At 42.9% G+C, this 419689-nt stretch carries 392 protein-coding genes, 2 pseudogenes, 6 riboswitches and 2 other annotated features; of the genes and pseudogenes, 145 read left to right on the top strand and 249 right to left on the bottom strand.

Annotated elements, in window-relative coordinates; all coding sequences use genetic code 11:
* Positions 1 to 702: 702 nt before the first annotated feature.
* Both P6709_RS13725 and P6709_RS13720 read right to left on the bottom strand, forming a co-directional pair.
* Positions 703 to 1653 carry an L-threonine 3-dehydrogenase gene (locus P6709_RS13725; RefSeq protein WP_278241491.1) on the bottom strand — a complete coding sequence of 317 codons (951 nt, stop codon included), beginning with the start codon at positions 1651 to 1653 and terminating at the stop codon, positions 703 to 705.
* A gap of 328 nt (positions 1654 to 1981) precedes the next feature.
* Entirely contained in the window at positions 1982 to 3172 is a 1191-nt protein-coding gene (locus P6709_RS13720) for a glycine C-acetyltransferase (RefSeq protein ID WP_278241490.1), read from the bottom strand.
* Between the two features lie 219 nt (positions 3173 to 3391).
* Between P6709_RS13720 and P6709_RS13715 the strand changes: the two genes are divergently transcribed.
* Positions 3392 to 4777, top strand: coding sequence for a hypothetical protein (locus P6709_RS13715; protein ID WP_278241489.1), 1386 nt, complete (start codon positions 3392 to 3394; stop codon positions 4775 to 4777).
* Positions 4778 to 4895: 118 nt separating this feature from the next.
* Here the strand turns inward: P6709_RS13715 and P6709_RS13710 are convergent, their stop codons facing one another.
* On the bottom strand, positions 4896 to 5993 hold the full coding sequence (locus tag P6709_RS13710; protein ID WP_278241488.1) for a PRK06851 family protein: 1098 nt from the start codon (positions 5991 to 5993) through the stop codon (positions 4896 to 4898).
* Between the two features lie 179 nt (positions 5994 to 6172).
* Here P6709_RS13710 and P6709_RS13705 point away from each other — a divergent pair, with 179 nt between their 5' ends.
* Positions 6173 to 6607 (top strand): hypothetical protein, encoded by a 435-nt coding sequence (locus P6709_RS13705; protein ID WP_278241487.1) that lies wholly within the window; start codon positions 6173 to 6175, stop codon positions 6605 to 6607.
* Between the two features lie 483 nt (positions 6608 to 7090).
* Here the strand turns inward: P6709_RS13705 and P6709_RS13700 are convergent, their stop codons facing one another.
* From P6709_RS13700 to ybaK, 5 genes are all read right to left on the bottom strand, one after another.
* Positions 7091 to 8254: an acyl-CoA dehydrogenase family protein gene (locus P6709_RS13700; protein WP_278241486.1), complete on the bottom strand. Its 1164-nt coding sequence runs from the start codon at positions 8252 to 8254 to the stop codon at positions 7091 to 7093.
* Between the two features lie 110 nt (positions 8255 to 8364).
* A complete protein-coding gene (locus P6709_RS13695) occupies positions 8365 to 9018 on the bottom strand; it encodes a YczE/YyaS/YitT family protein (RefSeq protein WP_278241485.1) in 654 nt (217 codons plus the stop codon).
* A gap of 91 nt (positions 9019 to 9109) precedes the next feature.
* Positions 9110 to 9943, bottom strand: coding sequence for a GNAT family N-acetyltransferase (locus P6709_RS13690; protein ID WP_278241484.1), 834 nt, complete (start codon positions 9941 to 9943; stop codon positions 9110 to 9112).
* Between the two features lie 263 nt (positions 9944 to 10206).
* Entirely contained in the window at positions 10207 to 10551 is a 345-nt protein-coding gene (locus tag P6709_RS13685; protein ID WP_278241483.1) for a general stress protein, read from the bottom strand.
* 85 nt (positions 10552 to 10636) lie between these two features.
* Complete coding sequence (ybaK, locus tag P6709_RS13680; RefSeq protein ID WP_278241508.1) at positions 10637 to 11110, bottom strand: Cys-tRNA(Pro) deacylase; 474 nt, start codon at positions 11108 to 11110, stop codon at positions 10637 to 10639.
* Positions 11111 to 11252: 142 nt separating this feature from the next.
* On the opposite strand from ybaK, the gene P6709_RS13675 reads away from it, so the two are divergent.
* Positions 11253 to 12641, top strand: coding sequence for an MFS transporter (locus tag P6709_RS13675; RefSeq protein ID WP_278241482.1), 1389 nt, complete (start codon positions 11253 to 11255; stop codon positions 12639 to 12641).
* A 120-nt stretch (positions 12642 to 12761) separates the two neighbouring features.
* Complete coding sequence (locus tag P6709_RS13670) at positions 12762 to 13349, top strand: hypothetical protein (RefSeq protein ID WP_278241481.1); 588 nt, start codon at positions 12762 to 12764, stop codon at positions 13347 to 13349.
* A 490-nt stretch (positions 13350 to 13839) separates the two neighbouring features.
* Here P6709_RS13670 and P6709_RS13665 read toward each other — a convergent pair whose 3' ends face one another.
* The 6 genes from P6709_RS13665 to P6709_RS13640 form a co-directional block, all read right to left on the bottom strand.
* The gene (locus P6709_RS13665) at positions 13840 to 16014 is read right to left on the bottom strand and encodes a DNA topoisomerase III (RefSeq protein WP_278241480.1); all 2175 of its coding nucleotides are present in this window, start codon (positions 16012 to 16014) and stop codon (positions 13840 to 13842) included.
* A gap of 440 nt (positions 16015 to 16454) precedes the next feature.
* Positions 16455 to 18311, bottom strand: a complete 1857-nt coding sequence (locus P6709_RS13660) for a cation:proton antiporter (protein ID WP_278241479.1) — start codon at positions 18309 to 18311, stop codon at positions 16455 to 16457.
* Between the two features lie 105 nt (positions 18312 to 18416).
* Positions 18417 to 19082 carry an oxidoreductase gene (locus tag P6709_RS13655; protein ID WP_278241478.1) on the bottom strand — a complete coding sequence of 222 codons (666 nt, stop codon included), beginning with the start codon at positions 19080 to 19082 and terminating at the stop codon, positions 18417 to 18419.
* A gap of 112 nt (positions 19083 to 19194) precedes the next feature.
* Positions 19195 to 20046 carry a transglutaminase family protein gene (locus P6709_RS13650; RefSeq protein ID WP_278241477.1) on the bottom strand — a complete coding sequence of 284 codons (852 nt, stop codon included), beginning with the start codon at positions 20044 to 20046 and terminating at the stop codon, positions 19195 to 19197.
* Positions 20047 to 20106: 60 nt separating this feature from the next.
* On the bottom strand, positions 20107 to 21075 hold the full coding sequence (locus P6709_RS13645; protein ID WP_278241476.1) for an alpha-E domain-containing protein: 969 nt from the start codon (positions 21073 to 21075) through the stop codon (positions 20107 to 20109).
* Between the two features lies 1 nt (position 21076).
* Positions 21077 to 22522, bottom strand: coding sequence for a circularly permuted type 2 ATP-grasp protein (locus P6709_RS13640; RefSeq protein WP_278241475.1), 1446 nt, complete (start codon positions 22520 to 22522; stop codon positions 21077 to 21079).
* A gap of 205 nt (positions 22523 to 22727) precedes the next feature.
* Between P6709_RS13640 and P6709_RS13635 the strand changes: the two genes are divergently transcribed.
* Complete coding sequence (locus tag P6709_RS13635) at positions 22728 to 22901, top strand: SE1832 family protein (RefSeq protein WP_278241474.1); 174 nt, start codon at positions 22728 to 22730, stop codon at positions 22899 to 22901.
* A 166-nt stretch (positions 22902 to 23067) separates the two neighbouring features.
* Positions 23068 to 25128, top strand: coding sequence for a cation:proton antiporter (locus P6709_RS13630; RefSeq protein WP_278241473.1), 2061 nt, complete (start codon positions 23068 to 23070; stop codon positions 25126 to 25128).
* Between the two features lie 149 nt (positions 25129 to 25277).
* Here P6709_RS13630 and P6709_RS13625 read toward each other — a convergent pair whose 3' ends face one another.
* From P6709_RS13625 to P6709_RS13615, 3 genes are read right to left on the bottom strand one after another with little or no spacing between them, the layout of a single operon-like run.
* Complete coding sequence (locus P6709_RS13625; RefSeq protein ID WP_278241472.1) at positions 25278 to 25667, bottom strand: VOC family protein; 390 nt, start codon at positions 25665 to 25667, stop codon at positions 25278 to 25280.
* 15 nt (positions 25668 to 25682) lie between these two features.
* Positions 25683 to 27065 carry an MATE family efflux transporter gene (locus P6709_RS13620; protein ID WP_278241471.1) on the bottom strand — a complete coding sequence of 461 codons (1383 nt, stop codon included), beginning with the start codon at positions 27063 to 27065 and terminating at the stop codon, positions 25683 to 25685.
* 7 nt (positions 27066 to 27072) lie between these two features.
* Positions 27073 to 27525 (bottom strand): MarR family winged helix-turn-helix transcriptional regulator, encoded by a 453-nt coding sequence (locus P6709_RS13615; protein ID WP_278241470.1) that lies wholly within the window; start codon positions 27523 to 27525, stop codon positions 27073 to 27075.
* A gap of 153 nt (positions 27526 to 27678) precedes the next feature.
* A riboswitch (TPP riboswitch) is annotated at positions 27679 to 27786 on the top strand.
* Positions 27787 to 27887: 101 nt separating this feature from the next.
* On the opposite strand from P6709_RS13615, the gene P6709_RS13610 reads away from it, so the two are divergent.
* Genes P6709_RS13610 through P6709_RS13595 form a run of 4 tightly spaced genes read left to right on the top strand, consistent with a single transcriptional unit; the run spans position 27888 to position 31502 of the window.
* Positions 27888 to 28514: a YkoF family thiamine/hydroxymethylpyrimidine-binding protein gene (locus tag P6709_RS13610; RefSeq protein WP_278241469.1), complete on the top strand. Its 627-nt coding sequence runs from the start codon at positions 27888 to 27890 to the stop codon at positions 28512 to 28514.
* Position 28515: 1 nt separating this feature from the next.
* Entirely contained in the window at positions 28516 to 29106 is a 591-nt protein-coding gene (locus P6709_RS13605; RefSeq protein WP_278241468.1) for an ECF transporter S component, read from the top strand.
* Positions 29090 to 30763, top strand: coding sequence for an ABC transporter ATP-binding protein (locus tag P6709_RS13600; protein WP_278241467.1), 1674 nt, complete (start codon positions 29090 to 29092; stop codon positions 30761 to 30763). Before P6709_RS13605 ends, P6709_RS13600 begins: the two co-directional genes overlap by 17 nt.
* On the top strand, positions 30744 to 31502 hold the full coding sequence (locus P6709_RS13595; protein WP_278241466.1) for an energy-coupling factor transporter transmembrane component T family protein: 759 nt from the start codon (positions 30744 to 30746) through the stop codon (positions 31500 to 31502). The genes P6709_RS13600 and P6709_RS13595 overlap by 20 nt, the downstream gene beginning before the upstream one ends.
* Positions 31503 to 31611: 109 nt before the next feature.
* Here the strand turns inward: P6709_RS13595 and P6709_RS13590 are convergent, their stop codons facing one another.
* Positions 31612 to 32184: an RNA polymerase sigma factor gene (locus P6709_RS13590; RefSeq protein ID WP_278241465.1), complete on the bottom strand. Its 573-nt coding sequence runs from the start codon at positions 32182 to 32184 to the stop codon at positions 31612 to 31614.
* A gap of 175 nt (positions 32185 to 32359) precedes the next feature.
* Between P6709_RS13590 and P6709_RS13585 the strand changes: the two genes are divergently transcribed.
* Together P6709_RS13585 and P6709_RS13580 are read left to right on the top strand one after the other, a co-directional pair.
* Positions 32360 to 33916, top strand: coding sequence for an ABC-F family ATP-binding cassette domain-containing protein (locus P6709_RS13585; RefSeq protein WP_278241464.1), 1557 nt, complete (start codon positions 32360 to 32362; stop codon positions 33914 to 33916).
* Positions 33917 to 34303: 387 nt separating this feature from the next.
* A complete protein-coding gene (locus P6709_RS13580; protein ID WP_278241463.1) occupies positions 34304 to 35833 on the top strand; it encodes an FAD-dependent oxidoreductase in 1530 nt (509 codons plus the stop codon).
* A 315-nt stretch (positions 35834 to 36148) separates the two neighbouring features.
* On the opposite strand, the gene proC is transcribed toward P6709_RS13580, so the two are convergent.
* Positions 36149 to 36961, bottom strand: coding sequence for a pyrroline-5-carboxylate reductase (gene proC / locus P6709_RS13575; protein ID WP_278241462.1), 813 nt, complete (start codon positions 36959 to 36961; stop codon positions 36149 to 36151).
* Between the two features lie 186 nt (positions 36962 to 37147).
* Here proC and P6709_RS13570 point away from each other — a divergent pair, with 186 nt between their 5' ends.
* From P6709_RS13570 to P6709_RS13540, 7 genes are all read left to right on the top strand, one after another.
* Positions 37148 to 37492, top strand: coding sequence for an ArsR/SmtB family transcription factor (locus P6709_RS13570; RefSeq protein WP_278241507.1), 345 nt, complete (start codon positions 37148 to 37150; stop codon positions 37490 to 37492).
* 19 nt (positions 37493 to 37511) lie between these two features.
* Complete coding sequence (locus tag P6709_RS13565; protein WP_278241461.1) at positions 37512 to 38810, top strand: arsenic transporter; 1299 nt, start codon at positions 37512 to 37514, stop codon at positions 38808 to 38810.
* Between the two features lie 51 nt (positions 38811 to 38861).
* Entirely contained in the window at positions 38862 to 39281 is a 420-nt protein-coding gene (arsC, locus tag P6709_RS13560; RefSeq protein WP_278241460.1) for an arsenate reductase (thioredoxin), read from the top strand.
* A gap of 95 nt (positions 39282 to 39376) precedes the next feature.
* On the top strand, positions 39377 to 39736 hold the full coding sequence (gene arsD, locus P6709_RS13555) for an arsenite efflux transporter metallochaperone ArsD (protein ID WP_278241459.1): 360 nt from the start codon (positions 39377 to 39379) through the stop codon (positions 39734 to 39736).
* A gap of 50 nt (positions 39737 to 39786) precedes the next feature.
* Complete coding sequence (arsA, locus tag P6709_RS13550) at positions 39787 to 41505, top strand: arsenical pump-driving ATPase (RefSeq protein ID WP_278241458.1); 1719 nt, start codon at positions 39787 to 39789, stop codon at positions 41503 to 41505.
* A 39-nt stretch (positions 41506 to 41544) separates the two neighbouring features.
* Positions 41545 to 41973 carry a protein-tyrosine phosphatase family protein gene (locus P6709_RS13545; protein ID WP_278241457.1) on the top strand — a complete coding sequence of 143 codons (429 nt, stop codon included), beginning with the start codon at positions 41545 to 41547 and terminating at the stop codon, positions 41971 to 41973.
* Positions 41974 to 41987: 14 nt separating this feature from the next.
* Positions 41988 to 42275, top strand: coding sequence for an adhesin (locus P6709_RS13540; RefSeq protein WP_278241456.1), 288 nt, complete (start codon positions 41988 to 41990; stop codon positions 42273 to 42275).
* A gap of 387 nt (positions 42276 to 42662) precedes the next feature.
* On the opposite strand, the gene P6709_RS13535 is transcribed toward P6709_RS13540, so the two are convergent.
* Together P6709_RS13535 and P6709_RS13530 are read right to left on the bottom strand one after the other, a co-directional pair.
* Positions 42663 to 43526, bottom strand: a complete 864-nt coding sequence (locus P6709_RS13535) for a permease (RefSeq protein WP_278241455.1) — start codon at positions 43524 to 43526, stop codon at positions 42663 to 42665.
* A 77-nt stretch (positions 43527 to 43603) separates the two neighbouring features.
* Positions 43604 to 43924 (bottom strand): ArsR/SmtB family transcription factor, encoded by a 321-nt coding sequence (locus P6709_RS13530; protein WP_278241506.1) that lies wholly within the window; start codon positions 43922 to 43924, stop codon positions 43604 to 43606.
* Positions 43925 to 44111: 187 nt separating this feature from the next.
* Here P6709_RS13530 and P6709_RS13525 point away from each other — a divergent pair, with 187 nt between their 5' ends.
* Positions 44112 to 44918, top strand: a complete 807-nt coding sequence (locus P6709_RS13525) for an alpha/beta fold hydrolase (protein ID WP_278241454.1) — start codon at positions 44112 to 44114, stop codon at positions 44916 to 44918.
* An 82-nt stretch (positions 44919 to 45000) separates the two neighbouring features.
* On the opposite strand, the gene P6709_RS13520 is transcribed toward P6709_RS13525, so the two are convergent.
* The 9 genes from P6709_RS13520 to P6709_RS13480 all read right to left on the bottom strand — a co-directional run bounded on the left by P6709_RS13520 (position 45001) and on the right by P6709_RS13480 (position 54625).
* Positions 45001 to 45966, bottom strand: coding sequence for an ATP-grasp domain-containing protein (locus P6709_RS13520; protein WP_278241453.1), 966 nt, complete (start codon positions 45964 to 45966; stop codon positions 45001 to 45003).
* A 22-nt stretch (positions 45967 to 45988) separates the two neighbouring features.
* Positions 45989 to 47050: an LLM class flavin-dependent oxidoreductase gene (locus P6709_RS13515; protein ID WP_278241452.1), complete on the bottom strand. Its 1062-nt coding sequence runs from the start codon at positions 47048 to 47050 to the stop codon at positions 45989 to 45991.
* A gap of 129 nt (positions 47051 to 47179) precedes the next feature.
* Positions 47180 to 47287, bottom strand: a riboswitch (SAM riboswitch).
* A 164-nt stretch (positions 47288 to 47451) separates the two neighbouring features.
* A complete protein-coding gene (locus P6709_RS13510) occupies positions 47452 to 48711 on the bottom strand; it encodes a hemolysin family protein (RefSeq protein WP_278241451.1) in 1260 nt (419 codons plus the stop codon).
* 807 nt (positions 48712 to 49518) lie between these two features.
* Positions 49519 to 49791, bottom strand: coding sequence for a hypothetical protein (locus P6709_RS13505; protein ID WP_278241450.1), 273 nt, complete (start codon positions 49789 to 49791; stop codon positions 49519 to 49521).
* A 59-nt stretch (positions 49792 to 49850) separates the two neighbouring features.
* Positions 49851 to 50501 carry a 3'-5' exonuclease gene (locus P6709_RS13500; RefSeq protein WP_278241449.1) on the bottom strand — a complete coding sequence of 217 codons (651 nt, stop codon included), beginning with the start codon at positions 50499 to 50501 and terminating at the stop codon, positions 49851 to 49853.
* Between the two features lie 26 nt (positions 50502 to 50527).
* Entirely contained in the window at positions 50528 to 52432 is a 1905-nt protein-coding gene (locus P6709_RS13495; protein ID WP_278241448.1) for a DUF294 nucleotidyltransferase-like domain-containing protein, read from the bottom strand.
* On the bottom strand, positions 52401 to 54077 hold the full coding sequence (locus tag P6709_RS13490; protein ID WP_278241447.1) for a sodium:solute symporter family protein: 1677 nt from the start codon (positions 54075 to 54077) through the stop codon (positions 52401 to 52403). Before P6709_RS13490 ends, P6709_RS13495 begins: the two co-directional genes overlap by 32 nt.
* Before the next feature lie 44 nt (positions 54078 to 54121).
* Positions 54122 to 54424: a DUF4212 domain-containing protein gene (locus P6709_RS13485; RefSeq protein WP_278241446.1), complete on the bottom strand. Its 303-nt coding sequence runs from the start codon at positions 54422 to 54424 to the stop codon at positions 54122 to 54124.
* Positions 54425 to 54442: 18 nt separating this feature from the next.
* On the bottom strand, positions 54443 to 54625 hold the full coding sequence (locus tag P6709_RS13480) for a hypothetical protein (protein WP_278241445.1): 183 nt from the start codon (positions 54623 to 54625) through the stop codon (positions 54443 to 54445).
* 216 nt (positions 54626 to 54841) lie between these two features.
* Between P6709_RS13480 and P6709_RS13475 the strand changes: the two genes are divergently transcribed.
* The 3 genes from P6709_RS13475 to P6709_RS13465 all read left to right on the top strand — a co-directional run bounded on the left by P6709_RS13475 (position 54842) and on the right by P6709_RS13465 (position 56305).
* On the top strand, positions 54842 to 55066 hold the full coding sequence (locus P6709_RS13475; RefSeq protein ID WP_278241444.1) for a YuzF family protein: 225 nt from the start codon (positions 54842 to 54844) through the stop codon (positions 55064 to 55066).
* Positions 55067 to 55142: 76 nt separating this feature from the next.
* On the top strand, positions 55143 to 56033 hold the full coding sequence (locus P6709_RS13470; protein ID WP_278241443.1) for a manganese catalase family protein: 891 nt from the start codon (positions 55143 to 55145) through the stop codon (positions 56031 to 56033).
* 77 nt (positions 56034 to 56110) lie between these two features.
* Positions 56111 to 56305 (top strand): YwbE family protein, encoded by a 195-nt coding sequence (locus tag P6709_RS13465; protein ID WP_041053580.1) that lies wholly within the window; start codon positions 56111 to 56113, stop codon positions 56303 to 56305.
* Positions 56306 to 56438: 133 nt separating this feature from the next.
* Here the strand turns inward: P6709_RS13465 and P6709_RS13460 are convergent, their stop codons facing one another.
* The 3 genes from P6709_RS13460 to P6709_RS13450 form a co-directional block, all read right to left on the bottom strand.
* Entirely contained in the window at positions 56439 to 58703 is a 2265-nt protein-coding gene (locus P6709_RS13460; protein WP_278241442.1) for an ATP-dependent DNA helicase, read from the bottom strand.
* Between the two features lie 232 nt (positions 58704 to 58935).
* On the bottom strand, positions 58936 to 60120 hold the full coding sequence (locus P6709_RS13455; RefSeq protein WP_278241441.1) for a class I SAM-dependent rRNA methyltransferase: 1185 nt from the start codon (positions 60118 to 60120) through the stop codon (positions 58936 to 58938).
* Between the two features lie 308 nt (positions 60121 to 60428).
* Positions 60429 to 60872 carry an SRPBCC family protein gene (locus P6709_RS13450; protein ID WP_278241440.1) on the bottom strand — a complete coding sequence of 148 codons (444 nt, stop codon included), beginning with the start codon at positions 60870 to 60872 and terminating at the stop codon, positions 60429 to 60431.
* A 208-nt stretch (positions 60873 to 61080) separates the two neighbouring features.
* Between P6709_RS13450 and P6709_RS13445 the strand changes: the two genes are divergently transcribed.
* Positions 61081 to 61893 carry an SGNH/GDSL hydrolase family protein gene (locus P6709_RS13445; RefSeq protein WP_278241439.1) on the top strand — a complete coding sequence of 271 codons (813 nt, stop codon included), beginning with the start codon at positions 61081 to 61083 and terminating at the stop codon, positions 61891 to 61893.
* Between the two features lie 171 nt (positions 61894 to 62064).
* Here the strand turns inward: P6709_RS13445 and P6709_RS13440 are convergent, their stop codons facing one another.
* The 7 genes from P6709_RS13440 to P6709_RS13410 all read right to left on the bottom strand — a co-directional run bounded on the left by P6709_RS13440 (position 62065) and on the right by P6709_RS13410 (position 68659).
* Positions 62065 to 62367: a hypothetical protein gene (locus P6709_RS13440; protein ID WP_278241438.1), complete on the bottom strand. Its 303-nt coding sequence runs from the start codon at positions 62365 to 62367 to the stop codon at positions 62065 to 62067.
* A gap of 17 nt (positions 62368 to 62384) precedes the next feature.
* The gene (msrB, locus tag P6709_RS13435) at positions 62385 to 63320 is read right to left on the bottom strand and encodes a peptide-methionine (R)-S-oxide reductase MsrB (protein WP_278241505.1); all 936 of its coding nucleotides are present in this window, start codon (positions 63318 to 63320) and stop codon (positions 62385 to 62387) included.
* Between the two features lie 92 nt (positions 63321 to 63412).
* Positions 63413 to 65122 (bottom strand): arginine--tRNA ligase, encoded by a 1710-nt coding sequence (gene argS, locus P6709_RS13430; RefSeq protein ID WP_442905327.1) that lies wholly within the window; start codon positions 65120 to 65122, stop codon positions 63413 to 63415.
* Positions 65123 to 65165: 43 nt separating this feature from the next.
* Positions 65166 to 65389 (bottom strand) — a binding site (T-box leader).
* 109 nt (positions 65390 to 65498) lie between these two features.
* Positions 65499 to 66317 (bottom strand): hypothetical protein, encoded by an 819-nt coding sequence (locus tag P6709_RS13425; RefSeq protein WP_278241436.1) that lies wholly within the window; start codon positions 66315 to 66317, stop codon positions 65499 to 65501.
* Positions 66318 to 66513: 196 nt separating this feature from the next.
* Positions 66514 to 66906, bottom strand: a complete 393-nt coding sequence (locus P6709_RS13420) for a response regulator (RefSeq protein ID WP_278241435.1) — start codon at positions 66904 to 66906, stop codon at positions 66514 to 66516.
* Between the two features lie 296 nt (positions 66907 to 67202).
* Positions 67203 to 67577, bottom strand: a complete 375-nt coding sequence (locus P6709_RS13415) for a VOC family protein (RefSeq protein WP_278241434.1) — start codon at positions 67575 to 67577, stop codon at positions 67203 to 67205.
* A gap of 308 nt (positions 67578 to 67885) precedes the next feature.
* Positions 67886 to 68659 carry a helix-turn-helix transcriptional regulator gene (locus P6709_RS13410; protein WP_278241433.1) on the bottom strand — a complete coding sequence of 258 codons (774 nt, stop codon included), beginning with the start codon at positions 68657 to 68659 and terminating at the stop codon, positions 67886 to 67888.
* Positions 68660 to 68970: 311 nt separating this feature from the next.
* Here P6709_RS13410 and P6709_RS13405 point away from each other — a divergent pair, with 311 nt between their 5' ends.
* Positions 68971 to 70314 carry an MFS transporter gene (locus P6709_RS13405; RefSeq protein ID WP_278241432.1) on the top strand — a complete coding sequence of 448 codons (1344 nt, stop codon included), beginning with the start codon at positions 68971 to 68973 and terminating at the stop codon, positions 70312 to 70314.
* A gap of 489 nt (positions 70315 to 70803) precedes the next feature.
* Here the strand turns inward: P6709_RS13405 and P6709_RS13400 are convergent, their stop codons facing one another.
* The 3 genes from P6709_RS13400 to P6709_RS13390 form a co-directional block, all read right to left on the bottom strand.
* On the bottom strand, positions 70804 to 71211 hold the full coding sequence (locus P6709_RS13400; protein WP_278241431.1) for a GNAT family N-acetyltransferase: 408 nt from the start codon (positions 71209 to 71211) through the stop codon (positions 70804 to 70806).
* A 212-nt stretch (positions 71212 to 71423) separates the two neighbouring features.
* The gene (locus P6709_RS13395) at positions 71424 to 71867 is read right to left on the bottom strand and encodes an NUDIX hydrolase (RefSeq protein WP_278241430.1); all 444 of its coding nucleotides are present in this window, start codon (positions 71865 to 71867) and stop codon (positions 71424 to 71426) included.
* A 146-nt stretch (positions 71868 to 72013) separates the two neighbouring features.
* Positions 72014 to 72523, bottom strand: coding sequence for a DUF3916 domain-containing protein (locus P6709_RS13390; RefSeq protein WP_278241429.1), 510 nt, complete (start codon positions 72521 to 72523; stop codon positions 72014 to 72016).
* 1131 nt (positions 72524 to 73654) lie between these two features.
* On the opposite strand from P6709_RS13390, the gene argC reads away from it, so the two are divergent.
* The 7 genes from argC (at position 73655) to argF (ending at position 82998) form a co-directional block, all read left to right on the top strand.
* Positions 73655 to 74686: an N-acetyl-gamma-glutamyl-phosphate reductase gene (argC, locus tag P6709_RS13380; protein WP_278241428.1), complete on the top strand. Its 1032-nt coding sequence runs from the start codon at positions 73655 to 73657 to the stop codon at positions 74684 to 74686.
* 16 nt (positions 74687 to 74702) lie between these two features.
* Positions 74703 to 75929: a bifunctional ornithine acetyltransferase/N-acetylglutamate synthase gene (gene argJ / locus P6709_RS13375; RefSeq protein ID WP_278241427.1), complete on the top strand. Its 1227-nt coding sequence runs from the start codon at positions 74703 to 74705 to the stop codon at positions 75927 to 75929.
* Positions 75892 to 76674 carry an acetylglutamate kinase gene (gene argB, locus P6709_RS13370; protein WP_278241426.1) on the top strand — a complete coding sequence of 261 codons (783 nt, stop codon included), beginning with the start codon at positions 75892 to 75894 and terminating at the stop codon, positions 76672 to 76674. Before argJ ends, argB begins: the two co-directional genes overlap by 38 nt.
* Positions 76671 to 77825 (top strand): acetylornithine transaminase, encoded by a 1155-nt coding sequence (locus tag P6709_RS13365; RefSeq protein WP_278241425.1) that lies wholly within the window; start codon positions 76671 to 76673, stop codon positions 77823 to 77825. The genes argB and P6709_RS13365 overlap by 4 nt, the downstream gene beginning before the upstream one ends.
* Before the next feature lie 76 nt (positions 77826 to 77901).
* Positions 77902 to 78963 carry a carbamoyl phosphate synthase small subunit gene (locus tag P6709_RS13360; RefSeq protein WP_278241424.1) on the top strand — a complete coding sequence of 354 codons (1062 nt, stop codon included), beginning with the start codon at positions 77902 to 77904 and terminating at the stop codon, positions 78961 to 78963.
* Positions 78956 to 82051, top strand: coding sequence for a carbamoyl phosphate synthase large subunit (locus tag P6709_RS13355; RefSeq protein WP_278241423.1), 3096 nt, complete (start codon positions 78956 to 78958; stop codon positions 82049 to 82051). The genes P6709_RS13360 and P6709_RS13355 overlap by 8 nt, the downstream gene beginning before the upstream one ends.
* Positions 82048 to 82998, top strand: coding sequence for an ornithine carbamoyltransferase (gene argF / locus P6709_RS13350; protein WP_278241422.1), 951 nt, complete (start codon positions 82048 to 82050; stop codon positions 82996 to 82998). Before P6709_RS13355 ends, argF begins: the two co-directional genes overlap by 4 nt.
* Before the next feature lie 84 nt (positions 82999 to 83082).
* Here argF and P6709_RS13345 read toward each other — a convergent pair whose 3' ends face one another.
* The gene (locus tag P6709_RS13345; protein WP_278241421.1) at positions 83083 to 83835 is read right to left on the bottom strand and encodes an SDR family oxidoreductase; all 753 of its coding nucleotides are present in this window, start codon (positions 83833 to 83835) and stop codon (positions 83083 to 83085) included.
* A 216-nt stretch (positions 83836 to 84051) separates the two neighbouring features.
* Between P6709_RS13345 and P6709_RS13340 the strand changes: the two genes are divergently transcribed.
* Positions 84052 to 84441, top strand: a complete 390-nt coding sequence (locus P6709_RS13340; RefSeq protein WP_278241420.1) for a DUF2500 domain-containing protein — start codon at positions 84052 to 84054, stop codon at positions 84439 to 84441.
* 62 nt (positions 84442 to 84503) lie between these two features.
* Positions 84504 to 84980, top strand: a complete 477-nt coding sequence (locus P6709_RS13335; protein WP_278241419.1) for a hypothetical protein — start codon at positions 84504 to 84506, stop codon at positions 84978 to 84980.
* Positions 84981 to 85073: 93 nt separating this feature from the next.
* On the opposite strand, the gene P6709_RS13330 is transcribed toward P6709_RS13335, so the two are convergent.
* The 3 genes from P6709_RS13330 to P6709_RS13320 all read right to left on the bottom strand — a co-directional run bounded on the left by P6709_RS13330 (position 85074) and on the right by P6709_RS13320 (position 88142).
* On the bottom strand, positions 85074 to 86117 hold the full coding sequence (locus P6709_RS13330; RefSeq protein ID WP_278241418.1) for a general stress protein: 1044 nt from the start codon (positions 86115 to 86117) through the stop codon (positions 85074 to 85076).
* A 319-nt stretch (positions 86118 to 86436) separates the two neighbouring features.
* Positions 86437 to 87264 carry an aldo/keto reductase gene (locus tag P6709_RS13325; RefSeq protein WP_278241417.1) on the bottom strand — a complete coding sequence of 276 codons (828 nt, stop codon included), beginning with the start codon at positions 87262 to 87264 and terminating at the stop codon, positions 86437 to 86439.
* A gap of 122 nt (positions 87265 to 87386) precedes the next feature.
* Complete coding sequence (locus P6709_RS13320; RefSeq protein WP_442905326.1) at positions 87387 to 88142, bottom strand: Cof-type HAD-IIB family hydrolase; 756 nt, start codon at positions 88140 to 88142, stop codon at positions 87387 to 87389.
* Positions 88143 to 88315: 173 nt separating this feature from the next.
* On the opposite strand from P6709_RS13320, the gene P6709_RS13315 reads away from it, so the two are divergent.
* The 9 genes from P6709_RS13315 (at position 88316) to P6709_RS13275 (ending at position 97935) form a co-directional block, all read left to right on the top strand.
* On the top strand, positions 88316 to 88804 hold the full coding sequence (locus tag P6709_RS13315) for a hypothetical protein (RefSeq protein ID WP_278241415.1): 489 nt from the start codon (positions 88316 to 88318) through the stop codon (positions 88802 to 88804).
* A gap of 500 nt (positions 88805 to 89304) precedes the next feature.
* Positions 89305 to 90291: a LacI family DNA-binding transcriptional regulator gene (locus tag P6709_RS13310; RefSeq protein WP_278241414.1), complete on the top strand. Its 987-nt coding sequence runs from the start codon at positions 89305 to 89307 to the stop codon at positions 90289 to 90291.
* Positions 90292 to 90310: 19 nt separating this feature from the next.
* Complete coding sequence (locus tag P6709_RS13305; RefSeq protein ID WP_278241413.1) at positions 90311 to 91624, top strand: ABC transporter substrate-binding protein; 1314 nt, start codon at positions 90311 to 90313, stop codon at positions 91622 to 91624.
* Positions 91625 to 92021: 397 nt separating this feature from the next.
* Positions 92022 to 93296 carry a carbohydrate ABC transporter permease gene (locus P6709_RS13300; protein ID WP_442905332.1) on the top strand — a complete coding sequence of 425 codons (1275 nt, stop codon included), beginning with the start codon at positions 92022 to 92024 and terminating at the stop codon, positions 93294 to 93296.
* A gap of 12 nt (positions 93297 to 93308) precedes the next feature.
* Positions 93309 to 94130: a carbohydrate ABC transporter permease gene (locus tag P6709_RS13295; protein WP_278241411.1), complete on the top strand. Its 822-nt coding sequence runs from the start codon at positions 93309 to 93311 to the stop codon at positions 94128 to 94130.
* Positions 94131 to 94144: 14 nt separating this feature from the next.
* The gene (locus P6709_RS13290; protein WP_278241410.1) at positions 94145 to 94873 is read left to right on the top strand and encodes a ThuA domain-containing protein; all 729 of its coding nucleotides are present in this window, start codon (positions 94145 to 94147) and stop codon (positions 94871 to 94873) included.
* 1 nt (position 94874) lies between these two features.
* Positions 94875 to 95897, top strand: coding sequence for a Gfo/Idh/MocA family protein (locus P6709_RS13285; RefSeq protein WP_278241409.1), 1023 nt, complete (start codon positions 94875 to 94877; stop codon positions 95895 to 95897).
* A gap of 8 nt (positions 95898 to 95905) precedes the next feature.
* A complete protein-coding gene (locus tag P6709_RS13280; protein WP_278241408.1) occupies positions 95906 to 96946 on the top strand; it encodes a Gfo/Idh/MocA family protein in 1041 nt (346 codons plus the stop codon).
* 20 nt (positions 96947 to 96966) lie between these two features.
* A complete protein-coding gene (locus tag P6709_RS13275) occupies positions 96967 to 97935 on the top strand; it encodes a sugar phosphate isomerase/epimerase family protein (protein WP_278241407.1) in 969 nt (322 codons plus the stop codon).
* Between the two features lie 324 nt (positions 97936 to 98259).
* Here the strand turns inward: P6709_RS13275 and amyS are convergent, their stop codons facing one another.
* From amyS to P6709_RS13170, 21 genes are all read right to left on the bottom strand, one after another.
* Complete coding sequence (amyS, locus tag P6709_RS13270) at positions 98260 to 99804, bottom strand: alpha-amylase (RefSeq protein WP_278241406.1); 1545 nt, start codon at positions 99802 to 99804, stop codon at positions 98260 to 98262.
* A gap of 393 nt (positions 99805 to 100197) precedes the next feature.
* Complete coding sequence (locus P6709_RS13265) at positions 100198 to 101511, bottom strand: (Fe-S)-binding protein (RefSeq protein WP_278241405.1); 1314 nt, start codon at positions 101509 to 101511, stop codon at positions 100198 to 100200.
* Complete coding sequence (gene glcD / locus P6709_RS13260; RefSeq protein ID WP_278241404.1) at positions 101508 to 102917, bottom strand: glycolate oxidase subunit GlcD; 1410 nt, start codon at positions 102915 to 102917, stop codon at positions 101508 to 101510. The genes P6709_RS13265 and glcD overlap by 4 nt, the downstream gene beginning before the upstream one ends.
* A 46-nt stretch (positions 102918 to 102963) precedes the next feature.
* Positions 102964 to 103824 (bottom strand): MurR/RpiR family transcriptional regulator, encoded by an 861-nt coding sequence (locus P6709_RS13255; RefSeq protein WP_278241403.1) that lies wholly within the window; start codon positions 103822 to 103824, stop codon positions 102964 to 102966.
* A 48-nt stretch (positions 103825 to 103872) separates the two neighbouring features.
* Complete coding sequence (locus P6709_RS13250; protein ID WP_278241402.1) at positions 103873 to 104982, bottom strand: DUF871 domain-containing protein; 1110 nt, start codon at positions 104980 to 104982, stop codon at positions 103873 to 103875.
* Positions 104983 to 105066: 84 nt separating this feature from the next.
* On the bottom strand, positions 105067 to 106434 hold the full coding sequence (locus P6709_RS13245; RefSeq protein ID WP_278241401.1) for a PTS transporter subunit EIIC: 1368 nt from the start codon (positions 106432 to 106434) through the stop codon (positions 105067 to 105069).
* Between the two features lie 19 nt (positions 106435 to 106453).
* On the bottom strand, positions 106454 to 107356 hold the full coding sequence (gene murQ, locus P6709_RS13240; RefSeq protein WP_278241400.1) for an N-acetylmuramic acid 6-phosphate etherase: 903 nt from the start codon (positions 107354 to 107356) through the stop codon (positions 106454 to 106456).
* 205 nt (positions 107357 to 107561) lie between these two features.
* A complete protein-coding gene (locus tag P6709_RS13235) occupies positions 107562 to 108023 on the bottom strand; it encodes a threonine/serine exporter family protein (RefSeq protein ID WP_278241504.1) in 462 nt (153 codons plus the stop codon).
* A gap of 67 nt (positions 108024 to 108090) precedes the next feature.
* Positions 108091 to 108870 carry a threonine/serine exporter family protein gene (locus tag P6709_RS13230; RefSeq protein WP_278241503.1) on the bottom strand — a complete coding sequence of 260 codons (780 nt, stop codon included), beginning with the start codon at positions 108868 to 108870 and terminating at the stop codon, positions 108091 to 108093.
* Between the two features lie 152 nt (positions 108871 to 109022).
* Complete coding sequence (locus P6709_RS13225) at positions 109023 to 109562, bottom strand: isoprenylcysteine carboxyl methyltransferase family protein (protein ID WP_278241399.1); 540 nt, start codon at positions 109560 to 109562, stop codon at positions 109023 to 109025.
* Between the two features lie 16 nt (positions 109563 to 109578).
* Positions 109579 to 110661 carry a type III polyketide synthase gene (locus P6709_RS13220; RefSeq protein ID WP_278241398.1) on the bottom strand — a complete coding sequence of 361 codons (1083 nt, stop codon included), beginning with the start codon at positions 110659 to 110661 and terminating at the stop codon, positions 109579 to 109581.
* A 177-nt stretch (positions 110662 to 110838) separates the two neighbouring features.
* On the bottom strand, positions 110839 to 111837 hold the full coding sequence (locus P6709_RS13215) for an acrylyl-CoA reductase family protein (RefSeq protein ID WP_278241397.1): 999 nt from the start codon (positions 111835 to 111837) through the stop codon (positions 110839 to 110841).
* Positions 111838 to 111862: 25 nt separating this feature from the next.
* The gene (locus tag P6709_RS13210) at positions 111863 to 112465 is read right to left on the bottom strand and encodes a DNA-3-methyladenine glycosylase (protein WP_278241396.1); all 603 of its coding nucleotides are present in this window, start codon (positions 112463 to 112465) and stop codon (positions 111863 to 111865) included.
* 252 nt (positions 112466 to 112717) lie between these two features.
* Positions 112718 to 112918, bottom strand: coding sequence for a cold-shock protein (locus tag P6709_RS13205; protein ID WP_041053681.1), 201 nt, complete (start codon positions 112916 to 112918; stop codon positions 112718 to 112720).
* Between the two features lie 554 nt (positions 112919 to 113472).
* Positions 113473 to 114393 (bottom strand): C40 family peptidase, encoded by a 921-nt coding sequence (locus tag P6709_RS13200; RefSeq protein WP_278241395.1) that lies wholly within the window; start codon positions 114391 to 114393, stop codon positions 113473 to 113475.
* Complete coding sequence (locus P6709_RS13195) at positions 114390 to 115499, bottom strand: dipeptide epimerase (RefSeq protein ID WP_278241394.1); 1110 nt, start codon at positions 115497 to 115499, stop codon at positions 114390 to 114392. Before P6709_RS13195 ends, P6709_RS13200 begins: the two co-directional genes overlap by 4 nt.
* Position 115500: 1 nt before the next feature.
* The gene (locus P6709_RS13190; protein WP_278241502.1) at positions 115501 to 116427 is read right to left on the bottom strand and encodes a S66 peptidase family protein; all 927 of its coding nucleotides are present in this window, start codon (positions 116425 to 116427) and stop codon (positions 115501 to 115503) included.
* A 284-nt stretch (positions 116428 to 116711) separates the two neighbouring features.
* Positions 116712 to 117704, bottom strand: coding sequence for a LacI family DNA-binding transcriptional regulator (locus P6709_RS13185; RefSeq protein ID WP_278241393.1), 993 nt, complete (start codon positions 117702 to 117704; stop codon positions 116712 to 116714).
* 97 nt (positions 117705 to 117801) lie between these two features.
* Positions 117802 to 118881: a Gfo/Idh/MocA family protein gene (locus P6709_RS13180; protein ID WP_278241392.1), complete on the bottom strand. Its 1080-nt coding sequence runs from the start codon at positions 118879 to 118881 to the stop codon at positions 117802 to 117804.
* A 4-nt stretch (positions 118882 to 118885) separates the two neighbouring features.
* Positions 118886 to 119638 carry a sugar phosphate isomerase/epimerase family protein gene (locus tag P6709_RS13175; RefSeq protein ID WP_278241391.1) on the bottom strand — a complete coding sequence of 251 codons (753 nt, stop codon included), beginning with the start codon at positions 119636 to 119638 and terminating at the stop codon, positions 118886 to 118888.
* 14 nt (positions 119639 to 119652) lie between these two features.
* A complete protein-coding gene (locus tag P6709_RS13170; RefSeq protein WP_278241390.1) occupies positions 119653 to 120681 on the bottom strand; it encodes a Gfo/Idh/MocA family protein in 1029 nt (342 codons plus the stop codon).
* A gap of 264 nt (positions 120682 to 120945) precedes the next feature.
* Here P6709_RS13170 and P6709_RS13165 point away from each other — a divergent pair, with 264 nt between their 5' ends.
* The 4 genes from P6709_RS13165 (at position 120946) to P6709_RS13150 (ending at position 126416) form a co-directional block, all read left to right on the top strand.
* Complete coding sequence (locus P6709_RS13165; RefSeq protein ID WP_278241389.1) at positions 120946 to 123114, top strand: beta-propeller domain-containing protein; 2169 nt, start codon at positions 120946 to 120948, stop codon at positions 123112 to 123114.
* A 73-nt stretch (positions 123115 to 123187) separates the two neighbouring features.
* Positions 123188 to 123437, top strand: a binding site (T-box leader).
* A gap of 111 nt (positions 123438 to 123548) precedes the next feature.
* The gene (locus tag P6709_RS13160) at positions 123549 to 124781 is read left to right on the top strand and encodes an MFS transporter (RefSeq protein ID WP_278241388.1); all 1233 of its coding nucleotides are present in this window, start codon (positions 123549 to 123551) and stop codon (positions 124779 to 124781) included.
* Positions 124782 to 124869: 88 nt separating this feature from the next.
* Positions 124870 to 125676 carry a Cof-type HAD-IIB family hydrolase gene (locus P6709_RS13155; RefSeq protein WP_278241387.1) on the top strand — a complete coding sequence of 269 codons (807 nt, stop codon included), beginning with the start codon at positions 124870 to 124872 and terminating at the stop codon, positions 125674 to 125676.
* A gap of 38 nt (positions 125677 to 125714) precedes the next feature.
* Entirely contained in the window at positions 125715 to 126416 is a 702-nt protein-coding gene (locus tag P6709_RS13150) for a pseudouridine synthase (RefSeq protein WP_278241386.1), read from the top strand.
* A gap of 70 nt (positions 126417 to 126486) precedes the next feature.
* Here the strand turns inward: P6709_RS13150 and P6709_RS13145 are convergent, their stop codons facing one another.
* Complete coding sequence (locus P6709_RS13145; RefSeq protein ID WP_278241385.1) at positions 126487 to 126855, bottom strand: YidH family protein; 369 nt, start codon at positions 126853 to 126855, stop codon at positions 126487 to 126489.
* A 102-nt stretch (positions 126856 to 126957) separates the two neighbouring features.
* Between P6709_RS13145 and P6709_RS13140 the strand changes: the two genes are divergently transcribed.
* Positions 126958 to 127275: a hypothetical protein gene (locus tag P6709_RS13140; protein ID WP_278241384.1), complete on the top strand. Its 318-nt coding sequence runs from the start codon at positions 126958 to 126960 to the stop codon at positions 127273 to 127275.
* 55 nt (positions 127276 to 127330) lie between these two features.
* On the opposite strand, the gene P6709_RS13135 is transcribed toward P6709_RS13140, so the two are convergent.
* From P6709_RS13135 to P6709_RS13085, 11 genes are all read right to left on the bottom strand, one after another.
* Positions 127331 to 128050, bottom strand: a complete 720-nt coding sequence (locus tag P6709_RS13135) for a YebC/PmpR family DNA-binding transcriptional regulator (protein WP_278241383.1) — start codon at positions 128048 to 128050, stop codon at positions 127331 to 127333.
* Between the two features lie 183 nt (positions 128051 to 128233).
* Entirely contained in the window at positions 128234 to 129736 is a 1503-nt protein-coding gene (gene hutH / locus P6709_RS13130; protein WP_278241382.1) for a histidine ammonia-lyase, read from the bottom strand.
* A gap of 2 nt (positions 129737 to 129738) precedes the next feature.
* Positions 129739 to 130743 carry an agmatinase family protein gene (locus P6709_RS13125; protein ID WP_278241381.1) on the bottom strand — a complete coding sequence of 335 codons (1005 nt, stop codon included), beginning with the start codon at positions 130741 to 130743 and terminating at the stop codon, positions 129739 to 129741.
* Complete coding sequence (gene hutI, locus P6709_RS13120) at positions 130743 to 131996, bottom strand: imidazolonepropionase (RefSeq protein ID WP_278241380.1); 1254 nt, start codon at positions 131994 to 131996, stop codon at positions 130743 to 130745. The genes P6709_RS13125 and hutI overlap by 1 nt, the downstream gene beginning before the upstream one ends.
* A 30-nt stretch (positions 131997 to 132026) precedes the next feature.
* Positions 132027 to 133691, bottom strand: a complete 1665-nt coding sequence (hutU, locus tag P6709_RS13115) for a urocanate hydratase (RefSeq protein WP_278241379.1) — start codon at positions 133689 to 133691, stop codon at positions 132027 to 132029.
* A 550-nt stretch (positions 133692 to 134241) separates the two neighbouring features.
* Entirely contained in the window at positions 134242 to 136059 is a 1818-nt protein-coding gene (locus P6709_RS13110) for an LTA synthase family protein (RefSeq protein WP_278241378.1), read from the bottom strand.
* A complete protein-coding gene (locus P6709_RS13105; protein ID WP_278241377.1) occupies positions 136053 to 137660 on the bottom strand; it encodes a GNAT family N-acetyltransferase in 1608 nt (535 codons plus the stop codon). Before P6709_RS13105 ends, P6709_RS13110 begins: the two co-directional genes overlap by 7 nt.
* 35 nt (positions 137661 to 137695) lie before the next feature.
* Positions 137696 to 138253, bottom strand: a complete 558-nt coding sequence (locus tag P6709_RS13100; protein WP_278241376.1) for a glycerol-3-phosphate acyltransferase — start codon at positions 138251 to 138253, stop codon at positions 137696 to 137698.
* A 294-nt stretch (positions 138254 to 138547) separates the two neighbouring features.
* Positions 138548 to 139333, bottom strand: coding sequence for a glucose-1-dehydrogenase (locus tag P6709_RS13095; protein ID WP_278241375.1), 786 nt, complete (start codon positions 139331 to 139333; stop codon positions 138548 to 138550).
* A 12-nt stretch (positions 139334 to 139345) separates the two neighbouring features.
* Positions 139346 to 140203: a GRP family sugar transporter gene (locus P6709_RS13090; protein ID WP_278241501.1), complete on the bottom strand. Its 858-nt coding sequence runs from the start codon at positions 140201 to 140203 to the stop codon at positions 139346 to 139348.
* 182 nt (positions 140204 to 140385) lie between these two features.
* Positions 140386 to 141156, bottom strand: a complete 771-nt coding sequence (locus P6709_RS13085; protein ID WP_278241374.1) for a hypothetical protein — start codon at positions 141154 to 141156, stop codon at positions 140386 to 140388.
* Between the two features lie 446 nt (positions 141157 to 141602).
* On the opposite strand from P6709_RS13085, the gene P6709_RS13080 reads away from it, so the two are divergent.
* From P6709_RS13080 to P6709_RS13070, 3 genes are all read left to right on the top strand, one after another.
* On the top strand, positions 141603 to 142109 hold the full coding sequence (locus tag P6709_RS13080; RefSeq protein WP_278241373.1) for a cupin domain-containing protein: 507 nt from the start codon (positions 141603 to 141605) through the stop codon (positions 142107 to 142109).
* A 399-nt stretch (positions 142110 to 142508) separates the two neighbouring features.
* On the top strand, positions 142509 to 143654 hold the full coding sequence (locus P6709_RS13075; RefSeq protein ID WP_336618999.1) for a CAP domain-containing protein: 1146 nt from the start codon (positions 142509 to 142511) through the stop codon (positions 143652 to 143654).
* 344 nt (positions 143655 to 143998) lie between these two features.
* Positions 143999 to 144226, top strand: a complete 228-nt coding sequence (locus P6709_RS13070; RefSeq protein ID WP_278241372.1) for a hypothetical protein — start codon at positions 143999 to 144001, stop codon at positions 144224 to 144226.
* 303 nt (positions 144227 to 144529) lie between these two features.
* On the opposite strand, the gene P6709_RS13065 is transcribed toward P6709_RS13070, so the two are convergent.
* The 4 genes from P6709_RS13065 to P6709_RS13050 form a co-directional block, all read right to left on the bottom strand.
* The gene (locus P6709_RS13065) at positions 144530 to 145531 is read right to left on the bottom strand and encodes a LacI family DNA-binding transcriptional regulator (RefSeq protein WP_278241371.1); all 1002 of its coding nucleotides are present in this window, start codon (positions 145529 to 145531) and stop codon (positions 144530 to 144532) included.
* 78 nt (positions 145532 to 145609) lie between these two features.
* Positions 145610 to 146440 (bottom strand): carbohydrate ABC transporter permease, encoded by an 831-nt coding sequence (locus tag P6709_RS13060; RefSeq protein ID WP_278241370.1) that lies wholly within the window; start codon positions 146438 to 146440, stop codon positions 145610 to 145612.
* Between the two features lie 37 nt (positions 146441 to 146477).
* Complete coding sequence (locus P6709_RS13055; RefSeq protein WP_442905331.1) at positions 146478 to 147365, bottom strand: carbohydrate ABC transporter permease; 888 nt, start codon at positions 147363 to 147365, stop codon at positions 146478 to 146480.
* A 136-nt stretch (positions 147366 to 147501) separates the two neighbouring features.
* Positions 147502 to 148731 (bottom strand): sugar ABC transporter substrate-binding protein, encoded by a 1230-nt coding sequence (locus tag P6709_RS13050; protein ID WP_278241368.1) that lies wholly within the window; start codon positions 148729 to 148731, stop codon positions 147502 to 147504.
* Positions 148732 to 149121: 390 nt separating this feature from the next.
* Between P6709_RS13050 and P6709_RS13045 the strand changes: the two genes are divergently transcribed.
* Together P6709_RS13045 and P6709_RS13040 are read left to right on the top strand one after the other, a co-directional pair.
* Positions 149122 to 151308 (top strand): glycoside hydrolase family 3 N-terminal domain-containing protein, encoded by a 2187-nt coding sequence (locus tag P6709_RS13045; RefSeq protein WP_278241367.1) that lies wholly within the window; start codon positions 149122 to 149124, stop codon positions 151306 to 151308.
* Entirely contained in the window at positions 151305 to 154616 is a 3312-nt protein-coding gene (locus P6709_RS13040) for a GH36-type glycosyl hydrolase domain-containing protein (protein WP_278241366.1), read from the top strand. Before P6709_RS13045 ends, P6709_RS13040 begins: the two co-directional genes overlap by 4 nt.
* Positions 154617 to 154804: 188 nt before the next feature.
* Here P6709_RS13040 and P6709_RS13035 read toward each other — a convergent pair whose 3' ends face one another.
* Entirely contained in the window at positions 154805 to 155317 is a 513-nt protein-coding gene (locus P6709_RS13035; RefSeq protein ID WP_278241365.1) for a hypothetical protein, read from the bottom strand.
* A 122-nt stretch (positions 155318 to 155439) separates the two neighbouring features.
* Here P6709_RS13035 and P6709_RS13030 point away from each other — a divergent pair, with 122 nt between their 5' ends.
* Positions 155440 to 155571 (top strand): hypothetical protein, encoded by a 132-nt coding sequence (locus P6709_RS13030; protein WP_278241364.1) that lies wholly within the window; start codon positions 155440 to 155442, stop codon positions 155569 to 155571.
* A gap of 47 nt (positions 155572 to 155618) precedes the next feature.
* Here P6709_RS13030 and P6709_RS13025 read toward each other — a convergent pair whose 3' ends face one another.
* From P6709_RS13025 to P6709_RS13015, 3 genes are all read right to left on the bottom strand, one after another.
* Positions 155619 to 157241 carry a hypothetical protein gene (locus tag P6709_RS13025; RefSeq protein ID WP_278241363.1) on the bottom strand — a complete coding sequence of 541 codons (1623 nt, stop codon included), beginning with the start codon at positions 157239 to 157241 and terminating at the stop codon, positions 155619 to 155621.
* The gene (locus P6709_RS13020) at positions 157238 to 158026 is read right to left on the bottom strand and encodes an ABC transporter ATP-binding protein (RefSeq protein ID WP_278241362.1); all 789 of its coding nucleotides are present in this window, start codon (positions 158024 to 158026) and stop codon (positions 157238 to 157240) included. Before P6709_RS13020 ends, P6709_RS13025 begins: the two co-directional genes overlap by 4 nt.
* 90 nt (positions 158027 to 158116) lie before the next feature.
* Positions 158117 to 158500 (bottom strand): PH domain-containing protein, encoded by a 384-nt coding sequence (locus tag P6709_RS13015; RefSeq protein WP_278241361.1) that lies wholly within the window; start codon positions 158498 to 158500, stop codon positions 158117 to 158119.
* 150 nt (positions 158501 to 158650) lie between these two features.
* Between P6709_RS13015 and P6709_RS13010 the strand changes: the two genes are divergently transcribed.
* The gene (locus P6709_RS13010; protein WP_278241360.1) at positions 158651 to 159430 is read left to right on the top strand and encodes an SDR family oxidoreductase; all 780 of its coding nucleotides are present in this window, start codon (positions 158651 to 158653) and stop codon (positions 159428 to 159430) included.
* Positions 159431 to 159434: 4 nt separating this feature from the next.
* On the opposite strand, the gene P6709_RS13005 is transcribed toward P6709_RS13010, so the two are convergent.
* Positions 159435 to 160694 carry a M48 family metallopeptidase gene (locus P6709_RS13005; protein ID WP_278241359.1) on the bottom strand — a complete coding sequence of 420 codons (1260 nt, stop codon included), beginning with the start codon at positions 160692 to 160694 and terminating at the stop codon, positions 159435 to 159437.
* A gap of 233 nt (positions 160695 to 160927) precedes the next feature.
* Between P6709_RS13005 and P6709_RS13000 the strand changes: the two genes are divergently transcribed.
* From P6709_RS13000 to P6709_RS12990, 3 genes are read left to right on the top strand one after another with little or no spacing between them, the layout of a single operon-like run.
* The gene (locus P6709_RS13000) at positions 160928 to 162664 is read left to right on the top strand and encodes a carbon starvation CstA family protein (RefSeq protein WP_278241358.1); all 1737 of its coding nucleotides are present in this window, start codon (positions 160928 to 160930) and stop codon (positions 162662 to 162664) included.
* Positions 162665 to 162707: 43 nt separating this feature from the next.
* Positions 162708 to 162968: a cory-CC-star protein gene (locus P6709_RS12995; protein ID WP_442905325.1), complete on the top strand. Its 261-nt coding sequence runs from the start codon at positions 162708 to 162710 to the stop codon at positions 162966 to 162968.
* A 34-nt stretch (positions 162969 to 163002) separates the two neighbouring features.
* Positions 163003 to 163932: an ArsA family ATPase gene (locus P6709_RS12990; RefSeq protein ID WP_278241357.1), complete on the top strand. Its 930-nt coding sequence runs from the start codon at positions 163003 to 163005 to the stop codon at positions 163930 to 163932.
* A 76-nt stretch (positions 163933 to 164008) separates the two neighbouring features.
* Here the strand turns inward: P6709_RS12990 and P6709_RS12985 are convergent, their stop codons facing one another.
* From P6709_RS12985 to pxpB, 8 genes are all read right to left on the bottom strand, one after another.
* Positions 164009 to 164926: a glycine betaine ABC transporter substrate-binding protein gene (locus tag P6709_RS12985; RefSeq protein ID WP_278241356.1), complete on the bottom strand. Its 918-nt coding sequence runs from the start codon at positions 164924 to 164926 to the stop codon at positions 164009 to 164011.
* A gap of 22 nt (positions 164927 to 164948) precedes the next feature.
* Positions 164949 to 165686 (bottom strand): ABC transporter permease, encoded by a 738-nt coding sequence (locus P6709_RS12980; RefSeq protein WP_278241355.1) that lies wholly within the window; start codon positions 165684 to 165686, stop codon positions 164949 to 164951.
* Between the two features lie 4 nt (positions 165687 to 165690).
* A complete protein-coding gene (locus P6709_RS12975; protein ID WP_278241354.1) occupies positions 165691 to 166683 on the bottom strand; it encodes an ABC transporter ATP-binding protein in 993 nt (330 codons plus the stop codon).
* A 19-nt stretch (positions 166684 to 166702) separates the two neighbouring features.
* Positions 166703 to 167356 carry an ABC transporter permease gene (locus tag P6709_RS12970; RefSeq protein ID WP_278241353.1) on the bottom strand — a complete coding sequence of 218 codons (654 nt, stop codon included), beginning with the start codon at positions 167354 to 167356 and terminating at the stop codon, positions 166703 to 166705.
* A 190-nt stretch (positions 167357 to 167546) separates the two neighbouring features.
* The gene (locus tag P6709_RS12965; protein WP_278241352.1) at positions 167547 to 168734 is read right to left on the bottom strand and encodes an NRAMP family divalent metal transporter; all 1188 of its coding nucleotides are present in this window, start codon (positions 168732 to 168734) and stop codon (positions 167547 to 167549) included.
* A gap of 30 nt (positions 168735 to 168764) precedes the next feature.
* Positions 168765 to 169526 carry a LamB/YcsF family protein gene (locus tag P6709_RS12960; protein ID WP_278241351.1) on the bottom strand — a complete coding sequence of 254 codons (762 nt, stop codon included), beginning with the start codon at positions 169524 to 169526 and terminating at the stop codon, positions 168765 to 168767.
* A gap of 70 nt (positions 169527 to 169596) precedes the next feature.
* Positions 169597 to 170613, bottom strand: a complete 1017-nt coding sequence (locus P6709_RS12955; protein WP_278241350.1) for a biotin-dependent carboxyltransferase family protein — start codon at positions 170611 to 170613, stop codon at positions 169597 to 169599.
* On the bottom strand, positions 170610 to 171314 hold the full coding sequence (pxpB, locus tag P6709_RS12950) for a 5-oxoprolinase subunit PxpB (RefSeq protein ID WP_278241349.1): 705 nt from the start codon (positions 171312 to 171314) through the stop codon (positions 170610 to 170612). The genes P6709_RS12955 and pxpB overlap by 4 nt, the downstream gene beginning before the upstream one ends.
* A gap of 233 nt (positions 171315 to 171547) precedes the next feature.
* On the opposite strand from pxpB, the gene P6709_RS12945 reads away from it, so the two are divergent.
* Positions 171548 to 172054, top strand: a complete 507-nt coding sequence (locus P6709_RS12945; protein ID WP_278241348.1) for a hypothetical protein — start codon at positions 171548 to 171550, stop codon at positions 172052 to 172054.
* 251 nt (positions 172055 to 172305) lie between these two features.
* Here the strand turns inward: P6709_RS12945 and P6709_RS12940 are convergent, their stop codons facing one another.
* Positions 172306 to 172866 (bottom strand): VanZ family protein, encoded by a 561-nt coding sequence (locus P6709_RS12940; protein ID WP_278241347.1) that lies wholly within the window; start codon positions 172864 to 172866, stop codon positions 172306 to 172308.
* Between the two features lie 193 nt (positions 172867 to 173059).
* On the opposite strand from P6709_RS12940, the gene P6709_RS12935 reads away from it, so the two are divergent.
* Positions 173060 to 173200: a hypothetical protein gene (locus tag P6709_RS12935; protein ID WP_278241346.1), complete on the top strand. Its 141-nt coding sequence runs from the start codon at positions 173060 to 173062 to the stop codon at positions 173198 to 173200.
* A gap of 44 nt (positions 173201 to 173244) precedes the next feature.
* Here the strand turns inward: P6709_RS12935 and P6709_RS12930 are convergent, their stop codons facing one another.
* Together P6709_RS12930 and P6709_RS12925 are read right to left on the bottom strand one after the other, a co-directional pair.
* Positions 173245 to 174021 (bottom strand): 3-hydroxybutyrate dehydrogenase, encoded by a 777-nt coding sequence (locus tag P6709_RS12930; protein ID WP_278241345.1) that lies wholly within the window; start codon positions 174019 to 174021, stop codon positions 173245 to 173247.
* Between the two features lie 34 nt (positions 174022 to 174055).
* Positions 174056 to 175375 carry a GntP family permease gene (locus P6709_RS12925; protein WP_278241344.1) on the bottom strand — a complete coding sequence of 440 codons (1320 nt, stop codon included), beginning with the start codon at positions 175373 to 175375 and terminating at the stop codon, positions 174056 to 174058.
* A 353-nt stretch (positions 175376 to 175728) separates the two neighbouring features.
* On the opposite strand from P6709_RS12925, the gene P6709_RS12920 reads away from it, so the two are divergent.
* Both P6709_RS12920 and P6709_RS12915 read left to right on the top strand, forming a co-directional pair.
* The gene (locus P6709_RS12920; protein WP_278241343.1) at positions 175729 to 176610 is read left to right on the top strand and encodes a LysR family transcriptional regulator; all 882 of its coding nucleotides are present in this window, start codon (positions 175729 to 175731) and stop codon (positions 176608 to 176610) included.
* A 131-nt stretch (positions 176611 to 176741) separates the two neighbouring features.
* Positions 176742 to 177269: a hypothetical protein gene (locus tag P6709_RS12915; protein WP_278241342.1), complete on the top strand. Its 528-nt coding sequence runs from the start codon at positions 176742 to 176744 to the stop codon at positions 177267 to 177269.
* Between the two features lie 51 nt (positions 177270 to 177320).
* Here P6709_RS12915 and P6709_RS12910 read toward each other — a convergent pair whose 3' ends face one another.
* The gene (locus P6709_RS12910) at positions 177321 to 177614 is read right to left on the bottom strand and encodes a hypothetical protein (protein ID WP_278241341.1); all 294 of its coding nucleotides are present in this window, start codon (positions 177612 to 177614) and stop codon (positions 177321 to 177323) included.
* Between the two features lie 152 nt (positions 177615 to 177766).
* Here P6709_RS12910 and P6709_RS12905 point away from each other — a divergent pair, with 152 nt between their 5' ends.
* From P6709_RS12905 to P6709_RS12895, 3 genes are all read left to right on the top strand, one after another.
* The gene (locus P6709_RS12905) at positions 177767 to 178030 is read left to right on the top strand and encodes a spore coat protein (RefSeq protein WP_278241498.1); all 264 of its coding nucleotides are present in this window, start codon (positions 177767 to 177769) and stop codon (positions 178028 to 178030) included.
* Positions 178031 to 178327: 297 nt separating this feature from the next.
* Positions 178328 to 181207, top strand: a complete 2880-nt coding sequence (gene pulA / locus P6709_RS12900; protein WP_278241497.1) for a type I pullulanase — start codon at positions 178328 to 178330, stop codon at positions 181205 to 181207.
* Positions 181208 to 181375: 168 nt separating this feature from the next.
* Positions 181376 to 182338 (top strand): L-lactate dehydrogenase, encoded by a 963-nt coding sequence (locus P6709_RS12895; RefSeq protein WP_278241340.1) that lies wholly within the window; start codon positions 181376 to 181378, stop codon positions 182336 to 182338.
* A gap of 326 nt (positions 182339 to 182664) precedes the next feature.
* Here P6709_RS12895 and P6709_RS12890 read toward each other — a convergent pair whose 3' ends face one another.
* Both P6709_RS12890 and P6709_RS12885 read right to left on the bottom strand, forming a co-directional pair.
* Entirely contained in the window at positions 182665 to 184383 is a 1719-nt protein-coding gene (locus P6709_RS12890) for an ABC transporter ATP-binding protein (protein ID WP_278241339.1), read from the bottom strand.
* A 104-nt stretch (positions 184384 to 184487) separates the two neighbouring features.
* Positions 184488 to 185426 carry an arsenic resistance protein gene (locus P6709_RS12885; RefSeq protein WP_278241338.1) on the bottom strand — a complete coding sequence of 313 codons (939 nt, stop codon included), beginning with the start codon at positions 185424 to 185426 and terminating at the stop codon, positions 184488 to 184490.
* Positions 185427 to 185614: 188 nt separating this feature from the next.
* On the opposite strand from P6709_RS12885, the gene P6709_RS12880 reads away from it, so the two are divergent.
* Positions 185615 to 187072 carry an alpha-amylase gene (locus tag P6709_RS12880; RefSeq protein WP_278241337.1) on the top strand — a complete coding sequence of 486 codons (1458 nt, stop codon included), beginning with the start codon at positions 185615 to 185617 and terminating at the stop codon, positions 187070 to 187072.
* Positions 187073 to 187159: 87 nt separating this feature from the next.
* Here the strand turns inward: P6709_RS12880 and P6709_RS12875 are convergent, their stop codons facing one another.
* Complete coding sequence (locus tag P6709_RS12875; protein WP_278241336.1) at positions 187160 to 188542, bottom strand: aspartate kinase; 1383 nt, start codon at positions 188540 to 188542, stop codon at positions 187160 to 187162.
* A gap of 184 nt (positions 188543 to 188726) precedes the next feature.
* On the opposite strand from P6709_RS12875, the gene P6709_RS12870 reads away from it, so the two are divergent.
* The gene (locus tag P6709_RS12870) at positions 188727 to 189518 is read left to right on the top strand and encodes an NAD-dependent epimerase/dehydratase family protein (RefSeq protein WP_278241335.1); all 792 of its coding nucleotides are present in this window, start codon (positions 188727 to 188729) and stop codon (positions 189516 to 189518) included.
* A gap of 244 nt (positions 189519 to 189762) precedes the next feature.
* Here the strand turns inward: P6709_RS12870 and P6709_RS12865 are convergent, their stop codons facing one another.
* Both P6709_RS12865 and P6709_RS12860 read right to left on the bottom strand, forming a co-directional pair.
* Entirely contained in the window at positions 189763 to 190974 is a 1212-nt protein-coding gene (locus P6709_RS12865) for a hypothetical protein (protein WP_278241334.1), read from the bottom strand.
* A 37-nt stretch (positions 190975 to 191011) separates the two neighbouring features.
* The gene (locus P6709_RS12860; protein ID WP_278241333.1) at positions 191012 to 191242 is read right to left on the bottom strand and encodes an excisionase family DNA-binding protein; all 231 of its coding nucleotides are present in this window, start codon (positions 191240 to 191242) and stop codon (positions 191012 to 191014) included.
* 424 nt (positions 191243 to 191666) lie between these two features.
* Here P6709_RS12860 and P6709_RS12855 point away from each other — a divergent pair, with 424 nt between their 5' ends.
* From P6709_RS12855 to P6709_RS12845, 3 genes are all read left to right on the top strand, one after another.
* The gene (locus tag P6709_RS12855; RefSeq protein ID WP_278241332.1) at positions 191667 to 192644 is read left to right on the top strand and encodes a zinc-binding dehydrogenase; all 978 of its coding nucleotides are present in this window, start codon (positions 191667 to 191669) and stop codon (positions 192642 to 192644) included.
* A 154-nt stretch (positions 192645 to 192798) separates the two neighbouring features.
* Complete coding sequence (locus P6709_RS12850; RefSeq protein ID WP_278241331.1) at positions 192799 to 193071, top strand: hypothetical protein; 273 nt, start codon at positions 192799 to 192801, stop codon at positions 193069 to 193071.
* Between the two features lie 17 nt (positions 193072 to 193088).
* Positions 193089 to 193745, top strand: a complete 657-nt coding sequence (locus tag P6709_RS12845; RefSeq protein ID WP_278241330.1) for an HAD family hydrolase — start codon at positions 193089 to 193091, stop codon at positions 193743 to 193745.
* Between the two features lie 60 nt (positions 193746 to 193805).
* Here P6709_RS12845 and P6709_RS12840 read toward each other — a convergent pair whose 3' ends face one another.
* Entirely contained in the window at positions 193806 to 195005 is a 1200-nt protein-coding gene (locus P6709_RS12840) for an NAD(P)/FAD-dependent oxidoreductase (protein ID WP_278241329.1), read from the bottom strand.
* 382 nt (positions 195006 to 195387) lie between these two features.
* Here P6709_RS12840 and P6709_RS12835 point away from each other — a divergent pair, with 382 nt between their 5' ends.
* Both P6709_RS12835 and P6709_RS12830 read left to right on the top strand, forming a co-directional pair.
* Positions 195388 to 197025 carry a sensor domain-containing diguanylate cyclase gene (locus P6709_RS12835; RefSeq protein WP_278241328.1) on the top strand — a complete coding sequence of 546 codons (1638 nt, stop codon included), beginning with the start codon at positions 195388 to 195390 and terminating at the stop codon, positions 197023 to 197025.
* A 187-nt stretch (positions 197026 to 197212) separates the two neighbouring features.
* Positions 197213 to 198226, top strand: a complete 1014-nt coding sequence (locus P6709_RS12830; RefSeq protein WP_278241327.1) for an LLM class flavin-dependent oxidoreductase — start codon at positions 197213 to 197215, stop codon at positions 198224 to 198226.
* A 52-nt stretch (positions 198227 to 198278) separates the two neighbouring features.
* Here the strand turns inward: P6709_RS12830 and tlp are convergent, their stop codons facing one another.
* On the bottom strand, positions 198279 to 198494 hold the full coding sequence (gene tlp, locus P6709_RS12825) for a small acid-soluble spore protein Tlp (protein WP_278241326.1): 216 nt from the start codon (positions 198492 to 198494) through the stop codon (positions 198279 to 198281).
* A 147-nt stretch (positions 198495 to 198641) separates the two neighbouring features.
* Here tlp and rluF point away from each other — a divergent pair, with 147 nt between their 5' ends.
* Complete coding sequence (gene rluF / locus P6709_RS12820; protein WP_278241325.1) at positions 198642 to 199349, top strand: 23S rRNA pseudouridine(2604) synthase RluF; 708 nt, start codon at positions 198642 to 198644, stop codon at positions 199347 to 199349.
* Positions 199350 to 199891: 542 nt separating this feature from the next.
* On the opposite strand, the gene purU is transcribed toward rluF, so the two are convergent.
* The 4 genes from purU to P6709_RS12800 all read right to left on the bottom strand — a co-directional run bounded on the left by purU (position 199892) and on the right by P6709_RS12800 (position 205012).
* Complete coding sequence (purU, locus tag P6709_RS12815; RefSeq protein ID WP_278241324.1) at positions 199892 to 200791, bottom strand: formyltetrahydrofolate deformylase; 900 nt, start codon at positions 200789 to 200791, stop codon at positions 199892 to 199894.
* 217 nt (positions 200792 to 201008) lie between these two features.
* Entirely contained in the window at positions 201009 to 202289 is a 1281-nt protein-coding gene (aceA, locus tag P6709_RS12810; RefSeq protein ID WP_278241323.1) for an isocitrate lyase, read from the bottom strand.
* Between the two features lie 78 nt (positions 202290 to 202367).
* The gene (locus P6709_RS12805) at positions 202368 to 202667 is read right to left on the bottom strand and encodes a hypothetical protein (protein ID WP_278241322.1); all 300 of its coding nucleotides are present in this window, start codon (positions 202665 to 202667) and stop codon (positions 202368 to 202370) included.
* Between the two features lie 176 nt (positions 202668 to 202843).
* Positions 202844 to 205012, bottom strand: a complete 2169-nt coding sequence (locus P6709_RS12800; RefSeq protein WP_278241321.1) for a malate synthase G — start codon at positions 205010 to 205012, stop codon at positions 202844 to 202846.
* Between the two features lie 188 nt (positions 205013 to 205200).
* Here P6709_RS12800 and P6709_RS12795 point away from each other — a divergent pair, with 188 nt between their 5' ends.
* The gene (locus tag P6709_RS12795; protein WP_278241320.1) at positions 205201 to 205752 is read left to right on the top strand and encodes a biotin transporter BioY; all 552 of its coding nucleotides are present in this window, start codon (positions 205201 to 205203) and stop codon (positions 205750 to 205752) included.
* 29 nt (positions 205753 to 205781) lie between these two features.
* Here P6709_RS12795 and P6709_RS12790 read toward each other — a convergent pair whose 3' ends face one another.
* The 29 genes from P6709_RS12790 to P6709_RS12650 form a co-directional block, all read right to left on the bottom strand.
* Positions 205782 to 206774 (bottom strand): metallophosphoesterase, encoded by a 993-nt coding sequence (locus P6709_RS12790; protein ID WP_278241319.1) that lies wholly within the window; start codon positions 206772 to 206774, stop codon positions 205782 to 205784.
* Between the two features lie 25 nt (positions 206775 to 206799).
* On the bottom strand, positions 206800 to 208593 hold the full coding sequence (locus P6709_RS12785) for an ABC transporter ATP-binding protein (RefSeq protein ID WP_278241318.1): 1794 nt from the start codon (positions 208591 to 208593) through the stop codon (positions 206800 to 206802).
* A 10-nt stretch (positions 208594 to 208603) separates the two neighbouring features.
* Positions 208604 to 209779, bottom strand: a complete 1176-nt coding sequence (locus tag P6709_RS12780) for a nucleotidyltransferase domain-containing protein (protein ID WP_278241317.1) — start codon at positions 209777 to 209779, stop codon at positions 208604 to 208606.
* Positions 209763 to 210242: a lasso peptide biosynthesis B2 protein gene (locus P6709_RS12775; RefSeq protein ID WP_278241316.1), complete on the bottom strand. Its 480-nt coding sequence runs from the start codon at positions 210240 to 210242 to the stop codon at positions 209763 to 209765. The genes P6709_RS12780 and P6709_RS12775 overlap by 17 nt, the downstream gene beginning before the upstream one ends.
* Positions 210243 to 210280: 38 nt before the next feature.
* A complete protein-coding gene (locus P6709_RS12770) occupies positions 210281 to 210580 on the bottom strand; it encodes a lasso peptide biosynthesis PqqD family chaperone (protein WP_278241315.1) in 300 nt (99 codons plus the stop codon).
* A complete protein-coding gene (locus P6709_RS12765) occupies positions 210577 to 211506 on the bottom strand; it encodes an aldolase (protein WP_278241314.1) in 930 nt (309 codons plus the stop codon). Before P6709_RS12765 ends, P6709_RS12770 begins: the two co-directional genes overlap by 4 nt.
* A gap of 124 nt (positions 211507 to 211630) precedes the next feature.
* Positions 211631 to 211762 carry a paeninodin family lasso peptide gene (locus P6709_RS12760; RefSeq protein ID WP_278241313.1) on the bottom strand — a complete coding sequence of 44 codons (132 nt, stop codon included), beginning with the start codon at positions 211760 to 211762 and terminating at the stop codon, positions 211631 to 211633.
* A gap of 14 nt (positions 211763 to 211776) precedes the next feature.
* Positions 211777 to 213720: an asparagine synthase-related protein gene (locus P6709_RS12755; RefSeq protein WP_278241312.1), complete on the bottom strand. Its 1944-nt coding sequence runs from the start codon at positions 213718 to 213720 to the stop codon at positions 211777 to 211779.
* 158 nt (positions 213721 to 213878) lie between these two features.
* Positions 213879 to 215432: a lipopolysaccharide biosynthesis protein gene (locus P6709_RS12750; protein WP_278241311.1), complete on the bottom strand. Its 1554-nt coding sequence runs from the start codon at positions 215430 to 215432 to the stop codon at positions 213879 to 213881.
* Positions 215433 to 215449: 17 nt separating this feature from the next.
* Positions 215450 to 216718 (bottom strand): peptidase, encoded by a 1269-nt coding sequence (locus P6709_RS12745; protein ID WP_278241310.1) that lies wholly within the window; start codon positions 216716 to 216718, stop codon positions 215450 to 215452.
* Complete coding sequence (locus P6709_RS12740; RefSeq protein ID WP_278241309.1) at positions 216715 to 217725, bottom strand: polysaccharide pyruvyl transferase family protein; 1011 nt, start codon at positions 217723 to 217725, stop codon at positions 216715 to 216717. The genes P6709_RS12745 and P6709_RS12740 overlap by 4 nt, the downstream gene beginning before the upstream one ends.
* A gap of 29 nt (positions 217726 to 217754) precedes the next feature.
* Positions 217755 to 218933, bottom strand: coding sequence for a glycosyltransferase (locus tag P6709_RS12735; protein ID WP_278241308.1), 1179 nt, complete (start codon positions 218931 to 218933; stop codon positions 217755 to 217757).
* Positions 218905 to 220059 (bottom strand): glycosyltransferase family 1 protein, encoded by a 1155-nt coding sequence (locus P6709_RS12730; protein WP_278241307.1) that lies wholly within the window; start codon positions 220057 to 220059, stop codon positions 218905 to 218907. The genes P6709_RS12735 and P6709_RS12730 overlap by 29 nt, the downstream gene beginning before the upstream one ends.
* A 41-nt stretch (positions 220060 to 220100) precedes the next feature.
* The gene (locus tag P6709_RS12725; RefSeq protein ID WP_278241306.1) at positions 220101 to 220436 is read right to left on the bottom strand and encodes a helix-turn-helix domain-containing protein; all 336 of its coding nucleotides are present in this window, start codon (positions 220434 to 220436) and stop codon (positions 220101 to 220103) included.
* 24 nt (positions 220437 to 220460) lie between these two features.
* Complete coding sequence (locus P6709_RS12720) at positions 220461 to 221594, bottom strand: DegT/DnrJ/EryC1/StrS family aminotransferase (protein ID WP_278241496.1); 1134 nt, start codon at positions 221592 to 221594, stop codon at positions 220461 to 220463.
* A 51-nt stretch (positions 221595 to 221645) separates the two neighbouring features.
* Complete coding sequence (locus P6709_RS12715; protein WP_278241305.1) at positions 221646 to 222335, bottom strand: acetyltransferase; 690 nt, start codon at positions 222333 to 222335, stop codon at positions 221646 to 221648.
* Positions 222292 to 222891: a sugar transferase gene (locus P6709_RS12710; protein ID WP_278241304.1), complete on the bottom strand. Its 600-nt coding sequence runs from the start codon at positions 222889 to 222891 to the stop codon at positions 222292 to 222294. The genes P6709_RS12715 and P6709_RS12710 overlap by 44 nt, the downstream gene beginning before the upstream one ends.
* Before the next feature lie 18 nt (positions 222892 to 222909).
* Positions 222910 to 223074: a hypothetical protein gene (locus P6709_RS12705; protein WP_278241303.1), complete on the bottom strand. Its 165-nt coding sequence runs from the start codon at positions 223072 to 223074 to the stop codon at positions 222910 to 222912.
* A 22-nt stretch (positions 223075 to 223096) separates the two neighbouring features.
* The gene (galE, locus tag P6709_RS12700) at positions 223097 to 224149 is read right to left on the bottom strand and encodes a UDP-glucose 4-epimerase GalE (protein ID WP_278241302.1); all 1053 of its coding nucleotides are present in this window, start codon (positions 224147 to 224149) and stop codon (positions 223097 to 223099) included.
* 77 nt (positions 224150 to 224226) lie between these two features.
* On the bottom strand, positions 224227 to 225300 hold the full coding sequence (locus P6709_RS12695; protein ID WP_278241301.1) for an EpsG family protein: 1074 nt from the start codon (positions 225298 to 225300) through the stop codon (positions 224227 to 224229).
* Positions 225301 to 225324: 24 nt separating this feature from the next.
* Positions 225325 to 226212 carry a glycosyltransferase family 2 protein gene (locus P6709_RS12690; RefSeq protein WP_278241300.1) on the bottom strand — a complete coding sequence of 296 codons (888 nt, stop codon included), beginning with the start codon at positions 226210 to 226212 and terminating at the stop codon, positions 225325 to 225327.
* Positions 226209 to 227327 (bottom strand): glycosyltransferase family 1 protein, encoded by a 1119-nt coding sequence (locus P6709_RS12685; protein WP_278241299.1) that lies wholly within the window; start codon positions 227325 to 227327, stop codon positions 226209 to 226211. Before P6709_RS12685 ends, P6709_RS12690 begins: the two co-directional genes overlap by 4 nt.
* Entirely contained in the window at positions 227312 to 228463 is a 1152-nt protein-coding gene (locus P6709_RS12680) for a glycosyltransferase family 4 protein (protein WP_278241298.1), read from the bottom strand. The genes P6709_RS12685 and P6709_RS12680 overlap by 16 nt, the downstream gene beginning before the upstream one ends.
* Positions 228464 to 228481: 18 nt before the next feature.
* On the bottom strand, positions 228482 to 229360 hold the full coding sequence (gene galU, locus P6709_RS12675; RefSeq protein ID WP_278241297.1) for a UTP--glucose-1-phosphate uridylyltransferase GalU: 879 nt from the start codon (positions 229358 to 229360) through the stop codon (positions 228482 to 228484).
* A gap of 14 nt (positions 229361 to 229374) precedes the next feature.
* The gene (locus tag P6709_RS12670; RefSeq protein ID WP_278241296.1) at positions 229375 to 231207 is read right to left on the bottom strand and encodes a polysaccharide biosynthesis protein; all 1833 of its coding nucleotides are present in this window, start codon (positions 231205 to 231207) and stop codon (positions 229375 to 229377) included.
* Between the two features lie 286 nt (positions 231208 to 231493).
* A complete protein-coding gene (locus P6709_RS12665; RefSeq protein WP_278241295.1) occupies positions 231494 to 232153 on the bottom strand; it encodes a CpsD/CapB family tyrosine-protein kinase in 660 nt (219 codons plus the stop codon).
* Entirely contained in the window at positions 232116 to 232862 is a 747-nt protein-coding gene (locus tag P6709_RS12660; RefSeq protein ID WP_278241294.1) for a YveK family protein, read from the bottom strand. The genes P6709_RS12665 and P6709_RS12660 overlap by 38 nt, the downstream gene beginning before the upstream one ends.
* 151 nt (positions 232863 to 233013) lie before the next feature.
* Entirely contained in the window at positions 233014 to 233661 is a 648-nt protein-coding gene (locus tag P6709_RS12655; protein ID WP_278241293.1) for a hypothetical protein, read from the bottom strand.
* A gap of 94 nt (positions 233662 to 233755) precedes the next feature.
* Positions 233756 to 233887, bottom strand: coding sequence for a paeninodin family lasso peptide (locus tag P6709_RS12650; RefSeq protein WP_278241292.1), 132 nt, complete (start codon positions 233885 to 233887; stop codon positions 233756 to 233758).
* 261 nt (positions 233888 to 234148) lie between these two features.
* Here P6709_RS12650 and P6709_RS12645 point away from each other — a divergent pair, with 261 nt between their 5' ends.
* Positions 234149 to 235081 (top strand): aldo/keto reductase, encoded by a 933-nt coding sequence (locus P6709_RS12645; protein WP_278241291.1) that lies wholly within the window; start codon positions 234149 to 234151, stop codon positions 235079 to 235081.
* A 118-nt stretch (positions 235082 to 235199) separates the two neighbouring features.
* Here the strand turns inward: P6709_RS12645 and P6709_RS12640 are convergent, their stop codons facing one another.
* The 6 genes from P6709_RS12640 to thiW all read right to left on the bottom strand — a co-directional run bounded on the left by P6709_RS12640 (position 235200) and on the right by thiW (position 240467).
* A complete protein-coding gene (locus P6709_RS12640; protein ID WP_278241290.1) occupies positions 235200 to 236690 on the bottom strand; it encodes a BCCT family transporter in 1491 nt (496 codons plus the stop codon).
* A gap of 258 nt (positions 236691 to 236948) precedes the next feature.
* Positions 236949 to 237572, bottom strand: a complete 624-nt coding sequence (gene thiE, locus P6709_RS12635) for a thiamine phosphate synthase (protein ID WP_278241289.1) — start codon at positions 237570 to 237572, stop codon at positions 236949 to 236951.
* 2 nt (positions 237573 to 237574) lie between these two features.
* Positions 237575 to 238345: a hydroxyethylthiazole kinase gene (gene thiM / locus P6709_RS12630; protein ID WP_278241288.1), complete on the bottom strand. Its 771-nt coding sequence runs from the start codon at positions 238343 to 238345 to the stop codon at positions 237575 to 237577.
* The gene (thiD, locus tag P6709_RS12625) at positions 238323 to 239147 is read right to left on the bottom strand and encodes a bifunctional hydroxymethylpyrimidine kinase/phosphomethylpyrimidine kinase (RefSeq protein WP_278241287.1); all 825 of its coding nucleotides are present in this window, start codon (positions 239145 to 239147) and stop codon (positions 238323 to 238325) included. Before thiD ends, thiM begins: the two co-directional genes overlap by 23 nt.
* Complete coding sequence (tenA, locus tag P6709_RS12620; protein WP_278241286.1) at positions 239140 to 239832, bottom strand: thiaminase II; 693 nt, start codon at positions 239830 to 239832, stop codon at positions 239140 to 239142. Before tenA ends, thiD begins: the two co-directional genes overlap by 8 nt.
* Positions 239833 to 239883: 51 nt before the next feature.
* A riboswitch (TPP riboswitch) is annotated at positions 239884 to 239975 on the bottom strand.
* 3 nt (positions 239976 to 239978) lie between these two features.
* On the bottom strand, positions 239979 to 240467 hold the full coding sequence (gene thiW / locus P6709_RS12615; protein WP_278241285.1) for an energy coupling factor transporter S component ThiW: 489 nt from the start codon (positions 240465 to 240467) through the stop codon (positions 239979 to 239981).
* 82 nt (positions 240468 to 240549) lie between these two features.
* A riboswitch (TPP riboswitch) is annotated at positions 240550 to 240660 on the bottom strand.
* Between the two features lie 205 nt (positions 240661 to 240865).
* On the opposite strand from thiW, the gene P6709_RS12610 reads away from it, so the two are divergent.
* On the top strand, positions 240866 to 241522 hold the full coding sequence (locus P6709_RS12610; RefSeq protein WP_278241284.1) for a VC0807 family protein: 657 nt from the start codon (positions 240866 to 240868) through the stop codon (positions 241520 to 241522).
* Positions 241523 to 241542: 20 nt separating this feature from the next.
* On the opposite strand, the gene P6709_RS12605 is transcribed toward P6709_RS12610, so the two are convergent.
* The 3 genes from P6709_RS12605 to P6709_RS12595 form a co-directional block, all read right to left on the bottom strand.
* Positions 241543 to 241692 carry a hypothetical protein gene (locus P6709_RS12605; protein ID WP_278241283.1) on the bottom strand — a complete coding sequence of 50 codons (150 nt, stop codon included), beginning with the start codon at positions 241690 to 241692 and terminating at the stop codon, positions 241543 to 241545.
* A gap of 96 nt (positions 241693 to 241788) precedes the next feature.
* Entirely contained in the window at positions 241789 to 242547 is a 759-nt protein-coding gene (locus P6709_RS12600; protein WP_278241282.1) for an AAA family ATPase, read from the bottom strand.
* Positions 242548 to 242561: 14 nt separating this feature from the next.
* Complete coding sequence (locus tag P6709_RS12595; RefSeq protein WP_278241281.1) at positions 242562 to 244346, bottom strand: S9 family peptidase; 1785 nt, start codon at positions 244344 to 244346, stop codon at positions 242562 to 242564.
* 167 nt (positions 244347 to 244513) lie between these two features.
* A riboswitch (FMN riboswitch) is annotated at positions 244514 to 244655 on the top strand.
* Between the two features lie 233 nt (positions 244656 to 244888).
* Between P6709_RS12595 and P6709_RS12590 the strand changes: the two genes are divergently transcribed.
* The 3 genes from P6709_RS12590 to P6709_RS12580 all read left to right on the top strand — a co-directional run bounded on the left by P6709_RS12590 (position 244889) and on the right by P6709_RS12580 (position 247095).
* Entirely contained in the window at positions 244889 to 245458 is a 570-nt protein-coding gene (locus P6709_RS12590; RefSeq protein WP_278241280.1) for an ECF transporter S component, read from the top strand.
* Positions 245459 to 245548: 90 nt separating this feature from the next.
* Positions 245549 to 246787: a peptidase T gene (gene pepT / locus P6709_RS12585; RefSeq protein WP_278241279.1), complete on the top strand. Its 1239-nt coding sequence runs from the start codon at positions 245549 to 245551 to the stop codon at positions 246785 to 246787.
* Positions 246788 to 246903: 116 nt separating this feature from the next.
* Positions 246904 to 247095 (top strand): hypothetical protein, encoded by a 192-nt coding sequence (locus P6709_RS12580; RefSeq protein ID WP_278241278.1) that lies wholly within the window; start codon positions 246904 to 246906, stop codon positions 247093 to 247095.
* Between the two features lie 114 nt (positions 247096 to 247209).
* Here P6709_RS12580 and P6709_RS12575 read toward each other — a convergent pair whose 3' ends face one another.
* Together P6709_RS12575 and P6709_RS12570 are read right to left on the bottom strand one after the other, a co-directional pair.
* On the bottom strand, positions 247210 to 247824 hold the full coding sequence (locus tag P6709_RS12575; RefSeq protein ID WP_278241277.1) for a hypothetical protein: 615 nt from the start codon (positions 247822 to 247824) through the stop codon (positions 247210 to 247212).
* A 12-nt stretch (positions 247825 to 247836) separates the two neighbouring features.
* Positions 247837 to 249021 (bottom strand): ParM/StbA family protein, encoded by a 1185-nt coding sequence (locus tag P6709_RS12570; protein ID WP_278241276.1) that lies wholly within the window; start codon positions 249019 to 249021, stop codon positions 247837 to 247839.
* 439 nt (positions 249022 to 249460) lie between these two features.
* Here P6709_RS12570 and P6709_RS12565 point away from each other — a divergent pair, with 439 nt between their 5' ends.
* From P6709_RS12565 to P6709_RS12555, 3 genes are all read left to right on the top strand, one after another.
* A complete protein-coding gene (locus P6709_RS12565; protein ID WP_278241275.1) occupies positions 249461 to 250336 on the top strand; it encodes a DMT family transporter in 876 nt (291 codons plus the stop codon).
* Between the two features lie 358 nt (positions 250337 to 250694).
* Positions 250695 to 251309: a YIP1 family protein gene (locus P6709_RS12560; RefSeq protein WP_278241274.1), complete on the top strand. Its 615-nt coding sequence runs from the start codon at positions 250695 to 250697 to the stop codon at positions 251307 to 251309.
* Between the two features lie 263 nt (positions 251310 to 251572).
* The gene (locus tag P6709_RS12555) at positions 251573 to 252061 is read left to right on the top strand and encodes an STAS domain-containing protein (RefSeq protein WP_278241273.1); all 489 of its coding nucleotides are present in this window, start codon (positions 251573 to 251575) and stop codon (positions 252059 to 252061) included.
* A gap of 35 nt (positions 252062 to 252096) precedes the next feature.
* Here the strand turns inward: P6709_RS12555 and P6709_RS12550 are convergent, their stop codons facing one another.
* Both P6709_RS12550 and P6709_RS12545 read right to left on the bottom strand, forming a co-directional pair.
* Positions 252097 to 253545 carry a DEAD/DEAH box helicase gene (locus P6709_RS12550; protein WP_278241272.1) on the bottom strand — a complete coding sequence of 483 codons (1449 nt, stop codon included), beginning with the start codon at positions 253543 to 253545 and terminating at the stop codon, positions 252097 to 252099.
* 532 nt (positions 253546 to 254077) lie between these two features.
* The gene (locus tag P6709_RS12545) at positions 254078 to 256126 is read right to left on the bottom strand and encodes a catalase (protein WP_278241271.1); all 2049 of its coding nucleotides are present in this window, start codon (positions 256124 to 256126) and stop codon (positions 254078 to 254080) included.
* Positions 256127 to 256276: 150 nt separating this feature from the next.
* Between P6709_RS12545 and P6709_RS12540 the strand changes: the two genes are divergently transcribed.
* A complete protein-coding gene (locus P6709_RS12540) occupies positions 256277 to 257416 on the top strand; it encodes a M14 family metallopeptidase (RefSeq protein WP_278241270.1) in 1140 nt (379 codons plus the stop codon).
* Between the two features lie 154 nt (positions 257417 to 257570).
* Here P6709_RS12540 and P6709_RS12535 read toward each other — a convergent pair whose 3' ends face one another.
* The 3 genes from P6709_RS12535 to P6709_RS12525 form a co-directional block, all read right to left on the bottom strand.
* Positions 257571 to 259058: a glutamate synthase subunit beta gene (locus P6709_RS12535; RefSeq protein ID WP_278241269.1), complete on the bottom strand. Its 1488-nt coding sequence runs from the start codon at positions 259056 to 259058 to the stop codon at positions 257571 to 257573.
* 18 nt (positions 259059 to 259076) lie between these two features.
* Positions 259077 to 263663, bottom strand: coding sequence for a glutamate synthase large subunit (gene gltB / locus P6709_RS12530; RefSeq protein ID WP_278241268.1), 4587 nt, complete (start codon positions 263661 to 263663; stop codon positions 259077 to 259079).
* Positions 263664 to 264086: 423 nt separating this feature from the next.
* Positions 264087 to 264935 (bottom strand): hypothetical protein, encoded by an 849-nt coding sequence (locus P6709_RS12525; RefSeq protein ID WP_278241267.1) that lies wholly within the window; start codon positions 264933 to 264935, stop codon positions 264087 to 264089.
* A gap of 179 nt (positions 264936 to 265114) precedes the next feature.
* Here P6709_RS12525 and P6709_RS12520 point away from each other — a divergent pair, with 179 nt between their 5' ends.
* Positions 265115 to 265591, top strand: coding sequence for a glutathione peroxidase (locus tag P6709_RS12520; protein WP_278241266.1), 477 nt, complete (start codon positions 265115 to 265117; stop codon positions 265589 to 265591).
* Between the two features lie 59 nt (positions 265592 to 265650).
* Here the strand turns inward: P6709_RS12520 and P6709_RS12515 are convergent, their stop codons facing one another.
* The 4 genes from P6709_RS12515 to P6709_RS12500 all read right to left on the bottom strand — a co-directional run bounded on the left by P6709_RS12515 (position 265651) and on the right by P6709_RS12500 (position 268641).
* Entirely contained in the window at positions 265651 to 266499 is an 849-nt protein-coding gene (locus tag P6709_RS12515) for a glycerophosphodiester phosphodiesterase (RefSeq protein ID WP_278241265.1), read from the bottom strand.
* A 380-nt stretch (positions 266500 to 266879) separates the two neighbouring features.
* Positions 266880 to 267872 (bottom strand): zinc-binding dehydrogenase, encoded by a 993-nt coding sequence (locus P6709_RS12510; protein ID WP_278241264.1) that lies wholly within the window; start codon positions 267870 to 267872, stop codon positions 266880 to 266882.
* An 82-nt stretch (positions 267873 to 267954) separates the two neighbouring features.
* Entirely contained in the window at positions 267955 to 268179 is a 225-nt protein-coding gene (locus P6709_RS12505; RefSeq protein ID WP_278241263.1) for a hypothetical protein, read from the bottom strand.
* A 15-nt stretch (positions 268180 to 268194) separates the two neighbouring features.
* The gene (locus P6709_RS12500; protein ID WP_278241262.1) at positions 268195 to 268641 is read right to left on the bottom strand and encodes an RNA-binding domain-containing protein; all 447 of its coding nucleotides are present in this window, start codon (positions 268639 to 268641) and stop codon (positions 268195 to 268197) included.
* 221 nt (positions 268642 to 268862) lie between these two features.
* Here P6709_RS12500 and P6709_RS12495 point away from each other — a divergent pair, with 221 nt between their 5' ends.
* Positions 268863 to 269657 (top strand): TIGR00266 family protein, encoded by a 795-nt coding sequence (locus tag P6709_RS12495; RefSeq protein ID WP_278241261.1) that lies wholly within the window; start codon positions 268863 to 268865, stop codon positions 269655 to 269657.
* A gap of 56 nt (positions 269658 to 269713) precedes the next feature.
* On the opposite strand, the gene P6709_RS12490 is transcribed toward P6709_RS12495, so the two are convergent.
* Both P6709_RS12490 and P6709_RS12485 read right to left on the bottom strand, forming a co-directional pair.
* Positions 269714 to 270505: an HAD family hydrolase gene (locus P6709_RS12490; RefSeq protein ID WP_278241260.1), complete on the bottom strand. Its 792-nt coding sequence runs from the start codon at positions 270503 to 270505 to the stop codon at positions 269714 to 269716.
* A gap of 462 nt (positions 270506 to 270967) precedes the next feature.
* Positions 270968 to 272608: an AMP-binding protein gene (locus P6709_RS12485; RefSeq protein ID WP_278241259.1), complete on the bottom strand. Its 1641-nt coding sequence runs from the start codon at positions 272606 to 272608 to the stop codon at positions 270968 to 270970.
* A gap of 225 nt (positions 272609 to 272833) precedes the next feature.
* On the opposite strand from P6709_RS12485, the gene P6709_RS12480 reads away from it, so the two are divergent.
* A complete protein-coding gene (locus P6709_RS12480) occupies positions 272834 to 273382 on the top strand; it encodes a hypothetical protein (protein ID WP_278241258.1) in 549 nt (182 codons plus the stop codon).
* 30 nt (positions 273383 to 273412) lie between these two features.
* Here P6709_RS12480 and P6709_RS12475 read toward each other — a convergent pair whose 3' ends face one another.
* A complete protein-coding gene (locus P6709_RS12475; RefSeq protein ID WP_278241257.1) occupies positions 273413 to 274030 on the bottom strand; it encodes an SAM-dependent methyltransferase in 618 nt (205 codons plus the stop codon).
* 127 nt (positions 274031 to 274157) lie between these two features.
* On the opposite strand from P6709_RS12475, the gene P6709_RS12470 reads away from it, so the two are divergent.
* Positions 274158 to 275078, top strand: a complete 921-nt coding sequence (locus P6709_RS12470) for an endonuclease I family protein (protein ID WP_278241256.1) — start codon at positions 274158 to 274160, stop codon at positions 275076 to 275078.
* A gap of 95 nt (positions 275079 to 275173) precedes the next feature.
* A complete protein-coding gene (locus P6709_RS12465; RefSeq protein ID WP_278241255.1) occupies positions 275174 to 275893 on the top strand; it encodes a 3-ketoacyl-ACP reductase in 720 nt (239 codons plus the stop codon).
* A 114-nt stretch (positions 275894 to 276007) separates the two neighbouring features.
* Here the strand turns inward: P6709_RS12465 and phnE are convergent, their stop codons facing one another.
* From phnE to phnD, 3 genes are read right to left on the bottom strand one after another with little or no spacing between them, the layout of a single operon-like run.
* Complete coding sequence (phnE, locus tag P6709_RS12460; protein ID WP_278241254.1) at positions 276008 to 276817, bottom strand: phosphonate ABC transporter, permease protein PhnE; 810 nt, start codon at positions 276815 to 276817, stop codon at positions 276008 to 276010.
* Positions 276810 to 277592 carry a phosphonate ABC transporter ATP-binding protein gene (gene phnC / locus P6709_RS12455; RefSeq protein ID WP_278241253.1) on the bottom strand — a complete coding sequence of 261 codons (783 nt, stop codon included), beginning with the start codon at positions 277590 to 277592 and terminating at the stop codon, positions 276810 to 276812. Before phnC ends, phnE begins: the two co-directional genes overlap by 8 nt.
* Before the next feature lie 9 nt (positions 277593 to 277601).
* Complete coding sequence (gene phnD, locus P6709_RS12450) at positions 277602 to 278534, bottom strand: phosphate/phosphite/phosphonate ABC transporter substrate-binding protein (RefSeq protein ID WP_278241252.1); 933 nt, start codon at positions 278532 to 278534, stop codon at positions 277602 to 277604.
* A gap of 222 nt (positions 278535 to 278756) precedes the next feature.
* Between phnD and P6709_RS12445 the strand changes: the two genes are divergently transcribed.
* The gene (locus P6709_RS12445) at positions 278757 to 280157 is read left to right on the top strand and encodes a sensor histidine kinase (protein WP_278241251.1); all 1401 of its coding nucleotides are present in this window, start codon (positions 278757 to 278759) and stop codon (positions 280155 to 280157) included.
* Complete coding sequence (locus P6709_RS12440; RefSeq protein ID WP_278241250.1) at positions 280150 to 280797, top strand: response regulator; 648 nt, start codon at positions 280150 to 280152, stop codon at positions 280795 to 280797. The genes P6709_RS12445 and P6709_RS12440 overlap by 8 nt, the downstream gene beginning before the upstream one ends.
* Positions 280798 to 280831: 34 nt before the next feature.
* Here the strand turns inward: P6709_RS12440 and P6709_RS12435 are convergent, their stop codons facing one another.
* The 10 genes from P6709_RS12435 to P6709_RS12390 all read right to left on the bottom strand — a co-directional run bounded on the left by P6709_RS12435 (position 280832) and on the right by P6709_RS12390 (position 290038).
* On the bottom strand, positions 280832 to 281815 hold the full coding sequence (locus P6709_RS12435; RefSeq protein WP_278241249.1) for a quinone oxidoreductase family protein: 984 nt from the start codon (positions 281813 to 281815) through the stop codon (positions 280832 to 280834).
* A 24-nt stretch (positions 281816 to 281839) separates the two neighbouring features.
* Entirely contained in the window at positions 281840 to 283615 is a 1776-nt protein-coding gene (locus P6709_RS12430) for an acyl-CoA dehydrogenase family protein (protein WP_278241248.1), read from the bottom strand.
* Positions 283602 to 284363: a 2-phosphosulfolactate phosphatase gene (locus P6709_RS12425; RefSeq protein ID WP_278241247.1), complete on the bottom strand. Its 762-nt coding sequence runs from the start codon at positions 284361 to 284363 to the stop codon at positions 283602 to 283604. The genes P6709_RS12430 and P6709_RS12425 overlap by 14 nt, the downstream gene beginning before the upstream one ends.
* Complete coding sequence (locus P6709_RS12420) at positions 284360 to 285424, bottom strand: phosphotransferase family protein (RefSeq protein ID WP_278241495.1); 1065 nt, start codon at positions 285422 to 285424, stop codon at positions 284360 to 284362. The genes P6709_RS12425 and P6709_RS12420 overlap by 4 nt, the downstream gene beginning before the upstream one ends.
* Complete coding sequence (locus tag P6709_RS12415) at positions 285424 to 285837, bottom strand: acyl-CoA thioesterase (protein ID WP_278241246.1); 414 nt, start codon at positions 285835 to 285837, stop codon at positions 285424 to 285426. The genes P6709_RS12420 and P6709_RS12415 overlap by 1 nt, the downstream gene beginning before the upstream one ends.
* A gap of 14 nt (positions 285838 to 285851) precedes the next feature.
* Positions 285852 to 286736, bottom strand: coding sequence for a 3-hydroxyacyl-CoA dehydrogenase family protein (locus P6709_RS12410; RefSeq protein WP_278241245.1), 885 nt, complete (start codon positions 286734 to 286736; stop codon positions 285852 to 285854).
* A 61-nt stretch (positions 286737 to 286797) separates the two neighbouring features.
* Positions 286798 to 287361 carry a TetR/AcrR family transcriptional regulator gene (locus P6709_RS12405; RefSeq protein ID WP_278241244.1) on the bottom strand — a complete coding sequence of 188 codons (564 nt, stop codon included), beginning with the start codon at positions 287359 to 287361 and terminating at the stop codon, positions 286798 to 286800.
* A gap of 90 nt (positions 287362 to 287451) precedes the next feature.
* On the bottom strand, positions 287452 to 288225 hold the full coding sequence (locus P6709_RS12400) for an SDR family oxidoreductase (protein ID WP_278241243.1): 774 nt from the start codon (positions 288223 to 288225) through the stop codon (positions 287452 to 287454).
* A 12-nt stretch (positions 288226 to 288237) separates the two neighbouring features.
* A complete protein-coding gene (locus P6709_RS12395) occupies positions 288238 to 289446 on the bottom strand; it encodes an acyl-CoA dehydrogenase (protein WP_278241242.1) in 1209 nt (402 codons plus the stop codon).
* A 355-nt stretch (positions 289447 to 289801) separates the two neighbouring features.
* A complete protein-coding gene (locus tag P6709_RS12390) occupies positions 289802 to 290038 on the bottom strand; it encodes a hypothetical protein (protein ID WP_278241241.1) in 237 nt (78 codons plus the stop codon).
* A gap of 354 nt (positions 290039 to 290392) precedes the next feature.
* Here P6709_RS12390 and P6709_RS12385 point away from each other — a divergent pair, with 354 nt between their 5' ends.
* Together P6709_RS12385 and P6709_RS12380 are read left to right on the top strand one after the other, a co-directional pair.
* Positions 290393 to 291160 (top strand): SDR family NAD(P)-dependent oxidoreductase, encoded by a 768-nt coding sequence (locus P6709_RS12385; RefSeq protein WP_278241240.1) that lies wholly within the window; start codon positions 290393 to 290395, stop codon positions 291158 to 291160.
* 26 nt (positions 291161 to 291186) lie between these two features.
* Positions 291187 to 292662, top strand: a complete 1476-nt coding sequence (locus tag P6709_RS12380; protein ID WP_278241239.1) for a methyl-accepting chemotaxis protein — start codon at positions 291187 to 291189, stop codon at positions 292660 to 292662.
* Between the two features lie 169 nt (positions 292663 to 292831).
* Here the strand turns inward: P6709_RS12380 and P6709_RS12375 are convergent, their stop codons facing one another.
* Together P6709_RS12375 and P6709_RS12370 are read right to left on the bottom strand one after the other, a co-directional pair.
* Complete coding sequence (locus P6709_RS12375) at positions 292832 to 296155, bottom strand: metallophosphoesterase (RefSeq protein ID WP_278241238.1); 3324 nt, start codon at positions 296153 to 296155, stop codon at positions 292832 to 292834.
* Positions 296156 to 296530: 375 nt separating this feature from the next.
* Positions 296531 to 300214 (bottom strand): chitobiase/beta-hexosaminidase C-terminal domain-containing protein, encoded by a 3684-nt coding sequence (locus P6709_RS12370; protein WP_278241237.1) that lies wholly within the window; start codon positions 300212 to 300214, stop codon positions 296531 to 296533.
* Between the two features lie 381 nt (positions 300215 to 300595).
* Between P6709_RS12370 and P6709_RS12365 the strand changes: the two genes are divergently transcribed.
* Positions 300596 to 301339: an SDR family oxidoreductase gene (locus P6709_RS12365; RefSeq protein ID WP_278241236.1), complete on the top strand. Its 744-nt coding sequence runs from the start codon at positions 300596 to 300598 to the stop codon at positions 301337 to 301339.
* 240 nt (positions 301340 to 301579) lie between these two features.
* Here P6709_RS12365 and P6709_RS12360 read toward each other — a convergent pair whose 3' ends face one another.
* Positions 301580 to 302164, bottom strand: a complete 585-nt coding sequence (locus P6709_RS12360) for a TetR/AcrR family transcriptional regulator (protein WP_278241235.1) — start codon at positions 302162 to 302164, stop codon at positions 301580 to 301582.
* A gap of 166 nt (positions 302165 to 302330) precedes the next feature.
* Between P6709_RS12360 and P6709_RS12355 the strand changes: the two genes are divergently transcribed.
* The 3 genes from P6709_RS12355 (at position 302331) to P6709_RS12345 (ending at position 305788) form a co-directional block, all read left to right on the top strand.
* Positions 302331 to 303251, top strand: a complete 921-nt coding sequence (locus tag P6709_RS12355) for an ABC transporter ATP-binding protein (protein WP_278241234.1) — start codon at positions 302331 to 302333, stop codon at positions 303249 to 303251.
* Entirely contained in the window at positions 303251 to 304855 is a 1605-nt protein-coding gene (locus P6709_RS12350; protein WP_278241233.1) for an ABC transporter permease, read from the top strand. The genes P6709_RS12355 and P6709_RS12350 overlap by 1 nt, the downstream gene beginning before the upstream one ends.
* Positions 304856 to 304963: 108 nt before the next feature.
* Positions 304964 to 305788 carry an SDR family oxidoreductase gene (locus P6709_RS12345; RefSeq protein ID WP_278241232.1) on the top strand — a complete coding sequence of 275 codons (825 nt, stop codon included), beginning with the start codon at positions 304964 to 304966 and terminating at the stop codon, positions 305786 to 305788.
* A 213-nt stretch (positions 305789 to 306001) separates the two neighbouring features.
* On the opposite strand, the gene P6709_RS12340 is transcribed toward P6709_RS12345, so the two are convergent.
* Positions 306002 to 306568: a DUF6944 family repetitive protein gene (locus P6709_RS12340; protein ID WP_278241231.1), complete on the bottom strand. Its 567-nt coding sequence runs from the start codon at positions 306566 to 306568 to the stop codon at positions 306002 to 306004.
* 62 nt (positions 306569 to 306630) lie between these two features.
* Positions 306631 to 306969, bottom strand: a complete 339-nt coding sequence (locus P6709_RS12335; protein WP_278241230.1) for a thioredoxin family protein — start codon at positions 306967 to 306969, stop codon at positions 306631 to 306633.
* Between the two features lie 227 nt (positions 306970 to 307196).
* Between P6709_RS12335 and P6709_RS12330 the strand changes: the two genes are divergently transcribed.
* Entirely contained in the window at positions 307197 to 308060 is an 864-nt protein-coding gene (locus tag P6709_RS12330) for an STAS domain-containing protein (protein WP_278241229.1), read from the top strand.
* 176 nt (positions 308061 to 308236) lie between these two features.
* On the opposite strand, the gene P6709_RS12325 is transcribed toward P6709_RS12330, so the two are convergent.
* A complete protein-coding gene (locus P6709_RS12325) occupies positions 308237 to 308791 on the bottom strand; it encodes a TVP38/TMEM64 family protein (RefSeq protein WP_278241228.1) in 555 nt (184 codons plus the stop codon).
* Between the two features lie 260 nt (positions 308792 to 309051).
* On the opposite strand from P6709_RS12325, the gene P6709_RS12320 reads away from it, so the two are divergent.
* Positions 309052 to 309672, top strand: coding sequence for a hypothetical protein (locus P6709_RS12320; protein ID WP_278241227.1), 621 nt, complete (start codon positions 309052 to 309054; stop codon positions 309670 to 309672).
* Between the two features lie 500 nt (positions 309673 to 310172).
* Here the strand turns inward: P6709_RS12320 and P6709_RS12315 are convergent, their stop codons facing one another.
* Complete coding sequence (locus tag P6709_RS12315; RefSeq protein WP_278241226.1) at positions 310173 to 310361, bottom strand: aspartyl-phosphate phosphatase Spo0E family protein; 189 nt, start codon at positions 310359 to 310361, stop codon at positions 310173 to 310175.
* Between the two features lie 272 nt (positions 310362 to 310633).
* On the opposite strand from P6709_RS12315, the gene P6709_RS12310 reads away from it, so the two are divergent.
* Positions 310634 to 311713 carry a saccharopine dehydrogenase family protein gene (locus P6709_RS12310; RefSeq protein ID WP_278241225.1) on the top strand — a complete coding sequence of 360 codons (1080 nt, stop codon included), beginning with the start codon at positions 310634 to 310636 and terminating at the stop codon, positions 311711 to 311713.
* A 168-nt stretch (positions 311714 to 311881) separates the two neighbouring features.
* On the opposite strand, the gene P6709_RS12305 is transcribed toward P6709_RS12310, so the two are convergent.
* Positions 311882 to 312955, bottom strand: coding sequence for a branched-chain amino acid aminotransferase (locus P6709_RS12305; protein ID WP_278241224.1), 1074 nt, complete (start codon positions 312953 to 312955; stop codon positions 311882 to 311884).
* A 223-nt stretch (positions 312956 to 313178) separates the two neighbouring features.
* Here P6709_RS12305 and P6709_RS12300 point away from each other — a divergent pair, with 223 nt between their 5' ends.
* Positions 313179 to 313430 (top strand): GlsB/YeaQ/YmgE family stress response membrane protein, encoded by a 252-nt coding sequence (locus P6709_RS12300; RefSeq protein WP_278241223.1) that lies wholly within the window; start codon positions 313179 to 313181, stop codon positions 313428 to 313430.
* 312 nt (positions 313431 to 313742) lie between these two features.
* Positions 313743 to 315305, top strand: a complete 1563-nt coding sequence (locus P6709_RS12295; RefSeq protein ID WP_278241222.1) for a histidine kinase N-terminal 7TM domain-containing diguanylate cyclase — start codon at positions 313743 to 313745, stop codon at positions 315303 to 315305.
* Between the two features lie 37 nt (positions 315306 to 315342).
* On the opposite strand, the gene P6709_RS12290 is transcribed toward P6709_RS12295, so the two are convergent.
* Both P6709_RS12290 and P6709_RS12285 read right to left on the bottom strand, forming a co-directional pair.
* Positions 315343 to 315963 carry an NUDIX hydrolase gene (locus P6709_RS12290; RefSeq protein ID WP_278241221.1) on the bottom strand — a complete coding sequence of 207 codons (621 nt, stop codon included), beginning with the start codon at positions 315961 to 315963 and terminating at the stop codon, positions 315343 to 315345.
* Between the two features lie 71 nt (positions 315964 to 316034).
* Positions 316035 to 317105 (bottom strand): diguanylate cyclase, encoded by a 1071-nt coding sequence (locus P6709_RS12285; RefSeq protein WP_278241220.1) that lies wholly within the window; start codon positions 317103 to 317105, stop codon positions 316035 to 316037.
* A 307-nt stretch (positions 317106 to 317412) separates the two neighbouring features.
* On the opposite strand from P6709_RS12285, the gene P6709_RS12280 reads away from it, so the two are divergent.
* Complete coding sequence (locus P6709_RS12280) at positions 317413 to 318039, top strand: protein kinase family protein (RefSeq protein WP_278241219.1); 627 nt, start codon at positions 317413 to 317415, stop codon at positions 318037 to 318039.
* A 308-nt stretch (positions 318040 to 318347) separates the two neighbouring features.
* On the opposite strand, the gene P6709_RS12275 is transcribed toward P6709_RS12280, so the two are convergent.
* Positions 318348 to 319988, bottom strand: coding sequence for an acyl-CoA dehydrogenase family protein (locus tag P6709_RS12275; protein ID WP_278241218.1), 1641 nt, complete (start codon positions 319986 to 319988; stop codon positions 318348 to 318350).
* A gap of 334 nt (positions 319989 to 320322) precedes the next feature.
* On the opposite strand from P6709_RS12275, the gene P6709_RS12270 reads away from it, so the two are divergent.
* The 4 genes from P6709_RS12270 to P6709_RS12255 all read left to right on the top strand — a co-directional run bounded on the left by P6709_RS12270 (position 320323) and on the right by P6709_RS12255 (position 324344).
* Positions 320323 to 321339 (top strand): LacI family DNA-binding transcriptional regulator, encoded by a 1017-nt coding sequence (locus P6709_RS12270; protein ID WP_278241217.1) that lies wholly within the window; start codon positions 320323 to 320325, stop codon positions 321337 to 321339.
* Positions 321340 to 321411: 72 nt separating this feature from the next.
* Complete coding sequence (locus P6709_RS12265) at positions 321412 to 322644, top strand: ABC transporter substrate-binding protein (RefSeq protein ID WP_278241216.1); 1233 nt, start codon at positions 321412 to 321414, stop codon at positions 322642 to 322644.
* A gap of 15 nt (positions 322645 to 322659) precedes the next feature.
* Positions 322660 to 323523, top strand: coding sequence for a carbohydrate ABC transporter permease (locus tag P6709_RS12260; RefSeq protein ID WP_278241215.1), 864 nt, complete (start codon positions 322660 to 322662; stop codon positions 323521 to 323523).
* A complete protein-coding gene (locus P6709_RS12255; protein ID WP_278241214.1) occupies positions 323523 to 324344 on the top strand; it encodes a carbohydrate ABC transporter permease in 822 nt (273 codons plus the stop codon). Before P6709_RS12260 ends, P6709_RS12255 begins: the two co-directional genes overlap by 1 nt.
* 130 nt (positions 324345 to 324474) lie before the next feature.
* Here the strand turns inward: P6709_RS12255 and P6709_RS12250 are convergent, their stop codons facing one another.
* The 5 genes from P6709_RS12250 to P6709_RS12230 all read right to left on the bottom strand — a co-directional run bounded on the left by P6709_RS12250 (position 324475) and on the right by P6709_RS12230 (position 329884).
* Positions 324475 to 325191: a hypothetical protein gene (locus P6709_RS12250; protein WP_278241213.1), complete on the bottom strand. Its 717-nt coding sequence runs from the start codon at positions 325189 to 325191 to the stop codon at positions 324475 to 324477.
* Between the two features lie 201 nt (positions 325192 to 325392).
* Positions 325393 to 325956 (bottom strand): GNAT family N-acetyltransferase, encoded by a 564-nt coding sequence (locus P6709_RS12245; RefSeq protein WP_278241212.1) that lies wholly within the window; start codon positions 325954 to 325956, stop codon positions 325393 to 325395.
* Positions 325944 to 326963, bottom strand: coding sequence for a Gfo/Idh/MocA family protein (locus tag P6709_RS12240; protein WP_278241211.1), 1020 nt, complete (start codon positions 326961 to 326963; stop codon positions 325944 to 325946). Before P6709_RS12240 ends, P6709_RS12245 begins: the two co-directional genes overlap by 13 nt.
* A 24-nt stretch (positions 326964 to 326987) precedes the next feature.
* On the bottom strand, positions 326988 to 327548 hold the full coding sequence (locus P6709_RS12235; RefSeq protein WP_278241210.1) for a hypothetical protein: 561 nt from the start codon (positions 327546 to 327548) through the stop codon (positions 326988 to 326990).
* Between the two features lie 98 nt (positions 327549 to 327646).
* Entirely contained in the window at positions 327647 to 329884 is a 2238-nt protein-coding gene (locus P6709_RS12230) for a putative bifunctional diguanylate cyclase/phosphodiesterase (protein ID WP_278241209.1), read from the bottom strand.
* A gap of 238 nt (positions 329885 to 330122) precedes the next feature.
* Between P6709_RS12230 and P6709_RS12225 the strand changes: the two genes are divergently transcribed.
* From P6709_RS12225 to P6709_RS12215, 3 genes are all read left to right on the top strand, one after another.
* A complete protein-coding gene (locus P6709_RS12225) occupies positions 330123 to 330617 on the top strand; it encodes a hypothetical protein (protein WP_278241208.1) in 495 nt (164 codons plus the stop codon).
* A 196-nt stretch (positions 330618 to 330813) separates the two neighbouring features.
* The gene (locus P6709_RS12220) at positions 330814 to 331350 is read left to right on the top strand and encodes a DUF2179 domain-containing protein (protein WP_278241207.1); all 537 of its coding nucleotides are present in this window, start codon (positions 330814 to 330816) and stop codon (positions 331348 to 331350) included.
* Between the two features lie 133 nt (positions 331351 to 331483).
* Complete coding sequence (locus P6709_RS12215; RefSeq protein WP_278241206.1) at positions 331484 to 332212, top strand: hypothetical protein; 729 nt, start codon at positions 331484 to 331486, stop codon at positions 332210 to 332212.
* Between the two features lie 173 nt (positions 332213 to 332385).
* Here the strand turns inward: P6709_RS12215 and P6709_RS12210 are convergent, their stop codons facing one another.
* Positions 332386 to 333189 carry an HD-GYP domain-containing protein gene (locus P6709_RS12210; protein WP_278241205.1) on the bottom strand — a complete coding sequence of 268 codons (804 nt, stop codon included), beginning with the start codon at positions 333187 to 333189 and terminating at the stop codon, positions 332386 to 332388.
* 196 nt (positions 333190 to 333385) lie between these two features.
* On the bottom strand, positions 333386 to 333949 hold the full coding sequence (locus P6709_RS12205; RefSeq protein ID WP_278241204.1) for a hypothetical protein: 564 nt from the start codon (positions 333947 to 333949) through the stop codon (positions 333386 to 333388).
* Between the two features lie 315 nt (positions 333950 to 334264).
* Here P6709_RS12205 and P6709_RS12200 point away from each other — a divergent pair, with 315 nt between their 5' ends.
* The gene (locus P6709_RS12200) at positions 334265 to 335698 is read left to right on the top strand and encodes an RQC-minor-2 family DNA-binding protein (RefSeq protein ID WP_278241203.1); all 1434 of its coding nucleotides are present in this window, start codon (positions 334265 to 334267) and stop codon (positions 335696 to 335698) included.
* Between the two features lie 127 nt (positions 335699 to 335825).
* Positions 335826 to 336809, top strand: coding sequence for a GMP reductase (gene guaC / locus P6709_RS12195; RefSeq protein WP_278241202.1), 984 nt, complete (start codon positions 335826 to 335828; stop codon positions 336807 to 336809).
* 128 nt (positions 336810 to 336937) lie between these two features.
* On the opposite strand, the gene P6709_RS12190 is transcribed toward guaC, so the two are convergent.
* From P6709_RS12190 to P6709_RS12170, 5 genes are all read right to left on the bottom strand, one after another.
* Positions 336938 to 337495, bottom strand: coding sequence for a hypothetical protein (locus P6709_RS12190; protein WP_278241201.1), 558 nt, complete (start codon positions 337493 to 337495; stop codon positions 336938 to 336940).
* 116 nt (positions 337496 to 337611) lie between these two features.
* The gene (locus tag P6709_RS12185) at positions 337612 to 339189 is read right to left on the bottom strand and encodes a malate:quinone oxidoreductase (RefSeq protein WP_278241200.1); all 1578 of its coding nucleotides are present in this window, start codon (positions 339187 to 339189) and stop codon (positions 337612 to 337614) included.
* Positions 339190 to 339303: 114 nt separating this feature from the next.
* Entirely contained in the window at positions 339304 to 339825 is a 522-nt protein-coding gene (locus P6709_RS12180; RefSeq protein WP_278241199.1) for a GNAT family N-acetyltransferase, read from the bottom strand.
* A 322-nt stretch (positions 339826 to 340147) separates the two neighbouring features.
* Entirely contained in the window at positions 340148 to 341017 is an 870-nt protein-coding gene (locus P6709_RS12175; protein ID WP_278241198.1) for a DegV family protein, read from the bottom strand.
* Positions 341018 to 341191: 174 nt separating this feature from the next.
* Positions 341192 to 342664 carry an aldehyde dehydrogenase family protein gene (locus tag P6709_RS12170; RefSeq protein ID WP_278241197.1) on the bottom strand — a complete coding sequence of 491 codons (1473 nt, stop codon included), beginning with the start codon at positions 342662 to 342664 and terminating at the stop codon, positions 341192 to 341194.
* 241 nt (positions 342665 to 342905) lie between these two features.
* Here P6709_RS12170 and P6709_RS12165 point away from each other — a divergent pair, with 241 nt between their 5' ends.
* The 7 genes from P6709_RS12165 (at position 342906) to P6709_RS12135 (ending at position 352125) form a co-directional block, all read left to right on the top strand.
* Entirely contained in the window at positions 342906 to 343883 is a 978-nt protein-coding gene (locus P6709_RS12165) for a sugar ABC transporter substrate-binding protein (protein WP_278241196.1), read from the top strand.
* Complete coding sequence (locus tag P6709_RS12160) at positions 343880 to 345322, top strand: sensor histidine kinase (RefSeq protein ID WP_278241195.1); 1443 nt, start codon at positions 343880 to 343882, stop codon at positions 345320 to 345322. Before P6709_RS12165 ends, P6709_RS12160 begins: the two co-directional genes overlap by 4 nt.
* A gap of 69 nt (positions 345323 to 345391) precedes the next feature.
* A complete protein-coding gene (locus tag P6709_RS12155; protein WP_278241194.1) occupies positions 345392 to 346924 on the top strand; it encodes a response regulator in 1533 nt (510 codons plus the stop codon).
* A gap of 27 nt (positions 346925 to 346951) precedes the next feature.
* Positions 346952 to 348007, top strand: a complete 1056-nt coding sequence (locus P6709_RS12150; protein ID WP_278241193.1) for a sugar ABC transporter substrate-binding protein — start codon at positions 346952 to 346954, stop codon at positions 348005 to 348007.
* Between the two features lie 207 nt (positions 348008 to 348214).
* Positions 348215 to 349330 carry a sugar ABC transporter substrate-binding protein gene (locus tag P6709_RS12145; protein WP_278241192.1) on the top strand — a complete coding sequence of 372 codons (1116 nt, stop codon included), beginning with the start codon at positions 348215 to 348217 and terminating at the stop codon, positions 349328 to 349330.
* An 87-nt stretch (positions 349331 to 349417) separates the two neighbouring features.
* Positions 349418 to 350938 (top strand): sugar ABC transporter ATP-binding protein, encoded by a 1521-nt coding sequence (locus P6709_RS12140; RefSeq protein ID WP_278241191.1) that lies wholly within the window; start codon positions 349418 to 349420, stop codon positions 350936 to 350938.
* 11 nt (positions 350939 to 350949) lie between these two features.
* The gene (locus tag P6709_RS12135; RefSeq protein ID WP_278241190.1) at positions 350950 to 352125 is read left to right on the top strand and encodes a sugar ABC transporter permease; all 1176 of its coding nucleotides are present in this window, start codon (positions 350950 to 350952) and stop codon (positions 352123 to 352125) included.
* Positions 352126 to 352450: 325 nt separating this feature from the next.
* Here P6709_RS12135 and P6709_RS12130 read toward each other — a convergent pair whose 3' ends face one another.
* From P6709_RS12130 to P6709_RS12110, 5 genes are all read right to left on the bottom strand, one after another.
* Positions 352451 to 353101, bottom strand: a complete 651-nt coding sequence (locus tag P6709_RS12130; RefSeq protein WP_278241189.1) for an IucA/IucC family C-terminal-domain containing protein — start codon at positions 353099 to 353101, stop codon at positions 352451 to 352453.
* Positions 353102 to 353127: 26 nt separating this feature from the next.
* Positions 353128 to 354162, bottom strand: a complete 1035-nt coding sequence (locus P6709_RS12125) for a FecCD family ABC transporter permease (protein ID WP_442905322.1) — start codon at positions 354160 to 354162, stop codon at positions 353128 to 353130.
* Entirely contained in the window at positions 354159 to 355163 is a 1005-nt protein-coding gene (locus P6709_RS12120; protein ID WP_278241188.1) for a FecCD family ABC transporter permease, read from the bottom strand. Before P6709_RS12120 ends, P6709_RS12125 begins: the two co-directional genes overlap by 4 nt.
* Before the next feature lie 60 nt (positions 355164 to 355223).
* Positions 355224 to 356201, bottom strand: a complete 978-nt coding sequence (locus tag P6709_RS12115) for an ABC transporter substrate-binding protein (RefSeq protein ID WP_278241187.1) — start codon at positions 356199 to 356201, stop codon at positions 355224 to 355226.
* A 191-nt stretch (positions 356202 to 356392) separates the two neighbouring features.
* Entirely contained in the window at positions 356393 to 356680 is a 288-nt protein-coding gene (locus P6709_RS12110; RefSeq protein WP_278241186.1) for a hypothetical protein, read from the bottom strand.
* Positions 356681 to 356925: 245 nt separating this feature from the next.
* On the opposite strand from P6709_RS12110, the gene P6709_RS12105 reads away from it, so the two are divergent.
* The 4 genes from P6709_RS12105 to pdxA all read left to right on the top strand — a co-directional run bounded on the left by P6709_RS12105 (position 356926) and on the right by pdxA (position 362235).
* Positions 356926 to 358611, top strand: coding sequence for a sigma-54-dependent Fis family transcriptional regulator (locus P6709_RS12105; protein WP_278241185.1), 1686 nt, complete (start codon positions 356926 to 356928; stop codon positions 358609 to 358611).
* A 309-nt stretch (positions 358612 to 358920) separates the two neighbouring features.
* Positions 358921 to 359925: a 2-keto-3-deoxygluconate permease gene (locus tag P6709_RS12100; protein ID WP_278241184.1), complete on the top strand. Its 1005-nt coding sequence runs from the start codon at positions 358921 to 358923 to the stop codon at positions 359923 to 359925.
* A gap of 20 nt (positions 359926 to 359945) precedes the next feature.
* Positions 359946 to 361244 (top strand): four-carbon acid sugar kinase family protein, encoded by a 1299-nt coding sequence (locus P6709_RS12095; protein ID WP_278241183.1) that lies wholly within the window; start codon positions 359946 to 359948, stop codon positions 361242 to 361244.
* Entirely contained in the window at positions 361237 to 362235 is a 999-nt protein-coding gene (gene pdxA, locus P6709_RS12090; protein ID WP_278241182.1) for a 4-hydroxythreonine-4-phosphate dehydrogenase PdxA, read from the top strand. Before P6709_RS12095 ends, pdxA begins: the two co-directional genes overlap by 8 nt.
* Before the next feature lie 95 nt (positions 362236 to 362330).
* On the opposite strand, the gene P6709_RS12085 is transcribed toward pdxA, so the two are convergent.
* Both P6709_RS12085 and P6709_RS12080 read right to left on the bottom strand, forming a co-directional pair.
* Positions 362331 to 362987 carry a zf-HC2 domain-containing protein gene (locus tag P6709_RS12085; protein ID WP_278241181.1) on the bottom strand — a complete coding sequence of 219 codons (657 nt, stop codon included), beginning with the start codon at positions 362985 to 362987 and terminating at the stop codon, positions 362331 to 362333.
* On the bottom strand, positions 362974 to 363468 hold the full coding sequence (locus P6709_RS12080; protein ID WP_278241180.1) for an RNA polymerase sigma factor: 495 nt from the start codon (positions 363466 to 363468) through the stop codon (positions 362974 to 362976). Before P6709_RS12080 ends, P6709_RS12085 begins: the two co-directional genes overlap by 14 nt.
* A 247-nt stretch (positions 363469 to 363715) precedes the next feature.
* Between P6709_RS12080 and P6709_RS12075 the strand changes: the two genes are divergently transcribed.
* From P6709_RS12075 to P6709_RS12065, 3 genes are all read left to right on the top strand, one after another.
* Positions 363716 to 364519, top strand: a complete 804-nt coding sequence (locus P6709_RS12075) for an N-acyl homoserine lactonase family protein (RefSeq protein WP_278241179.1) — start codon at positions 363716 to 363718, stop codon at positions 364517 to 364519.
* Positions 364520 to 364538: 19 nt separating this feature from the next.
* A complete protein-coding gene (locus P6709_RS12070; protein ID WP_278241178.1) occupies positions 364539 to 365000 on the top strand; it encodes a MarR family winged helix-turn-helix transcriptional regulator in 462 nt (153 codons plus the stop codon).
* A 70-nt stretch (positions 365001 to 365070) separates the two neighbouring features.
* Entirely contained in the window at positions 365071 to 365460 is a 390-nt protein-coding gene (locus tag P6709_RS12065; protein WP_278241177.1) for a GNAT family N-acetyltransferase, read from the top strand.
* A 225-nt stretch (positions 365461 to 365685) separates the two neighbouring features.
* On the opposite strand, the gene kdpDN is transcribed toward P6709_RS12065, so the two are convergent.
* The 6 genes from kdpDN to P6709_RS12040 all read right to left on the bottom strand — a co-directional run bounded on the left by kdpDN (position 365686) and on the right by P6709_RS12040 (position 371572).
* Positions 365686 to 366831, bottom strand: a complete 1146-nt coding sequence (gene kdpDN, locus P6709_RS12060; RefSeq protein WP_278241176.1) for a KdpD-like non-kinase potassium sensor — start codon at positions 366829 to 366831, stop codon at positions 365686 to 365688.
* Between the two features lie 88 nt (positions 366832 to 366919).
* Positions 366920 to 367504, bottom strand: a complete 585-nt coding sequence (gene kdpC, locus P6709_RS12055) for a potassium-transporting ATPase subunit KdpC (protein WP_278241175.1) — start codon at positions 367502 to 367504, stop codon at positions 366920 to 366922.
* 33 nt (positions 367505 to 367537) lie between these two features.
* Entirely contained in the window at positions 367538 to 369679 is a 2142-nt protein-coding gene (gene kdpB / locus P6709_RS12050; protein WP_278241174.1) for a potassium-transporting ATPase subunit KdpB, read from the bottom strand.
* A gap of 15 nt (positions 369680 to 369694) precedes the next feature.
* Positions 369695 to 371356 (bottom strand): potassium-transporting ATPase subunit KdpA, encoded by a 1662-nt coding sequence (gene kdpA, locus P6709_RS12045; RefSeq protein ID WP_442905330.1) that lies wholly within the window; start codon positions 371354 to 371356, stop codon positions 369695 to 369697.
* Positions 371357 to 371387: 31 nt separating this feature from the next.
* Entirely contained in the window at positions 371388 to 371465 is a 78-nt protein-coding gene (locus P6709_RS20550) for a potassium-transporting ATPase subunit F (RefSeq protein ID WP_084215467.1), read from the bottom strand.
* Positions 371465 to 371572: a signal peptide protein gene (locus tag P6709_RS12040; RefSeq protein ID WP_278241172.1), complete on the bottom strand. Its 108-nt coding sequence runs from the start codon at positions 371570 to 371572 to the stop codon at positions 371465 to 371467. Before P6709_RS12040 ends, P6709_RS20550 begins: the two co-directional genes overlap by 1 nt.
* Before the next feature lie 851 nt (positions 371573 to 372423).
* Positions 372424 to 372566, bottom strand: a riboswitch (cyclic di-AMP (ydaO/yuaA leader).
* A gap of 240 nt (positions 372567 to 372806) precedes the next feature.
* Here P6709_RS12040 and P6709_RS12035 point away from each other — a divergent pair.
* Positions 372807 to 373175, top strand: a complete 369-nt coding sequence (locus tag P6709_RS12035) for a DUF2294 domain-containing protein (protein WP_278241171.1) — start codon at positions 372807 to 372809, stop codon at positions 373173 to 373175.
* 178 nt (positions 373176 to 373353) lie between these two features.
* Here P6709_RS12035 and rbsB read toward each other — a convergent pair whose 3' ends face one another.
* The 6 genes from rbsB to P6709_RS12005 are packed head-to-tail and all read right to left on the bottom strand — an operon-like array spanning position 373354 to position 378971.
* Complete coding sequence (gene rbsB / locus P6709_RS12030; RefSeq protein ID WP_278241170.1) at positions 373354 to 374295, bottom strand: ribose ABC transporter substrate-binding protein RbsB; 942 nt, start codon at positions 374293 to 374295, stop codon at positions 373354 to 373356.
* Between the two features lie 26 nt (positions 374296 to 374321).
* Positions 374322 to 375254: an ABC transporter permease subunit gene (locus P6709_RS12025; RefSeq protein WP_278241169.1), complete on the bottom strand. Its 933-nt coding sequence runs from the start codon at positions 375252 to 375254 to the stop codon at positions 374322 to 374324.
* 1 nt (position 375255) lies between these two features.
* Positions 375256 to 376725, bottom strand: a complete 1470-nt coding sequence (locus P6709_RS12020; RefSeq protein ID WP_442905328.1) for a sugar ABC transporter ATP-binding protein — start codon at positions 376723 to 376725, stop codon at positions 375256 to 375258.
* 17 nt (positions 376726 to 376742) lie between these two features.
* Positions 376743 to 377132, bottom strand: coding sequence for a D-ribose pyranase (gene rbsD, locus P6709_RS12015; protein WP_278241167.1), 390 nt, complete (start codon positions 377130 to 377132; stop codon positions 376743 to 376745).
* Positions 377125 to 377988: a ribokinase gene (rbsK, locus tag P6709_RS12010; RefSeq protein WP_278241166.1), complete on the bottom strand. Its 864-nt coding sequence runs from the start codon at positions 377986 to 377988 to the stop codon at positions 377125 to 377127. Before rbsK ends, rbsD begins: the two co-directional genes overlap by 8 nt.
* 11 nt (positions 377989 to 377999) lie before the next feature.
* Positions 378000 to 378971 carry a LacI family DNA-binding transcriptional regulator gene (locus P6709_RS12005; protein ID WP_278241165.1) on the bottom strand — a complete coding sequence of 324 codons (972 nt, stop codon included), beginning with the start codon at positions 378969 to 378971 and terminating at the stop codon, positions 378000 to 378002.
* Between the two features lie 259 nt (positions 378972 to 379230).
* Here P6709_RS12005 and P6709_RS12000 point away from each other — a divergent pair, with 259 nt between their 5' ends.
* Complete coding sequence (locus P6709_RS12000) at positions 379231 to 379602, top strand: VOC family protein (protein ID WP_278241164.1); 372 nt, start codon at positions 379231 to 379233, stop codon at positions 379600 to 379602.
* Positions 379603 to 379683: 81 nt separating this feature from the next.
* Here P6709_RS12000 and P6709_RS11995 read toward each other — a convergent pair whose 3' ends face one another.
* A complete protein-coding gene (locus P6709_RS11995; protein WP_278241163.1) occupies positions 379684 to 380820 on the bottom strand; it encodes a M50 family metallopeptidase in 1137 nt (378 codons plus the stop codon).
* Between the two features lie 162 nt (positions 380821 to 380982).
* Here P6709_RS11995 and P6709_RS11990 point away from each other — a divergent pair, with 162 nt between their 5' ends.
* Together P6709_RS11990 and P6709_RS11985 are read left to right on the top strand one after the other, a co-directional pair.
* Complete coding sequence (locus P6709_RS11990; RefSeq protein ID WP_278241162.1) at positions 380983 to 381312, top strand: nucleotide pyrophosphohydrolase; 330 nt, start codon at positions 380983 to 380985, stop codon at positions 381310 to 381312.
* A gap of 46 nt (positions 381313 to 381358) precedes the next feature.
* Positions 381359 to 381760: a (deoxy)nucleoside triphosphate pyrophosphohydrolase gene (locus tag P6709_RS11985; RefSeq protein ID WP_278241161.1), complete on the top strand. Its 402-nt coding sequence runs from the start codon at positions 381359 to 381361 to the stop codon at positions 381758 to 381760.
* Positions 381761 to 382027: 267 nt separating this feature from the next.
* On the opposite strand, the gene P6709_RS11980 is transcribed toward P6709_RS11985, so the two are convergent.
* The 5 genes from P6709_RS11980 to P6709_RS11960 all read right to left on the bottom strand — a co-directional run bounded on the left by P6709_RS11980 (position 382028) and on the right by P6709_RS11960 (position 385098).
* The gene (locus P6709_RS11980; protein ID WP_278241160.1) at positions 382028 to 382423 is read right to left on the bottom strand and encodes a VOC family protein; all 396 of its coding nucleotides are present in this window, start codon (positions 382421 to 382423) and stop codon (positions 382028 to 382030) included.
* A 389-nt stretch (positions 382424 to 382812) separates the two neighbouring features.
* Positions 382813 to 383271, bottom strand: coding sequence for a DIP1984 family protein (locus P6709_RS11975; RefSeq protein ID WP_278241159.1), 459 nt, complete (start codon positions 383269 to 383271; stop codon positions 382813 to 382815).
* 181 nt (positions 383272 to 383452) lie between these two features.
* Positions 383453 to 384217 carry an HIRAN domain-containing protein gene (locus tag P6709_RS11970; RefSeq protein ID WP_278241158.1) on the bottom strand — a complete coding sequence of 255 codons (765 nt, stop codon included), beginning with the start codon at positions 384215 to 384217 and terminating at the stop codon, positions 383453 to 383455.
* Complete coding sequence (locus P6709_RS11965) at positions 384214 to 384801, bottom strand: hypothetical protein (protein ID WP_278241157.1); 588 nt, start codon at positions 384799 to 384801, stop codon at positions 384214 to 384216. The genes P6709_RS11970 and P6709_RS11965 overlap by 4 nt, the downstream gene beginning before the upstream one ends.
* A 36-nt stretch (positions 384802 to 384837) precedes the next feature.
* A complete protein-coding gene (locus P6709_RS11960) occupies positions 384838 to 385098 on the bottom strand; it encodes a hypothetical protein (protein ID WP_278241156.1) in 261 nt (86 codons plus the stop codon).
* A 346-nt stretch (positions 385099 to 385444) separates the two neighbouring features.
* Between P6709_RS11960 and P6709_RS11955 the strand changes: the two genes are divergently transcribed.
* Positions 385445 to 385723, top strand: coding sequence for a lipid II flippase MurJ (locus P6709_RS11955; RefSeq protein WP_278241155.1), 279 nt, complete (start codon positions 385445 to 385447; stop codon positions 385721 to 385723).
* The gene (gene murJ / locus P6709_RS11950; protein ID WP_278241154.1) at positions 385701 to 386963 is read left to right on the top strand and encodes a murein biosynthesis integral membrane protein MurJ; all 1263 of its coding nucleotides are present in this window, start codon (positions 385701 to 385703) and stop codon (positions 386961 to 386963) included. The genes P6709_RS11955 and murJ overlap by 23 nt, the downstream gene beginning before the upstream one ends.
* A 60-nt stretch (positions 386964 to 387023) precedes the next feature.
* Here murJ and P6709_RS11945 read toward each other — a convergent pair whose 3' ends face one another.
* The gene (locus P6709_RS11945) at positions 387024 to 387440 is read right to left on the bottom strand and encodes an organic hydroperoxide resistance protein (protein ID WP_278241153.1); all 417 of its coding nucleotides are present in this window, start codon (positions 387438 to 387440) and stop codon (positions 387024 to 387026) included.
* Positions 387441 to 387546: 106 nt separating this feature from the next.
* Here P6709_RS11945 and P6709_RS11940 point away from each other — a divergent pair, with 106 nt between their 5' ends.
* Positions 387547 to 387996, top strand: a complete 450-nt coding sequence (locus P6709_RS11940; protein ID WP_278241152.1) for a MarR family winged helix-turn-helix transcriptional regulator — start codon at positions 387547 to 387549, stop codon at positions 387994 to 387996.
* Positions 387997 to 388059: 63 nt separating this feature from the next.
* Here P6709_RS11940 and P6709_RS11935 read toward each other — a convergent pair whose 3' ends face one another.
* The 4 genes from P6709_RS11935 to P6709_RS11920 all read right to left on the bottom strand — a co-directional run bounded on the left by P6709_RS11935 (position 388060) and on the right by P6709_RS11920 (position 390829).
* Positions 388060 to 388428 carry a DUF1761 domain-containing protein gene (locus P6709_RS11935; RefSeq protein WP_278241151.1) on the bottom strand — a complete coding sequence of 123 codons (369 nt, stop codon included), beginning with the start codon at positions 388426 to 388428 and terminating at the stop codon, positions 388060 to 388062.
* 16 nt (positions 388429 to 388444) lie between these two features.
* Positions 388445 to 389380 carry an AraC family transcriptional regulator gene (locus P6709_RS11930; RefSeq protein WP_278241150.1) on the bottom strand — a complete coding sequence of 312 codons (936 nt, stop codon included), beginning with the start codon at positions 389378 to 389380 and terminating at the stop codon, positions 388445 to 388447.
* Between the two features lie 164 nt (positions 389381 to 389544).
* On the bottom strand, positions 389545 to 390174 hold the full coding sequence (locus P6709_RS11925) for a hypothetical protein (RefSeq protein WP_278241149.1): 630 nt from the start codon (positions 390172 to 390174) through the stop codon (positions 389545 to 389547).
* A 241-nt stretch (positions 390175 to 390415) separates the two neighbouring features.
* A complete protein-coding gene (locus P6709_RS11920; protein WP_278241148.1) occupies positions 390416 to 390829 on the bottom strand; it encodes a MerR family transcriptional regulator in 414 nt (137 codons plus the stop codon).
* Positions 390830 to 391035: 206 nt separating this feature from the next.
* Here P6709_RS11920 and P6709_RS11915 point away from each other — a divergent pair, with 206 nt between their 5' ends.
* Positions 391036 to 392076: an NAD(P)-dependent alcohol dehydrogenase gene (locus P6709_RS11915; RefSeq protein WP_278241147.1), complete on the top strand. Its 1041-nt coding sequence runs from the start codon at positions 391036 to 391038 to the stop codon at positions 392074 to 392076.
* A 21-nt stretch (positions 392077 to 392097) separates the two neighbouring features.
* Entirely contained in the window at positions 392098 to 392664 is a 567-nt protein-coding gene (locus P6709_RS11910; protein WP_278241146.1) for a sugar O-acetyltransferase, read from the top strand.
* Between the two features lie 82 nt (positions 392665 to 392746).
* On the opposite strand, the gene P6709_RS11905 is transcribed toward P6709_RS11910, so the two are convergent.
* The 4 genes from P6709_RS11905 to P6709_RS11890 all read right to left on the bottom strand — a co-directional run bounded on the left by P6709_RS11905 (position 392747) and on the right by P6709_RS11890 (position 395474).
* Positions 392747 to 393517, bottom strand: coding sequence for a class I SAM-dependent methyltransferase (locus P6709_RS11905; RefSeq protein ID WP_278241145.1), 771 nt, complete (start codon positions 393515 to 393517; stop codon positions 392747 to 392749).
* 115 nt (positions 393518 to 393632) lie between these two features.
* On the bottom strand, positions 393633 to 394238 hold the full coding sequence (locus P6709_RS11900; RefSeq protein ID WP_278241144.1) for an ABC-2 transporter permease: 606 nt from the start codon (positions 394236 to 394238) through the stop codon (positions 393633 to 393635).
* Positions 394231 to 395097 (bottom strand): ABC transporter ATP-binding protein, encoded by an 867-nt coding sequence (locus P6709_RS11895; RefSeq protein ID WP_278241143.1) that lies wholly within the window; start codon positions 395095 to 395097, stop codon positions 394231 to 394233. Before P6709_RS11895 ends, P6709_RS11900 begins: the two co-directional genes overlap by 8 nt.
* Before the next feature lie 5 nt (positions 395098 to 395102).
* Positions 395103 to 395474: a GntR family transcriptional regulator gene (locus P6709_RS11890; protein WP_278241142.1), complete on the bottom strand. Its 372-nt coding sequence runs from the start codon at positions 395472 to 395474 to the stop codon at positions 395103 to 395105.
* A gap of 185 nt (positions 395475 to 395659) precedes the next feature.
* Here P6709_RS11890 and P6709_RS11885 point away from each other — a divergent pair.
* Positions 395660 to 395824, top strand: a pseudogene (locus P6709_RS11885) (MFS transporter); the annotation flags it as partial.
* A gap of 13 nt (positions 395825 to 395837) precedes the next feature.
* On the opposite strand, the gene P6709_RS11880 reads toward P6709_RS11885, so the two are convergent.
* The 4 genes and pseudogenes from P6709_RS11880 to P6709_RS11870 all read right to left on the bottom strand — a co-directional run bounded on the left by P6709_RS11880 (position 395838) and on the right by P6709_RS11870 (position 398199).
* Entirely contained in the window at positions 395838 to 396437 is a 600-nt protein-coding gene (locus P6709_RS11880; protein WP_278241141.1) for a hypothetical protein, read from the bottom strand.
* Positions 396438 to 396593: 156 nt separating this feature from the next.
* Entirely contained in the window at positions 396594 to 396803 is a 210-nt protein-coding gene (locus P6709_RS11875; RefSeq protein ID WP_278241140.1) for an SDR family NAD(P)-dependent oxidoreductase, read from the bottom strand.
* Positions 396800 to 396976, bottom strand: a pseudogene (locus tag P6709_RS20540) (SDR family NAD(P)-dependent oxidoreductase); the annotation flags it as partial. The pseudogene P6709_RS20540 and the gene P6709_RS11875, both read right to left, overlap by 4 nt.
* A gap of 329 nt (positions 396977 to 397305) precedes the next feature.
* Positions 397306 to 398199 carry an AraC family transcriptional regulator gene (locus tag P6709_RS11870; RefSeq protein ID WP_278241139.1) on the bottom strand — a complete coding sequence of 298 codons (894 nt, stop codon included), beginning with the start codon at positions 398197 to 398199 and terminating at the stop codon, positions 397306 to 397308.
* Positions 398200 to 398327: 128 nt separating this feature from the next.
* Here P6709_RS11870 and P6709_RS11865 point away from each other — a divergent pair, with 128 nt between their 5' ends.
* Positions 398328 to 399632 carry an alpha-glucosidase/alpha-galactosidase gene (locus P6709_RS11865; protein WP_278241138.1) on the top strand — a complete coding sequence of 435 codons (1305 nt, stop codon included), beginning with the start codon at positions 398328 to 398330 and terminating at the stop codon, positions 399630 to 399632.
* A 278-nt stretch (positions 399633 to 399910) separates the two neighbouring features.
* Complete coding sequence (locus P6709_RS11860) at positions 399911 to 400543, top strand: rhomboid family intramembrane serine protease (protein WP_278241137.1); 633 nt, start codon at positions 399911 to 399913, stop codon at positions 400541 to 400543.
* Between the two features lie 13 nt (positions 400544 to 400556).
* Here P6709_RS11860 and P6709_RS11855 read toward each other — a convergent pair whose 3' ends face one another.
* From P6709_RS11855 to P6709_RS11845, 3 genes are all read right to left on the bottom strand, one after another.
* Positions 400557 to 401534 carry an HD domain-containing protein gene (locus P6709_RS11855; protein ID WP_278241136.1) on the bottom strand — a complete coding sequence of 326 codons (978 nt, stop codon included), beginning with the start codon at positions 401532 to 401534 and terminating at the stop codon, positions 400557 to 400559.
* A complete protein-coding gene (locus P6709_RS11850) occupies positions 401525 to 402091 on the bottom strand; it encodes a histidine phosphatase family protein (RefSeq protein WP_278241135.1) in 567 nt (188 codons plus the stop codon). Before P6709_RS11850 ends, P6709_RS11855 begins: the two co-directional genes overlap by 10 nt.
* A 319-nt stretch (positions 402092 to 402410) precedes the next feature.
* Complete coding sequence (locus tag P6709_RS11845; RefSeq protein ID WP_278241493.1) at positions 402411 to 402899, bottom strand: YcxB family protein; 489 nt, start codon at positions 402897 to 402899, stop codon at positions 402411 to 402413.
* 192 nt (positions 402900 to 403091) lie between these two features.
* Here P6709_RS11845 and P6709_RS11840 point away from each other — a divergent pair, with 192 nt between their 5' ends.
* A complete protein-coding gene (locus P6709_RS11840; protein ID WP_278241134.1) occupies positions 403092 to 403556 on the top strand; it encodes a hypothetical protein in 465 nt (154 codons plus the stop codon).
* 42 nt (positions 403557 to 403598) lie between these two features.
* On the opposite strand, the gene P6709_RS11835 is transcribed toward P6709_RS11840, so the two are convergent.
* Entirely contained in the window at positions 403599 to 404054 is a 456-nt protein-coding gene (locus P6709_RS11835; RefSeq protein WP_278241133.1) for a helix-turn-helix domain-containing protein, read from the bottom strand.
* A gap of 379 nt (positions 404055 to 404433) precedes the next feature.
* Between P6709_RS11835 and P6709_RS11830 the strand changes: the two genes are divergently transcribed.
* From P6709_RS11830 to P6709_RS11800, 7 genes are all read left to right on the top strand, one after another.
* On the top strand, positions 404434 to 405432 hold the full coding sequence (locus P6709_RS11830) for a tRNA dihydrouridine synthase (protein WP_278241132.1): 999 nt from the start codon (positions 404434 to 404436) through the stop codon (positions 405430 to 405432).
* A 457-nt stretch (positions 405433 to 405889) separates the two neighbouring features.
* On the top strand, positions 405890 to 406954 hold the full coding sequence (locus P6709_RS11825; protein WP_278241131.1) for an iron-siderophore ABC transporter substrate-binding protein: 1065 nt from the start codon (positions 405890 to 405892) through the stop codon (positions 406952 to 406954).
* A 1-nt stretch (position 406955) separates the two neighbouring features.
* The gene (locus tag P6709_RS11820; protein ID WP_278241130.1) at positions 406956 to 407990 is read left to right on the top strand and encodes a FecCD family ABC transporter permease; all 1035 of its coding nucleotides are present in this window, start codon (positions 406956 to 406958) and stop codon (positions 407988 to 407990) included.
* Positions 407987 to 409018, top strand: a complete 1032-nt coding sequence (locus tag P6709_RS11815) for a FecCD family ABC transporter permease (RefSeq protein WP_278241129.1) — start codon at positions 407987 to 407989, stop codon at positions 409016 to 409018. Before P6709_RS11820 ends, P6709_RS11815 begins: the two co-directional genes overlap by 4 nt.
* Positions 409018 to 409833: an ABC transporter ATP-binding protein gene (locus P6709_RS11810; protein WP_278241128.1), complete on the top strand. Its 816-nt coding sequence runs from the start codon at positions 409018 to 409020 to the stop codon at positions 409831 to 409833. Before P6709_RS11815 ends, P6709_RS11810 begins: the two co-directional genes overlap by 1 nt.
* Before the next feature lie 697 nt (positions 409834 to 410530).
* On the top strand, positions 410531 to 411142 hold the full coding sequence (locus P6709_RS11805) for a TetR/AcrR family transcriptional regulator (protein ID WP_278241127.1): 612 nt from the start codon (positions 410531 to 410533) through the stop codon (positions 411140 to 411142).
* On the top strand, positions 411132 to 412016 hold the full coding sequence (locus tag P6709_RS11800) for a YitT family protein (RefSeq protein WP_278241126.1): 885 nt from the start codon (positions 411132 to 411134) through the stop codon (positions 412014 to 412016). Before P6709_RS11805 ends, P6709_RS11800 begins: the two co-directional genes overlap by 11 nt.
* Positions 412017 to 412294: 278 nt before the next feature.
* On the opposite strand, the gene P6709_RS11795 is transcribed toward P6709_RS11800, so the two are convergent.
* From P6709_RS11795 to yiaA, 7 genes are all read right to left on the bottom strand, one after another.
* The gene (locus P6709_RS11795; protein WP_278241125.1) at positions 412295 to 413014 is read right to left on the bottom strand and encodes a MurR/RpiR family transcriptional regulator; all 720 of its coding nucleotides are present in this window, start codon (positions 413012 to 413014) and stop codon (positions 412295 to 412297) included.
* A 90-nt stretch (positions 413015 to 413104) separates the two neighbouring features.
* Entirely contained in the window at positions 413105 to 414538 is a 1434-nt protein-coding gene (locus P6709_RS11790; protein WP_278241124.1) for an FGGY-family carbohydrate kinase, read from the bottom strand.
* Between the two features lie 16 nt (positions 414539 to 414554).
* Positions 414555 to 416030, bottom strand: coding sequence for an FAD-binding oxidoreductase (locus tag P6709_RS11785; protein WP_278241123.1), 1476 nt, complete (start codon positions 416028 to 416030; stop codon positions 414555 to 414557).
* A gap of 34 nt (positions 416031 to 416064) precedes the next feature.
* On the bottom strand, positions 416065 to 416859 hold the full coding sequence (locus P6709_RS11780) for an SDR family NAD(P)-dependent oxidoreductase (RefSeq protein WP_278241122.1): 795 nt from the start codon (positions 416857 to 416859) through the stop codon (positions 416065 to 416067).
* A 368-nt stretch (positions 416860 to 417227) separates the two neighbouring features.
* A complete protein-coding gene (locus tag P6709_RS11775) occupies positions 417228 to 418064 on the bottom strand; it encodes an aldo/keto reductase (RefSeq protein ID WP_278241121.1) in 837 nt (278 codons plus the stop codon).
* A gap of 18 nt (positions 418065 to 418082) precedes the next feature.
* Positions 418083 to 418937, bottom strand: a complete 855-nt coding sequence (locus tag P6709_RS11770) for an NAD-dependent epimerase/dehydratase family protein (protein ID WP_278241120.1) — start codon at positions 418935 to 418937, stop codon at positions 418083 to 418085.
* A 171-nt stretch (positions 418938 to 419108) separates the two neighbouring features.
* A complete protein-coding gene (yiaA, locus tag P6709_RS11765) occupies positions 419109 to 419582 on the bottom strand; it encodes an inner membrane protein YiaA (RefSeq protein WP_278241119.1) in 474 nt (157 codons plus the stop codon).
* Positions 419583 to 419689: the final 107 nt, after the last annotated feature.

Here is a 419689-nt window from a genome sequence, read left to right as displayed (position 1 = left end):
ATCGTCCCTGGCCGTCCTTGAAGCATACAAAATCTGGCATCGATTGCATCAATGCCGTCATTTTTAATTCTTCCTCTCCAATTCTCCAAAGAATTTTTTTACTTTGGTATATTGATAAAGGATGAGAGCTGCTGCAGAGATCAGCAATAGTAAAAGAAGGATTTCTATAATTTGATGGTTTAGTTGATTTATAAAGTTATTTAAACTTGAAACCATTAGTGCAACCTGAATAACCACTATGAGAATAAAAAGTGTAAGAAGAGTTCTGATATGAGTCAATGTATAGGAATGCAAGGAATATAACACCTGCCCATCATGCTGTTTTAGTTTTCGTACTTAGTAAAGAACAATGTGCTCCACTCCATCATAACATGTCGAATTTTGTAGTAAAAGAAGGAAATGAAAATTATTGGTTTAATTTAACTCTAATTTAAATATTGCCTATTTTTATAGGACATTTTTTGCTGAATCATATAAAAAAGCTTGAGACAAAAATGTCTCAAGCTCTTTGACCGATTCACTTCGCTTCAGGCGGACGCTTCCGCAGAGACGGGGCAAAACCTTCTTGGGCGATGCCCTGCGAAGTCTTAAGCAACCGTTATATTCTGCTGGAGTCCCACCTTTCGCTCCGCTCACCTCATACTATTGATAAATACTTACACATTCTTTAAACTTTTTAGCGTTTTGTTGCAACCTCTTTTATTAGCTCATGATCGTTGTTTTTAGCTTCTTCAGCATATCTTCTGTCATGGATGTGAGATCATGGGTGGTGGTAAAGCCCCACTCTGCCCGAGCAGCGGATGCATCAATTGAATTCGGCCAGCTGTCGGCAATCGCCTGGCGGACAGGATCCACGTTATAGTCCATTTGAAAAAACGGCAGATGCTTTTTAATTTCAGCAGCAATTTGCTCAGGCTCAAAGCTCATGGCCGTTACATTAAAGGCATTTCTATGAATCAGCTTTGAAGGATCCGCCTCCATTAAATCAACAATTGCCTGAAGCGCATCTGGCATATACATCATATCCATGTACGTTCCTTCTCTAAGGAAAGAAGTGTACCGTCCGCCTTTTAATGCTTCATAAAAGATCTCAACTGCATAATCTGTTGTTCCTCCACCCGGCGGTGTTACATATGAAATCAATCCAGGAAAACGAACGCCTCGCGTATCTACGCCAAAACGGCTATAGTAATAGTCACACAGCAGTTCTCCTGCTACTTTATTAATCCCATACATGGTAGTCGGACGCTGCAATGTATCCTGAGGCGTGCCTGCTTTAGGTGTGTCCGGACCAAATGAACCGATGGAGCTTGGAGTAAAAAACTGAAGATTTTGTTCGCGTGCTACTTCAAGCGCGTTGACAAGACCTCCCATATTCAGGTTCCAGGCAAGCTGCGGCGTTTGCTCTGCACGGGCTGACAGCAAAGCAGCCATATGCATTAACGTATCCACATTATATTTTTTCGCAATGGCATTCATTTGCTCAGCGTTTGTCACATCAAGAAGTTCAAATGGTCCTCCATTGACTACTTCATTGTCAGCCGAGCGGATATCTGAAGCAATGACTGAATCTGCCCCATATTCCTTACGAAGCTTGGTGATCAGCTCAGAGCCGATTTGTCCAAGTGCTCCTGTTACTAATATTTTCTTCATGACTTCATCCTCCTCTTGCAAATATCATAAGCATGTCTTCCTACGGAAAGGACAACTGTCCTTCATAGGAATACAATGAGCGGTTTTAAATGATATATCCACCTTTAATCTATCATATTCACCACTAAATGTTTATACCAGAAGGACAAATAAAATATTTTTTTATTGGAAATAGAGTTCTAAAATGATAACCTGCCGTTTTACAGCAAAATCTAGTCCACGTTAAAAACCCTTGCGTACAAATAAAAGGATCCTTTCATTTGTACGCAAGGCTGTTGTTTTCTCTGTAAAATCATGCTGCTGAAAAAGCTGCTTGATCTTCAATAATTTATTCGATGATCTTTAATTCTTTCCCTACTTTTTCATAAACTGCCAGTGCCTCGTCAAGCATTTCTTTAGAATGGGCTGCAGTCGGCATATTCCGAACACGTCCTGTACCTCTTGGAACGGTAGGGAATACGATGGATTTAGCATACACTCCTTCTTCGCTTAAACGCTTGCTGAATTGCTGGGTCAGCTTTTCATCGCCAATGATACAAGGTGTAATCGGTGTGGCGCTGTCCCCAATATTGAAGCCAAGCTTTTTCAATCCCGCTTTTAAATAATCGCCGTTTTCCCACAGCTTATCATGAAGCTCTGTACTGTCGATCAGCATTTGCAGCGCTTCGGTGATGGCTGCTGTATCACCTGGAGTCAGTGAAGTTGAAAATAAGAATGGACGTGAACGAACCTTGAGCCAATCGATAAGATCCTGCGTTCCTGCCACATATCCCCCTACTACGCCAATCGCTTTAGACAAGGTTCCCATTTGGAAATCCACTTCTTTGGCAAGACCAAAATGCTTAACCGTTCCGGCGCCTTTACCCATAACGCCTGATCCGTGAGCGTCATCCACATAGGTGATTAAGTCAAATTCCTTCGCAATCTCCACAATTTCAGGAAGTTTCGCAACATCCCCATCCATTGAAAAAACACCGTCTGTAATGACCATCACTTTATTGTATTGACCAGATTCAGTTGCTTCTTTTGCTTTTGCACGCAAGTCTTCCATATCTGAATGGTTGAAGCGGATAACTTTCGCGCGTGACAGACGGCAGCCATCAATAATAGAAGCATGATTCAATTCATCTGAAAGTATGGCATCGTTTTTATCCATGACGGCTGAAATGGCAGCCATGTTGCAGTTAAAGCCGGATTGAAACGCGATTGCGGCTTCTGTTCCTTTAAATTCAGCCAGCTTATCCTCTAATTTCACATGGAGATCAAGCGTCCCATTAATCGTCCGGACTGCTCCCGCCCCAACACCGTAATGATCGATTGCTTTTTTTGCAATTTCTTTAAGATGATCATTCGTCGCTAGGCCAAGATAATTATTAGATGAAAGATTGATAAGCTCTTTACCGGCAATTTTAATTTTAGCCCCGTTTGGTCCTTCTACAGGGTCAATTTCATTGTAGAGCCCTTGATCTTTCAGTTCGTTTAAATTGTCTTCCAGAAATCGATTCAATATTTTAGCCATTTTCATTCCTCCTACATTATTCGGGAATTGGACATTTGTCCTTTTGACATATACAGTAAAGGTGATTTTTTACACGATTTTGCTCTTTTTACCCGTAATCAGTTTAACATGTTTACTTGATACGGACAATTATCGCCTATGTCATTTTGTTTTCCAGCATTTAGTTTCCTATTTTTTATGTAAGTGTGATATGGTTAACTTATCAAAGGAGGGATTTGGATGAACCGTCTTACCACGATCACCCTAATGGAAAAAGGCAACCGCAAAACCAGCCTCACCCCCACACGAGTGGCATTTCATTCTCCCTGTATGATTTTAGAAGCCCGGTCAGCTGACGGAGCACTTTATCACGCATATTTTTACAGGCAACAATTCCTTGCCGCCAAAAAGGTAACCCGCTCAAAGCGAGGCAGTTATCTTCAACAGGCGATGACAAAAGGAATTGTTTTTTTATGTCCGCATCCCCTTGCTTCAAAGCTTACAGAGCAGCATGAAACCCTTAAGAACCGCTCGTTGACAGAGCTTCTTTCCTGGAGCAAAAAACACTTTTCTCCCCTGGAGGTTTCAATTATCTTCAGCTGTCTTGATGCCCTCATACAGGAGGAAAAATTATTTAAAGTCATGCGTGATTCGTACTATGATTACCGCAGGGATGGCAAATGGGGCAAAGCCTATTCAGTTCTTCTTTCATTAGAGAACACATTCCCTGAACATGAATGGGTTGCCCGAACCAAACAGGATGCCTCTTTCTCTTCTTACCACCGTAAGTATGAAACCTTATCCCCTTCACTCGCTCAATCAGATCCTGCCACTTTAGAGTGGATGCTTTGGAAAAAACGAAGCAGCTCTGACCATCGCAATCAGTGGCTTGAATCATACGGCTTAAATCCAGCCTTCTCACTCTCAGCCTTTGCTCTGATAACGGAAGAACATGAGCTCGCAGATCAAGAAGAAACATTTCCTTTCTTCCTGGACCAGGCAAAAAAGCTGTTTGATCAAAACGAGCAAAAAAATCTGCTGCTTCACATGGCTAAAGCACCTCGTCCGTATATCCATAAGGAAGCATTCAGACAATGCATCCGCCTTCAAGAGTGGGAAGAAGCCATGACAACGCTGATTGAGCATCCATTCCCCCTTGAACCTCAGGATATCCGGAGTGTAAAAGAAGCCATTCCCCTTGTTAAATGGGACCACAGCCTTCCGATTGAACAACTCAGCATGGTGCTGATTCCGATTTTGAAAGATGAAAAACACGATCTGGATCTTTTGCTGACCGCCTGCATACCCGTATTAAGCAAAACACATGACCTTCCCTATTTACTAAATTGGCTGCAGCCTTTAGAAGAAGTACAATGCCACCTGCCCATTCATCAGAAAGTCAAAAATCTCGTCGCCTGTGCTGAGGACCCGGACAAACAGGCCCAGGCTGGAGAGCTTTATTACAGCCTCGGCTTAAAAGGCGAAGCGATTGATTCCTTCAGCTACGAAATGGAGCTGAAACCGGACGATCCCGTTCCCGTAAAATGGCTGTTTACTCTTTACCGTGAAACAGGAAATATGGATGAAGCCACAGCGTACCAGCAGCTGCTTCAAACGATGAGATGACCAAAAATCATGGAACAGAAAAAAATAATTTGCACAAAGATACAGCCTGAGACAAAATTGTCTCAGGCTTTTTGACCCCTTCGCTGCGCTTCAGACGGACGCTTCTCCGCTAAACAGGCTATTGGGTTTGAGCTATTTCACATATCTGCTCATGGATGGACTGCTGAATTTTTTCCACTTGCTCAAAATTCATCGCTTGAATATAAATCGATTCCAGCTCATCATGCAAGTACTTTGCTCTTTTCAAACTGGCTGTTCCTTCTTTCATTTTATCTGTGTAGCGCTTGCGAATCTCCTGAATTATGAGTTCATATTCTTCATCTGTTCCTTTACGAATCATTTTGTCGTATGTGTCTATAATTTCATCTCCGTCTCTTTCGGGAAAGTATTCATGCGGCGCGGTGCTGTCAAAAATCGCAAACCCCAGCTCGCGTACAATCACCATATCAAGACTTTCAGGATCAAACCCGCAATGGTAAATCTCCACATCAAGACCCAGGTTTTCGGCTTTTTTAGCCACTTTTTTCAAGAAAGTCGATTTCCCAGTCCCCGGCCTTCCTTTGATAAAATACCGTTTCGTAAGTCCATAGGTCAGGTTCGGAACATAATCGACGGCTCCCTTAAAAGTGGCAGCGCCCAGAAACCGATGTTTAACCTCCGCCTTCTTATTCAGGCTGACGTCGCTAAAGAGATCGTCTATATAGCTTTGTGAAAGTTGATTTGCTGCTTTTCGATCGAGATTTCCGATGTAAATGTCTTCCCATTCATCGTGAATCAGCAGCGCCTCAGCAAAACTTGAATAAGCCTCTTTATAGCATTCATCTATTTTTCTATTGTATTGTTCCACTTCTTCAAGATGCTGAACAAGTTTTTTTCGTTCCCATGCCTCGCCCAGGTTCACATATTCTTCTTTAGCGCCAGGTGCAGTGGGTTCAACGATGTGCGGTGCTGTTCCATCTACTAAACCAACTTTCAGAGAAGGAATGATTACGCCATCAAGGGAATCAGGATCTGATGAGCAATGAATCCATTCTACGTCATATCCTTTTTCAAGCCACATATGGCCAATCTGCTTCATAAGTGTTGACTTTCCAGTGCCAGGTCCGCCTTTTAAAATCCATAATCTATTGAGTGAGGCAAAATTTGAGTCAAAAAAATGGTGAAACCCTTTTGCAGTATTGCCACCCGCGAAATAATGACGGATTTTTCCGGTCAAATTGCATCCCTCCATACCATTCAATCTACCTAAATGTATATGAGCTACAGGAAGCTTTATGCTGTTAAATTATTAGAAATCTTAACTATTATTTAATGGTGAAAAAAGGAAATGTGATCCTGTCTGTCGAAACACATACAGGTCGGCTGTTGATATTTTCATCACGTCAGGGGAGCACATTGATAAAACCAATTTGTTTCATATTGATAACGGTTGGAATTTTGTATGCATGTGATAACAATGAGGAATTAAACTATTCTGCTAAAGAAAAAAATGAACTTACAAAAGATGTTCAGACGTTTTTTTCGATGGTGAAGGATGAAAACGGGGTTCATCTATATAACGATGAAGAGAATGATTCCATTATCGTTTATTTAAATGGATTCAACGTTAAACAGGGGGATGAGGCTGAGTTCTTTACTAATTTCAAAGTAGAAGCAGATGGAAGCACATTAAACCTTTTCTACGATACCGATACCACGACTGATTATTCATCCCCAATTGATAATCAATTGTACTATGAAGTGAAGCCCGATAAAGATTACGATGTGATTAGAATTTTCAATAATAGCGATGAGACTTATTTTGAAACTGCTTCTGGCAATACAGATTAACTTTTAGAGTATAGTCCAGGAATGTTTCCACCTTAATGTACATAATAAAAAGCTTTTGACCGGTTCGCTGCTCTTCAGTCGGAAGCTTTCCGCAGAGAGGGCTGAGCCATTTCAGGGCGTTGCCCTGTAAAGGCTCAGCTTGCCGTCATATCCTGCAGGAGTCGCCGCATTCCGCTCCGCTCACATCATACTACCAATAGATAATGTCTTAATTTCCTTCGTTTATTCAATCATGTCCACTCCTGCTGCCATTGAAAAAACTTCAATTTTCTTTGCCTGATCTCAGGGCTCAACAGACTTGGAATTGATTCGGAAACATAAATGAAGCAGCTCAGTTTTTTTGGAATTTAAGCTACTAGAGACTGGTTGAGCTTTCTTGCACTTCTCTTTCTGCCTTTTAAAGAAAAATAATGGGCGCCTTCATCCGTCGATGAAGGCGCCCGTTAATCTTCGTATGATTTTGCTTTTTAAATTCCCTGCACTTTACACATCACGATCCTGATGGGATTTGATGGCCCCGCTGCCAAGAGAGGCTTTTACCATGTCTTCCATCGGCGGGTTATGGATGCCCATTCTGACGTCGTTGTAAAACCGCTGCATCGGACTTGATGCTGACATACCTGAAGGCCCTACAATCCGCATGGCTTTATCTACTATTGAAATGGCTGAATTTGTTATGGTTACTTTTGCAGATTGAAGAAGGTCCTTTACCCCTTCTTTGTCAGCTGCTTCTTCATAGGCCAGCGCTGCATGATACAGAATTTGCCGGGCGCTCGTCAGTTCAATATCGATTTCCCCAATCTGCTGTTGAATGGTCGGAAGATTTCCGATTGGCTCTCCTAATGAGGCAGGGACATACCCCGCAGCAAACGACACCGCTTCTTCTCTTGCTGCACCGGCAATGCCAATGTAGCAGGCAGGTATATGAAGCAGCCAGCCCGGTGAAGCAGCACGTTTAAAAGCGGCATGTTCCTTCAGTAAATGATTCTTCTGAACGATTACCTCCTGCATCACAAGATCATGACTTGCCGTCCCCCGCATTCCTACACTGTCCCAGGTTTCTTTAATGGAAACACCTTCTGCAGTGCCTGGAACAATAAAGGTCGCTACATTTTCGGTGCCGGCAATCGTCGCGGTAACCAGAAAATAGTCAATTAGCGGTGCAAGAGAGGTAAAGGATTTTTCCCCATTGATCACCCAGTGACCCTCTTTTTCAGCAGCTGTTGTCCTTGGCAAAGCACCGCGGGTTGGGCTTCCTGCTCCTTTTTCAGTGGCTGCTGTGTTGATAAGTGCTCCATCTGCAATTTTCGGTAAAAGCCAGGAAAATGCGTCTTCTTTCCAGTGGCGAAGTTCACTCCATTCCAGTAAAGCACCTCCGTGCCAACCGATGGATAGAGCGGTAGCGCCACTTCCACCTGCAATCGTTTCCTGCGCTAAAATAAAGTCATATAGCCCCTTGCCCTGGCCTCCGAATTCTTCAGGAACCGTTAATGTATGATAGTTTGTATGAATAAGATCCTTTATATTTTCGGTGGGCACCGAATGAAGTTTACTTAACTCCGGCTCTCTTTGTTTAAAGGCGGGCAACAGCCGCTTCAGCTCTTCAACCATTGCGCGCTGTTCATCCGTCCGAATAAAATCGTACACAGAACCACTCCTGACATTACATTTTCTTCAGTCTACAGTAAGTGTATTCATTATTCCAACTGGATTGCTTGGATAATACGGCAATCATTTTGTTGTTTGATGCTGAAGTTTCAGCCTTTTCTCCCAGCAAAACGCGGCTCGTCTGCTGAGTGATTCTCTTGAGTTAACCGGCCAAGCAGCATCTGACTTTGCGGCAGTGAAAGATGGACAACTGAACCGACACAGAGGGCCGCAACCACCGTGCCAATACCTACTGGCCCCCCTAAGCTGAAACCGGCTGCCAGGACGACGAGCTCAATTCCGCTTCGCACCCTGCTGATTTTCCAGCCGGTTTTTTCTACAATTAACATCATGACCGAATCTCTTGGCCCCGCTCCAAGATTAGCAGACACATAGATTCCTACTCCGCAGCCCATGACGACGATGCCGAGTAAAAAGATGGCGATGATTCCTGCCCATGATTCAGGCTCGGGAATGATCCAGTTGAAAATGTCGATGAATAGTCCGACGAGCAGCATATTTAAAATGGCACCGATTCGCGGTGGTTTTTTTGTAATCACAACCACTGCCGCAATAATTAACAGCCCCATAATAATCGACCAGGTCCCTACTGTTAAGCCAAACTGCCAAAACAAACCCAGATGCAGAACATCCCATGGACTGATGCCCAGCTTTTGTCCTTTAATGGTCAGCGTAATTCCAAGCGCTAAAATAACCAGACCCGTAAGAAAAAAAGTCCACCTTACTCCATAATGCTGCTTCATCTATCTTCCTTCTTTCAACTTTACATATTAAAAACGATTGCCTCACTTTACCATACTTTTTGTTTGGAGAAATAATCATGTTGTCTCTATTTTAAAAATTATAGAATTCAAGCCGGTGCTTTTCGCTGAAGCCGACTTTTTTATACAAATGGATCGCCGCTTCATTCCCGGCATTGACGCAAATGGAGATTTCTTTCGCATTCATGTCTTGAAAAAGAAATGCTGCTGCCCGTTTTAAAAGAGCCTCACCCATTCCCATTCCCCTGAATTCAGGGTTCACCGCAATGTATTCAATGGAACCTTCATTGTGAGATGGGTTTGCTTCTACATACACATACCCGGCCAGCCGCTGATTTTTCTCTATTACAAATAAACGATTGCGATCGTTTTTGCGGCTCAGAATATCACCACTGGAAAAATAGCTATCTGGAAAAACCTTTAGATGCAAGCTCTTAAATTCTTCTGTATATAATTCGGTAAACTCCTCTACGCTTTCTTTTTCGCTTGGCTTTAATTCCTCAGGTAGAACCTGAAGAATGACTTCCCGGCTTTTGAGTTTTCCGCCTAACAGGCTGATCCATTGAATGGCCTGCTGGTTTTGTACATTATAAAAGCCGTGCCACGTTCCATTTTGATTAATCTTGTGCTGCAGGATTCTCCAAAGCCTGCTTGCATCCTTCTGCCATTGTTCACCAGACGCGAGACTGTAGGGACCCCACAGTTCACCGGTGGCTGAGTCCTGGTCCCAATCTGCTCCAAGGGCTGCGATGATCTTTCCATTTTCTTTTAACACAGCAAAGGAATCTTTACATGCAAGATCTGAAAAATCAGTCTTGAGTGTGTCGATCACTTCCTTTGCCTCTGTTCCGAAGTAGCCCGTATGCTGTTCAGGATTTTTATTCAGTCCGGCTATAAAACTCCCCATTTCTTCCTCTGTAAACTCAGCTCGAAGCTGTCTGCCACAAGTAAAACAAAAGGAGGCACCTCGCTCGATCTCTCCTTCAAAAAAGCCGTCTCTGCATACCACATCTTCCCCACATCCTGCACACTTTCCTACGACCTCTTTCAAATTCATCAGCCCTTATGTTTTACTTATATCCTATCAGAAATTCCCATCAAAAAGGCTTTCGTTTGCATACAAAAGCCCCGGATGAAAATTTCTTTTCATCCGGGGCTTATCTTAGTCTTTTAGATTGTGAAACCTGCAGGAGCATCCTTCACAACGACAATAATTTTACCTTGGTCAAGCTTGTCTTCAAGGGTATCAGCTTCAGCTTGTGTAAATCCAAGCTTTTCAAACTGTGCACGAAGCTCGTCCCCTTTTTTACGGAAAACATTCTTCGCTGCCGTTCCGAAGCCTACGTCAGATGCTCCAACCGTGTTTGCATCAGCATTATTAGCCACACGCTTTGTACGGTCATCATCATGAGTCACGACATAAATCGTATCTTCATTTACGCCTCTTGTTTTAATGGAGTTAACTGCGTTTACCACTTCTTCATCATTTGAAAATTCTTTGTAAAATAAACTCATTTGTTATCTCCTCCTCTAATTACGTCTACAGAAGAATTAATACCCTTTCTGCCTTTGGTTAAACCTTTCCCCTGGAAGAGGCTTTTTACACAATGTCTGCTTCCTTTGCTTCTGTAATGTCCAAAAGATCCTCAGCTTTCAATTCGATTTGCATCCCAATCTGCCCGGCACTGACAATCATTATGTCCTCTTTAATAACCGGCTTTGCTGCAAAGGTTGGAAACTTTTTTTTCATCCCAATAGGTGAGCAACCGCCTTTTATGTAGCCTGTCACTTTTAAAAGTTCTTTTGCCGGAATCATCTCCAGTTTTTTCTCACCTGCAGTGCGTGCTGCTTTTTTTAAATGAAGTTCCTTTTCAGCGGGAACCAAAAAAACGTAGTATTGCTTGTCAGGTGATTGGGTAACCAATGTTTTGTAAACGGCTTCTGCCGGCCTGTTGATTTTTTGCGCCACCGATACTCCATCAAGCAGATGGTCTGCTATCTCATATTCTAGAATACTGTAAGGGATTTTCTGGGCATCGAGCTTCCTCATCGCATTTGTTTTTGCTTTTTTCACCATTTCTTCACCCCGTTTTTTGAATTGTTTTACTTAGGCGTTTTTGGTGTCATACGTTTTACATCCTTCATAAAACCCTTTATGATTATTTTGGCTATCGAAATAATTTACAGTACTATACGAGTTAAAAAGGCGGTTTATTATGAAAAATCAATTCAATCATACAAACGAAGTGCCGGATTCCCAAAAGAAGAAACTGACATTCCTGGTTTGTTTAATATTAGCATTTACCGTCATGAACGGCACGATGTTTAATGTGGCGATTCCCGATATATCAGCGGAATTTGATTTATCCCCGTCACAGGTCAGCTGGGTGATGACCGGCTACATTTTAGTTTTTGCGATCGGATCTTTAATGTACGGAAAACTCGCAGACTTATTTCCGATCCGTACACTTTTTACTTTTGGTATTGCTTTGTTTTCCCTGGGAGCTTTTCTTGGCTTAGTGTCCCCAAGCTTTGAGGTGCTAATTTTGGCACGAATGCTTCAAGCCATGGGCGGTGCGAGCATTCCCGCTCTTTCTTTTATTATTCCCTCCCGCTTTATGCCAAGCAGCAGAGGAAAAATTTTTGGCTACGTCGCGTCAACGGTTGCCTTTGCCTCAGGAGTCGGTCCTATTTTGGGCGGAATAATTGGCGGAGCATTCAGCTGGAGATATCTATTTCTATTTTCCATGCTTGCCGCTTTATCCATTCCGTTATTCCGCAAATGGCTGCCGCAGGAAGAGAGAAAATACGGTTCTGTGGATTTGCCCGGTGCAGCTCTTGTTGCGCTGACAGCTGCTTCACTGCTGTTTTTTATTACAACGTTTGATGCACGATTATTACTCGCTTTCGCTTTATTCGCTGCTCTTTTTATCTGGCGGACAGTGAAAGCAAAGGAACCTTTTATTCAGCCTTCTATTCTTAAAAACAAGCGCTATACCGTTACGGTGTTTTCAAGCTTTTTTGGTACTGCGTGTTTGTTTGGTCTGATCTTTGTCATTCCGATTATGCTGAGAGATTTAAATGCATTGTCTACGATTGGAATTGGAATGGTGCTCTTTCCAGGCGCCATCATAAGCGGAATCCTCGGTCAATACGGCGGACGGGTGATTGACCAAAAAGGCGGTGTTCCAGTCGTAAAAACTGCACTGATTCTTATCGCAGCAGGCTGTTTGCTCATTTCCACTTTTGCGGGCAGTGTGGCCTGGATTATTTCATTGTGCATGCTGGTAGCCTATATTGGTTTCCCGTTAATTCAAAGCTCTACAGCCGACCTATTAACCACTACCCTTTCCCCTGAGCAGAACGGGGTTGGAATCGGACTGTTTAATTTGTTGAACTTTATGGGCGGTGCTTTTTCAAGCGCAATCTTTGGAGCGGTGCTTGAAATTGAAGGTGTGACAACCCGTTTTAATTTTCTATCTGAAAGCGGGCTGAATGTTATTTACAGCAATTTATTTATCGTTTTAAGCCTGCTGTCTCTTCTCACTGCAGCATTTTTCTCCGTGCTGTACAAAAGGGCTGATAAGCAAGCCGAATCCTATTAATCATGTCCTCCGGAACTAGTCATGCTTTGACTGGATCCGGAGGTTTTTTATTTTATTTATACAATTCATAAAATTTCCTCCTATGATAATATAAGGATATATTGTCATAGGAGGAACTTTATGAAAAAACGATTGCTGATTTCGCTATTGGCTGCTATTCCCCTTTTAAACGCCTGCAATGAAGATGAAATGAATACGGTGCGCAAAGCTGAACTAAGTGACCGGGAAAAATCCATTTTGTCTGCATCATCCAACCATTACTCTATCTTCGATTACACTGCTGGGGACGAGTTTAGTGAACTTAATCTATGGATTGAAGAATATGAAAATGGAGAGTTAATTAAAAACGTTGCAAACGTTATCGTTTCTGTTAGTGAGGAAGGGTCCATTATATTCAGTTCTAATGACGTGTATTTGGAAGATCCGGATAAAAGCCTTCTATCCATAAACCTTAGTGTAACCAACGAGGATGGCAATGGAAGTACGTCTTTCACAGTTGAGCCACCTGAGGATTCATCTAGAATTTCAGCAGAGTATGGTGAAGAAACCCTCCCAATTGAAGGCGAAATAATTTTATCGTATTTTGCTTATTCCAATGATGATATTGTGAGTTCCTTAGCAGAAAGCTATTTTGAAGACCCGGATGCAAATGCTGCTCTATTAAAGCAGTATGATGCTATTTATGTGATGAAGGGGAAATTTAACTAACGTTTCAGACAGACGATTTTCCTTTTAAAGCTGGAGCAATGAACCTGCATTCATTGGAGAAAAATGTAACGGCATTAATAGGTTCTCCGTCTAATTTAAAAAAAGTTGGAGGCGGATTTAATGAAACGATCTGCTATTTTAATAATCTTTATTTTTACGCTCCCACTATTGAGCGGATGCACCGGCTTTTCAAACCCGAAAATTTCTGAGAGTGAAGCAAAACAGATTATCATTGAAAATCGTACAGTGGACATCGGAAAAGTTGAAATCATATCCATAAGCCGCGAATGGAATAAGTATGTGATTCGATGGGAAAATAAAGATAATTGTGAGAGTGGAACTGATTATGTTCATACACAGAGTGGTAAGCTAACGAATGGTAGTAGGTCCATATGCTAATAGTGGACCCAACGTTTTTACGAAATAAAAACCGGTGGAACTGTCCTCAAAGGGCAGTTCCACCGGTTTTTTCAGGCCATTATGGTACTATCTACAATTTTAAATTTTTGAGGGCATCTGCAAGTGCACTGTTTACAGGTTCTTCTTTGTTTTGCTTTTTCATGTAGTTTGCCACATCTTTTTTTCCGGCTTTGCTTGCTGAAGATTGTTTTCTGCGCTTTTGAAAAGCAGACATCTTTTCTCTGTATCCGCACACGCAGCTAAAGGTCTGGCTTTCTCCTTCTCCGCGAAGCTGCAGTTTTTTGCGGCAATTTGGACATCTTGCATTCGTTTCTTTTGCAATGTTTTTACGATGACCGCATTCCCGGTCCTGGCAAACGAGCATCTTGCCTTTTTTGCCCTTCACTTCAAGCATGAGTTTGCCGCAATCTGGACAATGAGTCCCAGTTACATTATCGTGCTTAAATTTAGCATCACTATTTTTAATCGATTGAACAATTTCTTTTGTAAAAGCCGTCATTTCAGTAAGAAAGTCCTTCTTTTTCAGCGTCCCTTTTGCAATGGAAGCCAGCTTTTGCTCCCACTGCGCTGTCAAAACAGGGGATCGCAATGGCTCGGGAACCAGCTCTAAAAGCTGTTTTCCTTTAGACGTGATCACGATTTCCTGCCCTCTTTTTTCAATTAAAAAGCTGTTAAACAGTTTCTCAATGATGTCTGCACGTGTCGCGACTGTTCCTAAACCTCCTGTTTCTCCAAGCGTTTCTACCAATTCTTTCTTTTCATTTTTCATATACGCTTTTGGATTTTCCATGGCTGACAGGAGTGTCGCTTCATTAAAACGTGCAGGGGGCTTGGTTTCACCCGTTGTCTCGACGAATTTTTTCACGCTGTAAACTTCTCCTCTTTTCACGTCCGGAAGCTTCTGCGCTTTGACATCCCCCTGCTCCTCTTCTTCACCGGCATCAAAGACCGATTTCCAGCCAGTCACAGTCGGAATGTTTCCTTTCGCTGTCCATTTTTCACCTGCGATGTCCGCTGAAATAATGGTCTGTTCATACTCGTAAGCAGGCAGCAGGACAGAAAGAAAGCGGGTGGCGATCAGATCGTAAAGTTTCCACTCCTTGTCACTCAGTACATCCGGCAAGAGCCGCTCCTCCGTAGGAATGATCGCATGATGGTCGGTTACTTTGGCATCATTGATAAACCTGCTGCTGGATTTAATTGACGTACGCAGAAGTTTAGCAGCATGAGAAGCGTAAGGCTTCACCTGCATTCCTTTTAAACGGTCGGGCAGTGTTTCAAGCAAATCGGATGTTAAAAAGCGGGAGTCTGTTCTCGGATAGGTCACAAGCTTATGCTGCTCATACAGCCGCTGCAAAATGGACAGTGTTTCTTTTGCAGAAAAATGATAGCGTTTATGTGCATCCCGCTGTAATTCTGTTAAATCGTATAAAGCAGGAGCATACGTTTTTTTAGGTGTCTTCTTTACTTCCTGAATAACCGCCTGCTTGCCCTTCAGCTTGTTCATGATCGTTTGGACTTTTGATTGATCAAAGGTCCTTGTCTGCCCGTTCTGATCCTGCCATTGAAGAGTAAAGTCGTCTGTTTTCACCTGGATACCGTAATAGGATTGAGGCCGAAAGCGCTGAATTTCTTCTTCCTTCTCTGCAATCATGGCAATTGTAGGTGTCTGCACTCTTCCAGTAGAAAGCTGGGCATTGTATTTGGTGGTAAGTGCACGGGTTGCATTAATGCCCATGATCCAGTCTGCTTCCGCACGTGCGACTGCTGAAGCGTAAAGTGATTCATACCCCTTGCCGTCCTTTAATGAGCGAAAGCCCTGCTCGATTGCTTTATCGGTAACTGAAGAAATCCACAAGCGTTTGATCGGCTTTTTTACATTTGCTTTTTCGATGATCCATCTGGCAACGAGTTCACCTTCCCGCCCGGCATCTGTGGCAATCACAATCTCTCCTGCATCCTGTCTCAAAAGCTGCTGTTTGACAGCTTGAAACTGTTTGCCTGTTTGTTTAATGACTACAAGCTTCATTGGGTTTGGAAGAATAGGCAGATCCTCGAGGCGCCAGGATTGATATTCTTTTCCATATCCTTCAGGGTCCGCATGGGTGACCAGATGTCCAAGTGCCCATGTCACGATATAGCGGTCTCCTTCAAGATACCCGTTCCCCTTTTTATTGCATTTCAGAACGCGTGCAATATCTCTTCCAACAGATGGTTTTTCTGCTAATACGACTGTTTTTTTCATTTTAAAAATCCTTTCTGTCCGTGTGTTCATGCTGTCTATTGTATCATGGAAAAAGGCTTGAACATAACGGGGGAACAGACGATAAAATCTTAAGCAGTAAAAAAGAAGAGAGCTTGGGACATAAGTGTCTCAAGCTCTACGACCGGTTCACTTCGCTTCAGGCGGACGCTTTCCGCAGGGACGGCGCTGAGCCTTTTCAGGGCCTTGCCCTGTAAAGTCTCAGCTTGCCGTCATATCCTGCTGGAGTCGCCACCTTCCGCTCCGCTCACCTACTACTAGTACTAAATATGTCCTTTTTTTTAAACTTTTATGAGTTATGTCCCAGCCTCCAGTTAATCTCTTACTACTTATAAATACTTCATCGCTTATTAAACTTTTTTGAGTTTTGTCCCAACCTCGTTTTAGCAATGGTAGAAAGCTGCTGCTCGTTTATATACAGATTAGTCAGAACCCCCGTTTTTCCTCAAGGCTTTCTTTGATTTTTGACTGATTTTTTCTTTTTCTCTTGAAGCTGAAGAAATTCGCACCATTGTGTCGCCTGCCACTACAGCTATTTCCGTGTCAGTAGCAAATGGCTCAAAATTACCTGATGTTTTAAGAACCCCAATAATGGTATCTTCTTCATCTATTTCTTTTTTAAATTGCTCATAGCTGTACTGTTCCGTTATCATTGTTTTTCTGAATACATAGCCGCTCTCCAACTGAGAAATAAGCTTTTGCAGCGTTGCGGTTTCGTTAAACAAAATTCTTCCGCCGACGGTATGCGTCAACCTCTCATGACTGGAGGCCAGGTCTCTTTCTGAAGCAACCTGAAATAAATGCTTAGCACCGATAGAAGGAGTGAAAGTAGAGCAAATCAGCGCATTATAGGCATCACTTTCTGTACCAGCAACAATGCTTTCATAGGGTGTCATATCAAGACTGTATTCAGTCTGTTCAGATAAAATCTCCCCATGAAAAGTAGAAAGGCCGCTTTGTCTTGCTTTGACCACTTTTTTCCACGAAGAATCCACCAGCAGCGCCGGAATCTCCATTCCTTTTAATGTTTTAACCAGTTCTCTGGTAAACAAATTGCCGCCGACCACTATAATGCCTGGCTTGCTGTCGTTTGCCAGTTTCAAGCGGCGGGCTACCCACCCAATGGAAAAGCCGTGGGCACATACCGTAGCAAACACAAGAGCAAAGGTTAACGCCGTAAGCAAACGGGCATCCTCAAAGCCTGTATCAAACAGAACAGAAGCAAAATATCCAGATACCGTCAGTGCAACAATTCCCCTTGGCGCAATCCATCCTACGAGCGTTTTTTCCTGCCAGGACAGATCGGTTCCGATTGTAGACAGCCAGATGGACAAAGGTCGAACGACAAAGAGCATCAGCAGCACATACCCGATAATCGCCGGATTAAGAATTTCAGTGAAGGTTTCAATCTGAATGGAAGCCGTCAGCATTATGAAAATCGTTGAGATAAAAAGCACTGATATATTTTCTTTAAAATGCCTCATGTTTTCCATAGAGGCAATATGCATATTGGCAAGTGTCATTCCCATCGCGGTAACGGAAAGAAGACCCGTTTCGTGCATCACTTCATCAGCGAGTGTAAAGCAAAGTAAAACAACTGCGAATAACACGGGTGATTTTAAAAATTCGGGTATATATCCCTTTTTAAACATCCAGCCCATCCCTCTGCCGCATCCCCAGCCGAGCAGCGCAGCAAAGGCAGCTGCACCAAAATAAAGAAGGAGGGTTGGAAGCGTAACGGACTCATCCGTAAAGTAAAGGATAATCTCAAATGCAAACAGGGCCAGAAGAACGCCGATCGGGTCCACGATAATTCCTTCCCATTTTAAGATCTTAGCAGGCCGGGGTTTTAATTTAGCCTGTCTTAGTAAAGGAAGAATGACGGTTGGCCCCGTCACAATGAACAATCCTCCAATAACAAAGGCAACCGGCAGGGATAATCCAGCTACAAAATGGGCGATAAGAGAGCCAAGAATCCAGGCAATAAACGCTCCGATGGTAACAATTCTAAAGACAGGTTTTCCAAGATCCCTGATCTCTCTCACATCAAGCTGTAAGCTGCCCTCAAATAAAATGATGGCCACGGCCATTGAAATAATTGGCCCGTACATATCCCCAAATTCCTGCTCGGGATTAATAATTCCTAAAACCGGACCAACGATAATTCCTGCAACAGACATGACCACAATCGCGGGAAGCTTAATCCGCCACGAAAGCCACTGAGACAAGATCCCCAGAAAAACAACGAGCATAACAGTAAATAATAATGAATCAAACATAGATGGATCCCCTCTTCCTGCCTTTCGCCACTTTTAAAAACCTATTCGCTTACTTTATCAGTTGTAAGCAAATAGTTGAAGGATTTAGTTTGCACAGTTTGCTTTTTACGATCTTTCGGTTTTTTCGATTTCTGCCGAACTATACACCAGAACATTTTCGTATGGGTCGTTCATTGCTTTTTCAACCATAGCAAGCGCCACCTGTTCTGCCCTGACTGCTTTATAGGTTTTTAAAGGACCGACCATTGCCCAGCCGACTAATGTCATTACCTTAGCGCCAATTGTTTCCCCAAAACGAAACTCTTCTCTATCACCAAGGAGCAGGGATGGACGGAAAATTAGAAGGCTGGCAAGGTTCATCTCTTTTAGCTGCTCCTCCATCAACCCTTTGATCTTGTTGTAATAAAAAGGAGAAGCAGGGTCAGCTCCCATCGCAGAAATGACGAGAAATTGGCGGACATTGTTTTTCTTCGCTAATGAAGCAAATTGCAATGGGTAATCCAAATCCACTTTTCGAAAAGCCGCTTTTGATCCAGCTTTTTTCATAGTGGTCCCCAAACAGCAGTATACATCGTCCACCAGTCCCAGGTGCATCCCTTCCAAATAATCAAAATCTATGATTTTATTGATCAACTTTTGGTGGGTTATATTCATATGGGTTCGGGTAATAGCTGTAACTTCACTATATTCTTCCCTTTTGCACAGCTCTTTGACTACTTCCTGCCCTACCAGCCCTGTTGCGCCAATCACGACTGCCGTTCTTTGTCTCATTTTCTCTCCTGCTTTCCACTTGATTTTACACAAGGCTTGTCCCTCTTACCATCATTTTAAGCCAATGAATCAATTTAAAAATGGCGCCGGGAAGCCCGACGCCATCCTATTCTTATTGATCGACCAGTTTTACACTTACTTTAACATCCAATGTATGCTTGCCGCCTCTGTAAACGCCTTGCAAAGGACTGACATCTGCGTAATCACGGCCAGCTCCAACCCGAATATGGTTTTCAAGCGCTTCTACGTTATTGGTAGGATCAAGTCCCACCCATCCGATGCCGGGAACCATGACTTCAACCCATGCATGTGTGGCAGAATCCCCTACCAGAGCAGAGTTCTCTCCTACATACAAATAACCGCTGATGTACCTGGCTGGAATCCCTCTGGCTCGAAGGACGCCAATCATAACATGGGCATAATCCTGACAAACGCCCTTTTTCCCTTCAATGGATTCACTCGCTTTGGTTTCAACATTCGTTGCTACCGGATCATATTCAAACATATCATGCACATATTTCATTAGATTCAGGGAGAATTGCACAGGATTTTCCGTATCTCCAATTTCCTGAACAATCTTATCCACTTGCTGCTGTTCAACAAATGTGTAAGCTGTCTGATTTAATGAAGCAAGATAATGCCTTTTGAATAAATCAGAATGGAAAATCGACTGCATTTCCGGTGAATAATCAATTCTTCCGATAAAAGGACTTTTCTGGATGCTGACCGTCGAGATCGTTTTCACTTCAAGAGACTGATGAAAATCTGCGATAAAGAATGATTCAACGCTATTGCCCCATAAATCAATATATTCTTTTGTTAAGGAAGCAGGCGTAATTTCAGACCGGTAATAAAGAAGCCGCTGACACTCATCTGTTCTTGGTTTAAGACGGATATCGTTCATGCTTTGATCCACTATGGTTTCATAATGAAATGTATTTGTATGTTCAATTTCATACTTCATTCCGTTTTCACTTCCTCGCTGATGGTCACTCCAGTTATTTATTGTACGCAAAGGATTCTTTCAAGGTACATGAGCTGGTTCGATTAAATAGTACGTCTGTGAAAATACCTGGCTGATATCATTGCAGCGATCCTGGAAATCATCCAGAAATGAACTGAATTCATGTACGGAAAGAGACCGTATTTTATCTTCATCAAACTCAGCCATCAAGCGGTCAAGCGCTGCATACATTCTCCATGAATAATGAGACACTTTCCCTCCTTCAAGCGCAATGATCGCTTCTCTAACATGGTCCATGCAATATTGGATTGATCTTGGAAAAGCATAATCAGAGATTAAGAAGGTCAGCACATCTTTTTCGTTCATTCTTGGAGGATACTTTTTCAGGTATTCATCATAGCCATTCAGCAGCTGCAGGGCAGACCGCCAGTAATAATAGTTGGTGCCGTCCGCTCTTTCCCGGTCATCGTTGGATTTTTCACTTAGCACATTTAAAATCCTGGCTGTTTTTTCGCCTCTTTCCAGCCATTTGGCAATCTTAATAAACCGGTACGGGACCCCTCTCGACATAGAAGATTCAATCACACCCTGTGACGTTAATGAAGCGAGTTTGACCCTTTTTAGAAAGCCATGCACTTCCTTCAGTGATCCTTCCGGAATGTACATATTGGTGCTTTCAAGAAAAAGGTCATTCCACACTTCAAACAAATCTCCAGGGATAATGTCACGGGTTATTCGGGCATTTTCTCTCGCGAATTTAACGCAATTTAAAACGGAGCTCTGGTTGCTTTCTGAGAATGCCAAATAATCAATAATATTATTGATTGTCAGCTTTTCGTACAAATGATTGTACTCTTCTAAAGATCCGCATACCTCAATTACCGTCTCCCAGTCATAGTTGGTAAGAGATTCTTCAGAAGAGGCTTCAAGCATCTGGATTAGCTGAACTCCCAGTACTCTTGCATTGTTTTCAGCGCGTTCAATGTTTCTCGACATCCAATACAATGAATCTGCTACTCTGCTAAGCATGTCAGCTATCGCCTCCTTTTAATACCCACGTATCTTTTCCTCCCCCGCCCTGAGAGGAGTTCACAACGAGAGATCCTTTTTTCAGCGCGACGCGGGAAAGTCCTCCAGGGAGCACATGTGTTTTTTCTCCCCGCATCACAAATACTCTCAGATCCACATGACAAGGGTAAAAATCCCCTTCCTGAAAAACCGGTGCACGGGAAAGCTGAATCGTGGGCTGGGCAATATACTGAGAAGGATTTTCTTCAATCTTCTCTTTAAAAACCGCTATTTCTTCAGCAGAAGCATGAGGGCCAATAAGCATATCATAGCCTCCTGATGCTCCTACATTTTTTACCACCAGCTCATCCAGTCGTTCAAGCGCCCACTCTCTCTCTTCCTTATTTCGCATAAAGTACGTATCCACATTTGGAATGAGGGGCTCTTCTTTCAGGTAATAACGAATCATTTCCGGAACATAGGCATACATCGCTTTATCGTCTGCCACACCATTGCCTATTCCGTTTAATATTGCAACGTTGCCCTTTCTATAGGCTTCGAGAAGTCCTTTAACACCCAGAGCGGAATCAGGATTAAACGCATCTGGATCAAGATACTCGTCATCAATTCTGCGGTAGATGATATCCACACGCTGCATTCCCCGAATGGTTTTCATATAGACGACACCGTTTCGGACTTGCAAATCTCTTCCTTCAACGAGTTCAATTCCCATTTGCTGAGCCAGAAAGACGTGGTCGTAATAAGCGGAATTATACATGCCCGGAGTGAGCAATACCGCTCTTTTTTTACTGCTGCAGTTCTTCGGAACATGAGAAAGCAGAGCTTCCTGCATATTGGAGAGCTGGTGCTCCAGTGAATGAATGCTGTGTCGGTTAAAAAACTCCGGATATACCTGCCTCATCACATATCGGTTTTGATACACATAAGACATGCCGGAAGGATTACGAAGATTATCTTCGAGTACTCTATATGTTCCCTCCTGGTCACGGATTAAATCTATTCCTGCAAGAAAAATATGATTATTTAAGGGGATCTCTGCTCCTCCAACCTGTTTGTGGAAATAATTGGGGTTCTGTTCCACCAATTCTCGAGGTATAATCCCATCGTTCAAAATGGCTTGATCTTTATAAATATCCTCTAAGAACATGTTCAGGGCTTCCGCTCTTTGAATCATGCCTTTTTCAATCATTTCCCATGCATCCGGAGGAACAATAATTGGAATAAAATCAAAAGGCATCGTCCGTTCCGTTCCTACGTTATCGTTGTACACTGTGAAGGTTATTCCTTGCCGTAAAAAGCTAAGCTGGGCAGTTTCATGCTTTTCTCTTAATTCTTCAGCAGAAAACTGGTTCATCATATTGTGAAATGCCTGATAATGCGTTTTCGTACTTCCACTTTGCTGAAGCATCTCATCGAAAAAAAGATCGGTTTGATAAGGCTTAAACATGCAGGAAATCCCTCCTTTTTTATTATCGTGCTGTTGTATCTTTCGACATGGACACGACAAAATCCTCTAAATATTCAGAATTCACAAGTACTACTCTATACCCCAAAGAATTGAAAAATATGTATATCGTCTCATGTTTTTTGCATACCAAGGGAAAAGAGCTTAGACTTATAGGCAGTTGAATATAAAAAGGAGGACTTATTTAATGAGTCATTCACAAGCAGCAGAACAGCGTATTGAAGAACTTAAACAGGAGTACATCCGCGCCCAGGATCAGCTTGAGAAGCTTGAGTCGTTAGGAATGGATGCCGGCTCTGCTGAGAGAAAGCTGGTGCGTATTGAAACGGAGCTGGAGCAGCTGCGAAAAGAAGAAACGTAATCATCTTAATAATCCGTTCATATTTTAATCGTTTGTCGGCAAATGGGGTAATACACCCTCTTTTGCTAACGGACGATTTTTTGATTTTCATTCACCTTGCCAGGCTCTTTCTGCTATAATCATTAAATATTTTTCATTTCAAACGGAAGTAGGTGCAGATGAAACCATGAATATCCCCTTTCAGGAACCCGTGCTGGTTTTTGGACTTGCTGTTATTATTTTCTTAGTTTCTCCTTTTATCATGAGCAGGCTTCGGATTCCTGGTATTATAGGCCCCATTATTGCTGGTGTAATTGTAGGACCTAATGGATTTGGTCTTCTCGAACGGGGAGAAACCATTCAGCTGCTTGGTACAGTCGGCTTACTATTCATTATTTTCATCGCAGGTCTGGAGCTTGATATTGACGGCTTTAAAAAATACCGCAAGAGAAGTATTTCCTTTGGGCTGCTATCCTTTTGTATTCCACTAATTATTGGAACCGCAGTTGGGTATTACCTCGGCTTCGGGTGGGCTGCTTCCATTCTACTCGGCTCGATCGTGGGCTCTCACACCCTGCTTGCCTATCCGATTGCTTCAAGACTTGGCATTGCCAAAAATAAAGCTGTCACGACAGCCATCGGCGGAACATTAATGACAGACACCCTTGCCATGCTGATACTGGCAGCTGTAGCAGGGTATGCCTCAGGTGATGCAAGCCCCGGATTTTGGTTTCAGCTGATTGCATCCACTCTGTTGTTTGCGCTGATGGTTTTGGCGGGTGCTCCTCGTCTTGCAAAATGGTTTTTCAGAAACTCCAATAATGAAGGACAAATGGAATTTAATTTTGTTTTGACAATTCTTTTTGTGTCTGGAAGTCTTGCACTGCTGGCTGGTCTTGAGCCTATTATCGGAGCTTTTCTTTCAGGCCTTGCACTCAACCGTTATATCTACGACCACGGACCACTGATGAACAGGATACGGTTTACAGGAAATGCCCTATTCATCCCATTCTTTCTATTATCAGTAGGGATGCTCATGGATTTATCTGTTCTGTTCTCAAGCCCCGATGCCTGGATTCTCACGGTAAGTATATCGGGTGCTGTACTGATAGGAAAAAGTGCTGCCAGCCTGATTACAAGCAGGATCTATCACTATTCACCAGATGAAAGCCGGGTCATTATTGGCCTTACTGTTCCTCAGGCTGCTGCAACGCTTGCCGCCACACTCGTGGGCTTTGAGCTCGCATTGCTCGACCAGGCAACGGTGAATGCAGTCATTGTGATGATTCTCTTAAGCTGTATCTTAGGCCCCTATCTAACTGAAAAATACGGCAGGAGACTTGCAGTGGCGGAAACGGTGGAGCAGTCTGGTCATGATGATCGTCCGGAACGTATTTTGATTCCGATTGCAAACCCACACACTACGCAAACCCTGCTCGACCTGGGATTTATTGTTCGGCAGGCAAAGCTCTCAGCTGAACCCATTTATCCTCTATCCGTTGTACAAAAAGATGTGAAATCTGTGGAAGGCAGCGTGGCTTCAGCTGAAAAAATGCTGACCAATGCCATTGCTTATGCGGCCGGAGCCAATATTCCCGCCCGCTCACTTATAAAAGTGGACCGGAATATTGGACGCGGAATCGAACGGGCCGTGGCAGAGGAACGCATTACCACCATCATCGCCGGCTGGAATGGAGAACGTCCTTCCAATAAGCTTTTCGGAGGGATCATTGATAATTTTCTCGATCATACGAATGAACGTGCGATGATCGTCAAGCTTGGTCATCCGCTCAATACCACAGACCGCATTGTGCTGATCTTGCCTAAAGGAGCTTATTATAAGCCTGGGATTCAAGATGGCATCAGAATTGTCAAAGGCATGGCTGCACAATTAAACTGTTTGCTTGAATGTCTTGTAATCCGGGACTCAGTGGAGCGGTATGAGACGCTATTTTCTTCTATAAAGCCTAACGTGACTACTTTTATGCACCGGTTTGAGTCATGGGAAGAATTATATAATCAGCCAGTACAGTCCCTGCGCAAAAATGATCTGGTTATGGTCATGAGCGCCCGTAAAGGAACGATCGCCTGGCATCCCCAGCTTGAACGGGTGCCGAGAAAGCTCGCAAAAGCCAACCCGGAAAGCTTCATCATTTTCTATCCCACAGAAACCGGAGAAACAGATCTTCGAGGAGCACGCGGGACTGAGGTGCCAAAAGAAGTACTTTTCCGGCGTGATTATGATTAAGTTTTAAAACAACACTGGATCTTAAGCGGTGCTGTAGATTCTGAACTGTCTCTGAATAATTGCACACCCAAGAACTGCAAAAAGGCTGAGACACAAATGTGTCCCAGCCTTTTTGCTTCGATGAATGACTTTTAGATTTTTTTCGCTCACTACAGAGCAGGTGCTACAATCTCCACTTTAATCCTGTCCGGGTCTTCTCCGTACAGGGCATAATGAGCAGGCCCGCCCACAAAAGGGTACTGACTTTCATATAAAACCCGCTCCTTGCGCCTTTTCATTTCAGCAGCAAGTTCATCTACATGCTCTTTGGATTGGGCATGAAACGCAAGGTGGTTTAATCCAATCCGTTTTCTGTGATAGCCTGCTTCCTTAAAGTCTTCTTCTGCTTCCACAAAAACAAGGTATGCTTCGCTGCACTTGTAGCTGAAGCCTTTCTCCCACTTTTGATAAGGGCTCCAGCCCAGAGAGCCAAGAAGCCAGCTCCAATATTTATGGGACTGCTTTAAATCAGACACATAGATTTCAAGATGGTGAATCATGCTCTCCCTCGTTTCTTATCCGTTTACTTCTGCCCGGCGAAGCTTAGCCTGTGCGGGTGTTTTCTGAAACAGCTGCTTCCGGTCTCTCCAAACAAAGAATAGAGAAAGCAGAAACGCAAAGGCATCAGCAATCGGAAAGGCAAGCCACACCCCGACAAGTCCAAAGAATGATGGCAGAATAAGCACCAGTGGAATGAGAAAAATAAGCTGTCTGGACATCGACAGAATAAATGAAATTTTGGCTTTCCCCAGCGCCTGGTATAATCCGCCTGTCACCATTTGAAAACCGATAATCGGCGCTACAAGGAAGATCCAGCGCATGGCCGTTTCTCCTCCATCCACAACCGAAGCATCCGTGGAAAACACAGCCATCATGCCTGCGGGGAAAATCATGGTGATCACCCACACAAATGTGGCAATTCCACTTGCGGCTAAAATTCCTATCTTTAGCGTATCGCTTACCCGATGATAGAGCTGTGCACCATAGTTATAGCCAATAATCGGCTGCATCCCCTGTACAATTCCAAACATCGGCATAATTGCAAACATCATAATCCGGTTAATAATACCAAATATCGCGACCGCTGTTTCTCCTCCATGAATAACCAGCATCCAGTTCACCGCAATAAACATCAGGCTCCCCGCAACTTGTCTGACAAATGTGGCAGAACCAATGCTGACAATTTCTTTTACTACCTTTAAGTCAGGAAAAAGTCCGATCCACCTGAACGATAGGGAGCTTTTACCCATTTTAAAGTAGTAGAAGATCCAGACCGCTCCTACGGCTTGAGAAATCACTGTTGCGATTGCGGCTCCGCTGATTCCCATATCCAGAACGAAAATGAAAATTGGATCGAGAATAATATTCAGCCCTGCCGACACAATCATCGTCAGCATCGCTACTTTAGCATTTCCTTCTGAACGGACAATATTATTGGCTGACATGGCAAACGCCTGAAATAGCGACCCAAATAAAATAATCGATAAATATTGCTCCGCGTAAGGAAGTACATCTTCTGTCGCACCAAAGGTAATCAGGATCGGCTCTAAAAATGTGAGTGCGAGTGTGACCATCAGGACACTAAGCAGACCAACGAGCCAGATCACATGTCCGAATACTTCATTTGCCTCATCTAGTTTCCCTGCTCCAAGCCGCCTTGAAATGATGGAGGCTCCACCTATTCCGATGGCTGCTGCAAAAGCAGTAATAATCAGCTGCAGCGGAAATGCGATCGAAAGAGCCGCAACGGCAAGCGTCCCAACCCCTCTTGCAATATAAAAGGTATCTGCAATATTGTAAAATGCCATTACGAACATGCCAATAAAGGCAGGGACGGAAAAACGGACCATCAGTTTCGGTATTTTTTCTGTGCCCAGCTGTGTGCTTTGCTGTTTCATCCTTTTGTCACCTCTCTTTTTCTTCAATCTTTTTTACTGCGTTATCTGCCATTCGTTTCAGAAGCATCAGTGCCAGCTCTTTTTCTTCTTCTGAAAAATCCGCTGTCAGCGTGTTTGTCCAATCCTCCAAAATGGAACGAATGACCGGTTCAAGCTCTTTCGCTTTACGGGTCAACTTTACAATATGGGAGCGCCGGTCGGTGTCATGGGGATTCCGAACAACATATCCTTCATCCTCCAGCTTTTTTACAGCCCGCGCAGTTGTCGTTTTGTCCATCCTTAAAGCTCTGGCCATTTGTTCCTGTGTCAGTTCATTTTCTTCATACAGCACCATCAAAAACTTTACCTGTCCTCTGCCAAGACCATATGGCTCAAATATTTTGCTTAAGTGCATATAGCCGTACCGGTGAACAGTGGATATCATCCGTGCTGCAGATTTATGATTGGTCTTTCTGTTCATAGCTCTCCTCAATTCTTCTATTCCGAATACTTTCCTGATTATAAATCGATTTAGTTGCAGATGCAACCTTCCATGTTCCGAAATATATTAATCTTTACAAGAATGGCAGAAGGCTTTATGATGAACGGGACAAACACAAACTGCATATGAAAGTCGATACACTAGGGGTGCTCGTAAAGGGCTGTGATGAGAACATATTGTTCCGATCCCTCATTACCCGATCCAGGTAATACTGGCGTGGGGAAGTGTGGTGACGCATCACTCATTCAACCAACCACTCAATTGATGATGACGAAGCTGCATTTCCTTTTTCGGGAATGCAGCTTTTTGTGTTGGCAAAACGAATAGAGGAGGAATAACAAATGACAAACCAATCAACATCTTTATCAGCTGGAGCTTCTTGCGGAACGAGCCAAATAGCGGGGTGCCGCTTCTCTCTTCATCCTATGGACGATCAATTTATATCACTGCTGAAAGGCGCCATAGAAAAAGCAGATACTTCTAAAATCTGGCGCTTCACTGATGATGTCAGCACCTGTGTCCGCGGCAGGGAAATCCATGTTTTTGATGTGGTAAAAGCAATGGTTCTCCATACAGCAAAAACAGGTGCGCATGTGGCGCTTAACGCTACGTTTTCAATTGGCTGCCCTGGCGATACAGAAGGCGACGCCTACATGGTAGAAGATGATATCCGTCTAAACGAACCGGACGTAAAGGATCTTTCGCAATATGTATCCTCCCAATTTGCACTTTATCCTATGGGCGATCCGGACTATATGAAAACGATTATGGATCAGGTGGCAGTGGCAGAAAAACACGGTACGCTGAAAAAAGGCGTTCACTACGCCAGCGGACTCCATGGGGATATCCATGATGTATTTGCCACATTAGAGGAAGTATTTGCAAATGCACAGCAAAGTAAAAGCTCGCATATTGTCATGACCGTAAATATGAGTATTAACAGCCCGTCCCACCAGGAGGAAAAGTAAATTGACCGCTAAATGGAGATTATCTGAAATTATCGTGCTATCTGTACTGGCTGTTGTCTTTGCCGTCGTTTACCTGGCATTTTTTCAGGTGGGAAATGTGATGGTTGGCATGATGGGGCCGATCGGGTATGAATTTATTTTCGGCATTTGGTTTATAGTTTCCATTATCGCAGCCTATATTTTGCGTAAGCCTGGAGCAGCTTTTTTATCAGAAACCATTGCAGGTGTAATCGAAGTGTTAATTGGAAATGCTGTTGGACCAATGTTAATTGTTTCTGCCATGATTCAGGGGGCTGGGGCTGAGGCAGTTTTTGCAGCAACACGCTACAAGCGCTGGGGATTATGGGTATTGATGCTCGCAGGTATGGGCTCTGCAGTTACAAGCTTTATTTGGGGCTATTTCATCTCTGGATACGGTGCTCTTGATCCCGGCTATGTGACGTTAATGTTTGCTCTTCGTCTTGCAAGCGGCGCGATCCTCGCTGGGCTGTTAGGAAAATGGCTGTCAGACGGCTTATATCAAACGGGTGTTTTAAACAGCTACGCCATCGCCCGGGATAAAAAGAAGGGTTCCTATGGCAAAGCCTCCTAACGAACCTCTTATTGAATTTAAAAATATTGCTTATAGACATGCGGAAGAACTGGCCCCGGTTCTTTCCCATTTATCTTTTTCGATTTTTAAGGGAGACACCCTTTTACTCGCCGGTCCAAGCGGTGCTGGAAAAAGCACGATTACCATGCTGATGAATGGCATCCTCCCTTCCAATGGCAGCGGTGTTCTGGAAGGAGAAATTGATTGGTTTGGCACGTCATCAGAAAAATGGAAAAGTGGAGAAATTTCAAAGAGGATCGGTGTCATGTTTCAGGATCCGGAAAGTCAATTTTGCATGACCACGGTTGAAGAAGAAATTGCTTTTGGATTAGAGAATCTTCATCTTCCGCGAAAGGAAATGAAAGAACGGATCCATTATTCCTTATCACACACAGGCCTTGAGGGCTTTGAAAAGCGGACGATTCAGCGATTATCCGGCGGTCAGAAGCAGCGTGTCGCTCTTGCCTGCCTCCTTGCCATGAGAACCGAGGTCCTGCTGCTGGATGAACCATTTGCCAATATCGATCCACTCTCAAGAAAAGAATTAATAGAAACACTGGCCCATCTTAAAGAGAAGCTTGGCTTAACCTTGATCATCATCGATCATGATTTAAATGGATGGACTGACTGGATTAATCGGGTCCTTTTGCTGGATGAAAATGGAACAATCGGTTTAGACATGCCGCTTGAAGAAGCGTTACATACGCATCTATCAAGCTTTGAAGCGCTGACCGTTTCACTTCCTCTTCATCTCACACTTCAAAAGGGAAATAGCCAGCTATATGTACTGGAAGATCAATGGGTGAAACAGCTTTCCATTTCTGAACGATCACAGCTGGGTGACCAATTGAACACGGGACATCAAAAAAAAGAGTTTGGTTCAGCTTTAATGGAGCTTAGAAATAGTTCATTCGACGCGGGAAATCAAGCCATTTTAGAAAAAATTAACTTTACCCTCTCAGAAGGAGAAACGATTGCCTTTTGCGGTCATAATGGCGCCGGAAAAAGCACACTGGCCCTTTTACTCGCAGGTCTTTATTCTCCATCAAGCGGAGATCTTCTACTAAGGGGCAAATCTGTGCGCACGTACTCACTGCAGGAAATACGGCGCAGGATCGGCTATGTATTTCAAAATCCCGAGCATCAGTTTGTTGAGCATACAGTTGAAGATGATCTGAGCTTCGGATTAAAAATTCAAAAGCTTCCTGATCAAGAAATTCGGGAACGGACGCTTGCCATGCTGAAAGCCATTCGCTTGGATGGTTTTCAGGACCGCCACCCGCTCTCTCTCAGCCAGGGACAAAAAAGAAGACTGAGCGTAGCGAGTATGACCATTGATGACCTGGACATTTTGCTGCTTGACGAGCCTACTTACGGACAGGACGCAGGATCAATGAAAAATCTTACGGACATGCTGCTTGAAAGAAAAGGACAGGGAAAAACGACCGTGCTCGTCACACATGATATGGAGCTGATTCAGTCCATTTGCGACCGTACGCTTCTGCTGTCAAAAGGAAAGGTTCAATTTGAGGGAACTCCAGATGAGCTTTGGGAGCTGGGAGAAGAGACCCTTAATCAGCATGGTCTTACTCTTCCCCCTTCCGTTGCATTACGTCAGGCACTGGGAGGTCATAAGCATGTGGCTTCATACCATTAATCCATCTATTAAACTGCTTGCGATTTTAACGACGATTATTGTGCTTGCTCTGTTTTTAGATCCTGTCCTTTATCTTGTTTTCTGGATAGGTCTCATCATTATTACCTTTTCACTTTCAACAATCTCTAAGAAAACCTGGGCTCTCCTTACGGCTCCCTTTCTCTTTATGGCAATCGGTTATGTGTGGACCGCAATGCTATTTCCATATGAAGCACTTTTAGAAAATGAACAGGTTCTTTTTGAATGGGGATGGTTGATTTTAACAGAGGAGTCTCTTATGAGAAGTGCAGGTCTTGGGATGAGAGTGATTGTTTTTTCAGCTCTTTCTTTGCTCTTTGTGCTCACCACCAAGCCCGCAGTATTTATGCTCAGTTTAATGCAGCAATTAAAGATGCCGGCACGTCTGGCGTACGGGATCATGGCAGGCTATCAGTTCCTTCCTTTAATTAGCGAAGAATTTCAAATTATGCAGCGGGCTCAGCAAATACGCGGCGTTGGCAGGCCGCAGACAGTTAAGGAACGGGTTTCTCAATGGAAGAGTTTTGTTATTCCCCTTTTAGCAAGCGCAATCCGTAAAGCAGAACGGACAGCCGTTGCGATGGAATCAAGAGGATTTACAGGCGAGCCGCGAACCCATTGGTACCGGGAAATCCCTCTTCGAAAACGGGATGCGGTTTTTGCTGCCCTTCTTGCCGGATTATTTATCGTCTCTTTTACCGTTTCTTCCATTATGAAATAAGCAAATCTTTTTCAGGGCAATAAGTTAGAACATACTTTGGAGAAAATGTACGTGCCGAGTCAATCTAATGATTCTCTGTGGTATTTACCTTTCTTATTGCCCAGCCCTCTTATGTAAAGTGGTAATCACGCTGCAGGGTTTGAGAGGATTTCAGGTGTTTGAGTGCAAGTCGGATCCGGCTCTTCACGGTTCCAAGGGGTACTCCTGTATCCGAGGATATTTTTTCATGCGACATTCCATTTAAGTAACAAAGACGAATCACAGTCTGCTGCTCTTCATTTAGTTGTGCGATAGCTGTATGAACCGTATTGCTTTGTTCTTTCTTTTCAATTACACCTTCGATATGAAGCGCAGTGTCAGTCAATGAATCATGTTCTTCGAATTCAGCATGCTGGTGCTTTGTCTGTCGGGAAAGAAGATCCATCGAAGCATTTCGGGTAATAGTTAATAGCCAGGATGAGAATTTCCCTTTTTCTTCAAGGTATTGAGCATGTTTTTTCCAGAGTTTCAGGAAAACCTCCTGCACTACCTCTTCTGCTGAGGAATGATTTTGTGTCATGCGATACGCGAAGGAATAAATTAATTTTTCGTACTTCATATAAAGATTTTCAAATGCTTTCTGGTCTCCACTGACCATACGTTCATACAAATCAATATCACGCTGAACCGTCAAATGCTCCATACCTCCCTATCAGGTTTCTGAACTATAAGTCCTATTCCCCGAAAGATCCAAAAAAAAACCCTTGCTTAAAGATTGTGTAAAAGTTCCTTATCTTCCGAATGAATATACTAGGATGATCACGAAAAATACCGTATGATGTAAAGAGATTATGATAGTTCGGAGGAATGGATTAAAAATGAGTTTGTTAAATGTAGTAAAAGTAGGGCACACCTTTGGCGACAGGACCCTATTCAAAGATGTTTCTTTTCGCCTTTTAGACGGTGAACATATGGGACTTGTCGGTGCGAACGGCGTTGGAAAATCAACTCTGATGAGCATTTTGACCGGAGAACTGATTCACGATGAAGGCAAGGTTGAGTGGCTTCCGGGCACTCACTATGGCTACCTGGACCAGCACACCCGATTAACGCCGGGAAGAACGATGCGCGACACACTTCGCGACGCTTTCCTGCCTTTATTTAAAAAAGAAGAAGAATTAAATGAGATTACAGCGAAGATGGCTGATGCTTCCCCTGAAGAGCTTGAACAGCTACTAGAAGATATGGCTGCGATCCAGGATGCGCTCGATGCAGGCGATTTTTATACACTCGATATTAAAATTGAAGAAGTGGCAAGAGGACTGGGACTTGATGCTATCGGTCTCGACCGGGATGTTGCTGCACTGAGCGGCGGACAGCGCACAAAGGTTCTTCTTGCAAAGCTATTGCTTGAAAAACCGAAAGTGCTTCTATTGGATGAGCCGACTAACTACCTGGATGTTGAGCATATTCACTGGCTTTCCATGTACTTAAAGGATTATCCTCATGCATTCCTATTAATTTCACATGATACTTCCTTTATGAATGGAGTCGTAGACATCATTCTTCATCTTGAATTTGCAAAAATGAACCGGTATACAGCCACATATGAAAAGTTTCTTGAGCTTGCAGAGCTGAACAAAAATCAGCATATCAACGCTTATGAAAAGCAGCAGGAATTTATAAAGAAACAAGAAAGCTTCATTGCAAAGAATAAAGCGCGATACTCAACAACCGGCCGGGCAAAAAGCCGACAGAAGCAGCTTGATCGCATCGAACGGATCGATCGTCCCGAAACAGCAGCAAAGCCTACCTTTGATTTTAAAGAAGCACGTGGAAGCAGCCGTTATGTTATTGAGGCGGAGAACCTTGAAATCGGCTATGACCAGCCGCTTATGCCTAAAATTGATCTGACCATTGAACGGGGAGAAAAAATTGCCGTTGTGGGGGCAAACGGAGTAGGTAAATCGACTCTTTTAAAAACCATTATGGGGAAAATCAACCCTCTTGGCGGTAAAGTCATTCATGGTGACTTCCTTTTCCCTTCCTACTTTGAGCAGGAACTGAAAGCAAAAGCAATTACACCGATTGAAGATGTGTGGTCCGAGTTTCCTTCCATGGAGCAAAATCAAGTGCGGGCTGCTCTTGCAAGATGCGGTCTTAAAAACGAGCATATTTCACGGCAAATGAGTCAACTCAGCGGCGGCGAACAAGCAAAAGTCCGCCTGTGCAAGCTGATGATGCATGAAAGCAACTGGCTGCTTTTTGATGAGCCGACTAATCACCTTGACGTTACAGCCAAAGAAGAACTTAAGCGCGCGTTAAAAGAGTATAAAGGAACCATCGTGCTAGTGTGCCACGAACCTGATTTTTATGAGGATTGGGCGACCACTACGTGGAATGTTGAAGAATGGGCAGCATATGAAAATAATTAGTAAACAAAAGAGGCTGGGACACGAAAAGTGTCTCAGCCTTTTTGACCTGTTCGATGCGCTTCAGAAGGACGCTATCCTCAGAAATACAGGATACTAAGCAACCGTCATCTTCCACAGTTGCCGCCTTTCCCCTCCCCCTCACTTCATCCTGCAAACCAGAAACTTTTTTCAACAAGGTTCCAACCATCTTTTTACTGTCTGCTGTTAAAATCCAGATAGAAACCGTCAACTCCCACTAAACAAAGAGAAGCAAATGATGCAATGTGTTTTTTTCTTCATTCCCGTGTCAGTAAAACGTGTAATAGGGGAATACTGGGGTATGGAATGATAGAACTTCAAAAATTAACCATACTAATACATGACTAAACGAAGAAAGGTTGTTTTTCGATGAGAACAAATCATGAGCGTGAAGCGTATTGGCGCGACTCGGCGGAAGTCCCTGACTTTCCCGTACTCAATGAAAGCAGACAAACCGATGTAGTGGTCGTGGGCGGAGGCATTACAGGGCTTACAACGGCGTATCTTCTCTGTCAAAAAGGACTTAGGGTCACACTGGTGGAAGCAAGCGAGCTCCTGTCCGGAACGACCCGCTACACGACAGCAAAAATCACTTCTCAGCATGGTGCCATTTATGATGAACTTTTGCAGCATTTTGGCAGAGAAGGAGCAAGACAATTTTTCGACCAAAATCAGCAGGCATTAAATTGGATGAGACAAATCGTCCAGCAGAAAAACTGGGATTGCGATTTTGAGGACCATGATTCCTGGATTTATGCCACCTCAAATGAATCCTTAAAGCAGCTTTTAAAGGAACAAAAAGCGTATGAAGAGCTGGACATCCCTTTCAGGACCGCTTCCACCCTTCCGTTTGATATCCCTTGTAAAGGTGCACTGATCATGCCGGACCAGGCTCAGTTTCACCCGATCCGCTACTTAGCTCATATGGCGAAGGAGATTGTGGCCATGGGCGGTCAAATTCATGAACAGACAAAAGCTGTGGACATTAAAGAAGGCGATGACCTTCAAGTAACGATGGAAAGCGGACATGCCCTTTCCTGCCAGCATGTGGTCATTGCCACAAGCTACCCGTTCTGGGACGGAGCCGGTCTTTATTTTGCCCGCCTTGAAGTAGAACGCTCCTATATTGTTTCCGGTAAATGGGAGGGTGAAGACCCGGGCGGCATGTATCTTTCTCTTGACTCCCCTTCCCGTTCCATCCGCTTTTATCAGCATGAGGGATCGCGCGGTATCATGATTGGAGGAGACGGACATAAAACCGGGCAAGGCGGCCAGCATGAGCAGCACACTCAGAACTTAAAAGAGTTTGCCCATGCTCAAATCGGTCCTGCTGATTTCACCTATGAATGGTCCGCTCAAGACAATATTACGCTGGACAAGCTGCCGTATATCGGTCCGCTCACCAACAGCCACCCGAGGGTTCTTGTGGCGACAGGCTACCGAAAATGGGGAATGACCCAAGGGACCATGGCGGCTCATTTACTTAGCGAACGAATTCTCGGCGTGCCTAATTCTTCCGCTGATTTATATGATCCAAACCGCTTTAAAGCAGATCCTTCTGTGAAACAGGCAGCCACATTAAATACGGACACTGCTGTTCAATTTGTAAAAGGAAAGCTCGAATCTCCATCTATTGATCTTGATCAGCTTGGAGAAGGAAAGGGCGGCGCTGTCAAATGGAACGGAAAAACCATCGGTGCTTACCGTGATGAGCATGGCAAAGTTTTTGCGGTTGATCCTACCTGTACACATCTCGGCTGTGAATGTAACTGGAATGAAAGTGAAAATTCATGGGACTGCCCATGCCACGGCTCACGATTCGCAGTTGATGGAGAAGTGCTGAATGGACCTGCTCTAAAGCCATTAAAAGTGATTAACACAGACCAGTCAGAAAAATAATTCACTAGAACGAGCCTGGGACAATTTGTCTCAGGCTCTTTAACCGGTTGGCCGCGTTTCAGGCGACGCTTTCCGCAGGGACGGCGCTGAGCTTTTCCAGGGCCTTGCCCCGTAAGGTCTCAGCTTGCCGTCATATCCTGCAGGAGTCTACGCCTTCCGCTACTATAAATACTAACTCGCTTTTTAAACTTTTTTGAGTTTCTTCCCGACATCTTTATATCGGGTCACTTCGAGTCAGCAGGACGTTTTTCATAAGTCTACTTAGGATTTCACTTGGGTAACATACACCTTCAACTACGACCTATCCTCATTCGTTTAGTTATCTTTTCCGAGGTCCTTTACTTTATCCGTGCAGCTTTCCATGGCATGTAAAATCGCGCTTCGAAAGCCTTCTTTTTCAAGTGCAGAGACTGCTTCTATCGTTGCGCCTCCAGGTGAACATACCTGATCCTTTAGGACGCCTGGATGAAGCTCTGTATCAAGGACCATTTTTGCTGCTCCATACACTGCCTGTGCTGCTAAACGATAGGCCTGATCACGTTTCAGCCCCTGTTTTACTCCGCCGTCAGCCATAGCCTCAATCATCATATAAACATAAGCAGGAGAAGATCCGCTAATCGCTGGAATGGCATCCATAAGCTCTTCTGAGATCACCTCTACTTTTCCAAACGACTGAAAAAGATCAAGTACAGCATCAAGTTCCCCGCTCGTGACCCATTCATTTGCACACAGCGCACTCATCCCTGCACCTGCTAACGAAGGCGTATTGGGCATGCTTCTGACCACTTTGACATTCTTATCAAACAGACTCGTCATTTTTTGGGTTGATAAACCGGCTGCGATCGTAACGATTACCGTGTTTTCACGGACATCCTCTTTAATATCTTCAATTACTGAAGCATGAAGCTCCGGTGTAATGCCGAGAAATAAAATATCCGCTCCCTGTGCTGCTTTCTTATTCGTTTCAGCAGGACGCACCCCGTATTTCATTACAGCTTGTTCAAGTGTCTCAACGGTTCTTGAACTGACAATAATATTATCGGGTGCAATTAATTCAGAACGGACCATTCCGGCAATCATCGCTTGTGCCATCTTTCCGCATCCGATAAAACCAATTTTCTTATCCATAGCGCAGCCTCCTCTTGTACAAAATTATCCCTTAAATCATATAAGAAACAATCCAAAAATGCGAATAGGATTCAGATACGATGTAAAGACTTTGTAAAGCAGAAGAAAATGAGTTGCGCATATAAGCATATGCCTATATACTGATAACTGGAATCAAGATACGATACCCGGAGGTGAAGGAAGTTGATTGCAAAAGAAGCTCTTACAATTGATAAAGCAGCGATGGCTTTAAAGCTCATGGGGGACAAAACACGTCTAACCATGCTTCGCATTTTAGCAGATCATGATTGCTGCGTATGCGAATTTGTCGAGATCTTTAACATGAGTCAGCCATCCATCAGCCAGCATGTCCGTAAAATGAAGGACATTGGCATGATTAAGGAAAAACGGCATGGACAATGGATTATGTTTTCGCTGAATGAAGACTTTGAAGGATATGAAATGGTAAAAAGCGTTCTGCATCTTCTCCCTGTTCAGGATCATCATCTCGAAGAATTAATTCAAAAAGGGAAAAGAATTTCCTGCGATTAACCCAAAGGAGTTGTAGCGCGTGTTAGAAGTCATTTTAGCTGTCATTATCTTTTTACTTACGTTAACGCTCGTCATCTGGCAGCCAAAGGGCCTTGGCATCGGATGGTCTGCCTGCGGAGGGGCATTAATTGCGCTGATGCTTGGCGTTGTTTCTACTCAGGACGTAGTGGAAGTAACCTCCATTGTATGGAACGCCACCTTAACATTTGTTGCATTAATTATTATTTCTTTAATTTTAGATGAAATCGGATTTTTTGAATGGTCCGCTCTTCACATGGCCCGTTTTGCAAACGGAAGCGGGATCAAAATGTTTGTGTATGTCACCCTTCTCGGTGCATTGGTTGCAGCTTTTTTTGCAAACGATGGTGCGGCATTGATTTTAACGCCGATCGTACTTGCGATGGTGCGAAACCTTAATTTTAAAGAAGCGATGATTCTCCCGTTTATTATGGCGAGCGGTTTTATTGCCGATACGGCTTCCCTTCCATTAGTCGTAAGTAATCTCGTGAATATCGTTTCTGCCGATGTATTTGGGATCGGATTTGTGGAATACGCAAGCCGCATGATTATCCCTAATTTCTTTTCAATCGGCGCCAGCCTGCTTGTACTGTGGCTGTTTTTCCGTAAAAGCATTCCTGAAAATTACGACATGAGCCAGCTGAGAAAGCCGGTTGATGCGGTGAAGGATGCCAGAATGTTCCGTTTATCATGGGTGGTTCTCGCTATCCTTCTGATTGGCTATTTTGCGAGCGAGTTTATCGGCATTCCAGTCTCCTTCGTAGCTGGAACGATTGCCATCGTGTTTTTACTGATCGCCCGCCGCAGCCCTGCTGTGAATACCAAAACGGTTGTAAGAGATGCACCGTGGGCCATTGTTTTTTTCTCCATCGGAATGTATGTGGTTGTTTTTGGACTGAGCAATGTCGGCTTAACAAGCTTATTAGCTGATGTTATTCAGACCGCTGCTGACCAGGGACTTTTTGCTGCTACGATGTCGATGGGCTTTATCGCGGCCATCCTTTCATCCGTCATGAATAACATGCCTACCGTGATGATTGATGCCCTCGCGATTCAGGAAACCAATACAACTGGTGCTATACGTGAAGCCCTTATTTATGCCAATGTAATCGGTTCTGACTTAGGTCCGAAGATCACTCCGATCGGCTCCCTGGCCACACTTTTATGGCTTCATGTTTTAAGCAAAAAAGGCTTTACGATCAGCTGGGGATACTATTTTAAAGTCGGAATTATTTTAACGATTCCTACTCTATTCATCACCCTAGTCGGTCTCTATTTATGGCTGATCATTATTTTATAAAAACACACAAATCAATCGTTAAAAAACTTAAAATTCAAAGGAGCGTTTATCATGACGAAAAAAACACTTTACTTTCTATGTACAGGAAATTCATGCAGAAGCCAAATGGCTGAAGGATTTGGAAAAGAGTATTTAAGCGATGAATGGAACGTTCTGAGTGCAGGACTTGAAGCACATGGACTGAATCCAAATGCAGTGAAAGCAATGAATGAAGTTGGAATCGATATTTCAAACCAGACTTCTGACACAATTGACCCTGACATCTTAAATTCTGCAGATTTCATTGTTACTCTATGCGGTCATGCGGCTGACCACTGCCCAACGACACCGCCACACGTTAAGCGCGAGCACTGGGGTTTTGACGACCCTGCTAAAGCGGAAGGAACGGAAGAAGAAAAATGGAAAGTGTTCCAGGATGTTCGTGATCAAATCGGCGCTCGAATCAAGCAATTTGCTGAAACTGGAAAATAATAATACACTTAACAAATTTAATCTACATAGCCAGATCACTGAAACGAACGATCGTTACATGTGACCTGGCTATCATGCTAAAAGGAGGTAATTTGATGTCATCGATTACTATTTTTGACCCTGCCATGTGCTGCAGTACCGGTGTATGCGGTCCATCAGTCGATCCTGAGCTCACCCGAATCGCCTCGGCGCTGCACAAGCTGGAGGCTGAAGGAGTAGACGTAAAAAGATATAATCTCGCTAACGATCCAGCCCAGTTTGTTCAAAACGAACAGGTGAAAGAACTTCTGCAGACAAAAGGCGCAGATGCTCTTCCTTTTGTATTCATTAATGGCCAGCTGGAATCCACAGGACAGTATCCAACAAACCAGGAGCTTGCCAGGCATTTTTCCGTTGAATCTCAGCAGCTTGAAACAAAAAAACCAAAGCTTAAAATTGACCTTAAATCCATCTAGGGTGATGGTTAAGGTCCCATTTTAAAGAATTACGGGAGGTGCCATTTAGTATGTTTGAACGATTTAATCCTTCGCCTGAAGCATTAACTCCCTATTTATTTTTCACAGGAAAAGGAGGGGTTGGAAAAACCTCTACAGCTTGTGCCACAGCAATTTCACTTGCTGATCAGGGAAAAAACGTTCTGTTAGTCAGTACGGACCCAGCTTCTAACCTGCAGGATGTATTGGAATTTGATGTCAAACGCGAACCACAGGCAGTTCCGGCTGTTAAGGGTTTATATGCTTGCAATATTGATCCGGAGGAAGCGGCGAGAATGTACCGCGAAAAGATGGTTGGCCCTTACAGGGGGGTATTGCCTGACGATGCAATAGCCTCGATGGAAGAACAATTATCCGGTGCGTGTACAGTTGAAATTGCTGCCTTCGATGAATTTACAGCACTGCTCGTGGATGCTGATGTTACTTCTCAATATGATCATATCGTATTTGATACTGCTCCAACCGGTCATACTCTCCGACTGCTGCAGCTTCCGACCGCATGGAGCTCCTTTTTAACTTCAAGTACTCACGGAGCTTCCTGTCTGGGACCTTTATCAGGCTTGCAAGAAAAGAAAGATTCATACAGCAAGAGCATGCAGGCATTATCTGACTCTGAAAAAACAAAGCTTATGCTTGTTACACGGCCGGAAACCTCCGCTATCGCAGAAGCAAAACGGGCAGCAGATGAGTTGCTTGAAATTGGAATGAAAAATCAGCATCTCATTGTAAATGGCTGGCTTGAAGAACTCAAAACAGATGATGCTGTAGCAAAAGCTTTTTATAATCGTCAGCAGGAAGCCGTAGGCAGGATTGACGAGACATCATTTTCATCCATTTCCATGCTCCCTTTTGTCTCACATTCATTAACTGGGATCTCATCACTGCGGTCTTGGTTTGCACTCCAGCAAGAAGAACAGGTCCTTAAACACGGGAAACCATCTTTACCGGCAGCCGTTCAATCGATCGATGATTATGTTGATTCTCTTGTTGCAAACGGTCAGCGCGTCATTATGACCATGGGAAAAGGCGGTGTTGGCAAAACATCGATGGCTGCGAGCATTGCTGCTAAGCTTTGGGATAAAGGTCACTCTGTACACCTTACGACCACTGATCCGGCTGATCATCTTTCGGGCAAGTTGGCTAAATCCGACCGTTTACATGTCAGCAGCATCGATCCTAAAAAAGAAGTGGAGCGCTATACCCATCAGGTTTTGACTGAAGCAGCCTCTCTTTCTGATTCTGAGCGTGAGTATTTAGAAGAGGATCTGCGCTCACCTTGTACGGAGGAAATTGCGGTCTTTCAAGCATTCGCTTCCATCGTTGCGCAATCAGACCATGAATTTGTGGTAATCGATACAGCCCCAACAGGACATACCCTGCTTTTATTAGATGCCGCACAATCCTATCACAAGGAAGTCGAGCGAATGACCGGGCAAAAAACACCTGACAGTATCAAACAGCTTCTTCCTACCTTACGCGATCCACTTCAAACAAGCATCGCAATCGTGACATTAGCAGAAGCCACACCTGTTCTTGAGGCGTCCCGGCTGCAGGAAGATTTGAAAAGGGCCGGAATTACCTCTTCATGGTGGCTGATAAACCAGTCCCTTTTCGCAGCCGATTCCAGAGAACCAGTTCTCGCGAACAGAGCAAATGAAGAAGTGAAATGGATCGACACTGTGCAGCGGAATTTTGCCAATGAAACTGTTCTGATTCCATGGCAAGCTTAAAAAAACATTTTATTTTTTAAAAAAGAGAGGAATTCACCCATGACAAAAAACTACCAGCCGCTTATCGATCAGCACATTTGGATTGGCGGAGCAGATGACGCAGTGGAAGCAAATACAAATGAACAAATAGACATCATCTTTGACCTTCGTTCTGAAAACCAGGAAACCACTCCCCCTGCCAACCGGGTGCATTTGCCGATTACGGATGATGCAGCTCATCAGGATGAGTCGGTAAAACAGGCAGTGGAAAAAGTAAAAGAAGCAGTCGATCAAAAGAAAAAAGTCTACTTTCACTGCAGCGGGGGCAAAAACCGAACCGGTACACTTGCAGCTGCCTTACTGTTAGAATATAAAAAAGCATCCACTGTAGATGAAGCAGTGGAAAAAGCAAAAGAAATCCGATCCGTTATATCTCCCAAGCCCGAAATGATTGACGTATTAAAGCGTCTTTACCCTACTAAAGCATAAAGGAGCGATTTTATATGATCATCACCGATACAGCGCGTGAGGCATTTCAACAGCTATTTCAACAGCACGAAGCAGAAAACGTCCGTGTTTACTTTGCAGGGCAGGGCTGCGGCGCCCCTCAGCTCGGACTTGCACTCGATGCACCAGAAGAAAATGACATTATCCAAAACGTCAACAGCATCTCAGTCGCCATCGACCCCCAGGTCCTCATCCTGGCAGAAAACATCACACTCGACGTCCAGGACACCCCCGAAGGACGCGGAATCGTCATGACCGGACTACCAGAAAGCGACTGCTGTTAACCGGAAAAGCGGAAGCGGGCGTTTTGGGGCGACAAACACAAGCGAAGTGCTGACAAAAGGCGGCACTTTGCCTTTGGTCAGTGCTGCGCTTGTGACCTCGAGCCCCAGCCCGCTGCAGCTGGACACACGAAATGCGGAAGGCGCTCGTCCAGCTGCGACAAGCATAAGGACGCCCTTTGTCCACTTGATTGCTGTGACTTATGACCTCGAGCAGCTAGCGCCTGGAGCTGGACATCACGAAATGCGGAAGGCGCTCGATAAGCGCCTTCCGTTTTTTATTTCTCTCCCTCTTTTTTCTCCACAATTTTCACCTGACAGCAATCCTCTTTCTTATCCGGCTTAAATAAAGCGAGTAATTTTTTTATCAATGTAATTCACTCCTTTCAGCTAAATTAAATAAAATATAAATCCAGAAACCGTAGACATGGTTAAAACGGATGCGATAAAAATCAATACAAGCTGTATTTTAAAGATGGACTTTAATAATACCACCTCAGGAAGACTTGCACCTGCCGAACTGATCATAAGCGCCATAATAGGGCCAAGAGCCATTCCTTTTGCAAGAAGAACTTGAGAGATGGGAATCATGCTTGATAATCTTATATAAAGAGGGATGCCTACTAATGCCGCTATAGGAATCAGCCACCAGGCATCGTGTCCTAAATGCTCCGCAATAATCTCAGTGGGAACGAGTCCATGAATGCCCGCCCCAACCCCAGCGCCTATTAATAAAAACGGAAACACGGTTTTCATGACCTTTTTTGTTTCAAGTACAGATCCTTTAAGATCCCATTTTCCCTGCTCTTGCGGTTTATAGCCTTCCATGACCACCTTCTTTACAAACCGGTCGAAATTGAATTTTTCCAGCGCAAATCCAATTAGAATGGAAAACACCGTTGTTACAGCTGCATAGGCCACGGTAACCTTCCATCCTAAGATGACCCCCATTACCGTTAAAATGGTTGGATCTAATAAAGGCGAAGCAAATAAGAAAATCATTGTTAATCCAAAAGGCACCTTGTTTTTCAGCATATTTACCACTACAGGAATCGTTGAACACGAGCAAAACGGTGTAATAAATGCAAACACAACCGCCAGCATTGCTCCTTTTATTTTCGTTCCCCTGCGCAGCCTTGCTTCAATTTTTGAATAAGGAATCCAAGCCTGTAAAAATTGAATCAGAAATGTGATCAAAATAAATAATACGGTTAATTCCAGTGCAATCCAGAAAAATGACTTTAGGGTTTCCAAAGCTTTCCCTCCTTTTTTAAATCAAATAAATTTGATATATAAATCAAGAATAATTGATTAATAAGACAGATAAATGTTCAACATTTATCCTCATTACGAAATAAACAGCAGAGCTGAGCAGACAGCACTCCATTTAACTCCTCATCGTTAATTGAATAGTAATTCCACGTTCCCTTTTTCTCCACAGTCACAAATTCAGCATCAAGCAGCTGCTTTAAATGATAAGATAGTTTGGATTGCGGCATATCAATCATTTCCCCTAAATCGCATACGCATACCGAATCATGCTGCTGAACTAAATGAAGGATATTCAGCCTTTTTTCATCTGCAAGCGCTTTGAACTTTTTTTCATACAGCCGAAAAGTATCTGGATCTGCTTTTAATGTATGTTCCTTTATCAATTCTTTTCCTCCTTATAAATCAATTATATTTGATATATTTATCTTATTCTTCAACTTAATCAATGTCAAATAATTAATCGAAAAATTTTGTTTTATTAGATTACTGGGAATAATGACTATTTATTTTCTGAGCGGGTATGTAGTAACTATCTCGGAATCAAGATATTTAAAGGAGGAGTTATGTATGGGACATTTTATTGAAGTAGAAACTGGAGTAAAATTATTTGTAGAAGATATCGGCGAAGGACAGCCTGTTGTATTTCTTCACGGCTGGCCGGTCAATCATAAAATGTTTGAATACCAAGCTACTGAGCTTGTAAAGCAAGGCTATCGTTTTATCGGAATTGACTTAAGAGGCTATGGTCAATCGGACCGTCCTGCAACCGGATATGATTATGACCGGAAAGCCGACGATGTAAGAGCGGTAGTGGACTATCTGCAGCTTGAGAACATTGTACTAGCAGGCTTTTCAATGGGCGGCCCCATTGCAGCACGCTACATGAGCCGGCATAAAGAGTATCAGGTCAGTAAATTAATGCTTCTTGCACCCGCTGCTCCCAGATTTACTAAAACGGATCATTTCCCTTACGGCATCGAAGCATCAGAAATTGACGGCATGATCGCAAGCATCCAGGAGGATCGCCCTGCTTTCCTTGATGAGTTTGGCAAACAGTTTTTCCATCAGGAGCCTTCAGATCCTTTCAAGCAATGGTTTGGAGGGTTAGGACTCGAAGCTTCCGCTCATGGTACGATTCAATCTGCTATAGCCCTGCGTGATGAAGACGGCCTTGACGATCTTCCGGGTATTTCAGTTCCAACGCTCTTGCTCCACGGCACAGAAGATGAAATCTGTCCACTCGACTTTTCGCTTTATCTTGCCGAGCACCTGGCTGATGCTGAGCTTGTAAAAGTTGAAAACAGCGGCCACGGATTCATTTTTGAAGAAAAAGAAAAAACCAATAATGAAATCCTGACATTTTTAAAACGATAACGCAAAAAAGCTCTCCTCCATGGAGAGCTTTTTTACATTAAAGCATAAAAGGGGCCAGGCCCCTTTTGCGCTTTAAAGCGTTCTATCTTCTGCTCAGAGCCGGGATATGCCCTAGTTTGTTAAGCTCCTGCTCTAAAAAGATGGCAAGCTCGAGCATGCCGTATTTGCCGTATTTTTCTTCGGCATCGGCATTGTAGTTTGTATTGGTATTGATATCGTACGTATACACTGTGCCGTTTTTATCGCGTATAAATTCAATACCCGCTACTGCGATTTGGTTGTCCATCAAAAACTTTTCATAGGCTGCGATAATTGGGTCCTGGAAATTCTCCACAATTTGAAATTTGGCTTTTTCCTCTTCTTCTCCGCCATCTGCAGGGCAGAATTGATCTCCCAGCTGGCAGGCATCTGCAGGACAAAGCTCAAACCCCTCAGACGTATCTACTTGAACTGCATACACAAACTTGCCGCCTACAAATTCACATCGTGTAATAAATGGTTCCGGCGCTTGAATGTATTGCTGTATCAAAGTGATTCCGTCAACCGGTTCTTCAAAATCGTCCCCTTCAATATAGTCCTTTAAGCTGTCGATTGAATGAAACAATTGCACACCCAGTCCTTTACCGGCACGATTGTGTTTTGTAATGAAGGATTTTTCCCCCATTTTTTCAGCAGCTTTTATAATTTGATCTTTACCCGCTGCAGCTATCGTTTTAGGCGTTTGTATGCCAACTGCGTGCAGTGCGGTATACTGATTTACTTTGCTTACTTCAAGCCGCAATGCCCGCGTGCCATTAAACACTTTTCTTCCGTGACGTTCAAGCCATGCTAAAACGGTTTCGGTGAATTCAGGTGCGTAGCGGTTTCCTCTCGTATGAGATGATGCACTCATCCGGCTGTAAAATACGCCTTCAGGCGGTTCTTCCGTTAAATCTACGAGACCTTCATTTAAATGCCATACTTCATACGGTAATTGAAGCTCATCTAAACGCTTTGTTAAATGGATCGTCCATTCATCATTTTCATGCAGCACATATATTTTACTCATTGTAGATCCTCCTGACTCATTTCTAGCGTTCTGCTATTCTTGTTGCTAATTGGCGCTTTTCTTCTACTAATGGCATTACTTTTTCAGAAAAGCGTTCCATTTCTTCAAGCTGCGGGGAAAATTGAAGGAGCAGCAAATCCAGCCCTGCCTGTTCAAACGCCACGATCCGGTCTGCAATTTGCTCAGGTGTACCGATTAAATTCGGGCGGAGTCCCCGATTGGATACGGAATAATCCATCAGTTCAATTTGCTGTTCAAGCTGTGATTTACTGACAAAGTCATTATAGCCTGCATACCCGCTGACATCTTTGACATCTGTGATTCTTGCCATTTCTTCTTTGACTTCTTCCTCCGTATCGCGGCATACGATATAAGCTGCCATACCAAAAGATTGAAACGGATTTTTACCTGCTGCTGCCCGGCGCTGCTTCATATCTGCAATTTTCTTTTCGATTTCTTCCAGTGTGCCACCATGCATAACATAGGCATCGCAGTGCTCCACAATCGTTTCTTTTCCGCGTGGACTTTCACCGCCAGCATATAAAATCGGGTTCGGACGCTGAACCGGTTTCGGCTCAAGCTTTGTATTTTCAATCTCATAAAATTTCCCTTTGTAGCTGAATGTTTCTTCTGTCCATAACCCCTTCATTACCTCAAGAAACTCTTCAGTACGGTCATAGCGTTCATCATGCTCCGTGAAGACGCCTCCATATTGTTTCGCTTCCTCCGCCCACCAGGCAGACACGACATTAAGCGTGAAGCGTCCGTTAGATATATGATCAATATTGGCAGTCATTTTGGCTGCGACAGCTGGATTGTGAAAGCCTGGACGGATGGCAGTCATAATTTCCATTTTTTCCGTTACTGCAGCCAACCCAGCAGCGGTAGACCAGGCTTCAAGTGAATCTCGTTCCGGCCCCTTTATATCGTTCAAATATAATTCCGCAATTAAGGTCGTATCAAAGCCTAATTTTTCTCCCGCCTGGACTACTTTTTTTGCGTAATCAAACGTAGGCGGCATTTGTTCTTCCTCTACATTTCGAAGCCATCCGCCAAAAATCGGCAGCCAAAATCCATATTTCATCCCGTGCACGCTCCCTTTTACATGTTAAACTCGCAAAATCTTTATTTATCAATTTATGGCGGTATTCTGTCTTTAGTGAAACACAAAAAAACTTCCTCCGACAGGAAGAAGTTTTACGCGTCTGCTTCTATCCTATCTTTCAGGAGATTTCTCCTGCTGGATGTAGCACCTTTCTGACAGAACGTCAGCGGTTGCCGGGCTTCATAGGGCCAATCCCTCCGCCTCTCTTGATAAGAGTCTATTCACTTTATTACGTTAATCCTATAACATCCCTCGGTTATCCGTCAAGTCTTTCGATACTCTAAATGAATACTTCGTCCCTTTTATTAGATAAAAGAGTCAAAAGAAAAAAACGGCTTCGTCATCAGCCGCTTCTTCTATTAATTGCATGGGTTCAATGCCTAGGCTTCGTCTTTTTCCTCGCCGCCTTCGACCATGCGTTTATCTATTTTCACTTTAGTAATTTTGTTTTTTTCCATTTCCATCACTGTGAATCTGAGATGCTGGTAGTCGAATTCTTCTCCCTCTTCCGGAAGATGGCCGAATTCTTTCAGGACAAAACCTGCAAGTACATCCTGCTCTTCAGGAAGCTTAAGTTTAAATACATCGTTCAATCGATGGATGGCCAACTTACCGTGGCAGATAATATGCTTATCTGTCAGCTCATCGATCCAAACTTCTTCTTCATCATCATTTTCGTCAGAGATTTCCTGCCCGATCATGGCTTCAATAATATCTTCATGTGTGATGATGCCAAGTGTTCCGCCGTACTCATCAAGTACAATAGCAAAATGCTTTTTCGCCTGAAGCATACGCTTGAAAATACGTTCAATCGATGTTGTTTCAACTGTAAATAAGGGATCATCATCAATGAATTCACTAAATGGTGTATCGGGATTCATGGACCATTCAATTACTTGTTTTGAATGAAAAACTCCAATAATATTATCCATATTTTCTTTATAGACAGGATAACGTGTATACGGGTTATCCACTACATAGTTTCTTGCTTCTTCATACGTAAAATCAGATGGCATTCCCACAATATCCACACGAGGAGTTTTCATCGCATCACCGACATCCTTGTGTTGAAAATCAAGGACACCCTTGATGCGCAGAGATTCGTCGTTCAGAAAGGTCCCCTCTGTAGAAGCGATGTCTACCATTGTCCGCAATTCTTCTTTCGTAATGGTTGCTTCTTTAATATGACCTTTTGATAAAATGCGAATCACAATGTTGGTTAGCTGAGAAAGTAAAAAGGTTATGGGACTCAAGATAACCATTAAAAAACGGATAACCGGGCTCACAATAAAAGCTATGCGGTCTGCAAATGTTGCAGCAATCGTTTTGGGAATGACCTCTGCAAAAATAATGATGGTCACAGTCAAAATTCCTGTGGCCAGTCCGATAGAAAAATCGTATCTTAATGCCACAATGGTAACGAGTGTCGGCATCATAATATTTGCAATGTTATTTCCGATTAAGATCGTGGTAATCATTTTATCCGGTCTTGATACAGTGTTTAATAATTTCTCAGCAGCTTTTTCGCCTTTTTCTGCCCTTGTCTGCACCTTCATTTTATTAACGGCGGTAAGTGCTGTTTCACTTCCTGAAAGAAAGAATGATACAAAAAGCAAAAAAGCTATGGCTATAAATTCCAACTATATTCCTCCTGATTAACTTCAACAATTTATTAAGTAATAGCGTATACTAATTGAGTTGAAAATTCCACTCGTACATATGAATTAATGATTTTTTTCACTTAGAGGCATTACATTATGTATTTAAACGTTTTGTCATAATAGTATATAGGAGTTTACAGGAAAGAAGATAGTGATTGGAAGAGTGTAGGAGTTTAGTTGGATGATTGATTTTACGGAAGCAGCTTTTACATAATACCTAAAACAACGAAAGCCCTGCCTCTCTTTCGTCCTTACGGCTCCTCGACCGTGCCAGTGTGAATCAGACATTACTTGGGTATGGTTGTTCCCATACATAAGTTCATTATCTGGATGTTGGTCTGAAAGGGTTCATGCAACGTGAACCGATAAGAAGTAAAACATGGAATGGTCCTTTGATACGCAGAAAATAGTGGATGCCTGTCCAAGTGCTGGGTTGCACTCCGGCATTCTTTGAGGGTTATTGCCTATTTTGGTGTCAAACGATTTTTACTGCTCAGTTTATCCGCCTTATGCGCGGAGATCGTCAATCAGGCCTTAAAGTCCAGACCTATATAAAATTTCATAGCGAGCACGCTGGTGAGGACAGCTGCTCAATCTTTTTGCTTCCGTAAAACAATCATCCATCATCATATCTTATAAACCTGTATCTGTCAAGTTTATTTAAGGTATCTTTCCAGAAGGCTTAAATCCCCATAATCAGTACATGTTTAAAAAAGCCGGCCATCATTCTTCCCTGGTTGAATAATGGACCTCTTTATGTGGATGCTCCAGATCGCACCCTTAACGTTAGGTTTTCATTAGCCGGCTGCTGGCAATTAACCGGTATAGGGTGCTTACAGGTTTGTTGTCCTGCTCCCATTCGCCGGTAATGATGCCCGGAATTTCAAATGCTTTTTCCATTCTGATCATCAGGTCCGCATATAAATCATCCAGCTGTTCACCGGTTTGAGTTTGCGTCTGCAGTAATTCATACTCATTCATTAACGATTCAATCGACATGTTTCCTGGTCCCTTTCTTTCTGCTCCTGTTCGGAGTGTCATAGCACAATTTTGCACCATAGAACTATTCCCATATAGCATTCTATTTAAAACCAATCTGAGCACATTTATTTTTTTCTCTATATTTGTCTGGAAGAGGACAGCTCAAGCAAATCTCCCCACGTGGTTTTTCCACGTTCTTTCAGCCGTTCCCCAAGCTCACAAAATAAATAGGCTGCGGTTAAGGCGTCTCCAACGGCCGTGTGTCTGTTGTACATTCTCGTTTCAAAAACAGCTGCATAATAGGATAGATCTTTCATTTCCCATGCAGGCACTAAATAGGCAAGCAAATCCAATGTGTCAACGCTTGGCGGCTGCTGAAATTTCAAAGCAGCCCTTCTTAGTTCATGTTTGAACACCTGGAGATCAAACGACAGGTAATGGCCGGCAATAGCGTTTACTTCATACTCCCTTGCATGAGCAAATACATGGTTGATTACTTCAAGTGAGGCAGGGGCATGAACCACATCCTCCTGTTTAATCGATGTCAGAGACGTAATCTCAGGCGGAATGTCTCTTTCGGGATTTACATATGAATGAAAGATGTTTTTTTCCAACACCTGCAGACCTGCAACCGGCACTGCTCCCACTTCAATGAGCCTGTCCTGCTTGCCCACCGCAAAGCCTGTTGTTTCAGTATCTATTACAAGTAATTGCAGCTGATCCAGAGGTGTGGAAAGCGGGATTTCACTATTAAGCTGATGGCGGAATTGTTTTTTTGACCACATCATCCTTTCAGCCCCCTTCGTAGAATGTATTAGACTCCGAGTTCTCTCAGCGTATTGACCTGAAATTCCCTTAACACATTTAACGCTCTTGACAGCAATGCTTTTTCTCTTCCTGTAAGTTCTTCTGTATTGATCTGACCAGTGCCTTTTTGTTTCTTATCTTTAAAGTAAAGCATAAGCACAATATCCAAGCTTTCTTTGAGCTCTTCTGCTGCATCCTTTGTCAGCTTCTTTTTTTCAGCCAACGCTTCAATCTTTGATGAGGCTGACCCTTCAATGATCTGATGAAGAAGACCTTTTATTTGAAGAGAGTGGTGAAAAGGAAACAGTATTTGCTTTTTTATCTGGATTCTTCTTCCTTCACGTAAAAGAAGCGAGCGAATCCGGTGATCCATAACAGGAATAACCGACCCTCTAAGCTCTCGTCCCATTTGTGTAAGGAGGACGCCTGAACGCTTTAGCTCATCTTCTATAATGGAGAGAAATACAAGGTGCAGCGTTCTGCTTCCCGAGATTCTTCTCATCGCAAAAAAGTTGAAGGCGTGCAGAATATGCTCAGGTGTAGACCGTACAGCAAAACGATGAATCCTTTGCTGCCAACTTTCTATTGAGCCCCGCCAAACCGGATTGCTAGCCATCATATTCCCATCACACGGTGCAAACCCTGCCTCTTCCAGCCATTCGACCACTTGATCTCCCAGCAGGCTGAAATATTGTTCAGATTCGGGAGTCAATTCTTTATATACTAAAAAATGATCCTGATCCGTCATCATCAGCTGTTCTCCTCTTCCCGCACTACCCATTTGATAGAAAACAAACTCACACGGTGCGGTCAGATTGTATTGCTGCTTTATTTCTTTTTGAGCGAGGTGAATCACTTTAATCACCAGCTGATCGAAAAGCGGTGTCATAATGGAAGCAATCATTCGAAAGCTTTCATTTTCTTCAAGCAGCTGATGAGAGAGTTGCTGCAGCTGAACGGCTGTTTCTCTAATAGATTCTTTCGTCAGCTGATGAATTTTTTTCATGGTCTGCTGAATAAACCGGTGACGCTGCTTTAGTACATCTGAAAGGGTGAGCATGCCAACCGGCAGCTCTTCATCATTTACGACTACGAGATGACGGAGATCAGGCTGCTGCTGAAAAGCTCCAAGTGCATCATAATAATACGCAGAGCGTGAGATCACATAAGGTCTTTTATTTGCGATAGATGCCAGAGGCAATGATAGCGGCTGGTTCGCAGCGATTGCGTCGATTGTTTCCCTAATAGACACGACACCAAGCAATTGAGCATCATCTAACAGAACCACGGCACTCAGTTTGCGGCGGGACATGAATTCGATTCCTTCTTGTAAAGTACTTGAAGAAGATAATGAGAGAAGCGGGGCAGACATCAAATCCTGCACACGCTTAAAAACCTTTCGCTGGCTGCTAAGTCCATTGGACTGCTGAAGCTGTTCTGTAAGAGAATGGTACACATCCTGAAGCCTGAAAATGGTCTTTTCAAGAAAAAAAGCTTGTACGTGCGGGAAGTTCCATATTTCACGAAGAACCTCATAGGGAATAAACAATCCAAGCGTTGGTTCCAACACTTGGATTTCAACTGTATTTACCTTCTCTTCGGAAGAACGGAGCATGGTACTTAAACTGGCCAGTCCCAGAATTTCTCCAGGACCCGCCAGTTCGAGCACCTCTCTTTCCTGCATACTTCCGGCAGCATATACTTCAGCCAGCCCGGAGGTAACCAGGAAAACCCCCTCCCTTTTCTTGTATGCATGAGCAATGAGAACTCCCTTTTCATATTCCCTTTCCTCGCAACGGCCGTAGATGGCAGAAAACTCGTTTTCTGCCATCGATGAAAATAAGGATGTGCGTGCAGCCATTTCCTTGATCATGTTGTGATCACTTGGTTGGCGGAACGTCTTCTCCGTCATCCAGCCACACCTCACCATCCCGATATGTCATTTGCTCAGGATAACGAAGATCCTGGACTTCTTCTTGTATTTTCTTTGATGGCGGCTTGGCAGCTAATGAGACTGCAATATTGGTCACTATTGCCGCAGCAGCTCCAAATACCCCTGCCCCGGTATCAATAATGCCAAGTATTGTGAATCCCCCGTATTTTGCAGCAAAAATATAGCCGAGCGTCACACTAAGACCGACAAGCATTCCCGCTATTACCCCTGGTGCATTGGAGCGCTTCCACCAAACGCCAAGCAATAGCGCTGGGAAGAACGAACCTGATGCTAAGGCAAAGGCCCAGGCTACAATTTGTGTAATGGCGCCTGGAGGATTCAGCGCAACGAGTCCTGCCACAAGAGAAGCGAGAACAATCGACCATCTTCCGACCGCCAGCCTTTTCTTATCTGTGGCATTTGGGTTGATGGAGCGGAAGTAAATATCGTGAGACAGGGCAGCAGAAATGGCGATCATTAATCCCCCGGCAGTTGAAAGAGCAGCCGCCATGGCACCTGCAGCCATTAGTCCGATAACAAATACACCGAGGTTGGCAATTTCAGGTGTGGCCATAACCACAATATCATTGGCAATCTGGAGCTCTGCCCATTGCAGAACACCATCCCCGTTCGTATCAGCCACCTGGAGCATGCCGGTGTCAACCCAGGACCTTGTCCATTCAGGCAAGTTATTGATTGGTGAATTTGCCACCTCCGTAAGCAGGATAAAACGTGAAAACGCAGCATATGCGGGAGCTGAAAGATAAAGAAGACCAATAAAAAGAATTGCCCATGCTCCGCTCCAACGGGCCGCTTTCATCGTGGATACCGTATAAAATCGTACGATTACATGTGGAAGTCCAGCCGTTCCAGCCATCAATGTAAACATAAGGGCCAAAAACTGCCATTTCGTTCCTGCAGTAAAAGGCACGAGGTATTCTGAGATACCAAGATCCTGATCAATCACACTCATGGCATCTAATACCTGCCCGTAGGAGACCCAAGGCAGCGGGTTGCCTTCAATCTGCAGCGACATAAAGATGACCGGCACCAGGTAAGCAGTGATCAGCACAACATACTGCGCTACCTGAGTCCAAGTGATCCCCTTCATCCCTCCTAATGCAGCGTAAAAGGCAATCAGCCCGGCACCAATAACCGTTCCAATTCGGTAGTCGACCTCAAGCAGCCGGCCAATAACTACGCCGGAACCGGACATTTGACCAATGGAATACGTAAAACTGATAATGATCGTTGCAAAAGCAGCAATTAACCTGGCTAAATTACTGCCGTACCGATCTCCAATAAATTCCGGAACGGTATATCTTCCGTATTTTCGGAGCTGAGGCGCAAGCAGAAAAGTCAGCAATAAATAGCCGCCTGTCCAGCCCATGATGTAACCGAGTCCGTCATAGCCCATGACCATGACGGTCCCTGCCATTCCAATGAATGAAGCCGCACTCATCCAGTCCGCTCCTATTGCCATCCCGTTGTAAATCGGCGGCACACCGCGGCCGGCTACATAAAAATCGGATGTTGCTTTTGCCTGATTGTATATGGCAATTCCTATGTATAAACCAAAAGTACCTAAAATAAAGGCCAGAGATACAATAAATTGAGTATCCATCCTCTTCCTCCTTTAAAGTCCTTTAATGAACGGATATCTGCTTTTTAATGGTCCACCGTTTTACCAGATCCAATGGATTCGTTTCTGGCTTCATCAATCCCATACTTTTTATCGATCCTGTCGCTGACAATCGCATTGACAAAAAGCAGAATAATAAAGGTTAGAACGGCTCCCTGAGCGCCCATATAGTAGTGAAGCGGAAAGCCGTTAAACGTAAATTCAGCCAGAAATTCCGCAAAGAAGACGGCACCGAATGAAGCACTAAATCCAATGACTAAATAAATGCTGATTAAAATTGTTCTTGTCCGAAAATAAGCATCAGCTGTTTTTTTGTCGATTCTTTTCATACTTCGTTCTCCTCCCACTTATCCTTTTAAGTCGAAAATAAAAGTAATGGTATCCCACAGCGGCATTGGCACACGAATGATTTCGATCGCCATATAGCCGAACAGTGCGGCAATCGGCAAAGCAAACCAGCGTTTTCTTTTTTGTTTAACTCCTGCGATAACCGACCCGATTGTCAGGACGGCAAAAATCCAGACCAGCATAGTTCCCCTCCGTTCTGTAAGCGTTATCATTTTAAAGGGCAAAATAAATGAAAATTCGATCTTTTCTTATTATTCATGTAATTCACCACAACTGTCAAGAAGCTTCCATTTTGATCTTTCAAGGAGTGCGACAGGAAAACTTATTTTGCAATAGTGTCACCGTTTATCAAGGCGGCTCATATAGTAGGATTAATTGCTAACTAAGGGGTGTTGACTATGAACGGACAGTCTCCGCAATCTCTTCAATTTACTACACTATATGATCCGTACGTTTACCAGACATTGAATACCATTATCGGTACTAATATTGTGGTTCAGACCACACGCAATTCTCTGCAAGGAAAGCTTACAACTGTAATGCCGGATCATATTGTTGTAGAGATTAATCAAACACCTTTCTTTATTCGTACGCAGCAAATCATCTGGGTTTCTCCATCGTAAAAAATCCCTCCTTTTCATATCCTCCGCTATGTGAACATACACATAGCAGGAGGAATATGCAAAGGAGGTTTTATTTGTGTTTAAGCGAGTAAATAAACTGCTGATCGAGCTTCCTGCTCCCGAGTACGGAGATGCCAATGCGGCTGCTGCTGTACAGGAATTACTGGGTGGAAAATTCGGAGAAATGTCTACGCTTAATAATTATATGTACCAATCCTTTAACTTCAGACAAAAAGGAAAACTGAAACCCTTTTATGATATTGTAGCGAGTATTACAGCAGAGGAATTCGGCCATGTAGAGCTTGTCAGCAACACGATTAATCTTTTGCAAAAAGGATCCTCCTTCACAGCTGAACCGGATCTGACCCCTCTTCAAAATGGCAAAGATATGCGAAATACGTATGCTTTTATTGCAACAGCACAAACGTCCTTGGCAGGAGATTCAATGGGCAATCCCTGGAGAGGCGACTATGTTTTTTCAAGCGGAAATCTTGTTTTAGATTTGATGCATAACTTCTTTCTTGAGATCGGCGCACGCACGCATAAAATGAGAGTGTATGAAATGACTGATCACCCGACAGCAAGAGAAATGATCGGCTACCTGCTTGTTCGCGGCGGAGTTCACATTCTTGCTTATGCTAAAGCGCTTGAAATTGCGACAGGCGTGGATTTGACTAAAATGCTTCCAATACCAAGCCTGGATAACCGGGTATTTGATCACGCGAGAAAATACGAAGATCAAGGTGTAGGAAATGTTTTATTTACATGGAGTGATGGCGACTACCAGGATATACGTGCCATATGGAAGGGAACAAACCCAAGCAACGGCCAGCCGCTGGTCGTACAGGAAGGCACCCCGGAAGGAGCACCTATCCCGGATCTTGACGATCTGCCGGAAGAATTTGCCCCGGGAATTGGCAAGGATGAATACGAGCAAATCTTAAAAAGACTCAGAGCCAATATGTAGCTGCCTGCCCTTGAAATACCTGCTCACTATGAACTGTGGTATCATTAAACAAACGTTTAATGGAGAGTGGGAAAGTCATGAATGGACAGCAGCGAAGCACGATTACACCTGGAATTGAAGTTGACATTGTCCTGAAGCAGGATCAGCGTTCTGGAAAGTTAACGAGAGGGATTGTGAAGGATTTACTTACTAAATCTCCTTCTCACCCACATGGCATAAAAGTTCGTTTAACAGACGGCCAGGTTGGACGAGTCAAAAATATTATTACCTGAAATAAATGCATTCACAGTTCATTTCCTCTGGAGGAGGCTTACCGCACAGAGTGAAGTGAACCGGTCAATGAGCCTGAAGACACACCTTGTCCCAGGCTCTTTTTATATTGTTACCAATAAACCTGTTCCTGCCTCAGGTTGATATTCTCCATTCCGGCGGTAATAGATCCTGATAGAGAGAGGTTTGAAAGCGATCATCAATCAGCAGCAGAAGCCCCTCATCCTCCTCCGTCCGAATTAACCGTCCGCCTGCCTGCAGAACCTTATTTATCCCTGGGTATACATAGGCATAATGATAACCGTTTAAACCCTGGCTTTGAAAAAACTGCTTCATTTGATTTCGTTCAGGATTTAGTTGAGGAATTCCAGCACCTATAACGGCCACTCCTTTTAACTGATCTCCCGGAAGATCTACCCCCTCAGAAAAAATACCGCCCATTACGGCAAATGCGAGTACACGTTTCTCTCCTGAAAAGGAAGATAGAAACTGCTCCCTTTCCTGTTCATCCATCATTTTTGACTGAACAAGTAAATCAGCTTCTTCATGATCAAACAGAGGAGTAAAACGCTCAACAGCCATTTCCATATACTGATAGGAAGGAAAAAATGCGATAAAATTCCCTTTTGCATCTTCAAATCCATTTTTTATAGCAGCCACAATGGAATCTAGCGTACGTTCACGATCCCGGTATTTTGTGGAAATCAGATAGGTGCGCACCTCAATTTGTTCTTTTTTGAAAGGACTTGGTATGGACAATCCAAAATCTGATTGATCGCCGCCAAGCATCCCTTTTACGTACTGCACCGGAGCAAATGTTGCAGAGAAAAACACCGTCCCCCGATAGTTTTTCGTTGATTCTTTGACAAACAGCGAAGGATCCATGCAGACATTTTTTATCCAGACGTCACTGCCTTTTTTTTCAATCAGGATGTAAAACCGTTCATCCATCATTTCGATCACATGAAGCATCCTTTGAGCAGCAAAATACAAATCAATGATCTCTTTTTCCGTATCCCCTTCCTGTATCCGTTCTTCAGCTGCTTCATAAAAAGCCTGAAGAACTTGTGTCCATTCAGGAGGAGCTTCATCCAGAATATGAAAGCTTTGTTCACCACAGATTGTTTTCAGCTCAAGGCATGCCTTATTCGCCTTATTCGCCGCACTTTTTATAGCAGGAGATACATCCATTTTGCTAAGTGCCAGAAAAGCTGATTTTTGGAGGCTCGCAGAATACATCTCCCGGGCCCGGTCAACCAGATTATGCGCTTCGTCCACTAATAGAACCGTTGTGCGCTTTTGCTCCCCCATCATCCTCTTTCTTGCCACTCTCGGATCAAACACATAGTTATAATCTCCAATCATGGCATCGGTCAGATACGATAGATCCATGGAGAATTCAAAAGGACAAACACGGTGCTTCAACGCATAGCGCTCCACCACAGACCGGTTGATCATGTATTCATTCCCCAGCATGTCCAGCACAGCTTCATTAATCCGGTCAAAATGGCCGTCCGCAAACTCACAGTACTCTTTTTGACAAATCGTTTTTTCCTTAAAGCAGATCTTATCCTTTGCGGTTAGCGTCACAGCTGACAACTGAAGACCTTTCGCGTGCATATCAGCCAGCGCTTCCTCAGCAGCAGCTCGCGTAATGGTTTTAGCTGTGGAATAAACAAGCTGATTTGCCTTGCCTTCTCCTATGGTTTTTATCGCTGGAAACAAGGTTGAGATGGTTTTTCCAATCCCGGTAGGCGCCTGTGCAAACAGTTTTCCTTTTTCTGTAATTGTTTGGTAAACAGCACCGGCAAACTTCCTCTGTCCCTCGCGGAAATGGGGATAAGGAAAAGCTAGTGTTTGGATCGAATCATTTCGTTTTTCCTGAAGGCTCTTCATCAATGAAGCGAAGGGAGCATAAATCCTCACCATCTCCTCCACTTGTTCTTTTAAAAAAGCGGCTGAGAATGGCTGAAGAAATCGTTTTTCCTCTTTCGTTACATTTTGCACATAGGTAACCTGAATGCCTATTTCTTCGAGATCTTCTTTCTCCGTAAACATCCAGGCGTAAACAATCGCCTGTGCCAAATGAACAGCAGAAGGTTCTGTTATAGTATGGAGGAGCCGGGAAGTCGATTTGATTTCATCAATGACCGGCTTTTCTTCTCTCACAAGCAAACCGTCGCAACGTCCTTCAAGCTGGTATGTTTGACCATCGATTTCTATTATTCCATCTAGAAAAACTTCCTTCTGATCCTGCTCCATGTACTTTTTTTGCACAGCCTGATGATTTCTGGTTCCTTCAATCATGGCAGTAGAGCCGCCTATCCTGGCATCAATACTTCCGCTTCTATGCACGTATTCAGCAAGCCTTCTTGCAGAAATTCTCATCACATCCGGCATGGCAGCCCCTCCCATCTATTTCGTTTTGCTTCCAATTCATTTTCAACCGCTTTGCACTTTTCTTTGATCCAGTTCCTAGCGCTAGGCCCTCGAGGTTTTAAGTCACGGTGCAAATCCACCACAAACCAGGTTGATTGTGCATCGCTCCTTAAACTTGTCGGGCCTGGGCGAGCGCGTTGCACTTTCCTATATAAAAAGCCGCTCACGAAGTCAGGTGAGCAGCATGTTATCTTTACTTTCTTCTAACGATCAGCACTTTCAGATAATTTCCTTCAGGAAAAGAAGAGGATACTGTAAAGTCCTCGGGCAGGGTAAAGGTCTCAATTATTTCGTATTTTAATCCTTTTTCCTTGAATGCTTCATCGATAAACCGATGAAATTTCTTCATATTAAATGAAGCTGCGTTGGTAGAGGCAACAATAATGCCTTTGTCCTCTGTGATATCAATGGCCTGCTTCATGAGATTTTTGTAGTCTTTCGCTGCACTGAACGTGTTTTTCTTCGAGCGGGCAAAGCTTGGCGGGTCCATCACGACAAGATCAAACTTGATATTATTTTTCACTGCATAATTAAAATAACGGAATACGTCACGCACTAAAATATCCTGCGCTTCATAATCTATACCGTTCATGCTGAATTGTTCAATCGTCTTCGCTACACTTCGATTGGCCAAATCCACACTCGTCGTTTTTACAGCTCCGCCCAACGCAGCAAATACAGAAAAAGCGCCTGTGTAAGAGAAGGTATTTAATACATTTTTCCCATCTGCATACTTGTCCCGGATTGCTTTTCTCACATCCCGCTGATCAAGAAATACGCCTACCATTGCCCCGTCATTCAAATTCACGGCAAAATGGGCGCCGTTTTCTTTAATAATGAGCGGAAACGAAGGACGCTCCCCTTTTACAAAATCATCGTCCTCCACATATTGGCCTTTTGTGTCAAATCGCTTTTTTTCATAAATGCTTTTAAATGTGACCAGTTCTTCAAATGCCTGAAAAATTTCTTCACGTAGCAAATAAATTCCTTCACTGTACCATGTGAATAAATAGTGATTATCAAAGTAGTCTATAGTCAATCCGCCGATTCCATCTCCTTCTCCATTAAATACACGAAATGCGGTTGTGTCGTCTTTTTTAAACCAACGCTTTCTTTTCCCAAGCGCCGCACGGATTCTATTCACAAAAAGGCGGTAGCCGATTTCTTCCTCTGCGTCCCAGGTAATCAGCCAGCCGATGCCTTTATTCTGTTTTCCTGCATACCCTCTGGCGATAAATTGATTACGTTCATCAACAGCTGTCAGGATGTCTCCTTCCTGTCCACTATCGTCCGGGTTTTCGAGCATCTCAGCCGTCAGCAATGGATAGCCATTTTTCATTTTATCTGCAAACTTCTTTTTAATTCGTACTTTTGTCATGTCCTTATTCTCCTCAGGTGCTTTGAATGAGCTTGGGCCAAAACTGTCTCAAACTCTTTTACCGGTTCACTTCGCTTCAGGAGGACGCTTTCCGCAGGGACGGCGCTGAGCCTTTTCAGGGCCCTTGCCTTGTAAAGTCTCAGCTTGCCGTCACATCCTGCTGGAGTCTACACCTTCCGCTCCGTTCTCCTCTTACTATTAATAAATACTTTTTCATTCATTAAACTTTTTGGAGTTTTGTCCCAGTCTCCCCTGCACTCTCTCCATCATAACGGAGCAGGATAACACACACAAATTTTCTTTCAGCTTTAAACAGCTTCTTTTTCTATAAACGTTTTCAGCTTTTGCAAATGAAAAAGCTCTTCTTTAGAGATCATACGGACTATCATTCCTCTAAATAAGCTTCTGGCAAAACCGGATGTTTTCACCTTCCCGTCGAATGTGACAAATGTTCCATCCCCCTGCGGTTTAAAGGTATATCGAAACTCAATTTCAACCCCGTTCTGACTGCTTGACACCGCATAAGAAACGTTTGGGACATATTCAACGACCTCCAGAACAGATTGCACCCGTCTTCCCCCAAGATTTCGCACTTCATTGTATTTCGTCCCTTCAGCAATGGCGCCTTCTGTTAATTTTGTCACTTCTTCTACTTGATCCATTATTTGAGGAGACTGCTCCATCGTTGTCGTAACGGCAAAAACCTCCTCAATCGGCCGGTCAATAACGATCGTCTGATTTAATGCACCCATTTTAAATTCCTCCCATTCCAGTTCATTCGATTGCTTTTACACACTGTATGTTTTTCTATTTTACTGAAAATGCTAATGAAAACAAGCTGAAAAATTGGGCCTGGATTCCAACTCCTGACCTATTGAATATGTATTACATTTTCGTTACAATTATAGATATAATATTTCATTTTAGTTTCTAACAAAGGAAAGGATGTTTTCCTCCCAAATGAAGAAATTGTTTCAAATCATACTTGCTTCTGCCGTTCTACTTGTCCTTTTAGGCATGGTGCGCGGTGAATATCGATATAATCAAGTCCAGATTCAGCAAACGATGGAGCGGATCAACCCCGCTCATAACCCTGATATATCTTATCTTGAATTTTTAACGTACCGTGTCATGAAAAACGGCTCTGCACGTGTAGCTACTCTGGGCAGCAGCGTGACAAAAGGCGTAGGTGCCAGCTCACCAAACTTTTCTTGGCGTGCTCTCTTGCAGCAGGATATCCGTGATGCAAGCCGTCCGCTGCGCCACGTAACGGTTTCAAACCATGGACATTCCGGCTATACTTCCGTGATGCTGTTAAATCAGGATGTTCTGACTAAGGTTTTTAGCAGCCGTCCTGACTTAATTATCCTTGAAACCTCAGTAATTAACAATTATCGGCGTTCGGTTACCCTTGATGATACCAAAAAGTCGATTGAGCAGCTGTACAGCACATTTAAAAGAGAGCTCCCCGGGGTGGAAATTTTATTCATATCACCAAACCCTATTTTAAAGGAAAATTTGGATCCAAGCGGTCTAAACCAGCTAGGTTTGACATTTGAAGAGTATGTTGATTTCACACAGGAAATCATTCTGGACAACGGATGGAATTATTTTGACACCCATGGCCATATGCTCGCTCATATGGATGAGCAGAACATTGAAAAGAAGGATATTCTTAACGATAAAATCCACCCAAATGACCTGGGATACCGGATTTGGCATGAGGAGCTTTATTTCAACGCCCTTGCTCAGCCTTACTTTGGACAGAAATAATCTAGCCTATCACGCAGAAAAGCCTGAGACTAAAATGTCTCAGGCTTTTTGACCGGTTCACTGCGCTTCAGACAGACGCTTTCCGCTCCGCTCACCTCTTACTAACTATAGATACTGCCTCATATTTAAAATTTTTTCAGTCTTCTCGCAAACTCATATTCTTTAATTGCATTATAAATTTGCCAGCAGAAATGTAATTAAAATAGGAGCGATCCACAGAATGGGGATCGTATTCAAAAGGAGCATCTTCTTTAGTTTGCCTTTTCGCCAGGCGGACCAGGTCACAATGGCTGCTGCAATGAGAACAACCGGGTAAGCACCAACAATGTACTCTGCAATCGTTAAAAGAAAGGATTCGCTTTGTTCGGATGTGATGACGGTCAGCCCAAAAAAAGTAAACCAGATTGGCAAAAACAAAATATAAAATAACTGACTTGCTGCCAGCAGAACGATGATACTGCGATTTTTTTTCATGGTATACCTCTGTAACTTTATTTTCTAACTGCAAACAAGAGAAGAAAGTCTCCATAACCTTCTTTCTCAAGATCCTCTTTTGCTATAAATCTCAAAGCTGCCGAATTTATGCAATATCTCAGACCTGAAGCACCCGGGCCATCCTCAAATACGTGCCCGAGATGGGAATCAGCTTCACTGCTCCTTATTTCTTTACGGGTATGCCGGGTGGAAACATCCCATTCTTCCCGTACCATGGAGTCCGTAATAGGCTTCGTGAAAGAGGGCCATCCGCATCCTGCATCGTATTGATCACGGGAGCTGAACAATGGTTCTCCTGACACAATGTCAACATAGATGCCTTCTTCGGTATTATCCCAATATTCATTGTCATAGGGCGGTTCTGTTCCATTTTCCTGCGTCACAAAAAACTGCCTTGCTGTCAGCTTCTCTTTTAAGTACGACCGATCTTTAGGCCAATACGTGCGGGAGAACTTTTCACGTCCTGATCCTTTATAATACAAGGCGTACCGAAAAGGGTTTTTCCGGTCAAAATCCTGGTGAAATTCCTCTGCAGGGTAAAAAGGAGATGCGTCTTTTATTTTGGTTACGATTTGCTTTTGAAAGCGTCCGCTGTCTTCGAGTTGTTTTAATGAAGACTGAGCAGTGCTTTTTTGCTTGTCTGTATACGTAAAAATAATGGACTGGTATGCCGGTCCCCTGTCGCTGAACTGTCCTCCTTCATCTGTAGGATCTGTCAGCGTCCAAAATACATCGAGGATTTCATCGTATGAAATGAGCAAGGGTTCGTATAGAAGATGCACGGCTTCCACATGACCGGTGTCTCCTCGTTTAACGGCAGAATAAACAGCTTCTGCTTCCCTGCCGCCCGTATAGCCTGAAACGATTTTTATAATTCCTTCTCTTTCACTAAAGGGGCGCACCATGCACCAAAAACAGCCTCCGGCAAACATGGCCTGTTCCACTCTACCTCCTCCTTCTATCTAATGATTCCCTACATCATATAATCTTTTACACAGCCAACCAACTAAACAGCTTTACCGTTCTACATTTCTTCCGGCGCCTTAATCCCCAGCAGACGAAGGCTTTCTTTCAGCACAATTGTAGTGGCCTTTAAAAGCAGCAGCCGCTGTCCTTTCACGTCTTTATCTTCTTCATTTAAAATATGAGTGTGTGCATAATACTGATTAAACAGCTGGGCAAGGTCAATGGCGTATTTTGCAATTTTTGAAGGATCCCATTCAGCAAATGCCTCCTGAATTACTTCGTCATACGCGCTGATCTTCATAACTATGGCACGCTCCGCCTCTCCAAATGCTGCAGGAGCAACTGTCTCAGATGTGGATGCTTCTTCTTCAGCCTCTGCTTTTCGAAGAATTGAACAGGCTCTTGCATGGGCATATTGCACATACGGCCCCGTTTCCCCCTCAAATCTAAGCATATCCTTCAGTTCAAAGTGAACATCATTTTGCCGGAACACTTTTAAATCGTGAAACATGACCGCACCGATTCCTACCGCGTGGGCTACCTGCTGTTTTTCCTTCAGGTTCGGATTTTTTTCTTTGATGGCTTCTTCAGCAAGAGCCATGGACTGCTCAAGAACTTCCTCAAGTAAAACAATCTTCCCTTTTCTCGTGGACATTTTTTTGCCGTCTTTTAACATCATTCCAAATGAAATATGAACTAAATCTTCAGCCCAGGCGATATTAAGCTTTTTCAGCACCGCTTTCAGCTGTTTAAAATGAAGCGACTGCTCATTTCCGACTACATACAGTGATTTTTCAAAGGAGTATTCTCTTTTACGATAAAAAGCAGCAGCCAGGTCTCTTGTGGCATATAAAGTGGCGCCATCTCTTTTTTGAATCAGGCATGGCGGCAGCCCTTCTTCATCCAGCCGTACGACTCTTGCCCCTTCAGACTCTTCCAGCAGTCCCTCGTCTTCGAGCACGGCAATTACGTCATCCATTTTATCATTGTAGAAGGCTTCTCCATTGTAAGAATCAAACGAGATATCCAGCTTTTTATATACTTCCGAAAAAGCTTCCAGAGAAACCTCACGAAACCACTGCCAGAGCGTTACTGCTTCTTTATCTCCATCCTCCAGCCGCTTAAACCATTCACGAGCTTCATCTTCCAAAGAAGGATTATTTTCGGCCTGTTCATGAAAATGCACATACAGCTTATGCAGCTCAGGGATTGGCGATTTTTTCACCTTTTCTTCGCTTCCCCAAATTTTATATGCCGTGATCAGCTTGCCAAACTGAGTTCCCCAGTCACCGATATGATTAATTCGAATCACGTTGTAGCCCAGTTTTTCTGTCACGTTGGCGAGCGCATTCCCAATTACAGTGGAACGCAGATGCCCCATGGAAAAAGGTTTGGCAATATTCGGAGATGACAGGTCCATGGTAATGGCTTTTCCTTTCCCAAGATCCTGACGTCCATAATCGGCTCCTTTACTGAGGACATCTTTTAACACCTTTGCAGAATAAAGGGGAAGATCGAGGTAGAAGTTTACGTACCCGCCAGCTGCCTCTGTACGCACGATCTCTTTTAACGTAAATGCCTGTGCTATTTCACCTGCTAAAAGATGAGGAGCTTTCCTGAATTCTTTAGCCAGCCGAAAGCAGGGAAAGGCATAATCCCCCATCGTCGAAAACTTTGGCTTCTCAATCCAGCTTTCTATTTCACCAAGAGAAAATTCAGTGCCTGATGCAATCTTTACTTGTTCAGCGATTTTCGATTTCATGGTCAATCCTCCTTTTATTCAACAAAAAAAGCACCCGTCTCCTGCATATGCAGGAGACGAATGCTGATCATCCGCGGTACCACTCCAATTGAACACTCACTCTCGAGTACTCCAACTTATGCTGTTAACGGACGCATGGATCCGGTTCTGCTTACTTTATTTCAGCAAAACATCTCACAGATGCGCTTCAGGATTCATGATTGCACCGGGCTCTCACCTTCCCCGGCTCGCTAAAGCACTGCATGCCCCTACTCTTCTGCTCATCGATCTCAACCTTATTGTTGACTAATTATACAAAGCCGCCCAAGAAAACTCAATAGCTTTCACTTTATATTTGAATATTTTTTACTTTACTATATTAAAGGGGCCTGGCCCCCTTCATTTAACCCGCCCCCTGCAATTTATAGCCCATCCAATGACAGACCAGAGCGGAGAGAAGAGTTTTTTCATCTTCTGTCAAAGATTCATTCACTTTCACGAGTTCATAGCCGGTACCGTTTTTAAATGGTTCTGAAAGCGCATAGTCAAAGTAGCCAAAACGGTAAGATGCGATAAAACGGCCTTCAGCATCTTTAAGAAGAAAATCCCCTGCAGATGTGGACATATTTACGCTCAGCCACACACTTCCATCCTTCCGTTTTAAAGTTCCATGAGTTTTTAAGCTGGACACAGCCCGGTGCTCTTCATAATATCCTGCCGTTTCACCTCTTCTATTATTTACTTCGAGGGTTACGCTGCCTTTTTCAGAAACCTTTTGAATACCTGCGACTGGCTGTCCGTGAGAATCAAAAATTCCTTTTGTAGAGGCAAAAAAACCTTCAACCCAGGCGATAAAAATGGTAATGCGCTTTAACCATGCAGGTACATTTACTGACTTGTAAACCCCTATGTATTCACCGTTTTTATTTAAAATTACGAGTTCTCCGCCACCTGCTCCTTCCCTCATAAAAATCCATTCCGATTCCTGCAGCATATCCTTTGATTCCGTTTTCTGAGCTTCTCTTCTTCGTTCATTATTTTTGTAAGAGGCAGAAAAATAAAAATACGGGGCAAGCGAAAGCAGCAGAATAGGTAAAGGAGCATGTAAAATCCAGGACGCCTCTGCAATAAAAGCAGCAGTAAAAAGAACTACTCCTGCTCCCAACCCGAGTAATAAAGACACTCTTACTTGTTTTTTAGTTATTCTATCTATGATCATCACCTCTTTTAACCTACTACTCATACTACGTTTAAGATGCTGAATGGTTTCTTATCTGTAATAATTAAAAGGGAATAAAATTTTTTTAACATCAGTTTGAAATATCCTTTACCCGTACGTTTAATATTTGTATAATGGTGGTACATAAGAAATATAAGAAAAACCTTCCATCACGGCCATGAGGGAAGGTTACATTGCATTACTTTTTATCTGTTTTCGGATAAGCGCTAGCCAACTGAGACCGTAACGCAGCTGTTAACGCTTCATTAGAAAAGGGTTTAACGGCTGCATTCTTCTTAGAATCTTTCTTCAAACCCGCAATTTCTAAATTCATTCGCGGCTCGTTTTCGTTTTCATCAAGATAAATGACGGGACATTGAGAATATTCCCTTATTTGCCGATACCAATAGTACCCATCAAAAAAAGGAAGATTGACATTTAAAAGCACTAAATCCGGTTTTTCTTCAATAAAATGCTCTAAAATCCGTTCAAAATCTGTCACAGCGATCGGCTCATATCCATTTACTTTTACTTGCTGAGTCAAATCCGTTCGAAGGTCAGCATTGTCTTCAACAATCATAATCTTTTGCATGAACATTCCTCCTTACCCAATCCTTACCCCCTTTGAGCTTCTTGAAAGGATCAGGAAACTCTATTCAATCTTTCCTCTATCAAACAAATAAAAGAGGCAGCAGCATGTATAACTCGCAAGACCTCATAAACATTCATTATTTATTTATTCAACCTCTACTTTTAAAAATCCTTCTAATTATAATTTTTTTTCATCATTATCCGTTCAGTATCTCATAATAAGATTTGAATGTACATAAATAGCAATCGTTACGTTATTCATAATCCACCTTCTTCATACATGAAACCACTTTTCTTTTACAATGCGTGATATTCAAGGAATTCAATCCGGTTTCCAAATGGGTCTTTTACAAATAACCGGTCCCTTCCGGCAATCGGCTCTTCTTCCTCAACGGTATAAGAAGCTTCTTCCAGATGGCTTCGCAAAGATTGCAGACCTGTCACTACGAGTGCAGGATGCGCTTTTTCAGGAGCTTTGAAGGGCTCCAATGATCCGATATGAATTTCCTGAGGACCGCATAGGAACCAGCATCCTCCATGGCTGCGCAAATTTTCCGGCTTAGGAATTTCCTCTAACCCAAGAACACCCGAATAAAAGCTTCTAGCTTTTTCTTCATGCCCTTTTGGCGCCTCTAGCTGTATATGGTCAATTCCACGAAAAGAAAAGCTCATTTAGACACCTCATTTTCATTTTAGTTCCAAATACTTTTCGATAAACAAAGCTGGGTGTTCTTTTACTTTATATGGAAATAACCCTTTAATTGTATGAATATACAGCAAGCCATAGCTTTGAAGGCTCGACTTATAGGAAACATCCAGGATTTCCGTTAAATAAATCTGTTTTTCATGATCACAAATCATATTTTTATATAAGATCAGCTCATGTGTGTGCTCCGTTATATGCTGCTCTTCCCACTCGATTTTTCTCGAAATGGTGATATAGCCGTGTGAGGCAATTTTATCGATGGAGGATCCCTCCTTTAAGATGATTCCTGATAGGATGCTTTTACTTCACGCTGCAGGGACAATCGGAATTGTTTTGGCGTCAGTCCCAATTGATCTTTAAACACTTTGGTAAAATAGCTTTGGTTGCAAAAAGAAAATTGATCAGATATTTGTGCTATTTCTTTATTGGAAAACTGAAGATAATATTTCGCCTCCACTACTTTGCGGTGGTTGCTGAATTGTTTAACCGTCATTCCCGCCTCCTGTTTAAAAAGCTTAGCCAGGTAGCTTGGACTTATCCCAATTTCTTTTGCCACTGCGTCCACTTCAATCGGCTCTTCAAGATGATGATTAATATATTCAGCTGCCTGACTGACAATTGGATGATTAAACAAAGGGTTTAATCGTTCACTAATCATATCAATAAAGCTTTCCACAAGCCAACGTCCGCCCTCCACCATTTCCTTTTCCGTATTCCAGGAATATATTAATTCAATGCTTGCTGAGCTGAAACAGAATATTTTAACGGGTGAGATGCCGAATTTTTGAAGTTCATTGGCAAATAATGCGACCTGTGTGAGGTAAAATCTTGGCAGCGCGGTCTCAATAGCTTCAGGTGCGCGCTTACGCAGGATTGCCTGCAGCTTTTTCATGGTTTTTTGAGCTTCAAGCGCATGACTTCGAGTGATATAATCCATCAATTCTTCCTGCAGCTGAAAAAACAATTGAATCCCTTCCTGATCCTGGGATTGTTCCATATCACGCATATAGTACTTAGCAAAGCGCTCCTCATATGTACTTTCTTTCATATTAGACCCTCCTCATAGGTCAGCAGCAACGATTCATAATTACGTATTATACTAATTTATTTGACATGTTTTGTAAACTTATTCCACTTATATGAAAGGGTTTTCTTTAAATAGAAGGTTCTGACTATGCGCCAATCAGCAGACAGTTTCAAAAAGGCTTGATATACTTAATGTTTAAGTCAAGTGGCTTTTTCCACATTGAATATGGTTGAATGGACGCATTACAGGTTTTTTCTTTCTCACCTTAGCGATCATCAACATCACATACAAATAGTTGCAACTGATACTATTTCAGAAAGGAGGTTTGCAGAATGCATACTTCACAGTCGGAATCCTCTGCTTATCCGAAGACGATATTCGTTCTCAGTATTGCGGTTTGGCTTACCGTTATGAATACCACTATGTTTAATGTAGCACTCCCGGATGTTTTGGACGAATTTTCCCTTGCTCCTTCACAGGGTGCATGGGTCGTTTCCGGCTATTCTATTGTACTGGCTATCTTCACAATTGCTTACACGAGACTGTCTGACTACATTCCGATTCGGAATCTATTAACAATCGGAATTATGATTTTTGGTTGTTCTTCCATTCTTGGGTTTTTTGCAAATACGTTTCCCTGGCTGCTGGCTGCAAGAGTCGGCCAAGCGGCCGGTGCTGCTGCAATACCAGGGCTCTCTATGGTGTTTGCAGGACGGTTTGTTCCAATTCACCGAAGAGGACGTGCTATGGCGATGATTGCCTCTGCTTCCTCCCTTGGCTTTGGGCTTGGCCCGGTTGTAGGAGGTACGATAACCGATTTTTTAAATTGGAATTATTTATTTATCGTAACGGTGTTTGTGATGGCCGTCATCCCGCTTTTATTTCTTTTACTTCCTAAACAGGAAACTAAAAAAGCGTCGTTTGATTTATTGGGAGGACTATTAACCGGAGGCGCTGTCACGTCCTTTTTACTGTTTGTCTCTACGTTTGAATTCCTGTTTCTTGGTTTATTTGCCCTGCTTGCTGTTATGCTTGCATGGAGAATCACACATACAGAAATTCCGTTTATTCAGCCGGAATTATTGGCGAACCGAAGCTACCGGTTAATTGTTTATTTAAGCTATATTGGCTTCACACTGCATTTTGCTTTACTGGTGCTAATGCCGCTGATGATCGGGCAGGTGTTTGATCTTTCGGCAACCAAGGTGGGGCTGATTATCTTCCCTGGGGCGATGCTGTCTGCTGTGGCGGCGATTTACGTAGGAAGACTGATTGACGAGTATGGAAATATACGCGTCATGCTGCTTTCTCAAATTCTGCTCATGATCTCTGCTCTTATCTTCACCTTCCTTTCTCCTCTCAGCGTCTATATGATAATGATTGGCTATATGTTTACAAGTTTTGGTTTTTCAAGTCTGTCGTCCAGCACAACAAATGAGATCTCGCGGATTCTGCCTAAAGAACAGGTGGCTACCGGCATTGGAATGAAGCAGCTCAGCCAATTTGTCGGAAGTGCTTCAGGAGCCGTCCTTGGGACCACTATTCTTGAATGGAGAAATGCCACCTATTCCGTTTCTTCTTTTCAGTGGGCTTATGCTTCTTTAATTATTTTAATGACTCTTTCTACTGTTCTGTTTTTCGTTTATCGGAAACGTGCGCAGTCACTTATTTCTTAACTGCCTGCATTAAGCAAAGCAAATGATGGTGGAAGAACGAATTTATAACTGTTGTAAAACATGACCGGTTCACTGCGCTTCAGTCGGACGTTTTCCGTAGCCAGTCGCCACCTTCCTCTTCGCTCACATCATACTAATATAGAATATACTTCCTTACTTTTTAAGTTAGGATTTGTTAAAGTTTAATGTTGTTTTATTATGATAAAAGAGCATGGGACAAAAGTGTCTCAAGCTCTACGATCGGTTCACTTCGCTTCAGGCGGACGCTTTCCGCAGGGACGGCGCTGAGCCCTCCTCAGGCTTTGCCTTGCGGGGTCTCAGCTTGCCGTCATGTCCTGCAGGAGTCGCCACCTTCCGCTCCGCTCACCTAATACTATTCATAAATATATCCTCTTTTTAAAACATTTTTGAGTTTTGCCCCAACCTCCTTTCGTTTTTATTAACGCCTTATTAAGCTAACGCTTACTGTTAGTCCAAGATTTCATCTTATCAGCACAGTAAAGGTTTGGTCATACAAACGTTATCCTTAAAGTCAAACTTTTTATAAAAATCATGTGCATCTGATGTCGCTAATGCAAATGCTGTAAATTTAATTTCTGGATGTTCAAATATACATTCCATTAACCATTGTCCCAGACCATTACCTCTATAATTATCATCAATTACAACATCTAAAACCCAAGAAAACACAGCCTTATCGGTCACAACTCTTGCGAATCCAATTTGTTTCCCACTATGGTACAAACCAAAAGCAAGCGAATTATTAATACTTTTTTCAATTATTTCTTTTGTTCTATTTGATGCCCAATATGTAGTAGAAAGTAGCTGAGTAACATCCTGTAAATTAATTAGTTCTACATTATCACTAATTTTAAAATCTTTTTTAAACCACTCCATCTATATTCCTCCAACACATACTTTATAGACTCTGTTTACTAATTTCTCTTTGATTGATAAAACCCCTTCGAGATGAACTAACCTGCCCTATTTATTTAATACGAAGTTCACCGAAAAAGGTGGTTAATCTTGCTGAATTAACGCACCCGTTTGTGTAAGATTACTAAAGCTTTTATCAACTGGTGTTGTTAAAGAATACACAGTCGATATTTTCATTTTATTCTCTCTTGTATAAGCCCTAATAAATTCTCAGGAACAAGTTGTAACCTACCATTTTGAAATTCTCTAACAGGTTTCCAATACAACTTGAATACTGTTCCATCGTCTTCTACACCATCAAAGGAACTAATCTTATATAATGATGTGTCAACAAATGTAGCATCATATACCATAACTACTTCGTGCCCAATCTCACCGTTGTATGTAAAAATATTTTCAAGCGTTCCTATATATTCTAGATTAGTTATGCTTGCCTCTATCTCTTCTTGAATCTCTCTTATCAATGCATCAGAGCTTAATTCCCCATATTCAATGCCTCCACCTATAGGACGATAATAGTATTCTTTGCTTACAGAGTCATATCTTTCCGCAACAAGAATGGAATCATTGTTACTAAATAAACAAATAACTAATGGTCTAATTACTCCTTTTTTCAATAAAAAACCTCCATTTTATCAACTTTTCATTTAAACAAAAATAGTACTTCTCCTTCTTTAAGAAACACGTTCGATTGTGGAAGATTAATTATATTTCTTTAATGTAGAAAAGTACCCGTTAGTTGAGGAAGAATGTTATATTAAACCTACTCTAATTCACCTATAAACCAACGATCTCTTTTATAAACTTCCCCATCTTCATCGATTATTTCTTCTTTAAACCCTAAGATCTCCATATCTTTGGGGATATTTATTCCCCAATCACTCTCAAAACTTCTTTCTTTGGACAGGGGAATCCATTTTTGAAATTCTTCATTTCTATTAAAGAACCCCTGAAAGTGAGAATCATCAGCAAACACTATAATTTGTGAATCAAACAATGCTTCGAAACTAATATAAACAACCACCCGACACTTATCAGGTGTATTTGGTTTGATTTCAATCAAATGTTTAGCCCGTTCTAATAAAGTTTCAATACAAAGTCTCTTAATTCCAAAAGGAGTCCTTTCGGAATCAATAAAACCTTGGGCAACTGGTAAATGAAGATGCCAATACCCATTATAAAAATCCAAAGGGAAATCAGAAGTTTCCTCCCAAATTCGTATTATCATATTTCTTGTTTTTCGCCTTAAACCCCTTACCTTCTTATTACGCATTTTTATCTCCTATCTATTTTTCATTCAATTTAACCTTTTTTTGTTTAATATATAGTTGCTTAGTATCCACTTTTCCTTGTAAAATAACCTGCCTGTAAGATGAATAAGAAATAAGATCATTTCTTAAACTTAAACACCTTAAAGTTTATCATATGTTTAAACAATTGGAGTTAAATCCCTTCTAATGTTATTAACTGTCACTTCGTTCAGTTGTGCTGTATGCTCTCAGCACCTTGAACCACGCAAGGTAATTATCAAGATACTTGGTTGCTACACCTTTGAAACAATTGGTAGTTTGTTTCAGTGTAAGAGCTAAACAATCAACCATCAAACCGGCTCTCTCCTGCCATGCGGAAAGTATCCATCTAAACCGAACATGGACCGGTCCCCCTCTCTCTAATATTAAGATTTATAAGAAAGTCATTTTACATTTATTAACATTTAAAAAGGATAGGTTCATTGCAGTGGAAGGCGGTGACTCCTACGTGATGCAGCGGGAAGGGTGAGACCATGCAGATGAAAGCATCAAAGGGGCTCACCTCCCGCCACGCGGAAAGCATCCGCCTGAAACGAAAATGAACAGGTCCCCCTTTTTTTAACAATTAAGCAATTGTGCTAAAACAATATCAATTTTATGAGAAAACCCTTTCTATTTTTTACCCTTATAACAAGAATAGGTTCATTGCAGTGGAAGGCGGTGACTCCTGCGTGATGCAGCGGGAAAGGTGAGACCTCGCAGATGCGGCAGCATCAAGGGGGCTCACCTCCCGCCACGCGGAAAGCATCCGTCTGAAACGGAAATGAACCGGTCCCCTCTTTTTTACAATTACATGACCGGTCTGAAACAATATCAGGTTTATGAGAAAGTCATTTTTATTTCTTAACATTTTAAAAAGGATAGGATCATTGCAGTGGAAGGCGGTGACTCCTGCGTGATGCAGCGGGAACGGTGAGACCATGCAGATGCGAAAGCATCAAAGGGGCTCACCTTCCGCCACACGGAAAGCATCCGCCTGAAACGGAAATGAACCGGTCTTGTTTTTTATAATTTTATATTTTTTATAAAAATACTGTTGCATTTATTTTTATACATACTATAATGTGTCTATCTTATTTTTTCGGGGTGATGTTTTGAAGGCAGGAATTATAGGCGCTACTGGATACGGCGGGCTTGAGCTCATTAGACTTTTACACGGGCATAAGGAAGTGGAATCCCTCGACCTGTTTACGTCGTCCGGGGAAGGAAAAATTTTTTCTCATAAATATGCACATTTAATGAATATGTATGATACCCCTCTTCATAGAATTGATCTTGACCATTTAGCATCACTTGATGTCGTCTTCACAAGCACACCAAGCGGAGTATCAAGCAAGCTTCTGCCCTCCCTCATTGGGAAAGGACCCAGATTAATTGATTTATCAGGAGATTTCAGACTGCCAGAAAAGGAGTATGAGCAGTGGTATAAAAAAGAAGCAGCCCCGGTTGATACGTTGAATCAAAGTGTATATGGATTAACAGAATGGAATCGGGCCCAGATTAAAGATGCTCCATTAGTCGCAAATCCAGGCTGTTACCCAACCGCCGTTCTTCTTGCTTTATTGCCTGCTGTAAAAAACGGACTGATTGACGCAAGCCATTTGATCATCGATGCAAAAAGCGGAGTATCCGGTGCAGGAAATAAACCTTCAGAACTTACACATTTCAGTGAAACAAATGAAAATCTATCAATCTATAAGGTCAATCAGCATCAGCATATACCAGAAATTGAACAAGGGCTTGAATTATTCTCTTTCAAACAGCCGCCCATCACATTCAGCACCCATCTTGTTCCAATGACTCGCGGGATTTTATCCGCCGCTTACGCCCCGCTTGCTGATGGAGCAACTGAAAAACAGCTGATTGATTGCTATAAAGAAACGTACCACCAGGAACCTTTTGTACGATTTTCCGAAAATGGCGACAAGCTCGGCACTAATCAGGTATATGGCTCAAATTATTGCGATATTCAGCTTTTCACAGATCCCAGAACAAACCGGGTAACGATCGTCTCTGTTATTGACAATCTGGTAAAAGGGGCAGCAGGACAGGCGATTCAAAATATGAACCTTCAATTCGGGTTTCCCGAAGAAACCAGTTTAGATGTAGTGCCATTATTTATTTAGCTTAAGGAGGACTAAGATGACAACTGTTTATCCATCGATCAAGCGCATCTCAGGCAATAATATCGCTTCTCCCCTTGGTTACCGCGCCGCAGGTCTCCATTGTGGCATCAAGCATAAAAAAAACGATCTTGCTCTTCTGGTAAGTGATGTTCCGGCAAATGCAGCAGGAGTTTATACGACAAATGCGGTGCAGGCGGCTCCTCTGCTTGTCACCAAAGAAGCCATCGATCAGTCGGGCATGATGCAGGCCATAATCGTCAACTCAGGAAATGCTAATGCCTGCACCGGCAAACAGGGCTTTTTGGATGCGAGAACCATGCAGGGGTTGACTGCAGACAAATTAGGAATATCCCCTCATCTTGTAGGAGTAGCTTCTACCGGGGTAATTGGGGAAAAAATGCCCATGGACTGCATTCATTCAGGGATTCCGCGCTTAGAGCCGGCTTCAGGATTAAAAGGCTCTATTGACTTTTCGCAATCCATACTAACGACGGATACCGTTTCTAAAAACACAGCGTACCGGGTTGAAATTGACGGCAAGATCATTACGATTGCAGGAACTGCTAAGGGTTCAGGGATGATTCACCCAAATATGGCGACAATGCTCGGCTTCGTTACCACCGATGCAGCAATTGAATCCAAGCATCTTCATCAGGCGCTTACGTCTGTTGTCGATCGCACCTTTAACTCGATAACCGTAGATGGAGATACATCCACAAACGACATGGTCATTGTGATGGCCAACGGACTTGCTCAAAATGATTCACTATCCCCTTCTCACCCTGACTGGGCCGTGTTTGTCCAAACTCTTCTTTGTGTTTGTGAGGATCTTGGGAAAATGATTGCAAAGGATGGAGAAGGCGCGACGAAACTAATTGAAGTGGAAGTCAACGGTGCTGTATCGGATGCTGAAGCGCGTGCAATTGCCAAAACGGTCGTCGGCTCTCCTTTAGTTAAAACAGCCATTTTCGGCTGTGATGCAAATTGGGGTCGGATTCTTGCAGCTGTCGGGTACAGCGGTGCCACACTTGATCCAAATGCAATCCGCATTCAAATAGGCCCTGCTGCGGTAGTGGAAGACGGCGAACCTGTTGCTTTTTCGGAGGAAGAGCTGATCGAATACTTAAAACAGCCTGAGATAAAGTTAAAAGTAGATGTCCATCAGGGAGACGGACATGGACTTGCCTGGGGGTGTGATTTAACGTATGACTACGTTCAAATCAATGCAAGCTATCGAACTTAAGCCTGTCACAGTCATTAAGCTCGGAGGCAGCCTGCTGGAAAACCTGACTTCATCATTTTACAGAGAAATTGCACGAAAGACGCAAAGCGGTCAGCGTGTAGTGATTGTTCACGGTGGAGGACCCGCCATCAATAGACAGCTTGCGGACAGAAAGCTTACTTCAGAAGTTAAAAATGGGCTGCGTGTCACTTCTCCTGAAGCAATGGAGGTCGTTCAGAGCACTCTTATCGGACTGGTTAATCCTTCTCTTGTACACTCATTATCGTCAGCCGGCATACGGGCAGCCGGTCTTAATGGCTTTGATGATCAAATGCTGACTTGCTCCTACCTGGATCAAGAAGTATATGGCTGCGTTGGAGAAATTCAGACCGTCAAAACAGAGCTGATTCAAACCTTGCTGCAGGGCGGCTTTGTTCCTGTCGTGTCCTGTATTGGCAAAACGAAGGACGGGGCGGCATTGAATGTTAATGCAGATACGGTGGCTTCCAAAATAGCTCTAGCCCTGCACGCTGAGTCATTGCTTTTGGTAACAGACACAGACGGCATCAAGCTCAGTGGAAAAACGCAAAATGATCTGACGCCTGAAGCGATTCAAAAAGCAATTTCTTCCGGTGAGATTTATGGCGGAATGATTCCAAAAGTCCATGCAGCATTTGATTGTCTCGAAGCTGGAGTTCCTGCTGTACATATTGTCGGTGAATCACTGCAAGGCACACAAATTTCCCAGGAGGTGAAAATCCCATGACTTCCCTATTTAATAATTATGCAAGACGCCCGCTGTCCATTTTAAAAGGACAGGGCACAGTTGTCGAGGACGATGCCGGCAATTCCTATCTTGATTTCACGAGCGGTATTGCGGTAACAAACCTTGGTCATTCCCACCCGGCTATTATTGATGTTCTCCAGCGTCAAAGTGAGAAACTATGGCATATTTCCAATTTATTTGAAAGTCCTGAGCAGGAAAAACTGGCCGCTGCACTCGTATCGGACTCTCCCCTGTCGCATGTGTTTTTTTGCAACAGCGGCGCTGAAGCTAATGAAGCAGCAATTAAGCTTGCCAGAAAGCACACGGGGAAAAATACCGTTATCACATGCGAGCAATCCTTTCACGGGCGTACCTTTGGAGCCATGTCTGCAACGGGACAGGAAAAAATAAAGCAAGGGTTCGGCCCCCTTCTTGAATCATTCCGGCACGTTCCCTTTAACCAAACCGAAGCGCTTGAAGAAGCTGTGGATGAAAACGTGGCAGCGATCATGATTGAGGTCATACAGGGTGAAGGCGGCGTTCATGTTTTAGATAAAGGATTCGCAGAGAAGATTCAATCCATTTGCAGCGACAAGGACCTATTGCTGATCATTGATGAAGTTCAAACGGGAATCAGCCGCACCGGAAGCCGTTATGCGTTTGAGCAATTTGGGCTGCAGCCTGATATCGTCACACTTGCAAAAGGGCTTGGCAATGGCTTTCCTATCGGTGCAATGCTTGGTTCTGTCCAGCTTTTTGACTCATTTGGCCCAGGCACACACGGTACGACATTTGGCGGCAATGCACTTGCTGTCAGTGTAGCGCAAAAAGTCACTGAGTTAGCATTTGATCCTTCCTTTATCCAGGAGGTTAATGAAAAAGGAAGCTACCTGCAGGATCTGCTGTTTCCTCTTTTAAAGAGCGGCTCAGTAAAGGAAATCAGAGGAAGAGGCCTTCTTCTGGGCATCGAAATGACGGACGAAGCTTCCCCTATTGTTCAGCAGGCCGAGAAAGCAGGATTGCTGCTTGTTCCGGCAGGATCTCACGTGATCCGTTTGCTCCCGCCATTGACTGTATCTAAAGAAGAGCTTGCAGAAGCGGCAGCCATTTTAAAAAAACTTATTTTATCAAAGGTTTCAATGGACTCCTGAATAAGGAGTACTTTTTTACTCACAAATGAATATTATTACATTTTAACTTATATTTATACAAAGGAGGCAAAACCTCATGAAAGGTAATTTATCTTTATCAAATGGACAGTCTTTTTCAGGTTCCTGGAAAGGATCCCTAAAGGATGTGCAAGGAGAAATCGTTTTTTATACAGGAATGACCGGATACGAAGAAGTCCTTACCGACCCTTCCTACCACGGACAGATCATCGTCTTTTCTTATCCGCTGATGGGGCAGTATGGCATCCAAACGGCTCATCTTGAATCTACAAAAATTCAGGTGGCAGGGATTGTCACTGCTGAAGTGTATGACGGAGAGCTTGAAAAAGGGATATCCCTGGCTGACTTTGCTTTTCAACAAGGCGTGCCTCTTATGACAGGCGTAGACACGCGCTCACTTATTCAGGTAATCCGTGAAGACGGTACGATGCAAGCCGTCATGAGCCTAGAAGGCAAACCACTTCCAGCATGGGAGCCAATCAAAACGTTCCTGGTGCCCAGTGTGACAGCCTCCTCGATCGAAACGGTTGGAAACGGTTCTCTGCATATTGGACTCATTGACTTTGGATACAAAAAATCGATCCTGCAGGCACTCCTGGACCGGGGCTGCAAGGTAACGATTTTTCCTTATACAACTTCAACAGCCGACCTTGATTCTTACGGAATCGATGCGCTTTTATTTTCCAACGGTCCCGGCGACCCCTTTTCTCTTGAAAGCTTTGCTCCCGTATACAGGGATTGGGCTGAGCGCTACCCATCCCTTGGCATCTGTCTTGGCCATCAGCTTCTAGCCCTGGCCTTTGGAGCAGAAACCACGAAGCTGCCGTTTGGTCATCGCGGTGCGAACCATCCGGTCAGAAATGCAAAGACAGGCAGAGTCAGCATGAGCTCTCAAAACCACAGCTATGTTGTGGAGCTCACTGATCTGCCAAAAACGTTAGGCATTCTGTATCAAAACGTAAATGATTTAAGCATAGAAGGTCTTTACCATCACCAGCTGCCGATCATGACGGTTCAATTTCATCCCGAGGCTTCTCCGGGACCAGCTGAACACCACGAAGTTTTTGAGACGTTTTTCAGCTTGATTCAAACAGAAAAGAAGGTGTCATTAAATGCCTAAGCAAGATTCAATAAAAAAAGTACTCGTAATTGGATCCGGTGCGATTGTCATCGGTCAGGCAGCTGAATTTGATTATTCCGGAACACAGGCCTGTACAGCGCTGAGGGAGGAAGGCATTCACGTTGTACTAGTCAATAATAATCCAGCGACCATTATGACAGACAACACAACTGCTGACAAAGTCTACTTTGAACCCCTGACAGCGGACAGTCTTGCTTCCATCATTGAAAAGGAACGTCCTGACGGGCTGCTTGCAACAGTCGGCGGCCAGACGGGACTAAACCTTGCGATGGAATTGACCGACCAAGGCATCCTCTCCAAATATAACGTGCGGCTGCTGGGAACCGAAATCGAGTCCATCAAACAAGCGGAAGACCGGGATGCGTTTCGTTCTCTTATGAACAAATTGCAGGAGCCAGTACCTGAAAGTGACATTATTTATACCGTGGATCAGGCGCTTCATTTCGCAAGCTCTGTCGGCTATCCTGTTATCGTTCGACCTGCTTATACACTCGGAGGATTTGGCGGCGGCATTGCTGAAACAAAAGAAGCACTTATGGATCTTGTGACGCAGGGGTTAAGCGCCAGTCCGATCAAACAATGTCTCGTTGAAAAAAGCATTGCCGGCTATAAGGAAGTGGAGTACGAAGTCATGCGGGATGCATCCGGCACCTGCATAACGATCTGCAATATGGAGAATCTCGATCCTGTGGGGATTCATACAGGCGACTCTATTGTCGTGGCGCCAAGCCAGACACTGCATGATAAAGAGTATCATATGCTGCGTACGGCATCGATCAAAATTATAGAAGCGCTCGGCATCGTTGGCGGATGCAATATCCAGTTCGCTCTTCATCCAAAAACGTCTGAGTATTTTTTAATTGAGGTGAATCCGCGAGTAAGCCGTTCATCTGCATTAGCTTCAAAGGCAACAGGCTATCCGATTGCCCGTCTCGCAGCGAAACTCGCGATTGGCTATAACCTTTTTGAACTGAAAAATCCGGTTACCGGAACGACCTTTGCCAGCTTTGAACCTGCACTCGATTATGTCACAGTCAAGATTCCGCGCTGGCCCTTTGATCAGTTTCCTCAGGCAAACCGTACGCTTGGCACACAAATGAAAGCGACTGGTGAAGTCATGGCTATTGAACGGAATATGGAGGCTGCGTTCCAAAAAGCCATCCGGTCACTTGATATCAAGCTTGATGGATTTTTAATGCCTTCACTTGCCCTCTGCAGTAATGAAGAGCTGGAGCATTTGCTTGTAGCGGCTGATGACAGACGGCTGTTTGTTTTATTTGAGCTTTTCTCTCGCGGCGCTTCCCTAAAAGAGCTGCATGTAAAAACAGGTATTAGCCCTTATTTTTTATCAGTGCTTAAGAAACTCGTAACGATCAAGCAGGAATTAAAGGAATTCACCTGGACTGAAATAACCAAAGACCGTCTTCAATGGGCAAAAAAACATGGCTTCAGCGATCAGGACTTGTCCGCATTATGGCGTGTTCCCGCTTCCCTCATTCGCAGTCAGCGAAAAAAATGGGGACTCATTCCTTCCTATCGGATGGTAGACACATGTGCGGCTGAATTTGAAGCTAAAACCAATTATTTTTATTCCACCTGGAACGGCACCTCTGATGCACGCAGCAGTAAAGAAAAGAAAGTAGCTGTGATCGGTTCAGGTCCCATCCGCATTGGTCAAGGCATTGAATTTGACTATTGCTGCGTTCATAGTGTGATGGCTCTGCAAAAACTGGGCTATGAAGCGGTGATGATTAATAATAACCCTGAAACTGTCAGCACAGATTATGAGGTTGCAGACGCTCTATATTTTGAACCACTGACAACTGAAGATATTCTGAACGTGCTTGACTTTGAAGGCATTGACCAGGTCATTGTTCAGTTTGGCGGCCAGACTTCCATTAACGTAGCAGCCTCCCTAGAAGAAGCAGGAATCACGATTTTAGGCTCAAGTTCTGACGTTCTTGATCAAATGGAGGACCGCGACCGTTTTTATTCTTTTCTTGAGTCGATTCAACTACCTGTTATTCCCGGCTATACGGCCAATCAGCCAGCTGAAATCTGGCAGGCAGTCGCCACAATCGGTTTTCCGCTTCTGCTCAGACCGTCTTATGTAATTGGAGGAAGCGGCATGATAAAGCTGCAAAATGAACAGGAGCTCGACGACTATCTTGCTTCCGCTGTAATTGAGTATCCGGTTTTAGTTGACCGGTTTATTGAGGGAAAAGAAGTGGAAGCAGACATTTTGTCAGATGGCAAAAATGCGTGGATATCAGCAGTATTTGAACATATTGAAGGAACAGGGGTTCATTCCGGGGACAGCATTTCCATCACCCCTCCCCTGAACCTGCCAGCCAAAATGCTTGATCATGTATGCCAGGTTTCTAGGCATATTGCGAAAAAACTCGATTTTAAAGGACTTTTCAACGTACAATTCGTTTGCCAAAAAGACAGCTTATATGTAATTGAAATTAACCCGAGAGCATCCCGGACGGCACCGATCAGCAGCAAGGTAACAGACGTACCCCTTGTTCAGCATGCTACAGCACTTATGCTCGGCAAAACGTTTGATGAGCTGAATATACTGGCTGGTTTTAACGGACAGCGTACATTCACAGTGAAAGCACCCGTTTTTTCACACGTGAAGCTGCCGAATCTTTCACCAGCGCTTTCCCCGGTTATGACGTCAACGGGTGAAGTCATTGCCTCTCATTCTGATCCTGCCATTGCTCTTCACCAGGCGCTGGTTGGTGCAAGCCAGCAGCTCGCTGATCTATGGACAAAAGATGGCAGTGTGTTTGTTGAAGCTTCCTCCTTGCCGCATATTGATGAAAAAGCATGGAAAGCGCACGGATTTACCGTTTACTCGTCTCACACTCTACCATTTGATAAATGGATGGAACAAAAAAATAAAAAAGCGTATATCAATCTTTATCCGGATGGCGAGGCTGCTCATGCTAAAAAAGCTGCCATTCACCGCCTTCATGCGTGGACCCGCCTTGAAACCGTTGAAGCATTTCTCGGAACACTCGGCCAACCCACCCTCACCCAGAAAGGAGTGCTGACATGAATTACTCAACCCGTCCTATGATCCCTTCGATTGCACATAAAGGCCTGCAATCGTTAAAAGATTATACAGTAAATGAAATACTGGACCTGCTTTACTTAGCAGTCGAATTAAAAAAACCGGAAAATAAATATCTGCCCCTGCTGAAAGGAAAGGTGCTGGGAATGATTTTTGAAAAATCGTCAACCAGAACCCGCGTGTCATTTGAAGCAGGAATGCTTCAGCTTGGCGGGCATGCCATGTACCTGAGCACACGGGATATTCAGATGGGCAGAGGCGAAACAGTTGCCGATACAGCACGTGTTTTATCGGGATATCTGGACGGCATTATGATTCGAACATTTCATCAATCGACGGTAGAGGAACTGGCGCAAGCAAGCTCGGTGCCAGTGATTAACGGTTTGACAGACGATTATCATCCCTGTCAGATTCTCGCTGACCTGCTGACGATCTATGAGCGCTTTGGAACATTTAAAGGAAAAAAACTGACCTATATAGGGGATGGCAATAACGTGGCTCATTCCTTGATGATTGGTGCAGCCAAAACAGGCATGGACTGCACCATCGCTGCTCCTGCTGATTATTTTCCAAAGCCCGAAATGGTGGAACTAGCTCAATCCTTAGCAGCGGTCAGCGGAGCAAAAATAGAAATTACAGAAAATCCCGCGGAAGCCGTAAAAGGAAGCGATATCCTTTATACCGATGTATGGGCAAGTATGGGACAGGAAAAAGAAGCCTTAGCACGCATGCAGCATTTTGCTCCTTATCAAGTGAATGAGGAACTGGCAGCCCACGCTAATCCAGACTATATTTTTATGCACTGCCTGCCGGCTCACCGTGAAGAAGAAGTCTCAACCTCCATTCTCGAAGGGCCTCATTCAGTTGTTTTTCAACAAGCAGAAAATCGGCTCCACGCTCAAAAAGCCCTTCTTGCTGCTTTAATGAAATAATACTTAGGAAAAGGTGAAAGAGGAAGGGAAAACCCCCTTCCTCTTTCACCTTTTTTCTGCATTACACCCTCACACTTCACGCTACTAGACGCCAAACGTGTTTCCGCCATTGACCGAAATCGATTGCCCTGTAATAAATTTCGACTCAGAAGACGCCAGGAACACAACCGCATTGGCGATATCTTCTCCCTCTCCTGTTTTTCGTAAAGGAACGGATGCTGCGTAGCCGCTTGGATCAATTCCTTCATGTCTTTCCACTGGAATAAACCCTGGATTGAGTAAATTTACCGCGATGCCATAAGGTCCGAGCTCGCTTGCCCAGGATCGGGTCATGCCAAGCTGGGCCGATTTGGCTGTGACATAGCTTGAAAAATTGGGATTGCCCAGTTGAATCACTTCACTGCCGATCAAAATGATTCTTCCTTCATTTTTCTTTTTCATCTCAGGAAGAACCGCTTTGGCAAGCAGCAGCGGCGCTTTCACAAAGAAATCAAGCTGATCTAAATAATCCTGCCAGGTGCTTTCTTCGATTGACAGCTCCGGCTGAGGACCCGTTGCATTATTCACCAGAATGTCGATACTGCCGCCAGCTATTTCTTCTGCCTCCTGAACCAGGCGGTCTACTGCTTCTTCATTTGTAATATCCCCCTGAAGCACGAAGGCAGTTCCCCCTTTTTCCTGGATCCGTACAGCCGTCTGTTCAGCCGCTGATCGATTATTAGCATAATTCACAATGACAGCTGCGCCTGCTAAAGCCAGTGCTTCACTTATGTATTTACCCAGTCCTCTCGATCCCCCTGTAACAAGTGCAACCTTTCCATTCAAACGATTTGTCATGTTCTCTTTCTCCCCTTTGTTTTCCTTCACTAAGTCAAAATCTGAAATGTAGTCAAACATTCTCACCTTGATCGGTTTTTCAATTTTCAGTTTTTTACATCGTACCATAGATCCTGATCCAATGTTCAATTTAATGGATTATTTGCTGTTCAACTCTTAAGGTTCATTGCTAAGTTTTGTATACTGGACACAGGATCAAAAACAGGAGGTCAAGTGATGAATACCATGCTTCAATTTTCTTCTTCTCCATCAAATTTCATGCTTACAGGGGTACCGATCTTTATCGCCATCGTCTTTATTATTGTGTTTGGGATTATTATTTTTACAGCGTTTAAAGGAATCTCCGTCTGGTCAAGTAATAATCGTGCGCCACATGAACAAGAAGAAGCTCTTGTTCTTTCAAAAAGAACTGAAAATCGCTCAATCGGGGGCAATCAGCATCCGCGTACGACTACCTATTATTACATTACATTTGAGTTTATAAACGGTACGAGAAAAGAGTTTCAGGTTAAAGGGAATGAATTCGGACTGTTAGCAGAAGGAGATAAAGGGACTCTCGATTATCAGGGTACGCGTTTTAATGATTTTGTCAGAGAATCTTCTTAACAATTGGGGATAACAAGATATGATACAATAGAATGTAGAAAAAATTATTTATCGGAGGCATTATGCTTACATTTGAAGAAAAAATAGCTATATTTGAATCTTATCCTGAACTGACTCGAAATAACGTATCTCTTGGCCGCGTAAATTTTCTTTATGAGGAAAGCAAAAGAGAAAAATCCATTGTCGGCTATCATCTCCACCCAAACGGGAACGGCTTTATTTTTGGCGGTTTCATTAAGGGGTATAAGAAAAACGAAAAAGGCATGATTAATATACGAGAATTTCCTGAAGAAGATATTCGACTGGTGATTGAAAAATCGATACAGTCCCTTTCTCAGGATCCTCATGAAGAATTGGCTGATTTTGAGCCTGCTGTCGAAGAAAAATGGATGAACCGGAATCTTCAAACGCTGATGTTAACAAAGGAGGGAGATATGTGGAGTGTGTATGCAGGTGAAAATCTGGATGGCATCTTCCCTTCTTACAATGAAGCGGCCTCTTATTTAGAAGAAGAGGGTTTCACAAAGAAAATGTATTGATCGTTAATCAAAGAAAGACCGTCTTCCTGAATGAACTCCAGGAAGACGGTCTTCGTTTTTTGCAGCTGAAGTTTGTCTCAGCCTTTTTCCTTTTTATAAGCGGTCTTTCCCTCTGAATACGCGTTCTTCTTCAAATAAACGGCGGTCGTCCACTGAGTTTTCCCGGCTGCCTTTTGTTAGCAAAGGATCCGATTTATCACGGTCATGGTCGCCATTTTTATCTTTCGAGCTGACATCGTGGTTGTGCTGGTTACGTTCATCCGCTTCAGCATCCTCCACATTCTGTCCGCCCCATAGACGGTTTTCATCATCTTCGTACTTCTCAACATCTCTGTTATCTACTTCTACATTGCCTACGTTCACAGTGTCTTCACGTTTGTTTGAATGCGTACCTGAAGTCCCTGTTGAGCGGTCTTCCCATTCACCGTTATCGACTGATTCATTTTGAGCTGTAAGCCCTTCTTGATCCGGTCGAATATCGTTTCTTGGTGTTCCTGCATCGACTGTATCCGGCGATTTTTCGTTGTACATAGGATTGCTGCCGTTATCACTGCCGCTTGTCGCGCTGCCGTATTTTTCCTTATCTCTGCTTGAAGGCTCAAAATTTTTACCATTGTCGCTGCCGGATTCGGTATGAGTGGACTCATTTGTAAAATTCGTTCCTCTCGTTGTACGATCCTGCTCAAGTCCTGTTGGCGGCGCGATGTTGTCATCCACGTAGTTGGAATTATCTGATCCTGTACTCTGGATGCCCTCGCGTTCGTCCGGGTGGGCATAAGCTGTAGATGAAGACGATGCTGACGATGAACCTTCGTAATGCTTGTCTGCATAAAGCAGGATTGAGCCGTTATTAACATCATCGTAGTAACGCTCAGCATCTTCACGTTCCATTCCCATTCTATTAAATGCTTCTCTTACAGGGGAATCTCCTGTAACAAACGCTTTAAATTTATCCATCCAGTTGCCCTCTGATGATTCAAGATCAACATCTGTACGGCCTCTTACTAAAGACAATTCATCCTTATGTCTTGCCATTACATACATATCTTCTTCTGAATAACCCTGCACTTTCAGTTCATCAATTTTGTCCAATACTTCCTGTTCTGATCTGAATGTTTCAACATAGTTTGCAGACATTTTAAATTCCTCCTAGTCATATTAAAACTTTGTTGCATTTGTTTCAGCATCTATAAGTGGTTGTTATGACATTTGTTGCTTTCGTGCTATAGCATACTTGTGTTTTACCCGTCTATCTTTTTTTAAAACAGTTTGCAGCATGCCGAAGACTTAAATCCTTCTAATGAACTACTCTTGCACTTTTATAAAAAAAAGCCATGCTAAAATTATTATAGGTATATAAGATAATTTGGGAGGATTCAATATTTGATTACGAGCTTCTTTTGTGAATGGAACTAAAAAAACCCCAATGAGTTGATACTCATCAGGGTTTCATCTATTATTCTTTATCCATGTCATTTGGGTGAGGACCTTTTCGTTCGTTGCGGTCCAGATTATTGATCGACTTCATTTCATCTTCCGTTAATTCAAAGTCAAATACATCGAAGTTTGATTCAATCCGCGATGGCGTCACAGATTTTGGAATCACAATTGAGTTGCTTTGAATGTGCCAGCGGATGACTACCTGAGCCGGCTCTTTGCCATATTTCTCTGCAATATTACGGATTGTATCATCTTCTAATACAGCTCCACCCTGCATGATCGGGCTCCATGACTCTAAATAGATTTCGTTTTTCGCACAAAACTCTTTCAGTTCATGCTGACCAAGATACGGATGGCACTCCACCTGATTTACTGCAGGTTTAACTGTGCATTCATCAAGCAGGCGCTGAAGATGGTCAATTTCAAAGTTACAAACACCGATCGCTTTAACTTTTCCATCCTCATACAGCTTTTCCATCGCTTTGTATGTATCTACATAGCGGTCTTTTCCAGGCATCGGCCAGTGGATCAAATATAAGTCAACGTAATCAAGACCAAGCTTTTCTAAGCTCTCATCCAATGCTTTAATCGTTGTGTCATAGCCCTGGTCTGCATTCCAAACCTTGGTTGTAATGAAAAGATCTTCACGTGCAACACCAGACGCCTTAATGCCTTCGCCAACGCCAACTTCGTTTTTGTAAATGGCTGCTGTATCAATTGAACGATACCCTACTTCAATTGCCTTTTGCACAGCATTCGCAGCTTCCTTGCCATCTTCCACCTGCCAAACACCAAGTCCAATCTGAGGCATTTTAACACCATTATTAAGCGTAATTGTATTCACAGTAAAACTCCTTTCGGTAATCGAAATAATTTCACTATTAGTATAATAGAGTCTTTGAAGAGAATCTATTATTATGACTTACTCCATTCATCTACCCTTTACCGGAAACAAAAAACCTGGCATCAGAGAACAAATTTTCGAATGGCTTTCGCTACCCCGTCTTGTTCATTTGTCTCTGTGACCCAGTCTGCTGCCTGCTTTACCTTTTGCTGTGCATTTCCCATTGCCACGCCCACTCCTGCTTCTTTAATCATGGCGAGGTCGTTCAAACTGTCCCCTACGGTCATAACCTCATCCATTGTAATGTCGAGAAGGTCGCACACCTTGCGGATGGCAGCCGCTTTATTAATTCCAGCAGCATTTACTTCAATATTAGTCTCACTCGAATTCGTCACTTCCAGAAATTCATTCATCGCAAGCTCTTCCCGAATGCTTTCCCGAATCGCATCATCCTCTATATCAAAGCCGAATTTCAGCCATTCATGCTCATCCAGCGATTGCGGAAAAGAGGTGGACTTATTCCATACTCCGCCAACGGTCGATGACCAGTAATGCGTCTCATGCTTTTGAGCTAATTTGTACATTTGATCAATATGCTGCACGTCAATCATGGTCCGCTCAATTAAATTTAAATCTGCATCCCAGATTTCGCTTCCGTTCACTGTAATTAAATAGGATGCGAGTTCCAGCGACTCTACAATTTCCTGGCAATAAATTAATGGACGGCCGGTGCTGACCATTACTTTAACGCCCTTCTCCTGAGCTTCCTTTATTGTTTTTCGCGTATAGTCAGACACAGTATGATCATTTTTCAGTAAAGTACCATCCATATCCAGTGCAATTAATTTTATAGCAGTTGATTTCATATCGTTGTTCAATCTCCTTCCAGCACTCCGATTCATGATTGTAGTATATCGCGTACCAGCAGTAAAATCGAATCGTCTATACAATAGGAAAAAATAGAGAAATAATATGGATACAAAGAAGGACATTGCACTTAAAGTGTCAAATATTAGATTGACTATGGAACATTTAAGCTGGAGGAATTAACATGCGGTTAAAGAAAAAAGTAAGATTCGGATTATACGCCTTTATGGCGGGCATCCTGATTCTTTTATTGAATTTGTTTTTTCAGGTCCCGGCTCACCAGGCAGATTCGGTAGAGTCCTATTTAAAAAAGAACGTAGCCTGGAATCATCACGGAGGAGTCATTACAGACGGCTATAAAATATATGGGGGTAATGAAGACGAACTCTATGTTTGGTATGCATTTGAAGAATGGAACCGTGAAACACAGCAGGCGGATTCCGGCGCCTCCCTTCCACTTGTGATCATACTGGACAGCGAGAACCAGGCCGCTGGCCACAAAAAACCGGCTGACGGAGCTGCTTATCACGAAAGCCTCAGGGAGCTTTTTCCTTTCTATGTTCGCGCACGAATGAATCACGATACAGCCCCTCCCTCCCTTCAGCAAATAATTGCAGACCAGCAGAATAACCTTCCTCCAGAGGAAGAGGACGAAGAGTTATCTAAAGAATAAAACTCTATTGAAACGCAGCAAGTAAAAATTGCTTTAATCTGTAAATTATAAAGATGAGGCTCGGAAAGAACTCAAAAAAGTTTATAAAATGAGGATCTATTTATTAATAGTAGCAGGTGAGCGGAGCGGAAGGTGGCGACTCTTGCAGGACATGACGGCAAGCTGAGACCCCGAAAGGCAAAGCCTGAGGATGGCTCAGCGCCGTCCCTGCTGAAAGCGTCCGCCTGAAGCGCAGCCGAACTGGTCAAAGAGATTGAGACACTTTTGTCCCAATCTCTTTTTTTATAATTACCTCAGGTCGAACGAATCAAGTAGCCTCCCCATTCCCTTCATCACTGCTCTTTAAGTGAAAGTTCATTTCTTAAAGAAATCTACTGATCTATTGAATTATTAGAATTTTTAAATTTCCTATTGATTTTGTCATCTTCCTGTAATATGCTCTTACTATGAAAACGATTTCATATCATTCATTGGGGGTGTTCCTATAGGAGGGTGAGCACGTGTACACGATTAAAGATGTTGCGTCAAAAGCTGGGTTATCACAAGCGACGGTTTCAAGAGTATTAAATAATCATCCATATGTCAGTGAAGAAAAAAAAAGAGCAGTTCATAAAGCAATGGATGAGCTCGGCTATGTGCCTAATTCTTCAGCACAACGGCTGCGAAACTTGAAAACAAAGAAAATCGCTGTTCTCGTATCAAGAATTATAAACCCTTTCTTTAGTCATTTAGTAGATGCCATGGAAAAAAGGGCAGCTGGGGCAGGCTTTCAGGTCATCCTGTGCAATACGAGAATTGATAAAGAAAAAGAACTTGAATACTTTCAGCTTTTAAAATCAAAGCAAGTAGACGGAATCATTATGGCCTCTGTGGAGAATTCCTGGGAAGTGATTGAACCTTATACTAAATATGGACCAATCATCTACTGCAATGAATACGACCCGGCTGCACAGGTAATCAGAGTCAGGCTCGATCAAATTGAAGGCGGCTACATCGGTACAAAGCACTTACTCGACAAGGGGCATCGGAAAATAGCTTATTGTCAGGGGAACGACAGCAGCGTTTCCACAAACCGCCGAAAAGGATATTTGAAAGCGGTTACAGAAGCGTCACTTACTCCCCAGCCTGCCTGGATGTTTAAAAACATTTTTACAATAGAAGATGGCAGAGAGATTTTTAGAAAGCTTAAAGAACTGCCTGAGACACCCACTGCTGTTTTTACAGGCAGTGACGAAGTGGCAGCAGGCGTCATAAAAGAAGCACAGCAGCATGCCTGGAGAGTTCCGGAGGATTTGGCGGTCATAGGGTTTGATGATCAGCCAATTGCTGAATTACTGGACCCTCAAATTACCACTATCAACCAGTTCACAACCGATATTGGGGTTACCGCGATGAATATCATGCTGGAAATTATTCATGATCCTGCAGTAAACAAACCGCAGGACATCCTACTGCCTATTCATTTAATTGAGAGACAATCAACCTAAAAATCAAGGGGGCATTTACATGAAACTTTGGAATAAAAAAATTGCAGGAGCAACTGTTCTGACAATGAGCTTACTTTTGGCAGCGTGCAGCGGGGATGACGAGGATGCAGCAAACGACTCCCCGGATAACGGCGGCGACGGTGATGCTGGATCTGATGAGCAGGTTGAAATCACCTACGCATCCGGCGTTGACGTAACCGGCGCTACACAGGCGCTAATTGAAGCATTTGAAGAGGCAAATCCGAATATCACTGTAAATTACCGTGAAATGCCAGCTGATACAGGTGCCTCACACGATACGTACGTTACCTCCTTCAGCTCTCAGGATACAGAAATTGATGTATTTGATGCCGATGTGATCTGGCCGGCAGAATTTGCCCAGGCACAATACGCTCTTGATCTGGATCGTTTCATTGAAGCTGACGGCATCAACATGGACGACTACTTCCCTGGCACCGTCGCTTCAGGAAACTTTAATGGACGTCAGTACGCGATGCCGAAATTTACGGATGCAGGACTCCTCTACTACCGTACAGATATCGTAGAAACCCCTCCTGAAACATGGGACGAGCTGTTTCAGATGGCTGGTGAACTGAACGGGGAAGGCGGTACAGAATTCGGCTACCTGATGCAGGCCAATCAATATGAAGGAATGATTACAAATGCGATCGAATTTATCGCGGCATACGGCGGACAAGTCGTTGATGAGAATAATGAGGTCGTAGTAGACAGTCCTGAAACAATTGCCGGAATCACAAAAATGGTTGAGTTTGTAAACTCCGACTTCGTGCCAAGCAATATCTTAAGCTTCCAGGAAACTGAAACAAACAACGCCTGGGTTGGAGGAGATGCTGTATTTGCCCGCAACTGGCCTTACATGCAGTCAACCTCAAACGATGAAGAAGCATCTGAAGTTGCAGGAAATGTCGGCTTTGCCGTATTGCCTGCCGGTGACGACGGCAATGCAGCAACACTTGGCGGCTGGATGAGCATGATCAACCGCTACAGTGAACATCCTAATGAAGCATGGGAATTTGTGAAGTTCATGTCAGGGCCTGAAGGACAAAAAATCAGTGCAGAAGTAGGCGGACGTGCCCCTACTTTAGAAGCACTGTACGATGACCCAGAAGTTCAGGACGCAGCTGCCTTATTCTCAAATGAAGAATTTGTCACTACTCTTCAAAACGCTGTACCGCGTCCAGTATCACCTATCTACCCGCAGATCACAGACATCATGCAGGTAGAACTATCCAAAGCACTGACACAAGACATCACACCTGAAGAAGCAGCAGCCAACATGCAGGAAAAAATAGAAGCTGCAATGGCTGAATAAAAGCGGAGGCAGGCGTTTAGGGGCGACAAGCATAAGACGACCTGCACTAATAGGCGCCCTTTGCCTATTGGGCAGTGCGGCTTATGACCTCGAGCCCCTGCCTGCTGCAGCTGGATATCAGTAAAAGTGGAAACGGGCGTTAAGCTCTGACAGACGTAAGGCGAACTGCCAAGCAGGCGCTTTTTGCCTGCATGGCGGAGCGGCTTACGATCCGAGGAGCTGCCCGTTGGAACTGGATATTATAGTAAAAGCGGAAGCAGGCGTTAAGCCCCTGCCAGGAACACACGACAACTTAACGAAGGGGAGGTGAAACTTGTTCACCTCCCCTTTCTATTAAACGAAAAAGCGGGTGATAGAATTGAAGTTTCAGTTAAATGAAAAGCAGCTTGGATACGCCATGGTTGCCCCTGCCCTTATTCTGGTTATTCTTGTTACCCTATGGCCGGTTGCGCAATCGTTTTACAACAGTTTATTCGATTACCGCCTTACAGACCCTTCCCGATCAGAACGGTTCACACAATCCAATATAGATCTGGAACGGTACGCTACTGAATATTTTTACATTTCTCGTGATCTGGAGGATTTATCTGCACAGGCACCGGATGATGAAACCGCTCAAGCAGTCAATGACATTCAAACAGAAATTGAAGCCTTCCACAGCGAACTTATCGAAATGGATGGTTTAGAGGAGCAATATGGAGAAGTAGATGAAATGATTGCTTCTTTTACTGCTATATCTGACCGGGATTTAAAGTACGCAGAAGTGGATAACGACTGGGCAGAAGGATACAAAGATTTTCTGGCCGCTTCGAATGAAGAGCTTATTGCTCTATCCGAGGGTGCACCTGAAGAAGACTTTTCCACTACCGCAGGAAACGTCGCAGGAACGCTGGATACAATTAACAGCGCAGTAATTGAATCTAACTTTATCGGGTTAAGCAATTACAGCCGCTACTTGCAGGATGCCCGGATGTGGCAGTCCCTTTTAAATACCTTTATCTTTACCATTGCTTCTGTTGCAGTAGAACTCGTTTTGGGTCTTGCCATCGCAATCCTGATAAATCGGGTCTTTATCGGACGCGGTGTTGTAAGAGCCTCTGTTCTCATACCATGGGCGATCCCAACGGCTGTTGCAGCGATGATGTGGGGCTTTTTATACGACGGACAAACAGGAATTGTCGCTCATTACTTTGAACAATTCGGTTTAATTAATGACGCTTCTGTTCTTCTGTCTACAGCAAACGGAGGTATGTTTTCTGTCATTTTTGCAGATGTATGGAAAACGACGCCTTACATGGCACTTCTACTTCTTGCCGGCCTTCAGACGATTCCCGGTTCCTTATATGAAGCAGCCGAAGTTGATGGTGCAGGCAAATGGCAGCAATTCTGGAAAGTCACTTTGCCTTTATTAAAATCAGCAATTTTAGTAGCTTTGCTTTTCAGGACACTTGATGCTTTCCGTGTGTTCGACTTAATTTATGTATTAACAGGCGGCGGACCTGCGAACTCTACTGAATCCATATCCATTTATGCTTATATCACCCTATTCTCTCAGCAGAATTTTGGAGCAGGATCTGTACTTTCTGTCATCGTGTTTTTATGTGTCGCTTTAATTTCAACCTTATTTATTAAATTCATCGGGTCTGATCTATTTGAAGGAAGATCTCGATAAGGAGGAATCAAGATGAACAAACGTGCTGGTATAGGATTTTATATTTTTCTTGTCGTGTTTGTATTTTTTGTGATGTTCCCTTTCATCTGGGTTTTCCTCACATCGATCAAACCGCAGGGTGAAATTTTCAACAATTTTAATTGGTTTACCGCAAATCCCACACTTGACTCGTACGTAAATGCAGTAGAGAGACGTCCATTGTTTCGGTACATGTTAAACAGCTTTGTTGTTTCCACTTTAACGACGATTATTGCGATTGGTTTTGCTTCCATCGCAGCTTATGCACTAACACGCTTGCCAATTAAATTCAAAGGGCTTATCCTCGGTATTATACTCGCAGCTTCCATGTTTCCGCAGATTGCGATTATTTCACCGATCTACAATTTTGTATCGGATATGGGCCTTAGAAACAGCTATATGGGACTCGTCATTCCATATATTACAATCAGCTTGCCACTCTCGATCTGGATCCTTGCAACATTCTTTAAAAAGATTCCGTGGGAGCTCGAAGAATCTGCTAAACTAGATGGAGCAACACCTTTTCAAACATTTCGCAAGATTATCTTTCCTCTGGCAGCGCCCGGCGTTTTTACTACTGGGATTCTGGTTTTCATTGCTGCCTGGAACGAATATTTGTTTGCGCTTACGATCAATACCGCAGACAAATGGCGGACTGTTCCCGTAGGAATTTCTTTCTACCAAAGTCAATTTACAATTCCCTGGGGAGATATTTCAGCTGCCACTGTTATTGTGACCATTCCTATTGTTATACTGGTATTGATTTTCCAAAGAAGAATTGTAGCTGGACTTACTTCCGGCTCAGTCAAAGAATAAAAGGAGTGTAAAAAATGAATGTAACGGTTTGGAACGAGTTTCGCCATGAAAAAAACAATGAAGAAGTAACAAAAATTTATCCTGATGGGATTCACCAGGTACTTGCTTCTGCACTTACAGAGCATGGATACGACGTGAAAACGGCTACACTGGATGAGCCTGAACATGGTTTAACAGAAGAAGTACTGAATAATACAGATGTTCTGCTTTGGTGGGGTCATGTGGCTCACGATGAAGTAGATGACGCCATTGTAGAAAAAGTTCAAAAAAGAGTATGGGAAGGTATGGGACTAGTTGTCCTCCACTCTGCTCATTTCTCGAAAATTTTCAAAACTCTTATGGGTACGGGATGCGACCTGAAATGGCGTGAAGCGCAGGAGAAAGAACGCCTTTGGGTCGTTGATCCGAGCCACCCGATTGCAGATGGCATCGGTGAATATATCGAACTTGAAGAAGAAGAAATGTACGGGGAGCATTTTGATATCCCTGCTCCTGATGAGCTGGTATTCTTAAGCTGGTTCCAAGGTGGAGAAGTATTCCGCAGCGGTGCAACATTCAAGCGCGGAAACGGCAAAATCTTTTACTTCCGTCCAGGACATGAAACACACCCTACGTACTACAATAAACAAATTCAAAAAGTAATTGCGAATGGCGTAAAATGGGCTGCCCCTACTAAGCGCGAGTATCCTGTATACGGAAATGCAAAGCCAATTGAAAAGCTTGAAGGCTACAAGGAGGACTAAGATGACCAGATTGAAAATTGGCGTTGTCGGCGCGGGAAGTATTGCCCAAAAACGGCATCTGCTGGAATACGCTGAAAATGATCAAGTAGAAGTTGTGGCAATTTGCGATATTAACGAAAAGAGGGCTCAGGAAGCGGCTGACAAATTCGGCATTGCTAAGGTCTTCACCAATTACCACGAATTGTTAAAAGAAGATTTGGATGCGGTCAGCGTCTGTACACCAAACTATTTACACGCACCTGTTTCGGTAGCTGCCCTGAAGGCTGGAAATCATGTTCTTTGCGAAAAGCCGATGGCGACAAGCCAGGAAGAAGCGGAGCAAATGATTGCTGTTGCGGAAAAGAGCGGAAAAATGCTGATGATCGGCCATAATCAGCGCTTTGTAGAATCACATCAGCAAGCAAGAAAATGGATTGCTGAAGGAAAGCTTGGAAAAGTATTCAGTTTCAGAACAGCATTTGGCCACCCTGGTCCTGAAGCCTGGAGCGTGGACGGCGCTGCAAGCTGGTTCTTTAAAAAAGAAGAAGCATTTATCGGGGCTATGGGTGATCTCGGCGTCCACAAGACCGATCTTATCCGCTATATATTGGGAGAAGAAATGACGGAAGTAGCCGCAATGGTGGAAACAAGCTCCAAAAAAGCAAATGTTGATGACAATGCTGTACTTTTGTTAAAAACGGAAAGCGGCATTATCGGTACGCTGGCGGCAAGCTGGTCTTATAAAGGCAAGGAAGATAACTCCACTGTTATTTATGCAGAAAAAGGAGTGCTCCGCCTCGAAGACGACGAGACGTATTCTGTTGTTTTTCATAAAAACGATGGAACGAAAGAGCAGCTCAGTCTCGGCCAAATCCAGTCTAATGAAGAAGGCGGACAAGTATCCACCGGTGTGATCAACCATTTTGTTGAATCCATTCTGACTGGCAATGAGCCATTAGTGACAGGGTATGAAGGGATGAAGTCTCTTCAGGTGATTTTAGCTGCCCTTCAATCCAACGAAACAAAACAAATCGTAAAACTATAGGTGATATGATGGAAAAATTACGAATGGGCTTTATTGGGGCAGGAGGAATTGCCGTTTCAAGGCACCTTCCCGCCTTTCAACTATTAAGCGATCATGTTGAAATTACAGCTGTATGTGACGTCAACGAAGAAAGAGCGCAAACGGTTGCCGCAGATCATTCCATATCTTTTTACACGACCAAATATGAAGAAGTATTTGAGCATGTGGATGCAGTAACGATTTGCACACCAAATAAATTTCATGCTGAAATTTCCATTGCAGCGCTAAACGCAGGGGTTCATGTGCTATGTGAAAAACCAATGGCCCTCACTGCTAAAGAATGCGAGGAAATGATTGAAGCGTCTAAAAAGGCAGATAAGATTCTGATGATCGCTTATCACTACCGTTATTCAAAAGAAGCACGCGCAGCAAAACGTTTTATTGATGAAGGTGAAATCGGACGCCCTCTCGTTTCCCGAGCTCAAGCGATCCGCCGCCGTAAAGTTCCCGGCTGGGGCGTCTTTACGAATAAGGAGCTGCAAGGCGGAGGAAGCCTGATTGACTTTGGCTGTCATTTCCTTGACTTAGCCCTGCACTTAATGGAGTTTCCGGAAATTGCAGAAGTATCAGGGGCTACATATAACGAGCTTAGCCGGCAGGCAGATATCGTTAACCAATGGGGCACCTTTGATCCGTCCACCTTTGAAGTGGATGATCACGCAACAGCTTTCATTAAATTTAAAGATGGTGCCACCCTTCTATTTGAAACATCCTGGGCAGCCAACCTGGCAGATGACCAGGAAACGGTCAGCGTATCCGGTACAAACGGCGGACTAGATGTATACCCTTTGAAGCTTTACCAATCAAAATACGGAATGCTTCTTGACCAGAGTGCGTATTGGATTTCAGATGACGAAAACCCGGGTATACCGCAAGCAGCCAACTTTGTTGAAAGCTGCCGCGGACGCCAGACCCCTCTTGTAAAGCCTGAGGAAGCGTTAATGGTATCAAAAATTATAGAAGCCATTTATGAAAGCAGCGACACAGGAAAAGCCATTACGTTTAATTAAAGATTAAGGAGGAATGAGAAATGAAGTTAGGTGTTTTTACCGTTCTTTTTGCTCAAAAATCATTTGAAGATATGCTGGATTATGTGAAGGATTCAGGACTGGATGCAGTGGAGATTGGCACCGGCGGCTACCCTGGCACGAATCACTGCCCGATTGACGACTTGCTCGAAGACGAGGGCAAACGCAATCAGTATTTAGACGCTGTCATTTCCCGCGGTTTAACGATCAGTGCATTCAGCTGCCATGGAAACCCGGTAAGCCCTGATCCTGCTTTCGCGAAAGAAAGCGATGAAGCACTTCGAAAAAGCATTAAACTTGCTCAGCTAATGGGCGTACCCGTAGTAAACACGTTTTCCGGAACACCTGGGGCAGACGAGCAGGCGCGCCAGCCTAACTGGCCGGTAGCTCCATGGCCAAATGAATACGGCGACGTTTTAGAATGGCAATGGGAACACAAGCTGATTCCATACTGGAGAGAAATTGGTGAAATCGCCAAGGAAGCAGATGTTAAAATTGGCCTTGAACTTCATGGCGGTTTCTCTGTCCACACTCCGCACACGATGCTAAAGCTTCGTGAAGCAACCAATGAGTACATCGGTGCAAACCTTGACCCAAGTCACTTATGGTGGCAGGGAATTGACCCAGTTGGCGCGATCAAAATACTTGGCAGGGAAAACGCCATCCACCATTTCCATGCTAAAGATACTTATATTGATCAAGACAACGTAAACATGTACGGCCTCACGGATATGCAGCCTTACAGCAACATCCAAACCCGCGCATGGAACTTCCGCTCAGTAGGCATGGGGCACTCTGCAGATGTATGGGGCGGCATCATCAGCGCCCTTCGCACATATGGCTACGACCATGTTGTCAGCATCGAACACGAAGACCCAATCATGAGCATAGAAGAAGGATTCCAACGCGCCGTCACCACCCTAAAATCAGTCAACATCAAAGAACAACCAGCAGAAATGTGGTGGCTATAACTAAAAGCGGAAGCAGGCGTTCAGCTCCGACAGACGTAAGACGATCCGAGGAGCTGCCTGCTGCAGCTGGATATTATACTAAAAGCGGAAGCAGGCGTTTAGGGGCGACAAGCATAAGACGACCTGCATTAATAGGCGCTCTTTGCCTATTGTGCAGGGTGGCTTATGACCTCGAGCCCCTGCCTGTGCTGAAGCTTGTGAAGCTAAAGCAGAACATAAGAATAAGCACCGGCATCTCTCTGCCAGTGCTTTTTTCTTTTAACGATTATTTTTTTGTATCTGTTCTCTATTTATCAGCATAGACCCTCATTCGCTCTTTCTCTTTTACTCTCCATAAATCGAAACCGAGCCGCCGTTTACAAAGAATTGCCCCCACCCGTCGCTATTAATTGTGACGGTGTTTGAAGAATTCCCTGTTTTATCTCTCCATGTTTCGCCTGCATTTCGCTTTCCAACATACATCCACTTATTTCCGCCGGGACCATCAGACAGAATGGTGGCCAGTCCTGATTTAGAACGGTCCGTTACACCTTCTCTTGTCCAACCAATTACGTCTTGATGATTTAAGTAGTCATGCTGGGTTCCGTAGGCCATATCCTTCCTTGCTTTTAAAATAGGAGTTAATTTTGAAGACAAATTTGGAATTTCCCGATTACTTGATCCCTTTGTTCCGTAAAAATCACCGTAAAACAAGTTAGGGTAGCCCTGCTCCCTTGTCATAATCATGGCATAAGCAAGCGGTTTGAACCAGGCATCAACAGTCGATTCGAGAGATTGGCCCGGCTGTGAATCATGGTTGTCTACAATCGTTACAGCCAACGTCGGGTGCTGCTGAACGACTGATCCATTGAAGATCGTGCGCATATCAAAATTACCGCCGCTGTTGGCTGCGCGCTGAAAGTTGTAATGCAGCGGTACGTCAAAAACAGAATGAGAATAGCCTGTTTTGGCTAAATAATTGTTAATGGCGCCGAGGTCATTCTGCCAGTATTCTGCGACTGTGAAAAGCTCTTTTCCTGTAGTTCTTCTGACATCTGTGAGCCACTCCTGAATATAATCATGTTTAATATGTTTAACTGCATCTAATCGGAAGCCATCCAAGTTCAAACTTTGCACATACCACTTACCCCAGTTTTTCAGTTCTGCTTTTACCTCCGGGTGATCAAAGTCGACATCTGCATACATAAGATAATCGTAATTTCCAAACTCGTTTGATACTTCTGTATCCCATGACTTTCCAGAGCCTCTGAATTTATAAATTCTGTTCAAGCTTCTGGATTGATCCCAATCTGTGCCATCAAAATGATACCAGCGCCATTTAAAAGCTGAATGAAGATTATTTCTTCCTGCAAAGTTAAAGCCTGTCCATGCAGAGATTGTGTATTCTCCGGAGGTTTCCTGTGAGCGGTTATTTGGATTCACCTCCACTGCCTGAACAGATTCAGTAAAGTCCGCCCCTCCTTTGTGATTCATCACAACGTCTCCATAGGTTCCTATGCCCTGATTTTTCAGGGTGTTAATGGCTGTCTGAAGCTGCCCCCGTGTGCCATATTTTGTTCTGACTGTGCCTTTTTGATTAAACTCTCCTAAATCATATAAATCATATGCTCCGTACCCAACATCGTTTTGCGACGTCCCCTTATAGGCAGGAGGAATCCAAACGGTTGTGATTCCAAGGTTTTTTAGATTTGATGCATCATTCGTAAGTCGATTCCAATGAAGTCCATCATTTGGCAGATACCATTCAAAATATTGCATCATGGTTCCGTTCTGCGGAGTTGCAGCATTGCCAATCATTTGATACGGCAATATCGTACATGCAACTAGTAAAGCGACCAGCCATCTGGTTAGTTTTTGCCACCCCTTCATCTTTTCATCCCCTTATCCGATTGTTGCACGCTAATGAAAACGCTTGCATAAATTGATTATCTAACAAACATTACCAAAAGAAAAGATGGCAAAGTAAAAAAGCTATTTGGACCTACATCATTTCAAATATGCTAGTCTAATAGGTGGATTTTTATTTTTATGTAAAAATAGAGGCAGGGACAAAACTCAAGAAAGTTTAAAAGTGTGGAGATATTTATTAATAGTAAGAGGTGAGCGGAGCGGAAGGTGGCGACTCCTGCAGGATTTGACAGCAAGCTTAGACTTTGACGGGTAAGGCCCCGGGAAGGCTCAGCTTGCCGCCCCTGCGTCCGCCTGAAGCGCAGCGAACCGGTAGTAGAGCCTGAGACACTTTTGTCCCAGGCTCAAAGTGAGTTATGGGATTGCCTTCAATAGAAAATCTGCTAAATGTACAGCTTCTACTTTACCTGCTAATCCGCTTCGCTCAATGCCCACCTTCATCTGCAGAAGGCAGCCTGGGTTCGCTGTTACAATAACGCCTGGTTCCGTGGTTTTTGCTTTTTCCATTTTATCATCTAAAATTTTGAGAGACATTTCCGGCTGAACAATGGTGTAAATCCCCGCCGAACCACAGCATCCTGAAGCATCCGGCATTTCACGGTACTCCACTCCCTGAACCTGCTTGAGCAGCTGCCTTGGCTCACGGTAAACATTCATACCGTTTCGCAAATGGCAGGAGTCCTGATATGTAATTACAGTTGAAGGACAGGTCATATTCACTTTTTCCTGCAAGCCCATATCCATTAAAATCGTGGAAAAATCACGCACACGGGAAGAAAAGTAACGGGCTCGATCTTTCCAGCCCTCCCCTTTATTCATTAAGTGATCATAGCCTGACAAATAAGCTCCGCAGCCCCCGGCATTAAGGACAATGTAATCCGCTTGGATGGATTCAAAGGCAGAGATATTTCGTTTTGCCATGGCAATTGCTTGGTCTTTCTCTCCCGCATGCCCGTGAAGCGCTCCGCAGCAGCCCTGATCGTCCGGAATATGCACTTCACAGCCGGCCATTTGAAGAAGCTTGATGGTTGCCCGGTTGGTCTCGTTAAACATCGTATCCATCAGGCACCCTGCAAAGAAAGCGACCGTCGCGGTTTTTTCACCGATTGCATCAAAAACCTTCTGCTCGTATCGGCGCTTTTTTTCTTTTTGCACAGGCGGCAAAACCTTTTCCATTTCCTGCATTCCTTTTGGAAACAGCTTTAAAAATCCCACCTTACGGACACCTTTTTGCAATCCGGATCGCTGATAAAAGCCAACAAGGTTAACGGCCCGGTTCATTTGCTTGTTTTTAGGAAACAGCTCGTGAAAGACGGTGCGGCGCACAGCCTTTTGCGGACCCGAGTAAGAGGTATGCTCCTGTAGAATTGCCCGTGACTCCTCAAGCAAATGGCCATATTGCACGCCTGCCGGGCAGACAGGTTCACAGGCTCGGCAGCCAAGGCAGACATCAAGGGAGTTTCGCACTTCTTCGTCTGCTTCAATCATCCCGTCACGCACCGCTTTCATCATCGCAATCCGTCCTCTTGGAGAATGAATTTCCTGCTCTCCGGACTGAATATATGTGGGACAGCTCGGCAGACAAAAGCCGCAGCGCATGCAGTTCATTAATTCATTTTCATCCACCCGCTCTACAAAGGCGAGTCTGATTTCCTCCGTACTGGTCATGATTCCACCACCAATCGTTTTCGTGTATCTTTTCCAAAAATCTTATTGGGGTTCATTATATTGTTTGAATCAAACGTTTGTTTAACTGCTTTCATGATTTCAATCCCTGCTGGACCAACCTTCCATTCTAAATAAGGAGCCTTCATCTCGCCTACTCCGTGTTCTCCGGTAATGGTCCCGCCAAGTGACACTGCCTTTTCAAAAATAGCTTCAAATGCCAGCTCAACTCTTTCCATTTCTTCCTTGTCCCTTGCATCCGTTAAACAGGTCGGATGAAGATTTCCATCGCCTGCATGACCAAATGTACAGATGGTCAAGTTAAAACGGCGGGCTGTCTCATTAATGGCGTGGACCATCTCCGCTACTTTTGACCGGGGAACCGTTGCGTCTTCCAATATCGTGGTCGGCTTTAAGCGTGCCAAAGCAGAAAGAGCGGTTCTTCTTGCTGTGCGCAAGTTCTCGGCTTGCTGCGGTGTTTGAGCCGTTTCAACTGAAATCGCTCCTCTTTCCTGGCAGATGACTTGCATCTTCTTCATATCTTTTAAGACCGCTGCCTCTTCACCGTCCTGTTCAATTAACAGTACAGCTTCCGCGTTTAAAGGAAGCCCTACCTTCGCAAAATCTTCGACTGCTTTTATCGTCGGTTTATCCATGAATTCGAGCGTAGCAGGGATCATACGATGGGCGATGATGGATGAAACAGCTTCTGCTGCGCGTTCCATAGAGTCAAATACAGCCAGCATCGTCTGCTTTGATACTGGAATCGGAATTAGCTTAAGCGTGGCTTCTGTGACAATGCCAAGCGTTCCTTCTGACCCCACCATCAGCTTGGTCAGGTCATACCCGGCCACATCCTTCGCAAGCTTTCCTCCCGTTTTGATAATGGATCCATTCGGCAAAACTACTTCTAAGCCGAGCACATAATCTTTGGTTACACCATATTTCAAACCACGCAAGCCACCTGAATTTTCATTTATATTTCCCCCAATTGTGGAAATCTTCATGGAAGATGGATCCGGCGGATAAAACAGACCCCGCTCCTCCACTGCATCAATCAGGGTTTTTGTAATGACACCCGGCTGTACAGTAGCGGTCAGGTTTTCTTCATCAATTTCAAGTATGTTTTTCATGCGCGTAAAAAGCAGGACCAGCCCTCCTGAAGTCGGACAGGTTCCTCCGCACAGATTAGTGCCTGAACCTCTTGGAATAATAGGAATTCTGTTTTCATTGCACAGCCTCACAATCGCCGCCACTTCTTCTGTAGAACCCGGAACGGCGATCGCATCCGGCATCGATTGATAGCCAGGTGTAGCATCATACGAATACACTAATCGTGAGGCAGAAGAAGACTGAACGTGCTCCTTGCCAATTAACTGGTGGAGCTGCTCCAAAATCTCAGGTTTCATGGTTCTCCCCCCTTTCTCTTTAGAGCGTAACTATTTCTTCATTCATTTATTTTTTCAAATGCTGAACGACTTCATGTGTGTCTACGATTCTTTCAAACACCTCTTGACCCCGTTTTGAACAAAGCCCAATGAAAAGAGCATCGATCACGGCCATTTGAGCGATCCTGGCTGTCATGGTGCCTATGCGTAAGTTATGTTCTTCTTCTGACATAGTCAGAACGAGATCTGCAAGTCTGCGTGCAGGTGATGACCCGTTTTGTGTCAGCAAAATGCATGTGACTCCCCGTTTTTTGGCAATGCTCAGAAGATCTACTACTTCTTTTGTCTTCCCTGAGGTTGAAACGACAAAGACTACATCTTTTTGTGTAGCGTTAGCCGTCATGGTCATTTGTAAATGACTGTCATCTGATCTGAACGCATTAACATTAATCCGCAGCAGCTTTTGTGTAAAATCCCTTACGACAACAGATGACCCCCCTACTCCATACGCAAAAACCCGCTCTGCCTGATCTAAATAATCTATTGCCTTCGATATGGATTTTACGGAAAGCATTTTCTCTGTATTTTGAAGAGCCTGTATCGTATTAAACATAACCTTTTGAATGATCAGCTTTGGATCATCTTCAAGCTGAAATGGAGAGTCCACTGCCTCTGGAATTCCTTCTCCTTTTGTGTGAAGTTCTTTTGCTAATTCCAGCTTCATCACTTTAAAGCTTTGAATGCCGATCCGTTTACAAAACCGCATAACGGCCGCTTCACTGCTATGGCTCGCTGCAGCTAATTCTTTTGTTGTCATTTCCATCACTTGCGCCGGGCTGCTTAACACATAGTTCGCAACCGACTTTTCAGCTCTTGTAAACAATTCAAGATTTCGTTCAATTTGTTTTAAAACCGAAAAAATAGACATCTTGTCCTCCCGTGTGAACCAACAGCGTTCATCCTGTAGTACCTCTCATTATATAGAGGAAAAAGAACTTTCTCCATCCCCTGTGTTTTGAGGGACGGGCAGCAGCACAAAGGCCTGACCAGCACCGATATACTCAATCAGCGGAAGATCTTCGTCTACAATCTGACCTGCTGCATTCACTCCTTCATGAGCCGGAAGAGGTCTTCGTACGATTTGCAGCTCTCCCTGATAGCGGCCGTAGTGTTCATTGTCTATGGTGATCGTGCCAGTCTTTCGTTCAATTGTATGGTCTGCTTTAATCTTTCCTTTTTGAGATTGGAAATACGGTCTCGCTCCCTCAGAACGGATTACATCCCTCGCTGGGTCAAATCGGTTTCTATGCTCGAGCGACAAAAGATTCTGAGACATATCATCTTTTGTAAAAGGAACATAACGCAGGCAAATGATGCCCTGTTGATACATGGCCAGCTGATGAAACGTATGCGAACTAATCTCAGGATCTCCAATAAGAATTTCATCAGCCGGATGCTCGCGCTTTAATGACAAATAGGAAGCAAAAGGAGAGATTCCCCTGTGTTTTTCAAGCGTTGGCAGTCCTTCTTGGAGAGGACCTCTTAAGCGTTTATTTCCCGGGATAAACGCGGCTGTTTTAAAACCATTTTTCTTAAACCACCGATTCTTCTGATCAAACCAGTGTGAACATAGCCCTGTGTCCGGACGCGGGTAATAATTATGCCAAACCTCCGATTGTTCTTTTTGAAGACCAAGTGCTGAAAGCTCGTCCATCCACTCCTGAGTAATCGTGCTTGCGTTCAGCGCTACCGTCATCACTTTGGAGATATTCGCAATGGTTTGAGAATCAATGCCGTAGTCCATCCGGATTCCCTCTACACCCCAGTCCTTTAAAACACTGGCATCTTTCCATGATAATCCGAGAAATTCCATCGACCGGCCTGACATATCCACATAGAGTTTCATGCCTCTGTCCCGAACCTGAGCAGCAAGGGCTTTTAAGGCTTCTTTATACAACGCTGCATCATCTTCAGGAATATGCAGTGAAGTGAAGATTGTTTTTCCTCCCGCTTTTTGAATGAGATCGAGATAGGTTTCCTGTTCCTGTGTGCTTTGCTGTCCAAGAAAAACAGATGCACCAATCATTTCAATTCCTCCTTTTCTTACTTGATCCTTACCTAAAATGAACGGGCAAGAGTCTCCTCTTACCCGCCAAGTTGAACATGAATCTTAGCTGTCCAGGTTGTCCGCCATAGACTCTTTAAACCCGAATAAATACGTGAAAATGAAACCGAATGTATAGGCAATGACCAGTCCAAGGAAATACATGAGAAATTTGTTGTCATCAATTAGAGGGATTAAGGATAAACCAGATACCCCAATGCCCCGCGCCGCTGTGTCGGTTAACGCCTGGAATGCGCCCCCGACAGCTGCACCCATACACGCTGTTACAAACGGACGGCCAAGCGGCAGGGTTACGCCGTATAACAGCGGTTCGCCTATTCCTAAAAATCCAACCGGCAAAGCCCCTTTAATGGTCGTACGCAGCCTTGTATTTTTTGTTTTTACGAATACAGCAATTGCAGCTCCAACCTGCCCTGCTCCACCCATGGCAAGAATGGTTAAGATCGGTGTGATTCCAATGCTGTTAATGAACTCCATGTGAATCGGCGTAAGACCATGATGCAGCCCCACCATAACAAGCGGCAGAAAGAATCCAGCCAGAACAGCTCCTGCAACGACGCCGCCAATATCAAGAATAAAATTAATGCCATCTGTTATGCCTGCTGATAGCCAGCCGCCTACAGGCTGAATCACAATCAGTGTCGTAAATCCAACTACAAGAACAGCGATAAGCGGTGTTAAGATAATATCAATTGAATTAGGTACGAATCTTCTCGCAAACCTTTCAACAACCGCCATAAACCATGCGGCTAAAATAACGGCGATAAGTCCGCCCCGCCCGGGCACCAGTTCTTCCCCGAAGAGAGTGATGTTCGCCAAAGCCGGATTAATGATGATAATCCCTGCAATTGCCCCCAGAGCAGGCGTTCCGCCAAATTCCTTGGCTGTATTCCAGCCGACTAAAATCCCTAAAAATGCGAAGACGCCGCCACCTAATAAAAGCAAAATAGCAATAATCGTATTCGTCGGATCAACTCCTGCGTTTACGGCGAAGTTCGCGCCGCCATTCAGAATACCGGAAGCTACCAGCGCCGGAATTAACGGGATAAAAATATTCCCGATTCTTCTTAAGCCGTTTTTAATCGGTGTACTATTTTTCTTTTTAAGCGCTGCCTGCCGATCCTTCGCTGTTAAGCCTGGATCTGCTGAAACTTCTCCGACCTTCAAGCCGGTTTCCTTACTGATTTCGTCTGCTACCTTGTTCACAGTGCCGGGTCCTACGACGATTTGAAGCGTATCATCTTCAACTACTCCCATGACTCCCGGAACCTGCTTAAGCTCTTTTATGTTAACTAAAGACTCATCCTTTATGGATAACCTGATTCTTGTCATACAGTGATCAAGCTGAATGATGTTGTCTCTTCCCCCGACTTTTTCCAAGATCAAATGTGCAAGCTGCTGTTCCTTCTTCACCCCAAAGTCCCCCTTTTTATCAACCCTGTTTAATCGCTTGTCTAACAAATCCTTCTGCTTCATTTAAACGCCGTGCCGCTTCTTCAACCGATACTTCTGCAAGTATCATGACAATCGCTGTTTTGACATTTTGATTAGACTGTTCATAAAAGGAAGAGGCTGTTTCTTTATCCACCCCTGTTGCTTGAACAATCATATTTTTCGCTCTGTGTTCCAATTTCAGGTTCGTTGCTTTCACATCCACCATCAGGTTTTGATACACTTTTCCAAGTCCGATCATAACGGACGTGGAAAGCATATTCAGCACCAGCTTCTGAGCAGTTCCCGCTTTAAGCCTGGTGGAGCCTGTAAGAATTTCAGGTCCGGTTTGTACTTCAATCGGCATGTCTGCTTGCTGACTTATCACAGCCCCTGTATTACACGAAATGCTGGCTGTGGCCGCGCCTTTAGAAGAAGCGTAGGCAAGCCCGGCTTTTACATAGGGTGTTCTTCCACTCGCTGCAATGCCGACCACTATATCCTTGTTTGTAAGACCAATTGCTTTTAGGTTTTCTGCTGCGAGCGTTTCTGAATCTTCAGCCCCTTCCACTGCCTCAAGCAACGCCTCTTCTCCCCCTGCAATAATGCCAACGACAAGGGATGGATCCACGCCAAAAGTAGGCGGACATTCTGCTGCATCAAGTACACCTAGACGGCCGCTTGTCCCTGCTCCCAAATAAATTAATCTGCCGCCCGATTTGATTTGTTCTATTGCCTTTAGAACTACTTCTTCAATAGAAGGAATGACTTCTTTTACGGCCTCGGGCACCGTTCTGTCTTCTTCATTCATTGCATGTAATATCTCATGAATACTCATGGCATCTAACTGCCCGGTCTGACTGTTGCGCTGTTCGGTTGATAATTTATTTAATTCCATGTCCATCTCACCTTCTAGTTGTTTGAATTATGTATCAGTATGCGCTTACAGAAACAAAAAATCAATATTATTTTAAAATATTATGAAATTTAATTTCAAAATTGTTGTTTTAGTAGATAGTAAAAAAGGGACCGAACATAGCAAATACACTATATTTACATAGAAAAAACAGCTTCATGCACAAATTTCTGCATGAAGCTGTTTTACTTGCTTACCCTATTCTTTTTAATCTGCTCTGCCTTAGCAGCTGATTAATAACCTCTGACAGGACAATCCCCATGGCAATCGAGCCGGATACCATGAAGGCTTTCGCCGCTAAAGAAACGGCCATGTTGTAGTCGTTTGTCACAAAATAACGCATCGAATCATACGCCATCCCCCCGGGTACAAGCGGAATGATGCCGGCAACAATATAAATAATGACCGGTGCTTTATATACTTTTGCATAGACCTGACTCACGACCGCAATCAAAAATGCAGCTGCAACGGTCGCCGGAACAATGTCCATTCCCCGGGTGCTCAGCAGAAAATAAACAATCCATCCAAGCATGCCGACAAAGCCGCACTTGACCAATGATTCTCTCGGAGCATTAAAGATTACAGCAAATGCCGCAGCTGCAATAAAACTCGTAATTAACTGGACAAGAATCGTCATGCTCCTCTTCCTTTCTATCAGACAAATGATCTCTCTATGTTGATGGCGCGAGTCAGTAAATGAATACTCTTCTCCTCGTGTTTACTTATAGAAACGTGACCACTACAGCAATGCCGGAACCAATTGCAAAAGCGGTTAAAAAAGCTTCTGCCCCTTTAGATAAGCCGGAAATCAGATGACCGGCTATCAAATCCCTTACCGCGTTCGTTATAAGCAGACCAGGTACAAGCGGCATGACTGAGCCGATAATAATTTTATCCGGCTCTGCCCCAAACCCGATATACACAAAAAGCAGAGCCAATACTCCTATAATCAGAGAAGCCATGAACTCAGCAAAAAATTTAATCGAAATCAATTCCTGGAAATAGCCGACACTGGCAAAACCGATTCCACCTGCAATAACGGCAGGAATGAAATCGACCCATCCCCCCTGAAACATCATTAAAAAACAGCCGCTGGAAATAGAGGCAGCCGCAATTCTTGTGTGGAGCGAATACGTCTCGTCTGATGCATAAATTCTTTTTAATATCCGGTAGGCCTGAGGAACATCAAGCTCACCTTTAGCAATTCTTCTTGATGTGCTGTTTACCAGCATCACTTTTTTTAAGTCCGTGGTCCGGTTGGAGATCCTCATCAGTTTCGTTTTTGTCGGTTCTTCCGTTTCAATCGAGAACATGATGCCAGTCGGTGTCACATAGCTATGGGATTCCTTTATTCCGTAAGATGCGGCAATCCTCATCATCGTATCTTCCACCCGGTAGGTTTCTGCCCCGCTTTCGAGCATAATTTTACCTGCCAATAGACTGACGTCCATGATGTCATACTGCTCTTCTAAGTATTGTTCAATATCCAATTCCTGGTCCATATGATCGCTCCGAACATCAGATTTGCCCATCACAAGTGCGAGCGCATGAATTTGGTTTAAGTGTATCATGAGTATTGATCGTTCAGATAGTTTTAAATAAACTTCAAAAAAACTGAATCGGCGTGCGACTCAGTTTCGTTTACAAAACTCAATTATCCCGGATCAGACTGCCGTTCAAATGACTCCTTGTAATTTGTTGAACCTTTCAGCGCTTTTTCTTCCACTGGTATTCGAACAGACAGCATAACGGCATTTAACAAACTGAATAAAACAGCAGTAGCATACGCCTGCAACAGGAGCGGAAGAATGAGCAGTTCAACGGTTACAACCAAATAATTGGGGTGCTTGATCCACTTGTACGGCCCTTTTCTGACTACCTCAGCGTCAGGCAGAATCAATATTTTCGTGTTCCAAAAACGGCCAAGAGACCTCAAACACCAGATCCTGAATGCCTGAGCAGCCAAAAATAGCGGAAGTAGCAGAGGCCAAAACGGAGATAAAGGCCGATCAAAAAACAGCGTTTCAGCAAGCAGACTTAAAAAAAAGCCAATATGCAGCGCTAGCATATAAGGATAATGTGATGCTCCTGCTTCAAAGGCACCCTGCTCCCTCATCCACTGTTCGTTTCTTTTTGCTGCTATCAGTTCAGCCAGCCGCTGCACAACTACAAGTATAATGATCAAATAGATCATGCTGACCCCTCCATTTTTACGTCCATTTCAACAGAACCAATTCACCGCTGAAGCCGGGCCCTAATGCCGTCAGCAAGCCCGCATCACCCTGCCGGCAATCCTCTGATTCCATAAAACGCTCCAGAACATAGAGGACGGTTGGAGAGGACATATTCCCATTATGGGTGAGCACTTCTCTGGAATGATGCATTTTTTCTTCACTATAGCGGAGTGTTTTTTCATATGCCTTTAAAACCTTTTTTCCTCCGGGATGGGCGACAAAATGTTTAACATCCTCAGGGGCCATATTATGCTGACCAAGAAAATCCTCAACAAATGGTCCGAGCCAGCTGCTGATAATTGCAGGAATATCCTTTGAGAACACGACATGCAATCCGTTATTTTTAACTTCCCATCCCATAACATCCTCAGAATCAGGCATCCATTTAGAAGCCGTGGCTTTGATCAAAGGAACAGCTTTCTTTGTTTTAATTTCTACATTGTCACCACAAATTAGTGCACACGCGGCTCCGTCAGCAAATAGGGACGCCCCGATTAAATTGCTTTTTGAGCGGTCATCATGCTGAAAGGTCAAACTGCATAGCTCAACACACAGCAAAAGAACCTTTGCAGAAGGATGAGCAAGGCAATAATCAAAGGCCCGGCTCACACCCGAGGCACCTCCTGCACAGCCCAGCCCCCAGATCGGAATCCGCTTCATACTATCAGAAAAAGAAAGCTTATTCATGATCCTTGCATCGAGACTGGGAGTGGAAATACCTGAGCTCGATACAAAGATAATAGCGTCAATATCCCCAGAAGAAACTTCTTCTTCAAGATAAAGATTATTTTTTAAACAGGCTTGAATCGCCTCCACCCCATACTTTGTCGCCAATTCAATATATAGCTGATTGCGTTCTTCAAAACTATGCGGTTTCTCAAACCAATTCATCGGCACACAAAAATGCCGCGTCTTAATTTCTCCATTTTGAAACACCTTTAATAAGCGTTCAATTTCTTTAAAATCATCCTGAAACAATTTTTTTGTCAGTCTCGCCGTTTCTTCCTGCTCTATTTTATAAGGCGGCTGATATGAACTTACCGAAAGAATTCTTGGCATTTTTTCTCCTCCTTGACCTCTCACCTTCCCCATTATTTCCCACAGGCCAGCATTTTACACAAGCACTAAAAAGAGCCTGAGACAAAATCTGTCTCAGGCCCTCTGACCGGTGAAATTTTCACTATTTTTACGTATTTGCCTTTTACTGCAACAATGGTCACTTCCAACATTTAAAACCTAGTTTTCTATTTTCACCAGGACCCTTCCCCGAACTTTACTCTCCATAATGTCTTCCATGGCAGCAGGGGTTTCCTCCAGTGAAACCTCCCGATCAATAAGAGCTTCAGAATTTTCAATTTGCAAATCGCTTGCCAGGCGGGTCCAAATTTCCTGCCGAAGCGGCATCGGACAGTACGCTGAATCCACTCCCAGCAGACTTATACCGCGAAGGATAAACGGATGAACTGTCGTGGGTACTTCCGTTCCGCCAGTTAACCCACTTACCGCAACCGCTCCGCCGCGTTTAATTTTGCTTAATACCGATGCAAGACTTTTTCCTCCAACCGGGTCTACTGCAGCCTGCCATTCCCCTTTTTGTAAGGGTTTCAGTTCTCCGTTATACACGTCCTCGCGTGAAATAACATGGGCTGCACCCAATTCCTTCAAGTAGTCATGCTCCTGCTGTTGTCCTGTACTTGCGACAACCTGATATCCGCGTTTAGCCAGCATGGAAACCGCCATGCTTCCGACTCCTCCTGAAGCACCTGTAACAAGTACTTCTCCGTTTTCAGGCGATACGCCGTTTGCTTCCAGCCGATGAATAGACAGCGCAGCGGTGAATCCCGCTGTCCCATAAATCATCGCTTCTTTCAATGTCATATTCTGCGGCAAAGGCAAAGCCCAATCTGCCGGGATACTCGCAAGTTCACTGTACCCGCCAAAATGAGAGACACCAATCTCATAGCTGGTGGCGATGACATGATCCCCTTCCCTGAAACGGCTGTCCTTTGAAGAAATAACAGTTCCAGCCAGGTCAATTCCCGGAATCATCGGATAGTTCTGTACGATCTTCCCATTTTCACTGCCGGCAAGACCATCTTTAAAATTCACACTCGAATAGGCAACCCTAATTAAAAGCTCCCCAACCGGGAGATCCTTTTTATCCATTTCTATAGCTTCTACTGAGAAGCTGTCATTTTTTTTATCTACAACGACTGCTCGGAACTTTGATAACATCTTATTCATCCCCTTTTCAATTCATTCATGAACGAGTTTTAGAAACGTATGGGTTGTCCATTATCCAAAAACGCCATGGGTAGTCTCTTGCTTCGCCTGTATTATCAATTCCTATACGAGGCCCTGATGAAATATGAAATGATTCCTTCTGCCAGCCTTCACAGATGGTTAATGGCGGGGCAGTAAAATGATGACCATAGTCACTCATCTTAATCCCAAGCGCTTTTGTAAGTTTGCCAGGGCCATTTGTCCATTCTTTTCCGGCTCTTCCCGGTCTGCGTTTTTCCATCAGCTTTATTCCTTCGAATGGTTCCACCGCCCTGATCAAAATGGCTTCGGGACTGCCGATCTTGCTGCTTACTACATTTACGAGGGTATGTGTGTGCATGGTATACGTATAGACAGAGCCAGCCTGTCCAAACATAATTTCCGTTCTTTTCGTTCTGCGGTTACCGAAGCTGTGAGCAGCACGGTCATCCGGTCCCATATACGCTTCTGTTTCAACAATATAGCCGGATGCCAGCCCTTCTTCTGTTTCTTTCACTAACAGACAGCCTAGCAGGGCTTGCGCTAATTGAAGAGTAGGCTGCTCGAAAAAAGATTGCGGCAACGGTACATAGTGATTCATTTGTTAATCTCCAATCTCATTATTGCTTATCCGTACTACAATTCCCTGAGACGCTGTGCTTTGAAACGTTAATTGTGATAATAGTCATAAGTTTATTTTGAGGCTAAAAGGGGAGGCCGTTTCTAAGGAAACAGACTTTAATTGGCTGTCTTTGTATTGTAGGTCAATTGCTGCAGTCTAATTGAGTCCGCGAGTTTATTAAACACAAAAAAACGACTGACACAGATGTGTCAGTCGTTCTGATTGTAAAAATTATAATTTTACAACGTTAGCAGCTTGGTCGCCACGGTTGCCTTGAGTGATATCAAAGCTAACTTTTTGACCTTCTTCAAGTGATTTGAAACCTTCGCCAGTGATAGCTGAGAAGTGTACGAATACATCTTCGCCGCCTTCAACTTCGATGAAGCCAAATCCTTTTTCTGCATTAAACCATTTTACTGTACCTTCATTCATGGTAAAACCTCCAACATTTTGTTAAATTTTACTTAACGATGTAAAAATAGACAATTCACATGTTACCACAGATTACGGTGTCACAAGAATATAATCCCTGGTAACATGTGAATTAAAAGATTGTTACTTATTAAGCATGTGTTAATACTATCACGTCTAATTTCAAATAGCAACCCTTTATCGAATAACTTATTTAAAGATTGCTGTCAATGGGGTTTCGTCTGTTTTTTCGACAAAATTTTAACTTTTTCCCGTTTTTTTATTCAACTGAGATGGGCCAGGTGCCGGCAGCAAACAAAAAAGACCCGCGGAGTGGCGGATCCTGCTTGTTAGTACTTTTTGGCTTTACGTTTATTCATGAATTTTTTAATAAACGGATAAATGATGGGTCCAAATTTAATTGCTTTTCGAATGAGTCTTCCCATAAGAGCAGATCCCTCCTGTTTTGGTATGAATATTCCCCACAGAAGAGCTCGGCAAACATGGAGAAATACTCCTGCTGCAAAATAGAAGGGCGTATATTTAGGTTAATATACGTTTTTTAGCACCATGCATTACTTTTCATGGGTCCAGTAACGCCGTGTCGCACACCATTCCTGCGCGTAAAAGCTTCCCTTCAATGTTTGAACCATTATCTTTTTTCCGGGTGTAGGAGAATGAATGATTTTACCTTCTCCATAATAAATCGCCACGTGGTGGATAGCGCCCTTCCCTTCTTCATACGCAAAAAAAAGCAGATCACCCGGCTGCACGTCCGCAGGATGAACAGTCACGCCTGCTGCCGCCTGATCTTTTGCATCCCTTGGAATCAGGTACCCATTTGCTTTTAAAATGTTATAGGAATAGCCTGAACAATCGTATCCATAGGCACTCATTCCGCCCCACAAATAGGTAAGCCCTTGAAATTGTTTTGCTTCATTCACAATGGCTCTTCCATCTTTTTTTGGAATCAGGTCAGCCCTTTGATACAAATCCACATCTTTTTTATTTATCCGTGCTAAACCATGAGGGGAAAGAATCTCATAATAAGTTGAATACTCTTTAATAAGCGGCAATGTCGTGTTATAGGTTAGAGGCAAAATTTCTGTTCCTTCTATAGTAAGCAAAGAAGCTCGTTTTTCTTTTACTCTTACAAGAGGCATTCCTTCCCATTCTTCATCCCCCTCAGTCAATTGCATGGTTGGAATCCAACCGGGATAGCCTTTAATATCTTTTATTGTCTGTTGACTTGGTACGGCGACCCGGGTCCAGTCACCCTGCTGGTCGAGTATTTGAACAGGTTCTCCGTATAAGACCTGTGATTGAATTCGGTTTTCATCGAGCAGCGCTTTTCGTTCCTGCTCCGTCATCGCCCTCAGCCAGCTTTGAATATCAACAGGATTGCCAGCTGCTGGAGCATCCATTTCCCTTACAGATGACGGGTCCGTCCAGAGTGTGGAGACCGTTACATTGATTCGCGCCATTTTATTTTTCATGTTCTGCCTCCTTCACATCCTTCCTCCAGTCCCTCAACCCCTGAAATGCCAAGTCCGGGGACTAAGGGAAGAGACATGACTTCTCCTTTGTATTGCACTCCTCCTGATACAGGGTCTTTGGCAAGAAGAAGAGGGGCATCCATATCAAAGTGTGTTATATTCCGCTGACTGGCCGCGAAATGAGCTGCCGCTGTAATGCCGACCTTGGTCTCAATCATACTGCCGACCATACAGGGAACACCATAGGACTCTGCCAGTTTATTAATAGCAAGCGCCCCATGAATTCCTCCCGCCTTCATCAGTTTAATATTGATTAAGTCAGCACTCCTCGTTTGAAGCACCCGAATCGCATCCACCGGGCTGAATACACTTTCGTCAGCCATAATGGGTGTAGCTGTATGGTCTTTAACCTGTTTTAACCCTTCAATATCGTGCGCTTTAACAGGCTGTTCGACGAACTCCAGGTCAAATCCCGCTTCTTCCATTTTGCGGATGGCATGGATGGCTTCTTTGGCCGTCCACCCCTGGTTGGCATCTAATCTGAGCTTGCAGCCTGAACCTGCTTTTTCACGAATCGCTTGAATACGTCTGAAATCCTGTTCGATGGTTCCGGTTCCCACTTTAATTTTAAGCGTCGTAAATCCCTGCTGAATGAAACGCACAGCATCCTCCGCCATTTCCTCCGGCTCATTCACACTGATTGTATAGTCCGTTATAAATGAAGTCTGATATCCTCCCAGAAACTGCACCAGCGGGAGATTGACATGTTGAGCAAGCAAGTCGTGAACAGCACAATCCAGGGCAGCCTTCGCACTCGTATTGTGAATCATTGACCGGTTCAGCTCCTCCAGCATGGACTCTCTTTCAAGCAGGGAGCCTCTTAATAAAACAGGTCCCATAACATCATTTATTGCCGACTCGATGCTACTTAATGAATCCCCCGTTATCACATGAGTTGGCGGGGCTTCTCCATATCCCGTCTTCCCGTCCTCGGAGGTTATCTTCACAATAACGGACCGGGCATCCGTCAGTGTTCGCAGAGCGGTTTTAAACGGTTTTTTCAGTGGCACCGTTAATCTGAACGTCTCAATGGATTTGATCCTCATGTTAAGAGCGGACTCCCGGCATAATGGTGAGAGTTTTGGACCTTGCAGAAAGTTTCGCTTTTGCTCCGAGAGGAATGGAAAAATGCGGTTCACAATGACCAATTTTAAATCCTTTTATGACAGGTATCTCAAGGTTCCCTAGATAACTTTCAAGCACTTCTTCAAGAGACAGCGAGGGCTTCTCATTGGTCGGTACAGCATTTTTAAAATCCCCTACAATAATACCGCATGCCTGCTGAAGCTTCCCCGCCATGGAAAGCTGGTTCAGCATCGCGTCAATCCGGTAGGGCTCTTCATCTACATCCTCAATAAACAAAAGCTTCCCTTCTGTCTCCAGTTCAAAAGGCGTTCCAAGTGAACTTTGAATCAGCGAAAGATTGCCTCCTACGATTTCACCAATCCGCTCCCCTTCTGCAAGCACTTCAAGCGGAGTTATTTCTTCTGAATAGTGAAGTTCCATCGGTTCAAAAAGCTGGTAGAACATTTTTTTGGATAAGGCATGAAATTCTTCCTTTCCGACATCAGAAGCCAGCATCGGACCATGGAATGTCACCAGACCGGTTTGCTGCCGGATTGCAGTATGCAGAAATGTAATATCACTGTATCCCCAAAATATTTTCGGATTGCGTTTAATTAATTCGTAATCAACAGCCGAAGCAATTCTGGCAGTACCATATCCTCCGCCTGCACAAATGATAGCTTGAACTGAAGGATCCTGGAACATTGCGTGCAGATCCGCTAAACGTTCTTCATCACTTCCAGCCAAATAGCCATTCACTTCATGAACGTGCTTTCCCATTTTTACATTAACCCCAAGCTCTTTTAAAAAAGACAGGGATTTTTCTAAATTAGGCTGATTAGGAGGACTGGCTGGTGCAATAATTCCAACCGTATCTCCCCTTTTAAGTTTTTTAGGCAGCAACATAATGATTCTCCCTTCATATCAAAGAAGTTCCTTTCCATAAATTATCATAACTTTCGTATAAATATAACTGAAACGGCGGACTAATTTATCAATAGAAGAAATGGATAGGCAAAAAAGAGCCTGGGACAAAAATCGTCTCAGGCCCGCTGACCGGTTCACTTCAATTCAGGTGGGCGCTTGCCGTCATCTCCTGCTGGAGTCGCCGCCTTCCGCTCCGTTACCTCTTACTTTTAAAAATACTACCTCGTTTTTTAAACTTTTTTGAGTTTTGTCCCAAGCACAATTAATTAGGCCAGCTTAGCAGTGGACTGCCGCTGAATTACCTCTGTTGTTAATTGAGTGTGTTCTTTTAAAGGGCTGCCTTCTATGTGCTGAATGATTTTGTGCGCTGCAGTGGCGCCCATCTCATATTTTGGCTGTTTCACTGTAGTGAGAGAAGGACGGATATATCGGGCGAGTTCAATGTCATCAAATCCAATAAGGCTGATCTGCTCCGGAACACTCACTCCGGCCTCTTCAAACGCTTCGAGGACGCCGATTGCCATTTGATCATTAGAGACAAATAAACCGGTAGGAAGTTCGTTTTGCTGAAGGAGCAGCTTCGCGGCCTGATAGCCGCCCCGCTGGGAATAGTCGCCTTTAATATGCCATTTTGAAGGAACAGACACGTTATTCCGGCTGAGACATTGTGTAAATCCTTCTGAGCGAAGCTGGCTGTCCCAGTTATTTGAAGGACCGGAAATATAGCCTATTGACCTGTGGCCGTGGCCAATCAGATGATCCGCTGCCAGATAGCCTCCTTGAAGATTATCCACTGTCACCGAATAAAGATTGGGGTGTGAAATTTCCCGGTCCAGGACCGCAAGAGGAAAATGAGACCGGCACACATCAAAAAGCGTTTCATCTTTTATATCAGCGGAAAAAACGATCACCCCGTCCACCCTGCGCTCTCTCAGAAACCTTTCTGCTGTCCCAAGGTTTTCACCTATTGTGCTGCAGGCGATAAGACCATAGCCATAGGAATGAAGCGTCTCTTCGATGCCTTTTATAATGGGTGCGTAAAAAGATCCTGAAAGATCATGAAGCACCAGACCGATGATTTGCGTTTTTTTCATTTTAAGATCTCTGGCCCATCCGTTTTTTTGGTAATTGAGTTCTGATGCAGCATCAAGAACTTTCTTTGCGGTTTCTTTTGACACGCGGCTGCTGTGATTAATGGCAAGGGAAGCCGTTGATACAGCCACTCCTGCTTTTTTCGCTACATCTTTTATTGTTGTCATATATCTGCCTCTTTCACACATTTAAATCTGACAGGTAGGGAGAGCGTCACGATGGATTCACCGTGACGCTCTTTTCACTTTATCATGGGCGGTACTTTTACTTAACGCTGCTTGCTTCTCCTGTTGAAAAGGTTGTTTCAAGCGGCAGAAACGTTCGCTGCACAGATGATTCCAAAAGCTTCTCCATAGATTCAAGTACATGCAGACCGAGTTCGCCGTGGCAGTAGTGCTGCTCATTGGCAAAAATAGAGGCAATCATATTGGATAGCCCAATGCCCCGTTCATTCCCGGTTAGATCGGAAACGAGCTCGGCTTCCTGCCATCCTTCATGCCCTGTTGTTAAATAGGTCACAGGACCACCGAAAAAGTTAGGGTCCGGTACATGAATGGTGCCTTTAGAGCCATACACTTCAATAAACGGCAGCTTTGATTGATGAATATCAAACGTTGCGGTAATGGACGCAGTTACGTTGCTTTTGAAATGCATGAGTCCTTCCACATGCGTAGGTGTTGTGACTGGAAAGGTTTCTCCCGCCCGCTCAGCACTCCGAATCGTCCGTTCACGATAGGTTGTTTGTGCAATGCCGGTCACACAGTCAATCGGGCCGAGAAGCACCAGCAGCGAGGACAAATAATAGGGTCCCATATCAAAAAGAGGTCCAGCACCTGTTTCATAGAAGAAAGCTGGATTCGGATGCCAGCTTTCCGGGCCGCTGCCCATCATAAAAGCCTTAGCACCAACGATCGAACCGATTTCTCCATCCTCAATCAGTTTCAATGCCGTTTGAATTCCTGCTCCAAGAATCGTATCCGGCGCAACTCCCACCCGGAGATTCAGCCGCTTAGCTTTAGAAATAATTTCTTTTCCATCCTCAAATTTCGTCGCAAGCGGTTTCTCTGAGTATACATGCTTGCCGTGATCAAGCGCCATGAGTGAGATTTCCGCATGAGCGCTTGGAATCGTTAAATTAAGAATCACTTCAACCGACGGGTCCTCAAGCATCGTTGCCAGATCAGGATAGTGGGGAACCCCATACTTTTCTGCCTTCTCCTCCGCTTTAGACGATATAAGATCCGTAATTCCGGCAATTTCAATATTGCTGAATTTGGAAGGCGCTGCCAGATAAATATCACTGATGTTTCCAGCACCCACAATTCCTACTCGCATTTTATTCATTGTCTTACTCTCCCAGCCATTTCTTAACTACCGTGGCGCTTGGTCCCACTTCCTGCAAAGGCTCTTGATCAAAGTGCTCCTGTTCGACCACCACCCAGTCTGTTGAAGACTGAAGGACCATTTCCTTAAGATTTAAAACACCTGCCCCAACTGATCCGCTTTTTTTGTCCGTTCCGTCGACAATCATGTCTTTAATATGGATTGAAAAAGCCTTATCCTGAAGCCTCTTCAGCATATCAACAGTGTCGACACCAGAAAACTCAGTCCAGTACACATCGATTTCAAAATGAACCGGGTGAGCAGCTGTTTCACGCTCTAATATGCTCCAGCCCGTTTCACCATTTTCTAAGCTTGTAAATTCAAAATCGTGGTGATGATATCCAAGCAGCAATCCCGCGTCCTGTACTTTCGTACTCGCCTGATTTAAAAGCTGCGCCAGCTCTTCATATTTATCCTTCGAACGCCATGATTCATCAACAAATGGAACAATCAATTTTTCGTTACCAATGGTTTTGCTGAAATCAATTTGTTTTTGCAGTGTTTCTTCGTCTTGAAGAAGATCTACCGGCACATGCATTCCTGCAGGCTTAAGTCCATACTCATCCAGCATAGTTTTCCATTCAGCTCCGCTTTTCCCGTAATCGCCTGCCAGCTGAACGCCTTCGTATCCCTGTTCACTAACTGTTTTTAAAGTTCCTGATACGTCTTGTTCCATCGCTTCTTTCACTGAATACAATTGAAGTGCAACTTTTCTCATCGTCCATTCCTCCATTATGATAGTGTCAATATTTTTTGGGTTTTGCTTGATTCCAAGGCTGCAAGTACGATTTCTAAAGCTTTTTTCCCTTCCAGTCCTGTTACTGCAGGATCACGGTCTTCCAGGATACTTTCAATAAATTCATCAATTACTCCCGTTTTCGACTGGCCGCCTTCTTCATTAGTCTGGATTTTCCCCAGCTTCAGCTTTTCGGGTTCCCCTTCAAGCGGGTAAAAAATGAATGAATACTCTTCATCATCTTCCAGGCGCAGCACTCCTTTTTCACCGTAGATAATGGTGGAGTTATCTCCGAATTTGTTATGAGACCAGCTGGCAGTCAGCGTGCCCATTGTTCCGTCCTTTAGCTTGATAATGCAAACCGCGTTATCATCCACCTGCGTGTTTTCTTTGGCAAGTGTATCTACAAAGCCTCCAACCTCTGCTGCATCCTGATCAAAAATAAAACGCACAAGGTCACTTTTATGAACGCCAAGATCTCCCATTGCCCCGATAAATGCTTGCTCCTTATCGAAAAACCAGCTGTCTCTGCCATCAGCACTCCAGCCTTCCGGGCCGCCATGGCCAAACGCTGTCCGGAAGCTGTAAATCCGTCCTAACTTTCCTTCTTTAATGTATTCTCTGGCTTTTTCATGAGATGCGACGAAACGCTGATTGTGTCCAATCATTAGCTTCCTGCCGGCCTCATCCGCTGCTTGAATCATGCGGTCTGCTTCCTCAATAGATGTTGCCATCGGTTTTTCACAAAGCACATGCTTTCCTGCCTGCAAAGCTTTTATTGTGACAGGCGCATGAAGTGCATTGGGAAGATTCACAGAAACCGCATCTACGGACGGATCATTTAATAAATCGTCAAGCGATGTATACATTTTTGCTCCTGCCTGATCTGCATAGACACTGGCCCGTTCTTCCAACAGGTCACATACTGCTGTTATCTCAACATGTTCATTCGCCATATACTCAGGGAAATGTCGGTGCTTCGTAATACTTCCACAGCCGATAATTCCTACTCTTACATTCTTCATTCTTTCCACTCCAATTCTTTCAAGATCGAAACGTTATGATTTAGTCATTTTGAGTTTTATCATGTATTTAATTGAATCCAGTCAAGTCTTACTCTAGTTAATTATGTATAAATCTATTTACGTGATCTATTTCTAAATCGATACGTTTCGATTTATATTTTATCATCTTGAACGTTCAATGAAAACCCTTTCTTTTTTATTTTGTAACCTCTTGTTCACTGTCACGTCTACTTAAGAAAGAATGCTATTTAAGGAGGAATTTCTATGAACAGGAAAAGATGGCTGTTTCTTTCTTTATTTGTTGTTCTTTCAGCCGGTATTTGGGCAGGTATTTATTTTATGCAGCCGACTGTTTCAGGTTTCGCTGGATCTTCTCCTCCCGCCTATGTGTTTAAGGATAAGGTGTGGGAGCTGCGTTTTACAAAACCGATGGACGCTTCTACTATTACGGAGGATTCCGTTTATGTTCAAAATGAAGACCATGAACGCGTCCCTGTATCCGCTTCGTTGAATGAAGCCGGGACCGTGCTTACTGTCACTGCTCCAAAAGAAGGATACAACAATCTTGAAGCATATACGCTGCATCTATCAGAGGATCTTAAATCTAAATTGGGCCTGGGCATCCGGGGTGAACAGACAATGGCTTTTGAAGTCGTGGAGGAGCTCCCTGCTGCAGAATCAACGGATTACTTAAAAAAGTATTTCACCGCTATATTGGATCAGCAAAAGACCCAGGAGCGTCCTTATTCTGCTTCTGATGAAGCGTCTGACAGCGCTGGAGATACAGCCCAAGAGTCTTCTTCTGACGCAATGGGCGGAGGCGGGGATTTTTCTCAGACCAACAATCAAGTAGACGGAGTAAGTGAAGCAGATATTGTCCAGACTGACGGTGAATTCATTTACCATATTACCGGCAATCAGCTGGTCCATATCGTTGAAGCGGGAGACCGTGAAGCGATAGAACCCGTCAGTGCCATTTCTTTTGAAGAAGAATTCTATCCCTCACAGCTTTTTCTAAAGGATGATACATTGATTGTAATTGGCGATAAATGGATGACGAAAGCCGATCCGGATGAGAAAGCATCACGGGATTCCCAACCTGCTGGAGATATGAGTGTAACCATTGCCAAAATCTATTCTGTCAGCAACCCTGCGGAGCCTGAATTAATCCGCGAAGCTGGTGCAGAAGGCTACTTTAACAGCGCCCGCATGATCGACTCTCATCTTTATTTTGTTACAAACTTTTCCCCGAATTTCTGGCTTCTAGAAGAAGATCAGGACGTTGAGCTTCGTCCCCACATATGGGACAGCAGCAAAGGCGGCTCCTTTGAACCGGTAGCAGCAGAAAAGATCTCGGTTATCCCTGAAAACGAACAGGGAGAGTATGCCGTTATTACAGCCATTGACATCAGCAGCCCTGATTCAGAAATTACCACTGAAACGTACCTGGGCACAGGCGGTCAGCTGTATATGTCAGAAAACAGCTTATATTTAGCCACCTCGAATGGCCCCTATACGATTATGCCGATCGATATCATGCCTGCAGGCCAGGGTGCCTCTGAAACGACTATTTATAAGTTTGACATTGACGGCAGCTCGGTCACCTTTTCCTCGAAAGGAACGGTAAAAGGGGGCGTATTGAATCAATTCTCAATGGATGAGCATGACGGACATTTCCGCATTGCTACGACAGAGGGAAATACTTTTGGAGACAACCGAAATTCACTTAACCACTTGTTTATTTTAAATGAACAAATGGAACCCGTTGGCTCAGTTGAAGGACTTGCAAAAGGCGAACGTATTTATTCAGCCCGTTTTATGGGAGACAAAGCGTATATGGTGACCTTTAGAGAAACAGATCCTCTTTTCGTTATTGATACCGCTGATCCGGAAGCACCTGAAGTGCTAGGCGAACTAAAGATTCCTGGTTTCAGTACGTATCTGCATCCGCTGGATGAAAATCATTTAATCGGATTTGGGATGGAAACGGATCTGGTGAAAAATGACTCAGCTGCTGACTCACCTCAGGTCAGACAAACTGGCATGAAGATCTCCTTATTTGATATATCGGACTTTTCAAATCCTAAAGAAAAGGACACAGAGGTTATAGGAGGTCCAGGAACATTTTCAACACTCATGGATAATCATAAAGCTCTTTTTCAGCATAAGGAGCGCAGCTTATTTGGCTTCCCTGTCGTGGTGTATGATGAAAAACCGGAATCAGACGACATCCAATTTGTTAATCAGGGAGCAATGCTTTATACGATTACGCCAGATGGAGGCATTGAGCTGGCGAGTGAAATAATGGATGAGGCACAGGAGGGCCAGCAATATGAAGATTGGGATTCACAAATCCAGCGAATGCTTTATATTGACGACACCCTTTATACAGTCCGTTCTAACAAAATTGAAAGTCATGAACTGCCTGAGTAGGCAGGTGCAGTAAAAGAATTATTTTCCAAAAATCATTTACACTTATCACTTTGAATGCTAAGATAAGAAAAATTTAAACGCGATGATGAGAAGAGTAGCTGCAAAACTTCCTCAAAGAGAGCTCTGTATGGTGGGAAAGAGCAGGAAGAATGCAGTGAAGCAAGTCTCTGAGCAGCACAAAGGAACCTTTTTAAGGGGATGGTGTGACGGGAGCTCCCGTTATAGAGCTTAAGGTATCGCTTTATAGCCGTACCTGATGAGGCTGGTATGGTGACATATTAGCAAACCTGGAGTGGCACCGCGAATTCAATCCCGCCTCCAAGATGAAAATCTTGGAGGTGGGATTTTTTATGTTAAATTGACGGTTTTTTTATTAATTCGTCAACGTACCAGAGATGACATCAAACAGCGGGTATACGACAGGAGGAATTGCTTTGGATCACACATCTACTAAAGATTATCTAACGTATTGGAGTATTTTACTTATGGGAATTGGCATATCGAACATTGGTGCGTGGGTGTATTTACTTTCTCTGAATCTGCTTTTATTTGATCGAACCGGGTCCCCTTTTTCCATTATTTTTCTTTATCTTCTGGCGCCAATTGCAGCCCTTTTTACCAATGGCTGGTCCGGCAGTGTCATTGACCGTAAAAATAAACGTCATCTCATGATTTTTTTAGATTTGATGCGGGCCTTAATGGTATGCTTGCTTCCTTTTATCTCTTCTCTTTGGCTGCTTTACAGTCTCGCTTTTCTCATGAATGTGGCGAATGCGGTTTTTAAGCCTGCATCGATGGTTTACGTCTCCAAATTGATTCCAGGTGAAAAAAGAAGGCATTTTAATTCGCTTTATTCGATCGTTACATCCGGCGCCTTCCTTCTTGGCCCGGCGCTTGCCGGTCTTTTATATCTGCATTACTCTTCCGAAATGATCCTGTTTATAACCGCCGCTGCTTTTGCGTTGTCTGCAGCTGCCACGCTCTTTATGCCCGACATTGAAGCAGGCGGTTTGTCCACTGTTACTGCATCTTTTAAGCTCCGGCTCCGTGAAACGCATGAGGATTGGCGCAAGGTGCGGCTATTTAGTAAAAAGTCTCCTTCCGTCATGATCATTTATTTATCGATCAGCTGGGTGATGGTGGTCATGGCAACAGCCGTCGATTCTCTGGAAGTTGTTTTTTCTAAGGACGTGCTGGAGCTGACAAACAGTAAATATGGGTTTCTGGTAAGTATTGCCGGAGCAGGGATCGTGTCAGGGTCTCTTATTCAATTGCTTCTTGTAAAATGGATTCCTTTATTTGCGTTAATACGGTGGGCACCCCTTTTCATTTCTGCGGGATATGTTCTTTTCAGCTTTTCTGATGGATTTGTTCAAGCTGCTGCAGGGTTCTTTATCCTTGCTTTCTTCATTTCATTTGGCAGCACGGGTTTTCTTACTTTTTATCAAAGCTATATTCCTGTTGAGATGATGGGCAGAATCGGGAGCATTTACGGCTTGTTTGAAGCAGCGCTTGTTCTGGCCGCAACAGGGGTACTGGGCCTGCTCACCTTTCTATTGCCTGTAAAGCTGGTTGTCATTACAGGAACGATAAGCATGATGATCGGAGCGCTTTTCTTATGGGAATACGTTCGCAAAAAGGCCTCCACCCTTGCTCCTGTATCGTAAGCTTTTTTAAATCAAACCGGGAATTAGCTTGAATAGATGAAAGTGTAGTAAAATATAAACATGTTTATACAAGAAGGAGATTTTCTACATGACCTATAAAATGATTGTACTCGATATGGATGATACACTTTTACGAGATGACCACAGCATATCCGAACGCACAAAAAAAGCACTGATGGCAGCTCAGGAGAACGGTGTGAAAGTCGTTCTTGCTTCAGGCAGACCCACTTATGCCATGCGTGATTTTTCAAATGAACTGAAATTGCATGACTACGGCAGCTATATTTTAGCTTTTAACGGTGCTAAAATTATTAATGCCAAAACCGAGGAAGAATTTTTCTCAAGCACCCTCAGTCCTGAAACAGCTCATAAATTATATGACATCAGCAAACGTGAAAACATCGGTATTCATACGTACGTCGGAGATTCGATCGTAACCGAAAATCAAAACCCTTTTTCAGATATTGAATCCGACATTACGGGACTTCCGGTTAACGTTGTAGACGACTTTAAAAAGGCAGTTACAGAACCGGTCGTTAAAATGCTGATGCTTGCAGATGAAGAGGTTCTCGTCCATAAGGAAGAAAAACTTCAGGCGGAAATGGCTGGCCAGTTCAGTATAATGCGGTCAAAGCCTTACTTCCTCGAATTTACTGAAGAAGGAGTAACCAAAGGAACCTCCATCAAGCAGCTTGCTGATAAGCTCGACATCCAGCAGGAGGAAATCATCGCAGTCGGTGACAGCTACAATGACCTTTCCATGATTGAATACGCAGGACTCGGTGTTGCAATGGGCAATGCGCCACAGGACATAAAAGACGCTGCCGACTTTGTAGCGGACACGAACATGAATGACGGCGTTGCTAAAGTTGTGGAAGAGTTTTTATTGAAGTAACGCATTAAAGGGGCCTGGCCCCTTCAGGAGGATAAAGCATGCATATTGATTCTTTTGTCAGCAGGTCCGGGCGATGGTCACGAAGAGAGATCGCGCGTATGATTGATGCGGGCAGAGTCACGTTAAACGGCAATGGCTGCACGCAAAAGTGCCTGGTGGACGATGACGACTTGGTGTTAGTTGACGGAATGCCTTTACCAGACCGTCCTCCGTTTGTTTATTTGGCATTTAACAAGCCAAGAGGCATTACCTGTACTGCACATCCAGCGATTGAAGGAAACATAATCAGCTTCATTGGATATCCGGAGCGGATTTTTCCAATTGGCCGTTTGGATAAGGATTCTGAAGGGCTGATTCTGCTGACAAATGACGGAAGTATAGTGAACCCTCTTATGAAAATGGAGTTTAAAAAGGAAAAGGAATACACCGTTACCGTAAACCGCGCTGTATCTCCGCTCCTTTTAGCAGGTATTCAAAAAGGCGGCATTAATATACGCGGAAAAACCACTTCCCCGTGCAAGGCCGTCCAAACCGATGATCAAACCATATCGATTATTTTAACGCAGGGGCTGAACCGGCAGATCAGACGGATGTGCAGCGCCTATGATTACCGGGTACAAACGCTCAAGTGCACACGGATCGGATCGATCTGCCTGCATGACCTGCCGATTGGAAAGTATAGACCGTTAACCAGTGAAGAAATACAACAATTAAAAAAGAGCTCATCAGAAAGCCAGTGAAAGCTGCCTTTCTGAGAGCTCTTTTTGTATGCTCAAAAAATTACGAAAGTCCCCTGTCTCCTTCTCAAACTCAAATCACATCCAGCAGCAGAAAATAAACAAGAAATGTGCCTAACATTATAAAAATACAGGTTGATAAAATCCATACTTTTATAGAGGATGGCCTGATTTGACCGTTGACTATGTCACGATTTTTTCGGTAGTAATCCACGGTACTGACGATCACCATCACCACACCTGATGACACCGAGACCAAGCCGATGATCAGGATAAAAACATCCAGTTCTTCTGTGTTTAGATCTCCCATAACAAAATGCAGGTTTGTTACGAGAAATCCGATTCCTGCGATGGCAACCGATGTCCTGATCCAGGCAAGATAGGTTCGTTCGTTTGCTAGAAGCTGCTGTGTATAGTGGGACGAAACCTTTTTATCCTTCATATTATCTCTCTCCTCTTCCCCATGCATTCTGAGTCTGTCCGTATCATATTGTTGAACAAAATGGTAAAATAAAACCAGACTAACTGGAAAGGAATGACCAAAATGGCACGTTCAACTGCACAAAAGCACCGTTTAAAGCTGCTTCGTGAGGGGAAAATGGATCCGCAAGTGAAGCGAAGCCCCTTTGCACAAATTGATTTGGATCTCCGTACGAAGAAGACAAAAACGAAGAAAGAAAAAATGAATCAGAGAAAGCACAGGAACCAGTTAACCCGGGAAGAATGGGATGGTTCCTTTTTATATGTAAAAAAAGAGGCTGGGACAAAAACATGTCTCAACCTCTTCAAGCCGGTTCAATGCGCTTCAGGCGGACTCTTTCCGCAGGGACGCCAACTTCCGCTCCGTTCACCTCATAATTAACTATTAAGAACTGGATTTAAACATCTTTCACTGTTCTATCCCAGCCTATTTTTCATTATTCACCAAAGTCTACGTTGTGGTAAACCTGCTGAACATCTTCAAGCTCTTCAAGGGCATCGATTAATTTTTCAAATTGCACAAGGTCCTCTGCTTCAAGTTCTACTTCATTTTGAGCGATCATCGTTAGTTCGGCTACCGTGAAATCGGTTATGCCTGCATTTTTAAAGGCTTCCTGCACGGCATGAAACTGGTCAGGTTCTGCATAGACAATCACTGTATCTTCCTCTTCAATGATGTCCCGCACCTCAACTTCTTCGTCCATTAAAAGTTCCAGCACTTCATCGGCTGACTTTCCTTCAACGCCAAATACCGCCGTTGCATCAAACATATAGGCTACTGAACCGCTGACACCCATATTCCCGCCATTCTTTCCAAATGCAGTGCGGACTTCAGGCGCGGTGCGGTTTACATTATTGGTCAAAGCATCCACGATGATCATGGAGCCATTGGGGCCGAAGCCTTCATACCGGAGCTCATCAAAATTTTCTTCCGATCCGCCTTTTGCTTTCTCAATCGCTCTTTCGATAATGGTTTTTGGTACATTGTAGGTTTTAGCCCGCTCGAGTACGACTCTCAGTGCCTGATTTGACTCAGGATCCGGTTCCCCCTGCTTGGCAGTTACATAAATTTCACGGGCAAATTTATTGTAAACATTACTTGTACTTGCATCCTTTGATGCCTTTTTTTCCTTGATATTATTCCACTTGCGGCCCATATAGTTTCACTCTCTTTCTATCTATTACCTGCTTTAAGTTTAATTGATAAAGGTTGATATTTTCAAATTTCGGAAACAGCTTCTTTCTCTATTATAACGTATTTTCATTATTATTCACTTTTTTTACCACGAAAGCACAGTAGAGAAAAAGAGCCTGATAGGAGCAGACTTTATGAGAACAGGCTACGTGATGCTCTCCTTCGTTTTCTGATCTTTTAAATACACGGTCAGGTTTTCTATATCAATGGAAAACGGCCGATCTTCCGTAATACTTGGAACAATGCGCCGCCACTCTTCCCAATTGGATTTCGTTGCAGTACTCATTTTGAGTACGCTGCGGTATTCAACCGCCTGCATAGCACAAATGGCTTCAGTGGCCAGGACACGCCGTGCATTTTGAATAATCGTATAAGCATGGCGGGCACCGATTGTTCCCATGCTGACGTGGTCTTCCTGATTAGCAGAGGAGGGAATGGAATCTACGCTTGCAGGGTGGGCTAGTGTTTTATTTTCTGATACGAGGCTCGCTGCCGCATACTGCATAATCATCGCACCGGACTGAAGACCGGGTTCAGGACTTAAAAAAGCCGGCAAACCATCACTTAATTGAGGATTTACAAGCCTCTCAATCCGCCTTTCTGAAATACTGGCAAGCTCTGCAACGGCTACTTTCAAAAAATCCATAGCAAAAGCGATGGGCTGGCCATGAAAATTCCCTCCTGAGATGACCGTTTCACCGTCATCGAAGATTAATGGGTTATCGGTTGCGGCATTTAATTCGATTTCAAGTTTTTCTTTCACATAATCAAGCACCTGCCAGCTTGCACCGTGAACCTGAGGAATGCAGCGCAGCGAATACGCATCCTGCACACGGCGTTCCCCCTGTCTGGTCGTGAGTTTGCTGTCATGAAGGATCCTCCGCATTCTTTCAGCCACAGCCATCTGCTGCGGGTACCCTCTTGCTTCGTGTACAGCCGGGTGGAAAGCGTCCATAACGCCATGAAGACCTTCCATGGTCATGGCAGCGATTTCCTCACTTTGAAGAGCAAGTGATTCCGCTTCAAGCCAGTTGATGACTCCCATTGCTGTCATTGCCTGTGTGCCATTAATCAGCGCAAGCCCCTCTTTAGCCTGAAGCTGCAGAGGAGTTAGGCCTTTCCATTTCCAGCAGTCAGCCGCGCTCATTCTTTTGCCTTCCAGCCAGACTTCTCCTTCTCCAATTAAAGTCAGCGCCAGATGAGAAAGAGGCGCAAGATCACCGGAAGCACCAAGCGACCCTTGCTGAGGGATCACAGGGTGAATGTTTTCATTTACCATGTACTGCAATCTTTCCACTAAAAGAGGGCGCACTCCGGAATACCCTTTTACTAATGCATTGAGACGCAGCACAATCATTGTTTTTGAAACGATTTCAGGGAAAGGATCGCCAAGTCCGCAGGCATGGGAACGAATTAAATGAAGCTGCAGCGCATGCACATCCTTTTTATTGATTTCTACATCGCTGAACTTCCCGAAGCCGGTATTAATGCCATAGGTGATTTTATGAGTGGAAACAATTTTTTCAACAGCAGAACGGCTTTTTATTACTTTTTCCATGCTTGTTTGAGCAATTTGGATTTTTTCGCCGCCCATCACAATTCGTTTTACTTTATCAAGGGTTAATGAGTTACCATCCAGCACAATCATCCTTATTCCCCCTTTCTGCTGCGAACGAGTGCCATTCCACTTACCACTTGAAGAAAGCTGTATATACCTGCTTTGACGGTTGGAGATGCGGCAGGGTCTTTAGTAGGGTCCAGGCAGACAAAATCGATATATTTCAAGGAAGGATGGCTGCCGATTTCAAGCAGGGCTTCAAACAATTCCTGCGTTGACATGCCGCCTGGTGTAGAAGCGGGGACCCCTGGAGCAAATCCAATATCCAGCACATCCATATCAATCGTTATATACGTGCGGTCGGTTTTTTGGCTCAGCTCATTTAACGCAGCACGGACAGTTTGAACGATCCCGTTTTGTCTTGCTTTTTTTAATGAGATCATATTAACGCCATGCTTTTTACCGTAAGCCACCAGGTCAGGTGCATTGAAATAGCCATGAAGCCCGATCGTATAAATATGGCTTCCCTGGACGATTCCCCCTTCAATCAGCTGGCGCATAGGTGTGCCATTAGAGGGACCATTTTCTGTTGGATCCCGCAAATCCAAATGCGTATCCAGCTGCAGAATGCCGATTGTTTCATCCGGATGCAGTTTTTTCAGTCCGCGAACCGTGCATGCAGTGACAGAATGGTCTCCTCCAATTCCAGCGAAGACCGCGTGCTGAAACTCGGAAAATATAGTATGTGCTGCATGTTCAATTCTGCGGTGGCTTTCCCCGATATCGGTGCCATGCATCTTTACATTTCCTGTGTCAAGAATGGTTAAAAAAGACAAATCAATGTCTTCATCGATGTTATATGTTGAAAATCCCTTCCAGCCCCTGCGGAATGCTTCGGCATACTCCGACGCTCCGGAAACGGAAATTGAAGAACGTGACAAGGGGAGTCCGAGAATCACAAGGTCAGGGTTTTCCCCTTGCCAGTCATACATCCCTTTTATCCACTGATGAAGCCGTCCGTCAAAGGGACCTTCTTTTCGCCAGCTCCACTCCGGCTGCACAATGCCTGCCTGCATGACTCTTTGTTTAGCCTCCATTACACAACCCGGACCCCCTTTTTCCAGACCGCCCGGGCATGATTGACGCCAAAAGCGTATTGAAGCATTTGATAACTCGGGACATTCCACATAACGAGATCTGCTTGTTTTCCTTCTTCAATTTTACCTGCCTGCTCTCCTTCTCCGATCGCATAGGCTGCATTAACGGTTGCGGCACACAAGGCCTCAGCCGGTGTCATGCGCATTAAAATACAGGCAAGATTCATCACAAGCGGCATACTGACAGTCGGAGAAGAACCCGGGTTGCAGTCGGTTGAAATCGCCACCGCGACGCCCTGATCGATCATCCTTCTGCCGTTCGCTGCTTCCTCTCTTAAATAAAGCGCCGTGGCAGGAAGAAGACAGGCAATGGTTCCTTTTTCCGCCATAGCCTGTCTTCCTGCTTCGGAAGCTTTCAGCAGATGCTCAGCAGAAATGGCCCCCACCCTCGCTGCAAGTTCAGCTCCCCCATATGGTTCTATTTCATCTGCATGAACTTTCGGAACAAGCCCGAAGCGTTTTCCTGCTTCCAAAATGCGCTCAGACTGAGTCGGCGTGAAAACATTCTTTTCGCAAAATACATCGTTAAAGCGGGCAAGACCTTCTTTTGCCACGATCGGAATCATCGTTTCGATTAACAAGTTGACGTAGGCTTCTTCCTGTCCTTTATATTCATGCGGGACAGCATGCGCCCCCATAAAAGTAGAAATCAGGTCGATTGGATGGACAGAATTTAATTTTTTCATAACCCTCAGCTGCTTCAGCTCAGTCTCGGTATTTAACCCATAGCCGCTCTTTCCCTCGAGTGTAGTGACACCATGCTTTAAAAACGAGTCGAGCCGGGCATATGCCTGCTCAAACAGTTCTTCTTCCGTGGCGTCTCTCGTCATCCTAGACGTCGCATGAATGCCTCCCCCGGCATTCATAATTTCCATATAGCTTGCTCCTTCAAGACGCCTCTCAAACTCTTCTTCTCTCGTCCCTCCAAAAACCAGATGAGTATGTGGATCAACGAGTCCCGGAGTAACAAGCTTCCCTGAGGCGTCCACAACTTCTGCCTCTTGTACACGGTTCTCAAATTCACGCTCAAGTTGACGGGTGGTCCCAGTCCGGATCACTTTTCCAGACTCCATCCATACACTTCCGTCTTCAATGATGCCAAGCTCACTCATCCCGCTTCCTGTGCGGGGTCCTGTTAGTCCGGGTTCCATTGTAATAAGCTGTGAGGCATGTTTAATCCAAATCGGTTTCATGACTGAACTCCCCCTTTTGATTGACCTGACTTACTCTTTATCAAGCATGGGAATATCAATTTTTTGTTCCCTCGCTGTTTGTTTAGCGAGCTCATAACCTGCATCTGCGTGTCTGACAATCCCCATACCCGGATCTGTCGTTAACACCCGCTCCAGCCTCATTTCCGCTTCTGGCGTTCCATCTGCCACAATGACCATTCCGGCATGAATGGAATAGCCCATCCCTACTCCCCCACCGTGATGAACGGACACCCATGTTGCACCGCCTACTGCGTTGATCATTGCATTTAAAATGGGCCAGTCTGCCACTGCGTCTGAACCATCCATCATCGATTCGGTTTCACGGTTCGGCGAAGCGACAGAGCCGCTGTCGAGATGGTCGCGTCCGATCACGACAGGTGCTTTCAGCTCCCCGCTTTTCACCATGTCGTTGATTATTTTTCCGAAACGGGCACGTTCTCCATAGCCCAGCCAGCAGATGCGTGACGGCAGTCCCTGAAATTGAATTTTTTCTCTTGCCATTCCAATCCAGTTGCAAAGATGCGTATTATCCGCAAATTCTTTCAGGATGACTTCATCGGTTTTATAGATGTCCTCAGGGTCTCCGGATAAAGCCACCCAGCGAAACGGTCCTTTTCCTTCACAAAACTGAGGTCTGATATAAGCAGGAACGAAGCCGGGAAAGCTGAACGCATGCTCGACGCCCTCATCTTTTGCCACCTGGCGGATGTTGTTGCCGTAGTCGAAGGTGACAGCACCCATTTGCTGGAGCGTGAGCATTGCTTCCACATGCTTTGCCATGGAGGCTTTTGCTTTTAAGATGAGTGCTTCCGGATTATTTTCACGCAGTTCTTTTCCTTCCTGAAGACTCATTCCATACGGCAGATAGCCATTGAGCGGATCATGGGCAGAGGTTTGATCGGTTAACACATCCGGTACAAATGATTGCTCAGCCATAAGAGACAGCAGCTCTGCGGCATTGCCGATTAACCCGATCGACAGGGGTTTCCTTTCCTTTTTGGCCTCTTTTGCCAGTTTAATGGCTTCCTCTAGTGAATGAGTTTTCGTATCCAGATAACCGGTGGCAAGCCGTCTGTCTGCACGAGTTTCATCTACCTCGATCGCGATGCAGACCCCGCCGCACATTGTAACCGCAAGCGGCTGAGCGCCTCCCATGCCCCCAAGTCCTGCGGTTACTGTGATTGTTCCTACAAGCGATCCATTGAAATGCTGTCTGCCCACCTCCGCAAATGTTTCATATGTCCCCTGAACAATGCCTTGAGAACCAATGTAAATCCAGCTTCCTGCGGTCATTTGCCCGTACATCATGAGCCCCTTTTGATCCAGCTCGTGAAAGGTTTTCCAATTGGCATAAGCCGGAACAAGATTGGAGTTTGCAAGCAGCACGCGCGGCGCATTTTCATGAGATTTAAAAACGGCGATTGGTTTGCCGGACTGCACAAGAAGCGTTTCGTCATTTTCAAGTTTTTTCAGTGAGTCAACAATGGCATAATAAGCAGGCCAATTTCTGGCTGCCTTGCCGATTCCGCCGTATACTACAAGATCTTCCGGACGCTCTGCCACATCAGGGTCAAGATTGTTCATCAGCATGCGAAGGGCCGCTTCCTGCTGCCACCCTTTTGTCTGCAGTTTAATTCCATGGGCAGCTTTAATACTTTTTGTATGCGCTTTCATTTGCATCCTCCTTTATTGCTATGATTCTGCTTTTATATAATTATACACAATATGAAGAGTAATATTTTAATAAATAGTAAAAATATCCCTTTAGTTCTCTACTATAGGAGTTTGGCAGTATGGTAAAGGATTAGGGGGCAATTGTATTAGAAGGGGTGATTTAAACAGCGGGGAAGACAGATGCTGCATATAAAAAAAGAACCTGAGAGAAAGTGTCTCAGGTTCTGTGACCGATTCGCTGCGTTTCAGGCAGACGCTTACCGCAGGCACGGCGCTGAGCCTTTTCAGGGCATAACCCTGTATAGTCTCAGCTTGCCGTCATCTCCTGCTGGAGTCGCCGCCTTTCGCTCCGCTCACCTCATACTACTAATTGATACTGCCTCATTTACAACCTTTTTAGCTATGGCAGATCCTCTATTTAGGGGATATCTATTTTCAGACCTTGATGACGCAGCAACTTCGAGTCCGCTCACCTCCTCCCCCTTACAAAGCGTCCCATTGGAAAGGAAATGAGCCGATCCCATTTAATCGTCATGGATATACACATCATTCATTCTACAAATCTTAATAAATCTCCATAAATGATTTCATCAGACAATCCAAGCTCTTCCCGCACGATTTCTTCTGTCGGTGCACAGCGAACGGCATCCACTAATTCTTCCTTTTCCAGGCTGAAGCACCTTTTATCTTTTAGCAGGTATTCGTCTGTAATAAAGTCTCCATTTCTGAAAATCACAGGATGCTCGTCGCTTCTGCCGAATAAGTTCTGTCCGAGTGCTGGATCTTCAGAATGAATACCCATCAAATGCAGCAGGGTCGGACGAATATCAATCTCCCCGCCATTATTGGAAAAGGTTTTTCCTTCCTGTCCGGGAACATGGATAATCAAAGGAATTTTTTTCAGCTTCATCCTATTTAATGAACTGGTCTCCATATTAAGCAAGTCCATAACACCTTGATCATATTTTTCAGAAATTCCATAATGATCTCCATATAAAACAAAGATCGTATTTTCATACAGTCCTTTTTCTTTCAGCTGTTCAAATAATAGTTTGATCGCCTCATCCTGGTACCGAATGGTGGTAACGTAACGGTTTACGACCCCTTCTTCGGTATTTGCTTTCTCAATGAACTGATCTTCTTCCTCAAGTAAAAACGGAAAGTGATTGGTCAGGGTGATAAACCTTGCATAATAAGGCTGCGGCAGTTCTTCCAAATAGGAGACGGACTGCTTGAAAAAAGGCATATCTTTAATTCCATAATTCACTGAATTTTCTTCTGTCACATCGTATGCCTCTTTTGAATAAAAGTGATCATAGCCGAGAGATTCATACATATTTTCCCGGTTCCAAAACGTTGAATCATTGCCATGAAACACAGCAGAATAATAATCTCCCTTTTCTTCTAAAATATGGGGCAGGGCAATAAATTCGTTTTCTGCCTTTCTCACGAAAACGGCCCCGCTTTCCATTGGATATAGACCCGTGTCGATCATAAATTCTGAATCAGACGTTTTTCCCTGAGCTGTTTGATCGTAAATAGAAGAAAAGTAGTAGCTTTCTTCCACTAAACGATTTAAAAAGGGGGTTAATTCTTCTCCATTTACTTTCTGATTAATCACAAACTCCTGAGTGGATTCCAGACTGATCAGCACTACATTTTTTCCTTTTGCCATCCCAAATGAGCTGGACTCAACATCAGAAGCCTGTGTATATTCAATCACCTTTGCAGTGTCATTAGATTCGGCTAAAAGACGGTAGAATGAAGAAGTTGCTGCAACCCCAATATCAAATGCATGATATTGAAACGGGCCAATGTTCTTTACCATTTGCTCACGATTATATGATTCTGCAAAAAGATGCGGAGCGTTCAGCAGACCGATGCCAATTGTCAGCAGCATAAGAGAAACGCTGGCAATTAAATAGTTCCGCTTAGCTCTTTTAACAGGTTTTAGTGAGGGCAGCTTTTTACGGAAAACCAAAAAGCCAACCAGCAGCAGATCCGCAAATAACAGCAAATCCCACCAGCTTAAAAGCTCAACTGTACTCGGTCCCAGACCCCCTACGTTGCTGAATTGAAAAAGAATAGGCACGGTGACAAAATCTGTGTAAAACCGGTAATAAAGCAAATCTCCATAAAGCAGGGCCGTTATAAGAAACATTATACCAATTAATGGGTATAACTTAACTTTTTTACTCCAATAAAAGCTTAATCCAATTAACAGCATTAACGGCCCTATTGGATTCAGTACGATAAGAAGAGCATCCAGAAATGTCTGCACTCTTAATTGAAAGCCGATAAACGAAAGAGCGAGGGTTTTAATCCACAAGCTGCTGATGGCAATCCATACATAAGAATTTTTCAGCATGGACTAAACCCGATTTCGTTTAGGAAGGACGTGTACGTTTCTTTGACTACTATAGCTTTTTTCACGCATTCCTCTTCCGGATGATCCCCCATGAGAGCCAGCTGCACCCAATTTCGCTCAAGAAGATAAGAGCTTTCATAGCTGATTAATACCCCTTTTTCTTTACATGCATCCCCTAAGCTCCTGCTTGAAATTTCTTCCGGCAAAGCCATTGTGATAATTCCCGGGGAATAGGATTCGTCTCCAAGCGGCAGCATCGAGCTTTCGAAAAATAAAGTCCGAAGAGTGCTGGAGAGTTTCTGTGTATGAACAGAATTTATTTCATTAAGAGCCTCTGCCAAAGCAACAATCAGGTTGGAGGAGTGAGTAAAGGCAATGCCTCCGTTCTCTGCGTATAAACCTAAATCCAGGTATCTCGGAATAGCAGGATTGGCCTGAACCTCTTCCCGGTGAAAAATGATGGCCAGGCCCGGATAGGAACCAAAGCCTTTTCCGCTGACTGCTGAAGCGAACAGAATATCTGTTAAATCAAGTGGAGCCACGCCAGCTGAACTGCAGGCATCCAGACACAGCTCAACATCATGTTCCTGACAAACTGCCTTAAGCTCAGACAGATTATATAAATACCCGGTGGACGTTTCACAGTGAACCGTCCACAACCACTTAATTGATGGATCTGCGGTTAAATAATTCCTGATTTCGTTGGGGTCTGCTGCTTCATTCCACTCTTTTTCCAACGTTGTATATGACAGTCCAAATCGTGAGGCGTGATCAATCAGCCGCTCTCCAAATTCACCATTTGATAAAATGAGCCCTTTCCCTTTTAAGCCTTTTAATTGCCCCGCAACCACGTCATTTGCAAGCGTTCCGGTTCCAACAAGAATTTGTACGCCAGCGGCTCCCGTCAGATTGAGCAGTTTTTCCTTCAGCCCCGTCATATGAAGGGTAAAATCAAAGGCCCGATGAGACAGAGGCGCCTGTGAAAACGCCTGTTTCACGTTGGAAGAAAGCTGGACAGGCCCCGGCAGAAATGAATACATGGAAGAAGGCTGCTTTCGCACCATCAGCCGTTGAAACGCTTTAGTAGAAGAGGAAAAACTTTCTCTGGTTAAATACATCGGCTGAAATTGGGCTCCTTCTTTTCCAACCAGACCGCCAAAAGGTATAAACCCAATTCTTTTATACAGCTTTAACTGACGGACCGTCCCTGAAATCAACGCTACTGTGTACTGTTTCTCCAGGCAATAGCTCACCAGCCTGTCCACTAATTTATAAAAAGTCTGCGTACTCCGCCATTGCTTTTTTACCGACAAAAGCCTGACTTCACAAGGTACAGCGCCTTGCGGCAGATACTCATCCAGGTTTTCCAGCTTTTGATCCAGTGAAAATGGACGTATGCCGCGCACTGCGATCATGCCAACCACTTCCGTCCCCTGCTTGGCAATGACATATGTGTTTTCATCATGAAATTTATCTACCAGCTCACGGAGCGAATTTTTTTCATGCTGAGGAATTTCCTCCACAAATGTTTGATAATTCAACTGATGGATTTGCTGCAGCTCTTCTTTTTCCGTAGCCATTTTATACGTTAACGAATTCATCTTAAAACCTCCAAAACGTCTGCGAACCAGGACCATTATTTATGATGTATTGCTGCAAGAAAAGCAAATAACACTATAAAGCTAACAAAATACAAAAGTGAATCTTCTAAAATGTATAAAGTAACAGGAATTGTAAGAATGGATAGAAACCCTGAAAGTGTATAGCGGCGGAGGATTGAGTAGAGCACCCCCATGACTGCTCCCATCACTAAAATAGAATATGGATTTAAAAATAAAGCAGCTGCAAGATAAACGACGATTCCTTTTCCGCCACGAAACCCTAATTGCAGCGGGTACAGATGGCCGATTACTAAAAGGATACTTGATAACACAAGTGCAGGTCCGCTTCCCTCTGCCCAGTAAGACGTTATCCCCAAAGTAATCCACACCTTTGCGGCATCGATCGCAATCGTAAGCAAAAATCCTTTTTTGCCAATCACTCTTCCTGCATTTGTCGCACCTGCATTTCCGCTTTCCATTTGACGGATATCTTTTCCAAGAAAAAGTTTCACAAGGTAATAAGCACCTGTGAATCCGCCAATTAAATACGAATACAAAGCCACTACAATAAACTGCACGGTTTCTGTTTGCATGATCCACCTCTAACTATTCGTGCGAGCAGGCTGATGTTTTGAATGGATCTTGAAACCACGTACCCTGCCAGTTTTGTTCCTGCTTCATCAACTAACTCCCATCAATATTAAAACAACTAGTTTTACCTTATCATATTATTCCAATTAATTGGATTCATTCAATGAATATTTCCCGTAAATACGGCACATAAAGCATAAGAGAATCATCCCACCCAGGTTTGAAACGCATGTTTTCATCGCAAAAAAGCAGACGGCTGAGCTGCTCCGTCTGCTTTCATCAAACTTAATTTCAACTTATCCTTTCCCTGCTTGAAAAGAGGGATAAAGTTTCATTCCGCCATCCACAAATAAGGTTGTTCCGGTTACATAGCTAGCCTGATCAGAAGCCAAAAAAGCAGCAATTGAAGCCACTTGTTCGGGTTCACCGATTTTCTTCATCGGAATCATGGACAGAACCTCTTCACGCTGCTTCGGATCATCAAATTTTTCTTTATTAATTGGTGTATTAATCGCACCAGGTGCAATATTATTCACCCGTATTCCTTTTCCTGCATATTCAAGCGCTAACGTCTGAGAAAGCATATTCATCCCGCCCTTGCTCGCTGCATAGTGGGCGAAATGCGGCCATGGAACGATTTCATGAACACTTGACATATTAATGACAGAGCCTTGAATTTCATGTTTAAGCATATACGAGATCGCTTTTGTAGATCCTAAAAATGTGCCGGTAAGATTGACTGAAATCACTTTATTCCATTCGTCGAGCGTCATCTCATGGGATGGAATTTCATTTTGCATGCCTGCATTATTCATCATAACCTCTAGAGCACCAAAGTGATCATGAGCGGATTGGATTAAACGGTCGATATCCCCCTCAACGGATACATCCCCCTGAACAGCGACTGCCTTTCCTCCTGCTTTTTCAATCTCTTCTGCTACCTGGTTTGCTTCTTTCTCTTTATTTAAATAGTTTACAATGACATTCATCTTTTCTTCACCAAACCTGAGAGCAATCGCTTTGCCCAAGCCTGATGAAGCGCCTGTGACGATGGCTGTTTTACCATTCAACTCATTGTACATTTTCTCCGCCTCCTATTCCTTAGTAAAGCCCAGCATGACTCCGCCGATAATGATTAAAATAGAGCCGATTACAACAAACACCAATTGCTTTTTGGTTTTCTTCTCTCCAAGCAGAAAGATTCCGCCAAGCGTTGAAATAATAATACCGGTTTGCGATAACGAAAAACTGGTAGCAGTCCCTACTCTTGGAATCGACAGAAGCAGGGCAAGATTTCCTGTCGCCCACATTAAGCCGGGAATGATGTTGCGAATGGTGTACTTGTTAAAGGGCTTATGTTTAACGCTTAAAAGTATTGCCCCTGTCACCATGCCAACTGACTGAGGCAAGATAGCGGTCCAGCCGTCGATGTTGAACCACCGAATGATCACCACATATCCCACATAACCGACAGTCGAAATCAAAAGCAAGGGAATCCCTTTTTTCAGCGGGCTGCCTTCCTTGTTTTCTTCTTCATCTTTTTCCTGATAGGACGTTAGTACAACGCCCAGACAAATCAGAACCAGTGCGGAAATACCGATAATCAGTTTCATGGTTGTAGACCACTCACCAAAAGCGAGCACGCCAAAAAGCGAGGTTCCTACAAGCTGCAGACCGGTTGAAATTGGCAGGGTTTTGGATACCCCTAAATGTGTAACCGTCCTGAACTGATTCGTCTGACCAAGCGCCCACAGCAGTCCTGAGATAAAACTGACGATCACAGCTGTCAGCGTAAAGTCGGGAGAAATAAAAAAAATAGCAGCGATTGAAAAAATCAAGGCGCCAAATGTAGTCCCGACCACCTGACTATAGGGACCCCCGCCTAATTTAGTACTTACAAGTAAAATACTTCCCCACATCACAGCGGGAATTAAAGCAATTAATATATCCACGTTCATTCATACCGCCTTTCATTCCCTATATTTTGCCCGCAAGAGGTTCAAATAAACCTCAAATGTTTGTAGGAATAAAAAAGAGAATGCCGCCACAGAAATGTCTTGTGATGGCATTCTCTTTTTTTGAAGATATGAACCACTTTCTTTTTGGAAGGTGGTCAGCTCGACAATATTCAAACCTACAGAAGGCCGGAGGGAGCTGTTTTAAATTTCCTTAACACCTGCTCCAGCAAATCCTTGCTGAATCCGGTTTTTTCATTAATTCTTTGTGCACACACTTCTATCGAAACAGCCGGAGAATCATGATGCAGCCCTTCAGTTGAACTTAAAAAGCTTTGCCATTTATCAAACTCCCAATGAGCGGTTTCTTCTTTATAAGGAACTCTGCATTCCACTAGCGGATAAGGATTGAGATAGTTCTGTGAACGTTCGGCTGCCATTTCAAAGTCACCTTTATTTACGGGCTCTAATCCGTAAGTCTGCACAGAAAAACGGCCGTTTGGCCTATGATAATAAACCTCCAGATGTGATTTGTGCGACTTAAGCTGAACATCTGCTCCGGGGAAAAAACCGCTGAGTTTTTCTCCACTAAATTCTTCGTCCTCCGCGTCTATTAGGATGGGCAGCAGCCACTGATCTCCCAAATCGCATAAAAAACGACGGCCGTTTTCATCTACAGCCATTACTGCAGCATGAGCATCATCGGTATGTATATCATGACCAACAGGATAGGCTTCAATTCCGTCCTGTTTAAACTCATCCAGCAGCCAAATCGCCAGGTCAAAGCAGTTCCCGGAAACACCAAACTGATCCCTTTGTTCTTTCATTTGAGAAACGGATCGCTGTTGAAACGGTTTATCAGGATGATAATTCCATCGTTTTGTTACCGTTTCCATTGCAATGCGGTCGAATTTTTTCCATGTCTTTAATATAGAAGCCGGAGGAAGCATGTCATCACCTCAGTAGTTGATGATTTAATTTTACATGACTTTTCCGAATCCTTGAAGAGTGTTAAACAACGAGTAACTCCTTTGAAGGCTGCTAAAATACTGTTTGGGATCATAATCTTATCTTTCGCAGACCCCGTGGATAATTCCTTTCATCATTTGGCTGTGTTCAGTTCGTTAGGAGTAAAATGGGAAGGGGTTCAAACTTTTATGAGAAGTGCTTTCCTGCCGGCTTCCGCTGCACTCACCGCATATTCCCGATAAATTCCGCCTCATTTTGAACCTTTTTTTGTTATGTCTCACCTTCTTTTACCGGTTAGAAAAACCAATAAACCAGTTTCATTTATCCTAATTTCCTCTGCAATCAAATTTTAATATAGATGACTTCTAAATAACGTGTAGCCTCTATTAAAAAGGGTATATATGGTTATAAACAGGAGGGATTATCTATGGATGAAAATGTACAATTATATCCGTTTGAAGATGATGGTTCTATACCGAATAATCAACAATTGTCGGTCATTGTATACGAGGGTGTATTCAAGGAAAATCCTGACGAAATTGAAAAGACGTTTAATGAGCATAATTGGAAAAACAGCTGGGTTGATGGGGTCCACGACTACCACCACTATCACAGTAATACACATGAAGTGCTCGGAGTGCAATCGGGCTCGGCTATGCTACAGATTGGCGGTGCAGAAGGCAAAATGATCGAGGTGCACACGGGAGATGTAATCGTGCTGCCTGCAGGAACAGGTCATCGAAATATGAAATCGAGTGAGGACTTTCGTATTGTAGGAGCTTATCCTGAAGGTGCTGAGTACAATTTACGGACCGGTGAACCCGGCGAACGTCCTGAGGTGCTGGAGGAGATCTGGCATGTTTCAATTCCGGACACGGATCCCGTTTATGGCAAAGAAGGTCCTCTCCTCTCCAACTGGCATGTGGCAAAATAATAACTTTTTTAAATAGGTCGAAGAAAATCCAAAAAAGTTTAAGAACGAAGTAAATAATAAGAGGTGCGTGCAGCGGAAGGCGGCGGCTCCAGCAGGATACGACGGCTGCTTTAGACTTTACAGGGCAGAGTCCTGAAAAGGCTCAAGCCCCGTTCCCTGCGGAAAGCGTCCACACGAAGCGCAGTGAACCGATCGTAGAGCTTGAGACACTTTTGTCTCAGGCTCTTTTAAATGAAATTTTTTCCTTTTTTTCTAATTAGAAATATATGATGACAGGGATTTTCACACCACAGAGCCTGATTTTCACAATTTGTCTATTTCTCAGCCTCTCTTAGATGCTTGTTCCTTTATACAACCTTCCTATTTAGGTTAAAATAAAGACAGAACAGGAGTGAACGCATGATTAGAAAATTAATGCTTGTTGTAGTTTTAGTTGCTGCTGTGTTCCTGTCAAGGCCTTTATGGGAAGAAAAAGTTTCTCCCTATGTGGATGTTTCGTTTATGGACGCCATCTCTGACCGGGTAATGTCAGTGATTTATACACCCGCCGTTTCAGATGCACTAGATTCATTTCAAGATACCATTACGTCAATGGTGATTGATATAGATGCTGCGATTCAGCAAGCCCCCAGACTGGAACCGGCTGAATCGAGAGAAAAAGTAGAAAAGCCCGATCTCTCCCCTCCTACTGAGCAAATGTTCTCCATTTATAATGTAAAAATTGGAGATGCCAGACAGGATGTTGAACAGGAGATTGGAGAACCTCAGCGTCAAACAACAAACGAATATGGAACTGAATGGTTTGCCTATCATGAGAATTTCGGAAACTTTTTAATGGTATCCTATAATGATGAAGAACTTGTCAATGGATTGTTTACGAATCAGGATCTGCTGGCGTCTTCAGCTGGTATTACACTTGAAACTTCACGCGAGGATGTTACAGCAGAACTCGGAGAACCTCTGACTTCGATGAGAAAAGGACTGGTTCGCTACCAGATCCAAAATGATGGAGAATATGATGTCTTTGAGGTGGATGATTCGTACGCTACCGTATTTTACGATAAGCATGAAGACCAGACGGTGACCGCTATACAAATCATTCATCAAAGTCTGGAAGAAGACAGGGAGGATATTTATACCGCTCCTTCTGATTCCTTAAAAGAAGGGTTTGAATACCAGCTTTTCGATTTAACTAATGCAGCACGGGTTCACCACGGTCTGATGCCTTTAGTCTGGGATGATCAAGCACGCGAAACTGCACGCAAGCACAGTGCAGACATGGCGGACAATGCCTATTTTGACCATACAAATCTGGATGGGCAATCTCCTTTTGACCGCATGGAAGAAGACGGGATCCGCTACACAACGGCTGGTGAGAATCTTGCTTATGGCCAGTTCAGTTCAGTCTTCGCACACGAAGGCCTTATGAACTCCCTGGGTCACCGTGAAAACATCTTAAAAAGTGATTTTGGCTATCTTGGGATAGGTGTAGCATTTAATGGTGAAAATCAGCCTTACTATACGCAAAACTATTTTAATAATTGAACACAGGAGAGCCTGAGACAAAGTGTCTCAGGCTCTTTGACCGGTTCTCTGCGCTTCAGGCGGACGCTTTCCGCAGGGACGGCGCTGAGCCTTTTCAAGGCCTTGCCTTGTAAAGGCTCAGCTTGCCGTCATGTCCTGCAGGAGTCGCCACCTTCCACTCCGCTCACCTCATTACTAATAAAGTATACTGACCCTCTTAAACTTTCTCATTTATTTCCCGACCTCATTATTTATACCCTTCTGAGTTTAAAATTTTGTTATTTTGCTCTCAGACTGATCTAAAATTGGTCCTTTTTCGTTTTCTTTAAAAAGTAATTGCTTTGACTGCACTGGAGTGAAGAAAATTGACCGATTATTACACAAAAAAAGAAGCGTTAGAAGCGATGTACGACGAACATAATCTCCTTTTATGGAAAATAGTCTACGGAAACCTGCAGGATGAACAGCATGCTGAGCAAATTATTACACGTGTGTACAAGGATATCTGGGAATGTGATCAGGTCCTTTTTTCGAAAGAGAGACAACTCATTATGATCTTACGGTTTTGTAAAAAACGGCTTGATCAATCCTAAGTAAAAAAGGTCTGGAACATAAGTGTCTTAAGTACTTTGACCGGTTCTCTGCGCTTCAGGCGGACGCTTCCTCAGGGATGGCGCTGAGCCTTCTTGGGCCTTGGTCTTCGAAGTCTCAGCTTACCGTCATTTCCTGAAGGGAGTCGCCACCTTCCGCTCCGATCACCTCAGATTTTTTAACCTTTCTTTGAAAACTCCCCCAACTTTTTTTACCAGCTCATTTCATTTCACTTAAGGTAAACGCTTTTTATAGGACTCAAAATTCTCTAATTACAGGAGGGCACCCTGAAGAGCCCTATTCAATTATTTCACTGATTTTCTTACTACCAGCTCGGTTGACAGCTTGTAATATTCATTGACTTCAGCCCCTGTCAGCTGCTGCAAAATTAAATGCATCGCCAGCGCACCAGCTTCATACTTTGGCTGCTTAATCGTTGTTAAAGGCGGTGACATGAATTCAGATAGCTGAATGTCATCAAAGCCGATAATGGAAATGTCTTTTGGGATGTGGATCTTATTTTCTTTAAATGCCTGCATTCCCCCGATTGCCATTTCATCGTTGGCAAAGAAAACAGCATCTGGCAGAGTCCCTTGTGCAATCAGCATTTTGGTTGCCCGGTACCCGCCTTCACGGGTAAAATCTCCATGCATTCTCCACTTTGGCTTTGGCTCTAAATGATGCTCATTTAACGCCGTAATGTAGCCGTTGTAGCGTCTTTCACTATCGTGAGATCCCACGGGGCCGCTGATAAAAGCAATTTCCTTAGACCCCTGCTGAATTAAGTGCTCTGTGGCCACATATCCCCCATGAAAATTATCCACTTCCACTTGAACAACATGATCCACGTTCACATGCCGGTCTAAAACGATAATCGGAAAGCCCTTCCTCGCTGATTCGGCAATGACTTCATCTGATATGTTATGAGCAAGGATGATTGCGGCATCCACCCGTTTTTCCTTTAGAAATTTTACAGCAGTGGATTGCGGTCCGCCCTGGGAACTGCAGGCGATCAGGTCATACCCGTGCGCTGTCGTCACTTCCTGTACACCTTTTGTCAATTCTGAATAATAGGGTCCCGCTAAATCACTGAGAATCAGGGCAATGGTATTGGTCTTGGTCCGTTTCAAATCAGACGCAAACCCATTTTTTTGATAGTTTAATTCTTTTGCAGCTTCCACTACTTTTTTTCTTGTTGCCTGACTTATTTTCGGACTGTTATTCAACGCATAAGAAACAGTAGAAATTGCTACTCCTGCGAGCTTGGCCACATCTTTAATCGTTGCTGCCACAGCTTTATCCTCCATTCGTTCCTCTTCTTCACTGGCAGAGTCTTTTAACTAAGCGTATCATTCACTTACGAAAATGTCTTTCTTCCAACTTTATTATTTTAAGCCTGAAGTGGTAAAGCCCTCGACAATATATTTCTGAAAGAATGAAAAGATGATAATGATCGGAATAACCATAAATGCCGCCCCTGCCATTTGCAGAGCGAAATTACTGGCGTACTGCCCTTTTAAGAGAGACAAGCCAACAGATAGTGTATATAGGGACTCATCATTTGCAATGATTAACGGCCATAAAAAGCTGTTCCACGCTGCTATAAACGTCAGAATCCCCTGCACAGCGAAAATGGGTTTTGAGATCGGCATAATTAAACGGAAGAAGATATAGAATTCACCTGCTCCGTCCAGACGGGCTGCCTCGATAAGATCGGTCGGGATTGTCGCCATAAACATTCTAAACAAAAAGATACTGAATGCAGCCGCAAGACCCGGCAGGACAATCCCAGCCATTGTATTAATTAATCCCATTTCATTTAATAGCAGATAAACCGGAATCATCGTAACCTGCCCTGGAATCATCATTGTTGCCAGGACCAGATAAAACACTTTTTCTTTGTTCTTAAAGTCATATTTGGCGAAGCCGTAGCCAGCCATGGCATTTAAGAATAATCCTACAAAAGACAGCAGGACAATAATGAGCGTGTTTCTCAAGTAAACCCCAAAATTCATGTTTGTAAATAGATTAATATAGTTTTGAATTGTAGGATTTTCAGCGAATATTGTAGGCGGCATTTGCAAAATTTCACTTTCCGGCTTGAATGAACTTGTAATCATCCAAAGGAATGGAAGTGAAACAATGAAACCCCCAACAATGAGTAAAATTGTTGCGATCCATTTTTCTGTATTGCCTTTTGATCTCCCGGAAGCCATTCATGTTCACCCCTATACGGTTAAATTTCTTTGAGTGTTAAATTTCATCATCTGCTTTTCTTAATTTAAATTGCAGCAGCGTAACAATGATGATGACGATGAACAGGACAAATGAACCTGCAGCTGCATAGCCAAATTCGCTAAACTGGAATCCACGCTGGTAAATAAATAACGCCATTGAGACGGTGCCATCAAGCGGACCTCCCTGCGTCATAATAAACGGTTCCTCGAAGAATTGAAGCCAGCCAATTAGTGTGGTAACCGTAACAAAGAAAATCGCATAGCGCAGAAGCGGAATGGTGATGTAAAACAGAATCTGCCAGCGTTTGGCTCCATCAATCTTTGCTGCTTCATAATAAGAATTCGGAATCCCCTGAAGAGCAGCCAGGAAAATGATCATATTAATACCGATCCCTTTCCAGACAGCAAGCAATATAAGTGACAGCTTGGCAATGACGGGATGTTCGAGCCAAGGAATTTTATCCACATCTGCTAATGACAGCAGATAATTGAACAAGCCGTATTCTGTATTATAAAGAAATCCCCATACAACAGCGATCGCAATAATATTTGTAATAGCAGGCATAAAATACACTGCGCGAAACACGGTAAAAACAAGGTTCTTTCCGTAATTCAGCAGCAATGCGATGCCTAAGGAAAAGAAAATGACGAGCGGAACGCCAATCACGACATAGAAAAAGGTGTTGTATACGGCTTTATGGAAAACAGTGTCACCTAATAAATTGGCATAGTTCTCCACACCTATGAAGCTGATATTAGACCAGTCAGCAAGACCTTTAAGATCCATATCCGTAAAGCTGATAACAAAGGCAATCATGATTGGAATCAAACTGAATAAAATTAAAATAACTAACGCCGGGGCGATAAATATAAATGGATGACGATTTCGCACCGTCCCTTTCACAAGCTGGTTCAGCAAAGCTCTCCACCTACTTTCTATCTTTCTTTCAAACTTTTTATTAATCCATGTAAGAAAGCAAGGTAAGTGAATGCTGCCTGAGCATCACTTACCTCCTCTCTAAATCATTATTTACGTCATCTTACTCAATGATCGTTTTTGCTTTTTCATTAAAGCTTTCAAGCTCTTCTTCTACATCAGCGCCGCCGATATTAATTCTTTCAATAGAAGAAAGCAGTTCCTGAGCGATCTTTTCCCACTCTTTAATAGGCGGAGCCCCTTTTGTATTTTCAAGCTGCTCGCCAAATACGGAATACATTTCATCTTCTGCTAATGCAGGATCTTCCCATGCATCTAAGCGTGATGGAAGCGTGTTTGATTTTTCCATCCATTCAAGCTGCGTATCCACTTCGTTCATATAAGAAATGAAATCCAGTGCCTCATCAACTTTTTCGGAATTATGGAATACAGAGAAATTGGCTCCACCAATACTCGAAACATTGCTTTTTTGGGCAGGCATTGTCGCTACAGCCCATTGCCCTTCAAGATCAGCTGCCTGGTCATTCAGAATATTAATCATCCACGGCCCACTGAAAAAGATTGGTTTCTGTCCATCTTTAAACGCTTGTATAATGTCTATGCCTTCTGAAGTCGTGCTGATTCCTTCTTTAAAGTAGCTTGTGTAGTACTCAAGAGCTTCTGTAAATTCAGGAGAAGTAAAATTAGGATTTTCTGTATCAAACTCAAATCCATTTTGCCATGCAAAAATAAATGGAGTGATTTGGTCATTTAAATCAATATCCAGCCCGTACACATCTTCTCCTGACTCACTTAGCTTTGTCGCTGCATCCTTAAGCTCATCCCAGGTTGCCGGAGCTTCAGAATAGCCCACTTCCTCCAGCAAATCAGTCCGGTAATACATGGTGCGGGTTTCTACATACCAGGGAATTCCAACAATTTGGTCTTCATACTTCATGGAGGTCTGAGCACCTTCAAAGTAGTTATCCAGGTTGAAATCCGGATAGTCCTCCTTGTGTTCAGTCAGATCGAGAAGAGCTCCTGCATCTGCAAACTCCGCTACCCAAGTTGTGCCGAGCTGCAATACATCCGGTCCATTGCCGGATGCCACCGCTGTCAGCAGTTTGTCATACGCCTGGTCCCATGGAATCGCTTGAACATTCACCGTGATATCCGGGTTTTCTTCCTCATAAGCCTCTGTCATTTCATCCAGCAGCTTACCTTCCTCTCCCATTGCCCATACCGATAACGTGTTATCACTATCTCCGCTTCCATCGCCGCCTCCGCAGCCTGCCAACGCTGTTGATAATCCCATCGCTAATACAGCCGGAACCACTAAACCTTTTTTCTTCATTCTTATTCATCCCCTTAAATGGTATTTTTCTTTTGTTCTCATAAAGATGCACTGCTGACGTTTGAATGACGTATATACTTTTTCTTAAAGATCTAAATATTTTTATTGAAACGTTTCGATAAATTGATTATAATCAAATATGAATCCGCTTTCAATACTTTTCTTTTAATTTCTTTTGAAAGCAAGGTGAAAATGGCTGCGGGGTTCCTTTGAATGTTGATCTCCTCTATGTATTTTCTTTCTAAACCTGCAATTAAAACAATGAAAGCGGCCAGGCAATACAGGAAATCTTCCTGCTTCCGTCATTTCTACTGGTAAGAACCGAAACAGATAATCTTTATACATAAAAATTGAAACGTTTCACTATATTACGTGTTTGGAGGATATTAAATGACGACATCGACCGTTAATCATTTGCTCAAACAAATGACAATAAAAGAAAAAATCGCTCAACTGCTTCAACTCGCCGGTCCTTTCTTTAAAGGGTCGGACCAGCAAGGACAAATTACAGGCCCCATGGCAGAAATGCCGATTGAAGAGGAACATATTTTAAATTCCAGCTCTGTACTTGGTGTCTCCGGGGCGAAAGAAGTAATTTCAATTCAACAGAAGCACCTGGAAGAAAACCGTTTAGGAATTCCCCTGTTGTTTATGGCAGACATTGTTCATGGATATAAAACGATTTTCCCTGTACCTCTTGCTATTGGCTGCAGCTGGGATCTGGAATTAGCTAAAAAAAGTACCGAGATTGCAGCAAAGGAGGCCGCTGTTTCAGGCGTTCATGTCACCTTTGCCCCGATGGTCGATTTAGTACGTGATCCAAGATGGGGGCGGGTGATGGAATCGACTGGAGAAGACCCTCATTTAAACAGTCTGTTCGCAAAGGCATTTGTTGAAGGCTTTCAAAAAGAAAATCTCACTAGCGACACAGAGTCAGTAGCTGCATGTGTAAAGCATTTTGCCGCTTATGGTGCAGCACAAGCCGGCCGGGATTACAATACAGTTGATTTGTCCGAAAGGCAGCTGCGTGAAAGTTATCTTCCTGCCTATAAAGCTGCGCTTGATGCAGGCTGTGAAATGGTGATGACCGCCTTTAACACGGTAGATGGCATTCCGGCTACAGGAAACAAAGAATTAATGAGAGACCTGCTTCGAGAGGAATGGGGATTTGATGGCGTATTAATTTCGGATTGGGGCGCTGTAAAGGAATTGATTGCGCATGGCGTGGCGGAGGATGAAAAAGAAGCGGCTAAAAAAGCCATATTAGCCGGGCTGGATATTGAAATGATGACCGCTTGCTACGCTCAATACCTGGAGGAACTCGTGGAACAGGGTGAGATCGACATCAAGCTGATTGATGAAGCGGTTCTTCGCATCCTGACACTCAAAGAAAAACTCGATTTATTTAACAATCCCTGCCGCGGGGCAAGCATCGAAGCAGAAAAAGCAATCGTTGGACATGCAGATCATCGAAAAGCATCCCGAGATCTGGCAGCAAAATCCACTGTTCTTTTGAAAAACAACCATCAGACACTGCCTTTATCCCGTAATCAAAAGATCGCACTGATTGGGCCTTTTGGGGACAGCAATGACTTGCTTGGGCCCTGGGCAGGTGTCGGGGTAAAAGATGAAGCGGTGACAATGATAAAAGCACTGAAAGATCATCTTCCTGAAAATAATCTGATTTTTTCAGAGGGCAGCTCAATTGAAAAGATTACGCAAAGCCAGCTGGATGAAGCGCTTCAGGCTGCTTCTCAGGCGGATGTTGTCGTACTTGCTTTAGGCGAAAGCAGTTCTATGAGCGGTGAAGCAAACAGCAGAACAAACATTCAGCTTCCACAGGCTCAGCTCGAGTTAATCAAAACTGTTGCAAAAGAAGGCAAGCCGGTTGTCACCGTTCTTTTTAATGGCCGTCCTCTCGATCTTCATGGAGTGGTTGAACACAGTGACGCACTGCTTGAAGCTTGGTTTCCAGGCACTGAAGGAGGAAATGCGTTAGTAGACCTTCTGTATGGAAAGGTTTCTCCTTCAGCTAAGCTGTCCATGTCCTTTCCTTACAATGTTGGACAGGTGCCAGTTTACTATAATCATTTTAATACCGGCCGGCCTAAAGGAGCACCAGATGCACAGGAGCATTACGTTTCGGACTATATGGATTCGCCCAATGATCCCCTCTTCCCGTTTGGTTTTGGGCTAAGCTATACGTCCTTTGCTTACGATCAGTTTGAGCTATCCACCGATGAACTCACTGCTGATTCTGTGATTGAAGCCTCTATCAGGGTTAAAAATACGGGCAGCTGCTCAGGTGAGGAAATTGTTCAACTATATATCCGGGATTTTTCTGGTGAAATTGTTCGTCCGGTTAAAGAATTAAAGGATTTTTGCCGGATTTCTTTAGAGCCGGGAGAATCAGAAATCATCCGCTTTTCTATTAAAGAAGAACAGCTTCGCTATCATCATAAGGATTTATCATTTACAAGCGATGCAGGGAAATTTGAAGTATTTGCAGGTCCCAACAGTCAAGACACTCATTCTTTATTTTTCACCCTAAAAATGAAAGGCGGTCATACATCATGATAGTAAAATCTAATAACCATTCCGTACTCCACAATGGAGAAACGCAGCTGCATTTTTTATCCACAGGGGATGTGCATACCTTTTCTTATAAGCATCTGATGATTAATCAGCTTGCGGGTAATTCAATGGACGGTTCCTTAAATAATCTATATTTGCGTGTACTGGATGGCGACTCGATTCATTTCTATCCTTTGGTTGGACAACAATCTCAAAGCACCTTTTTTTCCTCAGAATCAAAATTAAAATGGAGGGGAAACGTCCACGGAATCGAGTATGAGATCACATTTCATTTAGCATCTGAACACATTTGGTTCTGGGAAGTGAATGTAGAGGGCCAAAAAGCTGAAATTGATCTCATTTACGGACAGGACATTGGGTTAGCTGATAAAAATGCCCTGCGCGCCAATGAAGCATATGTGGCTCAATACGTGGATCATGCCGTATTTAAAGACGATCAGCAGGGCTATGTCGTTTGTTCAAGACAAAACCAGCCCCAAGGTACCGGATATCCTTATTTACAACAGGGATCTTTAGGGAGAAATGTTGGATACAGTACAGATGGTTTTCAATTTTTCGGTCTGAATTATAAAGAAACGAATATCCCGGAGGCTTTGGGTGAGGAAACTCTCGCAAATGAAACGTACCAATATGAATTTGCCTTCACTGCTTTACAAAGTGAGAAAATCAGCTTAAACGGCAAAGCTTCTTTTGTATTCTACGGCTGCATCAATGAGGACCATGCAGAAGCCGTTAAAAAACCTTTATTCACTGAAGAAATAAAACAGGCGTGGGAAAAAACAACACAGGTTCATGAAGCCTTTGATTTGGTGGAAGCCGAAAAATTCGAATCATTTTCCACTGCTCAGATACTGACTTCAGCCCCTGCAGCGGCAGAAGAAATTCAAGTTATGTATCCTGACCGGCTGCTGGAGGAATGGGATGGCGATACGCTGCTTTCCTTCTTTACCCCAACCTACGAGCATGTTGTTTTAAGAGAAAAAGAGCTTCAGCTTGAGCGGTCACACGGTCATATTTTAATGAGCGGCGAAAATCATCAGCTGAGCGGTCAGCCAACCATCACCTCCACCTCCTATATGCCAGGTGTATTTAATGCTCAGGTTGTAATCGGCAACACCTCTATGAACAAACTGTTGTCAAATGTACGAAATCCATTAAACATTTTTAAAACTTCAGGGCAAAGGATTTATGTTAAAACGACTGACACCTATCAATTGCTTACCATGCCGGCCGTATACGAGATTGGATTTAACTATGCCCGCTGGATGTATAAGCTGCCAGATGACGAACTTACCATCACCAGCTATTCCGTGGTGAATGAGAAGTCCATTACCTTACATGTGTCGTCTGCCAAGCATCAATCATACGATTTTATTATTACCAATCAAATTACCATGAATAATCATGAGTACGAAGCTCCTTTTCATATGGAAGTGAACGGCGACTCGTTCACCGTTAAAGGCGATGCTTCTTCTGATAACGCAAACGTCCATCCTGATCTTGCGTATCGTTTTACGTTAAAAGGCGCTGAGTTGAACGTTGTTGACCATAATCAGGATTCCATCGTGTCTATAGCAGTAAATCAATCAAGTGATTGGACACTCACGATGGAGGGATCCCTAACAGGGCATTTTCCCGAGCACAAGGCGCTTGATTTTTCTTCTGAACGAGCACGTTATCGCTCATATTTCAAAAAGGTAATGAATGGCTTCTCTCTTTCTCATTCAGAACCTTCTTCGGTTGAAAAAGTAAATGCTATTGCCTGGTGGTACACTCATAATATGCTTGTCCATTACTCTGTTCCTCATGGCCTTGAGCAATATGGAGGAGCTGCCTGGGGAACGCGCGATGTATGTCAGGGACCGACAGAATACTTTCTGGCCACACAGCAGTATGACAGCGTAAAAGAAATTATTAAAACCGTCTATTCTCATCAATATGAAGACAAAGGCGACTGGCCGCAATGGTTTATGTTTGATGAATATAAGCATATTCAGCATGATCACAGTCATGGAGATGTCATTGTCTGGCCGTTGAAAGTGGTTGCCGATTATCTGACCACAACAGGCGATTACAGCGTTCTGGATATGCCCGTTCCCTACACAAAACGAAGTGACTTCCAATTTACCGAAACGTCTGCACCGTTAATGGACCATTTAACGAAGCAGCTGGAGACGATTAAAGAAAACTTTCTGCATGATACACATCTGTCTTCCTATGGAGATGGGGACTGGGATGACACGCTTCAGCCGGCAAACCAGCAGCTTCGTCAGTACATGGTCAGCAGCTGGACTGTTTCGCTTACGTATCAAACGATTCGTACGCTTTCGAAAAGCCTGCAAAATGTCAGGCAGGATAAAGCAGACCGTTTAGCTGTACTTTCGGATGGAATTGAGAAGGATTTTAAAGCTTATATGCTGAACACAGGTGTACTCCCTGGATTCCTCTATTTTGAAGATAAAGAGCATCCCGAGAATATGGTTCATCCATTAGATCAGAAAACAGGCATCCACTACCGTCTGCTTCCAATGACAAGAAGCATGATCAGTGAGCTGTTAACACCTGAGGAAGCGGCTCATCACGAAGCGATCATTCACGATCAGTTCTACTGTCCTGATGGCGTTCGTTTAATGAATCGCCCTGCAAATTATGATGGCGGTGTGACGAAGCATTTCAAACGTGCAGAACAAGCATCTAACTTCGGAAGAGAAATCGGCCTTCAGTATGTTCATGCTCATATCCGCTTTGTGGAAGCAATGGCGAAAATCGGCCGTACGGAAGAGGTCTGGAAAGGGCTTGAAACAATCAACCCAATTGGTATTACCTCAGTTGTTCCCAATGCAGAAAAACGTCAAAGCAATGCCTATTTCAGTTCTTCAGATGGAAAATTCGCGACTCGCTACGCAGCCCAGGAACGCTTTGAAGAGCTTCGCAATGGCGACGTACCAGTAAAAGGCGGCTGGAGGATTTATTCAAGCGGACCGGGAATTTATATGAACCAGCTCATCTCCAATGCGCTTGGTCTTCGCCACGAGGGAGATTTCCTGCTGATTGACCCCGTCCTCCCTTCTTCACTGGACGGCCTTGAATTTACTTATCATCTATTTGATAGACCCGTCACGATCCGGTACCATCTTTCTAAGGAAAAGTCTGCGATCACCGTTAACGGAAGCCAGCTGAAATATGAAGCGCCATCAAACCGCTACCGCCAAAACGGATACAAGGTAAACAAGCAAGATGTAATGAACGTATTAACACCCGGCTCAAATCTCATTGAAATCTGGTCATAGAACAACAAAAAGCCCTGAGACAGGATACTGTCTCAGGGCTTTTTGACCGGTTTACTGCGCTTCAGGCGGACGCTGCTGATGTCGTCACCATCCACTCACTCAGCCGATACTAAAGGTACAAAATTCTTCATTTTTAATCTTTTTGCTATAGATCCAAATCTCTTTTTGCCGTTTCGCATCTCCCACGATTAAGGCTCTGTATTGAGGGCAGTGTGCTGATTTGTATGAACCACTTCCTCAAGAGGAATGCCGAAATAGCTGTACTTTATGGTCACTTTGTTAATTTCGTCCTGATGAAGAACGCTGAGGCCATAGCTTTTATCATCCGTTGTGGCCGTTCCATTGTCCATTTTCTCGTATTGCGAAGAAGGCGAGGTATAAGATTCCAATTCCACAAGAGCAAGATCTGTCATTCCGTACTCTTCCTCAAACTCACTGAAATCCTCTGTGATGACAAAGCCTGTATATGGATCGGTCACCTGCATTTTTACTTCTGATGGACTTTCTTTTTCATTTACTAAGATTTCATCCACTTTAATTGTCCCAAAGCTTTCATTTCCCACTGCTAGTATGACCGATTTACTGGATTCGGATGATCCTATCCCCCCGAGGCCCATAGGAGGGTTAAAATAGAAATACAGGACAAACACACCTGCTGAAACAGCACCTGCAAAAGTCAATGAAATCAACCATTTCTTCATCGCACTAATCCTCACTTTCCCCTTATCCTATGCTGCTTATTGCGTTTTATCCTAACGATTTATAACTCCCCATTCTTACCACCTGTGACCCGGCATATACATCCAAAAAGGGGGATTCTTTTATGATCTATTGGGGTGTAGTGACAACCGGGTTTCTGATGGTGCTGGGAATGGTGGGCGGCACACTGTTTTATTATTTACGAACGCTCGCACTCGATCCGAATGATTCGATCAGGATTGATCCAAAAAAATAAGGGACAAGCCGCTGATTTGAATGATCCTGACCCGTTTCCCGTCAGGATCATTTGCGGAAAGCCAGCTTCCAGGCAATGATTACGGCAGCGATAATTAAGATGCCATAAACCTCTGTTCCATAAGGAATTTGAGAGGATATAGCATGCAGTCCAACCAGAGGCAGGATGATTAAAAACAATAGAAAAACCTTTACTCCTTCCTGATGCTGGCCAAGGGAATAAGAAACGGTAAAAGGCATTTGATTGTTGCTTAAAAGATTGATGCTGATGATTGAATACAAAATGGCACTAACCAGACAAACAAATAAGTCCAGCAGAACTGAAGAAGAAAACAGCCAGAGAAAAATGGCGCATTGAGCCAGATAAACAGGCACAAACAGCTTGATTAAGGCCGCTTTTAACGTTCCGCTGTAAACGGTGGAACGCTTTTTAAGCGGGGCTACCTGATAGATCCAGGAGCCTTTATAGCTGCTTGAATACTTCACCATGGAAAAGATATTCGGAATTAAAAGCAGCGTGAAATAAATTAAATAAAATGAACTGCCTTCCCTGAATTCTTCAAAGGAGCTCGTTTGCAAGGTGGAAAACATAAAGATGAATGGAATAACCAGTGTAAAGCCAATGGAAGGATAGACCTTCAGCTTAAAATCCCGTTCTTTTTTCATGATGGAACCTGCGAAGTGATACATACTTCTTTCTTCCAGGTTCGGAGAAATCCACCTCGCGATCTGCTTCTTCCATTTCGCTTTTTGCTTTTGTGCACCCGTCTCGGTTTGGGCTAGCTTCCGAAGCTGATGCTCAAACACAGGCATTAGTTTTATATAGACCACCATTGAAAGAATAGGAACGATGATCGCAAGACCTGCGAGCACCAGCAGAAAACCGGAGCTTTCTCCTGTCAGCACGCCTTCATGCAACGCGCCAAACCACACCGGCGGCAGGAATAACTGCCACCATGCCGGAGAAAACTGAAATGTGATCCCCACGAGCTCAAACGATCTCGCCACAACTTGATAGCCGACTAAAATTCCGATCGTGAGCGCAATTTGCATGTAATTAATCACATTTTTCAATTGCTCCCCGTCAAAGAAATGCAAAATCAAAACGTAGATTCCTGCTGTTAAAACCAAAATCAGCATCATAAGCAATAAAATTTCTATCAAAAACATCAATGAAAACATCGGCCCGCTTACGAACAGAGAGACAACAAGAGGAACAGCCGTTGTAGCAAATGTGAGCATGAACATATAAAACAGCACATGAAATGCTTTTGCTGCGCTTAATGTGCGATTATGTACTGGCTTTGGACTAATGATAGACCGGTCGCGGATATCCAAGAGAACAGATGAAAAATCCGAGATCATGGACGTCATTAAAATAAACATCAGTATACTGAATATGATGCTCATTTGAAAAAAGACCTGGTCAATAAAAAATAAAACCGGAACGATGGACAACCCATAAAGAGCATAGATCCATAGAGACCGGACAAAATAATTCTTCTCTTTGCTCTCGTCCACTTTAGTATTGCTGTAAACAGTAGGAATTCTTCTTGAATCCATTACGAGTTTCATGTTTAAAATCAGGCGGAATACCGCATAATCTATACCGGCTTTTTCAAAAAGCGTTTTGAAACGATCGAGAAACAGCAGAATTTTCATTTCTTTCATACGGTTTCTCCCTGTACAATTTCCACAAACGCCGACGCAATTTCTTTATGCTGATGAAAACCGGTTAAATCATTAAAGATATCTTCAAGCGTTCCCTGTTTATTTTTCTCTTTTAACTCATCAAATGTTCCGTCTGCCACGATTGAACCACCTGAAAGAAGAACGATCCGGTGACTGATTTTTTCAACGATATCCATGATGTGAGAAGAATAAAAAATCGTTTTCCCCTGTCTGGCCAGCAGCGCCAGAATTTCTTTCACCACCATCATGCTGTTTGCATCCAGACCGCTTAAGGGTTCATCCAGAAACAGGACATCCGGATTATGTAAAAGACTGGAGATAATTAAGACCTTTTGCTTCATTCCTTTTGAAAAAGAAGATAACCGTGAATGAAGCACATGTTCAATATTGAACTGCTCCATCAGTCTCCTTGCTTTTTCAAGCGCCTCCTCTTCATCAATACCATAAAGACCCGCAATAAAAATCAGATACTCAGCTGCTGTAAGGCTGTCATAGATCTCTGCATTTTCCGGCACATATCCAATTCTTCTTTTGTAGGAGTAGTCCAAATCTTTCAGGTTCTCCCCGAATATGTAAATGTCGCCATAATAGTCTTCAATTAGTCCAAGCATCAGCTTGACCGTCGTGCTTTTGCCCGCTCCATTCGGACCAATATAGCCTACAATCTGGCCTTCGTATACCGTTAAATGTATTTCATCCAGTACATTTTCTCCTCCGTAGCTTTTTGTAAGACCTGCCAATTTAATTACTTCCTTGCCTTCCATGTCATGACCCACCCTGCTATCAGATTAGCCGCCAGCTTCAAGCGAACGGGAAGCGGCTCATTCGTGCGATGTTCCCGATTCAATGATCTCTTATTTTGATTCCAGAATATACCCTGCCAAAACAGCATGCACATCATATATATTAAGAGACTTATTGAACGTTTTCGTCAGAGGAAGATCCATTCCCGAGATCCATATTTTCAATTCTGCATCAAGATCAAAAGTCCCTGCTGTTTCCACTGCAAAATGCGTGATACTGGAATACGGGATGGAATGGTACTCAACCTTTTTCCCTGACATCCCCTGTTTATCTACTAAAAGTAAACGTTTGTTGGTAAACAAAAACAGATCACGGATCAGCTTATACGATTTTTCTATTCGTTCCTCACGTATAAGAAGATTGCCAAATTCCTTCTGCGCATCTTCATTTTTTATCTCAGAAGCATTGCCCATTAGTCCATCAAAAAAGCCCATACTGCGCCTCCTCTGCAAAGAAAAGCCATCTTCCTCTTTTCTTTCCTCTTTTTTCTTAAGTATACAGATCTCTTCCAGTTAAAAACAGTCTGAATAGATAGAATTTTAAATGCTATAATACGGTAAAGTATAAATATAAGTTTAGGAGAGATGGTAAAAATGAAGCGAAAAGCTGCCTTTATAACCGGCACCGGCCGATCTCAGGGAATAGGAGCAGGAATATGCAGGGAGCTTGCAAAGGACGGGCATGATATTTTATTTACTTATTGGACGAAGTATGATGAGGAGGTTTCATTTCATCGTAAAAAAGATGAGGTAACTGACATACAAAACGAGATCATTTCTTATGGAGTCCGGTGCGAAAAAATTGAACTGGATCTTCAGGATACGTCTTCTTTTAAAAAGGGGTTTCAGTATTGCAAAAATACCCTTGGCAGGTACCCAGACGTTCTTGTGAATAATGCAGCTGTATCGATTAATGATACGATTTATACCATTACACCTGAAAGCCTGGATGAGCATTACCGCGTAAATGTACGTGCGGCGACCATCCTGACATCTGAATTTGTCAAGCAGTTTGAAGGTGAGTATGGGAGGATCATTAATATTACGACAGGCTGGTCACAGGGACCCATGCCTGACGAGCTTTCTTATGTGCTCACTAAATCAGCTGTCGAAACCCTGACGTATACGCTGGCGCCGGTTCTTGCTGAAAAAAACATAACCATTAACGCCATCAATCCGGGTCCTACAGACACCGGCTGGATGACTGACGACATAAAACAGGATATTTTAAAGCGTTCTCCTTCAGGCAGAATCGGGGAGCCTAAGGATTGTGCTAACCTGACTGCCTTCCTTGCCAGTGAACGGGCAGAATGGGTAACAGGACAGGTCATTCACTCTGAAGGAGGTTTTCGAAACAGTCTTTAACTCTTCATGAATGGTAATACCAATATTCCTCTGTGACAGCATTTTGGATCGCATTTTCAAAGCAGAATAATTCCTGCTGAATGCTCTTAAATTGCTGCAAATCTACATCTGCTTGTTTCTGCAGGTGTTTTTTTGATTGTAAGTACTGAACGCGAAAGTAAGTAGGCGGATGCGTATCATCCACTTTGGACTTCTCAAGCTCCGCTATTTTCCTGTATCGGCTTTTTTCTCTTTTAGGTAATTGTTTGATTTCGTCATTCAGGCAATGGTAAAGATTTAGTTTCTCAGAGGAAAGGGCTGTTTTTCTGATGGAGTATTCGTACAGTCTGCCGTACTCGATTTTCTCCAAAAGGGTGATCGCCGGTTCAGTTCCTGCCAACCTGGCTCCTGTATAGTCAGCAAAATACTCTGCCTGCTGCTTGTTGAAATACAGAAAATAAAGCAGCAGATCCGAATAGGTTTTCGGGAAAAAGCTAAGCGCTTTTAAAATGGATGCAGAAACCATCTTCACTAAATCTCCGCTTTGCCCTTCATGCAATTCCTCCGGCTCCAAAATTTCATGCCAAACTTCGAGCGTATTCAAAGCTGTGCCAATAAAAAAGCCTCTGGCAAGATCTCCATTCGCTAAATGCCCGATTTCATGAGCTAAAAGCGCCTTTTTTTCTTCCGCAGTTAAAATTGAAAACAAAGGAAGACCCATTTTAATAATAATTCGCTTTTTCCAGCCATACCTGCCAATGGAAGCATTAAATTCTCCATTCAGCACCACACCATCTATTTTGCCTGTGCCGAGCTCACTTGTAATTGAATCCACCAGCCGGAAAAACTCCGGCAGATCCTCCCGGGTAAGAACCGTTTCATCTTTTTCCAAACGGTCAATCTTCGGCCTCGCCACCCACGAAATCCCCAGCAGCAGAACAGCCGTGAATAGTAAAAAAACTTTATCACTTCCCACCCAGACTAAATATCCCGCCGCAGCAGCGAGACCGAGACTGAGGAGATGAACGAGAGCAGCCAGAAAATAAGCGATAACCCCCTGTGCCGTAATCGAAGGCTTTTGGGCTGAACTCTTTATCAATTTATAAAGCATCTGTTCTCCATTTTTTCTTCCAAGAGCTTCATATGCTTTACCCAATAAAGTTTTCTTTTTCTGTTCCTGAGCAGGGTTAAGATTAAAATGACAGTGATCGCACCATGAACTATACCCTGAAATCACAGGAATTCTGCTGCCGCATGCCGGACAGCCCATCCACTTTTCATTCAATTGGCCACTTCCTCTCCTTTTTCTGAAAATTACTCGCTGTCATTTAAATATAAAGGTATAAATGGAAATAAAATAGAGGCTTTCCTTCTCGTTTTTCCTCCAAATAGCTCTCCGTATATCTCCAAAATCTAACACATTTTTTAGAATATTTACATAACTTTCGTTTTCCTCTATTATTTAGGTAACAAGATCGAAATCGCTTACATTATGATATTTGCGGGGAGGAATAGAGGATGAATGCAATTGCGATTGCAGCAATAGGTATTTTTATCTTTCTTTTAGGCTATCGTTTCTACTCGAAATTTGTTGCAGAAAAGATTTTCAGACTGGATCCTGATTACGTTACACCTGCACACCGATTTAAAGATGGTGTGGATTTTGTCCCTACTAATAAATTCGTACTGTGGGGACACCATTTTACATCGGTAGCAGGTGCCGCTCCAATTCTTGGTCCTGCAATTGCCGTGTACTGGGGATGGCTGCCTGCTGTTTTGTGGGTGGTGCTCGGGACGGTTTTTGCTGCGGGTGTACATGACTTTGGTACGCTTGTCCTCTCAGTGCGCAACAAGGGGCAGTCCATTGGAACGCTGGCGGATAAATTAGTCGGGCAGCGTGCGAAGATCCTGTTTTTATTTATTATTCTTATTCTTGTGCTCATGGTAAATGCCGTTTTCGCCTGGGTCATTGCCAATCTCTTTATTACCTTTCCATCCAGTGTTCTGCCTGTTTTTATTCAGATTCCGCTTGCAATTTGGATCGGACACGCCGTTTATAAGAAAAATGTTAAAATGCTCGTCCCCTCTCTCATCGCTCTCGCTGTCATGTACGCTGTAGCGATTCTCGCTGCACAAGTTGATTTTCTTCAAATTGATTTAGTTGGATATATGGGCGGTGAAGAAGGCGCTGGTCTCTTTGGATTGGGCGCTGTATCGAGCGCATTCTTTATCTGGATCCTGGTTTTAATGGGCTATGTATATATTGCCTCCACGCTGCCTGTATGGAAGCTGCTGCAGCCCCGTGATTTTATAAATTCGCATCAGCTTGTGGTCGGGCTTGCCATTTTGTATCTCGGCCTGCTGTTTACAAATCCCGAAATTACTGCTCCCATAACAAACCCAAATGCGGATGATGTCTCATGGTTCCCTCTTCTCTTCATTACGATCGCATGTGGAGCGATCTCTGGATTTCACGGTCTTGTTTCGTCAGGCACCTCCTCAAAACAGCTTGATAAAGAAACCGATGCGCGTTTTGTAGGATATTTAGGGGCAGTGGGTGAAGGAATCCTTGCATTAGTAGCAATCATTGCGGTCATTACGTTATTTCCGACTAAAGAAGATTTCCTGGCTACCTACAGCAATTTTCAGGAAGCAAGTGCCGGAGGTTTGGGAGCCTTTGTACAAGGGGCCAGCCAGCTTGCTACCGGACTTGGAATCCCTGCTGAGATAGCGGCTACCATTGTTTCCATTATCGTAGTAAGCTTTGCCGCTACTACCCTTGATACTTCCGTCAGGCTAATGCGCTACATCATTGCAGAATTAGGTTCAGAATACAACGTTCCTGCCCTTACAAAAACACATGTGGCTACGACAATCGCCGTCGTTTCAAGTGCAGCACTCGTCCTGATTCCTGAAGGACCTCAAGGGTTTGGTTCCGGTGGATACCTTCTGTGGCCTTTGTTTGGAACCTCTAATCAACTGCTAGCCGGAATCAGTTTATTGCTCATCTCAGTATGGCTTAAGAAACTCGGCAGAAATTACCTGATTACACTCATTCCGATGATTTTCCTTTTATTTATGACGCTCTATGCCATGGTTCAGCAGGTTCTATTTGAATGGGCATGGTGGGGCGACCAGCCGAGTTCCCTTCTCTTTATTTTCGGAGCGATTATTATGGGATTTGCGATATGGATCGTCATTACCGCTCTTTCTGCACTGGCAGACACGAAACAAACTATTGATCCGATCGAGTAATGAAAAAGCAATTCTGACTTCAAAACAATGGAGGTGACCATCAATGATGCTTGATAAAGTAAAGGCACTCATCGCTTATTACGAGGAAGTATTGAGTATGCCGCATCGGCAGGAAATTGCACGTGAGCATAGGGATGAAGACGATTTGTTTCTGCTGCTGCTTTATTCTGAAATGATTGGCATACCGAACCCGGTTTATTACTATACGCTTGAACTTTATCCCTACATGATTGAAAAATTCCATGACTGGCATCTGAGAATGGGAATGGAAAAGTCACCGATGTCAGGGATTCGATGCTGTTAATCCCTGCGACTGCTAATTAAAAGGAGCTTTTGACATGGATGTATTAACGAAGCGAATTATTTTTGTCGGGGGAAAAGGCGGTGTGGGGAAATCCACATCAGCGGCTGCCATTGCCTTAAAATCAGCTCAGCAGGGGCATCGCACGCTGTTAATTTCTACTGACCCTGCTCATAATACAGGTGATATCTTTGACCGGAAGATTGGAGGCAGGAATACAAAAGTTTCCGAAAACCTTTATGCTCTTGAGATTGACCCTGAAATAGAAACTGCGAGCTATATTAAAGGCGTAAAGGAAAATATTAAGGGAATGGTTCACACCGGTATGATGGAGGAAGTACACCGGCAGCTAGACACCGCAAAAGCCTCGCCTGGAGCAGACGAGGCTGCCCTTTTTGACAAACTGGTCTCGATTATATTAGAAGAGCTTTCGCAATTTGATAAGCTGATTTTTGATACAGCACCCACCGGTCATACCATCCGTCTTCTCACTCTTCCGGAGTTAATGGGGGTCTGGATTGAAGGCCTTCTGGAAAAAAGAAAAAAAACAAATGAAAATTACGCAGCCCTGTTAAATGACGGCGAGCCTGTTGAGGATCCTATTTATGCTGTACTGAAAAACAGACAGGAGCGATTTTCTAAAGCAAGAGACCTTTTATTAAATGAAGATATTACCGGTTTTATGTTTGTCCTGAACCCTGAACGACTGCCCATTTTGGAAACGAAAAAAGCAGTTGATCTGCTTGCTGGATATGACTTGAATGTCAGCACTTTAATTGTCAATAAGGTTTTGCCGGAAGAGGCAGACGGACAGTTTATGCTGGATCGAAAAAAACATGAACTGCCTTATTTAGATCAAATAAAAGAAACGTTTAAAGATAAACAATTGATTTGGATTCCGATGAATTCACATGATATTGCCAGCAGGGATCATTTGAAATGGTTCAGCAATCACTTTGTTGTGTAACCGGCTTGCTAATTGCACGAAAAAAAGAGGAGGCACTTTTCTGCCCCCTCTTTTACTATTCACCAATCTTGTCCAACTATTGCGACTCTTCTTCTTCCAGCAGCCCATTTTCCACAAGCCATTCATAGGCTACAACGGACACACTTTCCCCTTCAATATCCACGCGGTAATTTAACTCCCGCATAATGGTACTGTCCAGGTTTTCTGCCAGAATCGCAGTGATTTCCTCTATTTCAGGATATTCTTCATAAACATCCTCATTAATCGATACGGCTGCACGATAAGGCGGGAAAAATTGTTTATCGTCTTCAAGAACGACTAAATCATAGTTCTTGATTGTGGCATCTGTCTCATACGCTACAGACACTTCAACCTGCTCATTATCAAGTGCCCGCTGAGTCAGGCCGATATCCATCTGGCTGATTTGAGCAGATCCAAATTCAAATCCGTAGGTTTCTTCTACACCCGGCAGTCCGTCGGGACGATTTGCAAACTCTGCATCAGAAGCCATTGTAAGCTCACCAGGATTTTCATTGATATAAGCAGCTAAGTCACTGATTGATTCAATCCCAAGCTCTTCTGCCTGCTCACTTCTCATAGCCAGAGCATAAGTGTTATTAACATCTGACATATTGATCCAGTTGATATTTTGCTTGCTGTCCACTTCTTTGACTTTGTTAAAGGCCTCTTCCGGATCTGCTATCGGTTCTTCTCCCATATACGTAATAAGAGCGGTTCCGGTATACTCCCACATCAGATCCACCTGGCCATTTTCGAGCGCGGAACGGACAACGGTACTGCCAAGATTATTCATTTGATTTACTTTAAAGCCTTCTTCGGTTAGCAAGAAAGCGGTCATTTCGGATAACAGGTACTGCTCAGTAAAATTTTTACCTCCTACAGTGACCTCTTTTCCTGCAATGCCTAAGCTTGAGCAAGCTGTGAGCACTACCATGATCAACGTAAGAGGGATAAGCGTTAGTATCTTCTTCACAAATGTACTGCCTCCCTTTTCGTTAAGTATTGGATACTTCTCTTGCACCCTTTGGAACAAGGACATTTTCGAGTTTTCTAAGCAAGTAGTCAGCCAAAATAGCCATGATTGTCACAGGGATTGCACCTGAAATCAGGAAGCCATTGTCAAACAGCTGAATGCCGGTAAAGATCCAGACGCCAAGGCCGCCCCCACCTACTACATAAGCTAAAGCGGCTGTTCCAATATTTAAAACAACAGCTGTTCTGATACCCGCCAGAATGGAATACACAGCATTTGGCAATTCAATGCGGAATAGAATTTGGCTGGGCTTCATTCCCATCCCTTTTGCAGCGTCAATTAAGTTAGGGTCAATCGTATCGAGCCCTGCTACGGTGTTTCTGAAGATCGGCAATATGGAGTAGATAAATAGCGCGAATACTGCCGTATTAAAACCGATTCCGAGTACACTGATCATCAATGCCAGAACGGCCAGACTCGGAATGGTCTGCCCAAAGTTCACGATATTGGTAATCAGCCATTCGGCTTTCCTGAATTTAGGTCGTGTAATCACAATTCCTGCAGGTACTGCAATGAGAATTGCAAGCACAGATGACACAAGCACTAAAACAAAATGCTGGCGCAGCAAGACGAGGAAGGTGCTTGATTGACTGAAAATATACGAAAAATACTGATTGTATATGGCCCATGCTACAAAAGCAATAACCAATCCATAAATGAAAAATCTAAAGCCGTTGCCGATTAGTTTTTTATTATTCACCGAATCACCCTTCCTGGGATACGGACAGCTTCCCTTTTATTTCAAAATGAAGGTATTTTTGAACGAGGTCAATCGTAATTGAACCGATTCTTTTACCTTCATCATTCGTGACAATAACCTGATCGGCTTCCTGATTTAACAGCATGGAGAGTGTATTTCTTAGATCCTGATTTACATTAATCGTTTTCGTGTCATAAATGGATTCATCCATTTCGGCTAATCCGATCACTTCCTGTAAATCTTTTACTGTGTGAAGACTTAAGCTCTTAATCGCGCGGTCTTTGCCAAAAAATTGGTTGACAAAATCATTTTTCGGGTGGGTAAGCATTTCAGATGGTGTATCATACTGCATAATTTCCCCATCGCGAAGAAGCATGATTTTATCAGCCATTTTTATCGCTTCATCTATGTCATGGCTTACAAACAAGATCGTCTTTTTGACTTCTCTTTGAATTTGAAGGAATTCATCCTGAATTTTTTCCCGGATGATCGGATCCAGTGCACCAAACGGCTCATCCATCAGCATTACAGGAGGATCGGCTGCGAGCGCACGTACAACACCGATTCGCTGCTGCTGTCCACCGGATAATTCGTGAGGATAACGTTTTTTGTATATCTTAGGATCCAGTCCAATAAGCTTCATCAGATAGGTGAAGCGCTCTGTTTTCTTTTTCTTATTCCATCCCAGAAGATCCGGGACGATCATGACATTTTCTTCGATCGTCATGTTTGGAAAGAGACCATTGCTTTGAATGACATAACCGATTTTTCTTCGCAGCTCGATCGCATCAAGATCCATTGAATCTTCATCATCAATGACAATCGATCCTTCTGTAATCGACTCCAAACGGTTTACCATTCTCAAAAGAGTGGTCTTGCCGCAGCCTGATGGTCCGAGCAGAACAACGATCTTTCCTTCATCAACGGTAAAGTCGACATTTTTAACCGCCGTTTTTTCACTTGAATATTTTTTCGTTACCTGATTAAACGTAATCATTTGTTCACCTCTTAACAAGTTATTCGACAACAGCTTTTGTCGTAAAACGTTTCTGAATCAGGAGCAGCAGCCCATCTGCAATGATCGCAAGCAAAGCAACGGCTAATGAACCGGAAATAATTAAGTAATTATCACCCCTGCTGATTCCCTGCGTAATTAAAACACCAAGACCGCCTGCACCAATATAAGCAGCAATGACGGCAATTCCGATATTCAGGACCACCGCTGTGCGGATTCCCGCCATAATAACCGGCATAGCGTTTGGAATTTCCACACGCCAAAGGCGCTGATGGGTTTTCATGCCCATTCCAATTGCCGCGTCTCTCATCTCAGGATTGACATTTTTAATAGCGGTGTACGTATTCCGAATAATCGGCAGCTGCGAATAAAGCACCAGTGCCACAAAAGCCGGTAAAAATCCGATTCCTTTATTAATTAGTGAAAAAATAGGAATCATTATACCAAAAAGCGCTAGACTCGGAATAGTCAGTGTAACGGAAGCAACTTGAAGAACAGTTCCTGCGAGGTATTCGTTAGTGGTTAGATAAATGCCTAATGGCACACCAATTAACAGTGCAACGACGATTGCAAGGGAAACCAGTACAGCGTGATCCAATGTCAGTTCCAATATGCGCGGAGCATTAATTTCAAGAAATCTTGCCCATTGTTCCAATGTAGTAACCTCCCTTCCTTTAAGAGTATTCTCAACTCTTCCGTTTTTTAAAAAATCCTATTAAAAAAGAGTTAGTCAGAACGTCTTAATCTGATAACTCTTCTTTAGTGTAACATAACGTGATGAAATTTTTAGCGAATAAGCACAAAGAATGTCATAAGCCCCCGAAAAACTAGTCTATTTTGCTCAATTACGAGAACAGTTTAGGCATTTCATTTATCAGGGTATAGCCTCCCATGTATGCCATGACCACAACAATCAGTGCGCCAAAAACCGTCATCCAAATGGGGTGCTTGTAATCTCCGATAATTTTTGTTTTATGAGCGGCGATAAGCATAATGCCAAGAGACAGCGGCAGTATTAGTCCATTAAGCGCCCCAACAAAAATTAAGATCGCAACAGGACGGCCGATCGAGACAAACACGGCTGTCGAAATAACGATAAAACTGACAATCAGAACTTTCTCGTATTTTTGAAGGATAGGGCTGAAGGTTTTAATAAATGAGACAGATGTATAGGCTGCGCCGACAACTGAGGTAACGGCAGCTGCCCACATCACGACGCCGAAAATTTTGTACCCTGCGTTCCCTGCAGCCAGCTGAAAGACAGAAGCCGGTGGATTCCCGGGATCAATCGTGAGCCCCTGTGCAACAATGCCGAATGTGGCAAGAAACAGAAAGATCCTCATAATTGAAGCAATTCCAATTGCAGAAATAGAGCTTTTCGTCACCTCACCCAGGTTCTCTTTTCCTTTCAAACCCGCATCAAGAAGGCGATGTCCTCCTGCGAATGTAATGTATCCGCCTACTGTACCGCCGACGAGTGTAACGATGGCAAGAGGATCGATGGTTTCAGGCATAAATGTTCTAGCAACCGCTTCACCAATGGGCGGTTTAGATTGAAACATGACATAAATCGTTAAACCAATCATTAAAAAACCGAGAATCTGTGTAAATCGATCCATCAAACGGCCTGCTTCCTTCACTAAGAAGATCCCTACAGCCACCAATCCGCTGAACAGGGCTCCAGCTTCCGGTGATACACCGAAAAGAACATTGGTTCCAAGTCCCGCTCCGCCAATGTTTCCAATATTAAAAGCCAGGCCTCCCATGACTATGAGAACAGCAAGTATATATCCTAATCCAGGAAGCACGTCATTAGCGATTTCCTGCGCTCTTTTTTCTGAAACGGCAATAATACGCCAAATATTCATTTGTGCACCTATATCAATAATAATGGAGACCAAAATGACAAATCCAAAACTCGCTGCCAGGGATTGTGTGAAGGTCGTCGTTTGTGTCAAAAAGCCCGGCCCTATAGCAGACGTAGCCATCAAAAAGGCTGCGCCAAGCAGGACACTGCGGTTAGATTTTTTCATTTTGCTTTCCTCTCTTCACTGTATAATCGGCTACAGGCTGACTTTCATCAGATTAATTTTTTCAGCAGTCAATGCTGCATGAATCTTTTTAGCAAAAGACAGGGCGTTGGCGCCGTCCCCATGTATGCAGACCGTATCTGCCTGCAGATCCACATCTGTTCCTGATACTGATTTCACTTTCTGCTCCTTGATCATTCGGACCACTTGAGCTGCTGCCAGGTCATCCTCACGAATCAATGCATTTTCTTCTTTTCTGGAGGTAAGCTCTCCTGTGTTCTGATAAGTGCGGTCAGAAAACACTTCACTTGCAGTCTTCAAACCCCTTTTTAAGCCCGCATGAATCAATTCAGATCCTGACAGACCATATAATACAAGGTCAGGGTCAACATCATAAACAGCTTTAGCGATCGCGTCTGCCAGCGAAGAATCACGAGCAGCCATATTATATAAAGCGCCATGCGGCTTCACATGCTGCATTTTGGCTCCGGCCGCTCTGACAAACCCATGGAGTGCACCAATTTGATAGACCACGAGATCGTAGGTTTCTTCAGGAGTGACAGCGATATTTCTCCTGCCAAACCCTGTCACATCATTGAAACCGGGGTGGGCCCCTATTCCCACATTTTTTTCCAAAGCCATATGTACGGTTTTTTTCATAATCGAAGGATCTCCAGCATGAAAACCGCATGCAATATTAGCAGACGTCACATAATCCAGAAGATCTTTATCATTGCCCAATTTATAAGCGCCAAAACCTTCTCCCATATCACAATTTAAATCAACCCTCAGCATTCTCATTCTCCTTTCACAGTCCGTTCTTTAATGAACGTATTTCGCTCACCCATCGATCATCTGGCCAGCATTAAGCTGGTCCATTTTGCCCCAATCTTACTTTAAACTCAATGCCCCATTTTAACTCACGAATATCGCGTTCTCTTTCTATAAGAAACTTTTGGGCTTCGCTGTGAGAAATTTTAGTAAACCGAAGCGGCTCACCAGGCTTTTTTTGAGCTAAAGCGGGAAAATCAACCGATGCTGCTTGTCCAATTTTCGGGTATCCGCCGATCGTCTGCCGATCTGCAAGCAGGATAATTGGCTCGCCATCTGAGGGAACCTGAATCGTACCAAATGAAACTGCCTCTGAAAGCATCTCTTCAGAAACGGTTCGCTCGAGTACCGGTCCGGTTAAACGATAGCCCATCCGGTCTGATTGCGGAGAAAGCTTAAAGGATTCCTCCCAGAATTCCTTCAGGCTGTCTTCGGAAAATTCATCATACTGTCTTCCTTCCATCACTCTCACAGTTTCCCGTTCATATAAATTATTGAGGTAGAGGGCTGATATCGACCATGCAGAAGTCCAGTATGTTTTTCCTTTTTTCGTTAAAGATTTTATGGTCTGTTGTGTCTGAATGGACGGCGTTCTGACGTTTAGCACATCTTCTTTTTCAAGCGCTCTTCCTTTAAATCCGCCAATGCCCGCTCTAACATACGTTGATTGGCTGTTCATAACAGCCGGGATTTCAAGGCCCCCTCCAACGGCTATAACGGCTCTGCAGCCTTTTTTACTGAATTTCATATGCAGTATACTTCCCTTTTGGACCAAAACCGGACGCCATAGCGGCATCGGTTCATCGTCAAGCAGCGCTGAAAAATCCGCCCCGCAGACAGCGATGAGCATTTGCTCTTCAAACTGTAAAGTGGGACCCGTCAGCGTGACTTCAATTCCTGCCTCTTTTTCTTCATTCCCTACTAAATAATTGGCTATCCGCAAAGCAAAGGGATCCATCACGCCATTTGTGATGATTCCATACTGCTGAAAGCCATGTCTCCCCTCATCCTGTACCGTTGAAAGGAGGCCTGGTTCTATTATCCGAATCATTTATTTCTCTCCTGACGTTCATAGAATTCCTCTTCTGAAATCGCATAAAACCGAATCTTGTCGCCCGCCTGCAGCAGCGTCGGCTCCTCTTCGTTCATCGGTCGGAATAATGCTTCCGGAGTTTGGCCTATCAATTGCCAGCCGCCGGGGGTTTCAATAGGATATACCCCTGTTTGCTGACCTGCAATCCCTACTGAACCAGGAGGGATTTGAAGTCTGGGCTTTGATTTTCTTGGAGTTGCCAGCTTTTCATTTAATCCGCCTACATAGGGAAAACCAGGAGCAAAACCAAGCATATATACGGTATATTCTGCCTTTGTATGAAGTTCCACTACTTCTTCAGCAGAAATCCCATTATGTGCGGCCACTTCGTCCAAATCAGGTCCTGCTTTTCCTCCATAAAAAACAGGGATGTTAATTTCACGCGATGCTTTTTTGGTAAATGTCTTTTTTGAATCAAGCAGCAAAGAGAGTTCCTTCGCGACAAGATCATAAGGCGATTGGCAGGTAAGAAGCTTGCGAATATCGTAATGAACAGCTATGGAAGCAAAGGCGGGAACGACCTCAATGGCCCAATCGTATCCCATCTCTTCAATTCTGCCTTTTACTCCCTGCACCTGTTCATGAATCCATTCATTCACTTCCTGAGAAAACTCAATTAAAATGGCCTGATCGCCTAGAGGCTCGAGGGAATAATTCATTGAAAAGCTCCTTTCCTATACAATCTTCTGAATATTTATTATTTCTGCATTGTACCTTAAAAGATAGATCTCTATCAACCGAATGACCATGATTAGATAGATTTGGCACTTTAGAAGATGGTAATCTGAAACATTCCTCCTATTAGTACGTAAAGAGGTACTGAAGGGTAAAAAAAGATGGAGCATGAACGAGAAGCAGTTAACACTAACGTAATGGTTTAAGGAGGAATTCTTTGATATATAAATGGTCTTTTTTACAATTATTCACTTTTCTATTCATAGGAAGTTTATTTGCCATTTTTCACTTATTGGCCTCACCTCTGCAGAATCTTTTTCAAGCGGACGTGCTGGGGTTGCCCGGAAGTTTTGTTTCTTCTGTGTTGTTTGTGGGGATTGTGCTGCTCGCAGGACACTTACTCGTCTATTTTCAGCATAGAAAAAAGGAGACATTCTTACAACATCCGTTGTGGAGGAGAGTTCCTTTTATTCTTTTAGCGGTTCTTCTTCTGTCATTTGTCATACTGATTGTCCTCTTTACCTCTATCAGCCTGCCACCGGATGCAGGGATCGATTACCGGTGGGTGATTGATCTGTTTGCTTCTTATTTTATACTGCTTTTTTATTTCATGGTCCTATCCGTCATGATTCGCTGGGGAGAGGGGCTTTCTGCTGAAAAAACCTTGCAGCGGACTTTTTTTACTTCCCTGGCTGCCTATATCCTCCTGGTTTTCTTCGTATAAGTCAGCAGACGATGGAAAAAGAGGTTGAGCCAAAACTGAAGAGTTTAAAAAGCGAGGCAGTTCATATAAATGGTCAGAGGTGAGCGGAGCGGAAGGTGGCGATCCCTATAGGGTATGACGGCAAACTGATACTTTAAAGGGAAACGCGCTGGAAAGGCTTAAGCCTGTATCCCGCCCTGAAGCGCAGCGAACCAGTCAAAGAGGCTGAGACACTTTTTGTCTCAGCCTCTTATTTGCACAATGCCGGAAATTTAAGCCGCTGAATCCTGCAGCTTCTTTGCTTTCCTTTTTTGAATACTCCTGACAACAAGAAAAACCAGAAATCCTCCTGTTGTGTTCATGATCAAATCATCCACATTAAATACCCTCATCCAGATGAAGCCGGTAAAAGAAAGAAGCAGCTGCAAAGATTCAATCAGCAGACTTGTACCCAAAAGCAGCAGCATCGCTTTCCACACCCGCTTTACCATAAATAAGGCAGATAAATAAAATCCTAAGGGCATCAGCATAAGGAAATTAAAAAATGTAAGTCGTGCATTATTAAAAAATGGATACCCGTCAAACCTTTCGTACGTGCTCCATTCCTGAATAAAATAGAATGGCTCAAGCTGCATGCGGACAGGTGCTTCATGGATAGGGGGAATATGGATGCCGCCTATTGTAAGCTGCATCACGATCGCACCATACCAGATAAAACTGTAAAACAACCACCGGTGATAGACGATTTTCTTTTTCCCTTTCCCATCCCTCCACACAAAAACAATAAAAATGACGGCTCCCAGCAGAATTGCAGGAATTGTTATTTGGCCCATTGCTTGCTCCACTCTCCATTGTCAAAAGCAAACGGTCATTACCTTACTAAAAAAAGACCCGCTTTTTCTGAAATATGATTTCTATATTGTATAGTATATTTTCATAAATTTAAAAAAATAGCTGAAAACGGGAACTTTTTTCTTCCAGAAACGTCTAATTACCTAATATGGTTTTTATTGGAGGATTGATAGTATGATAGCTCAGACTCTCGGAAAAACCCTTTTGTATATCATCGGAACCTGTGTTGTTGTGCTGCTGGCAGGATTAATTTACGCATTTTGGGTAGGCGGAGATGTAATGGATATGGTGATGGCCTGGTTTAAAAAAGAGTAATGAAAAACCACAACCCTTATACTGGCTGTGGCTTCTTCATGCCATTACTGTGCGGTATAGCCGCCGTCAAGAATCACGGCCTGGCCAGTCACACCTCCTGCTTTATCGCTTGCAAGAAACAATGAGTAATCCGCTACCTCTTTTACACTGAGCAGCCGCTTTTGAGGGACCAGCGGATAAATAACTTCTTCCAGCACTTTTTCAAGCGTTACCTCCCTGTTTTTGGCTAGATCACCGAGCTGATTTCTCACTAAAGGCGTGTCCACATAGCCGGGACAAAGTGCATTTACCGTTACTCCGTGCTCAGCTCCTTCCAGCGCTGCCACCTTTGTTAATCCAATCACGCCATGCTTTGCACTATTATAGGCCGCTTTGCCTGCAAAACCTACCAGCCCATTAATAGAGGACATATTGATAATCCGTCCATACCCCTGCTCCTTCATAACAGGAAACACTTTTTTAATCGCGATAAACGGAGCAACCAGCATGATTTTCATTAAAAGCTCAAATTTTTCTGTCGGAAACTCCTCAATCGCTGCTACGTATTGCATTCCTGCATTATTTATAAGAACATCCAGCCTGCCGTAATGGACAATTGCTTCTTCAATCGATTTTTCAATCTCAGCTTCCTGCGTGACATCACAGCGCAGTCCTATACAGCTGTATCCTTTTTCAGCCAATGCCTGTGCAGCCTGTTTGACCCGTTTTTCATCAAGATCTGTCAGCACTACTTTGGCTCCTTCTTTGGCAAACTCGCAGCCGATCTCGTATCCAATGCCGCTGGCAGCTCCTGTTATAAATACCACTTTGTTCTCAACCATATTTGCTCCTCCTGTCTGCCTTTTTCATGATGAATCAGATTCCAAGCCCCAGAGAAAACAGCGCAATGGCGATGCCAAGACCAATTAAAGGTACGATGACCGTCACAATACCTACCGGCCCGTATGCATCCTTATGGGTTTCTCCACACACCCCTCGGATCGTGGTTACAACATATCCGTTATGAGGCAACGAATCGAGAGCGCCGGAGGAAATAGCCACCGTTCGATGAAGTGCTTCAGGATTCACACCCATGTCCATGTAGTGCGGTGCCAAAAGCGGCAGCGCAATGACTTGTCCGCCTGATGCAGACCCTGTCAGTCCCGCAATGACACTTACAGCAATGGCCCCGCCAATAAGCGGACTTCCTGGAATGCTGGTCATAGCATCAACTGCTACATTAAAGGCAGGAACCGCTTTAGCCACCCCGCCAAATCCGACTACAGCTGCTGTATTTCCGATGGCAATTAACGCACCGATTGTTCCTTCTGACATGGCTTTCCCAAAATTAATAAAGTATTTTCGATTTAATAAATAGGTCGTAACGATTCCTCCGAGCAACGCAATAATCAGTGCAGATGTTAATAACGAATTATGAAAAATAAATGAAATCACCAGTACCACTAAAAGAGGAATGGCACTTAAGCCAGGGTGCGGAAGCTTTCTGTTCTCCAGCACGGGATCCGTTTCCCTTGCTTCAAATCGTTCTCCTCTTCCCACTGCTTTATTAATCATCTTTTTCAGCCACCAGTAGCCGACAATCATCATAAATACCGCTACAAGTAAACTCACTTCCCAGCCTGCATAGGCCGTTGTATCTAGATAATCAATTGGAATCCAGTTTTGAATTTCCGGTGAACCGGCAGATGTCATGGTAAACGTTACTGAACCAAAGGCCAAAGCAGCCGGAATAAATCGTCTTGGAAGATCGGCCTGCTTAAACAAACTGAGTGCCATCGGAAAAACGGAAAAAGCCACTACAAACAAGCTGACTCCTCCGTAAGTTAATACAGCACACGAAAGAACAATGGCAAATACCGCTTTTTTTATCCCGAATACTTTTACAAGCCACCTTGACACACTGTCTGCTGCCCCGCTATCCTCCATTACTTTTCCAAAGATGGCTCCTAATAAAAACATAGGAAACCAGGATGTAATGAAGCCGGAGAACCCTCCCATGTAATTCGTCAAAAAATTGGACTCTCCCTCTCCAACCAGCTGCGGAAATAACGGCATCCCGCTGAATAGTGCAACGACCAGCGCGCAAAGCGGACCTGCTACAAGAAGATTCATGCCCTTCATCGTTAACACAATGAGTAATATAAGTCCTCCAACCAACCCGATCATACTTAACATTGTTATTCCTCCCTGCCTTCTTTTTAATTTCTCCTTTCATGGAAACGTACCATTGAAAAAACGTTGTTTTTCATAGCACCGGCAAATAAACTGATCATAAATGTAATCGCTTACAATTTGTCAGAATAAAATTCAGCACCAGGATCGAAATCCACTGTTGGCTCCCTAAACTGAAGCACATTAAAATTTTTAAATATTTCGACTTATTACGTTTTACAGTGTACCTTTTATAGATCAATAGGTAAAATGAATAATAATTATAATACCTATAACTAAAAACTATAGGTCATCTATCTTCTAATCATTTAAAAAATCGATAGATTATCACTTATTTTTATCAAAGGGGGTACCGTATGGATATCAGACAGCTGATGTATTTTATTGAGGTGGCTAAACATAAAAGCTTTACGAAGGCTTCCCGCTCGCTCCATGTTACCCAGCCCACTTTAAGTAAAATGGTAAAGGGTCTGGAGCTTGAGCTGGAAGTAACATTAATTGATCGCTCTGCCAAACAGATTCATTTAACAGATGCAGGAGAGATTGTTTTTATTCAAGCTCAAAAAGTAGTAAATGGCCTGGATGATCTCTCCGCTTCTCTTTACGATGTAATGAACCTGAAGAAGGGAAAAATAAAGATAGGGCTTCCTCCAGTGATCAGCACTCTTTTTTTCCCAACTATTATTGCGGAATTTCAAAAAGAATATCCGGATGTTGCGGTGATGCTTGCTGAAGACGGTGCAAAAAAAGTGGAACAAAAAGTATTGGATGGCGAGGTTGATCTGGGTTTTGTTCTGCTGCCGGTTAATGAAGAGCAGTTTGACGTTGTTCCCTTTGTTCAGCAGGAAATTAAACTCCTCGTCCATGAGTCACATCCTCTGGCAAACCGGAAAGTCGTAGATCTAATTGAACTTAAGGAAGATAAATTCCTGCTGTTAAGCAAAGAATTCACGCTAAATAGCAGAACCATTGAAGTTTGCATCAGTCAGGGCTTTACGCCGCAAATTGCATATGAAAGCTCCCAGTGGGATTTTATCGTTGGAATGGTAGAAAAAAATCTCGGTGTCACGCTGATGCCAAAACTGATCTGTGACCGGGTAAAGGACGGGCCTTTCAAAATGATCTCCCTGACAAAGCCTTTCCCTTGGCATTTGGGGATGATTTTAGCCAAAAACAGATATGTCCCCTACACATCAAGAGAATTTATCTCTCTGGTAAAATCCCTGCCTCAAGGATAGGCTGGGCGTTCACACACACACAACATTTGGAGTGAAATACACTAATTAACAAGTGACAGACATGGGAAGTGCCATAGCATCTCCCGGGCTTTGTTTCCTAAAATGTTTTCTTTCAGAAAGGATCGTGTGTGATGAACGACTATTACTATATGAATTCTTACCCTTATTACGATCAGACGTCTGGCTATGACCAACGGATTCTTTCACCAATCACCTGGTTCCCGCTTCCTGGCGGCGGGCAGGGCGGTGGACAGGGATTTCCTTTCCCAGGCGGAGGTCAAGGAGGAGGTCAAGGATTTCCTTTTCCGGGCGGAGGTCAGGGCGGAGGTCAAGGATTTCCTTTCCCTGGAGGCGGGCAAAGCGGCGGCAATCCACAACAGAATGCAAGTGCCCCAACCACCCCGCCCCCTTCACAAATTCCGCCCAAACCCTTTAGTGCTCAAGGAGGCCCATCTGTTTTCCTGGTTGATCCCAATGTCATTCGTCCATGTCTTTTCCGCTTTACTTACGTATGGCTGACGAGCGGAGCCTCCTTCTGGTTTTATCCAGTCGTATTAGGAAACAATTCAGTAGGCGGATTTTATTGGAACAGCAACCAGTTCCGCTGGATGTACATCGGACTCGACACCCGTAATATTGAAGTAGTCAGCTGTTCTTAACTAAAAACAGGAGCTTAACGGGTCAGATGCTGAACCGCTTAAGCTCCTGTTTTACGTGGGGTTTTTTCTTTGAACCTTGTTTAAATACGAAACGATGGACGTCTTAATCGAAGCGTATGCACCTACTGCAGCATTCCCGTAAAAAAACCCCATAAAAAGTCCGGCAGCCAAATGGTCTTTATGACTAATAAAGATCGACAGGACTAATCCAAGAGCGTTTGCGAGGGTAGGAATGATAAATTTCGGAATGGAGAATCGCATTTTAAGTAACTGTATGATCACGACAATTGCAGGCACAGCGATGACTGCATCCCAAAAATTTGTTTGAATCTCCGGAAAACTCATGACTTCCCTCCTTTTCAACTAGCTTTCCGTCTTAAAAGAAAATTCATGCAAAAATATTTAAAAAACAGGGATATTCATCCAAGAACCCAAACCGGGTTAGGCATAAGCTTTAAAGAATGAACTTTTAGGAGGGTACGCTTATGAACAACGGCATGTATTCTTTACATGATGGATATACGTATGACAATCAATCGTATGAAGCAGACCAAAGACAATTTGGAAGACCTTTTGGCAGACCTTTTGGATACGGACGGCCTTTTGGTTACGGCCGGCCTTTCGGGTATGGCAGACCATTCGGATACGGCTTTCCAGCAGGTTTTGCAGGAGGGCTTTTAACAGGAGCACTTTTGACTCCTGGATTAGGCTACGGCTATCCTTACACGCCTTATCCATACCCGTATCCTTATTACTATTAAGGGAATGGGAACCATCAAACCTTATAAAGGCCAGCGCCGGCCTAAGCGCAGTGAACTGGCCTCAGAGCCTGAGACACTCTTGTCTCAGGCTTTAATTTATTCACTAAAATTAAAGGGATAAATGATGCATGAAAATAGTCCCTTATCATTTTCTAGTCATTCCGGTTCATTTTGCGCAACATTTGTGCAACCGCTTACATATGTATCGTACTTGTTTTATAATTCTAAATAATACCACTATTCTAGGAGGGAAAAAGGCACGTGAAAAATCAAAAATGGCTTTCCTGCTTGCTCGCAATGGTACTGATTTTATCTCTTATTCCGATCGCGCAACCGGTTGCATCTGTTCAGGCTGAAGATTCATCTACTTACACTTCTTTAATTGTCCATTATCAGGAGGATCCGAATACTACACAGGATTGGAACTTATGGGTCTGGGCCGATGGAGCCGAAGGCCAGGTACATAATTTTACGGATGAAGATGCCTTTGGCAAAATCGCCAGGGTTGATCTGGATGGTGCGCACGAACGCTTTGGATTTATCGTGCGGACGGATGAATGGGAAAAAGATGGCGGTGACAGATGGGCGGATGTAGAAGCCGGCGTTGCTGAGGTTTGGATAAAATCAGGTGATGATACGGTTTATACTGAACCGCCGGATGGCGAATATCGTGACTTCCCTTCTTTTAACGAGGTCGATTTAACGGTCCATTATTACCGCTATGACAATAACTATGAAGGCTGGGATTTATGGGCCTGGCCCGGCAGCGGAGACGGACAAACCGTTGAATTTACTTCAGAGGATGATTTCGGAAAAACAGCAGAGGTTACGTTGACCGATGAAGAAGCGTTTGATCGAATCGGATTGATTGTGCGAAAAAATGAAGGAGATAATGACTGGGCGGATCGGGAATTCGGAGATCGGATTATCCGGCAGATTCAAGAAGATGGGAAGGCTGAAATCTGGTTAGTACAGGGTGAAGAAGGCATTTATTATGATCCAAATCATATTGACCGCGACCCGAAAATTTTGCGTGCGGCGATTGACGGACTTAACGAGATTACGCTGACAACGAATTTTCCAATTGACACTTCCCTTGAAAATCCGGGAATTGAACTAAGCGGCGGACTGGACATTGAGTCCATAAAGCCTGTAAACGAAGAAGAAACCCTGACTACGCAAGTGATAATCACCACAAAGCAGGAAATTGATCTGACAAAGACGTATAAAGTCATCACGGACGTGTTTGGTGAAGCGACGATCCAGGTTGGAAAAGTTGTACGATCAGAAGCGTTTGATGAGGAATACTTTTATGACGGTGATGACTTAGGAAATACGTATACAGAACAACAGACCGATTTTAAAGTATGGGCTCCTACAGCAAGTGAAGCAATGCTTGTGACCTATGACGCCTGGGATGATGCCGCCGGATCAGAAATGGCGATGGAAAAAGGTGAAAAAGGCACGTGGACGGCTTCTTTAAGCGGAGACCAGGACGGCCTTCTCTACACCTACAAGGTAAAAATTGGAGATGAATGGCGTGAAGCAGTAGATCCTTATGTCCGTTCGACGTCTGTTAACGGAGATAAAGGGGCCGTAATTGACCTTGATGAAACAGATCCGGCTGGCTGGGACAATGGAAAAGGGTTTACCTCCTCCCCTCACCCTGAAGATGCCATCATTTATGAGCTGCATGTCCGGGACTTATCCATTCAGCCTGAAAGCGGGATCGAAGAAAAAGGAAAATATCTCGGAGTATCAGAGTTAAAAACAACGGGTCCTGAGGGAGTAAGAACCGGCTTGAACCATATTAAAGATCTTGGAGTCAGTCATGTTCAGTTTCTTCCAATCTATGACTATCGCACAGTGGATGAAACAAAGCTCGACACGCCTCAATTTAACTGGGGCTATGATCCGAAAAACTACAATGTTCCAGAAGGATCCTATGCAACCGATCCGTACGATCCTGATGTTCGTGTAACGGAATTAAAGGAAATGATCCATACCCTGCATCAGGAAAATCTCGGGGTGGTTATGGATGTTGTTTATAACCATATGTACGCCGTGAATGAATCAAACTTTAATCAGCTTGTTCCCGGCTACTATTTCCGCTACAACGAAGATGGCACTCTGGCTAATGGGACAGGAGTTGGAAATGATACAGCCTCTGAAAGACGAATGATGGAGAAATTCATTGTAGACTCCGTTTCCTATTGGGCAGAAGAATACAAGATGAATGGTTTCCGCTTTGATCTGATGGGAATTCACGATACGGATACGATGAATGCTGTACGGGAAGCTCTTGATGAGATTGATCCTTCAATTATCGTACTTGGAGAAGGCTGGGATCTTAATACCCCTCTTGACCCTGAGCGAAAAGCCAATCAGAAAAATGCAGAAGATATGCCTCGTGTCGCTCATTTTAACGATACACTTCGCGATGGGGCAAAAGGCAGTGTCTGGGAAGATACAGACCCGGGCTTTATTAACGGCAAGCAGGGTATGGAAGCAATAATGAAACAAAGTGTTGCAGGAGGGCTGGATTATGATGACAGCACAGCCACCTACCGTGATCCTGATCAGGTCGTTCAATATGTAGAAGCCCATGACAACCTGACCTTGTGGGACAAGCTTGAGAAAACAAATCCTGACGCTAGTGAAAACGATAAAATAGCCATGCACAAGCTTGGATCTTCTATCGTGCTCACCTCACAGGGAATTTCGTTTATCCATGCCGGCCAGGAATTTATGCGCACAAAAGGCGGAGATCATAACAGCTATCAGTCTCCAGATTCCGTCAATCAGCTTGACTGGGAAAGACGTGCTGAATTTGATGAAGAAGTGGATTATATGAAAGGATTGATCGACCTTCGTCAGCGGTTTGAAGCCTTCCGATTAACGGATGCGGAGGAAATCGAAGATCGTCTCTCCTTTATAAAAGCACCGAGGAATGTTGTAGCTTATACACTTGAGGAGAAAAAGAACCGGAATCTTCTCGTTATTCATAATGCAAATAAAGGAGCTGCAGCTGTCAAGCTTCCTGGAAAAGGACCTTGGAAAGTGCTGGTGGACAGTGAAGATGCCGGCACTAAGATCTTAGCTATTCGCCATGGGGATCGTGTCAAAGTAAAAGGATTAAGCTCGATGGTCCTTCTTAAGGATGGTAAATTAAAATAGGACCGTCATTTTACAGTAGTGCAGCTTTTTAAAAAAGAAGGGTGTTTGGCAAGTCAGAGTTTACTGGCTTTCTTAACACCCTTTTTTTATCTCACCGACTTTCCGTTCATTGACAGATAAATTTTACCAGTCCTATAATAAATTCAGCACAACCCTACAGTTGAGAGGATGAGTAGAGTGAACAAAACTAAAGGAAACCGCATTGCTTTAATTGGAACGGGATTTGTTGGTTCAAGTTATGCATTTGCCCTTCTTAACCAAGGCGTCGCAGATGAATTAATCATGATTGATGTGAATGAAGAAAAAGCAAAAGGTGATGTACTCGATTTAAACCATGGGAAGGTATTCGCTGCGAACCCTTTAGGAATCAGGTTCGGCACATATGAAGATTGTCATGACGCAGATATCGTGGTCATCTGTGCAGGCGCAAACCAAAAGCCTGGTGAAACACGGCTTCAGCTGGTGGAAAAAAACCTGAAAATCTTTCATTCTATCGTAACTCAAGTTACATCAAGCGGATTTAACGGTATTTTTCTCGTCGCCACTAATCCAGTGGATGTGCTGACATATGCCACCTGGAAATACAGCGGATTTCCGAAAGAAAGAGTAATCGGTTCAGGAACCATTCTGGATACAGCCCGATTCCGCTTTTTGTTGGGAGAGTATTTTAATGTTGCCCCTCAAAATGTCCATGGCTACATTATTGGCGAGCATGGGGACAGTGAATTGCCAGTCTACAGTTCAGTCGATGTCGGCGGGGTTTCAGTCATGAAGATGATTGAAAAAAACAATAGCTATTCGCAGGACGACCTAGATGATCTTTTTGTAAACGTACGGGATGCTGCCTATCAGATTATTAACAGTAAAGGCGCCACCTATTATGGAATCGCTATGGGACTGGTCCGCATAACAAAAGCACTGCTTCATAATGAAAACAGCATCCTGACTGTTTCTGCTCTTCTTGAAGGAGAATATGGAGAGGACGATGTTTACATTGGAGTTCCTGCTGTCTTAAATCGTAATGGAATACGGGAAATCATTGAGCTTGACCTTAGTTCCCATGAGAAAAATTTATTCGGTAAAAGCGCTGCTACCTTAAAAGAAACCCTGGCCCCTCACTTTTCAGAATAAGAAGTGGTTCTGATTGGACTGTAATGCCATTATTTCTTTAAAGCTATAATTAAACAAAAAAACCTGAGACAAAAATGCCTCAAGCTCTACGACCGGTTCACTGCGCTTCTGGCCGATGCTTTCCGCAGAGACGGCGCTGAGCCTTTCCAAGGCGATGCCTTATAAAGGCTCAGCTTGCCGTCATATCCTGCAGGAGTCGCCACCTTCCGCTCCGCTCACCTCATACTAATAAATATAATTGGAATAGTTTTAGTACTTTTTTCAGTTATGTCCCAACCTCTTTTTGACCGGTCCGCTGCGCTTCCGGCCGACGTTTTCACTCTGCTTCATCCCCGCTCGTACTGAACGCGATGGAGATTTGCAAAGATCCCTTCCTGCTCAAGCAGCTCTTCATGGGTTCCATCCTCTGCTATTCCATCTTCAGTTACAACGACTACCCGGTCCGCTTTTCTGATTGTAGCTAAACGGTGGGCAATGACAAGTGTCGTGCGTCCTTTAGAAAGTTCTGCAATGGCTTCCTGGATAATGGATTCTGTTTCCGTATCGAGCGCTGAAGTGGCTTCATCTAAGATAAGGATCGGCGGATTTTTAAGGAACATGCGGGCAAGCGCAATCCGCTGTTTTTGACCTCCGGAGAGCTTCAGTCCTCTCTCTCCTATTTGAGTATCGTAGCCAAGAGGGAGTGACTGTATAACAGATTCCAGGTTCGCACGTTTCGCTGCCTCTTTTATTTCTTCATCTGTTGCCCCGAGTTTTCCGTAGGCAATATTTTCTTTTAACGTGCCTGTAAATAAAAATACGTCCTGCTGCACGATGCCAATCTGACTGCGAAGCGATTCTTTTGTCATTTTCCGAATATCTATTTGATCAATCGTAATGGACCCTTCTGTTACATCATAGAATCGCGGAATAAGTGAACAGATTGTTGTTTTGCCGGCTCCTGAGGGTCCAACAAACGCAACCGTCTCTCCCTGTTTAAGAGATAAGGAGATATTTTTCAAGACAGGCTTGTACGCATCGTAGCTGAACGAAACGTCATGAAAGTCGATTTGCCCTCTCAGGTCCTTCACAGCTTTGGCATCCGGGTGATTGGAAATGTCCGGTGACTGATCGAGCATATCCGTAAATCGCTTAAAGCCAGCCATTCCCTTTGGATACATTTCAAGCAACGCACTGATTTTATCTATAGGTTTAAATAACACATTAATATAGAGGACAAAGCCTACTAATTCTCCATAGGTGATTTCACCGATAAAGCTTAACCAAGCTCCGTATACAAGGACTACCAGGACAATTAAACGCGTCATCATGTAAATCCCCGAGGAGCTATAAGACATGACTTTATATGCACTTATTTTTGTCTTGCGGTATGTTTTGTTGTCGGTTGTAAAGCGGTCGATCTCATGATTTTCATTTGTGAAGGATTGGACCACACGAACACCAGACACACTGTCCTCCACCCTTGCATTTACTTCTGCAATATCGCCGTACATTTTCTTCCAGGCTTTGTTCATCTGAATATTGCAGTAGGTAATCAGCCAGATTAAAAATGGCACGACAATAATGGCAACCAAAGCGAGTTTCACGTTAATCGTAAGCATGATCCAGAAAGCTCCGATGAAGGTCATGAACGCAATAAAAATATCCTCCGGGCCATGATGGGCAAGCTCTCCTATATCAAATAAATCATTCGTGATCCGGCTCATCACATGACCGGTCTTCGTATTATCAAAGAAGCGGAAAGACTGCTTCTGAACGTGTTCAAACAGCTCCTGCCTCATGTCCGTCTCAATATTAATTCCAAGCTTGTGTCCCCAATAGTTCACTACGTATTGAAGCGAGGTGCTCATTAAGTATAGAACTAAAAGGATAAAGCTTACCCAGGTAATGGCCTGCCAATTTCCCTCCGGCAGAAGCTCATCAATAAACCAGGCAACAGCGAGCGGAAAACCCAATTCGAGCAGACCAACCAGCACCGCACAGCTAAAGTCAGCAGCAAAAAGCTTTTTATGTGGTTTATAGTACTGAAAAAATCGTTTAAGCATCGGACAATTCTCCTCTATACACTCTCTTATCGAAAAGCAATACACTTATTTTACAGGATAAATCATTTTTTGCCATCTGTTATCTTCGGGTAACGAAGTATTTTTTACTGGTCCAGTTTTAAAATGATCCAAGCAGCCGCCGCCAGGACGGGAAGCTCAATTAACGGTGCCGCTACGAGTGCAAGCGCAACAAGCGGCTCTTCAGGAAAGGCCGAAATAGCAATCGCAAGTCCAATTGGGGAATTTCTTGCCAAGGTAGTCATTTGAAAGCTTGCCAGATCTCTTTTTGACAGTCCGAGCCATTTTCCCGCCGCTCTCGCAATCACAAATATGAGGGTAAAAAAGAGAAGAATTGCCGTAAGCAAACGGAGAAGCAGTGAGGGGTTTTCCGTTAACAGACCTCCATGAGCTGCAAAGATGGCAATAATCGCGGTGCATAGAAGAAGAACTGGCACGTTATGAAGCTTTGCCATCCACTTCTCTTTTTCCCCTGACCGGCCCATCCATAGTCTAACCAGCCAGGCAGTGAACAATGGAATCAGGAGAATGGCAATCGCACCTTGAATGAACGAAGAAAGTTGAATTTCATCCGTGACTCCGGTAAACAAATAAAGGTAGAACGGAAGCAATAAAATCTGAAGCAATAAGTTAACAGGCAGGATGCTCGTTGACAGCGCTGTATTCCCCCTTGCCATTTGCGTGAAAATAATATACCAGTCTGTGCAGGGAGTGACCATCAGCAAAATAAAGCCAATCCAGAGTGCCGGCTCATCCGGCAGGATTAAGGAGGCAATACTCCATGCTAAAATTGGGGTCAAAATGAAGTTTATTCCAATACTCGATAAAAAAAATGTACGGTGAGTCAATGCCTGTCCAATATCTCTGAATGAAATCTGAAGAAAAGAAAAAAAGAGCATTATACTCAGAAGAGGAATTAGTATGTCAGCCATGATGTTTTTCAAAGGGTGAATTTGTCCTGCTCCCAGTCCAAGGGAAATTGAAAGAAAAATCCATATGGGGTAAAGCTTTTCTATTTTGTTCACTCTCTGCTCACTCCCCCTTCGAAACCGTTCCATCCGCCTCTTCATTGTACACAGGTTTCAAGATTTTTGAATACGGGTAGATACGATTCATCTACACTATTCATACCATTAACATATTTATACAAAATTAAGTTTCAAAAGGCTTATTTTTATATTCTATTTATCTATTTACCTGGGAGGAATGAAAGATGGAACGTAATCATACCATGTTACAATTTTTCGAATGGCATGTTGCATCAGATGGAGATCACTGGAAGAGACTTCGGGATGCTGCAGCAGATTTAAAAGCAAATGGCATTGATGGTGTGTGGATTCCTCCTGTTACAAAGGGTCAATCAGTAGAGGACCCGGGCTACAGCGTGTATGACCTGTACGATTTAGGAGAATTCGATCAAAAAGGAACAACCCGAACTAAATATGGTACAAAAGATGAGCTGCATGAAGCGATCGCAGCCTGTCATGAACATGGAATTTGCGTTTATGTTGATGTGGTCATGAATCATAAGGCCGGAGCGGATGAAACCGAAACGTTTCAAGTCATTGAAGTAGATGCAGAAGATCGTTTAAAAGAAATATCGGAACCCTTTGACATTGAAGGATGGACAAAATTTACGTTCCCTGGCCGGGGCGACAAGTATTCCGATTTTAAATGGAACTTTAATCATTTCAACGGCACAGACTGGGATGAAAAAGAAGGAAAAACAGGCTTCTTTCGTATTCTTGGAGAAAATAAAAGCTGGAACGATAACGTGGATGATGAATTTGGAAACTATGATTACTTAATGTTCGCTAATATTGATTATCAGCATCCTGAAGTAAGGGAAGAAATGATTAGCTGGGGAAAATGGCTTCCGGATACTTTATCCTGTGACGGATTCCGTTTAGATGCAATTAAACACATAAGCCATGAATTTATTGATGAGTTTATACGGGAAGTAAAGAACCATGCAGACGGAGATTTCTATATGGTTGGAGAATACTGGAACGATGATGTAGAAGCCTGCGGTAACTTTTTGGAGGAAACCAATTACCAGCTCGACCTGTTTGATGTTATGCTGCATTATAACCTCCACGAAGCATCTTTGAAGGGAAATAACTTTGATCTCTCGACAATTTTCCATGGAACACTGGTAGAAAAATATCCGCTTAATTCAGTTACATTCGTAGACAATCATGATTCTCAGCCAGGCGAATCTCTTGAATCCTGGATTGATGACTGGTTTAAACCAAGTGCCTATTCATTGATCCTTTTGCGTAAAGACGGCTACCCATGTATTTTTTATGGTGATTACTTTGGCATTGGCGGGGAAAATTCACTGGATGGAAAAAAAGCGGCACTGGACCCTCTGGTATACGTTCGCGCACACAAAGCCTATGGCCAGCAGGATGATTACTTTGACCATCCAAATACGATCGGCTGGGTAAGACGCGGAGCAGAGGAATTTCCTCATTCAGGCTGTGCCGTTGTGATTACGAACGGAGATACAGGCAATAAAAAAATGTTTGTCGGTGAAAATCGGGCAGGCGAAGAATGGGTAGACTACACACGCTCTTACGCTGACCGCGTAAAAATCGATGAAGAAGGATACGGTGACTTTCCTGTTCAGGCAGGCAGCGTCTCGGTGTGGGCCTTCCCGGGATTCTAAGAAACACTCTCTTCTCTCTACAAATAAATTTACGTAATAGAAATGACTTCACGAAGTTTGATTCGTGAAGTCATTTTTACGTCTCCTCTATTTTACTTCACCATTCAGCTGTCTTTCGTTTGACGGGAAGTATGCCCGGTACAAATGATTGACTGCTTTCACAACTGAAGCGCCGTCTACGCCAAACATCATACTGACCTCGGAGGAGCCCTGATTAATCATTTTTATATTTGCTCCGGACTCCGCAAGAGCCTGTGCAGCTTTTGAAGCAACGCCGACTGTGTGCTTCATACCTTCCCCCACTACCATAATCATAGCAAGATCCCGTTCAATATTAATGTCATCAACCTCCAGCTCCCTTTCTATTCGGTCGATCACCCGTTTTTCCTTGCCATTTTCCAGCTGATGAGAACGCAAAATGACCGAAAGATTATCAATTCCTGAAGGTGTATGCTCATACGAAATGCCTTCATCCTCTAAAATGGCAAGCAGCCTTCTACCAAACCCAAGCTCCCGGTTCATCAAGTATTTAGTTATATTGACACTGCAAAAGTCCGTGTCGCTGGCAATTCCGATTACAGGCTGTCCATTTAATTCTCTTTCCAGTACAATTCGTGTTCCGGCCGCTTCAGGCCGATTGGTATTCTTTACTCTCACTGGAATTCCCTTTTGAAAAACCGGCTGCAATGCTTCATCATGAAAAACAGAAAAACCGGAATAGGCAAGCTCCCGCATTTCACGATACGTAATTTCCTTCAGTTCACATGGATGATCCACCATTTTGGGACTGACACAATAAACGGAGTCTACATCTGTAAAATTTTCATATTCCTCCGCGTCCATCCCGGCAGCGATAATGGAACCGGTGATATCTGACCCCCCTCTCGGAAAAGTCACGATATTTCCCTGATAAGAATAGCCAAAGAATCCGGGTATCACCAAAATGCCTTCCATGCTCCGCAGTTTGCCAATTCGTTCATACGCTTCCGGTAGAATTTGTGCGTTGCCCGGCTCATCGGTTACGATCATCCCCGCTTCCTTCGGTGACACATAAGACGCCTGATGGCCGAGTGATAAAAGGTAAGCCGTCATCAGCCTCGCATTCATATCTTCCCCGCTCGCTTTCAGCGCATCCAGAAGTCTGTCTTCATCCTCTCCATAAAGCGATATTAATTCCTTTAAAATTCCTTCAAGCTGCTCCTTTAAGTCTTTATCCAGCCCAAGGTTTTCAATAATTTCATAATAGCGTTGCAGGACTGCTTCAAAAAATTTCTGATTGTATTGGCCGCCTTGCACGGAGCGAGCGAGTTGAATAAGAAGATCCGTTGTTTTTTCGTCTCCATCGAATCGTTTACCGGGAGCAGAAACGACGATGGCTTTTCGGGCTTGATCTGCAAGAATAATTCTGCCGGCTTTTTTGTATTGCGCTGCACTCGCAACCGAACTGCCGCCGAACTTTACCACTTTCATAGAGACAAAACCCCTTTAATTTGTCCACCCTTAAAATACATTTGTTCTCTATAGATGGAATTTTATAGATTAGTATACTAGACTGCCTGCTGATTGTCATTAAAAATAAAACATTTTAAGAAAGAAGGTTGCAATCACAAAAAATGGGTAAAGATTTTTATGAGATAGAAAGGTGGAGATAAAGATGGGGAAAGTATTACTAACAGGTGCGGCAGGCGGTCTGGGAACCGTTCTGACGAAAGCGTTGAAAGACGAATTTGACCTCGTGCTGACAAACCGCTCCGAACCAGAAGAGCCGGTGGAGGGTGTTCCATTTATTAAAGCGGACTTAAATGATTTCGAAGCCATCGAAGCGATTTTTAATGAACACGACATTGAAACCGTCCTCCATTTTGGCGGGCTTCCGGTAGAAAATGAATTTGAGGCAATCCTCGATGCTAATTTAAGAGGAACTTACCATGTTTACGAAGCAGCCAGACTCCATGGCGCAAAAAGGGTCATCTACGCAAGCAGCATACACGCTGTTGGATTTCTCGACGCCCGTAACGCTCCATATGATATCCATACAGAAACCCGACCGGATACCTTTTACGGTTTGAGTAAAGTCTATAATGAGGATATGGGCAAGCTGTATCACGACAAGTTCGGCTTGGAAGTGGTCAATCTCCGCATTTGCGGCTGTGTAGAAGAACCGGATTCAAAAGAGCATCTGATGATCTGGCTTAGTCATAATGATTTAATTCAGCTTGTGAAAAAATCCATTACTGCCGAAATCAATGATGTGGTGACAATCTATGGGATCTCAGCAAACACCAGAAGCTTCTTCCATGTTGATCCTGAAAATCCGCTTGGCTACAAGCCTCAGGATAATGCAGAGGATTATATCCATAAACTTCCTGACTCCTTCGGACATGAAGATGACCGCAAATTTGTCGGCGGACACCAGTTTGTAAAAGAAGATGCCATAGATAACTAATTTACATCAATTAAAGAGGCTGGGACATAACTCATAAAAGTTTAAAAAAAGAGGACATATTTATTACTAGTAGTAGGTGAGCGGAGCGGAAGGTGGCGACTCCAGCAGGATATGACGGCAAGCTGAGACTTTACAGGGCAATGCCCTGAAAAGGCTCAAGCCCCCGTCCCTGCGGAAAGCGTCCGCCTGAAGCGAAGTGAACCAGTCGTAGAGCTTGAGACACTTATGTCCCAAGCTCTTTTTCCTACTCAACTGTCAAATGAAGTGACATCCCATCCTCTTTATACTTCCCCGGTATCGAGCCAATCCCCTCAATAGAGATAAAACCATTTTGTAATAGCGGCTTATGCGGTAAGTTCAACTGAAGCCGATTAAACTGCAGGAAGTTGTCACCGTAGTAGATAAGCGCAGGCTGATTAATTAAATAATCCTGCTGATTAATTTGCAGCTTGACAAAGTAGCGGTGCAGCAGCCGATTCCCAACGTTCACCATATTAATAGGATCAAAAAAGGTTGCTTTCATGTCTCCTTCTATTGTCAGCTTATACCCGTCTGAGTTTTTAAACTCCTGTATTTTTTTATTTTTTTGCTGATAAACATACTGATACACCTGACAAGCTTCTTCCGAAGCGATCAATGCTTCTTCATTTACCTGTGTGAAATTAGAATCAATATAGCTTAAAACAAATTCATAAAGCGTCAGATCTGAACGAACAAATGACTCTTTCCACTTTTCATCGATTTGGTCTAAAAGCAGACACAAAAAAAGACCTGACACATAGCAGCTTTTTCTTAAATGAAGGTTGGTTTCCTGCGAATCCAGCAAGGACTGGCGGTAGAATTGCAGGCACGAATCAGACAGGTTTTCTTCCAAGGTTTTAATCGCCTGAAATTTCACGTAGCACGCGGGCCCTTCTACAGATTCAAGCCTATATTCGTAGTCGATATCACCCTTCAAAATGGCTTCTCTTTTATTACGGAAAAAACAGAATGTTTGAAGAGATTTCATCTTTTTCTCAGGATCCTTTTCTTCAAATGCGTCAAACAGAATTCTTCTTTCTTTAATTCGAAGAGAGATATTTTCAATCGATAGAGGGTAACTGACGCCTTTTAGTTCATCCGGGAACCTTTTTTCATCAATTGTCGTCTGGTAACCGTGAAAAATTTCATGAATTAAAACCGTATATAAATAATTTACACAGATCTCCTGATCAATGCTGACAATGGCTGTCGGATAATCTTTATATAAAATAAGCGTGCTGCCTACAAACTGCTCCTCCCAATCAAAAACGGCGGGCTGACCTTCAAATCCCGGAAAGACAGGATGATTAAATAAACAAACTTTTTCTTTATTATAAATGCAGTATGGGACTGGTTTAAAATCAGGCCACAGCCCTGTCCAGTCTGTCTTCTCCATTTTTTTCTTAATCTCTGCACATACCTGTTCAATCTCCATGATGAAACTCACCGCCTTTCCTTTGAAATGGGACTCCTTAATCTTCGTCCTTTACATCTATGCTGTCTGGAATTGGTTCATTGCGCCACTCTTCAAGAAGCTTTTTAGCTTTTTCAAGCTGCTTCAAATGATGATTAAACTGCTCTTTATTTACCAGATAATGCGTACCGTCATGTACCGCGCGGATTTTATTTTCATGAATTAATCTGGTAATAACTGCTTCCGGCAGAGACAGATAGACAGAAGCTTCTTTAATCGTAATATACATCAGAACAAAACACCCTTCTTTAGTCCTGTTTATTAGCAAACGATTATATAGGTAATTATACACTTAATCGGGAAAATAAACACGAATTAACTTTTTAACTAATTTAGAAATTTTACTACTAATCCGGAATTTTCCCAAGTACATTTTGTTTATTTATTAAATGTGCAAATACAGACCTTGCTTTAACCTTCTTTTACTAGCGGAAGTCATTCTTCTTCTGCAATTTCTAATGAATGATTCCTGGTTGTTTACCCTGCCAATAAAAGGGTAAAAACCTAAGAAGTCTTTTATTCATTCAGTTCATGCACAACTGAAAATCAAGTTTTAGTAATTCTATTTTCCCAATGCATAATCAGCAGAACAAAGGAAATGAAGCACTTTACGTTCATAAAATAGAGCTTATACGTACAGAGGAGGAATAAAAATGAAAGCATTATTGCTGCAAGATAAAGGACAATGGAAAGACATGAAGGTCGGAGAAATTGAAAGACCCTCTCCTGCCAGCGACGAAATTGTTGTCCAGGTAAAGGCAGCTGGATTAAACCCGGTTGATTATAAAACAGGAGAAAACGGCTCACCAAGCTGGTCTTATCCTCATATACTCGGTCTTGATGTAGCAGGCATTGTGGCCGAAGCCGGCTCAGATGTGTCGAATTTTGCAAAAGGGGACCGTGTGGTTTATTTGAGTGACATGGCAAAAAAAGGCGGATTTGCTGAATATGCAGTGATTAAAGCGCACACTGTATCAAAGCTGCCGGACTCTGTGTCCTTTGAAGATGCTGCCGCCCTTCCAGTAGCCGCTTACACTGCGTATCAGGCACTTTTCTTTAAGCTGCATGCGCAAAAAGACAAAACGATCTTAATTCATGCGGGAGCAGGCGGAGTAGGCGGCTTTGCGATTCAGCTAGCCAAATATGCCGGATTAACCGTTATAACCACCGCCTCCCAGAAAAAGCACAGCTATGTAAAAGATCTTGGAGCGGACTATGCCATCGATTATAAAACCGAAGACTTTGTCGAGAAAACAAAAGAACTGACAAACGGTCTTGGTGTAGATTACGTTTTGGATACTGTAGGCAGAGAAAACGCAACAAAATCTCTTGATACACTTGCTTATAATGGGCAGATTGCTTTCATAGCCGGGCAGCCGGAAATGAATGAATCCATTTCTTTTGCTCACCCTGTTTCCTTTCATCATGTAGCACTCGGCAGCGTTTACCAATCAGGTAATACAGCAGAAGAAAAGACCTTAAAACAAATTGGCGATCACCTGGTTGAATTATTATCGGAAGGTAAAATTTCCTCACTGGTTGAAAAAGTGATTTCGCTTGAGGAAGTTCCTGAAGGACTGAAAGAGCTAGAGTCACGAAGCTTCACAGGGAAATTGGTAGCAAAAATTTAACAGTTTAAACCTGCTCTGTCTTCAGAGCAGGTTTTTTGGATTATAATGGATGATAATCATCATTAGAAGAACAAATTCCGACATGTTATTTCCCGGGTGATAACATAGCAAATTGCCGTATCGGCGTGAACTGTGAAAGAAATGAGGAGTAAAAGTGAAAAATAAATCTATTTTTATATTTGCTTTCATGGCCTTGCTTGGAAGCATCGCCGGCGTATTTTATTTTCAAATGTTCAATCTGCTCGATTCAGAACTAAATACTCTTTTCTCTATTATTTTATTTATAGGCGGACTTGTCCTTCTTAATTTACTAATTAACAGGGTCATTCCGCTGGATGAGTATCCGGTCAGTCATCCGACACGTATTTTGGGCTACGCCGTTTTTGTAATCGTTTTGCTCTCTACTGTTGCTGTTTTATCAAGTTGATAAGGGAGGCTGAAGGAATGAAAGCAATTCTGTTTGACCTTGACGGTACACTCCTTGACCGCAAATCCAGCATTCAGGTTTTTCTGAACAAACAATACGATCGGCTGTATCCATGGCTCAAAACCATGGATAAAGAAGCGTATATTCAGCGATTTATAGAACTTGAGTGCAACGGCTACGTCTGGAAGGATAAAGTGTATCAGCAATTAATTGAAGAAAATGGATTTTCTCACTGTTCAACCGAAATGCTGCTTGATGATTATATTGAACATTTTCAAGAAAGCTGTATTCCCTTTGAAGGCTTACATACTCTTCTTTATTCTCTTCGTTCTAAGGGCTATAAACTGGCTTTACTTACAAATGGGCGTGAAATGATGCAAATGCGATCCATACGGGGGTTAGGAATTGAAGTTTTCTTTGATCAGATCCTGATATCCGAGAAGGAAGGCTGTTCTAAGCCTGATGCTGAAATATTCCACCGGGCACTGAGCCGTCTGAATGTACGACCTGATCAAGCTGTATATGTTGGAGATCATCTTGAAAATGACATCATTGGAGCCAAACAGGCAGGCATGAAAACCATATGGAAACAGCACCGTCCTTTCAATGACACTCAGGCTGATGCTGAAATTGATCAGTTAGCAGAGCTGATTGAGCTGCTTGAAAGCTGGTGAATCCAAAATGATATGGAGAGAAGAAAAAATGCGCCGGAGACCATCCAGCGCATTTTCTAATCAACGATCCAGTTTGACAATTGAAGCTCCTTCAGATGGATTGCCGTGAATTAATTCACACAGCATTTTCGCTCCAAGTTTGCTGTAGACGGTTCCGTTCCCACCGTAGCCGAGGCAGAAAAAGATGTTTTCTTTCTCAGGGTGCTCCCCTATAAAAGGAAGTCCGTCTTTTGATTCGCCGAAGCTCGCTGCCCATGCATGAGAAACCTCAAGATCAAAATCAGGAAAGTGTTCTTTAATTTTATCCAGTAATTTTATCCCACGGTCCTTAATGACGCCTTCATCTAATGTGCCGGTCAGCTCTTCCTGATCAAGCCCGCCAGCAATTATCCGATTATCTGCGGTTGTCCGCATATAAAAATACGGGCGCTTTGTTTCCCATATTAATGATTGATACGACCATCTTTCAAGATGGTCTACTGGCGTCGTGGCAATGGCATACGTCCGATTAAGCTCAGCTCCGATTGAACTGAGGTCAGGAACGCTGCCGTATCCAGTAGAATAGATAACGTGCTTGGCCATAATTCTGCCCTTAGGTGATGCAAAGCACCAGTACTCCCCCTCTTTTCCTTCCTCGGTGAGCTCTGTGTTCTCATAGACATCCACATCACGGACGTTAGCCGTTTCAATAAGAGCCATAACGAGTTTAAGAGGATTTACTTCTGCATCTCCATGTGTCATCAAAGCGGCAGGCTTTTCAAATCCAAATCGCTCTTTTATACGTTCTTTATCATAAAACTCTACTTCAAACCCATGCTTATTCAGCATTTCACATTCCTTTTCCAGCTTCTGGACGTCCGTTTCGTCACTTGCATAATACAAACTGGGCCGTCTTATAAAATCAACTGGAGGTGATAAAGGTCCTGATACCTGCTGTAATTCATCGACTGCTTGTAAGCATAATTTATAAAACAGCACGGCCTCCTCTTCCCCAATTTCTTCGGCCATTTCATGAAGCATTTTATCATTAGAATATTGAAGCAGACCTGTGTTAGCCGAGGAACTTCCTGATCCGATTCGACCTTTTTCTGCAAGGACTGTTTTTAATGGTTTATGAGAAAGCTCTTCTGCAACGAGAGCCCCTGCCATCCCCCCGCCTATAATTAATACATCACAAGTAATATCAGAACTTAGAGATGGATACTCATGTCGTTTTTCTACCGTCTCAGGCCAATATAGATCTCCATTATGTAATCTCACAATACTTCCTCCTTAGACGACTCTTCTAACAATTTAAACTGCAAAGGTCATTTCTCATAATCCGAATACGACCCTGCCTGTTATATTCTGCAGTTGGTTCAATAGTTAGTCTAAATATACTGCATCTGTTTTTATAATTACCCGACGTTCTTCATCTGTAATCTCTAACTGCAAAAATAATTTTTAACGTGCTTTCAATCTGGAAGTAAACGCTTTGTGTGGAACGGCATTTAGCAGGATCCATTAATGAATTTGATTTCTCCTATGCTGATGCCGACCGCAAAAAGACATACTTTTATCATGTGATTTTTAATTTAACAACCTCTGGACTAGGGACTTTTGGTATACTTTATAAAAAGAGAAGAATAAGGGAGTCAATTTTGTGTCTTTAACATTACGTGTATACTGGGGTTTGGTCTTCGCCATATTTATTGTACTATTCGCTTTGTTTTCAAGCTTTATTATTGTTCAAATTGCAACGGATTATTTAAAGGAAGAAAAAGGAAAGTCGTTATCTAACGTTGCATTCCAGATGACGGACAAACTGGATCAATATATGTGGTCAAGATATAGTGAAGTTGCTATTTTAAGCAGCCTTGAAGCAGTACAGAATCAGTCTTCAATTGAAGAGAAAAGAAACCTTCTTAATAAGGTTCAGCAGCAAATTCCATCGTTTTCATGGATGGGAATATCAGATAATGAAGGAATTATTATGGCTTCCACTGGCGGAATGCTGGAAGGTCAGGATATCTCAGAGAGACCTGTGTTTACAGAAGCAAGGGAAGACGTTTTTGTAGGAGATGTTCATGAAGCACTGCTTTTAGCGGACCTCCTCCCGAATCCTGCTGGACGAAAATTGGAATTTGTCGATATTAGTATGCCGCTGAAAGATAAAAATGGCAACTTTGAAGGTGTACTGGCGACTCATTTAAGCTGGGAATGGGCCCGGGAGGTAAAGTCATCCATCATCGATCCTCTAACAAGCAGAGAAGATGATGATGTAGAGGTCTTCGTCATCAGTGCAGAAGATAACCGTGTGATATTAGGACCTGACTCCTTTATCGGCCGCCGTCTTCCTCTTAATAGCATTTTAAAAGCGAATCAGGATGGAAACGGCTGGACCATTGAGGACTGGGACGCCGGCCAGTCCTATCTTACGGGCTACTCCCAGGCAACGGGTTACCGGGAATATCCAGGGATCGAATGGACGGTTCTGGTGCGTGAGCCTGAGGAAACCGCATTTGAAACCGCCCAGGATTTAAGTTTCGTAATCTTGATCAGCGGCATCTTGAGCGCTGTATTTTTCTCCTTAATCGGCTGGGTGATCGCCGGTAAAATCGCAAAGCCGCTTAATGAGATTTCAAGCCAGGCGCAGCTCTTTTCAACAGGAAAAAATATGCACTTCCCTGTGTACACAGGCATCAAAGAAATAGAAGACTTATCCTCTTCTCTGCAGCTGATGGTTAAAACCATAAGTACTACAGAATCAAATCTTTTAAAAATGGAAGGGATGGCCTATCGGGATTCCCTAACCGGTCTACCAAACAGAATTCTGTTGGAGCTTTCCACCTCACAAATGATTAGAGAAGCTAAATTGGATGGAGAAAAGCTCGCTTTCTTTTATATGGATTTAGACGGATTTAAACAAGTTAATGATACGTTTGGACACCACGCTGGAGACCTTACATTGCAGCATGTGGCTGAAATTTTAAGAAGCCAGGTCCCTGATGCTGCCTTTGTATCCCGGGTTGGCGGAGACGAATTTATAATTCTGCTGCCCTTTAGTGAAAATGGTACAGAGGTGCCTGAACAATTGGCTCTTAAAATTATCCAGGAAATTAATAAGCCAGTACCACTTAATGAGGGATCGTTTGCCGCTATTGGCTGCAGTATCGGGATCTCACTCTTCCCTGCTGATGAGAATGATTTCCATACGCTGATCTCTTATGCAGATCAAGCGCTTTATCATTCGAAAAACAAAGGAAAAGGCAGAGTAACTTTTTATCAAACTATAATTTAATTATTGTTCTTAGCCCGTCTGCTGACGGGTTTTTGTATGGATTCAACAGGTTCTTTCTTGAGCATGATAATAGCCTTTAAAGATCCTTCAAGCATTAAAATGTTCCAATGAATCCAAACTTGCTACACTAGTTAAAGATTCAAACGAAAGAGCCTTTGAATCAAATTTAGTGAAAGCAGATGGTTTTATGACGAAAAAACTAAGTACGATTCCATATTCGGTTTTAGATTTATCCCCGATTGTAGCCGGCGCAACACCCGCTGATGCTTTTAAAAACACACTGTCACTTGCACAGCATACTGAAAAGCTTGGCTATAATCGTTTCTGGCTCGCTGAACATCATAATATGCCTTTTATCGCAAGCTCAGCCACAGCCGTTTTAATTGGTCATGTTGCCGCAGGCACAAGTACAATTCGCGTTGGATCAGGCGGAATTATGCTTCCAAATCATGCCCCGTTAATTATTGCTGAGCAATTTGGTACTCTTGAATCCCTGTTCCCCGGAAGAATCGATCTTGGTCTGGGACGGGCACCAGGGACGGATCAGCGTACAGCTCATGCACTAAGAAGAAATCGCAGCAATGGACAGGATTTCCCTGAGCTTTTAATGGAACTCCGCTCTTACTTTAACCCTGACCTTAGTGAACATAAGGCTATGGTTCGGGCAGTTCCGGGAGAAGGACTCTCTGTTCCTGTCTGGCTGCTTGGTTCCAGCGGATTCAGTGCACAGCTTGCAGGTCAGCTGGGTCTTCCATTTTCCTTTGCCAGTCATTTCTCACCAGACAACACATTGCCGGCGCTGGATGTATACAGAAAGGCCTTTCAACCATCCGATACATTAGAAAAACCACATGCGATGGTTGGGGTGAATGTGATCGCTGCAGAAACAGACGAAAAAGCCCAGTACCTTGCTACCACCCTGCAGCAGGCCTTTCTAAATTTAATACGCAGTACAGAATCACCGCTTCCTCCTCCAGTAGAAAACATGGATGAGATCTGGTCTCCGTATGAAAAAGCGGCACTCGAACAGCAGCTTGGCTCTTCCATTATCGGCAGCAAGGAAACGGTCAGAACTAAATTACAGCAATTCTTACATGAAACCGACGCAGACGAGCTGATGATTGTTTCACAGATATATGATCACGCTGAACGCATGCGCTCCTATGAAATTGTGGCTGAAATTATTGAAGAAAGTAAATAGGGTACAACAAAGAACCTGTGACAATGTCACAGGTTCTTTGTTTAGTCATTTTTTATTGTCGTGACTCGTCTTTAATTTCATTTCGCATCGCATCAATGCTGTCCTGGCGGCGTTTATTTTTCTCTTCAATTGCTTTCTTATCCTTGCCATCCGCAAAAGCCATCGTTTCTTCTGCTGCTTCCATATTGCCAATTGTGTTTTGCACCATTTCTTTTAGCTTTTCTGCATTATCTGCCCGGTTATCCGGATTAGGCTTATTTTGTGTCATTGCTGTTTCCTCCTCCTTTTTATAGAACGGCATATAGTAGGCTCCCCTTTTAAAACCGTACTATACAAATAAATAGTATGGCAGTTGCGCTTCGAAGGCGAAGTAAGGTATCGTTGAAGCACATATGAACAAAAAGGTGTGTTATACGTGCGAATTAATAAATTTTTAAGCGAAGCGGGAATTTCATCTCGCCGCGGTGCAGATAAATGGATTGAAGAAGGTCGTGTCAAAATTAACGGGGAGTTAGCCGAGCTTGGCAGTCGTGTAGAGCAGGAGGATATTGTGACGGTTGATGGAAAACCGATTGTACTTGAAAAAAACAATGTGTACATTGCCTTAAATAAGCCGGCTGGCATTACATCCACAACAGAACGCCATATTGAGGGAAACATCATTGATTTTGTTAATCATCCTCAGCGTATTTTTCATATTGGCCGGCTTGATAAAGATTCTGAAGGGCTCATTTTGCTCACCAATGATGGAGATATCGTTAATGAAATTTTGAGAGCTGAAAACAAACACGAGAAAGAATACATTGTGACTGTCGACCAGCCTGTATCCGATTACTTCCTAAAGCAGATGGAACAGGGTGTGTCCATTCTTGATACAAAAACCCTGCCTTGTAAAGTAGACAAACTATCCAGTCATGTGTTCAAAATAACCCTGACGCAAGGCTTAAACCGCCAGATCAGAAGAATGTGTACAGCACTGGGCTATACCGTAAAAAGATTGACCCGGATCCGAATTATGAATATTCACCTTGATGGACTGGAAAAAGGCCAATGGCGTGACTTAACGAACGATGAAAGAACTGAACTGTTTAAAAAGCTGAATTATACTCCTAAAGACCTGTGAGATCGGTACTAAATCAGCCTGATTCCAAAAGGAATAGAGCTTGGGACAAAAGTGTCTCAAGCTCTTTGACCGGTTCACTGCGCTTCAGGCGGACGCTTTCCGCAGGGACGGCGCTGAGCCTTTACAGGGCAAGACCCTGAAAAGTCTCAGCTTGCCGTCATATCCTGCAGGAGTCGCCACCTTCCGCTCCGTTCTCCTCATACTATTTATTAATACTTCCTCATTCTCTATACCTTTTTTAGATGTGTCCCAGTCCCTTTGACATGGTCGCTGCGCTCCACGCGGAAAGCCTCAAGCCCCAGCGGAAATGAAACGTTCTACTTCTTTTCAAAAATGATTATCTGCTGTAAGTGCAATTAAAACTTGTTACACATGATATAAATAAGTCGCACTATGACAGAATAGGTTCATTGCAGCGGAGGACGGGGGCTCCTGCGTGATGCAGCGGGAAGGGTGAGACCACGTAGATGCGAAAGCATCAAGGGGCTCACCTCCCACCACGCGGAAAGCCTCCGGCCGCAGCGGAAATGAACCGGTCTCCATCAAAAAACAATGGTTTTATTTCCATGTACAATGATACGGTCTTCGAGATGCCATTTAACAGAACGAGCCAAAACACTTCGCTCGATGGAACGGCCGATTTTTTTCATCGCTTCGATATTATCTGTGTGATCCACACGATTAATATCCTGTTCAATAATTGGTCCTTCGTCCAAATCATTTGTAACATAATGTCCTGTCGCCCCGATGAGCTTAACCCCGCGCTGATAGGCACGGTCATATGGACGTGCGCCGACAAAGGCCGGTAAAAACGAATGGTGGATGTTAATAATTTTTTTTGGATGAGCTTCTACAAAAACAGGTGTCAGAATCTGCATATATCGGGCCAGAACAATTAAGTCCACTTCGTATTCTTCAAGCCATTTAAGCTGCTGTGTTTCAACTTCACGACGATTTTCCTTGCTTGCAGGCAAATGTAAAAAGGGAATGCCGAAGCCCTCTACCAGCTCTCTTGCTTCCTCGTGGTTGCTGATCACCACCACGATGTCTGTCATCAAATCCCCGCTCTGCCATTCAAATAACAGCTCACGTATACAATGAAGCTCCTTCGAAACAAATATCGCCGTTCGCTTTACCTCTGAAGGAAATGTCATTTTCCAATCCATTGAAAAGTTCTCTGCAATCGCTTCAAAGGATTTTTTTATTTCTATTTTATTTTCATGGAGAGATGGGCTCGCAAATTCAATGCGAATGAAAAAATCGCCGCCCTCCGGATTTGACGAATACTGATTAGACGTGATGATATTGGCGTTGTATTGAAAAAGAAAGCGTGAAATCGATGCGACGATTCCCGGCTGATCCGGACAGCGAACCAACAAACATCCTTTATTTTTATGCTCTTCTTTAAATTCCTGCAGCTGTTTCTCGATCAGACGTGACATAAGCTCCTCCTTAATCATTTTTCAGTTTTACATTTGAATACCTATGATCGTAAGGGAAGTTGAATGAAAATGAAAGGAATGTGAGTTTTGGTGGGATTTTTTTAGGAGTGAGGTAAATCTTATAAAAAGAGCTTGAGACAAAAATGTCTCAAGCTCGTTGACCGGTGCGCCGCGCTTCAGACGGACGCTTTGTTACCTCCAGTCCAGCTTACTGTGCCTATGCCTTTTGAAATTGCTCGCTTTCTGTTGATCCTGTTAGGGCCGTAGTGGAGGAGGTTCCACCGGAGATCACCAGTGATACAGCGTCAAAGTAACCGGTTCCTACTTCCCGCTGATGACGAGTGGCAGTATAGCCGTTTTCTTCTGCAGCGAATTCAGCCTGCTGCAGCTCTGAATACGCAGCCATTCCCCGATCCTTGTAGCTTCTTGCAAGCTCAAACATTCCGTAATTAAGCGAATGAAACCCGGCTAATGTAACAAATTGAAATTTATAGCCCATTTTGCCAAGTTCTTTTTGAAAGCTTGCAATGGTATCTTCGTCCAGCTTCATTTTCCAGTTGAAAGAAGGAGAGCAATTATAAGCAAGAATTTTACCCGGAAACTTCTCGTGGATTGCACTCGCAAATTTTCTCGCTTCTTCAATATTCGGCTCAGAGGTTTCACACCAGATCAAATCCGCATAAGGTGCATAGGCAAGACCGCGTGCTATCGCCTGATCAATTCCTTCCTGCGTATGATAAAAGCCTTCCGGTGTACGTTCCCCTTTAATAAAAGGCTGATCATAAGGGTCTACGTCACTCGTTATAAGATTCGCCGCATTGGCATCGGTTCTTGCAATAATAACAGTCGGCACACCCATCACATCCGCTGCAAGACGGGCCGCAATTAAATTCCTTACAGCTGTCTGTGTAGGCAGCAGCACTTTCCCGCCAAGATGACCGCATTTCTTTTCTGACGAAAGCTGATCTTCTAAATGAACCCCTCCAGCACCTGCTTCAATCATGGCCTTTGTCAGTTCAAACACATTCAGCGTTCCCCCAAACCCGGCTTCCATATCCGCTACAATCGGGGCGTACCAGTATGTATCGCCCTCTCCTTCTGCCTGTTGAATCTGATCTGCGCGCTGCAGGGTTTGATTGATTTTTTTAACGACCTGAGGGACACTATTGGCCGGATACAGGCTTTGATCAGGATACATATGACCCGACAGATTAGCGTCTGCCGCTACCTGCCAGCCGCTCAAATAAATCGCTTTTAATCCCGCTTTAACCTGCTGCATCGCCTGGTTTCCTGTAAGCGCCCCAAGCGCATTTACGTAGTCTTCTGTATGAACAAGCTCCCATAGCCGTTCAGCACCCATTTTCGCGAGCGTCTGCTCCACGACTACTGATCCTCTAAGCTTGATCACATCTTGGGCTGTGTAAGGCCGTTCCACCCCGCTCCATCGATCCTGCTTCCAGTTTTCAGCCAGCTGTTCAAGTTGTTTATCATTACTCATATTTATTCATCCCCTTTATTGTTTTAATACATAATAAATATTATTTTATTGTTATATAACAGTTAATCCAAAAAAATATCAGTCTACATCGGCACAGCATTCAATGGCTTCTTTAAAGCTGGAATAATCAAGTCCGCAAGCACGGCACATATTGGCTGGATCTGCCTCTTCTTTTTTACGGAAAACAATGACTTTAGATACGGAATGCTCCTTTATTGAAAGAGCGCCCTGTGAGGTTTGCTCAAGCGTATATGCTTCATTGCCGTAAACAAACATGGTTCCCTCGAGCTCTTCGTCAGAACGTCCTTCCAAAACATGCTGAACAATCCAGCGTTCAATTAAATCTCTGCTTGTCGTTTGGGTCTGTTGAACTTGCATATTATCATCCTCCTAAATGTTTTGTGTGAAACTAATATATAACAGTATTTATTTATATGCAACTGTTTTATAACAGTTGCATATAAATTTTTTTATTGGAACAGTAAAAGTTCTATACACCAAGGCAGATTTGCACAAACTAATTTTGTTATGCTGTTATATAATACAAATTTTACTTATATTCTTGCAGCATAGGAGCGTGCTTTAAACTCTTTGCGGCGGCGGTGTAAAATAGGCTCTGTGTATCCTGAAGGCTGATTTTTTCCTTCAAAAATCAGTTCACACGCTGCTTGAAAGGCGATGGATCGCTCGAAATTTTGTGCCATGGGAAGATACTGCGGATCTCTGGCATTTTGATGATCCACCACTTCAGCCATTCGCTTTAACGTCTCCATCATTTGTTCATTTGAACACAAACCATGCTCCAGCCAGTTGGCAAGATGCTGACTTGAGATCCGCAGTGTTGCCCGGTCTTCCATTAAGCCGATATGGTGGATATCCGGCACCTTTGAGCAGCCTGTTCCATGCTCCACCCATCTCACCACATATCCAAGTAACCCCTGAACATTATTGTCGAGCTCCTGCTGAATTTCTTCTGCTGTGCAGCTTCCTTCCAAAAGAGGCAGCGTCAGGATTTCGGGCTTTCTGTTTTTCGTCTGCTGCAAAAGATCTTTTTGGATGTCTTTAACGCGCAGCTGGTGGTAGTGAAGTGCATGTAAAGTGGCAGCGGTTGGCGATGGAACCCATGCTGTATTGCCGCCTGCTTCAAGATGTGTGTGCTTTTGCTCCATCATTTCCTTCATTTGATCCGGCATCGCCCACATTCCCTTGCCGATTTGGGCACGACCTGGCAACGCGCAGTTTAATCCCGTATCTACATTTGATTTCTCATACCCCTGAAGCCAGTCAGTGCTTTTCATTTCATTTTTCCGCACCATTGCTCCTGCAAGCATCGAGGTATAGATTTCATCTCCTGTACGGTCTAAAAATCCTGTGTTTATAAATACGATTCTTTCCTTCACTTCAAAAATACAGTTTGCAAGATTAAGAGACGTACGTCTTTCTTCATCCATGACCCCTATTTTTAAGGTGTATCGTTCAAGTCCAAGAAGGTCTTCAACCTGATTAAAGCATTTATTTGCAAAGGCAGCCTCCTTTGAGCCGTGCATTTTCGGCTTTACAATATAAACAGAGCCGGCAGCTGAGTTTTTCATTCTTCCTTTACGAAGCAGATCATGTTTCGCCAGCAAACTTGTGACCACTGTATCTATGATGCCTTCGGGGACCTCTTGGCCCTCTTGATCAAGCACCATAGAAGATGTCATTAAATGACCTACATTCCGCACAAGCAGCAGCGAACGCCCAGGCAGAATCAGCTCACTGCCGTCTGGTGAGAGGTAGCTTCTGTCCTCATTCAGGTTTCTGGTGACCTCTTTATCCCCTTTTTGAAAAACAGAAGAAAGAGTTCCCTTCATTAACCCGAGCCAATTTCGATACACAAGCACCTTATCCTCTGCATCAACAGCCGCAACGGAATCCTCGCAATCCATAATGGTTGTAATTGCGGCCTCCATCACAACATCTTTTACACCAGCTGGATCTGTTTTCCCCACAGGATGAGCTCTGTCCAATTGAATATCGATGTAAAGATCATGATTCAGCAGTAAAACCGCGGACGGATTTTCCTCTTCCCCCTGCCAGCCTGCAAATTGTCTCTCATCTTTAAGACGTGTGGTTTCTTTGTTTACAGCGGCATGCAGTTTACCGCCCTCTATTAAATACTGTGTTACCTCTTTGTGTGAACCGCTTTGCAGTGGCGCAATTTGATCCAGAAAGGTTTTGGCATAGTCCACGACTTTGCGGCCTCTGACTGGGTTATAGGCGGTTCCCTTTTCTGCCCCTTCGGCTTCATCAATTACGTTTGTTCCATACAGCGCATCGTATAAACTGCCCCAGCGTGCATTTGCAGCATTGATGGCATAGCGGGCATTGTTAACCGGCACGACAAGCTGCGGACCTGCTTGTGAAGCGATTTCACGATCCACTTGCTCGGTTGTAATCGAGAACGGCTCTTTTTCGCTTTCAATGTAGCCGATTTCTTTTAAAAATCTTTCATACTCCCCCCTCATTTGCTTCCAATTCTGCCGGCAGTGCCACTGATTAATTTGCTCCTGCATCCTCTTTCTTTCTTCAAGCAGTCTTCTATTTTCCGGTGATAAACCATGAATAATCTTACTGAACCCCTGCCAGAATGCCTGACTGTCCACCTCTGATCCCGGCAATGCTTCCTTTTCAATAAATGAATAAAATAAAGGGTCAATTTTCAACTTATTCATTTGAATCATCTTCTTCCTCCTTTTGTTATATAACAGTTATATTTAATATAATGTATTGTATAACAACTTAAAGGTGAATGGAAATATTTTTTAAAAAATAGTTCTTCCAGCTCGTAAAAAATTAAATTAAGGATAGTGAGCGAAAAGAATTTGTGTTAACTTAATAGTATAATTGGTTTACAAAAAAGGAGGATCATATGGAGAATTATCGATTGAGGATGCTGATCAATTGCGGAATTTTTGCGGCCATAACGGCTATCTTAGCGCAGGTGGAAATTCCACTGCCGCTAATCCCTATCAGCGGTCAGACGCTGGCAGTAGGACTTGCTGCCACTATACTGGGCAGCCGCTACGGCGCCATCACAATGGTGGTTTATATGCTGATTGGAATGGCTGGCCTGCCGGTATTTGCAGGGTTTAGTGGAGGCGCTCATGTTATGGTGGGGCCAACGGCGGGCTATATTGTCGGATTTATTGCTGCGGCTTATGCAACAGGACTCATTTTAGAAAAAACCTCTTTTACACTGAAGATGGCGATTGCGGCAAATTTAGCAGGCATGGTCGTGACCCTTGCATGTGGGACCATCTGGCTCAAGATCTTGTTTGATATGAACTGGACTGCCGCTCTAGCAGCAGGTGTGTACCCATTCCTGGCAGTTGGCGTTATTAAAGCTCTTTTAGCTGCATGGATTGGCATTACCGTACGCCAAAGACTTATGCAGGCTAAGCTGCTGCAGCCGGCTGTATAAATCAGCGCAACCCAAAAAAGAGCGGCAACTCAATGGTCGCCGCTCTTTTCTGAATGTAAAGTGAGGAGATTTAGTTGTGGAGGATTAAACAGCCTGAAGTTTAAAAAAGATAACGCATCACTGCTGCCAAGTCCTGTACTTACATATTGCTTGGTCCCCTCATACTCCCACAGTCCGCTTACTCTGTCTGATGGAGGCAAAATCCCTCCGTTGTCATACCAGGCTTCAGGTACGAACAAAGCACCTAAAATAGGAAGACGAATTTGACCTCCGTGATAATGACCAGCGAGGATCAAACTGAAATCCCTGAAATGCTTTTGGTCTTTCAGGTAATCGATTTGCACATCAACGATCGGGTAATGGCTAAGTGCAATAATTGCTTCCTGTTCCTGGCCTTCTAAACGTGAAAACAGTTTTAACTGCTCATTTTGATAAGCTATATAAGCAGGCTCATTTTCAATGGTTCTTGTGACTCTTCCGTTCAACGGCTCAAAATCTTCATCAGGATTCATGACCGCTGTATCAAACTGGACAATATGAAGGCTCTCCTGTCCTCTTTCAATCGTGTTAATAGACTCAAGGAGCAAGACTCCCCGTTTTTCCATTTCGTTTATATAGAGGCTTTTTTCAATCGTGCCGCTGTCATTAAGAATATAGCTTTCCGGATCTGTATTGCCCGGCACATAGAAGGCGTGCTCTTTATTCTGAATTCCTTCCAGCAGCTCAAAAAAAGCAGTCCAATTTGTTTCTTCCGGGTCATCCATCATATCTCCAGTAAACAGGATAGCATCATACTCAATGGCATTGATTTTTTTAATCAGTCTTGATTGATTTTTTCCGAACGTTTTCTCATGAAGGTCACTGATCTGAAGAATTCGAAATTGATTAAATTCACTTGAAATCTCCGGCACGTGCACCCCCTGCTCTACAACAGTAATCCGGTTATTGTCCCAATAGATAAACCCTGCAAGTCCAGCAATAAATAAAATAAAGAATGAGATACAGCCAGTCTTTTTTTTCACGCATCCTGCCTCTTTTAATTCGTTTTTAAGGAGCCACTTCCATTTGTCTTTTCAGCAGATGGCTGAACACTTTGCTTTTTTCCTGAGAAAGCTGGTTGAAGCCCCCCTGCTGGATCACTTTCCCGTCTTCAAGCACGACGACCTGATCAGAATTTCGAATGGTAGACAGACGATGGGCAATGACTAAAATCGTCATTTTTCCTTTTAACCGTTCAAGGGCTTCCTGAATACGGGCCTCGCTTTCGCTGTCCAGTGCACTGGTGGCTTCATCCAGAACTAAAATAGACGGCTTTCGCAAAATGGCTCTCGCAATAACAAGACGCTGTCTTTCTCCTCCTGAAAGCTTGATCCCTCTATCGCCAATCAACGTATCTAGTTTATTCGGCAATCTTTTGACAAACTGATCGGCACAGGCAAAGGATAGAGCTTCCCAAAGATCCTCATCTGAAGCATCCGGTTTTACAAGAAGCAGATTTTCTCTGATTGTTGTATTAAACAGAAATGGATCCTGCGGAACATATGAGATAGCTTGTCTTAGCGATAGCAGGTTATCCTTTGTTAACTCCACTCCATCAATAAGCAGCTGACCGGATTCGGGCTTATTTAACCCCATAATTAAATCGATAAGCGTACTTTTTCCTGCACCTGATCTTCCGACAAAGGCTGTCATTTTAAAGGAAGGCAGAACAAGATTTATATTTTCTAATGTGTTTTTCGGCTCTTGCTGGTTATACCGGAAAAACACATTGCGGCATTCGATTTGATGAGCAAATGAAATCGGCTCTGCATCATTTTGGTGCAGGCTGAATTCCTGTGCACCCTTGCATTCATGCTGCAGCGCTTTCACAGCTTTAAAGGAAGGAAGGACGGTAGCAATTTGTTCAAGTGAAGCCTGAATTCCGGCAACACGGGGCCATAGACGTGAAAAGATAATCACGATTAGTCCCAATTGAGCCGCCTGAGCGTTAAATAATCGGATGGACAGATAAACAAAAACGGCAATTAAAACAGCTGATGCCATTTTATAATACAGCTGCGAGGTTGTTTTTAGTTTTAAGTATTCAATCTGTTCATTTTGCATTCCTTTCGTGATTCCTGTATACCAATCCATCCGGGAATGTTCGAGCGTGTTGCTTTTAATATCTTTAATTCCATTCATCTGGTCTGTAATTCCGCCAATGTATTCCTTGGTTAATAGAAAATTTCTTTTCCCAAGCGCAAGTGACCGCTTTAAAAAACGGCGATTAAAATAAATGAGGACAAGTCCGCAAAGCATGACAAAGATCGTGATGGACGGAGCCAGTAGAAAGGCGAGTCCAACTTGAATGGCGGTTGTAATGATAGAAGACATAAACTGCAGTACAGAATGTGTTCCGCCATTTGCTTTTGAGATTTCTGTAGTAAGGATATTGATAATGTCCGACTTTCTTTTTTGGATAAAAAAACTCCAGTTTGAGAAGAGAAGATTCCGGTACGTTTCCATACGTAAATGACGTAAAAATCCGTGCTGAATCGTTGCATTGCGAATTGTAACCGTCCGGTGCATTAAATTTTGCCCTGCAGCCAGCAGAACAAAAACACCAAGCACCAGAGGAAGACCGATGGATGGAGGAATGTCACGTAAAAAAGAAAATAGGCCGATCAATGGGATGCCTTCTATATTTATATCAATAATGCCGCTTAACGAAATCATCGGTATGAGCAGTAAAATCGCCGCTCCCTCCAGCAATCCAATGACAATCATCGCTGCAAGGTTTACATAGAGCACGTTTCCTGAATACGAATGGATTTGCTTTAAAAAAAAGAGAATATCCTTCATTTAAATCCTCCTAAGGCATTGCATGTTTACTTCTTTTTCTCCACATGACTAACAGCGGCCGAAGAGGAAAATAAAGAAAGTGAAGCTGCTGCGGCAGTGGCAGTGTTTTGGCATCCTCTGCATACGGGTGCAGCGTACTCAAAAAATACAAGCTTTTTTGATGGGGAGACATAAGCGTAAATAAATGCTTTTGATGATAGGTGGATACGTCTTCAGGGACCGGATCTGTATGCAAATTAATCATGGATTCCAAATAAAACATCGCATCCTGTGCAAGCTTCTGAGACCGCTGAGTTGAAGCGAGGCATTCAGCAGCGGAGGTACACTCAGCCTGTAAAAGCTGCTGGGCCAATACGATGCTTTGTCCTGCTATATGCTCGATATAATTTTTCTTTAACAGGGTGGATAGAAGCTGCCAGTCCATCTCCTGTTTCATGAGCTGTTTTATGTCCATCAGCCAGCGGAGTCTGGACCACCCGTGACGTGCGCCGTGTGACGCAAGAAACAAAAAGAGGTCTTCGTTTCCTAGCATATAAACAGAAGAATGAGGAAGCGCTGACTTGACTCTGCGGCTCCAAAGCTCATTAAACCCTGGCTCTTTACCTGGCCCGGGACTGAGTCGCCAGTGAACTTCAACTTTTGTTTTTTTCACAGGGTGAGAGTAGGTCATATGATGGTGGCGCCATCTCCAGTCATTCAGGACGGAATGAATATAATCATCTTTTTGATAGCCCTCTTTTACCAGCAATGCCTCTGCTTTTTCAATATCCTTCATGGGAATGAGAATATCAAGATCATTGGAGGTGCGCAAAGACAAATCACCGTAGAGCTTGTGAGCCAGTACAGGTCCCTTCAGACAAAGAGTCGGAATGGATTCTTTGGAAAACAGCTGATGAACCTTCTCCATTTCTGCGCTTAAATATAGCATCGTCAGTGTGTTCCGTTTAAACTCAGAAGTGAGCACCGATTTTACGTGCTCAGGAATCTCGTTTGACTGACTGATTCTTGGCAATAGAGCTGGGTAGATCCGATGGTGGAAGGCCTGGGTAATAAATAGATTCCAATCTATTTTCTTCACTAACTCTTTATTAATCTGGGCAGTTTCAGGATCTTGTGTGATCAGATCAAGCAATAAGAGAACTTCATTTGACAGACTGGACTGGTTGAGTTTAAATGTCTGGTTCATCTTCATTCTCCTGCCTTTTGACGGGAATCCTCTTGGCAAACTTCCCGACAACTGTATATTTGTCCATTCCTTCAGATCCCGTAATGTAATACGGTCCGCTCCTTAGCCAGGCATGTGCCGCAAGCTTACCGTGTTCGTCCCTTCCTGTTCCTAAATACAGCGTACTTTCTATTTTCCTTTTTTCAAGCATCCTCATCGCAGCGATTGCCTTAACCAGACACTGACTTTCCCAAAATGTATATTTGCTCATAAGGTTAACAGACTGCGAAACGCTTGCCAGCACCCGTTTGCTTTCCGGTTCAGGTTCAAAAGACGTTTCCTTCATATGTTCACCAAGTGTTGGGGCAATCTCGGAAAATGGCTTTATCTTTGCGATTCTGGCTTTAGCAAGATGAACATACGTTTCAATAAGAAGCCCCTTAACTTCTTTATTTAACGAGAAAAAAGCCTTAACTTTATTCATAAGACTTCCTCCCTTTTTAAACTCACCTGTCCATGTACTCATTTCGCGTCCGTAATGGCAACTAGATTTTCTTTCGCTAATTGATCAAGAAAACTCATGACCTGCTGCTCACATTCAAAAGCATCCACCTCGTACTCTTCCATCAGCCCATCAATCAGAGAGGATATACTCATAGGCTGTTCGATTTTCTCCCATATCGCTCCGCCAATTTCACCCAAATTATAATATTTTCCATTTTCAATACTCAGCATGACAATTTCTCCATCCATATTGCTGACGACATTCCCGGGCTGCTGTGCGACAGTCTGCTCCTTACTTAACGCTTGTGTATCGTTCATACGTGCACCGACTCCTTTTGAATAGTGGATAGGATTAAATCTGCCAATTCATTGGCTGTAAACGACTGAACTGGTCTTTTAAGCTGATATAGGGAAAGCTGATTAAGCATTCTTGCTGAAAGGGTAAAATGCCATTGGACGAGGCCAAGCCGTTCTATAAAAGATTTACGGTACGTGTGGGCAAATAGCAGCTGGAACCGGTGAAGATTATGAATGGGCTGAAGATCAATCCTGTCTTCTTCTGTTTTCATCAGCTCAATCACACCTGCAAGCGGCAATCTCTCATTTAAAAACTGTTCAGTCACAGGAACAGCAAATTTCGTTTCCCGTTGAATAATGGGACGCAGATGGCCAGAATCCATTCCAAACTGCTCCAGACTTTCAATCCATAGCTTTTGCTGCGGATAGGCAGGCGTTACCATCGGAATTCCCTGCTCAGTCAAGGTGACAGGAATCACATCATCACTTAACAGCTTATATCCTCTGCGAAGAAAAGCTGCAGCGAGTGTTGATTTCCCCGCCCCTGAATCTCCAACAATCGCATAAACCTTCCCATCGATTGCCACTGCACTGCCGTGAAGAGGCAGAATTTTACGCTGCATTAAAATCGATCCCATACATGTTCCAAGAAGGTAAAGACATACTTGATCATGCTTAGAGTCATGAAAAGCATCCACATAAATATGCGTCCCTTTTTCAATCAGAAAAATGGCTGTATCTTCTATTTCAAACATGACAAAATCTTCTTTTATATAAAAATACTTTTGATCGGCCGGACGATTCTCCCAGTAGGTCCTGAGTGCCTTTCGGGCAATATAAACATCTGTTTGAGGCATCGTTGCAGCAGGAAGTTCCTGGATCTCCATTTCACTTGAAATAGACAACCCAAACGCTTGATAGCGATAAAAAGCGGTACGCTCTTCCATAATTTGTCCTCCAGTAGTGTATGGTTAGATAAGGATTAAAGAACTAGATCAACTGTAATACAAGGCCCCTGTAAGGATTCCTACAGAGGCTATGTATTCAATAAATACGAATACGAGTTCGGGATTAGCTGAAAGTTAGATCGCCACGAGGTGTGCCATCTGGAAAATCATTATCCAAAAAATCTCCATCTTCTCCAAGCATCGTCATTTGAACTGTCAGCAATTCAACTTCTGGCTTTTTCCATTCCTTTTTCATTATTTCACCCCCTTTCAATTAAATGTTTTAAGAAAGCGGTACAGAATGAGATTTCGCATAATTAGCCGATAGTCTGGATCAAGCCCCTTTTTGACATTGGGACCTTGTTGAAGTGTTTTGAAGGCTTGCTGTAATGGGGCAGGCTGTACATATTCTGTGAAGAATTGGTCACTCAGCATCCGTTTCGATTCTTCTACTAGCTGGTTCCAGTGTGGAGCAGCCCGGTGTACCCAATCGAGTCCCTGCGCACCTCTGACACGCTGATTGAGTCTAATATCGTCCGGCAAATAGCCTTTCATAGATCTTCTTATCAACGCCCGATCCATTCCTTTTTGCACAAATTGATGGTCTGGAACAGATAAGCAAAACTGAACAACACGACTATCATTTGTCGGATCTCTTTTCCATAATCCATGCTTGATAGAAAGCTTTGCCGTGAGGGTATTTCCGTAGTTCCAGGGATATAAATCATTCAGCAATTTTTTTCTGGATTTGGATGGCGTTCCAGGTGCCAGCCAGCCAGTTTGAGCAAATTGATGCGTCTTTAACTTTTCCTGAATTTGCATCCTCCCTGCAAACTCGTGGTTAATGACTGAATGGTTAACCGGTTTATTTCTAGTTTCCAGATAAAAATTCATTTTTGGATAAGCGAGCTTTGAGATCAAAGGAAGCAGACCCAATCTTTTTCCCTTCATAATGGAGCTGTAATGGTTAAGCTCTTGGTAGAGGCGCGGCCATCTCAGCGTTCGTAAAAGCTGTCCATAATAATCCAGCGCTGAACCCCAGGAGATGGTAAAATTTCCGCGGTCGCCATTTAATAAAATGCCAATGTCATGTTTAGAAGCTTCTTCAAACATTCCCTGAAGCCAAAAGGAATTTTCAAAAAATTTATAAGGCATCTCCATATCCTCTAACATCTCATTAATGATTGAAAAGGAATCCTTGCCTTCAAAGTCCAAAAAATGGTGCTTCTTTCCTCCAATGAACGACAAAGTAGAATTGATTGATGGACTTTCATTTGGCTGCATATGCCCTTTCGTATAATCCTCAAAATCTTTTGGAGGAATGTAGCTGAATGTATAAAGATCTTTATTGGACTGGCGTAATTTTTTTGCCGCTATACTCGCCACCGAGCCGGAATCAAGTCCTCCGCTTAGCTGTGAACCAACATTGCGGTGGGTCCTCAGACGGTCATTAACAGCTCTTGTAAACACTTCCGTAAAGGCTTCAATATACTCTCCATCTGATTTTAAATTCAATTGTTCGGTGCTATACAGGCTGCCATACCGTTGAATAGAAACGGCACCATTCTCTATTTCTATTGAATGGGAAGGAGGCACCTGATTAATGGATTGATAGGGAGTGGAAGCTGCATCCAATGTATCAATCATCCCTGTAATCGCCAGGTACTCGGCCAGCCAGGACTCATTTAGTTTCCTATCGATAAAGGGCAAGGAAAAAAACGGCTTAAGAAGTGTACAAAAGACAAAACATGAATCATTTTTCAGATAGTACAACGTTCGATAACCGGACAAATCTCTCGCCCCAAAAGCTTTTTGCTTTTTCTCATCCCAGATCATAAAAGCGAAATCACCTATCAGATGCTTCGGACAGTCACGTCCCCACTTGTCATAAGCGAGAAGGATCAGCTGACAGTCAGATATCTGCTTGCGATCATATTTCTTCACCCCAAGCCTCTCACAAAGTTCCTTTCGATTATCGAGAATTGCATCTGCTGTAATAACCATCTGTAAATCATAATCGTAAAAAGGCTGTTTCTCCCCAATCGATTCAGGAGTAACCCATTGCGCGTGACACCCGATAAAAACATTGTCTTTTAAAAATACCTGTCGATCGTCAGAAGGAAAATGAGCTAGTGCTGCCATCATCGTCTTCCCGTATTCGGGATTGACCGGCTCATGCCTATCAAAATTAAGAACTCCAGCAATCGCGCTCATAGATTCTCCTCCAAACTCATTGTTCTTTTTAAAGAACGTTTAATCGAAAAAAAATTGGTATTACATTAGAGTGTTAAGACAACTAATTATGTTCTTAATAAAGAACTTTATACTTATATTTTACATTTATTTCTCTACAAGTCAACTGAATAATTAACTTAATAGTTTTTTATTTGGATGACGTTTGTTCGTCGTTTATAGAAGTTGTCTTTTAATAAATTAACAACATTTTTCAAGTATAAAAACTCTTCTGATTTTCTAAACACTAGAAAAAACACTAAATTTGGAAGAGTTAAAGCTACAGCTAATTTGTAAAACAAATTTATTAATTGGTCTGATTCAACTAAGTTGCTAACCCAAACTGTTAGAATACCAGAACAAACTACAGTGAGAGTAAAAACAGCATATCTAAGAAAATATTCTTTAGATGAACGACTAAAGGAATATTTAAAAATTACATATGGATCATACCAAAAATATACACACAGTCTGCTAATTATTGTACCTATAAAAACCCCCATTATTCCGATCATCTGTACGAGAATAATCGACATAATTATATTGATACCTGCAGCATAGAGTGGTCGATATCTCCCTTTTTTAAACAAGCCTGTAGTTTCTCTAAATGTAGTAGAAGCATTTTGCATCCCCGTAGTATAAAAATTCAAAATAATAGTAAATACAATGGGAATACTCAGTAAGTACTCGTCTCCGATCCAGAGTGTAATAAATGGATTTACTAAAATAAAAAGAGATATTGAACAAACCCCGTATATCCAAAAATTCGAAAAATTAATTACCCGAAATATTAAATAGTTTTTGTCCCTACTTTCACTTACATTGAGGTTTCCTACACTAGCAGTTATGGAGTAAAAAAGATATCCTAGTAATGAAGATACGGTAGAGATAATTAACAAATAATTAGAATATATACCTACCCAAATGATACCTGCAAAAACTGAAATAATAATATTATCTGATCCATTGATTACCACTCCACTAATTTTGTATAAGAAGAGTGAATAGAGATTTTCGAAAAAAGTTTTTCTCTCATCTTTAGTTAAAGCTGCTTTAGGATTCTCTTTCAAATAAGAGTACATACTATCGGCTCTTTTAGATATATATATGTTTTCTACAATTTTAAAAACCAATTGAGTAACTAAAACCCAAACATAAATTCCAATAGTTAATAAAACTATTATTAGAAATATATTGGACAAAAGCACAAAAAAAGTGTGTATTTTAGATATAATATGATTTCTCTGATCTGCAATGATAATTGCTTGTTTATAAATAAAAAAATAAGAAACAACAGACTGCATGAGAAATAAAATATAAATCAAATGAAGATTATCAACCGGTATTTTTCCATTTATTAAGTACGGTAGAAAAGGTATTAACATAAGACCAATCACCAGGACTGCAAATCCAATAATTCTATACGCTTTTTTGTATAAATTCATTAATGCCTGAACTTTGTAAGTATCTTTTTCAGCAAGCGGTTTGTATAAGCTGTATATCATTGCTGTATCAAAACCTAAATTCGCTAAAGACAACATCAATAATATACTCGTAAATAATCCATCTATCCCTAAGTATTCCACTCCTAAGGTGTAAATGAAAACTGTACGTACTACTAAACCCATTAGTATACTTATGAGCTGACTGGAAACCCCAAATACCATATTATTTATAGAGTTTTGAATTCTCATTTAGATTCGCCTTCTAATTAGGTATTTTGTACAAAAATATTAGTTAACTTAGTATAAATTCTTCTTTTTATTATTGGGATAAATTTTGTTATTCTGTATTTAATTAAAGACTTTTTCCGTTCTAAAGCAAAATCATAATTCAAAAACCATTCCAAAAGATCTTGATATTGGATGTTTTCACGGTTCTCTCTCATTTTATATTTTGCTAAATTCCATTGCATGATTTTAGACCCATTAAAGTACTTAACGTTTTCTTCCAAGAATACCTTTATGTGTGTAGACAGATTAGTTGATGTAACAAAACCAAATTTTTCTGGATTTTCCCCTTCTCCTATAATCCCTACCATTGTCCTTATACACTTCTCACAATTACAGCAATTATTTTCTTTTAAAAAGCATACACGTAATTTTTCATATTCATTATTTTTTTTACAATAGTTGACTAGAACGCCAACTTTATCTTGTCTATTTAATTCATATCCATCATGAAATACTCTGCCTGAAGCAAACCTTATTTGATTATCCACCGTTGGATCAGAGGCGCATTTTGCTTTAAATCCTTCAAAAAACGAACTGGCTATATAAACGCATTCTACCTTCAATAAAAATGCGCTTGGAATGGCTGCTGATATAATCGCTAAGCTGTGGTGGAGCCCATGCCACCAGGAATCTCCTAATTTTTTCGCAAAATCACGATCTATAATTGAAGCATTTAAGAATGTCCCATAATTAGATTCGATTAACATGTTACTTAATTTTTTTCTCTTCCCAAATTCAGTAACGTGAAGCATATCTTGAATCCAAACTTCACTATTTTCAATATGGTCTTTATGCCAACCAAACTCTGTTATTAAAATTGGTTTTTTTTCTCTAATCCTTACAAAAGTAGCTAACGCGTCTAAACCTCCACTAAATAATTGAGCAGCTTCATGATCTGGTGTATATGAATTTTCTATAATACTTGAAACTGAGATTTCTCCGCCCAATTTTACTTCTGGAAACATATCTTGATATGCTTCTTTTAATTTTGGCAAACAATCATAAAAAGCACGATCTAATTCAGGAACAATAATTTTCGAATTAGTTAACCACACCAATGGAATAATGTTTGCTATAAAAGGGATCGTTAGTATACTTGTAGGAACCTCCTCTATATCAAGATTATATTTAAAGAATAGATGTTTACTCTTCTTAAAGTATTTTTGAATTCCTCCTTTTACATTAAAATAAAAATCCACTCTCTTTTGATTAGTAACCAATTTTTCTAATACGACTTCCTTACTCATCCAATTACCCTCGCAGATAAATCGGTTCTTAATATATCTTCATTTGTAAATTGAGAAACCCAAGTATTAATACTTTCGAAATCAAGATTTACGTTAGTTACAACATTCGAGTTAATCATGGCGTCCAGATTTTTTATATTTTCTCTTTTAATTTGGTTCAAGTTATAGGTTGCACTCATGCCCCTTGCTCTTTCATCTATTTCTATAATAATAGATCTTTTCTTATGTCTCATCGCAAATATACCTCCATGGAGCCTAGTGCCTATATAATCAATATCCATTGCCAACACGTTTTCAAAAGCTTCTAACGTCGGTGAAACTATTTTGATTTTTCTAATGTTGCGTAAGGAATTGAAATAAGATAAATCTTCTTTGTCCTGAACCCAAAAGTAAACGATTTCATAATTATTATTCAGTGTATCAATTAATAGCTGATCATTTATTAAATCTTTTGTATGATGAGTGAGCGTAAATACAACCGATTTCGCCTTATTAGTTGGGATCTTGCTGCAGAAATCAGGAGTTAATGTCCATAACGTTGCACACCCAGTATTTATCGCTTTGAATCCCATACTTTGCATAATCTCTTTTGTTCGCTCATCTCTAACACTGTGGACGAATTCATTCGATAGGAGCTTTTTATAGAGCATTTTTGTATAACCATTTACTTTGTTTCCTTTACCTGCCCCTACCCCCAATAATATGCTTCCCTTTAATGGTCTATAGTTAAAAATATTAATATTCCATTGAGGAAAATGCGTCAGCATATCCATAGTTAAAAGGTTTGAACCCCCTACAAATTTATATTTTGCTTCACTATATATTTTCACCCTATTTGAATTTCTGGCTACTTGATACCAATGAAAAGGGGAAACGTGTGTAGGAAGTGTTAATAGATAATCATCTTGTACTATTTTTGATAAATGATATCTAACACATTTCATTATAATATCGTCTCCTTTATTAAGGGAGCCTACTGAAGTATCAAGAAGTAGAACATTGTCCATTTAAAAGCCTCCTGTTTGTTTAATCATGCTTAGATTAATTTATAGAAAGTCTCCATTTCCCTTTTTACAGAAAAATCTGTTTTCAAGCAGAAAGACTTTAATTTTTTTCTAATTTCTCTGTTCTTATATAATTGTTCAATTCCTCCTGCAATACCTTCTACAGTACCTTCACAAATTAATCCATTCCGTCCATCTTGTACTTGGGATTTTGAAGTAGGATAGTCAGTAATTAATACTGGTTTTGATAGGATTTGTGCTTCAGTAACAGTTATCGCTTTACCTTCGTATCTAGAAGGCTGCACATATATATCTGCCTCTTTTACATAGGGATATGGATTAACTTGCTTTCCTATCAAAATAAAATCTTTTTCTAAACCATTATCTTTTATTAATTTTTTTAATTTAAGATCATCTCCTCCATATCCCACGACGTACCAAGCAATATCTGAATAACCGCGATTCTTAATTTCTTTTAACGCTTTAATCCCATTATCAATTCCTTTGGCATGAGATAACCTTGCTACAGTAACAATTTTGAAACGGTTATCATCTATAATTGAATGAGTTATTTTTTCTTTAGCTTGAGAACGTATAAACTCAGGAGAATTCAAATTTTCTATTACTACAACTTTTTTATAGAGAGAAGGATACTTTGAAAGAAATGCCTTTTTACATTCAGTTGAGACCGCAATAATGCTTTGGTAGCAATCCCAAATTTTTAAATCTTCTATCTCGTCGGTATCCACCGTAGAATAATCGGTATGAATCCAGGCGATTTTCTTTTTGGCTTTCACCTTTTTTGCTACGAAGTCGTGTGGCCATAAGTAACTGATTGCAGCATCATACTCTTTCTCTACTTTTGGTAAAAAAGGAATCGAGTATTTCCACATATATTGCATTTGCTTATACCCCTTCTCTAAAGATGAGCCTCGATTAGCTTTTACTTTAGCAAAAGTTCTGGCAAACGTTATGGGTAAATTCCCTGCTAATAGTGTCTCTTTGATAGACATTCTAAACGTTTTATACGTTTTATTCTCTTTTAATAATGTGGGTTGAGTCGGGAGCAACGTCAAAAAATCTCCTGTATGACTGTATAACAGTAGATCAACTTGATAAGAGCTGTAGTCAAAATTACTTAGTAAATTTATTAAACTTCTTTCCACTCCGCCAACTTCCATATCAAATGAGGTGATCAATATATTTTTCATGAGAACCTCCATTATGATTCTGATAAATCGATGAGAGTTTCTTCAATGAACAAGGTATCGTATAGTTTTTGTGAATAAACGCCTGTGTAATTTTTATTGCATCCGTTTGCTTATTTCCAGCAACGTTCAAGATCTGATTCGCCCAGGCATTTGGGGATTCTGTCAAAGCTGTTTTTGTAATTAAACCTAAATTCAAATCAGCTTCTTCCTGTATTGCATCCGAAACGACACATGGCAATCCTGTCGCTTGAGCTTCCAGAAGCACTAAACCCAGTCCCTCGTAAATTGAAGGGAAAACAAATACATCCATACAATGCAGCAAGGGGGCGACATCTGCAAGCAGGCCAGCAAAAATAATGTTTTTTTCAAGTCCCAATTCTTTTGCTTTTTGTTTAATTGTCCTTTTTTCTTCTCCCTCGCCAATCAATAAGAGCTTAGTGAGCGGCTCTTGTTTAACTAATTCACTAGTGATCTCCAGTAAAAACAGATGATTCTTTGGCTTAATAAATCTCCCTATATGGCCGACGACTAAATGATTTTCGATTTCATATTTTGTTTTAATTTGTTTTATTTTTTCATCAGCAGGAGGTTCTAAAAACGGATGAAAATCGATTGAGTTAGGAAAGTAAGAGTATTTGCTGGACTGTTCTGCTTTTTTGCCATATAAAAAATAGCCTGCATTTTGGCTGCATGCTAAGTAATGGGTGGAGCTGAGATGAATCAGTTGCCTCATACTATTTAAATACGTTTTTCTCACAAGGGATGCTTTGTTATCATCAGTAGTGTGAGCGTGTGCAATCCTCACTTTAACACCAGCAATCTTTGCTGCGGAATTTGCAATTCCACAATGAAACAAGGTGTGGGAATGAACGACATCATATGGGCCATATACTTTAATGGCGGCAACTAATTGTTTAATCGAAAGAGGGTTAGTCAAGCGAATTATTTTTCCTCCGTAGCTTTCAATTTCCTCGTCATAATGAGATTTTTCTGAGCTGTAAGACACAAAGTCAAATTGATATTTATTTTTGTCAATTTTTCTATACAGATTCATTAACATGGTTTCAGTCCCAGCTCGATTCATTGCTCCTGCTATTTGTAAGACTCTAATTGTTTTACTTCCCACTGAACCACACCCTTATCTGATGAGAAATAGTTATTTTACCTTTATCTTTTCTGTTGTTTTCTCCACTTCATAAATTCCAGCACCAATTGATATTCTTTCAGTTCATCTTCTGTCGTCACATTTTCCTTCAATTCATTCCAAAACTGATTGAATTTATAATCTTCCGATAGTCTGTCACTGGATGATTCGTCTAATAAAAATTTCAATTCCACTCCTAGTACAGATGATATTTTCTCCATAACATGAATGGATGGATTATGTTTTAGATTCCGTTCAATATTGCTAAGATAAGATTTTGATACCCCTGCTTTTTCAGCGAGCTCGGATAAGGTTAATCCTTTTTCTTTTCGTAGTTGTATGATATTTTTCCCAATCATCTTAAGTACCCCATTGTTTCTTATTTATAGGACAACCTGGTTTACCACAGCGTTTTGCAGCGCTTCTTTAAACTGTTCAATGACTCTCGTTTGATCATCTTCTGTTAGACTTGAGCCGGATGGCAAACAGATGCCGGTATCGAACAAATTGTCTGAAATGCTCTCCTCGATGCTATGAGGAAAATATTTATTTCCTTCAAAGAGCGGCTGCAGATGGAGCGGCTTCCATACTTGTCTTGCTTCTATATAATTCTTCTCCAAGTGTGTAAGAATCTGCTTAACGGACACGCTGGTTAGCTCCTCGTCAATCGTAAGAGTAGATAGCCACCGATTGGTTTTGGTTTGCTCAAGCTCCGGCATGAACGTAACTCCCGGCAAAGCTCCCAGCTCTTTTTGATAGCGATTGAAAATTTTTCTGCGTGCTGCTACCCTAAGCTCAAGTACTTGAAGCTGTGCAATCCCCAGGCCAGCTAGAATATTGCTCATTCGGTAGTTGTAGCCCATTTGGCTGTGCTGATAATGGGAGGCCTGATCTCTTGCCTGAGTGGCGAGAAATCGTGCACGTTCGATCGCTTCTTCATCGTCGGATACCAGCATTCCTCCCCCTGAGGTTGTAATAATTTTATTGCCGTTAAATGAGAACACTCCATACTTCCCAAAGCTTCCGCTTGGCTTTCCCTTAAAGGTGGAGCCGAATGATTCTGCCGCGTCCTCCACAATTGGGACCTCAAACCGGTCACAAATTTCGATGATTTCATCCATCTTGGCACTTTGCCCGTAAAGATTGACTACAATCACTGCTTTTGGAAGATTATTTTGTAAATAATATTCTTCCATTGCCCGCTCTAATGCCTGAGGTGACATATTCCATGTATCGGGTTCTGAATCAATGAAAACAGGTTCGGCTCCCTGATAAAGAATCGGATTGGCGCTTGCGACAAAGGTGAGAGAAGAACAAAAGACTTTATCCCCGGACTTGATGTCCAGAAGAGCCAATGATAAATGGATAGCGGCGGTTCCTGAAACCACTGCCACAGCTGCTTTCTTCCCTACAAATGATGCCACCTCCCGTTCAAAAGCATCTACATGAGGTCCAAGCGGCGCGATCCAATTTGTTTCAAAAGCTTCCTTGATTAGATCACGTTCGTTCCCGCTCATATGCGGCGGTGAAAGATATATTTTTGAATTCTTCAAATTACATGCCCCTTTCTACAAAATCCGCTCTCTGCTGTCGATTCTTTTTTTTATTTCGGCCGGACATCCTGCTGCCATCCTGTATGCGGGTATGGATTGTGTCACGACAGCCCCAGCTGCGATAACGGACCACTCTCCAATGCTGACTCCCGGAACGAGCGTCGCTCCCGCTGAAATCTGGGTGCCCTCACCTACTGTCACTGCGCCTGTCAGCGTGGAGCCGGGACATACATGCACGTATGGAGCTAGACAACAGTCATGCTCAACAAGGCTTCCTGAATTAACGATGGAATGAGCACCAATGACTGCACCCGCATTAATGACTGCTTTAGGCATCACCACTGTGCCATTTTCCACAACAGCCCGTTTGCTCACAAAAGAGGAAGGGTGAATCAATGTCGCGTACATCGATGCAGGCATTGCTAATCTTTCGACTATTTTTTTCCTTATCTTATTGCTCCCAATTGCAATGACCAGCTTTGAATCCTTTTGAATTACTTCACCCAGTGCATCAACCGGGCCGCGCAGAATTCCATCCTGCACAAAGCTGGTTGAATAACGGTCATCTAAAATCCCCAGAATAGAATAGGTACTGTCTGAATCAATCAGATCCTGAATGACGCTGCTGTGGCCGCCATCGCCTATTACAATCAACTTCTGATCAACCCGCATCTTTTGAGCCCGTGAATCTTTCTGCGGTAGCATGGTGACGTTGAGTCACCCCTTCTTTTTTAAACACTTTTTTCACTGTGATCAGCATGATTTTACTATCCAGCCAAAGGGATTGATGTTTGACGTACCAGACGTCCATAGAGAATTTCTCCTCCCACTCAATGGCATTTCTTCCGTTAATTTGTGCCCATCCGGTCACTCCCGGCCGAACATGGTGCCGTACAAGCTGTTCATTCGAATAAAGCGGCAGGTATTCCATTAGCAGCGGTCTTGGACCTACCAGACTCATAGACCCGTTTAGTACATTCAGCAGCTGCGGCAATTCGTCCAGACTATATTTCCGAACCCATTTTCCAGTAGGAGTCAGTCTTTCCTCATCAGAAAGAAGCTGACCTTTTGAATCAACTGCGTTTAACATCGTTCTGAATTTGATGACATCAAATGGTTTTCCATGCAATCCCGGACGCTGCTGGGTAAAAATAACCGGCCGGCCCATTTTCACTGCTATGATTGCCGCCACAACGAGCATGACCGGAGAAAACACTGCCAGCAGAATGAGGGATAACACGATATCCAGCAATCGCTTCATATGCATCCTGTCCTTACGTTAATTTGTTCGTTTCCAATGAGAGACTCCACTGTTCAGCATCCTGTATTCAATTTCTTTCACCATAGATTCCAGTGAGAGCGATGGATCCTGATTTCCTTTTTGCAAGCATGTGACCAGCAAATCCAAAAGCTGTTTTTCGGTCAGAATTGAATGGGTTGGCATTTGAAACGTCCTTTCGCCTGTTCTATGCGCCTGTTGCCTCTTTCACACCAGCTGTCTCTTCGACGCTTGCGTATCCTTCCGGGTTTTGCTGCTGCCATCTCCATATGTCCTCGCACATTTCATCTATTTCAATAGCGGCTGCCCAATTAAGCTCGTTTTTCGCTTTTGTAGCATCCGCGTAGCACACTGCCGAGTCTCCAGCGCGCCTGGTTCCAATCGTGTAAGGAATGGGTCTGCCGCATGCTCTTTGAAACGCTTCAACTACCTCAAGCACGCTGTAGCCTTTTCCGGTTCCCAGATTATAGGTTTCATATATAGGGGTATATGAAATTTTCTCAAGCGCTTTTAAATGCCCTTTCGCTAAATCCACTACATGAATGTAATCCCTGATTCCTGTACCGTCCTTCGTTTCATAATCGTCGCCATGAATTATGAGCTGATCTCTTCTTCCAATCGCAACCTGTGCAATATACGGCAGTAAATTATTTGGTATGCCCGATGGGTCTTCTCCGATGCGACCGCTTTTGTGTGCACCGATCGGATTAAAGTAGCGCAGCACAGCAATGCTCCATTTAGGGTCAGATTGAAACAAATCGTTCAGCATCTCTTCAATCATCTGCTTTGTACGACCATATGGGTTAGCTGCACCTATCTCCTCTTTTTCTGCAATAGGTATGTCCGCTTCTTTTCCATAAACCGTGGCTGAAGAACTGAAGACCAGTTTTTTGACATTAAAACGATCCATTGCTTCAAGCAATACCATCGTTCCCGCAAGGTTATTCTGATAGTACTTAAGAGGATTTTTCATCGATTCTCCTACTGCTTTGAACGCTGCAAAATGAATAACTGATTCGATCTCATTTTCAGAAAATAGCTCTTCAACCTGGCATTTGTCCTGCAGATCCAGCTGAACGACTCTGAACAATCTCCCTGTCAATTCCGCTGCCCTTTTAAGTGATTCTGGATGACTGTTGCTGAAATTATCTGCAACGATGATGTCGTAGCCTTTATTTAGAAGTTCAACACATGTATGACTGCCGATATAGCCTGCGCCGCCTGTTACTAAAATGGTCAACAGCAACTCCTCCTTCAGTAATCATCTTTTTCACATAAAAAATAACCTTGGCTTGGCCAAAGTCACGACATCCTGCGTTATAAGTACAAAAAATTGCTTTTGTATAAAATGTTCAGACTGACAACATTTTCGTAATAGTAAAAGGCAAGATACAAAACGAGTATCATAAAATAAATAAATTTTTCATCCTTTTCTCTAAATAGTTTCACGATCCAGGAAATAAGAATGAGCTGATATAAATTGAAATAGATTGAAAATCGTGCAAAGATCCAGCTCTGTGTAGAGACCACCATAAACACGACACTTAGCAGCGCCATATTTACAATGACGTCACTTTGAGGAAAAATAGTCTTAAGCTTTTCTCTGCCTAAGTAAGCGATTAAAAGCGGTACACCACTGACCAGTACACGGAGGGCATTGGCTCCTCCTTCATCAAAATCCTTATAGGCGGCATACTGGGTATCTTCAAGTGCTGTGAAGAGAATGGAAGTAAATTGTTCAAATCCAATAACAGCAGCAACTGACAGCAGGATGACTCCAATTGTTGCTTTTGACCAGGGTCTTGTACGGACAATAAAGTAGATCGGCAGCAGGACCAGTGCACTTTGGTGAATAAATGAAGCAAAGACTACAATAGTGGCATACCCTGCAAAATTCCCATTAATTAAAAATTTGGTTGCACAAAATGCCAGCGCAGCAGCCAATGTCTGCCTGATCCCGTTCATCGAAATAAGAAACAACCCTCCTGTGATATAAACAAAAAGGCTCACTTCAATCATTCTTGAATAACGGAATAAGACCATCACGATTAATACATTTGTAAATAAAGCGGTGGTGAAGATCATGACCTGAGGATCTCTTGAGATTTGCTGCAACACCATCTGCAGGAGACCAAATCCTATGTCTTTGTTGGCCATTACATAATCCAATGTAAAATGATTGTTCGTATAAATATTTACATAATTAAATGTATCGCCAATGTTTGATCGTAAACCGGATACAACAACCAGGATTAAGGCTGCCATGATGACTAACAGTTTGTTTGCATGAACCGGAATGGCTGCATTTGGATGTCCTGCTGGTATAGCTGCATATCGCGAAAAGAAAGCAAACATAAAAACGAGTAGAAGATTTATCCAAAGAATGGTCATTGTTTACCCTTCCTTTAACAACATTCACAAAGCTGCTGTGGATTTTGCCGAAATGTATAAATAAAGCAAGGCACCTAAAGGAATGGCTAAAAGTGTTAATACTGGATCAGGTGACTCTTTTAAAAAATCTTTATTTCTGCTCATCATGCTGCTTGATACGTAATGTATCGCTTGTCTGAACTTAAAAGCAGCACTTACAAAGGGCAGTTTCATTAATTCTTTACGATAAAAAGCAAATCCAAGAGGATTTTTAACATATTGGTTTAACATATTTCTCGAAGAACCATCCGGTAAATACTCTACCGTGCATATCACCTCATTCAGGATCAGCAGTTCAAAATCCTGATCAAGAAGATAATATTTATAGGCGAGTCCTACATATTTCTCTCCCTCAAACAGAGGATAAGGATGCCGCTTAGTAAGATCCGAGCGGTACACCAGTTTTTTATCTCCTTTTACGCCATGTCGAGCATATAAATTAAACAGGGTAGAGCGCTTCAAATGATAGGGCAGTGGAGTTCCGATTACCTTTCCATTTTTAAATGAATCTAAACCTACCAGACCGCTGACTTCGTCGCTCCCAAACTTTTCCCAACAACTAAGAATTTTTTCTACTGCGTCAGCGGGCATCCAATCATCGGAGTCGATGCAGACATTTAACTCTGTAGCAATTAAGTCATAGGCAGTATTATGAGCTCCATGCATGCCTTGATTTTCCTGAAAATAGTACCTAATCTCGATTTTTTCTTCTTTTATCCATTCATCTACCAACTCTTTAGTAGAATCAGTCGATCCATCATCAATAATCAGCCAGATAAAATCTTTATTCGTCTGGTTAGTTAAACTTTCATAGCATTGATTTAAACAATAAGCACGATTATAGGAAGGTGTAAAAATGGTTAAAGTCTTCACCCGCTCATCCCTCCCAGTTTTAAATAGGAGTTTTCAGTGATGCTGGCTGTGTTTTGTATATTGTACCCATGCATACTAATCAGCTTAGCTTGAGATTTTCTGATCTGCTTAGATTGACTGGTTGATAATAATGCGGCTGCCCATACCTTTGGATCCTCAATGGGATGTCTCCTAATTAACCCGCATCCCAAATCAACTTCTTGTGTAATATTATTGGAAATTACGCATGGTACACCAGAACACTGCGCTTCAATAAGCGTAACGGGCAAACCTTCATGCAGAGAAGGAAAAGCAAAAACATCAATGGCCTGCAGCAGCTGTGGAATATCGTTGCGAACACCAAGCAAGTGAACCCTATCCTCTATTCCCAGCAATTTTATTTTTTGTTCGATTTTAGATTGTAAGGTTCCAGTTCCTACTAATAACAGGTGTGCATCCGGATGGTTTTTAAGTGTTTCATGGAAAACATCCAACAAAAACAGATGATTTTTTTGTTTATTAAATCTTCCAATATGGCCAACTAAGAAAGATTCTTCTCTCAGTTGAAGAGACTTTCTAACCTCTTTTCTGTTTTCCAAAGAGAATTCAAAGCGCTCACTTTCTATTCCGTTTTTTATTATAGAATAGGTTTTTGAATGATGTGGAAATAGCCATGCTGCCGCTTTAGATGAACACGCGTAAAAGTCGGTTGCATATTTTGGGATATTTCTGCCTGCCAACCATTTATACATTCTAATTAAAGAGTTTCCTTCACTGCTTGTATTATGGCTATGCGCAATTCTAGCAGGAATTCCAGCCTCCGCTGCTGCTTTAAGGACAAGTCCACTCATTTTGTCCATATGTGAATGAACAATTTTGTAGTGCCTGTGATGATGAAAGAAATGATTCAATTTTTTTACATATGCAAAATGTCCTGACTGTGTGACATAAGGAATGCGGTAAACTATGCCTCCCATTGAACGGATCTCTTCATCAAATACTCCTTCGTAACAAGTTAGAAAATCAAACTGAATTTTTGAGCGGTCAACGTTTCGATATAAATTCATGATAAAGGTTTCTGCACCGCCGCGATTCATATTCACAACTGCATGCAGGACTCTTAATGGACCATCCATTTTGCGTCCTCCTTTTTTTCCATAAACAACTCATAAATCAATCTTTTTTCTCCCAGCACTTTATCTGTACTGTATGTGCTCATTACTAATTGTCTTCCATTAGCCCCGAGCTCTTCTCTTGCCTCCACTTGCTTCATGAGAAAGGTAAGTTTGCTGCAAAATGTGTGAATGTCACCGGGAGCAACTGTCCAGCCGGTTTTATCATTTTGAACGAGTTCCCTATGCCCCCGGTTTTCCACTGCTACCACCGGGAGACCGCATGCCATTGATTCCATTACATTTACCGGCAGACCTTCTCTGAAACTCGAAGCCACAGCTGCGTCACTCGCCTGTGTCCACGTTTGAATATTTTCCTGGAAACCTAAGAAACGGACATGTTCACGAATGCCCAGCTTCTCTGCCTGGGATTTACATGTTTCGAGCAGGGGCCCTTCTCCTGCCAGCAGCAGTTTAACATTTCCCCAATCCTGGTTTAAGACACTTAGCGCATGAAGCAGAAATTGCTGATTCTTATTTTGATTAAATTCAGCTGCATAAAATAATAAAAAATCATCAGGCTGATAGCCCAGTGATTTTTTCAGCTTTACCTTCTCACTTTTTTCAAGAGAGATAAATTTAGTTGTATCTACTCCTACTCCATGAACATGTTCAATATGAATCATGTAAAAACGTTCTTTTGCTAATCGATAATCTTCCTGATTAATTGTTATTAAACAATCTGTGTAGCGCAGCATGGATTTTTCTATTGGATAATAGATCAGCCAGTTCTTAAGGGGGGCCCCTTTATAAAAGTGAAATCCATGTGCAGTATAGATAATTTTCGTTCCTTTTTTACGTGAATCTTTAGCCGCCAGTCTGGTGAGAAGCCCTCCTACCGGAGTATGACAGTGAACGATATCGTACTTTTCCTCCTCTAAAATCCGCTTAAGCTTTACATAAGCTTCAATATTTTTCGGAGAGAAGGGGGAACGCTGAATTGGAATCGTATACTTGCGGTCAACTGCCGGCAAGGTGATTCCGCCGTTGGCTGCAACATGAACCTCCCAGCCCTGATCCTTAAACCACTGCATGTAAGGAAGATGAAACGCTTTAAAATGATAATCAACAGTAGCTGTGAAGAGTATTTTTCCACCCAAATCGATTCCCCCCTTCGATTATTTTGTTTTTTCCCTATCCATAATTTCGGATAAATAGGCTAGCAAATCATAACGCAATTCCTCTCTCTTCAAAGCAAATTCAATCGTTGTCTGAATGAAGCCCATCTTTTCCCCTACATCATAGCGGTCGCCTTCAAATTCATAGGCGTACACAGCTTCCTTTTTATTAAGTTGAGAGATGGCATCCGTTAATTGAATTTCATTTCCTGCGCCTGGCTTTTGGCAGCTTAATATGTCCATAATGGTTGGACTTAATATATACCGCCCAAGGATTGCGAGATTGGATGGTGCGTCCTTAAGATTTGGCTTTTCTACTAGCTCCCGCACATTGTATAAACCCTCATCCATCAGACTGCCATCTACAATTCCATACCTTGAGACGTCCTCTTCCCGAACCGGCTGAACCCCAATAATCGATGCATTGTAGCGACTATATTGCTCCATTAATTGCTTTAAACAGGGCTTTTCAGCCTGAACAATGTCATCGCCTAAGAGTACAGCAAAAGGTTCGTTGCCGATGAATTTGCGTGCACACCAGATTGCATGTCCAAGTCCTTTCGGCTCCTTTTGACGTATGTAGTGAATGTCTACCAGCCTGGAGGATTTTTGAACTTCATCCAGCAAATCAAATTTCCCTTTTTCATAAAGGGTTTGTTCAAGCTCAAAGGAATGATCAAAATGATCTTCTATCGCTCTTTTCCCTTTACCTGTAACAATAATGATGTCTTCAATCCCTGATTCGATGGCTTCTTCTACAATGTACTGTATGGTCGGTTTGTCTACGATTGGCAGCATTTCTTTCGGCATGGCTTTAGTGGCTGGTAAAAATCTCGTACCCAATCCGGCTGCTGGGATAATCGCTTTCCTTACTTTCATTAGGCAGGTCTCCTTCAACTTGAAATGGGCAGCATTTCTTTTCGGACAGCTGAAGCTTTACGATTCGCCAGCTCCAGCAACGTTTCTTTCAGCTCTTCTCTGCTTAGGGTTGAGTAGACAGAAAGAATCGTTTCGATCTCATCCATATACAATTCAGCGCTTTTGCCGACATAGATTTTAGGATAGATTTGTTCATCCTGAACTTCGTCTTCCTTCAGCAGTTCTTCATACAATTTTTCGCCTGGACGGATCCCGGTAAACATAATCGGAATCTCATCTGGCGAATTTCCGGATAGCTTTATCAGGTTCTTCGCCAGATCCACTATTTTAACCGGCTCTCCCATATCAAGGACGAATATTTCTCCCCCTTTAGCTAAAGCCCCTGCCTGAATCACAAGCTTTGAAGCTTCCGGGATGGTCATAAAATAACGAATCATATCCGGATGAGTAACGGTAACAGGTCCTCCGCGTTCAATTTGCTTTTTAAAATGTGGAATGACGCTTCCCCTGCTTCCCAAAACATTGCCAAATCGCACTGCGACAAATCTTGTTTTACTAATCTGCCCCATATGCTGCACAATCATTTCAGCTAATTTCTTGGAGGCGCCCATAACGGAAGTTGGATTTACTGCTTTGTCGGTCGATACCATGACAAAGGTTTCCACACCATGCCAGTCAGCTGCCTGAGCAATATTCCTCGTTCCCATTATATTGTTTTTAACCGCTTCTTCAGGATTCCGTTCCATTAGCGGCACATGCTTATGAGCTGCAGCATGATAGACCACATCAGGCTGATAGTCTCTCATAATTTCCATCATTTTTTCCGCATCCTGCAAATCGGCTATTTCTGTAATAAATTCGATTTTAGAGGCTTTAAACGTTTCTTTTAGTTCCATTTCAATGGTATAAATGCTGTTTTCTCCGTGTCCCAACAAAATTAGCTGTTTCGGATAAAATGCTGAAACCTGACGGCAAATTTCTGACCCGATCGATCCTCCTGCACCTGAAACCAAAATGATTTTATTTTTAATTGAATCCGAAAGCAGCTCCATGTCTAGCTCAACTGGGCTCCTTCCAAGCAAATCTTCCACCTGAACATCCCTGACCTGGTTAACAGATACTTTTCCTGTAACCAGATCTTCCAGCATCGGAAGAATTTTTGTATCGGCTGAAGTCTTCATACACTCTGTAAAAATGGTATTAAGTTCTTTTTTACTAAGCGATGGAATTGCGATGACGATATTATCAACCTGCCTTTTTACTACAGTTTCTGCGATGGACTCAACCCCGCCAAGCACCGGAATCCCCATAATATCCAAATGCTGTTTTGAAGGGTTATCATCGATAAACCCTACTGGCAGCAAATCGCAATCCTTGTTTTGTATCAGTTGTCTCGCTACCATGGTCCCGGCTGACCCTGCACCGATTATCAATGTCCGTTTTCGATGAGAAAATGGATTAATAACCTGATCTCTGTACATTCTCCATACAAACCTGGACCCCCCAATAAACAAAAGATGAAGCAGCCAGGTAACCGCCAGAAGCCTGAAAGAAATTTCCTGCAAAACGATTTGCTGAAGAATAAGTGCTGAGAGCAGCGTGTATGAAACAATTTTAAGAACAATCACCAATTCTCCGATACTGGCATATTCCCAAGCTTTTTTGTAGAGGTTGTATTTCCATGAGAACAGCAAATGCCCGGTTAGCAGAGCGATCGAACTTAGCAGGATCGGCTGTGTAAAAACATACACATCACCATTCACAAGAAATCCGCTGATAAAAATAGCGGTTACGACAATAATTGAATCGATGACAACGAATAATGAAAGCCTTTGCCTGTACGACATCGTGTTCCTCCTTTCAGCAGTCTTTCCATCTATTTACTGGATATAAAATAAAGTAATGATGTACAAGGTCCTCTCCCTAACCGCACACATCATTACTTTATTAAAATATGGGCATTCAACCCACCCTCACTCCACACCAGCGACGACTCGCGTCTAAGGTTTTTCAACCCACGGCATGATCGAGTACCTCCATTGATAACAGTAAGGAGATATCACCGCATAATCTATGAAATTTCGAGAATACAATATTCTTAATAGAGAACAACTTGGTCAAAAATAAGGTGCACTACTTATCATTGATAATGGCACCGATGATTTTTGAATGGGCTAGTTCTAATACTCTCAACGCTTCTGAAGCTTTTTCCAGTTCAGTTTTAGCTCTTTTAAATAGCAGGATTACACCATCACAATAGTGGGCGAGCACTCTCGTTTCCGTGAATTCAAGCACACTTGGGGCATCCACCAATATCATGTCGTATTCCTTAACTGCTGTTTTTAGCAAATCCTGCATTAACTCAGAACCGATAATCTCGGCTGGATTAAAGGAGACAGGACCGCTCGTCAGCACGTCAAGTTTTCCGATCTCTGTCCGGCTCACCGCCTCTTTCAGCGGGACCCTGTGCTTTAGAATATTTGTAATGCCCTTTGAGTTGGGCAGCTTAAAAATCGTATGTAAAACCGGACTTCTCAGATTTGCGTCAATTAGGAGAATCCTTTCTTTTTGCTGTGCCATTGAAGCAGCCAGATTCGCAATGGTAATGGATTTTCCTTCACCTGTGCCGGGGGAGGCTAGTAAAAAAACTTTATTATTACTTGTTTCGGTAATAAACCTTATATTCGTCCTGATGGTTCTGAATTGATCTGAAATAAAAGAATCTGGATACAAATACGTGACAAGGTTTCTTTTTTTAGCGTTCGCTGCCGGCTGCTTTTTGTTTAATATCAACGATCTCCCCCCCTGTCTTTGTAATAGTTATTTGTTTTTTCTGAAGGAACAATTTCTTTTTATTTAAATTGGGCACAATGCCTATAACCGGTATGCCCAGAATTTCTTCCACTTCTTTTTCTCGGCGGATCGTCCCATCCAGGCTCTCCAGGAAAAATGCGAGACCGACTCCTGCGAGTAATCCGATTGCTGCCGCCATGACAACACTTCTGTTTTGCGATTCATTTATGGGTGAAGGATTGACCGTCGCTTCTGACAGCAGCTGCACTTCTTCAAAAGCCAAAATGGATCTGGCACTTTCTTTAAACTTTTGAGCGGTGGCATTGGCTATTTGGGCAGCCTGCTGCGGATCCGTATCTGTCACAAGAATTTGAACGACCTGAGACTCATCAATTCTTGAAACACCGATCTTGCCCGCCAGGCCCTGAGGTGATGTTGGAAGCTGAAGATCTTCTATGACCTGAGCCATAATGATCGGATCTTTGATCATAACCATTAATGTTTTCATGTATTCACTGTCACTTGAAATGATTACGCGGGTAGAGCTTTGAAACAAAGAAACATTATTCGATTGACTGTAGTAATAACCGGCTGTCGTCGCTGCAAGTACAACCAGTACAATAATCCACAATCTTTTTTTCAATACGTCAAAATACTCAAGCAGATTGATATCTTTTACCAGAGATTTACGTATACCGCCTTCCCCCACTTAGATCACCTGCACTTTTACTAGTATAGGAAACTCTTTATTTCTTAATTAAGAACAATCATCTTAAAATTTTTTGTTTCCCTTCGTTCTCTTAATAGGTTTATTTTAGTTCTATATAAAGAACATGTCAACAAATTTATTGCTTTTTCTTTCATTTTGGCGAACGCAATCGGAATATTTTCATCTCTTTTTTCCCAGGTAACACGGAAAGTAAGGTCTTCTTAGGAGTGGGCTTGGGCTTTGGAATTTGAGATAAGAGCTTAGCTACAAGAGAGGGATTGTTTTTAATAGCTTCAATATGAATAATAACGGGCACAAGAGAAGTCGAGGGTCCAGGCAGAGATTCGCCAACTTGAGCAGCCATGGATCCCAGCAGAATTTTCAGCATACGGTACAACTTTTTTTCGACAATTGCAACATAGTATTTAGGATGATGTTCATAAACATGGTGATAGAATATCTGAAAAAACAAAGAAAAATACCCAATGCGGTGGAAGTCTTTATGCAAACAGAATTTATCAATTTCCCAAACTCTGTCCTGATTTTCTTTAATTTCACTTAGGTCATTGAATTTGAATCGTCCCTCTACTGTACTTTCAGCATTTAAAGGGTCATAAGGAATAAATTCAATCGTACCGAGAATCGAATTCTTATCTTTTATTTCCTTTGGTCGCAGCAGCATGTAGCGAATACCATTTTTCGCATAGGGATCATTGACCCATCTGTACTTTTTACAAAAGTATTCCCACGTTTCTTCAAAAAGCTTTTGCTGCTTCTGTGTCTTGACTACTTGAAACATTGTGCTCACCTTTTTTCAATTAAAGTATGACAAAGACTTTCTTCACTTTTTAAGGTTAAAAAGTCTCTGTCATTTTGAAAAATAAATTAAAAGATCAGCTGTCTAAGACGTCTCCAGGGTTTCCTGGTTCTTCACCAGGTGGGCAATCAGGATCCCAATCGTGAAATTTTAACGTCTGAGATACATTCAATACTTCCAAAACTGGCACTTTCCATTCAGTTTTCATTTTTTCCCTCCATACTCATAGTTTATTGTTCCCAATATAGAACAATTGAGGTCAAGATGTGCGGAAGATCTTGCTGGATCTCATTCGTTCTTTATAAAGAACACACTGAAATCGTATCACCTTGCTTTTAAACTGTCAACATATTACCTACTGGATTTCGAATCATTTATAAATCATACTACCTATTTAAGGCAGAACATTTTTATCCTTCTCTTCCTTCTGGTACGATATGACAAACGTTTAAGGAGATGAATAGGCTATATGGTTAATCAAAGCAAACTTGGCAACTCCAATTTGGTTGTGAATCCAATTGGACTCGGAACGAATGCGGTTGGCGGTCATAATATTTATCCTAATTTAAGCGAAGAGACTGGCAAGGAAGTTGTTCGCACAGCGATTCAGCATGGCATTAATTTTCTGGATACTGCTTTTATTTATGGCCCTGAACGATCAGAGGAATTGATCGGTGAAGTTCTTAAAGAAGAAGGACGCCGTGAGAGTGTCGTTCTTGCGACTAAAGGCGCACATAAATTTGTCGATGGTGAGGTTAAATTCGACAATTCTCCTGCCTTTTTGAAAGAGTCTGTTGAGAGCTCACTCAGACGTCTTCAAACAGATTATATTGATTTATTTTATATTCATTTCCCTGATAAAACGACGCCAAAGGATGAAGCAGTGGGAGCCTTGAAGGAACTAAAGGATCAGGGAAAGATCAAAAGCATTGGCGTGTCCAATTTCTCTCTTGATCAATTAAAGGAAGCAAACAAGGACGGCTATGTAGATGTACTTCAATCAGAATATAATCTGTTTAAGAGAGATGCCGAAAAAGACCTTCTCCCTTATACAACCGAGCATAATATTACTTTCGTTCCTTATTTCCCGCTTGCAGCCGGACTCCTAGCTGGAAAGTATACGAAGGATACAAGGTTTGAGGATGGACGTGCTAAGAACCCGATGTTTCAGGGGGAAGAATTTCTCCGCAATTTGGAGAAGGTGGAGCAGGTGCGTAAAATTGCAGAGGATAAAGGTGTAGAGGTCGCTCATCTGGTGTTATCCTGGTATTTAACCCGCAGCTCGATTAGTGCCTTAATTCCTGGAGCAAAAACGCCTGAGCAGGTACAGGATAACTTAAAAACACTCGATGTTGAATTAACTCCAATAGAAATTGTTAAGATTGACGAGATATTTCAATAATAGGTAAAGAGTAAAACTCAATCTCTTTTTATATGAAACAAAAAATGACTATGCGCGCAGCATAAGTCATTTTTTGTTTGGTTCAAATATGATTCCAAGGCAATCGGCAAATCCGCACCTATCTTTTTTTAGCTGCCGGATCTTTTCTGATGGTTTTATAGAAAGAGGCCCCCATCAGGAGAATGACGACAGAGAATGGAAGTGCAGCAATGATCAGGAGATTCTGCAGTCCGTCGGTTCCGCCAAAATAAACGACGATCGCAGCTACAGCTGATTGCACAAGCCCCCACGTGATTTTGACGGAATTAGAAGGATTGATGGAGCCATCGGTTGTCTGCATGCCCAGTACGAACGTGGCCGAATCAGCAGAAGTGATAAAAAAGATGGCAATCACAAAAATCGTAATAATCGACATTAATGTTCCAAGCGGATATTGCTCCAGCATGCCAAAGGTTGCGGTTTCCAGTGAGAAATCAGAAATCGCAGCAATACCTTTTTGCTCAAGATCCAATGCCGATACTCCGAAAACAGCAAAGAAGATAAAGCAGACGATAGACGGAACAAACAGCACGCCGAGAATAAACTCTTTTATCGAGCGTCCTTTTGAAATTCGTGCAATAAAAATCCCAACAAACGGTGACCAGGAAATCCACCATGCCCAATAAAAAATCGTCCAGTTGTTAATCCATGTACGATTATCCTGATTCAACGGCTCTAAATGAAAGCTCATATCGAAAAAATTGGAAATGTAGCCTCCCAGTGTGGTGGTAAACATATTAAAAATATAAAGTGTCGGTCCCACAATCGTCAGCATCACCAACAGAACAAAGGCGAGTCCCATATTAATATTACTTAGATACTTAATTCCTCTTCCGATTCCGGACCATGCCGAGCCGATAAATAAAAGTGTAGCGACGGCAAGAACGATTAACTGAAAGGTGAACGTTTCAGGTGTTCCGAATAAATAAGATAAACCACCGCTGATTTGAGCAGAGCCAAATCCCAATGTAGAGGCTACCCCGACTACGGTAGCAAAAACCGCAAGCGTATCAATTAATTTACCAGGCAGACCTTCCATCGCTTTTTTACCAAATAGCGGGACCAGCGTCGCACTGATTAATCCTTTAGATCCTTTATGGAATTTAAAATAAGCAAGAACAAGCGCTACAATTGCGTAAACTGCCCATGCGTGAATCCCCCAATGAAAAAATGAGTACTGCAGTGCTTCCTGCACAGCCCTGTCAGACCCTGCTTCAGCTCCGGGCGTTGCAATAAAAGCATGCGAGATCGGTTCTGCAGTTGTCCAGAACACCAATCCCATCCCCATGCCGGCGCTAAAGAGCATGGCAAACCATGAAAGGAGAGAAAATTCCGGCTTTTCGCCCTGTTTTCCGAGCCGGATTTGACCAAAGCGTGAGAATGCGATATACGCACAGAAAATGAGCATTAGCATAATAATTACAAGATAATACCAGCCGAAGACCTTCGAGATCTCTCCGGTCAGCGTTCCTGTTAAACTTTCAAGCTGAGCAGGGGCAATTGCTCCCCAGGCAACCAACCCTGCACAGATCGCGAGCGAAACCCAAAATACAAGCGTTACATTTTTCACCAAAACACCTCTTTGTCTTTTTCTAGCTTTCCTATGTACTAGCATTGCTTCTTCCCTATTTTCCTCCATATAAACGCTTTTCATACGAAGTCTAACTTTTCTAAATATCTTCTTTCAGCCAGACAATTGATATGGTATACCGTTTTAACAGCAAAAAGATGGTTGGATAAAAAGAAAAAAGAGGCTGCACCACGTAAATAGGTCACAACCTCTCTGTTCTGTAAAATTCTTTATTTCTCTGGATCAAAATGAATTCAGCTATAGTTTTTTTACCACTTCTTTTATATTCTCACATGAAGTAATCGCGGAGATAACCGCTACCCCCTGAGCACCCGCACGAATCACAGCATCCGCATTATCAGGATTGATGCCGCCAATCCCTACAATAGGCAGTTCAATATTCTGTTGACGAAGCCGTTTTATCCATTCAATTCCAGCTACAGGCTTCGCATCCAACTTTGAAGAAGTGGGAAACATAGGTCCCGCCCCCAAATAATCTACACTGCTCAGATCACTTTTTTTCACTTCCTCGTCATTAGAGACAGACAAACCGATCATTTTATCGGGGTACTTCCTTCTCAGCTTATCTGCCGGCATATCGTCCTGCCCTACATGAATGCCGTCAACGTCGAGCTGATCTGCTAAATAAATATCATCATTAATGAAAAAAGGAATATGATGTTCTTTGCAAATTTTACGCAGCCTCAGCCCCAACTGGAGCTTTTCTTCTTCATCCAAACAGCCGATCCCTTTTTCCCGAAATTGAAACGCCGTAATTCCTGCATCAATGGCTTCTAAAAGGATTTCTTCAGGCATTCTTTCACAGTTTTGACTGCCCATAATCAAATACTTGCGTAAAATTCTGTTTATATCCCAGTGCATTCTCATCCTCCTTCCAGTTTTTCAGGGGAAAAGGACAGCGCATCTAAAAACACAGCAATAAATGTGCCGGTTCCCATCACTCCATTTTGTTTTTCCGTGTATTCAGCGGCCATACCGTAAAAGGAAGCAGCTGCCTGACAGTTGTCCAGTCCGGAGTGTCCGGTGGTTAAACAAGCGGCTAAAATAGAGCCTAATAAACATCCTGTTCCTGTTACATTGCTTAGCATGGCACTCCCAGTCCGGTTATGGATAATTTCTTCTCCATCACTGATCACATCCGTTTCTCCCGTTACGAATGCAATAGTTCCATATGTTTTTGCAACTTTTCGAGCAATTTCGTCATGATTACCTTCTCCAATGGAGTCTACCCCTTTTATTTCCCAGGGAATATCAACGAGCTGAGCCATTTCCCCGGCATTTCCTTTAATAACTGTTGGAGTTATTTCCTTCAGAATTTGTCGAATCGCTTCCTTTCTGAACAATGTAGCGCCTACTCCAACAGGATCAAGAACAACAGGAATGCCTGTTTTATTTGCAGCTTTTCCTGCTTCAATCATTGCTTTAAGATCATTTCCCATAATCGTTCCAATATTGATCAGCACACCATCTGCATTGGAAGCCATTTCCCCGGCTTCCTCCACCGCTTTAGCCATAATGGGGACTCCCCCAAAAGACAACAGGCCATTCGCAGTAAAATTCATCACCACCTGATTGGTTAAATGGTGAATAAGTGGCTTGTTTTGTCTGACTTCATGAATGATCGTGGAAGTCATACATGCTCTCCTCCTTCCTGATGCCCCAATGGTTAGTAGGGCCGTTGCCTTGGCCGAGAGAAAAAGAATGGCGTATAGCTGCTGTAACAAATACCTTTGATTTTTCAACAGCCTCAGGCAGTTCCATTCCTCTGCTCAGGAATGCCGTAATGGCAGCTGAATACGTGCAGCCTGTTCCGTGGGTGTTTTTAGTGTTAATTCTCTCAGATGTATAGGTATACATGTCTTCCCCGTCATATAAATAATCAACTGCCTGTCCTTCCATATGCCCCCCCTTAACCAGGGCAGCTCCCGCACCAAGACTGTGAACAATTTTACGTGCTGCTTCCTTCATTTCTTCGTGGGATTTGATGCGTTCACCGATTAAGTCTTCAGCTTCAGAGATATTTGGTGTAACTAAAGCGCTGAGCGGAACCAGTTGGTCACGCAGAAACCCTCTTGCATTTTCATTGATTAAGGGGTCTCCGCTAGTCGCAATCATCACCGGGTCCATTACATAAGGCATGTTTTTGTCTTTTATCCAGTCCCTTATCGTTTCCATCATTTCAATATTTGCGATCATGCCGGTTTTAACAGCATGGATGGGCAGATCACTGCTGACTGCTTCAAGCTGCTGAGACAGCATATCAAGCGGCAAATGGTGGACGCTTTTTACACCGGTTGTGTTCTGGGCCACCACCGAGGTGATCACCGACATCCCATAAACCCGCAGCTCCTGAAAGGTTTTTAGATCCGCTTGAATTCCTGCACCTCCGCTTGGATCCGTGCCTGCTATTGTGAGTGCGCATGCAGGATTATTCATGAACAGCAGCCTCCTTTTCAGTGATCCACTTTTCGCAGCTAAAAGCCATTTCCCAGAAAGACCATTCCAATTGACAGCTTTTGCGGAAAGCCTCTTTCATTCGCTGTTTTTCCTGCTCAGAAGCTGATTCTGCAAGAGCGTCCAGCCTTTCTCTCATTACAAGCACCACATCTTCCACCCTCTGCTCTGCGTAAAAAGTGATCCATGGAAAAAACGGGTGATCCTCACTCGGGCTGTATTGTTTAATTAATTCTCTGCCAATTTCAAAGTATGTCCATGGACAAGGAAGAAGTGCTGCAATAATTTCGCCAAGCGTTCCAAGCTGGGCATGTGCCATCATATGCTTAATGTAATGATCAGCAGTTGGAGGCAGCGGATAGCCTTGCAGATCTTCATAGGAAACGCCAATTACCTCGCAGAAATTATTATGCGGATGGATTTCACTATGAAGTACAAAATCAATTTGTTTATTAAAATAGGCAATGTCTTCACGGGAGGATGATTTTGAGATAGCAATCCCATAAATTTTCATAAACGCATTTAAATATTCATAATCCGCTTTAATGTAATGTGCCAGCGCTTCCTCCGGTACATCACCTTTCCCAATCCCCTGAACAAAGGGGTGGTCAAAAATCAGTGAAAAAATGTCTTCGTTTTCTCTTCTAAGCTCTTCTGTAAATGTCATGATAGTGCCTCCTTTTTTTAAGGAAGCTGCCGGAATTCCAATTAGAGCCCTGAGCATATTCGGCTGCTTCCCTACGCTGGCATGATCCAGATCAGGTCCATCAGGGTATGATCTCAGCTTCAATAGCACCCCCAGCAGTTCCGTTTTTACTGTAATCTGATTAGTCTTTCCTGTTTAACTCTTGCAAGTACAAGCCATCCAAGTGCCGCTCCAGTGGCACTGCTGATCAGAAACGGAGGCACAAAAAACCATGCAGCAAACGCTGTTCCCATTAGAACCTTTGCAAAAGGAACCGCGAACCAGGCACCTATAAAGCCTGTGCCAATGATTTCTCCTGCTGCTGCCCACCCCTTGCGTCCAAACTTCTTGTAGAGGAGGCCTGCAAAAAGTGCGCCAATCATCCCTCCTGGAAATGCAAGAAGTGACCCTAATCCAAGCAGGTTTCTGATTAAGCCGATTAAAAAAGCAATGACTACTGCCGGAATAGGCCCCAAAATGATCGCAGCCATCACATTCACAGCGTGCTGGACCGGATAAGCCCGGGCAACACCAGCAGGAAACCAAATAAACTGAGCGCCTGCCACGCCAATCGCCACGAACATTGCCATCACCGTCATGCGTTTTGTGTTGGTCATCTTCTCCCTCCAATCATTCAGCAGCACAAAAAAGCCAGATCCCTAGAAGGACCTGACTTGAAGTAGTATATGAATTGGACAATGGATCGCCCGACTACTTCCCTACGCTGGTACTAACCAGATCAGGTCCATAAGAGTCGGAAAATACGTTTTCCTCTCAGCCCGCGATTTTCGGGCCCCCCTAGTAGTGATTGAATCTATGCACTTAAATGAACTGGGTTCATCATAACAAAACTTTAGAAAATTGGCAATAAATCCAAAGTGAGGGGCTACCGCCTGCTGTAAAAAGTTACTTGAATATGAAAAAGAAGGTTATATACTTATAGATAGACTCCCCCGCTGAAAAATTATTCTGCTTACATAATAAAAGACAGCCTTTTATAAGGAGAGAAAAGACGATGAAGAAGCATATCATACTACTAGATATTCTTTGCTATGGAGTTATCCCATTTCTTATTTGGAACCAGGGACGGGACTTGCTCGGAGACTATTGGGCCATTATTCTTTCAACCGTCCCCGCCATCATTTATACCGTTATCCGTTTTTTTGTGGAACGGCAATTTAATATTGCAGGTATCTTTATCGTTACGTCACTATTGATCAGCACAACTGTGAACTTATTATCAGAGAATGCTCTTTCCATGCTGTGGAACCAGGTTTATTTAGGCTTCTCATTTGCCGGGCTGTATCTGCTGTCGATTCTTTTCAAAAAACCTCTCGCCTTGTATTTCATGGTGGATATCGCCTTTCTCCAGGGCTATCCGCGAGAGGGAAGCAAAGCACTCTTTAAAGAAAAAGGATTATTTATCTGGTTTCAGCTCTTAACAGCTGTCTTTGTCGTACGAGGACTCGCACAGAATTCATTAAAAGCCTGGCTCATCAATACGTATGGTGCAGATGGCTATGGTCAGGTCATCATTTACATGAACGTTTCCGGCTGGATCTTCAGCGCCCTGATTGCAGCAGGCTATTTTTTCATCGGTTCAAAAATCACCCGGCACCTCGCAGAAAAAAGCGAAGAAGAGATTCCTCCCCCCAATAGTGAAACAGTTTAAGCTGCTTAAGTACCGTTATATTATTTTTCAGATGATCGACAGACAATGGCTGCTGATACCCCCATCAATCCAGTCAGAATCGCCAGTGGCAATGCTCTCGCTATAAATTCTTCAGCAATATAATTGATTTGATATAAGATCATAACGGAAAAAGCTGATACGATAAACACGATGAAAATGGATCCTTTTATTGCTAAATTTAGTATTAGTAATGTTTCCAGCTTATTCAGCTTGTCCACCCCGTTTTCGACTATTCCTATATCAACTCATTTAAACAAATGATGCAAGAGCCTCTCCCTGTCTTCAAAAAACTGTTTCATGATCGTATAATGCTCTGTTTCCTCAAGCACCTGCTCCTTCAACCCTTCAGCAGTCAGCTGGTAAATACAAGAATCCGGATGGGCCATCAATAAAGGAGAGTGGGTGGCAATCACAAATTGGGAGCCCTGTTCCACCAGCTCATTGATCCGACTCAGCATAGATAATTGCCTCAATGGTGACAGGGCTGCTTCAGGCTCATCCAGGATATATAAACCATCACCTCGAAAACGGTGAAGAAAAGCGGCAAAAAATGATTCACCGTGAGACTGTTTATGCAGGGAAACCCCTCCAAAGCTATCAATGACCCTTCTTCCGGCAAGTGGATCCTGGTCCATTTCTTCAATATTTGTGGCTACGTTATAAAAGGTTTCCGCCCGAAAAAAGAAGCTGTCCTGAGGTCTGAGAACGCCTTTTCCAACGCGCAGATAATCATGAAGAGGAGAGTGGGAATCATAGCTCGAGAAATTAAAATTCAGCGATCCACCTTCAGCATTAAACCCCAATGCTACTGCCAGCCCTTCTAGCAGCGTTGATTTCCCCATTCCGTTCTCGCCCATGATATACGTGATATTAGGGTGGAATTGGAGTGAATCAAGCATGCGGACAGCAGGAAGATTGAAAGGAAATTCATCAAACGATGGTACTTCATCTCTTTTCACATAAATATTCTTTAAAAATCGATCTTCTTTTGCTAATTTCCCCAACGTGATCCTCCCTGTCAGTCAATAAATTGATCAAAAAATGCCAGCACTTTTCGGTAGACATGGATTTCGTTCTCTTTTTTAGAAAATCCATGACCTTCATCTTCAAGGACAAGGTACTCGACTTCTCTTCCTTTATCCTTTAATGCCTCAACGATTTGATCGGATTCAGCTTTTACTACACGTGGATCTTTTGCCCCCTGAATGACGAGCATCGGCTTTGTCATTTGCTCCAGGTACTCAATCGGGGAGTCTTCAGTTAATTTTTCTTTATCTTCCACAGTGTCTCCCACCCACTGCTTCATCAGCGGTTTCCAGTGCTCAGGAACGGAGTCAATAAAGCTGAACAGATTGCATGGTCCAAAAATATCGACCACTGCCTTGAAATATTCAGCGTGTCTGCCATGCAGCAGCAGCGCCATATAGCCCCCATAGCTTCCTCCCATTAATAAAATCCTGTCCCGCTCAGCGAAGCCCTGCTCTATGAGATATTCCAGACCAGATACATTATCAAGCCGAGGACCGTGTCCCCAGTCGCCTTCCACCATCTTAGAAAAAGCCAGCCCATAGCCTGTAGATCCTCTAAAGTTAGGCGCAAAAATGCTGTAGCCGCGGTGAACCAGAAATTGAAACAGGGATCGGAATGTAGCACGTTCTGCTGCCTGAGGCCCCCCATGCGGCCATAGAATTACGTGCCCATTACTGACCTCTTCTTTTGCTCTGAAGAACTGAGCTTCAATTTCCAGGCCATCAAACGAAGGGTATGTGAGCACATCAGGTTCAATTAACTCTTCTTCATGAACGCCAGGGACTCCGTACTGTGTGAGTGACTGCCACTCGCCATTTTTTCGCTGATAAAGATTGGAGGGACGAGTAGCGGATCGTGCATTTACATAAAGATTGCCTGCTTCGGAAAGGCAGAATCCTTCGATAACACTCGCGGGAAAATCCACTTCTTTAATCGATTCATCCTCTAACATGACCTGAAAAAGGTGATCGCGTACGCCCTGCTCAGATACGATGTAAAGTGAGCCGGAAGATTTATCATAGTGAAGCTCTGTAAAGTCCTGCTCTTCAACCTCAACGACTTTCGTAAATTCTTTTGTTTCCAAACTAAATTTAGCCAGATAGGAAAAATCAGCTTCATAATTTGTTAAAAGATAAAGCTCAGTATCAGAAACGAAAACAGTTCCTGAAACGGTGTGCTGCTCCTCTGTCTCAGGCGTCAATAGTACATCTTTTCCCTCATGTTTTGCCCATGCAAGTGTATATGTATTGGCAAAGTGCTTGGAATAAATAAAGGTTTTTTCATCTGGACTCATTGCACTTAAATAGGTAGCACTGTCTGCGCCGTGAAGAATAATTTCTTCTTCCCCGGTTTCAAGGTCATAGCAATAGGCTTTTAAAAACGTTTGGTCATCTTTATTTGAGGTGTAATAAAGTCTTTTTCCATCATCTGATGTCTTGAGAGTCATATGACGCACATTATCCTGCTTTCGGATGGGCTTCAAGTCACCTCCAGCAGGCGGCAATGCATAAATCTGGCCGTTTTCATCTCCGTCATGATCGATTACAGCCAGTATAAACTGTCCGTTTTTATCATATGTAATCTCAGAGCAGTTTTGGTTATAAAACCCCAAAGGATATGGAAATGTATTAGGAAGATCCATAGCCCATAAATTGTATTTTCCATTTAAATTCGTACTGAATACAATCTGTGATTCGTCTGGACTTACAGCAAAGGTCTCAATTCCAAACGTTTGAAAAAAATTCTCTACATCAGGCTTCTGAAAAGCAATCATCTTCAATTGTCCCCCTAAACTATATTTCGTTCTCCTACTAATGTTCTCTGTTTTCTTTACAATCCCTGCCTCTATTCCGGTTTTCTTCCAGCAAAGAGTTTACAGAAAACAAATAGATTGAATTTTTCTCCTTTACGCTGTATAAATAAAGAGAAAATAAAATATCGTTCCATCTTCAGGGCAGGGTGCAATTCCCGACCGGCGGTAAAATTTGTTTGAGCCCGCGAGCGAGTAGATCCTAAGCTTCTACTTGCTGACTCCGTGAAAACCGGAGGCCGACAGTGATAGTCTGGATGGGAGAAGATGGAGGCATTATGGCGGGGGTTCCTTTCACGGATGACAACCCTCTGTTTTGTGCTGACTTCTCCCCTTCTAACCTGTATAGAAGGGGAGTTTGTATTTGGCGTATGTTTTATGGTTGTTTTTCATAAACTTAATTGCCCGGCATCTCAGAAAACACACGAATGGTTTTTCCTGTAAAAGAGCCTGCTGCCATGAGCTAAAACTTCTTAGAGTGGAACGAAAGAATAGGAGAAATTCGTATGAAAAACACTCAGATGTTAGTGAAGTTATCGATGTTTAGTTCCATTGCATTTATTTTAATGCTGTTAAATTTTCCTCTTCCGTTTCTTCCGGACTACTTGAAAATCGACTTTAGCGATGTACCCGCCTTATTAGCGGCCATCTTATTCTCTCCTATGGCAGGTGTTGTGGTTGAGGCGCTGAAGAATGTTTTGTATTACCTGTTTAGAGGCAGCGGCATTCCAATCGGCGAGTTATCAAACTTTATTGCCGGCTGTGCTTTTATTCTGCCTGTCTCATATTTTTATCATAAAAGAAAATCGAAGAACGCATTGGCAAAAGGATTAATTTCAGGCACTATTACAATGGCACTTCTGCTTGTTGTGTTAAATTATTTCTTAATCCTTCCTGCATACGCATGGTTCTTCGGGATGGACTATATGCTTGACCCCGCCGTCAAATGGTACACGGCAGTTGCTTTTATTCTTCCATTTAACGTAATTAAAGGTCTTTTTATCACTGCATTGTTTCTGCCGCTTTTTATAAAGTTAAAGCCCTGGATCCAGCAAAATCAGGTTCAGATCAGATAATAAAAACAGGTGCCGGCCACTTCATATGAAAATGTGAAGTGGCCGGCACCTTTAAATGTTATACTTGAGAAAAAACAGGAGGATTCATCTATGAAACAGGATTTAATTCAACGTTTAACTACATATGCAAAAATTGATACTCAATCAGACCCGAAAGAAGTGTCTACTCCTTCCACTGCTAAACAGTGGGATTTGCTTAATCTGCTCTCTGACGAATTAAAGGAAATTGGAATGGAAGAGGTTTCAATTGATGAAAACGGCTATTTAATGGCCACACTCCCATCCAATACAGACAAACCGGTTCCCACAATCGGATTCCTGGCTCATGTAGATACAGCCACTGATTTTACGGGGACAAATGTTCAGCCTCAGATCGTTGAACAGTATGAAGGCACTGACCTGTTATTAAATGAAAAGCTAAATATTGTCCTTTCGTTAAGAGAATTCCCGGAGCTTTCTAATTATATTGGCCATACCTTGATCACAACAGACGGCACTACTTTACTTGGTGCAGATAATAAAGCAGGTATAAGTGAAATTATGACAGCCATGCACTATTTTATTCAGCACCCTGAAATTAAGCACGGAAAAATCAGAGTGGCTTTCACACCTGATGAAGAAATTGGCCGTGGTCCTCATAAGTTTGATGTACAAGCGTTCGGCGCAAAGTATGCTTACACAGTGGACGGAGGTCCTCTTGGGGAGCTTCAATTTGAGAGCTTTAATGCTGCAGGAGCACGAGTTGTTATAAATGGAACCAACGTGCATCCTGGAACTGCAAAAAATAAAATGGTCAATTCCATTAAAATTGCAATGGAATTAAATCGAATGCTGCCGCTTGATGAGGCACCAGAATTCACAACAGGATATGAAGGTTTCTTTCATCTGATGAACTTAGACGGCAGCGTTGAAAAAACAGTGATGGATTATATTATCCGCGACCACGACAGGGTGAAGTTTGATGATCGCAAGAAGCTGCTGACACGCGTCGTTAATGAAGTAAATGCAAAGCATGGCAGCGGTACCGTTTCTCTGGAAATAGAAGATCAATACTATAATATGGGTGAAAAAATAGAACCCGTTCGACATATTGTCGATATTGCTCAAAAAGCAATGAGCCGATTGGATATTCCGGCCATTATCGAGCCGATTCGCGGTGGCACAGATGGTTCTCAACTCTCTTATATGGGTCTTCCAACCCCCAACATTTTCACAGGCGGCGAAAACTTTCATGGCAAGTATGAATATATCTCAGTTGACAATATGGAAAAAGCAACTCATACCATTATTGAAATTGTTAAGTTGTTTGAATCCGAAGGCGCAGAATAATCGATCATACCCTTGGTACTTGTTTCGGTTTCACCAATTGAACAGTCAGTTCGGTAAAGGGACTTCCAGAGTCCCTTTTCCTATTATGAACGAATTGGAATGGAGGTGTTTACATAATGAATCTACGTAAATTGGATTTAGTTTTCAGTGTAATTTTACTGTTAAATGCAATTCGCATTTTTTATATCATCGTAACAGCAGACGACCCTAAGCCGGTGGATTACCTGGTTCTGTTTTTCTCCACATTAGGCGCAGTAATTTTATTTATGAATAGCAGAAGAAACAAGCATAAAAAGGAAAATGAATAATATATTTTTATATTTTATTCATTTTATTGGAATTAAATAAACAAAAAGGCGTATATTTTGTTAATATACGCCTTTTTATTTTTTTAAAATGCAGGGCTCGGTTTTCCGAACACATTATTTATTCATGCGATCTAAAAATCCACCTAGAAGATCATCTATATTTTCAACCTTCTCTTCACCTTGATTCTGTTTTAACTCTTCAGCCTCTTTTTTTGCAGCGTCCCAGTCAAAGTCCATAAGATCATCCTCGTTTGATTCAGTGCTCGAGGCAGCATGTTCTTGTGACTGATCATCCGTTGGAATCTCGTATTCTCTCGATACAACCGACTCCGAAGAACGTCTGCCGCGAGTCGATTCCTGGAGATAGAGCGCTTCATCAATGTCTAAAGATGTACTATTCATAGAAGCCAGAATCGCTGTAGCCCGAACAGGGTCAGATAGGAGCTGATAGATTATATTCCCAAGCAGTGCTTCTGAATGTGAATGGCGGATCCAAGAGCGTTGTTCTTTACTTAAAGCCCTTGGAAGGGGTACGGATACCGTCTCACGCTCCTTGGACTGGCGCTGGCTGCCCACACCTTCCAACACAAATTCCGCTATCTTGCTTGAGAAATTTCTCCGCTCTGATTCTTTAATCTTTTGCAGCTCTCTGATGAGGTGGTCCGGAGTATCAGAGGGCAGACGAAAAGTAATCGCCTGTCCTCTTTTAATTCCATCAGAATTACTCATAGGAAGCCCCTATTACTTAACAGCTGCTTTTTTCTCTTTTGGATCTTGCGCAGCTGCTTTATTATTTTTTCGATCAAAATCAGAAATTAGTTTGTAGTAAGCATTGGCCATCATCCAGATGCTCTCTTTTTCGTCCTCGAAAAACTCAATATTGTAGCCATCCAGGTTATTATTTAGCGTTTTAATATATTCCTTAAGAACCATTGCTCCTCCTCCAACGAAGTAGCAAATCTCTGTTTGGGAATTCTTCTGCCATACGTTGCGCAGGTGACGGTACTCTTTCTTTGCCAGGTCAAGTAAAATGCGGTCGGTAATATCGTGAACGCTTGTCCGGCTGCCTTTCACCATGATGTGGTTGCGATCATTTTTCTTTGTAATGATATCCACTACGTCACGACGTGTATCGAGCTCTACACCGTGCTTTGTTCGAATTTCCTCACGGATGGCTTCCAAGGACTCAGAAACCCCTAAATTAAAGCCCTGCGCCTTATCATCGTCGACATTGCGGTTTCTTATTACCGCGATATCTGTAGACAAGCCTCCAATATCCTGAATCAAAATCTGCTTGTCAATTAAATCACGATTTGTAATGTTGCCGTCATTATCCATTACGAGATTGATAAATGCCGCAAAGCCCTCAGGATACACTTTCACTTCTTCAAACTTAATATTTACTTTCTGCCCCTGAAATTTAGGCGTTACCAAAAACTCTACCTGGTGAACAGACCCTAATAGCTGCGATCGGAAGCCAACATCCTTGCCTTCTTTTACTTCTCTTAAAGGCAATCCGGTTCCAAGTGTATAGTTAGCGTCTATTACATTGTTATTCTTCTTAAATTGCACTGGATTGTTGGGTCTGACAGCATCCAAGGCAAGTGTTGCAAATAGCATAACCAGTGATTGATCTTCTTCTGATTTGCTGCTGCCCGGGTCTAACTCCATTGCATTATCGCTTTTCGTTGCTAAATTACCCACACGATAAATGGCGTTGTTATCCTTTAAAGCAGGGGAGTGGACACGAATATGAATACCATCCACTGGGTTCTTTTCATTTAAATCTTCAATGCCGATAACTGGCCGATCCTCACGGTCTCTCGCAATAACATTCGGAATATTTAATTCATAATCAGTTTTTCCAAACAGGGCCTTAACAGAATCATTTCCTACATCAATTGCTGCAATTCTAGAATTACTCATCAAATCATTCCTCTCATTCATACATTTTATGGTTTTCTGTGTTTCTTTTACCACTATAGTTAAGATTATAGAAAAGAATGATAATCGTCAATCATTCATTAGTTGTGTTCTATTTTGCTAATTGTATACATTAACGTATACACGTTTACATTCATGTATGCATACTTTCATACCAGCATGTATACACTTTTGTTTACATGAATACGTTTTTGTTTACAACATGTATACAAAAACGTTTACATGTTTTCATTTTTGTATACACACTCAAAGTGCTTCTAAATGCCCCCTTCAATAATAGAAGAGTGGCGCTTAATTACCTGTAACTATAGCAAGTAATTTGGCATAATTTGAAAAGTTGCTAGAAAAATAGAAACTAGTCATTTATAGTAATGGTTATCAAAATGAAAGAATCTATCATAAAAGCGAAAGGAAGGGGAACTTGAATAAATATAAAGTTGTAATGTTCTTGTGTATGGCTCCCCTATTTTGGGCGGGAAATTATATACTGGGAGAACGCGTTGTTCAGGAAACAACACCATTAACAATGACTTTTATAAGGTGGAGCATTGCCTTAATTATTCTTATCCCATTGGCACAATGGATTGAAAAGCCTAATTGGATGACCGTTTTAAAGGAATGGAAGTTCCTAATGCTAATGGCCATCTTAGGGGTTATAGGCTACAACTTTCTTTTATATGAGGCTTTGCGCTGGACGACGCCTGTCAATGCATCACTTGTTAATTCAGTGAGCCCAGTCCTGATCGCACTTTTCTCTGCTCTGCTAATGAGGGAGCGATTGACCAGACAAAACGCTTTTAGTCTGCTTATCTCTTGCAGCGGAGTGCTGCTTGTCCTTTCAAAAGGGGAATTATCCCAGTTGTTATCAGTTGAGTTCAATAACGGTGATTTAATCATGCTTACAGCTGTTTTGCTATGGTCTTTCTATTCAATTTTAGGCAGAGTAAAGGCAGCCATCCCTCCTATTGCATCCTTAACTGTCTCTTCAGCCATCGGTCTTTTGCTAATAAGCCCTGCTGTTATCTATTTAGGACTCCCTGAGGCTCTGAGTACCCCAGGTAAGCTCGGTCTGCTCTATATGGGTTTATTCCCAAGCGCAGGCGCGTTTGTATTTTGGAATATTTCGTTACGGCACACTGATGCATCCCGTGTAGGTATCTACCTCTACCTGATTCCTGTATTTACAGCGATCATATCCCTGGCGCTGGGACAGACGATTACTTGGGTGCAGATTGCAGGAGGAATGTTGGTTTTTGCAGGGGTTTACTTAAACAACAAAGCCACTGAGAAGAAGTAGTGCTGGGATAAGCATGTTTCAGCCTTCAGAATTGGGGTGAAGAGTTTCCTTAAGGACATGCTCACCGGTTTCAGCATATCCTTGGCCAAGCTGACTTTCCAATTCGTTCACCTCTAAAGCATAATCATAAATGAATACAAAGATAAGTATAAAGGGAATTTATTCCCATAAAATAAATTATAAATAAAACATATTTACATATTTTTATAAATTGTAAACTTATAAATAATTTATTTTGTAAATAATAACAATAAAGACTCACTTCATTTTCAAATATGTGCACCCTAATGTTTAATAGATTACATTTATGGAAATTTAAAACTGTGCATACATAAATTTAATAACGAGGAGTGAGTTAATGAAAGGTAATCCGTTTCTATCCGTTTGGACCAAGCCTAAAAAAACTGTTAAAGAAGTGGCGGAGGATACATCTATATGGTTTGCTCTGCTAATTACGGGAATTGCCGGTATCAGCTCGGGATTAAGTAATTTGCAGGGCAAAAGCGTAGTCAATGACTTTTCCACACTTTCCCTTGTCCTTCTTTCGATACCACTTGGCATGCTCATGGGAATTGCCACGGCTTTTTTAACTACAGTATCCTTCACCCTGATAGGGAAAGTTTTCGGTGGGAAGAGCAGCTTAAAAGTAATGTTTAAAGGTATGGGAGCGATGTATATTCCACGAATGATCTTTTCAATCCTGTTACTAATTATCGTTTTGATTGCCGGCGAGCAATTTTTTATTGCTTCCGAAACTGAGATTTCTGCAAACAGTGATTTTGGCTTGGAAATTATTATAGCCATTCTTAATGCAATCACAGGAATTTTCACAATTATTATTATGAGTAAGGGCGTCGGTGTCCTCCATCAATTTTCCTCCTGGAAAGGATTCGCTGTTGTCTTGATTACCGGAATTCTTGCGTTTATCTTCACTCTTTTCGTAGGAATTGGAGGCTTTATGGTATTTGGATGATACCTCAACTACCGTTAAGGCTGTGTCATCAAATTTCCTGACAGATTAATTACACAGGGCACGCTTTTCCGTTCAAATATGTCGCAGGATATATTTATAGCAACGCTGTTCATTTCACTACCCCGCTAAACTATTATCATTTTCTTTTTATTAACAATCCAATTATAAAAATGTGGTAAAATAAGAATGTTACTTCATACTTAGGGGAGTAAAATAAGGATAAAAGTAATGGATTACAAAAGAAAAAAGGGGACTTGTTAACTGTGAATGAAATGGAAAAACTGACACAAGAAAACCTGCTGCTGACAGAAAAGGTTGGAGAACTTGAATCTATTATTGAAGATCTTTCTGCACCGATTATCTCTTCTATCATACCTGATACCATTCTGGTTCCATTGCTTGGACAGCTGTCAGACTATCGTTTTAACCATATACAGACTAAGATTTTACAAGGGTGTGTGAATCGCCAAATAGAGCATGCAATCATTGATTTTACGGGATTATCGTACGAGGATTTAGATGAAAACGGGTTTGCCCTGTTAAGCAGGCAGATTGATGATTTGACTGTCGCCCTTCAGTTAATGGGTATAGAAGCGCTGTATGTGGGATTCTCCCCTGTTTTAATTCAACGCATGGTGGAACACGGGCAAATTAACCTTGCCACCATTCAGGCATTCTCCAACTTCAGATCGGCATTGCAGCATTTGATGAATAAAAAAGGGCTTATTTTTGAAAAAAAAGAACTTGTTTAAATAATGGACTGAGAGAGGCAGCTTGCCCCACTCAGTCATTTTTCTCTCGCTGGGTGAACTTTCAGCTGCTTTCCTTTCACCGGAGTACTTTTCATCTTTTGAAGCACCATAGGACCTTTTCCATTTAGTATTTCTATATAGGTAACGTTTTCCTGAATGGTAATGATGCCGATATCCTGCGCTTCTATTCCATCGATTTTGGCGATGGTTCCTACAAAATCCACTGCTCTCAGCTTCTTTTTCTTTCCGCCATTAAAATACAGCTTCATAATATCTTCACTTACGCGTTCTTTTTTATTTGTTTTTATATCAGGCAGGACATCCATTTTGGTCTCAAAATCATTTGTTTTCTGAGCTGCCTCTACTTCGGATGGAGGGACTTTTTCATTTAACTGAAAACCGATAAAAGCTTCTAATTCTGTTAAATAGTGTTCCTGTTTGGGAGTAACGAACGTGATGGCTTTTCCTGTTTTGCCGGCACGGCCAGTTCTGCCAATTCTGTGCACATAGCTTTCATTTTTAGAAGGAAAATCATAATTAATCACAAGCGATATGTTTTCGATATCTATTCCTCTTGCTGCCACATCTGTCGCCACTAAATACCGAAAATCTCCCCGTTTAAAATCATTCATTACCGCAAACCTATCTTCCTGTACCATACCGCCATGAAGCTTATCACATGTGTAGCCGGAGCGATCCAGCTCTTGTACAAGCTCATCCACCCGATCCTTTGTACTGCAGAAAATAATGCATGTATCGGGATTTTCAACGACGGTAACTGATTTTAACAGGCTGAGTTTTCCGGCTGAATCTGTTCGGTAAAAAGAGTGGTGAATGTGAGAATCTATTGAGTGAGATGATTCGATCTCAATTTTGACAGGATCATTCATGTATAAATCACCGAGTTGAGCAACTTTTTCAGGCAGTGTAGCTGAGAAAAGCATCGTTGTCCGCTCTGATGGAAGTTCCTTAATAATTGCCTCCACTTGATCAATAAACCCCATACTCAGCATTTCGTCCGCCTCATCAATAATTAAATAGTCAATCTTATCAATCGACAGGGTTCCTTTTTGAATATGGTCAAGCACACGCCCGGGAGTACCTGCAACCATGTGATTTTTTTGCTTTAATTCTGTTTTTTGATGAACAAAAGGCTGTTTTCCGTAAATAGCGATTGCTTTAATTCTTTTAAAACGGCCTATAGCTGTAATGTCTTCTTTAATTTGATCAGCAAGCTCACGCGTTGGCGTCAATATGAGCACCTGCGGCTTATTTTCTTCCCATTCAACCAGCTCGCATAGAGGAATGCCGAAAGCCGCAGTTTTGCCGCTGCCTGTCTTTGACTTAACAATTCCATCTCTCTTTTCAAGGACGACCGGAATCACTTTTTGCTGAACGGGTGTAGGCTGCTTGTAATCCAAACGGTTCAGTGCACTCAAGATATCCTCACTTAGTGAGAAATCATTAAAATTCTTCTTTGTCATAATAAACTCCTTTAATAAAATCGCTTAAAAACATCTGTTTCCCAAGTATTATACCAGTTTTTCAGCCCAGTCATCCCGGCTGTTGTCTATTGCAGTTTTTAGTTGCAATTTATCGAAAAATGCGTTACGTTAATCGCAACACGTGTAGTAGAATGAGTTGTCTTCTACTTGCACGTGTTCTTTATTTTTTTCTTTTTGAGAATTACCTTAAAATATACATATCTATTAAACAGTAAAGAGGCTGGGACAAATTTTGTCTCAGCCTCTTTTGCCGGCTCGCTGCGCTTCAGACGGAAGCTTTCCGCAGGGACGGCGCTGAGCCTTTTTGGGCTTAGCCCTGCGAAGTCTAAGCTTGCCGTCATATCCTGCTGGAGTCGCCGTCTTCCGCTACGCTCCCCTCATACTATTTAAATACAACTCATTTTTAACTTTTTTGAGTATTGTCTAAACCTTTTTTAATCGGTTCATTATTTTTCAAGTGTATCTCACAATCTCTTTAACGCTTCTTAGACAAAACATAAAGTCAGTCCATTTATCCGATTTCGCGATCCCAATGACGGTGGGCTGCAACAGCTTCAACAAATTCGTTGGCAAAATCGCTCATATCTTCGCTGTAGACCACTCCGGCACTGTTTAGAATGCCGTTAGCCTCCAGCCACTTCTTACCCTCGTGAGTGGCCCCTATTGGCTTGTAATGCATAAAGGCTTCATTTAAGAAGTAAGAGGTGTCTTTAACAAATTTTTTGCTTAAGTCCTGTCCGCCGACTGTATATAGAGCATCAAAAAGAACAGAATCTGCGGTAAGGAAGGTATGATCTACTTCAAGCTCTGTGCCATCTGTGCCTTTTCGCATGCCCAGCTTGTCTGAAATCACTTCTGTCTGAATACCCTGGGCAGTCAACGCTTCGAGTACCTCTTTCACCTGAGCCCCATTGTAGCCATCTGATAGAACGACTCCCACTTTGCGGGTGGCTGGCTTTTTCGCAGTGTTTTCCTGGCTTAGTGCAGGGGAAGGCTTAGCGCTCTCTGAACGGCCTCCAGTCGGAGCGGACGCGCCAATTGCATCAGCTACTTCCTGAGCAAGCTCCAGACTCACATTAGCAAACATATCAACGACCTGCTGCTGAACTGATTTTCGTTCAACCTTGCCCAGTTCAAACGAAAAGGCTTCCTTGATATGCTCCTGCTCCGGCTTGCTCATGCTGTGCCAGAAAAGAGCTGCTTGTGAAAAGTGATCTTTAAAGCTGTCGCTTCTTTTACGTACTTTTCTGCCTTCCATCTTCTCCTGATAATGGACATAGCCGCCTTCAGACTCAGAGGCTGGCATTGGAGTATTTTGTGCAATAGAGTTTTTATGGTAGCTGACGGGTCCCCTATTGATCGTCTGACGTCCGTAGCCATCACGCTGATTGTTCTGGAACGGGCATACCGGACGATTGATCGGAAGCTCATGGAAGTTCGGGCCGCCAAGACGAATCAGCTGAGTGTCCGTGTAGGAAAATAAACGCCCCTGAAGAAGCGGATCGTTGGAAAAGTCGATCCCAGGTACTACATGTCCAGGATGGAAAGCCACCTGCTCCGTTTCAGCAAAGACATTGTCAACATTACGATTCAATGTCATTTTTCCGACAATCTTCACAGGGATGTCTTCTTCCGGCCACAGCTTTGTCGGATCCAGAATATCAAAATCAAATTTAAATTCGTCTTCTTCAGCTAAAAGCTGCACGCCTAATTCATACTCTGGAAAATCTCCATTTTCAATGGAATCAAATAAATCGCGGCGATGGAAGTCCGGGTCTTTCCCGTTTATTTTTTGAGCTTCGTCCCACACGAGTGAATGAGCTCCGAGAACAGGTTTCCAATGGAATTTCACAAAATGTGCTTTACCCTGTTCATTGACAAAACGGAAGGTGTTTACTCCAAACCCTTCCATCATTCTAAAACTTCTTGGAATAGCACGGTCAGACATTGCCCACATAACCATATGCGCTGCTTCCTGGTTATTCGCTACAAAATCCCAGAATGTATCATGAGCAGAGGCCGCCTGGGGAATTTCATTATGCGGTTCAGGCTTTAATGCATGCACAAGATCAGGGAATTTCATTGCATCCTGTATGAAAAATACGGGAATATTGTTCCCTACCAGATCATAGTTTCCTTCTTCTGTATAGAACTTTGTGGCAAAGCCCCTTGCATCACGAACTGTTTCTGCTGATCCTTTTGAACCTGCTACAGTAGAAAAACGTACGAAAACAGGTGTTTTTTTGCCCGGCTCCTGAAGGAATCCTGCTTTTGTAAATTCTTTCATCGATTCATAAACTTCGAACTCTCCGTGCGCTGCATACCCTCTCGCATGAACAATTCTCTCAGGAATCCGTTCATGGTCAAAATGAGTCATTTTTTCCCGAAAATGAAAATCCTCCATCAAGGTTGGTCCGCGTTCACCGGCTTTTAATGAAAACTCATCCTCCGATACCTTCACACCCTGATTTGTTGTCATCGTTTTACCCGTGTCATCTGAACGAAATTGTTCGAGCTGTTCATTCTTGCTGTTTTCATTTACATTATTATTTTTGCTCAAGTATTTTCCCTCCTATAAATCTATGTACTAGTATTTTACTTTCCCTTCCTTTAGCGAAAACAAACGGATTATCCTGGTTTTTGTCTGGTTTATAAAATCTTTCAGGTGGAAAGCAAGGAGTAAAAGCCATGAAAAGAAAGGATGTACGTGATGAAAACAATAGATACGTACTTTCAAACCAATTACGAAGCTTCACGAAAGGTTTTCCGGAGCCACCTGGAAATCGTAAAACAATACTGGCCGAGTGCAAGACTGGCTACTCAAAAAATCGGTCAGGGCAAGGACAACACGATTGATATGATTCACGCAGAAGCTTTAGAAACAAATGAGAAGGTTCTGTTTTTCACAACGGGTGAGCATGGGATCGAGGGCTATGCTGGCGCAGCTGTAACAGATTTATTTATGCAGGAATACTTATCTCAGGTAGACCCGAAAACCACAGGTATTTGTTTTATCCATGCACTTAATCCATGGGGAATGCGGAACTTTCGGAGGGTAACCGAAAACAATATAGATTTAAACCGGAATTATCTTGTTAATCGGGATGAAGTTCCTGAAAACATAAATAAACATTATGAGAACGAAGAAGAATTATTTTTGCCATCAGGAAAAATTAAGGATCTTCGCAAGGAGCGGAGAAAGCTTCATGGCCAGCTGTTAAAAGCCTTGGCAACAGAGGGGTACAGCGGCATCACTCAGGCTAAAGGTATGGGGCAGTTCCAATTTCCAAAAGGTGTTTATTATGGCGGGGAGACAGAAGAGGAATCAGCCATTTTCTTAAAAGATGTTCAGAAAAAGCTCCTTACTCACTATACACGCGTCATTCATATGGATTGGCATACTGCATTAGGAAAAACTAATGAAGTAACCATGGTGATGAGTGAAAATGACAGCAGACAAGTGGAAGGATTAAAAGAACAGTATGAACTTGAAAATATTCAAAAGTTCAGTCCGAAATATGTTAAAGGCGACTCGACTAATCATTTTCACGCAGTTCGAAATCGTGATTTCAGCGATAAATACTTATTTTCATGCCTGTTTGAATTTGGAACCTTTGGCACCAGCAAAAAGGCGGAGCTCCGCGAGTTTATGACCATCATTCTTGAGAATCATCTTTATTGGGATGGGGCGGAAAATGAAAATGACATGGAAGAGATCTTAAATGAGTTTCGTGCCATGTTTTATCCGGTAGAGCGTAAGTGGCGGCAATCCGTCATTGCTGAAGCACGGCTTGCCATCGAAGCAGTCCTGACCACTGAACAAATTCTGCAGGTGCCAGCTAAAGTTTAACAGGAGAATCCATTCAGCCAACTCTTTTCATCCAGCAAAAGCAAGCTGGGACGAAGCGGAAGCATCCGTCATAAGCGCGGTGCAAAAACAAAGCGCCTGAGACATCTATGTCTCAGGCGCTCTTCTAATGCTTGCTGCTAAGCATTTATCTTATCTACGGGAGAACCGTTGCCCCCATCAAGTAGCGGTCGCACTCTCTTGCTGCTTCTCTGCCTTCATTGATGGCCCAGACAATTAAACTTTGTCCACGGCGCATGTCCCCTGCCGAGAAGACTCCTTCTTTATTTGTGGTGTACTTGCCATACTCAGCTTTCACTGTAGAGTTTGGATTCGTTTCTATATTCATTTGCCCAATTAATTCCTGCTCCGGACCACTGAATCCAATGGCAAGCAAAACAAGATCAGCAGGCCATGCTTTCTCTGTGCCTGGAATAGCATCTCTGATTCTTTCTCCGTTTTCACCAATGCGGAGCTTTACATTTACAGTGTGAACTTCTTTAATATGACCATTTTCATCTCCCACAAATTTAGTGGTTTGAACAGCGTAGGCCCGAGGGTCGTCTCCGTACTTGCTGGCCGCTTCTTTTTGTCCGTACTCAATCCGGTGCACGACCGGGTATTGCGGCCATGGGTTGCCGAGTGCATCACGAATCGAACCTTTTTTATCGTAAATATCAAACTGCGTTAAGCTCTTGCAATTGTGACGGATGGAAGTCGCAAGACAATCTGTCCCCGTATCTCCCCCTCCAATGACAATCACATTTTTCCCTTCGGCTGAAAGGAAATTGCCGTCTTCATGATTGGAATCAAGCAGACTCTTCGTATTAGCGTGCAGGAAGTCCATTGCATAATGAATTCCTTTTAAATCACGGCCTTCTGCCTGAATATTCCGGTGAACCGTGGCCCCGCCGCACAAAATGGTGGAATCAAATTCCTTCTCCAGCTTTTCAGCGGGGTAATCCCTGCCTACTTCTGTATTGGTAATAAACGTGATGCCTTCTGCTTTCAGAAGATCAACCCGTCGTTCCACCATTGCATATGGAAGCTTCATTTCCGGAATACCATAGGTTAACAGACCGCCAACCCGGTCATTTCGTTCAAAAACGGTGACCCAATGACCGGCTTTGTTTAACTGAGCAGCTGCTGCCAGACCAGCAGGACCTGATCCGATAACCGCTACTTTTTTGCCTGTGCGTTTTTCAGGAGGCTCAGGGACAACCCAGCCTTCATCAAACCCTTTTTCAATAATGGAACGCTCCACTGTGCGGATGGCGACCGGCGGTTCATTAATCCCAAGTACACAGGCGCCTTCGCACGGCGCGGGACAGGCTGTACCTGTAAATTCAGGAAAGTTATTTTTTTCATGCTCCCGCTCCAGTGCTTCTTTCCATTGGCCCTGATACACAAGATCATTCCATTCGGGAATTAAATGGTAAACAGGGCAGCCTGTTGTAACACCATTGATTTCACTGCCATGATGACAGGTAGGGATTCCGCAGTCCATACAACGGGCTCCCTGCTGTTGAATTTCCTCTTCGGTCATCGGGGCTGTGTAATCATTCCAGTCTTTCGTTCGTTCATGCGGGTCACGCTCCCGCTGTGATTGACGTTCATATTCCATAAACCCTGTTGGCTTTCCCATCAAATCCCTCCTTTTCGGTTATTTTGCCGTTTCCAGCGCTTTGTTGCTTTCTTCAAAAGCGGTCATTTCCGCATCAAATTTTGAAAGTCCTCCATCTTGCAGGGCTTTTATCCGGTCATTGATTTTCAAGTACGATTTAGGAATGACCCGGACAAACTGCGGGGCATATTTTTCCCAGTAGGTCAGAATTCTCTTTCCGTGTGCACTATTTGTGTAGTGGACATGCTTTTCAATCATTTTATATACGTCATCGAGGTCTTGTTTGTTCTCCAGCGGTTCGATATGAACAAGCTCTGGGTTGCATTTAGACCGGAATAGATTTTCTTCGTCAAATACATACGCAGTGCCGCCTGACATACCAGCTGCAAAGTTTCTTCCAGTTGCTCCAAGGACGACTACCTTGCCTCCTGTCATGTATTCACAGCCATGGTCGCCCACGCCTTCCACGACAATATTCGCTCCGCTGTTTCTCACACAGAAGCGTTCTCCTGCGATCCCCTGAATATAAGCTTCTCCTGCAGATGCTCCATAAAAGGACACATTCCCAATAATCGTATTTTTTTCAGGTGGGAATGTTACGACAGGATCAGGATGAACGATAATTTTTCCTCCCGACAGTCCTTTTCCGACAAAATCATTGGAATCTCCCACGAGACGCAGTGTCATTCCCCGGGGAATAAAGGCACCAAAACTTTGTCCTGCTGATCCTTTGAGGGTCAGGTTAATTGTATCTTCAGGCAGTCCTTTTTCTCCATAGCGCCGTGTAATTTCACTGCCGAGCATGGTTCCGGTTACCCGGTTTATATTACGGATCGCAGTTGTAAACTCAACTGGCTCCTGATTTTCAATGGCACGGCGGCAGTTTGGAATAAGCTCCTGGTAATCCAGAGTTTTTTCAAGTCCATGGTCCTGATCCCTCATATGATAGCGGCCCACTTTTGCAGGCAGGTCCGGAGAGTAAAGGAGGGCTGAAAGGTCAATTCCTTTTGCTTTCCAGTGCTCAATCGTATCATTTAGTTCAAGGGCATCCGTCCGTCCAATCATTTCATTGATGGTTCTAAATCCGAGTTCGGCCATGATTTCACGGGTTTCTGTCGCAATGAAGCGCATGAAGTTCGCCACGTGCTCTGCGTCTCCTGTGAATTTTTTGCGAAGCTCAGGATTCTGCGTGGCTACCCCTACCGGACATGTATCGAGATGACAAACACGCATCATAACGCATCCGAGTACCACAAGAGGCGCAGTTGAAAAACCATACTCTTCAGCACCCAGTAAAGTAGCAAGAACAACATCACGCCCGGTCATCATTTTTCCATCTGTTTCAACTACAATACGATCGCGCAAACCATTCAGCAGCAGGGTTTGATGAGTTTCAGCCAGACCGATTTCCCAAGGCAGACCCGTATGCTTCAAGCTTGTTCTTGGTGCTGCTCCTGTTCCACCGTCGTATCCGCTGATTAAAACAAGATCTGCTCTTCCTTTTGCTACACCCGCTGCGATCGTTCCTACCCCAACGGCTGATACCAGCTTCACGCTGATCCTTGCACTTGGATTTGCGTTTTTAAGATTATGAATCAGCTCAGCCAGATCCTCGATCGAATAAATATCATGATGAGGAGGCGGTGAGATTAATTCGACGCCAGGAGTTGAACCGCGCACCTCTGCAATCCACGGATATACTTTTTTGCCTGGAAGATGTCCACCTTCGCCCGGCTTGGCACCCTGTGCAATTTTAATTTGAATTTCGTCTGAATTGACCAGGTAATGACTCGTTACGCCAAAGCGGCCAGACGCGACCTGCTTAATGGAGCTTCGACGGGAATCCCCATTTTCATCCGGAGTAAAACGGTCCACATCTTCTCCGCCTTCTCCGGTATTGCTTCTTCCGCCTACACGATTCATGGCAATGGCGAGAGCTTCATGCGCTTCTTTTGAAATCGAGCCGTACGACATAGCGCCTGTTTTAAAGCGTCTGCAAATAGCCTCAACAGATTCCACTTCTTCGATTGGAATCGATTGACCTTTTTTAAATCTCATAAGCCCCTTAAGAGACTGCAAATTAACGGTTTCATCCGTCAGCATTCGGGAATATTTTTTAAATGCATCATAGTTATTTGTCCGGCAGGCATGCTGAAGAGTATGAATGGTACTTGGGTTGTATTGATGGTCTTCTCCATTTGCACGATATTGGAATTCATCGCCTGCTTCTAAGGTTTTATTCCCTCCGCGATTCTCGCCAAATGCCGCTTCATGGCGAAGAAGAACTTCCTTTTGGATCATTTCGATTCCAATTCCGCCTAAACGGGAAGAGGTTCTTGTAAAATACTTATCTATTACATCCATGTGAATGCCGACTGCTTCAAAAATCTGAGCTCCACGATAGCTTTGAATCGTCGAAATCCCCATTTTAGAAAGAATTTTAATCACACCGTCTGTAACAGATTTCACATAATTTCCAGCAGCGTGATCGAAGGACTCAAGGCTGATTTCTCCTCTATCCATCAGTTCACGGACTGAATCAAATGCTAGATACGGATTGATCCCTTCTGCACCGTAGCCCAGGAGCATCGCAAAATGATGCACTTCTCTTGGTTCACCTGATTCAATTAAGATGCTTACCTTTGTTCGCGTTCCTTTTCGGATCAAATGGTGATGCAGACCGGATACTGCCAGTAAAGCTGGAATCGCTGCATCGTCGGCTGTTACCCCTCTGTCAGAAAGAATCAGGAGCGTAGTGCCTTCTTCTACAGCCGTATCCGCTTTTTCAAAAAGTGTATCAAGTGCCTTTTCCATGCTGCCCTCTCCATTATGAGCAGGGAACAGGGTTGAGAAAGTGGCAGCTTTAAAACCATCCAATTTTTGCTGGCGCAGCTTCTCCAGCTCACGGTTTGTCAGGACAGGTGTACGTAAGCGAATATGCTTACAGCTGTCGGGACCGGGTTTTACCAGGTTTCCTTCTGCTCCGATTGTGGTATCCACCATGGTAATGATCTTTTCACGGATCGCATCAATAGGCGGATTGGTAACCTGTGCAAACAATTGTTTAAAATAGTTATACAAAAGCTGAGGCTTTTTCGATAATACCGCAAGCGGGGAGTCGTACCCCATAGAACCCACGGGATCTTTTCCATCTGTCACAAGAGGTTTTACAATCTTTGTAAGCTCTTCTCTTGTATAGCCGAAAGCAAGCTGCTGCTTCAGGAGCGCGTCTCCAATATGTGCAGGCGGCTGTTCATCCGCCTCAGGAACCTCATCTAAATTTTTCATATTCGTAAGCCACTCTTTGTACGGCTGTTCTGAAGCGATTTGAAGCTTCACTTCCTCATCCGGAATAATCGTTCCTTTTTCCAGATCAACTAAAAGAATTTTCCCGGGAGCCAGACGATCCTTGTATTCGATGTCATCTGCAAATATATCAAGTGCTCCAACCTCAGAACCCAGGACAATCATGCCGCTTTTTGTTACATAGTACCGGGCTGGACGCAATCCATTCCGGTCAAGACATGCCCCAATTTGCGTACCGTTTGTAAACACAAGTGCGGCAGGTCCGTCCCAAGGCTCCATCAGTGTACTGTGATATTCATAAAAGTCCCGTTTTTCTTCTTTAATCGTATCATCATTTGCCCAAGGCTCAGGCACCATCATCATTGCAGTATGCGCAAGGGACCGGCCTGACAGATGAAGAAATTCAAAGCAGTTGTCAAACATAGAGGAATCACTGCCATCTGAATCAATAACCGGAAGAACCTTTTGAAGATCTTCATTGCTGAAATATTCTGACTCACACATCTGCTCACGTGCACGCATCCAATTCACATTTCCTCTTAATGTATTAAACTCTCCATTATGAATGGTATAGCGATTTGGATGCGACCTTTTCCAACTAGGGAAGGTATTTGTGCTGAACCGTGAGTGCACAAGGGCTAGCGCGGATTTGAAGTCGGGATGATTAAGGTCGATGTAAAATGAATCCAGTTGTTCGGGGATAAGCATTCCTTTATAGACAATGGTTTGAGTAGACAAGCTGCTGATATACACATCTTCATAACCCTCGATACTGGCTAGTTCCTTCTCAACCCGCTTGCGGATCACATAAAGCTTTCGCTCAAAATCCATTTGATCATTCAAGTCGTCAGAAGCCTGAATAAAAACCTGTCTGATCATTGGCTTTGTCTTCGTTGCGACTTTTCCTACAAATGAGTCGTTAATCGGTACAGGACGCCATCCGAGAAATTTCTGGCCTTCTTCAAAAATAATCCGTTCAAAGATTTCCTTACTTTGTTTTCGGGTATCATGATCCTTTGGAAGAAAAACCATTCCAACACCATACTCACCCTCACGAGGTAAAAAAATATCTTCTTTTTCACATTGCTTTTTAAAAAACCGGTGCGGTATTTGCGTCAAAATTCCCGCTCCATCTCCGGTACTCGTGTCAGCGGACTGACCGCCGCGGTGTTCAAGATTGCACAAAATGTTAATCGCATTCTGAACGATACTGTGGGATTTTTCACCATTTATATTAGCAATCATTCCAATCCCACACGCTTCATGTTCTTGCTCTGGATCATATAAACCTTGCGGAACCGGATAACCATTTTTCTTCATGACAAACTCCCCTCTCTACTAATTAATGATGAAAGATGTTCATTGTCCTGATGAAGGGATTCTTTACACACTTCATTCCATGTACACTTTCAATTTCGAATTAGTATACCATGAAACAATTGATCACATAAAATTCTGATAACGTTTTTTTGTGAATTTTTATCAATAGAAATGAATGAAAACGCTATCATTTCAGGCTCTGAACCTCACACAACCATGTTAAATACCTTGTGATAACAGGGATTTAGACGGTTGGAAAATTTTTTTACAAAAAAATTAAAAAATTTATAAAAAATCATTTCGAATTGTGTGATTATGTACCCTCCGTTACCTAATATAGGAATAAATGAATGGACAATTTTTGACAAATAAAAAAACCAACTGCCGGCACTTGAGAATCAAGCATGCAATCGGTTTTCTTTTTTATTCAAAATAATGTCCGATCAGTTCTTCTACTGTTTCAAGAAACAAATCGTAATCCAGACCAAGTGCGATTACAATATCCTGCATCAGCAAGGAATGCTCCAAGCAGTTGTCCAGGTATTCTTCAGACAGAATATCCAAATCTTCCCGTGTTTGAGCCGCATTATCCGGTGTAACATTTTCGATTAATTCAATCATTTCATCCGTAATTGAATAATAGATTTGCCTTGAATCCTTGAAGGCCTGGATCTCTTCCTCAACCAGTTCACTGTCTTCCAAACTGTCTAGCATGAGGTTGATCTCCTGTTCAGCCGCTTTTAAATCTTCATCTGCCAGCTGAATGGGTTCAAGGTTTTCCTGCACACTTGCTACTTCCAGTTCGGTCATTTCATCCTCTACCAAAAACTCCGGATTACCAATGCCATAATCATACTGCAGCGTAACCTCCGTCACAAGACTTTGAATAACCCCTAACTGTTCCTCAGGGTACAAATCCTCATAATTGCCTGTTAGATCCATATTCTCTTCCTCATTTGCAGACTCGCGTTCCTCAACCAGAACATCTGGATCCGTATCGTCTACAATCTCATCGGCAGCTTCCTCTTCTACGAACGAATCGCTGGGATTTTCTTGTTTTGTCTGTTCATACGGATCATCCAGCGCAAAGCTGCTTTCAAAATCATCTTCACTTTTCTCTTTAGCAGGTTCGGATGCTGCTTTATTGGCTCCCTTGGTCTTTTCAACTTCAGGTGCTTGATTAACCCCTTCTTCTACAAGAAAATTTGTGCCGCATGCGCTGATAAATGGAACTGCGGTTACAATCACGATTGATGTCAGCCATCTTCTCAAAGTGCACTCCTCCAGTGGGCTTGTCTGCCATATTTTGTTTTGTTCAGGATATTTATCCAGTTCCTTTTTATTGAATAAACTAAACATCCAAAAGCAAGTTTGACAGGCTTATCCATTGCCCAATAGCGTTTTTATGTGTACGTTATACGTATTAAACAGTCTGGAAATGAGGGAAAAAGATGCAATCTATCTATGATTTTAATGTTATGGCGGTAAACGGGGACATAAAGTCGATGCGGGAGTACGAAGGAAAGCCGGTTCTCATTGTGAACACTGCCAGTAAATGCGGGCTGACGCCTCAATTTGAAGGGCTGCAGGAGCTTTATAAAAAGTATCAGGATCAGGGTCTGACAGTTTTAGGCTTTCCATGCGGACAATTTAATCAGCAGGAATTTGAAGATATAAATGAAACAACTGAATTCTGTCAGATTAATTACGGTGTTACATTCCCCATCTTTGCAAAAATTGATGTCAATGGAGAGAATGCAGATCCACTTTTCGTTTTTCTAAAGGATCAGCAAAAAGGGGTTCTTTCTAAGGCGATCAAATGGAACTTTACCAAGTTTTTGATTGATCGGGAAGGAAACGTAGTAGAACGCTTTGCTCCTACAACAAAGCCTGAAGAAATTGAAAAAGAGATTGAAAAGGTTCTATAATCTCAATTAAATCCCGGCACTTCTTAAGGTCTGCTCTTATTAAAGGGCAGGCCTCCTTGTTACTCCATCTCCATAAATACTTCCTGATCAACAGGCCATCGTGAAAAATCGGTGATAACCCCATCCGCTCCGTATAGAACAGCTTTTTGAATTAACCGTTTATCTTTTTTAGACCATACAAGAACCTTGCAATTTCTTTTGCGGATTTGATCGACCGTTCGTTTATCAAGTGATGAAACGTTGAAATTAATATATGCAGCAAATGAGGTTAATTCGTCTATATATTTTGTGGACATTGGAATGAAGGAACCGTTGATGAGTACACCAAGCTGAATATCGCTATTTAATTCATGAATCCGCTTCAGCACGTTCACATCAAAGGATTGCACAACAATACTTTCCAAATCAGGATAACGAGCTAAAAGTTTTACTATTTTTTCTTCAATCCCTTTATTTAGTGCAGGATGTTTCACTTCAATTAAAATACCAATTTTCCCGTAGAATTCCTTCAGCAATTCATCAAGGGTGATCAGCGTCTCCCCGGCGTAGCTCGGATGAAAGCTCGTTCCGGCATCCAGCTGTTTTAATTCTTTTAATGTAAATTGACGCACACTGCCCTGTCCATTAGTGGTTCGGTCAACATACAGGTCATGAATCAAAATTAATTCGTTGTCTTTTGATAATTGTACGTCGCACTCCAGAAAATCGGCTCCTAATTCCAGACCTTTTTGAAAGGCTGCCATTGTATTTTCAGGAGCAAAACCGGACGCTCCGCGATGAGCCACCGTAATCATTCCTTCCAGCTCTGCTTTTTTTACAGGATGCAGGCTGGAGCCGGCAAGAAACAGCATAAAAATCGCCAATACACTTATGGCAGACAGCAGCCTTTTCTTCCGTCTCACCTTCATTTTCAGTAAACTCCCGGCCGGAATAAAATAGTATTCTATTTTGTTCCTTTCTTCTAGTTTATCCGCAGAAAACTGTTGTGTGACGGAAGAGAGTGAATCGATGAAAAAGAGGCAGGTGCACCAGTTTAGCTGTTGAGTCTTTTAAGACGTAAAAAAAGAACTTGAGATCGTCTCAAGCTCTCTGACTGGTTCGCTACGCTTCAGGCGGACTCTTTTCCGCAGGGATTGCGCCTTGAGCCTTTGCAGGACGCTGCCCTGTAAAGTCTCAGCTTGCCGTCATATCCTCCCGGAGTCGCCACCTTCCGCTCACCTCTTACTAGTAATCATTACTGGCTCTTTTTTTTTAAAATTTTTGAGTTTTGTCCCAGCGCAGATGCGTATTATTCTATTTTAAAACCTATTTTACCAAGCTGTTCTCCTCTTTCCAGACGGGTAAATGCTTTTTCAAATTGATCGAATGTATAAACTTCATCAAGAACCGGCTTGATGCTATGCTGTTCGATGAATTGGAGCATGCTCGCGTGTTCTTCAGCACTGCCCATTGTAGAACCCAGCATATTAAATTGTCCGTAGAAGAACTCTCTAAGATTCAATTTTACTTCGTCTCCTGCAGAAGCGCCAAAAGTGACGATAGTTCCACCTGTACGGAGCTGATTCAGAGATTTTTGGAATGTAGCAGCGCCTACACACTCAATCACAAGATCCATTTTCACGTCGAGCTCTTCTTCCCAGTTTTCAAGATTGCTGTCTATTGCTTTTACTGCACCTAAGTCAAGCGCCGCAGCACGCTTTTCTTCAGCCCGTGACGTTACATAAACATCAGCTCCTGCTGCTTTAGCAAATTGAAGCAGGAACGTAGCAACACCGCTCCCGATGCCGGGGATCAGAACCTTCATTCCGCTTTTTACTTTTCCTCTTGTGAATAAAGCCCGGTACGCTGTCAAACCGGCGAGTGACAGCACTCCTGCTTCCTCCCAGGATAAAAAGGACGGTTTAGGTGCAACATTGTCAGCTGGTAACACGATCGATTCTGCAAACGTTCCATGAAAAGGGAGTCCCACAATTTCAAAGCCTTCTGGAGGTGCATCGCTGTTTTCCTTCCAGCCCAGTCCAGGGTTTATGATTACTTCGTCGCCTACTTGAACATGGCTTACCCGGCTTCCTGCTTCACTCACTACTCCAGCGCCATCAGAGCCGATGACCAATGGAGGATCGGTCGGTTTGTGACGTTTTAAAACAAATAAGTCGCGATGATTCATTCCAGCTGCTTTCAGTTGAACCCGCACCTCATTTTCTCCAATTGAAGGTGTTTCAACTTCGCTGTATGTAAGTCCTGCAAAACCCTCTTTTTGAGCATGAATTAACCCTTTCATTTCGCCTCACTCCTCTTCTGCTGATTCTTTAATGAAATCAGAGTTTTCAATAAATCTCAAGTGCGAGGCATGCCGTTCCTTGTTATATAGAATTCCCCTCGTCCTTCCACTCCCCAAATGACAGCCATGCTGAAACAAAAAAAAGAAAAATCAGCGTTAGCACCCATAGAGATGCACGACCAATGCTCAGTAAATGATCAGCATTCCATAGAAAGAAAATAGTACAAACAAGAAGAAGACTGCCTGTAATGAACACTGGCACCACAAAATAAAGCTGATTATTCCATTTCAAAAACAACCTTTTCATTTCAGTTCACCTCCGTTACTCATGATCGGCTATTGGCAGGCATTCTTTGCCGTTTCTTTGAACAGATTTCCCATCTGCTGTTGAATGAATCGCTTCACTGGGCCCAACGGTCATAATCAGCAGCATGCCCGTTCCATGACAAACCCTGACTTCATCAAACCGGGGAGTAATAGGGGGAACGGTTTCAGCGTATACCGTTTTTGTAAGCATCTCTAAATCCAAATTCTCTGGCACCCCAAGAATTGTTTTGTCGTAGCCTTTGACTTTATCTGCCACACCAAATACTACACAGCCCCCGCCTCCATTGGTCAAGCAAACCGCATAGTGAATCATTTTATTGAGATTATCTTCAAGCGCCCTTGTGCTCCATTGTTTAAAATCAAGATCCTGTCCTTCAAAATCATCTGCAATATGCGTATCTAATTGCCTGATCAACTGCATGATTTCCGGGATCGTTTTCATCCTTCGCCCTCCTGAAAGAGATGAGATTTGCTCCCATTTTTTCATTCTTCTTTTATTTTAGTGCCGCAGGAAGGAAATAAAGACGTGTTTTTGAAAAATAACTAAATTTTATTTGATTTTTATTGACTGTCACCCTATGAATCTGACAGGAGTTTCGGTGCCGCCCGTTGAATCAATGAAGAGTAAATCCATTTAAACAATCTATTTGAGGAGGAAACAGCTTGAATAACCATGAGATTGATTACAAGCTTTATGGAGACGATATGCAGTTTGTTGAAGTGGAGCTTGACCCCCAGGAAACGGTCATTGCAGAAGCAGGAAGCTTGATGATGATGGATGACGGGATCAAAATGGAAACGATTTTTGGTGACGGTTCTTCTTCGCAGGGTGGATTGATCGGAAAGCTGATCGGTGCAGGCAAACGTGTCATAACGGGTGAGAGCTTATTCATGACGACCTTTACAAATGAGGGTTCAGGAAAAAAACATGTCAGTTTTGCTTCTCCCTACCCTGGAAAAATTGTGCCGATGGATTTAAGTGAGTTAAACGGCAAGCTGATTTGTCAGAAAGATGCTTTTCTTGCATCCGCAAAAGGTGTTTCACTCGGAATCGAATTCCAGCGTAAATTGGGCACAGGCTTTTTTGGCGGCGAGGGCTTTATTATGCAAAAGCTTGAAGGAGACGGAATGGCCTTTATCCATGCAGGGGGAACGATCCACAAAAGAGAATTATTCCACGGGGAAACCATTAGAGTGGATACAGGTTGTCTTGTTGCGATGACAGGAGAGGTTGACTACAATATCGAATTTGTTGGAGGCGTAAAAACGGCGATGTTTGGCGGTGAAGGCGTCTTTTTAGCTACCCTAAAAGGGCCGGGCACGGTTTGGATCCAGTCCCTTCCTTTCAGCAGGCTGGCCAGCCGCGTGTTTGCCGCTATGCCGCATAATGGAGGATCTAAAGGGGAAGGCAGTGTGACAGGAGGCTTGTTCGATATTCTTGGGGGCGACCGCCGGTAAAAAAAACCGAACGGGGAAGGATCTTTCGTTCCCCGTTCGGTTTTTCATATACACTACTAGACTCTTGAAAGGCGGGAATGACAGCGTGCCGAGAGCCAGCGTGCCACACCATGATCATCATGATGACCCGCGATTTCATTTGCTATGGAAAAAAGTGTTTTAGAGGAATTCGTCATCGCTACACCAATTTCAGCTTTTTCAAGCATGGAAATATCATTATCCCAATTTCCAATGGCGATCGTATTGGATAATGGTATAGCTGCTTGAGCGGCTAATTTTTCGAGTGCATATCCCTTTGATTGATGCAGCGGCATCAGATCCATCGTCCTTGCGCTGGATTCAATACATTGCGCTTCAACGATGCCCCTGCACCATTGATGTACCTCTCTTCTGTTCTCCTCGTTCTCAAGCAGTAAAGTTATTTTCCATATCTCTTTCTCCGGGGGAGGGTGCCCATTAATAACCGGAATGTAGCGATGATCATAGGGAAAAAAGACAGGTTCATTGGTTATGTATAATGCATCGTCCACAGACCATACCACAGGAACGTTCAGCTCTTTTAATTCTCTTGCAAGTGTCTGTATTACTTTTTTATCGAAGGAAGCTGCATGAATCTTTCTGCCTTTAGAACCCATTACCCACGATCCGTTAAAACAAGCGAGTCCGTCTATTTCCCCGCACATTTGTTTAATGGGCAAAGCGGTGCGCGGATGCCTGCCCGTTACAAGCGCTACCTTATTTCCTTCGGCTCTGAAATTCTGCAGTGCTGCTCTTGTGTAGGGCGTTACCTGTTCGGATGAGGTGAGTAGTGTACCGTCTAAATCAATGCATGCCAGCCATGAACTCAAATGAAAGTCCCCCTTATAGTCATTAATTTCACTCGCATATTTCAAAGGAAAAGTGTAAATGCTTCCTTTGATTATTAGTCTATTAGATGTTTGTTAAGAATAATCAAACAATTTGTTATATTCGTTTTGTTTTTTTGTAAAAGTTAGTTTACAAGATAAACGGAGAGGTTGAGATTACAGAGAAGGCTGTAAAAGAGACAGGATCTATCAGTCGCATGAGTTGGAATAAAAGTGACTCAAGTTCTACGACCGGTTCACTTCGCTTCAGGTGGACGCTTTCCGCAGGGACGGCGCTGAGCCTTCTTGGGCCTTGCCCTGCGAAGTCTCAGCTTGCCGTCATGTCCTGCAGGAGTCGCCACCTTCCGCTCCGCTCACCTCATACTAATAAATATAATTGGCCTCATTTTTAGTACTTTTTTCAGTTATGGTCCTACCTCTTTTACTTAAGAAGTTATTTAGAAGTTATTTTGTTTTAACCGCAGCCTTCTCATGCGACATTTCCCTCAAGATATATTTTTGAATTTTTCCTGAAGCTGTCATGGGATAGGACGAGACAAATTCGATGTATTTTGGAATTTTATGATGAGAAATCTTTCCTTTGCAGGCGTTTCTCAGCTCTTCCGCAGTCAGCGTTTCTGAATCCTTTAATATCACCCAGGCCATCAGCTCTTCTCCGTATTTTGCATCAGGCACTCCTACCACCTGGACGTCCTGGATGGAAGGATGCTGGTATAAAAATTCCTCCACTTCTCTTGGATAAATGTTCTCGCCACCGCGGATAATCATATCCTTGATCCTGCCTGTAATTTCAATATAGCCATCGGCATCTAAAACGGCAATGTCACCTGTATGAAGCCAGCCCTCAGGGTCAATGGCTTCCCTTGTCGCTTCTTCGTTTTTGTAATAGCCTTTCATAATTAAATAGCCCCTGGCACATAATTCCCCCGGTGTTCCAGGCGGTACTTCTTCGAGTGTAACAGGATCAATGATTTTCACTTCTACATGCGGATGAGGCTTGCCGACTGTGGACACCCTTTTTTCAATAGCATCATCCCATTTTGTCTGGGTAATCACCGGTGAAGCCTCTGTCTGCCCGTAGCAAATGGTAATTTCGCCAGCTCCCATATCATGAATGACTTTCTTCATGACTTCGATTGGGCAAGGAGAGCCTGCCATAATTCCTGTCCGTAAACTTGACGTATCGAAGCTTGCATAATCGGGGTGATTTAACTCTGAAATAAACATCGTAGGGACACCATGAAGAGCTGTACACTTTTCATTCTGCACGGCCTGCAGCACTTTTTTGGGTTCAAACTGTTCGATAATGACCATAGTGGAACCGTGTGTGACCGCCGCCATATTTCCAAGTACACAGCCAAAGCAATGGAAAAAGGGTACAGGAATGCAAAGTCTGTCGTCAGACGTAAGGTTCATAAAGTCGCCTATAATTTGACCGTTGTTTACGATATTATCGTGGCTGAGCATGACCCCTTTCGGAAAGCCGGTTGTACCGGATGTGTATTGTATATTGATCACATCATCAGGATGAAGCGCTTTCATTTTTTCTTTTAATTGTTGATCTGTTATCCGCTGCGCGTATGCCTCAAACTCTCTCCAAGTGAAAATGCCCGGATACTCCTGTTCACTCATGACGATGACGCGCTTCAGATGAGGAAGAGCAGTACACGTAAGCGCTCCTTTTTCTCCATCAGCCAGTTCAGGGCATAGAGTCTGAATAATGTCTATGTAAGATGTGCCTTTAAATTCTTCCCCCAAAATAAGCGTCGTTGCATCTGATTGCTCTAGAAGGTAGTGCAGTTCCTTTTCCTGATAATTTGTATTAACGGTCACAAGGACAGCGCCCATTTTTCCGGTGGCAAATTGACTCAGGAGCCATTCTCTTTTATTATCTGACCAAATCGCCACATGCTCCCCTTTTTCAATCCCCAGTCCGATAAATGCTTTTGCCAGTTCGTCAGTTTCCTTGTCAAACTCGCTATAGGATCTACGAATTCCTTTTTCCGGATAAACATACGCTTCAGTATCCGGAAACGATTTTGCTGTCTGGTGAAGCATGTCTCCCACCGTTCGATGCAATAACATCCTGATCAGCCACCTTTACACTTTATTTTTAATATTATCATAAAATTCAGATTAATAGAGAATCATCCTAATTATTTCCTCTAAAGGAACCGAACGTATAGCAGCATAATCCTGCTTTACAAAAATTTCTTTTTGAAAGATACTACTTATGAACTTTCGTTTTCACCCCTCAGTTTCTACCCTATGTAAGGAGGTTTTAGAATAAAGAACCTGCAAAGAACATCCATGTTTTTTTACAACAAAATCAATTTAATCATACTCCTGCTGGGTATCGGCATATTTGCTTTCTTCATTGCTGTGGTTCTCCCTGCAGAGTCTGAAAATTCTCAGGAGGCAACCGGGAGTAGCCGATCACCGGACACAGGTTTCCTCTATTCATCACAGGAACTGTATTCAATTGCGGATGAGTATGGCGATGAAGGCCGGTCAGCTTACATTCGCTCCCGTTTCACGTTTGATATCATCTGGCCGCTTGTGTACACATTCTTTTTAACATCGGCTATTACGTTCTTCATGCGGCCTGTCTCATCTGTTCGTTTAAAAATACTGAATTTGCTGCCAGCTGCCGGCATGCTATTTGATTTTCTGGAAAATATGGCTGCATCCCTTGTCATGTTTCGTTTTCCTTCCTCAACCCCGGTCGTTGCACAGATCACTCCAATCTTCACTTTAATTAAGTGGCTATGCATCTACGCAAGCTTCGGATTGCTGTTGATTAGTTTGGGGTACTGGGTGTTCGTTTCAAGTAGAAAACTTGTTAAAAGATCGAAATGAAAAAAAGCTGCAGCAGCGCAGCTTTCTATTCTACGTATTCGAAAGATTTAACCGGAAAATCAAAAATCGTTCATGCTCATCTTTTTCAAAATATCCTGGTACTTTTATGTCTTTTTCTAAATAAAATGCCGTCTTATCGTGAAGAAAATGAATATACTCTGTGGTTGGATAGTATAAAATCAAGTCCACGATCCGGGGATGTTTCTCAGCGGACTTGGTGATGTTGTTTACTACTTTTATAAAAATTTGTGTGGAAAAAGGGTTAAAGAAATAAAATTTATTTTGGTCTTTTTCGACTTTATATTCTTCTGCCAGACATCTCTCAAAACGAACGCTTCCAGCCTGATTTTTCTTTTTCTTCATGTAGTTTGCCTGATTTTCAAGTGCTTCCTGATAAAGAGAACCATTCACTTCAACACCTGTAGCAGTTAATTGAAATTGATGGTGGAAAAAAAAGGGCACCCTTCCTTTCCCGCTGCCATAGTCCACGAGCCCATCCTGTTGATAAAAGGGGTGCTCCGCAGCCAGGGCTTCCAGTGCAGCATAAGGTGTTGCTTCATACCGGTTTTGGTGAATTGAACTGCTCAATACCTGCAAGCCGCTGGTCGGTCTAATGCTGAGCATCCGGTCATATTCCTGTTCATTCATACGGGCTACTACTCCTTATCCGTTCTGATTTCTTCTCAGTATAACGCCCAGCACGTCCCGCGTCAGTTTGTTTGAACCGGGGTAAAGATATATGAATAATAAATTATCCACTCAGGAGGAATACAGCATGTCCATTTTACCCGAACGGTTCCACGCTCTTGCAGCCATTGATCTACAGCTTGAGAATATTAAACAGGCCATTATACGACATCAGGAAGGAAAATTTGCCATCCTTCAAAATGATTCTGCCTATTACGATGAAAGTAAGGATCTGCAGGAAGCAGCCGACTATTACGCTGAAATTGATTTTAGCGATTCAGAGAACGCACAAAATCAATTGCATGAGCTTATTGCCCGTACTCATACCGCTCAACTGCGCTACGACCCATCTGAATATGTGTACCCATGGGTAGACCTGCAGCCGGATGGTACATTAAAAAGCATTTACTCAGGCCGTAAAAAAGAGGTTGCAGATGTGCTTCAGGAGGATTGGGCGGCAGCTGCAAAGCGAAAAGGTGAAATTGAACATTTAAAAGAAAAAAACGGAGGGTTGGAGTCGCAGCTGACCCGTATTGCAAATCAATTTAAATTTAACTGTGAACATGTTGTTCCACAATCCTGGTTTGATGAAAGGGAACCGATGAGAGGGGATCTCCACCATCTTTTCACCTGTGAGCCTGTATGCAATTCAAACAGAAGCAATTACCACTATCATGATTTTAAAGATTACACCCCTGAAGAAGCGGGCATTTCCAAAGTGACCGCAGGCTGCGGCAAAGCTGAAAACTACTTATTTGAACCGGAATATGCGAAAGGGATCGTGTCACGGGCCATGCTTTATTTTCTTCTCCGCTATAAGGATACTGCGATTCAAACACCAGGCGGCGGAATAAATAGAGAATTGCTGCTCAGGTGGCACAAAGAGTTTCCTGTCAGTTTATATGAGCAGCATAGAAATCAAGCAATCTATGCCATGCAGGGAAACCGAAATCCCTATATTGATTTCCCTCAGCACGCCGAAATTTTCAGCAAGCTCCCCTCTGAATAAGTCTGTGTCCTGAATAAAGTGCCTTCTAATGTTTTTAACCCTAATTTTAAGTGAATAACCTAATATAGAAATTATTCAGAAGGGATGAATCTTTCATGCAAAACTTAAAAGGAAAAAAAGCACTTATTACAGGTGGAAGCAGAGGGATTGGCGGAGCTACTGCTCTTGCCCTTGCAAAAGAAGGTGTAGAGCTTGGTCTTATTGCCCGCTCAGAGGAGAGCTTTGATTCCATCCGCAGGGATTTAGACGAAATGGGAGCACTCTATGCCGTGGCAGCAGCAGATGTTTCACGTGAAACAGAAGTCAAAGAGGCAGTAGCCAAGCTGGAGCAGACACTCGGTTCCTTTGATATTCTGATCAACAATGCAGGTGTAGGTGCACATGGATCATTTCTTGAACTTCAAACAAACGACTGGGAAAAAGTATTGAATACAAACGTAATGGGAATCGTGCATGTTACAAAAGCAGCACTTCCCGGCATGATTGAAAAGAACCGCGGGGACATCATTAATATTTCATCGATGTCCGGTCTTAAAGGGACAGAGGGATCAAGTGCATACAGTGCGTCTAAATTTGCTGTTATTGGCATGAGTGAATCTCTTATGCAGGAGGTAAGACGCAGTAATATTCGTGTCAGCGTTTTGACACCAAGTCTCGTGGAAACGGATCTGACACGCGGAAAAGACTCAGGCGAGCGCAATCCTGATAAATTCATGCAGGCAGAGGATCTTGCAGAATATATCACCAGTCTGCTGAAGCTTGAACAGAGAACCTTTATAAAAACCTCAGCTTTGTGGGGAACAAATCCGTTTTAATAAGACAGCAGAACGGCAGGAGGATGGGAAAACTTAAGGTCCGCGCATTGAACCGTTCAAATAGCCTGAGACAAGGAGTCTCAGGCTATTTGAACAATTTGTATAGTAGATGCATCAGATCACTCTTAAACGGATCTTTGAAGAAACCTTCTCTACCGCTAGTACGACAAGCAAGATGAGTAGAATTATGGCTGCTGCTTCATCAAACTTCATAAGTGTCATAGAAGTTCTCAATTCAACCCCAATGCCGCCGGCTCCTACTAATCCGAGCACTACTGCCCCTCGTATTGACTTTTCAAATGCAAACAACCCTGTACTGACAAATGAGGGAAATGCAGGAGGGATGGCTGCTCCAAAAATAACTCCTCCCCGCTTAGATCCTGTCGATTCAAGTGCTTCCAGCGGTCCTTTATTCAATTCTTCTATACGTTCAGAAAAAAAGCGGGCACAAAATGCAATGGTATCAATCATAATCGTTAAAATCCCTGCTAACGGACCTAATCCAAATAAAACGACAAATATAAGCGCCCATACAAGGTCTGGAACTGTTCTCATAACCCCAAGCAGCCCTCGTGTGACACTGCGAATTAATGGACTGCGGGTAATATTCTTGGCTGAAAGTAAGGCAAATGGCAAACTAATGACAACGCCTACAGCTGTGCCTACAATGGCAATTTCAAATGTTTCAATCATTGCCCAGGTGACGGGCTCTATTCGATTAAAATCAGGAGGAAATGCTTGAGAAATAAATGTCCCTGCATTAAAAAGACCTCTCCATAATCGGTCAACCGTAATATTAGCGTTAGACAAACCCATTATGAAAAACAGCAGGAAGAAAATCCAGCCGAACCAGCCTGCAATCCCGGGCCACTTCATTCTTTTTGGCATATGTTTGGCATATTCTGATTTATTATGGTTAGTCAACTGAAATCACCTCTTTACTGAGGTTTTTCAAGTTTTTTTCATAGAGCCATTCGAAACGTGTATCATCCAGCTGGCTAGTCTGCTGATCTAAGACAAACCTGCCCTTATGAAGTCCAATTATTCGCTCGGCATATTGCAGGGCGATTTCAGGTTGATGAAGGGTACAAATAACAGTCATCCCCCTTTCCTTCACGACAGACCACAAAAGATCCATTACTTCTTTTCCAGCAGATGGGTCAAGACTTGCAATGGGTTCATCTGCCAGTACAAGTTCCGGCTCCTGCATAAGCATGCGGGCAATGGCTACCCGCTGCTGCTGGCCTCCCGATAAACTATCCGCTCTCTTTTTGGAAACATGGATAAGACCCACTCGATCTAAGCACTCCAAAGCCTTCATCCGCATTTCCTGTTTGGCAAAGGGGCCAAACACGCTAATAGAAGAGGGGCTTTTTCCTAACCCGCCAAAAAGGACGTTTTGAAAGACAGATAAATTCCCTACTAAATGAAATTGCTGAAAGACCATTCCAATATTTTTTCTAACTTCACGGATCTCTTTTTTAGAAAGATCGTGAATTGGCTGTCCATTGTATAAAATCTTTCCACTGCTCGTATTTTCAATCCCATTAATACAACGGAACAACGTGGACTTGCCGGAGCCGTTATGTCCTAATAAAACGACTCCCTCCCCTTTATTTACATCGAATGATACGGAGGATAAAGCTTCAGTCCCGTCATCATATGTTTTCCCAACTTGCTGTATTGAAAGATGTACCACATTGTCCTCCTATTCTAACGTCAATCCCAACGTATCATAAGCTTCACGAATAGAATCATAATCTTCATCTTTTGCGTCAATTAACTCGGAATCACTATATTTATCGTTTTCTTCCGTTTGAAGAAGCTCTGCAAGCAGGTAATCCTGGTTTTCAAGGAATAACTGTTTTACCTCTTCAACAAATTCCTTGTCTAATGTAGGGCTGGCAACAAATAGATCGCTTGGCAAATCGGGCCCTTCATGCACAAGAGTCCACTCATCTTCCCCTTCTTCATTTGCAAGCTCATAATAGTCGTCCGCTCCAGTTCCTACAACATCAACATCTCCCCCACGAAGGGCTTCAATACGGGCATCCCCTAGTAATGCGATGGAGCCGTCAAAATCCTGATCAAGATTAAACCCGTTCTCTATTAAAATGGAACTTGGGCCTATATGTCCGCTTGTCGATCCAACGTCCTTCATTGCTACTTTTTTCCCTTTCATGTCTTCCAGGCTTTCAATGCCGCTATCTGCTCTGGCAATGAAGGCCAAACGGTAACCTGGTCTTGTTAAACCAATAACCGGCTCTACCTCTGCCTTTGATTTCATGACTACATACTCTGATGGACCTGTAAGTACAATGTCTACTTGATCAAACTGTGCTGCAACCGCTGCAGCTGTCCGGTCAGTTACTGAAAAGAATTCAACTTCAATTCCTAAAACTTCTTCCATTGCATCTTTAAAAGGACCATGTTCCCGCTGAAGCTGTTCCATCCCTTCAACTCCGGTGTCAGCAAAACGCAACTTCTCCGGCCAGTGTTCACGATCCGTCTCCACAGTATCGGTTTGATCCGCTTCAGATCCTTCTGCTGATGCGTTGGTATCTTCAGGCGTTGAATCTGAACATGCTGCCAAAACGAGCATGATCATTAACATTGCCATAGTCAGTACAGTTTTTTTCATCTCTTTCCCTCCTGAAATTATCTACGTTTTTGTGCTAACCTGAGCACAATAAAATCTTATCAGGGAGCTATTAATTGTTCGTAAATTCAGGACCTCTTTTATGTAAAACAAATAATATTTATGAGAAAAAAGATTTATAAGGCTTGTATAAAAGATAGAATGGGTATTGCAGGGGTTGGGAAAAATAGAGGTTGTAGGGATGAAGACATCAGGAGGAATGACATGGACCTGTACAAATGGCTACATCATACCTATGTTAAGCATAAAGAAGGATTCACAATAACCGTTCTGATTGCTTTAATATTTGTACTGAACTACTTAACGAATCCTGGTTATGATCGGATAGAGGTTTATATTCAAGAAGGACTCGTTTTTCAAAATAGTGCAAAGATCGTACTTGGGTCATTTCTATTAGTTTTAGTTGATGGGATCAGAGAGTTTCCGATATTTTTTACTGCTTGGGCTGTCAGCTATTTGCTTCTTAAAAGGGTCCGTGCGAAATATAGAATATATACCCTTGGAAGCATTATACTCGGGATTTATACATTATTGTTTTTCTCCTATTTTAACGTGACTGCCTGGATCACCCCTGCCATCATCTACTTATTGGGGGCTCTTATCATTTATCCTATGTTTCGCCAGGGCGTAAGTTATTTAAAACAAGGATTAGTTATGTTTCAAATCATTTGGTCTCTTCAGTGGCTGGATTTAAATCCTTACTGGCAAAACGCAGGAATTGCACGGTTAGGACTTGTGAATGAAATTTACAGTGCAGCTACGCTTATGGGGATTCAGGATATTTTGTTGGTCTTCAGCTACGTCATGGGGCTCCCCATTTTATTCAGTGCCTTTATAACGAGCCTCTTTTTTGCATTGCAACAACAAAGATTTCAAACCCTTCAATCAATCAATGATCGGAACGTGCAATTGCAAACTCTTAAAATACAAGCATTAAAGCACCGCGGCGCGGAGGAAATGCATCAATTAGTTCACGATTTAAAAACGCCTCTAACAGCTATTCAAGGGCTTGTATCCCTTCTTCCCCTTAAAAATGATCAAGCGAGTATATCAATATATGCGAACCGCATTGAACGGTCGCTTGAGCATTTAAATAACATGATTTCTGAAATTTTATATGAAGAAAAAACAGCTGAGCTAACCATTCAACAGCTTGTTGATTCTGTAAAGCCACAGATTAGCGGCGTAATACCTAGTGACATTCTTCAATTCCGCATACAAAAACCTGATCTGCTTATTGAAGTCAACCGGATTAAAATGTCGCGTGTGTTCGTAAACCTTCTTCAAAATGCCTATGAAGCCACTAAAAAAGTGGAAAAGCCCTTTATAATTGTTTATATAAGTGAGGAAATGATCAACGAAACAAATAAAAAAAGAGGCATACTTATTGAAGTGAGTGATAACGGAACAGGTATATCGAAGGAATTTATTCACTCTATTTGGGATAGTCATATGAGTGCAAAAGGACAGACTGGTTTAGGTTTAGCATTTGTAAAAAAAACTGTGCAGCAATACGGAGGCTGGGTAAAAGCAACTTCGGACCATGAAGGTACTGACATTACGTTATTTCTTCCAACAAAGGAGCAGAGTGAAACCCATGAATAAAACAATCTTAATTATTGATGATGATGAAGATATTCGCTTTACTTTTCTGGAAATTTGTACATTTGCCGGGTGGAAGGGAATTGAAGCACCCGATGGAAAAAGCGGCATTATTCTTTTTACTGCACACCAGCCTGACCTCGTTCTGGTCGATTATCACATGCCGGAAATGGATGGGCTGACTACCGTGAAAGAACTGAGAAAGCTTAATCAGGACGTGCCAATCCTTGCCCTGACTGTTGATGAACGACAGACGATTGCTGATTCCATTATTGCTAATGGTGCAAATGATTTTATTCTAAAGCCTATTCGTGCCCCTGATCTTATCTCGAGAATGAATCTTCACTTTAGGTCTTCCTCTTTATCAGACCAGTCTAAAGAAGAGTTAATTTCATTTTTCAGTGATCTTCCTGAAAAAGGTCTGTCAAAAAAAACAATGACGAAAATTCTAAGCTATATAAAAAAAATGAATGAAGCTGAAACTATTAAAGATATCTCTTCAGCTACCGGCATATCCTATCCTACCGTACATCGCTATGTTCAGTATTTAGTTGAAAAAGATTTGCTTGCTCACGAACTCGATTACGGAAAAGTCGGCAGACCTACGCATAAATATCGTTATACAAACAGGACAACAAAGTAAACCGCCCTTTTTTTAAAACGGGCGGTTACATGCTTTATTTGTTTCCCGGCTTCAGTATCAATTTCCCCTTTGTTTTCCTCGCCTGCATAAGCTCGTGTACAACCGCAGCTTCTTCAAGTGAATACACATCACCTACCGTCAGCTTCAGTTTTCCCTGTGCGACCCAGGTCATCAGCTCTTTCATGCTTGGCTGCAGCAGCTCGGGCTTCCTCATAATCTGCGGAAGAAAGAAACCGATCACGGACTGGTTTCTTGCCATTAAGGAGGAAGGGTTGAATTTACTTTGCTCTCCGCTTGCTACTCCATATACGACTAGCCGGCCAAAAGTACCCAAACATTTTAAAGTCTTATAAAAAACGTCCCCACCTGCCATTTCCAGTGCAAGATGCACTCCTTTCCCATCTGTAGCATTAAGCACTTCCTGTTCCCATCCATCCTTTGTGTAGTCTATGAGTACATCCGCGCCCATTTCTTTGGCAAGCTCCAGCTTTTCCTTTGTGCTTGCTGTAGCAATTACTTTTCCTGCACCAAATAATTTTGCCAGCTGGACCGCTATCGTACCAACACCGCCAGCCGCTGCGTGCACCAGGACGGTTTCTCCCTTTTCAATTCTTCCCATCGTTTTCAGGATATGATACGCGCTCAACCCTTGCAGGGGCAGAGCCGCAGCTAATGTAAAGTCCAGCTCATCAGGAATCGGGATGATCGACCGTTCATCTGTTACGGCGTACTCTGCATATCCTCCAGATTGAATGAGTGTGACCACTCGATCCCCTTTTTGTATGCTTTTGACTCCGCTTCCCGTCTCAATCACGACACCCGCTGCTTCAGCTCCCGGGATAAAGGGAAGCGGAGTTGGAACCACATATTGTCCTTCTCTTCTGGCAGTATCCGCATAATTAACGCCTGCTGCATGAATTTCGATTAATACTTCATTCTCCTTTGGCACCGGCTTATCAATTTCTACCTCTTGAAGCACTTCCGGTCCGCCATATTCCTTCAGTTGAATGGCTTTCATTTTACCCGCTCCTTTAATTTAGGATTAGCATACATATTGCTCTTTTTTGTAAAGTCGGTCTGCTATTGTGCGTGAGATCTGGACAGAAGGACTTGATGATAAATAGCTGCTGCATTCCCGAATTGTCAGGCCGATCAGTTTTTCCCTCTTTTCACCTTCTGTCAGCTCCGTTATAAGTTTTCTTGAAATGAGTTCAGATTCCCATATCGCTTTTTCTGCAGCCACTCTCATTAAATCGATTTTAGCTGCTTCTTTTTCCTGCCCGTTCTTCAGGATCGCTTTGTCTGTGCGACAGACTGTTGATTCGGCTGCATACAAATGAATGGCCAGATCAGCCAGACCCATAAGCGCCTCCTGCTCGTGAACAAGGGATGGACCCCATTTTTCATATACCAGCCCTGCGTTCAGTAAAAACAAGCTGCGAAGCGTTTGAACCGCTGCTTTTTCTTTACTGATTACTCCCTGTTCTATAACTGGGGGCTGCTGTAAATCTTGAAAAGCCTGCTCCCCCATCTTCACCAGATCTACTTCTCCCTTTATTGCTTTGCGAAAAAAGTGAGTAGGGATCAGGAGCCGGTTAATTTCGTTGGTTCCTTCAAAAATACGGTTAATTCTCGAATCACGATACATTTGCTCGATCCCATATTCCTTTATATAGCCTGCGCCCCCGTGCAGCTGCAGTGCTTCATCCGCCACCCAATCCAGCGTTTCTGACCCATACACCTTGCAAATCGCACATTCCACTGCATATTCACCCATCTGTCTGCTGATGTGTTTGAAATCAGTTGAATCGTACAGATCCCCCATTGCTTCTTCCAATAGTCCTGCTGTTCTGTACATCACAGATTCTGCAGCATAAATTTGAGCAGCCAGTGAAGACAGTTTTTGCTTAGTAGCAGGAAAGTTGGCAATTTCCTGTTTAAACTGCCGGCGCTGTTTAACAAATTGGATGGTTTTTTGCAGCCCGCTTTTAGCAGCCCCCATACAGGCAGAACCTAAATTAAAACGTCCGAGATTCAGTACATTCAGGGCAATGATGTGACCTTTCCCTTCTTCTCCCAGCAGATTTTCTTTAGGCACCCTGCAGTCCTCAAACACCACAGATCGGGTTGAAGAACCTTTTATCCCCATTTTTCTTTCCTCTGGTCCCAGGGACAAACCGGGATGGTCTTTTTCCACGATAAAAGCGGTAAAATGAATGCCGTCCACTTTTGCATAAACAATAAACGTATCCGAAAAAACCGCATTCGTAATATAAATCTTGGTGCCGTTAAGAAGATAATGGGTTCCTTCCTCATTTAAAACTGCTGTCGTTTGGGCGGCCAATGCGTCAGACCCTGCCTCCGGCTCCGTTAAACAATAGGCGCCGATCCATTCTCCTGAAGCAAGCTTCGGCAAATATTTTTTCTTCTGCTCCTCAGTGCCAAAGTACGTAATAGGCAGTGTGGCAATACAGGTATGGTTCGAGTGAGCAACTCCATACCCGCTTGTCGGCCCGACCATTTCTCCCACAATTCCTTTGCTGATTTTATCAAGTCCCAGCCCCCCGTATTGTTCAGGGATGCTATGAGCCAGCAGCCCTGCTTCACCTGCTTTTCTCATCAGCACAGAAATCTGTTCAAATTCCTGGTCTTCTATTTTTTCGTTTAAAGGAGCTACTTCTTTTTGTACAAACTGTCTTGCTGAAGAACCGATCATTTTATGTTCATCTGTAAAGTCTTCCGGAGTAAAAGCGAGCTCTCCATTCGTATCTGCGTACAAAAAGCGGGATCCCTTATTTTGCAGATCAACCTGTTTCATGTTGTGACCTCCTTATGTTTGCTCGCCTCACTTGCCCATCTTGCAGGATTGGAACAAGAGACGTTGTATTTTTCCTTGAGGCAAATTCCAGCTCTTCAAGAACGTCATATTGGGCAAACAGTTTCCCAACTTTTGAGAGTGAGAGAATCTTAAGCGATTCCTCCGGCTGCCCATGGTAAAGCTGCCAGGCAGTCTTGGCAGCATCCGTCATTTCGATCTCATCTGCCTTTTCTCCTGCGGCCAAACACTCAATAAAATGACCGGCGCCATACACGTCCTCTAAACTGATTTCTCCTGAATTCCCTGCACATACAACAAGGACAGTTTGTTCATTTCCGTAGTGCTTTACCGCTTCAGCCACTGCTGAATTATTAAGCAGGCAGGCGATATGGACATGCTTTGCTGCGGCAGCGTTATTTAACGCAATGGTACCGTTTGTAGTCGATAGAATAAGTGTTTTCCCTTTTACTTTCGGGCGAAGGTGAACGGGACTGGGGTATTCGAAGCCTTCAATTGGCTTTGCATGCATTTCCCCTGCCAGAACCACTTCATTTTCCTGATAAGCGGCAGCGAGTGTTTTCCCCTCTTCGCACGTGAGCACCGGCAGAACACGTTTGGCTCCGTCCATTAAAGCTGCGGTGATGGTGGTGGTTGCCAGCAGGACATCGATGACGACGGCTGTTTTATTTCCTTCCTGCAGCTGCTCTTTTTCCAGCTCTTCTTTCTTAAACAGAACATGCACCTTCATCCCTTTTGTACCGATACTGCTGAGGCATGGGTAATCAGCGTTTTTACAAATTCATTAAAGTGAGCAAAGCGCGGGTCGCGGGTCTGTCCATTTTTATAGCGGAAGTAAATCTGCTGACAAATTACCGCAAGCTTAAAGTACGCAAAGGTTAAGTAGTAGTGCATTTCACTAACATCCCTCCCGCTTTTTTTCGCATACTGCTCAATAAATTCATTTCTGGTCATAAACCCCTCCTGAATCGTCACGGAGGGCTTACCCAGCCCATTTTTTAATGGCTCCGGGTCGTCGTGCTGTGTCCAGTAGCTCATCGCAGCACCCAGGTCCGCAAGAGGATCTCCAACTGTCGCCATTTCCCAATCAAACAGACCCTCCATTTTATCCAGTTTCTCGTTAAACATGGCGTTATTCAGCTTATAGTCATAATGAATGACGACAGGCGGCTGACTTTTCGGCAGATGCCGCTTGAGCCAGTCCTTAAGCTGATCAGCCTCTTTAATTTCCTCAGTTTTAGCACGCTCATACCGATTCAGCCAGCCGTGCACCTGTCTTTCCATGAAGCCCTCAGGAGAGCTGATCTCCCCTAGTTTCGTTTTTGTGTAGTCAATGGCGTGCAATTCAGCAAGTGTATCCACCATGATGGTTGAAAGCTTTTTCCGGTGCTCAGGAGTCACATTCATTCCTTCAGGAAATGAGTGGTCAATCACGATTCCGTGCTTTCTCTCCATCAGAAGGAATGGACTCCCTACAATAGACTGATCATCTGAAAATAACAGCGGCTCGGGAGCCTGTGAAAATAATGGATGGATCTGAGTAAGGAGCTGGTACTCCCTTTTCATATCGTGGGCTTTTGGCGCAATTGGCCCGTGCGGAGGTCTTCTTAAAACCGCTTCCCACTCCCCCATTTTCAGCTCGTAGGTTAAATTAGAATGACCCGCCCAAAACTGCTGAACTTCGAGAGGAGCCTGCGGCAGCTCATGAAGGTTTTCTCTTAAAAATGATTCTAATACACTTCTATTTAGATCTTCGCCTTGTTTTACAGGAATCGTATCCTTTGACTGCATCAAATAGCAGCACCTCCTTGTGCGGCATGAACTTCCAGTTTACTTTTAAGCACCTCGGGAATAGCAGCACTTGTTTGCTTTTCAAAATCAAAATACACGATTACGGCGTTTCCCTTTGCAATTTGATTACCGGTTTGGGCACATAGGATCTGATGCTCCAGTTCAAAGCTTTTGGTGCCGATTCGGGAAATACTTGTCGTGATCGTCAAGACCTGATTAAAATACCCCTGATTGGTAAAGTCACATTTTGTAGAAGCTAAAATAAAGTTCCATCGCTTCACATCCATGGGGTAGCCCATAGAGGAAAAAAAGTGAATTCGTGCTTCTTCCAGATAAATAAAGTAACTGGTATTATTCACATGTCCCAAGGCATCCGTTTCACAAAAGCGCACCGTCACTTCCCTTTGTTCCATCGCTCAAGCCCCCTTTAATTCTTAGCTTTGTCAGCAGAGTAGGTGTACCAGCCTTTGCCCGTTTTCCTGCCAAGCTCGCCTTTATTTACTTTCTCCAGTACACAAGGGAACGGTTTATCTTCCGGATCACCCGTTTCCTGGTACCGCTGCTCCATGACGAATGCTGCCACATCAAGACCGGATAAATCCATCAGCTCAAAGGGACCGATTGGGTGGTTGAGCGCCTTGCGGCAAATGAGATCAATCTCTTTAAAATCAGCAACGCCTTCTTCATATAAATAAACGGCTTCTTTTTGCAAAGCACCTAAAATCCGGTTGGCTACAAATCCAGAGATTTCTTTTTTCAGTAAAACCGCCGTGCGATTCATCCGCCTGCATACCTCCATCGATAAAGCTGCGGTTTCTTCGGAGGTGTCTGTGCTCATTACCACTTCCACACAGTCCATTACAAGCGGAGGAAAGAAAAAGTGCATATTTACAACCTTGTCTTTTCGCTGCGTTGCCCCTGCAATCAAACTGTTGACAATGGTTGAACTATTCGTGGCAAACACGGTATGTGCAGGAGCAAATTTTTCAAGCTTTTGAAATACCTCTCTTTTCACTTCAAGCTTCTCCGTTACCGCTTCAATGACGAGGTCTGCCTGACGGACTGCTTCTTCCAAATCCACGGTAAAAGATAAATGGTTAAACGCTTTCATTTTTTCGTTTTCGGTTATTTTCCCTTTGGCAGTCCATCTGTTCATAATGGAATGAAGAGAAGCTTCCGCATCTTTAAGCGCATTCTCGTTGACATCCTGAATAACGGTCGTATAGCCTGCCAGTGCGGAAAGCATCCCAATCTGATGGCCCATACTTCCCGCTCCAATGACAGTCAGATGCTTTACATCGTGTTGAATCATAAATGCCCCTCCTTCATACTAACCGGTTAGTATATTCGTTTTAATAGAAGAATAGATTCTTCTATTTATGAATGCCTGATAAAATCATATTCGTAAAAATTCGCGCCACTTCTTCTTCAGATAAATCTCCATCCGGACTGAACCACTGATAGCTCCAATTCGCCATTCCGAGTACGCCAAATGTAGCAATGGATACATTTAGATCCTCCTGAAATTCTCTTTTCTCGATTCCTTCCCGGAGAAGCTGTTCAATTTTCAGGCGGAATGCATCCCGCTTTGGAATGATCTTTGAAAGCCGTTCTTCATTCAGATTCCGCATTTCCCTGAAAAAAACCTTCGCGCTCGCTCCCTGAGTTTTAATATTGCGAAGCAGCATAAAAATGATGTCATACAGCTTTGTCTTGCAATCAGCTTCTTCCTTGCTCAGAATTCTTTCCTGCTGGTCGAGTAAGTCATCTATATAGCGAAGCTGAATATCCATCAGCAGCTCTTCTTTACTTGAAAAATAATAATAAAAGGTTCCTTTTGTTACCCCATTTGCCTCTACAATGTCCTGAATAGATGTTTCGCTGAATCCCTTTTTTTCAAACAAAATAATGCTTAGTTCCGTTATTTTTTCCTTCATGTCTGCTTCACGCCTCTGTTATGAAATAATTGCTTGAATTATATCATAAGGTTCTTCTCACGAACTGCTTTTCATATTCTTTGATTCCCTTTACATCGCATGGTTGCCGCCATCTACGACCAGTACATCGCCTGTAACATACGCAGACGCTTTAGATGCGAGGAAAAGAGCCGCGCCCTTTAAGTCATCTTCTGTTCCAAAGCGCTTTAGCGGAGTGGCTTCTAAAATAGGGTTCTTACCATTTTCAATGATGGCTTTGGACATTTTCGTAGGGAAAAAGCCAGGTGCAATGGCATTCACGTTAATATTGTGTTTCCCCCATTTAACAGCAAGATCTTTTGTCAGTGTAATGACTGCGCCTTTACTTGTATTGTAGCCGATGGTATCCATGACTCTGGGATCTGTTCCTCCGAGTCCCGCTACTGAGGAGATGTTAATAATTTTCCCTTCCTTTTGCTCAATCATTTTTCTGCCTGCTGCCTGGCTCATTAAAAATGTCCCTGTAACGTTCACGTTCATTACTTTTTGCCAGGCTTCATACGGCATCTCTTCAGCAGGCGCACCCCATGTAGCGCCGCTGTTATTAACCAGGATATCAATGCGGCCAAAATGCTGAACAGTTTGATTTACCACTCTGTCTACATCAGCGGGATTTGAAATATCACATTGCAACGCCAGTGTCTTTACGCCAAGCTCCCCGAGCCGGTCTGCTGTTTCGTGACACGCTTCAAGCTTTCTTGAGCAAATGGCAATATTCGCTCCCGCTTCTGCAAACCCCTCAGCAATTTGGGCACCCAGACCTCTTCCCCCGCCTGTGATAAGAGCGGTTTTTCCTGTTAAATTAAAAAGCTCCAATACATTCATAGTTATCCCCCTTTATTGATATTTTTTTAGTTCAAGTCTCCCAATCTGCGCACGGTGTACCTCATCCGGACCATCTGCAAGACGCAATGTCCGTGCATTTGCCCACTGTGCCGCCAAAGGAAAATCCTCTGATACCCCGGCTCCTCCAAGTGCCTGAATCGCCCGGTCAATTACTTTAAGCGCCATTGAAGGGGCCACGACTTTAATCATAGCAATCTCTGCTTTTGCCACTTTATTCCCAACCGTATCCATCATATAAGCAGCTTTGAGTGTTAATAGTCTGGCCTGTTCAATTTCAATTCGTGAATCAGCAATCCATTCCTTAATGACCCCCTGGCTCGAGAGTGTTTTCCCAAAAGCAGTTCTCTCCTGTACACGTTTACACAAGATCTCAAGTGCTCTTTCAGCTGCTCCAATCAGCCGCATACAGTGATGAATACGGCCTGGCCCCAGCCTTCCCTGTGCGATCGCAAACCCTTTCCCTTCCCCTAAAAGAATATTTTCTGCAGGCACCCTCACTTGATCAAAGGTTATCTCTGCATGACCATGCGGTGCGTGATCGTATCCAAAAACAGGCAGCATTCGTTCGATTTTCACTCCTGGAGCATCAAGCGGCACCAGTATCATGGACTGTTGTTCGTAACGGTCCGCTGCAGCATCTGTTTTTCCCATTACGATTGCAATTTCACACCTTGGATCGCCGGCACCTGAGGACCACCATTTCTTCCCGGTGATGACGTACTCATCCCTATCTCTTTCAATCCGGGCTTCAATATTGGTTGCATCAGATGAAGCAACATCCGGTTCAGTCATGGAAAAACAGGATCGGATCGTTCCATCCAGAAGTGGATTGAGCCAGGTCTTCTTTTGACTTTCCGTTCCATAACGCACCAGTACTTCCATATTCCCTGTATCAGGCGCATTGCAATTAAAGACTTCAGGGGCAATGAGTGAACGGCCCATCGTCTCGCATAATGGAGCGTATTCTGTATTTGTCAGCCCTGCCCCGTACTCACTTTCCGGCAAAAATAAATTCCATAGCCCTTCTTTTTTTGCTTTTTGTTTTAGCTCCTCCATTATGGGGGGAACGCGGCTCCAGCGAGTTTCTCCTCTGCCCAGCTGCTGCTCATATACGCGTTCATTTGGATACACATAGTTTTCCATAAATGCCTGCAGCTTTTCGTCAAGTTCCCTTACTTTGGAAGAATACGAGAAATTCATCACTCTCACTCCTTTACTAACTAACCGGTCGGTATGTATAATTAAAGTATAGCGATTACCCATTATAATTCAACTGTTTTCTGAAAAATCAAAATAGAAAGAGCTTAGGACAAAAGTGTCTCTAACTTTTTGACCGGTTCGCTGCGCTTCAGGCGGACGCTTTCCGCAGGGACGGCGCTGAGCCTCTCCAGGCCCTTGCCCTGGGTAGTCTCAGCTTGCCGTCAAATCCTGCAGGAGTCGCCACCTTGCGCTCCGCTCTCCTCTTACTATTGATAAATACTTCTTCATTCTTAAAATACTTTTGAGTTTTGTCCCAGCCTCTTTTTAGACAAATTCCTGTTTTGACTTTGCATCCTTATCCAATGTCTGCCGCAAACATTGCTTCAAATGCCTGATTACGCTTCAGCTGCTCTTCCTTATCAGCCAAATCATATTTTTTCAGCAAATGAAATAGTTCATTCAGCGTTTTTTGGTTGGGGTTCGAGTTCAGTAGCTTTTCAGACCCGCTATAAATGGACTGAGGCAAATGAGTTTTCTGGCTTTCCAGTTTGTTTATTACATCCTGCTTTGAATGGTCAATCGTACATGACATTATGATCACCCTTTTCTTTGTTATAGATGGCAGATTCCAACAATTTTTTTGAGGTAAACGCTGCTAATGTTATTGTCGCACTTTACCAGCTTTATCACCATAAATACATTCTTATGTATCCATTTTATTATTTTAAAATAACATTAATTTCTTCTCATTCTGGAGAAAACTCTTTTTACCAGTAAACGAATAACCATTTAGTGCTATTAATTTAATAATGTTTTGATTAATTTTCCAAATACTCAATCAAATAAAGCTGTAGTATTAAATAGTATAAAAGGATTTTTCTGTTAAACTCCGGTGTCGTTATGCCGATATAACAAATGGTGATACATATTTTAAGGAGGTTTTAGGATGAAATTACATAATAAAGTAGCCGTTATAACAGGCGGAGCAGATGGAATTGGTAAAGCAACAGCACGTAAATTTGTGGAGCAGGGGGCGAAGGTGATTGTAGCCGACGTCAATGAGGCCATCGGACAGGAAACCGTCAATGAACTTACCTCTGCCGGCGGGGAAGCTTCTTTCTTAAAAACAGATGTAACTGATTATACACAAGTTGAAAAACTGGTTGAGCATGCCGTTCAAACTTTTGGCAGCCTTGACATTATGTTTAATAACGCCGGTATTGGCATTAATAAACCTTTTCTGCAGCATACGCCAGAGGATTATCATGCCGTTGTGAACGTCAATCAGCATGGTGTTTATTACGGAATGCTTGCAGCTGCCAAGAAAATGAAGGAGCTTGGTGTAGAGGGCGTCATTATCAATAATGCTTCTGTATTTGGCTATGTTGCTACTCTTGGAATTACCGGCTACCAGGCAGCTAAGGGGGCTGTTGTCATGTTGACTAAGCATGGCGCTCTGGAATTGGCTCCTCATAAAATCCGCGTTGTCGGTGTGGGTCCTGCCGCTGTGAACACGAATATTGTAAAAGGCTACGAAAAAGCAGGTCTGCTTGATTACATGAAGCGCCAGCAGCTGACACGTGAGTTAATCGAACCTAATGAGATCGCGGATGTCGTTGCGTTTCTTGCATCCGATGAAGCCAGAGTGTTAAACGGTTCTGTTGTCATGGCAGATGACGGTTTTGCCAGCTTCAAATCAGATATCCGTCCATAAAAATTTACTGATTGAGGGAGAAGCACATGCATAGAATTCAACACATGCTGGAGGAAGATTATAAAAAGAAAAATCTGCTGATGTTCAGTGCTTTTTCTATATCTCTTGTATTAGCTTTATTTAATTCAATCGCTTCAAAAGAAATGAGCACCATTCTTTTATTTTCAGCTGAAATCATCACGTTCGTACTGGCATTCGTCATTTTTCAAAAAATATTGAAAAAATACGTTGTCTTCCCCTATATCAGTGTCATCCTGGTTAATTTATTCACGATGGCCGGCATTTTTATAGCTGACGGAGGCTGGACGGTTATTTTAGTAACGATATTTTTAGCTATTTTTTCAGTTGTTCAATTCAACAAAAAAATCTTTGCGATTGGTTACAGTTTAGGATTTGCCACACTTATTCTAACGCTGATGTTCGGTACAAAGGATGTCGAATCGATTGCAGAAAACATTCCTACTATCTTTTTAACGTATCTTCTTTCGGGACTGATCCTGAGCGTGCTCATCCATTTAAACAGTTCAACTGCTAAGCAGATCAAGAGTCTAATTCTTGCAGCAGAAGAAAATGCGGAAGAACAGAAGATTCAAAAGGAAAAGCTTCAGGTCCGTGTGCAATCCATTCTTCAGGGCGTTACAGATACGAACGAACGGATTCAAAATAATTTAATCGCCCAAAATGAAATGAGGGCCGGTTTAAATGAAGTATCCGCCGGCAGTCTGCAGCAAAGCGAACAAATCACCAATATTTCTACCAATGCAACCCTTTCACGGGAAGTCATGAACAAGCTTCAAGGGCTGATGAATGAATTGTCGCTGGAAGCAAAACAGACAAAGGAAGTTACTTCTTCAGGCGAGGAAAAAGTCTCTTTATTTAACCGTGATGTTCAGGAGATTCATTCGTTTATTTCAGATTTAAATCATACGTTTTATCAGCTAAGTGTAAAAATAGAAGAAACCAACTCTTTTTCTGACACCATTAAGCAAATCTCGGAACAAACGAATCTTCTTGCTTTAAATGCATCCATTGAAGCGGCACGTGCCGGTGAGGCAGGGAAAGGTTTCTCTGTCGTTGCGGAAGAAATACGCAAACTAGCAGAAACCACAAACCGTACAGCAGAAAGTATTACGAAGAATTTAATTCAGGTCAGTAAAGATAATGGTGCTACACTGAAGAAAATGGAAATCAGCGAGAAAAAAGTAACAGGCATGCTGGATTCTTCCGCTCATATTGTACAATACTTTGAACAGCTTACTTCCATCTTCCAGAAAATCACGACGAATCTTGAAGAAACGGAAAAAATCTCTGTACACGTTGTAAGCTCCGGTACAGAGGTTGAGCAGTCCACGGCTGAATTAGCGGCGATCTTAGAAGAGGCAAGTGCGAATTTAGAAGAAATGAACGCGACCGTTGAGAATCTGACAGATGATAATAGAAAAATTGCCGATGCGATGGCTGAAACTACACAAAGTGCCAATGACATCTTACAGGATCGTTAATTTAAAAAGAAGTGAGATAAACCGTGTCTCCGGTTTCTTGACCGGTTCACTTCGCTTCAGGCGGACGCTTTCAATTTCACAATACAAGAAGAATGATAAAAAAAGAAGCCCTATCGAACAACTAAAGTTCAATGGGCTTCTTTTCTTCACTTAATTTGAAACGTTGAAATTATGATGCTTTTGGTCTTTTGTGTTTACCAGGTTTTTTAATAAAGGGATTGATTTCATTCCCTTCTGAATCAAAGTATTGAACGTCTGCTTTTTTCGCTCCGCCTTTTACTTCAAGCTTTTGAATGTTCTCTGCCCCTTTAACAACAGAAGCATTTTTATGCCTAATTTCAACTTTCTTAATTTTGTCACCTGAAAAATCATATTCTGATCCAGGAAGTCTTGGATGCAGCGTGACATGAATGTCTTTAAATCCTTTTCCGGAGAATGTTACGTTCGTGCCGCGGATGATCAGGTGTTTCACTTTGCTTTTCTTATCTGCCACAATCTCTACATTGTCTTCGAAAACGGTGACGCGCTTATCATCATAGTCGCTTAGATTAATGATTTTCTGCTCATCTGGAGCTGGTTTCGCGTTTTTAGTCCAGGTTCCTGAATCAACAGTCCGTCCATCTACTGTAGTGACTTCAAGAGTCACTTTATCTTCACTTACAGTAAATGCAGAGAATAATTGCACATCCTCTGAAAACAGCTTGTCTGCATATTCGTATTTTTCCCCTGGATAAAATTTTGGTCCTGCTGAACCACCCGTTATATAAACCGTGCCTTCTTCAGCCGGTTCTCCGTTTTGCATAGGAAAAGTTCTCATATAGTTATGGTCATGCCCTGAAAGAACGAAGTCCACTTTTGCTTCTTCTATTACCGGTGCGAATATTTCAAGTGTACGATCAGACCCTCTCAAAGGATTACTCAAGTAAGGCGGCCGGTGGAACATGACGATCTGCCACTGCTGATCAGAAGCTTCAACCATTTCTTTCAGCCACTTAGATTGCCTTTCCACCGATTCGTTGCTTGCCTCAGAGTTAAGCACTAGAAACTGGGCATCACCGTAATCGTAGGCATAGACAAACTCCTCTTCCCCCTCAGGACCATTTTTCGGATATTGGAAGTTGGATCTGAATGTTTCTTCTCCTTCTCCATATACGTCATGATTTCCAAGTGTAGCCATAAAAGGAATCTTGGAAATTAATCCTTTTGAAGCGTCAAAGAAATGGTCCCACTCTTTAAGCAGATTCCCATTTTCCACGACATCTCCACCGTGCAGCATAAAACGGGCGTCCGGGTGCTTTTCAAGGCCTTTTATAAACAATTGTCTCCACAAGTTAAAGCCTTCCGGATTGCCTGCTTGACTATCCGCAGTAAACAAGAACGTGAACGGCTCATTTTCTGCTTCTGTCCTGAATGTTTCTTCTTCACTCCATTGACCTTCTATTCCGCTTCCTGCTCTGTAGCGATAAACTGTTCCCGGCTCAAGATCAACAGCCTCTGCTTCGTGTACCCGCATCTCGCCGATAGGGTCAGCAAACAGGGAGCTATCTCCCTGCACTGTGATAAGGTTTGAAGAATTAAAACCATCCTGGTCTTCCTTTTTTACGAGCTGAACTACAGTATTATTGATGGAAGGTTTGGTTCTCCACGTAATGCTTTGTGTAGTTTTCGGACTATCCTGCCAGGAAAGAACAAGATTCTCCGGCTTCTGACTGCCCAGTTGCGGAAGAATCTCTAATTCCATTAGCTGACTTACATAAGCATCCTTCTGTGCTTGTAGGCGGATCGTTAGCAAGCTCAAAGCGACGATATCCGTTGTTAGTTCTCCATTCTCATTTGTACTTCCTAAAGGGTTTCCCCAGCTTTCAATTATTCCCGATTCACGATGAAGCCAGCCGGCCTCCCCGTCTTCGAGTATAATTTGAGCAAACTCGCCTTCTTCTTTCATTGAAATAAACCGGTCCCCTGCTTTAGCCTTTTTAACTACACTTTCCCCTTCCGGCGTACTAAAGATGTCTGCCTGTTCCTTTACAGTAAGTAGATTTGCCTGGGGTTCATCAATTCTGATAATAGCCCCTTCAACAGGCTCATCTGATTCCCTGCTTGTTACGGTAAATGTGGTTTCTGAACCTACGCTTATTCCTTTTGCTTCAAGCAACAAAGGCTGGGTAATTTCCGCTTCGTACGGCAAGAGTCTGGCAGTCCGTTCACTGCCGTTTAAGTACGTGTACTTACTTTGTCCTAGTTCAACACGGGCAGCCCCCTTACTTGCGACTCCGGGTGTAAACGTCAGCTCAGCGATCGTATGTAGAGCTCGCGAATCAATTTCCACCTCATCAAGATTTGCAAAAGCAAGCTGTATACTGCCTTCTTCATTATTAACCTGATTTATTACAACATTGTCATCTGTTAAAACAGGATCAATACCTGCCTGAATACCTTCTTCATCAGGATTAGCATCGACAAGTTGAAGAACTTCAGGGTCAAATGAGATAGTTGCCTCAGCATTCGTTAAAGCGTTCATGTTCTCAAGGGTCAATTCAACGGCAAAGTCGATTCCTGGATAGACTTCTTCTGGTCCCGCGAGACTGAACTCAGGACCGCCTGAATCAATTTGAAAGCCCCAGCTTTTAAATTTCGGATTGCCAGCTAAATCTTTTACTTCCAAATAAACATCATGATACCCATCTGCAAATTTAGAGTCCGGTTTATACGATACCCTACCGGATTCCGGAAGATACTCATGTTCCACCTCAATCCCATTGACCTCCATTTGAATGGCCCCGGCATCAACTCCTGATGAGTCATCTGCAACCACTGCAGAAATTACCGGAGTATTTGAATCAACTTCTGCACCATCTGAGGGAGAAACCTCTGTAATTTCAGGATTCACTAAATCTTCACCTGTATCTCCATAAACAGCACGGATCTGATCAATATAAATAGTACCTGCTGTTTTATTGTCGTCACTAGTCGCCATATACCTTACAGGAATATCCATTCTTAGTGGAAGGGGTCGTCCTTCAGGTACTGCAGCCTCTACATATTTCCACCCTTCCCACGTAAGATTATTAGCAAAGTTGATTGGAAACCAATTCCCGTCCCCATCTCTCATCTGCCCTCTCAACCAGTGATTATTTCCATCTCCATAAACCCACATGCCGATCTTCTCTGGATAGCCTTCAACCTCCAGCAGGTCTGTTGAAGAGGCATAGACGCCTGAAGTGCCCTGTAAGCCAATAAAATCATAATCAAGTCTCATAGCATGATTCCCCAATCGGACAGGATCATTGGGGGCTGTCGCAAGGCTTAAATCAATAGAATTATAACGGGCTCCATGAACATACCAACTGTCAATTCCGTTTTCAAAGTCTTCAATTACAACAGGATCCTTTACAGCTTCTTCCGCACCAACAGAAGAATCTGGTATGTAACCGCAAATCATCAGAATCGCCAGCAAACAAGCTAAATAAGAGCGCTTACGCGATGTTTTCATTTTTATCACCCTTTTTCTTAGTCTCTTCAGTTAAAGCAGAATAACAGCCCATACTCACATCCTTTCTACTAAACTCACACTAATCATAGCAAGAAGAACTATCCATTATTGGTATATTTGAAATATGTTGTAAAATAGTTCTATAGTAGATAGTTATGTATCATTTGTAAATATTTACAGGCTGAAAGTCCTTTAAAATCTTAATCAAAAAATTATATTCACTTAATAAAGTCGGTCATTTTCGTTCACTTAATATGAGATAGGAAAAATTAGGGGGATGAAATGAAATGAAATGAAATGAAATAAAATAAAAAAAGCCAAATCGGAAAGAGGTTCCGATCGGGCTTCTTTTTTTATTACCGAAGAATTTGGAGATTATGCTGCTTTTGGTCTTTTCGGTTTACCAGGCTTTTTTATAAAAGGATTAATTTCATTTCCTTCTGAATCAAAATATTGAACGTCTGCTTTTTTCGCTCCGCCTTTTACTTCAAGCTTTTGAATGTTTTCTGCCCCTTTTACAACAGAAGCATTTTTATGCCTAATTTCAACTTTCTTAATTTTGTCACCTGAAAAATCATATTCTGATCCAGGAAGTCTTGGATGCAGCGTGACATTCATTTCTTTAAATCCTTTTCCGGAGAATGTAACGTTCGTTCCACGGATAGTAAGGTGTTTTACTTTGCTTTTCTTATCTGCGACAATCTGAACATTGTCTTCGAAAATCATGACGCGCTTGTCGTTATAGTCACTTAAGTTAATGATTTTCTCCTCATCCGGGTCAGGCTCAACTTCATTTGCCAGACTGATTTGAGCAAGAAGCGGATCATGGTCACTCGCTCTGCCATGTTCTTCCATAAAGTCGGAATTTATGTGAATAATGTCAAACTGAGAGCGGTCCTTAAGGTTATTGGACACAAGAATATGATCCAGTACTTGTGCGTTGCCTTCATAGTTATACGTATATCGATTTTCTTTTTCAACATGTTCGACCAGATTCGTCAGCTCTTCTCCCTTGAGTGCCTCTAATGGAGCAGAGAATTCAAAATCATTCATATCTCCCAGTACGACTACATTGGCATCCGGTGTTTGCTCTTTAATATCCTGAACAAATCCATTCACCATTGTCGCAAGTTCCACCCGCTGTGCTTCACTGCCGAGGAACGGAGGCTGATTTTGGCCGAATAAAGGCTGATCTCCGCCTTTTGAATTAAAGTGATTCACGATGACGATCACTTCTTCTCCGTTAAAGTCAAATTCTGCAACAAGTGATTTACGAGTATTTACAAATTCAGATGGAGTAATACGTCCTGGATTGAGTGTCAATTCTCCATCCACGTAATCAACCGCTTCTGTAGCTGAACCGGCTGTTCCTTCTGTTAGTTCTGTCCGTTCAGGATTATAAAGGAAGCCGTTTCGGATATTGCCTCCCGGCTGCCCGCCATCCTGTTTATCCTCAGGTGCAATTTCTGTGTAGGCATATTCCGGTCCGCCCAGGCGCACAATTTCATCAATTAAACGCTGATAGCTTTCAGATGCTGATACAGTTCCATTATCTGTTGGACCATTGCTGTCCTGAACCTCCGTTAACCCAATAATGTCCGGTGAATTCAGGTCTGTGATAAAGGACTGTGCAATTCTTGTTACTTTTTCATCGCTCGTAGCCGAGGAATTCGCTGAGAAATTTTCTATATTGTACGCAGCAACTGAAAGTTCCTCTTCGTTAGGTACAATAGTTGAAGCGGCAGGCTCAAGACCGCCATCTGTAAATGTCGGTGCTGTACCTTTTCCAACAAGCACTTTATACTTGCCAAAACCGTAGCTCATAACGCCTGAGGCTGGAGTTGCTAATTCATCACCGGTTTTAACAACCAGGTTATCGTTGTCAACATCGATCGTAACCCGCTCAGGATTGAAATCATCTTCTTTTAAAATAGCACCGCCTGCACGGGAATACTCCTCATCTCCGCGGTTGGTGATAACGGCAACCTCGCCATATTTTTGAGGACCGCTTACTGTACCTTCTGCAACCTCAACTAGCATTCCTTCAATACTTTCATAAAAATCAATTCCGTCTTCCTCAGGTTCAAATGCTGTTAAATTATCATTGTCAATGATTTGAGTAGGAACCTCCATGCCATCCGGTCCGCCAAGAACGATCGGCTCAGGCAAATCGATGGAATCAGCTTCTTTAACCACTCCTGAAGCGTTGATTTGCGTAACAGGGAGGTCATTTTGCGCACGGTCATCATACCCTTCTACAAAGTACTCCATTACCGTACCGCTTGCTTTTACATGATTACCAACTGTCATTCCATGACTAGGACGGTAGACGAGAATTCCTTCAGATGTCTTTGGATCTTCATCCGGTTCAATGGATTGCATATAGAAGCTGCTCCCATTAACGACATAGGTTACTACACCCTGCACATCCGCTACCGCTAACCCCTCATAGTCAGAGAAGTGGTCTGCACCTTGAATATCATGGATTCGAATTTCATCTTTTTGAATAATGTAGTTAAATTCAACAATTTTACTAGGCGTCATTCCCTCTTTTACAGCGAACGCTTTTAGCGTGGTGTCTGCTGTAATTTCAACACCGTCTGTATATTTCTCACTCGATGTTGAAGGATCAGATCCGTCCGTAGTGTAATAGATCTCTGCACCTTCCGTCATCGTTGTTAAAGTAATTTTGTCCCCTGAGGCTACGAATCCACCTGCAGGATTTGCTTGAACAAGGCTTACCTGATTTGAATCAAATACAACGTCAGCCGCTGTTCTCGGAACAAGTTGATACGTCCCTCTAAATTCGCCAACGACACCTGTGACAGACTCATACGTGCTGTCAGTATCAAGCGTTATTGCTGGATCAACAGGACGAATGACAATTGGATTTCCGTTTTCATCCACACCATTGTAATTTCCGCTTGCAAAAGACTCGACTGCAACAGCAGAGGCTTCCACCAGCATTCCCTCTAAAGCTTCTGTTAGCCCTTCTTCAGGAATTTCAACAGCGGCAGGGATTTCTTCCTGACTCAAAACGGTTACATTTTCCTGAGCTGCACTGATTTGTGCCAAACCATTATAATCTTCAAGTACACCCAAAACATCGATTACATCACCAGGCTCTGGCTGAGCAGCAGAACGCACGACAATCCCTGCTTCCTCATCCTGCATATAGATGTTATTGGCTCCGCCTTGTGCAAAGACTGCTGTTACAGTCCCTTGAGTAGAAACGGTGCTGCCTGTATCCTGTTCTCTTGCTTCTCGAATGGTAGAGGCTTCAACCACATTGTATGTATAGGTCGCCATTTCGCTGTCATCAAGACCATCAGCTTTAGCATAAACCTCAAATACGGCATCTTCATTTACTTCAATGGCACCGGTATAAAGCGTTTCTTCTCCGCCATTTAGCGTATAGTAGATTTCAGCATCCGGTGTAGAAGTTGTGAAAGAAACGCTTTCCCCTTTCAGCACTTGGCCGCTTGGAATGCTTGCCTGAACAGCTGAAACTTTCGTAGGGTCTGCATCATTGGTAGACCATGTGATATTATCCAGTACAATTTGAGAATTCGATTGCACCTTTTTAAATTCCAAAGTAAATGGTCCTTCAACATCCAGATTGTCAAATGTAGATGTCGACGGGCCTTCTCCTGCAAGAACATTGTCTGTTGTACCAATCAATACGTCATTCACATACACTTCCAGCAAACGCGCATTTGTTGACGTAAATGCTGCTTTCGTGTCGACTGTTAAAGAGGAGATTCCCCCTTCAATTGGAGAGGATGCAATTCCTTTTCCAGCATCACGAAACATAATTCCATTTCCATCAATATTAAATGATGTGTCGCTGTTGGAAATACGTCCTCCTGTATATGTCCAATCGATTCCATTGACTCCGGTAAAGGATCCATCAACGTAGCTGGAACCTGACAAATCAAGGGCATCAAACGTTTCCGTGACGGTTGCAACTGCTCTGGATACAGAAGCAAAAGGAGTCAGAAGACTTAAAATCATAACAAGTACAACTAAACGAGCAACTTGCTTTGAGACACGATTCATCTTTGCACTCAACCTCCATAGTAAAATATTCGAACATCTACTATGTTATAAGAATAGTTCTTCTCTCACCATAGACATTGGGAAAATTTACGAATAATTAATACTAACGTCCTTTTCACTTGATTCTTGCTGGTTCTTTTAACACTTAATTTACAACAATGAAAACAATTACTAATTCTTTAGAATTATGGAGTCTGATGTCAAGAGGAGCTATGTTAAAAGCTTGTAAACACTTTGCCGTACTAAAGGGGCCTGGCTCCTTTAGTACGGCAAAGCATCTCCAAAAAACAGATTCCTTGCTTTCACCCCCCCACCTTCCTTTAGAATAAAAAGACCCTTTTAAGATCGCTTAATCGGGATACTGGAATTGGAGGTTTTAGAATGTCTAATATACAAGGAAAAGTTGTCATTATTACAGGAGCTTCAAGCGGAATCGGAGCAGAAACGGCTAAACTGCTAAGCAGCAAAGGAGCTAAAGTGGTTCTGGCAGCAAGAAGTGAAGACAAGTTAAAAGACCTTCAGGAATCGATTAAACAAGAAGGCGGAGAAGCCATCTACAAGGTGACGGATGTGACGTCTGTTGAAGAAGTAGATGCTCTTGCTAAATACGCTAATGAAACGTACGGCAAAGTAGATGTCCTGTTAAACAATGCAGGATTAATGCCATTATCTCTATTGAACAAACGGAAAATTGATGAATGGAATACCATGATTGATGTAAATATTAAAGGCGTGCTGAACGGGATTGCGGCTGTTCTTCCTTATATGAGAGAAAAGAAGGAAGGTCATGTTATTAATATCTCTTCTGTCGCGGGACATGAAATTGCACCGGGAAGTTCTGTTTACAGTGCAACGAAATTTGCTGTTCGCGCCATCACTGAAGGACTCCGTATGGAAGAATCGAAGGAAAGCAACATCCGTACAACCATTATTTCACCAGGAGCAGTACAAACACCGCTAAAAGAAACCATTACAGATGAAGACGTAAAATCGTCCATAGACGAAGTATATAATGAAGCAATAAACCCTGACAGCATCGCACGCACCATCGCATTTGCCATTGAAGAACCGGCTGATGTTGCAATCAATGAAATTCTTGTTCGTCCGACTGTGCAGGAATGGTAAGATAAACTAAAAAGAGGCTGGGGACAAAACCCAAAAAAGTTTTAAAAAGAGGATATATTTATTACTAGCAGCAGGTGAGCGGAGCGGAAGGTGGCGACTCCTGCAGGATATGACGGCAAGCTGAGACTTTACAGGGCAAGGCCCTGAAAAGGCTCAGCGCCGTCCCTGCGGAAAGCGTCCGCCTGAAGCGCAGCCGAACCGGTCAAAGAGCTTGAGACACTTTTGTCCCAAGCTCTTTTTTTATTCCTTCTTACCGACAATTCCATAAAAGAAAATATTCGTAATTTCTTCAGTAAGCGGCAAAATTTTTGCGTAGACATCCTCACGCTGAACATAGTCCTTCAGCATTTGCACATAAAACATAATTGCTTCATTCGATAGGTCCTGATCAATATACCCTTGCTCTTTCCCCTCCTGAAACAGCTTTGAAAAGTAGGGAACGGCCTTTTCGTTGTAGATCCTCTCTATATAATTTCCTTCTTTTGAATATTCCTGCATAAGATGCTGATAAAATTCTTCATTAAGCTGTGAGGCGACTGCCTGCTTGTTAAAAATAATCTGTTGAATTTTTTCATGAAAAGGGGCTTCACTTTTAATAATCACTTCGAATTTTTCAAACGACTGATCGACATAATAAATAAAGACATCGTGAATTAATTTATGCTTATTCTCAAAGTAGTTATAGATAGTCACCTGGGAAACCTTTGCTGTTTTTGCGATTTCAGCAATTGAAACTTTTTGAATGCCAAAGTCCAAAAACAGACGCAAGGATGCTTCTAATATGTTTTGCTTCTTTTGCTCTCTTCTTCGTTGAAAACCGTCCATCTTACTCACCTCTATTTTTATCATAATAAAAATTATGTAATAAAACAATTAATATAGTTCATAATCTATTGTAATAAGCTTCTTTTTTGTATATTATGAACTATATAAGTACAAATATTTTATAACTTTCACATTAACCCTTTTTAAAATACAAGGAGGCTTTCATATGACGGTACTTCACACAAGAAATTTAACAAAGAAGTTTGGGAAGTTCACTGCATTAAATGGCGTGGATCTGGAGGTAAATAGTGGTGAAGTGGTTGGATTTATCGGGCCGAACGGTGCAGGAAAATCCACTGCGATCCGCATTTTGCTTGGAATTATTAAACCCACTTCCGGGGAGGCGCAGATTTTCGGACGTAATGTGTGGAAGGATGCAGTCGATATTCACGCTAAGGTAGCTTATGTTCCTGGAGACGTGAATTTGTGGCCAAATTTAACAGGCGGAGAAGTCATCGATTTATTTATGAAGCTGCGCGGCGGTTTAAATAAAAGCCGGCGGGATGCACTTATTCAACGTTTCAATCTTGACCCGTCCAAAAAATGCCGTACGTACTCCAAGGGGAATCGCCAAAAAATTGCACTAATTGCGGCATTCGCCTCAGATGCAGATCTATATATATTGGATGAACCTACTTCAGGGCTTGATCCATTAATGGAAAAGGTTTTTCAAGAGTGCGTGCTTGAAGCAAAGGCTGCAGGTAAAAGCATTCTCCTTTCGAGCCACATTCTTTCTGAAGTAGAAAAGCTCTGTGACAGGATCGCCATTATTCGTCAGGGAGTCATTATTGAATCAGGAACTTTAGAAGAATTGAGGCACTTGACGCGCACTCAACTCCTGGTTAAAACGCAGCATACCATAACAGATTTGCAAGAAATGATTGGGGTTTATGATATCGAAACAAATGAACATGGTGCCCTTTCTTTTCAAATTGATTCAGAAGCGCTTGATTCAGTGATCAAGCATGTCAGCCAATTCGGCCTTATTAAATTGGAAAGCTCCCCTCCAACGCTTGAGGATTTATTTATGAAGCATTATGAAGTAAATAAAGATGCTTCAAAAACAGGAGCAGGAGGTGTTTCGTAATGTGGAATGAGGAATTTCACAAAACAGGCAGCATGATCCGGTTTTTATTAAAAAGGGATCGGCTGCGGTTGCCGGTATGGATCCTTTCATTAGTGTTCCTCACCATGATTACAGCTTATTCATTTACGGACTTATATTCATCTCAGGGAGAAAGACAGGCGCTGGCGGAAACGATGCAAAACCCTGCTATGACCGCAATGGTTGGACCAGGATTTGGACTTGAAAATTATACAATCGGTGCAATGATGGCCCATCAAATGCTTTTATTTTCTGCAATACTGGTTGCCATCATGAACATATTGATTATCGTTCGGCATACAAGAACAGATGAAGAAGAAGGACGAATTGAACTCATCCGTTCTCTGCCAGTAGGGCGTGCTTCTTCACTGGCAGCGGCTATGCTGGTTTTACTCGCGGCAAACGTGCTGCTCGCTCTAATCACTGGAATAGGTTTGTACAGCCTGGGTACTGAAAGCATGGACTTAAATGGCTCACTGCTGTACGGAGCTGCACTGGGGTCTGCTGGACTCTTCTTTTCTGCTGTTACTGCTCTATTTGCACAACTCTCTCAACATTCAAGGGGGACTGTGGGCTATTCCATGGCGATCCTGGGTTTCTCATACATTCTTCGGGCAATTGGTGATGTCAGCAATGAAACGCTGTCCTGGTTCTCGCCATTAGGCTGGGCAACAGGAACAAAAGCGTTTGTAGATAATGATTGGTGGCCGGTTGTACTTGCCTGTGCAATGTCAATTTTTATTGCTGCAGGCGCTTTATATTTGAACCGTTTGCGGGATGTAGGCTCAGGATTCCTGCCCTCAAAACCTGGGAAGAAGCACGCTTCGAATGGATTACTTAGTCCACTTGGGCTATCCCTTCGCCTTCAGCGAACAAGCATTATTTCCTGGGCAATCGGCATGTACCTGTTAGGCGTTTCATATGGCTCGGTTCTTGGAGACCTGGAAGCTTTTTTTGCAAGCAGTGACATGATGAATGAAATGCTTCCTGCCGTCGAAGGCTTATCACTTACTGAACAGTTTTTGACGATGATTATGGCCGTTATATCGATGATTTGCACCGTTCCCGCCTTGCTTTTCATGCTGAAAGTAAAAGGAGAAGAAAAACAAGGGCGGACCGAACACCTTCTGGCAAGGTCCGTATCCAGATGGAAGCTGCTTGGCAGTTATGCTTTACCTTCTTTTTTCTTTAGCTTTGTGATGGTTCTTTTGGCAGTAACAGGCTTGTGGAGTGCAGCTTACTCAACGATGGAGGATCCTGTATCCTTTTACTCCCTCTTCAAAGGAGCAATGGTGTATCTACCTGCGATCTGGGTGATGATTGGCACCGCGATTTTTTTAATCGGCTTCTTTCCGGCTCTCACAAGTCTTTCACTGTTCTACTTGGCATACTCCTTTTTTATTGTTTACTTAGGAGGGATGATGCAGTTTCCGGAATGGCTCAGCAATCTTTCACCTTTTGGGTATGTCCCTCAAATTCCGATGGAGGAGTTTGATCTGACAGCGGTGCTGCTTCTCCTTTTAACAGCTGTAACCCTTTCCACTGCCGGTTTTGCGGGTTATCGCAACCGGGACAGTACAGGGTGATGGGTATCTTTTAAGAGCAGCCCTAATGTGAGTGGGCCGGGACTATGTTTACTCTTTCACAAGAAGGGAAAGTTCTTGTATAAGATAAATATAGGAGGAGTTATTAAAATGGGAAGACTTTCGAATAAAACAGCTATCATCACAGGTGCTGCAACAGGAATCGGCCAGGCAACGGCAGAGGTTTTCGCCAATGAAGGTGCGACCGTCATTTGTGCAGATCTTAAAACAGATGAACTGCAATCGACGATCGAAAAAATCCAGGGATCCGGAGGAAATGCAGAAGCATTTGAAGTGGACGTTTCAAATGAGGATAGTGTTAGAGCGTTTGCTGATAAGCTAAAGGAGAAGTTCGGCACAATAGATGTTTTGTTTAACAATGCCGGGGTGGATGAACAAGGCGGAAAAGTTCATGAATATCCTGTAGAATTATTTGACCGCATCATGGCTGTAGATTTGCGCGGGACCTTTTTATGCAGTAAGTACCTGATTCCGTTGATGCTTGAAAAAGGCGGTTCCATTATTAATAATGGTTCAATGTCCGGCCACGCAGCTGATCTGGACCGTTCGGGCTATAATGCAGCAAAAGGCGGCATCATCAACTTTACAAAGGGCATGGCGATTGATTATGCCCGAAATGGCATTCGTGTAAATTCTCTTTCTCCAGGGACTATTGAAACGCCCCTTATTGATGAACTAGTAGGCAGCAAGCAGGAAAAAATGGGAAAAGAATTCCGTGAAGCAAATAAATGGATTACGCCGATGGGCAGACTCGGCCAGCCGAAGGAAATGGCAACAGTCGCTTTATTCCTGGCATCTGATGACAGCTCGTATGTAACCGGAGAAGACATAAAGGCAGATGGCGGCATCATGGCTTATACCTGGCCTGGTAAAATGCTGATCGAAGAAGATGAGTGGAAAAAAGGAACGAAGTAAACCAACCAGGACTATCTAAAAAAGTTTAAAAACGAAACAGTATAGTAAGAGGTAAACATAGCACAAGTTGGCGACTCCAGCAGCAGATGAAGGCAAGCTGAGACTTTAAGGGGCAAGGCCCCGAAAAGGCTCAAGTCCCCTTCCCTGCAGAAACGTCCGCCTGGAGCGCAGTGAGCCAATCAATGAGCCTGGGACACTTTTGTCTCAGGCTTATTATTGTTCTTCTTTTATTTGTCCCAGCAAAGAAAGAACGGAACCCACTGCTTGAATCCAGCTCCCATATACACCCATTTGCTGGTAGTGAATTTTCTCTGATAATGGTAGATTTTCATTATTTCTCAGCTCATAAATGCCCGATATCGCCTGCATTGAATTGCCGATTGCCTGCAGCAGATTTCCAATAATGGCTTCAGCCTGACCGGGCGAAGATCCATCAGAAACCTCGTCTGCCAAAGAAACCAGACCCCCTAGTGCCTGGATCCAGTTTCCGCTAATGACAAGCCTGGCATTATTCAATTCATCACTCACCTGAACCAGCCCTGCAATAACGGTTACGTTCCCCACGGCCTGAAGTTCGTTTCCGGTTTTTTCAAGTGAAGGTTCTTCCTGCCCATCTGCTTCAAGAGCATTACCAGAGGCTTGCAAAACATTCCCCCATAGATTATAGGCATCTTTCCTGCGCTCAGTCAGAGGGAGAGAGGGCGTACTGCCCACTGCTGAAATGATCGTTCCAATTGCTGCGATGGCAGCACCAAAAACTTCCTTGAACTGATTATCCAAGCAGTTCCCCCCCTCTCTATTTAATTAGTTTATTCAATTTCTGAAAAGAGAACACTTCCATTTCATTCTGCAAGATACATGGCATTTATCTTTTCAAGTTTTTCGTTCAATTCCTCTACTCTGACAAAACGGGCTTCTCTTAACACTTCTCTCCCTTCTGCGTATAAAAGCAGACCGGGTACAGTAAAAATTGAAAACTGTCCTGCAATCTCCTGAATCTTTCCCACATCACCCTGGTAAAATTTTATAGCAGGAAAGGCCTCCATCATGTCTTGTATTTTTGGCAATAAGGCATGGCAGACGCTGCAGTTCTCTTTTGATAAATACATTAGCAGGACGTTCTCACCTGCAATCGCATCTTCTGCTTCCTGCAAAGACGTTATTTCAATAGCTTGTCTCAAAATGAATCACTCCATTTCTTTTTAGTAACGGCTGCTGGTTAGAAATAAAATAAAGGGAGTTAAGCAAATTTAGCATCACAAATTGTTTCAGCAAAATACGTTCTTCAACCTGCAGATTACACTTATTACCTCCGGCAGATTCCTCTTAGCTCAGATGCCATATCGTTGCATCAATTTAAAAAGAACTCTATACTTAATATAGTACCGTTTTTTAGGAGGTTAAATATTTGTCCATTCCATATAATGTATCATCTGATCACGCTTCTTTAATTACTGCCTCCAAGAGAATTTTTACGATTATCAGTGAGCGCCTGGATGTGAACACTGCATATGTTACAAAAAAAGGGTCGAGTGCCATGACGGTGCTAAGTTCCTATAATAAAAAGGATGAAATTATTCCAGAGGGCTACTCTGTTGAATATGATGGAACTTATTGCCGCCTGATTATTGCGGATCCGGAAAGTGCCATGACCACTGAAAATCTTATGAACAATGAAGTAACAAAAGAGTTAGAGGTTACTCCACAGCTTAATGTTAAAGGGTTTTTAGGTGTTACACTGCGAAATTTGCATGGCGAAGTATTTGGCACTCTTTGTGTAATGGATAAAGAGGAGAAGGATTTCAGTCAAGCAGATATAGATTATCTTCACGCAATGGCCGAGGTTTTGGCTCACACCATTGAATTAGACCAAACTACATATAATATGGGATTCCTGACTGTGCCGATCATTCCGATTACAACAGGTATTTCTATCCTGTCCATCCAGGGAATTATTGATGAAAACAGGGCACAGAAAATTCTACAATCCGTTCTTGAATATGGCAGCACCCAGCAAATTCATCATTTTATTATTGATTTGTCGGGCTTAATTATTTTAGATGGTATTTTTCCAAATGTACTGATTAATCTTGTGAAATCTCTTCAATTGATGGGCATTCAAACCATCGTTACAGGAATATCACCTGAAATTGCGAAATACGATATGAACAATGGCCAGGAGCTTTCAACACTTGATACCGAGATCGTTCGTAATTTAGAGGCCGCTCTTGCTTCTATTGGATTTTACCTGATGGAAAAAGAAGATCAATAGATAGTTAGAATAAGCCGCCGCACACCCAAGATTTTTGCGAGTGTACGGCGGCTGATCTTTATAAGTATTCAGGTTTTTGCGCATGGGTAGAGTCAATTTTTTGTTTCACAAAAGAAAAATCGGTTCTTATAAAATCCCATTCATTCGATTTCCGCCAGACTCGATCCACTCTCCTATTACACCTTTGATTGCATCTGAGATTTATTCATCCTTCCAAGAATCTGAAAGATGCCGATCAGAACAAACAGCAGCAAAATCGTTAAGTACCAGGGAAGCTCTGTAATCACTTGTCCAAATGCTGTGTAAAAGACTGCCGGCATAATCAGGCCTAATAAAGAAAAGTACAGATATTCTTTAAAAGATGCAGACATTTCGATTAAGTACAGGGATAAAAGATGAAAATGAACAAAGGGCATGATCCTCAGCACCATTACTTGAGACACCGTTACTTTGCGATCTTTAAATACTTTGTATTTGAGCCTGGTGAGCCTTTTTTTAAAACCCGGGAATTTATGAACCAGCAGATAAGATAACAAGCTCATCAAGGAAAGACCGATGAACGATAGCAATGATCCTTCTAAAAAACCAAATAATACGCCCCCTGCTATACAAACCACGATGACTGGTAAAAAGAAAAATGGCCGTAAAACATGCAATAAGACAAAAAGAACTGGCGCCAGCCAACCAGCGGACTCAATAAAAACCTCTAAGGATTGATCAAACTGATCCATATGACCTCTCCTGTCTGTATAAAATAATACCCATTCCGAGACTACCCTTTGTCTTCCCTCTATTGAGATATTTAAAATTTATTTTAAAATATCCCTTCATAATTCCAAATAAACGTTATATTTATCATTTCGTCAATAGTGCAATTTCCGTATATCATATCAATTGAAAGAAAATTGAATCTTTTCAAGAAATTATTCGTAATACTACTATACACCATTAAAAAGCATGAAATTCCAAATTTTAAAAAGGAGGAATCATTATGTTTGCAAAAGAAAACAAATTGTTCACGGGGAAAATGTTGACTATTTTGCTAATGGCGGCTCTTAGCCTTATAATTGCCGGTTGTTCAATCACCGGGGCAGCTGACAGTAATGAGGCTGCACAACCAAACGCAGCAGCGGATAAAAATACAAAAACCATTGAAACGGTAATAGAAAAAGTATTCAATGCTCCAGATGAGACATTCAGGGAATTAAATACTGCTGTAATGGAGGCACAAAAATCCTTAAAGGATCAGGAAGAATTTGATGCTTTTATGGAAACACCTCTCTATAAAGACCTTGAAGCTTATAAAGAGGATGAATATGCACAGCACTTTACTGATAATGGATACGAGTCATTTCTTTCCACAGGTTCTGCTTTTAGCTATAGTTGGTATGATGGTACTTTCAAAATGAATCCATCTGATATAGAGATCACTCAAAGTGAAAATCATTCCGCTCTGTATCATTTTACTTTCCGAGTGAATTATGAAAATGAAGATGGCAAAACAAACAATTATCTTTTTGAGGGAAAAGCGAATATTCCGCAAGAAGGGAAAATAGCGGAGATTGGATTTGAAGATAAGGATGGACTGCAACAGGAAATAAGCGGTGAATAGCTATCGTACTATAAAGTGACTTAAACACTGCCTTATTTAGGCGGTGTTTTTGTTTTTAAAAAAAGAGGGGATCATTTCAATTTTAAGTTTTGATGAACGAATAGAAATTATATCCCCTGACCAGCACGCTTTTGCCCATGCTACACGGAAATCTTTTAAAAAATTGTTTGTCTAAGAAATCTATAATCTTTCATTACGTTATACTCTCCTCATTTCATTGAACGGATCCAAAAAAACTTTATATAAACGATTTAAAATCGATCAACTAAACGTTTCTGCTGAGAAAGCTCCACTTCACTGAACGATAACAATTCTATGAGAAGACAAACGGATGTCAAAGAAGCGCAGGCAGCTTTCAGCAATTGTTTAAAGCAGCCTTTTTTAAAATACGGTCTTTTAACAATAATGAATTGTACACATCAGCATTTGTCGTGATTTTTTTACTTCTACTTTGAATAGATGTGTGAATAATCTAGTAAAAGGGAAAGCGTACCATATGACTAAACTACTTCATGGTATAAGAACATGTCCTGATATTGGTTCAGCAGTGTGTCAAGTTCCTGACTGCATTGTACGACATGGTGATTTGTATAGCCCAGTTTAGCTGCTTTATTATACATATCAACTCGCTTCTGATTAATTTGTTTTAGTAATATATATTGTTGATATACGTTTTGTGTCCTAGTCATTTCTACCACCTCCATATGAGTTCTAAATAATTCTATCGTCGAATAATTTACTTTTGTATTTACACAAAAATGATTATAAGATATTTTTTTTACTAAAGTTGTCGAACTGCGGCTGATTTTAAAAATTTCACAAACTTGTAACATTTGAAGATGCATATATTATAAAAAAGAAGACTATAACCCGTTTTTAATAGTATTTATACTAATTCTTCTATTAACTTTCGGAGAGTTTTATGCTGCATATATTTTAGTAAAAGATTGGAGAGAAGATAATGAAAAAAACGTGGATGATATACGGTGCGAGCGGCTATACAGGTGAATTAATTGCGAGGCTGGCCGTTAAAAATGGGCATACACCCATTCTTGCAGGGCGCAGAAGGGAAACATTCCATACTCTTGCTGAGGAATTAAATTTGGAAAGTCGTGTTTTTTCAATCGATGATCCTAAAATCATTAAAGAGCATCTAACCGGCATTGACCTCGTCCTTCATTGTGCAGGTCCTTTTCGTTCCACCAGTGCCCCGATGATCGAAGGCTGTCTGCTCTCTACTACGCATTACCTTGACATAACCGGTGAAGTGGAGGTCTTTGAGCATACGCATGCAAAAAAGCAGTCACAGCGAGCAGAAGAAGCAGGCGTGATTCTTTGTTCAGGCGTTGGGTTTGATGTAATCCCAACTGATTGCACAGCATTAAAGCTGATGGAACTGCTGCCGGACGCCACTCAACTTTCCCTCGGCTTTGACTCTGATTCAGGAATTTCCCCTGGAACGTTTAAGACCATGGTTCGCGGGCTGTCATCAGGAAGCCTGGAAAGGAAAGATACTGAAATTCAAGCATTTCCAATAGGGAAGAAGAAACGGACGATTGAGTTTGGAAGAGGAAAAAAGACAGCTATGTCCATTCCTTGGGGAGACGTCTCAACTGCCTATCATACCACAGGCATTCCTTCTATAACCACGTGGATTCCAATGCCTTCTTCGAACATACGGGCGGCACGCTTTATGAGCTTTTTGGGACCTTTCCTTGGAACCAAGCCTGTACAAAACGCACTTTTGCACCTGGTGGACAAACGTGTAAGCGGTCCGGATGAGGAGTCACGCGACACCTCTCCTGCATACATCTGGGGAGAAGCCAGAAACGACTCAGGAGAACAGTACACGGTTCGTATCCAGACACCGAACGTTTACAGTCTCACAGCATCCGGGGCATTGGAAGTTGCCATCCGGATTCTCAGTCAGGCCAATCCATCAGGCGGCAGTTATACACCTGCTGGCCTGTTTGGTTCAAAGCTGATTGAAGAGCTGCCAGGCTGCGGATCATTTGAGGTCGAACATGAGAAGTTGAATTAAGACTAAACAAGTTCTGAGAACGCTCACCAGAACCGCAGTAAATCAGCCAAAAAGCCTGGGACATGGTGTCCCAGGCTTTTTAAATGCAATTGATTTGGAAGGCGAAGACATTTTTCAAACGCACGAGACACTTTCAGCGAAAGCGAAAAACATAAGTTTTAACAGCTGTTATTTTACCTCAACGGTCCAGTCAAAGCGGTCTTCTAGTTTCCCGGTCTGAATCCCTGTGATAGTATCATACAGCCTTTGTGAAAGCTCACCAATTTGATGATCATTAATCACCATCTTTTTCCCCAGCCAGTTTAATTCACCCACGGGAGAAATGACGGCAGCGGTACCTGTTCCGAATACCTCTTCGACTGACCCGTCCTCGTAAGCCTGGTACAGTTCATCGATTGAGATTCTTCTTTCGACAAAAGGAATCTCCCATTCGTTCAGAAGCTCAATAATAGACATTCGTGTAATTCCTTTTAGAATACTGCCATTTAATTCAGGAGTGACCACTTCTCCTTTTATTTTAAAGAAGATGTTCATGCTGCCTACTTCTTCGATATATTTTTTATGCACTCCGTCAAGCCAAAGCACATCAGCATTGCCCTTCTTTTTAGCACTCGCCTGGGCCTGGTAGCCTGAAGAATAATTGCCTGCTGTTTTAGCCATACCCGTTCCGCCTTTGACCGCTCTTGTAAACTGATCTTCAACGTTGATGACTACAGGTTCAATACCGCCAGGAAAATAGGAGCCTACAGGGGAAAGAATAATCATCAGAGTATATGCTTTAGAAGGCCCCACCGCCAGATTCGGTTCTGTGGCAATGATAAACGGTCGGATATAAAGGGAGGTTCCTGCTGTAGAAGGCACCCAGTCCTGCTCCAACTGAATAAGCTGCGTCAAATAATCCAAAAGCTGATCTTCTTCTACAGGCGGAATGCTGAGACGCTCACTCGAAAGATTTAAGCGCTGAACATTTTTTTCAGGCCGAAAAAGCAAAATCCGGTTATCTTCTGTCCGGTAGGCTTTCAGCCCCTCAAATACTGTTTGTCCATAATGAAAGATCATTGCCGCAGGATCCAGGGTGAGCGGTTCATAAGGTCCAATCCTTGGCTCATGCCAGCCTTTGTCTTCTTCCCAATCCATCGTAAACATATGATCGGTAAAGGTAGTCCCAAATGGGATCTGGTCCCTTGATGGCTTGTCTTTTAATGCAGTATTTTTTACGATTTCCAGTTCTTTTGTTTTCATCTTCAGGACTCCTTCTCTTCAATCAATTTGGGTGAGCGTTATTTGAATCATTCTACACACAACCTCCTCATTTTGAAAGTCTTTCTCTATAAAAAAACAGAAAATTTAAACTGCCTCAAAAAATTGAGGAGAAGTGCTTCATCAAAAATCACTGCAAAACCAGCATGTTTTTACAGTGTTAAGGGTATTAAAAGAGAGATTAGATTAAGAGAGGGGAATAACTATGGGATTTATACTATATTTAATTGTTGGTGGACTTATCGGGTGGCTTGCAGGTTTGATCCTGGGTAAAGATGTACCGATGGGCTGTATTGGAAATATTGTGGCAGGGATCATCGGTTCATGGATCGCTGGAGAACTTCTGCCTGCATTCGGTCCTTCTATCGCGGGTATTAATATTATCCCGGCACTGATTGGAGCCATTATTTTTGTTTTTCTACTAAGTGTTATTTTAAAAGCAGCAAAGAAAAAGTAGCAGTAAGACGCTGGGACAAAACTCAAAAAAGTTTTAAAAATCATTTATTACTAGTAGTAGGTGAGCGGAGCACAAGGTTGCGACTCCTGAAGGATATGACGTCAAGCTGAGACTCCGCAAGGTAAAGGAGGGCTCAGCGCCGTCCCTTAGGAAAGCGTCCACCTGAAGCGAAGTGAACCGGTTGCAGAGCTTGAGACAACTTTTGTCCCAGGCTCTTTTTTATGCACCTGCCTGCAAAAACAACTATTCAAAAGACAGAAGCTTCCTATATAATTAATTTAATCCATATTCTGAGACAGCGGAGTAGAGTAAATGAATCATGAGGCATTATTTTATATTACAGTGGTAGTTATTGCAGGTATATTAAGCTTGTTTTTGTGCTTTTATACACGTTTTGTTATTAAAGATGGGCCTGGCGTAAAGCCCTATTTTTATCTTACTTTATTTTCTTCTGTGTTCACTTTTGCTTACGCCCTCGAACTCGCTTCCCCTTCACTTGAACAAATGAGATTCTGGCTGAGAATTGAGTATCTGGTCCTGCCCTTTATACCGGTTTTTAGTCTTTTTATGTGTCTTGAATACGCCGGAAAGAAAATCCCGCAGTGGATCAGCTATCTGCTGTTTGTTATTCCGATTTTAACGATTTTCTTCCACAACACGAATGAGCTTCATCATTTTTACTACTCATCCATTGGTCTCCAGCCTGATACTCCGTTTCCCGTATTAAAACTTGAATGGGGACCATGGTTTTATGTTCATTCTATTTTTGTTTTTCTGTGTTTGATGTACAGTATTATCGTCCTGCTTCTTCAGCTGAAACTGCCGCTATTCCGCTTCCGCATGCAGATCATCACGATGGCTGCCGGTCTTGTCATCCCGATCATTGCCAACCACTTTTATTTAAATGGCCTTAGCCCCCATGGAATCGACCTTGGTCCTGTTTCCATGAGTGCATCTTTTTTATTTCATGGAGCCGCCATCCTGTCTTATCAGGTGTTTAATGTCTCTCCTATTGCCAGAGAAACTGTCTTTGAGAATATGAGAGACGGAGTAATGGTGATTAACCAAAATGGAGTACTCGTGGACTTTAATCAAACAATGAAGCAAATGCTCCCCGCTTTGAAAAGTAAAAAGATCGGAAACAGGATCGAAGATGTTTTACGTAACAACCCTTCCCTTCTTGCCGTCCTTAAAGAAGAAAAAGAATGCGAAGAGCGCGTGCTGCTAAACAACCAATGGATCCACGTTCAGATTCGCTTTTCAACGCTGTGGAATAAAACAAAAGGGATTGGCCAGATCATTACATTTGCAGATATAACAGACCGGGTACGTATACAGGAAAAGCTCCAATACTTAGCAAGTACTGACGGGCTTACCAAGCTTTTTAACCGGTGCCACTTTCATTCTCGTGCAGATGATATCTTTAAAAGGTATGAACAGGACGGCGGAGTTGTGGCGATCGTCATGCTTGATATTGATCATTTTAAAAGTATCAATGATACGTTTGGACATATCGCGGGTGATACGGTTCTTCAACATACAGCAAAGCTGATTAAGGATTGCCTGACAGAAAAGGACGTAATTGGACGCTACGGAGGAGAAGAATTTATTATCTGTCTGCCACAACACACGCGTGAGGATGCGCTTGCTTTATCCGAACGAATGCGGAACAGGCTGAGGGAAAGTTCCATAACAATTGGGGATGAAACGATTTCAGTGACAGCCAGCTTCGGGGTATCGGTTACCTCCATTTCCCCTGGTGATCCGTCATGTAAAGATTTGCTTATCCAGCAGGCTGATACGGCTCTTTATAAGGCGAAAAGAAGCGGACGAAACCGGGTCATTTTATTCGAAGAAGCAAAACAATATAGTTAAGCCCGTCACTCATCCACAGTGTGACGGGCTTTTGCTGCTATTCTTTTTTCAACACTTCTATAAACTCCTTTAGCACTCTAGCCGTCAGACCCCAAATTACATGTCCTTCCACATGATAGAAATACTCGTTATATTGACGGGCCTGCCATTTATATTCACGTCCATTGGCGATCAAGTCGTAAGGAAAACCTTCCTCCGGCTTTACTTCTACGCTAATCGGATGGAAGGATGGAGCATTCGTTAAAAAATAAGAAAGAGGAACAGTAAAGATTTCGTCTACCTCTGCAGGGTTTATTTTTACGGCAGCATCGTGCTTTATAAAGCCAATATAAGAATATATGGTCATCCCAAACGGTGAAACGAGTGTACCAAATGAAGAAACATTTTCTATATCCCTGTTAACCACACCAAGCTCTTCCTCCGCTTCCCGAACAGCTGCTTCCAAAGGTCCTTTATCTGAAGCATCCACTCGTCCACCGGGAAAGCATACTTCTCCAGGCTGTCTTCTCATGGACTGAGCACGAACTTCAAACAGCAGGTGCAGTTCGCCATCCTTTTTAATAAACGGCAAGAGAATAGCATATTTGCGCATGCTCTCTTCCCCGATAATAGACGGCTGACGAGATGCCATCTTTTTCATTATGACCTGTTGATCCATCTAATCCCCCCGCGGCTTTTTCTTTCACTATACCAAAGGCGGCGCCTGTTGTTTGGTTTTAAGCCTTCCGACTACATACATACCTTGTTTCTCCCGGATTGTTTTGCCTTATATAAGCATTTATCTGCAGCTGCTTTCATCTGTTCCGAGTCCTTGACCTTGTCGGGGAAAGTGGCAATGCCAATTGAGATCGTTATGGATATGGATACTTCTGGAGACAATTTAAAGCGATAAGCTTCTACAGCACTTCTGATTTCTTCTGCCATCTGTGCTGCCTTTTGATGGGAGGAATCAAGGAGAATTACAGAAAATTCTTCTCCTCCATTTCGTGACACAATGTCAAATGAGCGCACTGAATGCTTTAGAAGCTGCCCAAGTTCTTTTAGAACAAGGTCTCCTGCAGGATGTCCGTAGGTATCGTTAACAAATTTAAAGTAGTCAATGTCAATCATCAGGAGCGAAATGCTTTCATTTTTTTGCTTCGCATTTAGAATCAGCGCTGCCCAACGGTCTGAAAATTGGCGGGTATTGGATAGTCCTGTTAAAAAATCGGTACCGGATTCCGTTTCATATTTAGCCAGTAAATAGTGTGATTTCATAATATATTTCACAAAAAACATAGATGCAAATCCACCTGCAGCTGACAATAGCCAATACAAAAGAATAAGCAGATAAATGGACTCCCAGTCCGGAATAATCATCAGCAGGATGATTGAAAACATGATGTTTGCATGTACCACCATGGCCACTGTCCGTTTCAGAACCGATGTCACACTTCTGACAATCAGATAAAACCCTGCAAAAATAAAAAGAATCAGGAATAAAGCAGCCAGAGAAGAAACGTTTACACCGAAAATAAAACGGCCCAATATGATAAGGATACTGCTGACAACGGATGGGTAGACCCCTAAAAATAAGAAGGTCAGCATAATAGGAATATAGCGCAGGTCGACAATTGTTTCACTGTTCACAGGAATGGAAAAATACATGAGCACATTTCCCATCGTGCCTGCAGCAATTCCGTCCAGCCATTTCCATTTTAATGAATACATCTCTTCTGTTCTACACTTCCACCTGATCTGCAGATAAGTGAAAAGCAGTGTTATTAAAATACAAAGGTTCACGAATAAATCTTCAATCAATTAAAACACCTCACGCCTAACTTTTAAAAGAATTGTCCTGCATTAAATATTATTTCAATCCTTATTTTTAGTATCGGCAGACATTCTGGTTAATGAAAGAATATCAGGGAATTTGGTGAAAAGAGTTATGGATCTACCTACTGCTTACATAAACATTAACTCATACACAATGTTTAGAGAGAGGCATTTTCCTTTTTTACATAAAACATTTTAATGTCTTGTTTGTGCACTGTATGTATTTTCTGTTATATGATAGAAGCAGAAGAGTGCAGAAGTACTTTTCCTTTTTAAAGAAAGGGTGCTCCAAATGGACATCTATAAGCATTATGCAGATAGCATAGAATTCACACAGCAAAACGGAAAGACCGTGATTAACGATCATCACCCTGATTTATTCATTAGTGGTGTCGGACGCAGTGCAGCCGCTTTTCGGATTAGGGACACTGAACTTGTTATTAAGGTCTACTTTCCGGAATTTACATTTATCGCGGCTGAAGAAGCCGAGATTTATAAACTTTTAACAGGCAGCCGGTATTATCCCTCTCTTCACGATGCCGGGGAGCATTATCTGGTCATAGATTTTGTAGACGGCTTTACACTTTTTCAATGCTTGACTGAGGGAAAAAGAATTTATAATAGGAACATTGAGGATGTGGATGCGGCTTTATTGGAAGCTAGAAATGCAGGGCTTACACCGTCAGACGTTCATTTGCGAAATATCCTTGTCACACCAGACGGCTCCATTAAACTGATTGACCTCGCAAGATTTCGCCAGGTCAAGGCCCAGGATACACAATGGGAAAACTTAAAAGGTGGTTTTCCGCTTTATGAGCGCTTTTTCTTCCCCAAAAAAATTCCTGAGACGATATTAAATGCAGTGGCTTATTTATATAAAAAAAAGCCAGGTCTTTTTCAAATTTTTTTCCGCGGTTGAAATATTGCGTGCAAGCAAAAGGAACGCAGACTAACTAAGAGCTTGGGACAAAAGTGTCTCAAGCTCTTTAACTGGTTCGCTGCGCTTCAGGCGGACGCTTTCCGCAGGGACGGCGCTGAGCCTTTTCAGGGCATGACCCTGTAAAGTCTCAGCTTGCCGTCATACCCTCCTGAAGTCGCCACCTTCCGCTACGTTCACCTCTTACAATTTATAAAAACTACTTCGTTTTTTAACCTTTTGAGTTATCTCATCCGCTTTTTACTAATTATCCCATCCTGCTGCACCCCTGGCAGCCTATGTCATTCTTGCTATCCCATTATCAAACCAAAGCTTTCGACGCAGAGCATTTGTTCATCAAACTCATGTTTGTTCCATACATATGTACGAAAAATCGTCGCCACAGCAAGTTCTCTTTCACTGTCAGCCCTCTCATAGGCATGAACAACCAAAAGCAGATCTGTCATGCGATGAGCAATTTTTCTGGCATGATACGTCTGATGATCCTCGCTCAATGGAACAAGAGATTCAAGCATTTGTTTTAACGCATTCATTTTTTTACTGATTTCATCAAGAGCACGGGAATCTGAAACGAAGGTTAGCCGTTGATTCAAATCTTCAAAGAACAGCTGATCCGCACTGAATTTATTAATAAGCCTCACCACTTCAAGTGCCAATATATTTTCTGTTCCCTCCCAGACTGTCAGCACCTGAGCATCCCGGAGCAGCCGCGGAGTTACAAAATCCTCAATATACCCATTTCCCCCGTGAAGCTCGATCGCTTCATGAGAAAAGCGAATGGCTTCCTGCGCAGTTCGTGCCTTAATCAGTGCAATGTATAAGCGGTTTAGCGCAATTTCATTAAGAGAAATCTCAACATCTCCTCCCGCCACACGATCGAACAGCTCGATCGATTCAAACATCACGGATAGCTGCACCTCAAACCGAGTCTGAAGCTGAACAATCGTTTCCTGGACCATTGGAAAATCAATGAGCGGCTTGCCAAAGGATTCACGGTTGCAAACATACTCGTAGCCCTCTTTTAAGGCGCGTTTCATAATGCCGACTGAGGCTGCTGTATTACATACCCGTGATAGGTTTAGCGCTTCCATCATGTAGTAAAAGCCCCTCGAAGGATCCCCAACTAAATAAGCCTCAGCACCGTTAAATTCAACTTCGCCTGAAGGCACTGCACGTACGCCAAGCTTATCTTTCAGCCGCCGGATTGTAATTCCGTTCGAACGATCGTCCTCTTTACGCCACGGTACAATGAATAAGCTGAGGCCCTTTGTCCCCTCAGGAGCTCCCTCCAATCTTGCAAGGACCGCTGCCACTCCTGCCTGACCTGCATTGGAAGCAAAGTATTTTTCTCCGTATAGACTGTAGCCTCCTTCATCCTCCACTGCTTTTACCTTAATGGCACCAACATCTGAGCCGCCCTGCCGCTCTGTTAAAAAGGTGGCGCCTTCGAAGAGCTCAACTTCCCCCGTTGAAAGAATATGGGGTAAAAAGCGCAACTTAAGATCTTCGTCTCCAAAATGATCCACCAAATAAGCAACGGCCATCGTCAGCGTGACCGGACAGTAAAAGCCTGGTTCAACCTGTGAAAGAAGGTAGCCTTGAGCAAAGCTATACAAATAATTTCCTTTTTCGCCCAGCTCCGGGATTTTTTTATGATTGTAGCCCACGATCCCTGCATTATAAACAGATTGAACCGTTTTTTTATAGCCTTCATTCACCCATACCTTAGATACTTCTTCCCCGTATTTATTGTAGCGAATGAGCCTCGGTTGTCCTTCACGATCCGTATGCGCAGCTCTTTCGTCAAATTCGTTGTAGCATTGATCATAGAAGGCTTCCAGCTCTTTTTTTCCCCAGTCATACAGCGCAGGAGACAGCTTTTTTTGTAAAATGGCCAGCAGAACTTTTTCCTGATGTTCTAATTGAGACATCCTTACACACCCCTTTTTGTTGTAAAACAGGTACTCTACTATTCTTTAAACTTTCATTTTTTTCCTCTTTTTAATTCTATCATGCAGCCCTAAGCACGAAAAGAAACTGGCTGAAATCAGACAGTTTCTTCTCGTGAGACACAGTTAAATTGCAGCGCTTATTCCTCCGTATAAAAGAGCAAGAGTGATAACGAGAGTAGGGTAAAGCTCTTAATATATGAGGCTAGCGTTGTTAATCAGGTTACTATTTTCCTATTTCATCCTCCCCCTGGTTGACAAATTTTCTGACAAATGATTAAATAACGAAAACGTTTACGTTACAGGAGAGATGCCTTTGAATCGATTGAATCGGCCAACAATAAAAGATGTGGCGAGAGAAGCAAATGTCTCGATCGCTACTGTGTCAAGAATATTAAATAATGGAGACGGCTATTCTCAAAAAACGAAGCAGCATGTGCTGCAGACAATTGAAAAGCTAGGCTACTCTCCCAATGCCATGGCACGCGGACTGATTAACAAAGAGAGCAACACGATTGGGGTTTTATTTCCTGATGTTTCCGGATTAATCAGTGCAGAGCTGCTTCAGGGCATTGAAGAAGCTGCTCATTTGAGGGGATTCAGTGTCATCGTCTGTAAAACAGATTCAGATGGACATAAAACACTCGATATTCTACGGCTGCTTCAGGAAAAACAGGTAGAGGGCATTATTTTTACAAGTCAGCTGCTGACAAAGGAATTTGCTGCCTTTATTGAAAAGATGGCTGTACCGGTTATCACAGTATCTTCCTATTCTGAAGAAAAAGATATTCCTGCTGTCAAAGTAGATGATGAATTGGCCTCGTATGATGCGGTCCGCTACTTACTTGAACATAACCACACTGAAATCGGCATGATCAGCGGTCCACCAACTGATCTTCTCGCTGGCGCCCCCCGGATTCGCGGATACAAACGGGCGATTACGGAAGCCGGTCTCCCTTGGATTGAAACGAAGGTTGCCTGGGACAGCGGATTTTATTTTGAACATGGGCAGATGGCTTTTAACAAGCTGTTTGATCGCCATCCTCAGCTTACAGCTATTTTTGCTGCGAGTGACGAGCTCGCTGTAAGCGCTATCTCTTGTGCACAGGAACGTGGGATTCAGGTTCCAGATGAACTTTCTGTTATTGGGTACGACGGAACGAAACTTGCAAGAATGTCCCTTCCTGCTTTGACCGTGATCTCCCAGGGGTTTGAAGCGATGGGAAAAGAAGCTGCCGATTTGTTGTTCCAATCAATTGAAAGCGGAATCACAAGTCCGGGAGCCACGATTCAACATACATTGATTGAGAGAAAATCTGTACGAAAGAAATAATTTTTTATTTGTCTATTTACGAAAACGTTTACTCTTCTTGTAAATCCATAAGTAGAAAGGAGAATTTGGGATATGAAGGTTTCCTTTACCCCAATTATAATAGGAGCTGCTTCTTTGCTCTTCCTATCAGCATGCGGCAACGAAGCCGCAGAGGATGGCACAGTCGAGTTAGAGCTTTTCTCCAACAAGACGGAGAACATTGCTACCTATGAGAAATTAATTGAGAAATTTGAAGAGGAACACGAAGGCATTCGCATTAATTTATATGCCCCGCCTGATGCGGAAACATTGCTGCGGACAAGGCTCGTTAAAGATGATATGCCTGACATCGTTACGATTGCAGGGAGTGCACTTTATGGAGAACTGACCGACGCAGGCATGCTGGTGGACTACGATGGCAGCCCGATGCTTGAGAATATTCAGCCCGCTTATCTGGACATGCTGAAAGAGCTTGAAGGTGAAGAATCAGAGGGCATACATGGCGTTCCATTTGCGGCCAATGCCAATACGGTTATTTATAATAAGGAAAAGCTTGATGAGCTGGGCTTGAACGTTCCGACCACATGGGATGAATTTATCAATGCGCTTCAAACGGCAGAGGATGCAGGAGAAATACCGATTTACTTCACTCTTCAGGATGCCTGGACAGCTATGCCTGCCTGGAATTCTGTTGCAGGAGTCCTTCAGCCTGATCAATTTGCTGAACGCAAAACAAACGGCGAATTAAGCTTCGAAGAAACTCATGTGGAGATGGCTGAAAAAATGAAGGAATTACTGGAGTACGGTCATGACCGGATGTACGGGATTGGCTATAATGACGGAAATCGGGAGTTTGCACAAGGAAATGGTGTGTTTTATTTTCAAGGAAACTGGGCGGTTCCCGAGATTTTGACCACCAACCCAGATGCTGATCTCGGCGTTTTTGCGATGCCAGTAAGCAATAATCCCGAAGAAAATAAACTGGTTTCGGGAGTCGATGTCCTATTTGCCACGATGAAGGATACGCAGCACCCGGAAGAAGCGGAAGAGTTTATATCCTTCATGCTTGAAGAAGCTCAATCAGAGCAGTACATGTCAGAGCAGGCAGCCTTCTCGGTACTTGAAGGAGTCCTTTCGGATGATCCTTACATGGAAGGCATCCGGCCGAAATTTGAAAACGGAGAGATTACAAGCTTCCCCGACCATTTTTATCCGCCAGGTATGGGTGCTGAAAATATGATTCAGGAATTTTTATACCGGGGAGATGTTCAGGCATTTCTTGAGCGGATGGACCGGGAATGGGATCAAATTCAACTTCGGTTTTAGAAAGGGGCTTCAATGATGAAAACAAAACAACGTGCATTTATGCTTATGACCATTCCTGCAGTGGTGCTGTTCTTCTTATTTCACACATTCCCGCTCCTTCAGGGTGTCTTTTACAGCTTTACTAACTGGAGAGGGTACGGTGACTGGGAATTTGTAGGATTCTCTAATTATCTGAATGTTTTTAAGGATATGCGCGCATGGAGTGCGTATGGATTCACCTTTCAATTTGCCATTGTTTCTACGATTCTAGTAAATATTTTCAGCTTAATTGTGGCAATTGGTCTGAATGCGAATGTAAAATTTCAAAAAACACTTCGTGCCATTTATTTTATGCCGAATATCCTGAGTATTTTAATTGTCGGGTTTATCTTTCAGTTTATTTTCACGCTGTTTTTACCGCAGTTAGCCGGGCTGATCGGGATAGATGCACTGTCTGAAAATATACTGGGAAACCCGGATTATGCCTGGATTGGCGTTGTCATCATGGCGGTCTGGCAAGCGGTCGCTTTTAATACCATTTTATACCTTGCCGGACTGCAGACGGTCCCGGGTGATGTGTACGAAGCCGCTGCCATTGATGGAGCGAATCCGTGGAAACGATTCTGGAAAATTACGTTTCCAATGATTGCTCCCTTTTTCACGATTAATATGGTTCTAGCTTTAAAAACCTTCTTAATGGTATTTGACCATATCATCGCCTTAACAGGAGGCGGTCCTGGGTACGCAACTGAATCCATCTCGGTTTTAATCTACAGCGGAGGCTTTGAAGGCGGTCAATTCGGCTATCAATCTGCTAATGCGGTCATTTACTTTATTGTCATTGTCGCGCTTTCTGTCTTTCAATTGCGCGTTCTGCAAAAACGGGAGGTGCAGCAGTAATGAAACGAAACAAAACAAACTGGCTGGTAACGTCCCTGCTGATTATAGGTACGCTGCTTATCCTATTTCCTCTTTACTTAACGATCAATATTGCGTTGAAGACACCAGAAGAGATGGGAGAACCACTTTTATCACTGCCTAATGAATGGCGCTTTCAAAACTTTCTGGATGCAATTGAATTAACCAATTTTTATAGCGCGTTTTTTAACAGTTTCATTGTGACATTTTTCGTAGTTGTTTTAACCGTACTCACCAATTCACTTGTTTCCTATGCGATTGCACGAAACATGCATAAAGGCTTTTATAAGGCCCTGTTTTACTATTTTGTCAGCGCTATGTTCGTTCCATTTCCTATCATTATGCTGCCGCTTGTCCGTCAGACAGCGGTATGGAATATGGATAACCTGGTCGGATTGATTTTTCTCTATATCGTCTTTCAGCTGTCCTTTAACGTCTTTATCTATGTAGGCTATATCAAGTCCATTCCAATTGAACTTGAAGAAGCCGCAGTCATGGACGGCGGGAATTCCTGGAGTATATTCTGGAAAGTCATCTTCCCTCTGCTTTCACCAATGAATGCAACCGTTGCAATTTTAACCGCGTTGTATGCATGGAATGACTTTTTGCTGCCACTCGTGATTTTGACAGATCCGGCAGATGCCACACTGCCTTTGACGCAGTATATTTTCCAGTCTGAATTCAGCACGAATTACAATCTTGCTTTTGCTTCTTATCTGCTTGCCATGCTGCCGATGATCATTGTGTATATTGTCGCGCAGCGCTGGATCATTGGGAATGTTACACGAGGAGCAGTCAAATAATTTTCTGCCGCAACAGGATGAAATCAGAAACACCCATGCAGAAGAGGCTGAGACAGTTAGTATGGTCCCAGCCCCTTCTGCATTAAATTTAGGTATAAACCTGCTTTTATCTGGCACGGTAAAGCGCAGCTTATTGCACCGGGCTAACTGCATAATCAAAATTATATTCCTCACTTAAGGCAAACAGCAGCTCATGGTATTCATCAATAATAGCAAGATATTCCTCACCCTTTGCATGAGACTCTTCTATTAAAGACGCATCCTGATTGGCTAATGCTTCTTTTTCAATTTCCAATGCTTCCATGTAAACAGCGGTTGCTTCACGGATTTTCTGTGCCGGCTCCTCTAAATCTTCAATCTCAGGCTCCAGTGCTTCCGCCTCATCCACTGCGTTCTGATACATGGGAATCGCTTGAGTACTAAGTACTTCATGCGTGGTTAAATCGTCCGTGTAATTTTGACCTGTTACCTCAGCGAGAATTGCGTTTGTTTCCAATTCATAGTCCACCACATTCATCACATCTTCATTTACAAAGGATAGAATAATCTCCTGTTTTTCTAATATTGTGTAATCCTCATATTCCTTTTCTTCAGATTCTGACTCCGTTGCTTCTGAAGCTGTTTCATCTGCAGAATCACTGCTTTCCGTCTCTTCTTCCGCCGTTTCATCCTTTTCGTTTTCAGCTGATTCTTCCGTTTCTGTTGAGGAAGCTTCTGATGAATCAGTTGTTTCTTCTGTCGTTTCTGCCTGTGCTGTTTCTTCCCCTGCGTTATCGCTCGTTTCACCCATACTGCAGCCTGCCAACAGCAGTAATCCCATTAAACCCGAAGCAAATAATGTCTTCAATCGAATCGTTCCCTTCTTTTTTAGATACTGGTAAACAATGAATAGAATCTCAAAAACTCTCATTTATCTGATGGATTTTTACCTCTTATATGGGAATTTCAAACATTAGTATTCTTTTATAAGAACTTTTCATCATATTAATAGCAAAAAACGCGACGCCATTCCCCCTGTTTCGAAGCAGAAGAGAGCGGATCGCGTATTTTATTCATTCTTTTTGTACTCGCCAGATAAAAGAGAATACATATAAAGATCATCGAATTTTCCACATGTGTATTCATAATGCCTCAGCAAACCTTCCCGCTTGAATCCATGTTTTTCGACCAGTTTCTGCGAGGAGATGTTTGCGGGTTCAATTAAAGCCTGAATTCGTTCAAACCCTCTCTGGTGAAAGCCGTATGCAAGAACTGCTTTCAACGCTTCACCAGCTACACCTTCTCCCCAATACTCTCTGCTCACTTCAAATCCAATCTCTGCACGGGAATGTGAAGATGAAATATTCAGAAAACCACAGCTGCCGATTACCCGACCATCGTTTTCTAAAGTAATGCCCCACCTGATTCCGGTCCCTTCTTCAAAGATCGATTGATACCATTTTATTTCATCCAGCGCATCCTGCACTTCTTCGGCTGGAGGCAGCCCCATATGCTGAACTACTTTTTCATCGGAAAGATACACAAAAAGGTCGTGTGCATCGTCATTCGTAACTTTTCTTAGTCTCAGCTTGCCCGTTTCAAGAATAGGAAATATGTTTGCTATGTCAGCCATACTTTTTGTCCTTTCGCCGCACTTTCAATAGCTCCAAAAACCATTTTCATGCTGTTCAGGTTACTTCTGCAGTCTGTTTCTGCACGTTTGCCCTGATTTAAAGCAAGAAACATAGCATCAAGACAGCCATAATGACCTTCGTTTTCCATTTCCGGCACTTCAGAATCCACACGGGCAACCGCATGCTGGAAAACAGGCTGGCCGGACTGTTGAATGACTTCACAATAGGGATTGTCCTTTCCATCCCAGATCGCTGTTCCATCTGTGCCATTCACACGCCATTCTGATTCCCAGGATGTCTGAACTCCTTCTGCACACCACGAACCGCGGTAGGAAAAAACGGTCCCGTCAAACATTTCAAAAATACAGATAGCAGCTGCGTTTCCTTCATACCATGAGCCTGCCGGATTAAACTCGTGACAATAAACCGATACAGGTTCCGCTTGCATGATAAATCTTGCCTGATCAAAGGTATGAATGGCCATGTCCAGAATCAGAGGACTTTTCATCGCAGTGCGAAAGCCATCGAAATGTGCCCCTATATAAAAGTCTGCACTGACCATCCCCACCTTGCCAATTACCCCTTGGTCAATAAGATGACGCAATGCCCGTATTTGCTTAAGATATCTTCTGTTTTGCATAACCGCATAAAAGCGGCCGGATAATTCAGCTGCCTCTGTCATTTTAATGGCGTCCTCCAGTGATTCACTCATCGGCTTTTCCCCCATCACATCACAACCCGCTTCAAACGCAGCCATTGTAATGGATTTATGTACTGAAGGGATGGTCGTATCAAAAACTAAATTTGCCTGTGTACTTCGGACAGCCTCGCCTACATCACGGAATATAGGGACTTCAAGCTGATAGGTTACCGCAAATTTTTCAGCAGCTTCCTTATGTATGTCCACCAGCGCAGCTACCTCTGCATCCTTCCGTTGAAGTGCATATGAAGCCCATGTGCCGGCCATTCCACCGCACCCTGCTATCACGATCTTATGCTTACTCATGTTCATCCTCCATCCCCTAAAGCCCTATTCTCTTACTTCAATTTTAAATGTATGATCCTTTCTGCTGCTTCCTTCAATATGAAGCTTGACCTTCCCTGTTTCTTCAAATACATAAGGAGTTGATCGATAGATTTCTTTTATGCCGTGTTTTCGTTTTGCTGCTGGATAGTCGTCACCGCTGATTTTTTCAAAGCCCGGCTCCCATACAACTTCTCTTCCTGAAGGATAGGCAATTAAAACCTGTGAATCTTTTAACCCAAGTGACTCCCACGAAACGAAATGAACATCTGTTTCTTCATTTTCTTTGATTAATTTAGTTGAATAATAGCCTTTCTCTCCAATATCACCAAAGACCGTATAGCTCTTTCCCTCCACCATAATATCCAGATACGGAGGCTGATAGGTTACTTCAAAATAAATGCCATACGAAAGAAAAGCAACCGCTGCTGTGGAGAGCACAATCAGCAATTTTTTTAAACCACCCGGTTCAAAGCTGTTCATCATCTCAGAATATGGGGCAAGCTTCGCTGCAGCAGCAATCGTCGCGATGATTCCAACTAGCAATATTCCTAAAAAGATATACAAAAAAGCATCCCCCTTTTCTATATCCTTATTTTAACATATATGGTTAAGGGAACAGGTTTCTTTTTCTTTGATGATGAAAAAATGAAAAAACCCCATAGTTATATGAGGCTGGCTTTTGCTATAAATCTTTTTTCAAAATCATCTGCACAGAGAGGCTTTGAATAAAGATACCCCTGACCAATGTTACAGTCAAAATGCATGAGAAGCTTTCGCTGACTTTCTGTTTCAATGCCTTCTGCCACTACGTTTAAATCCAGATGATGACCCAGATCAATAATCATTTTTACCATTGAGCGCTGATCAGCCTGCTCCATCTCATCGATAAACGATTTATCAATTTTGATGGTGTCGATAGGCAGCTTTTGCAGAATATGCAGGGAGGAATAGCCTGTCCCAAAGTCGTCAATCGACGTTTGAATTCCCAGCCCTTTTAAAGAATGGAGAATCGTAAGGCTGTGAGAAATATTTTGCATAATGCTTTCTGTAATTTCAAGCTCCAGAAAGGAGGGGTCCAGCTTGGATTCCTCTAATGTGCTCTGCACGATTTTCAGGAAATTCTCTTGCTGCAGCTGCAGGACGGATACATTTACTGAAATCCGCTGAGTGAACTGTCCCGTTTCCTGCCACCTTTTATTCTGCAAACAAGCCTCCTTTAAAACCCACTCGCCGATGGAGACGATCTGACCGGTTTCTTCTGCTACTGGAATAAATTCTGCCGGGGAAATCCAGCCAAGGTCAGGATGCTTCCACCTCAGCAATGCTTCGACACCGGTAATTTCCCCATTCACAAGATGAAACTTGGGCTGGTAAACAAGAGAGAATTGATTGCCTGAAATGGCTCTTCTCAATTCATTTTCGATAGCCAGCTTCCTCGCAAGGGTCTGATCAAGTTGCTGGTTGTAAAAGCGGAAACTGTTTTTCCCGCTTTCTTTTGCTACATACATGGCTGCATCCGCAGTTTTTAACAGCTCTTCATCGTTTCTTCCGTTCCCGGGAAAAAGACTGATTCCAATGCTTGGTGTCAAATTAATCGTATAACCCTTCACGTCAAAAGGCTGCTGAAATGTATCCAGAATTGATTGAGCCAGTTTTGCACTTGTTTCCTCTGAAGCATCCGGATGAATAATCACAAATTCATCTCCTCCGAGACGGTAGACTTCTCCCCGCTTTCCAATAGTAGATCGGATGCGGTTGGCCGTTTCCATCAATATCCGGTCTCCTGTTTGATGCCCCAATGTGTCATTTACCACTTTAAATCGGTCCAGATCAATTAACAGCACACTGAGTGACTGAATAGTTGTCCGGTTCAGCAGCTTCTTTAAACTTTCCTGAAAACGGACGCGGTTTTTTAAACCGGTTAAAGGATCGTGATAAGCCAGATACCGGTACTCCTTCATCAAATTGTTGTTTTTATTGATAATAATCAGCTGCCGGCCGATCGTCATGACAAAAGTGATCCATAATCCGATGGTCAGTGCATTAAATTTCCATTCATAGCTGTGCATGACGAGAGGAGCCAGGATAAGCATGCTGGAATAAGGGAAAATAAACTCTTTTTCTTCAAATGGATTTTTAATCGTAATGCCTGAGGAAGCTGGTGCACTTTTTTTGTGGCTGGCTGCAAATCCTATAAACAATATTGCGATGATCCAGAGCACATCAACCGGGTGACCTTCATAATACGCTCCTGAAGAAGATAAGTAAGCATAGAACGAATCTGCGATAATCTGAAGGAAAAATCCGATGATCAGAAACAGCAGCATATCCTTTTCCTTACTTGATTTCATTAAATAATACATAATGGTGATAAGGAAAATAATACTTAAATTCAAGATCGGATAAACCATCATAAAAATGGTGATAATTAAAGAGTCATTGGTTAATTGAAGGACAGGCGTAATTAAATAATGGATACTCACCGCAGCTGAGGTGATCATATAGATAAAAATATTAAAGATGTACGCTTGAGGTGAGTAAGACGTGCTCATTTTTCTTGTTTTTACAAGTAAAGCCGCCAAAAAGAAGGAATAGGCAGCAATCCACAGCACATCCGTTAAATTAATGATCAGCGTCTCTTTTCCTGTCATCTGAAAGAAAAACCAAATCGCATTGGAGATAGTATAGAGCAGCATTCCCCCGCCTAACAAAAACCAGAACTTTTTTAAAGCAGGAACCGATGAGCGGTGAGCCTGAGCAAGCCAAATAAAACTTAGCAGGGAAGCGGAGAACTGCAGAAAGCTTGAAGCGGGAAAGTTTTCCCATGCATAGCTCACTCCAAAAAAGAGTCCAACATGTATACATAATATAAGTAATGAAAGACGACCAAACTTCAGCATGCAAACCCTCCTGCTGCATTACAAATTAAACCGACCCAAGTACCATCTAACTAATACGGGCTATTTTGACCACTATTGTGCTAGTAACTAGTTCTATTATACTCTTATTTTACATATTTAATAGGTATTATTTGTTATACACTCCCGAATCCATACATGTTCAATCACTGCCACATCTTCTTTAACATACAGTACATACATAGAAACGAAAAAGTATAAATGAAATCGGGGAGATTATATGGTCAATTTTCAAGCATTTGAAGGGATGGTTTTGTCGGTAAGCGAATTTTATACGGGACAAAATGCTGGACAAGAGGGCTGCTATACACAACTTGAAGTGGTGGACCGTTCAGGCGCCACTGTGAATTTCATTGTCTCTCCAACCACATTTTTTCTTGACCTGGAAATCGTTTCAACAGGTGATTGGATTACTGGCTTTTATGACGCCAATGCACCTGTTCCCTTAATTTACCCGCCCCGATATCAGGCTCTGGTCATCGTCAAAAACACCTCTTACCAGCAAGTAAAAGCAGATTACTTTGACAGCGGACTTGTAAGCAGCGATGGACAATTAAAGCTTAACCTGACCCCCTATACCCCTGTTCTGCTGACAAATGGCCAGCCCTTTCTGCGATCGCCGGCGAACCGGAATTTGCTCGTTGTTTACCGTTTCTCCACTAAAAGCATTCCAGCGCAGACTACACCTGAAAAAGTCATAGTGTGGTGTTCCTGAAGTGGTAATAGTCCATAAGAAGCCTGGCTATTTCAAGGCTTGTCCTGGATGCCCGCCATTTTTGACTACGGCTAACAGCGGTTAGACTTCTGTTATACCGGAGAATCGTTAATTTTTCAGAAAGATTGGTATTACTTGCCTGCCTAAACCTCCACCTGTTACACTTAACGGAACGTTTTAGGAAGAAGGTGAGAAAATGATCAGTGCCCTCATCATTTTCGTTGCCCAGTTGATCTTTGTACCGGTACTGACTCTCCGTACCATTATGATGGTCAAGGGAATGAAAGAAAAAGCTGCCGCCCTTGGAACACTGGAAGGCATCATTTATGTTATGGCTCTCGGTCTCGTATTCAGTGATCTGGCTAATTATCTTAATATGGCTGCCTATGCATTAGGATTCGGGGTCGGTGTTTATATAGGTCAGATTCTAGAACAAAAGCTGGCAATTGGATTTGTCTCGATTGAAGTGAATATTACAAGTAAAAACGAAGAATTGATCACAAACCTGCGCAGTGACGGGTTCAGTGTATCCACTTCGGAAGTAGAGGGAATGAACGAAGCCCGCAGATATCGTCTCGATTGTACAGCAAGACGGGATCGAGAGCAGGAATTTATACGGATTGTCAGTAAATATGAACCAAGCGCCTTTATCGTTTCCTATGAACCGCGTAATTTTAAAGGCGGATATATCACGAAAGCTATGAGAAAAAACAAAAAGAATAAACCCGCTTAGGGATCAAAGATGTCTGCTTCCAGCACTTTACGTGGATCAGACATTTTTTCTTGTTTAAATCAAGGTTTACTTTAAGTCTGATTAGGGATGGTAGAAAATAGACAGACAGTTTCTTGCCGAAAGGAGGAATACGATGTTTTTCTGGCTCAGTTTACTGTTTGCCATTGGCTTTTCACTCATCCATTACAGTTCAAAATACTTGGATTTCATAAGGGACAAGCCTCAGAGCCGCGTTCTGTCATTTGCAGGCGGCATCGCAGTTTCCTACGTTTTTATTCATCTTCTTCCAGAGTTAAACCACTATCAGCTCCAGTTGGAGGAAACGCTTCAAGAAGATTCCTTGAGATTTGTAGAAAATCATATTTACCTGATTGCGATGTTCGGACTTGCAGCATTTTACGGACTGGAGCGGATTGTGAAAACTTCTAAAAGGATGGAGACGGATACAGGGGAATCCTCACCGGGCATTTTTTGGATTCATATCTCATCGTTTTTTATCTACAATGCAGTCATTGGCTACTTATTGATCCGGGAGGAATATCAGGGAGCATGGGAGATGTTTTTTTATTTTATCGCCTTAAGCATTCATTTCATTACAAATGACCGTGCTCTTCGCAGTGATCATCAGCATGTTTATGACCGCTACGGACGTCTTTTGTTATCATTTGCCACACTCCTTGGATGGGGAGTTGGAGCTTTATTTGAGGTTCATGAATTCTTCATTTCCATTTTAGTTGCCTTTTTAGCAGGTGGAATCGTGCTGAATGTGTTAAAAGAAGAGCTGCCTGAAGAAAAAGAAAGCAGCTTTGCAGCATTCAGCCTTGGACTCATTTCCTATAGTGTTCTACTTTTAGTAATTTAAAAAGAACTTAAAAAAGCACCCAGCCTTCAAAAGGCAGGGTGCTTCCCGAAATTTGCGGCGTCCAAGTCACGCTCCACAACGTGTTCCTAAAAGGAGTACTTGTGCGTCTTATGCAAACAAGCTCATCGCGTTCTTAACAATAGTCGATTTTACCGCAAGTGTCAAGGAGCGTCTTAAATCCGTTTTTCTTCTTTAAGAATTTCTTCAAACGCTGCAACCACATCCGGGTCATAATACTCAGGGGTCATTTTTCTTATTTCATCTATCGCAAATTCCGCTGAGAATGCCTTCCGGTACGCACGGTCTTCTGTCATTGCATCAAACGTATCACAAACTGCTATAATCCTAGCAGCAAGTAAAATTTCATCCCCTTTTAACCCATGAGGATACCCGCTCCCATTTAGCCGTTCGTGGTGCTGCTCGATAATGGGGGAAAGATAGTGATAGTTGGTTTCGGCAACGATTTTTGCTCCATCCCCTGGATGTTTCTTTATAATATCGAACTCTTCATTCGTTAGTTTGCCCGGCTTATTTAAGATTTCTTCTGCGATCTTTATCTTACCCAAGTCATGTAATTGAGAGGCTAAATGCAAGTGATGGAGATCTTCTTTACTTAGCTTTAGTTTTTTTGCAACTTTTACTGAATGCATCATAACTCTCTCGCTATGTAATGCAGTGTAACGATCTTTCTTATCTACTCGACGTATAATTTCTTTTAATGACTTTATCTCGTTACTTACTTCATGGAAAATCGGATCTGTAATTACCCACAGATAAGTTACGTTTGTTACTGTTTTAAAGAAAACAGGCTCCTTTAACCCTTTGGCAGAAAAAAAGTCATGAGCTGTAAGTGATTTAGTATGAGCACCATCTTCATATTGAATTTCACCTGATAAAATATATATAAATTCCATTACTTCTTGTTTATCACTTGGATATAAATAAAATAATTTGTCTTGGAGGACTGTTTGAGTCATGATCTCAGTACCGTCTCCTTGTTCCAAAAGGCTTATTGAAGTGGAATCCATGCTAACTTTACCTTGATTCGATCCTTTCTTATAGATCTTTAGACCCTCCAAGCCTTTCACCTCTCATTGATAAAATAGAAAAAAGAGTGCTTATCGAACTCTTTTTCTATTTTAACGTATAATATTCAATTTATACAAGGTGAAATTAGTTACCAACGACCCGGATCGGATCAATCCAGACCATACGATCGGCAAAGCGAACCAGCTTCCAGCTGCATTCTGCTTCAACACCCATCTCTTTTACTAGTGCAATAGTCTCTGTAGACATTTTCAGTGTTTCATTAAAAACATCGTCAATGACTACGTCAAGCTCATGGTTATATTTTTCTTCAAGCGTGATGTATAGAGCACTGTAAATATCGCGCTCCGTCTGGATTTTTTCGTCAAATTTAGCTCTTTCTTCTGCCGCTTTTTTATCGTCAGCGAGTTCCCCAAGCGTCTCTGCTTTTTCTTCTTCAAGCTCCGTTATCTTACGCTGCTCTTCCTCTTTTTTGCTTTCCAGCTCTGATAGGTAAGCCGATTGAAGACCATCTGCTTTTTCAACCGCCGCGTCAATTTTCTCATCAATTTCCACATTGGTCTTTTCAATGAGTTCAAGAGCCTTTTCATAGTCATCATTCTGTGCTGCGGAAGCATCTGTCGCACCAAAAGCAAAAAATACGATTAAAGCTGAAAAAAACATCGCAAATACAAGTTTACATTTGTTCATTTTTTATTCCTCCTTCAATTTTTGTTACAACTAGCAAAAAGGGTCTTTTGAACGCTTTGAGTAAATGGAGAGTAAATCCTTCGACCCCTGTTCCCTCCTCTAAATATGTATATTGCTAGTATACAAGCCTGTAAAGAATATATCTACGTCTATTATGTAATATTGTGTACTTTTTTGTTTAATTTTGTATTATTGGAATATCTTATGGAGATGTTTCATCATCCGTTTGGCTTTGCATTTCACTTGAGTCAGATATTAGAAATGAAGCGGTCCTGGACCGTATAATGGAGGTACTACAATCAGGGAGTGTTCTATATGAATTCAAATCACCTTGGTCATCAGCCAGAAGCTCACCCTTCCCTCTTATTGATTCCGGCCGGCAGAAAACATCCAAATATCCGCTCTATTGGCCGTAAAGAAGAACGGGCGGTATTAACACGTCTTCAGCAAATACTCTCGATAGAACTCGATCGCCTTTCTATACGTGATCAGCAGTTATTACGCGACTTTGTCGATCTCCCTTCTTTTCAGCTGCCTGTTCCAGTCTGCAAGCAGCAGAGTCTATGTCCCTCCCTTTTAAAGCCTGAGATGTTTCTTTGGAAAAAACACGCACCTACACGCGGCCTTCCGCTAAATGAAGAATTTTTTTATAAAACACCTTATCAATCGCTTTCCACCCGGGAGCTTACCGTGCATCTGCAGGAGGTTATACGGGACTATGTGTTTTGCGCCTGGGTTCAAAGGCTTAATCAGAACACATGGATTGAACGGATTCAACAAGCCTACAGGGAGCACCCATTCATTGTTCTTGCCCGGTCTAAACAAAACGTTGTCAGGGCGGTTGAAAAGATGAACCGGTCTTCTTTGCTTGGTCTGCTTAATTACCCTGAAGATCTCTCTTACTGGCGGCATCGCGTTGAAATAGTGATGCGTCCGTATCGGAGCATTCCTCCAGACTGGCAATATGAGATCTGCGAACATGAAAAAGACTTAAGTCTCGACTATTCCACAGAGTCGATTCATGTCACTTGCAAGGAATGCTCTTACGGTGTCACATATTGGCCTTTAACAGCTCAGCTTCAGCTGCCCCATGAAGTAAAAATGGAGCAGGCAGTCAAGAGGATCGCCACCATTGAAAGACAGTTCGATCAAATGGCTTTGCAAAGCTTGAGGGTCATAACTTCTTTAAACAAACTGCGCAGCTTAAAAAAACAGCTCTCTTCCTATGAGCCGCTTTTAGAAAAATTGATTTCGCTAAAAGAAAAGCTCGGTGAATCCAAAAAAGATCATCCAGCGTTAAGCTGCTACGAAGAACTGAAAAAGATGGATTTGCCAGAGGAAAACATTACCCCTGATCTCATCAGTCTGGCAAAGGTAAGCGTTCCTGATGCTGCTGTCTTAAAACATGCGGAAAAATGGCAGTCCATTGACAACGGTTCCTTAGAGAGTGAGCTTGCCGAACTTTATAATGAGTTGCTCATGAGAGAACAATCTATGCAGCCTCAGCCGCATGATGTTTTATTTCAGATAAAAGATTACTGTCTCACTCGTGCAGAATTTGAAAAAATCAAAGCCTGCCTTGAAGAAACTGAACTGACGCTGTCTTTTCATCTTCTCGTTCAAACACTGTTAGGAGAAGCAACGAACAAAGTACGCCGACTCGGGCTTCATGAAACAGAAATTTTCGGTATGCTGTCGCAATGGCCTCGAAAATATATTACAGAGGCAGTAAAGGCTCAAAGTATATAACAAATGCATGTATATCAAAAATGGGCTGAAATACTTTGACATCTTTCGAAAAATACTGTAAATTACAGTATGTACGAACAATTTTAAATTAAAATATAAATAATATTCGCTTTTAGGAGTGTTAACTATGGATAATGTATTTGATTATGAAGATATTCAATTAATTCCCGCAAAATGCGTGGTTGAAAGCCGTTCAGAGTGTGATACGTCCATTACATTCGGCAAGCATACATTCAAGCTGCCTGTTGTGCCTGCAAATATGCAAACAATTATTGATAAAGAAATCGCCATCTATCTCGCTGAAAACCAGTATTTTTATATTATGCACCGCTTTGAGCCCGAAACCAGAACAGCATTTATCAAGAGTATGAAAGCTAAAGGTCTCATCTCTTCGATCAGTGTAGGCGTTAAAAAAGAGGAATATGGCTTCATTGAGCAGCTCGCTCAGGAAAATCTTATACCAGATTATATTACGATTGATATTGCGCATGGCCATTCGAATGCCGTTATTAATATGATTCGTCATATCAAAGCACATTTGCCTGAAAGCTTCGTGATTGCAGGAAATGTCGGCACCCCTGAAGCAGTCCGCGAACTGGAGCATGCCGGCGCCGACGCAACGAAGGTAGGGATTGGACCAGGCAAAGTCTGCATTACGAAAATCAAAACCGGTTTTGGTACAGGAGGCTGGCAGCTTGCAGCACTTCGCTGGTGTGCGAAAGCTGCAAGCAAGCCCATTATCGCAGATGGCGGGATCCGTACGCACGGAGACATCGCCAAATCTGTCCGCTTCGGTGCCTCCATGGTCATGATCGGCTCACTTTTTGCAGGACATGAGGAATCGCCAGGTGTTACCACAGAGCAGGACGGCAAGCTCTTCAAAGAATACTTTGGATCCGCCTCTGAGTTTCAAAAAGGCGAAAAGAAAAACGTAGAAGGCAAAAAAATGTTCGTCGAGCATAAAGGCGCCCTTCAGGATACTTTGACAGAAATGGAACAGGACCTCCAATCTTCCATCTCCTATGCAGGCGGAGACAAACTTGAGGCGATCCGCACCGTTGATTATGTAATTGTGAAAAATTCGATCTTTAATGGGGATAAAGTGTATTAAGAATACTGCAATTCTTAAGCTGTCCAGGCTAATCATGCTGCGGACAGCTTTTTATATACCTCAGCACGTGTCCATCAATCGAGAGAAAACCATATTTGAAGCTTGCGTCTTTCGGAAATAATACTGCCTTATTGTGATTCCTTGTTTAATACATACCCTCTCGGTACACGTAATTCCATTAAATGAATATCTTCGCCCACATCATGTCCAACCTGCTCTTCCAACTCAACATACATGATAACAGGCTCTTGGATGGTCTCATCAATTCGGACATACACAGGTTCCATAAGTGCAAGATATCCACCGTGTTTCTCCTCAAATTCAATGCAAATAGGCTGATAGCCGTTTTCTACTATAGGTATTTCCCGATCATATTCACTAAATAAAGAGAGTATTTTTCCTTCCACACTCTCCTGTCTTAGCAAGTATTCTTTTAGAATCGTCCCTTTCCATACCTCCACTTCTTTGCGGTATCTCTTCCTTTCCCGCAGGAGGATGCTAATTAGATACGCAAAACCAGCCAGTAAAATAGTTGTTGTAACTATGCCTGTGACAATTCCTTCTTGAAAACCAAATGCAATACCGTATAGCAGTGATAAGCCGTATAATGTCGTTGAAAATTTAAGGACTTGTCCTACTGGCTTAATCCTTTCTCCTTCTTTTTTTACCTCTTCAATTGTTGTCATTTCTTTCCTCCTTAGACGAACCTATTTTTATCGAAAAAATAATAAGCTGCCTGCTCCAAAATGGAGAGTCAGGCAGCCTAATAAATCAAACTGTTTGAGAAGCTACTTGTCACCGATTAAACAGAGCTTTGAGCGATCTCACCCTCAAGTCTGAGTGAACGGGCGGTTGCATGCTGGATTTCACGAATCAGTTCAGGACGTTCAAGCAATGATTCCCCATATGATGGAATCATTTCTTTAATTTTAGGCTCCCACTCTTTCATTTGATCCGGGAAGCACCGTTTCAGTACCTCGAGCATGACCGTTACCGAAGTTGATGCACCAGGTGAAGCCCCAAGTAAGGCAGCAATTGAGCCGTCTGCTGAAGAGATGACCTCTGTTCCGAATTGCAGCGTACCTTTTCCTGTATCGGTATCCTTTATGACCTGTACACGCTGACCTGCTGTAACCAGCTCCCAGTCTTCGCTCTTCGCATTGGGAACAAACTCGCGTAACGCTTCCATGCGCTGTTCCTTGGAAAGCATGACTTCATTGATCAGATACTTGGTCAAAGACATATTTTTCACGCCGGCGGCTGCCATTGTAAACAGGTTATTCGGTTTAACGGACGTAACTAAATCCATGTTCGATCCTGTTTTCAGAAATTTAGGCGAAAATCCGGCATATGGGCCAAAAAATAAGGATGCCTTATTGTCTATGAAGCGTGTGTCAAGATGCGGAACCGACATAGGCGGGGCGCCAACCGGTGCTTTGCCGTAAACTTTCGCGTGGTGCTGTTCCACGATTTCCGGTTTTGTGCATACAAGAAACAGTCCGCTCACCGGGAAGCCGCCAATTGACTTTCCTTCCGGGATGCCTGATTTTTGAAGCAGATGCAGACTTCCTCCACCCGCTCCAATAAAGACGAATTTGGCTTTATGATATTCAAGCCGCTCATTCTCAAGATCCTGAATCTTTAATTCCCACGACCCATCCTCAGTACGTTTCATTTCATCCACCTGGTGCTGATAATGGATATCGACATCTTCGTTTTCCAGATGAGTGAACAGCTTTCGCGTTAACGCACCGAAGTTCACATCTGTTCCGGAGTCGATTTTAGTTGCGGCTATCGGCTCACTCACCGTGCGGCCTTCCATAATCAAAGGAATCCATTCCTTCAGCTTTTGGGGATCATCAGAAAATTCCATGCCTTCAAATAAAGGATTAACTGAAAGCGCTTTATATCGATTGTTTAAAAAAGTGACATTCTTTTCCCCTTGAACCAGGCTCATATGTGGCAGTGAGCGGATAAATTCGTGAGGATTTCGCAGTCGTTCACTTTCAACAAGATAGGACCAGAACTGCTTTGAAACCTGGTAATCTTCATTTACTTTTATCGCTTTGCTAATATCAATCGAGCCATCCGGCAGTTCATTTGTATAGTTTAATTCACATAAAGACGAATGACCTGTCCCTGCATTATTCCATTCGTTTGAGCTTTCTTCCCCAGCGCCTCCCAGGCGTTCAAACACCTTAATCTTCCAATCCGGTGCGATCTCTTTCAGCAGGGATGCGAGCGTTGCGCTCATAATGCCAGCGCCAATTAAAATAACGTCTGTCTGATTCTGTTTGTTACTCATATTAACCGTCCTTCGCGTATAAGATAGTAAAAAATGCGTTTCAGCTTTTGCCGCGCTATCTTCCTGTATAATCAAAATATTCTATACACTAGTGTATCACTATGATTAATTTATTTCCAAATTTAATTTGTGGTAACAAACAATGTCCAGATACTGCAGAAAATTTTTTCTATGTGAAGGTGAAATAGATCACCATTCTCTTTTTAACAAGGAGAAAGCATAATGGTCGTAATACTTCCCTCTAAATAAATGTTTATCTCTGTAAATCCCTTCTTGCTTAAATCCAAGGTTTTTTAAGAGTTTTATAGAGTTTACATTTTCCAGCGCTATGAATGCGTTAATCCGATTGAGACCCATATTGGAAAATCCGCTCTCAATTGCACTGACTAATGCTTCTTTCATGTATCCCCTTCCCCAATATTCATGCCATAAATCATACCCAATCTCCGCTATATTGTTCGTTTTATCCCAGCTGTCATAGCCGCATGTACCAATTGGACGGCTGGAGTCTTTAGCGACCAACACCCACCTGTTCCAGCCTTTTTCTTCAGGTTCAGCGTTCCATTCCACAAAATCCACCGCATCATTTCTATTCACAAACATTTCCTCATCATAGAGAAATTCACACACTTTTTCGCTGCTGAACAGTTGAAAAATAAAATCAATATCTTCTTTCCCTACATTTCTCAAGTTCAGTCGCTCTGTTTCCAAATTGGGAAAACTTCTACCACTCAACATTAAACAACCCTTCCACTTTTACTTCTTTCAAACCTGATCTCTATACATATATTAACATAGCTGTCAGAGAGAGTTATCCTGCCGAAAGATACTATGAATTCTATTATTATGGAATTTTAGTCATTATACTCAACGTTTTACCGACGGGTGTTATCTAATATAGATAGCAAGCAGCTTTAGGTAGTCATTATGACAACAGCTGTACAAATGATAAATAAGGGGGCAAGCTTAAGTCTTTTTCTATTACATAAAAAAAGCTGCCCCTTTTTGAAAGGACAGCACTTTGTGATCATTATCAGGAGTTCTTTTCCATAAAAAACATTGAGATCGCACCCAGCCCAACATGGGTACCAACTGAAACGCCCATTTGCATGATGTGAATATCGCCTGTAAAATCCGTTTCTTCCTGTACTTTTGTTTTAAGCGTTTCGGCTACTGTTTTATCAGAGGTGTAGCCAATGATTATGAACTCTGTTAAATCTTTGTCGTTCCTTCTGATAAATTCCTGAACATAATGCTTTAACACTCTTTTTCTTCCTCGTTCTTTTGAAATGATGGCTATTTTTCCCTCTTTCATGGTCATAACAGGTTTAAGCATAAGAAATTTCCCTATAACAGCGCTTGCATTTGAGATGCGGCCGCTTTTGATTAAATGGTTTAAATCATCAACCGAAAGAAAATGCTTTACTCTGGTTTTATGGCTTTCAACAAACGATACGATTTCATCGAAGGTGGCTCCTCTTTCTCTCATCAAAGCACTTTTGATCAGCAGCCACCCGCTTCCATGACTCATACACTTTGAATCTACGATGTGAACTCTGACAGGTGAATCCGGTGCTTCTTCAAAATAATAATCTTTTCCAAGCACAGCAGACTGATAAGAGCCGCTCGTTCCGCTCGACATACTGATGCACAAAACCTCTGTATGTCCTTCTGCAGCAGCTTCTTTTATGATCTCTGCAAATTGAGTTGGACTTGGGGTTCCCGTCGTCGGAAATTCAGAAAGATGCTCAAGCCTCTCATAAAATTCATCCGGTTTGATTTCAACTCGATCTTTATAGATTTTATTCTCAATATTTATAGTCAATGATGCCAGACTTATATTGTATTGCTCAAGCACTTCAGTAGATAGATCACATGTGGAATCTGCCATTAATTTTATCATTTTACCCTCCAGGTTGGTTCCGTGTAGCATAAGTATAATGGACTCAGTAACCATAAAGATCATAATAATCGCACTTTTCAATGAAGTCTTTTCCTGCCAGTTCAGTATGTTTCACGTGAAACATTGTAAAAAGAGCACTACAGCGATACTGCAGTGCTCTTCCCATTACTATTCTTATTTTAATTGATTGATAAATGGTCCGTAGTCGCGCGGAGTATGCTGAACAGACAACCATTTAAGGGTTGTGAATTCTTCCAGTACCCATTCTCCATTAAAGCGACCCAGTCCGGAATCTTTTTCCCCGCCAAACGGCATATGGGCCTCATCATTGACCGATTGATCATTTACATGAATCATTCCAGTATGAATTTTGTGGGCAAAGGATGTACCGCGTTCAATATTGGATGAATGAACGGATCCACTCAAACCAAAGGAATAATCATTCACCATTTCAACCGCTTCTTCTTCACTGTCAAATGGGATCAGTACGGCCACGGGACCGAAAATTTCATTTTCAGCGATCGGCATTTTGTTTGTTACACCGGTTAAAACAGTCGGCTCGAGAACATTTCCATCAGCTTGTCCGCCAAGCTGTATTTTTGCTCCCTGCTCCACACTTGCTTTCACATCTTTCAAAATACGGTCCACCTGGTCTTTGTTAATTAAAGGTCCTACATTCGTAGTTTTTTCAGCAGGATCACCGTACTTAAGGTTTTTAGCAAGCTCTATAAACCGTTCAGCGAATTTGTCATAGATATCTTTATGAACAAAAATCCGATTCAGCGACATACAAATTTGACCCTGATGATAGAACTTGCCGAAGAGAGCAGATTCAACAGCCTGTTCAATATCTGCGTCCTCAAGGACTACAAGGGCATTATTGCCGCCCAATTCCAGTGCTGTTTTCTTCAGGCTCCGGCCTGCAAGTTCTCCAATATGTCTGCCTACTTCTGTAGAGCCAGTGAAAGAAATTAAGCGCGGTGCAGGATGCGTAACAATTTCATCTCCAATTTCAGATCCTCTTCCCACCACTACATTCAGCAGTCCTTTTGGAAGACCCGCCGCTTCAAAGATACTTGCGAAAATTAAACCGCCTGTTACTGGTGTATCAGTGGCCGGCTTTAACACGACTCCGTTGCCTGTTGCAAGTGCCGGGGCAATCGAGCGAATCGCCAGGTGGAACGGGAAATTCCACGGAGAGATAATCCCGATTACGCCAAGCGGATTCCGGTAAACACGATTTTCTTTACCAGGTGTTTGGGAGGGCATAATTTTCCCTTCCATATGATAAGGATAGCCCGCAGCTTCTTTAACAATATTAATGGAAGCCTGAAATTCAACATTTGCTTTCATGAGGGTGCTGCCGGCCTCTTTCACAAGCCAGTCGATAATCAGCTCCTTATTTTCTTCCATAACCGCAACGACTTTTTCTAATACCGCACGTTTGTTTTGCGGAAGCTCTGCCGCCCATTTTTCCTGTGCTCGGGTAGCCGCCTCATACGCTTCGTTTAAATCTTCCTTCGTGGCTGATTGAATCGTGACAAGTTCCTCTTCATTAAAAGGGTTCTTATTTGTCATTGATTTATCGCTGCTGCCTTTTCTCCATTCTCCATCTATATACATTCTTGAAAAATCTGTTTTTAACATGTATAAAACGCTCCTTTTTTGTGGAATACAACTCTCGCAGAATCAGCATACCGTGCGAATTTTAACGGGTGTGCATGATTGTCCTCTTTGACTAAATTACCCTCTCTAAACTACCTCAAACGTTTAGGGGAACATTAGAAACTTTCCTGTGATGGATCGATTTTACACACGTATACGCTAAGACAGTTGTTTGATATAATTTACAGAATATTAATTCATTTCAAAGGAGATGCCCTCGCCTATGAGAAAATTTGCTTTACTCTCAGTGATTACGATTGGGGGGTTTTTGTTTTACTTTACGTTTCAGGCTGCTGCTGCGGTTTTTTATACAGACTGGGATCTTCCTGCTAAGTCCACGCAATCAGGAGAAATGCCAAGGGTCGTTCTCATCATGAATGAAATGGATCATCCATTTTGGATAGATGTAGCGGAAGGAGCGCGCTCAAAGGCTCAAGAAGCTGGGATTGACCTCGACATTAACGGGATTTATGGGACAAATACGGATGATTTCCTCAGGAAAATAGAAGTCGCTATTTACTCAAAGGTCGATGGAATTATCGTGCAGGGGCTGGATGATGAAAAATTCAAGGAACTTGCGAAGCTTAAGGCAGCCTCCTATGGCATTCCCGTCATTACTGCAGCGCATGATGTTCCAAAAGAAGAAAGCCTGAGAAAGACATACGTGGGCTCCAATCAATTCTCAGCCGGACAGCAGCTTGCAAAGCAATTGATTGAAGATATGGGAACAGAGGGTGAAGTTGTTTTGATGATTGACATTGAGCAGGAATATTTCCAGCGTCAGCGTTTTGATGGCATAGAGAATTATTTAACTGCCCAATCTGACATCCAGATTATTGAAGCAAAGCTGGGCTCAGAGAACGCTGGGGGCATCTCATCCATTGGTGATCTGCTGAATTATTATCCGGATGCACAGGCCTATATTGCGGTGAACGCTGCGTATACACAGGATTTAGTGAACGAAATTGAAACAAGAAGAAAAGTAGAGCCCTACTACCTTTATACATTTGATGAGGAACGGGAAGCATATGCGCTGCTTGAAAACGGAAAAATTGATGGCATTATCGAACAATCTCCTCACGACATTGGCAGCATCAGCGTTGAACGAATGAAGGAATGGCTGGATCAAAAGGACGTTCCTTTAGCAATCGACGGGTACTACACAGCGACTAAAATTCTGAAGGGCCCGAAAAATCGATGAAGCATTTACAGAAGAAAATCTGGCTGCTGGCTATCGTCGTATTGATCATTATGGTCGTAATCTGGATGTCTCTCACCTACTACAATCAGAAAATGCAGGATCAGTATAATCAGATTCTCGAACGATACCTTGTCATCAATGAGCTGCATATGGAAAGTCAGGAGCTGGTCTCAGCGTTAAATGCGTACATCCTCGAACCCCGTGCCCCAAATGAGCGAACCATTGAGCGCCATAGAAACAGAATGAGAGAATTGTCCGGGGAGGTTACACAGTATGAAAACACTAAGAACGAATCGGAATTAGCCAATTACATGAATCTGACAGTAAGTTTAGTCGAAATGACAGAGCGTGCTGTGAATTTTCAGGTTTCAGGTGAAACGGAACCGGCCAAAGCAGCCCTGAATGAAGCGGTTCATATTTCAGACTATGTGTCCGAAATGAGACTTTCTGTTATTGATAAAGAGATGAATACGTATGACATCGTGTACAGAGAAATGATCGACCGGTCGGAAAAACTGACAGAGCTTGGCATGTGGCTTCTCGTTTCGATCATTTTACTCCTGCTGTTTTTCACGTATTGGTTTTCGCTTAGAATTACGCAGCCGCTCGAAAAACTGACGCAGTCTGCCAGACAATTATCCAAGGGCCGTTTTGATGTAAAAATAGAAGCAGATTCAAAAGACGAAACGGCTATTTTAGCCGCAACGTTTGAACAGATGCGACTTAATCTGAATACGTTATTTACCGAAACGAAACAAAAGGCTAAATTAGAGACTGAGCTGCAAAAAAGTAAGTATCTATTAAAAGAAAGTCAGCTTCTTAGTCTGCAGAGTCAAATAAATCCTCATTTCCTGTTTAACACGCTAAATACATTATCCAAAAAAGCGTATATGGACGGGTCAGCGGAAACAAGTGATCTGCTGGTCAGTATAGCGGATTTGCTGCGCTACAATTTAAAGCATATGGATAAACCAACCATCCTGCGGGAAGAAGTCTATGTACTTCAGCAATATATTCAAATCCAAAAAGCACGCTATACAGACCGTCTGAGATTTATTAGTGAAATAGATGAAGCATGCCTGAGCCTGTCCATTCCAGGTTTAACACTGCAGCCAATTGTTGAAAACGCTATCATCCATGCGGTTGAACCGAGTGAGAATGGGGGCACCATCTGGTTTAGAATAAAAAATGATTCCGACAAGGTCATGATTGAAGTGGAAGATGATGGTCCCGGCATAACCAGCCAGAAAATCAAAGAGATTTTGGAGGGCAAACATGTAGACAGTGAAAAAAGCACGGGAATCGGCTTTAAAAATGTTGTTCAGCGATTAAGGCTGTTTAACGGCAGTGAACATGTGGTTCAGGTCCACAGCACGTTAGGACAGGGCACGAAGGTCACACTGTATCTTTTAAAAGCGGATGTTGCCCTGGCTGAATAAACAAAATTCTCTTGCGCAGATGTTGAATCCATACGCATCTAAAATGTCAGTAGAATAGGAGAAAAATGTATGGTCAATGTACTCATCGTAGACGATGAACAAACAGAGCGTGAAGGGCTTGAGCTTATTTTAACAAGACACTTTGACAATCTGGTCATCCGTCAGGCACGCAATGGAAGAATAGCGATTGAAATGACAGCAAAGCAGAAGCCTGATCTTGTGTTTATGGATATTCAGATGCCGGGAATTTCCGGCCTTGAAGCAATTAAACAGCTTCACAGCATCCACTCTTCTGCAAAGTTCATTCTGGTTACCGCTTTCGCTACCTTTGAATATGCCCAGCAGGCACTTTCGCTTGGTGTACAAGCTTATATTGTAAAACCAAGTAAAATAGCGGAAATCGTGAAAACCGTAGAAGGCGTACTCCACCAGATTAAGATGGAACAGCAATACACCGAAGAAAACAGGAAAGATCAAGCCACACTGGAGAAAGCCATGGCAGTATTTGAAACCGATGTGGTGACGCAGCTGTTATTTGATCATGTACATGAAGTTCATTTAAATCAGCTGGTAGATTTACTGGATATCCCGATGACAGACGAAACATTTGTGATGAGTCTGCTGCTTCCTCCTGACGCAGCAGAATGGTATCCGGCAGTAAAAGAAGTTGTGAGGGAAACAGGCAGCGGCTGGACGGGTGCTTCAAACGGACGCCAGGTCCCCATTATTGTGTTCCGAAATGGGAACTATTCATTTCGGCATCAGGCAATTACGCTCGCGAACAAAATTCTCAGGCTAAGAGATGCCAGCAAAGCAGATTGGTTTATTGGAATCGGAAATGTGTATGAACAGACCGGGAAAATAAAGCAGTCGTATCAGGAATCTCTCCTTGCGACCAGAAATTTTCAGCAGCCGGTTCACTATCAGTTTTATGCAGACCTGCCAGCTCTCACACTGGATCTGTCCTCCCCTTCCTACAAGACTTATGAACAAACGTTTTACGAGCACCTTCGTCATCTGCAATGGGACAAATTGATTGCAGAGATAAAAACGATAACGGAAGGGCTTGAAAGAGAAAATAAGCCCTCCATTCAGGCGCAAAAACAGCTGGCTGAACTTCTTTGGCTGATTTCCTCTATCCTTTCAGATATGGGAATTCCGGTTGAACTGCCCGTCTATCCCTCCCAGACCGCAAGCTATAAACAGCTTCGAGAAGAAACGGCGTATCTGCTTGAACGTATGAAATATGCACAGGAGGATCACAGTCAACAGGCGGACGGGGATAGTATTGACCAAATCAAACACTATATTATCGACCATGCCCATGAAGATTTATCACTTGAGATTATTTCCAAGGAAGCCGGTCTAAGTCCAATCTATGTCAGCAAGCTGTTTAAAGAAAAACTCGGCATCAACTATATCAGTTTTTTAACGGAATGCCGGCTTGAAAAAGCGAAAAAGCTAATGAGAGATCCAGAGAAAAGCATGAAAGAAATATCCATTGAAATTGGCTATCATGATCCGAATTATTTCAGCAAGGTTTTTAAAAAAGCGTTTCACCTATCCCCTACCGACTACCGGAAGAAAACGTTTAGTTTATAACGACACGAACGAAGGGAACGCAAAGAAATGAAAAAATTATGGCCTCTTTTCATCTTAATCATGGTCTATTTGCTGACCGCCTGTCTCCCTGCGGAGAAAATCCCCACTAACGTACCTGTACCGCCTGATACGGTTGAGCACCATCCTTCTGAAGCAATTAAAATAGGATTCTCCATGGATACACTCGAGGAGGACCGCTGGGCAAAAGACCGGGAGCTTTTTAAAGAAGCAGCTGAACGAGCTGGAGCCGAGGTAACCATCACAGTTGCAGACGGAGACGATGTAAAACAGGTCTGGCAGACGGAAAAAATGATCAGCGAGGGGATCGATGTTTTAGTAGTGGTGCCGCATAATGCTGAATCTATGGCCGCGATTGTGGAAAGAGCGCATGATGCCGGCATTAAGGTTCTTTCCTATGATCGTCTTGTGCGAAATGCGGAAGTAGATTTATATGTTTCGTATGATAACGAACAAGTGGGTGTCCTGCAGGCGGAAGCCATTACAAAGCTGGTTCCAAAAGGGAGATATGTCTATCTTGGCGGAGCAGAAACAGATTACAATGCCCACCTTATGAAACAGGGGGTATTTCAAGTGCTAAAGCCTTTGATTAACAGCGGAGAAATCACCGTTGTCTTTAATCAGTGGACAAAGGACTGGCTGCCGGAGCATGCAAAGGAAAACATGGAAATTGCGCTTGAAGTGAATGATCAAAAAATTGATGCCGTCATTGCAGGCAACGATGCTACAGCAGGTGCAGCGATTGAAGCATTAAACGAGTATGGATTAGCCGGCAAGATTCCAGTGGCAGGCCAGGATGCAGATCTATCGGGCGTCAGACGAATTGTTGAAGGCACGCAAAGCCTGACCATGTATAAAAGCATTGATGCGCTCTCGCAAAAAGCAGTTGAATTGGCCATTATGCTCGCAGAGGGAGAAAAAATAGCACAAGACCGAACCATTAATAATGGAAAAATAAATGTTCCTTCCATCCTTCTTCCCCCTGTCCCGGTGGACGAGAAGAATATTCATGAAACGGTCATTGCAGATGGCTTTCACCTTGAAGAAGAAATCTACTCCCCTTAAATCGGTTCATATAAGCCTATCCAGTTCGCGGATGGGCTTTTTACATGCACTGCCCTCCTTATTCCCTCACCTAATAAAAATTAGAATATTAAAAAAATACAGAACAAAGCTAAATTACTCCCCTAAGAAAGCGTTTTCAATATTACGTTCGATGCTATATTTACCATGTAGTAGTTAATTCCATATTTGAAAGGGGATCTTACAACAATGGGGAAACGATCGAAAGCATTGGGGTTATTGACAGCGGCTGTTTTAACAGTGGGTATGGCAGGCTGCGGCAGCGAGGGAGGATCCGGCGGCGGCAGTGAATTGGACGTAGGAATCGTGCTTCCAACAAAAGACGAACCAAGATGGGTTCAGGATGAAACAAGATTTCAGGATGCATTGGCCGATTCTGATTATACGACTGAAATTTTATTCAGCCAGGGATCGTCTGCAAAGGAAAAAGAAAATGTTGAAACCTTAATCAGTAAAGGCATGGACGTTTTAATTATTGCACCGCATGATGGAGCAGCTGCAGGGTCTGCAGTGGAAGCAGCAAAGGATGAAGGCATAACGGTTATTTCCTATGACCGATTAATCACGGATACAGATTCTGTTGACTATTACGTTACCTTCGACAGTGTAGCAGTTGGAGAAGCACAGGGGCAATATCTGGTGGATAACGCAGAGGGCTCCGGCATCCCGCTTTATCTATACGCAGGAGCAGCCTCTGATAATAACGCCTTCTTATTCTTTGAAGGAGCATGGAACGTTCTTCAGCCTAAAATTGCAGACGGAACATTTGTCATTGCCAATTCAAGTGAAGCGGAAGCACTTAAAGATAAATCAGAACTGAGCCGTGAAGAGCTTGGAAGCATTCTTGGACAGGTTACGACCAACTGGGATCCAAGTGAAGCTAAAAACAAGGCAGAGACTCATTTAACTTCTGCAGGCGCTGACATGAAAGGGAATGTTTCCATTCTTGCACCAAATGACGGAACAGCCCGTTCGATTGCGGATGTGTTTGCAACAGACGGAGCCATCACAGATTACACGATTACAGGACAGGATGCTGAAAAAGCTTCTATTCAGTACATTATCGACAGCAAGCAGTCCATGACCGTCTTTAAAGACGTCCGGACACTCGTTGAAGACGCGATGGGAATGGCAGTTGATGTTCTCGACGGCAACACGCCGGAAACAACCGCAACGTATGACAATGGCAGCATGGAAGTAAATGCGAAACAAACTGACGTCATTGTAGTGGATCAGGAAAATGTACAATCCGAACTGGTTGATTCGGGCTATTACGAAGCCAGCGAATTTGAAGGATTGGAATAACAGGTAAAGATAGAGTAATCACGCCGTTCACACTTGACGTGATTGCTCTGTATTCATTGAAAATTCATGTTCTAAGGAGGCAGAAGGATGAGCGGTACGATACTGGAGATGAAAAAAATCTCAAAGGAGTTCACTGGTGTAAAAGCGCTCTCTAATGTCAATTTCAAAGTGGAAAAAGGAGAAATCCATTGTCTTGTCGGAGAGAATGGTGCCGGAAAATCCACCTTAATGAAGGTCCTGAGCGGTGTTTACCCTTACGGAGAATACGCCGGAGATATTTTATACCTGAATGAAGTTCAGCAGTTTCATACAATCAGTGACAGTGTGGAGGCTGGCATTGCCATTATTTATCAGGAATTGGCTCTCTTTCCCGACCTCTCCATCTATGAAAATATTTTTGCCGGAAACGAGCTGCATCGAAAAGGCATCGTGAATTGGAACGAAGCGATCATGAAGTCTAAGGAGCTGCTGAATAAAGTAAATCTCCACATCAACCCGGAAACCTTAATCAAAGAAATAAGTGTTGGAAAGCAGCAGCTGGTTGAAATTGCGAAGGCATTGAGTAAAAAAGTAAAGCTTCTCATTCTCGATGAACCGACGGCCGCTTTAAATGATAAGGACAGTGAGAACCTTTTACAGCTGTTAAGGGAGCTGAAAAAGCAAGGAATCACATCCATAATGATTTCCCACAAACTAAATGAGGTAATCGCGATTGCAGATAAAGCGACCGTTCTGCGCGATGGGGAAACCATTTGCACACTCGACGCATCAAAGGGAGAAATCACCGAGGCTGCGATTATCAAAAATATGGTGGGCCGTGATATTGAAGACATTTACCCTAAGCGCAATGTTCCAGCTACAGGTGAAAAATTGCTTGAGCTGCTCGACTGGACCGCTCATGATCCGCGGACCGGCCGAAATGTTGCTGAGAATATAAATCTTCATGTGAATTACGGAGAAATCGTCGGGGTTGCAGGTCTTATGGGGGCAGGCAGAACGGAGCTTGCTCTAAGCATCTTTGGCAATTCAAGAAAATATAAAACAAGCGGAACCATCCGGATGGATGGGAAACCCGTAAAGCTCAGTCATACAAGTGATGCCATTAAATCCGGCATTGCGTACGTCACCGAGGATCGAAAAGGAGACGGCCTGTTTTTACTGCAGGACATTAAAAGCAATATTTCAATTTCTAATCTCAGTCAATTATCTTCGTACGGCGTAGTCAATGAAAATGAAGAAATCAAAACGGCTGAGGAATACAGAAAATCACTTGGTGTCAAAACGCCGTCCATTCAGCAGAAGGTTGGAAATCTGAGCGGCGGAAATCAGCAAAAAGTATCGATTGGCAAATGGCTCTTTGTCGGCCCTAAGCTGCTCATTCTCGATGAACCGACCAGGGGAATTGACGTCGGGGCAAAGCTTGAAATTTATACTGTGATGAATAAGCTAATCGAAAGCGGCATGAGCATTATTATGCTGTCTTCTGAGCTTGGTGAAGTCCTCGGCATGAGTGACCGTGTGTATGTAATGGCGAAAGGCCAAATAAAAGGGGAGCTTTCTTCTTCAGAAGCCAGCCAGGAAAAAATAATGGAATTTGCTACACAATAGGAGTGATCGACATGAACATATTGAAAGAGGCGAAAGCGCTATTAAAACATAATATACGGGATTACGGAATGTACATCGCGTTACTGGTCATCATGCTTATTTTCACCGTAATGACAAATGGTCTTTTTATGTCTTCCCGAAACATCAGCAACTTAATTGATTCTGCCGGTTATATCGCCGTGCTTGCTGTAGGGGTTATGCTCGTCATTGTCATTCGTCATATTGACTTATCCATAGGCTTTTTAGCGGGTTTTCTTGGCGCCATCGCGGCTATTTTATTAGTACAGGTTGGTCTGCCCGTTTATCTGGTTATTCCCATCATTCTATTGCTTGGGATGGCTGCAGGATCGATTACCGGATTTCTTGTCGCGAAAGTCGGGATTCCAGCGTTTGTGGCGACACTCGCCGGATGGCTGATATATAGAGGAGCTCTTTTACAGGCTACTGAAAAATCGGGCACAATCAACGTGGATAATGAAGCCTTCAACGCGATCGGCAATGGGTATATTCCTTCCCTTGCCCAAATCGGCGGCCTTCATCTTCTCTCTTTGCTGCTCGGCACTGCAGCAATTATTTACTATATTTATAGTGCAATGAAAAATCGAAAAAACAAAATGCGGTACAATTTTGAAGTTGTATCTGCTCCACTTTTTATCATCCAGCTCGTTCTCGTTTCTTTTTTAATGGGGTATGTCACATGGATTCTTGCCGGCTACAACGGCTTTTCGTGGACGATGATTATTATTCTGCTGGTGCTGATTGTGTATCATTTTATAACGACTAAAACCGTCCTCGGGCGTCATATTTACGCAGTCGGCAGCAATCCGGAAGCGGCGCATCTTTCTGGGATCAATGTAAGTAAAATCACGTTTATTGTCTTCGGTTCAATGGGGATGCTGTCCGCTTTATCCGGAATCTTATTCACATCCCGCCTGCAGTCTGCTACCACTACGGCCGGTACTCTTTTTGAACTGGATGCAATCGCAGCTGCGTTTGTAGGCGGCGTTTCTGCTGCAGGCGGCGTCGGTAAAGTAACCGGTGCTGTCATCGGAGCAGTCGTGATGGCTACACTGGTAAATGGAATGAACCTTCTCGGCGTCGGGATCGCCTCTCAATACATGATCCGCGGCGGCGTTCTTGCACTGGCAGTTATCTTTGATGTCATGACAAGAAGACAGAGAGCGTAGGGATTACATTAGCATATTAAGGCTTGAGGCTGGGACCTAAATTGTCTCAGCCTTCTGTATAGGGTTCAGTCAATTTTTAGAAAATGAATCTCTTTAGTCTTAAATGATTTCTATTGAAAGGACTCTGTCATTTTCATCTCTCATTCTACTTAGATTCATCAACCCTATCTCTATTTGTTCACAATTTTCTTCTTTATATCCAACACATAAAAAGAGACGAAATTCACAAATAGCACCTTGATTTACACACTTTTAATGTCAGCGTGTAAATTAAGGTGCTATCCAGGTTTACATTTCAATACTGAAATTCTTTAATGCAGTACTCTCAACTCAGCGGACAGTTCCCGCAATAGGGCTGCTCCTGCCCTTCTTTTAATTGATAGAGACGGCAGCAGGTTTCTCTGACTGGAATGGTCTGCCAATCCTCAGGCCTCTGCAGATATTTTGTAAATGGATTTTCTTTGCATCCCGACCACTCAGCATCCACTTCCGTCATTTCATCGAAAAGGTCTTGCAGCTGAGAATGGGGATAGTGAGTTGATTTTTTACGAAAAACAGACTGCAGACGAACGGCGATATTTTCCCATAAAATTTTTTGCGGGATTCTGCATGTTTTTGAAAACTGCTCCACCATTGGGGTGAGATGATGGGCGAATACAGTAGTTTTCCAGTCTCCCACGAGTTCCGGATGTTGATCATCCACCAGCAGAGCAAAACGATCAAAATCAAATTCCGCATGATGAAGCCAGTTATCTTTTTGCTTTTGAAGTCCGTAGTATTCAAGAGCAGCGGCCGCTGTTAAAACGGCGTACCGCTTGATAATCAGCGATGCTGCCGTTGATTCTAGCCTGATGTCACTCACACTGGCGTAGCGGCTGACAATTTGGGCAATCGTTTCGGGTTCTGTCAGCTGTTCTGCGGGCACACCCTCTCTGCCGTCCTTTTTTTCGATTCCGTAGTTGTGTAAAACGTCCATGCTAGGTCTCCTTTACATTCTGTCCTTTATTGATTTCGGTAGCGAAATAATAAATAGAGGAAAAATGGTGCACCGATCGCAGCTGTGAATACTCCCGCAGGAATATCAAGCGGCAGGAACAGGGTTCGGGCAACAAGATCGGCTATGATAACAAGGAATGCACCAACCAGAGCCGTGACGACAGCCAATCCGGGAAACGACCGATGAACCATGCGCCTGGCAATATGCGGCGCCATCAGCCCCACAAATTCAATTCCGCCAGCAAAAGCAGCCGCTGTGCCTGCAAGCATGACACTGCACATCAAAAAGATAAATTGCTGAAGCTGCACGCGAATTCCGACGCTTACAGAGAAATCTTCCCCTATCTCCGTGACATTCAGTCCTCTCCCAAACACAATTAGAAATGGAATGGGAATAAGAAGCCACCAGATCATAGAGGTGACATCACTCCAGGACGCCCCGTAAATGCTTCCCGTGAGCCAGATATAGGATTTTGTTGTCGTAGCGGTTTCACTCATGACAAGCATGAAGGTGACACATGCCTTCATAATGGCAGAAAGCCCCACACCAATCAGCACCAGCCGGATGGGTGTTACCCCTTTATTCCATGAAATAAGATAGATTAACAGAGCAGCGAGCAGTCCTCCCAAAATGGCTGCAAGCGGCAAATACTGCATGCTGATCACACCGGCGCCAAACGAAATAAAGGTGACAGCACCAAGAGAGGCTCCGCTTGTGATCCCGATAATATCCGGTGAAGCAAGAGGGTTTCTAACAAGACTTTGTAAAATCAGACCTGCTACACCAAGAGCCGCCCCTACCAGCAAGGCGAGCAGCGCCCTCGGAAGACGCAGAGTTTCCACAACAAATGTGTGCTGATCGATTTGTCCTGTCAGCTGCTTAAACACTTCAGATAGAGGAATCCAGTTGCTGCCTGCTGAGAGACTCAAAAGGAATACCCCTCCTACTACTGCTAACCAGCCTGCCACGGTGAGCAGCCAGCGCATCGACACCTGAATGGAAATACGGTCATTAAAAAGACGCAAGGTCCAGTACTTCATTTTTTCGCCACCCCTTTCTTAGCCAGGTAAATAAAGAAAGGTCCGCCAATCAGCGCCGTCATTACTCCAATCGGCACTTCCTGCGGGGCAATAATGATGCGCGCCACGATATCGGCTGACAATAAAATCGCTGCACCTAGTAACCCACTGTATGGAAGAATCCATCGATAATCATTTCCCACAAGACTTTTTGCCATATGCGGAACGATGAGTCCGATAAATCCAACAGAACCCACTACAGCGACTGAACCGCCCGCCAATACAATAACCAGAAGCCCCAGAATGAGCTTGGTTACACCCACCTTTTGTCCAAGCCCTTTTGCCACATCGTCGCCTGATGAAAAAACGCCCATTGGCCGCGCCATAAAAAAGCTCACCACAAGCGCACTCAGCAAAAATGGCATGACAGACATGAGCATGTCCATATCACGTCCTGCAACGGAGCCTGCAATCCAAAAAAGGACCGTTTGAATAGACTGTTCATCCAGCACAAGCATTCCTTGCGTAAAGGAAACAAACAGAGCGGTTAATGCAACCCCTGCGAGAATGACTTTGATCGGGGTCAGACCGTCGCGTCCAAGACTCCCGAGAAAAAATACCGTTCCCCCAGCAATAGCCGCTCCGAGAAAGGCAAACCACATATAGCCTGAAAGCGAGGACACTTCAAGCCAGGTAATCGCAAAAACAATAAAGAAAATCGCTCCGGCATTTATCCCTAAAAGATCAGGTGCTGCAAGAGGATTTCTTGTTAACGCCTGCACAAATACACCCGCCAAGGCAAGATTTATGCCAATAACAAGTGAAATGACTGCTCGCGATAAACGCGAGGTGCCAATGATTAAATGATTGGTATTATCAGGATCATACTGGGTCAGCGCCTCCCATGTTTCCGAAAGAGGAATGGCGGTCTGTCCTACTGCAAGACTTGTTAAAAACAGCAGGGCAACAGCCAGGAACAGCCCGATTAATCCGATCCATTTAACTAGTGGTGAATGCAACATAGTAACGCCTCTTCTTTCATGAGAAAAAGGGGACGCATGATGCCTCCCCTTCAACCATTTTTATTGCTCAACCTCGAAATACTCGTAAATATCATCCAGCATCTCGTTTGCAGCCTGTAAGCCGCCAGCCATATTCCATGAAACCTCATCAACGGTATACACATTGTCGTTTTGCACCGCTTCAAGGTTTTGATAAAGCGGGTGAGCTGTCCATTCTTCAAAATTCTTCTGTACATCAGGCGTCTCCTCCATGAATTGGAAGAAAACATCTGCGTTCATTTGCGGAATCGCTTCTTTATCATTTAACATAACGATTTCTTCATTTTGTCCCTGAAGCTCGATCGGCTCTTCAAATCCAAGCTCCTGCAAAATGGACCCAGCAAATCCAGTTACGTAGATACGGGCATGATCCGGACGGTAGTTTAATACCGCAGCACTCATCGGCCAATTTTCATCTGAACCAATCTTCTCTTGAAAATCAGCAATTCGGCCGTCCCACTCGTCTAAAAGATTCTCCGCCTTTTCTTCTTCTCCAAGCGCCTGTCCAATTAAATTCGTTGTTTCTTTAAAGTCATAGATCGTTTCATTAACAATCGTTGGGGCGATTTCTGACAGCTGCTCATAAATCTCTTCATGACGGATCTGAGAAGCAAAAATCACATCCGGCTCCAACGCAGCAATTTCTTCCAGGTTAGGCTGTGTTTCCTGCCCTACATATGTAACGTCCTGCAAATCATCTTTTATGTAATCATACATCGGCAGTTCCACCCATGATTCAACGACTCCAACCGGCGTAACATCGAATGCAAGCACCGTATCCGTTGCTCCCTGATAAAGTGACACCACACGCTCCGGCTTTTCTTCAATCGTTGTGGTACCCATTGCATGAGAAACTTCAATTGCTCCACTTTCTTCTGCCGCATTGCCGCTATCTGATTCTGCTGCATCCGATCCTTCATCCTCACTGCCTCCACAGGCTGCAAGAAAAAGCACTGAAAGCATACATGCAGCAAGTAAAAATAATAATTTTTTGCTCATTGTTCTACTCTCCTTTAAGTGATAATGATTTTCATTCGCAATATGATTGTATGCCAATTGCAAAGGTTAATCAACCACTAATTGAGAATTAATTTCAATTAATTATTATTTTTCATTTCATTATTTTTCCCTTTAGATGAAAGAAATCTCTTAGCGCTCTCCTAAATAAACCAGCCATATTGATGCTTCAATTAAGAAAAATTCGCTCCAAACCACAGAAAAAATACAACGACAGCTATATTCAATAGGGTAATGATAAGCGCTATAATCGAAATTAAGCGTTTCTCTTTATTGCTAATAAAGTTGATAACTGCTAACACAATGGAAAGCAGCAGCCCTATAAACACACAGTTTATCATGAACGTTGCTGCTCTTTCTGAAAAAGCAACAGCTACCGGATCAATGGATACCATCAATATCGACACGAGTACACTTACCGTAAGAAAAGTATAACTTCTCCAAGAGTAAGACTTAGCCATTCATTTTCCTCCTTTCGATTAATTACGTTTCACAACACCATCATCTACTACATTATCATATTTTCCATTTTATAGAAAATAATTCTCCTGTTACCTCGAGCATTATTTCACTAGTACCCTCGTCTCAGCTTCTCGGAAAGGTTCGATTTTCTGACAAGGTTTGTCTATCTCCTGTCGTGACAAGGTTCCATGAGTATGTCATAATGATAGTGTTTTAAAATGCAACACGTTAGGAGTAGAAGCGTATGAAAGCAATGTTAATTGCCCCTTACAGCGGAATGGCAGAAGTTATGAAGCAGCTCGCTCTCCCTTCAGATGTGACCCTTGATATACGAGTGGCAAATCTGGATGAAGGGGAGGAATTTGCGCGCCAGGCGGAGCTGGAGGATTATGATGTTTTAATCAGCCGCGGAGGAACCGCTTTAACAATTGAAAAAGCGGCATCATTGCCTGTCATCCATATTGATATAACAGGATACGATATGCTCCGAGTATTTACACTCATTAAAAATATGAATAAAAAAGTGGCACTTGTCGGTTTTTCTTCTATCACTCAAGGAGCTGCCACACTTTGCAATATTCTTGAATACGATGTGGAAGTAAAAACCGTCCATACCCGGGAAGAAGTAAAGCCTTTGCTCGAAGAATTAAAAGCTCAGGGCTTTCAGGCGGTGATTGGCGACGTCATCACGGTTCAGACCGCTGAATCCACCGGGATCCACGGAGTACTCATCACTTCCGGAAAAGAGGCTTTGCTGCAGGCGGTTGAAGAAGCGAGACGGGCATTTTCGCTTTCAAAAAAAGTGAAGCACAACTTCTCTCTTCTGCACGAAACCTTTTTACATTTCCCTCATCCTATGGCGATTGTAGATGAAGAATTGTCCATCAGGGAAAAGAATGAAAAATTCGACCAAATGGCTCAACAGGATTCAATCACTTTTTCCTCAATAAAACGTGCTATAAAAGACAGTATAGGGAGCCAAACGGCCAAATGGATTCCATTTACGGCAAACGATCGCTCCTACATGCTTCAGATTTTTTGTGTAAACCGGTATATGGCAGGGCTGATGTTTTATCCAACCAGCGGTCTGGAAAAGCGAAGTGACGTATCGATTCACTTTGATGTAAAGCCTATGGCACTCATTGGAGACAGCTTGTACACCCATTCATTACGAAATCAATTGAAAAAGCTCTCCTCCCAGCACAAGCCTGTTCATATTATCGGAGCCCCAGGAACCGGCAGATCGGCAGCTGCATCGTTCCTGCATATTGAACGCTTTAAGGAAGCACCGTTTCTATCCCTGGATGGTGCACAAATGGATCAAAGCAGCTTGGAAACACTCACAAAAATCCTGCTCCCGATTCAAAAAGGGACTCTTCTTGTTCACAGGCTGCAGGCTGCAGACCCGGAGTTGATAAAACAAGTGAACGGTTTGATCGAACGTTTGCCAGCAGATATTCAGATTCTGTTCATTGATGAAGCTCCCTACCTTGAATCTGGAGAAGCTGAAGCGCTTCACCTGCTTCCTTTAGTGGAGAGAAGAGCAGATATTCCGGCATTTGCCCACTACTTTTTAACGTCCTTTCACATGGAAAACGGAAGTGAAACGCTTGGCATAAAATCCAAAGCGATGGATCTTCTTCAGCAATATACATGGCCGGGCAACTTAAATGAACTAAAACAGACCATTCGCGCATTAAGCAGACAGGCCTCTGGTTTTTATATTGAACCGGAAGATGTAAAAAAACTGCTGGAAGCGAAACAATCACTGGCTTCCTCCGTTCCCTTAACACTTTCGGGAACATTAAAAGAGATTGAAAAACGCGTTATTGATCAAGTGCTAAATGAAGAAAACGGAAATCAGTCCAAGGCAGCCAAACGTCTTGGAATAAACCGTTCCACGCTATGGCGTAAATTAAATGATGAATGAGATGTTGGGGCATAACTGAAAAAACCTTTAAGCAATTAATGCATAATGTTTCATGAGTATGAGGTGAGCGGAACGTGGCGACACCAGCAGGATGTGACGGCAAGCGTCCACCTGAAGCGCAGCGAACCAGTAAAAGAGGCTGAGACACTTTTGTCCCAGCCTTTTTTGTTTTAAAATGCAACAATTTTATAAAATTTAAAAACAATATTATTATTGCTGTTGCAAAAAAGCGCTTACAGGTTTATATTAGTTATTGAAAGCGCTATATTTTTAATATTTGTTTAAAACATACACAAAGGGGATGGCAAAATGAAGATTAAAGCTACACTTGACCGCATTCCAGGTGGTATGATGGTAGTTCCGTTGTTGCTTGCTGCAACACTGAATACCATTGCACCGGACTTGCTTCGAATCGGGAATTTTACTCAGGCACTGTTCGTGGACGGAGCTGGCACATTAATCGCTCTATTCCTCCTATGTACAGGGGCTCAGATTAACTTTAAGAATGTAGGCGTCAGTCTTGGGAAAGGAGCCACGCTGTTATCCGTGAAATGGATTGTCGGTGCAGGCGTTGGTTTACTTGCTTACACTTTTGCTGGTGACAATGGGCTTTGGCTTGGACTTGCTCCAATTGCCATTATTGCAGCCATGACAAACAGCAACGGCGGCCTTTATGTAGCACTTGTCGGCCAGTACGGCGATAAAACAGACCGTGCAGCTTATTCACTTCTTGCGCTGAATGACGGACCTTTTCTAACAATGGTTGCCTTGAGCATCTTTGGAGCAATGGGCTTTGTGGACGGATTGTTCTCTGTAACATCGTTCGTTTCCGTCTTACTTCCAATTGTCATTGGGATGATCTTAGGAAACCTGGATGAGGATATGAGAGACTTTTTAAATAAAGGAAGCTCTATGCTGATTCCATTTTTCGCCTTTGCTCTCGGGATGGGAATCAACTTCACTGCGATCATTGAAGGCGGTCTTGCAGGTGTGGTCCTCGGATTGCTTACAGTCTTTGTAACCGGATCAGCTGCTTATCTTGTATTCAAAGCGATGAAATGGAACCCGATCGTTGGAGCAGCGGAAGGCTCAACAGCGGGGAATGCAGTCGCGACACCTGCTGCAATCGCTGCAGCAAGTGCAGGTTTTGCTGCTAATGCAGAGCTTGCGACTGTTCAGGTAGCGGCTTCTGTTGTGACAACAGCGATTCTACTGCCGCTGTACGTTGCCTTTTTAGTAAAGCGCCTGGAGAAAAAAGGAGTCAGACTGCCGGAAGATTTTTCAACGGAAGACAACTCCACGAAAGCATCTTAGAATTAAATGAGGGATACTAAATGGAAAAAATGATCGGAATTATAGCAGATGATTTAACAGGTGCGAACGACAGCGGAGTACAGCTGACGGAAAAGGGCATCCCAACCTCCGTGCTGTTTGATCTTTCTGACCGGTCGCACACCCTTGACAGCGGGCTGGTCATCGACACAAATGCCAGAGCGCTGATCAGAGAAAAAGCAGCTCAGCAAACAAAAAAAGCCGCACTTTTTTTAAAGGAAGCCGGCTATCAGACCATTTATAAAAAAATGGATTCGACCCTGAGAGGGCATATCGGCACGGAGTTAAAAGCAGTAAAGGACGTGTTCACCCCTGATTTTGTGTTCATTGCCCCTGCTTTCCCTGCCCTGCATCGCACAACAAAAGATGGTATACATTATATAAAAGGTCAGCCATTGTCGGAAACCGAGATATCAAAAGACCCGAAGCACCCGGTTACAGAGTCCTCTATTCCCCGCCTGATTGAGCAGGAAATTGGAGAAAAAGTCGGGCTGCTAAAAAAGGACGATCTGGAAGATGAACAGCTATTTTCTGAAAAAGTCCTCTCCTTAAAAAAAGACGGCTTTGACTATCTCGTGTGCGATGCAGAAACAGAAGAAGACCTGCGCCTTTTTGCAGGCAGGATGAACCGGCTGTCTTCCTCTATTATCTGGGCAGGTTCTGCCGGACTTGCGGAAGTCCTTCCGGATGTGCTGAATTTTTATCAAAAGCCTGCAGAACGTGAACTGACACCTGCTGATCAGGTGGTCGCTGTTTGCGGAAGCTTGTCAGGCGTCACACAGGAACAGGTCCGCTATGCTGCAGAACAAGAAGATGTTATCGGCGTTGAAGTGAATACACTCGACATTTTTTCAGATCAATGGGATGCCACAAGAGTCCTGTATATGAAACAGTGTGAAGAAATCATAAAAAGCAAACTGCATCTTGCCCTTTACGTACCATCTCACACAGAGATTCGGGAAAAAATAAAAGAACGCGGCCAGCAGCTTGGTCTATCAAGCTATGAAATTGGTGAAACGATCTCTACAGCACTTGGTGAAATCGTGAGGGATCTTGCAGCCCGTTCCCCACAGCTGAAGAGTTTTGTTTTAACTGGCGGCGACACAGCGAAAGAAACCGCAAAGCTGCTTGGAGGCAGCGGGATCAGACTGATTAAGCAAATCGAAGCCGGAATTCCAGCCGGAGAACTAATTGGACCCAAACGCACGATGACCATTGTCACAAAAGCCGGTGCATTTGGAGACAAGCAATCCATTTACCGTGCCATGTGCAAACTGAAAGGAGCGGCAATTCATGAGTAAAAAACCGATTATAGGCATTACAATGGGGGACGGCGCAGGAGTCGGACCCGAAGTAATTATCAAAAGCCTGCAGCACCAGCATTTATATGTAGAAGCTCATCCCATCGTAATTGGTGATGCCTCACGTCTTGAAAAAGCGGCTGCATTACTGAACATCCCCATCAAGTTAAAAAGAGTAAACGATCAGGATTCACTGACCGAAACTGCACATGGAGAAATTCAGTGCCTGGATCTCAACCTTCTGCCCGCTGATCTGCCATTTGGACAAGTAGCCGCTGAAGCTGGCGACGCTGCTTTTCAATATTTGAAAAAGGCGATCGAACTGGCGAATGAAGGTAAAATTGATGCAATCTGCACCGCTCCTTTAAATAAAGAAGCGCTTCATAAAGGCGGTCACCAATATCCCGGTCATACCGAGATTCTTGCTGAACTAACAGGTACAAGTGATTTTTCCATGATGCTTTCTTCTCCAAAGCTGAAGGTCATTCATGTAACCACACATATGGGACTGATTGATGCCATTCAATCTATTCAGCCGCAACGTGTACTGAAGGTCATCGAGCTGGCACATGAGACACTCTCAAAATCAGGGATTTCATCACCAAAGATCGGTGTGTGCGGCATTAATCCACACGCCGGTGAAAATGGTCTGTTTGGTTATGGCGAGGAAGAAGAAAAAATCATTCCTGCCATTGAAGAAGCACAGGCAAAAGGCATTGAGGTTGAAGGCCCATTACCGGCTGATACACTCTTCTTCCGTGCCCAGCGCGGCGATTTTGATATCGTGGTCGCTATGTATCACGATCAGGGCCACGGTCCCATCAAAGTACTTGGTCTCGAAGCAGGCGTGAACATCACAGTCGGCCTGCCAATCATCCGCACCAGCGTAGACCACGGAACCGCATTTGATATTGCCGGAAAAGGCATTGCCGACGAAGGCAGCATGCTTGAAGCACTTCGCCAGGCAATTGAGCTGGCACCGGAGAAATAAGGAAAAGGCATCCCTGGGGCTTGGGGATGCTTTTTTTTATATTGTTCCACGTGGAACTTTTTACTTAAGTGGCAGTTCGCTAGGCTAAATTATGGTTAGCGCTCCCAAATCAGCGTTGCCCGTTCAATAATGTCACTCCATGCATCTTTTTCAAAAGAAATTTCTTCTGCATCAAATTCTGCATAGTACACTGCATCCGCTGTTTGACCTTCTGGCAATTGAAAAGTGGATCCTTGTACATTAGGATTTTCCTTAGGATTTATAAAGCTTCCTGAAGGTGAATCGTAAAGCGTTTGGGTGTAAAACATCACGATTACATTCTTTTCGGTGCCATCTACTTCAACAGTCATGGGATGCGTTGCGTGAACGCCTGCGTAGCTGTTGCCCGAATATCTTGAGACTAATTCATTGTCCTGGTTTTCAATTGTAATCAGTTCCTGTGAATACGGTATAACGGTTTTAAAGTAAAAGATGTAAGAAAAAATTCCAAATAAAAGAGCCATCGTTGCTAAAATGGACGCCATAGAGATCATCCACTTCTTTTTACGCCACCTTTTTTTAATTTTCCCTAAAGCAGACCCTTTGTTCTTTGCAGGAATGCGTAGAGCTTGCTTCATTGACCTATACTCCTGCCGGCAATTTTCGCATTGATGTAAATGCTGCTCGACCATTTCTTTTGTATCCTCACTCACCACTTCATCCACATAAAGGGGAAGAACATCCTGGATAATGGTGCACTTAACTTCGTTCATTATTCATCTCCTCCATATACTCCATGATCATTTTTCTCGCCCTGTGAAAGGTTACTCTTGACCACCCTTCACTTTTCCCGAAAATTTGTCCGATTTTTTTAAACGGCAATTCCCCAAATGTTCGAAGCATAAAAACTTCCTTATATGGTTCCTTCATGCCGTGCAAAAACTGATGAACAGTAAAGGCATCTTCCTTGTTCATTAGATGCTCCGTAATTTCAACGCCTGTACCCATCTCCTCCATTACATCAGACAGAATCTGTTTTTTCTGCTTTTTGTAATAGGTGAAATACGTATGTTTTGCTATGGTAAAAAGCCACGCGCGAATATCCGATGGACCCGTATCGTTTTCTATAGCGTTTAACGCCTTAAAGAACGTTTCCTGAGCCATTTCTTCGGCAATCTTTTCATCCTTGCTTAATGCTCTAAGATATAAATAAACATCATGGAAATAGTCCTGGTAGATTTCCTCAAAATCCATCTCTTGCCCCCTCTCACCTAGACAACTCCTGAAATTGATTAACGTTACAATAATCGTGAAAATTTTTTTGTTGAAGTAAACAATTTTTTATAGTGGGCGACCTGCAGATCATCTGCACAAGCGTAGACCACCGAACAGTATTTTCCTTTATTATCATAATATTTGTTTTAATTTGACATTAAATGATGCGTCATCTATTATTTAAACTATTAGATGACACATCATTTATTAGAGTGGAGGATTCGCTTTGAAGGTACATATTTTGCACACGGGTCGTGTACGCATTGATCAGGCACTGGCTTATAAGGAAAAAAGCATTCACCCTGCACCTTATACAGGCTGGTTTAGAGGGAATGAAAAGAAGATGTGGGTTCCTGTTTCTTCTTACTTGATTGAACACCCAACAGGATATATTTTAATCGATACAGGGTGGCATGAACAAATAAGAGAGAATCAAAAAAAGCATTTAGGGCGTTTTTCTAACTCTATGTATACAGGAGACCTTCCGAATGGGCAATCCGTCCTTGAACAGCTCCGAAGCAAGGGAATTCAAAGTCACGACATCAGCTTAGTTTTATTGACTCATCTTCATTCTGATCATGTTAGTGGGCTGCAAAATTTTAAGGATGCAAAAAGAATCCTTACAAGCGACATAGAATGGAAAGCGGCAAATAGAAAAATGGGCTATATTAAATCCATGTGGGAAGGTATTCCTATTGAAACGTTTATTCCTTCTGCTATTCCTCACGGACCTTTTAAGCTGGGACTCGACCTATTTGGAGACGGTTCTATATATTTAGTTCATACCCCCGGCCATAGTGCAGGAATGTTTTCCGTCATGGTCAAAATGAAGGAAGACTGGCTGCTGCTGGCAAGTGACGTTGGGTACTCAAAAAAATCATGGCAGAAGATGATTCTCCCCGGGGTCACTGTCAATAAATCAGATGCAGAAAAATCATTGCAATGGGTAAGGGATTTTTCTAAAAGAAAAGACTGTATCCTTACAGCTGCCAATCACGACCCGCTTATACGACCACAAACAATTTTCTAATGTAGAAAGGAATAACAGGATGGAAAACTTTAAAGAATTGGAGACATTTAGATATTTAATTTTAGCTTCTCAACGACAAGGAAATAGAATGTACACTGAGTTACTGACGGACATAGGCGTTACACCATCACAAGCTGAAGTAATCAGTGTGCTAACAAAGTATCAGCCCCTGTCTTTAAAAGAACTAGGCTCTCTTTTAATATGTGAAACAGGAAGTCCTTCAAGATTAATTGAGAGAATGGTAAAAGAAAATCTAATTGAACGAATTAAAAATATACATGATTCCAGGTTTGTAATCCTGCAACTGACAGAACTCGGTAGAAATAAGCATAAATTAATCGTCCAAGCAGAATATCAAATGTATGAAGCACTTGGTGGTCTATATTCAAAGGAAGAATTACAACTCGTTAATCAGATATTACGCAAATTTTTAAAAACTCCCCCCCTGTCCTCTACACTTTCAAATCGTGGGTTTATTTAATCACTACCACCACTTTATAAGTTTTCACACCGAACTGGATTTCCAGATAATTATGAAAGGAGCGATTTAATTGAACGCTAATAAGACCTATTCCCACGGCATTAAATTGAGACCTATTAACATACAGGATTATGAGGCTGTTTTAAAATGGAGCAAAGATCCTTCTTTTTGTTCAGCTAATGGCTGGGAACAAAATCAGCCTTCGGAAAGATTGTATACTTGGTGGTCAAATTGTGTAAATAATGCGGAGAAAGATTTCTTTCGAAAAGGGAAAGAGTTAAATGGAGAATTAATTGGATATGCTGATTTAGCTTCTATCAAGGATCATACAGCCGAGCTAGGAATCGCCGTTGGGGAAAGCAGACTATGGGGAAAAGGAATTGGGTACCATTCCGCTTTATGTATGCTGAAATACGGGGCAGAGAAAGTAGGAATTTCCACTTTCCTTGTTGACGCATGAAGAAAATAGACGAGCCAGAAAGATGCTTGAAAAAATCGGTTTTAAAGAAGTCAGCAGAATAGGCAGTGAAGAGTATTTAGGGCAATTCAGTCAGTTAATTCAGTATAGGGGGAAACATTGATTAAATGTTTCCCTGACTAGTATTTCATTCCTTCACTGATATCCATTTAGGTGAAATTTTAAACTTAATCACTCAGCGTGCCAAAACAAAGTTGCCTTAAGCTATTACCGCCCGTCCGCAACGATATGAATATCGATATTGGAGGTTTCCCGCATGATCATATTGACGATCGATCCTTTTCTGATTTCTTCCCATCTGGTTCGGGCAGATTGACCAAGCAGAATCTGTGTTACCTTGTATTTTTTTGCAACATCAATGATCACTTTAGCCGGCTTTCTGCCCCCCCTTTCTTCAACGATCATGGTTGCGTTAAACTGTTGGGCAAGCATATGCCATTCTTTGTTTTTCTTCGCGTTTAAAGCGCTCTCTTCCCCGTTATCTGAGGTGACATTTAAGATATATAATTCCGCCTTCAATCGATGAGCCATCCTCCAACCTCTTCTGATAAGCTTTTCTGCAGTTGGTCCGTAATGCACACACACAAGTATTTTTTCATTCACACCAAAAGGACCGTTTATAAGATCACCGCTGATTTGCTCAATTCTCTCGTCTACATCATTGGCAATCTCTCGTAAAGCAAGTTCTCGAAGAGCAGATAAATTTGCCGCAGTGAAAAAATGCGATAAACTTTGTTCAATCTTTTCGGGGGCATAAATTTTGCCATCACGCAGTCTCTTTCTCAACGTTTCAGGAGGGATATCAATCAGCTGAATTTCATGCGCTTTTTGAACAAATGTATCTGGAACCCTTTCTCTTACTTTCACTCCGGTAATTTGCCGGACGATGTCATTCACACTTTCAAGATGCTGGATGTTGACTGCTGACAGCACATTAATTCCGGCATCCAGGATACTTGAGATGTCCATATATCTCTTTTCATTTACTGAGCCGGAAATATTGGTATGAGCAAGTTCATCTACAATCACGATTTCAGGCTTTCTTTTAAGCACAGCCTCCACATTCAGTTCTTGAAACTTTTTTCCTTTATAGGTGATGACCTTTAATGGAACCTGCTCCAACTCCTTTATTTGAGCCTCCGTCTCTATACGTCCATGAGTCTCAATGAATCCAATTACCACGTCGATTCCTTCCTTTTTAAGATCGACTGCATCCTGAAGCATCTTATAGGATTTTCCGACTCCCGGGGCTGCACCTACATATAATTTCAGCTTGCCTTTTTGGGATTCTGTCAGTTCGTTGAGAATTTCTTCCGGCGTTTTTCTTCTGAAATAGGGATGATCTTTTTCCATGCTTACTCACCTCTTTTACTCGCTGATTCTTTAGACCCTTAAAGATAAAATGGACCCTAACCGTGTAAACAGTTAGGGACATGAGGGTTTATTCTTGAATAAGTTCTTGCAAGTCCAGATTGAGCATGAGGACATGCACACGTTCTTCCCCAAATAGACCCCATTCTTTTCCCTGGGTATTCTCTTCTATTAATTCTTCCAGCCTCTCACTTGATATTTCTGTCAATTCTGCGACCCGTTCTACTTGCGCAGCTGCACCTTCTACAGAAATATGCGGATCAAGTCCTGAAGCAGAATCCGTCACTAGATCAATCGGAAGCTGGTTAACAGGAATTGCTGGATTTTCTTCGCTCCATGCGGCTATCGACTCCTCCGTCCGTGTAATCATATCCTGATTAGAAGGGGCATAGTTGTTAGACCCTGAACCGGATGCATCATACTCGATTGCAGATTCCCTGCCATGAAAATACATAGGGTCAGTAAAGTTCTGGCCAATCAATTCAGACCCCACCACTTCACCTTGTTCATTATAAAGTAAACTGCCGTCTGCCTGATCCGGCATGATGGCTTGCGCAATTCCAGTAGATACAAGAGGGTAAACCAATCCAGTCAGTATCATTAGGGTGAAGCTGGACCTGATAATAGGTCCAGCAAGTTTTTGTTCATTTTTCATGATCATCTTCCTCACTTTTTAGTAGGTTAATTGTTAGATAAACAATGAAACGGCCATATCAATTAATTTTATGCCTATGAAAGGAACCAGGACTCCACCAAGTCCATAGATCGTTAAATTCCGGCTTAACAAAGCATTTGAACTCATTGGTTTATAGGCAATTCCTTTCATGGCCAGCGGGATCAACATTGGAATAATAATGGCATTAAAGATCAATGCTGATAAAATCGCTGACAACGGCGTAGACAGCCCCATGATATTCAATGCTGTCATTTCCGGAATCGCAAGCATAAACATGGCCGGAATAATGGCAAAGTATTTGGCAATATCATTTGCAATACTAAATGTGGTCAGCGCACCTCTTGTCATAAGCAATTGTTTTCCGATCGAAACGACTTCGATGATTTTTGTAGGATTTGAATCTAAATCAACCATGTTGGCTGCTTCTTTTGCCGCTGTTGTTCCGCTGTTCATGGCCAGCCCTACATCTGCTTGAGCCAGTGCAGGAGCGTCATTCGTTCCGTCACCCGTCATGGCTACCAGTTTCCCTTGGGACTGTTCATACTTAATAACCTCAATCTTATCTTCCGGCTTACATTCTGCTATAAATTCATCCACTCCCGCTTCTTTTGCTATCGTGGCAGCAGTCAGAGGGTTATCTCCTGTTGCCATAATGGTTTTAATGCCCATTTGTCGCAGCTGATCAAAGCGCTCCTTCATTCCAGGCTTTACGGTGTCTTTAAGGTAGATGAGGCCAAAAATTTGGGAATCCATGGCAACCGCCAAAGGAGTTCCGCCTTCACGAGCGATTTTATTTGCTTCTTCATCAAGGTCTGCAGGAATGGTTCCTCCCTGTGCAGCCACCCAATTCTTAACTGAATCGACAGCCCCTTTTCTCACCCGGCGTCCATCTCTAAGATCCATGCCGCTCATTCTCGTCTCTGCCTTAAACTCAATAACCTGACCGCCTGCTGCTTCAGAGGCATTCAGCTTGCTGCCTTTTTCTTTAAGCAGCTCTATGGTGGACCGTCCTTCTGGGGTTTCATCCTTTAATGAACTAATTCCTGTCCAGTAGTAAAGCTCCTCTAAAGAAGCATTGCCTGCTGGAATAAAGTTGCTCGCCATACGGTTACCAAATGTAATCGTTCCGGTCTTATCCAAAATGATTGTATTGATGTCTCCTGCTGCTTCAACTGCTTTTCCTGACATCGCAAGAACATTAAACTGCGTAACCCGATCCATCCCTGCAATTCCTATAGCAGATAAAAGTCCTCCGATCGTCGTGGGAATCAAGCAGACGAGCAATGCGATCAGGATCGGAATCTCAAGGGAAAACCCAAGGTAATTCGTGAACAAAGGAAGCGTTACGACGACAATCATGAAAATTAACGTTAAACTCGTCAGTACCGTATTCAACGCAATCTCATTTGGAGTTTTTTGCCGTTCCGCTCCTTCAACCAATGAAATCATTCGATCCAGAAAAGATTCACCTGAATTGCTGGTGATCCTCACTTTAATCTGGTCGCTGACCACTCTTGTTCCTCCGGTGACCGAGTTAAAATCACCTCCTGCCTCTTTAATAACAGGAGCTGATTCCCCTGTAATCGCTGATTCATCTACAGAAGCAAGTCCTTCAATCACCTCACCGTCTCCTGGGATCATTTCTCCCTGTGAAACCATGACTACGTCACCTTTTTTTAAGGATGTTGAAGAAATCTTTTCTGTTTTTCCATTCCCTTTTATAAGGTTAGCTGTAATCTCCTGCTTTGATTTTTTTAACGAATCTGCCTGTGCTTTCCCGCGTCCTTCTGCAATCGCTTCAGCAAAATTCGCAAATAATACTGTGAACAATAAAATTAAACTCACGGTATAATTGAACCATGGCTCAACTCCACTGGCGCCAAATGCATTTGGTGCAAAAGACAAAATCAATGTAATGATAAAACCAACTTCCACCACAAACATAATCGGATTTTTTACCATTTTTCTCGGATCAAGCTTTATAAAAGAATCTTTAAGCGCATGTATTACCATTTCTTTGTCCATCAATTTTTTTCCATCCTTATGGTCATTATGATTCGGCTGCTGAGGAAGGTTCTTTTGAGAAGAACTTCTTCTTTTTTTCTCTGGAAAATCAGCAGTTTCACTAGCTTCTTTTAAAAGATAATTGGTCATCATTTTCACTCCTATCTACAATGTCAGGTATTCTGCTACTGGCCCCAATACGAGAGTTGGGAAAAAGGTTAGTGCTCCCACAATAAAGAAGGTGCCAACCAGGATCACTCCAAATAAAGGTGTATCCGTGCGGAATGTTCCTACGGTCTCAGGAACAAGCTTTTTAGATGCCAATGAACCTGCAACAGCTAACATTGTGACAAGACCAAAGAATCTTCCCAAATACATCACGATTCCTGTGGTGATATTCCAATACGGTGTCGCATCCCCAAGGCCTTCAAACCCTGATCCATTATTTGCAGCTGAGGAGGTATATTCATAAACCACCTGTGAAACTCCATGAAAACCACTGTTAGAGATTGCTGCTGTCCCAAGAGGTGTATAAAGCGCCGCTGCAGATGCCCCTAAAATTAAGAGCGGCTGCATCAGCATCGTGATGGCAATCAGCTTCATTTCTCTGCCCTCTATTTTTTTCCCAAGGAACTCAGGTGTACGTCCTACCATTAACCCTGACAGGAAGACAGCAATCATTGCGTACATCATAACGTTAATGAAGCCTGCACCTACACCGCCAAAAACGGTGTTCAGTAACATATTGGAAAGAGCAAGCATCCCTCCAATAGGCGTTAACGTATCATGCATAGTGTTAACAGCCCCTGTTTCAGTAGCAGTTGTAACCAGTGCATAAAAGATAGATTGACCTGTTCCAAACCGGACTTCTTTCCCTTCCATACTGCCTTGTTCTGTGTCAATTCCTAATGCATTCAATGCTGGGTTTCCTTGATATTCATAGAACAAAGCTGTTGACAGGAACACAATAAAAACCATTAACATAGAGACAAAGAGAACGCGCCCCTGCTTGAAATTACCGACCATTTTTCCATACGTAAACGGTAAGGCAGCCGGCAGCAGAAACATTAAAAGAATTTGAATGAAATTACTGATCGCATTTGGATTCTCAAAAGGATGTGCAGAATTGACGCCAAAAAAACCACCACCGTTATTTCCAAGCTCCTTAATCGATAAAAACGTTCCAACAGGACCGCGTGCAATTTCCTGTGCAGTGCCTTCAATTGTTTCCGCTGTTATAGAAGGCTCTAATGTCTGTGGAACGCCAAGCGCCACAAAAATCAATCCTGTCACAAGAGCAGCCGGCATAAGCACACGTGTGATAGCTCTGAATAAATCCACAAAAAAGTTTCCAATTTCTCTACCAGAAAGCCCTCTTACAAACGCGATGGCAACCGCAAGGGCCGTTCCTGGTGCAGCAAACATCATGAATAGAATTCCGATCATCTGCCCCATATAAGAAAGACCCGACTCACCACTATAATGCTGCAGATTTGTATTAGTCATAAAGCTGATAGCCGTATTAAAGGCAAGTGTCGGCTCCATACCCGGATTCCCACTGGGGTTCAGCGGCAGGACACCTTGAAGTCTAAAGACCAGATAAACCAGTACGATCATGAACCCGTTAGCCAGGATTAACGCCAATGCGTATTGCTTCCAACTCTGATTGACTTTTTTAATACCGCTTAACTTGAAGAGCAGATTTTCAAATGGACCAAACACTTTATCCAGTCGTGTTTTTTTATAATCAAATGCTTTTGCCAAGTAGATTCCTGAAGGCTTAGCAATCAGCACCATCACTGCCAGTGTAATGAAGATCGATAGAATTGTTGTAATCACCTAATATTCCTCCAACTAATTAAAATTTCTCTGGATTAAGCAAGACATAAAATAAGTACAATGTAATAACTGCGGTAACACCGAGTAAAAAGATCATCAGAACTTCTCACTTCCTTGATCCACTAACGCGGAAGACCAATTTGCCAATCCCAGCATAAGGGATGGGAGGATTACGAAAAGCCCGATCATAACGACATCCAACATGGTAAAAAACCTCCTGACTTTATCTTAAAAAACATGAGATATATCTGCTTTTTGTGTACACCACATACGTGGCACCCATTGAGTAATAAAGGCTTACAGGGTACCTGTGAGGTGCCGGTGAAGCAATGATAAAAACAGGTGCACAGGTGCTGTTTTTTATGATTCTCATGGTCTCGCATGTATTCAGAATATGACTCTCAAAAACAATGACCTTACTGAAATGGTCATCAAGCAGCAAGCACCGATCATCTTGGCAAAACTCGATCACTTCCTGGAACCCTCTCTCCTTCAAACTTTCCGTAATGAGGGAATTTGGGGAAAGAAAACAGCAGGACAGCGAAACTGCCAGATCAATCACTATCTCGTTCAGTATTTCGCTAGTAGGTATCAAAACTAATGGAGTATCTTTTGGCCGCTCCAATGTGAACATGATGTCCTCCTTTCTTTTGCAGCACCTCCCATATCTGAAGCGATAGATTCATTCATGCCAATAAAAGTCCTGGAATAAATGCAGCGTCCAATTTCATCCAATAGGTCTCCTTTGTAAAAAAGACCCAAATTCAGAAAACAAAAATAGACCAATGCTTACTTTTCCCCCCGACAATAGACAAGAGCACGGATCAATCAGCATTCATGAAGAATGAATTGATCAAATAACTCTTGTTCATCTGGAGAAAAAGCACACATTGGCCTACTTAACGCCTAGCCAGCTGAAACAGCCTTCTATGCATTCTGTCTTCCATGTTCACTTTTTCAAAATAGGCATAATAAAAAGACCTACTTATTAGTCAAGCTGCCCCTTATGCTGTTTAGAACAACATAAAAAGCCCCCTGAAAAAGGTGGTCTTTATGACCTCCTTCGCTTTAGCCGACGAAGTTAGCTGACGGGTAGGATGGCGAAAGAGTTTGACTCTCATCCCTTCTACAAATGTAGAATAAACCCCAGTTGATTGGGTCCTCCGTTCTCGTTACCGAGATTTGGCCGAAAATATTTAGGTGTTGCTTACGAGCAATATATTACTCCTGCCTCAAGACATTGTAAATTCCTAAAAAAACCTATAATCGACTGTATTTAACCGTTTGAACTATAAAAAGGTTATTTATCTACCGATTACTAACTGAGACAATCTTTTTCTTCAAATTTTAAAATTTATATTTTTTATTGACATCTTTTTAACCTCTCAGTAACATAAGCCTTGAAATTGACCATCGTATCGATTGAGGAGGAAAAAAGATGAAATCTTCTAAAAGAAGATTAGAAGCCGAATTAAGTGAAGCATTTATAAAAATGCAAAGAGAACTGATCGGCCGCGGTCCACAGGAAACCAGAACCTATATTGTAGAGGACATGGTGATTGCGAGATTTAAAGGTGTGCTGACAGTGGAAGAAAAACACCTGGTGGAGCATGATACTGGAAGAAAGCTTGTAAAACAGATGCGCCAGGTCTTAAGAGAAATGTATAGTACAAATATTGAAGAAATCGTTGAAATGCATACGGGCTGCAAGGTTCTGTCAAGCCACAGTGATATTAGTACAAAAACAGGTGAACGGATGGAAGTGTTTGTACTCGACAAGAACCTGGAAAAAACAATGGAGCAATAAATGTGGCTACAACTGCGCTAAACATATGGAATTATTTTGCTTAATCATAAAAAATATTCAAAAATTCATATAATAAATTCAAAACACCTCCGATTTCAGTACATCATGCACTGACTCGGAGGTATTTTATGAATTCATCGACTGCATTACTTAGATGGTGCAGACCACTCTCATTAGCTTATTGAGTAATCAGTTCCAGTTCTACGGGTACGAATTCTTCCACCGTTTCTCCATCCAAAACGGTTTGTGCTGTTTCAATGGCACTCATTCCGATTTCATCAGGTTTCTGTGCAACTGTAGCTGCCATTGTTCCAGCTTCTACTGCGGCCACTGCATCCTCTGTGGCGTCAAAACCAACAACGATTACATCTGACATGCCTGCTGCTTCGAGTGCTTCTACTGCGCCCAATGCCATTTCATCATTGTGGGCAAATACTGCATCAAATTCTGCACCGCTTTGAATGATGTTTTCCATAACAGAAAGTCCTTCAGCACGGTCAAAATTTGCGGTCTGATTTGCGACGATTTCAATTTCACTTTCATTGACAACTTCATTGAAACCTTCTCCCCGTTCACGAGCAGCTGAAGATCCGGCGATCCCTTCAAGCTCCACAACATTTCCTGATCCACCAAGCTCTTCAATAATAAAGTTGCCTGCAAGTCGTCCGCCTTCCACATTATCAGAGGCAATATGTGTCACCACTTCTCCGCCCTCTGCACTTCGGTCTACTGTAATAACTGGAATATCTGAGCTATTAGCAGACTCAATTGCAGATGCTATTGCAGCAGAATCGGTCGGATTCACAAGTATCAAATCTACATCTTGCTGAATTAAATCCTCAATATCGCTTATTTGTTTTGCAGGATCATCCTGAGCATCCACTACAGTAATGTCCATTCCTGCTTCTTCAGCCTGAGCCTCAGCACCTTCTGATAGTGTTACAAAAAACGGATTATTCAAAGTAGAAATCGAAAATCCGATCGCACCTCCATTTTCACTGCTCCCGTTTCCTTCATCGCTTCCGTCGTCTTCACTATCAGAACCGGGCGAATCAAGCGAACACGCAGCTAAAACTAGAGACATAATCAGCATTACCACTAATAGAGAATTTTTTTTCATTTTCTAACACTCCTCTGTATTTATTATTAAGCAGCTTTCTTCCGATCCAGCAGGACTGCCAGCAGAATAACGCCGCCTTTTACCACTTGCTGATAAAAAGAAGAAACGTTCATTAAATTCAAACCATTATTCAGAACTCCTATAATCAAAGCACCAATTAAAGTACCCACTATCCATCCACGACCGCCAGTCAGGCTTGTTCCCCCCAATACAACTGCTGCAATCGCATCAAGCTCATATGCTGTTCCTGCTGTTGGCTGAGCAGAGTTTAATCGGGAAGTCAGAATGATTCCAGCGAGTACACTAAGCACACCCGTTAAGGTGTAAACACCTATCTTAATTCGGTCAACATTTAACCCGGCAAGCCTTGACGCCTCTTCGTTGCCTCCAACTGAATACACACCTCGGCCAAACGTCGTTTTCTTAAGAATGAACCATAAAATACCAAATGCTAGAAACATGGTAACGACAGGGAAGGGGATGCCGAACACATAACCTTTCCCAATCATTTGAAATGAAAACGCATCAGACAAGCCTGTAACCGGACGTCCTTCTGTGTACACAAGTGTCAGTCCCCGATAAATCGTCATGGTGGCCAAGGTCGCAATAAACGGGGCAACTTTTCCTTTTGTAATGATCAGGCCATTAAATGCCCCCATCGCCGCCCCGATCAGTAAACCAATCAGAATTGCCAGAATAGGATCAAATCCGGCTGTCATCGCGCCGGCTGTCAATGCTGCGCCGAGTGCCAGCATCGAGCCGACTGACAAATCAATTCCCCCTGTTAAAATAATAAACGTCATCCCAAATGCTATTAGGGCATTAATCGAAACCTGCCTTAAAATGTTTAGAATATTATTAAGGTCAAGAAAGCTGGGACTTAAAATAGATAACACAGCAATAATTAAGATTAAACCAAGAAATGGACCTATTTTTTGGATAATACCTGTGTTTTTCACCTTACTCTCCTCCTGTCGCTGCCGTCATAATTTTCTCCTGGTCTGCTCCGGCTCTGTCCATGATAGAAGTAACCTTTCCTTCATGCATGACGAGTATCCGGTCTGACATACCAAGAATTTCCGGGAGCTCTGATGACACCATAATGATCGAAACACCTTTTACGGTAAGATCATTCATGATTTGATAGATTTCTTTTTTCGCCCCGACATCCACTCCTCTTGTCGGTTCGTCGAGAATCAGTACAGATGGGTTAGTCGCCAGCCACTTGCCGATCACAATTTTCTGCTGATTCCCTCCACTAAGTGACTTTGCTTCCTGCTCCATCCCTGACGTTTTAATTCTTAGACGCTCAATCAAGTCCGTTGCTGATGCCTGTTCCTTTTTTATGCGGAGCAAACTCCATTTTGAAAGCTGATTAAGCTGAGCAGTTGAGAGATTCTCCCTAACGGTTTGGTTCAGAATAAGCCCTTCCCCTTTCCTATCCTCCGTAACAAAAGCCATGCCTGCACGGATTGACTTTTTCGGAGATGGCTTTTTAAGGGTTTTTCCTTCAATTTGAATGACACCTGAGCTTTTATCTGCTCCAAACAAAGCCCTCATCAGCTCTGTTCTGCCAGCCCCCATCAGTCCCGCCACACCTAAAATTTCTCCTTCTCTCAAGTCAAATGACACCGACTTCACTCCAGTTGAAGAAGATAAATTGTCTACGGTAAGTCTGACTTTCCCCGGCATTCCTTTTCTCTCAGGAAATTGCTCACCAAGCTCTCGTCCCACCATCATTTTGACTACTTCCTGAAAGTCTGTTTGATTTATAACTCTGGTCCCAACGGAAGCCCCGTCTCTTAATACGGTAATCCGGTCGCACATCGTAAAAATTTCTTCCATACGATGTGAAATATACACAATGGCCACGCCCTTTTTCTTCAAACCGCCCATCACATTAAACAAGACATCAATTTCCTTTTTTGTGAGCGCGGCGGTGGGTTCATCCATGATCAGCACCTCACTGTTTGCCGATACTGCTCTGGCAATTTCAATCATTTGCTGCTGACCAACAGAGCAATCAGAAGCAGGCTTTTTAGGGTCCAGCTTAATGCCCAGCTCCATTAACCATGCTTTCGCTTCTTCATTCATCACTTTGTTTTTTAAAATGCCCGTCTTTCCCGCCGTTTTCTCTTTGCCTAAAAAGAAATTTTCAGCCACCGTCAGTTCAGGAATAATGTTCAGCTCCTGATGAATCACACTGATTCCGGCTTTTTCAGCTTCCTTAGGACTTTTAAATGTAATTTCCTTGCCTTTATACGTGATATCGCCCTGGTCTTTTGAATGAATCCCGGTCAATATCTTCATTAACGTCGATTTGCCGGCACCATTTTCTCCCATCAAAGCATGAATTTCACCACTCTTTAAATCAAATGAAACCCCTTTAAGCACATGTACTTGCCCAAATGCTTTATGGATCCCATTCATTTCAATGATCGAGCTGCTCAAAAGATCACCCCCGCATGCAGAATTATGTTTGCGTATGGCGTATGTTCTCCCGTTCTGATTACTGCTTTTGCCGACTTCGTCTGTTGCTTAAATACTTCATGCGAGACCTTTTCTATGGAGTGGAAACGGGCGTTGGCAAATTGGCTGAACGCTTCATTTCTTACTTCTGCTTCTTCAGCGATCGTCACTTTCTCCACTTCCATTTCATCTACCACCGCTTTTATGACCACATCTATTGCAGGAACTCCCAATGTGAGAGACAAGTCTATCTTTTTCACACCATCAGGAATAGGGAGGCCGCAGTCTGCAATCACGATGGTATCGGTGTGGCCAATGTCCGCAAGAACTTTTGTTATCTCACTGTTTAAGAAACGACTTTTACGCATGGCTATCCCCCAGCTGCTCTATGGTCGGCATTGCACTTTGTGCGCCAAGCGATGTAATAGATATACTCGCTGCTTTCACAGCCTTCTCAACAGCTTCCCTTAATTCAAATCCTTGATCCAGGAATGCTGCCAGTCCTCCGTTAAACGTATCCCCGGCACCTGTCGTATCAACTGGATGAACCTTTGGTGCAGGAATGTGTACTTCTTTGCCGTTTTCGAAAAAGCTTGCCCCTTCACTGCCTCTGGTTATAATTAATTTTTCATTATAGACTTCTAAAAAATCGTTTTCCTTTCGAAGAGCCGCTGCCTCATGTTCATTGGGTGTTACGTAATCTGCCAGCTGCCACCATAGAGCAGGAAGCGGCTTGAACGGAGCGGGATTCAAAATAACGATCCACCCTTTTTCCTTTGCCGCTTTCATTGCTTGCTCAACAGCATCATCCGGAATTTCTAACTGAACAAGCAGGATGCCTTTTTCCAGCTCATTCATCGCATCCTTCACATACGCAGGGGTGACTTCGCTATTAGCTCCTGCCACTACGATTATTTGGTTGTCCTGCTCCGCTACAACAATAGAAGCGGTGCCTGTGGGTAAATGTGTAACCGGTTTCACATCAGACACATCAATCTTTTCTTTTGTTAAATGCGCTACATAGCTCTCTCCATATAGATCATTTCCTACACGACCCACCATCTTTACTTCACTTCCAAGCCTGGATGCTGCAACGGCCTGGTTCGCTCCTTTTCCGCCAAAGACAGTGGAGAAACCCGAACCCAGAATGGTTTCTCCCGGAAGCGGAAATCTCTCTGCCTCTGTCACGAGGTCAATATTTAAACTGCCTGCAACTGTAATCATGTGATCACTCCTTATATTGTTGATTGTCTAATGGTTAATTCAGCATTCAACCTCACATGCTCCGCAGACACTTTAGGATTCTCAAGCCGCTTCAACAGCATTTCTGCTGCTTTTTTTCCAATTTGATAAATAGGCTGCTGCATAGTGGTTAATTCCGGCGTGACTGCTGTGCCCCACTCAACACCATCAAAGCCCATGACAGAGAGTTCTTTAGGCACTTTAATACCAAGTTTGGCGGCTGCTTTTAAAGCACCGATCGCCATCACATCATTGCCGGCAAAAATAGCATCGATCTGCTTGTCTTTAGTTAACAGCTGCATCGTATTTAACATGCCGCTCTGAAGCTCGTAGGCTCCTTGCTGAATGATGGAATCCAGTCCTTCTTCATTCATAAAGTCTTGATAGGCTCTCCTTCTCTCACCTGAAGTAAACACATGAGAAGGACCTGCTAAATGGGCAATTCTTTTGCATCCTCTGTCGACCAGAAACTCCAGCGCTCTGCGGCTGCTTTCATAATTATCTATCGTGACGGAGGGAATTTTGTCATCAATATGGCGGTCTAATGCGACAACTGGCACGTTTAATGGCGCAAGATGCTCCCACTTAAGAGTATTTGAAACGATAATAAAACCGTCAATATACTTTGAAGTCATTCCTTTTAAGTAGTCGAGTTCATGTTGTATATTTTCATCACTGTTAAACAGGATCGTCGTATACCCTTTCGGATACATGACGTCCTCTACCGCTCGTACAAGCTGCGGAAAGAATGGGTTTGTAATATCGGGAATTAAAAGGCCAATCGTATTGGACGTTTTCTTAAAAAGACTTCTCGCAACACTGTTGGGATTGTAATCTAAATCTTCAATCGCCTTACGTACAGCTTTGCGCGTGTCCTCGTGAACATAACCTTTATCATTCAGTACCCGCGACACAGTAGCCACTGACACTCCAGCTTCTTGCGCCACCTGTTTGATCGTTGCCATTTCATCACATCCTGCCATTTATGTAATCGGTTACATATTGATTTATTAAAAAGGGTTACATTTCGATTCGACCTGTGTAACCGGTTACATGCAGTGTACAGGGTTTAAATTGTGCTGTCAAGAAGGAAATGATTGAACGGATAAAATTCGGACAGCTTATCATATCTAGTAAAACTGCTATCATGATGCAGGATTCTCCACTCTTACGTTGAACTAGGTTAAGAAGAGACTATTTTTATTATGAAAAGGAGCGATCTACATGCAATTAGGTGCTTTTTCAATCAGTTTAAATGTAAAGGATATCCGCGCGTCAAAGGCATTTTATGAAAAGCTTGGTTTTGAAGATTTGGGAGGCAATATCGAGCAGAATTGGCTGATCTTAAAGAATGGACAAACCGTGATTGGGTTATTTCAGGGGATGTTCGAAAAAAACATGCTTACCTTTAATCCTGGATGGGATCAGGATGCTGCGGATATTGATTCGTTTACAGATGTGCGGGAATTGCAGAAAAAGCTTAAGGAAGCCGGCGTACCGCTGACAAGCGAGGCAGATGAAAATAGTTCGGGACCTGCGAGTTTTACGCTTGAAGATCCGGATGGCAATCCAATTCTGGTGGATCAGCATAGGTAGGATTGGTTTTGATTAAAGCATAGGAAAAACCATCCTGCCTATGCTTTAATTTCAATTTAATGAATGTTCCACATGAAACATTTAATACGTTTCTAATGAAAGCCTGTTTCTCATTTCATTTGTCAATTGGTGCAGCGCGGTTCCTTCAAGGTAGAGCGGATGCCACTCGCCAATTGCGGCTTCAACTTGATCAAGAGCAGCAAGCGCCTTCTCATTTTGATCTCTTACAATCGCTAAATATGCATCACGCAGATGCCGGGATACAGGCTCGCGGTCTGTGATGAGCTGAAGTTTTTCTTCAATATTCTCTTCGTCCTTTAGCTTGCCGGCAAAATAGAGTCCAGCAGCGGCAGCCACATCCATCATATCCTGCAGAATAACCCCTTGTTTTGAGCGGGGCTGAAAGACTCTTCCTTCAGTTAGTTCAAGAAAGCGTTCCGGATTGGAAGTATAGTAATAAGGTCCAATCGTGGAAAGAAGAGAAGAGGCGAGCGGCCAGTCTTCAAAATGTTCAATGACTCGCACTGTCTTTTCTATCGTTTCGCGGCTCCATCGCCCCATCGCCTGAGGATCCTCCTGTAGCAGCTGATAGCTAACCAAAAGCACTTCAGCTCCCTGCTCTTTTCCTTTCAGCATCGCAATCACTCTTCCATCGCTTTGAGCACCGGCTGCCGTTTCAACATTAGCCAGATTTGTCAGTCCGAAGAATAGATTGATTACTCCAAAAATCAACAAAGCGCCAGACGGCCAAATCAAGTACGCTGCAGCAACAGCAGGGATACCGATCACCAGATTTGAAATCGGGCCTGCATAAATAAATCGAAGCAGCTTTTTTCGCATGTCTCTTTCCGGGATCGGTTCAGGAAAACGCATCATTGCACGTCCCAAGTACCCAAGTGCCGGAAGCCGGAAGAAAAACCGCTTCCTTCCGTTTACTTTTGCATAGACGAAAGGGCCGTAGGAAAGATTCATGACTTCCATGCCGCCAAGCTTCCCGCCGATTGCATGACCAGTCTCATGAATCATGACACTGAGAATAATGCTGAATAACATGACAAATAAAAGATAGACCACACCATTCAGGCTGAATGCTACATCTTCTCGTATAATATATGTAGCAATTAAAACACCGACTAAAGCCCCTCCTGCAAGCTGTCCAGCTTTAGCTGCCAGCTTAGGCAGTACTTGCGCTGGTTTTTTCTGACTGTGTTGTTCCATTTTCAACCCCCTTTTGATGAAATAAACGATCATGATCTTTTACATACGAACGTGCGCCCAAAATAGATTCAAATGATCTCATTAAATCGTGAATGTTCGACAAAGTCTATTTTTAAAAAAGCAGTGTGATAGGATAAGAGTAAACAAAAAGGACTGAAGCGGATGACTCAATTAGATGATCTGATGCAAGCCATAAATGAATTTCGTGAGGAGAGGAACTGGAATAAATCGCATAATCCAAAAGACCTCGCCATTTCCATTTCAATAGAAGCAGCAGAGCTGTTAGAAGACTTTCAGTGGAGAAGTAACGAGCAAGCCATTGAACAGAACATGGAAAACATTAAAGAAGAAATTGCGGATGTCCTGATTTACTCATTGACTCTATGCAGTGAGCTGAACTTGGATGTGGAGGAAATCGTGAGAGAAAAAATTAAGAAGAACGGATTGAAGTATCCTGTTAAAAACAGCAGGCAGGCTGAAAGGTCCCGTTAAGCGCGACCATGTACATAATAAATTTTATTGATCAGGAGCTGTCTTTATGAAGAAAACAGTCCAAGTAGTCGCTGCAGTTATTGAAAACGAGAAGGACGAAATTCTGTGCGCACTGCGCTCTCACGACATGCTGATCCCAAATATGTGGGAATTCCCAGGCGGCAAAGTGGAAAATGGTGAACAGTTGCAGGAGGCACTGGAAAGAGAAATTGAAGAGGAGCTCCTATGCACCATTAAAGCGCATGACATCATCAACGAAAATGTACACGAGTACGATACGTTCATTATTCACCTGATCTCAATCAAAGCTGAACTTGTTAGCGGCACACCTGTGGCAACCGAGCATTCAAAGCTTATCTGGCTGCCGCGCCAAAACCTTGAATCACTCGTTTGGGCGCCAGCGGATCTTCCGGCGGTTCGGGATGTAATGAAGCAGGTGCTATCATAAAAAAGCAAGGAGCCCTCCCGCTCTTTGCTTTTTTCTTTATGATTCTTGTGAAATCACTCTCTTTTATTCTGATTTTTGTCTGCTTGTACTTTATTTTTTTTCAATTTCCTGCAACCTGGAGTGACTGGACGGAAGTCGCCGGATTCTTATTGACAGTATTTCTACTCATGTATGTATCCAGTTTTATCTCGCTTAAGCGCTCGTATAAGAAGAATAAAGAGCTAATCTAAAAAGCCATCTTTGATCGATCCAAAGATGGTCCCCTCCTTATTTTGCCTGCTCATCCGGCTGATGAATGCCAAAAATATTGCCTTCTGTATCTTTAAAATATCCCTGCCATGCCATTCCCGGGAGCGCGTGCTTGGCTAACGCCACGATGCCGCCATTCGCAAGTATGATCTCTTCAGTCTGATCAAAGTCCTCGACCATCATGGTGCAGGCATATCCATTTACCGCCTGATTTCCTTCTGGTGGAGGACCCTGACGCTGCATGAGTGCCCCGTTTACCCCCATTTCACTGTCATCGCCCGTTACAGCCCCAAAATAAGGCATCCCCGTATATTCACTCCAGTCTTCATACGTCCAGCCAAATGCTTCCCCATAAAACTTTTTCGCTCTCTCCATATCATCTACATGAATTTCAAAATGAACCAGTCTTCCCATCCCTTTTCCTCCTTTTATTTTCAGATTATTTCGTCAAATTAACATCCTTATCATAGCTTATAAAGAAGAAAGCGCCAAGCAGAAAATGATATAGAATCAAAGGTTTTTTTGATTTGCAGCTAACATCTATAACAAACATTCTTCATTAAAAAAACTTCCGGCAAAATGCCGAAAGTTTAGATCCCCGTTCCCTCCCTCACGATAGGAAAATCAGTACCAGGTTGTAAAATGTAAATGCGCATTTGTAATCATGTAACCGTAATGGGCGTCAGTGTTAGACAGGACTCGAACCATTAGGGCTGCCCCTAAGCCCGTACCATTAAGTTACCTTCCAATTTTCCCATTGGTGGGTTGGTACTCGCCTTTTCCATCGCTACCTGCAGGCTGTCCTACTCAATCAAGCTGGTCAACCAGTTTAATTCCTGAATTCTTGTATCAAGCTGACGATATTCCTGTGACAGATCATCCACCCGTTTTTGTGTTTTCTTCACATTAATTGTGGACACGGACTTGATTTCCGTACGGGAATACCGGTCGTGACGAACAGAAGCCTGTTCAGCAAGCTCACTGAAAATCCTTCGTTCCTGTCCAATCAGCTCCCGCTCTGTTAATGCATCTGCAAGCGATCTTTCTTCATCAAAAGAGGTTGTAAGGTTTGTCCGATTAATTCCCTGAATAAGCTCCTTTAGCTGCTTTAAAATCTGAAGCAGCTCTTTTTGGAGATCCTTAGGGTCTTCATTCGGCTCTTCCCCATCCTGAACTCTCGCATTCTGAATAAGGCGATGCCTCAATTGTTCAATTCGTTTTTGATAATCCGCTCGTAAAATCAACGCTTCTGCCAGTTTCACCGAACCCCTCCTTGACCATTGCTGTTTAATTACTTATTTTAACATTACTATTTTGAATTTACAGTTTTTTTATTGATAAAAGGTTGTATAAGCGATCAACGTTCTACTTTCTCTTAGGTCTTCAAAATTAAAAAAGCAATCAGCCCTCCTAGAGAGTCAATCGCTTTTTGCTATTCCTTATTTATGCAGACTCACGGTGAAGTAAATGATGTAAATTTGCTTTTTCAAGTAAATCTGTATCACTTACGTTCACTTGTGCCTCAAATTGCACTTCGATCCACCATTGAGGTGAAAACGCGGGCCGAATTTTACGTACCAATAGAGTAAGCGGTACATTACGTTTTAACAAGGCGTGCAAAGCTTTATTATAGATTCCGGGCACGTACCCTAAATGAATGTTATTGGCGGTCAATATTTTCACTGCAAAAGGATCCACTATATTATCAGGTTCCAACTCCAACTTTAAAAGATCTCCAGCGCTCACTGCGTGCATCCACGATTTATGAATAGACGTCTGGTGACGCATCCCGTTTATGAAAAATGAAGCGCGTAATGAATCCTTGTACAAGCGTAAAGGCGGCTCAAAAGTATAAGGATCATTTGCTAATGCGCCACGTGTAGCTTGAAGTATATCCATTCGATCTGAATTTAAGGATAAATTGAACTCTCCCATAAAATCTTCGTATCCTATTCGCGATCGATCAGGTATTCGACGATTAAATGATTCAAACAGATGGTCTGATTTATAAATCTTGTCCAATACCGGAAATGCCGGATGGTGTGAATATCCACTTTCAATTGCAGCTTTTAAATTTCGAGTTGAGTCACTTTTTATTGAATATTCAAATGTATAAAAGCTGCCGTCAAAAGACAACGTACCGATATGATAGTAGCTATCATTTTTTTTGTTCTTCCATATCAATAAAAGTGATTTCTGCTTTATCATTTGGCAGACCCTCCTTTCAGTTTTTTTATTATCTGTTGCTGTCTATATGATATGTATTGAACAAGAAATTTCTTTCTGGTTTCTGAAATTAAAGGTAAGTTACTGCAGTATTCCTCAAAATAATCAATATCAAAAGCTTCAAGTTTGTCTAAGAAACGATTTGAGTACTGTGGGTATTGAGTAAATAAATAATCTAAAATAGATGTTACTTTTATTTTAGGTGACTGATTATTGTCTAACCCAATCTTTAATAGTGTATTTTTATATAATCTATGCATTACTTCAGGGGAAGTTAAAATTATTTTTAATCGCTCATCCGGCAATTGCCACCCTAACGATGCACCATTATCATATAACGGACTAGAAAACACTTTGTCCTGCCTGTATAGCAGCTGCCAATTATGACCGTGGCGATCCTGGTTGCCAATTAATATATCAAATAAATTCATGTAAACAAAGTTTTCCTTCAAAATATTATAATGCTTAAATTGTTCAAATAGTAGTAAAAAAGCTCTCATGCGTTCTTGATTGGGAAGAGACGAGCCATGTAACTTTTCGTATTCACTTTCAAACTGAGCTGCCATTAGAGAGGCGATGGTTTCTCTATCCTCTGCTTTTGTTTATTGACCAAAATGTTTCATTAAGCAACCACGCCTACCCTTATAATAAGCCATTTCAGCATTTACAGATGACAAATCCAGCATTTTTGCAATTTTTGATGCGATAACTTCGTTAAAATCCTCCCAGTTTGTTCTCATTCCATCAAATGGTCTAGGAAATTTCATTACGTATTGAATCCCTTGTGGAGAAACAGTTTCAAATTTTTCTAACGTACTATTTTCTCCATACCCTATAATTGGCCAATCTGATATATCTTTCAAATGGAGCCTCCTTTTACTTTTATTTAAACCATTTGCTTGTATTTCATGAAATTTTGGTGTCTATATGAAGTTCTGTAACTCCACAGAGTTTACCTTCAAAGCTTTGATAAAATTATACCTGCTATAAAGCTTAGAATTTGTGTTCCAAACTAAATTACTTAAATATTCATTCTTCTGATTATTAACTGTTCTGTTTAAAAGCTGCTAAATTTTTTATCTTCATTCCTAAATGGATAAATGTGTTAATATTAATCAGGAACTTTTTATATACGCAGTAACCTTAACTATTCAGACATTAATACTTTATGTGAATCTAACAATATATCTTTTTGAAGAGGTTTTGAACGTGAGATCAAATTTTGGGTTATATAGTGTGCTTTTTTTAATGGCCACAATATTTTTAAAAATATCGGGATTGCTCAGAGATATGACAGTCTCTTTTTACTTTGGTGTCAGTTTAAGTACAGATGCCTATTTTGTAGCATTTAATATGGCAAACATGGTTATTCTTTTTCTAAACACCGGTATGAAGAATGCTTTAGTACCCACTTACATTGATGCGGTAAAAAATGAAAGAGGACCTTATCATTTATCCTCAGGTAATGAAAGGTACTCTTTTAGTTAGCATCTTCCTGTCTCTTTTGGGTGCTGCTTTGGCGCCTCTTTACATTCCTATTCTCTATGGCGATTTACATCCTCAAGCATTAGAAGCAGCCGTACTGCTAACCATCATCTATTTTTCTTCAATCACAGCAGTGGGGATGAACGCAGTTTTAGAAGCATATTTTGATTCGAATAGCCGCTTTACCATATCAGTTCTTTCTCAAATAGTAGTAATAAGCTCTTCGATCCTAAGTACTGTTCTTTTTGCGCACACTCTTGGCATTTATTCTATAGCTCTTGGGTATGTCGCTGGAACCGTTTTGTCTCTTCTCATCAAAGTTTTTTTCTATATTAAAAAAGGAACCTACACCCTCAAGGGCAAAATGGATTGGAAAGAAATCAAAGATTTTTATATCGTGTTTTTTCCTGTAGCGGTTACCGTAATGATAGGTCAAATTAATTTAACAGTAGATAATATATTTGCCAGTCAATTCCCTGAAGGAGCTGTTACCTATATTAATAATGCTAAAAACCTGGTTCATTTCCCACAAGCCATAATTGGGGTAGCGATTGCGACTCTTATTTTTCCAATGCTATCAAAAGCTCAGTCAGCGAAAAATCCAGACTTATTTAAGTCGGGCCTGCAAAGAGGATTTTCCTTATTGTCTCTCATTTTGCTTCCTGCTTTAGCAGGTATAGTGTGGCTGATGCCTTCAATTATTGAGGTGATTTACCAAAGGGGAGAATTTACAGAGGATGCGACTGCGGCTACTACAAACGTAGCGTATTTTTATATAGGTTCCGTTCTTTTCTTCAGTCTGCAGGCTATACTAAGTAAAGGATTTTACGCTCTGCAAAAAGGTCAAATTATTCTAAGAATTGGACTTCTGTCTATACTGCTGAACATTTTTTTGAATTTTTTCTTAACCAAAGCACTGAATAGCTATTTAGGAATTCCTTTAGCCTCCTCATTAGTAGCTTTGATTTACTTTGTTATAAGTTTTTACCTTTTCATTAAGTTGACGGGTAGATTTAATTCACTTGACCTGACGATGGATCTGTTGAAAATTGTACTATCCGTAATTATCATGATGACAGCCTTGTATACTCTTAGAATACTTACCCCATCCCTGCCAAGCCTTTTAAATACAGCCACGGCAGCGTTGGTTGGTGCAACCGTCTATACACTATCAATCCTTGCTTTAAGGGTTTCTACAGTGAGGTTTTTACTATCGTTTATTACGAAAGGAAGAAGAAATTAATAACTCTTTATTCAAAAAAGGGGCTGGGACATTGTCCCAGCCCCTTCATTCATTTATTAATTAAGCTGTACGAACCGTAAAATTAACATCCATATTGCCGCGAGTTGCGTTGGAGTAAGGGCATACCTGGTGGCCTTCTTCTACTAATTGGCGCGCCACGTCTTCTTCTACTCCTTTAATCAATACGTCCATTTCAACGGAAAGGATATAGCCTGCGTCTCCTTTGTTGAGGGATACATGCGCTGTGATTTCAGAGCCTTCGTGCTGAATATTTTTTTGCTGCGCCACGATGTTCATAGCTGAATCAAAGCATGCTGCGTATCCTGCTGCGAAAAGCTCTTCCGGGTTGCTTGCACCTTTTGTGTCTGCACCAGGCATTGGCATAGCCAGTGGAAGGTCAAATGAGCCGCTTTCTGATGTTACGCGTCCCTGACGTCCGCCGACTGCTGTTGCGGTTGAAGTAAATAGTTTCTTCATACATGATTCCTCCTGTAAACTATGATATATTTAAGTTGTGTACAATTTAATTTTACACAACTTAAATTTATTTGCAAATTATATGTTTCTCTCAGGAGGAGATTTTTTGAATCCATTATCGTTATCCAACCAATTATGCTTTCCGTTTTACGCCATTTCCAAGGAAATAAGCAAGCGGTACCGTCCTTTATTGGCACCCCTCAACCTGACCTACCCCCAATATCTCGTCATGCTGGTGCTATGGGAACAGGATTTCATCCCATTAAAATCAATCGGAGAGCGCCTGCAGCTTGATTCCGGAACGCTGACGCCTTTAATAAATAAATTAATTGAGATGGGCTATGTAAAGAAAACCCGCAACCCTGAGGATGAACGTCAGCTTGTGATCACTCTGACAGAAAAAGGCGGGGCTGTAAAAGAGGATGCACAGGAGATTCCTGCAAAAATTAATGAAGTACTGGGACTGGATGAAGAAGAATTTATCCGTTACAGAAGACTGCTGGACGAATTGGCTTGCCGCCTGGATCTGTCCGGGGGCGAGGAAAATTGCGAATGACAAGGATATGGGCAGAGTAAATGGGGCACTTTTATACATTCCCTTTTCACTCTGCCCTCTGTACTACATAAAAAATCCGTGTAACGCTCCAAGCAGGGTGAATATGATCAGGTGATCCCCTGCTGCAATGGTAAAATTCTTTTTCGTGATTAGCCCAAAGAGGGAATTTTTAAAATAAACAAGTGTGATGATGGCTCCAATGATAAAACCAATGAGTGCACCCTGAGCCATTCCGTCTGCACCAGTGCTTTGAACCAGAATTCCGATAAGAAATGAACTGATAAAAGCAATAACAATAGAAATGACGTAATGAATGGGAGGGGTGCTCTGTCCCTTTTTATCCTTCAATAGGATGGAATAATAAATTGTGCCATAAATAATGTAGAGAATTGCCCCAAAAAGCACGGCAATAGGTGAACTGTATGCGATCATATACGATCCCTCCAAATTAGTCAGGCTCGATGGGCAAGGCGATCGCGTAGATCCGCGTTTGAAGTGTAAGCTGATCCTCATCCTCCTTCATTTCGATAAGCTCAATGGGATTGCCAAGGTACCGGAAACCGGATTGCGGCAGCCAGTAGCTGTACAGCTCTGAATAACACTCAATTAACGTCCCCCGGTCCTCATAGCAAACCGGTTCATCAAATTCAACCAGGACGTATCTTCCCCCTTTAAACGAAAAACGCTCTTCATCTTCGTTTCCAACAGCTGATACCGCCAACCGGCAGTCATAAAAGCTTTTTTCGGGAGGGGTAATATACGGATTGTTTCTTGGTATGCCGATCATGAGCGTGGATGACGAGATGATTTCTCTTGATTTCCCCCAGCGGTAAAGACCTTCCCATACCTCAGGAATCCCTTCAACATATGAGCCAATGTGATAGCGATTAATTGTATAAGCATCAGGAAGGCGAATCACCTTCACCTTTTTTAAATCGAGCCATTTAAATTCATTATAGGACTCATTCTCCTCGTCTGCTTTCAACTTTCTGCTGAGAACTTTCGATTTCTTGCGATTTGCATATTCTCTTGGAAAACGTTCAAGGTAGGCACCGTTCCTCCAATTTTTCGGGCTCGTTTTAAAATAGTTTGTAAAGGAGTACGTAAAGTAGGATAACGAAGAAAAGCCGCAATTCATGCCGATTTCTGTAATGGAGCGATGCCGCTCATAAATAAGCATATGAGCCGCATGCTCAAGCCTGATCCGCTTTACATACGCAGCTGGCGTTTCTCCGATCATCTCTTTAAACAGCCGCTGAAAATGAAAGGTGGAATACGTCGATTTTGAGGCTAAATGCTGCAGAGACAACTCTTCTGTCAGGTGCTCTTCTATATAATCAATTACTTTCACCATTATTCTTTGCTGTTCTTCATGATAAAGCATATGGAATCCTCGCTAACTTTTCTATTGGTTTTGATCATACAGAAAATTCTTAGGCTGCACCCACAATTTTTTGAATGGGTAAAACAGCCTTGCCATCACTGCTGTTTTACCATGAAATAGTTCATTTGGAGAGTAAGTTTGAAGACGTGCGGGGTTACGTGAAGTTAACTTTGGATGTGTTTTTTCAAACGGAAGATTTCTTTATCATGCTCTTGGTTTTTGTGCAGCAAATAATCATTATTTTGATTATTGACGTCTTGTTTTTGGGAAATATGTTTAAGCATAGACATAATTTCTGCCTGACGCTCATGCTCCATGCGGTCAAGCTGTGTATGAACCCCTGTGAATTTCTCTTTAAGCTGCGTGCGGATTCCAGTAAACTGGCCATCGTGTTCTTTTAACTGCGAACGGATTCCGGTAAATTGCTCATCATGTTCCTTCAGCTGTGTGCGGATTCCAGTAAACTGTTCATCATGTTCTTTCAGCTGTGTGCGGATTCCGGTAAACTGCTCATCGTGTTCCTTCAGCTGTGTGCGAATTCCGGTAAACTGTTCATCATGTTCTTTCAGCTGTGTGCGGATTCCGGTGAACTGCTCATCATGTCCCTTCAACTGCGTGCGGATTCCGATAAACTGCCCATCGTGTTCTTTGAGCTGCGTGCGGATTCCCGTAAATTGCTCATCATGATTTTCCAAACGCTCATTGATTCCATCAAAGCGATGATCTACTTTTTCAAAGCGGCTTTCCATATTCTTTTGAAGCTCGGCAATCGCTTTTAAAATATCATGTTCCATATTTTTACCTCCTTTCTTTTATAGTAGTAGTATAAAATGCCGGAGGATGAAAGTATAGTGTTACGTGAAAAGCCCATACTATCCGACCTTTTTGCAGACGTAGATCATTCTTGCGATTTGCATATCCTCTTAGGAAACGCTCTTGGGAGGCACCTTTCCTCCAATTTTTTGTTTTAAAATAGCTTATTACGGACGTCTTCTTAGCTTTTCTGCATAGAATCCCCCATTGATGATCAGACCATTAATACTCAGGAAACTCCAGTCGGGCACCCTTATGGATGTCTTCTGTCCCAGCTTCCACTGCTGTTTGATAGTACCGGCATTTGTGCTCAATCATTTCAATCGTCTTTTTCATTTCTTCTAACTGTGCCTCTACACAGGCCTTTCTTTCAAGAAACATATCATAGCGCTGCTGTAATGTAGCATCCCCTTCTGAACACCAGTCGATAAAATGCTTGATTTCTTTTATCGGCATTCCTGTTGATTTGAGGCATTCAATCATTCTCAATGCGTCAAGGTCTTTTTCTTTAAACCGCCTTGTGCCGCTTTCGGTTCGCTCCACAAAGGGTATCAATCCTTCTTTATCATAATAGCGCAAGGTGTAGGCGGTTAAATCCAGGTATTTTGCTGCTTCACTGATGGAATAGGTTTTCATGCATTTTCTCCTTTTACACAGTAGATTTCGAGTTAACTATAAGTATTGAAATGATCTTATCAGCCCGTATTCTCTCTGTCAAAATTCTCAGCATGTTCATTCTTGACCTAGAGTTAACTGTAGGGTTTAGACTGAGGGCAAGAGTCAGGGAACCAGGAGATTGCTCCAGGTCCGTTTCTCTTAAACTAACAAGTGGAGGTTTTTATATGGTAACTGCAAAAGCCAGAGCGGTACACGGTCCCGATCAAAATTTTCGTGAAGCTGAACTTAAGCGTCGTGAATTGGACACTACGGATGTACTGATTGAAATTAAATTTGCCGGCATTTGTCATTCTGATATTCATACTGCACATGGCGAATGGGGGGAAGTAAACTACCCTCTTGTTCCCGGACATGAAATTGCAGGAATTGTCACTGATGTAGGAGAAAATGTGACCAAATACAAAGTGGGAGACCGCGTAGGCGTAGGCTGCATGGTGGATTCCTGCGGGGAGTGCAAGAACTGCCGTGAAGGAGAAGAACAATATTGCTTGAAAGGAAATATCCCGACGTATGCCGGAACCGATAAGTACGGTGAACCGACTCAGGGTGGCTACTCCACACATATCGTGGTTACAGAAGAATTTGTTCTCAGCATCCCTGAAAGCATCGGATTGGATGAGGCCGCTCCTTTACTATGCGCGGGTATTACCACCTTCTCCCCTCTCAACCACTGGAATGCGGGACCTGGTAAAAAAGTGGCGGTAGTAGGAATGGGCGGACTTGGTCATATGGCCGTGAAAATTGCTCATGCAATGGGAGCAGAAGTAACCGTTCTTTCCCGTACGCTCAATAAAAAGGAAGATGGTCTGCAATTCGGCGCAAAAAACTACTTCGCGACAAGTGACGAAGATACCTTTACCGAGCTTGCCGGCACCTTTGACCTGATTATTAATACGGTCAGTGCAAAGATTGATCTGAATGCCTATCTGTCCCTGCTGGCATTGAATGGCTCTCTTGTAAATGTCGGAGCACCTGCAGAGCCCTTGGAAGTCAACGCCTTTTCATTGATTCCTCACCGCCGCTCCTTCGCCGGTTCGCTTATAGGCGGCATCCGTGAAACCCAGGACATGCTGAACTTCTGTGCAGAGCACAACATTGCGCCGAGCATTGAGATCATCTCGGCTGATGACATCGATCATGCGTATAAACGCGTGCTTGACTCTGACGTTAAATACCGCTTCGTTATTGATATCAGCACAATGTAATCGAGGTGACCTGACTTGAAAATGGATGAGTTCATATCGTTTTGCAGGGAAGGGAATCCGATTTCAGGAGAGGATCGGCATTTACATGACTTGTTGGTCCAGTGCAGCTTTGAAGCTCAAAAGATCACAATGAAATTAAATTCTCATTTCCACTCAAAAGATAAAATTACGGAGCTTTTCAGTGAGCTGACTGGCAAGAAAGTCGATTCTTCTTTTATGTGTTTTCCCCCATTCCACACTGACTTTGGAAAAAATATTACCGTTGGGAAAAACGTATTTTTCAATACCGGATGTTCTTTCCAGGACAGGGGCGGGATTCACATTGGAGATGGATCGATGATCGGCATGAACGTGACAATCTGCACATTGAATCACGGTCTTCCCTTAAAAACGAGGAATACTACTTTCTCTTCTCCTGTCGTCATTGGCAGAAACGTCTGGATCGGTTCAAGCGCGACAATCCTGCCCGGTGTGACAATCGGAGATAATTCGATCATTGCCGCAGGCGCAGTCGTGACTAAAGATGTTCCGGGTGATCGTGTAGTGGCCGGTGTACCCGCCAAAGAAGTAAAGGGAATTAATGAATAACCCACAGTCTGAGGAATGACTTACCCTCTGCATTGGGGTGAAACAAAAGGTCTGCTGTCCCATTTGTGGCAGCAGACTCTTTTTAAATAGACCGTACTTTTCTACACACATAAACCATTTCCATGCTGTCATCTGTCACAGGTGTATCATTCCAGTCCTCATACACGGCAGCAATATCAAATCCATTTGCGTAAAGAATGCGTTCCATTTCTTTCGGAAAGACGTATCGTAAACTGATTTTTGTGCGCTTCTCATCCACCAGTTCACCGTGACTGTTTTTAAACTTTCGAATCGTAGTGTAATGCTGGATCTGATTTAGAGCGTCATAGTGACTGAGGGTCGAAACATCCACTTTGAAGTCACGATCCGTATACGTTCTCCAATATTCCTCTGTACTCGGCTGAAGCAGCTCCTCAGCGCTTGGAAACCTTGTCCCGAAAATAAAGATGCCGTCCGTTTCCAAATGCTCATTTACAGAAGAAAGCAAGCCGTCCTGCGCTTCATTTGTTAAAAAGTGCTGAAAGGAATTGCCGACAGAATAGACCAAATGACTTCTAAAGTTTAAATTAAGCTTCGTACAGTCCTGCTCGATCCAATCAATGTTCAAGCCCGCGACAGCTGATTTCTTTTCGGCTTCATTCAGCATTCCCCTATGAATATCCACTCCTGCAAGACGGTATCCTTTCTGAGCTAACGGAATGGTCACTCTCCCCGTGCCGCAGGCTAAATCGAGAATCGTTCCCTGCGTGTTAGAAGCCCACTTTAGTAAAAAGGGCAATTCGGAAAGATAGTGCTCATTTTCTTTATCGTATAGTGCGGGGTCATTGTATTCTTCAAAATTATCTAACGACATGTAGTGGCTCCTTATTATTTCGTCTTAGCACCGTCAATTCTACCATATTAACTGACTTTTCTTACTTTTAACATAAAAAATCCTGTTCTCTCCAGATGAGACAACAGGATTCTGATTAAAACGCTTTGCGCTGATAAATAAGCGTGGTAAATCCCCACGACACGGTATAGAACACGATGGCAATGATGGCTGCGCCAGAGTATAAAACCGTTTCTGAAGTCTCAGTAAAGAATTGTGCAATCGCCGGAAGATGATCCCCTAAAACCCTTACCAGAAAAGGTCCCATTAAGGCACCTATAATAATCACAAACATGAGGGTCGCTGTTATATAGCCCTGTTTTAATATGTAGAACAGTGGAAAGGTAATCGCTCCAAATAGCAAGAAAGCGCCTGCTCCCATCCCTACATCTACGACTGAAAAGTCTTTGCTGAATAGCAGCATTGCAATGATTGATAATCCGATGGCCGCTGCCATGTAGAAAAGAGCACCGAGGTAGCGTGCCGCTATAATTTCTTTACGTGTATACGGCAGCGAATTCAATAGAATATTTACGTCTGATTTTTCATCATATGCGTATGCATTAAAAGGCACATATACACTGGCTACGAAAAACGTCAAAATGGGGTGTACCTCCATCAAAGTAAAAAACAAAATAAAAGGAATGAATACAAGAATCAATTTCTTCTGCAAGATCACGTCTCGTCTGATCAGATTAAGCATAGCTTTTCCTCCCTTTTGTATAAAACATGATATCCTCAAGCGTAGCCCGTTCAATCATGACGGAGGATCCAAATACTTCTCTTACTGCATTCACATTATCCGTCAGAGCTTCAAAGCCCGTCGCTGCGCGCTGTACATGCACAAAGGATTTTTCTGTATCTCGATCCAGCAGATCTGTGCCGCCCTTCACGAGTGCATAGGTTTCAGACACCTCGTGTACCGTTTGATTAAAGACGAGTTCTCCGCGGTTTAAAAAGGCAATATAATCCGCTATCCGCTCAAGATCCGTTGTGATATGGGTAGAAAACAGGATTGTCCGTTTCCCGTCAAGCATCAGGTCCTGCAACAAATCGAGCAGCTCACGCCTGAAAACCGGATCCAGCCCCGCCGTCGGCTCATCCATGATTATCAGTTCTGCCTCATGTGACAGTGCAATCGCAAGTGACGCCTTCATCTGCATGCCTTTTGAAAAGGTTTTAATCGGTTTTTTAAGCGGCAGCTCAAACATTTCAACATACTGATAAAACAGCTGATCGTTCCAGTGTTTATAGGCCGGTCCGACAATTCTCTTAATATCCTTTAAATTCAATCCTTCAAAAAACACATTGCCGTCATAGACAAAACCAATCCGTTCTTTAATCGCTTTTTCATGGGATGCGTAGTCCTGTCCGAATACCTTCACATCCCCCGCGTCAGGCTGGATTAAATTCATCATCAGCTTTATAGTTGTCGACTTCCCCGCTCCATTGGCTCCGATCAATCCCGTTACATACCCCTGCTTTACCTGCAGATTCATCGTCGGAATCGAAAAATCCTTATACGTTTTCGATACATTATGTAAATCAATCACATGCTCCATCTCATTCACTCCCTGTATAAAATGTCCAGCAGCTCTTTCATTTCCTCTAGAGACAGGCCAATCTCACGGCTGTTTGAAATGACCGCAGACAGCTGCTCCTCAATCACCTTCAGCTTCTTTTCCCTGATAACCTCTAAGTTCTGCTCTGCGACAAACGAGCCTTTGCCGACAACAGAATAAATGAATCCTGCCTTCTCAAGCTCCTCATACGCGCGCTTCGTCGTAATCACGCTGATATGCAAATCCTTTGCAAGCTGACGGATCGAGGGAAGCGCTGCCCCCTCCTCGAGCTCACCTGCCAAAATAGATGACTTCACCTGGTTCGCAATCTGCTCGTAGATCGGCTCCTTTGAACTGTTGGAAATTAAAATCTGCATGGTAATCCCTCTTCATCATTAATGATATATTGTATATATACTTTATATACACTATACACAGACAGAAAAAGATATGCAATGATTTATTTAAAATAATGGCATTGTTAAAGGTTAAGGTTGTTTTTCAATACGACAAAAGAGACCGGGACAAAAAATGTCTCAGCCTCTTTGACCGGTTCGCTGCACTGCAGGTGGACGCTTTTGTTGGCGGTCTGATTGTAGACAGTATCGGGCTAATTCACACACCATGGATTGGAGCGGTGATGGTTGCAGGTGCAGTACTACTGACGCTTTATCTGAAAAAAATAGAAGAGCAGTCAATGGTGAAGCAGAATCAAAAGGTGGGGTAACCCGCCTTTTTGATTAATGATCATCTTTCACAAAAAACAACACAAGCACAGGGCCCGCAATCGGAATCCACGCCAGACCTTTTCTATTCGCATCAGGATAAAATCTGTGTACCGCATTCACAGACAGCCCCCACAAAATAAACCAGTCAACCGTCATAACAGAGACCAGGCTTGATTCCATAAATGCTTCACGATATCCGGATAAAGAAATTCCCTGTAAAAGGGTAAGCAAATTTCCGAAAAAGAAAATGAGTAATAAGATCAGCCAGATGTTTGATCTCAGTATGCGCAGTATCCATTTTGGTGTTCTTAAACCGCGTTTTGCAGGACGGTCACCAAATGCAAACCATGGAAGCAGCGCAAACGCGCCTCCGGCAAATGAAGCTAACGAAAACGGCCATGCAGGCCATTTTTGACGGTCATTGCGTAACAAAATCGTGAGGAAAACCAAAGGGAAAATACCTAATGAGTTAAAAACAGTCAGTACAAGCGGATCGATCTCATCCCAATTCCCTGCAAATACCTGCTCCATGACGGGGTCTGAACCCTCAGAGCCCGGTGCCAGGAAGACCGCGTATGCAAGGAGGAATAACCAAATTACCATAAACTTCATCTCATCACCTCTTTTCAATATCATACTTGAAAGAAGTGGAAGCAGGCGAACAAAAGGCGGTTGATGGGTAATAAAAAATTCGTCCGCAAAAGCGAACGAATATTTTTCTTAGCCGGCAATCATACCGCCATCTACGATGAATTCAGATCTGGAAGACTAGCAGAACTCATCTGAAGCGAGATACAGACATAGATGTGATACTTCCTCGGGTTCAGCACTACGTCCAAGCGGAATTACCTGTAGCATCTGTTCAAGAACAGCTTCAAGCTCAAGTGTCTGGGTCATTGGAGTTTTAATAATACCCGGGTGTATAGAGTACACTCTGATGCCCAGTGGTCCAAGCTCAACAGCTGCCGATTTTGTCATTCCGCGTATGAGTTTTCAAGGCTCAGGCTTTCAAGCGGCTCCTGGATCACAATTCCTGCATTGTTAACGAGGATATTAATTGGTCCAAAGTGTTCCTTGGCTTTTTCTACAACGTGCTTCCAGTCATCTTCGCTCGTTACTTCGTGTTTGAAGAATAAGCAGTTTTCTCCAAGCGCTTCTGCAGTTTTTCCCCGTTCTCAGTCAGTACATCTGTAATAACAACCTTTGCACCTTCGTTGATAAAACCCTCCTGTGCCTGATTTGACAGCATATCTGCCAATGTTTAGGGTGTGCAGAAACGCACCTTTTACACCTCTTAACCTTATTCCACTAACCTGCAATTGGTGATTCAAATATCAGCAACGACCTTTAACATAGCTAAAATAAATACAAAAAATAATGCATAAGCAATTACTGCCCATGCATCGTAGCTTGATTTAGTTCCTTTTTAACCTTCAGTGTCTATGCTGCTGTTCTCTTAAAAGGTTAGCTCAGTCAAAATTCAATCAATAATAATATGCTGAAAATCAATCATTCTTTTATCTTTGCGAAAGCTGTCAGGTGACATCCCAATCATCTTTCTGAAAACCTTACTAAAATAGTTAGCATTTGTATATCCGGTTTCTACTGCAATTTCTTGTATTGGTTTATTGGTCGTAATTAAAAGCTCCATTGCTTTTTTTATACGTGTTTTCGTCAGGTATTGAATGGGAGTTGTTTTTAAATATTTTTGAAATTTGTTGGTGAAGTAATACTTGGAGAGGGCTGCCCGTTTTGTAATGTCTTCAAGGGACAGCGGTTGGTCATAATGCGTTTCTATAAAGCGGACAGCTTCACGAAGATCATCTGGCAGGTTAAGGTTGGTGCTGCTCATCCCCAGTGAATAGCGGTAGAGCTCCATAATGAATTCATATCCCTGGGCAGACGAGATAAACGTGTCACTAATGCCTTGTCTTAAAGCAAATTGATAAATTTTACGAAGCGTAAATATGAGGGGACTAGCTGCATCTATCTTCATCACCATGCCAAATTGGTCAATCATTTGACTCCAGCATTCTTGCGCTTTCGACCCTTCGAGAGTAATAAAGAGAAATTCCCAGCCCGGGCTTTCTTCAGGAAGATAATAGCAATGCTCCCCCGGCACTTTAACGATAAAGGCCTCACCAGGTTTAATGGTGTACGTATTTTCTCCAGTTTGAAAATGTCCATAGCCGCTAATTGTATATTGAAAAATACAAGTATTGTGGTCATTATGACGAAATCGGCCATCCCAATAATAATCCGTGGAGATCCTCTTCTCACACCCTATGGACGTAATACGGACCGCTTCAGTCAAGGGTTCTTTTGGAATATGATAAGCCAGACTGTTATGGGTTTCATCCTTTTCATAGAGCAATATATTACCCTCTTCCCCATTTTATTTACCATTGTTGTCCAAATGAAAGCGTTGTATTATTTGGTATAAGATTTACCTTAATTAATATGGAGTAAATAATCAACTGAAAATGTTATGGGAGGGTCACAATGAAAAAGATTACATTCATCGGAGCCGGAAGCACGATTTTCACTAAAAATGTATTAGGGGACTGCATGCTGTCACCTGCTCTGCAGGAATTTGAATTTGCCCTGTTTGATATCGATCCAGACCGTCTTTCAGAATCTGACGTGCTATTGAATGCGTTGAAAAGAACAGTAGGATCAGACGTGACGATTAAGACGTACTCGAACCGGAAAGAAGCGCTAGAAGGAGCAAAATATGTAATCAATGCCATCCAGGTTGGCGGCTATAAACCGAGCACCGTCATTGATTTTGAGATTCCAAAAAAGTTTGGTCTTCAGCAGACAATCGCTGATACGATTGGCATCGGAGGATTATTTCGAGCCCTGCGCACTATTCCCGTTATGCTGGACATCGCCAAGGACATGGAAGAGGTTTGCCCCGATGCCTGGCTATTAAACTATACCAATCCCATGGCCGCATTAACTGGAGCAATATCCCGCTATACGAAGGTGAAAATGGTTGGTTTATGCCACAGTGTACAGATATGCACGAAGGATTTATTAAGAGATCTAGAAATCCCTTATGAAAACATTGAAGAGCGCATTGCCGGAATCAATCATATGGCCTGGCTTCTTGAAATTAAATCAAATGGCAAAGACCTTTATCCTGAAATTAAAAAAAGAGCGAAAGAAAAACAAAAAACAATGCATCATGACATGGTTCGTTATGAATTAATGGACAAGTTCGGTTTCTATGTAACTGAATCCTCTGAACATAACGCTGAGTATCATCCTTATTTTATAAAAACCAACTATCCTGAACTAATTGACAGATTTAATATTCCGCTGGATGAATACCCGAGGCGCTGCGAAGCACAAATTAACGGCTGGCTGAAAACAAAAGAAGACCTCCTGCACGAAAAGAACTTAACCCATGAACGTTCAAAGGAATATGGTTCCCGCATAATTGAAGCCATGGAAACAAATGTCCCCTTCGTGTTTGCCGGCAATGTACTAAATACGGGAGGACTCATTTCCAACCTGCCGGAAAAAGCAGTGGTAGAGGTGCCGTGTATTGCCAACCGAAACGGTGTTACACCGGCTTATATGGGTGAGTTACCGGAGCAGCTGGCGGCACTCAACCGTACAAATATTAATACTCAGCTCCTAACCATTGAAGCCGCTATGACAGAATCAACCGAAAAAATCTACCAGGCGGCCCTGCTTGACCCTCATACTGCAGCTGAACTTTCTATGGATGACATTATTCGTTTATGTGATGAATTAATTGAAGCGCATGGCGATATGCTTCCTTCTTGGACAAAATAAAAGCGAGCCCGGGACAAACGACCGGTTCGCTGCACTTCAAGCGGACGCTTTCCGCAGGGACGACGCTGAGCCTTCTTGGGCTTTGCCCTGCGAAGTCTCAGCTTGCCGTCATATCCTGCTGGAGTCGCCGCCTTCCGCTTCGCTCACCTCTTTCTATAGATAACTAGTTCCCCCGCTTACATTGGTTCTCTTTCTGTATTTAACTATTGGCAATTATATACTATAATACAAATTATGGATATACCATTCTCGAAAACGTAAAATAGGATGTGCCTTAAATGCTAATAGTCAAGAGAAAGCAATTTGAATTCATAAAAACGATTCCAGTAACGATGAGTTTTATACTAATCTATATAATCTTCACGCTTTGTGCTTTATTGCTTGGAGGCTACGATGAAGAAGTTCGTATTCGATTAGGCGCATATGACCAGCAACTAGTCCGTGAAGGACAAGTATGGCGCCTCTTTACGTATTCACTTGGGCATATGAGTTTGTTTCATCTTATAATTAATCTCCCCTTTATGTTCTTTTTTGCACGGCCTTTAGAAGAAATGATGGGTAGTTTCAAATTTATGGTAAGTTGTATTTCACTAAGTATTTTTGCTGGGTTGATTATTTATTTATTTTCTGACTACCCTTCTCCATTAGCAGGTTCATCCGGGTTAGGATTCGGCTTTCTTGGTGTTTTCCTTGTCTTACTTTTTTTAAGACCGGAATATTTTACAACCCATCAAAAAGCAATGATTTCCCTATTCATTATTCTGGCTTTTGCAGGAACGTTTTTTATAGCTGATATCAGCAAGGCAGGACACATCGGGGGATTCATAGGGGGTATTATATTATCTATTTTCTTTTTACGTACGAGGTTACTGCTCAAGAGGAACTCTGAAACAGAAGCTTTCCAGCGTTAGTCAGCTTCCTCACTCAGCTCGAAAGGATCTTCACATAAACCCCTGCCACCGCTATTTTATATGCTTCCTTCTGCATCTTCTCGACATTTTTCGACACTTCTGATGCAGAAATAATTTGTCCGTTAATGAAAACAAAAGGGTTAAGCAAGCGAAGTTTATTCCTTCTATGTAAATCAAAATGAGCCTTGTCTTCTCTTACCAGCACATTTGGATTAATTTGATTAAGCAGCGTCATTAATTCCCTGTCGTGTGATGCCCGAATCTTAGCCAGCACCTCATCATCCTTACCAAGAAAATCATCTGCTGTAAGTATATGCTTAGTTAAAGCAATCTTTAATAGATTTGCCAGTCTGTCATTGCTGTAGATGTTTAATGGATCCATAAAGAAACCAACAACCTCTTTAAAGTAGGTTTCGACGATCCATTCGGCTGATTCGATGCTTTGAAGGAACATTTCCCCCTCCAAAACTTTTACGTCCTGCAAAAAGCGGCTGATTTCTGTTAACGTAATATGGCCGTATCGGTACATATCCCGCAGCGTATAATCCACGCGGTCCGCACACAGCTTTGGGGCCGGCTGTTCAAGCAGCGTCCACTGACTGTCATCCAGCAGGATATCCTCATAATGATAGCCATGCTTCGCCAAAATAGACGGAATGACCGACTCTTTTACAACAGATGTATAGATCTTTTCATGATAATCCTCTGCCTGATTTTCAAAAACTGCATCCACCACATGTGAAAAGGCGGTATGCGATACATCATGCAGCAGACCGGCAATTTGCTCCTCCAATGATCCACCAAGCAAGCGGATCAGCAGCATCACGCCAACGGAATGCTCATAACGGGTGACGTTCCACTTTTCATTTACCAGGTAGCCTGCCCCGCCTTGGTGCACCCCTTTCAGCCGCTGAAGAGGTTCACTAAGGATCAGCTCTTCTAAAACCCTTTCTACCTTAAAAGTACCATAAATGTCATCTTTTATATACATGGCTTACACTCCACTCTCTCCACCTGCAGCAGGGATTTGCCCTCAAAATTGAGTTTATAGATGTCCGGCATCTTAAGTTCCCGCCAGAACTTAACATCATACTGCTTATTAAAATAGTTCATGATCAGCACCATGATGTTTCCATGTGTACCGATTGCGACACGCTGACCCTGGTGTTTTTCAAGCACCTCAAACAGCGCCTGAACGCCTCTTTGTTGAGCAGTCACGTTGGATTCCCCGCCTTCCCATGAAAACGCAGCATCCTCCCAAACTTTTAAAATCGAGTGTTGAAAGTCTTCGATAGGTTTGTCAGAAAGCAGCCGTTCCCTGAAGTCTTCAACGATGTTAATCTCTTTTTCTATATACTGAGCAATTCCTTCAACGGTCTGAATCGCGCGTTTATATGGGCTTGAAATCACTGTATCTATCTTCTCCAATTTTAATAGCGAAGTCACCCTGACTGCATCTTCCTTTCCTCTTTCGGATAAGGGACGGTTCAGCTCATCTGGCGAATAAATGGAATGGGCGTGACGGACTAAATAGATGGTTGTCAACATTCATGCACTCCAATCCAGTATATTTCAAAAACAAAGGGGATTTATTCTTGATATGGAAAGTAAAAAATCTGCGACATTCATTCAAAAGTTTACTTTTTGAGGGTGTATAAATTCTTGGTAAGAGGGGAGGGGAGCGGAGCGGAAGGTGGCGACTCCTGCAGGATTTGACGGCAAGCTGAGACTTTACAGGGCAGGGCCCTGAAAAGGCTCAGCGTCGTCCCTGCGGAAAGCGTCCACCTGAAGCGCAGAGAACCGGTCAAAGAGCCTGAGACACTTATGGTCTAGACTCTCAATTTAATGAAAATTACTCAGCGGATCATCAATGCTCAAGCTTAATCCTTCTTCTCGTCTGCTCAATTTTATTTTCTAGTTTTAACTGCTCTGTGTGCGACAGGCCAGCTGGTTTTTTGGGTATGAACAGGGGTTGAATTCTAGATAGGAAAAAATAATAATGTTTTTCATCTTCTGATACGCGGATGATTCCATCCCAGCGAAACTCAAGTAATGAATAGTTCATTTTTCTAACGAGTGAATAATCATCTATTTTAAATTCAGCCTTGCCGATGGCATGATCCATGTTTGGCATGCTGACCTGTCTGCGTAAATTCTTAACCATGGTTTTTTCAATAAGCTCAGGAAATAAGACGCCCATCAGCACAATAATAATCACGGACGCAATCAAGCCAAGGAGGGTGTTGAAGAATCCATAAATCAACATGAGCAAAATGGAGAGAATCATGCCAAGAATAGAAGCCCTCTTTTTTATCTTTCTGAGTTCTCCGCTTAGCTTCAGCCTCTTAACCTGCATCTTCAAGTAATCATCTGTTGTATGTTCGGTTGTAAATGTGATTTTATTTTCGATTTCACTCTTCCTTTCTCACTGCTTTTCCTGTTAAATTTACCATAGATTCACCTCAATTTGCACGGAAACGACGGATGGATTTAAACTTTATTACGGAGATTTCCAGATTCATAAGTGACAGCCCGAGGAGGCAGCTAAATGAAAAATCACCGCTTTGTTGAAATTGTGTTTGAAAACCTGGAATCGATTATCCTGAAAGCAGACCGGTTTGAAAAACTGTCTTTCGATTCACTCCAAAAAGGGGAGAACAGCCGGGAACATTATGATGTGTTTTATGCAGACGATGTTCATTTTCAAATCAGCACGAAAGACGAGTCTGAACTAAACTACAACTCAGAGGAGCAGCCGGAACCACTAGGTATGTACACAGCCAACCCAGTCAGTAACCGCGTCCACGACCGCCCTGAAATACTTGGCCGTCTTTTGAACTTTCATGATATTACATCCCTTGATTTTCTGGATGACGAGGAGAACATGCTCTCAAGTGTACGTGTACCATGGAGCGAAAACGATGAAATGGTAAATGAATATATGAAGGTTCGGATCGAGCAGGGGTATGTGGATGTGAGAATCCGTAAAAACAGCATGATCAGTGATGAGTAATCGCTGGTCATGCTGTTTTTTGCATCCATATAGAAGAGAGCTTTACTCTGAATACTTATCCTTCAACGCGTCACTGCCAATGCCGCCTGCTACCATTAATATAAGCGGTAGAAAGTTTGCGATAAATCTCGGCGCCCCCTCTAGGTTGAGAATTTGGGTTCCCAAAAAATAATTCAACGCAATAATGATTATTTTTGAGACGAGCAGGAAAGCGCCAACTAAAAACATACTGTCAAACAGCAGCTTCCACCTTGGATGCGCTAACTGCTTGCTGTCCTGGATCACTTTTTCTTTCAATTCTGCATCACTCCTTAATAGTTCATCGATCGTAATGCCAAATAAATCACTAAGATCCATGATTACCTCAATGCTCGGATAGTTTTTTCCTGTCTCCCATTTTGAGACGGACTGACGGCTGACATGAATCTTTTCAGCAAGCTCAGCCTGAGACCACCCCTTTTTTTCTCTTTCACTTTTTAACCGTTCACTAAAAATCATGTAATTCAACGCCTTTCTTTACAGGTTCAGTATGGATGGATCGAGCAAATGAAGTAAAGCGAGTTCTGCGCGCACCAAGGCGCAACCTGTCGTTGCACCCTGGAATATCCTTATGTATAGGATGATTTTACACCGTTCGCCTCCTTTTAAATACGTACTCATTTTTCCCAATTAGAATTTCTTTTTAAAAGACTTCACATTTATAATGTGTCCAAGGGAATCATTGCCACGAAGGTTCGTCCCCTTGCACTTTTAAGGAGATCCCAGTAAAGTAGATACTGATTGAAGTTTTGTATTTTTATTCGTCATTCAAATGAAGGCAAATCATATATTATTTTCGGGAACATGTTTCCCTTTAAAGAAAGGGTTCAGATAGAATATGAAAGAAAATTTTTGGCTTGAGCTGCCGCGTCCGTTTTTTGTACTGGCACCCATGGAAGCCGTGACGGATGTTGTGTTTCGTCATGTGGTAAGTGGAGCAGCAAGGCCTGATGTGTTTTTTACAGAGTTTACGAATTCAGAAAGCTACTGTCATCCAAAAGGAAAAGACAGCGTGAAAGGCCGCCTGACGTTCACAGAAGATGAGCAGCCAATGGTTGCCCACATTTGGGGTGATAAGCCTGAGTATTTCCGCCAGATGAGCATTGGAATGGCAGAGATGGGCTATCGCGGCGTGGATATCAATATGGGCTGTCCTGTACAGAACGTGGCAGCCAATGGAAAAGGCTCCGGTCTGATCCGGCATCCGGAAGTGGCCGCAGAAATCATCCAGGCTGCCAAAGCAGGCGGACTACCCGTCAGCGTGAAGACACGCCTCGGCTATACGGAAGTGGGCGAATGGCGCCACTGGCTGAAGCATATTCTTGAGCAGGATATCGCCAATCTTTCCATTCATCTCCGAACAAAAAAAGAGATGAGTAATGTCGACGCACACTGGGAGCTGATCCCTGAGATCAAAAAACTTCGTGATGAAGTGGCACCACAAACGCTTTTGACGATTAATGGTGATATTGCCGACCGTCAAATGGGTCTTGAGCTTGCCGAAAAGTACGGCATTGACGGTGTAATGATCGGACGCGGGATTTTCCAAAACCCGTTCGCATTTGAAAAGGAAAAGAAAGAGCATACGAGTGAAGAACTGCTTGACCTCCTGCGTCTTCAGCTTGACCTTCACGATAAGTATTCAAAAGAACTTGAACCGCGTCCGTTTAAACCGCTTCGACGCTTTTTCAAAATTTACGTACGCGGATTCCGCGGCGCAGGTGAACTGAGAAACCGTCTGATGGAAACAGAAACAACCGACGAGGTCCGTGATTTGCTTACGGAATTTATGGCGAGGAATGGCATGAAAGAAGAAGAAGGATTTTCAGTTTCGTAACCTTGTGGAAGCTGGGATATAGCAGTGTAACTGAGAAAACTGAGGCAATATCAATAGGTAGTATGAGGTGAGCGGAGCGGAAGGCGGCGACTCCAGCAGGATTTGACGGCAAGCTGAGACTATACAGGGCAAGGCCCTGGAAAGGCTCAGCGCCGTCCCTGAGGAAAGCGTCCCCCTGAAGCGCAGTGAACCGGTCAAGGATCCTGAGACAAATTTGTCTCAGGATCCTTTTTTAAATTCCTTAGACATTTGCTCCTAACTATCATTACTTCTTACTATTTTTTGAGTAGACTATTTTTCTTATTGAGCCTGTGTACGTTTGTTTTTTGGTCCTTATTTCACCCAATTCAATATGCTTCTTTCTAAATATTTTGTTGACAATGAATGAGGAAGCCTTTACATTAATGATAATGATAATTGTTATCAATTAAAAACAGATAGAGGAAGTGTAGAAGCAATGAGTAGAAAAAGAAAATCTTCATTAGTTACCGTATCCATGTCAGCGATGCTGATGCTTGCATTGGCTGCATGTTCAGACGATACAGCCACAGAAGAAACAGAAGCTTCGGGAGATTCCAATACAGAAACATCAACGGAAGAATCATCAGCCGAGTACCCGATCACGATTGAGCACGCGCTTGGTGAAACGGTTATCGAAGAAAAACCGGAACGTGTGGCAACCATCGCCTGGTCCAATCATGATGTGGCGCTTGCACTTGATGTCGTGCCTGTTGGTTTTTCTGCTGCAAACTATGGTGTGCAGGACGACAGCGGCATGCTTCCTTGGACAGCTGAGAAGCTTGAGGAACTGGGCGGAGAAACGCCGACAATTTTCCAGGACACTGATGGTCTGGACTTTGAAGCCGTTGCAGATACAAACCCGGATGTGATCCTTGCTGCATACTCAGGCATTACGCAGGAGGAATATGACACATTAAGCGAAATTGCACCGGTTGTAGCTTATCAGGAAGGTCCTTGGGTTGCGTCATGGCGCGAGCAGGTTACATATAACTCAATGGCTATGGGACTAGCAGAAGAAGGCGAACAGCTCATTGCTGATACAGAACAGCTCATTGCTGAAAAAGTGGAAGAGCATCCTGAAATTAAAGGGAAAACTGCAGCATTTCTCAGTTTGAATGCAGCTGACCTCTCTTCATTCTTTATCTACTCACCAGGAGATCCGCGCGGTGCATTCCTGACAGAGCTTGAAATGGAATACCCGGAAAGCATTACAAGCCAAATGACAGACCCTAACAGCTTCTATATCGAAGTAAGTGCTGAAAATGCCGATATGCTGAATGATGCGGATGTACTGGTTTCGTACGGAGATGAGAACACGCTTGAGGCCCTTCAAAATGATCCGATCTTTGGAAAGGTGCCGGCCATTGAAAGAGGCTCTGTCGTTATCATTGGAGATAACACACCGCTAGCTGCAGCCGGAACACCAAGCACGCTTTCGATTGAATACTCCATTGACGAGTACTTAACACTCATGTCAGAAGCTGTAAGCAAGCTCGAGTAGCATGAACGATCTTTCCGTAACAGAACAAAAGCAGTGGCATGCACCAAAGAATTTTATTAAACTGCTGATTCTCTCCCTTGTGTTATTCGGAATCTGTGTCGTGGCTTCGCTCGCTTTTGGGTCGCGAATCGTCGGATGGAATGAAATCATGAATGGTTTATTCCATCCGGACGTCGAGACTCATGGGGCAAATGTGGTTCGTCAGCGAATTGCCAGGACCATTTTTGGCTTTATGTGCGGCGCGGCACTTGGAGTATCGGGGGCTTTACTTCAATCCGTCACCCGCAACCCCATTGCAGACCCGAGCATACTAGGTGTAAACACGGGAGCAGCCCTGTTCGTCGTATGCGGTATTTCCTTCTTTAACATCGGCAGTGCCAGTCAATACATCTGGTTTGCCCTCGCAGGAGCCATCATAACGGCCATTTTTGTATACGGAATCGGTTCAATGGGTCGTGGCGGTGCCACGCCCCTTAAACTGGTTTTAGCGGGGGCTGCCACAAGTGCAGCCTTGTCCTCGCTTGTCATGGCGATTATGATCCCCCGTTCAAGCGTGATGGACCAATTCAGATTTTGGCAGGTAGGGAGTGTCGGTGCTGGAAACTGGGATTCTATCTCTCTCTTTATCCCTTTTCTGGTGGTTGGGATGTTGATTGCGATCTTCACTGCTCCGGCATTGAATGCTTTGGCTTTGGGAGATGAAGCAGCGAAAGGATTAGGTGTTTCAACTGGCACACTGAGACTGATTGCGGCATTTGGCGGTGTGCTGCTGTGCGCAGTTACAACAGCGCTTGCCGGTCCCATCGGATTTATCGGGCTGCTGGCCACTCATGTCATTCGACTGATTATTGGACCGGATCTGCGGTTTGTTATTCCACTGTCTGCCATATCCGGAGCGATTATCTTGAGCATGTCAGACGTCACCGGACGGATTCTTGGAAGTCCGGGCGAGCTTGAAGTCGGTGTTGTGACGGCGTTTATCGGAGCGCCAATATTAATTTTGATTACCATGAAAGCGAAGATGCGTGCGTTATGATAAAGCCATCGATTTACCCCATATTGTCAGGAAGAACAAAACGAAAACGACGATTTTTATTCGTCACCACTCTTTTATCAGTCATTGCTTTTGCGCTTTGTTCGACGATGCTGATGCTTGGCAATACCATTTACCCTGTTTCAGATGTTGTGCGCGTACTGCTTGGCGAGCAGGTTAGCGGAGCTTCCTTTGCAGTGGGAACGATACGGCTGCCAAGAATGCTCGCAGGAGTGTTTGCCGGTTTTGCCTTCGGTGTGGCAGGCCACGTTTTTCAGACCATGCTGCGAAATCCGCTGGCGAATCCAAATGTGATTGGGATTACCGCCGGATCCAGTGCAGCTGCTGTGTTCAGCATCATTGTGCTGCAGGCAAGCAATACGTTTACATCCATTGCGTCCATTGTCGGCGGACTTGTCACAGTAACCGTGATTTTTCTGTTATCAAGGAGCACTTCCTTTTCCGTCGGCCGGTTAATTTTAATCGGCATTGGGATTCAGGCGATGCTGAATGCGATCGTCTCCTATTTGCTGATGATTGGCCAGCAGCATGACATCCCAACGGCCATGAGGTGGCTGACCGGCAGTTTGAACGGAGCGAAAATGGAAGGTCTTTATCCACTGATCCTTACCGTGTTGATCTTTGCACCGATCATTATTGCACTTGGAAAACGACTTGATATGCTGGAGCTTGGTGAACAAGCAGCCACCTCTCTTGGCGTTGATACAGATAGAACGCGGTTATTTCTTGTTGTCAGCTCTGTCCTGATTATTGCGCTCGCCACTGCTGTGACAGGACCAATCGCCTTTATCGCCTTCCTTTCCGGACCGATTGCAAAAAGACTCGTGGGCGCCGGCTTTTCAGGCATCGTCCCGGCAGGTCTGGTTGGCATAATATTAGTCCTGGCATCGGACCTTGTCGGGCAATTTGCCTTTACAGCGAGATATCCAGTCGGGGTTATTACTGGAATCATTGGCGCACCGTACCTGATCTACTTGCTTATCAGAATGAATCAAAAAGGAGACTTATAATGAAATCGACACATGCTTTCAAAGCGGACCATATCACTGCCGGATACGACCAGACGACGATTCTCCATGATGTTAATGTTTCCATTCCAAGCAATAAAATCAGTATTATCATCGGCGCAAATGGCTGCGGCAAATCCACCCTGCTTAAAACGATGGCCAGACTAATCAAGCCTGTTTCCGGACAAGTGACGATCGGAGGAAAACCGATTCACAAAATCCCGTCTAAACAGCTAGCGAGAGTATTGGGGCTTCTCCCGCAAACTCCGATCGTACCGGAGGGCATCACCGTTGCAGATCTCGTCGGCCGCGGAAGATTTCCCCACCAGAAATTTTTAAAAGGCTGGTCGAAGGAAGATTACGAAGCGGTAAGCGAAGCAATGGAAATCATGAACATCACTGAATTTGCAGACCGTCATATCGACGAACTATCAGGCGGTCAAAGGCAGCGTGTCTGGATCGCCATGGCACTGGCCCAGCAAACAGATATCCTGTTCCTTGACGAACCAACCACGTATCTCGACATTACCTACCAGGTCGAAATCCTGGATCTTTTAACAGACCTGAACCGGAAATACGGCACCACAATTGTTATGGTGCTGCACGACATCAACCTGTCTGCGCGCTATGCAGACCATATCTTTGCACTTCATGAAGGACAGCTCGTTGCAGAAGGCCAGCCGTCCAAAATTGTGACCAGCTCATTGATTGAAAGCATTTTTGGTCTGCACTGCACCGTCATCAACGACCCGATCTCAGGATCACCGTACGTTATCCCGATCGGACGGCATCATTCCAAATTGAGAAAGCATTCCTAACAGAAGAAAATTCCTCCATAGATTGGGTAAAGGAGCACTCCTTTGGTTCTTTACTCAGAATCATTATTGTCACCTTTATGTTGGAATACTTATAAAAGAAACCCGTGCAGTCAAATAAGGTGAGGGAGAAGACCCTCACCTCAATCTTTGACGAAGAGTCCTTTTTAAACTTCCACGAAAAACCACTAAAAATGAAATGGAGAACATCTCGATTGAAGACCCCTTTCCAAAATTTCATGTCCCGGCCATTAATGCTCGACCCCACAGATTCCTCCAGTTATCAAATTTTTTACTATAAAGCTATAGATACAGCATGTTTAATGACCTTTTTTCTATTTACAATCTTAAGAGTCGGAAAGATATTCGCGTGTTCCTTTGTGACACGGTGTCATTTTGTAATTGACATATGACACCGTGTCACATAGAATAATAAATAGAGATGTGACACAGTGTCACAATAGAGGTGAGAAGGATGCAAAAAGAGTTTTCTAATTCGGATAAACTAAAAAAACTTATAATAGATTTACAGAATCAGGGCGTCAATGCATCTGTGTGTAAAAAAACTGTTACAAAACCTTGCCGTGCAAGATAGATTCTTCAGATAAAGAACCCTTCTCCCTTCCTCATGACTTTTTCAGCACAGGAATTATAAAATAATGCACAAACACTATGTGAAAAAAGTAAAGGAGACATTGTATTGCCAAAATTAACATTTTATAATTTACCCGTTGATAAAAAACAAACTTTGGTTGCCTCAGCAAAAAAGGAATTCTCAAGAGCTCCTTTATCAGAAGCCTCCATATCAAATATTATTAAATCTGCCGGCATCTCCCGCGGAAGCTTTTATCAGTATTTTGAAGACAAAGAGGATGTGTTCTTTTATCTGTTAAATGAACAAACAAAACAAAGAAAATCAGATTTTATACTGTCACTGTCTAAGAATAATGGAGACTTGTTTGACTCAATGATTCTCTTATTTACATCTGTGCTGAAAAATGAGGAAGACAGCAATTTTTTAAAAAATTCTTTTTTAAATATGACGCACAAAATAGAAAACTCCTTTGCAGGAATGATCAGTGACAGCGACCGGACAGAGAATTTCAAAAGACTGAACGCATTAATCAATAAAGATAATCTCAATGTTGAAAATGATAAAGAACTGTATCATCTTCTGCAAATCGTCATTGCGGTGACTTTTCGCAGCATCGTTGAGAAGTTTTCGCGTGATCTGTCTTTCGAAGAAGCGCTAAGCAATTATCAAATGGAAATTCATCTCTTGAAGAAAGGTCTTTGCCGAAATGAATACTAGCACTCAATCAAAAACAAAACATAGTAAATTGTCCCTTACAGCTATCGTTAAGCGGGGCATCGCCATTAGCATCGGGGCTTTATTAATGGCCGTTGGGCTTGAAATCTTTCTGGTTCCAAACCAGGTTATTGATGGAGGTATTACCGGTATCTCCATTATGCTTTCGCACTTAACCGGATTAAAGCTCGGAATTGTTCTCTTTGTCTTGAACCTTCCATTTGTTTATATTGGATACAAGCAAATTGGTAAAACCTTTGCCGTATCTACTATATTTGGCATATTTCTGCTATCAATTTTTACCGTAGTGCTGCATCCGGTTCCTGCTTTTACCGATGACATACTGCTGGCCACATTTTTTGGCGGCATGGTACTGGGACTTGGGATTGGCCTGGTCATCCGGTACGGCGGTGCGCTGGATGGCACAGAAATATTGGCCATCTTAATTAATAAAAAAGTGCCCTTCTCGGTAGGCGAAATTGTCATGTTCTTTAACCTCTTTATCTTAAGCGCTGCAGGCTTTGTGTTTAGCTGGGACCGTGCAATGTACTCCATATTGGCGTACGTTGTGGCCTCCAAATCAATTGACGCTGTCGTTCAGGGAATGGAACAGTCAAAATCAGCCTGGATTATCAGTGACGAGTACCAGGAAATCGGAGATGCCATTAATGCAAGGCTTGGAAGAGGCGTTACCTATTTTCACGGTGAAGGAGCATACTCGGGTGACACAAAGAAAGTGGTATTTTGTATCATCACCCGGCTGGAAGAAGCAAAACTCAAATCACTTGTAGATGAACTGGATCCTGCGGCCTTTTTAGCAGTCGCAGACATTACCGAGGTGCGCGGAGGAAGATTTAAGAAAAAGGACATACATTAATTTAACCAAACAATGTATGGTTAAGATCTGGATCTTTTCCTCTATTAAAAGCATCTTTTACCTGAATATATCTCTAATCGGACGGCATCACAGCAAAAGGTAAAAGCTCTTCTAACAAAAGAAAATCCCCTATAAATCGTGAAAAGGAGCACTCCTTTTACGATCTATGGGGGATTTTTTAAAATAGAAGATACTGCTACGAAGAGACAGGGGCTCACCTCCCGCCACGCGGAAAGCCTCCGCCTGCAGCGGAAATGCACCGGTCCCAGTACAGAAGATCACTCGGAACCTTTCAAACCGGAAAGCTTAGCAATAATTTCTTCAATCACAATAAAGAAAACCGTCCTTGTTTTTTCAAACGGAAGCAGCTCTGCGTGCTGATTAAATTTAGATAGATGAAAAATATAATCCGCTGCAGAATCAAGCGTATTTACATACTCTTCAAGCACCAGCATATTCGTTGAACCATTTTCCTTCGCTTTTTTAAATAAGGACTCAAAGGAAGAAAATTTCCCGGTAACAGAAAAAACAATAAGAAGGGTGTGTTCGTCCATCAAGCGTTCTGCAAAATCCTCGCTTTGCGTAACCGTTACCTTTTGATCCGACACAGCAGCAAGCTTGTATGCAAAATATTCAGCACTGATAAACGAAGGACCGAGACCAAACAAAATGATTTTATCGTATTGCTGGAAAATCGAAACGAAGTCATCCACGATCTGCGGATCAAAATTTTCCAGGTAATGCGCCAGTCGTTCGATTTCATTTGATTTCTTCTGCTTTTCCAAATTGATCTGCTGGCCGCTGAAGTATAATTTGTATTGCTTAAAATTCGTAAAGCCCAGTTTACGGACCAGCTTTGACACTTTAGAAGTCGATACGCCGCACATTTCAGCAGCATCGATTATTTTAAGGGTCTCGTTTGAGGAAACAGCCTTTGACAGCTTGCCGTGTACCTCCTGTTCCAGTGCGGTTAGCTGATCTGTAACGAGTTTAATCATCCTCTTCCCCCCTTTCGTGTGGTTTTATAAAAAAGAGGCTGCTTTTCACCCAAAAATGAAGTGAAAAGCACAGCCTTAAAAAAAGATTTCTTATTTAAAAATCGGATACGTAAGCTTTAAAATCGGATCCGTATGGGTTCTTACCTGTTTAATCACCGTATTGTTCAGTTCTTTATAAAATGCATGGTTATTCGGTGCAGGAGAAAATGTCCGATCTGTTTTCACCATTTTTTCAATGGCTTCATCAAAGCTTTGGTAGATGGACAAATGAGTCGATACGCAGATTGCTGCGCCTAAGCACGCACTGCTGCTCCCCACCCGTCTGTGAACGGGCAGTCCGAACAAATCAGCGATAATCTGCATAATGACATCGCTGTTTGAACCGCCGCCGATGACAATGACTTCGTCCAGATCCAGATTGATTTCCTCTGTCATCTCTTCAATATTGTTTTTAATATTGAAGGCGATGGCTTCGAGAATCGACCGGTAGATATGATAGCGTGTGTGCCGCTGGTCAAACCCGATCATCATGCCTTTTCGATACGGTTGATCCGGTGAAGCCAGCCAATCCAGTATGGTGATTAACCCATCGCTTCCAGGCGGCACTTCCTGCGCTTTTTCATTGAGGAAGGCCTCTTCAGAGATTCCCCGCCTCCATGCTTCATTCACGACTTCTTCTCCGATCAGCTTCTTAAACCAGCTGACCGTCCAAAGCCCGCGTCTGATTCCGTTGGATTCGTAGACATACTTAAATGGGATTGATGCGAATGTTGGAAAGAAATTTTTCGCATTCTCCGCGTAGTCATCTCTCAGGATCATCGATGAAATAAACGTTCCTAGTGAGATCATGATCGATTGAGCCTGATTGACTCCTGAGCCGAGCACTTCTACCGCTTTGTCGTTGGATGTCGCAACAACCGGGATGCCTTCTGACAAGCCAAATTTTGCAGCAAGCTCTTTGCGGATCGACCCTAATGGTTCACCCGGTTTGACCAGATGAAACAGCATGTCTCTTGTCAGACCGTTTGCCTTCACTACTTCATCATCTTCAGACCAATCCATTGTTTCACGGTCAATCGGCCAGTGGATTTCACAATTTCCGGCTGCATCATTCTTTTCGCCGGTTAATTTTAAGCCTAAATAGCCGGAAGTAGTCGTCACATATTTTACCTGGTCATCCTGATGATCATAAGGCTCGGATAATCTGGCATCCATCCAGCTGATGACTGGATGGGCCAAATTTCCGTCTTCCTTCAACAGTACTCTGCAGCAGCGAATCGAGCATAACCCGATGCCTTCAATAGCTCTTTTGTCTCCTGTAAAATGGTCCAGGCAATTTTTCATCGCGTCATAGACACTGTCCCACAGATCATCTTCTGGGTGAACGACGACTCCGGGCTCAGGCGTCAACGGTTCTTTTAATGCACGTGAACCGAACGCCACTTCATTGCCTTCCCGATCAAAAATGGCTACTTTGGTGCTTTGGGAGCCGTTATCAATCCCCATGATATATCGATTGCTCAAGATTCTCTCCTCCTGACTAGCCGCGGATATATTTCTTCACTTCATTTGGCTGAGGAAAGATGGTTCCGTGGTTCATGATGCCGTTTGGATCAAACGCTTCTTTCAGCTTTTCAAGCATATAGTAAGCAGAACCGTGCTCCTCTTTTGTCCATTCTGAACGATATTTGCCGATTCCGTGATGGTGACACATAGAACCGCCTAATTTCAGCGTCTCTTCAATGATGATCTGGTGAATCGGGTGGTGATAGATTCGCAGCTCATCTTCAGGCGCACAGTTAATTGTGTAATTGTAAACAAAGTACATATTCGTACCGTTCAGGTAGCTGTGAGAAGAGTGTCCGCCAAGCATCGTTAAGTCCTCTGCACGGTCAAATTCATTTCTGATCCGATTTATGACATTATGATAGATTTTCACCACGTTTTCCCAATCAGCCGATACTTCTGTTGTAAAACCGTCATGTGAATTATGGTCGCGCATGTCCTGAATTTCCTTCTCAATTCTGCTTTCATCCCAGTTCAGGTTATTGAACCATGTTTCAATTAAAGAAGAATCCACTTTTTCAATGACGCCTTCTGCGAATTTCTCCACCGCCTCATCAATTCCTGCATTCGTTGCTTTCACAATGCCTTCAGGGCCTTCTGTTGTAAAAATCAGCACACATTTATCTTTATAGAAATGCTCAAAATGCTGTCTGGCATCTTCTTCTGAATACACGCGTGCAACGGATGGACGGTACCCGTTTACCATGACTTCTCTTAAGATTTTGATGCCTGTTTCAACATCCTTGATCAAATAACCATGGAAATCGTTGTTTTCAGGTGTGTATTTAAATATTTTAACTGTTACTTCCGTGATATAGCAAAGGGAGCCTTCGTTTCCAATCGCAATATGGCGGATGTCAGGACCGCCTGATCTTCTTGGTACATTTTTAATTTTTGAAATCTGTCCTTCCGGAAATACGCATTCCAGGCCGACTACCATATCTTCAATCGCTCCATAAAGCGTTGAAAATTGGCCGATGCTTCGGGTTGCAACAAGTCCGCCCAGCTGTGCAACAGGCTTGGATTGTGGAGAGTGCCCTGTCGTATAGCCGAGTTTGCGCAGCTCGTCTTCAAGCTTTTGCAGCTTCACGCCGGTTTGAACCGTTGCCTGCATATTGTACGTGTCGAGCTTAATGATGTCATTCATTTTTGAGCCGTCAATGACAATTGATGTCTCTTTCCAGTTTTCCAAGCCGCCCTCTGTTCCGGTTTTTCCGCTTCTTGGAATCACATTGATATCTTTCTCATTACAGAACATAAGAATCGATTTTACTTCTTCAGTTGATAGCGGATAAACAATGGCAATCGGTGCAGGGACCGTCAGTACTTTTTTTGTTTTTGCATATTTTTTATAGCGGTCCGCTGAAGCATCGTACAGCGCCTCGTCATTTGTTTCAATCTGATCCTCTGAAAGAAGTGCTTTTAATTCTTCTAAAATATGTGTGCTCATTGGTCATTCTCCTTTTACATGTATTTTAAAATATCTATCGAACTAAAAATCCGCCGTCTACATTGATTAAGGTGCCGTTCACATAATTTGACGCATCGCTTGATAGAAAGACAATCGTGCCCATCAAATCCACAATATTTCCCCATCGGTTGGCTGGAATATGATCCAGCACCCGTTGATTGCTTTCCATATTTGCTCTCGTTTCCTTTGTAACATCCGTGGCAAAGTATCCTGGCGCAATGCCATTTACTTGAATATTGTATTGAGCCAGTTCATCACAATACGCTTTTGTGAATCCCGCCAGTCCGTGCTTTGTGGAGGCATAGGCAGGCGACCATTGTCCACCAAGATAGGAAAATAGGGAGCAGGAATTGATAATCTTTCCGCTTTTTTGCTCGATCATGATTTTTGCCACCTCATGCGCTAACTCAAACGGGGCAGTCAAATTAACTGAAACCATTTTGTCCCATTGAAGTCTCGTAAACCGGGTGACATCTTTTTCGTTCAAGCTAATGCCCGCATTATTAATCAAAATGTCAATTCGGCCAAACAGTCTCAAGCAATCTTCCACGATCTGCTTGCACACACCTTCTTCGGTAATATCGCCGATCATCAAGTGGTATCTGACGCCCTCTGCTTCAACCAGCTTTCTTGTTTGATCGTCGTCTTCCCCCATGCTGACGGCAAAAATATCCGCTCCGGCTTTCGCAAGTGCGAGTGCATATCCCTGACCCAGCCCTGAATTTCCGCCGGTGATGATCGCCACTTTGCCGTTCAGTCGAAAGAAATCCATCGTAAAATCAGTCATCTTGCTGTATTCGAAACTCATTCTTTCGTGTCCCTCCTTTCGCAATCATTCATTACGTACAGTCTAATTCCTTAAAAAGAAGAATGCAACGAATAAGAGAGAAATTTCTGTTATAGTTCTATTAATTTATTGTAAAGAGGAAAATTTTACTCTTAATCTGTTTAAAAGGACGGTTCATTTCCGTTTCAGGCGAATGCTTTCCGTGGGGCGGGAGGTGAGCCACTTCGATGCTGCCGCATCTTCACTGTCTCACCCTTCCCGCTTGCTCCCACAGGAGTCACCGCCTTCCACACCAATGAACCTGTTTTTATAGTAGGTAGAGTTAAATCTGCACAAAAAAACTGTCCCTGCGAAAAATGGATCGCAAGGACAGTCATTTTTTATTGTAATTAAACCCGGTCGAATTCATCCGGATCGGCAAACATGCGCTGATCCTGGTTCAGTGTGCTGATTTTGTCCATGTCCTCGGGGGAAAGCTCAAAATCAAATACATCTGCATTTTGCGCAATCCGCTGAGGGTTTACGGATTTTGGAATAGTGACGACGCCGGTTTGGATATCCCAGCGGATGATGACCTGGGCGGTTGATTTGTTGTGTTTTTCAGCAATTTCAACCAATAGAGGATTCTCCAGCAGTCCTCCCTGCATTAATGGGGACCAGGCTTCAAGCTGAATGCTGTGCTTTTTACAGAAATCGTGCAGTTCCCGCTGGTTAAATTGCGGATGGTACTCTACCTGATTGACCATGGGCACGATATCACATTTAGCGATAATGTCTTCAAGATGATGCGTTTTAAAGTTGCTGACGCCAATTGCACGGACACGGCCTTCTTTGTACAGGGTCTCAAGTGCTTGCCATGTCTCCACATATTTCCCCTCAGACGGGAGCGGCCAGTGAATTAAATAAAGGTCCAGATAATCTAAGCCGAGCTTCTCCATACTTTCATCAAACGCAGCAAGTGCGGCTTCATAGCCGTGATTGGAGTTCCAGACTTTTGTGGTGATAAATAATTCTTCTCTCGGCACATTGGATTCAGCAATCGCCTGGCCGACGCCTGCTTCGTTGCCATAAATAGCTGCCGTATCAATGCTTCTGTAGCCGGTTTCAAGAGCTGCCTTTACCGAATTCACAACCTCTTCTCCGTCCTTTACCTTGAAGACGCCAAAACCAAGCCATGGCATTTTAATGCCGTTGTGCAATGTCGTTGTTTCCTGAATGCTTCCCATATGAATCTCTCCTTATTTTTAAAGATATTGTTTTACATTCTCTCTCCATTTTTGAACAGGTTCCCAGTTTAAGAGCTTCTTCGCTTTTTTATTATTTAATAGGGGCTCAAAGCCGGATAAATCCTCCCGGAAGTCCTTTACCTCAGGGAAACAGGTCTCCATCAGCTTTCTGCTTTCAATATCCATGCTTGTCTCGTCCGCTCCAATATTCAGCGCAACAGAGCCGAGTCCCTCTGCTTCGACCGCTAACCGGTAGGCGGTGGCTGCATCGCGTGTATCAATATAGCTCCACAAAATCGTTTTGCGCTGCTCAGGCTCATGGATGAACGAAGGAAAATTTTTATACATTTCAGGAGAAATCACATTTCCCAGCCGGAAGGATACAACCTGCATCCCTGTTCGCTGATGGATCATATCCGCTGTTTTTTCATTCACAATTTTTGATAAGCCATAGCTTTCTTCCGGCAGCTGCGAGTGTTCCTCATCGATCGGTACATATTGAGGCGTTAAATTCTGTTTTGAAAAACAGATCCCATACGAGGACTCGCTTGAGGAAATAACCGCTTTTTTTATGCCGAGATTTCCTGCCGCTTCTAAAATGTTGTAGGTAGACATGACGTTATTTTGAAAGGTGACTTCATTCGGATGAGAATAGGCTACTGGAATCGCAGCAAGATGAACTACTGCATCCGCTCCCGAAAGCACTCCGTATACTTCACCGAGGTTCGTCAGGTCTGTGATGACGGTTTTGCATAGCGCTTCCTTTGGATGCACTCTGTCTGCATTTACCACTTCGTAGCCATGATCTAAAAATTCCTGTATAACTGCTGAACCAAGTAAACCGCTTCCACCTGTAATCACTGCTTTTTTCATGTTCAACCCTCCATCTGATGCTTCCTTAATTCTTCCAAATACAATCTCTTAGTTTATTCGGTAAACTAAGCATAGGGCAAACATTTTTAATTTTCAAGTAATTGCAATTATGTATGTAGAATTCTCACAAATAAAAAAGGCATTACTGCAGCCAGTAATACCCTCCTGCTATTAATCTCTTTGTCTTGCAACCTGTGTGTCGCGAATGTTTTTCTGAATCGTAATGGCGGCAAATAAGCTCAGAACAAACGCCATAGCGTAAAAACCTTTTTCACTTAAAATGATGCTTCCGGCATTATAAAGACCGATTGCCATCAAGGCGATCGCTGTCACAACGGCAAACCAGCTGAGACCATAGTAAATGCCTGAAACCGGGATATCTTCTTCCTTGTCCCGCACCGCTTTTTGAAGGGAGACCGCTGCATACAGGCCGAAGATTAAGACCGCAAAGTAATATCCCTTCTCATTCAGTTCCATTGCGGCATTAAACAACCCGATCAGATAAGCAGATAAGCCAATAATAAGCGCAGCCCAGCTTGCCCCTTTAAACGCGGCGGTCGGTTCCCCTTCTTTACGTTCCACCTTGTTTTTCGGCCTCTTTTCCTCATCGTTATTCAAAAAAGCCTGTTCATTTACATCAGCCATTTAGTCACTCCCCTTTACGCTCTCAATATGAAGCTGCCATACAAACACATTATAGCAATTATTGACAGACCTGTGACATTTGAATGACACTTTATTTTTTTCATCCT

Source organism: Jeotgalibacillus sp. ET6 (assembly GCF_029667115.1).
GTDB lineage: Bacteria > Bacillota > Bacilli > Bacillales > Jeotgalibacillaceae > Jeotgalibacillus.
Note: the sequence above shows the minus strand (reverse complement) of the source record. Positions and strands in the feature narration are given on the sequence as shown.

What these genes read in the sequence shown, in the direction of transcription:
- P6709_RS13210 (WP_278241396.1), bottom strand. Translation starts at nt 112,465, where the DNA reads ATGAATCACTATGTACCGTTGCCGCAATCTTTTTTCGAGCAGCCTACT.
- P6709_RS12755 (WP_278241312.1), bottom strand. Translation starts at nt 213,720, where the DNA reads ATGAGCGCGATTGCTGGAGTTCTTAATTTTGATAGGCATGAGCCGGTC.
- msrB (WP_278241505.1), bottom strand. Translation starts at nt 63,320, where the DNA reads ATGTTTGCCGGAGGCTGTTTTTGGTGCATGGTGCGCCCCTTTAGTGAA.
- P6709_RS13460 (WP_278241442.1), bottom strand. Translation starts at nt 58,703, where the DNA reads ATGCCGGATGTGATGAGAATTTCTGCAAGAAGGCTTGCTGAATACGTG.
- P6709_RS13290 (WP_278241410.1), top strand. Translation starts at nt 94,145, where the DNA reads ATGAATGTAACGGTTTGGAACGAGTTTCGCCATGAAAAAAACAATGAA.
- P6709_RS11875 (WP_278241140.1), bottom strand. Translation starts at nt 396,803, where the DNA reads ATGACAAAATCGGCAGCTGTTGAGCTTGGACCACTGGGCATCAGAGTG.
- P6709_RS12780 (WP_278241317.1), bottom strand. Translation starts at nt 209,779, where the DNA reads ATGAACCAGACATTTAAACTCAACCAGTCCAGTCTGTCAAATGAAGTT.
- P6709_RS13105 (WP_278241377.1), bottom strand. Translation starts at nt 137,660, where the DNA reads ATGAATTCGTTAACGTATAAAATGGCTACGGAAAAAGAAGAGCTGCAG.
- P6709_RS12240 (WP_278241211.1), bottom strand. Translation starts at nt 326,963, where the DNA reads ATGAGTAAGCATAAGATCGTGATAGCAGGGTGCGGTGGAATGGCCGGC.
- arsA (WP_278241458.1), top strand. Translation starts at nt 39,787, where the DNA reads ATGTTTGAACGATTTAATCCTTCGCCTGAAGCATTAACTCCCTATTTA.
- P6709_RS11795 (WP_278241125.1), bottom strand. Translation starts at nt 413,014, where the DNA reads ATGATTAAACTCGTTACAGATCAGCTAACCGCACTGGAACAGGAGGTA.
- P6709_RS11865 (WP_278241138.1), top strand. Translation starts at nt 398,328, where the DNA reads ATGAAAAAGATTACATTCATCGGAGCCGGAAGCACGATTTTCACTAAA.
- P6709_RS11820 (WP_278241130.1), top strand. Translation starts at nt 406,956, where the DNA reads ATGAACGATCTTTCCGTAACAGAACAAAAGCAGTGGCATGCACCAAAG.
- P6709_RS12785 (WP_278241318.1), bottom strand. Translation starts at nt 208,593, where the DNA reads ATGAAGGATATTCTCTTTTTTTTAAAGCAAATCCATTCGTATTCAGGA.
- P6709_RS12830 (WP_278241327.1), top strand. Translation starts at nt 197,213, where the DNA reads ATGACGAAAAAACTAAGTACGATTCCATATTCGGTTTTAGATTTATCC.
- P6709_RS11780 (WP_278241122.1), bottom strand. Translation starts at nt 416,859, where the DNA reads ATGAGTTTCGAATACAGCAAGATGACTGATTTTACGATGGATTTCTTT.
- gltB (WP_278241268.1), bottom strand. Translation starts at nt 263,663, where the DNA reads ATGAAGAAAAATGGTTATCCGGTTCCGCAAGGTTTATATGATCCAGAG.
- P6709_RS11890 (WP_278241142.1), bottom strand. Translation starts at nt 395,474, where the DNA reads ATGCAGATTTTAATTTCCAACAGTTCAAAGGAGCCGATCTACGAGCAG.
- P6709_RS12770 (WP_278241315.1), bottom strand. Translation starts at nt 210,580, where the DNA reads ATGAACGATACACAAGCGTTAAGTAAGGAGCAGACTGTCGCACAGCAG.
- P6709_RS13250 (WP_278241402.1), bottom strand. Translation starts at nt 104,982, where the DNA reads ATGATTGGTGCATCTGTTTTTCTTGGACAGCAAAGCACACAGGAACAG.
- P6709_RS12000 (WP_278241164.1), top strand. Translation starts at nt 379,231, where the DNA reads ATGCAATTAGGTGCTTTTTCAATCAGTTTAAATGTAAAGGATATCCGC.
- P6709_RS13135 (WP_278241383.1), bottom strand. Translation starts at nt 128,050, where the DNA reads ATGGGCCGCAAGTGGAATAATATCAAGGAAAAAAAGGCATCAAAGGAT.
- P6709_RS12400 (WP_278241243.1), bottom strand. Translation starts at nt 288,225, where the DNA reads ATGAATGTATTGGAGCTTTTTAATTTAACAGGAAAAACCGCTCTTATC.
- P6709_RS11895 (WP_278241143.1), bottom strand. Translation starts at nt 395,097, where the DNA reads ATGGAGCATGTGATTGATTTACATAATGTATCGAAAACGTATAAGGAT.
- P6709_RS12070 (WP_278241178.1), top strand. Translation starts at nt 364,539, where the DNA reads ATGGAAAACTTTAAAGAATTGGAGACATTTAGATATTTAATTTTAGCT.
- P6709_RS12975 (WP_278241354.1), bottom strand. Translation starts at nt 166,683, where the DNA reads ATGATTACGTTTAATCAGGTAACGAAAAAATATTCAAGTGAAAAAACG.
- P6709_RS13660 (WP_278241479.1), bottom strand. Translation starts at nt 18,311, where the DNA reads ATGTTTGATTCATTATTATTTACTGTTATGCTCGTTGTTTTTCTGGGG.
- P6709_RS12175 (WP_278241198.1), bottom strand. Translation starts at nt 341,017, where the DNA reads ATGATAAAATTAATGGCAGATTCCACATGTGATCTATCTACTGAAGTG.
- P6709_RS13675 (WP_278241482.1), top strand. Translation starts at nt 11,253, where the DNA reads ATGAAAAATCAATTCAATCATACAAACGAAGTGCCGGATTCCCAAAAG.
- P6709_RS13465 (WP_041053580.1), top strand. Translation starts at nt 56,111, where the DNA reads ATGAATGGACAGCAGCGAAGCACGATTACACCTGGAATTGAAGTTGAC.
- P6709_RS11910 (WP_278241146.1), top strand. Translation starts at nt 392,098, where the DNA reads ATGGATGAGTTCATATCGTTTTGCAGGGAAGGGAATCCGATTTCAGGA.
- P6709_RS11770 (WP_278241120.1), bottom strand. Translation starts at nt 418,937, where the DNA reads ATGAAAAAAGCAGTGATTACAGGTGGAAGCGGTTTACTTGGTTCAGCA.
- P6709_RS13655 (WP_278241478.1), bottom strand. Translation starts at nt 19,082, where the DNA reads ATGAGACAAAGAACGGCAGTCGTGATTGGCGCAACAGGGCTGGTAGGG.
- P6709_RS13440 (WP_278241438.1), bottom strand. Translation starts at nt 62,367, where the DNA reads ATGAAAAAAAATCGCAGTATCATCGTTCTGCTGGCAGCAAGTCAGTTA.
- P6709_RS12020 (WP_442905328.1), bottom strand. Translation starts at nt 376,725, where the DNA reads ATGAATGGGATCCATAAAGCATTTGGGCAAGTACATGTGCTTAAAGGG.
- P6709_RS13010 (WP_278241360.1), top strand. Translation starts at nt 158,651, where the DNA reads ATGGTAAAAATGAAGCGAAAAGCTGCCTTTATAACCGGCACCGGCCGA.
- P6709_RS12375 (WP_278241238.1), bottom strand. Translation starts at nt 296,155, where the DNA reads ATGAAAACATCGCGTAAGCGCTCTTATTTAGCTTGTTTGCTGGCGATT.
- P6709_RS12535 (WP_278241269.1), bottom strand. Translation starts at nt 259,058, where the DNA reads ATGGGAAAGCCAACAGGGTTTATGGAATATGAACGTCAATCACAGCGG.
- P6709_RS12405 (WP_278241244.1), bottom strand. Translation starts at nt 287,361, where the DNA reads ATGAAGGAAAAAATAACGGAACTAAGCATTATTTTGTTTGAAAAAAAG.
- P6709_RS12105 (WP_278241185.1), top strand. Translation starts at nt 356,926, where the DNA reads ATGAAAGCAATGTTAATTGCCCCTTACAGCGGAATGGCAGAAGTTATG.
- P6709_RS13140 (WP_278241384.1), top strand. Translation starts at nt 126,958, where the DNA reads ATGGCACGTTCAACTGCACAAAAGCACCGTTTAAAGCTGCTTCGTGAG.
- kdpB (WP_278241174.1), bottom strand. Translation starts at nt 369,679, where the DNA reads ATGACCAATTATCTTTTAAAAGAAGCTAGTGAAACTGCTGATTTTCCA.
- P6709_RS12310 (WP_278241225.1), top strand. Translation starts at nt 310,634, where the DNA reads ATGAAAAAAACGTGGATGATATACGGTGCGAGCGGCTATACAGGTGAA.
- P6709_RS12410 (WP_278241245.1), bottom strand. Translation starts at nt 286,736, where the DNA reads ATGATTCAACACGATGTAAAGCATCTGACTGTCATTGGAGCGGGAAGT.
- P6709_RS13220 (WP_278241398.1), bottom strand. Translation starts at nt 110,661, where the DNA reads ATGCCAAGAATTCTTTCGGTAAGTTCATATCAGCCGCCTTATAAAATA.
- P6709_RS12890 (WP_278241339.1), bottom strand. Translation starts at nt 184,383, where the DNA reads ATGCTTAAACGATTTTTTCAGTACTATAAACCACATAAAAAGCTTTTT.
- P6709_RS12800 (WP_278241321.1), bottom strand. Translation starts at nt 205,012, where the DNA reads ATGATTCAAATGAATAAGTTGAAAATTGACCCTTTATTTTATTCATTT.
- P6709_RS12650 (WP_278241292.1), bottom strand. Translation starts at nt 233,887, where the DNA reads ATGAAAACTGAATGGAAAGTGCCAGTTTTGGAAGTATTGAATGTATCT.
- P6709_RS13230 (WP_278241503.1), bottom strand. Translation starts at nt 108,870, where the DNA reads ATGGACCAGGAATTGGATATTGAACAATACTTAGAAGAGCAGTATGAC.
- P6709_RS12230 (WP_278241209.1), bottom strand. Translation starts at nt 329,884, where the DNA reads ATGCTGAAGTTTGGTCGTCTTTCATTACTTATATTATGTATACATGTT.
- P6709_RS13215 (WP_278241397.1), bottom strand. Translation starts at nt 111,837, where the DNA reads ATGTTATCAAAGTTCCGAGCAGTCGTTGTAGATAAAAAAAATGACAGC.
- P6709_RS11830 (WP_278241132.1), top strand. Translation starts at nt 404,434, where the DNA reads ATGAAAGAAAATTTTTGGCTTGAGCTGCCGCGTCCGTTTTTTGTACTG.
- P6709_RS12805 (WP_278241322.1), bottom strand. Translation starts at nt 202,667, where the DNA reads ATGCAAGTTCAACAGACCCAAACGACAAGCAGAGATTTAATTGAACGC.
- P6709_RS13475 (WP_278241444.1), top strand. Translation starts at nt 54,842, where the DNA reads ATGAACGGACAGTCTCCGCAATCTCTTCAATTTACTACACTATATGAT.
- P6709_RS12870 (WP_278241335.1), top strand. Translation starts at nt 188,727, where the DNA reads ATGGGGAAAGTATTACTAACAGGTGCGGCAGGCGGTCTGGGAACCGTT.
- argB (WP_278241426.1), top strand. Translation starts at nt 75,892, where the DNA reads ATGACTACGTTCAAATCAATGCAAGCTATCGAACTTAAGCCTGTCACA.
- purU (WP_278241324.1), bottom strand. Translation starts at nt 200,791, where the DNA reads ATGTCACGTCTGATCGAGAAACAGCTGCAGGAATTTAAAGAAGAGCAT.
- tlp (WP_278241326.1), bottom strand. Translation starts at nt 198,494, where the DNA reads ATGACACAAAATAAGCCTAATCCGGATAACCGGGCAGATAATGCAGAA.
- P6709_RS11970 (WP_278241158.1), bottom strand. Translation starts at nt 384,217, where the DNA reads ATGATAAAGCAGAAATCACTTTTATTGATATGGAAGAACAAAAAAAAT.
- P6709_RS12575 (WP_278241277.1), bottom strand. Translation starts at nt 247,824, where the DNA reads ATGAGTAATTCTGATGGAATTAAAAGAGGACAGGCGATTACTTTTCGT.
- P6709_RS13255 (WP_278241403.1), bottom strand. Translation starts at nt 103,824, where the DNA reads ATGTCTATTTTTTCGGTTTTAAAACAAATTGAACGAAATCTTGAATTG.
- P6709_RS12100 (WP_278241184.1), top strand. Translation starts at nt 358,921, where the DNA reads ATGAAGATTAAAGCTACACTTGACCGCATTCCAGGTGGTATGATGGTA.
- yiaA (WP_278241119.1), bottom strand. Translation starts at nt 419,582, where the DNA reads ATGGCTGATGTAAATGAACAGGCTTTTTTGAATAACGATGAGGAAAAG.
- P6709_RS12190 (WP_278241201.1), bottom strand. Translation starts at nt 337,495, where the DNA reads ATGACAACAATTGAAGAGGTAAAAAAAGAAGGAGAAAGGATTAAGCCA.
- P6709_RS12130 (WP_278241189.1), bottom strand. Translation starts at nt 353,101, where the DNA reads ATGGACGTTTTACACAACTACGGAATCGAAAAAAAGGACGGCAGAGAG.
- P6709_RS12515 (WP_278241265.1), bottom strand. Translation starts at nt 266,499, where the DNA reads ATGAAGGTGAGACGGAAGAAAAGGCTGCTGTCTGCCATAAGTGTATTG.
- P6709_RS13015 (WP_278241361.1), bottom strand. Translation starts at nt 158,500, where the DNA reads ATGGGCTTTTTTGATGGACTAATGGGCAATGCTTCTGAGATAAAAAAT.
- P6709_RS12220 (WP_278241207.1), top strand. Translation starts at nt 330,814, where the DNA reads ATGATCAGTGCCCTCATCATTTTCGTTGCCCAGTTGATCTTTGTACCG.
- P6709_RS13340 (WP_278241420.1), top strand. Translation starts at nt 84,052, where the DNA reads ATGAATACCATGCTTCAATTTTCTTCTTCTCCATCAAATTTCATGCTT.
- P6709_RS13545 (WP_278241457.1), top strand. Translation starts at nt 41,545, where the DNA reads ATGACAAAAAACTACCAGCCGCTTATCGATCAGCACATTTGGATTGGC.
- P6709_RS13480 (WP_278241445.1), bottom strand. Translation starts at nt 54,625, where the DNA reads ATGCTGGTCTGGATTTTTGCCGTCCTGACAATCGGGTCGGTTATCGCA.
- P6709_RS12685 (WP_278241299.1), bottom strand. Translation starts at nt 227,327, where the DNA reads ATGGATGGTCCATTAAGAGTCCTGCATGCAGTTGTGAATATGAATCGC.
- P6709_RS12465 (WP_278241255.1), top strand. Translation starts at nt 275,174, where the DNA reads ATGCAAAACTTAAAAGGAAAAAAAGCACTTATTACAGGTGGAAGCAGA.
- P6709_RS13515 (WP_278241452.1), bottom strand. Translation starts at nt 47,050, where the DNA reads ATGAAATATGGATTTTGGCTGCCGATTTTTGGCGGATGGCTTCGAAAT.
- P6709_RS12255 (WP_278241214.1), top strand. Translation starts at nt 323,523, where the DNA reads ATGAAACGAAACAAAACAAACTGGCTGGTAACGTCCCTGCTGATTATA.
- P6709_RS11775 (WP_278241121.1), bottom strand. Translation starts at nt 418,064, where the DNA reads ATGGGAAGCATTCAGGAAACAACGACATTGCACAACGGCATTAAAATG.
- P6709_RS13685 (WP_278241483.1), bottom strand. Translation starts at nt 10,551, where the DNA reads ATGAGTTTATTTTACAAAGAATTTTCAAATGATGAAGAAGTGGTAAAC.
- P6709_RS12365 (WP_278241236.1), top strand. Translation starts at nt 300,596, where the DNA reads ATGTCTAATATACAAGGAAAAGTTGTCATTATTACAGGAGCTTCAAGC.
- P6709_RS12550 (WP_278241272.1), bottom strand. Translation starts at nt 253,545, where the DNA reads ATGACAAAGAAGAATTTTAATGATTTCTCACTAAGTGAGGATATCTTG.
- arsD (WP_278241459.1), top strand. Translation starts at nt 39,377, where the DNA reads ATGTCATCGATTACTATTTTTGACCCTGCCATGTGCTGCAGTACCGGT.
- P6709_RS12695 (WP_278241301.1), bottom strand. Translation starts at nt 225,300, where the DNA reads ATGACCATTCTTTGGATAAATCTTCTACTCGTTTTTATGTTTGCTTTC.
- P6709_RS12215 (WP_278241206.1), top strand. Translation starts at nt 331,484, where the DNA reads ATGTTTTTCTGGCTCAGTTTACTGTTTGCCATTGGCTTTTCACTCATC.
- P6709_RS12245 (WP_278241212.1), bottom strand. Translation starts at nt 325,956, where the DNA reads ATGGCTGACATAGCAAACATATTTCCTATTCTTGAAACGGGCAAGCTG.
- P6709_RS13695 (WP_278241485.1), bottom strand. Translation starts at nt 9,018, where the DNA reads ATGAAGCAGCATTATGGAGTAAGGTGGACTTTTTTTCTTACGGGTCTG.
- P6709_RS12200 (WP_278241203.1), top strand. Translation starts at nt 334,265, where the DNA reads ATGAATTCAAATCACCTTGGTCATCAGCCAGAAGCTCACCCTTCCCTC.
- P6709_RS12435 (WP_278241249.1), bottom strand. Translation starts at nt 281,815, where the DNA reads ATGAAAGCCATTCAACTGAAGGAATATGGCGGACCGGAAGTGCTTCAA.
- P6709_RS13670 (WP_278241481.1), top strand. Translation starts at nt 12,762, where the DNA reads ATGAAAAAACGATTGCTGATTTCGCTATTGGCTGCTATTCCCCTTTTA.
- P6709_RS12225 (WP_278241208.1), top strand. Translation starts at nt 330,123, where the DNA reads ATGGTCAATTTTCAAGCATTTGAAGGGATGGTTTTGTCGGTAAGCGAA.
- tenA (WP_278241286.1), bottom strand. Translation starts at nt 239,832, where the DNA reads ATGACATTTACAGAAGAGCTTAGAAGAGAAAACGAAGACATTTTTTCA.
- P6709_RS13665 (WP_278241480.1), bottom strand. Translation starts at nt 16,014, where the DNA reads ATGAAAAAAACAGTCGTATTAGCAGAAAAACCATCTGTTGGAAGAGAT.
- P6709_RS12110 (WP_278241186.1), bottom strand. Translation starts at nt 356,680, where the DNA reads ATGGCTAAGTCTTACTCTTGGAGAAGTTATACTTTTCTTACGGTAAGT.
- P6709_RS12275 (WP_278241218.1), bottom strand. Translation starts at nt 319,988, where the DNA reads ATGTCTCAATTAGAACATCAGGAAAAAGTTCTGCTGGCCATTTTACAA.
- P6709_RS12265 (WP_278241216.1), top strand. Translation starts at nt 321,412, where the DNA reads ATGAAGGTTTCCTTTACCCCAATTATAATAGGAGCTGCTTCTTTGCTC.
- P6709_RS13725 (WP_278241491.1), bottom strand. Translation starts at nt 1,653, where the DNA reads ATGAAGAAAATATTAGTAACAGGAGCACTTGGACAAATCGGCTCTGAG.
- P6709_RS12540 (WP_278241270.1), top strand. Translation starts at nt 256,277, where the DNA reads ATGAAAACAATAGATACGTACTTTCAAACCAATTACGAAGCTTCACGA.
- P6709_RS13635 (WP_278241474.1), top strand. Translation starts at nt 22,728, where the DNA reads ATGAGTCATTCACAAGCAGCAGAACAGCGTATTGAAGAACTTAAACAG.
- P6709_RS12355 (WP_278241234.1), top strand. Translation starts at nt 302,331, where the DNA reads ATGACGGTACTTCACACAAGAAATTTAACAAAGAAGTTTGGGAAGTTC.
- P6709_RS12295 (WP_278241222.1), top strand. Translation starts at nt 313,743, where the DNA reads ATGAATCATGAGGCATTATTTTATATTACAGTGGTAGTTATTGCAGGT.
- argF (WP_278241422.1), top strand. Translation starts at nt 82,048, where the DNA reads ATGAATTACTCAACCCGTCCTATGATCCCTTCGATTGCACATAAAGGC.
- P6709_RS13580 (WP_278241463.1), top strand. Translation starts at nt 34,304, where the DNA reads ATGAGAACAAATCATGAGCGTGAAGCGTATTGGCGCGACTCGGCGGAA.
- P6709_RS12385 (WP_278241240.1), top strand. Translation starts at nt 290,393, where the DNA reads ATGAAATTACATAATAAAGTAGCCGTTATAACAGGCGGAGCAGATGGA.
- P6709_RS12880 (WP_278241337.1), top strand. Translation starts at nt 185,615, where the DNA reads ATGGAACGTAATCATACCATGTTACAATTTTTCGAATGGCATGTTGCA.
- arsC (WP_278241460.1), top strand. Translation starts at nt 38,862, where the DNA reads ATGACGAAAAAAACACTTTACTTTCTATGTACAGGAAATTCATGCAGA.
- P6709_RS12920 (WP_278241343.1), top strand. Translation starts at nt 175,729, where the DNA reads ATGGATATCAGACAGCTGATGTATTTTATTGAGGTGGCTAAACATAAA.
- P6709_RS11845 (WP_278241493.1), bottom strand. Translation starts at nt 402,899, where the DNA reads ATGCAGGTTAAGAGGCTGAAGCTAAGCGGAGAACTCAGAAAGATAAAA.
- proC (WP_278241462.1), bottom strand. Translation starts at nt 36,961, where the DNA reads ATGGATAAGAAAATTGGTTTTATCGGATGCGGAAAGATGGCACAAGCG.
- P6709_RS12795 (WP_278241320.1), top strand. Translation starts at nt 205,201, where the DNA reads ATGGAGAATTATCGATTGAGGATGCTGATCAATTGCGGAATTTTTGCG.
- P6709_RS13520 (WP_278241453.1), bottom strand. Translation starts at nt 45,966, where the DNA reads ATGAGTAAAATATATGTGCTGCATGAAAATGATGAATGGACGATCCAT.
- P6709_RS13490 (WP_278241447.1), bottom strand. Translation starts at nt 54,077, where the DNA reads ATGGATACTCAATTTATTGTATCTCTGGCCTTTATTTTAGGTACTTTT.
- P6709_RS12935 (WP_278241346.1), top strand. Translation starts at nt 173,060, where the DNA reads ATGATAGCTCAGACTCTCGGAAAAACCCTTTTGTATATCATCGGAACC.
- P6709_RS11855 (WP_278241136.1), bottom strand. Translation starts at nt 401,534, where the DNA reads ATGTATATAAAAGATGACATTTATGGTACTTTTAAGGTAGAAAGGGTT.
- P6709_RS11815 (WP_278241129.1), top strand. Translation starts at nt 407,987, where the DNA reads ATGATAAAGCCATCGATTTACCCCATATTGTCAGGAAGAACAAAACGA.
- P6709_RS13185 (WP_278241393.1), bottom strand. Translation starts at nt 117,704, where the DNA reads ATGACAACAATAAAAGATGTAGCGAAAAAAGCAGGAGTGGCTGTATCA.
- P6709_RS11965 (WP_278241157.1), bottom strand. Translation starts at nt 384,801, where the DNA reads ATGGCAGCTCAGTTTGAAAGTGAATACGAAAAGTTACATGGCTCGTCT.
- P6709_RS11985 (WP_278241161.1), top strand. Translation starts at nt 381,359, where the DNA reads ATGAAGAAAACAGTCCAAGTAGTCGCTGCAGTTATTGAAAACGAGAAG.
- P6709_RS13610 (WP_278241469.1), top strand. Translation starts at nt 27,888, where the DNA reads ATGACAAACCAATCAACATCTTTATCAGCTGGAGCTTCTTGCGGAACG.
- P6709_RS12170 (WP_278241197.1), bottom strand. Translation starts at nt 342,664, where the DNA reads ATGTTAAAAACAGATTTTTCAAGAATGTATATAGATGGAGAATGGAGA.
- P6709_RS12735 (WP_278241308.1), bottom strand. Translation starts at nt 218,933, where the DNA reads ATGAAAAATATATTGATCACCTCATTTGATATGGAAGTTGGCGGAGTG.
- P6709_RS13455 (WP_278241441.1), bottom strand. Translation starts at nt 60,120, where the DNA reads ATGACAAAAGTACGAATTAAAAAGAAGTTTGCAGATAAAATGAAAAAT.
- P6709_RS20550 (WP_084215467.1), bottom strand. Translation starts at nt 371,465, where the DNA reads ATGATCTTTTTACTCGGTGTTACCGCAGTTATTACATTGTACTTATTT.
- P6709_RS12910 (WP_278241341.1), bottom strand. Translation starts at nt 177,614, where the DNA reads ATGAGTTTTCCGGAGATTCAAACAAATTTTTGGGATGCAGTCATCGCT.
- P6709_RS12580 (WP_278241278.1), top strand. Translation starts at nt 246,904, where the DNA reads ATGAATCTACGTAAATTGGATTTAGTTTTCAGTGTAATTTTACTGTTA.
- P6709_RS11900 (WP_278241144.1), bottom strand. Translation starts at nt 394,238, where the DNA reads ATGCTTAATCTGATCAGACGAGACGTGATCTTGCAGAAGAAATTGATT.
- P6709_RS12320 (WP_278241227.1), top strand. Translation starts at nt 309,052, where the DNA reads ATGTTTGCAAAAGAAAACAAATTGTTCACGGGGAAAATGTTGACTATT.
- P6709_RS12965 (WP_278241352.1), bottom strand. Translation starts at nt 168,734, where the DNA reads ATGAAAAAATCTAACCGCAGTGTCCTGCTTGGCGCAGCCTTTTTGATG.
- P6709_RS12135 (WP_278241190.1), top strand. Translation starts at nt 350,950, where the DNA reads ATGAACATATTGAAAGAGGCGAAAGCGCTATTAAAACATAATATACGG.
- P6709_RS11990 (WP_278241162.1), top strand. Translation starts at nt 380,983, where the DNA reads ATGACTCAATTAGATGATCTGATGCAAGCCATAAATGAATTTCGTGAG.
- P6709_RS11840 (WP_278241134.1), top strand. Translation starts at nt 403,092, where the DNA reads ATGAAAAATCACCGCTTTGTTGAAATTGTGTTTGAAAACCTGGAATCG.
- P6709_RS12415 (WP_278241246.1), bottom strand. Translation starts at nt 285,837, where the DNA reads ATGGAACAAAGGGAAGTGACGGTGCGCTTTTGTGAAACGGATGCCTTG.
- P6709_RS13150 (WP_278241386.1), top strand. Translation starts at nt 125,715, where the DNA reads ATGCATATTGATTCTTTTGTCAGCAGGTCCGGGCGATGGTCACGAAGA.
- P6709_RS12440 (WP_278241250.1), top strand. Translation starts at nt 280,150, where the DNA reads ATGAATAAAACAATCTTAATTATTGATGATGATGAAGATATTCGCTTT.
- P6709_RS13590 (WP_278241465.1), bottom strand. Translation starts at nt 32,184, where the DNA reads ATGGAGCATTTGACGGTTCAGCGTGATATTGATTTGTATGAACGTATG.
- P6709_RS13500 (WP_278241449.1), bottom strand. Translation starts at nt 50,501, where the DNA reads ATGATGTGGTCAAAAAAACAATTCCGCCATCAGCTTAATAGTGAAATC.
- P6709_RS13280 (WP_278241408.1), top strand. Translation starts at nt 95,906, where the DNA reads ATGGAAAAATTACGAATGGGCTTTATTGGGGCAGGAGGAATTGCCGTT.
- P6709_RS12145 (WP_278241192.1), top strand. Translation starts at nt 348,215, where the DNA reads ATGGGGAAACGATCGAAAGCATTGGGGTTATTGACAGCGGCTGTTTTA.
- P6709_RS12725 (WP_278241306.1), bottom strand. Translation starts at nt 220,436, where the DNA reads ATGATTGGGAAAAATATCATACAACTACGAAAAGAAAAAGGATTAACC.
- P6709_RS13315 (WP_278241415.1), top strand. Translation starts at nt 88,316, where the DNA reads ATGCGGTTAAAGAAAAAAGTAAGATTCGGATTATACGCCTTTATGGCG.
- P6709_RS12610 (WP_278241284.1), top strand. Translation starts at nt 240,866, where the DNA reads ATGAAGAAGCATATCATACTACTAGATATTCTTTGCTATGGAGTTATC.
- P6709_RS11880 (WP_278241141.1), bottom strand. Translation starts at nt 396,437, where the DNA reads ATGAAGTTTATGGTAATTTGGTTATTCCTCCTTGCATACGCGGTCTTC.
- hutI (WP_278241380.1), bottom strand. Translation starts at nt 131,996, where the DNA reads ATGAAACCGATTTGGATTAAACATGCCTCACAGCTTATTACAATGGAA.
- P6709_RS12505 (WP_278241263.1), bottom strand. Translation starts at nt 268,179, where the DNA reads ATGAAAAGGTTGTTTTTGAAATGGAATAATCAGCTTTATTTTGTGGTG.
- P6709_RS12500 (WP_278241262.1), bottom strand. Translation starts at nt 268,641, where the DNA reads ATGAAAACGATCCCGGAAATCATGCAGTTGATCAGGCAATTAGATACG.
- P6709_RS13540 (WP_278241456.1), top strand. Translation starts at nt 41,988, where the DNA reads ATGATCATCACCGATACAGCGCGTGAGGCATTTCAACAGCTATTTCAA.
- P6709_RS13630 (WP_278241473.1), top strand. Translation starts at nt 23,068, where the DNA reads ATGAATATCCCCTTTCAGGAACCCGTGCTGGTTTTTGGACTTGCTGTT.
- P6709_RS12140 (WP_278241191.1), top strand. Translation starts at nt 349,418, where the DNA reads ATGAGCGGTACGATACTGGAGATGAAAAAAATCTCAAAGGAGTTCACT.
- P6709_RS11850 (WP_278241135.1), bottom strand. Translation starts at nt 402,091, where the DNA reads ATGTTGACAACCATCTATTTAGTCCGTCACGCCCATTCCATTTATTCG.
- P6709_RS12745 (WP_278241310.1), bottom strand. Translation starts at nt 216,718, where the DNA reads ATGAGTAAGGAAGTCGTATTAGAAAAATTGGTTACTAATCAAAAGAGA.
- P6709_RS13305 (WP_278241413.1), top strand. Translation starts at nt 90,311, where the DNA reads ATGAAACTTTGGAATAAAAAAATTGCAGGAGCAACTGTTCTGACAATG.
- P6709_RS11920 (WP_278241148.1), bottom strand. Translation starts at nt 390,829, where the DNA reads ATGAAAACCTATTCCATCAGTGAAGCAGCAAAATACCTGGATTTAACC.
- P6709_RS13650 (WP_278241477.1), bottom strand. Translation starts at nt 20,046, where the DNA reads ATGAAGTATGAAATTGAACATACAAATACATTTCATTATGAAACCATA.
- P6709_RS13265 (WP_278241405.1), bottom strand. Translation starts at nt 101,511, where the DNA reads ATGACCAGTACGGAGGAAATCAGACTCGCCTTTGTAGAGCGGGTGGAT.
- P6709_RS13050 (WP_278241368.1), bottom strand. Translation starts at nt 148,731, where the DNA reads ATGAAGAAAAAAGGTTTAGTGGTTCCGGCTGTATTAGCGATGGGATTA.
- P6709_RS12670 (WP_278241296.1), bottom strand. Translation starts at nt 231,207, where the DNA reads ATGTCGTACAGGCAAAGGCTTTCATTATTCGTTGTCATCGATTCAATT.
- P6709_RS13645 (WP_278241476.1), bottom strand. Translation starts at nt 21,075, where the DNA reads ATGCTTAGCAGAGTAGCAGATTCATTGTATTGGATGTCGAGAAACATT.
- P6709_RS13405 (WP_278241432.1), top strand. Translation starts at nt 68,971, where the DNA reads ATGCATACTTCACAGTCGGAATCCTCTGCTTATCCGAAGACGATATTC.
- P6709_RS13200 (WP_278241395.1), bottom strand. Translation starts at nt 114,393, where the DNA reads ATGAAAAATAAAATGGCGCGAATCAATGTAACGGTCTCCACACTCTGG.
- argJ (WP_278241427.1), top strand. Translation starts at nt 74,703, where the DNA reads ATGACAACTGTTTATCCATCGATCAAGCGCATCTCAGGCAATAATATC.
- P6709_RS13080 (WP_278241373.1), top strand. Translation starts at nt 141,603, where the DNA reads ATGGATGAAAATGTACAATTATATCCGTTTGAAGATGATGGTTCTATA.
- P6709_RS12930 (WP_278241345.1), bottom strand. Translation starts at nt 174,021, where the DNA reads ATGGTTGAGAACAAAGTGGTATTTATAACAGGAGCTGCCAGCGGCATT.
- P6709_RS12005 (WP_278241165.1), bottom strand. Translation starts at nt 378,971, where the DNA reads ATGGCAACGATCAAACAGGTGGCGCAAGAAGCTGGAGTGTCAGTGGCT.
- P6709_RS12895 (WP_278241340.1), top strand. Translation starts at nt 181,376, where the DNA reads ATGAGTAGAGTGAACAAAACTAAAGGAAACCGCATTGCTTTAATTGGA.
- P6709_RS12470 (WP_278241256.1), top strand. Translation starts at nt 274,158, where the DNA reads ATGTCCATTTTACCCGAACGGTTCCACGCTCTTGCAGCCATTGATCTA.
- P6709_RS12520 (WP_278241266.1), top strand. Translation starts at nt 265,115, where the DNA reads ATGCAATCTATCTATGATTTTAATGTTATGGCGGTAAACGGGGACATA.
- P6709_RS12855 (WP_278241332.1), top strand. Translation starts at nt 191,667, where the DNA reads ATGAAAGCATTATTGCTGCAAGATAAAGGACAATGGAAAGACATGAAG.
- P6709_RS13495 (WP_278241448.1), bottom strand. Translation starts at nt 52,432, where the DNA reads ATGACGGAGAAGACGTTCCGCCAACCAAGTGATCACAACATGATCAAG.
- phnD (WP_278241252.1), bottom strand. Translation starts at nt 278,534, where the DNA reads ATGAAAAAAACTGTACTGACTATGGCAATGTTAATGATCATGCTCGTT.
- rbsB (WP_278241170.1), bottom strand. Translation starts at nt 374,295, where the DNA reads ATGAAAAAAAATTCTCTATTAGTGGTAATGCTGATTATGTCTCTAGTT.
- P6709_RS12120 (WP_278241188.1), bottom strand. Translation starts at nt 355,163, where the DNA reads ATGTTGCATTCACCACTAGTTAAATGGATCGGATTAATCGGGCTGTTC.
- P6709_RS13100 (WP_278241376.1), bottom strand. Translation starts at nt 138,253, where the DNA reads ATGCAAACAGAAACCGTGCAGTTTATTGTAGTGGCTTTGTATTCGTAT.
- pepT (WP_278241279.1), top strand. Translation starts at nt 245,549, where the DNA reads ATGAAACAGGATTTAATTCAACGTTTAACTACATATGCAAAAATTGAT.
- P6709_RS11905 (WP_278241145.1), bottom strand. Translation starts at nt 393,517, where the DNA reads ATGTCGTTAGATAATTTTGAAGAATACAATGACCCCGCACTATACGAT.
- P6709_RS13020 (WP_278241362.1), bottom strand. Translation starts at nt 158,026, where the DNA reads ATGGAAGGCAAGGAAGTAATTAAATTGGCAGGTCTTACAAAAAGCTAC.
- P6709_RS12485 (WP_278241259.1), bottom strand. Translation starts at nt 272,608, where the DNA reads ATGTTATTGCATCGAACGGTGGGAGACATGCTTCACCAGACAGCAAAA.
- P6709_RS11860 (WP_278241137.1), top strand. Translation starts at nt 399,911, where the DNA reads ATGCTAATAGTCAAGAGAAAGCAATTTGAATTCATAAAAACGATTCCA.
- P6709_RS12480 (WP_278241258.1), top strand. Translation starts at nt 272,834, where the DNA reads ATGTTTTTTTACAACAAAATCAATTTAATCATACTCCTGCTGGGTATC.
- P6709_RS13045 (WP_278241367.1), top strand. Translation starts at nt 149,122, where the DNA reads ATGACGACATCGACCGTTAATCATTTGCTCAAACAAATGACAATAAAA.
- P6709_RS12510 (WP_278241264.1), bottom strand. Translation starts at nt 267,872, where the DNA reads ATGAAAGGGTTAATTCATGCTCAAAAAGAGGGTTTTGCAGGACTTACA.
- P6709_RS11925 (WP_278241149.1), bottom strand. Translation starts at nt 390,174, where the DNA reads ATGGAACATGATATTTTAAAAGCGATTGCCGAGCTTCAAAAGAATATG.
- P6709_RS13095 (WP_278241375.1), bottom strand. Translation starts at nt 139,333, where the DNA reads ATGTACAATGAGTTGAATGGTAAAACAGCCATCGTCACAGGCGCTTCA.
- P6709_RS12395 (WP_278241242.1), bottom strand. Translation starts at nt 289,446, where the DNA reads ATGAATTTCTCGTATTCTTCCAAAGTAAGGGAACTTGACGAAAAGCTG.
- P6709_RS12955 (WP_278241350.1), bottom strand. Translation starts at nt 170,613, where the DNA reads ATGATTCGGATAATAGAACCAGGCCTCCTTTCAACGGTACAGGATGAG.
- P6709_RS13600 (WP_278241467.1), top strand. Translation starts at nt 29,090, where the DNA reads ATGGCAAAGCCTCCTAACGAACCTCTTATTGAATTTAAAAATATTGCT.
- P6709_RS12760 (WP_278241313.1), bottom strand. Translation starts at nt 211,762, where the DNA reads ATGAAAAAGGAATGGAAAAAGCCAGAAGTTGAATTGCTGACAGTTCAA.
- P6709_RS11785 (WP_278241123.1), bottom strand. Translation starts at nt 416,030, where the DNA reads ATGAGCACACATATTTTAGAAGAATTAAAAGCACTTCTTTCAGAGGAT.
- P6709_RS11800 (WP_278241126.1), top strand. Translation starts at nt 411,132, where the DNA reads ATGAATACTAGCACTCAATCAAAAACAAAACATAGTAAATTGTCCCTT.
- P6709_RS13295 (WP_278241411.1), top strand. Translation starts at nt 93,309, where the DNA reads ATGAACAAACGTGCTGGTATAGGATTTTATATTTTTCTTGTCGTGTTT.
- P6709_RS12040 (WP_278241172.1), bottom strand. Translation starts at nt 371,572, where the DNA reads ATGTTGGATGTCGTTATGATCGGGCTTTTCGTAATCCTCCCATCCCTT.
- P6709_RS12990 (WP_278241357.1), top strand. Translation starts at nt 163,003, where the DNA reads ATGGATGTATTAACGAAGCGAATTATTTTTGTCGGGGGAAAAGGCGGT.
- amyS (WP_278241406.1), bottom strand. Translation starts at nt 99,804, where the DNA reads ATGAAGGGGTGGCAAAAACTAACCAGATGGCTGGTCGCTTTACTAGTT.
- P6709_RS11810 (WP_278241128.1), top strand. Translation starts at nt 409,018, where the DNA reads ATGAAATCGACACATGCTTTCAAAGCGGACCATATCACTGCCGGATAC.
- P6709_RS13040 (WP_278241366.1), top strand. Translation starts at nt 151,305, where the DNA reads ATGATAGTAAAATCTAATAACCATTCCGTACTCCACAATGGAGAAACG.
- P6709_RS12915 (WP_278241342.1), top strand. Translation starts at nt 176,742, where the DNA reads ATGAACGACTATTACTATATGAATTCTTACCCTTATTACGATCAGACG.
- P6709_RS13505 (WP_278241450.1), bottom strand. Translation starts at nt 49,791, where the DNA reads ATGGTGCAAAATTGTGCTATGACACTCCGAACAGGAGCAGAAAGAAAG.
- P6709_RS11825 (WP_278241131.1), top strand. Translation starts at nt 405,890, where the DNA reads ATGAGTAGAAAAAGAAAATCTTCATTAGTTACCGTATCCATGTCAGCG.
- P6709_RS12210 (WP_278241205.1), bottom strand. Translation starts at nt 333,189, where the DNA reads ATGACTCAAACAGTCCTCCAAGACAAATTATTTTATTTATATCCAAGT.
- P6709_RS13030 (WP_278241364.1), top strand. Translation starts at nt 155,440, where the DNA reads ATGATCTATTGGGGTGTAGTGACAACCGGGTTTCTGATGGTGCTGGGA.
- P6709_RS12150 (WP_278241193.1), top strand. Translation starts at nt 346,952, where the DNA reads ATGAAAAAATTATGGCCTCTTTTCATCTTAATCATGGTCTATTTGCTG.
- P6709_RS12925 (WP_278241344.1), bottom strand. Translation starts at nt 175,375, where the DNA reads ATGTTAAGTATGATCGGGTTGGTTGGAGGACTTATATTACTCATTGTG.
- aceA (WP_278241323.1), bottom strand. Translation starts at nt 202,289, where the DNA reads ATGAGTAATGATAAACAACTTGAACAGCTGGCTGAAAACTGGAAGCAG.
- P6709_RS12420 (WP_278241495.1), bottom strand. Translation starts at nt 285,424, where the DNA reads ATGCAGTCAAAGGATACGATTCCTGTAAAACAAGGCGAAGATCTAAAT.
- P6709_RS13690 (WP_278241484.1), bottom strand. Translation starts at nt 9,943, where the DNA reads ATGGGGAGTTTTATAGCCGGACTGAATAAAAATCCTGAACAGCATACG.
- P6709_RS12390 (WP_278241241.1), bottom strand. Translation starts at nt 290,038, where the DNA reads ATGTCATGTACGATTGACCATTCAAAGCAGGATGTAATAAACAAACTG.
- P6709_RS12160 (WP_278241195.1), top strand. Translation starts at nt 343,880, where the DNA reads ATGAAGCATTTACAGAAGAAAATCTGGCTGCTGGCTATCGTCGTATTG.
- P6709_RS12570 (WP_278241276.1), bottom strand. Translation starts at nt 249,021, where the DNA reads ATGAGTAATTCTAGAATTGCAGCAATTGATGTAGGAAATGATTCTGTT.
- P6709_RS13155 (WP_278241387.1), top strand. Translation starts at nt 124,870, where the DNA reads ATGACCTATAAAATGATTGTACTCGATATGGATGATACACTTTTACGA.
- P6709_RS13400 (WP_278241431.1), bottom strand. Translation starts at nt 71,211, where the DNA reads ATGGAGTGGTTTAAAAAAGATTTTAAAATTAGTGATAATGTAGAACTA.
- P6709_RS12315 (WP_278241226.1), bottom strand. Translation starts at nt 310,361, where the DNA reads ATGACTAGGACACAAAACGTATATCAACAATATATATTACTAAAACAA.
- P6709_RS12845 (WP_278241330.1), top strand. Translation starts at nt 193,089, where the DNA reads ATGAAAGCAATTCTGTTTGACCTTGACGGTACACTCCTTGACCGCAAA.
- P6709_RS13345 (WP_278241421.1), bottom strand. Translation starts at nt 83,835, where the DNA reads ATGACAAATCGTTTGAATGGAAAGGTTGCACTTGTTACAGGGGGATCG.
- P6709_RS12590 (WP_278241280.1), top strand. Translation starts at nt 244,889, where the DNA reads ATGAAAAACACTCAGATGTTAGTGAAGTTATCGATGTTTAGTTCCATT.
- P6709_RS13025 (WP_278241363.1), bottom strand. Translation starts at nt 157,241, where the DNA reads ATGAAAGAAATGAAAATTCTGCTGTTTCTCGATCGTTTCAAAACGCTT.
- hutH (WP_278241382.1), bottom strand. Translation starts at nt 129,736, where the DNA reads ATGATTGTGCTGGATGGTAACTCATTAACCCTTGATAAAGTAAAACGA.
- P6709_RS12280 (WP_278241219.1), top strand. Translation starts at nt 317,413, where the DNA reads ATGGACATCTATAAGCATTATGCAGATAGCATAGAATTCACACAGCAA.
- P6709_RS12360 (WP_278241235.1), bottom strand. Translation starts at nt 302,164, where the DNA reads ATGGACGGTTTTCAACGAAGAAGAGAGCAAAAGAAGCAAAACATATTA.
- P6709_RS13170 (WP_278241390.1), bottom strand. Translation starts at nt 120,681, where the DNA reads ATGAAGAATGTAAGAGTAGGAATTATCGGCTGTGGAAGTATTACGAAG.
- P6709_RS12750 (WP_278241311.1), bottom strand. Translation starts at nt 215,432, where the DNA reads ATGAGAATTCAAAACTCTATAAATAATATGGTATTTGGGGTTTCCAGT.
- P6709_RS13585 (WP_278241464.1), top strand. Translation starts at nt 32,360, where the DNA reads ATGAGTTTGTTAAATGTAGTAAAAGTAGGGCACACCTTTGGCGACAGG.
- P6709_RS13225 (WP_278241399.1), bottom strand. Translation starts at nt 109,562, where the DNA reads ATGATCTATTTGATCATTATACTTGTAGTTGTGCAGCGGCTGGCTGAA.
- P6709_RS13165 (WP_278241389.1), top strand. Translation starts at nt 120,946, where the DNA reads ATGAACAGGAAAAGATGGCTGTTTCTTTCTTTATTTGTTGTTCTTTCA.
- P6709_RS12345 (WP_278241232.1), top strand. Translation starts at nt 304,964, where the DNA reads ATGGGAAGACTTTCGAATAAAACAGCTATCATCACAGGTGCTGCAACA.
- P6709_RS13415 (WP_278241434.1), bottom strand. Translation starts at nt 67,577, where the DNA reads ATGAGCTTTTCTTTTCGTGGAATTGACCATATACAGCTAGAGGCGCCA.
- P6709_RS12995 (WP_442905325.1), top strand. Translation starts at nt 162,708, where the DNA reads ATGATGCTTGATAAAGTAAAGGCACTCATCGCTTATTACGAGGAAGTA.
- thiE (WP_278241289.1), bottom strand. Translation starts at nt 237,572, where the DNA reads ATGCACTGGGATATAAACAGAATTTTACGCAAGTATTTGATTATGGGC.
- P6709_RS12740 (WP_278241309.1), bottom strand. Translation starts at nt 217,725, where the DNA reads ATGGACAATGTTCTACTTCTTGATACTTCAGTAGGCTCCCTTAATAAA.
- P6709_RS12875 (WP_278241336.1), bottom strand. Translation starts at nt 188,542, where the DNA reads ATGAAAGTGGTAAAGTTCGGCGGCAGTTCGGTTGCGAGTGCAGCGCAA.
- P6709_RS13110 (WP_278241378.1), bottom strand. Translation starts at nt 136,059, where the DNA reads ATGCTGAAAAATTCTTATGTATGGATTGCCATCAGCAGCTTGTGGATT.
- P6709_RS12940 (WP_278241347.1), bottom strand. Translation starts at nt 172,866, where the DNA reads ATGGGCCAAATAACAATTCCTGCAATTCTGCTGGGAGCCGTCATTTTT.
- P6709_RS13720 (WP_278241490.1), bottom strand. Translation starts at nt 3,172, where the DNA reads ATGGCTAAAATATTGAATCGATTTCTGGAAGACAATTTAAACGAACTG.
- P6709_RS12350 (WP_278241233.1), top strand. Translation starts at nt 303,251, where the DNA reads ATGTGGAATGAGGAATTTCACAAAACAGGCAGCATGATCCGGTTTTTA.
- P6709_RS13060 (WP_278241370.1), bottom strand. Translation starts at nt 146,440, where the DNA reads ATGGCTTCCGGGAGATCAAAAGGCAATACAGAAAAATGGATCGCAACA.
- murJ (WP_278241154.1), top strand. Translation starts at nt 385,701, where the DNA reads ATGAAAGGTACTCTTTTAGTTAGCATCTTCCTGTCTCTTTTGGGTGCT.
- P6709_RS11945 (WP_278241153.1), bottom strand. Translation starts at nt 387,440, where the DNA reads ATGAAGAAACTATTTACTTCAACCGCAACAGCAGTCGGCGGACGTCAG.
- P6709_RS12645 (WP_278241291.1), top strand. Translation starts at nt 234,149, where the DNA reads ATGGTTAATCAAAGCAAACTTGGCAACTCCAATTTGGTTGTGAATCCA.
- P6709_RS13365 (WP_278241425.1), top strand. Translation starts at nt 76,671, where the DNA reads ATGACTTCCCTATTTAATAATTATGCAAGACGCCCGCTGTCCATTTTA.
- P6709_RS13000 (WP_278241358.1), top strand. Translation starts at nt 160,928, where the DNA reads ATGAATGCAATTGCGATTGCAGCAATAGGTATTTTTATCTTTCTTTTA.
- P6709_RS13445 (WP_278241439.1), top strand. Translation starts at nt 61,081, where the DNA reads ATGAAGAAATTGTTTCAAATCATACTTGCTTCTGCCGTTCTACTTGTC.
- P6709_RS13175 (WP_278241391.1), bottom strand. Translation starts at nt 119,638, where the DNA reads ATGAGAAAAGTTGCACTTCAATTGTATTCAGTGAAAGAAGCGATGGAA.
- P6709_RS12300 (WP_278241223.1), top strand. Translation starts at nt 313,179, where the DNA reads ATGGGATTTATACTATATTTAATTGTTGGTGGACTTATCGGGTGGCTT.
- P6709_RS13180 (WP_278241392.1), bottom strand. Translation starts at nt 118,881, where the DNA reads ATGAATAAAATGCGAGTAGGAATTGTGGGTGCTGGAAACATCAGTGAT.
- P6709_RS13335 (WP_278241419.1), top strand. Translation starts at nt 84,504, where the DNA reads ATGCTTACATTTGAAGAAAAAATAGCTATATTTGAATCTTATCCTGAA.
- thiW (WP_278241285.1), bottom strand. Translation starts at nt 240,467, where the DNA reads ATGACCAACACAAAACGCATGACGGTGATGGCAATGTTCGTGGCGATT.
- P6709_RS13525 (WP_278241454.1), top strand. Translation starts at nt 44,112, where the DNA reads ATGGGACATTTTATTGAAGTAGAAACTGGAGTAAAATTATTTGTAGAA.
- rbsK (WP_278241166.1), bottom strand. Translation starts at nt 377,988, where the DNA reads ATGATTACAGTTGCAGGCAGTTTAAATATTGACCTCGTGACAGAGGCA.
- P6709_RS13205 (WP_041053681.1), bottom strand. Translation starts at nt 112,918, where the DNA reads ATGAATGAAGGTACAGTAAAATGGTTTAATGCAGAAAAAGGATTTGGC.
- P6709_RS13275 (WP_278241407.1), top strand. Translation starts at nt 96,967, where the DNA reads ATGAAGTTAGGTGTTTTTACCGTTCTTTTTGCTCAAAAATCATTTGAA.
- P6709_RS13360 (WP_278241424.1), top strand. Translation starts at nt 77,902, where the DNA reads ATGAAAGGTAATTTATCTTTATCAAATGGACAGTCTTTTTCAGGTTCC.
- P6709_RS12865 (WP_278241334.1), bottom strand. Translation starts at nt 190,974, where the DNA reads ATGGAGATTGAACAGGTATGTGCAGAGATTAAGAAAAAAATGGAGAAG.
- P6709_RS13620 (WP_278241471.1), bottom strand. Translation starts at nt 27,065, where the DNA reads ATGAAACAGCAAAGCACACAGCTGGGCACAGAAAAAATACCGAAACTG.
- P6709_RS12960 (WP_278241351.1), bottom strand. Translation starts at nt 169,526, where the DNA reads ATGCTGAGGGTTGATTTAAATTGTGATATGGGAGAAGGTTTTGGCGCT.
- P6709_RS12325 (WP_278241228.1), bottom strand. Translation starts at nt 308,791, where the DNA reads ATGGATCAGTTTGATCAATCCTTAGAGGTTTTTATTGAGTCCGCTGGT.
- P6709_RS13300 (WP_442905332.1), top strand. Translation starts at nt 92,022, where the DNA reads ATGGTTGCCCCTGCCCTTATTCTGGTTATTCTTGTTACCCTATGGCCG.
- P6709_RS12905 (WP_278241498.1), top strand. Translation starts at nt 177,767, where the DNA reads ATGTATTCTTTACATGATGGATATACGTATGACAATCAATCGTATGAA.
- P6709_RS12425 (WP_278241247.1), bottom strand. Translation starts at nt 284,363, where the DNA reads ATGAAGGTGCATGTTCTGTTTAAGAAAGAAGAGCTGGAAAAAGAGCAG.
- P6709_RS12860 (WP_278241333.1), bottom strand. Translation starts at nt 191,242, where the DNA reads ATGTATATTACGATTAAAGAAGCTTCTGTCTATCTGTCTCTGCCGGAA.
- pxpB (WP_278241349.1), bottom strand. Translation starts at nt 171,314, where the DNA reads ATGAATTATTCCCTCGAGCCTCTAGGCGATCAGGCCATTTTAATTGAG.
- thiM (WP_278241288.1), bottom strand. Translation starts at nt 238,345, where the DNA reads ATGACTTCCACGATCATTCATGAAGTCAGACAAAACAAGCCACTTATT.
- P6709_RS12305 (WP_278241224.1), bottom strand. Translation starts at nt 312,955, where the DNA reads ATGAAAACAAAAGAACTGGAAATCGTAAAAAATACTGCATTAAAAGAC.
- P6709_RS11835 (WP_278241133.1), bottom strand. Translation starts at nt 404,054, where the DNA reads ATGATTTTTAGTGAACGGTTAAAAAGTGAAAGAGAAAAAAAGGGGTGG.
- galU (WP_278241297.1), bottom strand. Translation starts at nt 229,360, where the DNA reads ATGAAAGTAAGGAAAGCGATTATCCCAGCAGCCGGATTGGGTACGAGA.
- P6709_RS13035 (WP_278241365.1), bottom strand. Translation starts at nt 155,317, where the DNA reads ATGAAGAAATGGTTGATTTCATTGACTTTTGCAGGTGCTGTTTCAGCA.
- P6709_RS12165 (WP_278241196.1), top strand. Translation starts at nt 342,906, where the DNA reads ATGAGAAAATTTGCTTTACTCTCAGTGATTACGATTGGGGGGTTTTTG.
- kdpC (WP_278241175.1), bottom strand. Translation starts at nt 367,504, where the DNA reads ATGAAAAATGAACAAAAACTTGCTGGACCTATTATCAGGTCCAGCTTC.
- P6709_RS12560 (WP_278241274.1), top strand. Translation starts at nt 250,695, where the DNA reads ATGAAAGGTAATCCGTTTCTATCCGTTTGGACCAAGCCTAAAAAAACT.
- thiD (WP_278241287.1), bottom strand. Translation starts at nt 239,147, where the DNA reads ATGAATAATCCTGCATGCGCACTCACAATAGCAGGCACGGATCCAAGC.
- P6709_RS12705 (WP_278241303.1), bottom strand. Translation starts at nt 223,074, where the DNA reads ATGCCAACCCATTCAATTCTGACCGAAAAACAGCTTTTGGATTTGCTG.
- P6709_RS12115 (WP_278241187.1), bottom strand. Translation starts at nt 356,201, where the DNA reads ATGAGCAAAAAATTATTATTTTTACTTGCTGCATGTATGCTTTCAGTG.
- kdpDN (WP_278241176.1), bottom strand. Translation starts at nt 366,831, where the DNA reads ATGGAAAAAGATCATCCCTATTTCAGAAGAAAAACGCCGGAAGAAATT.
- P6709_RS13330 (WP_278241418.1), bottom strand. Translation starts at nt 86,117, where the DNA reads ATGTCTGCAAACTATGTTGAAACATTCAGATCAGAACAGGAAGTATTG.
- P6709_RS12775 (WP_278241316.1), bottom strand. Translation starts at nt 210,242, where the DNA reads ATGAATAAAGTTAAGGCTTTTTTCTCGTTAAATAAAGAAGTTAAGGGG.
- P6709_RS13595 (WP_278241466.1), top strand. Translation starts at nt 30,744, where the DNA reads ATGTGGCTTCATACCATTAATCCATCTATTAAACTGCTTGCGATTTTA.
- P6709_RS13615 (WP_278241470.1), bottom strand. Translation starts at nt 27,525, where the DNA reads ATGAACAGAAAGACCAATCATAAATCTGCAGCACGGATGATATCCACT.
- P6709_RS12260 (WP_278241215.1), top strand. Translation starts at nt 322,660, where the DNA reads ATGAAAACAAAACAACGTGCATTTATGCTTATGACCATTCCTGCAGTG.
- P6709_RS12595 (WP_278241281.1), bottom strand. Translation starts at nt 244,346, where the DNA reads ATGATTGCTTTTCAGAAGCCTGATGTAGAGAATTTTTTTCAAACGTTT.
- P6709_RS12205 (WP_278241204.1), bottom strand. Translation starts at nt 333,949, where the DNA reads ATGAACAAATGTAAACTTGTATTTGCGATGTTTTTTTCAGCTTTAATC.
- P6709_RS13065 (WP_278241371.1), bottom strand. Translation starts at nt 145,531, where the DNA reads ATGGAGGATAAAGCTGTGGCAGCAACGATTAAAGATGTGGCCAAGCTC.
- P6709_RS13145 (WP_278241385.1), bottom strand. Translation starts at nt 126,855, where the DNA reads ATGAAGGATAAAAAGGTTTCGTCCCACTATACACAGCAGCTTCTAGCA.
- P6709_RS13285 (WP_278241409.1), top strand. Translation starts at nt 94,875, where the DNA reads ATGACCAGATTGAAAATTGGCGTTGTCGGCGCGGGAAGTATTGCCCAA.
- P6709_RS13625 (WP_278241472.1), bottom strand. Translation starts at nt 25,667, where the DNA reads ATGATTCACCATCTTGAAATCTATGTGTCTGATTTAAAGCAGTCCCAT.
- P6709_RS11915 (WP_278241147.1), top strand. Translation starts at nt 391,036, where the DNA reads ATGGTAACTGCAAAAGCCAGAGCGGTACACGGTCCCGATCAAAATTTT.
- P6709_RS12475 (WP_278241257.1), bottom strand. Translation starts at nt 274,030, where the DNA reads ATGAATGAACAGGAATATGACCGGATGCTCAGCATTAGACCGACCAGC.
- P6709_RS12290 (WP_278241221.1), bottom strand. Translation starts at nt 315,963, where the DNA reads ATGGATCAACAGGTCATAATGAAAAAGATGGCATCTCGTCAGCCGTCT.
- P6709_RS12155 (WP_278241194.1), top strand. Translation starts at nt 345,392, where the DNA reads ATGGTCAATGTACTCATCGTAGACGATGAACAAACAGAGCGTGAAGGG.
- P6709_RS12080 (WP_278241180.1), bottom strand. Translation starts at nt 363,468, where the DNA reads ATGGATTTTGAGGAAATCTACCAGGACTATTTCCATGATGTTTATTTA.
- P6709_RS12085 (WP_278241181.1), bottom strand. Translation starts at nt 362,987, where the DNA reads ATGAACGAAGTTAAGTGCACCATTATCCAGGATGTTCTTCCCCTTTAT.
- P6709_RS12095 (WP_278241183.1), top strand. Translation starts at nt 359,946, where the DNA reads ATGGAAAAAATGATCGGAATTATAGCAGATGATTTAACAGGTGCGAAC.
- P6709_RS13195 (WP_278241394.1), bottom strand. Translation starts at nt 115,499, where the DNA reads ATGAGGATCAAATCCATTGAGACGTTCAGATTAACGGTGCCACTGAAA.
- P6709_RS13355 (WP_278241423.1), top strand. Translation starts at nt 78,956, where the DNA reads ATGCCTAAGCAAGATTCAATAAAAAAAGTACTCGTAATTGGATCCGGT.
- P6709_RS12035 (WP_278241171.1), top strand. Translation starts at nt 372,807, where the DNA reads ATGAAATCTTCTAAAAGAAGATTAGAAGCCGAATTAAGTGAAGCATTT.
- P6709_RS13485 (WP_278241446.1), bottom strand. Translation starts at nt 54,424, where the DNA reads ATGAAAAGAATCGACAAAAAAACAGCTGATGCTTATTTTCGGACAAGA.
- P6709_RS13715 (WP_278241489.1), top strand. Translation starts at nt 3,392, where the DNA reads ATGAACCGTCTTACCACGATCACCCTAATGGAAAAAGGCAACCGCAAA.
- murQ (WP_278241400.1), bottom strand. Translation starts at nt 107,356, where the DNA reads ATGGACATGGAATTAAATAAATTATCAACCGAACAGCGCAACAGTCAG.
- P6709_RS11935 (WP_278241151.1), bottom strand. Translation starts at nt 388,428, where the DNA reads ATGATCGCATACAGTTCACCTATTGCCGTGCTTTTTGGGGCAATTCTC.
- pulA (WP_278241497.1), top strand. Translation starts at nt 178,328, where the DNA reads ATGGTACTGATTTTATCTCTTATTCCGATCGCGCAACCGGTTGCATCT.
- P6709_RS13450 (WP_278241440.1), bottom strand. Translation starts at nt 60,872, where the DNA reads ATGGGTGCATTAAATCAGACGATCGTTATTGACCGGCCGATTGAGGAG.
- pdxA (WP_278241182.1), top strand. Translation starts at nt 361,237, where the DNA reads ATGAGTAAAAAACCGATTATAGGCATTACAATGGGGGACGGCGCAGGA.
- P6709_RS12430 (WP_278241248.1), bottom strand. Translation starts at nt 283,615, where the DNA reads ATGAAACAGGTTGATCTGCAAAATAAGGGATCCCGCTTTTTGTACGCA.
- P6709_RS12655 (WP_278241293.1), bottom strand. Translation starts at nt 233,661, where the DNA reads ATGTTTCAAGTAGTCAAGACACAGAAGCAGCAAAAGCTTTTTGAAGAA.
- P6709_RS11995 (WP_278241163.1), bottom strand. Translation starts at nt 380,820, where the DNA reads ATGGAACAACACAGTCAGAAAAAACCAGCGCAAGTACTGCCTAAGCTG.
- hutU (WP_278241379.1), bottom strand. Translation starts at nt 133,691, where the DNA reads ATGAAAGCGCATACAAAAAGTATTAAAGCTGCCCATGGAATTAAACTG.
- P6709_RS13640 (WP_278241475.1), bottom strand. Translation starts at nt 22,522, where the DNA reads ATGTTTAAGCCTTATCAAACCGATCTTTTTTTCGATGAGATGCTTCAG.
- P6709_RS12715 (WP_278241305.1), bottom strand. Translation starts at nt 222,335, where the DNA reads ATGCTACCGCAGAAAGATTCACGGGCTCAAAAGATGCGGGTTGATCAG.
- P6709_RS12765 (WP_278241314.1), bottom strand. Translation starts at nt 211,506, where the DNA reads ATGGAAGAGCGTACCGCTTTTTATCGCTATCAAGCGTTTGGGTTGTCT.
- P6709_RS11930 (WP_278241150.1), bottom strand. Translation starts at nt 389,380, where the DNA reads ATGCTTTATCATGAAGAACAGCAAAGAATAATGGTGAAAGTAATTGAT.
- P6709_RS12445 (WP_278241251.1), top strand. Translation starts at nt 278,757, where the DNA reads ATGGACCTGTACAAATGGCTACATCATACCTATGTTAAGCATAAAGAA.
- rbsD (WP_278241167.1), bottom strand. Translation starts at nt 377,132, where the DNA reads ATGCGTAAAAGTCGTTTCTTAAACAGTGAGATAACAAAAGTTCTTGCG.
- P6709_RS12710 (WP_278241304.1), bottom strand. Translation starts at nt 222,891, where the DNA reads ATGAAGCGATTGCTGGATATCGTGTTATCCCTCATTCTGCTGGCAGTG.
- P6709_RS13085 (WP_278241374.1), bottom strand. Translation starts at nt 141,156, where the DNA reads ATGCTTCCTCCGGCTTCTATATTAAAGACATGGAAAAAATTCGACCGC.
- P6709_RS12720 (WP_278241496.1), bottom strand. Translation starts at nt 221,594, where the DNA reads ATGAGCGGGAACGAACGTGATCTAATCAAGGAAGCTTTTGAAACAAAT.
- glcD (WP_278241404.1), bottom strand. Translation starts at nt 102,917, where the DNA reads ATGAAACCTGAGATTTTGGAGCAGCTCCACCAGTTAATTGGCAAGGAG.
- P6709_RS13390 (WP_278241429.1), bottom strand. Translation starts at nt 72,523, where the DNA reads ATGCGTAATAAGAAGGTAAGGGGTTTAAGGCGAAAAACAAGAAATATG.
- P6709_RS12380 (WP_278241239.1), top strand. Translation starts at nt 291,187, where the DNA reads ATGCATAGAATTCAACACATGCTGGAGGAAGATTATAAAAAGAAAAAT.
- P6709_RS13125 (WP_278241381.1), bottom strand. Translation starts at nt 130,743, where the DNA reads ATGGAGGCTAAACAAAGAGTCATGCAGGCAGGCATTGTGCAGCCGGAG.
- P6709_RS13410 (WP_278241433.1), bottom strand. Translation starts at nt 68,659, where the DNA reads ATGAAAGAAAGTACATATGAGGAGCGCTTTGCTAAGTACTATATGCGT.
- P6709_RS11980 (WP_278241160.1), bottom strand. Translation starts at nt 382,423, where the DNA reads ATGGGAAGACTGGTTCATTTTGAAATTCATGTAGATGATATGGAGAGA.
- P6709_RS13420 (WP_278241435.1), bottom strand. Translation starts at nt 66,906, where the DNA reads ATGCAAAAGATTATGATTGTTGAAGACAATGCTGACCTTCGAACGGAT.
- P6709_RS12370 (WP_278241237.1), bottom strand. Translation starts at nt 300,214, where the DNA reads ATGAATCGTGTCTCAAAGCAAGTTGCTCGTTTAGTTGTACTTGTTATG.
- P6709_RS13075 (WP_336618999.1), top strand. Translation starts at nt 142,509, where the DNA reads ATGATTAGAAAATTAATGCTTGTTGTAGTTTTAGTTGCTGCTGTGTTC.
- P6709_RS12125 (WP_442905322.1), bottom strand. Translation starts at nt 354,162, where the DNA reads ATGAAGTACTGGACCTTGCGTCTTTTTAATGACCGTATTTCCATTCAG.
- guaC (WP_278241202.1), top strand. Translation starts at nt 335,826, where the DNA reads ATGGATAATGTATTTGATTATGAAGATATTCAATTAATTCCCGCAAAA.